The organism is Pseudomonas sp. Hp2, from assembly GCF_006386585.1.
GTDB classification, from domain to species: Bacteria; Pseudomonadota; Gammaproteobacteria; order Xanthomonadales; family Xanthomonadaceae; genus Pseudomonas_S; species Pseudomonas_S boreopolis.
This window is the reverse complement of the sequence record NZ_VAHJ01000002.1, coordinates 452,609-906,150: the sequence shown is the minus strand read 5'-3', so window position 1 is coordinate 906,150 and position 453,542 is coordinate 452,609. Positions and strand designations below refer to the sequence as shown.

Annotated in this window: 429 protein-coding genes, 8 tRNA genes, 7 pseudogenes and 1 riboswitch (2 of these 445 running past the window's edge); of the genes and pseudogenes, 215 read left to right on the top strand and 229 right to left on the bottom strand. The window is 68.2% G+C overall.

Annotated elements, in window-relative coordinates; translation table 11 throughout:
• The 6 genes from FD678_RS09270 to amaB all read right to left on the bottom strand — a co-directional run.
• Positions 1-172 carry the 5' end (the start) of a DMT family transporter gene (locus tag FD678_RS09270; RefSeq protein WP_218569595.1) on the bottom strand. It extends 737 nt beyond the left edge of the window, so only the first 172 of its 909 coding nucleotides appear in the window; the start codon lies at positions 170-172; the stop codon falls past the left edge of the window.
• Positions 169-1,224 (bottom strand): UDP-N-acetylmuramate dehydrogenase, encoded by a 1,056-nt coding sequence (murB, locus tag FD678_RS09265; RefSeq protein ID WP_140721772.1) that lies wholly within the window; start codon positions 1,222-1,224, stop codon positions 169-171. The genes FD678_RS09270 and murB overlap by 4 nt, the downstream gene beginning before the upstream one ends.
• Positions 1,221-2,276 carry a quinone-dependent dihydroorotate dehydrogenase gene (locus FD678_RS09260; protein ID WP_140721769.1) on the bottom strand — a complete coding sequence of 352 codons (1,056 nt, stop codon included), beginning with the start codon at positions 2,274-2,276 and terminating at the stop codon, positions 1,221-1,223. The genes murB and FD678_RS09260 overlap by 4 nt, the downstream gene beginning before the upstream one ends.
• 10 nt (positions 2,277-2,286) lie before the next feature.
• Positions 2,287-3,066, bottom strand: a complete 780-nt coding sequence (locus FD678_RS09255; protein ID WP_140721766.1) for a class I SAM-dependent methyltransferase — start codon at positions 3,064-3,066, stop codon at positions 2,287-2,289.
• 4 nt (positions 3,067-3,070) lie between these two features.
• Positions 3,071-3,352 carry a DUF4190 domain-containing protein gene (locus FD678_RS09250; protein ID WP_140721763.1) on the bottom strand — a complete coding sequence of 94 codons (282 nt, stop codon included), beginning with the start codon at positions 3,350-3,352 and terminating at the stop codon, positions 3,071-3,073.
• 64 nt (positions 3,353-3,416) lie between these two features.
• Positions 3,417-4,949 (bottom strand): L-piperidine-6-carboxylate dehydrogenase, encoded by a 1,533-nt coding sequence (gene amaB / locus FD678_RS09245; protein WP_140721759.1) that lies wholly within the window; start codon positions 4,947-4,949, stop codon positions 3,417-3,419.
• Positions 4,950-5,107: 158 nt separating this feature from the next.
• On the opposite strand from amaB, the gene FD678_RS09240 reads away from it, so the two are divergent.
• Positions 5,108-5,184 (top strand) — tRNA-Arg (locus tag FD678_RS09240).
• Between the two features lie 77 nt (positions 5,185-5,261).
• Positions 5,262-5,765 (top strand): hypothetical protein, encoded by a 504-nt coding sequence (locus tag FD678_RS09235; protein ID WP_256661890.1) that lies wholly within the window; start codon positions 5,262-5,264, stop codon positions 5,763-5,765.
• 74 nt (positions 5,766-5,839) lie between these two features.
• On the opposite strand, the gene FD678_RS09230 is transcribed toward FD678_RS09235, so the two are convergent.
• A complete protein-coding gene (locus FD678_RS09230; protein ID WP_140721756.1) occupies positions 5,840-6,268 on the bottom strand; it encodes a low affinity iron permease family protein in 429 nt (142 codons plus the stop codon).
• A 230-nt stretch (positions 6,269-6,498) separates the two neighbouring features.
• On the opposite strand from FD678_RS09230, the gene FD678_RS20200 reads away from it, so the two are divergent.
• The 5 genes from FD678_RS20200 to FD678_RS09210 all read left to right on the top strand — a co-directional run bounded on the left by FD678_RS20200 (position 6,499) and on the right by FD678_RS09210 (position 12,513).
• The gene (locus FD678_RS20200) at positions 6,499-6,636 is read left to right on the top strand and encodes a hypothetical protein (RefSeq protein WP_177497658.1); all 138 of its coding nucleotides are present in this window, start codon (positions 6,499-6,501) and stop codon (positions 6,634-6,636) included.
• A gap of 90 nt (positions 6,637-6,726) precedes the next feature.
• Positions 6,727-9,273 (top strand): bifunctional aspartate kinase/homoserine dehydrogenase I, encoded by a 2,547-nt coding sequence (gene thrA / locus FD678_RS09225; protein ID WP_140721753.1) that lies wholly within the window; start codon positions 6,727-6,729, stop codon positions 9,271-9,273.
• Positions 9,270-10,235 (top strand): homoserine kinase, encoded by a 966-nt coding sequence (locus FD678_RS09220; protein ID WP_218569594.1) that lies wholly within the window; start codon positions 9,270-9,272, stop codon positions 10,233-10,235. The genes thrA and FD678_RS09220 overlap by 4 nt, the downstream gene beginning before the upstream one ends.
• 135 nt (positions 10,236-10,370) lie before the next feature.
• Positions 10,371-11,672 (top strand): threonine synthase, encoded by a 1,302-nt coding sequence (thrC, locus tag FD678_RS09215; RefSeq protein WP_140721746.1) that lies wholly within the window; start codon positions 10,371-10,373, stop codon positions 11,670-11,672.
• 124 nt (positions 11,673-11,796) lie between these two features.
• Positions 11,797-12,513 (top strand): murein L,D-transpeptidase catalytic domain family protein, encoded by a 717-nt coding sequence (locus tag FD678_RS09210; protein WP_140721743.1) that lies wholly within the window; start codon positions 11,797-11,799, stop codon positions 12,511-12,513.
• A gap of 56 nt (positions 12,514-12,569) precedes the next feature.
• Here FD678_RS09210 and FD678_RS09205 read toward each other — a convergent pair whose 3' ends face one another.
• A complete protein-coding gene (locus FD678_RS09205) occupies positions 12,570-13,238 on the bottom strand; it encodes a Crp/Fnr family transcriptional regulator (RefSeq protein WP_218569593.1) in 669 nt (222 codons plus the stop codon).
• Between the two features lie 197 nt (positions 13,239-13,435).
• Here FD678_RS09205 and hisS point away from each other — a divergent pair, with 197 nt between their 5' ends.
• The 10 genes from hisS to hisIE all read left to right on the top strand — a co-directional run bounded on the left by hisS (position 13,436) and on the right by hisIE (position 22,640).
• On the top strand, positions 13,436-14,830 hold the full coding sequence (gene hisS / locus FD678_RS09200) for a histidine--tRNA ligase (protein ID WP_140721737.1): 1,395 nt from the start codon (positions 13,436-13,438) through the stop codon (positions 14,828-14,830).
• Between the two features lie 127 nt (positions 14,831-14,957).
• Entirely contained in the window at positions 14,958-15,284 is a 327-nt protein-coding gene (locus FD678_RS09195) for a YerC/YecD family TrpR-related protein (protein ID WP_140721734.1), read from the top strand.
• A 9-nt stretch (positions 15,285-15,293) separates the two neighbouring features.
• A complete protein-coding gene (gene hisG, locus FD678_RS09190; RefSeq protein WP_140721731.1) occupies positions 15,294-16,208 on the top strand; it encodes an ATP phosphoribosyltransferase in 915 nt (304 codons plus the stop codon).
• Positions 16,205-17,497 carry a histidinol dehydrogenase gene (gene hisD / locus FD678_RS09185; RefSeq protein ID WP_140721728.1) on the top strand — a complete coding sequence of 431 codons (1,293 nt, stop codon included), beginning with the start codon at positions 16,205-16,207 and terminating at the stop codon, positions 17,495-17,497. The genes hisG and hisD overlap by 4 nt, the downstream gene beginning before the upstream one ends.
• Positions 17,494-18,633, top strand: coding sequence for a histidinol-phosphate transaminase (hisC, locus tag FD678_RS09180; protein WP_140721725.1), 1,140 nt, complete (start codon positions 17,494-17,496; stop codon positions 18,631-18,633). The genes hisD and hisC overlap by 4 nt, the downstream gene beginning before the upstream one ends.
• Positions 18,630-19,703 (top strand): bifunctional histidinol-phosphatase/imidazoleglycerol-phosphate dehydratase HisB, encoded by a 1,074-nt coding sequence (hisB, locus tag FD678_RS09175; RefSeq protein WP_140721721.1) that lies wholly within the window; start codon positions 18,630-18,632, stop codon positions 19,701-19,703. The genes hisC and hisB overlap by 4 nt, the downstream gene beginning before the upstream one ends.
• A complete protein-coding gene (gene hisH / locus FD678_RS09170) occupies positions 19,700-20,302 on the top strand; it encodes an imidazole glycerol phosphate synthase subunit HisH (RefSeq protein ID WP_140721718.1) in 603 nt (200 codons plus the stop codon). The genes hisB and hisH overlap by 4 nt, the downstream gene beginning before the upstream one ends.
• Positions 20,299-21,105, top strand: coding sequence for a 1-(5-phosphoribosyl)-5-[(5-phosphoribosylamino)methylideneamino]imidazole-4-carboxamide isomerase (gene hisA / locus FD678_RS09165; RefSeq protein ID WP_140721713.1), 807 nt, complete (start codon positions 20,299-20,301; stop codon positions 21,103-21,105). The genes hisH and hisA overlap by 4 nt, the downstream gene beginning before the upstream one ends.
• Positions 21,106-21,232: 127 nt before the next feature.
• The gene (gene hisF, locus FD678_RS09160; protein ID WP_140721710.1) at positions 21,233-22,009 is read left to right on the top strand and encodes an imidazole glycerol phosphate synthase subunit HisF; all 777 of its coding nucleotides are present in this window, start codon (positions 21,233-21,235) and stop codon (positions 22,007-22,009) included.
• Positions 21,999-22,640, top strand: a complete 642-nt coding sequence (hisIE, locus tag FD678_RS09155; RefSeq protein WP_140721707.1) for a bifunctional phosphoribosyl-AMP cyclohydrolase/phosphoribosyl-ATP diphosphatase HisIE — start codon at positions 21,999-22,001, stop codon at positions 22,638-22,640. The genes hisF and hisIE overlap by 11 nt, the downstream gene beginning before the upstream one ends.
• Positions 22,641-22,994: 354 nt before the next feature.
• Here the strand turns inward: hisIE and FD678_RS09150 are convergent, their stop codons facing one another.
• The 6 genes from FD678_RS09150 to FD678_RS09125 all read right to left on the bottom strand — a co-directional run bounded on the left by FD678_RS09150 (position 22,995) and on the right by FD678_RS09125 (position 29,561).
• Positions 22,995-23,990 carry a C13 family peptidase gene (locus tag FD678_RS09150; protein ID WP_140721704.1) on the bottom strand — a complete coding sequence of 332 codons (996 nt, stop codon included), beginning with the start codon at positions 23,988-23,990 and terminating at the stop codon, positions 22,995-22,997.
• Between the two features lie 171 nt (positions 23,991-24,161).
• Positions 24,162-24,866, bottom strand: a complete 705-nt coding sequence (gene mtnC, locus FD678_RS09145; RefSeq protein WP_140721700.1) for an acireductone synthase — start codon at positions 24,864-24,866, stop codon at positions 24,162-24,164.
• Between the two features lie 2 nt (positions 24,867-24,868).
• Positions 24,869-25,435 (bottom strand): 1,2-dihydroxy-3-keto-5-methylthiopentene dioxygenase, encoded by a 567-nt coding sequence (locus tag FD678_RS09140; protein WP_140721697.1) that lies wholly within the window; start codon positions 25,433-25,435, stop codon positions 24,869-24,871.
• Positions 25,436-25,475: 40 nt separating this feature from the next.
• Positions 25,476-26,129, bottom strand: coding sequence for a methylthioribulose 1-phosphate dehydratase (locus FD678_RS09135; RefSeq protein ID WP_140721694.1), 654 nt, complete (start codon positions 26,127-26,129; stop codon positions 25,476-25,478).
• A 370-nt stretch (positions 26,130-26,499) separates the two neighbouring features.
• Positions 26,500-27,924 (bottom strand): amino acid permease, encoded by a 1,425-nt coding sequence (locus tag FD678_RS09130; protein WP_140721691.1) that lies wholly within the window; start codon positions 27,922-27,924, stop codon positions 26,500-26,502.
• Between the two features lie 164 nt (positions 27,925-28,088).
• Positions 28,089-29,561, bottom strand: coding sequence for an amino acid permease (locus FD678_RS09125; protein ID WP_140721688.1), 1,473 nt, complete (start codon positions 29,559-29,561; stop codon positions 28,089-28,091).
• A gap of 172 nt (positions 29,562-29,733) precedes the next feature.
• Here FD678_RS09125 and FD678_RS09120 point away from each other — a divergent pair, with 172 nt between their 5' ends.
• Entirely contained in the window at positions 29,734-30,318 is a 585-nt protein-coding gene (locus FD678_RS09120; protein ID WP_140721685.1) for an NUDIX hydrolase, read from the top strand.
• A 258-nt stretch (positions 30,319-30,576) separates the two neighbouring features.
• On the opposite strand, the gene serA is transcribed toward FD678_RS09120, so the two are convergent.
• Positions 30,577-31,818: a phosphoglycerate dehydrogenase gene (gene serA / locus FD678_RS09115; RefSeq protein WP_140721681.1), complete on the bottom strand. Its 1,242-nt coding sequence runs from the start codon at positions 31,816-31,818 to the stop codon at positions 30,577-30,579.
• Positions 31,819-32,053: 235 nt separating this feature from the next.
• Here serA and FD678_RS09110 point away from each other — a divergent pair, with 235 nt between their 5' ends.
• Genes FD678_RS09110 through FD678_RS09100 form a run of 3 tightly spaced genes read left to right on the top strand, consistent with a single transcriptional unit; the run spans position 32,054 to position 35,649 of the window.
• Positions 32,054-33,469 (top strand): FAD-binding oxidoreductase, encoded by a 1,416-nt coding sequence (locus FD678_RS09110; RefSeq protein WP_140721678.1) that lies wholly within the window; start codon positions 32,054-32,056, stop codon positions 33,467-33,469.
• Between the two features lie 42 nt (positions 33,470-33,511).
• Positions 33,512-33,814, top strand: coding sequence for a DUF2388 domain-containing protein (locus tag FD678_RS09105; RefSeq protein WP_140721674.1), 303 nt, complete (start codon positions 33,512-33,514; stop codon positions 33,812-33,814).
• Positions 33,811-35,649 (top strand): DUF7844 domain-containing protein, encoded by a 1,839-nt coding sequence (locus FD678_RS09100; RefSeq protein ID WP_256661889.1) that lies wholly within the window; start codon positions 33,811-33,813, stop codon positions 35,647-35,649. The genes FD678_RS09105 and FD678_RS09100 overlap by 4 nt, the downstream gene beginning before the upstream one ends.
• 145 nt (positions 35,650-35,794) lie before the next feature.
• Here the strand turns inward: FD678_RS09100 and yeiP are convergent, their stop codons facing one another.
• Together yeiP and FD678_RS09090 are read right to left on the bottom strand one after the other, a co-directional pair.
• A complete protein-coding gene (gene yeiP / locus FD678_RS09095; protein ID WP_140721671.1) occupies positions 35,795-36,361 on the bottom strand; it encodes an elongation factor P-like protein YeiP in 567 nt (188 codons plus the stop codon).
• Positions 36,362-36,461: 100 nt separating this feature from the next.
• A complete protein-coding gene (locus FD678_RS09090; protein ID WP_140721668.1) occupies positions 36,462-37,232 on the bottom strand; it encodes an SDR family NAD(P)-dependent oxidoreductase in 771 nt (256 codons plus the stop codon).
• Positions 37,233-37,357: 125 nt separating this feature from the next.
• Here FD678_RS09090 and FD678_RS09085 point away from each other — a divergent pair, with 125 nt between their 5' ends.
• Together FD678_RS09085 and FD678_RS09080 are read left to right on the top strand one after the other, a co-directional pair.
• The gene (locus FD678_RS09085; RefSeq protein WP_177497656.1) at positions 37,358-37,960 is read left to right on the top strand and encodes a TetR/AcrR family transcriptional regulator; all 603 of its coding nucleotides are present in this window, start codon (positions 37,358-37,360) and stop codon (positions 37,958-37,960) included.
• Between the two features lie 93 nt (positions 37,961-38,053).
• On the top strand, positions 38,054-38,920 hold the full coding sequence (locus FD678_RS09080; protein WP_218569592.1) for an alpha/beta hydrolase: 867 nt from the start codon (positions 38,054-38,056) through the stop codon (positions 38,918-38,920).
• Between the two features lie 462 nt (positions 38,921-39,382).
• Here FD678_RS09080 and FD678_RS09075 read toward each other — a convergent pair whose 3' ends face one another.
• Positions 39,383-40,282: a hydroxymethylglutaryl-CoA lyase gene (locus tag FD678_RS09075; RefSeq protein ID WP_140721660.1), complete on the bottom strand. Its 900-nt coding sequence runs from the start codon at positions 40,280-40,282 to the stop codon at positions 39,383-39,385.
• A gap of 68 nt (positions 40,283-40,350) precedes the next feature.
• Positions 40,351-41,142: an enoyl-CoA hydratase-related protein gene (locus tag FD678_RS09070; protein WP_140721657.1), complete on the bottom strand. Its 792-nt coding sequence runs from the start codon at positions 41,140-41,142 to the stop codon at positions 40,351-40,353.
• Positions 41,143-41,162: 20 nt separating this feature from the next.
• On the opposite strand from FD678_RS09070, the gene FD678_RS09065 reads away from it, so the two are divergent.
• The 5 genes from FD678_RS09065 to dapB all read left to right on the top strand — a co-directional run bounded on the left by FD678_RS09065 (position 41,163) and on the right by dapB (position 45,683).
• Positions 41,163-41,501 (top strand): FeoA family protein, encoded by a 339-nt coding sequence (locus FD678_RS09065; protein ID WP_305955975.1) that lies wholly within the window; start codon positions 41,163-41,165, stop codon positions 41,499-41,501.
• The gene (gene feoB, locus FD678_RS09060; RefSeq protein WP_140721651.1) at positions 41,498-43,351 is read left to right on the top strand and encodes a ferrous iron transport protein B; all 1,854 of its coding nucleotides are present in this window, start codon (positions 41,498-41,500) and stop codon (positions 43,349-43,351) included. Before FD678_RS09065 ends, feoB begins: the two co-directional genes overlap by 4 nt.
• 2 nt (positions 43,352-43,353) lie before the next feature.
• A complete protein-coding gene (locus FD678_RS09055; RefSeq protein ID WP_140721648.1) occupies positions 43,354-43,599 on the top strand; it encodes a DUF6587 family protein in 246 nt (81 codons plus the stop codon).
• A 70-nt stretch (positions 43,600-43,669) separates the two neighbouring features.
• The gene (locus tag FD678_RS09050) at positions 43,670-44,872 is read left to right on the top strand and encodes an aminotransferase-like domain-containing protein (RefSeq protein ID WP_140721645.1); all 1,203 of its coding nucleotides are present in this window, start codon (positions 43,670-43,672) and stop codon (positions 44,870-44,872) included.
• 103 nt (positions 44,873-44,975) lie between these two features.
• Positions 44,976-45,683 carry a 4-hydroxy-tetrahydrodipicolinate reductase gene (dapB, locus tag FD678_RS09045; protein WP_218569590.1) on the top strand — a complete coding sequence of 236 codons (708 nt, stop codon included), beginning with the start codon at positions 44,976-44,978 and terminating at the stop codon, positions 45,681-45,683.
• 62 nt (positions 45,684-45,745) lie between these two features.
• Here dapB and FD678_RS09040 read toward each other — a convergent pair whose 3' ends face one another.
• Entirely contained in the window at positions 45,746-46,702 is a 957-nt protein-coding gene (locus FD678_RS09040; protein WP_140721639.1) for a bifunctional helix-turn-helix transcriptional regulator/GNAT family N-acetyltransferase, read from the bottom strand.
• A 379-nt stretch (positions 46,703-47,081) separates the two neighbouring features.
• Here FD678_RS09040 and carA point away from each other — a divergent pair, with 379 nt between their 5' ends.
• The 10 genes from carA to FD678_RS08990 all read left to right on the top strand — a co-directional run bounded on the left by carA (position 47,082) and on the right by FD678_RS08990 (position 61,328).
• Entirely contained in the window at positions 47,082-48,236 is a 1,155-nt protein-coding gene (gene carA, locus FD678_RS09035) for a glutamine-hydrolyzing carbamoyl-phosphate synthase small subunit (RefSeq protein ID WP_140721636.1), read from the top strand.
• Positions 48,236-48,661, top strand: coding sequence for a four helix bundle protein (locus FD678_RS09030; protein WP_140721633.1), 426 nt, complete (start codon positions 48,236-48,238; stop codon positions 48,659-48,661). Before carA ends, FD678_RS09030 begins: the two co-directional genes overlap by 1 nt.
• A gap of 3 nt (positions 48,662-48,664) precedes the next feature.
• Positions 48,665-51,907 carry a carbamoyl-phosphate synthase large subunit gene (gene carB, locus FD678_RS09025; protein ID WP_140721629.1) on the top strand — a complete coding sequence of 1,081 codons (3,243 nt, stop codon included), beginning with the start codon at positions 48,665-48,667 and terminating at the stop codon, positions 51,905-51,907.
• Complete coding sequence (gene greA, locus FD678_RS09020; protein ID WP_140721626.1) at positions 51,904-52,380, top strand: transcription elongation factor GreA; 477 nt, start codon at positions 51,904-51,906, stop codon at positions 52,378-52,380. Before carB ends, greA begins: the two co-directional genes overlap by 4 nt.
• A gap of 13 nt (positions 52,381-52,393) precedes the next feature.
• Positions 52,394-53,314, top strand: coding sequence for a phosphoglycerate mutase (locus FD678_RS09015; protein WP_140721622.1), 921 nt, complete (start codon positions 52,394-52,396; stop codon positions 53,312-53,314).
• A gap of 8 nt (positions 53,315-53,322) precedes the next feature.
• Positions 53,323-55,038 carry a single-stranded-DNA-specific exonuclease RecJ gene (gene recJ / locus FD678_RS09010; RefSeq protein ID WP_372237527.1) on the top strand — a complete coding sequence of 572 codons (1,716 nt, stop codon included), beginning with the start codon at positions 53,323-53,325 and terminating at the stop codon, positions 55,036-55,038.
• Between the two features lie 143 nt (positions 55,039-55,181).
• A protein-coding gene (prfB, locus tag FD678_RS09005) for a peptide chain release factor 2 (protein ID WP_140721615.1) occupies positions 55,182-56,307 on the top strand; the annotation gives its coding sequence in 2 pieces (ribosomal slippage) (positions 55,182-55,256 and positions 55,258-56,307; 1,125 coding nt in all).
• 73 nt (positions 56,308-56,380) lie between these two features.
• Positions 56,381-57,895: a lysine--tRNA ligase gene (lysS, locus tag FD678_RS09000; RefSeq protein WP_140721611.1), complete on the top strand. Its 1,515-nt coding sequence runs from the start codon at positions 56,381-56,383 to the stop codon at positions 57,893-57,895.
• Between the two features lie 213 nt (positions 57,896-58,108).
• Positions 58,109-59,155, top strand: coding sequence for a response regulator (locus FD678_RS08995; protein ID WP_256661898.1), 1,047 nt, complete (start codon positions 58,109-58,111; stop codon positions 59,153-59,155).
• Positions 59,156-59,159: 4 nt separating this feature from the next.
• Positions 59,160-61,328: an ATP-binding protein gene (locus FD678_RS08990; protein ID WP_140721989.1), complete on the top strand. Its 2,169-nt coding sequence runs from the start codon at positions 59,160-59,162 to the stop codon at positions 61,326-61,328.
• Between the two features lie 9 nt (positions 61,329-61,337).
• Here the strand turns inward: FD678_RS08990 and FD678_RS08985 are convergent, their stop codons facing one another.
• From FD678_RS08985 to FD678_RS08970, 4 genes are all read right to left on the bottom strand, one after another.
• Positions 61,338-62,207: a crotonase/enoyl-CoA hydratase family protein gene (locus FD678_RS08985; protein ID WP_140721605.1), complete on the bottom strand. Its 870-nt coding sequence runs from the start codon at positions 62,205-62,207 to the stop codon at positions 61,338-61,340.
• Between the two features lie 173 nt (positions 62,208-62,380).
• Entirely contained in the window at positions 62,381-64,063 is a 1,683-nt protein-coding gene (locus tag FD678_RS08980; RefSeq protein ID WP_140721602.1) for a long-chain fatty acid--CoA ligase, read from the bottom strand.
• A gap of 186 nt (positions 64,064-64,249) precedes the next feature.
• Positions 64,250-67,006 carry an aconitate hydratase AcnA gene (acnA, locus tag FD678_RS08975; RefSeq protein ID WP_140721599.1) on the bottom strand — a complete coding sequence of 919 codons (2,757 nt, stop codon included), beginning with the start codon at positions 67,004-67,006 and terminating at the stop codon, positions 64,250-64,252.
• A gap of 162 nt (positions 67,007-67,168) precedes the next feature.
• Positions 67,169-68,065, bottom strand: a complete 897-nt coding sequence (locus FD678_RS08970) for a LysR family transcriptional regulator (protein ID WP_218569620.1) — start codon at positions 68,063-68,065, stop codon at positions 67,169-67,171.
• Positions 68,066-68,191: 126 nt separating this feature from the next.
• Here FD678_RS08970 and FD678_RS08965 point away from each other — a divergent pair, with 126 nt between their 5' ends.
• The 8 genes from FD678_RS08965 (at position 68,192) to acnB (ending at position 76,992) form a co-directional block, all read left to right on the top strand.
• Positions 68,192-69,286: a 4-oxalomesaconate tautomerase gene (locus tag FD678_RS08965; RefSeq protein ID WP_218569619.1), complete on the top strand. Its 1,095-nt coding sequence runs from the start codon at positions 68,192-68,194 to the stop codon at positions 69,284-69,286.
• A 72-nt stretch (positions 69,287-69,358) separates the two neighbouring features.
• Positions 69,359-70,405 (top strand): ABC transporter substrate-binding protein, encoded by a 1,047-nt coding sequence (locus FD678_RS08960; RefSeq protein ID WP_140721589.1) that lies wholly within the window; start codon positions 69,359-69,361, stop codon positions 70,403-70,405.
• Between the two features lie 13 nt (positions 70,406-70,418).
• Positions 70,419-71,252: an ABC transporter ATP-binding protein gene (locus FD678_RS08955; RefSeq protein WP_140721586.1), complete on the top strand. Its 834-nt coding sequence runs from the start codon at positions 70,419-70,421 to the stop codon at positions 71,250-71,252.
• Complete coding sequence (locus tag FD678_RS08950; protein WP_140721583.1) at positions 71,236-72,012, top strand: ABC transporter permease; 777 nt, start codon at positions 71,236-71,238, stop codon at positions 72,010-72,012. Before FD678_RS08955 ends, FD678_RS08950 begins: the two co-directional genes overlap by 17 nt.
• A 113-nt stretch (positions 72,013-72,125) precedes the next feature.
• Positions 72,126-73,583 (top strand): OprO/OprP family phosphate-selective porin, encoded by a 1,458-nt coding sequence (locus FD678_RS08945; RefSeq protein ID WP_140721580.1) that lies wholly within the window; start codon positions 72,126-72,128, stop codon positions 73,581-73,583.
• A 147-nt stretch (positions 73,584-73,730) separates the two neighbouring features.
• A complete protein-coding gene (locus tag FD678_RS08940; RefSeq protein ID WP_140721576.1) occupies positions 73,731-73,955 on the top strand; it encodes an AbrB/MazE/SpoVT family DNA-binding domain-containing protein in 225 nt (74 codons plus the stop codon).
• A 3-nt stretch (positions 73,956-73,958) separates the two neighbouring features.
• The gene (locus FD678_RS08935; RefSeq protein ID WP_140721571.1) at positions 73,959-74,360 is read left to right on the top strand and encodes a type II toxin-antitoxin system VapC family toxin; all 402 of its coding nucleotides are present in this window, start codon (positions 73,959-73,961) and stop codon (positions 74,358-74,360) included.
• A 40-nt stretch (positions 74,361-74,400) separates the two neighbouring features.
• Complete coding sequence (gene acnB, locus FD678_RS08930; protein WP_140721568.1) at positions 74,401-76,992, top strand: bifunctional aconitate hydratase 2/2-methylisocitrate dehydratase; 2,592 nt, start codon at positions 74,401-74,403, stop codon at positions 76,990-76,992.
• A 314-nt stretch (positions 76,993-77,306) separates the two neighbouring features.
• On the opposite strand, the gene FD678_RS08925 is transcribed toward acnB, so the two are convergent.
• From FD678_RS08925 to FD678_RS08850, 18 genes and pseudogenes are all read right to left on the bottom strand, one after another.
• A complete protein-coding gene (locus tag FD678_RS08925; protein WP_140721565.1) occupies positions 77,307-78,377 on the bottom strand; it encodes a protein-glutamate methylesterase/protein-glutamine glutaminase in 1,071 nt (356 codons plus the stop codon).
• A complete protein-coding gene (gene cheD, locus FD678_RS08920; protein ID WP_140721562.1) occupies positions 78,374-78,970 on the bottom strand; it encodes a chemoreceptor glutamine deamidase CheD in 597 nt (198 codons plus the stop codon). The genes FD678_RS08925 and cheD overlap by 4 nt, the downstream gene beginning before the upstream one ends.
• Entirely contained in the window at positions 78,967-79,830 is an 864-nt protein-coding gene (locus FD678_RS08915; RefSeq protein WP_140721560.1) for a CheR family methyltransferase, read from the bottom strand. The genes cheD and FD678_RS08915 overlap by 4 nt, the downstream gene beginning before the upstream one ends.
• Positions 79,831-80,068: 238 nt before the next feature.
• Positions 80,069-81,001: pseudogene (locus FD678_RS20860) on the bottom strand (methyl-accepting chemotaxis protein); the annotation flags it as partial.
• A gap of 18 nt (positions 81,002-81,019) precedes the next feature.
• A pseudogene (locus FD678_RS20855) lies at positions 81,020-82,450 on the bottom strand (MCP four helix bundle domain-containing protein); the annotation flags it as partial.
• Positions 82,451-82,530: 80 nt separating this feature from the next.
• Complete coding sequence (locus FD678_RS08905; protein WP_140721553.1) at positions 82,531-82,902, bottom strand: hypothetical protein; 372 nt, start codon at positions 82,900-82,902, stop codon at positions 82,531-82,533.
• 163 nt (positions 82,903-83,065) lie between these two features.
• Positions 83,066-83,551 carry a chemotaxis protein CheW gene (locus tag FD678_RS08900; RefSeq protein ID WP_140721550.1) on the bottom strand — a complete coding sequence of 162 codons (486 nt, stop codon included), beginning with the start codon at positions 83,549-83,551 and terminating at the stop codon, positions 83,066-83,068.
• Between the two features lie 197 nt (positions 83,552-83,748).
• Entirely contained in the window at positions 83,749-84,543 is a 795-nt protein-coding gene (locus FD678_RS08895) for a flagellar brake protein (RefSeq protein WP_140721547.1), read from the bottom strand.
• A 21-nt stretch (positions 84,544-84,564) separates the two neighbouring features.
• Positions 84,565-85,431, bottom strand: a pseudogene (locus FD678_RS20850) (methyl-accepting chemotaxis protein); the annotation flags it as partial.
• Positions 85,432-85,905: 474 nt separating this feature from the next.
• Positions 85,906-86,151, bottom strand: a pseudogene (locus FD678_RS20845) (PAS domain-containing protein); the annotation flags it as partial.
• A 640-nt stretch (positions 86,152-86,791) separates the two neighbouring features.
• On the bottom strand, positions 86,792-87,286 hold the full coding sequence (locus tag FD678_RS08885; RefSeq protein ID WP_140721541.1) for a hypothetical protein: 495 nt from the start codon (positions 87,284-87,286) through the stop codon (positions 86,792-86,794).
• Positions 87,287-87,674: 388 nt separating this feature from the next.
• A complete protein-coding gene (locus tag FD678_RS08880; protein ID WP_140721538.1) occupies positions 87,675-89,663 on the bottom strand; it encodes a chemotaxis protein CheA in 1,989 nt (662 codons plus the stop codon).
• Positions 89,664-89,717: 54 nt separating this feature from the next.
• Positions 89,718-90,083, bottom strand: a complete 366-nt coding sequence (locus FD678_RS08875; RefSeq protein ID WP_140721534.1) for a response regulator — start codon at positions 90,081-90,083, stop codon at positions 89,718-89,720.
• Entirely contained in the window at positions 90,080-90,388 is a 309-nt protein-coding gene (locus FD678_RS08870; protein ID WP_140721531.1) for an STAS domain-containing protein, read from the bottom strand. The genes FD678_RS08875 and FD678_RS08870 overlap by 4 nt, the downstream gene beginning before the upstream one ends.
• A 110-nt stretch (positions 90,389-90,498) precedes the next feature.
• The gene (locus FD678_RS08865) at positions 90,499-91,515 is read right to left on the bottom strand and encodes a chemotaxis protein CheW (protein WP_218569588.1); all 1,017 of its coding nucleotides are present in this window, start codon (positions 91,513-91,515) and stop codon (positions 90,499-90,501) included.
• On the bottom strand, positions 91,512-92,294 hold the full coding sequence (locus FD678_RS08860; RefSeq protein ID WP_140721528.1) for a ParA family protein: 783 nt from the start codon (positions 92,292-92,294) through the stop codon (positions 91,512-91,514). Before FD678_RS08860 ends, FD678_RS08865 begins: the two co-directional genes overlap by 4 nt.
• Positions 92,294-93,268 (bottom strand): flagellar motor protein MotD, encoded by a 975-nt coding sequence (gene motD / locus FD678_RS08855; RefSeq protein ID WP_218569587.1) that lies wholly within the window; start codon positions 93,266-93,268, stop codon positions 92,294-92,296. Before motD ends, FD678_RS08860 begins: the two co-directional genes overlap by 1 nt.
• Positions 93,268-94,008, bottom strand: coding sequence for a flagellar motor protein (locus tag FD678_RS08850; RefSeq protein WP_140721525.1), 741 nt, complete (start codon positions 94,006-94,008; stop codon positions 93,268-93,270). The genes motD and FD678_RS08850 overlap by 1 nt, the downstream gene beginning before the upstream one ends.
• 79 nt (positions 94,009-94,087) lie before the next feature.
• On the opposite strand from FD678_RS08850, the gene FD678_RS08845 reads away from it, so the two are divergent.
• Positions 94,088-94,459, top strand: a complete 372-nt coding sequence (locus tag FD678_RS08845; RefSeq protein ID WP_140721522.1) for a hypothetical protein — start codon at positions 94,088-94,090, stop codon at positions 94,457-94,459.
• Between the two features lie 39 nt (positions 94,460-94,498).
• Here FD678_RS08845 and FD678_RS08840 read toward each other — a convergent pair whose 3' ends face one another.
• The 18 genes and pseudogenes from FD678_RS08840 to FD678_RS08755 form a co-directional block, all read right to left on the bottom strand.
• Positions 94,499-96,241, bottom strand: a complete 1,743-nt coding sequence (locus tag FD678_RS08840; protein ID WP_140721519.1) for a chemotaxis protein CheA — start codon at positions 96,239-96,241, stop codon at positions 94,499-94,501.
• A 205-nt stretch (positions 96,242-96,446) separates the two neighbouring features.
• Positions 96,447-97,067 carry a protein phosphatase CheZ gene (locus FD678_RS08835; RefSeq protein ID WP_218569586.1) on the bottom strand — a complete coding sequence of 207 codons (621 nt, stop codon included), beginning with the start codon at positions 97,065-97,067 and terminating at the stop codon, positions 96,447-96,449.
• Positions 97,064-97,444, bottom strand: coding sequence for a chemotaxis response regulator CheY (cheY, locus tag FD678_RS08830; protein WP_140721977.1), 381 nt, complete (start codon positions 97,442-97,444; stop codon positions 97,064-97,066). The genes FD678_RS08835 and cheY overlap by 4 nt, the downstream gene beginning before the upstream one ends.
• A 123-nt stretch (positions 97,445-97,567) precedes the next feature.
• Positions 97,568-98,317, bottom strand: coding sequence for an RNA polymerase sigma factor FliA (locus FD678_RS08825; protein ID WP_140721516.1), 750 nt, complete (start codon positions 98,315-98,317; stop codon positions 97,568-97,570).
• Positions 98,314-99,138 (bottom strand): P-loop NTPase, encoded by an 825-nt coding sequence (locus FD678_RS08820; protein ID WP_256661897.1) that lies wholly within the window; start codon positions 99,136-99,138, stop codon positions 98,314-98,316. Before FD678_RS08820 ends, FD678_RS08825 begins: the two co-directional genes overlap by 4 nt.
• Positions 99,139-99,190: 52 nt before the next feature.
• Positions 99,191-100,633, bottom strand: a complete 1,443-nt coding sequence (gene flhF, locus FD678_RS08815) for a flagellar biosynthesis protein FlhF (RefSeq protein WP_140721510.1) — start codon at positions 100,631-100,633, stop codon at positions 99,191-99,193.
• A gap of 196 nt (positions 100,634-100,829) precedes the next feature.
• On the bottom strand, positions 100,830-102,935 hold the full coding sequence (gene flhA, locus FD678_RS08810) for a flagellar biosynthesis protein FlhA (RefSeq protein ID WP_140721507.1): 2,106 nt from the start codon (positions 102,933-102,935) through the stop codon (positions 100,830-100,832).
• A complete protein-coding gene (gene flhB, locus FD678_RS08805; RefSeq protein ID WP_140721503.1) occupies positions 102,932-104,065 on the bottom strand; it encodes a flagellar biosynthesis protein FlhB in 1,134 nt (377 codons plus the stop codon). Before flhB ends, flhA begins: the two co-directional genes overlap by 4 nt.
• 308 nt (positions 104,066-104,373) lie before the next feature.
• Complete coding sequence (locus FD678_RS08800) at positions 104,374-106,431, bottom strand: putative bifunctional diguanylate cyclase/phosphodiesterase (protein WP_140721500.1); 2,058 nt, start codon at positions 106,429-106,431, stop codon at positions 104,374-104,376.
• A 270-nt stretch (positions 106,432-106,701) separates the two neighbouring features.
• Positions 106,702-107,493 (bottom strand): flagellar biosynthetic protein FliR, encoded by a 792-nt coding sequence (gene fliR / locus FD678_RS08795; protein ID WP_140721497.1) that lies wholly within the window; start codon positions 107,491-107,493, stop codon positions 106,702-106,704.
• A gap of 197 nt (positions 107,494-107,690) precedes the next feature.
• Positions 107,691-107,960 (bottom strand): flagellar biosynthetic protein FliQ, encoded by a 270-nt coding sequence (locus FD678_RS08790; RefSeq protein WP_140721494.1) that lies wholly within the window; start codon positions 107,958-107,960, stop codon positions 107,691-107,693.
• Between the two features lie 66 nt (positions 107,961-108,026).
• Complete coding sequence (gene fliP / locus FD678_RS08785; RefSeq protein ID WP_372237526.1) at positions 108,027-108,821, bottom strand: flagellar type III secretion system pore protein FliP; 795 nt, start codon at positions 108,819-108,821, stop codon at positions 108,027-108,029.
• A 64-nt stretch (positions 108,822-108,885) separates the two neighbouring features.
• Positions 108,886-109,293, bottom strand: a complete 408-nt coding sequence (gene fliO / locus FD678_RS08780) for a flagellar biosynthetic protein FliO (RefSeq protein ID WP_140721488.1) — start codon at positions 109,291-109,293, stop codon at positions 108,886-108,888.
• A pseudogene (gene fliN / locus FD678_RS08775) lies at positions 109,290-109,544 on the bottom strand (flagellar motor switch protein FliN); the annotation flags it as partial. The gene fliO and the pseudogene fliN, both read right to left, overlap by 4 nt.
• 71 nt (positions 109,545-109,615) lie before the next feature.
• Positions 109,616-110,632 carry a flagellar motor switch protein FliM gene (gene fliM, locus FD678_RS08770; RefSeq protein ID WP_140721482.1) on the bottom strand — a complete coding sequence of 339 codons (1,017 nt, stop codon included), beginning with the start codon at positions 110,630-110,632 and terminating at the stop codon, positions 109,616-109,618.
• Complete coding sequence (locus FD678_RS08765) at positions 110,632-111,150, bottom strand: flagellar basal body-associated FliL family protein (protein WP_218569585.1); 519 nt, start codon at positions 111,148-111,150, stop codon at positions 110,632-110,634. Before FD678_RS08765 ends, fliM begins: the two co-directional genes overlap by 1 nt.
• A 126-nt stretch (positions 111,151-111,276) precedes the next feature.
• The gene (locus tag FD678_RS08760; RefSeq protein ID WP_140721475.1) at positions 111,277-112,566 is read right to left on the bottom strand and encodes a glycerate kinase type-2 family protein; all 1,290 of its coding nucleotides are present in this window, start codon (positions 112,564-112,566) and stop codon (positions 111,277-111,279) included.
• Between the two features lie 22 nt (positions 112,567-112,588).
• Complete coding sequence (locus FD678_RS08755) at positions 112,589-113,917, bottom strand: MFS transporter (RefSeq protein ID WP_140721472.1); 1,329 nt, start codon at positions 113,915-113,917, stop codon at positions 112,589-112,591.
• A gap of 186 nt (positions 113,918-114,103) precedes the next feature.
• Here FD678_RS08755 and FD678_RS08750 point away from each other — a divergent pair, with 186 nt between their 5' ends.
• Both FD678_RS08750 and FD678_RS08745 read left to right on the top strand, forming a co-directional pair.
• Positions 114,104-115,270, top strand: a complete 1,167-nt coding sequence (locus FD678_RS08750) for a sugar diacid recognition domain-containing protein (RefSeq protein ID WP_140721469.1) — start codon at positions 114,104-114,106, stop codon at positions 115,268-115,270.
• Positions 115,271-115,561: 291 nt separating this feature from the next.
• On the top strand, positions 115,562-116,941 hold the full coding sequence (locus tag FD678_RS08745; RefSeq protein ID WP_140721466.1) for a trypsin-like serine peptidase: 1,380 nt from the start codon (positions 115,562-115,564) through the stop codon (positions 116,939-116,941).
• 56 nt (positions 116,942-116,997) lie between these two features.
• Here FD678_RS08745 and FD678_RS08740 read toward each other — a convergent pair whose 3' ends face one another.
• The 28 genes from FD678_RS08740 to flgB all read right to left on the bottom strand — a co-directional run bounded on the left by FD678_RS08740 (position 116,998) and on the right by flgB (position 146,892).
• Positions 116,998-118,248 (bottom strand): flagellar hook-length control protein FliK, encoded by a 1,251-nt coding sequence (locus tag FD678_RS08740; RefSeq protein ID WP_140721463.1) that lies wholly within the window; start codon positions 118,246-118,248, stop codon positions 116,998-117,000.
• Complete coding sequence (gene fliJ / locus FD678_RS08735; RefSeq protein ID WP_140721460.1) at positions 118,245-118,706, bottom strand: flagellar export protein FliJ; 462 nt, start codon at positions 118,704-118,706, stop codon at positions 118,245-118,247. The genes FD678_RS08740 and fliJ overlap by 4 nt, the downstream gene beginning before the upstream one ends.
• A 15-nt stretch (positions 118,707-118,721) precedes the next feature.
• Complete coding sequence (gene fliI / locus FD678_RS08730) at positions 118,722-120,104, bottom strand: flagellar protein export ATPase FliI (RefSeq protein WP_140721457.1); 1,383 nt, start codon at positions 120,102-120,104, stop codon at positions 118,722-118,724.
• A gap of 226 nt (positions 120,105-120,330) precedes the next feature.
• Entirely contained in the window at positions 120,331-120,951 is a 621-nt protein-coding gene (locus FD678_RS08725) for a FliH/SctL family protein (RefSeq protein WP_140721454.1), read from the bottom strand.
• Positions 120,948-121,958 (bottom strand): flagellar motor switch protein FliG, encoded by a 1,011-nt coding sequence (fliG, locus tag FD678_RS08720; RefSeq protein ID WP_218569584.1) that lies wholly within the window; start codon positions 121,956-121,958, stop codon positions 120,948-120,950. Before fliG ends, FD678_RS08725 begins: the two co-directional genes overlap by 4 nt.
• Complete coding sequence (fliF, locus tag FD678_RS08715; RefSeq protein WP_140721451.1) at positions 121,948-123,684, bottom strand: flagellar basal-body MS-ring/collar protein FliF; 1,737 nt, start codon at positions 123,682-123,684, stop codon at positions 121,948-121,950. Before fliF ends, fliG begins: the two co-directional genes overlap by 11 nt.
• Before the next feature lie 11 nt (positions 123,685-123,695).
• Positions 123,696-124,067, bottom strand: a complete 372-nt coding sequence (fliE, locus tag FD678_RS08710; protein WP_140721448.1) for a flagellar hook-basal body complex protein FliE — start codon at positions 124,065-124,067, stop codon at positions 123,696-123,698.
• Between the two features lie 118 nt (positions 124,068-124,185).
• Complete coding sequence (locus FD678_RS08705; protein ID WP_256661887.1) at positions 124,186-127,623, bottom strand: glycosyltransferase; 3,438 nt, start codon at positions 127,621-127,623, stop codon at positions 124,186-124,188.
• Between the two features lie 507 nt (positions 127,624-128,130).
• Positions 128,131-129,588 (bottom strand): sigma-54 dependent transcriptional regulator, encoded by a 1,458-nt coding sequence (locus tag FD678_RS08700; RefSeq protein ID WP_140721442.1) that lies wholly within the window; start codon positions 129,586-129,588, stop codon positions 128,131-128,133.
• Positions 129,585-129,962 (bottom strand): response regulator, encoded by a 378-nt coding sequence (locus FD678_RS08695; protein ID WP_140721440.1) that lies wholly within the window; start codon positions 129,960-129,962, stop codon positions 129,585-129,587. The genes FD678_RS08700 and FD678_RS08695 overlap by 4 nt, the downstream gene beginning before the upstream one ends.
• 15 nt (positions 129,963-129,977) lie before the next feature.
• Positions 129,978-131,378 carry an RNA polymerase factor sigma-54 gene (gene rpoN, locus FD678_RS08690; RefSeq protein WP_140721438.1) on the bottom strand — a complete coding sequence of 467 codons (1,401 nt, stop codon included), beginning with the start codon at positions 131,376-131,378 and terminating at the stop codon, positions 129,978-129,980.
• Between the two features lie 173 nt (positions 131,379-131,551).
• The gene (locus tag FD678_RS08685) at positions 131,552-132,184 is read right to left on the bottom strand and encodes a response regulator (RefSeq protein WP_140721436.1); all 633 of its coding nucleotides are present in this window, start codon (positions 132,182-132,184) and stop codon (positions 131,552-131,554) included.
• 65 nt (positions 132,185-132,249) lie between these two features.
• A complete protein-coding gene (locus FD678_RS08680) occupies positions 132,250-132,819 on the bottom strand; it encodes a PilZ domain-containing protein (RefSeq protein WP_140721434.1) in 570 nt (189 codons plus the stop codon).
• Entirely contained in the window at positions 132,816-133,109 is a 294-nt protein-coding gene (locus FD678_RS08675; RefSeq protein ID WP_140721432.1) for a hypothetical protein, read from the bottom strand. The genes FD678_RS08680 and FD678_RS08675 overlap by 4 nt, the downstream gene beginning before the upstream one ends.
• A complete protein-coding gene (gene fliS / locus FD678_RS08670; RefSeq protein ID WP_140721430.1) occupies positions 133,106-133,519 on the bottom strand; it encodes a flagellar export chaperone FliS in 414 nt (137 codons plus the stop codon). The genes FD678_RS08675 and fliS overlap by 4 nt, the downstream gene beginning before the upstream one ends.
• Positions 133,520-133,634: 115 nt before the next feature.
• A complete protein-coding gene (gene fliD, locus FD678_RS08665) occupies positions 133,635-134,951 on the bottom strand; it encodes a flagellar filament capping protein FliD (protein ID WP_140721428.1) in 1,317 nt (438 codons plus the stop codon).
• Positions 134,952-135,159: 208 nt separating this feature from the next.
• Positions 135,160-135,990 (bottom strand): flagellin N-terminal helical domain-containing protein, encoded by an 831-nt coding sequence (locus FD678_RS08660; RefSeq protein WP_140721426.1) that lies wholly within the window; start codon positions 135,988-135,990, stop codon positions 135,160-135,162.
• A 352-nt stretch (positions 135,991-136,342) separates the two neighbouring features.
• Positions 136,343-137,539 carry a flagellar hook-associated protein FlgL gene (flgL, locus tag FD678_RS08655; RefSeq protein WP_140721424.1) on the bottom strand — a complete coding sequence of 399 codons (1,197 nt, stop codon included), beginning with the start codon at positions 137,537-137,539 and terminating at the stop codon, positions 136,343-136,345.
• A gap of 11 nt (positions 137,540-137,550) precedes the next feature.
• Complete coding sequence (gene flgK, locus FD678_RS08650; RefSeq protein ID WP_140721422.1) at positions 137,551-139,392, bottom strand: flagellar hook-associated protein FlgK; 1,842 nt, start codon at positions 139,390-139,392, stop codon at positions 137,551-137,553.
• A gap of 23 nt (positions 139,393-139,415) precedes the next feature.
• The gene (gene flgJ, locus FD678_RS08645; protein ID WP_140721419.1) at positions 139,416-140,438 is read right to left on the bottom strand and encodes a flagellar assembly peptidoglycan hydrolase FlgJ; all 1,023 of its coding nucleotides are present in this window, start codon (positions 140,436-140,438) and stop codon (positions 139,416-139,418) included.
• Complete coding sequence (locus tag FD678_RS08640; protein WP_256661886.1) at positions 140,438-141,511, bottom strand: flagellar basal body P-ring protein FlgI; 1,074 nt, start codon at positions 141,509-141,511, stop codon at positions 140,438-140,440. The genes flgJ and FD678_RS08640 overlap by 1 nt, the downstream gene beginning before the upstream one ends.
• Before the next feature lie 95 nt (positions 141,512-141,606).
• Entirely contained in the window at positions 141,607-142,311 is a 705-nt protein-coding gene (flgH, locus tag FD678_RS08635) for a flagellar basal body L-ring protein FlgH (RefSeq protein WP_140721414.1), read from the bottom strand.
• A gap of 11 nt (positions 142,312-142,322) precedes the next feature.
• Positions 142,323-143,108, bottom strand: a complete 786-nt coding sequence (gene flgG, locus FD678_RS08630) for a flagellar basal-body rod protein FlgG (protein ID WP_140721411.1) — start codon at positions 143,106-143,108, stop codon at positions 142,323-142,325.
• A gap of 162 nt (positions 143,109-143,270) precedes the next feature.
• Positions 143,271-144,017 carry a flagellar basal body rod protein FlgF gene (locus FD678_RS08625; RefSeq protein WP_140721407.1) on the bottom strand — a complete coding sequence of 249 codons (747 nt, stop codon included), beginning with the start codon at positions 144,015-144,017 and terminating at the stop codon, positions 143,271-143,273.
• A gap of 78 nt (positions 144,018-144,095) precedes the next feature.
• Positions 144,096-145,319, bottom strand: a complete 1,224-nt coding sequence (gene flgE, locus FD678_RS08620; protein WP_140721403.1) for a flagellar hook protein FlgE — start codon at positions 145,317-145,319, stop codon at positions 144,096-144,098.
• A gap of 44 nt (positions 145,320-145,363) precedes the next feature.
• Positions 145,364-146,059, bottom strand: coding sequence for a flagellar hook assembly protein FlgD (locus FD678_RS08615; protein WP_140721399.1), 696 nt, complete (start codon positions 146,057-146,059; stop codon positions 145,364-145,366).
• Positions 146,060-146,079: 20 nt separating this feature from the next.
• Positions 146,080-146,487 (bottom strand): flagellar basal body rod protein FlgC, encoded by a 408-nt coding sequence (gene flgC / locus FD678_RS08610; RefSeq protein WP_140721396.1) that lies wholly within the window; start codon positions 146,485-146,487, stop codon positions 146,080-146,082.
• Positions 146,488-146,499: 12 nt separating this feature from the next.
• A complete protein-coding gene (flgB, locus tag FD678_RS08605; RefSeq protein WP_140721393.1) occupies positions 146,500-146,892 on the bottom strand; it encodes a flagellar basal body rod protein FlgB in 393 nt (130 codons plus the stop codon).
• A gap of 204 nt (positions 146,893-147,096) precedes the next feature.
• Between flgB and FD678_RS20195 the strand changes: the two genes are divergently transcribed.
• Positions 147,097-147,294, top strand: coding sequence for a hypothetical protein (locus tag FD678_RS20195; protein ID WP_177497654.1), 198 nt, complete (start codon positions 147,097-147,099; stop codon positions 147,292-147,294).
• A 94-nt stretch (positions 147,295-147,388) separates the two neighbouring features.
• Here the strand turns inward: FD678_RS20195 and FD678_RS08600 are convergent, their stop codons facing one another.
• Positions 147,389-148,333: a chemotaxis protein CheV gene (locus FD678_RS08600; protein WP_140721390.1), complete on the bottom strand. Its 945-nt coding sequence runs from the start codon at positions 148,331-148,333 to the stop codon at positions 147,389-147,391.
• Between the two features lie 104 nt (positions 148,334-148,437).
• On the opposite strand from FD678_RS08600, the gene flgA reads away from it, so the two are divergent.
• The 4 genes from flgA to FD678_RS20745 all read left to right on the top strand — a co-directional run bounded on the left by flgA (position 148,438) and on the right by FD678_RS20745 (position 151,115).
• Positions 148,438-149,076, top strand: coding sequence for a flagellar basal body P-ring formation chaperone FlgA (flgA, locus tag FD678_RS08595; RefSeq protein WP_140721387.1), 639 nt, complete (start codon positions 148,438-148,440; stop codon positions 149,074-149,076).
• A gap of 66 nt (positions 149,077-149,142) precedes the next feature.
• Entirely contained in the window at positions 149,143-149,451 is a 309-nt protein-coding gene (flgM, locus tag FD678_RS08590; protein ID WP_140721384.1) for a flagellar biosynthesis anti-sigma factor FlgM, read from the top strand.
• A gap of 8 nt (positions 149,452-149,459) precedes the next feature.
• Positions 149,460-149,786 (top strand): hypothetical protein, encoded by a 327-nt coding sequence (locus tag FD678_RS08585; RefSeq protein WP_218569583.1) that lies wholly within the window; start codon positions 149,460-149,462, stop codon positions 149,784-149,786.
• 102 nt (positions 149,787-149,888) lie between these two features.
• Complete coding sequence (locus tag FD678_RS20745) at positions 149,889-151,115, top strand: ATP-binding protein (RefSeq protein ID WP_140721377.1); 1,227 nt, start codon at positions 149,889-149,891, stop codon at positions 151,113-151,115.
• A 243-nt stretch (positions 151,116-151,358) separates the two neighbouring features.
• On the opposite strand, the gene FD678_RS08570 is transcribed toward FD678_RS20745, so the two are convergent.
• Positions 151,359-153,086 (bottom strand): EAL domain-containing protein, encoded by a 1,728-nt coding sequence (locus FD678_RS08570; RefSeq protein ID WP_140721370.1) that lies wholly within the window; start codon positions 153,084-153,086, stop codon positions 151,359-151,361.
• A 5-nt stretch (positions 153,087-153,091) separates the two neighbouring features.
• Positions 153,092-154,411 (bottom strand): PAS domain-containing sensor histidine kinase, encoded by a 1,320-nt coding sequence (locus FD678_RS08565; protein WP_140721367.1) that lies wholly within the window; start codon positions 154,409-154,411, stop codon positions 153,092-153,094.
• Between the two features lie 267 nt (positions 154,412-154,678).
• On the opposite strand from FD678_RS08565, the gene FD678_RS08560 reads away from it, so the two are divergent.
• A complete protein-coding gene (locus FD678_RS08560) occupies positions 154,679-157,438 on the top strand; it encodes a bifunctional diguanylate cyclase/phosphodiesterase (protein ID WP_218569582.1) in 2,760 nt (919 codons plus the stop codon).
• A gap of 101 nt (positions 157,439-157,539) precedes the next feature.
• On the opposite strand, the gene FD678_RS08555 is transcribed toward FD678_RS08560, so the two are convergent.
• The 6 genes from FD678_RS08555 to FD678_RS08530 form a co-directional block, all read right to left on the bottom strand.
• Positions 157,540-157,785 (bottom strand): hypothetical protein, encoded by a 246-nt coding sequence (locus FD678_RS08555; RefSeq protein WP_140721364.1) that lies wholly within the window; start codon positions 157,783-157,785, stop codon positions 157,540-157,542.
• An 85-nt stretch (positions 157,786-157,870) separates the two neighbouring features.
• Positions 157,871-158,614, bottom strand: a complete 744-nt coding sequence (locus FD678_RS20840; protein ID WP_372237525.1) for a methyl-accepting chemotaxis protein — start codon at positions 158,612-158,614, stop codon at positions 157,871-157,873.
• Positions 158,615-159,228: 614 nt separating this feature from the next.
• Positions 159,229-159,843 carry a high frequency lysogenization protein HflD gene (hflD, locus tag FD678_RS08545; RefSeq protein ID WP_140721358.1) on the bottom strand — a complete coding sequence of 205 codons (615 nt, stop codon included), beginning with the start codon at positions 159,841-159,843 and terminating at the stop codon, positions 159,229-159,231.
• Positions 159,844-159,910: 67 nt separating this feature from the next.
• On the bottom strand, positions 159,911-161,029 hold the full coding sequence (gene mnmA, locus FD678_RS08540) for a tRNA 2-thiouridine(34) synthase MnmA (RefSeq protein ID WP_140721355.1): 1,119 nt from the start codon (positions 161,027-161,029) through the stop codon (positions 159,911-159,913).
• Complete coding sequence (locus FD678_RS08535) at positions 161,026-161,484, bottom strand: NUDIX hydrolase (RefSeq protein WP_140721352.1); 459 nt, start codon at positions 161,482-161,484, stop codon at positions 161,026-161,028. Before FD678_RS08535 ends, mnmA begins: the two co-directional genes overlap by 4 nt.
• Positions 161,484-161,972: a hypothetical protein gene (locus FD678_RS08530; RefSeq protein WP_140721349.1), complete on the bottom strand. Its 489-nt coding sequence runs from the start codon at positions 161,970-161,972 to the stop codon at positions 161,484-161,486. The genes FD678_RS08535 and FD678_RS08530 overlap by 1 nt, the downstream gene beginning before the upstream one ends.
• 117 nt (positions 161,973-162,089) lie before the next feature.
• On the opposite strand from FD678_RS08530, the gene clpS reads away from it, so the two are divergent.
• Positions 162,090-162,410 (top strand): ATP-dependent Clp protease adapter ClpS, encoded by a 321-nt coding sequence (gene clpS / locus FD678_RS08525; RefSeq protein WP_140721346.1) that lies wholly within the window; start codon positions 162,090-162,092, stop codon positions 162,408-162,410.
• Between the two features lie 156 nt (positions 162,411-162,566).
• On the top strand, positions 162,567-164,846 hold the full coding sequence (clpA, locus tag FD678_RS08520; protein ID WP_140721343.1) for an ATP-dependent Clp protease ATP-binding subunit ClpA: 2,280 nt from the start codon (positions 162,567-162,569) through the stop codon (positions 164,844-164,846).
• A 108-nt stretch (positions 164,847-164,954) separates the two neighbouring features.
• On the opposite strand, the gene infA is transcribed toward clpA, so the two are convergent.
• The 4 genes from infA to trxB form a co-directional block, all read right to left on the bottom strand.
• Entirely contained in the window at positions 164,955-165,173 is a 219-nt protein-coding gene (gene infA, locus FD678_RS08515) for a translation initiation factor IF-1 (protein ID WP_004425677.1), read from the bottom strand.
• Between the two features lie 85 nt (positions 165,174-165,258).
• Positions 165,259-166,008 carry a leucyl/phenylalanyl-tRNA--protein transferase gene (aat, locus tag FD678_RS08510; RefSeq protein WP_140721340.1) on the bottom strand — a complete coding sequence of 250 codons (750 nt, stop codon included), beginning with the start codon at positions 166,006-166,008 and terminating at the stop codon, positions 165,259-165,261.
• Between the two features lie 77 nt (positions 166,009-166,085).
• Positions 166,086-167,219: a GNAT family N-acetyltransferase gene (locus FD678_RS08505; RefSeq protein ID WP_140721336.1), complete on the bottom strand. Its 1,134-nt coding sequence runs from the start codon at positions 167,217-167,219 to the stop codon at positions 166,086-166,088.
• A gap of 135 nt (positions 167,220-167,354) precedes the next feature.
• A complete protein-coding gene (gene trxB, locus FD678_RS08500) occupies positions 167,355-168,311 on the bottom strand; it encodes a thioredoxin-disulfide reductase (protein WP_140721332.1) in 957 nt (318 codons plus the stop codon).
• Positions 168,312-168,581: 270 nt separating this feature from the next.
• Between trxB and FD678_RS08495 the strand changes: the two genes are divergently transcribed.
• From FD678_RS08495 to crcB, 5 genes are all read left to right on the top strand, one after another.
• Positions 168,582-170,936, top strand: coding sequence for a DNA translocase FtsK (locus FD678_RS08495; RefSeq protein WP_140721329.1), 2,355 nt, complete (start codon positions 168,582-168,584; stop codon positions 170,934-170,936).
• 69 nt (positions 170,937-171,005) lie between these two features.
• A complete protein-coding gene (locus FD678_RS08490; protein ID WP_218569581.1) occupies positions 171,006-172,919 on the top strand; it encodes a DUF3857 domain-containing transglutaminase family protein in 1,914 nt (637 codons plus the stop codon).
• Between the two features lie 84 nt (positions 172,920-173,003).
• Positions 173,004-173,633 (top strand): outer membrane lipoprotein chaperone LolA, encoded by a 630-nt coding sequence (lolA, locus tag FD678_RS08485; protein WP_140721323.1) that lies wholly within the window; start codon positions 173,004-173,006, stop codon positions 173,631-173,633.
• 142 nt (positions 173,634-173,775) lie between these two features.
• Positions 173,776-175,065, top strand: a complete 1,290-nt coding sequence (locus FD678_RS08480; RefSeq protein WP_218569614.1) for a replication-associated recombination protein A — start codon at positions 173,776-173,778, stop codon at positions 175,063-175,065.
• 3 nt (positions 175,066-175,068) lie between these two features.
• Positions 175,069-175,135: riboswitch (Fluoride riboswitch) on the top strand.
• A gap of 107 nt (positions 175,136-175,242) precedes the next feature.
• Positions 175,243-175,644 carry a fluoride efflux transporter CrcB gene (crcB, locus tag FD678_RS08475; RefSeq protein ID WP_140721317.1) on the top strand — a complete coding sequence of 134 codons (402 nt, stop codon included), beginning with the start codon at positions 175,243-175,245 and terminating at the stop codon, positions 175,642-175,644.
• A gap of 214 nt (positions 175,645-175,858) precedes the next feature.
• On the opposite strand, the gene FD678_RS08470 is transcribed toward crcB, so the two are convergent.
• The 3 genes from FD678_RS08470 to FD678_RS08460 all read right to left on the bottom strand — a co-directional run bounded on the left by FD678_RS08470 (position 175,859) and on the right by FD678_RS08460 (position 180,254).
• Positions 175,859-177,064, bottom strand: coding sequence for an acetyl-CoA C-acyltransferase (locus tag FD678_RS08470; protein WP_140721314.1), 1,206 nt, complete (start codon positions 177,062-177,064; stop codon positions 175,859-175,861).
• A 158-nt stretch (positions 177,065-177,222) separates the two neighbouring features.
• A complete protein-coding gene (locus FD678_RS08465; RefSeq protein WP_140721311.1) occupies positions 177,223-179,595 on the bottom strand; it encodes a 3-hydroxyacyl-CoA dehydrogenase/enoyl-CoA hydratase family protein in 2,373 nt (790 codons plus the stop codon).
• A gap of 26 nt (positions 179,596-179,621) precedes the next feature.
• Complete coding sequence (locus FD678_RS08460; protein WP_140721307.1) at positions 179,622-180,254, bottom strand: TetR/AcrR family transcriptional regulator; 633 nt, start codon at positions 180,252-180,254, stop codon at positions 179,622-179,624.
• A 220-nt stretch (positions 180,255-180,474) separates the two neighbouring features.
• Between FD678_RS08460 and ndk the strand changes: the two genes are divergently transcribed.
• The 7 genes from ndk to der all read left to right on the top strand — a co-directional run bounded on the left by ndk (position 180,475) and on the right by der (position 187,249).
• On the top strand, positions 180,475-180,900 hold the full coding sequence (ndk, locus tag FD678_RS08455; protein ID WP_140721304.1) for a nucleoside-diphosphate kinase: 426 nt from the start codon (positions 180,475-180,477) through the stop codon (positions 180,898-180,900).
• Positions 180,901-180,921: 21 nt separating this feature from the next.
• Entirely contained in the window at positions 180,922-182,124 is a 1,203-nt protein-coding gene (gene rlmN, locus FD678_RS08450; protein WP_256661896.1) for a 23S rRNA (adenine(2503)-C(2))-methyltransferase RlmN, read from the top strand.
• Positions 182,111-182,920 (top strand): type IV pilus biogenesis/stability protein PilW, encoded by an 810-nt coding sequence (gene pilW, locus FD678_RS08445; RefSeq protein ID WP_140721296.1) that lies wholly within the window; start codon positions 182,111-182,113, stop codon positions 182,918-182,920. Before rlmN ends, pilW begins: the two co-directional genes overlap by 14 nt.
• A gap of 6 nt (positions 182,921-182,926) precedes the next feature.
• Positions 182,927-183,769: a helix-turn-helix domain-containing protein gene (locus FD678_RS08440; RefSeq protein WP_140721293.1), complete on the top strand. Its 843-nt coding sequence runs from the start codon at positions 182,927-182,929 to the stop codon at positions 183,767-183,769.
• 74 nt (positions 183,770-183,843) lie between these two features.
• Positions 183,844-184,482 (top strand): YfgM family protein, encoded by a 639-nt coding sequence (locus tag FD678_RS08435; RefSeq protein WP_140721290.1) that lies wholly within the window; start codon positions 183,844-183,846, stop codon positions 184,480-184,482.
• A 14-nt stretch (positions 184,483-184,496) separates the two neighbouring features.
• On the top strand, positions 184,497-185,837 hold the full coding sequence (bamB, locus tag FD678_RS08430; RefSeq protein ID WP_177497650.1) for an outer membrane protein assembly factor BamB: 1,341 nt from the start codon (positions 184,497-184,499) through the stop codon (positions 185,835-185,837).
• Positions 185,838-185,848: 11 nt separating this feature from the next.
• Entirely contained in the window at positions 185,849-187,249 is a 1,401-nt protein-coding gene (gene der / locus FD678_RS08425) for a ribosome biogenesis GTPase Der (RefSeq protein WP_140721284.1), read from the top strand.
• Between the two features lie 64 nt (positions 187,250-187,313).
• Here the strand turns inward: der and fdhD are convergent, their stop codons facing one another.
• Together fdhD and FD678_RS20190 are read right to left on the bottom strand one after the other, a co-directional pair.
• Complete coding sequence (gene fdhD, locus FD678_RS08420; RefSeq protein WP_140721280.1) at positions 187,314-188,150, bottom strand: formate dehydrogenase accessory sulfurtransferase FdhD; 837 nt, start codon at positions 188,148-188,150, stop codon at positions 187,314-187,316.
• Positions 188,151-188,498: 348 nt separating this feature from the next.
• Entirely contained in the window at positions 188,499-189,134 is a 636-nt protein-coding gene (locus FD678_RS20190) for a hypothetical protein (protein WP_177497648.1), read from the bottom strand.
• A gap of 342 nt (positions 189,135-189,476) precedes the next feature.
• On the opposite strand from FD678_RS20190, the gene FD678_RS08410 reads away from it, so the two are divergent.
• Together FD678_RS08410 and FD678_RS08405 are read left to right on the top strand one after the other, a co-directional pair.
• Positions 189,477-190,343: a hypothetical protein gene (locus FD678_RS08410; protein ID WP_140721277.1), complete on the top strand. Its 867-nt coding sequence runs from the start codon at positions 189,477-189,479 to the stop codon at positions 190,341-190,343.
• 1,059 nt (positions 190,344-191,402) lie between these two features.
• The gene (locus FD678_RS08405) at positions 191,403-193,067 is read left to right on the top strand and encodes a glycoside hydrolase family 43 protein (protein WP_218569580.1); all 1,665 of its coding nucleotides are present in this window, start codon (positions 191,403-191,405) and stop codon (positions 193,065-193,067) included.
• Between the two features lie 110 nt (positions 193,068-193,177).
• On the opposite strand, the gene FD678_RS08400 is transcribed toward FD678_RS08405, so the two are convergent.
• Positions 193,178-193,918 (bottom strand): polysaccharide deacetylase family protein, encoded by a 741-nt coding sequence (locus tag FD678_RS08400; RefSeq protein ID WP_140721274.1) that lies wholly within the window; start codon positions 193,916-193,918, stop codon positions 193,178-193,180.
• Positions 193,919-193,985: 67 nt separating this feature from the next.
• Positions 193,986-194,324 (bottom strand): ArsR/SmtB family transcription factor, encoded by a 339-nt coding sequence (locus FD678_RS08395; protein ID WP_218569579.1) that lies wholly within the window; start codon positions 194,322-194,324, stop codon positions 193,986-193,988.
• Between the two features lie 150 nt (positions 194,325-194,474).
• Here FD678_RS08395 and FD678_RS08390 point away from each other — a divergent pair, with 150 nt between their 5' ends.
• Positions 194,475-195,221, top strand: a complete 747-nt coding sequence (locus FD678_RS08390) for a glucose 1-dehydrogenase (protein ID WP_140721267.1) — start codon at positions 194,475-194,477, stop codon at positions 195,219-195,221.
• Positions 195,222-195,466: 245 nt separating this feature from the next.
• On the opposite strand, the gene FD678_RS08385 is transcribed toward FD678_RS08390, so the two are convergent.
• The 3 genes from FD678_RS08385 to FD678_RS08375 all read right to left on the bottom strand — a co-directional run bounded on the left by FD678_RS08385 (position 195,467) and on the right by FD678_RS08375 (position 197,268).
• Positions 195,467-195,700, bottom strand: a complete 234-nt coding sequence (locus tag FD678_RS08385; RefSeq protein WP_140721264.1) for a hypothetical protein — start codon at positions 195,698-195,700, stop codon at positions 195,467-195,469.
• A 194-nt stretch (positions 195,701-195,894) separates the two neighbouring features.
• The gene (locus FD678_RS08380; protein WP_140721261.1) at positions 195,895-196,731 is read right to left on the bottom strand and encodes an SAM-dependent methyltransferase; all 837 of its coding nucleotides are present in this window, start codon (positions 196,729-196,731) and stop codon (positions 195,895-195,897) included.
• Positions 196,732-196,854: 123 nt separating this feature from the next.
• Positions 196,855-197,268: a DUF4124 domain-containing protein gene (locus tag FD678_RS08375; RefSeq protein ID WP_140721258.1), complete on the bottom strand. Its 414-nt coding sequence runs from the start codon at positions 197,266-197,268 to the stop codon at positions 196,855-196,857.
• A 135-nt stretch (positions 197,269-197,403) separates the two neighbouring features.
• Between FD678_RS08375 and FD678_RS08370 the strand changes: the two genes are divergently transcribed.
• Complete coding sequence (locus FD678_RS08370) at positions 197,404-197,817, top strand: VOC family protein (protein ID WP_140721255.1); 414 nt, start codon at positions 197,404-197,406, stop codon at positions 197,815-197,817.
• A gap of 226 nt (positions 197,818-198,043) precedes the next feature.
• Here FD678_RS08370 and FD678_RS08365 read toward each other — a convergent pair whose 3' ends face one another.
• Positions 198,044-198,235, bottom strand: coding sequence for a hypothetical protein (locus FD678_RS08365; RefSeq protein ID WP_140721252.1), 192 nt, complete (start codon positions 198,233-198,235; stop codon positions 198,044-198,046).
• A 613-nt stretch (positions 198,236-198,848) separates the two neighbouring features.
• On the opposite strand from FD678_RS08365, the gene FD678_RS08360 reads away from it, so the two are divergent.
• Positions 198,849-201,266 (top strand): glycoside hydrolase family 2 TIM barrel-domain containing protein, encoded by a 2,418-nt coding sequence (locus tag FD678_RS08360; protein ID WP_177497646.1) that lies wholly within the window; start codon positions 198,849-198,851, stop codon positions 201,264-201,266.
• Between the two features lie 17 nt (positions 201,267-201,283).
• Here FD678_RS08360 and FD678_RS20185 read toward each other — a convergent pair whose 3' ends face one another.
• On the bottom strand, positions 201,284-202,165 hold the full coding sequence (locus FD678_RS20185) for a helix-turn-helix transcriptional regulator (RefSeq protein ID WP_177497643.1): 882 nt from the start codon (positions 202,163-202,165) through the stop codon (positions 201,284-201,286).
• 144 nt (positions 202,166-202,309) lie between these two features.
• Here FD678_RS20185 and FD678_RS20955 point away from each other — a divergent pair, with 144 nt between their 5' ends.
• The 5 genes from FD678_RS20955 (at position 202,310) to FD678_RS08335 (ending at position 206,868) form a co-directional block, all read left to right on the top strand.
• Positions 202,310-203,197, top strand: a complete 888-nt coding sequence (locus FD678_RS20955) for a helix-turn-helix domain-containing protein (RefSeq protein WP_177497641.1) — start codon at positions 202,310-202,312, stop codon at positions 203,195-203,197.
• Positions 203,198-203,448: 251 nt separating this feature from the next.
• The gene (locus FD678_RS08350; protein WP_177497639.1) at positions 203,449-204,393 is read left to right on the top strand and encodes a helix-turn-helix transcriptional regulator; all 945 of its coding nucleotides are present in this window, start codon (positions 203,449-203,451) and stop codon (positions 204,391-204,393) included.
• Between the two features lie 127 nt (positions 204,394-204,520).
• Complete coding sequence (locus FD678_RS08345) at positions 204,521-205,018, top strand: nuclear transport factor 2 family protein (protein WP_140721240.1); 498 nt, start codon at positions 204,521-204,523, stop codon at positions 205,016-205,018.
• A gap of 323 nt (positions 205,019-205,341) precedes the next feature.
• Positions 205,342-206,409 (top strand): NAD(P)-dependent alcohol dehydrogenase, encoded by a 1,068-nt coding sequence (locus FD678_RS08340; protein WP_177497637.1) that lies wholly within the window; start codon positions 205,342-205,344, stop codon positions 206,407-206,409.
• A 243-nt stretch (positions 206,410-206,652) separates the two neighbouring features.
• Positions 206,653-206,868, top strand: coding sequence for a KGG domain-containing protein (locus tag FD678_RS08335; protein WP_140721233.1), 216 nt, complete (start codon positions 206,653-206,655; stop codon positions 206,866-206,868).
• Positions 206,869-207,010: 142 nt separating this feature from the next.
• Here FD678_RS08335 and FD678_RS08330 read toward each other — a convergent pair whose 3' ends face one another.
• Positions 207,011-207,646 (bottom strand): DUF4142 domain-containing protein, encoded by a 636-nt coding sequence (locus FD678_RS08330; RefSeq protein WP_140721230.1) that lies wholly within the window; start codon positions 207,644-207,646, stop codon positions 207,011-207,013.
• Positions 207,647-207,719: 73 nt separating this feature from the next.
• On the bottom strand, positions 207,720-208,226 hold the full coding sequence (locus tag FD678_RS08325; protein WP_140721225.1) for a YciE/YciF ferroxidase family protein: 507 nt from the start codon (positions 208,224-208,226) through the stop codon (positions 207,720-207,722).
• Positions 208,227-208,505: 279 nt separating this feature from the next.
• Here FD678_RS08325 and FD678_RS08320 point away from each other — a divergent pair, with 279 nt between their 5' ends.
• On the top strand, positions 208,506-209,084 hold the full coding sequence (locus FD678_RS08320; protein ID WP_140721222.1) for an isochorismatase family cysteine hydrolase: 579 nt from the start codon (positions 208,506-208,508) through the stop codon (positions 209,082-209,084).
• Between the two features lie 80 nt (positions 209,085-209,164).
• On the opposite strand, the gene FD678_RS08315 is transcribed toward FD678_RS08320, so the two are convergent.
• Positions 209,165-209,737 (bottom strand): hypothetical protein, encoded by a 573-nt coding sequence (locus FD678_RS08315; protein WP_140721218.1) that lies wholly within the window; start codon positions 209,735-209,737, stop codon positions 209,165-209,167.
• Between the two features lie 312 nt (positions 209,738-210,049).
• On the opposite strand from FD678_RS08315, the gene FD678_RS08310 reads away from it, so the two are divergent.
• The 4 genes from FD678_RS08310 to FD678_RS08295 all read left to right on the top strand — a co-directional run bounded on the left by FD678_RS08310 (position 210,050) and on the right by FD678_RS08295 (position 215,222).
• A complete protein-coding gene (locus FD678_RS08310; RefSeq protein WP_140721214.1) occupies positions 210,050-210,955 on the top strand; it encodes a manganese catalase family protein in 906 nt (301 codons plus the stop codon).
• A 163-nt stretch (positions 210,956-211,118) separates the two neighbouring features.
• Positions 211,119-212,519, top strand: coding sequence for a cytochrome ubiquinol oxidase subunit I (locus tag FD678_RS08305; protein ID WP_140721211.1), 1,401 nt, complete (start codon positions 211,119-211,121; stop codon positions 212,517-212,519).
• A gap of 5 nt (positions 212,520-212,524) precedes the next feature.
• Positions 212,525-213,532: a cytochrome d ubiquinol oxidase subunit II gene (gene cydB / locus FD678_RS08300; protein ID WP_218569612.1), complete on the top strand. Its 1,008-nt coding sequence runs from the start codon at positions 212,525-212,527 to the stop codon at positions 213,530-213,532.
• Between the two features lie 91 nt (positions 213,533-213,623).
• Positions 213,624-215,222, top strand: coding sequence for an alpha-amylase family glycosyl hydrolase (locus FD678_RS08295; RefSeq protein WP_140721205.1), 1,599 nt, complete (start codon positions 213,624-213,626; stop codon positions 215,220-215,222).
• On the opposite strand, the gene FD678_RS08290 is transcribed toward FD678_RS08295, so the two are convergent.
• Complete coding sequence (locus FD678_RS08290) at positions 215,192-216,151, bottom strand: TIGR03885 family FMN-dependent LLM class oxidoreductase (protein ID WP_140721202.1); 960 nt, start codon at positions 216,149-216,151, stop codon at positions 215,192-215,194. The genes FD678_RS08295 and FD678_RS08290 overlap by 31 nt on opposite strands.
• Positions 216,152-216,219: 68 nt before the next feature.
• Between FD678_RS08290 and FD678_RS08285 the strand changes: the two genes are divergently transcribed.
• From FD678_RS08285 to FD678_RS08270, 4 genes are all read left to right on the top strand, one after another.
• Entirely contained in the window at positions 216,220-216,594 is a 375-nt protein-coding gene (locus FD678_RS08285; protein ID WP_140721199.1) for a sensory rhodopsin transducer, read from the top strand.
• Positions 216,595-216,842: 248 nt separating this feature from the next.
• Positions 216,843-217,277, top strand: a complete 435-nt coding sequence (gene arr, locus FD678_RS08280; protein ID WP_140721195.1) for an NAD(+)--rifampin ADP-ribosyltransferase — start codon at positions 216,843-216,845, stop codon at positions 217,275-217,277.
• A 193-nt stretch (positions 217,278-217,470) separates the two neighbouring features.
• Positions 217,471-218,337 carry an SDR family oxidoreductase gene (locus tag FD678_RS08275; RefSeq protein ID WP_140721192.1) on the top strand — a complete coding sequence of 289 codons (867 nt, stop codon included), beginning with the start codon at positions 217,471-217,473 and terminating at the stop codon, positions 218,335-218,337.
• Positions 218,338-218,347: 10 nt separating this feature from the next.
• Positions 218,348-218,905, top strand: a complete 558-nt coding sequence (locus tag FD678_RS08270; RefSeq protein ID WP_140721189.1) for a mechanosensitive ion channel domain-containing protein — start codon at positions 218,348-218,350, stop codon at positions 218,903-218,905.
• A gap of 5 nt (positions 218,906-218,910) precedes the next feature.
• On the opposite strand, the gene FD678_RS08265 is transcribed toward FD678_RS08270, so the two are convergent.
• Entirely contained in the window at positions 218,911-219,093 is a 183-nt protein-coding gene (locus FD678_RS08265; RefSeq protein WP_140721186.1) for a hypothetical protein, read from the bottom strand.
• 189 nt (positions 219,094-219,282) lie between these two features.
• On the opposite strand from FD678_RS08265, the gene FD678_RS08260 reads away from it, so the two are divergent.
• Positions 219,283-219,519: a hypothetical protein gene (locus tag FD678_RS08260; RefSeq protein ID WP_218569578.1), complete on the top strand. Its 237-nt coding sequence runs from the start codon at positions 219,283-219,285 to the stop codon at positions 219,517-219,519.
• A 63-nt stretch (positions 219,520-219,582) separates the two neighbouring features.
• On the opposite strand, the gene FD678_RS08255 is transcribed toward FD678_RS08260, so the two are convergent.
• Together FD678_RS08255 and FD678_RS08250 are read right to left on the bottom strand one after the other, a co-directional pair.
• Positions 219,583-220,452 carry an alpha/beta hydrolase family protein gene (locus FD678_RS08255; protein ID WP_140721183.1) on the bottom strand — a complete coding sequence of 290 codons (870 nt, stop codon included), beginning with the start codon at positions 220,450-220,452 and terminating at the stop codon, positions 219,583-219,585.
• Positions 220,415-221,545 (bottom strand): DUF3182 family protein, encoded by a 1,131-nt coding sequence (locus FD678_RS08250; RefSeq protein ID WP_218569577.1) that lies wholly within the window; start codon positions 221,543-221,545, stop codon positions 220,415-220,417. Before FD678_RS08250 ends, FD678_RS08255 begins: the two co-directional genes overlap by 38 nt.
• Before the next feature lie 491 nt (positions 221,546-222,036).
• On the opposite strand from FD678_RS08250, the gene FD678_RS08245 reads away from it, so the two are divergent.
• Together FD678_RS08245 and FD678_RS08240 are read left to right on the top strand one after the other, a co-directional pair.
• Positions 222,037-222,300: a hypothetical protein gene (locus tag FD678_RS08245; protein ID WP_140721177.1), complete on the top strand. Its 264-nt coding sequence runs from the start codon at positions 222,037-222,039 to the stop codon at positions 222,298-222,300.
• Complete coding sequence (locus FD678_RS08240) at positions 222,300-222,902, top strand: DUF4142 domain-containing protein (RefSeq protein WP_140721174.1); 603 nt, start codon at positions 222,300-222,302, stop codon at positions 222,900-222,902. Before FD678_RS08245 ends, FD678_RS08240 begins: the two co-directional genes overlap by 1 nt.
• A gap of 70 nt (positions 222,903-222,972) precedes the next feature.
• On the opposite strand, the gene FD678_RS08235 is transcribed toward FD678_RS08240, so the two are convergent.
• Genes FD678_RS08235 through FD678_RS08200 form a run of 8 tightly spaced genes read right to left on the bottom strand, consistent with a single transcriptional unit; the run spans position 222,973 to position 232,293 of the window.
• Positions 222,973-226,161, bottom strand: a complete 3,189-nt coding sequence (locus tag FD678_RS08235; RefSeq protein WP_140721170.1) for an efflux RND transporter permease subunit — start codon at positions 226,159-226,161, stop codon at positions 222,973-222,975.
• 10 nt (positions 226,162-226,171) lie between these two features.
• Positions 226,172-227,122 carry an efflux RND transporter periplasmic adaptor subunit gene (locus tag FD678_RS08230; RefSeq protein WP_140721167.1) on the bottom strand — a complete coding sequence of 317 codons (951 nt, stop codon included), beginning with the start codon at positions 227,120-227,122 and terminating at the stop codon, positions 226,172-226,174.
• On the bottom strand, positions 227,119-228,399 hold the full coding sequence (locus tag FD678_RS08225) for a TolC family protein (protein ID WP_140721164.1): 1,281 nt from the start codon (positions 228,397-228,399) through the stop codon (positions 227,119-227,121). Before FD678_RS08225 ends, FD678_RS08230 begins: the two co-directional genes overlap by 4 nt.
• Positions 228,400-228,454: 55 nt before the next feature.
• Positions 228,455-228,832, bottom strand: a complete 378-nt coding sequence (locus FD678_RS08220; RefSeq protein ID WP_140721161.1) for a hypothetical protein — start codon at positions 228,830-228,832, stop codon at positions 228,455-228,457.
• Positions 228,833-228,887: 55 nt separating this feature from the next.
• Positions 228,888-230,225 (bottom strand): chloride channel protein, encoded by a 1,338-nt coding sequence (locus FD678_RS08215; RefSeq protein ID WP_140721158.1) that lies wholly within the window; start codon positions 230,223-230,225, stop codon positions 228,888-228,890.
• 30 nt (positions 230,226-230,255) lie between these two features.
• Complete coding sequence (locus tag FD678_RS08210) at positions 230,256-230,777, bottom strand: molybdenum cofactor biosynthesis protein MoaE (protein ID WP_218569576.1); 522 nt, start codon at positions 230,775-230,777, stop codon at positions 230,256-230,258.
• 2 nt (positions 230,778-230,779) lie between these two features.
• Positions 230,780-231,040: a MoaD/ThiS family protein gene (locus FD678_RS08205; protein WP_140721154.1), complete on the bottom strand. Its 261-nt coding sequence runs from the start codon at positions 231,038-231,040 to the stop codon at positions 230,780-230,782.
• Positions 231,037-232,293, bottom strand: coding sequence for a molybdopterin molybdotransferase MoeA (locus FD678_RS08200; RefSeq protein ID WP_140721151.1), 1,257 nt, complete (start codon positions 232,291-232,293; stop codon positions 231,037-231,039). Before FD678_RS08200 ends, FD678_RS08205 begins: the two co-directional genes overlap by 4 nt.
• Positions 232,294-232,512: 219 nt before the next feature.
• Here FD678_RS08200 and moeB point away from each other — a divergent pair, with 219 nt between their 5' ends.
• On the top strand, positions 232,513-233,670 hold the full coding sequence (moeB, locus tag FD678_RS08195; RefSeq protein WP_140721147.1) for a molybdopterin-synthase adenylyltransferase MoeB: 1,158 nt from the start codon (positions 232,513-232,515) through the stop codon (positions 233,668-233,670).
• Positions 233,671-233,875: 205 nt separating this feature from the next.
• Here moeB and FD678_RS08190 read toward each other — a convergent pair whose 3' ends face one another.
• Positions 233,876-234,793, bottom strand: a complete 918-nt coding sequence (locus tag FD678_RS08190) for a M14 family metallopeptidase (RefSeq protein WP_140721144.1) — start codon at positions 234,791-234,793, stop codon at positions 233,876-233,878.
• 169 nt (positions 234,794-234,962) lie between these two features.
• On the opposite strand from FD678_RS08190, the gene FD678_RS08185 reads away from it, so the two are divergent.
• From FD678_RS08185 to FD678_RS08170, 4 genes are all read left to right on the top strand, one after another.
• Positions 234,963-235,038 (top strand) — tRNA-Ala (locus FD678_RS08185).
• Between the two features lie 46 nt (positions 235,039-235,084).
• Positions 235,085-235,160, top strand: a tRNA-Glu gene (locus FD678_RS08180).
• A gap of 238 nt (positions 235,161-235,398) precedes the next feature.
• Positions 235,399-235,474, top strand: a tRNA-Ala gene (locus FD678_RS08175).
• Between the two features lie 46 nt (positions 235,475-235,520).
• A tRNA-Glu gene (locus FD678_RS08170) sits at positions 235,521-235,596 on the top strand.
• 124 nt (positions 235,597-235,720) lie between these two features.
• On the opposite strand, the gene FD678_RS08165 is transcribed toward FD678_RS08170, so the two are convergent.
• Positions 235,721-235,807, bottom strand: a tRNA-Leu gene (locus FD678_RS08165).
• A 131-nt stretch (positions 235,808-235,938) separates the two neighbouring features.
• Here FD678_RS08165 and FD678_RS08160 point away from each other — a divergent pair.
• Complete coding sequence (locus FD678_RS08160; protein WP_140721141.1) at positions 235,939-236,319, top strand: response regulator; 381 nt, start codon at positions 235,939-235,941, stop codon at positions 236,317-236,319.
• Positions 236,320-236,371: 52 nt separating this feature from the next.
• The gene (locus FD678_RS08155; RefSeq protein WP_218569575.1) at positions 236,372-240,115 is read left to right on the top strand and encodes a PAS domain S-box protein; all 3,744 of its coding nucleotides are present in this window, start codon (positions 236,372-236,374) and stop codon (positions 240,113-240,115) included.
• Between the two features lie 111 nt (positions 240,116-240,226).
• On the opposite strand, the gene FD678_RS08150 is transcribed toward FD678_RS08155, so the two are convergent.
• The 8 genes from FD678_RS08150 to FD678_RS08115 form a co-directional block, all read right to left on the bottom strand.
• Positions 240,227-242,560 carry a Tex family protein gene (locus FD678_RS08150; RefSeq protein WP_140721138.1) on the bottom strand — a complete coding sequence of 778 codons (2,334 nt, stop codon included), beginning with the start codon at positions 242,558-242,560 and terminating at the stop codon, positions 240,227-240,229.
• A gap of 96 nt (positions 242,561-242,656) precedes the next feature.
• A complete protein-coding gene (locus FD678_RS08145) occupies positions 242,657-242,875 on the bottom strand; it encodes a hypothetical protein (protein WP_140721134.1) in 219 nt (72 codons plus the stop codon).
• Positions 242,876-243,071: 196 nt separating this feature from the next.
• A complete protein-coding gene (locus tag FD678_RS08140) occupies positions 243,072-243,533 on the bottom strand; it encodes a hypothetical protein (protein ID WP_140721130.1) in 462 nt (153 codons plus the stop codon).
• Between the two features lie 13 nt (positions 243,534-243,546).
• Positions 243,547-243,750: a PspC domain-containing protein gene (locus tag FD678_RS08135; RefSeq protein WP_140721126.1), complete on the bottom strand. Its 204-nt coding sequence runs from the start codon at positions 243,748-243,750 to the stop codon at positions 243,547-243,549.
• Between the two features lie 40 nt (positions 243,751-243,790).
• Positions 243,791-244,186 (bottom strand): DUF5329 domain-containing protein, encoded by a 396-nt coding sequence (locus FD678_RS08130; RefSeq protein WP_177497635.1) that lies wholly within the window; start codon positions 244,184-244,186, stop codon positions 243,791-243,793.
• Positions 244,183-245,250 carry a class III poly(R)-hydroxyalkanoic acid synthase subunit PhaC gene (locus FD678_RS08125; protein ID WP_140721123.1) on the bottom strand — a complete coding sequence of 356 codons (1,068 nt, stop codon included), beginning with the start codon at positions 245,248-245,250 and terminating at the stop codon, positions 244,183-244,185. The genes FD678_RS08130 and FD678_RS08125 overlap by 4 nt, the downstream gene beginning before the upstream one ends.
• Positions 245,247-246,317, bottom strand: a complete 1,071-nt coding sequence (gene phaE / locus FD678_RS08120) for a class III poly(R)-hydroxyalkanoic acid synthase subunit PhaE (protein WP_140721120.1) — start codon at positions 246,315-246,317, stop codon at positions 245,247-245,249. Before phaE ends, FD678_RS08125 begins: the two co-directional genes overlap by 4 nt.
• Before the next feature lie 136 nt (positions 246,318-246,453).
• A complete protein-coding gene (locus FD678_RS08115; protein WP_177497633.1) occupies positions 246,454-247,068 on the bottom strand; it encodes a CDP-alcohol phosphatidyltransferase family protein in 615 nt (204 codons plus the stop codon).
• Positions 247,069-247,153: 85 nt separating this feature from the next.
• On the opposite strand from FD678_RS08115, the gene FD678_RS08110 reads away from it, so the two are divergent.
• A complete protein-coding gene (locus FD678_RS08110) occupies positions 247,154-247,921 on the top strand; it encodes a 3-hydroxybutyrate dehydrogenase (protein ID WP_140721117.1) in 768 nt (255 codons plus the stop codon).
• A gap of 255 nt (positions 247,922-248,176) precedes the next feature.
• Here FD678_RS08110 and FD678_RS08105 read toward each other — a convergent pair whose 3' ends face one another.
• The 3 genes from FD678_RS08105 to ppsR form a co-directional block, all read right to left on the bottom strand.
• On the bottom strand, positions 248,177-248,665 hold the full coding sequence (locus tag FD678_RS08105; RefSeq protein WP_140721114.1) for an NUDIX hydrolase: 489 nt from the start codon (positions 248,663-248,665) through the stop codon (positions 248,177-248,179).
• A gap of 53 nt (positions 248,666-248,718) precedes the next feature.
• Entirely contained in the window at positions 248,719-249,219 is a 501-nt protein-coding gene (locus FD678_RS08100) for a DUF1249 domain-containing protein (RefSeq protein ID WP_140721111.1), read from the bottom strand.
• A gap of 102 nt (positions 249,220-249,321) precedes the next feature.
• A complete protein-coding gene (ppsR, locus tag FD678_RS08095) occupies positions 249,322-250,143 on the bottom strand; it encodes a posphoenolpyruvate synthetase regulatory kinase/phosphorylase PpsR (protein WP_140721108.1) in 822 nt (273 codons plus the stop codon).
• A 146-nt stretch (positions 250,144-250,289) separates the two neighbouring features.
• Here ppsR and ppsA point away from each other — a divergent pair, with 146 nt between their 5' ends.
• Both ppsA and FD678_RS08085 read left to right on the top strand, forming a co-directional pair.
• Positions 250,290-252,668: a phosphoenolpyruvate synthase gene (gene ppsA, locus FD678_RS08090; RefSeq protein ID WP_140721105.1), complete on the top strand. Its 2,379-nt coding sequence runs from the start codon at positions 250,290-250,292 to the stop codon at positions 252,666-252,668.
• Positions 252,669-252,796: 128 nt separating this feature from the next.
• Positions 252,797-253,699 carry a mechanosensitive ion channel family protein gene (locus FD678_RS08085; RefSeq protein WP_140721102.1) on the top strand — a complete coding sequence of 301 codons (903 nt, stop codon included), beginning with the start codon at positions 252,797-252,799 and terminating at the stop codon, positions 253,697-253,699.
• Between the two features lie 317 nt (positions 253,700-254,016).
• Here FD678_RS08085 and orn read toward each other — a convergent pair whose 3' ends face one another.
• The 3 genes from orn to mntR all read right to left on the bottom strand — a co-directional run bounded on the left by orn (position 254,017) and on the right by mntR (position 255,646).
• Positions 254,017-254,595 (bottom strand): oligoribonuclease, encoded by a 579-nt coding sequence (gene orn, locus FD678_RS08080; RefSeq protein ID WP_140721099.1) that lies wholly within the window; start codon positions 254,593-254,595, stop codon positions 254,017-254,019.
• A gap of 77 nt (positions 254,596-254,672) precedes the next feature.
• Positions 254,673-255,173 carry a tRNA adenosine(34) deaminase TadA gene (tadA, locus tag FD678_RS08075; protein WP_256661885.1) on the bottom strand — a complete coding sequence of 167 codons (501 nt, stop codon included), beginning with the start codon at positions 255,171-255,173 and terminating at the stop codon, positions 254,673-254,675.
• Positions 255,170-255,646 carry a manganese-binding transcriptional regulator MntR gene (gene mntR / locus FD678_RS08070; protein WP_140721096.1) on the bottom strand — a complete coding sequence of 159 codons (477 nt, stop codon included), beginning with the start codon at positions 255,644-255,646 and terminating at the stop codon, positions 255,170-255,172. The genes tadA and mntR overlap by 4 nt, the downstream gene beginning before the upstream one ends.
• A 123-nt stretch (positions 255,647-255,769) precedes the next feature.
• Between mntR and FD678_RS08065 the strand changes: the two genes are divergently transcribed.
• Positions 255,770-257,110, top strand: coding sequence for an Nramp family divalent metal transporter (locus FD678_RS08065; protein WP_140721093.1), 1,341 nt, complete (start codon positions 255,770-255,772; stop codon positions 257,108-257,110).
• Between the two features lie 39 nt (positions 257,111-257,149).
• Here the strand turns inward: FD678_RS08065 and FD678_RS08060 are convergent, their stop codons facing one another.
• Positions 257,150-258,046 (bottom strand): LysR family transcriptional regulator, encoded by an 897-nt coding sequence (locus tag FD678_RS08060; protein ID WP_140721091.1) that lies wholly within the window; start codon positions 258,044-258,046, stop codon positions 257,150-257,152.
• Between the two features lie 145 nt (positions 258,047-258,191).
• On the opposite strand from FD678_RS08060, the gene FD678_RS08055 reads away from it, so the two are divergent.
• The gene (locus FD678_RS08055; RefSeq protein WP_140721088.1) at positions 258,192-258,833 is read left to right on the top strand and encodes a hypothetical protein; all 642 of its coding nucleotides are present in this window, start codon (positions 258,192-258,194) and stop codon (positions 258,831-258,833) included.
• Between the two features lie 76 nt (positions 258,834-258,909).
• Entirely contained in the window at positions 258,910-260,535 is a 1,626-nt protein-coding gene (locus FD678_RS08050) for a family 43 glycosylhydrolase (RefSeq protein WP_140721085.1), read from the top strand.
• A 27-nt stretch (positions 260,536-260,562) separates the two neighbouring features.
• Here the strand turns inward: FD678_RS08050 and FD678_RS08045 are convergent, their stop codons facing one another.
• The 3 genes from FD678_RS08045 to FD678_RS08035 form a co-directional block, all read right to left on the bottom strand.
• Positions 260,563-262,074 carry an FAD-dependent oxidoreductase gene (locus tag FD678_RS08045; protein ID WP_140721082.1) on the bottom strand — a complete coding sequence of 504 codons (1,512 nt, stop codon included), beginning with the start codon at positions 262,072-262,074 and terminating at the stop codon, positions 260,563-260,565.
• A 79-nt stretch (positions 262,075-262,153) separates the two neighbouring features.
• Positions 262,154-262,624: a DUF2269 family protein gene (locus tag FD678_RS08040; RefSeq protein ID WP_140721079.1), complete on the bottom strand. Its 471-nt coding sequence runs from the start codon at positions 262,622-262,624 to the stop codon at positions 262,154-262,156.
• On the bottom strand, positions 262,605-263,888 hold the full coding sequence (locus FD678_RS08035) for an SDR family oxidoreductase (RefSeq protein ID WP_177497630.1): 1,284 nt from the start codon (positions 263,886-263,888) through the stop codon (positions 262,605-262,607). Before FD678_RS08035 ends, FD678_RS08040 begins: the two co-directional genes overlap by 20 nt.
• On the opposite strand from FD678_RS08035, the gene FD678_RS08030 reads away from it, so the two are divergent.
• Positions 263,826-264,386 carry a hypothetical protein gene (locus FD678_RS08030; protein ID WP_177497629.1) on the top strand — a complete coding sequence of 187 codons (561 nt, stop codon included), beginning with the start codon at positions 263,826-263,828 and terminating at the stop codon, positions 264,384-264,386. The two genes, FD678_RS08035 and FD678_RS08030, sit on opposite strands and share 63 nt — an antisense overlap.
• On the opposite strand, the gene FD678_RS08025 is transcribed toward FD678_RS08030, so the two are convergent.
• From FD678_RS08025 to FD678_RS07970, 12 genes are all read right to left on the bottom strand, one after another.
• Complete coding sequence (locus FD678_RS08025) at positions 264,387-265,178, bottom strand: TIGR04290 family methyltransferase (RefSeq protein WP_140721069.1); 792 nt, start codon at positions 265,176-265,178, stop codon at positions 264,387-264,389.
• 11 nt (positions 265,179-265,189) lie between these two features.
• Entirely contained in the window at positions 265,190-265,468 is a 279-nt protein-coding gene (locus FD678_RS08020) for a hypothetical protein (RefSeq protein ID WP_140721066.1), read from the bottom strand.
• The gene (locus FD678_RS08015) at positions 265,431-266,576 is read right to left on the bottom strand and encodes a CgeB family protein (RefSeq protein WP_177497627.1); all 1,146 of its coding nucleotides are present in this window, start codon (positions 266,574-266,576) and stop codon (positions 265,431-265,433) included. Before FD678_RS08015 ends, FD678_RS08020 begins: the two co-directional genes overlap by 38 nt.
• Entirely contained in the window at positions 266,576-267,670 is a 1,095-nt protein-coding gene (locus tag FD678_RS08010; RefSeq protein ID WP_140721059.1) for a CgeB family protein, read from the bottom strand. Before FD678_RS08010 ends, FD678_RS08015 begins: the two co-directional genes overlap by 1 nt.
• On the bottom strand, positions 267,663-268,802 hold the full coding sequence (locus FD678_RS08005; RefSeq protein WP_140721056.1) for a CgeB family protein: 1,140 nt from the start codon (positions 268,800-268,802) through the stop codon (positions 267,663-267,665). The genes FD678_RS08010 and FD678_RS08005 overlap by 8 nt, the downstream gene beginning before the upstream one ends.
• A complete protein-coding gene (locus FD678_RS08000; protein WP_140721053.1) occupies positions 268,799-269,941 on the bottom strand; it encodes a glycosyltransferase family 4 protein in 1,143 nt (380 codons plus the stop codon). Before FD678_RS08000 ends, FD678_RS08005 begins: the two co-directional genes overlap by 4 nt.
• On the bottom strand, positions 269,931-270,944 hold the full coding sequence (locus tag FD678_RS07995) for a Gfo/Idh/MocA family protein (RefSeq protein ID WP_140721049.1): 1,014 nt from the start codon (positions 270,942-270,944) through the stop codon (positions 269,931-269,933). Before FD678_RS07995 ends, FD678_RS08000 begins: the two co-directional genes overlap by 11 nt.
• Complete coding sequence (locus tag FD678_RS07990; protein WP_140721046.1) at positions 270,941-271,900, bottom strand: MDR/zinc-dependent alcohol dehydrogenase-like family protein; 960 nt, start codon at positions 271,898-271,900, stop codon at positions 270,941-270,943. Before FD678_RS07990 ends, FD678_RS07995 begins: the two co-directional genes overlap by 4 nt.
• Positions 271,897-272,973 (bottom strand): SDR family NAD(P)-dependent oxidoreductase, encoded by a 1,077-nt coding sequence (locus tag FD678_RS07985; protein ID WP_177497625.1) that lies wholly within the window; start codon positions 272,971-272,973, stop codon positions 271,897-271,899. Before FD678_RS07985 ends, FD678_RS07990 begins: the two co-directional genes overlap by 4 nt.
• Positions 272,970-274,124: an NAD-dependent epimerase/dehydratase family protein gene (locus FD678_RS07980; RefSeq protein WP_140721043.1), complete on the bottom strand. Its 1,155-nt coding sequence runs from the start codon at positions 274,122-274,124 to the stop codon at positions 272,970-272,972. Before FD678_RS07980 ends, FD678_RS07985 begins: the two co-directional genes overlap by 4 nt.
• Positions 274,111-275,145 (bottom strand): UDP-glucuronic acid decarboxylase family protein, encoded by a 1,035-nt coding sequence (locus tag FD678_RS07975; RefSeq protein ID WP_140721041.1) that lies wholly within the window; start codon positions 275,143-275,145, stop codon positions 274,111-274,113. The genes FD678_RS07980 and FD678_RS07975 overlap by 14 nt, the downstream gene beginning before the upstream one ends.
• A gap of 529 nt (positions 275,146-275,674) precedes the next feature.
• A complete protein-coding gene (locus tag FD678_RS07970; protein WP_177497623.1) occupies positions 275,675-276,283 on the bottom strand; it encodes a histidine phosphatase family protein in 609 nt (202 codons plus the stop codon).
• A gap of 61 nt (positions 276,284-276,344) precedes the next feature.
• Between FD678_RS07970 and FD678_RS07965 the strand changes: the two genes are divergently transcribed.
• Together FD678_RS07965 and FD678_RS07960 are read left to right on the top strand one after the other, a co-directional pair.
• Positions 276,345-277,418, top strand: coding sequence for a polysaccharide pyruvyl transferase family protein (locus FD678_RS07965; RefSeq protein ID WP_218569574.1), 1,074 nt, complete (start codon positions 276,345-276,347; stop codon positions 277,416-277,418).
• Between the two features lie 95 nt (positions 277,419-277,513).
• The gene (locus FD678_RS07960) at positions 277,514-278,788 is read left to right on the top strand and encodes a Coenzyme F420 hydrogenase/dehydrogenase, beta subunit C-terminal domain (RefSeq protein WP_218569573.1); all 1,275 of its coding nucleotides are present in this window, start codon (positions 277,514-277,516) and stop codon (positions 278,786-278,788) included.
• Here FD678_RS07960 and FD678_RS07955 read toward each other — a convergent pair.
• From FD678_RS07955 to FD678_RS07935, 5 genes are all read right to left on the bottom strand, one after another.
• Positions 278,766-279,761, bottom strand: coding sequence for a glycosyltransferase family 9 protein (locus FD678_RS07955; protein ID WP_140721033.1), 996 nt, complete (start codon positions 279,759-279,761; stop codon positions 278,766-278,768). The genes FD678_RS07960 and FD678_RS07955 overlap by 23 nt on opposite strands.
• A gap of 19 nt (positions 279,762-279,780) precedes the next feature.
• Positions 279,781-280,665, bottom strand: a complete 885-nt coding sequence (locus FD678_RS07950) for a glycosyl hydrolase (protein ID WP_140721030.1) — start codon at positions 280,663-280,665, stop codon at positions 279,781-279,783.
• Positions 280,666-280,704: 39 nt separating this feature from the next.
• Positions 280,705-282,048: an inositol-3-phosphate synthase gene (locus tag FD678_RS07945; protein ID WP_218569572.1), complete on the bottom strand. Its 1,344-nt coding sequence runs from the start codon at positions 282,046-282,048 to the stop codon at positions 280,705-280,707.
• 283 nt (positions 282,049-282,331) lie between these two features.
• Positions 282,332-283,360, bottom strand: coding sequence for a Kelch repeat-containing protein (locus FD678_RS07940; protein WP_218569571.1), 1,029 nt, complete (start codon positions 283,358-283,360; stop codon positions 282,332-282,334).
• Between the two features lie 165 nt (positions 283,361-283,525).
• Positions 283,526-283,933, bottom strand: a complete 408-nt coding sequence (locus FD678_RS07935) for a winged helix-turn-helix transcriptional regulator (protein ID WP_140721027.1) — start codon at positions 283,931-283,933, stop codon at positions 283,526-283,528.
• Positions 283,934-284,027: 94 nt separating this feature from the next.
• Between FD678_RS07935 and FD678_RS07930 the strand changes: the two genes are divergently transcribed.
• From FD678_RS07930 to FD678_RS07920, 3 genes are read left to right on the top strand one after another with little or no spacing between them, the layout of a single operon-like run.
• Positions 284,028-284,633, top strand: coding sequence for an FMN-dependent NADH-azoreductase (locus tag FD678_RS07930; protein WP_140721024.1), 606 nt, complete (start codon positions 284,028-284,030; stop codon positions 284,631-284,633).
• 31 nt (positions 284,634-284,664) lie between these two features.
• Positions 284,665-285,075, top strand: a complete 411-nt coding sequence (locus tag FD678_RS07925) for a DoxX family protein (protein ID WP_140721021.1) — start codon at positions 284,665-284,667, stop codon at positions 285,073-285,075.
• A 21-nt stretch (positions 285,076-285,096) separates the two neighbouring features.
• Entirely contained in the window at positions 285,097-285,996 is a 900-nt protein-coding gene (locus tag FD678_RS07920; protein ID WP_140721018.1) for a pirin family protein, read from the top strand.
• A 283-nt stretch (positions 285,997-286,279) separates the two neighbouring features.
• On the opposite strand, the gene FD678_RS07915 is transcribed toward FD678_RS07920, so the two are convergent.
• The 6 genes from FD678_RS07915 to FD678_RS07890 all read right to left on the bottom strand — a co-directional run bounded on the left by FD678_RS07915 (position 286,280) and on the right by FD678_RS07890 (position 290,866).
• The gene (locus FD678_RS07915) at positions 286,280-287,260 is read right to left on the bottom strand and encodes an amidohydrolase family protein (protein WP_140721015.1); all 981 of its coding nucleotides are present in this window, start codon (positions 287,258-287,260) and stop codon (positions 286,280-286,282) included.
• A gap of 66 nt (positions 287,261-287,326) precedes the next feature.
• Positions 287,327-288,121, bottom strand: coding sequence for a carboxymuconolactone decarboxylase family protein (locus FD678_RS07910; RefSeq protein ID WP_140721012.1), 795 nt, complete (start codon positions 288,119-288,121; stop codon positions 287,327-287,329).
• Positions 288,122-288,145: 24 nt separating this feature from the next.
• Positions 288,146-288,835 carry a type 1 glutamine amidotransferase domain-containing protein gene (locus FD678_RS07905; protein WP_140721009.1) on the bottom strand — a complete coding sequence of 230 codons (690 nt, stop codon included), beginning with the start codon at positions 288,833-288,835 and terminating at the stop codon, positions 288,146-288,148.
• Between the two features lie 11 nt (positions 288,836-288,846).
• Positions 288,847-289,896 (bottom strand): NAD(P)-dependent alcohol dehydrogenase, encoded by a 1,050-nt coding sequence (locus FD678_RS07900; RefSeq protein ID WP_140721006.1) that lies wholly within the window; start codon positions 289,894-289,896, stop codon positions 288,847-288,849.
• 63 nt (positions 289,897-289,959) lie between these two features.
• Positions 289,960-290,259, bottom strand: coding sequence for a superoxide dismutase (locus FD678_RS07895; RefSeq protein ID WP_140721003.1), 300 nt, complete (start codon positions 290,257-290,259; stop codon positions 289,960-289,962).
• 37 nt (positions 290,260-290,296) lie between these two features.
• On the bottom strand, positions 290,297-290,866 hold the full coding sequence (locus FD678_RS07890; protein ID WP_140721000.1) for a flavodoxin family protein: 570 nt from the start codon (positions 290,864-290,866) through the stop codon (positions 290,297-290,299).
• 211 nt (positions 290,867-291,077) lie between these two features.
• On the opposite strand from FD678_RS07890, the gene FD678_RS07885 reads away from it, so the two are divergent.
• The 5 genes from FD678_RS07885 (at position 291,078) to FD678_RS07865 (ending at position 295,102) form a co-directional block, all read left to right on the top strand.
• The gene (locus tag FD678_RS07885; RefSeq protein WP_256661884.1) at positions 291,078-291,962 is read left to right on the top strand and encodes a LysR family transcriptional regulator; all 885 of its coding nucleotides are present in this window, start codon (positions 291,078-291,080) and stop codon (positions 291,960-291,962) included.
• Between the two features lie 13 nt (positions 291,963-291,975).
• A complete protein-coding gene (locus tag FD678_RS07880; protein WP_140720993.1) occupies positions 291,976-292,359 on the top strand; it encodes a putative quinol monooxygenase in 384 nt (127 codons plus the stop codon).
• A 166-nt stretch (positions 292,360-292,525) separates the two neighbouring features.
• A complete protein-coding gene (locus FD678_RS07875; RefSeq protein WP_140720990.1) occupies positions 292,526-292,954 on the top strand; it encodes an SRPBCC domain-containing protein in 429 nt (142 codons plus the stop codon).
• Between the two features lie 22 nt (positions 292,955-292,976).
• Positions 292,977-293,174, top strand: coding sequence for a hypothetical protein (locus tag FD678_RS20575; RefSeq protein ID WP_256661883.1), 198 nt, complete (start codon positions 292,977-292,979; stop codon positions 293,172-293,174).
• A gap of 347 nt (positions 293,175-293,521) precedes the next feature.
• Positions 293,522-295,102 (top strand): GH39 family glycosyl hydrolase, encoded by a 1,581-nt coding sequence (locus FD678_RS07865; RefSeq protein WP_218569569.1) that lies wholly within the window; start codon positions 293,522-293,524, stop codon positions 295,100-295,102.
• Between the two features lie 112 nt (positions 295,103-295,214).
• On the opposite strand, the gene FD678_RS07860 is transcribed toward FD678_RS07865, so the two are convergent.
• From FD678_RS07860 to FD678_RS07835, 6 genes are all read right to left on the bottom strand, one after another.
• A complete protein-coding gene (locus FD678_RS07860; RefSeq protein ID WP_140720987.1) occupies positions 295,215-295,841 on the bottom strand; it encodes an RES family NAD+ phosphorylase in 627 nt (208 codons plus the stop codon).
• Between the two features lie 18 nt (positions 295,842-295,859).
• Complete coding sequence (locus FD678_RS07855) at positions 295,860-296,486, bottom strand: integrase (RefSeq protein ID WP_140720984.1); 627 nt, start codon at positions 296,484-296,486, stop codon at positions 295,860-295,862.
• A gap of 122 nt (positions 296,487-296,608) precedes the next feature.
• A complete protein-coding gene (locus FD678_RS07850; protein ID WP_140720981.1) occupies positions 296,609-298,894 on the bottom strand; it encodes an FdhF/YdeP family oxidoreductase in 2,286 nt (761 codons plus the stop codon).
• Between the two features lie 145 nt (positions 298,895-299,039).
• Positions 299,040-299,813 (bottom strand): hypothetical protein, encoded by a 774-nt coding sequence (locus tag FD678_RS07845; RefSeq protein WP_140720978.1) that lies wholly within the window; start codon positions 299,811-299,813, stop codon positions 299,040-299,042.
• A gap of 217 nt (positions 299,814-300,030) precedes the next feature.
• A complete protein-coding gene (locus tag FD678_RS07840; protein WP_140720975.1) occupies positions 300,031-300,456 on the bottom strand; it encodes a lysozyme inhibitor LprI family protein in 426 nt (141 codons plus the stop codon).
• 164 nt (positions 300,457-300,620) lie between these two features.
• The gene (locus FD678_RS07835) at positions 300,621-301,298 is read right to left on the bottom strand and encodes a TetR/AcrR family transcriptional regulator (RefSeq protein WP_140721936.1); all 678 of its coding nucleotides are present in this window, start codon (positions 301,296-301,298) and stop codon (positions 300,621-300,623) included.
• An 80-nt stretch (positions 301,299-301,378) separates the two neighbouring features.
• On the opposite strand from FD678_RS07835, the gene FD678_RS07830 reads away from it, so the two are divergent.
• Positions 301,379-302,497: an FAD-dependent oxidoreductase gene (locus tag FD678_RS07830; RefSeq protein ID WP_140720972.1), complete on the top strand. Its 1,119-nt coding sequence runs from the start codon at positions 301,379-301,381 to the stop codon at positions 302,495-302,497.
• Between the two features lie 159 nt (positions 302,498-302,656).
• Here FD678_RS07830 and FD678_RS07825 read toward each other — a convergent pair whose 3' ends face one another.
• Positions 302,657-303,496 carry a type 1 glutamine amidotransferase domain-containing protein gene (locus FD678_RS07825; protein WP_140720969.1) on the bottom strand — a complete coding sequence of 280 codons (840 nt, stop codon included), beginning with the start codon at positions 303,494-303,496 and terminating at the stop codon, positions 302,657-302,659.
• Positions 303,497-303,530: 34 nt separating this feature from the next.
• Entirely contained in the window at positions 303,531-304,238 is a 708-nt protein-coding gene (locus FD678_RS07820; RefSeq protein WP_140720966.1) for a type 1 glutamine amidotransferase domain-containing protein, read from the bottom strand.
• A 98-nt stretch (positions 304,239-304,336) separates the two neighbouring features.
• Between FD678_RS07820 and FD678_RS07815 the strand changes: the two genes are divergently transcribed.
• Positions 304,337-305,269, top strand: coding sequence for a LysR family transcriptional regulator (locus tag FD678_RS07815; RefSeq protein ID WP_140720963.1), 933 nt, complete (start codon positions 304,337-304,339; stop codon positions 305,267-305,269).
• Between the two features lie 43 nt (positions 305,270-305,312).
• On the opposite strand, the gene FD678_RS07810 is transcribed toward FD678_RS07815, so the two are convergent.
• Entirely contained in the window at positions 305,313-306,233 is a 921-nt protein-coding gene (locus tag FD678_RS07810) for a LysR family transcriptional regulator (protein WP_140720960.1), read from the bottom strand.
• A gap of 107 nt (positions 306,234-306,340) precedes the next feature.
• Here FD678_RS07810 and FD678_RS07805 point away from each other — a divergent pair, with 107 nt between their 5' ends.
• Both FD678_RS07805 and FD678_RS07800 read left to right on the top strand, forming a co-directional pair.
• A complete protein-coding gene (locus tag FD678_RS07805) occupies positions 306,341-307,087 on the top strand; it encodes an SDR family oxidoreductase (RefSeq protein ID WP_140720957.1) in 747 nt (248 codons plus the stop codon).
• Between the two features lie 27 nt (positions 307,088-307,114).
• On the top strand, positions 307,115-308,014 hold the full coding sequence (locus FD678_RS07800) for an SDR family oxidoreductase (protein ID WP_140720954.1): 900 nt from the start codon (positions 307,115-307,117) through the stop codon (positions 308,012-308,014).
• Positions 308,015-308,174: 160 nt separating this feature from the next.
• Here the strand turns inward: FD678_RS07800 and FD678_RS07795 are convergent, their stop codons facing one another.
• Positions 308,175-309,077: a LysR family transcriptional regulator gene (locus FD678_RS07795; protein ID WP_140720951.1), complete on the bottom strand. Its 903-nt coding sequence runs from the start codon at positions 309,075-309,077 to the stop codon at positions 308,175-308,177.
• A gap of 114 nt (positions 309,078-309,191) precedes the next feature.
• Between FD678_RS07795 and FD678_RS07790 the strand changes: the two genes are divergently transcribed.
• The 6 genes from FD678_RS07790 to FD678_RS07765 are packed head-to-tail and all read left to right on the top strand — an operon-like array spanning position 309,192 to position 314,596.
• The gene (locus FD678_RS07790) at positions 309,192-310,376 is read left to right on the top strand and encodes an MFS transporter (RefSeq protein ID WP_140720947.1); all 1,185 of its coding nucleotides are present in this window, start codon (positions 309,192-309,194) and stop codon (positions 310,374-310,376) included.
• 38 nt (positions 310,377-310,414) lie between these two features.
• On the top strand, positions 310,415-311,218 hold the full coding sequence (dkgB, locus tag FD678_RS07785) for a 2,5-didehydrogluconate reductase DkgB (protein ID WP_140720943.1): 804 nt from the start codon (positions 310,415-310,417) through the stop codon (positions 311,216-311,218).
• Between the two features lie 13 nt (positions 311,219-311,231).
• On the top strand, positions 311,232-312,200 hold the full coding sequence (locus FD678_RS07780) for a TIGR03571 family LLM class oxidoreductase (RefSeq protein ID WP_140720940.1): 969 nt from the start codon (positions 311,232-311,234) through the stop codon (positions 312,198-312,200).
• Positions 312,193-313,311, top strand: coding sequence for an alkene reductase (locus FD678_RS07775; RefSeq protein WP_140720937.1), 1,119 nt, complete (start codon positions 312,193-312,195; stop codon positions 313,309-313,311). The genes FD678_RS07780 and FD678_RS07775 overlap by 8 nt, the downstream gene beginning before the upstream one ends.
• Before the next feature lie 20 nt (positions 313,312-313,331).
• Positions 313,332-314,270 (top strand): cyclase family protein, encoded by a 939-nt coding sequence (locus FD678_RS07770; protein ID WP_140720934.1) that lies wholly within the window; start codon positions 313,332-313,334, stop codon positions 314,268-314,270.
• Positions 314,267-314,596, top strand: coding sequence for a MoaF-related domain-containing protein (locus tag FD678_RS07765; RefSeq protein WP_140720931.1), 330 nt, complete (start codon positions 314,267-314,269; stop codon positions 314,594-314,596). The genes FD678_RS07770 and FD678_RS07765 overlap by 4 nt, the downstream gene beginning before the upstream one ends.
• A gap of 41 nt (positions 314,597-314,637) precedes the next feature.
• Here the strand turns inward: FD678_RS07765 and guaA are convergent, their stop codons facing one another.
• The 13 genes from guaA to cmk all read right to left on the bottom strand — a co-directional run bounded on the left by guaA (position 314,638) and on the right by cmk (position 329,760).
• A complete protein-coding gene (guaA, locus tag FD678_RS07760) occupies positions 314,638-316,203 on the bottom strand; it encodes a glutamine-hydrolyzing GMP synthase (protein WP_140720928.1) in 1,566 nt (521 codons plus the stop codon).
• Positions 316,200-316,628, bottom strand: a complete 429-nt coding sequence (locus FD678_RS07755) for a hypothetical protein (protein ID WP_140720925.1) — start codon at positions 316,626-316,628, stop codon at positions 316,200-316,202. The genes guaA and FD678_RS07755 overlap by 4 nt, the downstream gene beginning before the upstream one ends.
• 220 nt (positions 316,629-316,848) lie before the next feature.
• A complete protein-coding gene (guaB, locus tag FD678_RS07750) occupies positions 316,849-318,306 on the bottom strand; it encodes an IMP dehydrogenase (RefSeq protein WP_140720922.1) in 1,458 nt (485 codons plus the stop codon).
• 120 nt (positions 318,307-318,426) lie between these two features.
• Positions 318,427-319,308, bottom strand: coding sequence for a bifunctional methylenetetrahydrofolate dehydrogenase/methenyltetrahydrofolate cyclohydrolase FolD (gene folD, locus FD678_RS07745; protein ID WP_140720919.1), 882 nt, complete (start codon positions 319,306-319,308; stop codon positions 318,427-318,429).
• 115 nt (positions 319,309-319,423) lie between these two features.
• Positions 319,424-321,253 (bottom strand): monovalent cation:proton antiporter-2 (CPA2) family protein, encoded by a 1,830-nt coding sequence (locus tag FD678_RS07740; RefSeq protein WP_140720916.1) that lies wholly within the window; start codon positions 321,251-321,253, stop codon positions 319,424-319,426.
• A 238-nt stretch (positions 321,254-321,491) separates the two neighbouring features.
• The gene (galU, locus tag FD678_RS07735; protein WP_140720913.1) at positions 321,492-322,376 is read right to left on the bottom strand and encodes a UTP--glucose-1-phosphate uridylyltransferase GalU; all 885 of its coding nucleotides are present in this window, start codon (positions 322,374-322,376) and stop codon (positions 321,492-321,494) included.
• On the bottom strand, positions 322,376-324,214 hold the full coding sequence (locus FD678_RS07730) for a polysaccharide biosynthesis protein (protein ID WP_218569568.1): 1,839 nt from the start codon (positions 324,212-324,214) through the stop codon (positions 322,376-322,378). Before FD678_RS07730 ends, galU begins: the two co-directional genes overlap by 1 nt.
• Before the next feature lie 80 nt (positions 324,215-324,294).
• Positions 324,295-325,269 (bottom strand): MraY family glycosyltransferase, encoded by a 975-nt coding sequence (locus FD678_RS07725; protein ID WP_218569567.1) that lies wholly within the window; start codon positions 325,267-325,269, stop codon positions 324,295-324,297.
• Positions 325,270-326,448, bottom strand: coding sequence for a lipopolysaccharide assembly protein LapB (lapB, locus tag FD678_RS07720; RefSeq protein ID WP_140720907.1), 1,179 nt, complete (start codon positions 326,446-326,448; stop codon positions 325,270-325,272).
• Positions 326,449-326,454: 6 nt separating this feature from the next.
• A complete protein-coding gene (locus FD678_RS07715; protein WP_140720904.1) occupies positions 326,455-326,757 on the bottom strand; it encodes a LapA family protein in 303 nt (100 codons plus the stop codon).
• A gap of 49 nt (positions 326,758-326,806) precedes the next feature.
• Positions 326,807-327,133 carry an integration host factor subunit beta gene (locus FD678_RS07710; protein ID WP_256661895.1) on the bottom strand — a complete coding sequence of 109 codons (327 nt, stop codon included), beginning with the start codon at positions 327,131-327,133 and terminating at the stop codon, positions 326,807-326,809.
• Between the two features lie 75 nt (positions 327,134-327,208).
• On the bottom strand, positions 327,209-328,897 hold the full coding sequence (gene rpsA / locus FD678_RS07705; protein ID WP_140720898.1) for a 30S ribosomal protein S1: 1,689 nt from the start codon (positions 328,895-328,897) through the stop codon (positions 327,209-327,211).
• 188 nt (positions 328,898-329,085) lie between these two features.
• Positions 329,086-329,760 (bottom strand): (d)CMP kinase, encoded by a 675-nt coding sequence (gene cmk / locus FD678_RS07700; RefSeq protein ID WP_140720895.1) that lies wholly within the window; start codon positions 329,758-329,760, stop codon positions 329,086-329,088.
• A 175-nt stretch (positions 329,761-329,935) separates the two neighbouring features.
• Here cmk and ykgO point away from each other — a divergent pair, with 175 nt between their 5' ends.
• The 6 genes from ykgO to FD678_RS07670 all read left to right on the top strand — a co-directional run bounded on the left by ykgO (position 329,936) and on the right by FD678_RS07670 (position 334,524).
• Positions 329,936-330,061, top strand: a complete 126-nt coding sequence (ykgO, locus tag FD678_RS07695; RefSeq protein ID WP_005913193.1) for a type B 50S ribosomal protein L36 — start codon at positions 329,936-329,938, stop codon at positions 330,059-330,061.
• 162 nt (positions 330,062-330,223) lie between these two features.
• Positions 330,224-330,553: a hypothetical protein gene (locus FD678_RS07690; RefSeq protein WP_140720892.1), complete on the top strand. Its 330-nt coding sequence runs from the start codon at positions 330,224-330,226 to the stop codon at positions 330,551-330,553.
• Positions 330,554-330,688: 135 nt separating this feature from the next.
• Positions 330,689-331,726 carry an agmatine deiminase family protein gene (locus tag FD678_RS07685; RefSeq protein WP_140720889.1) on the top strand — a complete coding sequence of 346 codons (1,038 nt, stop codon included), beginning with the start codon at positions 330,689-330,691 and terminating at the stop codon, positions 331,724-331,726.
• A gap of 140 nt (positions 331,727-331,866) precedes the next feature.
• Positions 331,867-332,751 (top strand): carbon-nitrogen hydrolase, encoded by an 885-nt coding sequence (locus FD678_RS07680; protein ID WP_140720886.1) that lies wholly within the window; start codon positions 331,867-331,869, stop codon positions 332,749-332,751.
• A gap of 13 nt (positions 332,752-332,764) precedes the next feature.
• The gene (locus FD678_RS07675) at positions 332,765-333,304 is read left to right on the top strand and encodes a GNAT family N-acetyltransferase (RefSeq protein WP_140720883.1); all 540 of its coding nucleotides are present in this window, start codon (positions 332,765-332,767) and stop codon (positions 333,302-333,304) included.
• The gene (locus tag FD678_RS07670; RefSeq protein WP_140720878.1) at positions 333,301-334,524 is read left to right on the top strand and encodes a TraB/GumN family protein; all 1,224 of its coding nucleotides are present in this window, start codon (positions 333,301-333,303) and stop codon (positions 334,522-334,524) included. Before FD678_RS07675 ends, FD678_RS07670 begins: the two co-directional genes overlap by 4 nt.
• A 204-nt stretch (positions 334,525-334,728) precedes the next feature.
• Here the strand turns inward: FD678_RS07670 and FD678_RS07665 are convergent, their stop codons facing one another.
• Genes FD678_RS07665 through FD678_RS07655 form a run of 3 tightly spaced genes read right to left on the bottom strand, consistent with a single transcriptional unit; the run spans position 334,729 to position 342,454 of the window.
• On the bottom strand, positions 334,729-337,806 hold the full coding sequence (locus tag FD678_RS07665) for an efflux RND transporter permease subunit (RefSeq protein ID WP_140720875.1): 3,078 nt from the start codon (positions 337,804-337,806) through the stop codon (positions 334,729-334,731).
• On the bottom strand, positions 337,803-341,318 hold the full coding sequence (locus FD678_RS07660) for an efflux RND transporter permease subunit (protein WP_140720872.1): 3,516 nt from the start codon (positions 341,316-341,318) through the stop codon (positions 337,803-337,805). Before FD678_RS07660 ends, FD678_RS07665 begins: the two co-directional genes overlap by 4 nt.
• On the bottom strand, positions 341,315-342,454 hold the full coding sequence (locus tag FD678_RS07655; protein WP_177497621.1) for an efflux RND transporter periplasmic adaptor subunit: 1,140 nt from the start codon (positions 342,452-342,454) through the stop codon (positions 341,315-341,317). Before FD678_RS07655 ends, FD678_RS07660 begins: the two co-directional genes overlap by 4 nt.
• A 256-nt stretch (positions 342,455-342,710) precedes the next feature.
• Between FD678_RS07655 and FD678_RS07650 the strand changes: the two genes are divergently transcribed.
• Both FD678_RS07650 and FD678_RS07645 read left to right on the top strand, forming a co-directional pair.
• On the top strand, positions 342,711-343,034 hold the full coding sequence (locus FD678_RS07650; RefSeq protein ID WP_218569565.1) for a c-type cytochrome: 324 nt from the start codon (positions 342,711-342,713) through the stop codon (positions 343,032-343,034).
• 12 nt (positions 343,035-343,046) lie between these two features.
• Complete coding sequence (locus FD678_RS07645; protein ID WP_140720866.1) at positions 343,047-343,508, top strand: c-type cytochrome; 462 nt, start codon at positions 343,047-343,049, stop codon at positions 343,506-343,508.
• 95 nt (positions 343,509-343,603) lie between these two features.
• On the opposite strand, the gene FD678_RS07640 is transcribed toward FD678_RS07645, so the two are convergent.
• The gene (locus FD678_RS07640) at positions 343,604-345,376 is read right to left on the bottom strand and encodes a transmembrane repetitive protein (RefSeq protein ID WP_140720862.1); all 1,773 of its coding nucleotides are present in this window, start codon (positions 345,374-345,376) and stop codon (positions 343,604-343,606) included.
• 15 nt (positions 345,377-345,391) lie between these two features.
• Positions 345,392-345,988 (bottom strand): NfuA family Fe-S biogenesis protein, encoded by a 597-nt coding sequence (locus FD678_RS07635; RefSeq protein ID WP_140720859.1) that lies wholly within the window; start codon positions 345,986-345,988, stop codon positions 345,392-345,394.
• An 89-nt stretch (positions 345,989-346,077) separates the two neighbouring features.
• Between FD678_RS07635 and FD678_RS07630 the strand changes: the two genes are divergently transcribed.
• From FD678_RS07630 to FD678_RS07615, 4 genes are all read left to right on the top strand, one after another.
• On the top strand, positions 346,078-346,425 hold the full coding sequence (locus tag FD678_RS07630) for a 4a-hydroxytetrahydrobiopterin dehydratase (protein ID WP_140720856.1): 348 nt from the start codon (positions 346,078-346,080) through the stop codon (positions 346,423-346,425).
• Positions 346,426-346,427: 2 nt separating this feature from the next.
• Positions 346,428-346,844 (top strand): energy transducer TonB, encoded by a 417-nt coding sequence (locus FD678_RS07625; protein ID WP_218569564.1) that lies wholly within the window; start codon positions 346,428-346,430, stop codon positions 346,842-346,844.
• Positions 346,845-346,979: 135 nt separating this feature from the next.
• A complete protein-coding gene (zupT, locus tag FD678_RS07620) occupies positions 346,980-347,798 on the top strand; it encodes a zinc transporter ZupT (RefSeq protein WP_140720850.1) in 819 nt (272 codons plus the stop codon).
• 137 nt (positions 347,799-347,935) lie between these two features.
• A complete protein-coding gene (locus FD678_RS07615; RefSeq protein WP_140720847.1) occupies positions 347,936-349,717 on the top strand; it encodes a DUF3300 domain-containing protein in 1,782 nt (593 codons plus the stop codon).
• Positions 349,718-349,747: 30 nt separating this feature from the next.
• On the opposite strand, the gene FD678_RS07610 is transcribed toward FD678_RS07615, so the two are convergent.
• On the bottom strand, positions 349,748-350,722 hold the full coding sequence (locus FD678_RS07610) for an RluA family pseudouridine synthase (protein WP_140720842.1): 975 nt from the start codon (positions 350,720-350,722) through the stop codon (positions 349,748-349,750).
• A 402-nt stretch (positions 350,723-351,124) separates the two neighbouring features.
• On the opposite strand from FD678_RS07610, the gene rne reads away from it, so the two are divergent.
• Positions 351,125-354,298 carry a ribonuclease E gene (gene rne, locus FD678_RS07605; RefSeq protein WP_140720839.1) on the top strand — a complete coding sequence of 1,058 codons (3,174 nt, stop codon included), beginning with the start codon at positions 351,125-351,127 and terminating at the stop codon, positions 354,296-354,298.
• Between the two features lie 58 nt (positions 354,299-354,356).
• Here the strand turns inward: rne and FD678_RS07600 are convergent, their stop codons facing one another.
• The 3 genes from FD678_RS07600 to FD678_RS07590 all read right to left on the bottom strand — a co-directional run bounded on the left by FD678_RS07600 (position 354,357) and on the right by FD678_RS07590 (position 356,432).
• Positions 354,357-355,004: a response regulator gene (locus FD678_RS07600; RefSeq protein WP_140720835.1), complete on the bottom strand. Its 648-nt coding sequence runs from the start codon at positions 355,002-355,004 to the stop codon at positions 354,357-354,359.
• Between the two features lie 271 nt (positions 355,005-355,275).
• Positions 355,276-356,040 carry a sulfurtransferase gene (locus tag FD678_RS07595; protein WP_140720832.1) on the bottom strand — a complete coding sequence of 255 codons (765 nt, stop codon included), beginning with the start codon at positions 356,038-356,040 and terminating at the stop codon, positions 355,276-355,278.
• 26 nt (positions 356,041-356,066) lie between these two features.
• Positions 356,067-356,432, bottom strand: coding sequence for a DUF6164 family protein (locus tag FD678_RS07590; protein ID WP_140720829.1), 366 nt, complete (start codon positions 356,430-356,432; stop codon positions 356,067-356,069).
• Positions 356,433-356,491: 59 nt separating this feature from the next.
• Between FD678_RS07590 and FD678_RS07585 the strand changes: the two genes are divergently transcribed.
• Together FD678_RS07585 and FD678_RS07580 are read left to right on the top strand one after the other, a co-directional pair.
• Positions 356,492-356,923, top strand: a complete 432-nt coding sequence (locus FD678_RS07585) for an FKBP-type peptidyl-prolyl cis-trans isomerase (RefSeq protein ID WP_177497619.1) — start codon at positions 356,492-356,494, stop codon at positions 356,921-356,923.
• On the top strand, positions 356,923-358,161 hold the full coding sequence (locus tag FD678_RS07580; protein ID WP_140720826.1) for a TIGR03862 family flavoprotein: 1,239 nt from the start codon (positions 356,923-356,925) through the stop codon (positions 358,159-358,161). The genes FD678_RS07585 and FD678_RS07580 overlap by 1 nt, the downstream gene beginning before the upstream one ends.
• Positions 358,162-358,165: 4 nt before the next feature.
• Here the strand turns inward: FD678_RS07580 and FD678_RS07575 are convergent, their stop codons facing one another.
• The 6 genes from FD678_RS07575 to FD678_RS07550 all read right to left on the bottom strand — a co-directional run bounded on the left by FD678_RS07575 (position 358,166) and on the right by FD678_RS07550 (position 363,345).
• Complete coding sequence (locus tag FD678_RS07575) at positions 358,166-358,627, bottom strand: GNAT family N-acetyltransferase (RefSeq protein WP_140720823.1); 462 nt, start codon at positions 358,625-358,627, stop codon at positions 358,166-358,168.
• Positions 358,628-358,639: 12 nt separating this feature from the next.
• On the bottom strand, positions 358,640-360,262 hold the full coding sequence (locus tag FD678_RS07570) for an FMN-binding glutamate synthase family protein (protein ID WP_140720820.1): 1,623 nt from the start codon (positions 360,260-360,262) through the stop codon (positions 358,640-358,642).
• A gap of 23 nt (positions 360,263-360,285) precedes the next feature.
• On the bottom strand, positions 360,286-361,578 hold the full coding sequence (locus FD678_RS07565) for a nucleotide sugar dehydrogenase (RefSeq protein WP_140720817.1): 1,293 nt from the start codon (positions 361,576-361,578) through the stop codon (positions 360,286-360,288).
• A 61-nt stretch (positions 361,579-361,639) separates the two neighbouring features.
• A tRNA-Leu gene (locus FD678_RS07560) sits at positions 361,640-361,723 on the bottom strand.
• A 47-nt stretch (positions 361,724-361,770) separates the two neighbouring features.
• Positions 361,771-363,180: an oxygen-independent coproporphyrinogen III oxidase gene (gene hemN, locus FD678_RS07555; RefSeq protein ID WP_140720814.1), complete on the bottom strand. Its 1,410-nt coding sequence runs from the start codon at positions 363,178-363,180 to the stop codon at positions 361,771-361,773.
• Between the two features lie 91 nt (positions 363,181-363,271).
• Positions 363,272-363,345: transfer RNA gene (locus FD678_RS07550), tRNA-Cys, on the bottom strand.
• 789 nt (positions 363,346-364,134) lie between these two features.
• Here FD678_RS07550 and FD678_RS07545 point away from each other — a divergent pair.
• From FD678_RS07545 to FD678_RS07315, 47 genes and pseudogenes are all read left to right on the top strand, one after another.
• Complete coding sequence (locus FD678_RS07545; protein ID WP_140720811.1) at positions 364,135-364,866, top strand: hypothetical protein; 732 nt, start codon at positions 364,135-364,137, stop codon at positions 364,864-364,866.
• 120 nt (positions 364,867-364,986) lie between these two features.
• A complete protein-coding gene (locus FD678_RS07540; protein WP_073664141.1) occupies positions 364,987-365,205 on the top strand; it encodes an AlpA family transcriptional regulator in 219 nt (72 codons plus the stop codon).
• A 42-nt stretch (positions 365,206-365,247) separates the two neighbouring features.
• Positions 365,248-366,111: a ParA family protein gene (locus tag FD678_RS07535; protein WP_140720808.1), complete on the top strand. Its 864-nt coding sequence runs from the start codon at positions 365,248-365,250 to the stop codon at positions 366,109-366,111.
• Positions 366,095-366,340: a type II toxin-antitoxin system HicA family toxin gene (locus FD678_RS07530; RefSeq protein ID WP_140720805.1), complete on the top strand. Its 246-nt coding sequence runs from the start codon at positions 366,095-366,097 to the stop codon at positions 366,338-366,340. The genes FD678_RS07535 and FD678_RS07530 overlap by 17 nt, the downstream gene beginning before the upstream one ends.
• Positions 366,333-368,036 carry a ParB family protein gene (locus FD678_RS07525; protein ID WP_140721923.1) on the top strand — a complete coding sequence of 568 codons (1,704 nt, stop codon included), beginning with the start codon at positions 366,333-366,335 and terminating at the stop codon, positions 368,034-368,036. Before FD678_RS07530 ends, FD678_RS07525 begins: the two co-directional genes overlap by 8 nt.
• A gap of 18 nt (positions 368,037-368,054) precedes the next feature.
• On the top strand, positions 368,055-368,615 hold the full coding sequence (locus FD678_RS07520; protein WP_140720802.1) for a DUF2857 domain-containing protein: 561 nt from the start codon (positions 368,055-368,057) through the stop codon (positions 368,613-368,615).
• 9 nt (positions 368,616-368,624) lie between these two features.
• Complete coding sequence (locus FD678_RS07515; RefSeq protein WP_140721920.1) at positions 368,625-369,818, top strand: STY4528 family pathogenicity island replication protein; 1,194 nt, start codon at positions 368,625-368,627, stop codon at positions 369,816-369,818.
• A 160-nt stretch (positions 369,819-369,978) separates the two neighbouring features.
• Positions 369,979-370,347 (top strand): DNA-binding protein, encoded by a 369-nt coding sequence (locus tag FD678_RS07510; protein ID WP_073664146.1) that lies wholly within the window; start codon positions 369,979-369,981, stop codon positions 370,345-370,347.
• Positions 370,344-370,871 carry an RES family NAD+ phosphorylase gene (locus FD678_RS07505; RefSeq protein ID WP_140720800.1) on the top strand — a complete coding sequence of 176 codons (528 nt, stop codon included), beginning with the start codon at positions 370,344-370,346 and terminating at the stop codon, positions 370,869-370,871. Before FD678_RS07510 ends, FD678_RS07505 begins: the two co-directional genes overlap by 4 nt.
• Positions 370,872-371,069: 198 nt before the next feature.
• Positions 371,070-371,858, top strand: a complete 789-nt coding sequence (locus FD678_RS07500; protein WP_140720798.1) for a PFL_4669 family integrating conjugative element protein — start codon at positions 371,070-371,072, stop codon at positions 371,856-371,858.
• Positions 371,855-372,382 (top strand): DUF3158 family protein, encoded by a 528-nt coding sequence (locus tag FD678_RS07495; RefSeq protein WP_140720796.1) that lies wholly within the window; start codon positions 371,855-371,857, stop codon positions 372,380-372,382. Before FD678_RS07500 ends, FD678_RS07495 begins: the two co-directional genes overlap by 4 nt.
• A complete protein-coding gene (locus FD678_RS07490) occupies positions 372,379-372,756 on the top strand; it encodes a single-stranded DNA-binding protein (RefSeq protein ID WP_140720794.1) in 378 nt (125 codons plus the stop codon). Before FD678_RS07495 ends, FD678_RS07490 begins: the two co-directional genes overlap by 4 nt.
• Before the next feature lie 298 nt (positions 372,757-373,054).
• Positions 373,055-375,082: a DNA topoisomerase III gene (locus FD678_RS07485; protein WP_140720792.1), complete on the top strand. Its 2,028-nt coding sequence runs from the start codon at positions 373,055-373,057 to the stop codon at positions 375,080-375,082.
• Positions 375,083-375,570: 488 nt separating this feature from the next.
• Positions 375,571-377,128: pseudogene (locus tag FD678_RS07480) on the top strand (DNA cytosine methyltransferase).
• A 272-nt stretch (positions 377,129-377,400) separates the two neighbouring features.
• On the top strand, positions 377,401-377,652 hold the full coding sequence (locus FD678_RS07475; protein ID WP_140720790.1) for a hypothetical protein: 252 nt from the start codon (positions 377,401-377,403) through the stop codon (positions 377,650-377,652).
• Positions 377,653-377,676: 24 nt separating this feature from the next.
• Positions 377,677-378,069, top strand: coding sequence for a hypothetical protein (locus tag FD678_RS07470; protein WP_140720788.1), 393 nt, complete (start codon positions 377,677-377,679; stop codon positions 378,067-378,069).
• Positions 378,070-378,165: 96 nt separating this feature from the next.
• Positions 378,166-378,630, top strand: a complete 465-nt coding sequence (locus FD678_RS07465; RefSeq protein ID WP_140720786.1) for a hypothetical protein — start codon at positions 378,166-378,168, stop codon at positions 378,628-378,630.
• A gap of 106 nt (positions 378,631-378,736) precedes the next feature.
• The gene (locus FD678_RS07460; protein ID WP_140720784.1) at positions 378,737-379,429 is read left to right on the top strand and encodes a hypothetical protein; all 693 of its coding nucleotides are present in this window, start codon (positions 378,737-378,739) and stop codon (positions 379,427-379,429) included.
• A gap of 81 nt (positions 379,430-379,510) precedes the next feature.
• Positions 379,511-380,248, top strand: coding sequence for a DUF5983 family protein (locus tag FD678_RS07455; RefSeq protein WP_140720782.1), 738 nt, complete (start codon positions 379,511-379,513; stop codon positions 380,246-380,248).
• Between the two features lie 84 nt (positions 380,249-380,332).
• Positions 380,333-380,665 (top strand): uridylate kinase, encoded by a 333-nt coding sequence (locus FD678_RS07450; protein ID WP_140720780.1) that lies wholly within the window; start codon positions 380,333-380,335, stop codon positions 380,663-380,665.
• Between the two features lie 288 nt (positions 380,666-380,953).
• Complete coding sequence (locus FD678_RS07445; RefSeq protein WP_140720778.1) at positions 380,954-381,763, top strand: GTPase; 810 nt, start codon at positions 380,954-380,956, stop codon at positions 381,761-381,763.
• Positions 381,764-381,821: 58 nt separating this feature from the next.
• Positions 381,822-382,191 (top strand): annotated as a pseudogene (locus FD678_RS07440) (DUF3085 domain-containing protein).
• 375 nt (positions 382,192-382,566) lie between these two features.
• On the top strand, positions 382,567-383,109 hold the full coding sequence (locus FD678_RS07435) for an STY4534 family ICE replication protein (protein ID WP_140720776.1): 543 nt from the start codon (positions 382,567-382,569) through the stop codon (positions 383,107-383,109).
• Positions 383,110-383,225: 116 nt separating this feature from the next.
• The gene (locus tag FD678_RS07430; protein WP_140720774.1) at positions 383,226-383,840 is read left to right on the top strand and encodes a DUF3275 family protein; all 615 of its coding nucleotides are present in this window, start codon (positions 383,226-383,228) and stop codon (positions 383,838-383,840) included.
• A gap of 92 nt (positions 383,841-383,932) precedes the next feature.
• Complete coding sequence (locus tag FD678_RS07425; protein WP_140720772.1) at positions 383,933-384,259, top strand: hypothetical protein; 327 nt, start codon at positions 383,933-383,935, stop codon at positions 384,257-384,259.
• Between the two features lie 9 nt (positions 384,260-384,268).
• Positions 384,269-384,529: a hypothetical protein gene (locus tag FD678_RS07420; RefSeq protein WP_140720769.1), complete on the top strand. Its 261-nt coding sequence runs from the start codon at positions 384,269-384,271 to the stop codon at positions 384,527-384,529.
• Positions 384,530-384,605: 76 nt separating this feature from the next.
• A complete protein-coding gene (locus tag FD678_RS07415; protein ID WP_140720767.1) occupies positions 384,606-385,256 on the top strand; it encodes a hypothetical protein in 651 nt (216 codons plus the stop codon).
• Positions 385,257-385,323: 67 nt separating this feature from the next.
• A complete protein-coding gene (locus FD678_RS07410; RefSeq protein ID WP_140720765.1) occupies positions 385,324-386,433 on the top strand; it encodes a DUF6094 domain-containing protein in 1,110 nt (369 codons plus the stop codon).
• Positions 386,434-386,602: 169 nt separating this feature from the next.
• Entirely contained in the window at positions 386,603-386,848 is a 246-nt protein-coding gene (locus FD678_RS07405) for a plasmid related protein (protein ID WP_441346744.1), read from the top strand.
• 105 nt (positions 386,849-386,953) lie between these two features.
• Positions 386,954-389,233: a helicase-related protein gene (locus tag FD678_RS07400; protein ID WP_140720761.1), complete on the top strand. Its 2,280-nt coding sequence runs from the start codon at positions 386,954-386,956 to the stop codon at positions 389,231-389,233.
• A 114-nt stretch (positions 389,234-389,347) separates the two neighbouring features.
• Positions 389,348-389,578 (top strand): hypothetical protein, encoded by a 231-nt coding sequence (locus FD678_RS07395; RefSeq protein ID WP_256661882.1) that lies wholly within the window; start codon positions 389,348-389,350, stop codon positions 389,576-389,578.
• A 154-nt stretch (positions 389,579-389,732) separates the two neighbouring features.
• A complete protein-coding gene (gene pilL2, locus FD678_RS07390) occupies positions 389,733-390,323 on the top strand; it encodes a PFGI-1 class ICE element type IV pilus protein PilL2 (protein WP_140720759.1) in 591 nt (196 codons plus the stop codon).
• Complete coding sequence (locus tag FD678_RS07385; protein ID WP_140720757.1) at positions 390,320-390,955, top strand: hypothetical protein; 636 nt, start codon at positions 390,320-390,322, stop codon at positions 390,953-390,955. The genes pilL2 and FD678_RS07385 overlap by 4 nt, the downstream gene beginning before the upstream one ends.
• Before the next feature lie 55 nt (positions 390,956-391,010).
• Entirely contained in the window at positions 391,011-391,691 is a 681-nt protein-coding gene (locus FD678_RS07380) for a TIGR03759 family integrating conjugative element protein (RefSeq protein ID WP_441346743.1), read from the top strand.
• A complete protein-coding gene (locus FD678_RS07375; protein WP_140720752.1) occupies positions 391,673-392,254 on the top strand; it encodes a transglycosylase SLT domain-containing protein in 582 nt (193 codons plus the stop codon). The genes FD678_RS07380 and FD678_RS07375 overlap by 19 nt, the downstream gene beginning before the upstream one ends.
• Complete coding sequence (locus tag FD678_RS07370; protein WP_140720750.1) at positions 392,251-392,781, top strand: integrating conjugative element protein; 531 nt, start codon at positions 392,251-392,253, stop codon at positions 392,779-392,781. Before FD678_RS07375 ends, FD678_RS07370 begins: the two co-directional genes overlap by 4 nt.
• 10 nt (positions 392,782-392,791) lie before the next feature.
• Entirely contained in the window at positions 392,792-394,966 is a 2,175-nt protein-coding gene (traD, locus tag FD678_RS07365; RefSeq protein WP_140720747.1) for a type IV conjugative transfer system coupling protein TraD, read from the top strand.
• Positions 394,963-395,712, top strand: coding sequence for a TIGR03747 family integrating conjugative element membrane protein (locus FD678_RS07360; RefSeq protein ID WP_140720745.1), 750 nt, complete (start codon positions 394,963-394,965; stop codon positions 395,710-395,712). Before traD ends, FD678_RS07360 begins: the two co-directional genes overlap by 4 nt.
• 125 nt (positions 395,713-395,837) lie before the next feature.
• Entirely contained in the window at positions 395,838-396,215 is a 378-nt protein-coding gene (locus tag FD678_RS07355; RefSeq protein ID WP_140720743.1) for an integrative conjugative element protein, RAQPRD family, read from the top strand.
• On the top strand, positions 396,212-396,445 hold the full coding sequence (locus FD678_RS07350; RefSeq protein WP_140720741.1) for a TIGR03758 family integrating conjugative element protein: 234 nt from the start codon (positions 396,212-396,214) through the stop codon (positions 396,443-396,445). Before FD678_RS07355 ends, FD678_RS07350 begins: the two co-directional genes overlap by 4 nt.
• Before the next feature lie 12 nt (positions 396,446-396,457).
• Positions 396,458-396,817 (top strand): TIGR03745 family integrating conjugative element membrane protein, encoded by a 360-nt coding sequence (locus FD678_RS07345; protein WP_003484800.1) that lies wholly within the window; start codon positions 396,458-396,460, stop codon positions 396,815-396,817.
• Positions 396,818-396,827: 10 nt separating this feature from the next.
• Complete coding sequence (locus FD678_RS07340) at positions 396,828-397,223, top strand: TIGR03750 family conjugal transfer protein (RefSeq protein ID WP_073664175.1); 396 nt, start codon at positions 396,828-396,830, stop codon at positions 397,221-397,223.
• Positions 397,220-397,897 carry a PFL_4703 family integrating conjugative element protein gene (locus FD678_RS07335; protein ID WP_140720739.1) on the top strand — a complete coding sequence of 226 codons (678 nt, stop codon included), beginning with the start codon at positions 397,220-397,222 and terminating at the stop codon, positions 397,895-397,897. Before FD678_RS07340 ends, FD678_RS07335 begins: the two co-directional genes overlap by 4 nt.
• Positions 397,894-398,796, top strand: a complete 903-nt coding sequence (locus FD678_RS07330) for a TIGR03749 family integrating conjugative element protein (RefSeq protein WP_140720736.1) — start codon at positions 397,894-397,896, stop codon at positions 398,794-398,796. The genes FD678_RS07335 and FD678_RS07330 overlap by 4 nt, the downstream gene beginning before the upstream one ends.
• Positions 398,786-400,219, top strand: coding sequence for a TIGR03752 family integrating conjugative element protein (locus FD678_RS07325; RefSeq protein ID WP_140720733.1), 1,434 nt, complete (start codon positions 398,786-398,788; stop codon positions 400,217-400,219). Before FD678_RS07330 ends, FD678_RS07325 begins: the two co-directional genes overlap by 11 nt.
• Positions 400,200-400,631 carry a TIGR03751 family conjugal transfer lipoprotein gene (locus FD678_RS07320; RefSeq protein ID WP_140720731.1) on the top strand — a complete coding sequence of 144 codons (432 nt, stop codon included), beginning with the start codon at positions 400,200-400,202 and terminating at the stop codon, positions 400,629-400,631. The genes FD678_RS07325 and FD678_RS07320 overlap by 20 nt, the downstream gene beginning before the upstream one ends.
• A complete protein-coding gene (locus FD678_RS07315) occupies positions 400,631-403,507 on the top strand; it encodes a conjugative transfer ATPase (RefSeq protein ID WP_140720729.1) in 2,877 nt (958 codons plus the stop codon). The genes FD678_RS07320 and FD678_RS07315 overlap by 1 nt, the downstream gene beginning before the upstream one ends.
• An 18-nt stretch (positions 403,508-403,525) precedes the next feature.
• On the opposite strand, the gene FD678_RS07310 is transcribed toward FD678_RS07315, so the two are convergent.
• On the bottom strand, positions 403,526-404,635 hold the full coding sequence (locus FD678_RS07310; protein WP_256661881.1) for an MFS transporter: 1,110 nt from the start codon (positions 404,633-404,635) through the stop codon (positions 403,526-403,528).
• A 348-nt stretch (positions 404,636-404,983) separates the two neighbouring features.
• On the opposite strand from FD678_RS07310, the gene FD678_RS07305 reads away from it, so the two are divergent.
• From FD678_RS07305 to FD678_RS07275, 7 genes are all read left to right on the top strand, one after another.
• Positions 404,984-405,736: a DsbA family protein gene (locus FD678_RS07305; protein WP_140720727.1), complete on the top strand. Its 753-nt coding sequence runs from the start codon at positions 404,984-404,986 to the stop codon at positions 405,734-405,736.
• Positions 405,737-405,924: 188 nt separating this feature from the next.
• On the top strand, positions 405,925-406,419 hold the full coding sequence (locus FD678_RS07300; protein WP_140720725.1) for a JAB domain-containing protein: 495 nt from the start codon (positions 405,925-405,927) through the stop codon (positions 406,417-406,419).
• 167 nt (positions 406,420-406,586) lie between these two features.
• Positions 406,587-407,024, top strand: coding sequence for a TIGR03757 family integrating conjugative element protein (locus tag FD678_RS07295; protein ID WP_140720723.1), 438 nt, complete (start codon positions 406,587-406,589; stop codon positions 407,022-407,024).
• On the top strand, positions 407,021-407,956 hold the full coding sequence (locus FD678_RS07290; protein WP_140720720.1) for a TIGR03756 family integrating conjugative element protein: 936 nt from the start codon (positions 407,021-407,023) through the stop codon (positions 407,954-407,956). The genes FD678_RS07295 and FD678_RS07290 overlap by 4 nt, the downstream gene beginning before the upstream one ends.
• 8 nt (positions 407,957-407,964) lie before the next feature.
• Positions 407,965-409,356, top strand: a complete 1,392-nt coding sequence (locus FD678_RS07285) for an integrating conjugative element protein (RefSeq protein ID WP_140720718.1) — start codon at positions 407,965-407,967, stop codon at positions 409,354-409,356.
• Complete coding sequence (locus FD678_RS07280; protein WP_140720716.1) at positions 409,353-409,703, top strand: hypothetical protein; 351 nt, start codon at positions 409,353-409,355, stop codon at positions 409,701-409,703. Before FD678_RS07285 ends, FD678_RS07280 begins: the two co-directional genes overlap by 4 nt.
• Before the next feature lie 13 nt (positions 409,704-409,716).
• Positions 409,717-411,240 carry a conjugal transfer protein TraG N-terminal domain-containing protein gene (locus FD678_RS07275; RefSeq protein ID WP_140720714.1) on the top strand — a complete coding sequence of 508 codons (1,524 nt, stop codon included), beginning with the start codon at positions 409,717-409,719 and terminating at the stop codon, positions 411,238-411,240.
• Between the two features lie 8 nt (positions 411,241-411,248).
• Here FD678_RS07275 and FD678_RS07270 read toward each other — a convergent pair whose 3' ends face one another.
• From FD678_RS07270 to FD678_RS07260, 3 genes are all read right to left on the bottom strand, one after another.
• Positions 411,249-411,623, bottom strand: coding sequence for a DUF3742 family protein (locus FD678_RS07270; RefSeq protein WP_140720712.1), 375 nt, complete (start codon positions 411,621-411,623; stop codon positions 411,249-411,251).
• Positions 411,624-411,758: 135 nt separating this feature from the next.
• Positions 411,759-412,223: a type II toxin-antitoxin system YhaV family toxin gene (locus tag FD678_RS07265; protein WP_140720710.1), complete on the bottom strand. Its 465-nt coding sequence runs from the start codon at positions 412,221-412,223 to the stop codon at positions 411,759-411,761.
• On the bottom strand, positions 412,223-412,540 hold the full coding sequence (locus FD678_RS07260; protein WP_003484772.1) for a type II toxin-antitoxin system PrlF family antitoxin: 318 nt from the start codon (positions 412,538-412,540) through the stop codon (positions 412,223-412,225). The genes FD678_RS07265 and FD678_RS07260 overlap by 1 nt, the downstream gene beginning before the upstream one ends.
• Before the next feature lie 445 nt (positions 412,541-412,985).
• Between FD678_RS07260 and FD678_RS07255 the strand changes: the two genes are divergently transcribed.
• Positions 412,986-413,765 (top strand): SDR family oxidoreductase, encoded by a 780-nt coding sequence (locus FD678_RS07255; protein ID WP_140720708.1) that lies wholly within the window; start codon positions 412,986-412,988, stop codon positions 413,763-413,765.
• Positions 413,766-413,857: 92 nt separating this feature from the next.
• On the opposite strand, the gene FD678_RS07250 is transcribed toward FD678_RS07255, so the two are convergent.
• From FD678_RS07250 to FD678_RS07200, 11 genes are all read right to left on the bottom strand, one after another.
• Positions 413,858-415,393: a dynamin family protein gene (locus tag FD678_RS07250; protein WP_140720706.1), complete on the bottom strand. Its 1,536-nt coding sequence runs from the start codon at positions 415,391-415,393 to the stop codon at positions 413,858-413,860.
• A complete protein-coding gene (locus FD678_RS07245) occupies positions 415,390-416,655 on the bottom strand; it encodes a GTPase (protein WP_256661880.1) in 1,266 nt (421 codons plus the stop codon). The genes FD678_RS07250 and FD678_RS07245 overlap by 4 nt, the downstream gene beginning before the upstream one ends.
• 4 nt (positions 416,656-416,659) lie before the next feature.
• Entirely contained in the window at positions 416,660-417,436 is a 777-nt protein-coding gene (gene pcaD, locus FD678_RS07240) for a 3-oxoadipate enol-lactonase (RefSeq protein ID WP_140720702.1), read from the bottom strand.
• Positions 417,437-417,438: 2 nt separating this feature from the next.
• Positions 417,439-418,644 carry a 3-oxoadipyl-CoA thiolase gene (pcaF, locus tag FD678_RS07235; RefSeq protein WP_140720700.1) on the bottom strand — a complete coding sequence of 402 codons (1,206 nt, stop codon included), beginning with the start codon at positions 418,642-418,644 and terminating at the stop codon, positions 417,439-417,441.
• 13 nt (positions 418,645-418,657) lie between these two features.
• Positions 418,658-419,305, bottom strand: a complete 648-nt coding sequence (locus tag FD678_RS07230; RefSeq protein ID WP_140720698.1) for a 3-oxoacid CoA-transferase subunit B — start codon at positions 419,303-419,305, stop codon at positions 418,658-418,660.
• A complete protein-coding gene (locus FD678_RS07225; RefSeq protein WP_140721917.1) occupies positions 419,302-419,976 on the bottom strand; it encodes a 3-oxoacid CoA-transferase subunit A in 675 nt (224 codons plus the stop codon). The genes FD678_RS07230 and FD678_RS07225 overlap by 4 nt, the downstream gene beginning before the upstream one ends.
• Positions 419,977-420,059: 83 nt before the next feature.
• Positions 420,060-421,352 carry a salicylate 1-monooxygenase gene (salA, locus tag FD678_RS07220; RefSeq protein WP_140720696.1) on the bottom strand — a complete coding sequence of 431 codons (1,293 nt, stop codon included), beginning with the start codon at positions 421,350-421,352 and terminating at the stop codon, positions 420,060-420,062.
• 13 nt (positions 421,353-421,365) lie between these two features.
• Positions 421,366-422,271 carry a SphA family protein gene (locus FD678_RS07215; RefSeq protein ID WP_177497617.1) on the bottom strand — a complete coding sequence of 302 codons (906 nt, stop codon included), beginning with the start codon at positions 422,269-422,271 and terminating at the stop codon, positions 421,366-421,368.
• A gap of 80 nt (positions 422,272-422,351) precedes the next feature.
• The gene (gene catA / locus FD678_RS07210; RefSeq protein ID WP_140720693.1) at positions 422,352-423,290 is read right to left on the bottom strand and encodes a catechol 1,2-dioxygenase; all 939 of its coding nucleotides are present in this window, start codon (positions 423,288-423,290) and stop codon (positions 422,352-422,354) included.
• Positions 423,291-423,367: 77 nt separating this feature from the next.
• Positions 423,368-423,658, bottom strand: a complete 291-nt coding sequence (gene catC / locus FD678_RS07205; RefSeq protein WP_140720690.1) for a muconolactone Delta-isomerase — start codon at positions 423,656-423,658, stop codon at positions 423,368-423,370.
• 14 nt (positions 423,659-423,672) lie between these two features.
• A complete protein-coding gene (locus FD678_RS07200; RefSeq protein WP_140720688.1) occupies positions 423,673-424,842 on the bottom strand; it encodes a muconate/chloromuconate family cycloisomerase in 1,170 nt (389 codons plus the stop codon).
• Between the two features lie 167 nt (positions 424,843-425,009).
• On the opposite strand from FD678_RS07200, the gene FD678_RS07195 reads away from it, so the two are divergent.
• Positions 425,010-425,897, top strand: a complete 888-nt coding sequence (locus FD678_RS07195; RefSeq protein ID WP_140720686.1) for a LysR family transcriptional regulator — start codon at positions 425,010-425,012, stop codon at positions 425,895-425,897.
• Between the two features lie 246 nt (positions 425,898-426,143).
• Positions 426,144-427,946, top strand: coding sequence for a MobH family relaxase (gene mobH, locus FD678_RS07190; protein ID WP_140720684.1), 1,803 nt, complete (start codon positions 426,144-426,146; stop codon positions 427,944-427,946).
• A 150-nt stretch (positions 427,947-428,096) separates the two neighbouring features.
• Here the strand turns inward: mobH and FD678_RS07185 are convergent, their stop codons facing one another.
• Positions 428,097-428,987: a LysR family transcriptional regulator gene (locus tag FD678_RS07185; RefSeq protein WP_140720682.1), complete on the bottom strand. Its 891-nt coding sequence runs from the start codon at positions 428,985-428,987 to the stop codon at positions 428,097-428,099.
• A 102-nt stretch (positions 428,988-429,089) separates the two neighbouring features.
• Here FD678_RS07185 and FD678_RS07180 point away from each other — a divergent pair, with 102 nt between their 5' ends.
• The 7 genes from FD678_RS07180 to FD678_RS07150 all read left to right on the top strand — a co-directional run bounded on the left by FD678_RS07180 (position 429,090) and on the right by FD678_RS07150 (position 437,388).
• Positions 429,090-429,716, top strand: a complete 627-nt coding sequence (locus FD678_RS07180) for an NADPH-dependent F420 reductase (RefSeq protein ID WP_140720680.1) — start codon at positions 429,090-429,092, stop codon at positions 429,714-429,716.
• A gap of 67 nt (positions 429,717-429,783) precedes the next feature.
• Positions 429,784-431,487: an alpha/beta fold hydrolase gene (locus FD678_RS20740; RefSeq protein WP_140720677.1), complete on the top strand. Its 1,704-nt coding sequence runs from the start codon at positions 429,784-429,786 to the stop codon at positions 431,485-431,487.
• Between the two features lie 131 nt (positions 431,488-431,618).
• Positions 431,619-432,539, top strand: coding sequence for an alpha/beta hydrolase (locus tag FD678_RS07170; RefSeq protein ID WP_218569562.1), 921 nt, complete (start codon positions 431,619-431,621; stop codon positions 432,537-432,539).
• A gap of 89 nt (positions 432,540-432,628) precedes the next feature.
• Positions 432,629-433,768 carry an NAD(P)-dependent alcohol dehydrogenase gene (locus FD678_RS07165; protein ID WP_140720675.1) on the top strand — a complete coding sequence of 380 codons (1,140 nt, stop codon included), beginning with the start codon at positions 432,629-432,631 and terminating at the stop codon, positions 433,766-433,768.
• Between the two features lie 54 nt (positions 433,769-433,822).
• Positions 433,823-435,274, top strand: coding sequence for an aldehyde dehydrogenase (locus tag FD678_RS07160; RefSeq protein ID WP_140720673.1), 1,452 nt, complete (start codon positions 433,823-433,825; stop codon positions 435,272-435,274).
• A gap of 36 nt (positions 435,275-435,310) precedes the next feature.
• Positions 435,311-436,192: a dihydropteroate synthase gene (gene folP / locus FD678_RS07155; RefSeq protein WP_140720671.1), complete on the top strand. Its 882-nt coding sequence runs from the start codon at positions 435,311-435,313 to the stop codon at positions 436,190-436,192.
• The gene (locus FD678_RS07150) at positions 436,177-437,388 is read left to right on the top strand and encodes an MFS transporter (RefSeq protein ID WP_140720669.1); all 1,212 of its coding nucleotides are present in this window, start codon (positions 436,177-436,179) and stop codon (positions 437,386-437,388) included. The genes folP and FD678_RS07150 overlap by 16 nt, the downstream gene beginning before the upstream one ends.
• 18 nt (positions 437,389-437,406) lie before the next feature.
• Here FD678_RS07150 and FD678_RS07145 read toward each other — a convergent pair whose 3' ends face one another.
• Positions 437,407-438,303 (bottom strand): LysR family transcriptional regulator, encoded by an 897-nt coding sequence (locus FD678_RS07145; RefSeq protein ID WP_256661879.1) that lies wholly within the window; start codon positions 438,301-438,303, stop codon positions 437,407-437,409.
• A gap of 114 nt (positions 438,304-438,417) precedes the next feature.
• Here FD678_RS07145 and FD678_RS07140 point away from each other — a divergent pair, with 114 nt between their 5' ends.
• The 11 genes from FD678_RS07140 (at position 438,418) to FD678_RS07090 (ending at position 451,474) form a co-directional block, all read left to right on the top strand.
• The gene (locus tag FD678_RS07140) at positions 438,418-439,050 is read left to right on the top strand and encodes an NADPH-dependent F420 reductase (RefSeq protein WP_140720665.1); all 633 of its coding nucleotides are present in this window, start codon (positions 438,418-438,420) and stop codon (positions 439,048-439,050) included.
• Positions 439,051-439,135: 85 nt separating this feature from the next.
• Positions 439,136-439,534 (top strand): DoxX family protein, encoded by a 399-nt coding sequence (locus tag FD678_RS07135; RefSeq protein ID WP_140720663.1) that lies wholly within the window; start codon positions 439,136-439,138, stop codon positions 439,532-439,534.
• A 60-nt stretch (positions 439,535-439,594) separates the two neighbouring features.
• Entirely contained in the window at positions 439,595-440,398 is an 804-nt protein-coding gene (locus tag FD678_RS07130; protein ID WP_140720661.1) for a dioxygenase family protein, read from the top strand.
• Entirely contained in the window at positions 440,395-441,075 is a 681-nt protein-coding gene (locus FD678_RS07125) for an alpha/beta hydrolase (RefSeq protein ID WP_140720659.1), read from the top strand. The genes FD678_RS07130 and FD678_RS07125 overlap by 4 nt, the downstream gene beginning before the upstream one ends.
• 259 nt (positions 441,076-441,334) lie before the next feature.
• A complete protein-coding gene (locus FD678_RS07120; RefSeq protein WP_140720656.1) occupies positions 441,335-442,000 on the top strand; it encodes a response regulator transcription factor in 666 nt (221 codons plus the stop codon).
• Entirely contained in the window at positions 441,997-443,391 is a 1,395-nt protein-coding gene (locus FD678_RS07115) for a sensor histidine kinase (RefSeq protein WP_140720654.1), read from the top strand. The genes FD678_RS07120 and FD678_RS07115 overlap by 4 nt, the downstream gene beginning before the upstream one ends.
• A 226-nt stretch (positions 443,392-443,617) precedes the next feature.
• Entirely contained in the window at positions 443,618-445,228 is a 1,611-nt protein-coding gene (locus tag FD678_RS07110) for an efflux transporter outer membrane subunit (RefSeq protein ID WP_218569561.1), read from the top strand.
• On the top strand, positions 445,225-446,415 hold the full coding sequence (locus FD678_RS07105; RefSeq protein ID WP_218569560.1) for an efflux RND transporter periplasmic adaptor subunit: 1,191 nt from the start codon (positions 445,225-445,227) through the stop codon (positions 446,413-446,415). Before FD678_RS07110 ends, FD678_RS07105 begins: the two co-directional genes overlap by 4 nt.
• Complete coding sequence (locus FD678_RS07100) at positions 446,412-449,519, top strand: efflux RND transporter permease subunit (protein WP_218569559.1); 3,108 nt, start codon at positions 446,412-446,414, stop codon at positions 449,517-449,519. Before FD678_RS07105 ends, FD678_RS07100 begins: the two co-directional genes overlap by 4 nt.
• A 137-nt stretch (positions 449,520-449,656) precedes the next feature.
• Positions 449,657-450,451, top strand: coding sequence for a MipA/OmpV family protein (locus tag FD678_RS07095; protein ID WP_140720651.1), 795 nt, complete (start codon positions 449,657-449,659; stop codon positions 450,449-450,451).
• Between the two features lie 60 nt (positions 450,452-450,511).
• Entirely contained in the window at positions 450,512-451,474 is a 963-nt protein-coding gene (locus FD678_RS07090; protein WP_140720649.1) for an MlaA family lipoprotein, read from the top strand.
• 221 nt (positions 451,475-451,695) lie between these two features.
• Here FD678_RS07090 and FD678_RS07085 read toward each other — a convergent pair whose 3' ends face one another.
• The 3 genes from FD678_RS07085 to FD678_RS07075 form a co-directional block, all read right to left on the bottom strand.
• The gene (locus tag FD678_RS07085) at positions 451,696-453,009 is read right to left on the bottom strand and encodes an NAD(P)/FAD-dependent oxidoreductase (RefSeq protein WP_256661878.1); all 1,314 of its coding nucleotides are present in this window, start codon (positions 453,007-453,009) and stop codon (positions 451,696-451,698) included.
• Positions 453,006-453,389 (bottom strand): cupin domain-containing protein, encoded by a 384-nt coding sequence (locus tag FD678_RS07080; protein WP_140720647.1) that lies wholly within the window; start codon positions 453,387-453,389, stop codon positions 453,006-453,008. Before FD678_RS07080 ends, FD678_RS07085 begins: the two co-directional genes overlap by 4 nt.
• A 116-nt stretch (positions 453,390-453,505) precedes the next feature.
• Positions 453,506-453,542: the final stretch of a TonB-dependent receptor gene (locus tag FD678_RS07075; protein ID WP_218569558.1), read on the bottom strand. The gene runs 2,027 nt beyond the window's last position; 37 of the gene's 2,064 nt are visible here — the last part of the coding sequence; its start codon lies beyond the right edge, outside the window; its stop codon occupies positions 453,506-453,508.

Below are 453,542 nucleotides of genomic sequence, written 5' to 3'. Positions count from 1 at the left end.
CGAGGACCAGCGGCAGCAGCGCCAGCAGGCCGAAGGCGTTGCGGAAGAACGCGATCTCGGTGGTGGGGATGTCGGCGGAGGCGTAGCGGATGGTGATGGCCATCAGGCCGAACGACAGCGTGCTGAGCAGCATCAATGCCGCCGCGCGCAGCGGCACCGAGGCGGGACTCACCAGCGCGCCCCGATCAGGCGCGGTTCGGGCTCCAGGACCACGCCGAAGCGCTCGCGGACCGAGCCGGCGACCCGCCGCGCCAGCGCCAGCAGCTCCGCACCGGTGGCGTCGCCGTGGTTGACCAGCACCAGGGCGTGGTCGGGCGACACGCCGGCATCGCCGTCGCGGTGGCCCTTCCAGCCGCATTGTTCGATCAGCCACGCGGCCGAGAGCTTGGCGGCGCCGGGCCGGTCGGCCGGGAACACCGGCAGCGCCGGATGTTCGTGGAGCAGGGCATCGACCTGTTCGCGCGGCAACTGTGGGTTCTTGAAGAAACTGCCGGCATTGCCGAGCCGGTCCGGGTCCGGCAGCTTGCGCCGGCGGATGTTGATCACCGCCTGGGCGACGTCGCGCGCCTCGGGCAGCGCGACCTGCATGGCGGCGAGCTCCTCGCGGATGCCGGCGTAGTCGAGCTTCAGTTCGTGCAGGAACGGCAGGTCCAGCTCGAGCGCGCCGATCAGCCAGCGGTCCGGCTCGCGCTTGAACACGCTGTCGCGATAGCCGAACGCGCAGGCCTGCGCGTCGAGCCGGACGAAGCGGCCCTCGGTGCGGTCGAAGGCTTCCACCGCGTGCACGAAATCGCCGACCTGGGCGCCATAGGCGCCGATGTTCTGGATCGGCGCGGCGCCGGCCGTGCCCGGGATCAGGGCGAGGTTCTCCAGCCCGCACAGGCCTTGCTGCAGCGACCACATCACCAGTTCGTGCCACGGCATGCCGGCGCCGGCGCGCAGGATCGCGTGGTCGGCATGGTGGGCGATCACCTCGATGGTGCGGTTGGTGAAGGTCAGCACGGTGCCTTCAGGATCGCCCGCCAGCAGCACATTGCTGCCGGCGCCGAGCACCAGCGGCGCGGCGCCGGCGACGTCCGGCAGCGCGAGCGCCTCGGGCAGCGCGAGCGGGTCGGCGACCTCGAGCAGCCGCGCCGCGGTGGCGGCGACGTGGAAGGTGTTGAGCGAACGCAGCGGCGCGTGTTCGACCAGCGTCCAGGCTGGCGCAGGGGGAGCGGATGTCATAGGGCGGAGACCGCTCCCCGGCTCGGCGCCTCGCGCCGGCGGCGGATCGCCTCGACGCATTCGCCGACCAGCGCCGGCCCGCGGAAGACGAAGCCGCTGTACACCTGCACCAGGCTGGCGCCGGCGGCCATCTTGGCGGCCGCATCGGCGCCGGAGGCGATGCCGCCCACGCCGATGAGCGGGATCGACTCGGGCAGGCGCGCGCGCAGCCGGCGCAGCACCAGCGTGGACTGGTCCAGCAGCGGCGCGCCGGACAGGCCTCCGGCCTCGCCCGCGAGCGGATGGTGCTCGACCAGCGTGCGCGCCACGGTGGTGTTGGTGGCGATCACGCCGTCCACCGCCAGGTCGGAGAGCACGCGCGCGGCCGCGTCGATGTCGCGGTCGCTCAGGTCCGGCGCGACCTTGACCAGCATCGGCACGCGCCGGCCGTGCCGGGCCGAGAGCGCTTCCTGCGCCTCGCGCAGGTCGCCGATCAACTGCCGCAGCGCCTGCTCTTCCTGCAACTCGCGCAGGCCGGCGGTGTTGGGCGAAGAGATGTTGACGGTGACGTAGTCGGCCAGCGGATAGACCTTGTGCAGGCAGTGCAGGTAGTCGCGCGAGGCCTCTTCGTTCGGCGTGTCCTTGTTCTTGCCGATGTTGATGCCGAGCAGGCCGCCGCGCCGCCGCGCGCGCTCGACGTTGCGCACCAGCGCGTCCACGCCCAGGTTGTTGAAGCCCATCCGGTTGATGATCGCCTGGTGCTCGGGCAGCCGGAACATGCGCGGCCTGGGGTTGCCGGCCTGGGCGCGCGGCGTGACCGTGCCGATCTCGACGAAGCCGAAGCCCAGCGCCATCAGCGCGTCGACATGTTCGCCGTTCTTGTCCAGGCCGGCGGCCAGGCCGACCGGGTTGGGGAAGGTCAGTCCGAATGCGGGCGTGGGCAGCGGTTCGGGGCGGTGCGCCAGCAAGGGCGTGGTGCCGGTCCTGTAGGCCAGCTCCAGGCCCCGCAGGCCGAGGCCGTGGGCGCGTTCGGCATCGAAGGCGAACAGGAAGGGACGGGCGAGGGAATACATGGGCGTCAGTTCAGCGTGTTGCTCGGTTCAACGTGCCGGCGAAGGCGCGCGTGCGGTAGTCGATGTCGACATGGCCGTCCTGCTGGTGGCGGTCGAACAGTTCGCGCAGCGCGGCCAGCATGGGCGCGTGGCGCGGATCGCCCTCCAGCGGCGCATAGGAGGACGAAAGCAGGCGCCCGCGCAGCGCGTCGAAGTCCACCCGCTGCACGTTGGGCAGTTGCACGCTGGCCACCAGGCCGGCGCCGAACCAGCGCTGCATGGTCTCGTCGTCGGCATAGCGCTCGGCCACCGCGCTGTAGTCGGTGCCGTACTCCAGCAGCAGCTGCTCGTAGCCGCGCAGGAACGGCGAGGCGTCGAGCAGGCGCGAATTCCAGTACACCACGGCCAGGCCGCCGGGGACGAGGATGCGCGCCCATTCGCGGCGGACCGCTTCCGGGTCGAACCAATGGAACGCCTGCGCGGCGGACACCAGGTCGATGCTGGCGTCGCCGAGCGTGGTCGCCTCGGCGCTGGCGTCCACCGCGTGGAAGCGGGGATAGCCGGCCAGCCATGCCTCGGCGGCCCCGCGCATCGCCGCATTGGGTTCGACCGCGAACACCTCGTGCCCGGCCTCGAGGAACATCCGCGTGGAGATGCCGGTGCCGGCGCCGATGTCGGCGACCGTCGCGGTGGAGGGGACCTCCAGCTCGCCGTGGATCCATTCCATCAGGGCCGGCGGGTAGCCGGGGCGATAGCGGACATAGTCCGCGACGCGGTTGCTGAAGCGTTGCTGCGAGGACAGGGAGCCCATGGCGTCACGACCCGAGATGGGCGAGCCAGGCCAGCCCGCCGAAGAACAGCACGAAGGCCAGGATGCCGACGATCCACGTGGCCACCGACAGCCAGCCGAGGATCAGCCCGCCGAGGGCCAGGCCATCGCCTTCCAGGCGCTGCGGCTCGCGCCGGATCTCGGCGCGGGCCAGGTGCCCGGTGATGATCGCGCCGATGCTGCCGATGAAGGGCAGCAGGGTCCAACCCAGGATGCCAGCCACCAGGCTGACGACGGCCAGGGTACTGGTCTGACGGGGAACGCTCATCGGCACGACTCCTTGGCAGTGGAAGAGAGGGGGGAGGGGCCGAAACCCCTCCCGCCACGAGGCGCTACAGGTCGAACTTGATGCCCTGCGCCAGCGGCAGCGAGTCGGAGTAGTTGATCGTGTTGGTCTGGCGGCGCATGTAGACCTTCCACGCGTCCGAGCCGGATTCGCGGCCGCCGCCGGTGTCCTTCTCGCCGCCGAACGCGCCGCCGATCTCGGCGCCGGAGGTGCCGATGTTGACGTTGGCGATGCCGCAGTCGCTGCCGGCCGCCGACAGGAAGCGCTCGGCCGCCTTCAGGTTCTGGGTGAAGATCGAGGAGGACAGGCCCTGCGGCACGCCGTTCTGCATGTCGATGGCCTCGTCCAGGGTCGAGTACTTCATCACGTACAGGATCGGCGCGAAGGTCTCGTGCTGGACCACCTCGTCGCTGTTCTTGAGCCCGGTCACGATCGCCGGCAGCACGAAGTTGCCCGGGCGGTCCAGCGCGGTGCCGCCGGTCTCGACCTTGCCGCCGGCGGCCTTGGCCTTCTCGATCGAGGCCAGGAACTGCTGCACCGCCTCGCGGCTGTTGAGCGGTCCCATCAGGTTGGCCGGGTCGGTCGGATCGCCGATCTTGCCTTCCACCTGCTTGTAGGCCTTGACCAGCGCCGCCAGCACGGTGTCGTAGATCGACTCGTGCACGATCAGGCGGCGGGTGGTGGTGCAGCGCTGGCCGGCGGTGCCGACCGCGCCGAACACGATGCCCGGCACCGCCAGCTTCAGGTCGGCCGTCTCGTCTAGGATGATCGCGTTGTTGCCGCCCAGCTCCAGCAGGCAGCGGCCGAGCCGGCGCGCGACCTTCTCGGCGACGATGCGGCCGACCTGGGTCGAGCCGGTGAAGCTGATCAGCGGCACGCGCGCATCGTCCACCAGCTTTTCCGACAGCGCGGTGCCCGCGTCGTTGATCAGGAAGAAGATGTCCGGGAAGCCGCCTTCCTTCAGCGCCGCGTTGCAGATCTTCATCGAGGCGATCGCGGTCAGCGGGGTCTTGTTGGACGGCTTCCAGATGCACACGTCGCCGCAGATCGCGGCCAGGAACGCGTTCCAGCTCCACACCGCGACCGGGAAGTTGAACGCGCTGATGATGCCGACCAGGCCGAGCGGGTGGTACTGCTCGTACATGCGGTGGCCGGGGCGCTCGGAGTGCATGGTGTAGCCGTACAGCATGCGGCTCTGGCCGACTGCGAAGTCGGCGATGTCGATCATCTCCTGCACCTCGCCGTCGCCTTCGGGCTTGCTCTTGCCCATCTCCAGCGCGACCAGCGAGCCGAGCGCGTCCTTGTGCTTGCGCAGCGCCTCGCCGCACAGGCGGATCGCCTCGCCGCGGCGCGGGGCCGGCAGGGTGCGCCAGGCCTTGAAGGCTTCCTGGGCGCGGGCGATCACCTGCTCGTAGTCTTCCACCGTGGTCGCCTGGACTTCGGCGATGACTTCGTTGGTGGTCGGGTTGAGGGGCTTGAGCACGCCGGCGCCGGTGGCTTGCGACCACTGGCCATCGCCGAGATAGGTGCCGGGATTGGAGGCGGTGAGCTCGAGCGCCTTGAGCAGCTCTGCGGACATGGAAACTCCTGGAAAACGAAGCGACAGGGAGCGCCGCCGCAGGCGGGGGACGCGGCGCAACGGGATCGCGAATTCTAGCAGAGCGGCCCGGCCGGCCCTTGCCCGGATCGTGCGCGCGGCTTGGCAAAAACGGCGTTCATGCGACAATGCAGGGCATTGGCCCCGTAGCTCAGCTGGATAGAGCGTCCCCCTCCTAAGGGGAAGGTCGCACGTTCGAATCGTGTCGGGGCCGCCAGTCTCCGCATGGCGGCCGCCCGTCGATGGTGGCGCCGGCGTTATGCTCGCCCGGTCGCTTCCCCCACGGAGCCGTCGATGGCGCTGCTGAAGTTGCCGTTGTCGCTGCACGCGGTGCAGATCTCGATCGTCGAACCGGCGCTGCCCGGCTGGCTGGACACGCCGCGGGCGCGAGTGCTGCTGATGGCGATCGGATTGCAGGAATCCGGGTTCCGGGTGCGCCGCCAGCGCGGCGGGCCGGCGCGCGGCTTGTGGCAGTTCGAACGCGACGGCGGCGTGCGCGGCGTGCTGCGGCATCCGTCCAGCCGCGGCCTGGCGCGGCAGTTCTGCGCCGAAGCCGGCGTGGCGGCCGATGCCCAGGACTGCTACGACGCGCTGGCCGCGAACGACGTGCTGGCCTGCCAGTTCGCGCGCCTGTTGCTGTACACCGATCCGGCGCCGTTGCCGCGCCTGGGCGCAAGCCAGCAGGCATGGGAGTACTACCTGCGCAACTGGCGCCCGGGACGGCCGCGACCCGACAGCTGGCCGGACCATTACGCCCGGGCGCGGGCGGCGCTGCTGGCCCGTGGCGAGGCCGCCTGACCGGCCCATCCGCCAGGACAGTGCGCGCCCGTTGCCGCCATGCCGGGCGGCCTCCCGTCGGCGGTGCGGCGCTTTCAGTCGCCGGCGCGGTCGTGATCGTCGCGGTCGGGCCCGGGCGAGGTCCGCCGCTGCTGCGCCTGCGCGGCGCGCCGGGCCAGCGCTTCGTACTGCTTGCGGATCTCTTCCAGGCGCTTCTCGTCCAGCTCTTCCAGGTCCAGCAGTTCGTTGTTGCCTTCGCTGGCGACCCGGATCAGTTCGTCGAGCTTGATCTGCATCGCGGCGGTGTCCGCGTTCTGGGCATGCTGGATCAGGAACACCATCAGGAAGGTGATGATCGTGGTGCCGGTGTTGATCACCAGTTGCCAAGTGTCGTTGAAGCCGAAGATCGGGCCGCTGATCGCCCAGAGCACGACGATGGCGACGGCCGTGCAGAACGTCCAGGGCGACCCGGCGGTGCTCGATGCTTTCCTGGCGATGTTGCTGAAGAAGGCGCGGAGAGTCATTGGCGCGGCAGTGGAATGGAACTGGCTCGACGGTAAGGCGGGGGCCGTCCACGCTGCGCGAAGCCGCGCAGCCGGTGCCGCCGCTTGGTTGCCGATGCAAGCAAGCGGCGGTTGGTTGCAAGTGCAAGTCGCTGAACAGGCGGGATTTTCCGCGGACCTGCTGCGCGCCCGGGCGGATGCGGCGGCGCAACACTTGACAGCCCCTCGACGCCTGATGTCTTGTTGGGCGCATGCTGAATACCGCGCACATCGCCGCCGTCACCCGTACCGCCCACGGCGGCGCGGCGAGCGCGGGCGCGTCCGGCACCACCATTACCACCATTACCACCGGCACCATTACCCCGGTGCGGTCCGTCGTCTTCGCGTAACTTCCGAAAACCACGGCCCCGCACCCGGATCAGGATGCGGGGGAACCCCACAGCCTGAAGCGGACGGGGCCTCCCCAACGAGGTCTGTCGATGTCATCGCCCGCTGTCCCGCTCGAATCCCCGTCTCCCGCCCAGGCGCCCGCTCCGCGGACCGTCGTGCACAAGTTCGGCGGCACCTCCGTCGCCGACGCCGAGCGCTACCGGCACGTGGCCCGGCTGCTGCTGGCGCGCGCCGAGCCGGTGCAGGTCACCGTCGTCTCGGCGATGAAAGGCGTCACCGATGCCTTGATCGAACTGGCCGAACTGGCCGCCGCGGACCGGCCCGAATGGCACGAACGCTGGCACGAGCTGCGCGCCCGCCATCGCGGCGCGGCGGTGGCCTTGCTGGGGGAGAACGCCGGGCCGGCGCTGGAATGGCTGGAGGCGCATTTCGAGAAACTGTCCGAGATCCTGTCGGCGCTGGCGGTGATCGGCGAGCTGCCGCGCGAGGTGCTCGATCGCGTGCAGGGCCTGGGCGAGGTCTACTCGGCGCAGCTGCTGGGCAGCCACCTGCAGGCGCTGGGCGAGGATTGCGCGGTGCTCGACGCGCGCGAGGTGCTGGTGGTCAACCGCGGCGAGCTGGGCGTGGACGTGGACTGGAGCGTGAGCGCGCGGAAGCTGGGCGAGTGGCGCGCGCAGAACCCGCAGCCGCGGGTGGTGGCGACCGGCTTCGTCGCGCGCGACCGCGCCGGCCGCATCACCACGCTGGGCCGCAACGGCAGCGACTATTCCGGCGCGATCTTCGCCGCGCTGTTCGAGGCCGACGAACTGCACATCTGGACCGACGTGGACGGCGTGCTCTCGGCCGATCCGCGCGTGGTGCCCGAAGCCGTGCAACTGGAGACGCTCAGCTACGACGAGGCGTGCGAGCTGGCGTACTTCGGCGCCAAGGTCGTGCACCCGCAGACGATGTCGCCGGCGATCGAGCGCGGGCTGCCGATCATCATCCGCAACACCTTCCAGCCGGGCCATCCGGGCACGCGCATCACCGCCAACAGCGAGGTCAGCGGGCCGATCAAGGGCCTGACGCTGAGCCCGGGCCTGGCGGTGCTGAACCTGGAAGGCACCGGCCTGATCGGCGTGCCGGGCACCGCCGAGCGCGTGTTCGCCGCGCTGCGCAACGCGCGCGTGTCGGTGGTGATGATCTCGCAGGGCTCGTCCGAGCATTCGATCTGCTGCGTGGTCAAGGAAGAGGAATCGGCGCGCGCGCAGGACGCGCTGCTGCACGCCTTCGCCCACGAACTGGCGGTCGGCCAGGTGCAGCGCGTGCAGCTGACCACCGGCATCAGCGTGCTGGCGGCGGTGGGCGACGGCATGGCCGGCCAGCCCGGCGTGGCCGCGCGCCTGTTCGAATCGCTCGGGCGCGCCCAGGTCAACATCCTGGCCATCGCGCAGGGCTCGTCCGAGCGCAACATCTCGGTGGCGATCGACAGCGCGCACGCGACCAAGGCGCTGCGAGCCGCGCACGCCGGATTCTGGCTCTCGCCGCAGACGTTCTCGGTCGGCGTGATCGGGCCTGGCAACGTGGGCGCGGCCCTGCTGGACCAGCTGCGCGCGGCGCAACCGCAACTGCTGGCCAAGGCCAACCTGGATCTGCGGCTGCGCGCGATCGCCTCGCGCGGCCGCATGCTGCTGGACGAGCGCGGCCTGGCCGACGACTGGCGCCCGGCGTTCGCGGCCAGCGCCACGCCCACCGACCTGGACCGCTTCACCGCGCACCTGCAGGCGGCGCACCTGCCGCACGCGATCATCATCGATTGCAGCGGCAGTCCCGAGGTCGCCGACCGCTATGCCGGCTGGCTGGCCGCCGGCATCCACGTGGTGACGCCCAACAAGCAAGCCGGCTCCGGCCCGCTCGGGCGCTTCCTGGCGATCCGTGAAGCGGCCGCGGCCAGCGGCGCGCGCTTCCGCTACGAGGCCACGGTGGGCGCGGGGCTGCCGGTGATCACCACGCTGCGCGATCTGGTCGATACCGGCGATGCGGTGACCTCGATCGAAGGCATCTTCTCCGGCACCCTGGCCTGGCTGTTCAACAAGTACGACGGCAGCGTGCCGTTCTCCGAACTGGTGGCGCAGGCCCGCGCGATGGGCTACACCGAACCGGACCCGCGCGACGACCTGTCCGGCGTGGACGTGGCGCGCAAGCTGGTGATCCTGGCGCGCGAGGCCGGGCGCGAGATCAGCCTGGAGGACGTGGAGGTGGAAAGCCTGGTGCCGGCTGCGTTGAAGGAGGCGTCGGTGGAGGAATTCATGGCGCGGCTGCGCGAGGTCGATGCGGCGTTCGCGCAGCGCCTGGCCGATGCGCGCAGCCGCGGCAACGTGCTGCGCTACGTCGCGCAGCTGCCCTCCGACGGCCCGCACGCGCTCGCGGCCGGATCCGCGGCCCGGCGCGCGCCGAGCGTGGGCCTGGTCGAGCTGCCGGCCGGGCATGGCTTCGCCAACCTGCGCCTGACCGACAACGTGGTGCAGTTCACCACGCGCCGCTATTGCGAGAACCCGCTGGTCGTGCAGGGGCCGGGCGCCGGCCCCGAGGTCACCGCGGCCGGCGTGTTCGCCGACGTGCTGCGGGTGGCGGCGGGCGAGGGGGCCCGGCTGTGAGCGAGGCCGCGATGACCCGGGCGCCGGTGCAAGGGCGGTCCGGCGTGCGCGAGGCGAGGGCGTTCTCGCCTGCCTCCGTGGCGAACGTGGCGGTGGGCTTCGACCTGCTCGGCTACGCGGTGGCGGGCGTCGGCGACACCGTCACCGTGCGCCGGATCGATGCGCCGGAGGTGCGCATCGCCGCGATCCGCGGCACCACCGTCGCCCTGCCGCTGGAGGCGGCGGACAACACCGCGGGCGCGGCGCTGATCTCGCTGCACCGGGCGCTGGCGCTGCCGTTCGGCTTCGAGGTCGAGATCGACAAGGGCATTCCGCTCGGCTCCGGCATGGGCGGCTCGGCCGCCTCGTGCGTGGCCGCGCTGGTGGCCGCCAATGCCCTGCTGGACCGGCCCCTGAGCAGGGAGCAGCTGTACCTGCACTCGCTGGAGGGCGAGGCGGTCGCGAGCGGCAGCCGCCACGGCGACAACCTCGGCCCGATGTTCCTGGGCGGGCTGGTGCTGTCCACGCTGGAGCGGCTGGTGCCGGTGCCGGTGCCGGCGGCCTGGCACAGCCTGCTGGTGCACCCGGACGCGGTGCTGGAAACGCGCCGCGCGCGCGCCGCGCTGGCGGGGGACTACCCGCTCAAGGAATTCGTCGCGCAGAGCGCCAACCTGGCGCTGGTGCTGGCCGGCTGCCATGCCGGCGACGCGTCGCTGGTGCGCCAAGGCTTGCGTGACGTGCTGGTCGAGCCGCGCCGGGCGCCGCTGATCGTCGGCTTCGACGCAGCCAAGGCCGCGGCCTTGGAGGCTGGCGCGATGGGGGCAAGCATTTCCGGCGCCGGGCCCAGCGTGTTCGCCTGGTTCGAGACGGAACAGGCCGCCGCGGCCGCCGCGCCGCAGGTGCAGGCCGCGTTCGCCGCCGCTGGCTTCGACAGCCAGGCCTGGGTGACGCCGTTGGATAGCCCAGGTGCGCGGCTGCTGTAGCAATGTAGATCGACCGTCGTCCCGGAAGGCGGGGACCCAGCGACTTGAAGCTCGCGCGAGAACCGAAGGCGCTGGGTCCCCGCCTTCGCGGGGACGACGATCCGACTGGATGTTTTCAAGACCCACGGAACCCCGATGAACTTCATCTCCACCCGCAACAACGCCCCGGCCGCCACGCTCAGCCAGGCCATCGCCGCCGGGCTGGCGCCGGATGGCGGCCTGTACGTGCCGGCGCAACTGCCGGCCGCCCGCACCCTCGCGCCAGGCGCGACCCTGGCCGGCACGGCCGCCGATCTGCTGGCGCCGTTCTTTGCCGGCGACGGCCTGGAAAGCGAACTGGCCGCGATCTGCCACGAAGCCTTCGACTTCGCCGCGCCGCTGGTGCCGCTGGCGACGCCGGGCGACCACAGCCTGGAGCTGTTCCACGGCCCGACCGCGGCGTTCAAGGATTTCGGCGCGCGCTTCCTGGCCGCCAGCCTGGCGCGGCTGCGCCGCGACGCCGACCGGCCGCTGACGATCCTGGTCGCCACTTCCGGCGACACCGGCGCGGCGGTGGCGGCGGCGTTCCATCGCCAGCCCGGCTTGCGCGTGGTCGTGCTGTACCCGGACGGGCGCGTGTCGCCGCGCCAGGCCCACCAGCTCGGCTGCTTCGGCGACAACGTGAGCGCATTGCGCGTGGCAGGCTCGTTCGACGATTGCCAGGCGCTGGTCAAGCAAGCGCTCAACGACGGCGAATTGCAGGCGCAGGTGCCGATGAGTTCCGCCAACAGCATCAGCCTGGGACGGCTGCTGCCGCAGATGAGCTATTACGCGCACGCCGCGCTGGTGCACCATGCCCGCCACAGCGCCCCGCTGAACCTGGTGGTGCCGACCGGCAACCTGGGCAATGCGCTGGCGGCGATCCTGGCGCGCTCGCTGGGCGTGCCGCTGGGCCGGATCGTGTTGGCGACCAACGCCAACCGCGTGCTGCCGGACTACTTCGCCGGCAACGACTATGCGCCGCAGCCGAGCGTGGCGACTCTGGCCAATGCGATGGACGTGGGCGCGCCGAGCAACTTCGAGCGGTTGCGCTGGCTCTACGCGGGCGACGATGCGGCGCTGCGCGGGGACTTCACCGCGCTCTCGGTGGACGACGAGGCGATCCGCCGCACGATCGTCGAACGCCACCGCCGCTTCGGCGAGGTGTTCTGCCCGCATACCGCGACCGCCGTGCACGTGCTGGAGCAGATCCGCGCCGAAGGCGCGGAAGCGGACCTGGGCGACTGGGCGGTCGCGGCCACCGCGCATCCGGCCAAGTTCGAGGGCGTGGTCGAACCGTTGATCGGCGAACCGGTGCCGGTTCCGCCCGCGCTGGCCGAGCTGTTGGCCCGCCCGGCCCAGGCCGAGCCGCTGCCGCCGGACTACGCGCGGCTGAAGGCACGGTTGCTGGCCGGCTGAGCGCGGGCCGAACGCGGCGGCTGCCCGGGCTGGCAAAGCCGGGCAGGGGCCGCCATCTAGGGCAGAATGCGGACGGCCGGAACCGGATGTCCGCCCCTCAGTCCGTTTCCCGAAAGCCGTCCCGATGCGCCATGTGCTGAAGACGGCGGCCGCCGCTGCGCTGTCCTGCGCGGTCGCGGCCGCCCCCGCCAGTCCTCCCCAAGCCCCGGGCGCCATGGCCGCCGCCGCGCCGGTGCCCGCTTCCGGGCTGGCAGGCGTGTTGGCGTCGCAGGCGCCGACGCTGGACCGGCATGTGCTGGTCCTGGCCACCGAAGCGTTGCAATGCGCGCGCCATCGCGGCGAGGTGGCCGGGGACGCCCTGCTCAGCGTGATCGACTATTCCCGGCCCTCGACCGAGCGCCGGTTGTGGGTCTTCGACCTCAGGCAGCAGCGGCTGCTGTTCCAGGAATGGGTGGCGCACGGCCGCAATACCGGGGCCGACCTCGCGACCAGGTTCTCCAACGACGACGGCAGCTACATGTCGAGCCTGGGCGCGTTCGTCGCCGAGGACGCCTATACCGGCCACAACGGCTATTCGCTGCGGCTGAAGGGGCTGGAGCCGGGCTTCAACGATCGCGCCCACGATCGCGCCATCGTCATCCACGGCGCGCCCTACGTGAGCGAGGCGACCATCCGGAGCCAGGGGCGGCTCGGCCGCAGCCTGGGGTGCCCGGCCGTGCGCCCGGCGATCGCGCACCGGCTCATCGACGCGATCCGCGGCGGTTCGTTCGTGTTCGCCTACTACCCGGACCCGGATTGGCTGCGCCATTCGCGCCTGCTCGGCGATTGCGGCGCGACCTAGCGGGTGCCGTTCGCGACCGCCCGGGAGGCGTGGCGCGCCCGGGACCGCCGGAGCCGTCAGAAGTCGTCGTCGCCCGCGAGCCGGCGCAGGCCGGGGTAATCCAGGATCTGCACCAGGTGCAACTGCGGCAGCGCGATCAGCCGTTGCTGCTTGAGTTTGGTGAAGGTGCGGCTCACCGTTTCCATGGTCAGGCCGAGGTGGTCGGCGATGTCTCCGCGCCCCATCGGCAATGCGACGGTGTCGCCGGGCAGGCCCGGCTGGGTGGAACGCGCGGCCAGCCGCAGCAGGAAGTGCGCGAGCCGCTCGCCCGGCTGCAGCCGGGCGAGCGCCAGGCCGGTGTCCTGGGCGGCGGCCAGCTCCATGCTGGTGCGCTGGAGCAGCTTGCGTTCCAGGTGCGGGTAGCGCTCGCGTATCGCGCGCATGTCGGCGACCGGGGTCCGGCACACCTGGCTGTCGACGAGGGCCTCGATGTCGTGGCGATGCTGCGGCGTCCCGGTCAGGCCGACGTAGTCGCCGGGCAGCACGAAGCCGGTGACCTGGCGGCGCCCGTCGGCCAACGTCCGCACCATCCGCAGCACGCCGGAGGTGAGGGTATAGACGTACTGCCGGGCGTCGCCGGCGCGCACCAGGGTGCTGCCGGCGGAGCAGCGCAGGTGCTGGGTGGCCCGGTCCAGCGTCTCCATCTCGTGCTCGGACAGCGCAGAGCAGACGGCGCGGCCGCGCACGGCGCAATGGGCGCATTCCAGCGCCTGCGGGGGCGGCGCCGAGGCGTCCGTGCAAGGGGTCCCGGCGATTGCGCTCTGCCGATACATGGCGGATTCCCCGGCGAAAAGACGCCGCCATGATACGCCATGCGGCCTGCGCGGCCGAGGCCGGATAGAATTGCGTTCTTTCGTCCCCCCGTTCCGCAGGAGTCCCGCACGTGATCAAGCCCCGCACGCCGCCCGGCATCATGGAATTGCTGCCGCGCGAGCAGATCGCGTTCCAGCGCATGCTGGACGTCATCCGCCGCAACTACGAGCGGTTCGGGTTCCTGCCGGTGGAGACGCCGGTGTTCGAGCTGTCCGACGTGCTGCTGACCAAGTCCGGGGGCGAGACCGAGCGGCAGGTGTACTTCGTGCAGTCCACCGGCGCGCTGGCCAATGCCGCCGGATCCGGCGAGGCCGGGCTGCCGGAGCTGGCGCTGCGCTTCGACCTGACCGTGCCGCTGGCGCGCTACGTCGCCGAGCACGAGCACGAGCTGGCGTTCCCGTTCCGCCGCTACCAGATGCAGCGCGTCTACCGCGGCGAGCGCGCCCAGCGTGGCCGCTTCCGCGAGTTCTACCAGTGCGACATCGACGTGATCGGCAAGGACGCGCTGAGCATCCGCTACGACGCCGAGGTGCTGGCGGTGATCCACGCGGTGTTCTCCGAACTGGGGATCGGCGACTTCCGCGTGCAGTTGAACAACCGCAAGCTGCTGCGCGGCTTCTTCGAGAGCCTGGGCGTGGCCGAGGGCGAGCTGCAGCTGGCGGTGCTGCGCGAGGTCGACAAGATCGACAAGCGCGGCGCCGACTACGTGCGCGAGACCCTGGCCGGCGAGGGCTTCGGCATCCCGGCGCAGCAGGTCGAGAAGATCCTGGCGTTCATCGCGGTGCGCTCGAACGGCCACGCCGATGCGCTGGCACGGCTGGATGCGCTGCTCGCGGAGGCCGGGCCGAGCGAGGTGCTGCGCGAGGGCGCGGCCGAGCTGCGCGAGGTGCTGGAGCTGGTGCGGGCGCTGGGCGTGCCCGAGGACGCCTATTGCCTGAACTTCTCCATCGCCCGCGGCCTGGACTACTACACCGGCACCGTCTACGAGACCACGCTGGTCGACCATCCGCAGATCGGCTCGATCTGCTCGGGCGGCCGCTACGAGAACCTGGCCAGCCACTACACCAAGTCGAAGCTGCCGGGCGTCGGCATCTCGATCGGCCTGACCCGTTTGTTCTGGCAGCTGCGCGATGCCGGGCTGGTCTCGGGCGTGGAGGCCAGCAGCGTGCAGGCGCTGGTGGCGCTGATGGACGAGGAGCGGCTGGCCGATTCGCTCGACATCGCGCGCTTGCTGCGCGCGGGCGGGATCAACACCGAAGTGCAGATGGAGCCGAAGAAGATCGGCAAGCAGTTCCAGTACGCGGCGCGCGCCGGCATCCGTTTCGTGGTGCTGGCCGGCGAGGACGAGCGCGCGCGCGGCGTGGTCGCGGTGAAGGACCTGGTGCGCGAGCAGCAGTTCGAGGTCGCCCGCGAGGAGTTGGCGAGCGCCCTGCAGGTTGAGCTGGAGCAGGCCAAGGTGATGTGAACCGGGTTCGCCGGCTCCGTGCCGGCGAACCGGTGGGGCCGTCGCCCCGGATGGAAAGATCGGGCCGGGCCGCTTGTCCCGGTCCTTTTTTTGGTTTAATGTATTAACACGCTATTACATTAACGCGATGAAACAACGTCCCAATCCCCGTTCCGACCGCGATGCCAGCGCCCCCCTCCGGGCGCTGGCCGATGCGCTGGCGTGCCTGGGCGAGGCCGCGGCGGTCGAGGCATTCCTGCGCGACCTGTGCACCCCGGCCGAGCTGGAGGCCATGGCTGATCGCTGGCGGGTGGTGCCGTTGCTGGTGCAGGGCGTGCCGTACCGCGAGATCCATGACCTGACCGGCGTCAGCGTCACCACCATCGGGCGCGTCGCCCGCACCCTCGAGCACGGCACCGGCGGCTATGCCGCGGCGCTGCGCGAGTCTTCGGCACGGCCTGCCGGATCCCACTGAGAGATCGATATGAGTGCTTCCCATGCGGCACCGGTGCGCGACCGGTTGCGCATCGCCATCCAGAAAAGCGGCCGGCTGGCCGAGCCCGCGCGCAGCCTGCTGACCGCGTGCGGGCTGAGCTGGCGCCAGAGCCGCGACAAGCTGTTCTGCTATGGCGAGTCGCTGCCGGTCGACCTGCTGCTGGTGCGCGACGACGACATCCCGGGCCTGATCGCCGACGGCGTGGCCGACCTGGGCATCGTCGGCCTCAACGAACTGGACGAGCAGGCCGCCGAGCGCCGCCGCAACGGCCTGCCGCCGGCCTATCGCGCGTTGCGCGGCCTGGACTTCGGCCAATGCCGGCTGATGCTGGCGGTGCCCGAGGAATGGGAGTGGCAGGGCGTGCGGCAGCTCGCCGGCATGCGCATCGCCACCAGTTATCCCGCGATCCTGTCGGAGTGGCTGGCCAGGCAGGGCGTGGACGCGCAGGTGGTGGAGCTGTCCGGTTCGGTCGAGATCGCGCCGCGCCTGGGCACGGCCGACCTGATCTGCGACCTGGTGTCCTCTGGCGCCACGCTGGCGGCGAACCAGCTCAAGCCGGTGGAGCTGGTGATGGAGAGCGAAGCCGTGCTGGCCGGTTCGGTGCGCGAACCGGCGGACGCCCGCGCCGGCCTGCAGGCGATGCTGCTGCGCCGCCTGGACGGCGTGGTCAAGCTGCGCGACAGCAAGTTGCTGATGTTCCGCGCCGAACGGGCGCAGGTGGCGGCGCTGAGCCGGCTGCTGCCCGACGCCGACCCGTTGGTGCAGCTGCCCGACGACGGCAGCAACGGGGTGCGCCTGCAGACGATGTGCCACGGCGCGGTCACCTGGCAGCGCCTGGAGGAACTGGAGCGCGCCGGCGCGCGCGGATTGATGGTGTTGACGGTGGAGCGGTCCCTCGCATGAACAGACTCGACTGGAGCCAGCTCGACGAACGGGCGCAGGCCCGCGCGCTGACCCGCCCGGTGCAGGCGGTGGCTGCGCAGACCCGCGATTCGGTCGCCCGGTTGATCGCCGAAGTGCGCGAGATCGGCGATGTCGCGCTGCGCGAGATCACCGCGCGCTTCGACGGCGTGGCGCTGGCGCGCTTCGAGGTGGAGGCGGAGGAATTCGCCGCGGCCGAGGCGTCGATCGCGCCGGAACTGCGCGAGGCGATGGTGGAGGCGATCGGCCGGATCGAGGCGTTCCACCGCGCCGGCATGGCGCAAGGCTATGCGGTGGAGACCGCGCCGGGCGTGGTCTGCGAGAAGATCGTGCGGCCGATCGGCCGGGTCGGGCTGTACGTGCCCGCCGGCAGCGCGCCGCTGCCTTCGACCGCCTTGATGCTGGGCGTGCCGGCGCGCCTGGCCGGGTGCCGCGAGGTCGTGTTGTGCACGCCCCCGCGCAAGGACGGCACGGCCGATCCCGCGGTGCTGGTCGCCGCCAGGCTGACCGGTGTGAGCCGCGTCTTCAAGCTGGGCGGCGCGCAGGCGATCGCGGCCATGGCGTACGGCACCGAGAGCGTGCCCGCCTGCGACAAGTTGTTCGGGCCGGGCAACGGCTTCGTGACCGAGGCCAAGCAGCAGGTCGCGCAATCCGGGGCGGCGGCCATCGACATGCCGGCCGGGCCGTCCGAGGTGCTGGTGATCGCCGATGCCGGCGCCAACGCCGCCTTCGTCGCGGCCGACCTGCTGTCGCAGGCCGAGCACGGTCCGGACTCGCAGGTGCTGCTGCTGTCCGACAGCGATGCGCTGATCGAGGCGGTGCAGGTCGAGATCGAACGCCAACTGGCGCGGTTGCCGCGCGCGCAGATCGCGCGCCAGGCGCTGGCGCAGTCGCGGCTGGTCAAGGTCGCCGCGCTGGAGGACGCGTTCGCGATCAGCAACCGCTACGCGCCCGAGCACCTGATCCTGGCGCTGCGCGAGCCGCGCGCGTGGCTGGAACAGGTGGAGGCGGCCGGCTCGGTGTTCCTGGGCGACTACACGCCGGAGGCGCTGGGCGATTACTGCAGCGGCACCAACCACGTCCTCCCGACCAGCGGCGCGGCGCGCGCCTACAGCGGCGTGTCGGTGGCCAGCTTCCAGAACATGCTCAGCGTGCAGGCGGCCAGCCGCGCTGGCATCGCCGCGATCGGCGGTTGCGCGCTGACCCTGGCGCGCGCCGAAGGCCTGGACGCGCATGCGCTGGCGGTGGCGCTGCGGATGGAGGCGGCATGAGCGGGGCCTCGATCCTCGAGCTGGTGCGCGAGGACCTGCGCGCCTTCGCCGGCTATTCCTCGGCGCGCAGCGCCCGGGTGACGGGCGACGTCTGGCTCAATGCCAATGAATCGGCCTGGGCCAACCCGGCCGATCCGCAGGCCGGCGCGCGGCGCTATCCGGAACCGCAGCCGGAAGCGCTGCGGCGGACCCTGGCCGCGCTGTACGGCTGCGCCCCGGAGCAACTGCTGATCGGCCGCGGCAGCGATGAAGGCATCGACCTGCTGGTGCGCGCGCTGTGCGTGCCCGGCCGCGACGCGGTGGTGACCACGCCGCCGGTGTTCGGCATGTATGCCGTGTGCGCACGGCTGCAGAACGCGCCACTGGTCGAGGTACCCCTGGTGGACGGCGAGGGCGGCTTCCATGCCGACATCCCGGCGATCGTCGGGGCCGCACTGGCTTCGCGCGCCAAGCTGGTGTTCCTGTGCTCGCCGTCCAATCCCGCCGGCTCGGCGATCGCGCTGGAAGAGATCGAGGCGGCCCTGCAGGCGTTGAGCGGCAAGGCGGTGTTGGTGATCGACGAGGCCTATGGCGAGTTCTCCGACGTGCCCTCGGCGGTACCGCTGCTGCAGCGCCATCCCAACCTGGCGGTACTGCGCACCCTGTCGAAGGCGCATGCCTTGGCGGCCGCGCGCATCGGCAGCCTGGTCGCCGACGCCGGGCTGGTCGCGGTGCTGCGCCGCTGCCAGGCGCCGTACCCGGTGCCGGCGCCGTGCGCTGCGCTGGCCGAGCAGGCCTTGCTGCCGCAAGCCCTGGAAACCACCGCGCGCCGCGTGGCCGAGGTCCGCGCCGAGCGCGAACGGCTGCAACGCGCGCTGGCCGCCGTGCCTGGCGTGCGCCGGGTGTATCCCTCGCAGGGCAACTTCCTGCTGGCGCGCTTCGCGGACGCCGGGTCGGCGTTCCAGGCACTGCTCGATGCCGGGGTGGTGGTGCGCGACCAGCGCGCCGCGCCGCAGCTCGGCGATGCCTTGCGCATCACCATCGGCACGCCGGAACAGAACGCGCGCGTGCTCGCGGCGCTACGGGAATCGAAAACCGGCGGCAAGGACGCGGCGCGCGCTCGAGATGGGTTCGCACCGGACGGGGAGGCCGCATGAAACCGATCCTGTTCGTCGACCGCGACGGCACCCTGATCGAGGAGCCGGCCGATTTCCAGATCGATGCCTTCGAGAAGCTGCGCTTCGTCCGCGACGTGATCCCGGCGATGCTGAAACTGCGCGACGCGGGCTACGAGTTCGTCATCGTCAGCAACCAGGACGGCCTGGGCACGGACAGTTATCCGCAGGCCAGCTTCGATGGCCCGCACGGGCTGATGATGCAGGTGTTCGAAAGCCAGGGCATCGTGTTCCGCGACGTGCTGATCGACCGCAGCCTGCCCACCGACAATGCGCCCACCCGCAAGCCGGGCCTGGGCATGATGGTGAAGTACCTGCAGGACCGGAACATCGACTGGGCGCGTTCGGCGATGGTCGGCGACCGCCCGACCGACATCCAGTTCGCGCGCAACCTCAACATCCGCGGCTTCCAGCTCAAGACCGACCAGTTCGGCGGCGAGTGGAACTGGAGCGGCATCGCCCACGAGCTGGCCGATGCGCCACGCCGCGCGGTGGTCCAGCGCGATACCAAGGAGACCCGGATCCGGGTCGAGCTGGACCTGGACGGCGCGCCCGAGGCGCGCGTCGCCACAGGCCTGCCGTTCTTCGACCACATGCTCGAACAGATCGGCAAGCACGGCGGTTTCAGCCTCGACATCCGCGCCGAGGGCGACCTGCACATCGACGAGCACCACACCATCGAGGACACCGGCCTGGCGCTCGGGCAGGCGCTGCGCGAGGCGCTCGGCGACAAGCGCGGCATCGGCCGCTATGGGTTCACGCTGCCGATGGACGAGACCCAGGCCAGCGCGGCCCTGGATTTCAGCGGGCGGCCGTACTTCGTGTTCGAGGGCGAGTTCAGGCGCGAGCGGGTCGGCGACATGCCGACCGAGCTGGTGCCGCATTTCTTCCGCTCGCTGTGCGATGCCTCCGGGCTCAATCTGCACCTGTCGGTGCGCGGCGAGAACGACCACCACAAGGTCGAGGGATGCTTCAAGGCGCTGGCCCGCGCGCTGCGCCAGGCCATCCGCCGCGAGGGCACCGCATTGCCGTCGACCAAGGGGGCGCTATGACCGAGGTCGCGTTGATCGATGCCGGCGGCGCCAACCTCGGCTCGGTACGCTATGCGCTGGAGCGGCTCGGCGTGCAGGCCAGGCTGGTGCGCGACGCCGATGGCCTGCGCGGTGCCGGGCGGGTGATCCTGCCCGGCGTCGGCGCGGCCCCCGAGGGAATGGCGCGGTTGCATGCGCAGGGCTTGGTCGAGCCGCTGCGCGCCCTGCGGGTGCCGCTGATCGGCATCTGCCTCGGCATGCAGTTGCTGTTCGAGCGCTCGGAGGAGGGCGACGTCGAATGCCTCGGACTGCTGCCGGGCGTGGTGCGCAGGCTGCATCCGGCCACCGGCATCCGGGTGCCGCACATGGGCTGGAACCGGCTGTTGCCGCTGCGCGCCTCGCCGTTGCTGGAAGGGCTGCCCGAGCGCGCTTACGCCTATTTCGTGCATGGCTACGCCGCGCCGCTCACCCCGGCCACCGTGGCCGCCAGCGACCATGGAGGCCTGTTCACCGCCGTCGTGCACCAAGGCCTGTATTGCGGCGCGCAGTTCCATCCCGAGCGCTCGGCCGATGCCGGCTCGCGCATCCTGCGCAATTTCCTGCAGATGGATTTCGAATGAGCTTCACCGTCTATCCCGCGTTGGACATCCGCAACGGCCAGGTGGTGCGCCTGCTGCAGGGCGACTACGACCGCGAGACCCGCTACGGCGACGATCCGCTGGAACGCGCGCGGCGTTTCGCCGCGGCGGGCGCGCGCTGGATGCACCTGGTCGACCTGGACGCGGCCAAGGCCGGCGGCTATACCTTGTCGCCGCTGCTGGCGCGGATCGCTTCGCAGACCGGGCTGCAGGTGCAGACCGGGGGCGGCGTGCGTTCGCGCGAGGACGTCGCGCGGATCCTCGACGCAGGTGCCGCGCGCGTGGTGATCGGCTCCCTGGCGGTGCGCGAGAGCGCGGCGGTGCTCGGCTGGCTGGACGAGTTCGGCCCCGAACGCATCACCATCGCGCTCGACACGCGCCGCGACGAGGCCGGCGCGTGGCGCCTGCCGGTGCATGGCTGGACCGAGACCGCCGACACCACGCTGGACGAACTGGCGACGCGCTACGCGCAGGCGGGCCTGCGCCACCTGCTGTGCACCGACATCGCCCGCGACGGCATGCTGTCCGGGCCGAACATGGATCTGTACGCGCACCTGCGCCGGCTGGCGCCCGGGCTGCAGGTGCAGGTCTCCGGCGGCGCCCGCGACGTGGCCGACGTCGCCGCGGCGAAGGCGGCCGGCTGCGCCGGGATCGTGCTCGGCAAGGCGCTGCTGGAAGGCCGCCTGCGGCTCGAGGAGGCGCTGGGGGCTGCCAGCGCGATCGGGACCGGCCACGCCGCGCCCGGCTGCGTGCGGGCCCAGGAAGAGGGAGGAAATGTATGTTGATGCATGCCCGGGCGATGACGCCGGCCTGCGCGCAGCCTGTCGTGGCCCTTCCGGGTCGCCGTATCCGGCCATCAGAAGGCCGGATACGGCAACGTGGCCTGTCCCGACCGCATTGGCGGAGGCCGTCATGCTGACCCGCCGGATCATTCCCTGCCTGGACGTGCGCGATGGCCGCGTGGTCAAGGGCGTCAGGTTCCGCGACCACGTCGACATGGGCGACATCGTCGAGCTGGCGCTGCGCTACCGCGAGCAAGGGGCCGACGAACTGGTGTTCTACGACATCGGCGCCAGCCCGGAAGGGCGCTCGGTCGACTACGGCTGGGTCGAGCGCGTCGCGCGCCTGATCGACATCCCGTTCTGCGTCGCCGGCGGCATCCGCGACGTGGAAACCGCGCGCAAGGTGCTCTACGCCGGCGCCGACAAGATATCGATCAACTCGCCGGCGCTGGGCCGCCCCCGGTTGATCAGCGAACTGGCCGAGGCGTTCGGCGTGCAATGCGTGGTGGTCGGCATCGATTCGATCCGCGAGGACGACGGCCAATGGCGGGTGCGCCGCTTCACCGGCGATCCGGACAAGACCCAGGCGGTGCCGCTGCGCACCGTCGATTGGGTGGTCGAGGCGCAGCGCCTGGGCGCGGGCGAGATCGTGCTCAATTGCATGGACAACGACGGCGTGCGCCGCGGTTACGACATCGCCCAGCTCGCGCAGGTGCGGTCGCTGTGCGGAGTGCCGTTGATCGCCTCGGGAGGCGCCGGCGAGATGCAGCACTTCGCCGACGTGTTCGAACAGGCCGACGTCGATGGCGCGCTGGCCGCCAGCGTATTCCACAGCGGCGCGATTCCGATCCCGGAACTCAAGCAGTTCCTGCGCCGGCAACAGATCGAGGTGCGCGATGTGCAGTGACGCGACAACGGCGCCGGAACGGCTCGACTGGGAAAAGGGCGGCGGCCTGCTGCCGGTGGTCGTGCAGGACGCCGATACCCTGCGCGTGCTGATGCTCGGCTACATGGATGCCGAGGCGCTCGCCGCCACCCGCGCAAGCGGCCATGTCACCTTCTACAGCCGCAGCAAGCAGCGCTTGTGGACCAAGGGCGAAAGCTCGGGGCATTTCCTCGACCTGGTCTCGATCGACGTCGATTGCGACGAGGACACCTTGCTGGTGCTCGCGCGCCCGCGCGGGCCGACCTGCCACACCGGTCGCGCGAGCTGCTTCCCCGGCGCGCCGGGAATCGACGGGGCGCCGTCGGCGCCGGACGTGTCGTTCCTGGGCACGCTCGATGCGCTCGTGGCCGAACGCGAGCGGCAGCGCCCGGAAGGCAGCTACACCACCCGGCTGTTCGAGAAGGGCACGCGCCGGATTGCGCAGAAGGTCGGCGAGGAGGGCGTGGAGACCGCGCTGGCCGGCGTCGCGCAAGGCGACGAGGACCTGCTCGGGGAGTCCGCGGACCTGCTGTACCACCTGATCGTGCTGTTGCGCGCGCGCGGGCTGTCGCTGGCGGACGCGGTCGCGGTGCTGGAGTCGCGGCACCGCTGAAGTGGCGGCCTTGCTGGAGGCAAGGAGCGGTAGCCGGTTCGCGTGAGGCCCCAAGTCGCTGGGTCCCCGCCTGCGCGGGGACGACGGCCGAGATGCCATGCGATCGTTACGATCGTGGGGTTTCACCGAAGATTTTCCAGTCGTCGTCCCCGCGCAGGCGGGGAGCCAGCGACTTCCGGGACAGGCAAGGCAGCGACCGGCACCGGAAACGAAAACGCCTCCGCAAGGGAGGCGTTCGGGGATTCCGGCTGGCAGGCGATGGCTGGCGGGCGGGAATCGCGGCTGGCTGGCGCTCGAGGCGGGCTGGCTGCGCGGCAGTCTAGCCATCCGCGCGGGAGCATGCGGAAATGCGAATTACTCGCAGGAAGCGGTGCGCCGCCGCGCAGCCCGCATGGCCTGCAGGTTGTCCAGCGGAGCCAGCGGCTCGGGCACGCTGTAGGGCACCGCCGGGCCCGGATGCAACCCGGCGCGCCAATGCTGCAGGACCTGGCCGATACGGCCCCCGCGCCAGATCTGCGGCATCGAAGGCTGTTCGCCTTCGGCCTTCTCGCGCGCGGCGATCTCGTCCACGGCGAGCCGGTAGGCCTGCTCGAAGTCGTCGGTGCGATTGAGCGCGTCCACCAGCCAGGCCTTGCCGAAGTAGGTGGCGTCCTCGGTGTTGCCGCAACCGAACGAGGGACGGTCGGCGCGGGCAGCCGTGATCACCATCGTGTCCGGGTTCTTGAGCGCCGGGATGAAACCGCCGGAATAGCAGGCCGAAAGCACGATCACGCGGTTGCGGATGCCGGCGTCGTCGAGGGCCTGGCGCAGGTCCTGCGGCGTGATGAAGTCCTCCTCGTCCTCGCTGACCTGCACGTAGAGCGTGTGGTCCTCGGTGCCGTGCGTGGTGGCGAACAGCAGCAGCACGTCCTCCTTCGGGTCCATCAGCTTGCCGATCCGCGCCAGCGTGTCGTAGAGGTTGTCGTAGGTCGCGAGCGGCGCGTACGGCCGATCGGTGAGATTGTCCGAATGGTTGACCAGCGTGACGATGTGCCCGGCGGCATCGAAGCGCTGGCTGAAGAGTTCCTTGAGGTACAGGGTCTCGTTGCGGAACACGTCCTCGCTGGCGTCGCCGGCGAAGCCCACCACGTACAGGTCGGTCGCGCCGGGGCGTTGCGGCGCGAGCGCATCCAGTGCCTTGTCCAGCGCGGCATCGTCCTCGGGATCGGAGACCTGCTGCTGGCCGGGCTCGTCCTGCGCGGGGGCGGGGCCGGCCTGGGACGAGCAACCCGCGGCGAGCCACAACAGGCCGGAGAGCAGGACGATCGCGCCCTTGGACGGGCGCCGCGGAAGGGGGATGTGGGACGACATCGAACGCCAACGACGGAAAGGCAGGCGCAGGTTTACAGCGAGCCTGCCGGATTGGCAAGGCGAGCGGCGCGACGGGGCGCCGAAGTGGAACCGGAAAGCGGAACCGCCGCTGCCGGCGGTCACGGCGGGCGGCAAGCGCCGGCGGGACAGGTGCCCGCCGGCGCGCCGGGGTCAGGGAGAGAAGACGATCTCGTCGAAGTCCTGCACGCGCGGATGCTTGCCGATCTCGTGCAGGGTGCGCGGGGTCGGGTAGTCCTGGACGCGGTCGAGCAGCGAGGTCTTCATGCCGGCCCGGGTGGCGGCATCGAGTTCCTCGACCACGTCCGACAGGAACAGCACCTCGCCGGCCGGCAGCCCGATCTTCTCGGCGATGCGGCGGTAGCTGTTGCTCTCGCGCTTGCCGCCGATCTCGGTGTCGAACCAGCCGGAGACCAGCCCGCTCAGGTCGCCCGCGTCGCTATGGGCGAAGAACAGCTTCTGCGCCGGTACGGAGCCGGACGAGTACACGTAGATCGGGATGCCGGCGGCGTGCCATTCGCGCAGGCGCCGCGCGGCGTCGGGGTAGATGTGGGCGGTGAAGTCGGCGGTGCGGTAGCCGTCTTCCCAGATCATGCCCTGCAGCGCCTTCAGCGCGGTGTTCTTGCGGTCCTCGTCGATCCAGCGCTGCAGCGCGGCGACGAGCGTGTCGTCGTCCGCGTCCTCGCCGACCTCGTCGGCCACCTGGTTCAGCCAGTGCCGCACCTGCGGATGGTTGCCGTGCTCGCGCACGAACCCGGGCATGGCGCGGCGCGCATACGGGAAAAGCACGTCCTTGACGAACGAGATGCTACTGGTGGTGCCTTCGATATCAGTGAGGATCGCCTGCGGTTGGGTCATCGTCAGCTCGCCTTCTGGGTTTTCTCAGGTTCGTAGCGGGGGAACTGTCGTGCGATGTCGGTCCCGGTGAAATGGCCCACCCAGCCGTCCGGCTCGGTGAAGAAGCGGATGGCCACGAAGTACGGCTCGGCGCCCATGTCGAACCAGTGCAGCGTGCCGTCCGGCACCGCGATCAGGTCGTCCTTCACGCACTCGATCTCGTACACCTTGTCGCCGACGTGCAGCGTGAACAGGCCGGAGCCTGCCACGAAGAAGCGTACTTCGTCTTCCTTGTGGAAGTGTTCGTCGAGGAACTTGGCGCGCATTTCCTCGCGCTTGGGGTTGTCCGGGGCGATGCTGACCACGTCCACGGTCTTGAAGCCGCGTTCGGCGACCAGGCGGTCGATGTCGGCGCGGTAGGCGTCCATCACCTGCTCGGGCGTTGCGCCGGGTTCGATCGGCTGGCTGGCCCGCCAACGCTCGAAGCGCACGCCGATCTTCTCCAGTTCGGCGGCGATCTGGGCACCGTCGCGGCTGTCGAAGTGCGGCTGCCGGGGATCGGTGTCGGAAAAGATGCGGAGTCGGCTCATGGCGGCAGTATCGGCTGTGGGGAGGGGAACGGGGAGCGCTTCAGCGCGTTCCCCGCAGCTTGATCAGCTCCAGTTCGCAGCCGATCAGGAATTCGAACGCCTCCAGGTGGCGGCGGGCCTCGGCCATGTTGCGGCCCCAGGCGTACAGGCCGTGTCCATCGATGAGATACCCCCACATCGGCTGCTTGTCCAGCAGCGCGTCGACCTGGCCGGCCAGGACGGTCATGTCCTGGGTGTTGGCGAACACCGGCACGTCCACCGAGGTTTCGTGGGTGTGGTTGCCCTCGAAGGCCTTGAGCAGCTCGTAGCCTTCCAGGCGGATATGCCCGGCGCCGGCGAACAGGCGCGAGGCAACCGTCTGTACCGGCGAGTGCGTGTGCAGCACGCAGCCGATCTCCGGGTAGCGGCGGTAGAGCTGGGTATGCAGCAGGGTTTCGGCCGAAGGCCGCAGCTGGCGGCCGACGGGGCGGCCGTCGAAGTCCACCACCATGATGTCGTCCTCGACCAGCCGGCCCTTGTCGCGGCCGGACACGGTGATCGCGGCATGGCGGTCGTCCAGGCGGTGCGAGAAGTTGCTGCTGGTGGCGGGGGTCCAGCCGGCCTGGGCCAGTTCGCGGATGTTGCAGATCAGCAGCTTGGCCAGCTCGTGCAGCCGTGCGGCGCTGTAGGGAAGCGGGGCGGTGGTGGCGTTCATCGCCGTATTCTAGGGCGTGTTGTCATGTCCCGAGTAGGCCGCGTTGGGTCTGGAAAGCCGTCAGCCGGTGTTGCATGGCGCGGCGCCTGACTGGCCGTCAGGTCAAGCCGCGCGGCGCCGGATGGCGGCTTTCCAGGCCCAACCCACGGGGCAGCCGCTGCGCGCACCCGGGACTGCGTCATCGCTCGGGCGTGGACGGACGTCCACTTCCTCGCTCTTCCTTGCCCCGAGCACGCGCAGCGACGGCGCGGCCTATTCGGGACATGACAACACGCCCTGCTATCCCGCCCGGGGCCGGCCAGCCCCGGCTCATGACATTCGCTTATCGGGACGTGCCCGCCGGGCGGGGACGGTGGCATGGGCCGCGCCGTCAACGGCGCAGCTTGCTGTGGCGGTAGCCGTAGCCGAAGTAGAGCGCGAAGCCGGCTAGCGTCCACAGGCCCATCAGCATCCAGTTGTGCGCGGTCATCGCCGACAGCAGCGCCACGCAGCTGAGCACGCCGGCCGAGCAGATCAGCCAGGCGGCGGGCATGCGGAACGGGCGCGGCAGGTCCGGCTGGGTGCGGCGCAGGATCAGCACGCCGGCGCAGACCGCGGCGAAGGCGATCAGCGTGCCCATCGAGGTCAGCTCGCCCAGCACGTCCAGCGGGAACAGCGCGGCCAGCAGGGCGATGCCGATGCCGGTGATCACGGTGTTGATGTGCGGCGTGCGGTACTCGGGATGGATCTTGGTGAAGACCGGCGGCAGCAGGCCGTCGCGGGCCATGATCATGAAGATGCGCGGCTGCCCGATGATCATCACCAGCACCACCGAGGACAGGCCGATCAGCGCGCCCACCTCGACCACCACCCGCAGCCAGCCCAACTGGGGATGCGCGGCGACGGCGGTCACCACCGGCTCGTCGGTGCCGAGCACGCGGTAGGGCACCAGGCCGGTCATCACCGCGGCCATGGCGATGTAGAGCACCGTGCAGATCACCAGCGAGAGCAGCATGCCGATCGGCAGGTCGCGCTGCGGCCGGTGCGATTCCTGCGCGGCCACCGACACCGCCTCGAAGCCGATGTAGGCGAAGAACACCATCGCCGCGCCGCGCAGCACGCCTTCCATGCCGTACTTGCCGGGTCCCTCGTTGGCCGGGACGAAGGGCTGCCAGTTGGCCGGATCCACGTACTTCCAGCCGACCGCGATCACCAGCACGATCAGGCCGCTCTTGAGCACGACCATGGCCATGTTCATCGCCGAGGACTTGCGGATGCCGACGTAGCACAGCCAGGTCAGCAGCAGCACGATCGCCGCCGCCGGCAGGTTGGCGATCGCGCCGGTGGGCCGCAGCTTCGCGTCGAGCGGCGCATTGACCAGGCTGGCCGGCAGGTGGATGCCGAAGTGGTCGAGCAGGCTCAGGAAATAGCCGGTCCAACTCACCGCCACCGCCGAGGCGGACACGCCGTACTCCAGCACCAGCATCCAGCCGATGAACCAGGCGGCCAGTTCGCCGAAGGTGGCGTAGGTATAGGTGTAGGCGCTGCCGGAGACCGGCACCATCGCCGCGAACTCGGCGTAGGCCATCGCGCAGAACGCGCAGCACACCGCGGCCAGCACGAAGCTGAGCATGATCGCCGGCCCGGCATGGTTGGCCGCGGCCTGGCCGGTGATCACGAAGATGCCGCCGCCGATCACCGCCCCGATGCCAAGCGCGGTCAGGCCCCAGGGGCCGAGCGCGCGTTGCAGGCCCAGGCCGCCGGCGTCCTGGTGGCTGGCGTGCGGATGCTTGGTGGCCCAGAGTTGTTTGAACATGCAGCAGCGGTTCCGGCGTGGGGAGTTGGGAAGGCCACTGCGCAAGGATGCGCAGCGACCCCGTCCGTTCGTATCACCGCACGTGCTCGTGCGGGCTGTTGCGAGGGACTCGTTTTCTCAAATCCCGCACCGGGGCGTGCGGGCGGTTGCCAAGGGATTCGCGGTCAAGCCTTGCCGGCCAGGCGGCTATGGCGGATGCCGTAGCCGAAGTAGATGAACAGGCCGAGCACGGTCCAGCCGACGAAGACCTTCCAATGTTCCTGGAACGCCTGGAAGAACAGGAACAGGCAGGCCAGCGCGCCCAGCGGGCAGATCACGATCGCCAGCGGGACGCGGAACGGGCGCGGCAGGTCGGGCTTGGTGAAGCGCAGCACCAGCACGCCGATGCAGACGGTGGCGAAGGCCAGCAGGGTGCCCATCGAGACCAGCTCGCCGAGCACGTCGAGCGGGATCATGCCGGCGAGCAGGGCGGCGACCACGCCGACGGCGACGGTGCCGATGTAGGGCGTGTGGAACTTCCTGTGCACCCTGCCGAACGGCTTCGGCAGCAGCCCGTCGCGGGACATGGTGTAGAAGATGCGCGGCTGCGCCATCAGCATCACCAGCACCACCGAGGACAGGCCGGCGATCGCGCCGATCTCCACGGCGGTCTTCAGCCAGGCCAGCTGCGGATAGCTTTCCAGGGCGGTCGCCACCGGCTTGGCGGTGCCGAGCTGGGTGTAGGGCAGCAGGCCGGTCAGCACGGCGCAGACGATGATGTAGATGATCGTGCACACCGCCAGCGAGCCGAGGATGCCGATCGGCATGTTCTTCTGCGGGTCCTTGGTCTCGCCGGCCGAGGTGGAGACCGCATCGAAGCCGATGTAGGAGAAGAACACGATCGAGGCGGCGCGGAACACGCCGTCCCAGCCGAACTGCCCGGGCCCCCTGTTCTCCGGGATGAACGGGTGCCAGTTGTCCGGATTGACGTAGGCGGCGGCGAAGCCCACGAACAGGCAGATCACCGCGATCTTGATGGCCACCACGATCGCGTTGGCGAAGGCGGACTGGGTGACGCCGACGTAGCACAGGCAGCTGACCGCGACGACGATCAGCACCGCCGGCAGGTTGACGATGCCGCCGGAGGCGACGAAGGCGTGCCCGGTCCAGCTCAGCGGCGCGCTGGCCAGCTCGGCCGGGAACGGCAGGCCGAGCGTGCTGGTCAGGAAGCTGATCAGGTAGGCCGACCAGCCGACCGCGACGCTGGAGCCGGCGAACAGGTACTCGAGCACCAGGCACCAGCCGATGAACCAGGCCACGCCCTCGCCGAGCGTGGAATAGGAGTAGGAGTAGGCGCTGCCGGACACCGGCATCATCGCGGCGAACTCGGCATAGCACAGGCCGGCGAAGGCGCAGGCGATGCCGGCGAACACGAACGAGAGCATCACCGCCGGGCCGGCATGGTTGGCCGCGGCCTGGCCGGTGAGCACGAAGATGCCCGCGCCGATCACCGCGCCGATGCCGAGCATCACGAGGTGCCTGGCCGTGAGGGTCCTTTTCAGCGTGGCCTCGCCTTCCAGGCTGCCTTCGAACGGTTCGCCGGCATCGACGTGCCCGGCCGGCTGGACCGGTTTGACCCTCAACAGAGCTTTCAGCATTCAGTACGTCCCCAGTGTGCGGTAGGCGTGGCCGGCAGGCCGCGACGGAGCGCGGCCGCGTCCGGCGGACGCCGCGCAAGCGCCGTACCTTGCCAAAGCCCGCGGTTTGCTACAAGCGCAACCGCAGCATGCCCGGCGATAATGGGCCCGGTTCGACGACGGAAGAGGGCGCATGGCAACGAGGGAAACCGGGCAGGGCGTGGACGTCCTGCGCGCACGGCTGCTGGACTACCGCGAGCGGTGGCGGGAGGAGGCCGCGGTCGCCGACGCGTTCCTGGAACTGCTCGACGATGCCGCCGACCCGTTCGTCCGCGAGCGCCTGGCCGGCCATTTCACCGCCTCGTCCTGGCTGGTCAGCCGCGACCGCCGGCGCATCTTGATGACCCACCACCGCAAGCTGCGGCGCTGGCTGCAGCTGGGCGGGCACGCCGACGGTGAGCGCGACCTCGCCCGGGTGGCGCTGAAGGAGGCCGAGGAGGAGTCCGGGCTGGCGGGCCTGGCGCTGGCAGGCCCGGCGATCTTCGACCTGGACCGGCACTGGATTCCTGAACGCGGCGACGTGCCCGGGCACTGGCACTACGACGCGCGCTACGTGGTGCTGGCCGGCGAGGACGAGGCGTTCGCGGTTAGCGAGGAGTCGCTGGCCCTGGCATGGCGGCCGATCGCCGAGTTGCTGGACGATCCCGACCTGGATCCGTCGATACGGCGGATGGCGGGGAAGTGGCTGCGATCGGAGTCCCCGCTGCCCCCGGAGTGACGAGGCAAGGGCGTGCGCGCCATGGGCGCGGGCCCGGAGGGCGGAGCCAGGGCCACGGGAGGGGCCTTGGGCGCCGCATCCGGCATGGCCGGTCGCCTGTGGAAAAGACTTCGGTCCCGACAGGGATTTCGCCTGAACCCCGCGCAGGAACGCGGGGGTTATTGCCCGGGGGCCGTCACCAGGGCCTGCCGGGATCGAAGTCCCTCCCGCAGGCACTGCGTGCATGCGCTCCTCCCCCGGAAGCGGGAGGGCGGCGGATCAATACAGGATGCGCGTCCGCAAGGTTCCCGGGATCTTCGCCAGTTCGTCCCGCAGCGCGTTCGCCTGTTCCTCGCTGGCATCGACGTCGATGACCACGTAGCCGACCTTCGGGTCGGTGCGCAGGAACTGGCCGTCGATGTTGACGTTGTGGCGGGAGAACAGCTCGTTGATCTGCGACAGCACGCCCGGCACGTTGCGGTGGATGTGCAGCAGGCGCAGGCTGCCGGCGTGCTCGGGCAGGGTGACCTCGGGGAAGTTGACCGCCGAGAGCGTGCTGCCGTTGTCGCTGTAGCGCACCAGCTTGGCCGCCACCTCCACGCCGATGTTGTCCTGCGCCTCGAGCGTGCTGCCGCCGACGTGCGGGGTCAGGATCACGTTGTCGTGCGCGGTCAGCGGCGACTCGAACGCATCGCCGTTGCCCTTCGGCTCGACCGGGAACACGTCCACCGCCGCGCCGCCGAGGTGGCCCGACTTGAGCGCGGCATCCAGCGCGTCGATGTCGACCACGGTGCCGCGCGAGGCGTTGATCAGGTGCGCGCCGGGCTTCATCCTCGCGATCTGCGCCGCGCCGATCATGTTCTTCGTCGAAGCGACCTCCGGCACGTGCAGCGTCACCACGTCGGCCACCGCCAGCAGTTCGTCGAGGTCGGCGGCGGCGCGCGCATTGCCGAGCGAGAGCTTGGTCTCGATGTCGTGGAACACCACCTGCATGCCGAGCGCCTCGGCCAGCACGCCGACCTGGGTGCCGATGTGGCCGTAGCCGATGATGCCCAGCACCTTGCCGCGGGTCTCGTGGCTGCCGGCCGCCGACTTGGACCAGCCGCCGCGGTGGCACTCGGCGTTCTTCTGCGGGATGCCGCGCAGCAGCAGGATCGCCTCAGCGATCACCAGCTCGGCCACCGAGCGGGTATTGGAATAGGGCGCATTGAAGACCGGGATGCCGGCCAATTCCGCCGCTTCCAGGTCGACCTGGTTGGTGCCGATGCAAAAGCAGCCGACCGCGATCAGGCGCTTGGCGTGCGCGAGCACGTCGGCGGTCAGGTGCGTGCGCGAACGGATGCCGATGATGTGCGCCTCGGCGATGCGCGCCTTCAGCTCCTGCTCCGGCAACGACTTGGCGTGCGTCTCGATCTGGGAATAGCCGGCGGCACGGAACGTGTCCACGGCGGTCTGGCTGATGCCTTCGAGCAGCAGGACGCGGATGTCCTGCTTGGGGAACGAGGTCTTCTTCGGCGACATGGATGCAGCTTGGGGCGGCGGATCGGGCGGCCACTATGCCAGATGGCGCAGGCCTTTGGTGCGTTGCCGCATCGCTTCGGCACGCATCGGACACAGCGTTCCCGGAATCGCCGGATGCTTTGCGCTGCAACCGTTTCAGCTGCATCGAAAGCGGCGATGCGCCGGGGCGGTTCGCTGGACGGCCCGGGGGTTCGCTGGCACGCTGTGCCGCCCTGCCAAAGCGCCCCGCCGCACGATGACCGACCCTCGCATCGCCTCGCTCGAACAGTCCGTGCACGGGCTGCGCCTGAAGACCGATCCGGCCGACCTGGAACACTACGGCCGCGACTGGACGCGGCGCTGGACGCCGGCGCCGCTGGCGATCGCGCTGCCGGCCAGCGTGGAGGAAGTTCAGGCGATCGTGCGCTGGGCCAATGCCCACGATGTGGCGATCGTGCCCTCCGGCGGCCGCACCGGCCTGTCCGGGGGCGCGGTGGCCGCCCGCGGCGAACTGGTGCTGAGCCTGGAGCGCATGAACAAGGCGCTGGCCTTCGATGCGGTGGACCGCACGTTGACGGTGCAGGCCGGCATGCCGCTGGAGGCCGTGCACAATGCCGCCCGCGAGCACGGGCTGGTGTACCCGGTGGACTTCGCCGCGCGCGGCTCGTGCTCGATCGGCGGCAACATCGCCACCAACGCCGGCGGCATCCGCGTGATCCGCTACGGCAACACCCGGGAGTGGATCGCCGGCCTGAAGGTGGTGACCGGCACCGGCGAGGTGGTGGAGTTGAACAACGCGCTGGTCAAGAACTCCAGCGGCTACGACCTCCGGCAGCTGATGATCGGGTCCGAGGGCACGCTCGGCATCGTGGTCGAGGCGACGCTGCGCCTGACCGATCCGCCGCCGCCCACCAACGTGATGCTGCTGGCGCTGCCTTCGTTCGAGGTGCTGATGCAGGTGTTCGCGGCGTTCCGCGCGCAACTGCGGCTGGAGGCGTTCGAGTTCTTCACCGACCGGGCGCTGCACCACGTGCTCGCGCACGGCGCGCAACAGCCGTTCGACGAGGTCCACCCGTACTACGTGGTCACCGAGTTCGCCAACGACGAGGCCGGGGAGGCGGCGGCGCTGGCCGCGTTCGAGACCTGCATGGAGCAGGGCTGGGTGCTGGACGGCGTGATCAGCCAGAGCGAGGCGCAGGCGCAGCAACTGTGGCGCCTGCGCGAGGGCATCACCGAGAGCCTGGCGCGCTACAAGCCCTACAAGAACGACGTGTCGGTGCGGATTTCGGCGATGCCGGCGTTCCTGGCGCAGACCCAGGCGCTGCTCGGCGAGGCCTACCCGCACTTCGACGTGGTCTGGTTCGGCCACATCGGCGACGGCAACCTGCACATCAACGTGCTCAAGCCCGACGACACCCCGGATGCGGAATTCATCGCCGCGTGCGAGCAGGTGACCAAGTTGCTGGCGGAGGTGCTGCAGCGCTTCCAGGGCAGCATTTCCGCCGAGCACGGCATCGGCCTGGTCAAGAAGCCGTACCTGGGCAGTACCCGCAGCCCGGCGGAGGTGGCCCTGATGCAGGGCATCAAGCGCGCGTTCGACCCCAAGGGCTTGCTGAATCCCGGCAAAGTGTTCGATGCCCCGCCGGCATCGGCGCCCATGACGGCCCGATGATCGCCGGCTAGGCTGTCCCCCGTTCCCTCTGGATACTTCCCGATGAAAAGGCATTCGCTGTCGCTCGTCCTCCTCCTGCTCCTGCCGGCCTCCGCGTTCGCGGTGAGTTCGGCCGGTACTTCCGCCGCCGGCAGTTCGGCGGGCAGCTCGGCTTCGTCCGACAGCACCTCCGACGACGACAAGGTCGTGCTGGACGCCCGCGACGACGCGGCGGGATTCGTCGCCAGCGACGGACGCATCCGCGGAGCCAGGCTGGAGGCGGCGCTGATCCAGCTGCGCGAGCGCAGCGAAGCGGCGCGCTCGGCCAGCGACATGGCGTTGGCGCGCGCGATCCTGGCCCAGTGATCGCGCCTGGCCGGCCACCGTTCCGGTGGCTGGCGGGACTGCTGTTCTGCCTGCCCGGCACCGGCTGGGCCCAGGCATCGCTGCCGCTGCATCTGCATGCCGAAGGACTGACGGCCGAGGAAGCCGAGGCCAGTGACCGGCTGGTGGAGCAGGTCGCAGACCGGCTCCCGGCGCGCTGGCGCGAAGCGTTGGCCAGCCCGATCCGGCTGGAATGGACGCAAGGCCTGCCGGCGCACGTGCAAGGACGCGCCGCGGCGACGCGGATCCGCCTGGACCGCCGCCTGCTGCACGCCTGGATGGCGCTGCCGGCCGGCAGCGATCCCGAGCTTCCGGCGGCGCACGCGGCGATGGCCGCATTGATCCACGAGCTGGCGCACGTGCTGGACCGTTCCCGGGCCCGTGGCTTGTCGCGCGATCCGCGCCTGCTCGACCTGGCCGGCTGGCAGATGCGGCCATGGCGGCTCGGGCGCGGCGGGAACCATTTCGCCGACCGCAGCCCCGACCGCTACGAACTGCACGATCCGGCCGAGTTCGTGGCGGTGAACCTGGAGCACTTCGTGCTCGACCCGGACTACGCCTGCCGGCGACCGGCGCTGTGGCAGTGGTTCGCCGCGCGCGTGGGCGTGCCGGCGACGGCGGCGGCCTGCGACGCCGCATTGCCGTTCCTGCAGGCGGACAACGAGGACGGCGAAGTCTCGCTGCTGCATCTGGACCCGGCGCGGGTCTACCAGGTGGACTACCTGCTGGCCGAAGGCAACGAACAGCCGATGAGCCGCTGGGGCCACAGCATGCTGCGGTTGGTGGTCTGCGCCCCGGGACGCGCCCCGGGACCGCAATGCCGGATGGACCTGCAATACCACCGGGTGATCTCGTTCCGCGCCTTCGTCGGCGACCTGCAGATTTCCAGTTGGCGCGGGCTGACGGGTTCGTATCCGTCGCGGCTGTTCTTGCTGCCGCTGGACCAGGTGGTGGACGAGTACACCAAGATCGAACTGCGGGCGCTGTCGTCGGTCCCGCTGGCGCTGGACCGGCAGGAGATCGCGGCGCTGCTGGAGCGCGCCGCGCGGGTGCACTGGAACTACGACGGGCGCTATTACTTCATCGGCAACAACTGCGCGGTGGAGACCTGGAAGCTGTTGCACGACGGCATTCCGCGCCTGGCCGCGATGCCGCTGTCGGGCATCACCCCGAACGGCCTCCAGCGCCGGCTGCGGCGCGGCGGCGTGCTGCAGGTCGGCGTGCTCGACGACCACGCACGGGCGGTGCGGCAGGGCTATTACTTCGAGTCCGCGCAGGCACACTACCAGGCGATGTTCGACGTGGTGCGCGCGGCGCTGCCGGTGCCGCAACGCACCCTGCAGGATTGGTTCGAGAGCGCGCCGGACGAACGGCGCGGCTGGATGGCGCAGGCCGATCTGCGTGCCAGTGCGGCGTTGCTGTTGCTGGAACAGGCGATCCGGCGCCGCCAGGAACAGCAAGTGAGGGAGGACGTGAAGCGACGCCTGCTGCGCGGGCGAGGGGACGCGCGCGACGAGGTGCTGGGCGTGCTGGAACAGGTCGGCGTCCTGGCCCGGCCGGCCGCCGTCCTGGATCGGCTGGACGGCTACGGCATTCCGCAGCGCGAAGAGCAGGCCGCCGCCGCGCAGCGCGCGCGGGAGCGCAGCGTGCGGATCCACGAGGAATGGACGGAACTGCGCCGGCGCACGCGCGCGGCGCTGCCGGCGCACCAGCGCGACGCGCTGGCGCAGGTCGAGGACAACCTGGCTTTCATCGGGCAGCGGTTGCGCGAATTGAATGCCGGGGCGGACGTTCCCGGACTGCCGGAGAATCCGTAGCCCCTCTCCCGCCGGGAGAGGGGAAAGGGCGCGGCCTCGCGCGCACCCTCGTCCTGCCTCTCCGGGGCGAACCGGCGGTTCGCAAGCAACGCGCCTTCACCCGAAGGGCAAGGGAAGACCGCCGCCTTCCCCTCGGAGCGCTGCGTCAATCGGCGCGGCCGCCGAACTCGCCGGTGGTCGTGTTGACCAGGATGCGCTCGCCGTTGGCGATGTACTCCGGCACCATGATCTCCAGGCCGGTGCTGAGCTTGGCCGGCTTCGGGCGCTTGGTCGCGGTGCCGCCCTTCAGTTCCGGCGGCGTGTCCACCACTTCCAGGGTCACGTGCTGCGGCAGCTGCAGCGCCACCGGGGACTCGTCGATGATCTGCACGTAGCAGCCGGCCAGGCCATCGGTGATGTAGCCGGCGTCGTCGCCGATCACGTCGGCGTCGAGGGTGTAGGGGGTGTAGTCCTCGTCGTCGAGGAACACGAACGCCTCGCCATCCTTGTAGGAGAACGTGGCCTGGCGGCGCAGCAGCTCGACTTCGGTCAGGTTGTCGTCGGCATCGAAGCTGGCGTCGAGCTTGTTGCCGCCCGGCACGCTGTACATGATGAAGCGGAAGCGGACGTTGCCGCCGCGGCCCTGCGGCGAGCTGCGCTCGATATCGCGGATCTGGTAGACGCCGTTGTTGTACTCGACGACGTTGCCTTTCTTGACTTCGCTGGCTTTCATTTTTTGAGTCGGGGATTGGGGATTCGGGATGGGTGAAAAGCGGGCCGGGGAACCAGGACGGGGCGCTTTCGCGATCCCGGTCCCGGATCTCCGATGCCGGTTACTTCGCCGCCAGCCGCACGGCGCCGTCGAGGCGGATAACCTCGCCGTTGAGGTAGCGGTTGCGCAGGACGAAGGCGACGGTCTCGGCGAATTCCTCCGGCCGGCCCAGCCGCGACGGGAACGGGATCGAGGCCGACAGCGACTGCTGCACGGCCTCGGGCATGCCGTCCACCATCGGCGTCCAGAAGATGCCCGGGGCGATGGTCATCACCCGGATGCCGAAGCGCGACAGCTCGCGCGCCATCGGCAGGGTCATGCCGACCACGCCGCCCTTGGAGGCGGAATAGGCGGCCTGGCCGATCTGCCCCTCGTAGGCGGCGACCGAGGCGGTGTTGACGATGACGCCGCGCTCGCCGTCCTCGCCGGGCGGGTTGTGCTGCATCGCGTCCGCGGCGGCCTTGGCGACGTTGAAACTGCCGACCAGATTGACCATCACCGTGGTGCGGAACGTCGCCAGCGGCATCGGCGTCTCTCTGCCGAGCACGCGGCCCGCGCCCAAGATGCCGGCGCAGTTGACCGCCACGTTCAGGCCGCCGAGGAACTCCCGGGCCGCGGCGACGTTGTCGGCCACCTGCTGCTCGTCGGTGACGTCGGTGCGGAAATAGCGGGCGTTGGCTTCGCCCAGCGACGCGACGGCGGCGGCGCCTTTCTCGTCGTTGACGTCGAACAGGGCGACCTTGCCGCCTTGTTCGGCAATGGACTTCGCGACGGCCAGGCCCAGGCCGGAGACGCCGCCGGTGACGATGGCGCGGGTGTCGGGGAGCTGCATTCAGGTGCCTGCGAAAGGAAAAGGCGAGATTCTAGGGCATGTCCGCGAGCACGGGCGGCGAGGGGACTGGGAGGCGCCGACCCTGGCACTTGAATCGAACGATCGTTCGTGTTTTTATCGCCGTCATGAACGCACAGCCGAGCAAAGGCGACCTTACCCGCGACCGGTTGATCGCCACCGGTTCGATGTTGGCGCGCACCGAAGGCCTGGACGGATTGACCATCGGCGCGCTCGCGTCGGCCGCCGGCATGTCCAAGAGCGGGGTGTTCGCCCATTTCGGCTCGCGCGAGGACCTGCAGCTGTGCATCCTCGACCACGCGGCGGAAGTGTTCACCGAGCAGGTGTTCCGGCCGGCGCTGCGCGAGCGCCGCGGCGTCCCGCGCTACCGTGCCGTGATGCGGCACTGGCTGGACTACCTGTGCGGCCTGGGCAAGGGCGGCGGCTGCATCCTGATCGCGGCCGTCAGCGAGTTCGACGACAAGCCGGGCCCGGTACGCGAGCGGGTGCATGCCTATGAGCGCCAACTGCGCGGGGAACTGCAGCGTTGCGCGCAACTGGCGATCGACGCGGGCGACCTGCGGGCGGACAGCGATGCCGCCCAGATCGCGTTCGAGACCTATGCCCTGGCGCTGGTGGTCCACCACGACCTTCGCCTGTTCGGCCCCGGCGAGGTGGTCGCCCGGGCCGAGCGGGCATTGGATGCGCTGTTGCAGCGCCACGTCCCCTGATTCCCGTTGGATGGAGAGAGTGCCATGGCGGTCGTTGTCGTTCCCAATAAAAGCACGAACGTTCGTATTAATGAGGCGGTTCGACTGGAGGCAGTGCGGCTCGCCTTCGGCGTCGGAGGCTGGCTGCTCCCGCGCCAGGCCGGCCGGCGGATCGAAGCCGTGTTCACCCGTCCCTCGGTGCAAGGCCGCGAGCGCGCCTTGGCCGCGCCCTTGCTGGATGCGGAACTGGACAGCCTGGAGATCGACGGCGAGACGGTGACGCTGTACCGCTGGGGCGATGCGGCCACGCAGCCGCTGCTGCTGTTCTCGCACGGGTGGTCGAGCTTCGGCCTGCGCGTGTCGCCCTGGTTGCCGCGCCTGCGCGAGCAGGGCTACGCAGTGGCCAGTTTCGACCAGGTCGCGCATGGGCGCAGCAGCGGCAGGCATGCGACATTGCCTGGATTCGGCCGGGTGCTGGCGCGGGTGGCGCGGCGGCTGGGGCCGCTCGAAGGCGTGATCGGGCATTCGCTGGGCGGCGCGGCGATCGGGCTGGCCTTGGCCGAAGGCATGGAGGCGCGCCGTGCCGTGCTGATCGCGCCGCCGGCCGACGCGCTGGCCGCGACCGAACGATTCGCCCGCGCCATGGGGCTCGGTGCGCCGGCCTTGCCCATGTTCCGGCGCGCGCTCGAACGGCGGGCCGGTGCGTCGCTCCCTGCGATTGCCGCCCAGCACGTCGTGCCCGGATTGGCCGTGCCGGCGCTGATCGTGCACGACCTGGCCGACCGCGAGGTGCCCTGGGACGAGGGCGAGCGTTATGCGCGCTATTGGCCTGGCTCGCGCCTGCTCAATACCACCGGGCTGGGACATCACCGCATCGCCGGCGACGCGCAGGTGATCGAAGCCGGATTGCGTTTCCTGCGCGGCGAAGCGATAGGCGAACGAGTGGTGTCCACCCCTGCATTGCCCTACGGCCTGGCATGAGCCGCGTCATCTTCCGGATGGAAGGACCCTGGCAATGAAAGAACCAAGCGATGGAAGAGCCAAGGCGTTGGAGAACCAAGGCGATGGATGAACCAGGGCATTGGATGAACAAAGGCATTGGATGAACCAGGGCGGAGGAATCGCCATCCCTTCTCCCGCCTGCGGGAGAAGGTGGCGCGAAGCGCCGGATGATGGCCGACGCAGAACGGCGATCATGAAAAAACGCATCGTCCCGCATCCATCGGGCGCTTGCTTGGTGAGGGAGGCGGCTGGCACATGGCGCGCGTTTGCCCCTGTTGCGGGGCGCGGGCTCCATGCGGCTCCCTCGTCCGCTCCTCGGGCACCTCGCTCCGCGCCCCGGCCCGGCGCGCGGGGCGTTCAGGCGCGCGCGAGCCCGTGGTTCGCAAGCCGCACGTCTTCACCCCGCAAGCGGGAGCAGGGACCGCTTGCGGCTGCCTGGCCTCATGCCGAGGCGCTGGCCAGCGCCTTGCCGGCCTTGCTGCCGGTCTCGCGGCCGAGCAGGGCCGCCAGCCATCGCCCGGTGGCGGCCAGCGCCTGCAGGTCGACGCCGGTGGACATGCCCATGCCGTGCAGCATGTACACCACGTCCTCGCTGGCCACGTTGCCGCTGGCGCCCTTGGCATAAGGGCAGCCGCCGGTGCCGGACACCGCGGCGTCGACCACCCGCACGCCTTCGTCCAGGCAGGCGGCGATGTTGGCCAGTGCCTGTCCGTAGGTGTCGTGGAAATGCACGGCCAGCGCATCGAGGGGGATTTCCGCGGCCACCGCATGCAGCATGGCCCGGGCCCGGCGCGGCGTGCCGACCCCGATGGTGTCGCCGAGCGAGATCTCGTAGCAGCCCAGTTCGTGCAATCGGCGCGCGACGCGGACCACGTCGGCCAGGGGCACCTCGCCCTGGTAGGGGCAGCCGAGCACCGTGGAGACATAGCCGCGCACGCGCACGCCGTCCTGCCGCGCACGCGCCAGCACCGGGCGGAAACGCTCGATCGACTCGTCGATGCCGGCATTGGTGTTGCGGCGGTTGAACGCCTCGGACGCCGCCGTGAACACCGCCACTTCCTGCGCGCCGACCTGGCGGGCGCGTTCGTAGCCCTGTTCGTTCGGCACCAGCACCGGGTAGGCCACGCCCGGGGCCTTGGCGATGCCGGCGTAGACCTCGGCGGCGTCGGCCAATTGCGGTACCCAGCGCGGGCTGACGAAGCTGGTGGCCTCGATGCTGCGCAGGCCGGTCGCCGACAGTCGGTCGATCAGGGCGATCTTGTCGGCGGTCGCGATCGGGCGGGCCTCGTTCTGCAGGCCGTCGCGCGGGCCGACTTCGACGATGCGGACGAAATCGTTCATGCCGGCCGGCTCCGGAAGAAGCCGGTGGCCGGATGGAGGGAAGGGCGGTCCGGCGGGATCGGCATCGGTCAGGTCTCCGTCACCCAGCCGGGCGAACGCTTCTCGAGGAAGGCGCCAAGGCCCTCCTGGCCCTCGCGGGAGACGCGCAGGCGGGCGATCAGCGCCGCGTTGTCGCGATCCAGCGCATCGCGGTCGCGGCTGTCCCGGACCCGCCGGACCAGGTGCTTGGCGGTGGCCGAGGCGATCGGGCCGGCCTTGTCGAGCAGGCCGAGCTGGTGCTGCAGGGCATCGTCGAGCCGTTCAGGCTCGACGATCTGGTGGACCAGGCCGATGCGCAACGCGGTTTCGGCGTCGAAGTGCTCGCCGGTGGCGAACCAGCGCCGCGCCTGGCGCGGGCCGATCGCCTCGATGACATAGGGCGAGATCACCGCCGGCAGCAGCCCGAGCCGGCTTTCGGTCAGGCCGAACCGGGCGCTGCCGCTGGCGATGGCGATGTCGCAGCAGGCCACCAGGCCGACGCCGCCGCCGAACGCGGCGCCATGCACGCGCGCGATGGTCGGCTTGGGCAGTTCGTCGAGCGTGCGCATCAGCCGGGCGAGGGAGAGCGCGTCCTCGCGGTTGGCTTGCTCGCTGGCCGATGCCATGCCGCGCATCCACTGCAGGTCCGCGCCGGCCGAGAACGAGGTGCCGGCCCCGGCCAGCACGACGGCGCGCACCGTGGCGGCGTCGGCGGACTGCACGAGCGCATCGGTCAGCGCCGCGACCAGGCCGGCGTCGAAGGCGTTGTGCAGGTCGGGACGGTTCAACAGCAGGGTGCGGACCGGGCCGCGGTCGATGACGCGAAGAACGGGTTCCGGCATGGAGAAGCGAGCTCGTTGGAGTGCGAACGGATGATAACGGCCCGGTCCGTTGCGGCCATGACGCGCTGCGTCGATGCTACAATCGAGAATCATTCCCAATCACTGGTCGTTCCGTGACGCTGTCCGACATGCCTTTGCACCGTCCCGCCATCGTGCAGTCCGTGGAAGATCGCCAGCCGAACGACGCGATCGCGCGCCGGCTGCGCGAACTCGGCTTCGTGGCCGGCGAGGAGGTCGTGGTGCTGGCGACGGGGCCGGTCGGGCGCGAGCCGTTGCTGGTGCAGGTGGGCTATACCCGGTTCGCCCTGCGCCGCAGCGAGGCCGCCCGGATCGAGGTCGAGGAGGCGAAGGCGGCATGAGCGCATCGACGTTGCGGCTGGCCCTGGTCGGCAATCCGAACTGCGGCAAGACCGCGCTGTTCAACCAGCTGACCGGCAGCAAGCAGAAGGTCGCCAACTACGCCGGCGTCACCGTCGAGCGCAAGGAAGGGCATTTCCGCGCCCCGTCGGGGCGCGAGTTCGCGGTGCTGGACCTACCCGGCGCCTACAGCCTGCAGCCGGCCAGCCTCGACGAGGCGGTCTCGCGCGACGTGATCCGCGGCTTCTATCCGGGCGAACCGGCGCCCGACGTGCTGGTCTGCGTGGTCGACGCCACCAACCTGCGCCTGCACCTGCGCTTCGCGCTGGAGCTGCGCGAACTGGGCCGGCCCATGGTGGTGGCGCTGAACATGATGGACGCCGCGCGCCGCCGCGGCATCGTGGTGGATCGCCTCGCCCTGGAGCGCGCGCTCGGCGTGCCGGTGGTGGAAACGGTGGCGGTGCGCCGCAACGGCGCGCATGCGCTGGTCGAGATGCTCGACGGCCTGCCGCCAGCGCAATCCGCGCCGCAGGTCGAACTGCCCGCCGACGGCAACTACCACGCCATGGTGCGCGGCATCCTGGCCGAGGCGGTCACGATGCCTTCGCGCACCAGCCGGGTCGACGATGCGCTGGACCGCTGGCTGCTGCACCCGGTGTTCGGGCTGGTCAGCCTGGCGGTGGTGATGTTCCTGATCTTCCAGGCGGTGTACGCCTGGGCGACGCCGCTGATGGACCTGATCGATGCCGGCACCAGCGCGCTCGGCGGGTGGGTGGGCGGCGTGCTGCCCGAAGGCCCCCTCAACAGCCTGCTGGTCGACGGCGTGATCGCCGGCGTCGGCGGCGTGATCGTGTTCCTGCCGCAGATCCTGATCCTGTTCGCCTTCATCCTGGCGCTGGAGGAGTCCGGCTACCTGCCGCGCGCGGCGTTCCTGCTCGACCGGCTGATGGCCTCGGCCGGGCTGTCCGGGCGTTCGTTCATCCCGCTGCTGTCCAGCTTCGCCTGCGCGGTGCCGGGCATCATGTCCACCCGCAGCATCCAGGACCCGCGCGACCGCCTGGCCACCATCCTGGTGGCGCCGCTGATGACCTGCTCGGCGCGGCTGCCGGTGTACGCGCTGCTGATCGGCGCGTTCATCCCGCAGAAGACCGTGTGGGGCGTGTTCAACCAGCAGGGGCTGGTGCTGTTCGGCCTCTATGCCGCCGGCATCGCCAGCGCGCTGCTGGTGTCGTGGACGATGAAGAAGTGGCGCCGCGACAAGGGCGAGCACCCGCTGCTGCTGGAGCTGCCGTCGTACCGCCTGCCGCACCCGCGCGACCTGGCGCTGGGCCTGTGGGAGCGCGCGATGATCTTCCTCAAGCGCGTCGGCGGCATCATCCTGGCGTTGACCATCCTGCTGTGGTTCCTGCTCTCGTTCCCCGGCGCGCCGCCCGATGCGACCCTGCCGGCGATCGACTACAGCTTCGCCGGCCGCATCGGCCACGCCATGGCCGTGGTGTTCGCGCCGCTGGGCTTCAACTGGCAGATCTGCATCGCGCTGATCCCGGGCATGGCCGCGCGCGAAGTGGCGGTGTCCTCGCTGGCCACCGTCTACGCGCTGTCCGCCGCGGACGACGACGCAGCCGCGCAGGCGCTGTCGCCGTTGATCCACGACGGCTGGTCGCTGGCGACCGCGCTGTCGCTGCTGGTCTGGTACATCTACGCGCCGATGTGCATCTCCACGCTCGCCACGATCAAGCGCGAGACCAACTCGTGGAAGCAGATGGCGTACGCGGCGACCTACCTGTTCGCGATGGCCTACCTGGCCTCGCTGGTCACCTACCAGGTCGCCAAGGCGCTGGGAGCCGGCTGAACATGTCCGGCTCGCTGCTGCTCCAGTACCTGGTGATCGCGCTGGCGGTACTGGCCAGCGCCTGGGTGGTGCTCAAAAAGCAGTTCCCGAACACGGCGCGCCGGCTGCGCGTCGCCGTGGCGCTGCCGCTGCTGCGCGACGGGCGGCCGGCATGGATGCAGGCGCTGGGGCGGCGCGTGGCGCCGCCGGCGAGCGGCGGCGCGGGCGGCTGCGACGGGTGCAGCAGCTGCGGCCCGGGCAAGCGCTGACGGACCGGCAGGCGGTCGCTTCGCTGCAGCGCAGATCGGCAACGCCGGGCGTGGCCGTTATGCTTGTGCGATGACGACATCCTTCTCCATATCCCGCCGTGCGCAGGCGCTGACCAGTTCGGCGATCCGCGAAATCCTCAAGGTCACCGAGCGTCCCGAGGTGATCTCCTTCGCCGGCGGCCTGCCGTCGCCGGCCACGTTCCCGGTCGAGCGCATGCGCGAGGCGACCGAGAAGGTGCTGCGCGATGCGCCGCACGCCGCCCTGCAGTACGGGCCCACCGAAGGCTTCGCGCCGTTGCGCGAGTGGATCGCCGAACGGCTCGGCCGCGCCGGCGCCGCGATCCGCCCGTCGCAGGTGCTGGTGACCACCGGTTCGCAGCAGGGCCTGGACCTGCTCGGCAAGGTATTCATCGACGAAGGCAGCAAGGTGCTGGTGGAAGCCCCGAGCTACCTCGGCGCGCTGCAGGCGTTCTCGCTGTACCAGCCGGCGTTCTCGCCGATGGCCTCGGACGAGCAGGGCGTGGTGGTCGATGCCCTGGCCCCAGGGCAACTGGCCGGCGGGCGCTTCATGTACTGCCTGCCGAATTTCCAGAATCCCACCGGCCGGCGCCTGCCCGGCGAACGGCGCACCGCGTTGGTCGCGAAGGCCGCCGAAGCCGGGGTGCCGATCGTCGAGGACGATCCCTACGGCGAGCTGTATTACGCCGGCGAGCCGCTGCCGAGCCTGCTGTCGATGAATCCCGACGGCGTGGTCTACATGGGATCGTTCTCCAAGGTGCTCGCACCCGGACTGCGGCTGGGCTACGTGGTCGCGCCGGAAGCGGTGCTCGGCAAGCTGGTGCAGGCCAAGCAGGCCGCGGACCTGCACACGCCGTCGTTCAGCCAGCGCATCGTGCACGAGGTCGTGCGCGACGGCTTCCTCGACCAGCACATCCCGACGATCCGCGCGCTCTACGGCCGCCAGTGCGAGTTGATGCTGGACGCGTTGGACCGGCACTTCCCGGAGCAGGTCCGCTGGAACCGGCCGGAAGGCGGCATGTTCATCTGGGTCACGCTGCCCGAAGGCATCGACAGCACCGCGCTGCTGGCGCGGGCGATCGAGCGCAACGTCGCGTTCGTGCCGGGCGCGCCGTTCTTCGCGGCCGATCCCCGGCGCAATACGCTGCGGCTTTCGTTCGTGACCGTGCCGGGCGAGCGCATCGAGGCCGGCGTGCGCGTGCTGGGCGAGCTGCTGCGCGAAGTGCTGGCCGAGCACGCGGGGCTGGCGGCATAGCGCGACGCCCGGTGCCATGGGGCCCGGGCCGGCCCGGCTCCATGGATGCGGTGGACGGCTTGTGGAGCGCCGCGGCGACCGCTAGCCTGCGCCGATGAATACCATGCCTTTGAAGATCCTCATCCACGGCGCCTCCGGCCGCATGGGCAAGGCCTTGCTCCGCCTCGCCGCGGAGGACGATGCCCTGGACGTGGTCGCCGCGGTCGTGGGCCGTTCGCCCTCGCAACGCGTGGTCGACGGCGTGCCGCATTTCGCCGCCAGCGAGCTTTCCGGTGCGCCGCCGTTCGACGTGGCGATCGATTTCAGCCTGCCGCAGGGTTTCGGGCCGGTCCTGCAGCTGTGCGTGCAACGGGGCGTGCCGCTGGTGTCCGGCACGACCGGCCTGGAGGAGCCGCAGCGGCAAGCCTTGGCCGAGGCCGCGGCGAAGATCCCGCTGGTGTGGGCCTCCAACTTCAGCCTCGGCGTGGCGGTGCTGACCGACCTGGTCGAGCGCGCCGCCGGCACGCTGCCGGGCTGGGATTGCGACATCGTCGAATCGCACCACGTGCACAAGAAGGACGCGCCCTCGGGCACCGCGCTGACGCTGGGCGAGGCCGCGACCGGCAGCGGCGCGCAGCCGCGCTATGCCAGCCTGCGGGCCGGCGACATCGTCGGCGAGCACCTGGTGCAGTTCACCGGCCTGGGCGAGCGCATCGAGCTGGTGCACCGCGCCACCAATCGCGACATCTTCGCGCGCGGCGCGCTGCATGCGGCCAAGCGCCTGCACGGCAAGCCGGCCGGCAGTTACCGGGTGCGCGACCTGATCGGTTGAGGGCGTCCATCGGATCTCCACCGCGGCGGCGATGCTTGGCCGCCGCGCCTGGAACCCGTGCTTCACCCGCGCGGCAGTTTGCGGACGTAGCGCTGCTCCATGACCTCGCGTCCCCACTGCGAACCGGGTCGTTCCTCGACGAGGACGAAACCGCTGGCCAGGTAGAGGTGCCGGGCCGCATCCAGGCCGGCAAAGGTCGATAGCTCGATGTGCGGGACGCTGCGCTCGTCGCAGAACGCGATGGCTTCGGCGAGAAGCCGCTTGCCGACGCCCTCGCCGCGGACGCCGTCCTCCACGATGAACCAGCGCAGGTGCGCGCGGTCCTTGCCGAGGTCCTCGCCATCGATGGCGATGGTCCCGACGATTTCCTCGTCCATCAGCGCGGCCCAGGCGTTGTTCCCGGGATGCCCGATCCTGTTGGCGAACTCGGCCATTCCCGCCGCGACGCGGCTCTCGAAGAACGCGCCGAAGCCGCTGGTCCTGGCGTAATAGCGCGCGTGCATTTCCGCGCATCGCCCCACGAGGCCGGGGCGATATCCCGATTCGATCCGGATCGCCGGAGCGGACTCCGGGGATTGCGTACGCAGGTCTTCGAGGGCGCGCGCATAGGCGGCCAATCCCGAGGAGACGCGCCTCCGGCTCGCCGGACCCAGTCGGAGGACCGCGCCGCGGACTTGCCGCTCGGCGAAGGCATCGATCTCCGCCAGCGTTCGCCGGCCCTGTGGGGTCAGCGACAGGAGTTTGGCCCGGGCATCCTCGCTGGATGCCGTCTCGGTCACCTTGCCCGCATCGATGAGCTTGCGGATCAACCGGCTGATGCTGGATTTCTCCAGATTGAGGATTTCGGCCAACGCTACGGCCGTGATCGCCCGGCGCCGTCCGAGTTCGACCAGCGCGTGCACTGCCGAGGCGTGGAGGTCGGTGCCCGCGAGCGTCGGGCGCATGAACCCGAGTTCGCGTACGAGGCGCCGCGACGCATCGCGGATGCGATGGATGTCTTCGGCATCGGGATCTGTCATGGCGGCGGCCTGGTCGGGTTTGGTTGTATGGTGCAACCATTTGCCTGGCCAGGCAAGGAGCGGCGGGGTGGCCACGCATGCTGGCGGCGATGAAGCGGGGCTGTCCAAGGCATGCGCAAGCCGAAGGGCCACAAACCTTGCCGGGCGGCGCGATGATGGGTTTTTTCGCCGCGCAATGCGGCTGCGGCCCGCGCGATCGAATGCGCGCCGCTACGGACGCCGCAGTACATTCGCGCTGGCAAGCGCGGGCACTTGCCGCTACAATTCCGGCTTGCCCGAACCCAGCGTCGGACCGGTTCCAGAACCGCGTCCGCGCTTTGCTGCAACCGGATTTTGGCCGGTGCGCATCGGAGTCCCCCGCAGCCAGAGCGAGATTCCCGTGACCCAACCCGCAATCCTTGTCCTCGAAGACGGCACCGTGTTCGAGGGCGAATCCGTAGGCGCCAACGGACTGTCCGTGGGCGAAGTGGTGTTCAACACCGCGATGACCGGTTACCAGGAAATCCTGACCGATCCGTCCTACGCCCGTCAGCTGGTCACGTTGACCTACCCGCACATCGGCAACACCGGCTTCACCGACCAGGACGACGAGGCCGCCCAGGTGTGGGCCGCCGGCCTGATCGTGCGCGACGTGCCGCGCCGCCCCAGCAACTGGCGCAGCCAGGCCTCGCTGGGCGATTGGATGATCGCGCGCGGCGTGGTCGGCATCGCCGGCATCGACACGCGCAAGCTGACCCGCATCCTGCGCGAGAAGGGCGCCCAGAACGGCGCGTTGATGGCGGGCGAGATCGACGTCGAGAAGGCCCTGGAGGCGGCGCGCAAGTTCCCGGGCCTGAAGGGCATGGACCTGGCCAAGGTGGTCAGCACCGACAAGCCCTATGCCTGGCGCGAGGGCCAGCTCGACCTGGACCGCAACGAGTTCGTGACCGCCGCGCCGAAGCACAAGGTGGTGGCCTACGACTTCGGCGTGAAGCTCAACATCCTGCGCATGCTCGCCGAGCGCGGCTGCGACGTCACCGTGGTGCCGGCGCAGACGCCGGCGGCCGAGGTGCTGGCGATGAATCCGGACGGCGTGTTCCTGTCCAACGGCCCCGGCGACCCGGAACCGTGCGACTACGCGATCGCCGCGATCAAGGAGTTCGTCGCCAGGAAGGTCCCGACCTTCGGCATCTGCCTGGGCCACCAGCTGCTGGCGCTGGCCTCCGGCGCGCGGACCGTCAAGATGGGCCACGGCCACCACGGCGCCAACCACCCGGTACAGGACCTGGACAGCGGCCGGGTGATGATCACCTCGCAGAACCATGGCTTCGCGGTGGACGAGGCGACGCTGCCCGGCAACGTGCGCGTCACGCACCGCTCGCTGTTCGACGGCACCAACCAGGGCATCGCGCTGACCGATGCGCCGGCGTTCTCCTTCCAGGGGCACCCGGAGGCGTCGCCGGGGCCGCATGACGTGGGGCCGTTGTTCGATCGGTTCGCCGCGTTGATGCGGGACTCGGGATCCGCGACCCGGGGCCCGGAAAAGGCCGCGTGATGCCGGTGTCCCATTTCAGGGAACTCGAAGTCTGGCAGCTGGCCATGGAACTCGCCCAGGGCGTTCATTCGTCGGCGGCGTCCCTGCCGCGCGACGAGGACCATGGCCTGGCGGCGCAACTCCGGCGTTCCGCCGTTTCGATCCCTTCCAGCATCGCAGAAGGCAATGCGCGCGGCACCACCCGGGACTATGCGCGGTCCGTGTCGATCGCCATGGGAGCGTGCGGCGAATTGCAGACGCAGCTGCTGTTGTCCGAGCGGCTTGGCCTGGGCGAACCGTCGCAGCTGGCTGCGGCGCTCCGGCTCTGCGAACGCGTCGGCCAGATGCTTTCCAAATTGCAGCAATCGTTACAGCGTCGGCTTGAATCCGGGTCCCGGGCCCCGGGTGCCGGGTCCCGCATTTCCGAGAACGTTGAGGATTACTGAAAAATGCCACGTCGTACCGACCTAAAGACCATCCTCATCATCGGTGCCGGCCCGATCGTCATCGGCCAGGCCTGCGAGTTCGACTACTCCGGCGCGCAGGCGTGCAAGGCGCTGCGCGACGAGGGCTACCGCGTGGTGCTGGTCAACTCCAACCCGGCCACCATCATGACCGACCCGGAGATGGCCGACGCCGTCTACATCGAGCCGATCAACTGGCAGACGGTCGAGAAGATCATCGCCAAGGAGAAGCCGGACGCGCTGCTGCCGACCATGGGCGGGCAGACCGCGCTGAACTGCGCGCTGGACCTGGCCGACAACGGCGTGCTGGAGAAGTACGGCGTGGAGCTGATCGGCGCCAAGCGCGAGGCCATCCGCATGGCCGAGGATCGCGAGCTGTTCCGCGTGGCGATGCAGGAGATCGGGCTGGAGTGCCCGAAGGCCGAGGTCGCCAAGAGCTTCGAGCAGGCGGTGGAGATCCAGGCCAAGGTCGGCTTCCCGACCATCATCCGCCCGTCGTTCACGCTGGGTGGCAGCGGCGGCGGCATCGCCTACAACAAGGAAGAGTTCGAGGAGATCATCAAGCGCGGGCTGGAGCTGTCGCCGGTGCATGAAGTGCTGGTCGAGGAATCCGTGCTCGGCTGGAAGGAGTTCGAGATGGAAGTGGTCCGCGACACCGCGGACAACTGCATCATCGTCTGCTCGATCGAGAACCTTGACCCGATGGGCGTGCACACCGGCGACTCGATCACCGTCGCGCCGGCGCAGACCCTGACCGACAAGGAGTACCAGCGCCTGCGCGACGCCTCGATCGCGGTGCTGCGCAAGATCGGGGTGGATACGGGTGGCTCGAACGTGCAGTTCGGCATCAACCCGAACACCGGCCGCGTGGTCGTCATCGAGATGAACCCGCGCGTGTCGCGCTCCTCGGCGCTGGCCTCCAAGGCCACCGGCTTCCCGATCGCCAAGGTCGCGGCCAAGCTGGCCGTGGGCTACACCCTGGACGAGCTGAAGAACGAGATCACCGGCGGGCTGACCCCGGCTTCGTTCGAGCCCTCCATCGACTATGTGGTCACCAAGATCCCGCGCTTCGCCTTCGAGAAGTTCCCGCAGGCCGACGCGCGCCTGACCACGCAGATGAAGTCGGTGGGCGAGGTGATGGCCATGGGCCGCACCTTCCAGGAGTCGGTGCAGAAGGCGCTGCGCGGCCTGGAGACCGGCAAGGTCGGCTTCGACCCGACCGGGCTGGACCTGTCCAGCGAGGACGACCTGACCACGCTCAAGCGAGAGCTGAAGGCGCCGGGACCGGAACGCCTGTTCTACGTCGCCGACGCGTTCCGCGCCGGCATGAGCGTGGAGGAGGTCTACAACCTGTCGTACATCGACCCGTGGTTCCTCGACCAGATCGAGGAGATCATCGCGGCCGAGAGGCAGGTGGCCGCCGACGGCATCGACGCGCTCGACGCCGCGCGCCTGCGCAAGCTCAAGCGCGCCGGTTTCTCGGACGCGCGCCTGGCGCAGCTGACCGGGACCAACGAGGCGGCGATCCGCGCGCTGCGCCGCGCGCACAAGGTGCGCCCGGTGTACAAGCGCGTGGACTCGTGCGCGGCCGAGTTCGCCACCAGCACCGCCTACCTGTACTCGACCTACGAGGACGAGTGCGAGGCCGACCCGTCCGACCGCGAGAAGATCATGATCCTGGGCGGCGGCCCCAACCGTATCGGCCAGGGCATCGAGTTCGACTACTGCTGCGTGCATGCCGCGCTGGCGCTGCGCGAGGACGGGTACGAGACCATCATGGTCAACTGCAACCCGGAAACCGTCTCGACCGACTACGACACCTCCGACCGCCTGTACTTCGAGCCGCTGACGCTCGAGGACGTGCTGGAGATCGTCGAGCTGGAGAAGCCCAAGGGCGTGATCGTGCAGTACGGCGGCCAGACCCCGCTGAAGCTGGCCAAGGCGCTGGAGGCCAACGGCGTGCCGGTGATCGGCACCACGCCGGACTCGATCGACCTGGCCGAGGACCGCGAGCGCTTCCAGCAACTGGTCGAGAAGCTCGGCCTCAAGCAGCCGCCGAACCGCACCGCGCGCACCGCCGAGGAAGCGCTGACGCTGGCGCGCGAGATCGGCTACCCGCTGGTGGTGCGCCCGAGCTACGTGCTCGGCGGCCGCGCGATGGAGATCGTGTACGGCGAGTCGGACCTGGCGCGCTACGTGCGCGATGCGGTGAAGGTGTCCAACGATTCGCCGGTCCTGCTGGACCGCTTCCTCGACAACGCGGTCGAGTGCGACGTGGACATCATCGCCGACAAGGACGGCCACGTGCTGATCGGCGGGGTCATGGAGCACATCGAGGAAGCCGGCGTGCATTCGGGCGACTCCTCGTGCTCGCTGCCGCCGTACTCGCTGTCGCAGCAGACGCAGGACGAGCTGCGCCGCCAGGTGGTGGAGCTGGCCAAGGCCCTGAACGTGGTCGGCCTGATGAACACCCAGTTCGCGATCCAGTCCAACGAGGACGGTACCGATACCGTCTACCTGCTGGAAGTGAACCCGCGCGCCTCGCGCACCGTGCCGTTCGTGTCCAAGGCCACCGGCGTGGCCCTGGCCAAGATCGCGGCGCGCTGCATGGCCGGCCGCACCCTGGCCGAGCAGGGCGCCACCGAGGAAGTCGTGCCCGACTACTACTCGGTGAAGGAAGCGATCTTCCCGTTCGCCAAGTTCCAGGGCGTGGACCCGATCCTCGGGCCGGAGATGCGCTCCACCGGCGAGGTGATGGGCGTGGGCCGCAGCTTCAGCGCCGCGTTCGCGCGCGCGCAGGAAGCCGGCGGCATCCGCGCGCCGAAGCCGGGCAAGGCCTTCGTGTCGGTGCGCGATCCGGACAAGAAGCGCGTGCTGCCGGTGGCCAAGGCGCTGGTCGAGCGCGGCTTCAGCCTGGTCGCGACCCGCGGTACCGGCGCCTGGCTGCAGCAGCACGGCCTGGCTTGCGAGATCGTGAACAAGGTCGTGGAAGGCCGCCCGCACATCGTCGATTCGATCAAGAACGGCGAGATTTCCTATATCGTGAACACCACCGAAGGTCGCGCGGCGATCGCGGACTCGTTCTCGATCCGCCGCGAGGCGCTGCAGCAGCGCGTGACCTATTCGACCACCATCGCCGGTGCCAAGGCGCTGGTGCAATCCCTCGAATTCCGCGGCACGGGCCCGGTGTGGTCGCTGCAGGAACTGCACAAGGAGTTGGAAGCATGAGAGCCCCCATCACCCTGAAAGGCGCGCAGCGTCTGCGCGACGAACTGGAACACCTGAAGTCGGTCAAGCGCCCCAAGGTGATCGCCGCGATCGCCGAGGCGCGCGAGCACGGCGACCTGAAGGAGAACGCCGAGTACCACGCTGCGCGCGAGGAGCAGGGCTTCATCGAAGGTCGCATCAAGCAGCTGGAGGCGGAGCTGTCGCACGCCGAGATCATCGACGTGACCAAGCTCGGCGCCGGCAGCAAGATCGTGTTCGGCGCGACCGTGGCGCTGGCCGACGTCGAGACCGACGAGGAAAAGCGCTACCAGATCGTCGGCGACCTGGAAGCGGACATCAAGCAGGGCCTGATCGCGATCTCCTCGCCGCTGGCGCGTGCCCTGATCGGCAAGCACGAAGGCGACAGCGTCACCATCGACGCGCCGGCCGGCCAGCGCGAGTACGAAGTGGTCAGCGTCGAGTACCTGGGCTGACCCGGGGCCCCTGGTGACCACGGCGACGCTGCTGTTGCCGGAACGCGGGCGGCTGGCCGGTGCCGCGCTGGCCGACCCGGTCGCGCGCGCGCTCGGGCACGCCGATCGCGATACGCGCGAGAGCGGGGAAACGCCGCAGCTGCGCCGCCACTTCCGGCTGGTGCCCGGGCACTGGCCGGTCGCGGCGCTCACCCGCCAGCTGGACGTCGGCGACGCCTCCGGGGCCACCTGGGTGCGCGCTGACCCCGCCTACGTGGTGCCCGACATGCAGGGCGCGCGGATGATGGCGTATGGCGAGGCGCTCGGCCTGGACCAGGACGACGTCGCCGCCTTGCTGCCGTCGCTCAAGCCGATGTTCGGCGATGCCGGCTTCCTGCTGGATGCGCCGGTGCCGTCGCGCTGGTACCTGCGGCTGTCGCCCGAGGCGAGGCTGCCGAACTTCGACGAGCCGGGCGAGGTGCTCGGCGACGACCTGTTCGACCACCTGCCGGAAGGGGAGCACGGCCGCCGCTGGCGCGCGTTGCTGACCGAGGCCCAGGTCCTGCTGCACCAGCATCCGTGGAACCGCGAGCGCTCCGCCCGCGGCAAGCCGGCGATCAACTCGCTGTGGTTCTGGGGCGGCGGCGTGTATCCGCAGGCCGTCAGTTCCCCGCATGCTCAGGTCCGCAGCCGCGAATCGCTGCTGAGGGCGTTGGCCAAGGCCAGCGGCACCGATGCCGAGGGCGAGCGGCAGGTCGACGCGCTGATCGACCTGCGCCAGCTGCGCTCGCTCGAACAGTTCTCCACCGACGTGATCGCGCCGCTGCTCGCCGCCATGCGGCGCGGCGAGCTGGACCGGCTGCTGCTCGATTTCCAGGACGGCGCGCAGTTCGCGCTGGAACGACGCCATCGCTGGCGGTTCTGGCGCAAGCCTTTGCTCCAGCTCGCCGGATGAATCGTCCATTGCGGATCGTGCGGCGGCCGCCCGGGGAACCCGGGAACTGGCCCGACGGGATGCTGCCGTTGTTGCGGCGCCTGTACGCCGCGCGCGGGGCGGTGTGCCTGGAGCAGGCGCAGCCGCGGCTGGCGCAGCTGCATGCCCCCGCCGGCCTGGCCAACATCGACCGGGCGGTGGACCTGCTGGCGGATGCCATCGGCGCCGGGCGCCGCATCCTGGTGGTGGGCGATTTCGATTGCGACGGCGCGACCGCCTGCGCCGTCGCGGTCCGCGGTTTGCGCCTGCTGGGCGCCGCCGAGGTGATGCACGCGGTGCCGAACCGCATCGTGCACGGCTATGGCCTGTCGCCGGCGCTGGTTGAAGAACTGGCGCCGCTGCGCCCGGACCTGCTGGTCACGGTCGATCACGGCGTGGCCTGCCACGCGGGCGTCGCCGCGGCCAAGGCACTGGGCTGGAAGGTGCTGGTGACCGACCATCATCTCCCGGGCGAGCGGCTCCCGCCGGCCGATGTCATCGTCGATCCCAATCTCGACGGCGATGGCTTTCCCAGCAAGGCGCTGGCGGGCGTCGGCGTGATCTTCTACGTCTTGATGGCGCTGCGCGCGCGCCTGCGCGAGTCGGGGGCGTTCGCCGGCAATGGGCCGGACCTGTCGGTGCTGCTCGACCTGGTGGCCGTCGGCACGGTCGCCGACCTGGTGGCGCTGGACGTCAACAACCGCGCGTTGGTCGCCGCGGGATTGCGCCGCCTCCGGCAAGGGCAGGGTTGCGTCGGGCTGCGGGCGCTGATCGAGGCCAGCGGCCGCGACGCTTCGCGGCTGACCGCCAGCGACATCGGCTATGCGCTGGGGCCGCGCCTGAACGCCGCGGGCCGGCTGGAAGACATGGCGCTCGGCATCGAGCTGTTGCTGACCGAAGACGCCACGCAGGCGCGCGAGATCGCCGCGATGCTCGAGGAGATCAACGCCGAGCGGCGTGCCGTCCAGCAGTTGATGACCGACGACGCCGAGTCCGCGGTCGCGCGCGCGTTGCTGGCGGCCGGCGATGGCTCGCCGCCCCTGGCGGCCTGCCTGTTCGATGCCGAATGGCATCCCGGCGTGGTCGGGCTGGTGGCTTCGAGGATGAAGGATCGCCTGCACCGACCGGTGATCGCCTTCGCCCCGGCCGAGCCCGGGAGCGACCAACTGCGCGGTTCGGCCCGCTCGATCCCCGGCCTGCACATCCGCGATGCGCTGGCCGCGGTGGATGCCGCATGCCCAGGCTTGATCGGCAAGTTCGGCGGCCATGCCATGGCGGCCGGGTTGAGCTTGTCGCGCGATGCGTTGCCCGCCTTCGAGACGGCGCTGCTGGCGCACCTCGAAACCAGCCTCGACCGCGCCTTGCTGCAGGCCGAGCTGCACAGCGACGGCGAGCTGGCGCCGCACGAACTGGACTACGCCCATGCCGAAGCGCTGCGGATGGCCGGGCCGTGGGGGCAGGGATTCCCGGAGCCGTTGTTCGACGGCGAGTTCGAGGTGGCGCAGTGGCGCCTGTTGAAGGAGCGCCACCTCAAGCTGAACCTGCGATGCCCGGGCCGGGCGGAGCCGTTGAACGCGATCCACTTCAACGGCTGGTCCGGGCGTGAACCCGGCCGCCGCGTCCGGCTCGCCTACAGGCTGGTCGGCGACGACTATCGCGGCGGCGAGGCGATCCAGCTGATCGTGGAGCATTGCGAACCGGCTTGATGCGGCTCGGTGCCCGCGGCTCGACATCGCTGACCAGCGAAGGCAGCGCGCAGCGCTGCGATCCCGTCGGGCCGGCACCCGCCCGCGCTGCGCCCGGATAGGGCGCTTGCTACAATTGCGCTCTTGTCTGCAGGAATACCGACATGATCGAAACCAATCCGATCCGCCAGCGAATCGCCGATCTGAACGATCGCGTGGTCTCGCTCAGGGGGTATCTTTGACTACGACGCCAAGAAAGAGCGTCTCGAAGAAGTGACCCGGGAGCTGGAAAGCCCCGATATCTGGAACAACCCCGAATACGCCCAGCAGCTCGGCCGCGAACGTTCGCTGCTGGACAAGACCGTGGGCGGCATCGCCTCGGTGCTGGACGGCCTGGCCGAGAGCGGGGAACTGCTGGACCTGGCCGAAAGCGAGCAGGACGAGGACACCGCGCAGGCGGTGGTCGCCGACCTGGACAAGTACCAGTCCCAAGTCGAGAAGCTGGAGTTCCAGCGCATGTTCTCCGGCAAGATGGACGGCGCCAACGCGTTCGTCGACATCCAGGCCGGCGCCGGCGGCACCGAGGCGCAGGACTGGGCCGAAATGCTGCTGCGCATGTACCTGCGCTGGGCCGAAGGCCGCGGCTGGAAGACCGAGCTGCTGGAAGTCTCCGGCGGCGAAGTGGCGGGCATCAAGTCGGCCACGTTCCGCGTGGAAGGCGATTTCGCCTATGGCTGGCTGAAGACCGAGATCGGCGTGCACCGGCTGGTGCGCAAGAGCCCGTTCGATTCGGACAACCGCCGCCACACCAGCTTCACCTCGGTGTTCGTCTCGCCCGAGGTCGACGACGACATCGACATCGAGATCAATCCGGCCGACCTGAAGACCGACGTGTACCGCTCCAGCGGCGCCGGCGGCCAGCACGTCAACAAGACCGAGTCGGCGGTGCGCATCACCCACGTGCCCTCGGGCGTGGTGGTGGCCTGCCAGACCGAGCGCAGCCAGCATGCCAACCGCGACCGCGCGATGAAGATGCTGAAGGCCAAGCTGTACGAAATCGAGCTGCAGAAGCGCAACGCCGAGAAGGACGCGCTGGAAGCGTCCAAGTCCGACATCGGCTGGGGCAGCCAGATCCGTAACTACGTGCTGGACCAGAGCCGGATCAAGGACCTGCGCACCGGCATCGAGCGCAGCGATACCCAGAAGGTGCTCGACGGCGACCTGGACGAATTCGTCGAGGCCAGCCTGAAGGCCGGCCTGGAGGCCGGCGCCAAGCGCGTGGACGCATAATCCGTCGCCACCCCCTTGCGGGAGGGACCGGAGTCCCTCCCGCGGAAATCCCCCCGTTACCGAACATCCCGCCATGACCGACCAGACCGCCACGCCCACGCCTGCCGACGAGAACAGCCTGATCGCCGAGCGCCGCGCGAAACTCAAGGCGTTGCGCGAGCAGGGCATCGCCTATCCGAACGATTTCAAGCGCGAGCAGTTCGCCGGCGACCTGCAGGCCGAGTTCGGCGACCCCGGGGCCTGGACCGCCGAGGCGCTGGAAGGGCTGGACCGCCACGTGAAGCTGGCCGGCCGGCTGATGGCCAAGCGGGTGATGGGCAAGGCCAGCTTCGCCCAGATCCAGGACGAGTCCGGCCGTATTCAGGTGTTCCTGCAGGCCAACGCGCTGGGCGAGGCCTACGATGCGTTCAAGGGCTGGGACGTGGGCGACATCATCGCGGTCGAGGGCGGCCTGACCCGCACCCGCACCGGCGAGCTGTCGGTGAAGGCGGCCAGGCTGCGCCTGCTGACCAAGTCGCTGCGTCCGCTGCCCGACAAGTGGCACGGGCTATCGGACGTGGAGCAGCGCTATCGCCAGCGCTACGTCGACCTGATCGTCACCCCGGAAGCGCGCGAGGTCTTCATCAAGCGCTCCAAGATCATCCGCGCGATCCGCTCGTGGCTGGACGCGCGCGGCTTCCTGGAGGTCGAGACGCCGATGATGCACTACATCCCCGGCGGCGCGACGGCCAAGCCGTTCATCACCCACCACAACGCGCTGGACCTGCAGCTGTACCTGCGCGTGGCGCCGGAGCTGTACCTCAAGCGGCTGGTGGTCGGCGGGCTGGAGCGCGTCTACGAGATCAACCGCAATTTCCGCAACGAGGGCGTCTCCACCCGCCACAACCCGGAATTCACCATGCTCGAGCTGTACGAGGCCTACGCCACGTACCACGAGGTGATGGACCTGACCGAGAGCGTGATCCGCGATGCCGCGCAGTCCGTGCTCGGCACCGCCGAGGTGGAGTGGGACGGCGCGAAGATCGACCTGGGCCCGGCGTTCCGCCGTTGGCGCATGGACGAGGCGGTTCGCCACCACAACCCGGAGATCTCCGAGGCCGACTGCACCGACCGCGATGCGCTGCTGCGCCATTGCGAGCGCCTGAAGATCAAGGTCAAGCCGTCCTACGGCTGGGGCAAGCTGCTGCTGGAGATCTTCGAGGCCACGGTCGAGCACACCCTGGTGCAGCCGACCTTCATCACCGACCATCCGGTCGAGGTTTCGCCGCTGGCGCGCGCCAGCGATACCGAACCGGGCTATACCGACCGCTTCGAGCTGTTCGTCAACGGCAAGGAGTTCGCCAACGGCTTCTCCGAGCTCAACGATCCCGAGGACCAGGCCGCCCGTTTCCAGAAGCAGGTCGAGGCGAAGGAGGGAGGCGACGACGAGGCCATGCACTTCGACGCCGACTACATCCGTGCGCTGGAGTACGGCATGGCGCCCACCGGCGGCCTGGGCATCGGCATCGACCGCCTGGTGATGCTGCTGACCGGCAGCACCTCGATCCGCGACGTGCTGCTGTTTCCCTACATGCGTCCCGAAAACTGACCCGGGAGGCGGCAGCGCTCTATGCTGTCGCCCCGTTTCCTGCCTATGCTTGGCATGGCGGCCCCGGGGTGGCCGTCCCGCTACGGCCGGCGCCCGGGCCTATGCTCCTGATTGGAGGGAATGGTCATGCCTGATACGGCAGTTCATGCTCGCGGCGCTCCGGTTGCCGCGCATCCTTCGTGGCACACCAGGACGGATGCCGGTTTGAACATCGTGATCGTCGATGACCAGACCTCAGCGCGCACGATGCTGCGGCACGTCATCGAGGACATCGCCCCGGAGCTGCGGGTGTACGACTTCGGCGATCCCCTGGCCGCGCTTTCCTGGTGCGAGAGCGGCCGGGTCGACCTGCTCCTGCTGGACTACCGCATGCCAGCGATGGACGGGCTGGAATTCGCGCGCCGGTTGCGCCGGCTGCCGAGCCACCGCGACATCCCCATCATCCTGATCACCGTGGTCGGCGACGAACCGGTGCGGCAGGCGGCGCTGGAGGCCGGCGTGATCGACTTCCTGGTCAAGCCGATCCGCCCCCGCGAACTGCGCGCCCGCTGCACCAACCTGCTGCAGTTGCGCCAGCAGAGCGAGAGCATCAAGCAACGGGCGCTGTCGCTGGAGCAACGATTGCTGGCCAGCATCAACGAGGTCGAGGAACGCGAGCGCGAGACGCTGTCGCGCCTGGCGCGCGCGATCGAGTACCGCGATGCCGGCACCAGCGCCTACCTGGAGCGGATGGCGCATATCGCCGGCCTCATCGCCGAGCAGATGGGCCTGTCGGAGGACGAGGTGCGCCTGATCGAGATGGCCGCGCCCTTGCACGACATCGGCAAGATCGCGATCCCCGACGCGGTGCTGCTCAAGCAGGGCAAGTTGACCGAGGACGAGATGGCGGTCATGCGCCGGCACCCGCGGATCGGCTACGAATTGCTCAGCGGCAGCCAGAACCGCTTCATCCAGGTCGCGGCCCTGATCGCGCTGCGGCACCACGAGCGCTACGACGGCAGCGGCTATCCAGACGGACTGATCGGCGAGGCGATCCCGCTCGAGGCGCGCGTCGTGGCCGTCGCGGACGTCTGCGACGCGCTGCTGTCTCCGCGTCCCTACAAGGAGGCATGGACCATGGACGCGACCCTGGCGTACCTGTATGCGCAGCGCGGCCGGCTGTTCGACCCGCGCTGCGTCGACGCGCTGGTGCGTTCCCGTCCCGCGCTGGAGCGGATCTGCGAGAAGTTCTCCAAGGCCTCGGAACGGCCGGGAGCGTGAGGTGATGGTCGCGGTACTTGATGTGGTGCGGCGCAGGCTGGCCAAGCGGCCGGATAGCGAGCATGCGCAGAATTTCATCCGCATCATCATCACGACATTGTTCATCGCCTACCTGGGATGGCATTACTTCCATCAGGACCATGACGACACCCTGCTGGCGACATGGCTGATCCTGATTTTTGAATTGTCGGTGGCATTGTCATTGGCCGTGGCCATTCTGCTTAAGCCCCACGCGTCGGCGACCCGGCGTGCCATCGGGATGCTTACCGATTACGGCTGCATGGGGGCCGTGATGGCCATCCAGGGGGAGCCTGCTGCGCCGCTGTACGCGGTATGCATGTGGGTGACGATCGGAAATGGGATGCGCTACGGCAACCATTACTTGCGCATAGCCACAGCGATGGGATGTGCTTCCTTTCTCGCGGCGATCCTGATTTCACCCTATTGGCAGCGGAACCAGTACCTCGCATGGGGCTTGCTGATAGGCCTGGCGGCAATCCCGCTGTACTTCGATTCGCTGTTGCATGCTCTCACGCGCGCGGTCAGCGAGGCTCGCCATGCCAATGAGGCCAAGAGCCGCTTTCTGGCAAACATGAGCCACGAGTTCCGCACGCCCCTCAACGGCTTGTCGGGGATGACGGAGGTGCTCGCCACCACGCCGCTGGACGCGGAGCAACGCGAATGCCTCAATACCATCCAGGCTTCGGCGAGAAGCCTGTTGTCGCTTGTCGAGGAGGTGCTGGACATCTCCGCGATCGAGGCGGGCAAGGTCCGTGTCGACAAGGAAAATTTCTCGCTACGGGAACTGATCGATGCGATCGGGATGATCCTGCAGCCTCAGGCGCGCAAGAAGGGGCTGAATTATCGAGTCGATATTGGCCAGGAGATACCGGATCGGTTGTTTGGTGACCCCGGTCATTTGCGCCAGATACTTTTGAATCTGGTCGGCAATGCGGTCAAGTTCACGGATGAAGGCTATGTACAGCTGCGCTTGACCCAACTGTCGCCGCAGGGTCGCGAGGGAGTCGTCATCCGTTTCGAGATCATCGATACCGGTATCGGCATCCCGAACGATCTTCGCCCGCGGCTGTTCGATGCGTTTGAGCAGGCCGACGTGGGCCTGGCAAGGCGGCATGAAGGTACCGGTCTAGGCACGACAATTGCCAAGGGCCTGGTCGAATCCATGGGCGGCCAGATCGGTTTCCATGACAACCCAGTGCGGGGGACCCTGTTCTGGTTTGAGCTTCCGCTCGAGTTGGGCGACCCCGTCAGCCCGCCGGTTGCTGCAAGCGATACGAAGATGGATGAAGCGTCCAATGTGATCGCTTTCTCCAACCCGTTCCTGCGTCATCGCGCGCGGGTGCGAAGCATGCGGATTCTGGTCGCCGACGATCACGAGGCCAATCGCATGGTGCTGCACCGCTTGCTGGAGAAGGCTGGGCACAAGGGTGTTTGCGTAAACGGCGCCGAAGAGGTCTTGGATCAGCTGGATAGGTCGCAGTACGACGCGGTGATCGTTGACCTGCATATGCCGGGCATGAGCGGCCTGGACATGCTTAAGCAGCTGAGAGTGCTGCAGGCATCCGGCATGCCTTATGTTCCGGTGATGGTGCTCAGTGCCGACGTTACCCCGGATTCGATCCGGGCCTGCGAGCAGGCAGGCGCCTATGCTTTCCTTGCCAAGCCGGTCGTGGCCGCCCGCCTGCTCGATATCCTGGCGGATATCGCAGCGGATGGGCGTTTCGTTCCCAATGGCAATCGTGCAATCGTCACGGCCGCGGCGCCAGTTGTCGATGGCGTACTCGATCCCGGCGTGTTGGATGAGCTTGCCGAGCTCGGCATGGGAGACGCTTTCGAGGAGCAGTTCATCAGGCAGTGCCTTAGCGATGCGCAGAACTGCATGGCAGGCATCAATGAAAGCGGAGGGCAGCACCGATGGGACGGGTTGCGTGAGCATGCGCATGCATTGCGCGGTGTCGCCAGCAACCTCGGCCTGGTCCGGGTGGCGACTGCCGCCGGCGAGATGATGTGGCTGGCCGACTGGCAGCTCAAGGCGGACTGGGAGGCCCACTATGCGGTGCTTCAAGACCAACTTGTACAGGGAAAGGCCGCACTCGAAGCCCGTTCGATTTCCCGACGAATACGCGACGACGAGTGCACCCCTGGTTCATAGATACTTGATTTAGGCGATATCGCCGCCGCTGCGACGAGTTTGCGCCCGCACCAGTCGTTCCATCGTGCGCAATGATTTATCGCCGAGCTGCATGGCCGTATCCACCCATATCTCGGTGATCCGCATCATCTCCTCGATCGGCACCTCGGTGGTCGCCTTGCGGACTTGCTGCATCGCGGCCCACGCGTGCGGAATCCGGCGGCTGTCGCGGATCACCTGTTCCACCGCAGCAATGCCTTGCCCGCGGGGGACGACGACGTCGACCAGCCCCATCTCTTTGAGCTGCTCGGCGCTATAGAGGTTGCCCTCGAGCATGATGCGTTCGGCGAGCCGCGGGCTGACGCGTTGGCACATGAACGAATAGGCGCCCATGCCCGGGAACAGGTCGAACAGCACCTCCGGCAGGCCCATCATGACGCCTTCCTCGGCCACGATGGTATGGCAGCTCAATGCGGCCTCGAAGCCGCCACCCAATGCGTTCCCTTGGACCAGGGCGATGCTGTGAGCGCGCACTCCGAGCCCCGCATGGAAGGTATGTACGCCCCTTACGCAGCGCTGGGCGTAGTCGAGCAGGCGCTCGCGGTCACCCGCTTTGATCAGGCGGCAAAAGAGATCCAGGTCTCCGCCGAGATTGAACACGTCGCTGTCCGAGGCCAATACCACATGGGGCGAGACCGCGCCGGAGGAGGCGAGCTTTCGGCTCAGTTGCTGCTGATAATCGACGATGTCGTTAACCAGGCGCGACGAAAAGCAGGGCCGTCCTTGCTCGATCGCCAGGTTGGCGTGCATGTGGATCCAATAGACGTCGCGTTCGGCTTCTTCGATGACGCGCAGCGTGTCGTGGCTGTGTGCGATGGGAAACGGATGGACTGCTGACATGAGATTCTCCGTGATGACCGTCCGGCCGGCCGCGTTGCGGACGGAGAAATGGGAGCGTGAGAGGGAGATGCGCCGACGCCTCCGATTCTATGCGCGTAAAACCAAAACGCCCGCTGGACCATAGGTCAGCGGGCGTCCTGGCAGCCCCAGCGGGGGGCGGGATGCTTGTCGCGTCAGGATTTTGGCGCGTCCCGCAGCTCCCGCCTCAGGATCTTGCCGACGTTGGTCTTGGGCAGCTCCTTGCGGAATTCGACGATCCGCGGGTGCTTGTAGCCGGTCAGGTTGGCACGGGCGTGTTCCTTGACCTGCTCGGCGGTCAGGTTCGGGTCCTTCTTGACGATGACGACCTTGACCACCTCGCCGGACTTCTCGTCGGGGACGCCGACCGCCGCCACCTCGGCGACGCCGGGCATCATCGCGATGACGTCCTCGATCTCGTTGGGATAAACGTTGAAACCGGACACCAGGATCATGTCCTTCTTGCGGTCGACGATGTAGAAGAAGCCTTTCTCGTCCATCCGGGCGATGTCGCCGGTGTGCAGCCAGCCGTCGGCATCGATGGCCTTGGCGGTCTCCTCGGGACGGTGCCAGTAGCCCTTCATGACCTGGGGTCCCTTGATGCACAGCTCGCCGGTCTCGCCTGCCGGCAACTGGTTGCCGGCGTCGTCCTTGATGCAGGCATCGGTGGAGGGGACCGGCAGGCCGATGGAGCCGTTGTACTCGGGCAGGTCGGGCGGGTTGATGCAGGCCGCCGGCGAGGTCTCGGTCAGGCCGTAGGCTTCGACGAGGGTGCAGCCGGTGACTTTCTTCCAGCGCTCGGCGACCGAACGCTGCACGGCCATGCCGCCGCCCAGGGTCATCTTCAGCGAGGAGAAGTCGAGCTGCTCGAAGCCGGGGGTGTTGAGCAGGCCGTTGAACAGGGTGTTGACGCCGGTGATGGCGCTGAAGCGGATGCCCTTGAGCTCCTTGACGAAGCCGGGCATGTCGCGCGGATTGCTGATCAGGTGGTTGCAGCCGCCGAGCTTCATGAAGACCAGGCAGTTCGCGGTGAGCGCGAAGATGTGGTACAGCGGCAGCGCGGTGACCACCGTCTCCTGGCCTTCCTGCAGCTTGCCGTCGGAGGCGACCCAGGTGTGCGCCTGCTGCATGTTCGCGACCAGGTTGCGGTGGGTCAGCATCGCGCCCTTGGCCACGCCGGTGGTGCCGCCCGTGTACTGCAGGAAGGCGATGTCGTCGCTGGAGACGTCCAGCGACGGCAACGCGTGCCGGCTGCCGAGCGAGAGCGCTTCGCGGAAGCGGATGGCGCCGGCGATCCGGTACTCCGGCACCAGCTTCTTGACGTACTTGACGACGAAGTTGACCAGGTTGCCCTTGGGGAAGCCGAGCATGTCGCCCAGGCCGGTCGTGATCACCTGGCGGACCGCCGTGCCTTCCAGCGACTCGGCCACGGTGTTGCCGAAGTTGTCGATGGCGACCAGCACGCAGGCGCCGGAGTCGACCAACTGGTGCCTGAGCTCGCGGGCGGTATAGAGCGGGTTGACGTTCACCACCGTCAGGCCGGCCTTGAGGATGCCGAAGGTGGCGACCGGGTACTGCAGGCAGTTGGGCATCATCACCGCGACGCGGTCGCCCTTCTTGAGCTTCAGTTCGCCCAGCAGGTAGGCGGCGAACCGGGTCGCCAGCGCGTCGGTCTCGCCGTAGGTCAGGGTCTTGCCGAAGCTGGTGTAGGCCGGGCGATCGCGGTACTTGGCGACGGACGATGCGAAGACGTCCGCGACCGTCCGGAACTCGTGGACATCGATTTCCGCGGGCACTCCCGCCGGATAGCTCTGCAGCCAAGGACGCGCCTGAGACATTCTGCCCCCCTCCAGGGATGTTGGTCGCACCGGAAACGTCCCGGCGCTCTGGCGGGCAGGATACCGTCCCGAATGGAAAAGGCGAAGCGGGGAAACCGGCCGGCGACGCGGGAACGGCTCCGGTCGCGACGGGCTTTGCCGGGAAGGCCCGTCGCGGCCGGAGCCGCTCCCGCAGCAGCGGGACGGCTAGGCCGCCTTCTTCGACGCCAGCTGGCGCAGCACGTACTGCAGCAGGCCGCCGTGCTTGAAGTACTCCACTTCCTTCGGGGTCAGCAGCAGCACCTTGACTTCGAATTCCTTGGTGGTGCCGTCGGCCTTCCTCGCCGTCACCCTGGCGCGCTTGCTCGCGCCGTCCTGCAGGCCGGTGACGTCGAAGACCTCCGAACCGTCCAGGCCCAGGGACTGCGCGTTCTGGCCGTCCAGGAACTGCAACGGCAGCACGCCCATGCCGACCAGGTTGGAGCGGTGGATGCGCTCGAAGCTCTCGGCGATCACGGCCTTGACCCCGAGCAGGTTGGTGCCCTTGGCCGCCCAGTCGCGCGAGGAGCCGGTGCCGTATTCCTTGCCGGCGATCACCACCAGCGGCACGCCGTCGGCCTTGTACTTCATGGCCGCGTCGTAGATCGACATCTTCTCCGGCGGCGTGCTGCCGAAGTACAGGGTGTTGCCGCCTTCCTCGCCGCCGAACATCAGGTTCTTGATGCGGATGTTGGCGAAGGTGCCGCGCACCATGACGTCGTCGTTGCCGCGCCGGCTGCCGTAGCTGTTGAAGTCGGCCGGCTGCACGCCGCGCGACTGCAGGAAGCGGCCCGCCGGGGAGTCCTTCTTGATGTTGCCAGCCGGGGAGATGTGGTCGGTGGTGATCGAGTCGCCGAACAGGCCCAGCACGCGCGCGCCGTGCACGTCGTCGACGTGGCCCACCTGCATGGTCATGCCTTCGAAGTAGGGCGGGTTCTTGATGTAGGTGGAGGCCGCATCCCACTCGTACAGTTCGCCGTCGGGCGAGGCGATGGTATTCCAGCGGGTGTCGCCCTTGAACACGTCGGCGTAGTTCTGCTTGAACATCTCCGGCCCGATGGTGGCGGCGATGACGTCGCCGATCTCCTTGTTGCTGGGCCAGATGTCCCTCAGGTACACCGGCTGGCCGTCGCTGCCGGTGCCGAGCGGCTCGCGGGTCAGGTCGATGTCGGTGGTGCCGGCCAGCGCGTAGGCGACCACCAGCGGCGGGGAGGCCAGGTAGTTCATCTTGACCTCGGGGTGCACGCGGCCCTCGAAGTTGCGGTTGCCGGACAGCACCGAGGTCACCACCAGGTCGCCCATGGCGATGCCCGCGCTGACCTCGGTGGGCAGCGGGCCGGAGTTGCCGATGCAGGTGGTGCAGCCGTAGCCGACCACGTAGAAGCCGACCTTCTCCAGGTCGTCGAGGACGCCGGCCTTCTGCAGGTAGTCGGTGACCACGCGCGAGCCCGGCCCCAGCGAGGTCTTCACCCACGGCTGGCGGTTCAGGCCCCTGGCCGCGGCGTTGCGGGCCAGCAGGCCGGCACCGATCATCACCGCCGGGTTGGAGGTGTTGGTGCACGAGGTGATCGCGGCGATCACCACGGCGCCGTCCTTGAGCCTTACCTTCTTGCCCTCGATCTCGATGTCGGCATAGCCCTTGGCGAGCTGCTCGTTGCCGACCGCCGCGCCGCCGCCCTCGGCGACGAACCGGCCGACGTCGTCGCTGCGCTTGTCGCGGTTGGCGGTGAGCCCCGCCAGCGCCTCGCGGTAGTTCTTCTGCACGTCCTCGAGCAGCACGCGGTCCTGCGGGCGCTTGGGGCCGGCCAGCGACGGGCGCACGTCGCCCATGTCCAGCTCCAGCGTGGCGCTGTACTGCGCATGCGGGCTGCCCGGCTCGTGCCACAGGCCCTGCGCCTTGGCGTAGGCCTCGACCAGCGCGATCTGCTCCTCGCTGCGGCCGGACAGGCGCAGGTAGCTAAGCGACTCGGCGTCGATCGGGAAGATGCCGCAGGTGGCGCCGTATTCCGGGGCCATGTTGCCGATGGTGGCGCGGTCGGCCAGCGGCAGGTGCTGCAGGCCGTCGCCGTAGAACTCGACGAACTTGCCGACCACGCCGAGCTTGCGCAGCATCTGGGTGACGGTCAGCACCAGGTCGGTGGCGGTGGCGCCCTCGGGCAGCTTGCCGGTGAGCTTGAAGCCGACCACCTGCGGGATCAGCATCGAGGACGGCTGGCCGAGCATGGCGGCTTCCGCCTCGATGCCGCCGACGCCCCAGCCGAGCACGCCGATGCCGTTGATCATCGTGGTGTGCGAGTCGGTGCCGAACACGGTGTCGGGATAGGCGATGGCCTGGCCGTCCTTCTCCGCGGTCATCACCACGCGGGCCAGGTTCTCCAGGTTGACCTGGTGGACGATGCCGGTGTTCGGCGGTACCACCTTGAAGTTGTCGAAGGCCTTCTGGCCCCAGCGCAGGAAGCCGTAGCGCTCCTTGTTGCGCTGGAACTCGATCTGGCCGTTGAGGTCGAGCGCGTCGGGCTTGCCGAACACGTCGACCTGCACCGAGTGGTCGATCACCAGCTCGGAGGGAATCTGCGGGTTGATCTGGCCGGCCGCGCCGCCGAGCTTGACCACCGCGTCGCGCATCGCCGCGAGGTCGACCACGCAGGGCACGCCGGTGAAGTCCTGCAGCACCACGCGCGCGGGCATGAACGCGATCTCGGTGTCGGGCTCGGCCTTGGGATCCCACTTGGCCACCGCCTCGATGTGCTCCTTGCCGACGGTGATGCCGCCGTCCTCGTTCCGGAGCAGGTTCTCCAGCAGGATCTTCATCGAGTAGGGCAGGCGGGAGATGTCGAAGCGCTGGCCCAGCTTGGGCAGGCTGTAATAGGCGTAGGTCTTGCCGCCCACGTCCAACTGGCTGCGGGTGGAGAACGAATCGCTCATGCAGTGACTCCTTTTGCGAATGGCTTGCAGTGGCCGGGGCGGGCCTGCTGGCGTTTGCCGGGAGCGTCTGTCCCCTGGCCCCGTCCAGTATGCGGGATGGCAGGCATGGCAAAGATCCGCGGCGCAGGACGCAAGGTTACATGGCTGTATGTAGTGCCGATGTCACGGCTTGTTGCGCCATTGGCTCATCAGCATCTGCAGGAAGCGCTCGGCGCTGGGCGAGAGCATGGCGCCGCGCCGGCGGACGATGCCGATGGTGCGCGAGACCACCGGGTTGCCGATGGGGCGGGTGACCAGGATCGGGTGGTCGCCGTCGGGCGTGGCCATCCGGGGCAGCACCGAGACGCCGATGCCGGCCTCGACCATGCCGAGCGAGGTCGACAGGTGGGTCACCTCGTAGTGCCAGCTCAGCTTGAGGTTCTCGCGGGCCAGCGCGCCGTCGAGCAGGGTGCGGTTGCCGCTGGTGCGGTGCACGGTGATCAGCTGGTGGCGGGCCAGGTCCGACCATTCGATCCTGCGCTTCTTCGCCAGCGGATGGTCGCGGCGGCAGGCCAGCACGAAGGGGTCCTCGGCCAGCACGTCGAAATCCAGGTTGGGGTCGTTGGCGCCCATGAAGTTGATGCCGAACTCGACTTCGCCGCGCTCGACCGCCTGCAGGCCCTCGGTAGCGGGGATGTCGAGGATGCGGAAGCGCACGTTCGGGAACGCCTCGTGGAAGCGCGCCATCACGCTGGGCAGGAAGTAGAACGCCGCGGTCGGCAGGCAGGCGATGGTGATCTGCGCGCCGCGCGTGTCGTCCTGCCCGCGCAGGGAGAACAGCGAACCGTCGAACTCCTCGAGCATGCGCCGCACCAGCGGCAGCAGGTTCTCGCCGACGGCGGTGGTGGCGACGCTGCGGGTGGTGCGCTCCAGCAAGGGCGAACCCACCGCCTGCTCCAGCTTCTGTATGCGCCGGCTCAGGGCCGGTTGGGAGACGTGCAGCGCTTCGGCGGCGCGATGGAAGCTGCGCGTCTCGGCGACGAGCAGGAAGGCACGCAGATCGAGGATTTCGCAATTAATGCTCATGACGTATCAATGAGGAAAAAATAAGCAATTCACAGATCAATCGTGTCCATGCCAGTATCGGATCACACAAGGATATTCATCCGATACAAGCATCAATCTAGCACACGTATGTCCAACGATCTGCTCAGCCTCCCGTGCGTGCTCATGCGCGGGGGAACCTCCAAGGGGCCGTTCTTCCTGGCGTCCGACCTGCCGGCCGACCCGGAGGCGCGCGACCGGTTGCTGCTGGAGGTGATGGGGTCCGGCCATCCGCTGCAGATCGACGGCATCGGCGGCGGCCATCCGCTGACCAGCAAGGTGGCGATCGTCGATCGCGCCAGCCGCGCCGATGCCGACGTCGACTACCTGTTCGCCCAGGTCTGGGTGGAACGGCAGGTCGTGGACACCACGCCCAACTGCGGCAACATGCTGGCGGCGGTCGGCCCGTACGCGATCGAGCGCGGGTTAGTGCAGGCGCGGCATCCGCGCACCGAGGTGCGCATCCACAACGTCAACACCGGCAAGCTGATCGTGGCCACGGTGGAAACGCCGCACGGCCGCGTGGCCTACCGCGGCGACACCCGCATCGCCGGTGCGCCGGGCACGGCCGCACCGGTGCACCTGGCCTTCCTCGATGCGGCCGGCGCGCTGACGGGACGGTTGCTGCCCAGCGGCCGCGCGGTGGACGAGATCGACGGCGTGCAGGCCAGCCTGGTGGACTGCGCGATGCCGATGATGCTGGTGCGCGCGGCCGACCTGGGCGTGCCCGCCGATGCGGCACCGGAGGCGCTGAACGCCGACAGCGCGCTGCTGGCGCGGCTGGAGCGCATGCGCGTGGAGGCCGGGGCCCGCATGGGCATCGCCGATGCCGGCGGCAAGGTGGTGCCCAAGCCGGTGCTGCTTTCCGAGCCGCGGCAAGGCGGGCATCTCCAGGTGCGCTACTTCATGCCGCATCGCTGCCACACGGCCCTGGCAATCACCGGGGCGGTCGGCCTGGCCACCGCCGCGGTCACGCCGGGCACGCTGGCCCACACTTTCGTCGGGTGCCTGCCGTTGCCCGGTAGCGTTACGCTCGAACATCCGAGCGGTGCCCTGGAAGTCGGCCTGAGCCGCGGTGCGGAGAACGCGCCGGTGGTCGCCAGCGTGGTGCGCACCGCCCGCCGCCTGTTCGAGGGGCGCGTGTTCGCCACCTCGCCCGTTTCCGCCGAAGCCCGCCAATGGACGTCCGCGGCATGACCTGAACCGGCCGGCCCGCGCATGGCTGCGCGAGCCGGCCGTCCACAACGCTCCACATCCTGGGAGGGATAGATGTACAAGCAGTTCTTCACCGCCATGCTGGCCGCGGCCAGCCTGTTGCTTGCCGGTTGCGGCAAGGAGGGCGCAGCGGCCGGCGGCGCCTCCGATGCACCGGTGCGCATCAGCGTCGGTTCCTACAATCTCAACAATCTCCCGTTCTTCATCGCCGACGCCAACGGTTACTTCGAGCAGGTCGGCCTGAAGGTACGCACCGAGAACTTCGCCCAGGGCGGCTCGAAGGTGCTGCAGGCGCTGGTGGCCAACTCCACGGACGTGGCGGTGGGCTTCTACGACCACACCATCCAGATGCAGGCCAAGCACAAGGACGTGACCGCGTTCGTGCTGCTCTCGCGCAATTCCGGGCTGGTGCTGGCCGGGCGCGAGAACACGAGCTTCGATCCCAAGCGGCCGGAGACGATCAAGGGGCTGAAGGTGGGCATCACCGCGCCGGGCTCGTCGTCGGACTTCTTCGTGCGCCACTACCTGGCCCGGCACGACATCCCCGAGGACAGCGTGTCGCTGATCGGCGTCGGCTCGGGCGCCGCGGCGGTGGCGGCGCTGGAGCAGGGCAAGATCGACCTGCTGGTGAACTACGACCCCGCCGCCACGCTGATCACCGAGCGCAAGGTCGGCAAGATCCTGATCGACGCGCGCAGCGACGAAGGCGCCCGCGAGGTCTACGGCGGGCTGTACCCGACCTCGGTGATGTACGCCAACCGCAGCTTCCTGGAAAAGCGCCCGGACGCGGCCGAGAAGATCGCGCGCGCCGAACAGATGGCGCTGCGCTTCATCGCCGAGCACAGCGCCAAGGAAATCGTCGACGCCTTGCCCGACGCATACGTGTCCGGCGACCGCGCGACCTATGCCCAGGCGGTCGAGAACGCCCGCGCCATCTTCACCACCGACGGCCGTTTCGACCCCGAGGACCTGAAGATCCCGCTGGCCGTGCTGCGCGAGTTCAATGCCGACGTGGCCAATGCGGACATCGACCTTTCCAAGACCTACACCAACGCCTTCGTCGAGCGCGCCAGCGCCGCGGCGACGGCCGCCAAACAGTAAGCGGAGGAAACCCATGGCACTCAATGCCAACGTGCGGCGCCTCGACATCGCGCCGCCCACGGCCGCGGCGCAAGTCATGGTCGCCATCAACCGGGTGACGATGTCGTTCGGCAACTTCACCGCGGTGCGCGACGTGGACATCCAGGTCGGCGACGGCGAATTCCTGGCCGTGGTCGGCCCGACCGGGTGCGGCAAGAGCACCATCCTCAATGCCGTGGCCGGCCTGCTCAAGCCGGCGTCCGGCGACATCGCCATCGATGGCCGCCGGGTGCAGGGCGTGCAGGAGTCGGTGGGCTACCTGTTCCAGCAGGATGCGCTGCTGCCGTGGAAGACCGCGCTGCAGAACGTCGAGCTGGGCCTGCGCTTCCGGGGCGTGGCCCAGGCCGAGCGCGAGCAGCGGGCGAAGGCCTGGCTGGCCAAGGTCGGCCTGGCCGGCTTCGAGCACCGCTACCCGCACCAGCTCTCCGGCGGCCAGCGCAAGCGCGTGCAGATGGCGCAGGCGCTGATCGTCGAGCCGAAGGTGATCCTGATGGACGAGCCGTTCTCGGCGCTGGACATCCATACCCGCCACCTGATGCAGAACGAACTGCTGCGGCTGTGGCAGGAGGACCGGCGCTCGGTGATCCTGATCACCCACGACCTGGAGGAGGCGATCGCGCTGGGCGACCGCGTGGTGGTGCTGTCCGCCGGCCCGGCCAGCCGGGTGGTGCGCAGCTTCGAGGTGGACCTGGAAAGGCCGCGCAACGTCGCCGAGATCAAGCTCGACGACCGTTTCACCGATCTGTACCGCGACATCTGGGCCTGCCTGCGCGGCGAAGTGGAGAAGAGTTATGCACGCCAAGACTGACAAGTTCATCCAGGCCGCCCTGGTGGTGGCCATCTTCGGAGGGTGGCAGGCCGGCATCGCGCTGGGCTGGATCGATCCGTTCTTCTTCCCGGCGCCGCTGGACATCGTCCGGCAGATGTACGCGTGGCTGTCGGATACCTCGTTCTACCAGCACGTCTACATCACCCTGACCGAGACCGCGCTCGGCTACATCATCGGCACCGCGCTGGGCGTGGCCGGCGGCGTCTGGCTCGGCCTGAGCCGGCGCTCGGCGCGCATCCTCGACCCGTTCATCAAGGGCTTCAACGCGATCCCGCGCGTGGTGCTGGCGCCGATCTTCGTGCTGTGGCTCGGCCTGGGCCTGTGGTCCAAGGTCGCGCTGGCGGTGACGCTGGTGTTCTTCACCACCTTCTTCAATGCGATGCAGGGCGTGCGCGAGGTCAACCCGGTGGTGCTCGCCAACGCGCGCATCCTCGGCGCCAGCCGCGGCGACCTGCTGCGCCACGTGTACTTCCCCGCGGCGGCGAGCTGGATCCTGTCGTCGCTGCGCACCTCGGTGGGCTTCGCCGTGGTCGGCGCGATCATCGGCGAATACCTGGGCGCCTCGGCGGGCCTGGGCTACCTGATCGCACAGGCCGAAGGCAACTTCAATGCCGTGGGCGTGTTCGCCGGCATCATCATCCTGGCGGCCTTCGTGCTGGTCATCGACTGGGTGCTGGACCTGGTCGAGAACCGCCTCATCACCTGGCGCCCGAACAGCCAGGCCCAGGCGACCAGCTGAGCCTGGCATGAGCCGCGCCGCCGGGTGGTCCGGCGGCGCGGTCCCGTCCCGCACTTCCCGTACACCACCAGGGCCAGCGCCAGGCCAGGGAGCCGGCTGGCCGGAGAGAACCCATGAACCATCATCCCGTGCTGCCCAAGGCAGCGCTGACGGTCGCGCTCGGCCTGCTGCTGGGCAGCGCCCAGGCCGGCGCCCAGTCCATCGATTCCGGCAACGCCTCGCCTGTCGCGCCCTTGAGCCAGGCCGAACTGAGCGCCCTGGTCCGGCAGCAGGCGCAACAGATCCGGCAGCTCGAGGCGCGCCTGCGCGCACTGGAAGGCGGCTCGCCCGCGGCCGCGAGCGCCGCCCCGGCCGTTCCCGCCACGGATGCGCCCGCGCTCGGAGCGCGCGTGGCCGCGCTGGAATCCGGCCAGGCCAAGGCACCGAAGGTGTCGTGGTCCAAGGGCGCGCCGGAGTTCTCCAACGCCGATGGCTCGGCGACCTTCCGCCCGCGCGGCCGCCTGTTCGTCGACGGTTCCAGCACCAGTGGCTCGTCGGCCGGCGACCGCAACCTGTCCGGCACCGAGATCCGCTCGGTGCGCCTGGGCGCGGAAGGCCGCTACGGCATCCTCGGCTGGGCGGTGGAAGGCGATTTCGCCGACAACGAGGTGGCGTGGAAATCCGTCTACGCGACGGTGGACCATCGCGCGTTCGGGCTGCCGGCGGACCTGACCATCGGCAACCGCCTCAACGACCGCGGCATCGATGGCTCCAGCAGCACCTCCAACACGCCGTTCCAGGACCGCAACGTGGTCGGCACGCTGGTGCTGCCGCAGCGCGGCCTGTTCGGCGTCGGCCTGACCGAGCGCGTGTACGGCAAGGGCTGGCATGCCAGCCTGTCGGTGGCCGGCAACGACCTCAACAATGCGGGCAGCGACAACGACAGCCTGACCTGGGCCACGCGCGCGCACTGGAATCCGCTGGCGCGCCAGGACGCCGTCGCGCACCTGGGCGCGTGGGCGTTCCACGAGGAGATCGCGGCCGGCGCCAGCGGGGTGTTGCGCAGTTCGGCCATCGCCGGCCACTTCAACGACCTGGTGAAGATCGCCCCCGGCACGCTGGCGGGCGCCGAGCGCAGCACGGCCTACGGCCTGGAGGCGGCGGGCTTCTTCGGTCCCGCCTGGGCGACGGGCGAGTGGGGCACGCGCAACCTGCGCGGCGTGGGCACCGCCGGCCGCTACGACCTCGACCACCAGGCCTGGGCGGTCTCGGCCGGTTGGTTCCTGGGCGGCGCCGTGCCGGCCTATGCGGGCAAGACCGGTACCTGGGGCAGGGTCAAGGTGAACGACCCGGTCACCGCCGGCGGGCGCGGCGCCTGGGAGCTGAAGGCGCGATACGAGGACGTGGACTACGCCGAACTGCCGACCGGCGGTACCGGCCACGCCTGGACGGTGGGCGCGAACTGGTACCTGAACGACCTGAGCCGGATCATGCTGGACGTGGTCCGCTGGCAGACCGACAACCGCAGCGGCGCGGTACAGGGCCTGGACAAGGGCACCACGGTGAATACCCGGTTCCAGGTGGCGTTCTGACGGCCAGGCGTCGTCCCCGCTCGCGCGGGGACGACCGTTCTGGCCAGCCCCTGGCCATTCCGAGGGGGGGAGTGCCGGGCCTAGCCGGCACTATCGGTATGACGCCCCAGGTATGTATAATTCGTGCATACCGAAGAGGGCGTACCCATGGAAGCCACCGTTGCCGAACGCGGCCAGATCACCCTGCCGAAGGCGGTCCGCGACGCCTTGGGCCTGACCAAGGGCACCCAGCTCAAGGTCGAACTCGACGGCAGCCGCATCATCCTGCGCAAGAGCGTGGACGATGCCATTTCCCGTGCCCGCGGCAAGTTCGCGCTGGACGGTTTCGATTCCTCCGAGGCCGCCGTGCGCGCGGTCCGCGACGAGGAATAGCCCATGGCCATCGCCGTCGATTCCCCGGTCCTGATCGAACTGCTCAGCAACGGCCCGCAGGCCGATGCGGTGGAGGCCTGCCTGCGGCAGAGCCTGGTCGGCGGCCGCGTGGTGGTCTGCGGCACGACCCTCGCCGAACTGTGCGCCGCCTTGCAGGGCGGTGCCGAGGTGCTGGAGGCGCTGGAGGAAATGGGCGTCCATTTCAGCGCGCTGGAAGCCAAGTCGGCGTTGCGCGCCGGCGAGATGCATCGCCGCCATCGCCAGCGTCGCGGCGGCCGGCGCAGCCTGGACGGATTCATGGTGGGAGCCCACGCGCTGCTGCAGTGCGACGGCCTGATCACCTGGAACGACACGTTTTACCGCGACTACTTCAAGGGCCTGAAGCTGATCGTGCCGCAAGCCTGAGCCCACCCATCCCCATCCACCGCGTTACCTGGGAGTTGTCATGTTGGAAGCCTACCGCCACCACGTTGCAGAGCGCGCCGCGCTCGGCATCCCGCCGCTGCCGTTGAGCGCGCAGCAGACCGCCGAGGTCATCGAGCTGCTGAAGAACCCGCCGGCGGGCGAGGAGGAGTTCCTCGTCGAGCTGATCACCCACCGCGTGCCGGCCGGCGTCGACGATGCCGCCAAGGTGAAGGCCTCGTACCTGGCCGCGGTCGCCTTCGGCACCGAGAAGACGCCGCTGATCACGCCCCAGCGCGCCACCGAACTGCTGGGTACGATGCTGGGCGGCTACAACATCCACCCGCTGGTCGAATTGCTCGACCACGCCGAGCTGGGCCCGGTCGCGGCCGAGGGCCTGAAGCACACGCTGCTGATCTTCGATGCCTTCCACGACGTGCAGGAGAAGGCCGAGAAGGGCAACGCCAACGCGCAGGCCGTGCTGAAGAGCTGGGCCGAGGCCGAGTGGTTCACCAGCAAGCCGGAAGTGCCGCAGAGCCTGACCGTCACCGTGTTCAAGGTGCCGGGCGAGACCAACACCGACGACCTGTCGCCGGCGCCGGACGCGACCACCCGCCCGGACATCCCGATGCACGCGCTGGCGATGCTGAAGAACAAGCGCCCCGACGCGCCGTTCGTGCCGGAGGAAGACGGCAAGCGCGGCCCGATCGGCGAGATCCTCAAGCTCAAGGAGAAGGGCCACCTGGTCGCCTACGTCGGCGACGTGGTCGGTACCGGTTCCTCGCGCAAGTCGGCGACCAACAGCGTGCTGTGGTGGACCGGCGAGGACATCCCGTTCATCCCGAACAAGCGCTTCGGCGGCGTGTGCCTGGGCAGCAAGATCGCCCCGATCTTCTACAACACGATGGAAGACGCCGGCGCGCTGCCGATCGAGCTGGACGTGTCGAAGATGGAGCACGGCGACGTCATCGAGCTGCGCCCGTACGAAGGCAAAGCGCTGAAGAACGGCGAGGTGATCGCCGAGTTCCAGGTCAAGTCCGAGGTGCTGTTCGACGAAGTGCGCGCCGGCGGCCGCATCCCGCTGATCGTCGGCCGCGGCCTGACCGGCAAGGCGCGCGAAGCGCTGAAGCTGCCCCCGACCGACCTGTTCCGCCTGCCGGTGCAGCCGGCCGACACCGGCAAGGGCTTCTCGCTGGCGCAGAAGATGGTCGGCCGCGCCTGCGGGTTGCCGGAAGGCCAGGGCATGCGCCCGGGCACCTACTGCGAACCGAAGATGACCTCGGTGGGTTCGCAGGACACCACCGGCCCGATGACCCGCGACGAGCTCAAGGACCTGGCCTGCCTGGGCTTCTCGGCCGACCTGGTGATGCAGTCGTTCTGCCACACCGCGGCCTATCCCAAGCCGGTGGACGTGAAGACCCACCACACCCTGCCGGAGTTCATCTCCACCCGCGGCGGCATCTCGCTGCGCCCGGGCGACGGCGTGATCCACAGCTGGCTCAACCGCATGCTGCTGCCGGACACCGTCGGCACCGGCGGCGACTCGCACACCCGCTTCCCGATCGGCATCTCGTTCCCGGCCGGCTCGGGCCTGGTCGCCTTCGCCGCGGCCACCGGCGTGATGCCGCTGGACATGCCCGAGTCGGTGCTGGTGCGCTTCAAGGGCCAGATGCAGCCGGGCGTCACGCTGCGCGACCTGGTCAACGCGATCCCGCTGTACGCGATCAAGCAGGGCCTGCTGACCGTCGCCAAGCAGGGCAAGAAGAACATCTTCTCCGGCCGCATCCTCGAGATCGAGGGCCTGCCGGACCTGAAGGTGGAGCAGGCGTTCGAGCTGTCCGACGCCTCGGCCGAGCGCTCGGCCGCCGGCTGCACCGTGCGCCTGAACAAGGAGCCGATCATCGAGTACCTCAACAGCAACATCACGCTGTTGAAGTGGATGATCGCCGAGGGCTACCAGGATGCGCGTTCGCTGGCCCGCCGCATCAAGAAGATGGAAGAGTGGCTGGCCAACCCGCAGCTGCTCGAGCCGGATGCCGACGCCGAGTACGCCGCCGTCATCGAGATCGACCTGGCCGACATCCACGAGCCGATCGTGGCCTGCCCGAACGACCCGGACGACGTGAAGACCCTGTCCGAAGTGGCCGGCGCCAAGATCGACGAGGTGTTCATCGGTTCGTGCATGACCAACATCGGCCACTTCCGCGCCGCGGCCAAGCTGCTGGAAGGCAAGCGCGACATCCCGACCCGCCTGTGGGTCGCGCCGCCGACCAAGATGGACGCCTCGGAGCTGACCAAGGAAGGCCACTACGGCACCTTCGGCACCGCCGGCGCGCGCATGGAGATGCCGGGCTGCTCGCTGTGCATGGGCAACCAGGCGCAGGCGCGCGAGGGCGCGACGGTGTTCTCGACCTCGACCCGCAACTTCCCGAACCGCCTGGGCCGCAACACCAACGTGTACCTGGGTTCGGCCGAGCTGGCGGCGATCGCCTCGCGCCTGGGCAAGATCCCGACCAAGGAGGAGTACATGGCGGACATCGGCGTGATCAACAGCAAGGGCGCCGAGATCTACCGCTACATGAACTTCGACCAGATCCGGGACTACCAGGACGTGGCCGAGACCGTGGCGGCCTGATCCCCGGGTCCCAAGGCAAGCAGGAAGCCCGGCGAAAGCCGGGCTTCTTGTTCGTGCAGGGTGAAGCGACAGGAATGGCTCTTGTGGGAGCGGCTTTAGCCGCGATGGGGCTTTCCCGAAATTCGATTGCCACCGAATTTCAGCAACTTCCGCGCCGTCGTCCCCGCGCAGGCGGGGACGACGGTCGATGTCGATGCGACAACGGATACCGGACCCTGGGAAAGCCCCATCGCGGCTAAAGCCGCTCCCACAACAGCCGCTTCACAAGAAGCGCTCCCGCAAAAAGGCCGTTTCTGTGGCGATGCTTGCCCGCGCTACGCCGGCGGGTTGGCCAGCGCGACCAGACGCTCCGCCACGCGCTCCAATGGCACGACTTCCTGTGCCGCGCCGAGCTTGAACGCCGCGCCCGGCATGCCCCAGACCACGCTGCTGGCCTCGTCCTGGACCAGGGTCGACGCGCCGGCCTCGCGCATCTTCAGCAGGCCGCGGGCGCCGTCGTCGCCCATGCCGGTGAGGATCGCGCCGACCGCGTTCGGGCCGGCGTTGGCGGCGACCGACTGGAACAGCACGTCCACCGCTGGCTTGTGGCGATTGACCGGCACGCCGTCATCGATCCGCGCGCGCCAGCGGGCGCCGTCGCGCACGACGCGCAGGTGCTTGCCGCCCGGCGGCAGGTAGGCATGGCCGGGCAGGATGGCCTCGCCGTCGGCGGCCTCGCGCACCGACATCGCCGAATGGCGGTCCAGGCGTTCGGCGAAGGCCGTGCTGAAGCTGGCCGGCAGGTGCTGGGTCAGCACGACGGCCGGGGCGTCGGCCGGCATGCCTTCGAGCACGATGCGCAGCGCCTCGGTGCCGCCGGCGGAGGCGCCGATGGCGATCAGGCGCTCGGTGGTACGAAAGCGCATCGAGCGCGCCGCGCCGGGCACCGGCGCTTCCGGCACGGGCCGGACCAGGGGCGGGCGGGCGATCGCGCGCACCCGGGCCTTGGCCGCGTTCTTGACCTTGGCGACGATCTCGGCGGCGTAGTCCTCCAGGCCGCGGGCGACGTCGAGCTTGGGCTTGGAGACGAAGTCCACCGCGCCCAGCGCCAGCGCCTGCAAGGTCGCATCGGCGCCGCGTTCGGTCAGCGACGAGATCATCACCACCGGCGTCGGGCGCAGCCGCATCAGGTTCTCGAGGAAGGCCAGCCCGTCCATGCGCGGCATCTCGATGTCGAGGGTGAGCACGTCCGGGGCGAAGCGCTTGATCTTCTCGCGCGCGACATAGGGGTCGGTGGCCGAGCCGACCACCTCGATGCCCGGGTCGCGGGACAGGATCTCGGTCAGGAGCTGCCGCACGACCGCCGAGTCGTCGACGATCAGCACGCGTACGGGAGCTTCGATCATTCGAACAGCTCCACGCCGCCGGTGACCGGGGCCTTGGACAGGCGTGCGCGCACGGCGGATTCGGCCGCGGCGACCTCGGCCTCGTGGGCGTGCGGCAGGCGCTGCACGACCACGCGCCCGGTGGCCGGGAAGAACCAGATCTTGCGCGGGTGGATGCCCATCAGGTCCTCGGCGAGGATCGGGATGTGCTCGGCCTGCAGGTACTGGCGCACGAATTCGGCGTTGCGCGTGCCGACCGGGTTGCTGGTGAATCCCTTGAGCACGTTGGCGCCGCCGAACACCTTGGCCTCCAGGCGCTTGCGGTGCGCGCCGCGCTTGAGCAGGTCGTTGATCAGCAGTTCCATCGCGTAGCTGCCGTAGCGCGCGGGCGCGCCGTCGCCGACCTGCCCCTCCGGCAGCAGGAAGTGGTTCATGCCGCCGATCTTCAGCACCGGGTCGCGCAGGCAGGCGGCCACGCACGAGCCGAGGATGGTGGTCAGCGCGGTGTCGTCGTCGACCACCAGGTACTGGGTGGGCAGCAACTTGGCGGCGACGGTCTGGAACCGGGTGTCGTGGTAGCGCATCACCTCGTCGATCTTCGGCAGGCTGCTCATGCCGGCGCCCCGTTGCGCGGCGCCCGGCGGTAGAGGGTGCGCCCGCAGGGTTGGATCAGGTCGGACGCGTGCAGGTAGTTCTCCGAGTGGCCGGTGTAGAGCAGGCCGTCGTCGCCGAGGTGCGTGACCAGCCGCGACAGGATGGCGCGCTGGGTGGGCTTGTCGAAATAGATCATCACGTTGCGGCAGAACAGGGCGGCGAACGGGCCGCCGGCGTCGTAGCGCGGCGCCAGCAGGTTGAGCTGGCGGAACTCGACCAGTTGGCGCAGCGCCGGCACCACCCGGCACTTGCCCTCGTTCGGGCCGGTGCCGCGCTGGAAGTACTTGCGCTTGACCGCGATGTCCAGCGAGGCGATGCGTTCGAGCGGATAGATGCCGCGCGAGGCGGTTTCCAGCACCTGCGTGTCCACGTCGGTGGCCAGGATCCTGACCGGCGGCGCCAAGGTGCCGAAGGCCTCGCAGGCGGTGATCGCGATCGAGTAGGGTTCCTCGCCGGTGGACGCCGCGCACGACCAGAGCTTGAGCGGGGCTTGTCCGGCACGCCGGCGCAGTTCCTCGTGCAGCTTGTCGAAGTGGTGGGGTTCGCGGAAGAACGAGGTGAGGTTGGTGGTCAGCGCATTGGTGAAGGATTGCCACTCCTCGTCGCCCTCGCCGCTGGCTTCCAGGCGATCCAGGTAGTCGCGGAACGAACGCAGCCCGAGCGCGCGCAAGCGCCGCGACAGCCGGCCATAGACCATGTCGCGCTTGGCCGGCGCCAGGGCGATCCCGGCGCGCTGGTGGATCAGGTCGCAGACGCGGCGGAAGTCGCGGTCGGCGAACTCGAATTCCCGGGAATCTGCGGTGGCATCGGCAGGCGTCATTGGGCGGAAGGTCGGGGGACTATGGCGATATCGGTCGGCGTGCCGGACGCCTGAAGGTCGAAGGGGCCGAAAAGGAGAACGCCGGGGAGGGACTCCAGTCCCGGCGCCGTGCCGGCACTGCCTGGCGGGACTGAAGTTCCTCCCGCTAGAGAAGCTTCTTCCGCACGACCCGTGCCGCGGCGGCATCAAAAAAAGGCCCCGGGCGGACCCGGGGCGATCGGAACAGCGAAACGGTGGATCAGAATTCCTGCCAGTCGCCATCCGCCAGCACCGGCTCGCTCTCGCTCTTGAGCGGACGCGAGGCGCGCACCGGCCGGGCCGGCGCGGCCGCCGGCGCCGCCTTGGCGGTCCTGGCGACGGTGCGCGGCGGTGCGCTGGCGGCCTGCACCGCCGCGGGCAGGTCGTCGAGCTTGAAGACGGCCACGGCCTCGGCGAGCTGCGCGGCCTGTTCCTCCATGGCACGGGCGGCGGCGGTGGCTTCCTCGACCAGGGCGGCGTTCTGCTGGGTGGTCTCGTCCATCTGGGTGATGGTCTGGTTGACCTGCTCGATGCCGCTGCTCTGTTCCTGCGAGGCGGCGGAGATCTCGGCCATGATGTCGGTGACGCGCTGCACGCTGGCGACGATCTCGCCCATGGTGGCGCCGGCCTTGTGCACGAGCGCCGAGCCGTCGGCGACCTTGCCGACCGAGTCGTCGATCAGGCCCTTGATCTCCTTGGCGGCGTTGGCCGAACGCTGGGCGAGGGTGCGCACTTCGCTGGCGACCACGGCGAAGCCGCGGCCCTGCTCGCCAGCGCGCGCGGCCTCGACGGCGGCGTTGAGGGCGAGGATGTTGGTCTGGAAGGCGATGCCGTCGATGACCGAGATGATCTCGGCGATCTTCTTGGAGGAACGCTCGATCTCGCCCATCGTGGAGACGACCTGGCTGACGACCTGGCCGCCGTCGCGGGCGACGCCGGCGGCGCCCTGCGCGAGCTGGTTGGCCTGGCGGGCGTGCTCGGCGTTCTGCTTGACGGTGGAGGTGAGCTCTTCCATCGAGGCGGCGGTTTCCTCGAGGTTGGCGGCCTGCTGCTCGGTGCGGCGGGAGAGGTCGTTGTTGCCGGAGGCGATCTCGACGGCAGCGGTGTTGATCGCCTGCGAGGACTGCTTGATGCGCCCGACGATGTCGGCCAGCTGCTCGGCGGTGGCATTGGCGTCGTCGCGCATGCGGGCGAACACGCCCTGGAAATCGCCGTGCATGCGGGCCGTCAGGTCGCCGCGCGACAATGCCGAGAGCAGGCCGGAGATCTGTTCGATGCTGGACGAATTGGCTTCCAGCAGGCTGTTGAGCTGCTGGGCCAACTGCAGGAAGAACCCCTCCTTGCCGTCCTGGGAGACGCGCCCGCCGAGGTCGCCGGCGGCCGCGGCGCGGACGATGCGCGCCACTTCCTCCTCGACGCCGACCTCGACGGTGCGATCGCGCCATTCGCAGACGTTGCCGCTGAGGTTGCCGTCGGTATCGCGGATGAGCGTGATGGTCTGGGCGATCACCGCCTCGCCGAAGCGTTCCTCGACCTGGGCGCTGCCGTCCTTCTCGAGCTTGCCGGCGACCGCGCGCAGGGCCGCTTCGGACAGGCCGAGATAGGCGACGGGGCGGCCGATCACGTCGTTGCCGTCGAAGTCCGGCGAGACCGTGCGCAGGCTCTCCTGGTGCAGCGCCGCGGTCCTGCGGAACGATTCGTTGGCGTAGATGACGATGCGGTCGCGGTCGGTGATGAAGGTCGGGGTCGAGGAGCTGTCCAGCGCGGTGCGGATGCGCAGGTTCTCGCTGGCGATGGCCTGGTCGCGCTCGATGCGCTCCTTCAGGTCGCGCTGCATGCGCTGCATGGCGCGCATCAGGTCGCCGACCTCGTCCGCGCGCGAAACGTCGATATGGCCGTCCAGTTTGCCGCCGGCCACGTCGTTGGCCACGGCGACCGCGCCGCGCACGGTCTTGACCAGGGCATTGGCGAAGAACCACGCCAGCACCAGGCCGCCCGCGATGCCGGCCGCGATCATCACCCCGGTCAACGTCACGGAGGTCGCGTGCACGTCCTCGGCCTGCTCCTTGGCGGCCTGGGCGAGCTTGTTGTCCTCGGCGATCAGCGCGGCCAGCGAGTCCTGGGCCTTCCGGTGCAGCATGCGGGTTTCGCCGACGAACGTGTCGACCGCATCGTCGGGCAGGTTCAGCTGGATCATCTCCTCGACGCTGGCATAGGAGGCGCTGGCCTTCTTCCAGTCGGCGACGAAGGCGTCGAACAGCTTCTTCTGCTCGGGCGTCTCGATCAGCCGGGGATAGGCCTTGATCGCGGCGTCGATCTGCCCGTGCAGCTGGATGGCGCGTTGCTTGGCTTCCTCCTTCACCGAGTCGCTGGCGCGGACCAGGCCCTGGTAGGCGGAGTTGCGATACTCGCCGATCATGCCGCGCAGTTCGCCGGCCTCGCGCACGCTGGACATGGTGTTGCCGGCCAGCTGCTTGCTGGCGCGGTTGAGGGACGACAGACCGGTGAAGGCGATGATGCCCTGGATCAGCATGAGCGTCAGGACGACGCCGAAGGCCAGCAGCAGCTTCGGCTTCAGTTTGAGATTGATGATCCACTGCATGAACGCTGTTCCTTGTTGGGATGCTGCAGGCGGCAGCTGCGAGCCCGCCGCCGGCGGCCGGCGGCGGGGGCAGGAAAGGATTACTTGATCGTGGCCAGCTTCAGGCTCGACGGCGAGCTGACGTCGATGGCCGCGCGCGAGCTGTCGCGCTCGATCTTGCCGATCACGCAGATGTCCTTGCCCTCGAGCGACTCGGGCGGGAAGCTGAACTTGCCGCGGTCGGAACCGGCGATGCGCGCCGAGAAGGTGTGGCGGGGGAACATGCCGCCCATGTAGAGGAAGGTCGGCTCGCCTTCCGAACCCTGCGCGTACTTGGCCTTCTCGACCTTGCCGCAGACCATGCCGTCCTTGCCCACGAACCGGGAGGCCATTTCCGGCGGGATCATTTCCTGCGACTGCGCGAACGCGGTGGAAGCGACGGCGGCGAGGACGAGGGGAAGCAGGGATTTCATCGGTGTTCTCCGGAATACGATACGGGTGGGGCGAGCCTCCGCGACGGAGGTCCTTGCCGGTGCTATCGGCGTGGTTGTCGGCATCTTGACCGGGCGATATGTGATTTCCATCACTTTTTCACGCATGCGTCACGCGGCTGTCGGGAATGTCCCGACAGCGCGCTCAGGCCGCTTCTTCCGCGGTTTCCTGCTGGGCGAGGTCGGCGCTGTCGAGCAGGCTTTCGATATCCAGCAGGATCAGCATGCGATCGCCTTCCGTGCCGATGCCGGAGATGAAACGGGTGTCGACCGCGGCGCCGAATTCCGGCGTGGGGCGGATCTGTTCGTCGGACAGCGCGATCACGTCGGACACGCTGTCCACCACGATGCCGACCACGCGGCTGTCGACGTTGAGGACGATCATCACGGTGAAGGCGTCGTAGCGCGCTTCCTTCAGCTTCAGCTTCAGGCGCAGGTCGATGACCGGCACGATGGTGCCGCGCAGGTTGATCACGCCCTTGATGTAGTCGGGGGCGTCGGGCACGCGGGTGACGGTGTCGTAGCCGCGGATCTCCTGCACCTTGAGGATGTCCACGCCGTAGTGTTCTTCGCCGAGGGCAAAGCTGAGGAATTCGCCGCCTTTGCCGGCGGTGGGGGTCTTGTCGTTCATGGCGGCTCCAGCGTGCGCTGCGAAGGCAACGGGGGTTCTGTCCGATCCTGATCGGCTGGAGCGGCGGCAACTTTAGGGCCTGGCGTAAGGTGGGGCTGGCGTTCCCATCGGAGCGAGGGGCGTGGCCGGGATGGGGCGCCGAAGGAGGAATGCGTCGTGGCAGGGACTCCAGCCCCGACGGGTCTTGCCGGCGTGGTTCAGAACACGCCGCTTTTGCGCGCGTTGCGCTGCCGGTCCACGCGGAAGATGTAGCGCTGGATCGCCTCGCCGGCGCCGCGCGGGAGGTCCGTGAACTGCAGGCCCATGCGGATGCTTTCCTGGCCGTTGGGCAGGGTCTGCCGGAACTGGTTGCATGCGGTCAGCGGCAGCGCGATCGGGTCCTGGTCCGGGAGCTTCAGCACGCAGTCGCGGCAGGTGCGGTGGAGTTCCGGCAGCGGCATGCCGGGGGCGAGTGCGACGGCCAGCCCGCCGCCGCTGATGTCGATGACGCGCAGGTCCAGTTCGATCCTGCGCCCGCTCTCGTGTTCGAAGCGGAGCAGGCAGCTGGGCGACTCGGTGACCGGCGTTTCCAGCCGGTAGTGCTCGCGGCGCTGCAGGTAGTAGAAGGCGTCCGGCAGGGGCGCGCGAAAGGCGACATGGGCGTCGCGCTCGATCCGCCGGTGGCCGGCGACGCGGAAACGGACCCGCACGCGTTCGAGCTGGGCGAAGCAGAGCAGGTAGCCGGCCTCCGCCGCCGCCCGGTTGGAGGCTTCCTGCGGGCTGCCATCGAGGATCAGCCAGGCCTGGTCGCCGGCGTCCTCCACGTCGAGCACGGCGGTGGGGAAGAACAGGTCGCGGCCGCCGACGTGGGCGGTGATCAGCGAGCGCTGCTGGACCAGCGACTGCAGCAACCCCCGGATCTGGCGAGGGTTGCGCACCAGGTATTTCTCGTCGCCCTCCGCGCCCTCGCCGGGCGCGTCTCCTGGGGCTTCGGAAGCGTTGCCTTCGGCCATGGACCCTGGACGCTGCAGGCGTTATCGCGGATTGAAGTTGACCACGGTATCGGCCGTCCGCTCGGTTCTTGAAGGGCCGCGCCGCGCCGCCTGCGCCAGCAGTGCGTCGACGCCGTCCTCCCCGAGCCGGAACAGCGCGACCGCGTCGACCAGCTGGCTGGCCTGGTGTTCCATCGCCTGCGCGGCGGCGGAGGCCTCCTCGACCAGGCTGGCGTTCTGCTGGGTGGATTCGTCCATGTGCGCCAGGGTCCGGTTGACCTGGTCGATGCCCGCGCTCTGCTCCTGCGAGGCGCCGGAGATCTGCGCCATGATGTCGGTGACGCGCTGCACGCTGGCGACGATCTCGCCCATGGTGGCGCCGGCCTGCTTGACCAGCGCCGCGCCGCTTGCCACCCGGCCGGTCGAGTCGTCGATCAGCCGCTTGATCTCCCCGGCCGCGGCGGCCGAGCGCTGGGCGAGGGTGCGCACTTCGCTGGCGACCACGGTGAAGCCGCGGCCCTGTTCGCCTGCGCGCGCGGCCTCGACGGCGGCGTTGAGGGCCAGGATGTTGGTCTGGAAGGCGATGCCGTCGATGACCGAGATGATCTCGGCGATCTTCTTCGAGGACGCCTCGATCTCGTCCATCGTGGCGACGACCCGGCCGACCACCGTGCCGCCCTCCGAGGCGACGCTGGCGGCGCCCTGCGCGAGCTGGTTGGCCTGGCGGGCGTGCTCGGCGTTCTGCTTGACCGTGGAGGTCAGTTCTTCCATGGCGGCCGCGGTCTGCTCCAGCGCGGCCGCCTGCTGCTCGGTGCGGCGGGCGAGGTCGCTGTTGCCGGCGGAGATCTCCGCGGCGGCGGTGTCGATCGCCAGGGCGGAGTCCTTGATCCGCCGCACGATGCCGGCCAGTTGCTCAGCGGTGCTGTTGGCGTCCTCGCCGATCCGTGCGAACACGCCTTCCAGGCCGCCCTGCATGCGCGCGCCGAGGTCGCCGTGCGACAGCGAGGACAGCAGGGCGGAGATGCCGTCCAGCGCATGCGCGTTGTTGTCCAGCAGCTCGTTGAGCTGTTGCGCCAGTTGGCGGAAGAAGCCCTGCTTGCCGTCCAGCGCGACGCGGTCCTTGAGGTTGCCGCGGGCGGCTTCGCGGACGATGCGGGCGACTTCCTCTTCCACCTGCACCTCGGCGGTACGGTCGGCCCATTCCACGACATAGCCGAGCCGCTCGCCGGCGGCATCGGCGACCGGGTTGATGATCAGCCGCATGTTGCGCCCGCCGACCTTGATCTGGGCGCGGTGCGTGCCGCTCAGCCGGTCGAGCAGTCGGGCCTGGTGCTCGGGATGGCGGTGGAACTGGTCGATGCTGCTGCCGAGCAGCCGGGCGGCGTCGAAGCCGGGGAGGTCGCGGCGCAGGTCGTCCTGGGCCTCGGCCAGCATCGCGGCCAGCGGGCGGTTGACGTAGACGATCGTGCGTTGCGCATCGGCGATCATCACGTGGGTGGTGACGTTGTCGAGGGCGCTGCGCAGGCGCAGGCTCTCGCAGTGCTCGCGTTGCTGCTGCGCATGCTGGCGCAGCAGCTGGTCGCTGGCGGCCGCCAGCGTGTGCGCCAGCGAACCTTCCGGGAAGTCCATGCCATGGAACTCCTCGGGCAGGGGCTGTTCCTGGGCGATGTTGCGGGCGGCGCGCGCGAGCGCGCGCGGATCGTGGCCGACCGAGCGCAGCTGCCTGCGCATCGGCACCGCCATCATCGCCAGGATCGCGGTTTCGACGATCACGGCGCCGGCGTGGATGAGCAGGACGCCGAACCCGGTGCCGGGCGCGAACGCCCGCAATGGCCAGCCTTGGCGCTGCAGCCAGAAGAACGCCAGGTGGTGGACCGCGATCGCCGCGGCCGCGACGACGATCGGGCGCCAGTCGCGGTAGTACACCAGCAGCGCGATCGCCATGATGACCACGAAATGCACTTCGGCCATGCCGCCGGACTGGTGGATCAGCAGCGCCGACAGCGCCATCAGCACCAGGGCGATGGTGCAGCGGCTCAGCAGCGTGCCCGGGTACAGCAGGTGCTGCCCGGCGGCGACGGCCAGCGAGGGCAGCGCCACGATCAGGAACGGCCACCACTGGCCCAGCCAGGCGGCCGCGACCAGGCTGGCAAACACCAGCAGCCCGCCCAGGCCCAGGAACAGGCGATCGGCGCTGACCGCCAATTGCCGCAGGTACGGAAGCGATTCGTCGTTGGCAGGTCTGGCTGCTGGGTGGCTGGACCGCATGTCATGGCTCCTTGTGACATTGGCAGGTTGGAGGAACGATCAGCGCCCGCCCGGGCCGGGAGAGCAGGGCAGGCAACAGCGTGTCCAGCGCGATCGGCGCGCCGCAACCGATATCCACGAGGGCAGGGCCGGCATAGACCAGCCGGGCCGGCGGCGCGAGCACCAGGACCGGATAGCCGATGTCGCTGGAAGCGGTGCCCAGGTCGAGCGCCGGAACGGACCGGAGCAGCGCGGCCTGCAGGCGGGACACGCCGGTGTCGGCGCGGCAGCGGCATTCGCCCGAACGTGCCAGGAAGACGGTGGCTCTTGCGAGGTCGCGCGCGGCGGGGCTGTGGGCTTGCAGGCGCGCCACGATGGCGGCCGCATCCTCCTGCGCGCGGACGGGAGCCAGCAGGGTCCGGAAGGCCGGGACCAGCCAACCGAGCCAGAGCGCCAGCAATGCGATTCCGAACCACGGCGCCAGGCGTGGCGCAAAGACGTACCGCATGACGGCCATCGCCCATCCCTCCCTGCACGGTCCTCGTCCGGGTCACGGCCTGATCGGCGCCAAGCAAGAAAGGTTGAGCGTCATGTCACGGCTTTGTAACTGAGCGCACAGATTGCTGAATTCACCTTTGGCAAGGCCATGTGAAGCCAGGGGGCAAACGATGGCCGGGGATCGATCCGGCAGGTGCAGCGATGCAGTGCCGGAGGCATCGTGGCCTGCGATCGCGCCCGCAGAGGACGTCAAGTCATCGGGCCGTGCCTCGCCAAAGGCGGCGAATCGCGGGGGAAGGCATGGCGATGCGGCCGGGCGGAAGGTCGTACCGCGCGGGCGCGGCCTTGCCGGCAGGATGTCGTCGCGGCTGGGCGCCGCTCCGCGGACGCGGAGCCGAGGCTGCGCGCTACGCGGCCTGCGGTACCCGCAGCGAGCGCACCAGGCCGCCGATGTCCGCGATCAGCGCGACGCGGCCGTCGCCGAGGATGGTCGCGCCGGACACGCCGGCGATGCGTCGGTAGTTGTTCTCGATGTTCTTGACCACCACCTGCTGCTGGCCGACCAGTTCGTCCACCTCCAGCGCGATCTTCTGGCCGTCGCCCTCGACCACGACGACCAGCGGCTCGCCGCCTTGCCGACCGTCGTAGCCGTAGTAGTCGCTGAGCGAAAGGATCGGCAGGTACTCGCCGCGCACGCGCAGGACGCGGCCTTCGCCGGCCATGGTGCGCACGTCGGCGGCCTGCGGCTGCAAGGCCTCCAGCACGTAGGCGAGCGGCAGGATCAAGGTTTCGCCGGCGACCGAGACGATCATGCCGTCGAGGATGGCCAGGGTCAGCGGCAGCCGGATCAGGGTGCGGGTGCCGAGGCCGGCATTGCTTTCGATCTGCACCTCGCCGCCCAGCGCCTGGATGTTGCGACGGACCACGTCCATGCCGACGCCGCGGCCGGACAGGTCGGTGACGGCATCGGCGGTGGAGAAGCCCGGGGCGAAGATCAGGTCCCAGACCTGCGCGTCGGTGGGGTTCTCGGGCACGGCCAGGCCGCGCTCGCGCGCCTTGGCCAGGATCTTCTCGCGGTTGAGGCCGCGGCCGTCGTCGCTGACCTCGATGACGATGTGGCCGCCCTGGTGGGAGGCCGCCAGCGTGATGGTGCCGGTCTCGTCCTTGCCGGCGGCGCGGCGCGCGTCCGGCAGCTCCAGGCCGTGGTCGATCGAGTTGCGCACCAGGTGCACCAGCGGGTCGGCGATCTTCTCGATCAGTCCCTTGTCCAGCTCGGTGCCTTCGCCGATGGTGCGCAGGCGCACCTGCTTGCCCAGGCGCGTGGACAGGTCGCGGACCAGGCGCGGGAAACGCCGGAACACCGCGTCCACCGGCAGCATGCGCACGCTGATGACGGCTTCCTGGATGTCGCGGGTGTTGCGTTCGAGCAGTTCCAGGCCGGCGACCAGGCGCTCGGCGACGGCGGGATCCAGGCCGCTGGAGACCTGCTTGAGCATGGCCTGGGTGATGACCAGTTCGCCGACCAGGTTGATTAGCGCGTCGACCTTGTCGACGCTGACCCGGATGGAGGTTTCCGCTTCCTGCGCGCTGCCGGCCGCGGCCGGGGCAGCGGGAGAGGCTGGGACGGCGGCAAGGGCGGGGGCGGGCGCGGCGGCGGCCGGTTCCGCCACGGGCGTGGCTTCGACCGCCGACGGCGGGTCCATCGGACGGATGTCCAGCTCGCAATCGTCGACCACCCAGGCGAAGGTGTCCTCGATCTTGCTGCGCGGGACCTTGCCGAGCAGGCCGAGGTCCCAGGCGATGTAGGCCTCCAGCGGGTCGATCTGCTCGAAGCCGGGCAGGCGTTCCAGGCGCGCGGCGACCTGCAGCGGGCCGAGGCTTTCGAGTTCGCGGATGATGCGCAGCGGGTCGTTGCCGCTCATGAACAGCGATGGCGCCGGCGTGAAGCCGATGTGCCAGGCCTCCGGCGCTTCTTCCTTCGCGGCGGCCGGCGGGGCAGGCGTGGCGGCGCCGGACAGCACGGCGTCGAGGCGCTCCAGTACCGCCCGCACCGCGGTCGGGTCGGCCGGCTGGTCGTGCTCGGCCTCGCGCAGCAGCGCGCGCAGCACGTCGACCGAGCCCAGCATGGCGTCGATCGCGGCGGCTTCCAGCGCGCGCTTGCCGGCGCGCAGCTCGTCGAGCAGCGTTTCCAGCACGTGCGTCAGCCCGGCGATCGACTCGAAGCCGAACGTGGCGGCGCCGCCCTTGATCGAGTGCGCGGCGCGGAACACCGAGTTGATGGTCTCCGGATCGGTGGTGCCGCCTTCGAGCGACAGCAGGCCGGCCTCCATCGCGTCCAGCCCTTCGCGGCTTTCCTCGAAGAAGGTGGCGTGGAAGCGTTGCAGGTCCATGCTCATGGCGCGGAATCCGGATCGTGGGAGTCGACGGCGGGTATCGGGGCGTGGCGGGCCCTAGCCCAGCACCTTCTGGACGGTGGCGACCAGTTGCTCGGGATTGAACGGCTTGACCAGCCAGCCGGTGGCGCCGGCGGCCTTGCCTTCGGACTTCTTCTCGGCGGCCGACTCGGTGGTCAGCATCAGCAGCGGGGTGAACTTGTAGTCCGGCAACTGGCGCAGCTCGCGGATCAGCGCGATGCCGTCCATGTTGGGCATGTTGACGTCGGTGACCACCGCGTTGAACTTCTCGCCCTTGGCGCGGCCGAGGGCGATCGCGCCGTCCTCGGCTTCTTCGACCGCGAAACCGGCCGAGGTGAGGGCGAAGGACACCATCTGGCGCATCGACGCCGAATCGTCCACCACCAGGATACGTGCGCTCATGCGGCGTTCTCCACAGATTTCAGGTTGTCGTTGGATGCGGGCAGGCCGAGCGTGTGGGCCACGCCGAGCAGGCGCACCGCGTCCTTGAAGATGTCGTTGCAGCCATCGAAGCCGGTCCGCAACCCCGCCTTGCGGCGGCTGTCGACGAAGGCGCACAGCACCTGCACGCTGGCGGTATGGATGCGGCGGACCTGGCCGGCATCGAGCATCAGCTGTCCCGCCTCGGCGAGGTAGGGCGCGAGCTTCTGCTTGAGGTCGGCGCTGGTCTCGATGCCGAGATCCTCGCCCAGTGACACTGTGCTCATCGGTGCTCCGGAAAGACGATTGCCCAGGCGGTATCGGCAGGAAGCGGCCAAGCTTGAGGGGGAATGTCGATGTGCGAAGCGGGCCGGGGGCGTGGCCCCGGGGCCCGGCGTCACTGCAACAGCTGCGAGGCATCCAGCAGGATCACAGGGCGCTGGCCGAGGCGTGCCACGCCGCGGAAGAACTGGTTGGAGATCTTGCACAGGCGGGTGTTGTCCGGCGGCTCGATCTGCTGGTCGGTCAGGGTGGTGACGTCCTCCACGGCCGAGACCCGCAGGCCCATCGTCTCGCCCTGTTCCTCCAGGACCACCACGCGGGTATCGGGATCGGCCGCGACCGGCTGCGAGCCCAGGTACAGGCCGAGGTCGAGCACGGGCACCACCAGCCCGCGCAGGTTCATGATCCCGAGCATCGAGCGCGAAGTGCCGCGCAGGCGCAACAGCGGGGTCGGCAATACCACTTCCTGCACCTTCAGCAGTTCCAGCGCATAGGCCTGTTCCCCGCAGCGCAGCCGCAGCCAGCGCGAGCTGCGTTCGGCGGGCTGCGGCGGGACCTGCGCGCGGTCCGCGTCGTCGGGGCGGAACAGGGCCTGGATGTGCGGCGGCAGCCGGGCGGGCTGCCCCGCTGCCGACCGGGCCGGCAGCCGGGACTTGGACATCGCCGGCGGGTTCGTGGCGGCCTTGCTGCGCGCGGGCGCGCTTTCGAGGGCGGCGGGCTTGGCGGGCGCGAACGCGGGGTCGTTCTCCATTTCCGCGATCAGGTCGGCGGCCATGGGATCGACGAGTGCCGGAGCGCTCGCCACCCCGGCGACCGGGGCCTTGGCCCGATCGGCCGGTGCATCGGCGAAGGCGGGATCGGCCAGCATCTCCGCGATCACGTCCGCGCCGACATCCGCGGGTGCGGGGGCTTCGGCGGCGAAAGCCGGGTCGGCCATCATCTCGGCGATCACGTCGTCGGCGATCGTTGCGGCGGACGCGTCCGGGCCCGCGGCGAGCGTGGGGTCTCCGCACGCGGCGGCAGGCACCTCGCCGGTCGCGGATGCGGCCGCCGGGGGCGCCTGCGCGGCACTGCAGGCCACCGCCTGCAGCAGGCCGTCCAGGTATTCGTCGAGCACCTCGGTGCCGTTCACGCGGCCTGCTCCATGCGCGCGGCGTCGTTGGCGAGCATCCACTCGAGCGCGCGGCGGTACGCGGCCAGGCCGCGGCCCGGATAGTCGTCGGTGCTGGCCGGCGCGGTCAGCAGGTCGACGTTGCTGATGCGGGTGTCGACCGGGATCGCGTCTTCCCACACGCGCTCGCCGTAGCGGGCCTGCATCTCCTTGAGCGACTCGTGGCCGGCGCGGGTGCGGCGGTCGAACAGGGTCGGCAGGATCGACAGCGGAAGCTCGCGCCGGCGCGAGCGCTGCACCATGTCGGCGGTGCGCACCATGCCGGCCAGGCCGTGCAGCGCCAACGGCTCCGCCTGGGTGGGGATCACCAGGTGGTCGGCCGCGGCCAGCGCGTTGATCATCAGCAGGCCGAGCGTCGGCGGGCAATCGAGCAGGATGTAGTCGTGCGCACGGCCGTGCCGTGCCAGGGCGTTCTGCAGGGCCAGGCCGAGGCCGGGCTGGTTGGCGCTGCGCCGCTCCAGCGTGGCCAGGGCGGGTTGCGCGCAGACGTAGGCCAGGCCCGGGATGTCGCTTTCGCGCAGCAGCGTGGACAGGTCGGCGGGCGGGGTGCCGAACAGGTCGAGCACGCCACGCGGCGGCGGCTCGGCCGGCACGCCGAAGGCACGGGTCAGCGAGGAGTGCGGGTCCAGGTCGACCAGCAGCACGCGGTGTCCGAGCGCGGCCAGGCCGCGGCCCAGGGCCAGCGTCGTGGTGGTCTTGCCCACGCCGCCCTTCTGGTTGGCGATCGCCCAGATGCGCATCAGTTCACTCCTTCGATGACCGCGGGAACGCTCTTGACGCCGCGGTTGCCGGGAACGACCCCGGCGGTTTGCGATTCGGTTGCCTTGGTGGAGTCCGGCGACGTCGCCTGCAACGGCGGCGTCAGTTCCGGGGCGAGGCTGGCGTCGGAGTCGGCGAGGATGATCAGCACCACCCGCCGGTTCGCGTTGCGACCGGCCTCGCTGGCGTTATCGGCACGCGGGCGGAATTCTCCATAGCCGACCATCGCCAGCCGCTGCGGCGCGATGCCCTCGTCGACGAACAGGTGCACCACGCTGGCGGCCCGTGCCGTGGACAGCTCCCAGTTGGACGGGAACTGCGCGGTGGCGATCGGCTGGTTGTCGGTATAGCCCTCCACGCGCACGCCGTTGGGCGCCTCGCGCAGGACCGTGGCGAGCTTGGCCAGGGTGTCGCGGGCATTGCGGTCGAGCAGGGCCGAGCCGGTCGCGAACAGGATGTCGCTGTGGATCTCCACCTCGATCCACAGGTCGTGGCGGCGCACGGTGATCAGCCGGGCGTCGACCAGCGGGGCCAGCGCGCGGGTGAGTTGCCGGGCGACCTGGTCCATCTGCCGCTGCGCGCGCGCCAGCCGGTCCTGGTCGCGCAGCGACACCGGCATGCGCATCTGCGAAGCCATCGACGGCAGCAGGGTGGGGTCGGGCGCCGGCGACGGCGCGGTCGGCCCTTCCTTGGCGCCGGACTTGATCGGCGAGGGCCGGTCCCAGTCGGACCCCTGCAGCTGGTGGTTGCCGACCTGCACCGGGTTGATGGTGCGCGGGGCGCCGCCGAACGCGGCGGTCAGCGCGTCGGCCATCACGCGGTACTTGCCCTCGTTGATCGAGGAGATCGCGTACATCACCACGAAGAAGGCGAGCAGCAGCGTCAGCAGGTCCGCGTACGGGATCGCCCATGCCTCGTGGTTGTGGTGCTCTTCGTGGTGCTTGCGGCGGGCCATCAGTGCAGGAAACCGGCCAGCTTGGCCTCGATGTTGCGCGGGTTCTCGCCGTGCGCGATCGCGATCAGGCCCTCGATGACCATCTCGCGCTCGTTGCTGGCGTGGTGGATCACGCTCTTGAGCTTGGCCGCGACCGGCAGGAACAGCAGGTTGGCCGAGGCGATGCCGTAGATGGTGGCGGTGAAGGCGGCGGCGATGCCGTGGCCGAGCTTGGACGGGTCGGCCAGGTTCTTCATGACCGCGATCAGGCCGAGCACGGCGCCGATGATGCCGAGCGTGGGCGCATAGATGCCCATGCCTTCGAACACCTTCGCCGCGGCGAGGTCCTGCCGCTCCTGGTTGGACACTTCGATCTCCAGCATGTGGCGCATGGTTTCCGGTTCCACGCCGTCGACCAGCATCTGCAGGCCCTTGCGCAGGAAGGCGTCGTCCTGGCCGTCGAGCTGGCTTTCCAGGCCGAGCAGGCCCTGGCGGCGCGCGATGTTGCTCCATTCCAGGATCTGCGCGAGCAGCGCCTCGCGCTGGCTGGCCGGCGGGTTGAACACCCAACCGACGATCCGGAAGGCGCGGCGGAAGATCGCCGGCGAGGTGTGCAGCAGGATCGCCGCGAGCGTGCCGACGATGACGATCAGGAAGGCGGCGGGCGACCACAGCGAGGCCAGGCCCGCGCCCTTCAGGACGCTGCCGCCGACCACGGCGATCAGCGCCAGCACGATACCGGTGAGACTGAGCTTGTCCATGCAAGCGGTATCGGCGCGGGTGCGGGGGACTTGATAGCGCTTCATAGCGCTTCGCCGGGGGAATCGGTCACAAAGCGGCGTGAAGCCGCGTGAAGCGGGCGTTGGCGGATCGGGCGACGGCCAGCGCTATCTTCGCGGCATGCCACTGCGTCATTTCGTTCATGTCATCGGGTTCGAGGTCCCGGTCCATGGCAAGGCCCGGCCCGATGAACCGCTGGTCGTGCTGCTGGACAAGGTGCCGGTCGAGCGGTGGCGCGCGGTATTCCAGGAATGCGCGGAGGAACTGGTGCCCGGGCTGCGGCGCGGGGCGCCGACGCTGCAGGACGACACGATCCGGTTCCTGGTGGCGGGGCCGATGTCGCACAGGCAGGCGGCGGACATCCGCGGTTTCGTCGACCGGGTCAACCGTTTGACGTTCCTGCAGGACCGGGGCTCGTTCCAGCCGTTGTGAGCGCCGGGGAACCAACGGGCCCGCAATCGCGGTGGCCGCTCAACCGTCGCTGGCGCGCAGCCCGTCCACGTCGAGGATCAGCGCCATGCGGCCGTCGCCGATCAGGGTGGCGCCGGCATAGCCGGGCAGGCCGCGCAGCACGCGCGGCAAAGGCTTGATCACCACTTCCTCGCGGCCGCGGACCTGGTCCACGACCAGGCCGAACCGGGTATCGCCGGCCTGCAGCAAGACCACGGTCAACAGCGGGGTGGGGCGCGGATCCAGCGACAGCCAGCGGCGCAGGTCCACCAGCGGCAAGGTATGCGAGCGGCGGTCGAGCACGGCGCGGCCGTCGAACCATCCCAGCGAGGTCTGCGGCGCGTGCAGCACCTCCACGACGCGCGCCAGCGGCAGCGCGTAGACGTCCTCGCCGGCCTGCACCAGCAGGGTCGGCAGGATCGCCAGGGTCAGCGGCACGCGGATCATGAAGCGGGTGCCGCGGCCGAGTTCCGACTGGATCTGGATGGTGCCGCTCAGCTCGCGGATGCGCGACTGCACCACGTCCATGCCGACGCCGCGCCCGGAGATGTCGGTGACTTCGGTCTTGGTCGAGAAGCCCGGCAGGAAGATCAGGTGCAGGCATTCGTCCACACTCAGGCGCGCGGCCGCCTCGTGGTCGATCAGGCCCTTCTCGCGCGCCTTCTCGCGCAGCCGTTCCGGATCGATGCCGGCGCCGTCGTCCTGGATCTCGATGCTGACGTAGTCGCCTTCCTGCTGGGCCGACAGGCGCACGCGGCCGCTGCGCGGCTTGCCGCTGGCCTCGCGCAGGTCCGGGTCCTCCACGCCGTGGTCGATCGCGTTGCGGACCAGGTGCACCAGCGGATCGGCCAGGGCTTCGACCAGGTTGCGGTCCAGCTCGGTCTCGGCGCCGACCAGTTCCAGCTCGACCTCCTTGCGCAGCGAGCGGGCGACGTCGCGCGCGACCTTGGGAAAGCGCGAGAACACCTTGCCGACCGGCTGCATGCGCGTGCGCATCACCGCCGACTGCAGGCGCGCGGTGGCGATGTCGAGGGTGCTGACGGCGCGGTCGAGCTCCTCGTCGCGGATGCGCGCGCGCAGCGTCTTCAGGCGATTGCGCGCCAGCACCAGCTCGCCGATCAGGTTGACGATCGCGTCCAGGCGCTTGGTGTCGACGCGGACGGTGTGTTCGGCTTCGGCGGCCGGCTTGGCGACGGGCGCCGATGCCCGGGTCCCGGGGGCCGGAACGGCCGCAGCCAGCGGCTTTGTGCCGGGCGCGGCGCGGCCGTGCAGTTCGTCGAGCAGGGACTCGAACTCGTCCTCGCCGATCAGGCCATCGTCGTGGGACGCTGCAGGCTGGGGGGGGCTGGCCTGCGCCTTGCCGGATCCCGTCGCCGGCGGTGGCTCGCTCCCGGCATCGAACTGGGCGATCAACGCCGCCGGCACCTGCTCCGGTTCCCGCCCGGCGGACAGCGCATCGAGCATCGCCTGCAGGTGGTCCAGCGACTGCTGCGCGGCATCGAAGTGATGGGGGGCGAGCGTCGCCTGCCCGGAACGCGCGCGGCCCAGGGTTTCCTCGGCCGCGTGGCACAGTTCGACCATCGGCTGCACGCCGAGGAAGCCCGCGCCGCCCTTGAGCGTGTGGAAGCCGCGGAACACCGCATTGAGCTGGGTCGCGTCCTCCGGCGCCTGTTCCAGCGAGACCAACTGCTCGCCGAGGCGGTCCAGGATCTCCTGGGCCTCGATGATGAAGTCGGCGACGATGTCGTCGGGAACGGCGCTCATGACCGCTCGCTCCCTGGAACCGTCGGCAAGGCCTTGGTCGTCATTTCCGCGAAGTGCTTTCCAGCAGCCGGATGGCTGGTGAGGCGGGAATCCACCGACGTGGACCTGCCATTCGCAGGGTTTGCCCCATTGCAACGTCCCGGGATTCCCGTTCTCGCGGGAATGGCGGTCGTTTCGGGACGCCTCATGCTCACGTGCAAGGCTCCTACAGCCCCAGCCCGGACAGCAGGTCGTCGGCGTCGTCCTGCGAGACGGCGTGGTGGTCCAGCCCCTTCAGCGCGGGACCGGACAGCGCCGCGTCGGGCTTGCCGTCCTTGGGCGGCAGGCCGAGCGCACCGAAGCCTTCGTGCACGCGCCGCACGATTCCCGCTACGCGGCGGATGATCTGGCCGGTCAGGTCCTGGTAGCTCTGGGTGAGCGCCATCTCGGTGAGGTTGTGGCGGATCTTCTCCAGGATCGCCTGCTGGTCGGCGCCCAGGCCGCCGGCCTGCAGCTGGTCGGCGAGCGTGCGGCATTCCTCGGCCAGGTCCAGGGTGCGATGGCTGGCCTGTTCGGTCATCTGCACCACGTGGTCCAGGCGCGCGCAGGCATCGTCCAGCTGGCCGGCTTCCTCAGGCAGGCTCGGCAGTTCGCCCAGCGCCTGCCCGAGCTCGCGCGCGAGCCGGCTCAGGCCCTGGATCATCGGGCGCGTGCGCCAGGCGGCCAGCGCGTCGATTTCCCGGCGCCAGCCGGCCTCGTCGCCGCCCTCGAGGGCGTCCAGGGCATGGTGCAGGCGCTCGATCAGCGCGGCGCGCTCGGCGTTGGTTTCGATCGCGCTCTCCATCATGCGGTGGCCGCCAGCCGCTCGAAGATCTTGCCGAGCTTCTCTTCCAGGGTCTGCGCGGTGAACGGCTTGATGATGTAGCCGTTCACGCCGCTCTGGGCGGCCTCGATGATCTGCTCGCGCTTGGCCTCGGCGGTGACCATCAGCACCGGCAGGGCCTTGAGCTTGGGATCGGCGCGGATGGTCTTGAGCAGTTCGATGCCGGTCATGCCCGGCATGTTCCAGTCGGTGATGACGAAATCGAACGGCCCCGAGCGCAGCGCGGACAGCGCGGCATTGCCGTCCTCGGCTTCCGCGGTATTGGTGAAACCCAGATCGCCGAGCAGGTTCTTGACGATGCGCCGCATCGTCGAGAAGTCGTCCACGATCAGGATTCGCATGTTCTTGTTCACGGGGTACTCCTAGGGAAACGGAAATCTTGGCCGGGACGCGGGCCTGGGACCGGGGGCGTGGAAAACCAGAAGCGCCGATATCCCTGCTTTCCCGAGTCCCCGGTGGCGACCTCACTCTTCATCGTCCACGCCGGTATCGGCCAACTCGAAGACCTTCAGGCGACCGCGCAGGCGCACCATCGCCTGGCCGTGGATCTGGCATACGCGCGATTCGCTCACGCCGAGGACGGCGCCGATCTCCTTCAGGTTGAGCTCCTGCTCGTAATAGAGCGACAGCACCAGCTGCTCGCGCTCGGGCAATTGGGAGATGGCCTTGGACAGTTCGCGGCCGAACTCGCCGCGCTCCACCATCTGTTGCGGGGTCGGGCCGCCCTTGGCCGTGGTATCGAGCTCGCCGTGGTCCTCGATCCGCGATTCCAGGCTCAGCACCTGGCCGCGCGCGGCATCCTCCATCAGGCGCAGGTAGTCCGGCAGCGGCATGTCCATCGCCGCGGCGACCTCCGTGGCGGAGGCGGCGCGGCCGGTTTCCTGCTCGATCCTGCGGATCGTGGCGGCGGCGTCGCGGGCGCGGCGGTGGACCGAGCGCGGCACCCAGTCGCCGCGCCGGATCTCGTCGATCATCGCGCCGCGGATGCGGATGGAGGCGTAGGTCTCGAAGGAGGCGCCCTGGTCGGCGTCGTACGAGCGCGAGGCCTCGATCAGGCCGATCATGCCGGCCTGGATCAGGTCGTCGATCTCCACGCTGGCCGGCAACCGCGCGGCGAGGTGGTGGGCGATGCGGCGCACCAGGTCGGCGTGCTGGTAGACGTTGTCGGCGCTGCCGGCGCGCTGCACCGCCTTGTACTGGGCGGCGGCGTTCATGCCGCCACCCCGTTGCGTTGCTGGATGATGCGCTCGAGGAAGAACTCGACGTTGCCGCGCGCCGCAGTCGGGGCCTGCCAGCGCGAGGTGCGGCGCGCGATCTCGGCGATCGCCTGCGCCGACGGGCTGCCCGGGTAGAGCTTGGTCACCGGTTGCTGGCGCTGCACCGCCAACCGCAGCCAGTCGTCCTGGGGCACGTGGCCGAGGTAGTTGAGCGAGACGTCGCCGAGGAACTTCTCGCAGACCCGCGCGAGCTTGTCGTACAGCAGCCGGCCTTCGTTCGGGTCGCGCACCATGTTGGCGACGATCTGCAGGCGGTCCACGCCGCGCTCGCGCGAGAGCACCTTGATCAGCGCGTAGGCATCGGTGATCGAGGCCGGCTCGTCACAGACCACGACCACCGTGTCCTGCGCGGCCTGGCAGAAGGTGAGCACGCTGTCGGTGATGCCAGCGGCGGTGTCGATCACCATCACGTCCAGGTCGCGTTCCAGCTCGGAGAACACGTTGACCAGGCCGATGTGCTCGGCCTGGGCCAGCTCGGCCATGTGGCGGCGGCCGGACGCGGCCGGCACCACCAGCACGCCGCCCGGGCCGGTGAGGATCACGTCTTCCAGCGAGCAGCGCCCCGCGACCAGGTCGGCCAGGGTCAGCTTGGGCTGCAGGCCGAGGATCACGTCGATGTTGGCCAGGCCCAGGTCGGCATCCAGCAGCAGCGTGCGCCGGCCCATGTCGGCCAGCGCCACGGCCAGGTTGGCCGAGAGGTTGGTCTTGCCGACGCCGCCCTTGCCGCCGGTCACGGCGATGCTCCGCACCGGGCCCAGCGGCTCGGCACGGGTCGTGGACAACGGGTAGGCGTTGGTCAGCTGGGCGTATTCACGCGACGGCATGGGTGTGCTCCGGAGTACAGGGCTTATCGGCAGCGCGCCGCAAATCTTCAAGGCGAAGTACGAGGCTGGCGGCGTTGGCCCGGTGCAGGTCGTCGGGGACGCGCTGGCCGTCGGTGATCCAGGTGATCGGCAACTGGTGGTCGACCACCACGGACAGGGCGCTGCCGAGCCGCCCGGTCTCGTCCAGCTTGGTCAGCACCACGCCCTGGGGCCGGGCTCCGGCGAAGCGGCGCGCCACCTCGTCCAGGTCCGAGAAGTGGGCGTTGGCCGGCAGCACCAGCAGCGAGGTGACCTGGCGTGCGGCGCGCAGCCAGTTCAACTGCGCCGCCAGGGCACGGTCGCGCTGGCCCATGCCGGCGGTGTCGATCAGCACCAGCTTGTAGTCGCGCAGGCGTTCCAGCAGGGCCATAAGGCCCTGGTCGCTGTCGGCCTCGTGCACGGCGATGCCGAGCTGGCGGCCGTAGCCGTGCAACTGCTCGCGCCCGCCGACGCGCAGGGTGTCGGTGGTGACCAGGGCGACGTCGCGCGGGGCGTGCTGGGCGACGAAGCGCGCGGCGAGCTTGGCGATGGTGGTGGTCTTGCCGGCGCCGGTGGGGCCGACCAGCGCGATCACGCCGCCGATCTCGAGCGGATCGACCGGGGCGATCGGCAGGCGCTTGGACAGCAGGCCGAGCATCAGGCCGCGGCCCTTGTGCAGTTCGGTGTCGGCCGGGATCTGCATGGCGACGTCGCGGGTGATGCCGGCGTCGAAGCCGTAGTCGTCGAGCAGTTCCAGCGCCTGGGCGCGCACCGGCGAGCCGCGCAGGCGCTCGTCGGTGAGCCGGTTCATCTCGCGCTCGATCATCTGCCGCATCAGCGCCAGTTCCTCGCGCAGCTGCCGCAGTTCGGCGTCGTCCTGCGGCTTGGGCAACGGCGCGGGCGCGAGGGAAGGCGCGCCCGCGGCCGGTTCGGCCGGCGGCAGCGGCCGGGGCGCGGCGATCGGCGGCAACGCCGGCAGCTCGGGAGCGTCCGGCGCGGGCTGCACGAACGTGGCGAAGATCTCTTCGGGCAACTGCGCCGGGGCGCGGCCGGAAGCGGCCTTCGCGCGGGCCGCGGGCTTCTCCGCGACCGGCACGCCGCGTTCGCGCGGCGCGGCGGCCGCGCCACGCCCGGGCTGCTGGCGCTGGGCGAGCGCGGCGATCATCTCGTCGGCCGGCGTGCGCGCCGGCGCGGATTCGGCGATGCCCGCCGCGGCGGCGCGCGCCGGCGGCTGGCGCACGTTGTCCAGGGCGCGCTGCACCAGCTCCTCGTCGTAGTTGCTGGCGGCGACGATCTCGATGCCTTCCTCGGTGCGCCGGTTGGACAGGATCACCGCGTCCGGGCCGTGCTCTTCGCGCACCATGCGGAAGGCCGTGCGCATGTCGGGGGCGACGAAGCGTTTGATCTTCATGGGGAGCCGGGATGGGAGATTCGGGATTCGGGATTGGCAGGAGCAGCGGGACTGGGGATTCGGGATTGGGGATTCACAAAAGCGGGCGGAGCTTGGCGTTTCCTGGTCGAAGTTCTGGACACTTTCATTCCTGTTCTCTCCACTCGCGGGAACCCGCTCTTGCGAATCCCCAATCCCGAATCCCCAATCCCGGCCTCTAACTGATCGTCCCCACCAGCTTCAGCCGCTTGTCCTCCGGCACCTCGCTGTAGGCCAGCACCGACAGCTGCGGGACGCTGTGCCGGACCAGGCGCGCCAGCGCGGCGCGGACCTGGCCGGGGACCAGCACCACCGCCGGCTCGTTGCGGGCCTCCTGCTTGCCGACGCAGTCGGCCAGGCTCTGGTGCAGGCGCTCGGCGAGGCCGGGTTCGAGGGCGACGTTGCCGCCGCCCTGGGCGGACTCCTGCAAGACCCGTTCCAATTGCGGGGCGAGGGTGAACACCGGCAGCTCCGGCGACATGCCGGCGATCTCCTGGACGATGAAACGGCCCAGCGAAGTGCGCACCGCGGCGGTCAGCATGGCCGGGTCCTGGCCATGCGGGGCGTGCTCGACCAGCGCCTCGACGATCTTGCGCAGCTGGCGGATGGGGATGCGCTCGACCAGCAGGTTCTGCAGCACCCGCACCACGACGGCGAGCGGCAGCGCCTTGGGGGTGAGGTCCTCGACCAGCTTGGGTGCGCTCTTGCCGAGCTGGGCGAGCAGTTGCTGCACTTCCTCGTGGCCGAGCAGCTCGGGCGCGTGCTCGCGGATCAGGTGCGAGAGGTGGGTGGCGATCACCGTGGCGGGATCGACCACGGTATAGCCCATGGCCTCGGCCTGGGCGCGCTGGCCGGGCTGGATCCAGGTGGCGTCGAGCCCGAACGCGGGATCCTTGCCCTTGATGCCGTCGAGCTTGCCGAGCGCGCCGCCCGGGTCCAGCGCCAGTTCGCGGTCGGGGTGCACCTCGGCGGTCGCCACCGGCACGCCGTGGATCAGCAGGCGGTACGACGTGGCGGTCAGTTCCAGGTTGTCGCGGATGTGCACCGGCGGGATCAGGAAGCCGATGTCCTGGGTGAGCTTGCGTCGCACGCCCTTGATGCGCGCCATCAGTTCGCCGCCCTGGTTCTTGTCCACCAGCGGGATCAGCCGGTAGCCGACTTCCAGGCCGAGCGGGTCGATCGGGCGCAGTTCGTCCCAGCTCAGTTCCGGCGAGGGCGCGGGCGCGGCGCCGGGCAGCTTGGGATCGCCCGGTTTGCCCGGCGCGGCGCCCGTACCCGGCGACGGAGTTCCGGCGTCGCGCTTCCACAACCGCCACGCCACGAAACCGAGCAGCAGGCCCAACGTCAAAAAGGCGACGTTCGGCATGCCCGGCACCAGCCCGACCAGGCCGAGGATCGCCGCGGCGATCGCCAGTGCCTTGTGCTGCCCGAACACCTGGCCGACCATCGCCTGGCTCATGTCCTGCGCGCGCGAGGCGCGCGTGACCAGCATCGCCACCGCCGAGGACACCAGCAGCGCCGGCAGCTGCGCCACTAGGCCGTCGCCGATCGACAGCAGGGTATAGGTCGAGGCCGCCTCGCCGAACGGCATGCCGTGCTGGAGCACGCCCACCGCCAGGCCGCCGAGCAGGTTGATGAACAGGATCAGGATGCCGGCGATGGCATCGCCGCGGATGAACTTGCTGGCGCCGTCCATCGCGCCGTAGAAGTCGGCTTCCTCGCGCACCTCCTCGCGGCGGGCCTTGGCTTCCTCGCGGGTGAGCAGGCCGGCGTTGAGGTCGGCGTCGATCGCCATCTGCTTGCCGGGCATGGCGTCGAGGATGAAGCGCGCGGTCACCTCCGACACGCGCCCGGCGCCCTTGGTGATGACCACGAAATTGATGATGGTCAGGATCGCGAACACCACGATGCCGACCGCGTAGTTGCCGCCGATCACGAACTCGCCGAACGCGGCGATCACCTTGCCGGCCGCGTCGTGGCCGTTCTGGCCGTTGAGCAGGATCACGCGGGTGGAGGCCACGTTCAGCGCCAGCCGCAGCATCGTGGTCATCAGCAGCACGATCGGGAAGATCGTGAAGTCCAGCGGCCGCTTCACGTACACCACCGCCAGCAGCACCATCAGCGAGATCGCGATGTTGAAGGTGAACAGCGCGTCCAGCACCGGCGCGGCCAGCGGCACCACCACCATCGCCAGCATCGCCAGCACGATGAGCGGCGCGCCCAGGCCGTGCCGGACCATGTCCAGCAGCTTGCGGGCGTTCACCGGCGAGGCCTGCGCGCTCATGCGCGGCCGTCCGTGCCGGCGAACTCGTCGAGTTCGATCGCGGGCAGCTGCGGCATCGGACCGCGCCGCCAGGCGCGCAGCTGGTAGACGTAGGACAGCACCTGGGCGACGGCCGAATACAGTCTCACGGGGATTTCCTTGCCGAGTTGCGCTTCCCGATACAAGGCGCGTGCCAAAGGCGGTGCCGACACGATCGCGACCCGGTGCTGCTCGCCGACCTCGCGGATGCGCTGGGCGACCTCGTCCACGCCCTTGGCGACCACGATCGGCGCGCGCATCCGCTCTCCCTCGTACTGCAGCGCCACCGCGTAGTGGGTGGGGTTGACCAGCACCACGTCGGCCTTGGGCACCGCCTCGATCATCCGGCGCTGCGCCAGTTGCTGCTGCATCTGCCGGATCCGGCTCTTGACCTCCGGGCTGCCCTCGCTTTCCTTGATCTCGCGCTTGACCTCCTCGCGGGTCATCTTCAGCCGGCGCAGCCAGTTCCACTTCTGGTAAGGCGCGTCCAGCGCGGCGAGCAGCCCGAGCGCGAGCGCGGCGTACATCAGCAGCCGCAGGGTGAAGCCCAGGCCATCGACGATCGCGCGTTCCAGCGGCGCGTTCAGCAGGGTGCGCAGGTCGTGCAGGCCATGCCAGATGCACAGGCCGGTGGCGGTGCCGACGAACAGCACGCGCAACAGCGACTTGACCAGCTCGCCGATGCTCTCCGCGCCGTACAGGCGCTTGAGGCCGGCCAGCGGGTTGAGCTTGTTGGGGTCCGGCGCCAGCGCCTTGCCCGAAAACCGCAGTCCGCCCATCAACAGCGGCCCGGCCAATCCCGCCAGCAGGCAGACCAGGACCAGCGGCGCCGTCACCCACAGCAACTGCACGAGCAGCTCGCCGAAATGGCCCAGCAGCTTGGACGGGTTGTCGCGCAGGCCCGGGTCCGGGCTCAGCGCGGCCTTCATCCAGCCGCGCGCGCCCGACGCCAGGCTGCCGGACATCGCCATCAGCGCGAACACGCCGGCGGTGAACACCGCGGCAGTCGCCAGCTCGCGCGAGCGCGGGATGTTGCCTTGCTCGCGGGCCTCGCGCAGGCGTTTCTCGGTAGGCTGTTCGGTGCGTTCGGCGCCGTCTTCGTTCTCGGCCATCGCGTTGCGGGGGAGGGGCTCCCGCGGGGCGATGCAAGTTCTATTCCTTCGGGGGCGGGCCCCGGGTTTGGGGACTGGGACCGGGACTCGGAAAGGCGACGAGCCTGCTTCGGAGGGAATCCCGTTGTGGGAGGGACTTCAGTCCCGACAGGGCTTTACAGGCCCTCCGTCGGGACTGAAGTCCCTCCCACGAAAGAACAAGAAAGCGGCAAGAAGGGCCTCGGATCGCTTGACAGCCAAACCCAGGCAAGGAGGCTTTCCCGAATCCCGAATCCCGAATCCCGAATCCCGAATCCCGAATCCCGAGCCTAAAGGCTCGCGGCAGCAATGAAACTACGCGGCTCGAGCGGCCGGCTCATCAGGTAGCCCTGCAACTGGTCGCAGCCCAGGTCGCGCAGGTGGTGCCGCTGCAGTTCGGTCTCCACGCCTTCGGCCACCACCTTCATGTTGAGCGTGCGCGCCAGGCCGACGATCGCCGCCACGATCGCCCGGTCCTCGCCCTCCTGTTGCAGGCCCTGCACGAACATGCGGTCGATCTTCAGCTCGCAGGCCGGCAGGCGCTTGAGGTACATCAGGTTGGAGTAGCCGGTGCCGAAGTCGTCGATGGCGATGTTGACGCCGAGTTCGTGCAGGGCCTTGAGCACTTCCAGGCTGGCGTCGGCGTCGCGCATGGCGGCGCTCTCGGTGATCTCCAGGGTCAGCCGGGCCGGGTCGATGCCGTGCCTGGCCAGGGCCTGGCCGACGCAGGCGACCAGGCCCGGGGAGGCCAGTTGCACTGGCGACAGGTTCACGGCCACGTTCCAGTCGCCGCGACCGGCCTCGCGCCACTCGCGCATCTGGCGGCAGGCCTCCTCCAGCGCCCATTCGCCGATCGGCACGATCAGGCCGATCCGCTCGGCCACCGGGATGAAACGGTCCGGCATGATCAGGCCGCGTTCCGGATGCTGCCAGCGCATCAGCGCCTCCGCGCCGACCACGTCGCGGCCGTGCGCGCCGTACTTGGGCTGGTAATGGAGCACGAACTGGCGCCGCTCCAGCGCCAGCGGCAGGTCGCGCACCAGCAGCATCTTCTCGTGGGCGCTGCGGTTCATCGACGGCTCGAAGAACGCATAGCCGTTCCGGCCGGTCGCCTTGGCGTGGTACATCGCCGCATCCGCATTGGCGATCAGCACGTGGTCGTGCGTGCCGTCCTCGGGATAGATCGCGATGCCGATGCTGGTCGAGACCCGCAACTCGATGTCGTTGGACTTGAACGGCGCCACGAGCGCGGCCACGACCCGCTCGGCCAGGGCGGCGGCGTCCTCCGGTTCGTCCACCGGCAATGCCAGCACGAACTCGTCGCCGCCGAGCCGGGCGAGGGTGTCCTCGCTCCGCAGCAGCGTGCCGAGCCGGCTGGCCACCGCGACCAGCAGGGCATCGCCGGCCTGGTGCCCGTAGGCGTCGTTGATCGCCTTGAAGCCGTCCAGGTCCAGGAACATCACCGCGAACCGGCGGCGCCGTCGCTGCGCCCGCTCCAACCCCTGCTGGATCCGGTCCTGCAGCAGCAGCCGGTTGGGCAACCGGGTCAGCGAGTCGTGCAGCGCGGCCTGTTCCAGCTCCCGGTTGGCGGCGGCAAGCGAGCTGGCCAGCAGTTCCGTGCGCTGCTGGAAGTGACGGTCGAGCACCGACACGCCCAGCGCCATCGCGGTCACGCCCAGCGTCACCACGACCACCAGCACCGCCAGCCACTGCACCGGCATGCCGCCGTCGCGCGCGGCGCCGCAGATGCTTTCGGGCGGGAACCGGGCCGCGGCCATGCCGGTGTAGTGCATGCCGACGATCGCCAGGCCCATCACCAGCGCCGCCAGCGGCTGCACCACGTAGCGGCGGTGCCCGCTGCGCAGGCGGAACGCGATCCACAGCGCCGCGGCCGAGGCGGCGATCGCGATCGCCAGCGACAGCGCGAACCAGCCAGGGTGGTAGTCGATGCCGGGCTGCATCCGCATCGCGGCCATGCCCAGGTAATGCATCGCGGCGATGCCCAGCCCCATCAGCAGGGCGCCGGCCGCCAGCCGCGGGTAGGGCAGTTCGCGGCGCGACACCAGCCAGAGCGCGAAGGCCGAGGCGAGCACCGAGACCACCATCGAGTACAGGGTGAGCCCCAGGTCGTATCCGAGCGGGACCGGCAGGCTGAAGGCGAGCATGCCGATGAAATGCATCGACCAGACCCCGAAACCCATCGCCAGCGCGCCGCCGGCCAGCCACCAGCCGGCCGCCCGGCCGCGCGTGGCCGAAACCCGGCCGGCCATGTCCAACGCGGTATAGGAGGCCAGGACGGCTACGGCGAGCGAGATCGCCACCAGCCATTCGTTGTAGCTGCCCTGCATGTAAGGCCCGGGAGGAAAGAGCAGAAGTGCCCTGGCGGTAGCGGCCGCGTTCGAGCGGACTTGAGCGCGGCGGCCGCAGGTCGGGGCGACAGGGCGGTCGCTTCCCGGGGAGCGCTCCAGTCCCCGGCGGGAGTTGCCGGCGCTGCCCGGATGGTCATGCCAGCGGCCAGGCGCGGTATCGGCCTTCGGTCCCAACGGAAATCCTTGGCCGCCGTTCGCGGGCGGCCCCGTCGGGACCGGAGTCCCTCCCGCAGGGGGCCTGGGCTGGCGTCAGCCGCCGAGCTGGCGCGCCGCATCGAAGGCGGCGTCGAACATGCGCTGTACCGGCGCGGACATCTCGCCGGCCAGCATCGCCAGCAGGAACAGTCCCAGCAGCAGCGAGACCGGCAGGCCGAGCTGGATCGGGTTCAGTGCGGGCGCGGCCCGCGACAGCGCGCCGAAGGCCAGGTTGACCGCCAGCATCGCCACGATCATCGGCAGCGCCAGCGTGAGCCCGCCGCGCAGCACGTGCAGGAAGAAAGTGGGCGCGACCTCGGCGAAGGCATGCACGTCGTGCAGCGCGGTGCCGATCGGCAACGCCTTGTAGCTGTCCACCAGCAGCGCCACCAAGGCCAGGTGGCCGTTGGCGGCGAAGAACAACAGGCCGAAGCCGATGTAGAACCACTGCGACACCACGCCCGAGGTGACGCCGCGCAGCGGATCCGACATCTGCGCGAACGACAGGCCCATGCTCTGGGAAATCATTTCGCCGGCCAGCGCGCCGGCCTCGAAGATCAGCCGCAGCATGAAACCCATCGACGCACCGATTGCCAGCTCGCGCGCGATGCCCAGCACCGCGGCCGCGTCGAATCCGTTCCACTCCGGGACCGGCGGCAGGATCGGCGCCAGCGCCATGGCCAGCGTGCCCGCGAGCACCACGCGTATCCGCGCCGGCACCGCGCGGGTGCCGATCAGCGGCATCGCCGCGAGCAGCGCCCCGATGCGCAGCATGGTCCACAGCACCGTACCGATCATCGCGAAGGCCTGCTGGCCGTCGATCACCATTTGGGTGGCGGCGTCCATCAGTGCGGCTCGCACTGCACGACAATGGCAATACCGTCGTCCCCGCGCAGGCGGGGACCCAGCGACTTGCGCGAAACCCGTCCGCAATCGTGGTTCATGCGTTCAACCGGCCTTTGCGCCATCTGCTCGAAAGCCACTGGGTCCCCGCCTGCGCGGGGACGACGGTATCAACGCGCGATAGCGGCATTGCCATCCCGCTACCCGATCAAATGCGGGATGCGCTGGAACAGCATCGTGGTGTACTCGACCAGGTGCGCCAGCAGCATCGAGCCGGTGGCGAACAGCAGGACCGTCAGCGCGACCGCCTTGGAGACGAAGGCGATGGTCGGTTCGTTGAGCTGGGTCGCGGCCTGCACGATGCCGACGACGATGCCGACCACCAGGATGGCGAGCAGGATCGGGCCGGCGATCCACAGCACGGTTACCAGCCCGCCGCGGAGCTCGGTGAGAGCGATTTCGGGACTCATGGTTCGGGACTCGGAATGGGAAACCCGGGAAGGACGAGCTACCGGGTCGTGCCCGGGGCCGCGGCCTCACACCGCATTGAAACTGGCCGCCAACGTGCCGACCACCAGCACCCAGCCGTCCACCAGCACGAACAGCAGGATCTTGAACGGGGCCGACACCAGCATCGGCGACATCATCATCATGCCCATCGACATCAGCACGCTGGCCACGACCAGGTCGATGATCACGAAGGGGATGAAGATCAGGAAGCCGATCTCGAAGGCGGTCTTCAGCTCGCTGGTGACGAACGAGGCGACCAGCACCGGGAACGGCACCGCGTCCGGGCCGGCGTACTTGCCGTCGCCGGCCATGCCGGCGAAGGTCATCAGGTCGGTCTCGCGCACCTGCGCCAGCATGAAGGCGCGCAGCGGCTGGGTGGTCAGCGTCCAGGCGGTCTGGAAGTCGATCCGGCCGTCGAGGTAGGGCTGCAGGCCGGCGCTCCACATCTTCTGCCACACCGGCATCATCACCAGCGCGGTCAGGAACAGCGCCAGGCCCAGCAGCACCTGGTTGGACGGGGTCTGGCCGGTGCCCAGCGCCTGCCGCAGCAGGCCGAGCACGATGGTGATGCGGGTGAAGGCGGTCAGCACCAGCAGCATCGACGGCAGCAGGGTGATCGCCGTCATCAGCAGCAGCGTCTGCAGCGGCAGGCTCACCGGCTGGTTACCGATGCGCCCGACGTTGACGTTGGGCAGCGAAGGTATCTGGTTGGCGCCGGCCGCCGGCGCGGGTTCTACCGAGGCCGGCTGCGCAGCGGCCGCCGCGGCCTGCGCCATCGCCGGCACGGCCGCCGGGGCCGCCATCGCGGCGGGCGCCAGCATCGTCGCCAACAGGATCAGCACCAGCCTGAGGCTGCGCCTCCAACGGTTCCAGCGGAGCAGCATGTCAGGAATCCTTGCGCAGCTTCTGCGACAGCAGGCGCGCGAAATCGGGGAGGCGTTTCAGGTCCGGCAGCGCCGGGGCCGGGGCCTGCGGCAACGGCTCGGGCAGGGTGTGCAACGTGCGGATGCCGCCCGCGGCGACGCCCAGCAGCAACTGCTCGCCGTTGATCTCGACGACCACCACGCGTTCCTTCGGGCCGAGCGGCAGGCTGGCGACAAGCTTCAGGCCGGCGGCGGGACGGAAGCCGCTACCGGGCATGCGCTTGAGCAGCCAGCCGAGGCCGACGATCAGGCCCAGCACCAGCAGCAGCGCGAACACCGCGCCGAACACGCCGGGCGGGGACGGCGCCTGGCTGCCGACCTTCGCCGCCTGGGCGCCGGTCGCCACCGTGGCCAGGAGCCATGCGCTCACCGCAGCCTCCGGATGCGCTCGCTCGGGCTGACCACGTCGGTCAGGCGGATGCCGAAGCGGTCGTTGATGACGACCACCTCGCCGTGCGCGATGAGCGTGCCGTTGACGTACACGTCCAGCGGCTCGCCGGCGCCGCGGTCCAGTTCCACCACCGAGCCCTGGTTGAGCTGCAGCAGGTTGCGGATCGGGATGCGCGCGCGGCCGACTTCCAGCGACAGCGTCACCGGCACGTCCAGGATCACGTCCAGGTTGAGGTCGGCCGCGGCCGGGTCGTGCTCGGCCTGGAGGTTGTCGAACTGCGCCGCGGGCGCTTCGGTATGGTTCATGGCAGGGAGTCCTGTGGAACGGCGGCACGCGCCGGGGCAGTGGCGGCGGGCGGTTTCACCGCGGTGATCTTCACGGCGTTGTTGCCGTTGGCGACGCCGAATTCGCCGGTGAACACGGGGATGTCCTCCACGCACAGCGGCACCTGCGCGGGCAGCTCGATCGGCAGGATGTCGCCGACCTTCAGCCGGGTGAGCTGGCGCAGGCTGATGCGCTTGCTGGCCAGCACGCTGGAGAGGGTGACCTCGGCGATGTCGAGCTGCTCGCGCAGCGACACGTTCCAGCTCTCGTCGCGGTCGTTGCGGTCGCTCTGGATGCCGGCGTCGAGCACGTCGCGGATCGGCTCCAGCATCGAGTAGGGCAAGGTGACGTGGATCTCGCCGCCGCCGCCTTCCAGCTCGACGTGGAAGCGGCAGACCACCACGTACTCGCGCGGCGTCACGATGTTGGCGAAGTGCGGGTTGATCTCCGAGTTGATGTACTCGAAGTCCACGTCCATCACCGGGGCCCAGGCTTCCTTCAGGTCGGCGAAGGTCTGCTTGAGCAGCAACTGGATCACCCGCATTTCGGTGGCGGTGAACTCGCGACCCTCGATGCGGGTGGGGTAGCGGCCGTCGCCGCCGAAGAAGTTGTCGACCACGGTGAACACCAGGGTCGGCTCGAACACGATCAGGCCGGTGCCGCGCAGCGGCTTGAAGCGGATCAGGTTGAGGTTGGTCGGCACGTACAGCGAGTGCATGTACTCGTTGAACTTGATCAGGTCGATGCCGCGCACCGACAGGTCGGCCGAACGCCGGATCAGGTTGAACAGGCCGATCCGCCACAGGCGCGCGAAGCGCTCGTTGACCATCTCCAGGGTCGGCATGCGGCCGCGGATGATCCGGTCCTGGCTGGACAGGTCGTACGGCCGGGCCTCGCCCGGGGCGGGCTCCGGCTCGGTGCTGACCGCGCCGGAATCGACGCCGTGCAGCAGGGCGTCGATCTCGTCCTGGGAAAGCAGGTCGTTGATGCTCATTACTGGGTCACGAAGCTGGTGAACAGCAGGTCTTCAACGCACTTCTTGCCGGTCTCGGCGGTCATCACCCGCTGCGCCTCGGCCAGCGCGGCCTTCTGCAGCTTCAGCCGCCCCGCGACGTCGGCGATCTCGGTGGACTGCACGCCCGACAGCAGCATCAGCAGGTGGGCACGGATCGCCGGCGCGTTCTCGACGATGGACTTCATCTGGTCCGGATTGCGGGTCATCAGCTGGATCTCGACCTGCAGGTAGCGCGGGCCGTCGATCGGCCCGTTGAGATTGACCACGAACGGCGGATCCATCGGGAAGTACTGCGCGGGCGCCGGCAGCGCGGCGGCTTTCCCGGCGGCCTTGGCCTGGCCGGCCTTGCCGTCCTGCTGGGCGTAGAACCACGCGCCGCCGCCCGCCGCGGCGGCCGCGACGACAGCCGCCGCAGCGACCAGCACGAGGGTCTTGCCGCTTCCTTTGGGCTTGTCCTGGGCGTCGGTCTTCTTGTTCTTGTCGGCGGCAGTGGCCACGTGCAGGTTCCGGAAACAGTCTGCCGTGGCGGATGCAATCCGCGTGCCAGCGCCGGCGCGTCGGGTTTCCGGCGTCGCCATGCCCGCCGCCGCGGGTATGGCGGACGAGGAGCGGATGGCCGTCGCTCAGCGCCCTTCGACCAGGATCGCGCGGAAATCGTTGACGTTGGTCAGCGTGGGGCCGGTGACCACGGCGTCGCCCAGGGCGCCGAAGAAGCCGTGGCCGTCGTTGGCGTCCAGGTGCTCCTTGGGACGCAGGCCCAGCTCCCAGGCGCGGGCCAGGGTGTCCGGCGACAGGTAGGCGCCGGCGATTTCCTCCTGGCCGTCCACGCCGTCGGTGTCGCCGGCCAGCGCATGGATGCCCGGCAGCCCATCGAGCGCGATGCCCAGCGAGAGCAAGAATTCCACATTGCGGCCGCCACGGCCCTGGCCGCGCACGGTGACGGTGGTTTCACCGCCGCTGATCAGCACGCAGGGGGCGGCCATGGGCTGGCCGTGGCGTCGCACCTGGCGGGCCAGGGCCGCCAGCACCTTGCCGACCTCGCGCGATTCGCCTTCGATGCTGTCGCTCAACAGGTAAGGGGTGACGCCGGCTTGACGGGCGACCTCGGCCGCTGCTTCCAGTGCTCGCTGCGGGGTCGCGATGATGTGCGATTGATGGCCGTGCAGGCGCGGATCGTCCGGCTTGACCGATTCGCCGGCGCCGCTTTCCAGCGCGGCCAGGGCGACCGGCGGCAGCGCGATGCCGTAGCGGCGCACGATCGCCAGCGCATCGGCGCAGGTGGTGGGATCGCCGAGGGTGGGGCCGGAGGCGATGTCCTCGGGGTGGTCGCCGGGGATGTCGGAGATCATCAGCGTCACCACCTTGGCCGGATGGCAGGCTGCGGCCAGGCGTCCGCCCTTGATCGCGGACAGGTGGCGGCGCACGCAGTTCATCTCGCGGATGGTGGCGCCGGACTTCAGCAGGTCCTGGTTGATGCGCTGCTTGTCCTCCAGCGTGATGCCTTCGAGCGGCAACGCCAGCAGCGCCGAGCCGCCGCCGGAGATCAGGCACAGCACGGTGTCGTCGGCGCCCAGGCCCTCGACCAGCGCCTTGATGCGCCGCGCGGCCTGCATGCCGGCCGCGTCCGGCACCGGATGCGCGGCCTGGACGATCTCGATGCGCTCGCACGGCACCTCGTAGCCGTAGCGCGTGACCACCAGCCCGTCGAGCGGGCCGTCCCAGTGGGCTTCGACCGCCTGGGCCATCGCCGCGGAGGCCTTGCCGGCGCCGATCACCACCAGCCGCCCCTTCGGCGGGGACGGCAGGTAGGCGGGAATGCAGTGGGCCGGCTGGGCGGCGGCGATGGCGGCCCGGAACATGCGCTCGAGCAGCACGCGCTGGGGCGTCGCATGCCGTGGCGTCGGATCGATCATGGTGGCAGGCGCTCCCGGTGGTTCAACGGTTGACGGTCTTGGCCGGCACGCGCAGCACCAGCAATGCGCCCAGCAGCAATACGGCCGAGAGTATGTACAACGCTACGTCGGTGCCGCCGGTGGCGTCCTTGATCCAGCCCACCAGGAACGGGCTGACGAACCCGGCGACCTGGCCCAGCGAGTTGATCAGCGCCAGCCCGCCGGCGGCGGCCGCGCTGCCGAGGAAGGCGGTAGGCAGCGGCCAGAACATCGGCAGGCCCGACAGCGCGCCCATGGTGGCCAGGGACAGGCCGACGATGGCGAGCACGGCATTGCCGTCGGCCTGGGTGGCGAGCATCAACCCGCACAGGCCCATCAGCAGCGGACCGCTCAGGTGCCAGCGCCGTTCCTTGCGCGCATCGGCCGAACGCCCCACCCAGATCATGAACAGGCATGCGCAGAAGTACGGGATGGCGCTCACCCAGCCGACCGCCAACGGGCTCTGGAAGCCCAGCGACTTGACGATGGTGGGCAGCCAGAAGTTGATCGCGTACACGCCCATCTGGATGCAGAAGTACACCAGCCCCAGCATCCACACGCTGCCGTTGCGCAGCACGCTGGCGAAGGAATCGGTCGATTGCGTGGCCTGGCGGCGCTGGCGCTCGTCCTCGGCGAGTTCGGCCAGCAGCAGGCGTTTCTCGTCCGGGCGCAGCCAGTTGGCCTTCTCGATGCCATCGTTCAGCAGCAGGTAGACCAGCACGCCCAGCGCCATCGTGGGCAGGCCCTGCAGCAGGAACATCCACTGCCAGCCGTCCAGGCCGTGGTGGCCGGCGAAGGTCTCCATCATCCAGCCCGAGAGCGGGCTGCCGAGCACGCCGGAGATCGGGATCGCCGACATGAACAGGCCCATTACCCGGCCGCGCCGCGAGGACGGGAACCACTGCGTGAAGTACAGCACGATGCCCGGAAAGAAACCCGCCTCGAACACGCCGGTGACGAAGCGCAGCACGTAGAATTCGAGCGGCGTGCTGACGAACATCAGCGCCGCCGACGCCGCGCCCCAGGCCACCATCAGCGTGCCGATCACCTTCCGCGCGCCGAGCCGGTGCAGCAGCAGGTTCGCCGGCACGCCGCTGAGCACGTAGCCGATGAAGAAGATGCCCGCGCCCAGGCCGTACACCGTCTCGCTCCATTGCAGCGCGTCGAGCATCTGCAACTTGGCGAAACCGACGTTGACCCGGTCCAGGTAGTTGAACAGGTAACAGACGAAGATGAAGGGGATCAGCCTCAGGGTGATCTTCCCGTAGGCCGCGTCGAGCGTTGCCGGGTCGGCCGGCCGCGACGTGCCGACACCCTCCTCGCGGATGTGCATGGTGGTCTCCTCCCAGAGAATGTGCCGCCCGGTCCGGATGGCGGGGCGGGCACGGGCCATCATAGGGAGGATGGCCGGCGCCTCCATCGGTCGCATGCACAAATAAACATGCCATCATCGGCTAATGATTGTGCATTTCGACGATGACCGCCTGGCCGTGCGGGAGCCCGCCCCGGAGGGGAGCGCATGACCATCGACCCGCAGATCGCGCAGGAAGTCGTGGCGCGCACCATGAAGATCATCCCCTACAACATCAATGTGATGGATGCGCGCGGGATCATCATCGCCAGCGGTACGCCCGAGCGCGTGGGCACCTTGCACGCCGGCGCCCAGCAGGCGCTGGCCCGCGGCGAGGCCGTGGAGATCGGCAACGGGTTGGGCGCCGACGCGCGGGGTACCAAGCCGGGCATCAACCTGCTGATGCGGGGCAGGGGCGAGGTGTGCGGCGTCGTCGGCATCACCGGCGACCCGGACGAGATCCGGCACTTCGCCGAGTTGGTGCGGGTGACCGCGGAAATGATCGTGGAGCAGGCGCTGTTGACCGGCGAGTTGCAGAAGCAGCTGCGCTACCGCGAGGAATTCGTCTTCCAGCTGCTGCGGCCGACCGGCGTCTCCGCCGGGCACATGCAGGCCTGGGCCGCCCGGTTGAAGGTGGACCTGGGCACGCCACACGCCGTCACCGTGCTCAGCCTGCAGGACGGGCCGGCCGCGCCCGATGCGCAGCTCGCCAGCCTGCAGGCGGTGCAGGCTGCGTTGTCCGCACGCTGGCCGGGGCTGTTGCTGGCCGTCACTTCACCGCGGGAGCTGGCGCTGGTGGAGCCATGCGATGCCTCGGGCACGCGCGCGCAGTGCGCCGCGCGCGCGGCGGCGCGGCTGGCTGCGCTGGACAAGGTCGTCGCGCCGCTGCTGCCGCAAGGCTATTCACTCGGCATGGGCGCCGCGCTGGCGGGCTTGGAGGGCGTGGCCGTTTCCTGCCGCACCGCCCGCGACGTGTTGGCAATCGCCCGGGCGCGCAAGCTGAAGACGCACCTGGTCACCTACTACGACCTCAGCCTGCCGGTATTGCTGGCCGACCTGGATGCAGGGTGGAAACATGAGCAGTTGCGCCAGCCGATCGAGCTGCTGGCGCATGGCGACCAGAAGTCCGGCCAGCTGATCAAGACGCTGCGCAGTTGGCTGGCCCACAACCAGAACATGGCCCGCACCGCCGAGGCGCTGCGCATCCATCGCAACACGCTCAACTACCGGCTGCAGCGGATCCAGGAGATCACCGGGCTGGACCTGGACGACATCGACGATCTTTTGCTGCTGTATGTGGGGCTGGCGTTGAGTGTGGAGGGGCAGAGGCGATAAGAGCAGCGCTTGGGTCGGTCTCTTGGGTCTTTGCAGGCGCGGCGCAAGCCGCGGTGAGGCTTTCTCAGGGACGTGCCGATCGCGTCCGATGCCTTCGTGCAGATGCGGCGTCGATCATGCCGGACGTCGCAACCACGAGCGGCGCACTGAGACATTTATTGCACTTGCAACGGGATCAGCCGCACAGCTTCAGCTTCGATCTTTGGATAGCTTCGCTGGACGCCACGGACGTGGCGGACGCCGCCTCTCGCTCTGCGGGGGAATGCCGTTAATCCCAGAGAAGGAATCAAAATGAATCGCAAGAACGCGCTCTACCTTGCTTTGTTCTCCGCACTGTCCGGCACCGCGCTGGCGGCACCGCAGGAGATGAATACCGAACCGGTCACCACCGCGCCCCAGGCCGCCCGGCTTGGCGCGGCCGAGCTGAAGTCCACCACGCTGACCCGCGGCATCATCGCCACCCAAGCGGTGAACCTGGCTGCGCCTTCCAACGCTGAACTGTCGGCGGTCAAGCAGCGCCGTATCCAGCAGGTCAAGCACGGCCAACCGCTGCAGATCGGCTTTGCGCGCGCCGTGGCCCAGCCCACGGTCGAGCTGGGCAAGCTCGACTGGCAGATCGCCGCGGACGGTTCGCGGGTGGCGACGCTGAAGATCACCTCGGCCAACGCCGCCTCGCTGCGCGCGGCGCTGCAACTCAAGGGCACCGGCGCGGGGCGGCCCGAGTTGGTCACGCTGCGCTTCGCCGGTGATGATGGCCGAGTGTTCGAACAGTCCGGCGACAGCTTCGCTGGCGACGAGACAGGCTGGTCGCCGGCCGTGGCCGGAGCGACCTTGCTGGTGGAGATCGAGCTGCCGGCCGGGCAATACCCGGAGAACTTCAGCCTGAAGATCCCGCAGCTCTCGCACCTGGACATCAGCCCGACCGCCAGCACGCGCGACATGCTGCGCATCGCCATCGGCGAGAGCGATTCGTGCCAGAACGACGTGGTCTGCCGCAGCAATCCCAGCACCGGGTTCACCAATGCCGCCAAAGCGGTGGCGCGGATGGTGTTCACCCAAGGCGGCAGTTCCTACCTGTGCACCGGCACCCTGCTCAACAACGGCAACTCGCCTAAGCGGGCGCTGTTCTGGACCGCTGCGCATTGCATCAGCACCCAGACCGTGGCCAATACATTGCAGACCTATTGGTTCTACGATGCGGCCACCTGCAACGGCAACACGGTCAGTTCGGCGGCGGTGACGCTGTCGGGCGGCGCCTACCTGCGGCATGCCAACACTACCCGCGACACCGCGCTGCTGGAACTCAAGAGCGCGCCGCCGAGCGGGGCCTTCTACGCCGGCTGGAATAGCGCCGCGATCGCCGCCACCGGTACCGCGATCGAGGGCATCCACCATCCGTCGGGCGACGTGAAGAAGTACTCGCTGGGCAGCGTGACCGGGCTGTCCACCTCGATCGATGGCAAGTCGCCGCTGTACCGCGTGGTGTGGACCGACGGCACTACTGAAGGTGGTTCCTCCGGCTCGGCCCTGTTCACTACCGCCTCGGGCAACTACCAACTGCGCGGCGGGCTATACGGCGGCTATTCGTATTGCAGTGCGCAGAGCGATCCGGACTACTACTCGCGCTTCTCGGACGTCTACTCGACGATCCAGAGCTACCTGGCGCAGTAGCGCGCGCGACCGCCTGGAATCCGGTCCGATGCATGCGCGCCGGACCGGGTTCCATGTCACGCGTAGGCGTCGAGCAAGCCGTGCTGCCGCAGCGTCGCCGCCGGGATCGCGGTGCCGGCGACGCCGTCCAGCGCGATGTCGTCCGGATGGGGGAGGGCATCGCCGCGTGCGTCCGCCGGGCGCCCCTGCGACTGCTGCCCGCCGACATCGGCGTGCGCGAGCTGGAAGCCGTGTTGCCCCAGCATCTCGCGCAGGCGCGGGATGCTCTGCTCCAGCGCCTGGCGCACGTCGGCGTGGGCACTGGTGAAGTTCGCCTGGACCTTGTCGCCGTCGAGCTGCAGGCGGACTTCGACCGGGCCCAGGTCGTCCGGGGCGATCTTGATATGGGCATGGCCGATCTTCTGGTCGGCCAGCCAGCTCAGGCGCGTGCCGATCGCATCGTCGAAGCCTTCGTGCAGGTGCGGCGCCGGAGTGGGCGAACCGTCGAACACGGCCGCCTCGCCGCGGACCACGCCCGCGTGGCCGGCCGGCGCATGCAGGGTGAACAAGGTGCCGGCATCCGGCGCCTGGGCGCCGCTCGCCTGGCCAGCGACCACGGCATCCGGCTTGCCCGGCGCGAGCTCGGGAACGGCATTCGCCAGCGTGGCGGCGAAGTCCCCGGTGCCCGGCGCGACTGTCGCACCGTGCGCGGGAGTGGGCACAGCGACGGCCGGGCCGGGCTGCAGCGCAGGCGACGCGGGCGCCCGCGCGCCCGTGGCCTGGACGACCGCCGCCTGGGCATCTCCCGGCGGCGTGCCGATGGCACCTGCCGGAGAGGGCTGCACGGCCTGGGGTGCCGCCAGCAGGTTCTCCAGGCCGCCCAGCCCGGCCGGTGGCCAGGGGGCGTCCGCGGCTTGCGAGTCCGTATCGGGGCGGGTGTCGCCCGGCGCTTCGCCATCGGCCGGCGCCTGCGGATCCTGGGCGCGCTCGGTGGTCCGGCGAGGGGAGGCGGTGCGTGCGTCCTCCCGGGCGGAAGCGGCGCGGTTGGGTTCCTGGCCGCGTTCGTCCGGGCGCGACGGACGCGCATCCGTGCGGGGACGGGAGGGAGCGTCGCGCTCGGTGCCGGCCGTTTCGCCGCGGGCCTGTTGTGCATCGCGCGGCGTGCCGGGCGTGGGCAACGTGCGCGGCCGTGGCGCCAGGGGTTGCCGCGGTGGCGCGGGCGACTGCAGCAGGGCCGAGAAATCGCGGCCGTCGTCGTTATGGCCGGTATCGCTCCCGAGCAGGGAACTCGTCCCGAGCCCGGCGATTCCCAACGGCAAGGTCTTCATGGACCTTCTCCGGTTTCGTTGTCGCCGTCGCGGGCGGCGGCGCGGGCACGGCGTGCGCCCAGGTCGTCCAGTTCGCGCTGCTCGCGCCGCCCCATCGCCTGCGCTTCCTGCGCGCGGTAGCTGGCGGCCAGCTGCTCCAGCACCTGCTTCTCGCGGCTGGCCAGCAGCAGCCGGGCGCGTTCGGCCTCGACCTTGCTGCGGTTGAGGTCCACGGTCTGCATCTGCTGCTGCACGGCGCTGTCCAGGCGGTCGAGGAAGGCGCGGCGGTTGGACAGGGCGGCGGCGCTGGTCGCCGCCATCTGGCCGTTGGCGTATTCCTCGGCGTAGCGGCGCAGCTCTTCCAGGCGCGCCACGTGGGTCTCCAGCACGCGCTGGCGCTCGGCCAGGTCGCGGGCGACCTCGTCCTCGTGTTCCTGCGCGCGGCGCAGCAGCGGATCGATGCGGCGGGATTGCATCATGGCGGTGTTTCCTCGTTACGCGACTTCACGTTCGACCAGTTGCTTCAAGGCAGCCAGGCTGTGGGGCAGGTCGGCGGCGCGCGCGACGTCCTGCCCCAGGAACTCGACGATCTCCGGCCAGCGCAGCAACGCTTCGTCGGTGGCCGGATCGTTGCCGCGCTGGTAGGCGCCGATCGCGATCAGGTCGCGGTTGGCGCTGTAGGCCGAGACCAGCCGCTTGAGCTTGCGGATGCGGCCGCGCCAGGCCTCGTCGGCGATGTCCTGGACCACGCGGCTGACCGAGGATTCCACGTCGATCGCCGGGTACAGGCCGGAGTCGGCGACCCGGCGCGAGAGCAGAATGTGGCCGTCGAGGATCGCGCGCGCGGCATCGGCGATCGGGTCCTGCGGGTCGTCGCCCTCGGTCAGCACGGTGTAGAAGGCGGTGATCGAACCACGGCCCTTGGCGCCGTTGCCGGCGCGCTCGACCAGCGCCGGCAGCTTGGCGAACACCGACGGCGGATAGCCGCGCGTGGTCGGCGGTTCGCCGACCGACAGGCCGATCTCGCGCTGGGCCTGGGCGAAGCGGGTCAGCGAGTCCATCAGCAGCAGCACGTTGAGGCCCTGGTCGCGGAACCACTCGGCGATCGCCGTGGCGCGGTAGGCGCCGTGCAGGCGCGCCAGCGGCGGCCGGTCGGCCGGCGCGGCGACCACCACGGCGCGGCGCAAGCCTTCCTCGCCGAGCGTGGTCTCGACGAAGTCGCGCACTTCGCGGCCGCGCTCGCCGATCAGGCCGACCACGATCACGTCGGCGGCGGTGTAGCGGGTCATCATGCCCAGCAGTGTCGACTTGCCGACGCCGGAGCCGGCGAACAGGCCGACGCGCTGGCCGCGACCGATCGGCAGCAGCGCATTGATCGCGCGCACGCCGACGTCGAGCGGCTGCGTGATCGGCTCGCGCGAGAGCGGGTTGATCGAGACGCCGGCCATGCCGGTGCTGCCTTCGCCGCGGATCGGGCCCTTGCCGTCGAGCGGCACGCCGTCGCTGTCGATCACGCGCCCGAGCAGGGCCTCGCCGACCTCGACGCCGCCGCGCTGGCGCGCCGGCACCACGCGGGCATTGGGCAGCAGGCCGTGCAGTTCGGCGCTGGGCATCAGGTAGGTGCGGTCGCCGGCGAAGCCGACCACTTCGGCCTCGACCCAGCCACCGTCCACGACCTCGACCTTGCAGGTCGCGCCCATCGGCGCTTCGCAACCGATCGCCTCCAGCGTCAGGCCGACCGCGCGGCGCAGGATGCCTTCGCGGATCAGGCCGCGCCCGTGCGCGTGGTCCAGCCCGATGCTGCCCAGCCGGGTCGCCAGGCGCAGGTTGCGCGCGGCGAGCCAGTCGGCGGGAGTGGCGCCCATCAGTGCGCTCATGGGGTGGCACCTTTCGTGAGCGGTGAAGCGGAGCGGACGCGGGAGGACAGGGTCGATCGGAATGACGGAAAGGAGATCGCCGTTGCCTTCTCCCGCTCGCGGGAGAAGGTGGCGCGCAGCGCTGGATGAGGGGATTGGCGGTTGTGTGGTGCATGCGCCCATCCGCCCTCCGGGCACCTTCCCCCGCAGGCGGGAGAAGGGACAAGCTCGGCGTGGGTTGTCTTTTTCATACCCTGGCCCCCGACTTGCGCAGTACCGTTTCCAGCGCGGCGCGCAGGCGCGCGTCGAGCGTGCCGTCGATGCGCACGGTCTCGGCGTGCACGCGCAGGTCGCCGCGGCTCAGGCCCATGTCCGGTGCCAGGCGTGCGCCCGACACCAGCGACAGCAGCGGCGTGAGCGCGGCGATGTCGTCCGGGTGCAGGCGCACCTCGACCTCGCGGCTGGCGCCGCCGACCGCATCGATGGCTTCGCTGACCAGGTCCGACAGCAATACGGGATCGGCCTCGTAGGCGCGGCCGACCAGCACGCCGGCGATGCGCACGGCCAGTTCGCCCAATGCGCCGACCACTTCGTTCTCCAGGCGGGCGAGGGGACGGCTGAAGTTGTCGAGAATGCCCTCGATCTGCGCGGTCAGCCGGCGCACCTCCGCCTGGCCCTGCGCATAGCCTTCGACATGGCCGCGCTCGAAGCCCTCCTGGTGCGCCGCGTCCTGGATCGCCTGGATCTCCTCCAGCGTCGGCGGGCGCGGCGGCGGCGCTTCCTCGAACGGGTCCGGCGCGATGTCCGGTTCCGCCGGCTGCGGCGGCAACGCCAGGTCCGGTGCGATCCAGCGCACGACGTTGCTCATATCATCGCCTCCGCGCTGCCGCCGGCGAGCGAGATCGCGCCTTCGTCGGCCAGGCGGCGGACGATGGTGAGGATTTCCTTCTGCGCGGCCTCGACGTCGGACAGCCGCACCGGCCCGCGCGCCTCCATGTCCTCGAGCAGGATCTCGGCGGCGCGCTGGGACATGTTGCGGGTGATCTTGTCGCGGACACGGGCGTCGGCGCCGCGCAAGGCCAGCCCGAGCTTGTCGCCGGACACCTCGCGCAGCAGCGTCTGGATCGCGCGGTCGTCCAGGTCAACCAGGTTGTCGAACACGAACATCTGGTCCTGGATCTTGCCGGCGAGTTCGGCATCGACCTTGCCGATCGCCTGCAACACGCCCTGGTCCTGGCCGGATTCCAGGAAGTTGAGGATGTTCGCGGCGCACTTCACTCCGCCGATGGTCGAGGACTTGAGGTTCTGGTTGCCGGCGAACTGGCGCTCCATGATCTCGTTGAGCTCGCTCAGCGCATTGGGCGGGATGCCGTCGAGCGTGGCGATGCGCAGCAGCACGTCGGCGCGGGTGCGCTCGGGCAGCAGCTTCAGCGCTTCGGCGGCCTGGTCGCTGTCCAGGTGCGCCATCACGATGGCGATGATCTGCGGGTGCTCGTTGCGCACGAGGTCGGCCACCGCGCGCGGGTCCATCCACTTGAGCGTGTCCAGGCCGGTGGTGTTGCGCCCGAGCAGGATGCGGTCGATCAGGCCGCTGGCCTTCTCGGCGCCGAGCGCCTGGATCAGCACGTTGCGGATGTAGTCGTCGGCGCCCACGCCCAGCGAGGTCTTGCCGGCGAGTTCGCCGTTGAAATCGTCCATCACCTGCTCGACCTGCTCGCGGGTGATCCCGGACATGGTCGCCATGGCGATGCCGATCTTCTGCACCTCCTTGGGTTCCATGTGCTTGAGCACCTCGGCCGCATCGGCCTCGCCGAGCGAGAGCAGCAGCACGGCGGCGCGCTGCACGCCGGTCAGGGGCTGCGCGTCAGGCTTCATTGGCCACCCATCCCTTCACGACCTGGGCCACGCGCTTGGAATCGGCCTTGACCGCCTCGCGCGCCTGGCGCAGGCGGTCCTCGTAGGCATCCGACGGCAGGGCGATGGCTTCCTTCCGCTTGTCCGCGGCGAGCTGCGCGGTGTCCTCGGCCAAGCCCGACAGCAACCCTTCGCCGTCCTCGTCGAGCATGCGCACGTCGGCGAGCTGTGGTTCGCGGCGGCCGTCCGCCTCGTCCTTGCGCCGGGCCGGCATCGCGCCGGCCAGCTGGCGCAGGGTGGGGCGCAGCACGCCGAAGGCGAGCACCAGCACCACCAGCGCGCCGACGCCCAGGCGCAGCCAGTTCTGCACGCGCGGGTCTTCCCACCAGGCCGGGCCTTCCTCGGCCATGGGCTTCTCGCGCACGAACGGCGCGTTCATCACCGACACCGTGTCGCCGCGATCGGCGTCGAAACCCACCGCCTGCTTCACCAGGGCCTCGATCCGGGTCAGCTCGGCCGCGCTCAGCGCCTGTTCGGTGATCTTGCCGTCGCTGCCCGGCCGCGGCACATGATCGACCAGCACCGCCACCGACACGCGCTTGATGCGGCCGGCCGGTTGGCGGGTGTGCTGCAGGGTGCGGTCCAGCTCGTAGTTGCGGGTGGCGCTCCGAGAACTCTCGGTCGGATTGGCCGCGGCGGCCTGCTGCGCCTGCGCCGCGGCGGGAGCGGCGCCATTGCCGGCATTGGCCGGGGCCGGCGCGCCGGCCTGGCCGGGCGGGGTGTTGCTGGCGGCGCCGGGCACGCCCTGCGGGCCGGGCACGTTGGAGCTGTTCTCGCTGACCTGTTCGCTGCGCAGCTTCGGCGGCTCGCCGTTGTACAGCTCGCGCGCTTCCTCGACCACCGAGAAGTCCATGTCCACGTTCACTTCCGGATTGACGCGGCCGGGGCCGGTCATCGGTTCGAGCAGTTCGCGGATGCGCTGGCCGTAGGACTGCTCCTGGCGGCGCACCTGCTCGAACTGCGCCGCGTTCATCGCCGCGTCGCTGTTGGGATCGGCGATGGTGAGCATGCGGCCGCTCTGGTCGACCACGGTGACGCGTTCCGGCGCGAGATCGGGGATGGAGGAGGCGACCAGGTGCACGATCGCATCGACCTGGTTGCGTTCCAGGGTCTGGCCGCCGCGCAGTTCCAGCACCACCGAGGCGCTGGCGACGTCGCGCTGGCGGGTGAAGGCGCTCGGCTTTGGGATCGCGAGGTGCACGCGCGCGTCGCGGACCGGGCGCAGCGTGGTGATGGTGCGCACCAGTTCGGTTTCGAGCGCGTGTTGGTAGCGCGCGTTCTCGACGAACTGGCTGACGCCGAAGCCGGGATCCTTTTCCATCAGCTCGAAGCCGAGCCTGCCGCTGTCGGTCAGGCCGGAACCAGCGAGCTTGAGCCGCGCGTCGTGCAGGTTGGCCTCGGGCACGGTGATCGCACCGGTGGCCGGGTCGATCTTGAACGGGATCTTGGCGGTGCGCAGCAGGTCGGTGGCCTCGGCCGTGGCCTTCTCGTCCAGGCCGGTATAGAGCGGCGTGTAGGCCGGCTTCTGCGACCAGAAGAACACCGCGAGTCCGGCCGCCACGGCAATGGCGACCATCGCCATCAGGCCGAGCCGGCGGGTGATCTGCAGGCTCTGGATGCGGTCGAACCACGCCCCGGCCTTCTCCGAGGTGTTGGCGAGGTTTTCCTTGCTCAGTGCGAGTGCCATCGCCTAGACCCTTACAGCGGCATGTTCATGACGTCCTGGTAGGCCTGGACGAGTCGATTGCGGACTTCCACGGTGGCGCGGAAGGCGATGGATGACTGCTGGGCGGCGACCATGACCTTGGCCAGGTCCGCGCTGGGATCGCCCATTTCGAACGCCTTGGCCAGCGCTCCGGACGCCTGCTGCGCCTGGTTCACGCCGCTGAGCGCGCCGCGCAAGGTCTCGGTGAAGCTGGGCGCAGCGGTGGCCTGCACGCCGTCCGGCCCCGGCAGGCCCTGGATGGCATTGCCGCGCGCGACGTCGCCGGTCGCCGTGGCGCCCGCCTGGCCGATCTGGCCCTGGTAACTGCGGATCTGCGAAAGGATCGAGGAAATGGAATCGCTCATCGGAATGACCATGCCGGTGGGGCACGGTCATTCATGCAAGCGGCGTGCCGGAATCGCGCCGGGATTCCGGCGGGGCCCGCATGGGATGGCGGGCTCGCCACGGCACGCGGCCATGGCCTCACCCCGGCAGCCACTGGGCCAGCCAGGCTTGGGCCTTGGTTTGGTCGAGCATCCAGTCGCGATGGATCGCCTCGCGCAATGCATCGCCCGCCTTCGCGGCCGCGTCCAGGTCGTGGACATGCATGCGGATGGCGTCCACCCAGTCGCGGAACCGGGGCTTGACCCGGGTCACGGGCAGGTCGCACTGGTACGGGCGCACGTCGCTGCATACCACCGGAAAACCGCAGGCGCCCAGCTCGAGCAGCCTGAGATTGCTCTTGCACTGGTTGAACAGATTGTCCTCCAGCGGCGCCAGGGCCAGGTCCAGGTTCAACGAGGCCAGTTTTGCCGGGTAGTCTTCGATCGGGACGCCAGGATGGAACTCGTGGACGTACGGGCGGATTCCGTCCGGGCACATGCCGAAGAACACCCATTCGACCTCGTCGGCCAGCGCCGCGACCACGTCGGCGATCATCTCCAGATCCCCGCGGTGGCCTGCGCCGCCGCCCCAGCCGACCCTTGGCTTGCGTCCCTGGCGGCGCAAGCCTTTCGCCTGGCCCCACCACGGCAGCGGCAGGCGGTTCTCGACCACCCGGATGTCCCGGTGCAGGCCGTCCAATGCCTCGGCCAGGGCCGGCGTGGAGACGATGAAGCGGTCCACCAGCGTCAACGCCTTGCGCATGGTCTTGAGAATGTCCTTGGGCAAGGTCCCGTAGTGGGCGCTCTTCCTGGGAACGTTGGGCAGGTAGTCGTCCAGTTCGGCGACCTTGAAGCAACCATTGAAGCGGATCACGCGCTTTTGTTGCTCGATCTGTTGTTCGGTCATCTGCCGCTGCAGCACCAGCGTGTCCGGGGCGAGCCGCTCCATCTCGACAGGCGAAAGGTAGCGATGGCTGACGATGCCCTCGGCCAGGCCGAACTCCTCGATCGCGCGGACCGGCTGGATGATGCGGTAATGGCCGCAACCCGCCTGGTCGGCCGGGCAGGCCAGCACCACCGGCAACGGGCGCCAACCCAGCGGGCGCCAGTTGAGCTGGGACTCCGTCTGCACCTGGAACGCCGCGCCGTTGAGGGTGAGGTTCCGGTTGTAGGCCGGATCGCGGGCGATCGTCGGCAGCCAGCGCTCGTAAAGCCGGTCCTGGTCGGCGACGGCGCTCCGGGCCTTTTCCTGGATGCTGCGCGTATCGACCCGCGCCAGGCTGGCGCCGCCCTCGTGCATCAGCAGCGCATGCGGCGTCCACACGACCAGATAGCCGGCCGCGCGCACCTTCAGGCACAGGTCCACGTCGTTGCCCGACACCTCGAAGCCGGTTTCGTCCAGCCCGCCGACCTGCTCGTAGAGCGATTTGCGGATCATCAGGCAGGCTCCGCTGACCGCGCTGTAGTTCTGGTCCACCTGCAGGCGGTACATGTAGCCAGGGGCGTCCAGGGGTTGGCCGGCGAAGGGATGCTCCTTGGGCGAACTCAGGCCCAGCACCATCCCGGCGTGCTGGATGCGCCCGTCGGGGTGCAGGAGCTTGGCGCCGACGACCCCGACTTCCGGGCGCTGGGCATGGTTGAGCAACGCGTCCAGCCAGTCCGCCTGCAGCACGGCGGTGTCGTTGTTCAACAACAACAGGTACTCGCCGCGTGCGTGGCGTGCGGCCAGGTTGTTCATCGCCGAGTGATCGAATGGGTGCGGATAGCGCAATACCCGCAGCTGCGGGTTGCCCATCGCCTCGATGCCGTCCAACCAGGTGCAGGCATCGGCCTGGGTGCTGCCGTTGTCGACGATCAGCACTTCGTAGTTCTCGTAGGCGGTCTTCTCGAGCAGGCTTTCCACGCAGCGCGACAGCATCCCGAACTGGTCGCGGGTGGGAATGATGATCGAGACGCCCGGGCGCGCCTGGTGGCCATAGTCGATGCGATAGCAGCCGGGCCGGGTCGGTTCGACCCGCGCTCGCTCGTAGCCGCGATTGCGCAGGTGGTCCTCGATGGCATCCAGTTCCTGCCGCCGGGTCTCGATCCGTTGCGGCGGAACCGCCAGCAGGGGCTCGTGGACATGGCCAAGGCCTTCGATGCCGCCGTGTTCGATCAGCCGCAACAGCAGGTCCAGTTCGGCGGCTTCCGCGCGGGCCGGATCCAGTCCGCCCGCATCGAGGAATACGTCGCGCCGGAACAACCAGTGCCGCGACATGCCGGCGGGCATCGACAGCAACAGGTCGAGATTGAAATCCGGCCGGAACAGGGCCACCTGTTCGCCGTCGTCCTTGCGCATCATCTCGTCGGCGTAGACCGCGCGGATGTCGGAGGCGTCGAGCAGTTCCAGCGCGATCGCCGGCAGTCCGAACCGGGTGAACGCTTCGCCGGCATCGACGATCAGCAGCCAATCGCTTCCGGTGGTGCGGGCGACCCGGTTGATCGCTGCGATCTCGCCGTCCTCGCCCACGGCGATCGAACGCAGGCCGGCAAGCCTGGACGGCGGGGGAAACGCCTCGCCGTCGCCGAGCACGAACACGTCGGGCGCCATGCCTTCGAGCAGGCAGGCTTCCAGGCTCTCCAGGGTCGACCGCAGGCCCTGGCCGTCGGTTCCGGCGCCGCGCACCACGATGGCGAAAGAGACCGGCGCCGGATACGACGCCAGCCGCCGTTCGATCCACCGGGCTTGCGCTGGCGAGGGGACCCGGGCCGCCAGCCATTCCGACACGCTGGCGCGGTTCAATCCCCACGAGGCAAGCAATTGCTGCCGGTGGCCATCGAGGCTCGCGCTGCCCGGCCCAGGATGGCGGCGATAGATCTCCTGCAGCAAGGCCGGGAAGTTCTTGCGCTCGCGCCCCTGCAAATGGTCCCCGTCGGCCGACATGTCGCGGACGCGGACCTCGGCGGTCACCGTCGGCACGTGCACGAAGCGGCGGTTCGCCAGCAGCCGCAGGAGCATGTCCCAGTCCTCGTAGGCCGCCAGGCCTTCGTCGAACTCGCCGACCGCGGCGATGGCCTCGCGCGGATGGGCCCAGGTATTGACCGGGATGTAGTTGGCGGTGAGCAGGCGTTCCGGATCGAAGTCGTCGTGCCGGTAAGGCATGCTCCGGCCCTGCTCGATGCGCTTGCCGTCCCGGACGACCTCCTGGACGTACTCGGCATCGGTATAGGCGACGCAATCGGGATCGCGCTCGAACGCCTCGGCGAGGGTGGCCAGGTGGTGCGGCAGGTACAGGTCGTCGTCGTCCAGGTAGGCGACATAGCGTCCGCTGGCCTGCCTGAGGCCGGCATTGCGCGCCGCCGAAATGCCCCGGTTGCGTCCCTGGCGGATATAGGTCACGGGGAAATCGCAGGCAGCGAGCAGATGCTCGACCGGTGCGCCGTGGTCGTTGACCAGGATGACCTCGAAATCGCGCAGCGTCTGCCGGCCCAGGCTGTCGAGCGCGTCCCTGAGCAGGTGGGGCCGATTGTAGGTGGTGAGGATGATCGAGAATTTCATGATGTCTTGCGCGGGATGCCCATCGCTCTCGGCGATGGACATCCGCACGGGCGTCGGCAGTTCTTGGCGGGCGGGCATGTCCGGCGCGTGGCGGGCTCGTTGGCTTCGGTCGTCGCCATCCAGCCGCCATTGCGCATGCGCACGGGGCTGGGGCCCGGCAACTGCATTCGGGGGGGCGACATTCATTTCGGTTCGTCCTCGTTCATGGAAGCCGCTCGCGCGGATGCCTTGAGGAAGCAAGAACCGTTCCGGAAACAGGGCAGCGGCCCCGGTCGGGCGCGTGCCTGGCCGGGGCGATGTGCCGGGCACGTGGGGCGATTCAGCAGGCCCGCTGGCGGTCGGCCATCGCACAAGCGAGCGCGGGTATCGAAGGCTTCTGGCGCACGTGCGGCATCGGCCCGTGAAGCATCTGGCGATCCCGGCGCATTGCGTGCCGGCCGCTTTCCCGCGCAGGTCTGGGCATGGGCTCGCCGGCGCTCCCGGCGGGCCGTCTCCGGGCAAGCGCGGTCAGTTCGTCAGTTCGGTCTGCTCGCGGTCGATCCCGTACTTGCGCAGCTTCTCCACCAGGGTGGTGCGGCGCAGGCCCAGCAGCTGGGCGGCGTGGGCGACCACGCCCTGGGTGCGCTGCAACGCCTCGTTGATCAGGGCGAGTTCGATGTTCGCCATGTGGTCGCGCAGGTCGATGCCGTCCTCGGGCAGGCTCGTCGCGGCGGCGGGAGGCTCGCGGGTCGATGCCGTCTCGCCGCCGGCCGGGGCGGCGGGCTCGGCGGCCGGTGCCGTCGCGGGTTCCTCCACCGGGGTCGCCTTGAAATCGCCGCGGTAGCGCGCGGGCAGGTCCTGCACCCGCACCAGGCCGCCCGGATGCAGCACCGCCAAGCGCTCGACCAGGTTGGTCAGCTCGCGCACGTTGCCCGGCCAGTCGTACCCGCGCAGCGCCTGCAGCGCCTCGTCGGCGAAGCGGACCTCGCCGCGGCCGGTGCGCGCCAGCTGCGCGGCGATGGTCTGCACCAGCATCGGCAGGTCGTCGGCACGGTCGCGCAATGCCGGCATTTCGATCGGGAACACGTTGAGCCGGTAGAACAGGTCCTCGCGGAACTGGCCTTCGCCGATGCGGGCTTCCAGGTCGCGGTGGGTGGCGGCGATCACGCGCACGTTGCAGCGGATGGTCTGGTGGCCGCCGACGCGCTCGAAGCTGCGCTCCTGCAGCACGCGCAGCAGCTTGACCTGCATCGGCAGGCTCATGTCGCCGATCTCGTCCAGCAGCAGGGTGCCGCCCTCGGCCATTTCGAAGCGGCCCTTGCGCGCGCTCAGTGCGCCGGTGAAGGCGCCTTTCTCGTGGCCGAACAGCTCGCTTTCGAGCAGGTCCGGCGGGATCGCGCCGCAGTTGATCGCCACGAACGGGCCGTCGCGTCGCGGCGACTGCTGGTGGATCGCGCGGGCGACCACTTCCTTGCCGGTGCCGGACTCGCCCAGCACCAGCACGGTGGTGTCGAACGGGGCGACCTGGTCGATCAGCCGGCGCAGCCTGACCACCGCCTCGCTGTTGCCGGTCGGGCCGCTGGGCTCCTGCGCGCCGGCCTGGTGCTCGGCATCCAGCCGCTTCAGGCTGGCCCGGCGCAACAGGGCCTCGAGCTGGGCATGGCGCAACGGCGTCTCCAGCGGCCAGACATTGGCCTCGTGCATGCGATGGGCCGCGGCGAACGCCTGCGCGTCGCCGTCCATCAGCATCACCGGCGGCGGCAGCTTGGTGCCGGCCAGCCAGTCGAAGAACGCGTCGGCCTGCGCGGCGTCCTCGGCCGAGCCGACCATCACCGCCATCCATTCGTCGCCGCGGTGGCGGCCGGGGCTCAGGTCGGCGCCATCGCTGACCCAGCGCGGGTTGAAGTCCATGAACTCGAGCAGCGAGATGGTCCGCTCGGCGCGGACGGCGTCGCTGTCGATCAGCAGGATGCGCGATTCGCTCATGGACGCATCCCGGTCAACCCCTCCAGGATCGGCATGACTTCCTGGATGTAGGACAGTTTGCTGACGAAGTTGTCGGCACCGGCGCGCAGGGCGTGCTCGCGGTGCTCGGCATCGTCGAAGTGGCTGGCGATCACGATGTAGGGCGGGTCGTCCTGGGTCTTGATCAGGCGGGTGGCCTGCAGGCCGCCCATTTCCGGCATCGCCAGGTCCATGAGCACCACCTTGGGGCGCAGCGCCTCGGAGCGCTCGATGGCCTCCAGGCCGTTGGCGGCGCTGCCGACGACATCCAGCCACTCGATCTTGCGGAAATGCCGCATCGCCGCGTTGATGAAGCCTTCGTGGTCGTCGACCAGCAGGACGGTCAGCTTGCTCATGTCAGTTCCTTTTGCTCATCCCGCGCGTGCCAGCAGCGGCTTGGTGTTGCGGCGGCGCTCGCGCGCGGGTGCGATGTCGAGTTGCTCGCGGTACTTGGCCACCGTCCTGCGCGCAATATTAACGCCTTGGCGGGCCAGCAGGCCGGCGATGGCCTCGTCGGCGAGCGGCCGGCCGGCCGGTTCGCTCTCGATCAGGCGCTTGACCATGGCCTTCACGGCGGCTCCGGAGACGCTCGCGCCCTCCAGCCGCACCGCGAAGAAATGCTTCAGTTCGAAGGTGCCGCGCGGGGTCTGCAGGTACTTTCCGGTGGTGATGCGCGAGACCGTCGATTCGTGCATGCCGATCGCGTCGGCGATCTCCTTCAGCGTCAGCGGCGCCATCGCCTCCTCGCCGCGGGCCAGGAACGCCGCCTGCCGCTCGACGATGGCGCGGGTGGCGCGCAACAGCGTCTCGTAGCGCATCGACAGGCCGCGGGTGAGCCAGCGCGCCTCCTGCAGCATCTCGCGCATGGCGGGCGAGGCGTCGGCATCGGCCAGGGCGCGCTCGTAGCCGGGGTGGATCCCGACCCGGTGCGTGGTGGCCGGGTTCAGCGCCACGCGCCACTGGCCGTCGGCGTGCCAGGCGACCACGTCGGGGATCACGTGGCCGTGGTCGCCGGCCAGCGTGTCCTCGCCCGGGCGCGGGCGCAGCGACAGGATCAGGCGCACCGCTTCGCGCACGTCCGCTTCCTCGGCATCGAGGCGGCGGGCGAGGGCGGGGTAATCGTGGCCGGCCAGCAGGTCGAGGCCGTCGGCGAGGATGCGGGTCGCCAGGGGCCGCGCGGCGACCGGCCCGGGCAGCGCCGACAGCTGGGCCAGCAGGCACTCGCGCAGGTCCGCCGCGGCCAGGCCGGCCGGTTCGCCGTGCAGCAGGCGCTGGCGGATCGCCTCGACGCGTTCGCCCGGCAGGTCGTGGCGGGCCGAGGCGAGCAGGGCGAGGGGCTCGCGCGCCTCCTGCAGGTAGCCGGCCTCGTCGGTGTGTTCCAGCCAGAACGCGGCGACCGCAAGTTCGCGCTCGTCCAGTTCCAGCGCCAGTGCCTGCAGCACGCGCAGGTGCAGGTCGGTGGACTCGCCCGCGGCGATGTGCTGCAGGCGGTCGTCCTCGCCGCCGTTCCAGCTGGCGCCTGCCACGTCCCACATCGAGCCCTCCGGAAGCTCGTCGAAGGCCGCCGTCTCCAGTGCCGCCCCGGCGGCATCGCCCTGCTCGGGCGCCTCGTCGCCGGGCTCTTCCAGTTCCAGCAGGGGGTTGGTCTCCAGGGCACGCCGGATTTCCAGCTCCAACTGCAACCCATCCAGTTGCAGCAGGCGGATCGACTGCAGCAGTTGCGGGGTGAGGTGGAGCTGTTGGCCCAGCTGGGCGGAAATGGTCGGCTTCATGCAAGGTCCCCATGGTGCGACGGCACGCCGTGGAATGCATCTTGCATGTGGATGCGTCGGGGATTTAATCGGGAGTTCTTGCAGGAGGTGAGGTAGAATTCCCTACGTCGTGTAAGGAATTTCCCTACAAGGCATCCAGAAGTGTGATGGGCGCCGATTTGCCGGCGCGGCAGTCAGGTCAGCTCGCCGTGGTGCCGGGCGGCCAGCAGCACCAGATCGTTGGCGCGACGGCAACCCAGCGATTCCATCATCCGCGCCCGATGGGTCTCCACGGTCTTGACGCTGATGCCCAGGTCCGCGGCGATCTCCTTGTTGCTCTGGCCGCGCCCGATCTCGCGCAGGATCTCGCGCTGGCGCGGGGACAGGGCCGCGATGCCGACCGGCTTCTCGCGGCCGAGCAGCGGGGCGATCATCTTCGAGGAGATCTGCGGGCTCAGGAACACCTGGCCGGCGGTGGCGGCACGCAGGGCGAGTTCGAGTTCGAGCGGGGCGGCGTCCTTGACCACGAAGCCGATCGCGCCGCGGTCGAGCGCGTCGCGCACGTGCGCCGGGTCGTCGTGCATCGACATCATCACGATGCGGGTGCGGGGCACGGCGCGCAGCACGTCGCTCATCGCGTCCAGGCCGCTGCGTCCCGGCAGCGAGAGGTCCATCAGCACCACGTCGGGGCGGTGCAGGGTGGCCAGGTCGAGCGCCTGCTGGGCGTTGCTGGCCTCGGCGACGACATCGATGCCGGCGAAACCCTGCAGCAGGCGCGACAGTCCTGCGCGCACCAGCGTGTGATCGTCGACGATGATGACTCGCACGGTCGTTTCTCCCAGACGGATGGGAACCTTAGCCGAGCGGCCGGGTCACGCCAACCGGTGCCGGGTCACCGGGCCCGTCGCGCATCGGCGACCTGGCGCCGGTGCAGGCGGAACAGGTGCCGTTCCAGCGCCGCCTCCAGGCCGGGGCCGAGCTCGCCGAAACGCAGCCAGAGGAAGAAACCGCCGGTGCCGCTCGCCGCCTCGGCCACGACGGCGACCGGCAGCTCGATGTTCTCGGGGAGCCAGTCCGCCGGCTGCAGGCTGAGGGTGCCGGCGGCGCCGGGCATGGCGCCGCTGCGCGCGCCGGTTTCCAGGCGGATGCCGCGGCGCGACCAGCGCACCGGACGCAACGGCAGGGCCTGGCCGGATTGCCGCGCGAGGTGGCCGATCAAGGCCAGGACGAGGTCCAGCTTGGCTTCCATCCGGGCCACCGCCTGCGGCAGCTCGCCGCGATCCTCGCCCGGGTCGTCGCTGCGCAGATCCTCGACCTGGGCGATGCTGCGCAGGACCGATTCGGCCGCGCCGGCGCGCGCGATCCCGGCGCCGGGCCGGAATTCCGCGGGCAACGCCAGTTCGCAACTCAGCGCGTCGGCGAACAGGCCCGATTCCGCCTCGTGCTGGATCGGCATGCTCATCGTCCCAGGCCCGCCTGCGTGTAGACGCGCGCGACGCGCGTGGATCGATGCTGTGCGCGCATCAGGTCGAGCAGCTGGCGCTGGCGCTGGCGCATCAACGCGACCACTTCCTGCTGTTCGGCTTGCAGCATGCGCACCTCGGCCTGGAAGGCGCGCGCATCGGGTTGGGCGCAGAACGCCTGTACGTGTTCGGTATGCAGTTCCAGCATCGCCGGCAGCGAGGCGAAATCGCCGCGCTCGAAGGTCGCGCGAATGGCCGAGATTTCCGCCCGCAGCGACGCGATCTTCATGATGCCCGTCCAGCGGCCCGCTGCTCGACCGGGATGGCGGCCCAGGCCGACTGGACCTCGCCGAGCAGGTCGAGGACCTCGGCCAGCGCCGCAGTGTCGTTGTGGAGGTTCGCCTCGGTCAGGCGCACCACGAGGTAGTCGTAGAGCGAGGAGAGATTGGCCGCGATCTCGCCACCGGCTTCATGGTCGAGCGAGCCGTTCAAATGCCCGATGATGGCGCAGGCCTCGCCGATCGCCTTGCCCTTGGCCGCGTGGTCGCGCTGGACCATGCAGGCCTGGGCCAGCCTGATGCGCTTGCTCGCTCCCTCGAACAGCAGCGCGATCAGCATGTGCGGATCGGCCTCGGCCACCCGGGCGGACACCTCGATGTTGCGGTATTGCTCTGCGTAGCGGCGGCTGGGTCCATACATGTTGATCATTCCTGCGATGGCGACCGGTCTGCGTGGAGACGCTGCCCGGCGCGGGCGGGCGGCTGGTACCCGGATATCGACCGGCCGGCGCGCATCTTGAGCGGAGGGGCCCCGGTCATTGCGAAAGCAGCCCGTTGAGGGCGCTGCCGTTGCTCTGCAGTTGCTGCACCATCGTCTCCATCGCCGTGTACTGGGCGGTGTAGAGCGCGCTGAGCTTGTCCATCTTGGCGTCCAGCGCGCTGGTCTGGTCCTGCAGGTCCTTCAACTGGTCGTTGAGGCTTTCGGTGCGCAGGGTGAGGCTGCCGGTATAGGCGTCGAGCTGGTTGCCGATGATCTTCCCGACCGGGGTGCCGAAGCTGCTGTCGGTACCGAACAGCTTGGCGGCGGCGCCGGGATCGCTGGAGATCGCGCTGTCGAAAGTCGCGGTATCGAAGCTCATCACGCCGTTCTTGTCGACAGTGATCCCCAGGCCCTTGAGGTCGATGACGTTCGCGCTGACCTGGTTGCGCAATTGCTGCTGCAGCGAGCGTACCAGCGAATCGCCGGTGAGCGCCGAGGCCGTCTGCGTGGTGCTGTTGTAGGCGCTGCTCGACTTGAGCAGGTTGATGGTGCTGTTGTAGGCGGTCACGAAGGCGCTGAGCGAGCTCTTGAGCGACTCGTTGTCCACCGCCAGGTCCAGGCTGTAGGTGGTGCCTTCCGCTGCCTTGGTCAGCGTGAGCGTCACTCCAGGAACCAGGTCTTCGACGCTGTTGCTGGCGGAGGTGCGCTCGAATCCATCCACGCGGACCACGGCATCGGCCGCGGCGACGGTCTCGGTGAGTCCTCCGCCGGCGGTCGTCAGGCTGTCCAGTCCGCCATCGCCGCCGCTGGCGGTGATGGTCAATGCATTGGCGGTGCCGGTATCCGCGGCGCTGAACACCAGGTGCTGGCCATCGCTGGCGGTGATCACGCTGGCGACCACGCCCTTGCCGCCGGCCGCCCTGTTGATCGCCGAGGCGATGCCGGTCAGGCTCGTGCCCTCGGCGATCTGGACATCCACGCTCTGATCGCCATAGCCGATCGTGAGGGTGCCGTAACCGACCGTGGCGCCGCTGGCATAGGCGGAGGAGGCGAGTTTCTGTGCGCTCGCGAGCGCGACCACCTCCACGTTGTACTTGCCGGGACTCGCGCCGGTGCCGGCGCTGGCGGTGAAGCCCGCGCCGGTTTGCGCGGTCGCGGTATAGGTAGGGGTGCTCGCGGCGCTGGTCAGCTTGTCGAGGGCGGTCTGGAGGCTGCTGAACGAGCTCTTGATCTGGCCGATCGCCGAGATCTTGGCGTTGACCGCCGTGGTCGCGCTGGCGATCCGCTTGTCGGCGGGCGCGCGGGCGGCCGCGACCAGGGCGGACACGGTACCGGGAATGTCGAAGCCTGAGCCGGTGACGGAGATTGCCATGTGCGGTTCCTCCAGGGAGGGCGAAGGGATATCGGCCGCCGGGGCCAGTGCTTGAGCTGCAGTTGCAATTTCCGTGCCGGGCGGGCGCCGCATCTGGAATGACACCCGCAGGAACGGCTTCTTGTGGGAGCGGGTAGTGAGCGCGAGCAATGCGAAAGACCCCTCCTGGGAGGGGTCTTTCGTCTGCAGCGAGATGGTGCTCCGCGTATTACTGCAGCAGGCTCAGCACGTTCTGCGGCAGCGACTTGGCTTGTGCCAGCATCGCCGTGCCCGCCTGCTGGAGGATCTGCGTGCGGGTCAGCTCCGCGGTCTCCTTGGCGTAGTCGGTGTCCTGGATGCGGCTGCGTGCGGCCGACAGGTTCTCCGAGTTGCTCTGCAGGTTGGAGATCGCCGAGGTGAAGCGGTTCTGCACGGCGCCGAGGTCGGCGCGGGCGTTGTTGACCGTGGTCAGCGCCGCGTCCAGGGCGCCCAGGACGCCGGAGGCGCCCGAGCCGGCGGTCAGGCCGCTGACGCTGAGGCCGCTGATGCCGCTCAGCGCGGTGCTCAGGTCGTTCAGGGTGATGTCGATCTTGTCGTTGTCGGTGCCGTCGGCGCCCACCTGGATCGAGATCGTGCCGGACGAATTCAGCAGATTGGTGCCGTTGAACTTGGTGTTGTTCACGACACGGGTGATTTCGCTGGTCAGCTGGTCGATTTCCTTCTGGATGGAATCCTGGTCGTTCGCGTCGTTGGTGCCGTTGGCGGCCTGGACGGTCAGTTCGCGGATGCGCTGCAGGTTGTCGCCGATCGAACCCAGCGCGCCTTCGGCGGTCTGCGCCAGCGAGATGCCGTCGTTGGCGTTGCGCGCGGCCACGTCCATGCCGCGGACCTGGGCGGTCATGCGCTGGCTGATCGCCAGGCCGGCGGCGTCGTCCTTGGCGCTGTTGATGCGCAGGCCCGAGGACAGCCGCTGCACCGTGGTGGCCAGGCTGTTCGTGGTGCTGTTCAGATTGCGCTGCGAGTTCAGCGACAGGATGTTGGTGTTGATGACTTGTGCCATGGTGTTATCTCCAGTTGGGATGTGACCCGGCGGAGAGCTCCGGCCGGCTTTCGCAGCCAGCCGGGTGAACTACCCTCGCCTCTGCTGGAATGGATAACGGCGATGCGGCGACAAGCTTTAAGTTTTTTTGCGGAAATCTCGCTGTTTTTCAATCTGTTGCGGCGCCGCCCGGGGCGCGCAGAAGATCAATAGCGGCAGCGGCCGCGGGAGCTTTAGGGATGCGCCGGGACGGTCGTTCGGGCCATGCCGGCCAATGCGATGGCCGCCGGCCGGGCAGGGAGCCCCGACGAAGGCGGCGAAGAGGATTGCGCCCCGCTTGCGCGGCCGGCCGAGACGGGTTCCGTCCCGGCGATCAGATCGTGTCGAACAACGACATCTGCTGAAAGCGTGCGAACACCTTCTGCGCCGCTTCCAGTGCGATGCTCTGCTGGCTGTAGCGACTCAGCGCCTCGGCATAGTCGAGGTCGCGTATGCCCGACAGATCGGTCTTGACCGCGACGGTGCGCGATTCGTTGAGCGAATTGGCGTTGTCGATCGCCGCCAGGTTCGAACCGCCTTGGGCGCGCACGTCGATGAAGTGCTCGGTGGCGGTGTCGATGTCGCGCAGCGAACTGCGCAGGGCATTGTCCTGCGCCGCCTTCTCGCTCGCCGAAGCGGGCGACGACTTGAGCGTGTCGTACAGCGCTTGCAGCGTGGCGAAGATGTCGCGGCTGCCGGAAGCGCCGACCTGGAAGCTGTCGCCAGGCGCCGGCTGGCCGCTCAACTGGAGCCGGGTGCCGGCGTACTCGATGGTCTGGCCGGAACTGTAGCTGCCGGTGACGGTGCCGGCGGGCCCCTGTATCTGGTAGCTGTCCGCCGAGGTGAACACGACCTGGTAGCTCGCCTGGTTCCAGGCCGATTGGTCGGTGATCCCGAAGTCGCCCACGATGCCCGTGCCGGTGTTGCCGGTAGCCGGCCGGGCGTCGAGCTGGCCATTGCCGGTGCGGATGCGCATGAACACCTCGCTTCCTGGCAGCGTGTCGTCGACCTGTTGGCCCGAGGCCACCTCGACCTTGCGCTGGTTCTGGTCGCCGCTGTAGGCCACGCCGCCGTCCTTGATCAGGAACGGCGCGTTGCGGTCCTGGGTGCCGCCGAACAGATGGTTGCCCATGCCGTCGTCGGTGTTCGCCAATGCCAGCAGCTGATCGCGAATGCTGCCGACTTCGCTGGCGATGGATTGCCGGTCGGCGCCGGAGAGGCTGCCGGAGTTGGCCTGGACGGTCAGGTCGCGCACGCGCATCAACAGGTCTCCCGCTTGCGCCAGCACGCTTTCCTGCTGGTTGAGCCGGCTCTGCAGGGTCCGGGCGTTGGCGACGTACTGGTCCATGCGGGCGATCCCGCGATCCATCTGCTGGGCACGCCCGGCGCCGAGCGGATCGTCCGCGCCGGCGACCATCCGGGACCCGGTGGAGACCTGCTGGTAGGTCTTGGCCAGGTCGCGCTGCTTGGCCAGCATCAGGTTGAGCGAGTACTGGTACTGCCCATTGGTGGAGATGCGGGTGATGCCCATGGTCGGTCGCCCTATACGGCTTGCAGCAGGGTCTGGAAGATGTTGTCGGCGCTGGCGATGATCTTGGCCGCGGCCTGGTAGGCCTGTTGGTACTTGATCAGGTCCGCCGCCTCCTCGTCGAGGTTGACGCCGGAGACGGAATCGCGCGCCGCCACCGCCTGGTTGTGGATGGTCTGCTCCGACTCGTAGGCGTAGTTGGACTGGGCGGCCGCCGAGGCCACGCTCGTGGTGAAGCTCGATGTCGCGCCGTTGAGGCTGACCGAGCCGTCCGACATGAGCTTGGCCTCGTCCAGCACCGCCATCTTCAGCATGTTGGCGTTGTCGCTGGAGCCGGGCCCGGTGGCGGCGATGGTGAAGACATCGCCCGCGGCCGGGGCGCCGTCCAGCTTGAAGCTCCAGCCATTGGCGGCGATCGTCCCGCCAGGCGCGTAGGCGTACGGGCCGTTGCCGTCGATGGTGTACTGGTTGGCGTCGGTGAACTCGATCGTCGCGGCGTCGCGCAGGGCGGCGTTGCGGGGATCGGTCACCTCCAGCCCGGCCACCGTGGCGTTGCCGACGTTGTCCAGGTCCGCATGGCCCTGGACCGCACGGGCGGCGGCGACCAGCCCGGGATCGCGGGCCACCAACTGCAACGTGCCGGCACCGCCGCCGGCGTGCAGCAGGAAGCGGTCGCCGCTGGCCGCCGCGCCGCCGACATCGATCCGGATGCCATTGACCACCAGCGGGTCGCCGGCCGCGCCGCTGCCGGCGAGCGCAAGCGACGCACCAGTGCTCGCGTTGGTCGCCGACCACGCCGTGCCGTCGAAACGCAGCAGGATGTCGGCGCTGTCGAGCTTGCCGATGTCCACCACGCTCGCCTGCATCGTCGCGGTGCCGGCATTGGCCGCGTGGGGGCTGACCGCCGGCGGGGCGATCGAGAACAGGTCCTGGCCTGGCTTGCCGTAGAGGTCGGTACCGGCGGCCTGCGCATCGTTGATGCTCCCGTCGACCACCGTCGCCAGGCGGCCCAGCTCGTTGCGCGCGGGGTCGAGCACGTCGCTGCGGAAATCCAGCAGGCCGCCGAGCGTGCCGCCCAGCACGTCCTTGCCGAGCGGGATCGTCTGCCCCTGGACCTGCAACGCGAGGTTCAGGCGGTCGGACCGGTACGGATCGGCGACGGTTGTCAACGACATCGGCGTGGCGCCGACCACCAGTGCCTGGCCCCCGGAGGTGTAGACGTTGATCGAGCCGTCGTCCTGGACGAACGTGTTGCCGCCGGTCAGGCCCACCAGTTGCTCGATCAGCTGGTCGCGCTTGTCGAGCGTCTCGGGCGAGGGGCCGCTGCCGCGCGAGATCTGCCGGTTGAGCTTGGCGATCTGGCTGGTAAGGTCGTTGACCTGTCGCACGCTGTCGCCGAGGCTGGCATCGACGTCGTGGGCCATGCCGTCCATCGCGGCATCCAGCTGCCGGAAGCGTCCCGCCAGCGCGTCGGCGCTCTGCAGCACCGCCTTGCGCGAGGTGTCGGACGCGGGATTGGCGCTCAGTCCGCTCAGGCTGTCGAAGAAGCCGGACAGGGGGCCGCCGAGATTGGTCGCGCTGTCGGACATCAGCGTGTCGAGATCGCCGGCCTTGCCGGACAGCTGCTGCAGGCGGTTCAGCTCGCCGGTGCTGTTGAGCACGCGGTTGATGGCCAGCGAATCGGTGAGGCGCTTGATGTCCTGCACCTGCACGCCGCCGGTGCCGCGCGTGGCCAGCTCGGCCACCTGCCGGCTGTAGCCGGGGGTGCCGGCATTGGCGACGTTGTTGCCGATGGTGCCGAGCGAGCGCTGGTAGCTGAGCAGGGCGCTGGTGCCGGTGGCGAGCAGGCTGGACATGCGTTGGGCTCCTGGGATCCTCGTCAGCGGCTGGCGACGAGGTTGCCGGTGGCGGTGGACAGGGCGCGGTCCAGCGTGGGGCCGTTGGCGATGGCGTAGATCTTGCGGGCGTAGGCCGGATCGGTGGCGTAGCCGGCACGCTGCAGTTCGCTGGCGAATCGGCGCACGTCGTCGCCGGCGTTGAGCGCCTGCTGGTAGCGCGGATTGCTCTTGAGCAGCCTGACGTAGTCGTCGAAGCTCTCCGCCGGCGAGCGGTAGGCGCGGAAGTCGGCGCGTTCGGCGCGGCGCTCGCCGTTGACGTACTCGTGCGTCGAGGTGCTGACGCGCGCGCCCTGCCAGCCGGTGGCCTTGATCCCGAACAGGTTGTTGGCGCTGTTGCCGGCGCCGTCGCGGATGCCGCGGCGGCCCCAACCGGTCTCCAGCGCGGCCTGCGCGACCAGCGCACGCGGATCCACGCCGAGTTCCTTGGCGGCGCGGCGCGCGTGCGGCCAGATCCTGGCGACGAAGTGCTCGGGCGATCCCGCCGGGAACGCGCTGGGGTCGGTCTCGGCGACGCTCTGCACGTCGTCGCAGGCGCGCGAATCGACCAGCGCCGCCTCGTCCACCGCCACGGCGTTGCCGCGGCTGCGGTCCCCGCGCTCGGCGATCGCATCGAGCGCGTCGGCGCTGGCCACGCCCGCCGGGAACCGCTTGTAGAACGCGGCCTGCGAACGCCGCTCCGACGGCGCGGGATCGACCATGCCATCGCTGCCGGCCTGCGTCCCGGCATCCGGCGACTGCCCGCCATTGAGCTGGCGCGCGATCAGCGGCGCCAGGCCGAGTCCCTTGCCCTGGCTGAGCAGGTCCGAGAGCTGGCGGTCGTACAAATCGCGATAGGTCTGGTTCTGCTCCGGGAACATCGGGTCGCCCAGGCTGGCGTCGCGCATGCACTTGACCAGCATCTGGGTGAACTGGCTCTCGAGCTTGCGCGAGACCTCGTCGATGCGCTGCGGGGAGGGCTTCTGCTCGGCCGGCGCGAGCGAGAAGGCGGGGCGGGTGATGTTCATCAGATCACCTCCAGCTCCGCCTGCAGCGCGCCGACCTGCTTGAGCGCTTCGAGGATGGCGACCAGGTCGCCCGGCGCGGCGCCGATCTCGTTGACCGCCTTGACGATCTGGTCGAGGGTGACGCCCCCCTGGAACTTGAACATGTGGCTGCCTTCGGCGTTCGCGGTGATCTGCGATTGCGGCGTCACCACGGTCTGGCCGTTCGCGAAGGCGTTCGGCTGGCTGACGTTGAGCGATTCGCCCACCGTGACCGTCAGCGAGCCGTGCGAGACCGCGGCCGGCATCACCCGCACCGCCGAGCCGATCACCACCGTGCCGGTACGCGAGTTGATCACGATCTTGGCGGCGGCCTCGCCCGGGGTGAGCTCGAGGTTCTCCACTTGCGCGAGGAAGTTGATGCGTGCGCTCGAATCGGTCGGAGAGCGCAGCGCGACCGTGCCGCCATCGATGGCATGGGCGCTGCCGGGACCGAAGGTGGAATCCAATACCGCCACCAGCCGCGAGGCGGTGGTGAAGTCGGGCTGGTGCAGGTTGAGGGTGATCTCGCCGGTGCCGGCGAACACGTCGGGCAGGGCGCGCTCGACGATCGCGCCGCCGGGAATGCGCCCGACGCTGGGCACGTTCACCGAGACCCGCGAGCCGTCCCGGCCTTCGGCGCCGAAACCGCCGACCACCAGGTTGCCCTGGGCCAGCGCGTACACCTGGCCGTCGGCGCCCTTCAACGGCGCCATCAGCAGCGTACCGCCGCGCAGCGAGACCGAGTTGCCGATCGAGGACACGGTGACGTCGATCGGCTGGCCCGGCTTGGCGAAGGCGGGCAGGTCGGCGTGGATCGCCACCGCGGCCACGTTCTTCAGCTGCGGGTTGACGTTGCCCGGCACGTTGACGCCCAGCTCGTTGAGCAGGTTGCGCAGGCTCTGCACGGTGAACGGGGTCTGGCTGGTGCGGTCGCCGGTGCCGTCCAGGCCGACCACCAGGCCGTAGCCGACCAGGGGATTGCTGCGCACGCCGCCGACCTGCGCCAGATCCTTGACGCGCTCGGCATGGGCCGGCGCCAGGAAAACGCCCAGCATCGCGAGCGCGCAGAACGCCGCCCGGATCCGGCCCCTGGATCCCCGCACGGGGATGCGCGGGCCATTGCGGAGGACTCTCATCATGGCTCGCCTGCTCAGTACGGATACAGCGGTGAGTTGAAGAAGCGCGCCAGCGCGCCGGCCTGGTTGCTCTGCGAGAGCGTGCCGCGACCGTTGTAGGAGATGCGCGCGTCGGCCACCAGGCTGGACGGCACGGTGTTGTCGCGCGAGATGTCGACCTCGCGCACCACGCCTTCCACCTGCACGAACTCGTTGCCCTGGTTCAGGCGCAGGTTCTTCTGCCCGCGCACGACCAGGTTGCCGTTGGGCAGGCGCCGGATCACCGTGACGGTGAGGTTGCCGTTGAGGCTGTTGCTCTGGCTGCTGGCGCCGGTGCCGCTGAAGTCGCGGCTGGCATCGACCTCGTTCTCGAGGATGTCGCGCCCGTTCCAGGTCGGATTGCGTCCGGCGATGGTCGGATTGGCCATGTCCAGCTTGGTGGTCTTCTGCGTGTTGGTCGAGGCGCGCGTCTGCGCGGCGGTGGTCTCGCTCAGCACGATCGTCAGCAGGTCGCCGACGTCGCGCGCGCGATGGTCCGAGTACAGGTTCAGGCGGCCGGGCGCGCCTTCGCGGTAGATCGCGCCGGCGGTCGGCGCGTACTCGATGGCGGTCTGCGGCAGCGGTTCTTCCTTCTTCTTGTCGCCTCCGCGGATGCCGGCCGAGAACAGCGGGAAGCTGACGCAACCGCTGAGCAACATCGAGGAGGCGAGGGCGCACAGCGCCAGGCGGCAGGTGCTCATGGAACGAGACCTCAGGTGTTGTTGTTCAGGTAGCCGAGCATCGAGTCGGTGGTCGAGATCGCCTTGGCATTCATCTCGTAGGCGCGCTGCGTCTCGATCATGCTGACCAGCTGCTCGACCACGTTGACGTTGGAGCCTTCCAGCGCGCCCTGGACGATGCTGCCCAGCCCGTCCAACCCGGCCGTGCCGTTCTGCGCGGGACCGGACGCGGTGGTCTCCACGTAGAGGTTCTGTCCCTTGGCCTGCAGGCCGGCGGGATTGATGAAGTCGGCGATGCTGATCGTGCCCACCTCGGTGGCGGCGGCCGAGCCGGCCACCTGCACGCTGACGGTCCCGTCGCTGCCGATGGTGATGCTCTGCGCGCCTTCGGGAATCTGGATGCCCGGCTGCACCGGATAGCCGCTGTTGGTGACGAGCTGGCCGTCGGCGTTGACGTGGAAGGTGCCGTCGCGCGTGTAGGCCGGGGTACCGTCGGGCAGCTGCACTTCGAAGAAGCCGCGGCCGCTGATCATCATGTCCAGCGCATTGCCAGTCTGCTGCTGGCTGCCTTGCTGGAAATCCTTGGAAGTGGCGACCACGCGGGTGCCGGTGCCGAGCTGCAGGCCGGTGGGCAGCGTGGTCTGCTGCGAAGTCGAGCCGCCCGGCTGGCGCACCTGGTGGTAGAGCAGGTCCTCGAAGCTGGCGCGGTCGCTCTTGAAACCGGTGGTGTTGGCATTGGCCAGGTTGTTGGAGACCACCGACATGCGCGTCTGCTGCGCGTCCAGTCCGGTCTTGGCGACCCACAAAGCCTGATTCATGACGTCGTTCCTCGATGCGGCGCCGGATGTGCGCCGTTGCCGTCGGTCATGCAAGGGGTGTTCCAAAAGCGGGGATCGGGGATTCGGGATCGGGGACTCGTCAAAGCAGGGGGCGCGCGCCGCTCTTGCCTATCCCTAGTTCCCAATCCCCAATCCCGGCTCTCAGCCATTCAATCTCAGCAAGGTATTGGCCGACTGCGCGTTCTCGTCGCTGGCCTTGACCACCTTGACCTGCATCTCGAACTGGCGCTGCAGCTGGATCATCTGCACCAGGGCGGCGGCGGTGTCCACGTTGCTGCCTTCGACCATGCCCGTGGCCAGCACGTCGCCCATCGCGCGCGGCAGCGGCGCGCGCGGTTCGGCATTGCGCATCAGCCCGTCCAGGCCGCGCACGAGTTGCTTCTGCGTGGCGGTGACCGTGCGCAGCCGGCCGACGATCGCCATCGATTCCGGGCCCTGGCCCTGCGGGACGATGGAGATCGTGCCGTCGTTGCCGATCTCCATGGACTCGTGCGGCGGCACCGTCACCGGCATGCCGTTGTCGTCGAGCAGCGGGCGACCGCCGGACAGCAATTGTCCGTTCGGGGTCAGTTGCAGGTTGCCGGCACGCGTGTAGCCCTCCTGCCCGTCGCTGGACTGCACCGCCAGCCAGGCGTCCTGCACCAGCGAGACGTCGAGCGGATTGCCGGTGACCTGCTGTGGCCCGGGCCGGCCGTTGAAGCCGGTATCGCCGAGGATGGTGTCGTAGCGCGAGGCATGGCCCGGCCCCGCGATGCGGAAAGCCTGCGTGTTCGCCAGCGCTTCCTTGAAGCCGGCGGTGTCGGCGTTGGCGAGGTTGTGCGATACCGCGGTCTGCGCCTGCAGCGTGGCGCTGGCGCCGGTCATCGCGACGTAGGCGGCCTTGTCCATGTGGAAGGGATCCCGATCTCAGGCACCTGGAGGGCGCCATCCCGGCGTGGGCGGGGACGGCGGTCGTGGCAGGACGGATCAGCGGTTGATGTTGATCACCGTCTGGGTCAGCTCGTCCTGCGTGGTGATCATCTTGGCGTTGGCCTGGAAGTTGCGCTGCGCCACGATCATGTTCACCAACTGCTCGGTCAGGTCGACCGTCGAGGCTTCCAGCGCGCCGGATTGCAGGCTGCCGAAGTCGGCGCTGTCCGGCGCGCCGGTGCGCGGGGAACCCGCGGCGGCCGTCGCCGCCCAGCAGTTGTTGCCCTGCGGCGCCAGGCCCTGCTTGTTGTTGAAGGTCGTCAGGGCGATCTGGCCTAGCAAGGTCTTGTTGCCGTTGCTGAAGGTCGCATAGACCATGCCGTCCGGGTTGATCTCGAAGCGCGACAGGTTGCCGGTCGCATACCCGTCCTGGCTCAGGTTGTTGACCCCGAACGATTCGCCGAACTGCGCCGATCCGTTCACCGACAAGGTGAGCGGCAGGGGCGCCGCGCCGTTGGCCGGGGTGAAGGTGCCGAGCGCGACGGTGCCGTTGGCCGGTGCGATCAACGTGCCGCTGGGCGAGTACTGCAGCGTGGTGCCGCCCACCGGCGTCACGTCGGTGCCGTCGACGTAGGTGTGCTGCGACCAGGTGTTGGCGCCGGTCTTCACGTAGTACATCGTCATCACGTGCGAGATGCCGAGCGAGTCGTACACGGTCACCGAGGTCGAGTAGTTGTAGCTGTCGGTGTCGGCAGGATCGAAGGCTGCCGTGGGCGCCGTGGCATTGGCGGGCAGGGTCACGTTGGTGGTGACCGAGGTGGTGGCCTTCGGCGCGCTGCTGGTGCCGGTGAGCTGCAGGTTCTGCAGCTGCGAGGTGCTGACGGTCGCGCCGTCCGCGTTGGGCGCGAACACCTGCAGGTTGTAGCCTTCCGGCGTCACCACGTACCCGTTGGCGTCCATCTGGAAGTTGCCGGCGCGGGTATACAGCGTGGAGCCGTTCTTGGCCACGTTGAAGAAGCCTTCGCCCGAGATCGCCACGTCCAGGCTGTTCTGGGTGCTGTCGATGTTGCCCTGCTTGAACTGCTGGGCGATGTCGGCCACGCGCGTGCCGCTGCCGACCGCGTTGTTGGCGATGCCGTAGGTGCTGCCCATGAAGATGTCGGCGAACTCCGCGCGCGACTCCTTGAAGCCGGTGGTGGCGGAGTTGGCGATGTTGTTGGAGGTCACGTTGAGGTCGGTGTTGCTGGCGCGCAGGCCGGAGAGCGAAGTGTTGAAACCCATGGTGGTTCCTCGAGGGTAGGGGCAGCCGTGGTTCGGGGACGGGCCTAGCCGATGCGCAGTACCTTGGACAGCGGCAGGCGCTGGCCACCGGCGAGATTGAGCGTGGCGCCGTCCTTGTCGAGGCTGACGCTCTCGACCTTGGCGCTGCCGAAGGTTTCCAGCGACACCGGCTTGCCGTCGGCGCCGGGCTGGCTGGCGGCGAACCGGTAGTCGCCCGCGGGCAGGCGGTTGCCGGCCGCATCCTTGCCGTCCCATTCGATGCGCCGCGGCCCCGGGTTGCCGTCGGGCAGGCTCAGCGTCCGCACCGGGCTGCCGTTGCCGTCCTGGACCACCACCGTGACCGGGCCCTTGTCCGTGGCGGTGGCCGAAGCGACGGCATTGCCGTCCGCGCCCAGGGCGAGCGCGCCGCCCGGCACCTCCACCTGGCGCCCGATCAGGGCCACGCCGCGCAAGGCCTGGTCGGTGCCGTTCGCGCTGAGGAACTGGTCGGCCTTCTTGTTGAGCTCGCCCAGCCCCTGCACGGTGGAGATCTGCGCCAACTGCGCCAGGAACGCGCCGTTGTCCATGGGATTGAGCGGGTCCTGGTTCTTCAGTTGCTGGGTCATCATCAGCAGGAAGTCGGCCTGGCCGAGCTTGTCCTTCTGCGCCTTGTCGTCGGCCTGCTGGCGTTCGGCGGCGCTCTTCTTGCCGGCGCCGGTCAGGCCCAGGCTGGAAAGCGCGTCCATGGAAATCGCGTTCATCGTGGTGGCTCCCGGGCGGCTCAGCGGCCCATGGTCAAGGTGGCCAAGGTGAGGTCCTTGGCGGTGTTCAGCACTTCCACGCCGGCCTGGTAGCTGCGCGAGGCGGAGATCAGGTTGACCATCTGCGCGACCGGATCCACGTCCGGCGCATAGACGTAGCCATCCGCGTCGGCGAGCGGATGGCCGGGTTCGTAGCGCTTGATCGGCGGCACGTTGCTCTGGGTGATCTCCTTGACGCGCACCCCCGTGAGGCTGGAGTCCTCGCGGCTGGGCTGGGCCTGGAAGATCGGTTCGATCGGCCGGTAGGCCTGCTCCGGGGTGGAGGCGACCGAATCGGCATTGGCCAGGTTCGAGGCGATCGTGCTCAATCGCACCGACTGCGCCTGCAGCGCGGAGCCGGCGACATCGAAGATCGGCAGGTTGCTCATGGCGCCGCTCCCTTATTGGCCGGTGATCGCGGTCAACATGCTCTTGACCTTGGATTCGAGGAAGGACAGCGATGCCCGGTATTCCAGCGCGGCGCGGCCATAGGCGGCGCGCTCCAGGTCGGGATCGACGGTGTTGCCGTCCAGGCTCGGCTGGGTGCTTTCACGGTTGAACAGGAACGGGCCGGGCCCCTGGTCGGGAATCGCGACATGCCGCTCGTCGGTCGTCGCCAATGGCCCCTGCCGGCGCATCGAGGCTTGCAGGGCGGCGTCGAAGTCCAGGTCCTTGGCCTTGTATCCGGGCGTGTCCGCATTGCTCAGGTTGCTGGCGATGAGCTTCAGCCGCTCCTCGCGCAAGGGAAGCGCGGCGCCATGGACGCCGAAGTAGGCCGAGATCGGGTTGGACATGGCACCCCCTGGTAATGACTCACCAGGGAGCAGGCAAGCGGCGTGCCAAACCGGGAGCGGGCCGGGCGTTAAAGATCGCCCGGCCCCGTGCCGCTATCCCTTCACGGATTGTTCGCGGGCCGGTTTGGCCCGCGGTCCAGAAGCCTGGAACCCTTGGCGGGCCCCGGCATTTTCGGGAGAGAAGCAGTGGGCATCGTTTCGTCTGTGGCGAACCACACCCTGGGCGCGGGCTGGCGGGCAGTGAAGGACACCGTGCAAGGCGCCATGAAGGGGGAAATGGAAGACATCGCCAAGATCGCGGTCGCGGCGGGCATGGCCACCGGTTCGATCCCGCTGGCCACCGGCGCGGTGGCGTTGGCCGGCGATGCCGCGCTCGGAGCGCTGGTCGACGTATTCGCCTGAGCCCCGGCCGGTTCGTCATTTTTCCGGCGCAGGGCGTCGCGCGCGCCGGCCTGCCTTCGCCGATTGGCCGCGCGGGGTTCGTTCTTGCGGCCCGTCAGGCCGGTTCGGCCACCATCCTCAACCGGGCCAGCACGTACTCGGCCAGCTCGTGCGCGCTGTACTTCGCCACGAAGGCATTGGCGCCGACCTGCTCGACCATCGCGTTGTTGAACACGCCGGACAGGGAGGTGTGCAGCAATACGTACAGGCCGGCCAGGCCCGGGTTGCGCCGGATTTCCGTCGTGAGCGTGTAGCCGTCCATGGCCGGCATCTCGATGTCGGAGATGACCATGGCGTAGCGCTCGGCCGGGTCCTCGCCGGAGGCCAGCACCTGCTGCAGGTGGTCCAGCGCCTGGCGCCCGTCCGAGAGCAGGGTGGCGCCCACGCCGAGCTGGTCGAGCACGCTGCGGATCTGCTGGCGCGCCACGCGCGAGTCGTCGACCACCAGCACCTGCAGTTGGCGTCCGGCGGTGTCCAGCATCAGCGAGGGGTCGAGCTGGATGTCGGTCTCGACCTGGGCGATGTCGGCCAGCACGCTTTCCACGTCGATGACCTGGATCAGCTCGCCCTGGAAACGCGTGACCGCGGTCAGGTAGGTGGCTTCGGCCCCCAGCTCCGGCGGCGGGTGGATGTCCTCCACCGCGATGTTGACGATGCGCTCGACCTCGCTGACCAGGAAGCCCTGCACCGAGCGGTTGAATTCCGCGACCACCAGGTAGCCGGGGGTGGCCTCGGCCTCCGAGCGGCGCTCGGGATGGCCGATCACCCAACCCAGGTCCAGTACCGGCACCGAGCGTCCGCGCACGTCGGCCACGCCGGCGAACTCGGAAGGCAGCCCCGGCACCTGGAACAGGGGCGGGCGCCGCAGCACTTCCTGCACCTTGAATACGTTCACGCCAAAAAGCTGGCGACCGCCGAGGCGGAACAGCAGCAATGCTAGGCGATTGTGCCCGGCCAGGCGGGTACGCTGGTCGATCCGGTTGAGCAGGTCGTATGACATGCAGCCGTTATCGACATGCCGGCGGCGCAACTTGAGGGCCGCGACCCGTCCGTTCCGGCACGCGGCTTGCACGGCCAGGGCGAACTGCTGCCCCGGAGTCCCCGATGCGTCCGATCCTGCTGCTGCTCCTGATGGCGACCGCGCCCGCCTGGGCGAACGGTTTCCAGCCGGTGGACTCGATCCGCGCCGCCGCGCTCTCCACGCTCGGTCCCGGCACGGACGCCGAAGCCACGCTGGACGCCGGGCTGCGCATGCCGGCCTGCGCGGCGCCGTTGCAGGCCCAGCCCACCGGCAGCAACACCGTCGAGGTCGCCTGTCCGGGCGGCTGGCGGCTGTTCGTGCCGGTCAAGGTCCGGCGCAACCAGGACGTACTCGTGCTCAACCGCGGCATCGCCGCTGGAGAAACCATCGGCTTGGCCGATATCGGCATAGAGAAGCGCGACGCCGCCCGCATCGCCGGGGCCGTGCTGGCCGATCCTGCCGAGGCGGTCGGCAAGGTCGCCCGCCGCGTGCTGCAGGCCGGTACGCTGCTGTCCGCCGGCGACCTGGTCTCGCCGCGCCTGGTCCGGCGCGGGGATACCGTCGAGCTGGTGTCCCGCCGCAGCGGGCTGGAGGTGCGCATGCGCGGGCGCGCCCTGTCCGACGCCGGCCAGGACGAGCGCGTATCGGTGGAGAATGCCTCTTCGCGCCGGATCGTCCAGGGCACGGTCGATGCCAGCGGCGCGGTGGTCGTCTCGCGCTGACAAATTCCCCTAAAGTCCGTTCGCATCCGGCCGCTAACCCTTGCGAACCGTAAAGGACCCAGCCTCATGAGCCAGAAAATCGACGGCAGTCTCCCTGTATCCGCCACCGCGCGGAGCAGCAGCGTGAGCAAGGTCTCGTCGGCCGGCGAGGACCGCTCCTCGCCGATCGCCGCCGCGAGCGCTGGCGACAGCCTCCGCCTGACCGGCGAGGCCTCCCACCTGCAGGCCGTGCAACGCAACCTCTCGCAGGCGCCGGCGATCGACGCCAACCGCGTGCAGGCGGTCAAGGACGCCTTGCAGAGCGGCAGCTACAAGGTCAACGCCGACACGATCGCCAGCCGCCTGCTCGACCTGGACAAGCAGCTTGGCGGATGAGCCTGCCGGTGAGCGAGCCACTGCAATGCCTGAGCGACGCGCTCGCCGATGAGCGGCGTGCGCTGCTGGAGCACGACGTGGAAGGCCTGATGCAGGCCGTCCAGCGCAAGCTCGAAGCCCTCCGGGAGCTCGAGGCGCATGTCCCGCAAGGGCAGCAACAGCGACTGCGCGAACTGGCCGAGGCCAATCGCGCCAATGGCGCGCTGCTGGCGCGTCGCCGCCGCGAGGTCAACTGGGCCTTGCGCCATCTCGGCCGCAGCGAGAGCGCGCCGGCCTACGACGCCAACGGACAGTCGAACTCCCTGCAGGCCAGCCGGCCCCTCGCGGTGGCTTGATCCCGGATTCAGATTCACATTTGAATCCGCGCACATGGATGTGCGCTGCTTTTGCGAAGGACTCGCACTATAGTGGGCGGATCGTTGCATCCGTCCCGCACCGTGACCGATATCCCGTTCCTCGACCCCGCACTGCTGCCTTCCCCCAGTACCTTGCGCGCCTTCAGCGAACGGACGCTGGAGGGCATCGTGTTGTTCCGCGCCGATGGCCGGCTGGTCTTCGCCAATGCGGTGGCCCGCGAAGCGCTCGAACAGGAGAAGGCCAGGAGCGACGGCGATTTCGAGAGGCACGTCGCGCGCCTGCTTCCGGCCGACGCGATGGCGCAGGCACGCGACAAGGGCCACTGGAGCGGCAGCCTGCCGATCGGCGACCGCGTGGTGATCGCGCACCTGTATTTCCACGAGGACGACGGCGTCGGGCACTACCTGACGATCTTCCACAACCTGGAAGGGCAGCAGGACTACGAGCGCGAACTGCAGCAGCGCCACGCCGAGCTGCGGCAGGCCTACATGCGGCTCAACGGCGCCCAGGACAAGCTGCTGCAGTCGGAGAAGATGGCCTCGATCGGCCAGCTCGCCGCCGGCGTGGCGCACGAGATCAACAACCCGATCGGCTACGTGCATTCCAACCTGGGCAGCCTGCAGGAGTACCTGCGCAGCCTGTTCACGCTGATCGAGGCCTACGAGCGCGCCTTGCGCGCGCCCGACCCCAAGGCGCTGATCCCGGAGATCGACGACATCCGCAACCGCGCCGACATCGACTTCATCACCCGCGACCTGCCGCAGCTGATGGCCGAGTCGCGCGAAGGCATCGAGCGGGTGACGCGGATCGTGCGCGACCTCAAGGACTTCTCGTACTCGGACCGTTCCGAGTCGTGGAAGCTGGTGGACCTGCACGCCGGGCTGGAATCGACCATCAACATCATCTGGAACGAGCTCAAGTACAAGGTGACGCTGGAACGCCGCTATGGCGAACTGCCGCTGGTGGAATGCCTGCCCTCCGAGCTCAACCAGGTCTACATGAACCTGCTGCTCAACGCCGGGCAGGCCATCGCCGAACGCGGCACGATCACCGTGGCCACCGGCAAGGAAGGCAACGACCACGTGTGGATCGAGTTCAAGGACAGCGGCAGCGGCATCCCGGCCGACCTGCAGCAGCGCATCTTCGACCCGTTCTTCACCACCAAGCCGGTCGGCAGCGGCACCGGGCTGGGCCTGTCGATCTCCTACGGCATCATCAACAAGCACCATGGCCGCATCGACGTGGACAGCGCGCCGGGGCAGGGCGCGACGTTCCGCATCGTGTTGCCGGTACGGCAGCCGCGGTGAAGGCCGGGACCTGGGTTCGATAACCCGGGTCCCGGGAAAGCGGCGAGCCGCCCCCGGATCGAGTGCCGTTGTAGGCGGGACTGAAGTCCCACAAAAAAAGCCAAAAAAAGCATCAGGTCGCTTGACAGCCCGATCCGGGCAAAGACGCTTTTCACGAATCACGAATCACGAATCACGAATCACGAATCACGAATCACGAATCACGAATCACGAATCACGAATCACGAATCACGAACCCCGGCCTCACCCCACCTGCCCATCCCGCCGCTGCTCGTCATGGGTGCGGAACGCCTGCCGGATGTGCTCGCGCAGCTCGTCGTCGTTCCACGGCTTGGTCAGGAACCGGTAGATCGCGCCGCGATTGATCGCCTCGGTGACGGTGGCCAGGTCGGTGTATCCGGACAGCACCAGTCGCACCGTATCCGGGTAGAGCATCTTCACCCGGCCCAGGAACTCGGTGCCGCTCATGTCGGACATGCGCTGGTCGGACAGGATCACCTGCACGTCGTTGGTGGCGAGCAGGTCGAACGCATCGCGCACGTTGCCGGCGGCGAGGATGCGATAGCCGTCGCGCCTGAACAGGCGCACCAGCGAACGCAGCACGTTCTCCTCGTCGTCCAGCAGCAGCAACGTGCGGTCCGGCCGGCTCTCGGCGAACGATTCCGGCCGCAGGTAGCGCCGGCGCAGCGCCATGCCGGCCGACTCGGCCGACATCGGCTCGCCGAACAGGTAGCCCTGGAAGATGTCGCAGTCGTTGCGGCGCAGGAAACCGAGCTGCGCCTGCGACTCCACGCCGTTGGCGATCACCGTCATGCCGAGCTGGTGGCCCATCGCGATGATCGCGCGGGCGATCGCCGCCTCGCGGCTGCCGGCCGGGGCGCTCTTGATGAAGCTGCGGTCGATCTTCAGCCGGTCCACCGGATAGCGCACCAGCGCGCTCAGGCTCGAATCGCCGGTGCCGAAGTTGTCCAGGCTCAGGCTGATGCCCTCGTGGCGCAGGTTGGCCATCGTCTCGTGGACGAAATTGACGTTGTTGGTCAGCGCGCTCTCGTTGATCTCCAGCGTCAGCAGCTGCGGCGGCACGCCGGCGGCCTGCAGCATCGCCATCACCTCGCCGAAGAAGCTCGGGCGCAGCAGCTGCAGCGTGGAGACGTTGACCGCGATGCTGAAGTCGTCGAAGCCCTGGTCGCGCCACAGGCGCGCCTGCCGGATCGAGTTCTGCAGCACCCACTCGCCGATCTGCACGATCACGCCGAGTCGCTCGGCCGTGCGCATGAACCGCTCGGGCACCAGCGTGCCCAGCGTGGGCGACTGCCAGCGCAGCAGCGCCTCCATGCCGACGATGCGGCCGTCGCGCGCGCTCACCAGCGGCTGGTAGCGCAGGCGCAGCTCGCCGTGCGGGATCGCATCGACGATCTGGCGCGCGATGATGCTCTCGCTGTGCGCGCTGGACACCGGGTTGCGCGAGTAGACGCGGACCGTGTTGCCGCCCTCGCGCCCGGCCTGGTAGCAGGCCTCCTCGGCGAAATCCAGCAGCATGGAGAGCTGGGTGGCGTCTTCCGGGCACAGCGCCACGCCGACCTTGCCGGTCATGAACAGCGTGTAGGGCAGCACCGACAGCGGCAGCTCGAGCTGCAGGCGGATTTCCTCGGCCAGTTCCTCGGGCGAGGCCATGCCGTCGCCGCGCTGGACCACGACCACCATCTCGTCGCTGCCATGGCGCCACAGGCGGCCGCGGTCGCCGAGGTGCTCCTGCAGCCGCTGCGCGATCAGGGCCAGCGCCTCGTCGCCGACCTCCACGCTCATGTTCTCGTTGATCGACGCGAAATGGTCGATGTCCACGTGCATCACCGCCAGGGCCGGCCCGCCCGAGGCGGCGGCGTCGACGAGGCGGGTCAGTTCCGGATTGCTCGAACCCAGGCGCAGCGGGCGCGGCGTGTCCAGTCCGGAGGGAAGGGCGGAATTCCACATGGCGTTCAACGTCCGCTGTCGGGGTCGAGGGTTTCGCCCGCGGGAGGATAGGGCAGCAGCAGCGACACGCGCGTGCCGGCGCCGGGGGACGAATCGATCCGCAGGGTGCCGCCAGCGGTCTGCGCACGCTCGCGCATGACGATCAGGCCCAGGCCGCGCGGCCCGTCCGGATCGAAGCCGTCGCCGTCGTCCGCGACCTGCAGGGCCAACTGGTCGCCCTGGGGGCGCAGCGTGAGCGTCACCTCGCCGGCGCAGGCATGCCGCATCGCATTGGTCAGGCTTTCCTGGGCGATGCGGAAGCAGGCCTGCTCCACTTCGTTGCCGGGCCGGTGCGGCAACGGCGCGATATCCAGTTCCAGGCGGACCTGGGAGGAGCGGAACAGCATCGTGGCCTGCCAGCGCAGCGCGGCCTCCAGCCCGAGCGCGTCCAGCTGCGGCGGGCGCAACAGCATGGACAGGTTGCGCAACTTGTTGACGGTGCTGTCGGCCAGTTCCACCACGCTCATCAGGTCCTCGCGCCGGCGCGCCTCGTCGCTCTCGTCGGCGGCGGCGCAGGCCGACAGCTTCATCGCGGTGATCGCCTGGCCGATGTCGTCGTGCAGGTCGCGCGAGATGGCGCGGCGCTCGTCTTCTTGCAGCGAGAACAGCCGGCGCGCCATCGCCTGCAGCTCGGCATTGCTCTCGGCCAACGCGCCGCGCATGCGCTCCGGTTCGCTGAGGTCGTTCGCCACCACCAGCCGGGCAGGGCCGGAAGGCAGCAGCAGCTGGCTGCTGCGTATCTCGGCATGGCGCAATCCTTCGCGGGTGCGCAGGTCGTGGGCGACCACGCAGCCTTCCGCGCCGCCGGCGCGCACCCGCGCGACGAGCGCCTCCAGCGTTCCGGCGCGGTCGTCCGGCCAGAGCGAATGCAGCGTCCACTGCAGGAACTCCTGGCGCGGCACGCCGAAGAAGGCCAGCGCCGCCGGATTGGCATCCAGGATGCGCAGCGTGTCCAGATCGTAGACCCAGGCCGGGCAGGGCAGGGCCTGGAATCGTTCGCGCGACAGCGCTTCGGCCCGTGCCGTCTCGGCATGCGCGCGCCAGAACCGGCCGGCCAGCCAGCGCATGCCCAGGTACAGGGCGGCGCCGGTCGCCAGGATGAAAACGAGGACCTCGACGCCGGATACCGGGGCGTCCGGACCCGCGAAGGCGCGCCTCGCCCACGCCCAGAGCCCGACCAGCAGCGCGTAGCCGACCGCGATTCCCAGGATCCCGCCGAGCAGCCGCGAGCGCAGGCGCGCGGCCGGCAACGGTTGCGCCGCGGTGGAAAGTGGCGAACGTGGCATCGTGCTTCCAGACATCATCCCCATTCCATCTTAGAGCGTTTGCGGCGAGATGCATCGTCCGGCGACGGCACCGACCGGTGCCGGATGCTTTCTCGATCCCCGGGCTGCCTCCGCCCGCCGCGGCACCTGGCGCACCGCGACCGTGGCGCGATTGAAGCGGCCGTGCTCCCCTCAACTATTGAGATCGACGGCCGCTATCCATCCAGATCCCCCGTGGGGGCATGGTATTCGGAGCCGTCGAGCGTGGATTCAGGCGTCATTGCAAGCTTGCTCCAGCACCCCCTGACCTCGGCGGTGGTGGTGCTGGACGCGCTCGGCCGGCCGCTGGCGGCCAACCGGGTGGCGCAATCGCTGGGACTGCCGGCGACGCTGCGCGCCTACCGCGACGGGCTGGCCGGCTGCCGCAGCCAGCTCGCCGACGGCAGCGACATGACGCCGTGCGTGCTGCCGGGCGGCGGCGGGCGCAGGATCGAAGGGTGGCTGCGCGCGGTACGCGACGAGAACGGCGAAACCATCGCCTACACCCTGAGCGTGCCCGAGCCGATCGGCGCCGAGGGCACCAGCCGCTGGGAAATCGGCCTGGACAGCGCCGAGCACGGCCTGTGGGACTGGGACATCCCGACCGATGCCGTCTACCGTTCCGAGCGCTGGATGCGCATGCTCGGCTACGACGACCAGACCCTCCCGCACAACCTGGCCGCGCTGTCCGGGATGATCCATCCGGACGACTATCCTCGCGTCGGCGAGGCGGTGCGCGCCCACCTCGAAGGCCGCAGCGACACCTACAGCGCCGAGTTCCGCCTGCGCCAGAAGGACGGCCAGTGGCGCTGGATCCTCGATCGCGGCCGGATCGTCTCCCGTACCGCCGAGGGCCGGCCGTTGCGCATGGTCGGCACCCATACCGATATCCACCAGCAGAAGCTGCTCGAGCAGCAGTTGCGCGAGCAACAGGCGCAGCTGGAGGAGGCGCAGCGCATCGCCAGCATGGGCAGTTGGTCGTGGGAGCTGCAGCACGACCTGTTCCGGCTCTCGTCCGATTTCCGCCACCAGGCGCGGCTGGGCGAGGTGCCGCTGGAATGCGGGCGCGACCTGCTGCGCCTGTGCCCGCCCGGCGCGCGGGCCCAATTGCGTACCGCCTGGCGCAAGATCCGGCGCGAGGGCGCTCCGGTCCACTTCGAGATCGAGCTTGGCGCGCAGGCGTCCGTCCAGCACCTGCGCGTCTGGGCGCAACCCGTGTTCGACGGCGATGGCGGCATCAGCCGCATCGCCGGGCAGGTGCAGAACGTGACCGAGCAGCGCCAGACCGATGCCTTGATCCGCTGGCGCACCGAGCTGCTCAACCGGGTATCCGCGCTCGGCCGCATCGGCGGCTGCGAGATCGAGGTCCAGACCCGCCGCATGCAATGGACCGAGGAGTGCTATCGCATCCACGGCCTGCGCAAGGAGCCGATCACGCTCGACCAGGCGCTGTCGCTGTACACCCAGGATTCGCGCGATGCGTTCGAGGGCGCGCTGGTGCGGCTCGCCGAGGGCGGCTTGCCGGAACAGCTGGAGCTGTGTTTCTACCGCAGCTCCGGCCAGCGCGTCTGGGTGCAGGTGCTGATCGAGATGGACCGCCGCGACGGCCTGCCGCCGCGCTTCATCGCCCTGTTCCGCGACATCACCCGCGAGCGCGAGGCGAACGAGCGCATCGAGCTGCTGGCCCACTACGACCGGCTGACCGGCCTGCCCAACCGCTTCCTGCTGCGCGAGCAGGCCGAGAAGGCCATGCGCGAGGCCCGCGACGACGGCACGACGCTGGCGATGCTGCTGGTCGACCTGGACGGCTTCAAGAGCATCAACGATTCCTTCGGCCATGCCACCGGCGATACCCTGCTCAAGCTGGCCGCCACGCGCCTGCACCAGAACCTGCGCAACAGCGACCTGTTCGGGCGCTTCAGCGACGACGAGTTCGTCGTCGTGCTGCGCGGCCTGGCCGCGCCGGAGGACGCCGGCCACGTCGCGCGCAAACTGATCGGCGCGCTGGGCGAGCCGCTGCGCAGGGACCACATCACGCTCAAGATCGGCGCCAGCATCGGCATCGCGGTGCAGGACGAGAACCTGCCGGACTTCGACAGCCTGCTGCGCGCCGCCGACGCGGCCATGTACGCCGCCAAGGAATCCGGCCGCAATACCTACCACTACTACAGCCAGGACGTGCTGCTGCGCGCGCAGCGCCGCCTGGAGCTCGAGCACGCCCTGCACGGCGCGCTGGACCGCGACGAGTTCACGCTGGTCTACCAGCCCCTGGTCAGCACCGAGGAAGGCGCCGCGCCCGCGATCGAGGCGCTGATGCGCTGGCACCGGCCCGGCCACGGCTTCTGCAGCCCGGCCGAGTTCATCCCGATCGCCGAGGAGTGCGGCGAGATCGCCCGCCTGGGCGACTGGGCGCTGGGCGAGGCCTGCCGCCAGGCCGTGGCCTGGGACAAGGCCGGGCTGAATTTCAGCCGCATCGCGGTTAACGTCTCGGCCATGCAGTTGCGCGACCGCGGATTCGCCGAGCGCGTGCTCGCCATCTGCCACGCCAACGACTGGCCGCCGTCGCGGCTGGAACTCGAACTGACCGAGTCGGCGCTGATCCGGGATACCGACGCATTGCGCCGCACCTTCGAGCTGTTCGAGCAGAACGGCGTGCTACTGGCGGTGGACGACTTCGGCACCGGCTTCTCGAACCTGCATTACCTCAACCGCTTCCCGGTGCAACGCCTGAAGATCGATCGCAGCTTCGTGCAAGGCATGCTCGACGACACCAACACCGCCGAGGTGACCCAGGCCATCGTGCACCTGGGCCATGCGCTCGGCATGCAGGTGGTGGCCGAGGGCGTGGAGACGGGGCAGGAGGATGCGCTGTTGCGCCAGCAAGGATGCGACGAGATCCAGGGCTACTTCTATTCCAGGCCGCTGGTGCCGCGCGACATGGCGCAATGGCTGCGCGAGGCCGAGGTCGGCAGCCGCCTCGGCCGGCGCCTGACCCTGGCGGGCAGCTGAGGCACGAGGTCGCGCGGCGCGTCCGGCCGAGCGGAAATCCTGGAAAGGTGCCGGCCGGGCCTATGTTCGCGCCATCGCGGCACAAGCCGCCCAGGGTGCCGCTATGCCTGCGGCAGTTCGTCGCCGGCAAGGCTGAGGTCCCACGCCAACGCGAGCAGCAGTTCGTCGTGGGCAGGGTCCATCGCCTGGCCCGACTGCAGCCGGGCCAACTCGCGCCGGGCCAGGCGTTCCAACGCTTCCAACGCGGGCGGCAATGCGGCCGGCGAATGCGACGGCTTCGGGCCGTGATGCATGGCATCGCGGCCTTGCTCGATGGATCCGTCGGCGGCTGGAGGCGCGAGGCTCATGGGGACATGGGAAGGAAAGAACCAGGCAGGCCCCCGGCATGCAACCGGAGACCTGCGGCGGCCGCGGGGCCATCCGGCATCGCGATCAGAACAGTTCCACGGTGCCGGCGCCGAGGTTCTGCTGCGCCACCGGCTTGTGCGGCGGCCGCTCCCATTCGGCGCGCAATTCGCGCAGGCGCGAGCCCAGCTTCTGCAGCGCGGCGACGAGGTCGCTGTCGAAGGCGCCGCCATTGCGGTGCAGCAGCTCCTGCAAGGCGACCGCCTCGCGGTTGATCACGGTCAGGCGATCGAGGTGGGTGTGCACGCTGCCGAGGGTCTGGTTGGCGATGTCCTCGAACTGCAGCGCGCGTACCGCCTCGGCGACGCTGGCATCGATCGAGCGCGCGCATTCGGAGATCTCGCGCATGCCTTCGCCGAGCGAGGAGTTGATCGCGGCCACGCTATCCAGCATCGCGGCGGCCTCGTGGCGCGCCTCGCGCGAGCGGTCCTGGTGGCGCGAGGCCATGTGCGAGACGGTTTCGCGCACCTTGGCGATCGCGTCCTTGGAGCTGTGCGCCAGCTTGCGGATCTGTTCGTTGAAGGTGGTGGAGCGCTCCGACAGGTTGCGTACCTCGTCGGCAACCACCGCGAAGCCGCGCCCGGCCTCACCGGCACGGGCGGCCTCGATCGCCGCGTTCAGTGCCAGCAGGTTGGTCTGGTCGGCAATCGACTTGACGTCCTCCAGCAACGAGAAGATGCCGTCCAGGTGCTGGGCCATCTCGTCGATGTGGTGCACCGTGGTCGCGCTCTGGCCGCTGACCTGTTCCAGCGCTTCCACCAGTTGTTCCATCCGCGAACTGGCGTGCTGAGCGAAGCGGGTCACGTCGACGCCCGCACCGCCGTCCTCGCCGGCCCGGTCGATGATCCGGGCCAGCGCATGGCTCTGCTGGCGCGACTTGCGGTTCATCGCATCGAAGCTGCCGCCCAGGCCCGCCACCGCCTGCCGGATCAGTTCGCGGGCGCGCTCGACCTCGACCCGCGAGCCCTCGACCTCGTTGGTGACGAAGCTGCGCAGCTCGTTCAGCAACTGGTCCTGCTCGCGCAGCACGCGCGCCTGGTCGGGGTGGCGGCGCGACTGGGACCATGAGCTCCAGCCGGCGAACCCGAGCCAGCTCAGGACCATGGTCACCAACAGCGCCCAGCGGACGGGACCCGGCCAGCCAAACGCCTCGGCGAGCACGAACACGAGCGTAAGCACCAGCGGTGCGGCCATCCGGATGAAGGAGCGTGAATACATGGGCGTTCTCAGCAGAATCACGCTTGCTGTATCGGCCGTCCGTCATGGCTCTTTAGAATCTTCTGCCGATTCTCCGCCCGCTGTCCCGGCATCCCGATCCGACAGAGCCTGCCTGGTCGAAGGGCAGGGCGCCACGACGCCGCGGAAGCCCGCCCGGCAAGGGCCGATCAGCGCAATGCCCGTTCCACCGCGGCGAGCATGGCGCGCTTGGAGAACAGGAAATCCCACAGGTTGCCGCCCATCTGCCGCCACAGCACCGCCGAGCGCACCGCCGCCAGCAGCAGGGCGCGGATCTCCGAGACCACGCCGGCCTGGCCGAGGTAGTGCGGATTGCCCTGGACCATCACCCGCGGACGCAGGTGGCTGATGGTATCGGCGTAGAGCGCGCCGAGCGCGGCCAACACGTCCGGATGCGCGCTGTCGCCCAGTTCGCGGGCCCGGTCGGCGGCCCTGCCGATGCCGGCGACCACCGCGTTCACCGTCGCCGGCTCCTTCACGAAACGCCGTTCCAGTTGCAGCACGGCCAGCGCCAGCCGGGGCAGGACCTCGTCGCGGGCCTGGTTGTGGAAATAGTCGTGCAGCAGCCGCAGCCCCGGGGCCACGTCCCGGACCGACCCGTACACCGCCTCGGTCGAGCTGGCGTCGATGCGGAACACGCTGTCCATCGCCGTGCGCACCGTGGATGCCTCCGAGTGCCCGGTCTCGGCGATGCGCCGGACCTGTTGCAGCGCCTGGGCCAGGCCGGCCAATGCCAGCACGCGTTCGTCCATCGATGAACTCATCGAACACTTACCTCGTTTTCCGAAAGAGGGCCCCCGCGCATGGATGCGCGGCGCTTTTGTGGAGGATTCACGGCGAATCCCCGGCCAGCTGCCGTTCCAGTGGCGCATCGGTGGCGGCGATCACGGCGCCGCCCAGGCATTCCGCCCCGTCGTACAGGACCAGCGACTGCCCCGGGGTGACCGCCCGCTGCGGGCGGGCGAAGCGCACGCTGACCGTGCCATCGTCCTCCACCTCGACCGTGCACGGCTCGTCGGCCTGGCGGTAGCGGGTCTGCGCGGTGCACTCGAAGCGGCGCGCCGGCGGGCGGCCGGCGACCCAGTGGGCCGGCTCCGAGCGCAGCCAGCTCGACTGCAGCCAGGCGCTGTCGCGGTCCTGGTCCACGTACAGGATGTTGTTGGGGACGTCCTTGCCGACCACGTACCACGGCGCGGCCGGGCGGCCGCGCACGCCGCCGATGTTCAGGCCCTCGCGCTGGCCGAGGGTGAAGTAGAACACTCCCGGATGCTCGGCGATCCGCCGTCCCTGCGGGTCGCGGATCTCGCCGGGCCGGGCCGGCAGGTAGCGGCCGAGGAATTCGCGGAAATCGCGTTCGCCGATGAAGCAGATGCCGGTGGAGTCCTTCTTGGCATGCGTCGGCAGCCCGGCCTCGCGGGCGATCCGGCGCAGGTCGGTCTTCTCCAGCTCGCCGATCGGGAACAAGGTCGCCGCCAGCTGCTCCTGGCCGAGCTGGTGCAGGAAGTAGCTCTGGTCCTTGCCGCGGTCGGCGCCGCGCAGCAGTTTCCAGCGGCCGCCGGCATGCGCGACCCGGGCATAGTGGCCGGTGGCGATGCGCTCGGCGCCCAGTTCGCGGGCGGCGTCCAGGAAATGCTTGAACTTCACCTCGCGGTTGCACAGCACGTCGGGATTGGGCGTGCGGCCGGCCGCGTACTCCGCCAGGAAGTGCTCGAACACCCCGGCCCAGTACTCGCTGGAGAAATTCCGGAAATGGAAGGGGATGCCCAGCACGCCGCAGACCGCGACCGCATCGCGGCGATCGTCCTCGGCCCGGCACTCGCCGCTGCCGTCGTCCTCCCAGTTCTGCATGAACAGCCCGGCCACGGCCTCGCCGCGCTGGACCAGGCGCAGCGCGGCGACGGACGAGTCCACGCCCCCGGACACGCCGACGATGATCCGCGGGGTGCTCATGGCACGTGCCGTACCGCCGACAGCGGGTGGCGCTGGCCGGAGAGCCAGTCCCGCACGACCTGCCGCACCAGCGGGCTGCGCAGGCGCGGCCCGGCGGCCTCCAGTTCGGCCGGGGTCATCCAGAGCGCCCGGACGATCCCGGCATCCAGCTCGCGCTCCGGCGCGTGCGAGAGCGGCTCGGCCGCGTAGGCGAAGCGCAGGAAGGTCTGGCCGCTGGCCGCGGTCCACAGGTAGCTGCCGACGAAGTGCGTGCAGCGCACGGTCCAGCCGGTCTCCTCCAGGGTCTCGCGCACGGCCGCCTGTTCCAGGCTCTCGCCCGGTTCGAGGTGGCCCGCCGGCTGGTTGATCACCAGCCGGCCGCCGATGGACTCCTCGACCAGCAGCAGCCTGCCGTCCCGTACCACCACCGTGGCCACGGTGACGTCGGGCGACCAGCGATCCTCCGTGGCCGCCATCAGAACCGGTCCTCCCCGGGCGTCAGCTCGGCTTCCATCGCGTCGGCCGAGCGGGTCGCCGCCTCGATGGCGTCGGCCAGCGTCTGGTCGTCCGCGTCGGGGGACAGCTTGATCACGAACGCCGCGGTGCCGTCCTGGTTCACCCAGCCTCCCAGGATGCTGTCGTAGGCATCGGCGAGCAGCCGGTTGGCGATCCTGGCAGGCAGCTCCGGCTGTTGGCCGGCGTAGCCCACCGACCAGATCTCGCGCACCTTCACGCTGCCGTAGCTCTCGATCGCCGAGCGCACGTAGGTGAGCTGATTGCGTTCGTGGCCTTGCGCATCCTTCCCGAGGCCGAACAGGATCCGGTAATCGCCGTTGTCGTCGGCGGCCGCCTCGTAGCCCAGGCGCTGCAGCTGCGCGCCGAGCCCGGCGTCCGGCACGGCGGCCGATGCGAACGCGGGCGCGGCTGCGGCCAACAGCAGCGCAAGGGAACGGACGGGCTTCATGGGCAGGACGGGTAATGGGTGGCAAGACCGCAAATTGTGCGGCCCGTGCGGTGAATCGTCCAATGACGGCCGTTCCCACCTGCTCGGCGGCGAGCACCGCACCTTATAATTGTCCGCATGTCCCGCAAGACCGCCCACGAACACGATCATGGCCTGCTGGTGGAGCCCGGCAAGCCGGAAGTCGCACCGCCGCCGCGCTACCAGGTGCTCCTGCTCAACGACGACTACACGCCGATGGACTTCGTCGTGACCGTCCTGCAGCAGTTCTTCTCGATGGACCTGGAGAAGGCGACCCAGGTGATGCTGCACGTCCACACCCGCGGCCGGGGCGTCTGCGGGGTCTATACCCGCGAGGTCGCCGAGACCAAGGTCGCCCAGGTGAACGAGTTCTCCCGGATCAACCAGCACCCCTTGCTGTGCACGATGGAGCAGGCCTAGGCGCCGCCCCGAGAAAGCCCGCGCCAGGCATGCGCGGGGATGCGATGGGGCGGGGATCCGCCTGCCCTAACGCAACGTAAACATGGCAATCCGATAGGGTTGTGGAAAATCCCAGCCGAAGCCGCATATTGTTGGCAACTGCCGTCGGAGTTCCCCATGTTCAGCAAAGACCTCGAGCAAACCATCGGCCAGTGCTACAAGCGGGCCCGCGAGGCTCGCCATGAGTTCATGACGGTCGAGCACCTGCTGCTCGCGTTGCTCGACAACCCGTCCGCCCAGGCCGTGCTGAAGGCATGCGGGGCCGATTCCGTGCGGCTGCACAACGACCTGGAGCAGGCCATCGAGGCCTCGGTGTCGCGCCTGCCCGAGGACGACGGCCGCGACACCCAGCCGACCCTGGGCTTCCAGCGCGTGCTGCAGCGGGCCGTCTACCACGTCCAGTCCTCCGGCAAGAAGGAGGTCACCGGCGCCAACGTGCTGGTGGCGATCTTCGGCGAGAAGGACTCGCATGCGGTGTATTTCCTGAACCAGCAGGACATCACCCGCCTGGACATCGTCAACTACATCTCCCACGGCATCGCCAAGCTGGGCGAGGAGGGCGAGGGCCCGTCCTCCGAAGGCGAGGGCAAGGCCGAGGGCGGCGAGGGCGAAGGCAAGGGCGACGCCCTGAGCGAATTCGCCACCAACCTCAACGAACAGGCCCGCGCCGGGCGGATCGACCCGCTGGTCGGGCGCGCCGACGAGATCGAACGCACCATCCAGGTGCTGTGCCGCCGCCGCAAGAACAACCCGCTCTACGTCGGCGAGGCCGGCGTCGGCAAGACCGCGATCGCGGAAGGCCTGGCCAAGCGCATCGTCGAGGGTTCCGTGCCCGAGGTGCTGGCCGATGCGGTGATCTACTCGCTCGACCTGGGCGCGCTGGTCGCCGGCACCAAGTACCGGGGCGACTTCGAGAAGCGCCTGAAGGGCGTGCTGACCGCGTTGAAGAAGGTGCCCAACGCGGTGCTGTTCATCGACGAGATCCACACCATCATCGGCGCCGGCTCGGCCTCGGGCGGCACCATGGACGCCTCCAACCTGATCAAGCCGGCCCTGGCGTCGGGCGAGTTGCGCTGCATCGGCTCGACCACGTTCCAGGAATACCGCGGCATCTTCGAGAAGGACCGTGCGCTGGCGCGGCGCTTCCAGAAGATCGACATCATCGAGCCGACGGTGGGCGAGGCCTACCAGATCCTGCAGGGCCTCAAGCCCAAGTACGAGGCGCACCACGGCGTGACCTACGCCGACGACGCCCTGCAGGCCGCGGTGGACCTGTCGGTCAAGCACATCGCCGACCGCCTGCTGCCGGACAAGGCCATCGACGTGATCGACGAGGCCGGCGCGCGGCAGCGCCTGTTGCCGGCCGGCCAGCGCAAGGAGCTGATCGACATTGAGGAGATCGAGACGATCGTGGCCAAGATGGCCCGCATCCCGGCCAAGCAGGTCAGCGCGACCGACAAGGACGTGCTGCAGCACCTGGAGCGCAACCTGAAGATGGTGATCTTCGGGCAGGACCCGGCGATCGAGACGCTGGCCTCGGCGATCAAGCTCGCGCGCAGCGGCCTGGGCAATCCCGAGAAGCCGATCGGCAACTTCCTGTTCGCCGGCCCGACCGGCGTCGGCAAGACCGAGGTGACCAAGCAGCTCGCGCTGCAGCTGGGCATCGAGCTGGTGCGCTTCGACATGTCCGAGTACATGGAACCGCATTCGGTGAGCCGCCTGATCGGCGCCCCCCCGGGCTACGTCGGCTTCGACCAGGGCGGCCTGCTGACCGAGAAGATCGTCAAGACCCCGCACTGCGTGCTGCTGCTCGACGAGGTGGAAAAGGCGCACCCGGACATCTTCAACATCCTGCTGCAGGTCATGGACCGCGGCGTGCTGACCGATACCAACGGGCGCGAGGCGAACTTCAAGAACGTGATCATCGTGATGACCACGAACGCCGGCGCCACCCAGGCCTCGCGCCGCACGATCGGCTTCACCAAGCAGGACCACAGCACGGACGCGATGGAGGTGATCCGCAAGAGCTTCACCCCGGAGTTCCGCAATCGCCTCGATGCGATCGTGCAGTTCCAGCCGCTGGGCTTCGACCACATCCTGCGGGTCGTGGACAAGTTCCTGATCGAGCTGGAAGCGCTACTGCAGGAGAAGCACGTCAGCCTGTCGGCCACGCCGACCGCGCGCGACTGGCTGGCACAGCACGGGTTCGACCCGCTGATGGGCGCGCGCCCGATGACCCGGGTGATCCAGGACAAGGTCAAGCGTCCGCTGGCCGACGAACTGCTGTTCGGCAAGCTGGTCAATGGCGGCAAGGTCAGCATCGACGTGAAGGACGACGAGCTGGTGGTCGAGGCGCAGGCCGAGCCGGAGCGGCTGCTGCCGGCGACGGTCGAATAAGCCGCGCACGCAAAAGCCAGCGGTGCCGGAGGGCGCCGCTGGCGGCAATTCTCACCAAGCGGAAGGCGGCCATGGGCCGCCTTCTTCATGCGACCGCGCCGGGCGCGATCACTTCATGCGGTAGGTGATACGGCCCTTGGTGAGGTCGTACGGGGTCATCTCGACCTTCACGCGGTCGCCGGTCAGGATGCGGATGTAGTTCTTGCGCATGCGCCCGGAGATGTGGGCGATGATCTCGTGCCCGTTCTCCAGCTTGACCCGGAAGGTGGTGTTGGGCAGCGTCTCGCTGACAGTGCCCTCGAATTCGATGGAATCGTCTTTCGACATGTAGTCCTGTGTGTCGCAGGGGGCCGCAAGGCCCGAGGGGAAAAGGGAATTTTACGCCCCGCCGCCGATGGGTGCAAAGTTTGCGTTAACCGGTCGTGGAACAGGCCAGCGCCGCGGCCGGCAGTTCGCCGAAGCGCCAGGTCCAGGGGCCCGGTCTTTCGGGCTGGGCGACCAGCGCGCGGACCTGCTCGAGGAACGCCTGCCGAGGCCACGATTCCGCCCCCAGGCTGAGCAGGTGCGGGTTCTCGACCTGCGCGTCGATCAGCGGCCAGCCCCATTCCCCCAGGCGCCGGGCAAGCGCGGCGAGCGCCACCTTGGAGCCCCCGCTGCGCCGGCTGAACATGCTCTCGCCGAAGAACGCCCGCCCGATCGCCACCCCGTAGATGCCGCCGACCAGTTCCTCCCGGTCGAAGACTTCCACCGAGTGCGCGTGCCCCAGCCGATGCAGCGCCAGATAGGCCTCGCGCATGCCCGCGGTGATCCAGGTGCCGTCCTGCCCGGGCCGCGGCGTGCCGGCGCAGGCCTCGACGACCGCGGCGAAGCAGGTGTCGGCCCGTACCCGCCAGTCGCTGCGGCGCAGCCCGCGGCGGAACTTCGATGCCAGCCGGACGCCGTCGGTACGGAACACCATGCGCGGGTCCGGCGACCACCACAGGATCGGCTGGCCATCGGAGAACCAGGGGAAGATCCCTTCCGCATAGGCATTGAGCAGGCGCTGGGGAGTGAGGTCGCCGCCGACGGCCAGCAGGCCGTCCGGTTGCGCCAGCGCATCTTCCGCCGGCGGGAACGGAGCATCGGGCGCGGGCGAAAGCAGGTAGGGGCGTATGGGGCGCATGCGCGGCATTATCGCGCCGACGGCGCGGCGGGGCTGCGCCGGTGTTCGCACGGGTCTCGGCCGGACAAGCGGGGGGGCTAGCGTGCCGTTCCGGCCGCCTTGAACGGCGCGTGCTCGGCCAATCCCCGCGCGTAGCGCGCCACGGCGACGCGCTCCTCCCGGCACCATTCGGCGAGCGGCACCCGGAAGCCCTCGTCGGCGATCCAATGGCGGCTGCGCACCAACGTGGGCAGGAAGCCCCGGGCCAGCTTGTGCTCGCCTTGCGCCCCTGGCTCGAAGCGGGCCAATCCCTCGCGCAGGCAGTACTCGATGCCCTGGTAGTAGCAGGTCTCGAAATGCAGGCCGGGCAGCGCTTCGCCGCCCCAGTAGCGCCCATACAGCGTATCGGCGCCGCGCAGGCACAGCGCGCCCGCCAGGGGCGCGCCGTCGCGCTCGGCGAGGAAGATCACCAGCTGCCGCGGTGCCGTCTCCGCCAGGTGCCGCAGGAACCGGAGAGTGAGCGCCGGCGAATTGCCGTACTCGTGGAAGGTCTTGAGATAGAAGCCGAACATCGCCTCCAGGTCGCGATCGCTCGCTTCGTCGCCATGCACGACCCGGAAGCCGATGCCGGCGCGCCGCACCTTGGCGCGTTCCTGCCGGATGTTCTTGCGGTGCTTGTGGTCCATCGCGGCGAGGAAGGACTCGAAATCGGTCCAGTCGCCCGGATTGCGCCAGTGGTACTGGACGTCCTCGCGCAGCAGCCAGTCCTCGCCGAAGCATCCGTCCTCGTCGGCCTCGTGGAAATTCACGTGGGCGGAAGAGAGCGCCTCCCGTTCGACCAGCCCGCGCATGGCCTGCAGCAGGAAGCCGCGCCTCCGCGGGTCGCGCGCCAGCAGGCGCGGCCCGGTGACCGGCGAGTAGGGCACCGCGCACAGCCACTTGGGATAGTAGTCCTGGCCGTAATGGGCATAGGCATTGGCCCAGGCGTGGTCGAACACGAACTCGCCATGCGAATTGGTCTTCAGGTAGCCCGGCGCGGCGGCCACCAGCGCATCATGCTCCCACAGGGTGAGATGCCAGGGCTGCCAGCCCCAGTCGGGGCGCAGGCAGCCACCCTGCTCCAGCCCGGCCAGGAAGGCATGCGAAACGAAGGGGTTGCGGCCGTCGTGCAGCGCATCCCAGCTTGCGGCGGGGATGTCCGTGAGCCGGTGGAGGATTCGGGCTTCGATCATGCCTGCAGCGTCATCCCGGCACGGGCGGCGCGGATGGCGGCGATCCGCGGCGGGGCCGCCGCCATCTCCCCGAAACGCACCGATTGCGGCTCATGCGGAGCCTCCGCCATTCCCGGGAATGGCGGAGGGCATGCCTCAGCCGCCGGCCTGGTCCAGGAAACGCTCGGCATCGAGTGCCGCCATGCAACCGAAGCCGGCCGAGGTGATGGCCTGGCGATAATGCTGGTCGGCCACGTCGCCGGCGGCGAACACGCCTTCCACCGAGGTCTGGGTGGCGTTGCCGCCCAGGCCGGAGCGGATCTCGATGTAGCCGTTGTTCATGGTCAGCTGGCCCTCGAACAACCCGGTGTTGGGGTGGTGGCCGATCGCGACGAAGAAGCCGTGGGCGTCGATGTCGCGGGTGCTGCCGTCGAGGGTGGACTTCACCCGGACGCCGGTCACGCCCATGTCGTTGCCGAGCACCTCCTCGACGGTGTGGTTCCAGACGAACTCCACCTTGCCGGCCGCGGCCTTGGCGTGCAGCCGGTCCTGCAGGATCTTCTCGGCGCGCAGGCCGTCGCGGCGGTGCACCAGGTAGACCTTGCGGGCGATGTTGGTCAGGTAGAGCGCCTCTTCGACCGCGGTGTTGCCGCCGCCGACGACGACCACGTCCTGGTCGCGATAGAAGAAGCCGTCGCAGGTGGCGCAGGCGGAAACGCCGCGGCCCTTGAACTTCTCCTCCGACTCGATGCCCAGGTACTTGGCGGAGGCGCCGGTGGCGATGATCAACGCATCGGCGGTGTACTCGCCGCTGTCGCCGACCAGCCTGAACGGACGCTGCGACAGGTCGGCGGTATGGATGTGGTCGAAGATCACCTCGGTCTCGAAGCGCTCGGCATGCTCCTGCAACTGGGCCATCAACTGCGGTCCCTGCAGGTCGTGCGGCCCGCCCGGCCAGTTCTCGATCTCCGTCGTGGTCATCAGCTGGCCGCCCTGCTGCAGGCCGGTGATCACCACGGGCTTGAGGTTGGCGCGGGCGGCATAGACGGCGGCGGTCCAGCCGGCGGGGCCGGAACCGAGGATCAGCAGGCGGGAGTGCTTGGAGGTGCTCATGTAGACTCGCGAAAAAGGGAAGGACCCGCGGCGCAGAGCGCTGCGGGCCGTGAGCGGCATAGAGTGGATGCCGCTCGCGGGTGAATCAAGGCGAGCCGATGGAACTCTGTGGCGGGCGTTCGTTCCGGGCCCGCCTGGACGGAGGAAGCGCCGGAGCGGCGCCCCGATGTCCCGGAGGCTTGCCCGGCGATCCCGTCCTGCACGCTGAAACAATGGCTTGATTCGTTTATTATCAACCACTAACAGTAATTTCCTGAGGTCTGGCTGCAGGTGGCGAAACAGGTTCCGGAACGTGGCAAGCCCAGCGAGGGCAAGGCGTCGCGCAAGACCGCGGCCGCGGACAATCCGCGCCGGCAGAAGCTATGGCGCGACCTGGCGCTGATCGCGGTCGCGCCGCTGCTGCTGTACCTGCTCGCCAGCCTGTTCACCTATTCGGCGAACGACCCGGGCTGGTCCCATACCGGCAGCGTGGTCGCGCCGGTGCACAACATGGGCGGCCTGGTGGGCGCCTGGATCGCCGACGTGCTGCTGCAGCTGTTCGGCTACGTGGCCTTCCTGCTGCCGCTGGTGCTGGGCGGCGTCGCCTGGATCGCGCTGTTCGGCGGAGGCGACAAGGACGGGCAGGAGGGCGATCTGGGGCCGGCCCTGCGCCTGGTGGGGATGGTCGGGTTCCTGATTTCCTCGACCGGATTCCTGCACCTGCACCTGTTCCACGGCGACGTGGCCGGGGCCGGCGGCATCCTCGGCAAGCTGGTCTGCAACTCGCTGCGGGCCGGATTCGGCACGCTCGGCGCCAACCTGTTCATCGTGGTGCTGCTGCTGGCCTCGATCACTCTGGCGACCGGCTTGTCCTGGCTGGCGGTGATGGAGCGGATCGGCCGCAGCGTGATGGCGCTGGGGCCGTTGCTGCAGAAGGGCAGCAAGCAGGCCAACGAGTGGCAGCAGACCCGCGCGATGCGCGAGGAGCGCGAGGAAGTCCGCAAGGTCGAGGCGGTGAAGCAGGCCAAGCGCGAGCCGGTCAAGATCGAACTGCCGTCGACGCCGGTGGTGGAGAAGAGCGAGCGCGCCAAGCGCGACACCCAGATCCCGATGTTCCAGGGCGTCAACAAGGACGGCTCCGACCTGCCGCCGCTGGCGCTGCTGGACGATCCCAAGCCGCAGCCGAAGGGCTACGACGAGGAGACGCTGGAAACCCTGTCGCGCCAGATCGAGTTCAAGCTCAAGGATTTCCGCATCGACGCGCAGGTGGTCGGCGCCTATCCCGGCCCGGTCATCACCCGCTTCGAGATCGAGCCGGCGCCCGGCGTGAAGGTCAGCCAGATCAGCTCGCTCGACAAGGACATCGCGCGCGGGCTGTCGGTGAAGTCGGTGCGCGTGGTCGACGTGATCCCTGGCAAGTCGGTGATCGGCTTGGAGATCCCCAACGTCACCCGCGAGATGATCTTCCTCTCCGAGCTGCTGCGCTCGAAGGAATACGACAAGTCGGCCAGCCCGCTGACGCTGGCGCTGGGCAAGGACATCGCCGGCCGTCCGACCGTGGCCGACCTGGCGCGCATGCCGCACCTGCTGGTCGCCGGCACCACCGGCTCGGGCAAGTCGGTGGCGGTCAACGCGATGGTGCTGAGCCTGCTTTACAAGGCCTCGCACAAGGACCTGCGGATGCTGATGATCGACCCGAAGATGCTCGAGCTGAGCGTCTACCAGGGCATCCCGCACCTGCTGGCGCCGGTGGTCACCGACATGAAGGAGGCCGCCAACGGCCTGCGCTGGTGCGTGGCCGAGATGGAGCGCCGCTACAAGCTGATGAGCGCGGTCGGCGTGCGCAACCTGGCCGGCTTCAACAAGAAGGTCAAGGACGCCGAGGACGCCGGCCAGCCGCTGATGGACCCGCTGTTCCGGCCCAACCCGGAACTGGGCGAGGCGCCGCGGCCGCTGGAGACGCTGCCGTTCATCGTCATCTTCATCGACGAATTCGCCGACATGATGATGATCGTCGGCAAGAAGGTCGAGGAACTCATCGCCCGCCTGGCGCAGAAGGCGCGCGCGGCCGGCATCCACCTGATCCTGGCCACCCAGCGCCCGTCGGTGGACGTGATCACCGGCCTGATCAAGGCCAACGTCCCGACCCGCATCGCCTTCCAGGTCAGCTCCAAGATCGACTCGCGCACGATCCTGGACCAGTCCGGCGCCGAGACCCTGCTCGGCCACGGCGACATGCTCTACCTGCCGCCCGGTACCGCCATGCCCGAGCGCGTGCATGGCGCCTTCGTCAGCGACGACGAGGTGCACCGGGTGGTCGAGCACCTCAAGGCCAGCGGCCCCACCTGCTACATCGACGGCGTGCTGGACGAGGTGCAGACGATGGGCGACGGCGTGGTGGTCGGCGCCACCGGCCTGCCGGAGAGCGGCGGCGGCGGCGGGGACGAATCCGACCCGCTCTACGACGAGGCCCTGCGCATCGTCACCGAGACCCGGCGCGCCTCGATCTCCGGCGTGCAGCGCCGCCTGAAGATCGGCTACAACCGCGCCGCGCGCCTGATCGAGGCCATGGAAGCGGCCGGCGTGGTCAGCGCCCCCGAGCACAATGGCGATCGCACCGTGCTGGCGCCGCCCCCGCCCAAGTAGGGCAGGGACGCGATGCATGCCGGCCCGCTCCCGACCGAGCGCATCCCGCGCCCCGACATGAGATTCCCGGTGTTTCGATTCCTGGTGGTCCTGGTCCTGTTCGCCGCCGTGCCAGCGGCCCTGGCGCAAACTTCTCCCGGCGGCAGCACCACGCAGGCCGAGAGCGACTTCAGTTTCGTCCGCTACCGGGCCGACTACGAGGTGCGCGACGACGCCTCCAGCGTGGAGACCGACAGCTACGAGATCCTGCTGAGGACCAAGGCGGCGGTGGAGCGCTTCAGCCAGGTCCGGCTGAGCTACAGCGAGAAGATGGAAAGGCTGGAGGTGCTGGAGGCCTACACCATCACCGCCGAAGGGCTGCGCCAGGACGTGGCGGCCGACAAGATCTACACGCAGGAAAGCTATTCCAGCGCGTCCGCGGCGATGTACGCCGACCGCAAGGTCAAGGTCGTGGTGTTCCCGAACCTCGCCCCGGGCGCGCGCATCGTCTACCGCATCCGTCGTACCCAGGACACGCCGTATTTCCCCGGCTACTTCGGGCTGTGGGAAACCTTCAGCGTGTTCGCCCGCTACGACGACGCACAGGTCACGCTGACCGCGCCCAGGTCGCTGCCGATCCACCTGTACACGCGCGGGGTCGAAGGCGCCCGCAAGCCGGAAATCCGCGACGGCAAGGCGCACTGGCAATGGCGCTATCGCCGCCAGGCCCCGTTGCAGACCCAGAACTGGGCCGCGGCGCTGTGGGAATTCAGCCCCACCATCATGGCCAGCACGTTCGACCGCTGGTCGCAGATGGGCCTGGCCTACCACGTGAAGGGCGGGGAGGCCGCGCGCGTCACGCCGCGCATCGAGGCGCTGGCCGAGCAGATCACCGCCGGCATCGGCGACCGGCGCGGGCAGGCGGCGGCCCTGTACGAGTGGGTGGCGCGCAACATCCGCTACGTCGCGGTGTACCTGGGCAACGGCGGCCTGGAGCCGAACAGCGCCGACAGCATCCTCGACAACCACTACGGCGACTGCAAGGACCATACGGTGGTCCTGGAAGCGCTGCTGGCGGCGAAGGGCATCGCCAGCACGCCGGTACTGATCGGTGCCGACGGCGGCCCGACCCTGCCGGAGATCCCGGTGCTCGGGCGTTTCAACCACGCCATCACCTACATCCCCGAGTTCGACCTGTACGTCGACTCGACCAATCCCTATGCGCGCTTCGGCCAGCTCCCGGCCGGCGACCTGGGCGCCCCGGTGGTGCATACGCTCGACGGCAGGGTCGCGCGCACGCCGCCCAACGATGGCCGGCTCAACCGCTACCTGGCGCGCACCGAGTACCGTTTCGACGAAGCCGGCAACGTCACCGGCACCACCACGCTGGACAGCGGCCAGACCGGCGAGGTCGGCGTGCGCGCGATGTTCGTCCAGCTCAACGCGCAGAACCGCCGGCGCATCGAGGAATCGATCATCGCGCAATCCGGTTTCGACGGGACCGGCGAACTGGTGCTGCAGGGCGACCCGCTCGACCTGGACGCGCCGTTCAACTACAGCTATCGCTTCCAGGCCCGCGACTACGTCGATTTCTCGGTGGTCGGCGGCATGACCCTGCCGGACATGCCGGGCGCCGAGTCCGCGCGGGGCCTGTACGCGGTGACCTCCGCCGAGGCCAACCAGGTGCCGTTCTACTGCAACGACAGCCTACGCGAAGAGACCTACGTGCTGCGCTTCCCCGACGGCGTGCCGGTGATCGCCATCCCGCGCAGCAGCCGTTTCCGCAATCGCGCCGGCGAGTACAGCGTGGAATGGAGCCGGGAAGGGCAGACCGTGACCGCCGTGCACCGCCTGCACCGGCTCGCCGTGCACGGCGCCGACGCGATCTGCCGGCCCGAGGACTACCCGGCCTTCCGCGAGCTGTACCAGCAGGTCCGGCGCGGGTTCCGGGGGCAGATCCTCTACGGCGACCTGTCGCGCGTGCAGACCGCCGCGGCTCGCTGAACGGGTCCATCCGGCGGCGCTCGCCCATTCATCCTCGAACCGTCACAATTTGCACCTGACCAGTGCATCAGGATCCCGTCCGCCATGCTTCGCACGCTCCGCTACGCCGTTCTCGCCACCTCGCTGCTGGCCGGCAGCGCCTTCGCCGGCGCCCGCGCCGAGCTGGATGCCTTCACCCGCGGCCTGAAAGGGTTGGACGGACAGTTCAGCCAACAGGTGACCGACCAGAACGGCAAGCTCAAGGAACGCTCCAGCGGCCGGGTCGCGCTGTCGGCGCCGCGCCTGTTCCGCTGGGAGTACGACAAGCCGTACAAGCAGCTGATCGTGGCCGACGGCCGCAAGGTGTGGGTGTTCGATCCCGACCTGGAGCAGGCCACCGTGCGCGCCCAGGGCGCCGAGGAGCAGAACAGTCCGCTGACCGCGTTGATCGATCCGTCGAAGCTGGACCGGCAGTACGACGTCAGCGAGGAGGCCACGCCCCGCGACGGCCTGCAGTGGCTGTCGCTGACGCCGAAGGTGGACACCGAGGCCAGCTTCCAGATCGCCTCGCTCGGCTTCGGCAAGGACGGGCTGGAGAGGATGGAAGTGGTCGATGCGGTCGGCCAGCGCACCGCGATCAGCTTCAGCGGCTGGAAGCGCAACCCGGCGTTCGCGGCCGATACCTTCAAGTTCACGCCCGCCAAGGGCGTGGACGTGGTCGGCGACGAGCGCTGAGGCCGCTTGCGGCCCTTGGCGGTCCAGCGGCCGCGCCGGAGCCGCCGCGATAGAATGAAGCGTGGCAAGAAACCGCTTCCCGACTCCTGAGAACGACCTGCTGAGCGTCGACCGCGAGCACCTGCGGCCGCTCGCCGAGCGGATGCGGCCGCGCACGCTCGACGAGATGGTCGGGCAGAAGCGCCTGCTGGCGCCCAACAGCGCGTTGCGCCGCGCGGTCGAGTCCGGGCGCGTGCACTCGATGATCCTGTGGGGACCGCCCGGCTGCGGCAAGACCACGTTGTCGCTGCTGCTGGCCCAGTATGCGGATGCCGAATTCCGCGCGATCTCGGCGGTGCTGTCCGGCCTGCCGGAGGTGCGCCAGGTGCTGGCCGAGGCCGCGCAGCGCTTCGCCGAGGGCCGCCGCACCGTGCTGTTCGTGGACGAGGTCCACCGTTTCAACAAAGCGCAGCAGGATGCATTCCTGCCGCACATCGAGCGCGGCACGATCCTGTTCGTCGGCGCGACCACCGAGAATCCCTCGTTCGAGCTGAACTCCGCGCTGTTGTCGCGCTGCCGCGTGCACGTGCTGGAAGCGGTGTCGCCGCAGGACATCGTCGAGGCGCTGCAGCGGGCGCTGGCCGACGAGGAGCGCGGCCTGGGCGGGCAGGGCATCGTGGTATCCGGCGAAGCGCTGCTGGAGATCGCCACCGCCGCCGACGGCGACGTGCGCCGCGCGCTCACCCTGCTGGAGATCGCCGCCGAACTGGCCCAGGACGAGGGCGGGCAGGTCACCGCGGCGACGCTGGCCCAGGTGCTGGCCGACCGCACCCGGCGTTTCGACAAGGGCGGCGAACAGTTCTACGACCAGATCTCGGCGCTGCACAAATCGGTGCGCAGCTCCAATCCGGACGCCGCGCTGTACTGGCTCGCGCGCATGCTCGACGGCGGCTGCGACCCGGCCTACCTGGCGCGGCGCCTGACCCGGATGGCGATCGAGGACATCGGCCTGGCCGACCCGCGCGCGCAGTCGATGGCGCTGGAGGCCTGGGACATCTACGAGCGCCTCGGGAGCCCCGAGGGCGAACTCGCCTTCGCCCAGTTGGTGCTCTACCTGGCCAGCACCGCCAAGTCCAACGCCGGCTACGCGGCGTTCAACCAGGCCAAGGCCGAAGTCCGCGAGAGCGGCACGCTGGAAGTGCCGCTGCACCTGCGCAATGCGCCGACCAAGCTGATGAAGAACCTCGGCTATGGCGCCGAATACCAGTACGACCACGACGTCGAAGGCGGCATCGCGCTGGACCAGACCGGCTTCCCCGATGCGATGGGCGAGCGCGTCTACTACCAGCCGGTGCCGCGCGGACTGGAGATCAAGCTCAAGGAGAAGCTGGACCGGCTGCGCGAGGCGAGGGCCCAGGCCCGGGCTGACAAGGCCGCCCGGCCGAAGCGATAATCGGCGGCCACGGGAGATGGCATTCCTCCTCGAACCGCCCGTTCCACGGGCTGATGATGCCTGCCAGGCCCCGCCGGGGCGGCAGGCGCTTGCCCCGGCATCGATCCCCACGGAGACCACGATGCTGCGCCCGTCCATTCCCGCCATACCCGAAACCGCCTTCGCAGCGAGGCCCGCATGAATCCGGCCGTGTGGTGGCAATCCCTGTTGCTGGCGATGGCCGGCGGCGCGCTCGGCTCCGGCCTGCGCTTCATGATCGGCTCCAGCCTGCTGCAGCGCTTCGGCGCCGGCTTTCCCTGGGGCACCCTCGCGGTCAACCTGCTCGGCTCGTTCGTCGCCGGCTTCCTGATGGCCTGGCTGGACGCGCGCGGCCCGTCGAGCTGGCCGTGGCGGGCGCTGCTGATCGTCGGCGTGATGGGCGGCCTGACCACGTTCTCGTCGCTGATGATGGAGTGCCTGGTGTTCGCGCGGACCGACCGCTCGCCGATGATCGCGCTCTATCTCGCCATCACGCTGCTGGCGGGCCTGCTGCTGGTATTCCTGGGCGCCAGGGCGGGGCAGGCGATGATTCCGCGCTGAAGCCCGGCGTGGGATATAGCGGGAGCTGGCTTTTGTGGGAGCGGCTTCAGCCGCGATGAAGCTTCCCGGTAACCCCATCGCGGCTGAAGCCGCTCCCACAAAAGCCAGCACCGCGGCACTCACACAAAAAAGCGGGGTGGAGAACCGGTGTTCTCCACCCCGCCGCTCCGCTGCCGACGCGCCTTGCCCTCCCGGCAGGCGCGCGGCGCTGGCCTTACAGCGCCTCGATGATACCTGCTGCGCCCATGCCGGTGCCGATGCACATGGTCACCATGCCGTACTTCTGCTGGCGGCGGCGCAGGCCGTGCACGAGGGTGGCGGTACGGATCGCACCGGTCGCACCCAGCGGGTGGCCGAGGGCGATCGCGCCGCCGAGCGGGTTGACCTTGGACGGGTCGAGCTGGCTGTCGCGGATCACCGCCAGCGATTGCGCGGCGAACGCCTCGTTCAGTTCGATCCAGTCCAGCTGGTCCTTGCTGAGGCCAGCCTGCTTGAGCGCCTTCGGGATCGCGGCGATCGGGCCGATGCCCATCACTTCCGGGCGCACGCCGGCCACCGAGAAGCTGACGAAGCGGGCCAGCGGGGTCAGGCCGTAGTCCTTGATCGCCTGCTCGGACGCGAGCAGCACCGCGGCGGCGCCGTCGCTGGTCTGCGACGAGTTGCCGGCGGTCACGCTGCCGCCGAACTGGCCGTTGCGGAACACCGGGCGCAGCTTGGCCAGGCCTTCCAGCGAGGTGTCCGGACGCGGGCCTTCGTCGGTGTCCACGATCCGCTTCTTCAGCTGGACCGTGTTGCCGGCGAGGTCGGGCAGGTGCGAAAGGATCTCGTAGGGGCTGATCTCGTCCTTGAACTCGCCCGCGGCGATCGCGGCCAGCGCCTTCTGGTGCGAGGCGAGGGCGAACGCGTCCTGGTCCTCGCGCGAGACCTTCCATTCCTCGGCGACCTTCTCGGCGGTGATGCCCATGCCGTAGGCGATGGCCACGTGGTCGTCGGCGAACACCGACGGCGACAGCGCCACCTTGTTGCCCATCATCGGCACCATCGACATCGACTCGGTGCCGCCGGCCAGCATCAGGTCGGCGTTGCCCAGGCGGATCTCGTTGGCCGCCAGCGCCACGGCCTGCAGGCCGGAGGAGCAGAAGCGGTTGATGGTCTGCCCGGCCACGGTGTTCGGCAGGCCGGCCAGCAGCACGCCGATGCGCGCCACGTTCATGCCTTGCTCGCCCTCGGGCATCGCGCAGCCGATGATGGCGTCGTCGATGCGCGAGGTGTCGATGCCCGGCGCCTGCGCGATCACGGCCTTGAGCACGTGGGCGAGCATGTCGTCGGGGCGGGTGTTGCGGAACATGCCCTTGGGCGCCTTGCCGACCGGGGTACGGGTCGCGGCGACGATGTAGGCATCCTGGATCTGCTTGCTCATTTGCCTTTCTCCGAAAGCCGGGATTGGGGATTCGGGATTGGGGATTCGTGGAAGCGAATCCTCATGCCCGACGAACTTTTCCCAATGCCCGGCAGTAATGGGGATGTCTCGGGATCAGGGATGCGCTTTTGCGAATCCCCAATCCCGAATCACGAATCTCAGTTCCTAAGCGGCTTGCCGGTCTTGAGCATGTGGGCGATGCGAGCCTGGGTCTTTTCCTGCTGCGCCAGCTCGACGAAGTGCTTGCGTTCCAGCTTCAGCAACCACTCCTCGTCGACCAGCGAACCGCGGTCCACTTCGCCGCCGCACACGACCGTGGCGATGCGCGCGGCGATCTCGTAGTCGTATTCGCTGACGAAGCGGCCTTCCAGCATGTTCACCAGCAGCATCTTGAAGGTGGCGATGCCGACGTCGCCGGCGACCCGGATGCGGTTGGCCGGCAGCGGCGGGCGATAGCCGCCTTCGGCCAGCGCCAGCGCTTCGGCCTTGGCGATGTGCAGCAGCTCGTAGCCGTTGAAGACGACCTTGTCGTTGGCGCGGACCAGGCCCAGCTCCTTGGCGTTGATCGCCGAGGTGGACACCTTGGCCATCGCCACGGTCTCGAAGGTCTTCTTCAGCTCGGCGAACACGTCGCCGTTCGGGCCGGCCGCCTGCGAAGCGCGCACCGCCAGCTCCTTCAGGCCACCGCCGGCCGGCAGCAGGCCCACGCCGGCCTCGACCAGGCCGATGTAGCTCTCCAGCGCCGCCACCGTCCTGGCGCTGTGCATCTGGAATTCGCAGCCGCCGCCCAGCGCGAGGCCGCGCACCGCGGCCACCACCGGCACCAGCGAGTACTTGATGCGCTGGCTGGTGCGCTGGAAGTTGGCCACCATCTGCTCGAACTGGTCGACCTTGCCGGCCTGCAGCAGGCCGAGCGCGCCGGCCAGGTCCGCGCCGGCGGAGAAGGGCTCCTTGTCCTGCCAGATCACCAGGCCCTTGAACTGCTTCTCGGCGATGCCGATCGCTTCCTGCAGGCCGTCCAGCACCTGGTCGGAGACGGTGTTCATCTTGGTCTTGAAGCCGACCACGCCGATGCCGTCGCCGTCGGTCCACAGCCGCACGCCGTCGTTCTCGAACACGGTCTGGCCGCGGTCGAACTTCTCGCCCAGCAGCGGGTCCGGGAAGCGCTGGCGCCGGTACACCGGCAGCGCCGAACGCGGCACCACGCCATCGCTGCCCGGGCTGTAGCTGCCCTCGGCCGAGTGCACGCCGTCGCGGCCATCCAGCACCCATGCCGGCAGCGGCGCGTCGCTCATGGCCTTGCCGGCGGCGATGTCCTCGGCGATCCACTGCGCGACCTGCTTCCAGCCCGCCGCCTGCCAGGTCTCGAACGGACCGAGCGACCAGCCGTAGCCCCAGCGGATCGCGAGGTCCACGTCGCGCGCGGTCCGGGCGATGTCGGCCAGGTGGTAGGCGCTGTAGTGGAACAGGTCGCGGAACGTCGCCCACAGGAACTGCGCCTGCGGGTGCCGGCTGTCGCGCAGCTTGGCGAACTTCTCGGCCGGGTTCTTGATCTTCAGGATCTCGACCACTTCCGGCGCGGCGCCGCGGTCGGCCGGGCGATAGTCCTGCTTCTCCAGGTCGAGGACCACGATGTCCTTGCCGACCTTGCGGAAGATGCCGGCACCGGCCTTCTGGCCCAGCGCGCCCTTGGCGATCAGCGCGTCCAGCCAGGCCGGGGACTTGAAGTACTTGTGCCACGGATCGTCGGGCAGGGTGTCGGCCATGGTCTTGATGACGTGCGCCATCGTGTCCAGGCCGACCACGTCGGACGTGCGGTAGGTGGCCGACTTCGGGCGGCCCACCAGCGGGCCGGTCAGGCCGTCGACCTCGTCGAAGCCCAGGCCGGACTGCTGGGTGTGGTGGATCGTCGACAGGATCGAGAACACGCCGATCCGGTTGCCGATGAAGTTCGGGGTGTCCTTGGCATAGACCACGCCCTTGCCGAGCTGGGTGGTCAGGAAGGTTTCGAGGCCTTCCAGCACCGCCTTGTCGGTGGTGTCGGCCGGGATCAGCTCGGCCAGGTGCATGTAGCGCGGCGGGTTGAAGAAGTGCACGCCGCAGAAACGGTGGCGCAGCTGCTCCGGCAGCACCTCGGCCAGCTTGTTGATGCCCAGGCCGGAGGTGTTGGAGGCCAGCACGGCGTGGTCGGCCACGAACGGCGCGATCTTGGCGTACAGGTCCTGCTTCCAGTCCATCCGCTCGGCGATGGCCTCGATGATCAGGTCGCAGCCCTTGAGCAGTTCCAGGTCGCTGCCGTAGTTGGCCGGCGTGATCGCCTCGGCCAACGACTGGCTGGCCAGCGGCGCCGGGCTGAGCTTGCCGAGGTTGGCGATCGCCTTGAGCACGATGCCGTTGGCGGGACCTTCCTTGGCCGGCAGGTCGAACAGGACGGTGTCGACACCGGCGTTGGCGAGGTGCGCCGCGATCTGCGCCCCCATGACGCCGGCACCGAGCACGGCGGCGCGGCGAACTAGCAAGGGATTGGACATATCGATGAACCTTTGGTGGATGACGACTATGGATTGGAGGCGGCCAGGAACCCCGCCTCGGCGAAACGGATGAGCTCGCGCGCCGCGTGGGCGCGGTGTTCGGCCTCGCTGACGCCGGCAGGACGCTTGATCAGGCCGAAGTCGGCCATCGCGTAGGTCAGCGCGCCGGCCAGGAAGTCCAGGCGCCAGTACAGCTCCTCCTTGCTCAGGCCCGGCACGCAGGCGGCGATCGCCTTGGCGAACTCCCGCAGCACGTGGCCGTAGTGGTCGGAGAGGAACTTGCGCAGGTTGTCGTTCTTCTCGGCATAGGCGCGCGCGATCACGCGCACGAACGCGCCGCCGCTGTGGCCTTCCTGCGCCATGGCCAGAGCGGGTTCGACGAAGGCGGCCAGCACCGCGCCCAGGTCGCCCGGGCGGTCGCGGCGGGCCGCTTCCAGCTGGCTGAGCCGGGCAGCGGTCATCTCGTCCATGCGCCGGCGGAACACCTCGTTGACCAGGTTCTCCTTGGAGCCGAAGTGGTAGTTGACCGCGGCGATGTTGACGTCCGCATGGCTGGTCACCTGGCGCAGCGAGGTGCCGGCGAAACCGTGCTGGGCGAACAGCTCCTCGGCGGCGCCGAGGATCCGGTCCTTGGTCGAGAAATGGGCGGGCTTGGCCATTGAAACGGACGACTGAATCAAACGATTGTTTGATCTTACGCCTGTCCGGAGCCCCCGGCATTTTGCAATGCAACATGATTCAGCCAAGGGCGTGCAAAGCCTTGCCGGGCACGATAGAATCCGCGCCTCGCAAAGTTAGGCTAAGCCCGCGTTTTGACGCGGGTTTTTTTCATGTTAACCTCGGGCCTTTCAAGTGGCCCGCCCAACGGAGATCTTTTCCATGGCGCTGGAGCGCACCCTTTCGATCATCAAGCCGGACGCCGTCGCCAAGAACGTCATCGGCGAAATCTACAGCCGCTTCGAGAAGGCCGGCCTGAAGGTCGTGGCCGCCAAGTACAAGCAGCTGTCGCGCCGCGAGGCCGAGGGCTTCTACGCGGTGCACCGCGAGCGCCCGTTCTTCAACGCGCTGGTCGAATTCATGATCTCCGGCCCGGTGATGATCCAGGTGCTGGAAGGCGAGAACGCCGTGGCCGCCCATCGCGAGCTGCTGGGCGCCACCAATCCGAAGGAAGCCATGCCGGGCACGATCCGCGCCGACTTCGCCGAGTCGATCGACGCCAATGCGGCGCACGGTTCCGACTCGGTCGAGAACGCCGCGATCGAGGTGGCCTACTTCTTCGCCGCCACGGAAGTGGTTTCGCGCTGAGGTCGCGTTGACGTGAACGAGATCGTGTCGATTCCTGGCGTGACGACCACCGGCGAGCCCGTCGCCGGCGCGCCGGCGCGCAAGCAGAACCTGCTCGATCTCGATCGCGCCGGGCTGGAGCGCTTCTTCGAGGAGACCCTCGGCGAGAAGCGCTACCGCGCCCACCAGGTGATGAAGTGGATCCACCACCGCTACGTCACCGAGTTCGGCCAGATGACCGACCTCGGCAAGGCCCTGCGCGCCAAGCTGGAGCGGCACGCCGAGGTCGTCGTCCCCAACGTCGTGTTCGACAAGCCCTCCGCCGACGGCACCCACAAGTGGCTGCTGGCGATGGGCGCGGATGGCAAGAACGCCATCGAGACCGTGTACATCCCGGACAAGGGCAGGGGCACGCTGTGCGTGTCCTCGCAGGTCGGCTGCGGGCTGAACTGCACGTTCTGCTCGACCGCGACCCAGGGCTTCAACCGCAACCTGACCACCGCCGAGATCATCGGCCAGGTCTGGGTGGCCGCGCGCCACCTCGGCAACGTGCCGCACCAACAGCGCCGCCTCACCAACGTGGTGATGATGGGCATGGGCGAGCCACTGATGAACTTCGACAACGTCGTGCGCGCGATGAGCATCATGCGCGACGACCTCGGTTACGGCCTGGCCAACAAGCGCGTGACCCTGTCGACGTCCGGCCTGGTGCCGATGATCGACCGCCTCTCCGCCGAGAGCGACGTCTCGCTGGCGGTGTCGCTGCACGCGCCGAACGACGAACTGCGCGAGACCCTGGTCCCGCTCAACAGGAAATACCCGATCGCCGAGCTGATGGCCTCGTGCGTGCGCTACCTGCGCAGCAGCCACAAGCGCGAATCGGTGACCTTCGAATACACCCTGATGAAGGGGATCAACGACCAGCCCGAACACGCCCGCCAACTGGCCCGGCTGATGCGCCAGTTCGAGAACGCGGTGCAGGCCAAGGACTCGGCCAAGGTCAACCTGATCCCGTTCAACCCGTTCCCCGGCACGCGCTACGAGCGCTCCGGGGAAGCCGAGATCCGCGCGTTCCAGAAGATCCTGCTGGACGCGCAGGTCCTGACGATGGTGCGCCGGACCCGCGGCGACGACATCGATGCCGCCTGCGGCCAGCTGAAGGGGCAGGTCATGGACCGCACCCGCCGGCAGGCCGAGTTCCGCCGTTCGCTGGAAGGCCAGGCCAGTCGAGATGCCGCGGCGTGACGTTGCGCTCGCTCTGATCCTCCTGGCCGCAGCGCTTTGCGCCGGTTGCGGCACCGCCTCGCGCAACGGCAAACCCGGCAAGGTCAGGAACGTCGAACAGGTCGCGCCGCGCTACGACCTGCGCGACAGCGCCGAGACCCGCAACCGGATCGCCCTGCAGGAAAGGCTGGGCCTGGCCGTCAACCGCCTGCAGACCGGCGAGTACGACGATGCCGAGAGGCTGGCCCGGGACGTGCTGAAGCGTGACCCGAAGTCGGTGGACGCCTATACCGTACTGGCGGTCGTCGCCAGCCAGCGCGGCGACGGGCAGGCCGCCGGGGATTACTATCGCAAGACCACGGAGCTGGCCCCCGGGCAGGGGGACGTGCTCAACAACTACGGGGCCTGGCTGTGCGCCAACGGCTATCCGGCCGAGGCGCTGGTGTGGTTCGATCGCGCGATGTCCGACCCGCGCTACGGCAGTCCGGCCTCGGCCCTGGCCAATGCGGGGGGCTGTGCGTTGCAGGCGGGACAGAACGAACGCGGCCTGCGCGACCTGCGCAGGGCGCTGGAACTGGACCCGGCCAACGCCTATGCGCTGGAGTCGATGGCCCGCAACGAATATGCGCACGGTCGCTATTTCGAAGCCCGGGCATTCTCCGAGCGCAGGCTGGCGGCTGCGCCGGCCACGGTTTCCGTGTTACAACTGGCTATTCAGATTGAAATGGGGCTTGGCGACAAGGTAGCTGCCGGCCGGTACCAACAGCGGTTGGGCAAGGAGTTTCCTGAAACAGCAGCCGCGCATCCGGGGGGCTAAAGCGTTGTGATCAGCGATTCCAATCCAAACCCTTTCGAGAACCAGAAGGGATGCGGACAATGCCTTCGCGAGGCGCGCGAACGCGCGGGCCTGACGCTCGAAGGCGCGGCGGCGCAGCTGCGCATGCCGATCCAGGTCGTGCGGGCCCTGGAGCAGGAGGATTGGCAGAAGCTCGGCGCGCCGGTGTTCGTGCGCGGGCAGCTGCGCAGTTACGCCCGGCTGCTCAAGGTGGACCTGGAGCCGCTCCTCGAGGCCGCGCCGATCGCCCCGGTCGAGCCGGTGAAGCTGGTCAGCCATACCCATACCCCGAAGATGCGACGGGTGCTGGAAAGCACCGCGAGGCGAGCGGTGTACGTGGTCATGACCGGCGTCCTGGCCATCCCGGTCTGGTACGCCACACGCAGCCATTTCGACGGGCGCGCCCCGAGCACCGCCTCGCTGGACGAGGTGCCGCCGGAGGCCGCCGCGCCCGTGCCGCCGGACGGAAGCGCCGCGCCGGCGCCCGCTGCCGAGGCCAGGAAGCCGGTGGCGACCCCGTACATCGCCTCGATGGCCCCCGTCCCGCGGCCGGAACCGGCGCACGACGAGGGCCTGACCCTGCAGTTCAATGGCGACAGCTGGGTGCAGATCTCCGCGCCGGACGGCAGCATCGTCGAGAAGGCGTTGGTCAAGGCCGGCGAACAGCGCCAGTACGCGGCGGGGCAGGTCGCGCGCGTGGTCCTGGGCAATGCGTCCGCGGTCGAGGTTCAGCAAGCAGGCAGTATCGTCGACGTGAAGCCGTTCCAGCGAGCCAACGTGGCCCGTTTTGCGGTATCCTCCGACGGCTCCGTGGTACCGGCTTCAGAGTAGGTCGGACTGCGGTTTTTCGTTTCTCCCTTTTGGTTTGATGCTTCGCGTCCCGTGATGGCGAAGCGAGAGTACGCATGGCGATCGACGAGTTGCTGGACGAACACGAACAGGGCGAACGCGTCCGTTCGTGGCTAAGGAAGAACGGCGTGGCCCTGCTGGGCGGCGTCGCGGCGGGATTGGCCCTGATCCTGGGCGGGCAGTGGTGGAGCAAGCATCGCACCGATGCGCTTGCCCAGGCGCATGCCCAGTACGAGGCCGTGGTGAAGAGCATCGAGGCCAAGGACCTCGACAAGGCCGGCAAGGACATGGCCGCGCTGGCGTCCGGCCAATCCGGGATCTACGGCGAACTCGCCGCGCTCCGGCTGGCCAAGGCCCAGGTCGATGCCGGCAAGACCGAAGACGCCATCCAGGTGCTGCGCAACGTGCAGTCCGACGACCAGTTCAAGCTGATCGTGGACCAGCGCCTGGCCCGCCTGCTGATCGAAACCGGCAAGGCCGCCGAGGCGCAGGCGCGGCTGGCTTCCGCGGACGACGGCATCAGCCTCGAGATCCGCGCCGATGCCGCGGTGGCCCAGAACAAGCGCGACGAGGCCCGCGACCTGTACACCAAGGCCCTGGTCCTGGTGGACGTGGCCTCGCCGCAGCGCCGCCTGCTCGAGACCAAGCTGGCCGACGTGGGCGGTACCGTGCCCGATCCGGCCCAACCGATTTGATGAAGCAGGTGGCCATGTTCAGACGTATTGCAATCATCGCCCTGATGGGCACCGCGCTGGCCGGCTGCAGCACCATGAAGGGCTGGTTCGCCGGCAAGGACGCGGCCGCCAAGAAGGCGCAGGAACCTGCCGAGCTGGTGAAGTTCGAGCCGACCGTGAAGGTCGACAAGATCTGGTCCACCGGCGTGGGCAAGGGCGAGGAACGTCGCGGCGTGCGCCAGCGCCCCGTGGTCGCCGACGGCCGCGTGTACGCGGCGGCAACGTCGGGTTCGATCTATGCGCTGGACCTGCAGACCGGCAAGAAGATCTGGGAGTACGAGGCCAAGAAGGAGCGCAAGGAGCGCCTCAAGGCCGAGGACGATGTCCCCAGCCAGGTCGAGAGCGAATCCAAGGAAGGCCTGTCCAAGGAAGAGAAGGCCTCCCGCAAGGAGCGCCTGCGCAACGAGAAGCAGCAGCGCAAGGAGCGCAAGGCGCTGGCCAAGAAGCGTCCGCTGCCCCGCTTCGCCGGCGGCCCCGGCGTGGGCGACGGCCTGGTCGTCGTGGGCTCGCTGGAAGGCGACGTGATCGCCCTCGATGCCGCCAACGGCACCGAGAAGTGGCGCGCCAAGGTTCCCAACGAAGTGATCACCGCTCCGGCCGTCGCGCAGAACCTCGTGTTCGTGCGCAGCAACGACGGGCGCGTCACCGCGTTCGACGCCGCCACCGGCGAACGCCGCTGGTTCCACGACCAGGAAGGCCCGACGCTGTCGGTGCGCGGCAATGCCGCGATCACCCTCGGCCCGGGCGTGCTGTTCGTCGGCAACGACGACGGCACCATCACCACCCTGGCGATGCAGGACGGCCGCCCGTTGTGGGAGCAAACCGTCGGCGTGCCGGAAGGGCGTACCGAACTCGAGCGCATGGCCGACGTCGACGGCACCCCGGTGCTGGAGGGCACGACCCTGTACGTGACCAGCTTCAAGAACGAGACGCTGGCCATCGAAGGCCCGACCGGCCGTCCGTTGTGGAGCCGCGACCATGGCGGTCCCGGCACCGTCGGCGTTTCCTCCAGCCTGGTCGTGGTCGCCGACAACGCGGGCACGGTGTGGGGGCTGGACAAGAATTCCGGTTCCGCCATGTGGTCCCAGGATGCGCTGGCCCGCCGTTCCCTGACCGGCGTGGCGATCCAGGGCGACTATGCGGTGGTGGGCGACTACAAGGGCTACCTGCACTGGCTGAACCTGAGCGACGGCAAGCTCGCGGCCCGCGCCCGCGCCGGCCGCGACACGTTGGTCGCGCAACCGGTGGTCGCCGACGGCATACTGATCGTCCAGAACACCGATGGCGACCTGACCGCCTTCCGGCTGGCCCACTAAGGAACCGTGCGATGCTGCCCCTGGTCGCCCTGGTAGGACGGCCGAATGTCGGCAAGTCCACGCTATTCAACGCATTGACTCGCAGCCGTGACGCCCTGGTCCACGACCAGCCCGGCGTCACGCGCGACCGCCATTACGGCGTCTGCCGGCTCGACGAGGCCGCTCCCTTCATCGTGGTCGATACCGGCGGCATCGCCGGCGAAGAGGAAGGCCTCGCCGGCGCCACCGCGCGCCAGGCGCGTGCGGCGGCGGGCGAAGCGGACCTGGTCCTGTTCGTCGTCGATGGCCGCGAAGGCGCTTCCGCGCTGGACGACGAGATCCTGGCCTGGCTGCGCAAGCTGTCGCGGCCGACCCTGCTGGTCATCAACAAGATCGACGGCACGAACGAGGAAGCCGTGCGCGCGGAGTTCGCGCGTTATGGCTTTGCCGATGTCCTGGCGATCTCCGCCGCGCACCGGCAGGGCATCGACGAGGTGCTCGACGAGGTGCGGGCCCGGTTGCCCGAGGAAGGGGCAGGGGAGCTGCTCGACGACGATCCCTCGCGGATGCGCGTGGCGTTCGTCGGCCGTCCCAACGTGGGCAAGTCCACCCTGGTGAACCGCCTGCTCGGCGAGGAGCGGATGATCGCTTCCGACGTGCCGGGCACCACCCGCGACTCGATCGCCGTGGACCTGGAACGCGATGGCCGCCAGTACCGCCTGATCGACACCGCCGGCCTGCGGCGCAAGTCCAAGGTCGAGGAGGCGGTCGAGAAGTTCAGCGCCTTCAAGACCCTGCAGGCGATCGAACAGTGCCAGGTCGCCGTGCTGTTGCTGGACGCCAGCGAGGGCGTCACCGACCAGGATGCCACCGTGCTCGGCGCGATCCTCGATGCGGGCCGTGCGCTGGTCGTGGCGATCAACAAGTGGGACGGCTTGACCGACTACCAGCGCGAGCAGGCCGAAGACCTGCTGTCGCGCAAGCTCGGTTTCGTGAACTGGGCGGAAGCCGTGCGCATCTCGGCCAAGCACGGTTCGGGGCTGCGCGAGCTGTTCAAGGCCATCCATCGCGCCCATGCCTCGGCGACCCGCGAGTTCAGCACGAGCGAGGTCAACAAGGCGCTGGAAATCGCCTACGAGACCAATCCGCCGCCGAGCATCCGCGGCCATGTCTCCAAGCTTCGCTACGTGCATCCCGGCGGCACCAATCCACCGACGTTCATCGTGCACGGCACGCGCCTGAAGGTCCTGCCGGAGTCGTACAAGCGCTACCTGGAGAACTTCTTCCGCAAGCGCTTCAAACTGGTCGGCACGCCGGTGCGCTTCATGTTCCGGGAAGGCGCCAACCCGTACGAAGGCAAGAAGAACGAACTGACCGAGCGCCAGATCGCGCGCAAGCGCCGGCTGATACGGCACGTCAAACGGAGCAAGTGAAGCGGCCCCGGGCCTCCGGGCGCGAACCGTCGCGGGCAGGGGGCGGGGGGCGGGGCCGCGTCGCTCACTCAGCCAGCAGGCGTTCCGGGAAGGTGTAGACGTTGTATCCGTCCTGGCGCGCGAAGCCGACCAGGCACACGCCGGCACCGCGGGCCAGGTCGACCGCCAGTGCGGTCGGCGCCGAGACCGCCGCCATGAAGCCGATGCCAGCCCTGGCGGCCTTGGTCACCATCTCGTAGCTGGCGCGGCTCGAGATCACCAGCATCCCGGCTGCCGGTGCAATGCCGGCCCGGTGCATCGCGCCGACGAGCTTGTCCAACGCATTGTGCCGGCCGACATCCTCGCGCACGAGCACGATGTGGCCTTCGCGGTCGGCCCAGGCGGCGGCATGGGTCGCGCCGCTCACCGCGTTCATCGGCTGGTGCGCTCCCAGCATGGCCAGGGCACGCCGCAAGGCACCGACGCCGACGCCCGGACGGTCCCGCACCAGGGGCGGCGGCCGCAGCACGTCCTCCAGCAAGCGCGTGCCGCAAACCCCGCAGCCTCCGCGGCCGGGCAACAACCGCGAGGTCGCATCATCGAGCGCAGCCGCAGGGGCATCGACAGCGACCGTCATCGCCAGTTCGATGCCTTCCAGCTGCTGCCGCGTCTCCACCTGCAGCAGCTGCGATGGACGCTGGATGAGTCCTTCGCTGAGGGAAAAGCCCAGCGCGAAGTCGTCCAGATCGCAGGGAGTGGCCATCATCACCGCGAACGGGTGGCCGTTGTAGACCATCGCGACCGGCACTTCCTCGGCCACGGCGTCGACGAACTGTTGCTCCTGATCCCCGCGACGGCGCAAAACGGAACGGGGAACGCAGCCGGGTACCTGGGACTGCGCGGACTTGCTGGGCTCGGGCATGGAGCTATGTACGGATGAAGAGAACTCCAAGGGTATAGCTTCGTAGCCCATGCCCGTACTTTACATAATATACATTATGCGAACTTCTTGGGGCCCGCATTCGCTGGATCTGGCTCTGGCTCATTTCTTGCTTTCCCCGGTGTCTGTCGATGAGCATTCGCCACCGTAGCAACTAACAAATAGCTCGGTTGCCGAGACACTGGCTGCAGCCCAAGCCAGGCCTGCGGCCCAAGCCGAGTTGATGGATGGCGCTCGATCCGAGGCGTTGCACGATCCGGTTGTTTACGAGTTCCGAGGGCTTGGCTCTGCATGCACTCCTGGAACGAGGTGTGCCAGCGGAGTTGATGATTACCGCTCCCGATCCCATTTGTCGTTAAGCAGGAATTTTCGTCTTAGAGTGCAGAAAGCCTCCACCCAATCCTGGAGGGTGCGCCCCCCTGAGGAGATGCTCAGGACCGATCCCGCCGCGATCTTGCGCGCCGCGCTCATCGAGTTCAATGAGCAAGAATAGCCACTATCTATTCGGTGCCTGAGCGTAGGCGGCGCCGGATGGCCGCCACTTGCTGAGTAGGCATCAACAGGCTGCTGCGTGAGCTGCAGGAGCCTCGCTGCGCGCTCAATCGCAAACCAGTTGGGATTGCCTTTTGAGGGTGTGGTTGCTGCCGTCCCGCGTGCTCGGCTTGGGATTCTTGGCTTGATGTTGCTCGACGCGCTGACGCCATGCGGCTTCCAATGCCGCCGCAGATCCCGCAAATTGCCCAACTGTGCTTCCGCGCGGTCTTCTGTAGCGCGAACATGCTGGATCAAGGTGTCGCGTTCAGCCTGCACCGCATCCTGCACCTGACGCAGCTGGATCCGGACCGTGCTCAGCCGCGTCGCCCGGGCCGCAGTCAAACGTGGCGAGCGTCCGCGCAAGAAGGCCGCGATCACCCTGCCCGAACTGGAAGCTATGCTGGCGACTTGCGATGACAGCGTGGAAGGCATTCGGGACCGCGCCCTACTCTGCTTCGGCTTCGCCAGCGGCGGGCGCCGGCGCAGCGAGATCGCTAAGACCGTCAAACAAGGATATCGAGTTGTTTCATCGGCTGAGGGTACATGCAACAAGAGAACATGGCGCGACGTATCAGTCTCCGGGCTGGACGACCTTGGGCGACAACAGCGCGGCAGTCTGGGATAGGGGCTTCTATGCACTCCTGAAGGCCCCTGCGCAGTTGCACGACCTGTTGGTTCTGCTGAAATAGCCGCAGGCATCAGAGGCATCCGCTTCCCCTAGAACCAAAGGTATCCCAAGTCGGGAAACCTCATCCCATATTCGACGTCCTATCAATGACTTTCTACCACTACACCAACGCCGACACGCTCCCACTGATCTTGGCAAATCGCACGCTCCGTTTTACCCGTGCGGATCTACTGGATGACGAGTCAGAAGTTCCGTTCCGGTCCGTCCAGCTTGATCAACGTAGATTCTTTGTGAGCTCATGGTCGCGAGGAACACACGGCGAGGCCGGTATGTGGGCGCGATATGGTGACGCCGATCGCGGCGTACGTATTTCTCTGAAAGAGGTACGATTTCCCTGGTCACTGCTGCACGTGAACATATCCCGTGAGACGAGGCTGCACAAAAAAGATGGCTCACCCCAAATGGTCGGGCTGCAGATCCGAGATGTACGCGCCCCGTATGAAAAGAAGACGATGTTCGGGACCGGTTACGTTCTGTTGCCTACGGGAGCGGACGAGGAGGCCGTGTTTGGTTCAGACGTACTCTATGCAACTAACCCGGAGGCGGAGGTTCAACGCCGGGTAACGTTGACCGAAGAGGGCATGACGTTCCGCGGCGACGCAACCTACGCAGCGCGAGTGAAAGGTACTGCGTGGGCGGACCAGGCAGAACATCGGTTTGTGATCAGCGCAATCAAGGGGCCCTTGATGGATCATGCTGCGGAGCCCACCAGATACTCCAACGCCCTATTAGACCTGATCGAGGCCGGATCAGCGAGTGGATTTGCCAACTTCTCCCCGGACGTGCCCTACATCGACCTGCCTCTGGCGAATGATGCCTTCGAAGGGGTGATAGTAACGACAGGTTCCTGGATGCCTTCAGCACTAAGAGACGCTCTCGAACGCAGCATCAAGGATATGGTGCCAACGGCCATCTTCGAGGAGTGTGCACTCAAGGTGCGGCCGAGGCATTGACGCCCCTGATGCGCCCCGACGTCGCACCGCTACTCAAGCGGGAGGCGTCGGCGGCGTCGCGCAACATGTCGGAACCACAAAGCCGAGCCTCGTTGAAGTCAGGTGTCCACTTCGGATCAGAAGCTGCCCGCCCTACCCCCGGTAACGCCCTCTAATCGCTTACCCGTGGATCTTGACTTTCAGTTCAACGGGAAAAGTCGCACTACGCCCATTCCTACGCGACATCCCTTACTTGCTCTGCTCGCTGTTGCGTCATGCGCCAGCGAGATTCGACGCGCGCTCGTCGACGCGCATGGGCTGTATATCGCGTAGTTGGCAGCGATGCACGGTATCGAAGGATGGCTGGTGTTGCTGCGATCCGGCGCCTCGACGGGCGAGACTGTCTGTTGCGCGCACTCGAAGGCCTGATCCGACGCGGCTACGCCCAAGGCCTGGATGCGGTGCTCCGCGGACATCTCCAAAGCCGTGTAAAGAGCAGCGTGAGCTGGCGGCTGCCATCGATCGAGGTTCGGGCTCGACCGGGACATCTCGACCAGATCCGAATCACTTGGCTGCGAGTGCCAACGCCCGAAAGACGTTGAATCGTGGACAGTCCACTCACCATACCCACGCGGCCAAGACGGCGACCGCCCCTCCGTCGAGGCGGTCGCGCCCCGCCGCATCGCGGCGACATATAGAACTACGGGGCAGATTGTCGTCGCCAGCGCAAACTCCGAGGTGATTTGTCGGTACCGGATTTAAGTTGGTGGTGTTTGAGCGAAGTTAGCCGCGAATATGGCGAATTTTATTCGACTCGCCCTACTAAGGGTTCGCCCCGTCGCCCGAAAATATGATAATAATTCAAGCAGTTAGATCTATGGCGAATTCTTGCCGTCAATCAACGCCTGCGCCGCTTGCAATAAACTATTGAAGGCCACGCCAGCCATGAGCCTCGTTGGCCTGTTGCAATGCCGTGTGGGCCATGACGATGCTCAAGGTGGCGACCTATTCCTTCTGCATGATGTGGCGGCACGCACCCTCGACGATGCCTGACTCGCAATGACTACTGCGGAGAAGAACTTGGACCAGAAAGCTGACAGTCTGCGCCGCGTTTCCACCGTTTCTCCGGCCCATCTCATGAACCGTCCGATTCTCTTCTTGACGGCCCTCATCCTCGTCGCCGTCGCATCTCCGGCCGTTCCGGCGACACAGACAGCACCGGCGGATCCTGCCCACAATCCGCTTATCTGGGCCGACGTTCCGGATATGGCCATCATCCGTGTAGGAAAAACCTACTACATGAGCAGCACGACGATGCACATGAGTCCGGGCCTGCCGATCATGAAGTCGACGGACCTGGTCAACTGGCGTATGGCCTCCTACGCCTATGAAACCCTTGCCGACAACGAAGCGCTGCGCCTCGAGAATGGTAAAAACGCCTACGGCCGCGGCTCCTGGGCCAGCAGCCTGCGATATCACGACGGCGTGTTCCATGCCTCGACTTTCTCCGCCACCACCGGACGCACCCACATCTACACCACGCGCGATCCGGATCGCGGCCCTTGGAAAGAGACGAGTTTCGAACCCGCGATGCATGACCACAGCTTGTTTTTCGACGACGACGGTCGCGTCTACATGGTTTATGGGAGCGGTCGCATCATGCTGACCGAACTGCAACCCGATCTTTCCGGAATCAAGCCCGGCGGCGTGAACCAAGTTCTCATCGAAAACGTCAATGCCGTCTTCGGCACCGACTTGGGCGGGCTCAATGGCGAGGGCTCACAGCTTTCCAAGATCAACGGCCGCTACTACCTCTTCAACATCGCCTCACCCGGAAGCCGCTGGGCGCGCACCGTCATCGTCCACCGCGCCGACACCATCACCGGTCCCTACGAGGGCCGCATTGCGCTCGATGATCGCGGCATCGCCCAGGGCGGCCTCATCGATACCCCGGACGGCAAATGGTTTGCCTATCTCTTCAAGGACCAAGGCGCCGTCGGTCGCATCCCCTACCTCGTACCCGTGACCTGGAAGGACGGCTGGCCCGTGCTCGGCCAAGACGGCAAGGTGCCCATGACGCTCGACATTCCCGCTGGTGGACAGGGCATCTCCGGCGTCTCCGGCATCGTTGCTTCCGACGAATTCGACCGCCGCCCCGGCGACCCCGCCCTGCCCCTCGCCTGGCAATGGAATCACAATCCCGACCCTCGCGACTGGTCGCTCGCCAAGCGCCCGGGGTACCTGAGCTTGGTCACAAGCCGGATCGTTTCCACTTTACCCGAGGCTCCCAATACTCTCACCCAGCGCACATTTGGCCCGGACAGTTCCGCCACAACCCGCATCGACGTGAGCGGCATGAAAGACGGCGATTGGGCCGGCCTGGCCGCTTTTCAGAAGAACTATGGTTTTGTAGGCGTAAAGATGAGCGACGGCGCCAGATACCTTGTCATGGTGAGCGCCGACTCCGATCATCCCGAAGAGATCGCCTCGGTTCCCCTCTCTGGAAACGCCGTTCACCTCAAGGTCGAATGCGAATTCGAGCCAGCGCCTGAAGTGGCTCGCTTCTCCTACAGCCTCGACGGCAAATCCTGGACTCCCGTTGGTCGCCCGTCGCGTCTAACCTATTCCTACCCAGCGCATTTCATGGGTTATCGCTTCGGCCTCTTCTATTATTCGACCAAGACCACCGGCGGCCGTGTGGATTTTGATTACTACCGGATCGGACAAAGCGGCGGCGCCCGCTGACACGGTACGGTCTTAACCTGGAGCCGCCCTGGTCACGTTAGAGCAAGCTACTGCCAAGCTGAAGCAACGGCTTGGACCTATGGCGTGCTCCTGGCGCTGCTCGCTGGTCTTTAATGGTCTGGATGGCGGGTGGCATAACCGATCACGGTCGAGAAAGGTGCCACCCAGATCCTGTCGGAATGGGCTTTGAGATAGGCGAGGAGCTGGGCATGGGCTTCTGCGGACACGGAGAGGTAGTCGCCGCCCACACCGTGGAAACCGAGTACGACCACCCCGCCCTTGCGCTCGGCATCCTGGACAGCGGCGATCAGGTCGGCACCGGTCGCGTCGGAGGGGAAAAAGCGGCTCGGCACATCCATGGGATCGAGAGGGCGCTCTGTTGGATCCGCGGCACGGGTATAGCGCGTCAGTCCGCTAGCGCGCAGCTCCGGAAGATAGTCGACGCCTCCGGCCAAGTGCTGGCCACAAGGAGTCGCATAGCTGTGCTGCAGCTTGCCGTCAATCGCCGTCAGCATCGTGTTCATGGTGCGTATCTCTGCCAGCATGGTGTCGATGTCGTAGGCTTCGCTGGTGTCGATCTTCTTCGCGGGCGGATAGTTGGCCTGTGGGCAAGCATGGCGAATGGTGTGGTTGCCGAGTTCGTGGCCTTCGGCAGCGGCAGATCGCCAGCGCGCAATCTGCTCCGGAGTAATCTTGCTGCCGATCAGGAAGAAGGTTCCTTTGAGGCCGGCGGCATCGAGTGCCGGAATCGCGTTGTCGAGTTGGGAGACGAGCGCATCGTCATAGGTCAGCACCACGGCTGCCTGCTTGCCGTCCGGCCAGGGCCCGGCCACAGCCTGGGTAGCCGTCATGGCGATTGCAAGAAGAACCGATCCGATTCGCATCGTTGTCCTCAGTATTCGATTGGCGACGATGCCATCAGCCGCCGCGCGCTTTGCCGCCCTTGCGTTTCGCCGCCTTCATCCGGTCCGCCAGCTGTTGCTGGTACGCGGCCATCACTGCCGGCAGCAACCCGGGAAAGCGCTCGTTGATTTCCGCGCAGCGCGTGGTGTTGCGCATCTCCACGCCCTGGCGTTCGCTGCGGATCAGGCCAGCTTCGCGCAAGGCACGGAAATGCTGCGAGAGCGTGGATTTCGGAATTTCGCGGTCGTCCAGCTGCAGGAACGCCGAGCAGCTCGTGCCCTTCTCAGAAGCGGCAAGCCCGGCATAGATGGCCACCCGCACCGGGTCGGCCAGGACGTGGAGGATGCCTTCCACGGTGACGTCTTCGATCGAGGGATGAACTAGCGGTCTCATGGCTGCAATCTTAGCAGCCCTTGACTTACGGTTCGTTAGTTCATATGTTTCGAACTATTGAATTTATGAACCGGGCAATTCGCCCTTCCATCACCTGACAGGAAATCCGTCATGAGCAAGCTCAAAGGCAAAGTCGCGCTGGTCACCGGCGCATCCAAGGGCATCGGCGCCGGCATCGCCAAGGCGCTGGCCGCCGAAGGCGCGGCCGTGGTCGTCAACTACGCCTCCAGCAAGGCCGGCGCCGACGCCGTGGTCGAGGCCATCACCAAGACCGGCGGCAAGGCCGTGGCCGTTAAGGGCGACGTGGCCAAGGCTGCCGACGCCCAGGCCATTGCCGATGCCGCGGTGAAGGAATTCGGTCGCCTGGACATCCTGGTGAACAATTCCGGCGTCTACGAGTTCGCGCCGCTGGAGCAGATCACCGAAGAGCATTACCACAAGCAGTTCAACGTCAATGTGCTGGGGCTGCTGCTGACCACCCAGGCGGCCGCCAAGCATATGAACGATGGCGGCAGCATCATCAATATCGGTTCGCTGGTCACCCGCATCGTGCCGCCGGGCGGTTCGGTCTACACCGCCACCAAGGGCGCGGTCGACGCCATCACCGGCGTGCTGTCGCGCGAACTGGGCCCGCGCAAGATCCGCGTCAATGCGCTGAACCCGGGCATGGTGGAGACCGAGGGCACGGTAGCCGCCGGATTCATCGGTTCGGACTTCCACCAGGGCGCCATCGCGCAGACCCCGCTGGGTCGTATCGGCCAGCCGGGCGATATCGCGTCGATCGCGGTATTCCTGGCTTCCGACGATTCGTACTGGCTGACCGGCGAGAAGCTGTACGCCGCGGGCGGCGCGCGCTGACCCGATAGGTCCGCGTTGGCAGGCTGGGGAGTGCCATGGGCTCCCCGGCCTGCTCCGGTGGTTGCCGTCCGCGAGTTGGCTTCGCGCAATGCAATCTGCGCCAACCCGGTTCACGCCTACCCGGGCCAAGGACAGCAGCGCGTCGCCGTACCTATGCAGCCTGCTGACTCGCAAGGCCGCAGCGGAGCACCACGGCAAGAAAGCCTGGAATTACCCAGGCCTTCGAAACGATGGCAGAAAAGGGATCAAAGCTGTACCGCGAAAAGTGGCGCTGCAATCGCTTGCGTGACCTGGGGCGGGAAAAGATCGATGCCATCGAATTCCTGGCCCAGGCATGCGGTTTCTCCGCTTGCCACTGCAGCCGTCAGGGCTCGGGGAGCATCCACTCTTTCAAGAGCCGTCGCCAGCGCTTGCGGAGATGCGCGCCGCAAGGATGCGTCTCGGCCGATCATCTCCAGCAACTCAATGGTGTCAGCCATTCCACCCTCCTCTTGTCATCCATCGGTCGAGTTCGTGCGGCGGCCCGACGGCAACCGGCGCGCCGCGCCTTCATACCACAATCGATACTCGGTCGTTTGTCAGCAGGCTGGCTTCCTGGCCGCATCCCGGAGCCCAGGCCGAACCGGCGCGTCGTTCCCGTCCCTGCGCAGGAAATGGTCGTGCGAGATCCAGATCACACTGCGATCGGCCTGCCATAGATCTCGTGCAAAACCGCCGCACGGCGCATGAACTCTTCGTCTCGCTGGATCGCTTCCGCTGGCGGCACGACGACGGTTTCTTCCGCAGTCATGGGGATCTTGGCGATGTCGCGCAGCGCCACTTTGCGGACGCGTGGCCCTTCGATGGGCAAGATGGCCGCACGATAGACGATGACTTCATGATCGATCGGGTAGTCCAGGCTCAGCCGATCGACAAGGAGTTGCCTGTAAGCGGCAGAGGCATCCACCCTGGAAATGGATTCATTGGCGATCATGGCGACCTGCCACAGCACGAGGTAAGCGGTCCGATCCAGCCGGCGCTTGAAAAAGACCAATTGATTCACTTCGAAATGCTGGCAGCCGTGACTCCCGGGATCGATACCAAGGTCCGCGTAAAGGCAATCTTCGGCGGAAATGCCCGGTTCCATGAATGCGTCGTATCCTTCGGAGCGCGCTACTTCAATGACCTTGTGCGGCGACCAGGCAAATACGCCCGGATGGCCATAAAAGGCGCCGCAGACCTTCTTGCCTGCACGCACTTCCGCCATCATCAGGTCAACCCATTCCTTGTAGGTCTCTGATCGGGGTTTTCCTTCGCCATAGTAGGGTTGCAGGCTGCGGACGTCCTTGTGCATGCGTTGCAGCCATTGCTCCACGATGCCGTTGGACACCCCGGCGAATACGACGTCGGCCTGCTCGATATGGCTTCGCGCGATCGGCGTGAGATGCGAGCCCAGCGTCATCCCCAGGCCGACACAGACGATGCTGCCCCGAGATGTTTCGCTGGCCGGGATGTTCAAGGTCGTGCTCATTGCCTGCCTTTCGTTCCAGCGACGATCGTTGCCGGGAATGTTGTATGGGAGCGGCGTATGCCCGCAACTGGCCGTTGGGAGCGGAACTCCCGGTTGCATACCCATATGGGATTACTTATGGGATTACTTGCACGCCTCCCAAACCCGGTTGTCCCAATGGCTCGAGAACTCGAAGGTCCGCTTGAGCCCTGCCCTGTCGTAAGCCGCCTTGCGGGCCGCCTTTTCCGCCTCGCATGGGTTGCCTGACCGCGGCTCGCGCAGCCTTGCACGGCTCGGCTGCGCCGGGGTTCGGCGGGCGGCCGCGTTGCGTGCGGCGATCTCGCGGCCGATCGCGGCTTGCCGCGCCACGAACGACCGGCTGGGCTCCGGATCGGGAGGCGCAGCCCATGCTTTCTCGTTACTGGATTGCGAGGAACAAGGCGCGGACTGGTAGGTCGCATCGCCACGCGAATCCACGCACTTGTAGACCATCTGTGCCGACGCTGGCCCGGCGATCCCTGCGAATACGAACAGCAACGAACAGATGCGAACGTCCATGATCACCTCCTTGTGGAAGAATCATACCTTTCCCAGGGCCAGGCTTTCCTGGAGACGGGCCCGGCAATCAACGGCCGTGCGATCGGGACCATGCCCGGCCATGACTCGAGCCCGTAGCCGGATTGGAGATACGACATGATCCCCTTCAACGTAGAACGCATCGACCACATCGTGCTGCGCGTGTCCGACCTGCAGCGGAGCATCGAGTTCTATGGCCAGGTGCTGGGATGCGCGGTGGACCGGAACCGGCCCGACCTGGGCCTGGTCCATCTGCGCGCGGGTGCTTCGATGATCGATCTCGTGGACATCAACGGTCCGCTCGGGGTACGCGGCGGACGCGCGCCGGGCGACGAGGGCCGCAACGTCGACCACGTGTGCCTTCGTGTCGACCGGTTCGACGAGGCGAGGATCCACGAGCACCTGGCGCGCTTCGGACTGATGGCCGATGCCGCTCAGCGTCGGTACGGCGCCGAGGGAACGGGTTATTCCCTCTACTTCCCCGATCCCGATGGGAACCAGGTGGAGATCAAGGGACCTTCGGAAACCTGATCCCTCCCGCCAGGCAGGCTGCGTCGAGGCCGCCGTCGCGGCGGAAGCGCACGAGGTGATATCCAGGAGCGAAGATCGACAGGTCGGCTCCGGCCTGGGCCGGACCACTTCGACATCGTCCTGCCCTGCGGCGGCGGCATCACGCTGAGCATCCACGTCCTGCGCTCGGCGCAGCCGCTGCTGGCAGATGTGGCGCCGCTGCCATCCCCTTGCACGGGCGCGTTCTTCAGGAGCCCGGCCTTTTCAGGTACTTCCTGATGGCGACACGCTGGCGGGCGTCCAGGCCGCCGCCATGCTGCCGGAGCAGCTGCAGGATCCTGGCATGGGCCGCTAGCGTCCGGCGCTGCAATTCCATCGTGGCGGCTTTCTCCAGGGCGATCAGGTCCCGCAAGGTCGGGTTGGGCGGAGCATTCTTCATGGGTGATCCGGTGACGATGGCAGTCCCGGTGCGATTGTCTTGCATCCAGCAGGCCGGGCACCACCGCCCTGCCCGCGTACTGGGCCGACGCCACCGCGGTACGCAGCGCCCCATCGGCCGTCCCATCGCGAATATCGATATCGAAATCGCCTCCGATGGATAACCGAACGAGCATGGGCCACACCGATCATCGCGTTGGGTTTCGGAGCAATCCGCGGCGCCAGGCACGAGAATCTTCCTGGCATGGACATATATCCAGCCAGAATGATGCGACGCAAGTTGACAGGCCATCCGCATGAACCGAAGGTGCGCGTCCATGGCGCGTCCATGGCGCGTCCATGGCGCGTCCTGCTGCATGCATGCGCGCCACGGGGACGATGCTCCTGTTGCGGCCACATCGCCCCGGCAGCTCGAATGGTTTCCCGAAGTTTTCGAAATGACCGGCGACCAGAATATCCACGCGCAACGCGATCGGCGTGGAGCTCGCTGCCGGGCAATGCCGTGCCCGAGATCTCCCGCCTTGCCGGGCCTGTCGACGGCGCGACCACAACCTGAGGATTCTCCAACTCCGATGAACATCGAGTTCCGTCGACGCATCGCAACGGCGCAGGCCATGCACCGCCCCCTGGCAGCCGTGCTAGCCATGGCGCTGGTGGCGTCTCCCGCTTCGGCGGAGATCCGCAAGCTTTCGCAGGATTGGCGTTTCCATGCCGGCGAGGTCGCAGGCGCGGAGCGCGCCGGGTTTGCCGACCGGTCTTGGCAAAGCGTGGTGGTGCCGCACGATTTCTCGATCATGGACACGCCGGATGGACGCCCGCCGTTCGATCGCGACACGCCCAGCGGCCAGGACTCGGGCTACCTGCCCGGCGGCATCGGCTGGTATCGGCGGCACGTCGACCTGTCCGCGGCCGACGCCGGCCGCATCGTCCGGCTGAACTTCGAAGCGGTGTACATGGATGCCGACATCTGGGTGAACGGCGAACACCTGAAGCGGCATCGCTACGGCTACACCGCGTTCTCGGTCGACCTGACCGGCAAGGTCCGGCCCGGCGACAACGTCATCGTCGTGCGCGTCAACCATGTGGATCCGTCTTCGCGCTGGTATGCGGGCTCGGGCCTCATCCGGCCGGTCGCGCTCGAAATCCTCGATCCGGTCCACATCGAACCCGAGAGCGTGTTCGTCACCACGCCCGTGGCCGGCGAGGACCGGGGCGTGGTCGCGGTGGCTGCCGCCCTCGTCAACCGCTCGGGCAAGGCGCAGTCCGCCGAGTGGGTGGCGCGGGTGGTGTCGGCCAGCGGCGAAACGGTGGCCGAGGCCAGGCGGACCGAGGCATTGCCCGCGGGCGCGCGCGCCGAGCGATCGCAGCAGCTCGCCGTGGCCAATCCGCGTTTGTGGTCGCCGGACGCTCCCAACCTCTACACGCTGGTCCAACAGATCCGCATCGGCGGTGCGACCGTCGACGAGCGGCGCACCCGCTTCGGCATCCGCACGATCGCGCTGGACGCCGCGGACGGCCTGCGCATCAACGGCCGCAAGGTGCTGTTGCGAGGCGGCAACATCCACCACGACAACTACATGATCGGCGCCGCCGGCATGCCGGACGCGGATGCGCGCAAGGTCGCCCTGATGAAGGCCGCCGGGTACAACGCCATCCGCAGCGCGCACAATCCGGCCAGCCAGGCCACGCTCGACGCCGCGGACGAACTGGGCATGCTGGTGATCGACGAGGCGTTCGACAGCTGGAGCAAGAGCAAGAAGCCGCAGGACTATTCGCGCTTCTTCGCCGAGGACTGGCCGCAGGACATCGACAGCCTCGTCGTCAGCGGCCGCAACCACCCCAGCGTGCTGTTCTGGAGCATCGGCAACGAAATCCCCGAGGACGGCACGCCCGAAGGCGTCGAGAGCGCCCGCAGGCTGGCCGAGCGCGTGCGCAGCCTCGATCCGACGCGCCCGGTCACCCAGGGCATCAACGCCGATCCGCCCAGGAGTACTCGGCAGGCCGGCGTGCTCGGCGTGGCCGGCTACAACTACCACGTGCACCTCTTCGCCGAGGAGCACGAGCGGCTCCCCGGGCTGGCGATGTACACCTCCGAGTCCACGTCGAAGGAGTTCTTCCGCTACTGGCGTGCCGTCGAGACCATGCCGTGGGTGATCGGCGATTTCGTCTGGACCGCGGTGGACTATCTGGGCGAGGCCGGCATCGGCTGGATGGGATACAGCCAGGACTGGCAGAAACTCGGCCCCTACCCCTGGCACCTGGCCTACAGCGGCGAGATCGACGCGACCGGGCGCCTGCGTCCGGCGGCCTATTACCGCCAGGTCGTCTGGAAGACCGGCATGGTGCCGATATCGGCATTCGTCCGGCAGCCGCAAGGCACCGAGGATCTGCCCGATCGCCACCTGTATCCGGTCGTGCAGCCGCACCTCGACTGGTCGCTGGACGATGTCCATCCCAGTTGGACCTGGCCCGGCCAGGAAGGCCGGCGCCAGGAAGTGCAGGTCTACTCCGAGTTCCCGGAAGTGGAGCTGTTCCTCAACGGCAAGAGCCTCGGTCGCAAGCCGGTCGGCCAGGACAGCGAATACAAGGCGCTCTACGAGGTGCCCTACGCGCCCGGGCGCCTGCTCGCCGTGGGCTACCGCGACGGACGCGAGGCCGGGCGCTGGGAGTTGCGCACGGCCGGTGCCCCCGCCGTCGCCGAGGCCTCCTCCGACCGATCGCGGCTCCGGGCCAACGGCGAGGACCTGGCGTACATCGCCGTGGAATTGCGCGATGCCGACGGCACGCCCATCTATGCCCGGAAGGACGACAGGCAGGTGCGCGTGCGCGTGACCGGGGCGGGAACGCTGGCCGGCATCGGCAACGGCAATCCCGTGGACGTTTCCAGCTTCCAGTCGGGCGAACGCAAGACCTTCCATGGCCGGGTGGTCGCGGTGGTCCGCGCTGGCGTCCGGGCCGGCCCGATCACCGTGGACATCGACGTGGAAGGCCTGCCCTCGCGCCGGATAAGGCTCGATGCGGTGACGCCCTGAGCTTCCGCCCTGCCCGCCTAGCGCCGGCCTTCGCTCCGGAACCGACTCGGCGGCATTCCCATCGTCCGGCCGAACACCGCCGAGAATGCGGATTGGGTGCGGTATCCAACTGCCAGCGCCACGTCCAGGATCGCGTGGCGCGTGTGCAGGAGCAACTGTGCGGCCGCCTGCATCCGGAGCTGGGTCAGTTTCGCGTAGGGCGGCATGCCCGTGGCGGCCTTGAATGCGCTACAGAAATGGAAGCGGCTGAGACCGACCAGGTCCGCCAGTTCCTGCAGGGAGATGTCGCCATCCAGGTGCGCCTGCATGTAGTCCACCACGCGCCCTACCTGGCTGGCTGGCAATCCCTTCGCCGGCGGCGCGGCCAGGCGCGCCAGCGACGAATGTGCCCTGAGCAGATGCAGGCAGGCCAGTTCCACGCCGTGTTCGAGGAACAACAGCGAATGGTGGGAAGGTTGTTGCACCTCCGAGCAGATGAGCCGCAGGATGTGAGCCATTCGTTCGTCGGCGACGTCGTTGCCGTAGCGGATCTCGAACGATCGTCCTTCCGCGGCGTGATCGGCGCACTGGCGGAAGCGTTCGCTGCCGAGATAGACGTTCGACACTAGCGCATGGCCGTCGAAGTGCCAGTGTCCGCCCAGCCCCCGGGGAATGACGGTGACCGCGCCCGCGACCGGATACGAGAGGCCCTGCCGTCCTTCGACGCGGGCCCGCATCCGGCCCGTCCCGCGGTGGGCCAGCGAGAGGATGTGGACATCCATCGGCACCAGGTCGCCGTCGAAGGGCCGGCACACGTACAGGCCCGACAGGCGCGTGCCACCACGCAGGACGATCGGCAGCACCGGAGGCGGTACGCCCACCAGGGTCGAGATCACTTCCGGAGCGTCCGACAGCGGCATGGCTCTCCCCTCGGCGGCCGATCCGGCGCATGATCGGGCCGGCGCCACCCGGATACAATGGCCGAGGACGGGCGGGGAAGCCTTCCACGGCCCTGTCGTGGACATGAGATCGTATCGTTTCCCGAAGCATCTTCTCGCTCTCCGATGAGCCGGCCCCAGCCGACCGCCGCCGCCGCCGCCGAGGTCACCCGCATCGCCGGGCGCGTGCCGCCGCTCATGCCCGAACTGTTCCAGGCCGGTACCCGCCTGACCGGGCGCTGGGACAACGGCGCCTTCGACGTCGACCTGCAACCGACGCGCGAGCACATCGTATCTGTGACCTACGACGGCCAAGGCACGGCCGCGGCATCGATCGACGGCAAGCGGCTCGCCGGGCCGGTGCGGCCCGGCAGCATCACCATCTCGGCCAGTGGCCACGGCGGTCGCTGGTGCACGACCGGGTCGCGACGCGTTTCCAATGTGTTCCTGGCGCCCGAACGGCTGATAGGTTGCGTCGATGAGTTCGCGGAGGGACGCGCCTTCGAACTGTTGGATCGCGTGCACGAACCCGACGAACGGCTGGCATGCGTCATGGGCCTGCTGGCGGACGAGGCCGACGCACCCGGCCTGTATCCGCTGCTGTTCATCGAACAGACGCTGGACCTTCTTTGCCTGTACTTGCTGCGCAGCCATTCCACCCTTGCTGCGCCGCCCCCTCCCCGCGTTGCGCCGCTCGCAGCCTGGCAAGTGCGCAGGGTGACGCAATACATGCGCGAACGCCTGGGCCACGAGATCGCCCTCCAGGAACTGGCGGGGCTGGTCTCGATGAGCCGTTTCCATTTCTGCCGGGCGTTCCGGCAAGCGACGGGAATGGCGCCCCACGCCTGCCTGGTGCACCTGAGGATGCAGGCGGCGTGCAGGTTGCTGGTCACCACGCGGCTGCCGCCCGGTACGGTGGCGGCGAGCGTCGGCTATTCGAGCCCCGCTTCGTTCGCCGTGGCATTCCGGCGGGTCGTCGGGGTGTCGCCCTCCACCTACCGCGAACGCGGCTGATCCCGTCGCTCCGGGGCCACAAGCGCAATATCGCCAATGCCGGCCGCAATATCGCGACGATGCCTGTGCAGCGCCGCCGCTAGGCTTTGCCCGGCCCCTGACCGGGCCGTGCCACGACGTGGCATCGCACCCCGATGGCGACGGCCAGGATGAATCCTCCTTCCGACCTCTTGCAGGATCCCGCCGCCATCGGTCCCAGCGGCCCGGCGATGGTGCCGTGCGGGCAGGAGGCATGCGGCCCGGAACCGGACGTGCGCGACGAACCCGAAGTGGACGCCGCCGGAGCGCTCGGCCGGCTGCTCGGGCAGACGCTGCCGCTGGCCGGCTGGTCGTCGCGGCGGGGTGTGCGCTATACGCCGCGCTGGAAGCACCCTCCCCGGCGCGGGTGCTTGCCGGCGCTCGGCGAGCACGTGGTCGCCGTGACCTATAGCGGCATCGCCACCGTCATCTTGGAACGCGACGGGGTGCGCCGGACCGGCCAGTTGCGCCATGGCACCGTCACCTTGCTTCCCGCCGGGACGGAGGGACAGGTCGATTTTTCCGGGGGGCACGAATGCTCGCACGTGTTGATCCCGCCGTCGGCGCTGGAGCCCGGCGACCTGGTCCAGGTCGATGGCACGCCACGATTGCAGCTGGCGCTCGCCGATCCGGTCCTGTTCCGGCTGGTGGAGATGCTGGCGGCCATGCCGCCGGACGACGGACGCGATCCCGGCTTCCGGGAACAGTGCGCGGCATTGATCTGCACGCACCTGCTCAACCGCCACTGCTCGCCTGTCCAGTTGCCGACGGCGGTCGCGCCGGGACTGGCCAACTGGCAGCTGCGGCGGATCGAGGAGTTCATGCGGGGGCGCCTGCACGCGCCCCTGAGCCTGCAGGACATGGCGGCCCAGGTGGGCCTGAGCCGGCATTACCTGTGCACCGCGTTCCGGCGTTCGACCGGCCTGGCCCCCTACGAGTACCTGACCTTGCTGCGGATGGGGCGTGCCAAGGAACTGCTGGCGGCCAGCGAACGCTCCATCGGCGAGATCGCGGTGGCCGTGGGATACGGCACGCCCTCGGCATTCGCGGCCTCGTTCCGCCGGTCCACCGGCCTGACGCCGCGGGCCTATCGCGATCGGGCGCGCGACGGGGGGAGCAGCCCTCCCGGCCACCTGCCGCCGCACGAAGCCGGACACGTCCCGTGCCAGATGCCTTGATGACCGCCGCCGTATCGTCCGGGATTGGGCTGGCTGTCGGAATGTTGCGCCGGCAGCGCGTCGGCCGCGCATCCGCAGCATCGGCTGCGGCATAGTCGCGCCGCCTCCGCGACATCAAGGAACTGCCATGGCCACCCTGTTCGGCAACTTGCGGGGCCTTGCCCTGCTCCTGGGCACTGCGGCGGCAACGCCCGTCGCCGGCGCCTCCGAGTCCCACACTCCGCAGGAAGCGCGGAATCTGGCCGTCGCACAGGCGGCATTCGAGCGCTGGCGCCAGGGCACCGGCAGCCCGTACGACCTGCTCGCCGACGACGTGCGCTGGACGATCACCGGGCGATCGGCCGCATCCAAGGAATATCCCAGCCGGGAAGCGTTCATGGCCGAAGTGATCCGGCCCTTCAACGCCCGGATGCGCGAACCGCTGCGCCCCACCCTACGGCAGATCCTCGCCGACGGCGAACACGTCGCGATCTTCTTCGACGCGCAGGGCATGGCGCGCGACGGCCTGCCCTATGTCAATACCTACGCATGGTTGTGGCGGATGCGCGACGGGAAGATCGTCGAGGCGCGTGCCTACTACGACAGCATCGCCTTCGACGAGCTGTGGCAGCGGGTCCGGCCGTGACCCTTGCGGACCATCCGTGCCGTAGCGGCTTGCCGGCGCGAGGTCGTTCCGCGTCCGGCCTGCCGGTTGCGATGGCGGCCATGCGGAGAGATCGCGCATGCCGCCGCGCGCATCGTGCGAGGCGCGCGACTGTCTCCCCTAGGGAACACGGCCCAGCGCCGTCGGGATGCCGCCAACCGCGAGGGATTGCGTCGCCTGTTTCGGCATTGCGCTCCCCCGCTTTCGGGCATTGACCCCGCGGGCCTGCACTTCTTAGCGTCGGGACGGGGCGCAAAACGCGCTCCATTCCGCCCCATCCACGCATCTTTTCTGGGAGCATTGCCATGCGCGCCGCGAGAATGCATGCCTACAACACGCCGCTCGTCATCGATGACGCACCGGTGCCGGAGATCGAACCAAACGAAGTATTAGTACGCGTCCAGGCGGCCGGCATGTGCCGCACCGACGTGCAATTGCTGGATGGATACTTCCGCGAATACGGACTGGAACTGAGCTTCCCGGCCACGCCCGGCCACGAGATCGCCGGCGTCATCGAGCGCTTGGGCGGCGCGGTGCCCGCATCGGCCGGACTCGCCCAGGGCGACCAGGTCGTCGTCGTCGGTGGCTTCGGCTGCGGGGCCTGCCCGCAGTGCCGTGTGGGCAACCACCAGATCTGCGGACACGGGCGCTGGCCGGGCTTCGGCCCGTATGGCGGTTACGCGGAGTTCGTGCCGGTGCCGTACCAATGGCTGATCCGCTTGAGCCGCGAGGACCACCTCAAGCCGGAAGAACTCGCGCCGCTCACCGACGCCGGGCTGACGCCGTACCGGGGCGCGAAGAAGCTTCAGGCCGCCGGCGTACTGCGTGCGGACAACGTCGTCGCCGTCAGCGGCATCGGCGGCCTGGGAACCTATGGCGTGCAATACGCCAAGCTGCTTTCCGGCGGCGCCACGGTGGTGGCGCTGGCGCGCTCGGACGAAAAGCTCCGCACCGCGCGCGAACTGGGCGCGGACGTCGCCATCAACGTACGCGGCAAATCCACGGCCGACGTGCGCAAGGAACTGCAGCACGCCACCGGCCACGCCGAGTTCCATGGCGTGCTCGATTGCTCCGGCGCCGAGGAAGCCATCCGGCTCGGCTTCGACATGCTGGCGACCTCCGGCGCGTTCGTTTCCGTCGGTCTCATGGGTACGCGGGTGGATATTCCACTGTTCCCCTTCGTCGCCCGGGAATACAGCTACCACGGTTCATTCTGGGGCAATTACGTGGATCTCGGCGAAGTGGTCGAGCTTGCCCGGAAGAAGTTGATCAGACACGAGATCAACACGGTCCGGCTCGAGGACGTGAACGAGAGCCTGGATCGGCTGCGCGATGGCGACTTCGTCGGGCGAGCAGTGATCACTTACCAGTGAGTCCCGCGCGAGCGGCCCGGCATGCTGCCGTGGACGGCTTCCGTTCCCGCGTGCGCAGCCGGCCCGCAATGCCGCGCCCGCGGACGATGCGCAGAAACGAGCCGTGCAGGAGCCGTGAGCACGAGGATGGGCCCGCTTACACCCTGTCTTGGCGGCGCGGTGACTCGTGCTTAGCCGCCTTCTCCTCATCCTGTTCGCGTCGAGGCAATCCAGCCCGACACGTCCTTATGAGGAGATATCGATATGGCCAACAACACCCGCAACCGCGGTTTCGCGTCGATGGACGAGGAGAAACAGAGGGAGATCGCCAGCAAGGGCGGCAAGGCGGCCCACGCCAGCGGCAACGCCCATGAGTTCGATTCGCGCGAGGCGAGCGAAGCCGGAAGGAAGGGCGGCCAGGCGGTGAGCCAGAACCGGGAACACATGGCCGCCATCGGCAGCAAGGGGGGACGCAGCTGAGCCCGATGCATGTGTCCGTTCCGTCGGCCCCGGCGCTGCCGGATGTCGATACGGCAAAGGCCCGCTGAAGGCGGGCCTTCTTCATGTCCGACAACCTGCTTCTTTACTGGCGCCCGCCTCCGGTACCTGCAGGCCCGCCCGCTCAATCCGGCGCCTTCGCGGGAATGAACGGCGAGACCGGGTCGCTGGCGGGGAACGTCTCGTCCAATGCCTCGTCCTGGCGCGCGTTCTGCTGCACGCCCTCGGCGGCCTTGAGGTCGCGGGCGCGCTGCAGGTGGTCCAGCAGCAGCCCGCGGGTATGCGCGAGGCGCGATTTCACCGCATCGCTCGAACTGGCCGGAAGAAGCTCCTTGTCCAGGAGACGCAAGGCGCGTTCGTGGCTGTCGACCATCGCGTGCACATAGGCGGCCTGGAAACCCGCGCCGGCGGCGCGCTGTAAGGCGTCCACCCAATCGCCGCCGCCCTCGCCTTCCGCCGGAGCACCTGCGCGATCGCGCAGGCGGCACGCTTCGCCACGGTTGCGACCGTGCACGGCGAGCATGTGCTCGGCGTAGACCTTCACAGGAGGGTCCAGGGATTGCGACAACGCCAGTTGCGCGGCCCGGACCTGGTCGTCGTCGATATCGGCGAGCCGCGCCAGCACCTCGCCGTCCTGCCCGACCGCATCGTCGTCGCGCGAATCCCGGCGAGCGGCGATCTTGCCCTTGCGAAACGCGGCCAACAAGGCCGCCGTGGCCCCGATGGCGACGACGATGGCCCAGGTGGTTCGGGTGCGCATGGCGGCGTGCCTCCAACTCCAATGGCCGGCACGGGTGCCGGCCGGTTCCGGGAACTACGCTACGGCGCGGACCTCAGGCGGCGCGGCTTTGCTGGGCAGCCTCGGCGTTGCCTCCGCTCTTGGCCAGCATCGTCAGCTTCTCGTCGGTCGCTTTCTCTTCCTTCAGCGTTTCCAGCAGCAGCGGGAGCGCGTCCTTGTAGCCGAGCTGCTTGGCGAGCGCGGCAAGCGTGCCGTAGGCGGCGATCTCGTAGTGCTCGACCTTCTGCGCCCCGCCGATCAGCGCGGCGTCGCGCAACGGACCGGCCTCGACGCTCTCGATGATCTCCTTGCCCTCCTCGATCAAACCCTCCATCGCCGCGCACTTGATCCGCTTCAACCGGATGCCGAGCGCCTCGACCACCTGGTCGATGCGTTCGATCTGCCCCTGGGTTTCCTCCAGGTGGGTCTCGAAGGCCGTCGACAGGTCCGGGTTGTCCGAGGCTCGCGCCAGCTTCGGCAAGGCGCGCGTCAGTTGCTTCTCGGCGCTGTAGATGTCGGACAGCTCATGGATGAAGAGGTCTTCGATGTTCTTGATGGCCATGTTTCGCTCCTGGATGGTCGGTGGTGCCGCGATGGCGGGCAGTCGATGCCTTCGTTGCAGGCTAGGCATCCCACCGTTACGCACGGCGCAATACCGCGTGATCCGGTCGCGATGACCGGCGCGGGCGGTCGTCATGCGTGCATAACGCCGGCGACCGGGCTCCGCTCACGATCCCTGGACACCGGGCCATGCAGGATCCCCGGCACCGGGCAACCTGGCCTCGGGCACCGCTCCATCGCCACGCCAGTTCCACCTTTCGAGCCGACCCAGGAAATCCGAATGAGTCCGCCGCGTGCGCCCTCCCGCCCAGCCCTGCTGGTCATCGACATGATCGGCCGGTTCGACTTTCCCGAGGCCGAGGCGATGGCCGCCAGTGTACGCAAGGCCACGCAGGCGATCGCAGCCCTGCTGGAGGTCTGTCGCCGCCGCGAAGTCCCGGTGATCTTCGCCAACGACAACTTCGCCCAGTGGAAGGCCGACTTCCGCGGCTTGATCGCGTCGGCGCGGGAAAGCGGTGGACTCGGGCTGGAGGTGGCCGACCGGCTGCACCCGACCGAGGACGATTACTACGTGCTCAAGCCCAAGCACTCGGCCTTCCTGGCGACCCCGCTGCCGGTGCTGCTGGCCAAGTTGCAGGTAGGCACGCTGTACCTGTCCGGCATGACCGCGGACTCGTGCGTGCTGGCCACCGCCCTGGACGGCAATGCACGCGAGTACCGGGTGCGCGTGATACGCCAGGCCGTGGCCGGGCTGTCGGGGCCGTTGCGCCAGGCGATGGAACTGATGCAGCTATCGCCCGCGGTGGACGTCGTGGACATGCAGGACGCCATGCGCGCATTCGAGCGCAATCGCCGGTGAGCAGCGGCGGCGAACCGCATGCCAACCTAGGCCGTCCGCGTGGTTCCGCGACGCCGGGCGCCGGCGCCGCCCGCGGAAGCTCATGAGGTGGCGCCGGCAAGCATGGCCGGGACCGGCTCGTTCTTCGCCGCGGCTTGCAGCGAGCGGCCGCCCCACTCGCTGCGCAGGTAGGACATGGCCTGCGCTCCCGGCATGCGCAGCCAATCGGCGATCGGGACGCCCTGGATGTACAGCGGACGATAGAGCGGCGCGCGCGAGGAACTGCCCACCAGCAGCGAGAACGCGCTGCGCGGGTGGTGCCCGAGCTCGTTGACGCTGCACAGGCCCGCCGCGAACACCTGCTCGCCGTCCTCCGTCAGCCACGCGATCGCGCGCGGGCCGCGCCCGTGCTCGTCGGCCGCGGTAAGACTGAACCCCAGCAGCGGGACCGCGCAGCGCTGGGTTTCCCAGATCGCCAGGTCCGCGCGCGCAAGACGGGCGGGTTCCTGCATCAGGACCAAGTCGATCTGGTCGGGCAATGGGCGCCCGAAGCTCGCTTCCTCGGCCTTGGCTTCCTCGCGATGGGGCAACAGGATGCTGCCGATGCCGCCTGCGCCGATTTCCAGCCAGGCCCGTGGATTGTGCGGAGAGCTTTGCAGGATGCGTGTGATCATCGAACGGTGTCCTCCTTCGTGGGGTATTCCGGGTGGAATCCGTAACGCCTCGAAGGCCTGATGAAGATCACCAAGCCTTCGCTTCGTCCAGGAATCCGCGCGTACATTCTTTCGTGGCAAGAGGAAAGATGGCGTCGGCATACCGTGAAGCGGCGTACTCACATGCGTGCCGCCGAGACGCCTCATGAACGGCGGGTTCTACAAGGTGTTGGGCGTGCGGCGGTCGTTTCATCCGGAATTTTCGGCTCGAATTTCCCGCCTGGAGCGATCCGCGCATGTCCGCATCGATCAACTCATTCCAGGGACCTATCCATGTTCATGCACAACAAGCGACTGATGTACACGGTGCGCGTGGCTGCGCCTAATCCCGACCTGGCCTCGCTGATGCTCGAGCAGTTCGGCGGCCCGCAGGGCGAACTGGCGGCGGCGATGCGCTACTTCACCCAGGCGCTCGGCGACGAGGATCCCGGACGCAAGGACATGCTCTACGACATCGCCACGGAAGAGCTGAGCCACCTGGAAATCATCGGGTCGATCGTCGCCATGCTCAATCGCGGTCCCAAGGCCATCCTCTCCGAAGGCATGGAAGAAGCCATGGAGATGCGCAACCTCACGCGCAACAGCACCAGCCATACCCAACAGATCCTCTACGGGGGAGGCCCCGCGCTGGTCAACTCGGCTGGCGTCCCCTGGACGGCGGCCTACGTCGATTCGATCGGCGAGCCGACCTGCGACCTGCGCTCCAACATCGCCGCCGAGGCGCGCGCGAAGATCGTCTACGAGCGCCTGATCAACGTCACCGACGATCCCGGCATCCGCGATGCCCTCACCTTCCTGATGACGCGCGAGATAGCGCACCAAAAGTCGTTCGAGAAGGCGCTTTACGCGATCGATCCCAACTTCCCGCCCGGCAAGCTGCCCGGCCATCCCGCCTTCACCGACAAGTACTACAACATGTCGCAGGGCGAAGGCGATCTCTCCGGCCCGTGGAACCAGGGCGAGCAATGGGAAGTGGTGTCGGATCGCGATGCGCAGGCCGCGGTGGATGGCCAGGGCGGCAACGCCGTCGTCGGCCTGTCCGCGACCGAGACGCAGGCGTTGGATGCGATGAGCATGCGCACGATGTCGCATCCCGAGCTGGACGAGGTGACCGGTGCCGACCTGGGCGCCGGGCCCGGCGCCGGCGCGACCACCGGCAGCTCCGCGCGACGCTCGTGACCGCCCGCGGGCGCGCAGCCCACAAAGCCGGCGAACGGTGAATTCACCCCGCCTTCACGGCGTGGCGACGGTCCCGTGATCGGCCGCCGCGCCATGCTGGGCATCGTGCATCCCGCGGCCCGAGCGGTTCGCGCCTGCCACTGCCGTGCCCACCGGAGGTCCAATGGACGCACTGCTGCTGTCCCGGGTGCAGTTCGCCTTTGTCATCTCGTTCCATGTGTTGTTTCCGGCCTTCACGATCGGGCTGGCCTCGTGGCTGGCGTTCGTCGAATGGCGCTGGCTGCGCACGCACGATGCGTTGTGGAAGAACCTGTACTTCTTCTGGATGCGCATCTTCGCCGTGTCGTTCGGCATGGGCGTGGTCAGCGGCATCGTGATGGCATTCCAGCTCGGCGCCAACTGGCCGGAACTGAGCCGCATCGCCGGCAGCGTGATCGGGCCATTGCTGACCTACGAAGTGCTCACCGCGTTCTTCCTGGAAGCCAGCTTCCTGGGCGTGATGCTGTTCGGCTGGGGACGCATCCCCGAGCGCCTGCACTTCGTATCCACCTGCATGGTGGCGCTCGGGACGCTGTTCTCGACCTTCTGGATCCTCTCTTCCAACAGCTGGCTGCATACGCCGGCCGGCTACGCGGTGGAAGGCGGCGTGGTGGTGCCGAAGGACTGGTGGCAGGTCATCTTCAACCCGTCGTTCCCGTACCGGCTCACGCACATGGCGCTGGGGGCGTTCATCACGACCTGCTTCGTGATCGGCGGCGTGGGAGCGTGGTACCTGCGCAAGGGCATCCATGTCGAGGCCGGCGCACGCATGCTGAAGCTCGCCGTCGCCTTCGCCGCGATCGCCGTGCCGCTGCAGATCGTCGCGGGCGACCAGCACGGCCTGAACACCCTCGAGCACCAGCCCATCAAGGTCGCCGCGATCGAAGCGCACTGGCATCCGACCGAACCGGGCGCCGGCGTGCCGTTGGTGCTGTTCGCGCTTCCGGACAGCGAGGAAGAGCGCAACCGCCATGAAATCGCGGTGCCGCGGCTGGGCAGCCTCATCCTCACCCACAGCCGCGATGGCGACATCCCGCCGCTCACCTCGGTGCCTGCATCGGAAAGACCGCCGGTGACGCCGGTGTTCTTCGCGTTCCGCGTCATGGTCGGCCTGGGATTGCTGATGCTGGCGTTGGCATGGTTGTCGGCGCTGACCTGGTGGCGCGGCCGCCTGCTGCAGAGCCGCTGGCTGCTCGCCGTCTGGAACGCGATGCTGCCCGCCGGCTTCGTGGCGCTGGTGGCCGGATGGTTCGTCACCGAGATCGGGCGCCAGCCCTACGTGGTGTACGGGTTGCTGCACACCGCCGACGCGGTCGGTACGCAGAGCGCGGCGATGGTGGCCACGTCCCTGGCCGTCTACGTCGCAGGTTATGCGTTCGTGTTCGGGTGGGGCGTGTGGTACCTGCTCAAGCTGGTGCGCCGGGGCCCGCAACCCGAACAGGACGGACCGGACCTGCAAGGCGGCGAGCACACCCCTGCCCGCCCGCTCTCGGCCGCCGATACGCCCGAGGAGGAGATGCCGTGATGGACGTGGGGACCTGGCTGCCGGTGGCGTGGTTCGGCGTGATCGGATTCGGCGTGTTGATGTACGTCGTCCTGGACGGTTTCGTGCTGGGGCTCGGCATCCTGGCTCCGTTCGCGCGCGACCAGCGCGAGCTGGACCTGATGATGAACACCGCCGCGCCGATCTGGGACGGCAACGAGACCTGGCTCGTGCTCGGCGGCGCCGGGTTGTTCGCCGCGTTCCCGATGGCCTATGCGTTGATCCTGTCCGGCCTGTACCTGCCGGTGCTGCTGATGGTGATGGCGCTGGTATTCCGCGGCGTGGCCTTCGAGTTCCGCTTCAAGGCGCAGCGTTCGCGTGGATTGTGGGGCGCATCGTTCTCCATCGGCTCGATCCTCACCGCGTTCGCCCAGGGCGTGATCCTGGGCGCGCTGGTGGAAGGCATGCCGGTCCAGGACGGCAAGTACGTCGCCGGCGTGTTCGGCTGGTTCAGCCCCTTCTCCATGCTGACTGGCATCGCGCTGGTGTTCGGCTACGCGTTGCTGGGCAGTACCTGGCTGATCCTCAAGACCGAGGATCCCACGCGCGGGCTGGCCTGCGGGCTCACCCGGGTGCTGGTCTGGGTGGTGACCGCCTTCCTCGGCCTGGTCAGCGCCTGGCTGCCGTTCCTCAACTCGCGCGTGATGGCGCGCTGGTTCCAGGACGGCAATTTCTGGTGGCTCTCGCCCATCCCCTTGTGCGCGCTGCTGGCCGCGGCGCTGATCTGGCGCTCGACGCGGCAATCGGGTTCCGATGCCCGCGCCTTCGTCTGCACGCTCGCCCTGTTCGCGCTCGGCTTCGCCGGGCTCGTGCTGGGCATGTGGCCCTACCTGGTTCCCCCGACCTATACGCTGTGGGAAGCCGCCGCGCCGCGCTCCTCGCAGGTCTTCTCGATGGTCGGCCTGATCGTGCTGCTGCCGTTGATCCTGGGCTATACCGCGTGGTCGTACCGCGTATTCCGCGGCAAGGTCCGGCACGGCAGCGGCTATCACTAGCCCGCGCGCCGTAAAGCGGCGCGCATCTTCGCGACACCTGCACATCGCCATGGCGAGCGCTTCATTCGGGCCCGGCCATGCTTCCCGCCGCATGCAACCACATCGCACCGTCATCTACCAGGTCGACCCCTACTTGTTCCGCGACAGCACGGGGCATGGCTGGGGCACGCTCGACGGCATCGCCGAGAAACTGGATTACCTGCAATGGCTGGGCGTCAGTCATCTCTGGCTGCTGCCGTTCTTCCGCAGCGCCGGGCGCGATGGCGGCTACGACGTCCTCGACCACTGCGCCATCGACCCGCGCCTTGGCGACGAGGCCTCGTTCGCTCGGCTGGTGCGGGCCGCGCGCGAGCGTGGCATCGGCATCATCGTGGAACTGGTGATGCAGCACACTTCCGAACTGCATCCATGGTTCCAGGCAGCGCGCGCCGGCGACGCGGAAATGCAAGGGCGCTACATCTGGACCGACGCACCGGCCGCGATCGGCCCCGCCCCGATGTTCCCGCCCGTCCAACCCGGCGTCTGGAGCTGGGATCCCTTCGTGCGCCGTTACTACCGGCACATGTTCTACGCGCACGAGCCGGATCTGGAATGCGGCAATCCCGCCGTGCGCCGCGAGATGGGCAGGATCATGGCCCATTGGCTGGATCGCGGCGCCTGCGGCTTCCGCATCGACGCGGTGCCCTACATGGTGGAACGCGCCTGCCTCGCAGTGCCGGAGGAAGGAGGACGCTGGCTGTTGAACGAGCTGCGACGCCACGTCGCTGGCCGGCTCGACGAGCCCGTCCTGATCGGAGAGGCCGATGTGCCCGCGGCCGAGTACGGCAACTACGTGGCCGGCGGCCGGCTCTCGCACCTGCTGGATTTCCATCTCAACAACCATCTTTTCCTGGCCCTGGCGCGCGAGGATGCAGGTGAAATCACCCGTACCCTGGCCGAGTACGGCGATACGGCCCTGGCAACGACCCGCATCGCCTGGTTGCGCAACAACGACGAACTGGACCTGGAACAACTTACGCCGGACGAGCGCGGCGAGGTGATGGACCGCTTCGCGCCGGAGCCATGGATGCGCATCTACGGACGCGGTATCCGCCGGCGGCTCGCGCCGATGCTCGATGGCGATCGCGACGCGCTGGCGATGGCGCACGCCCTGCTGCTGTCGCTGGGCCAGGTGCCGGTGCTGCGCTATGGCGACGAGATCGGGCTCGGCGACGACCTGGACCTGCCCGAGCGCAACGCCGTGCGCGTTCCCATGCAGTGGCACGCCGGGGCGGGCGCCGGTTTCTGCGACCATCCCGCGCACGCCTGGCGCAGGCCGCAGCGCGACGGGCGGTTCGGCTACGCGCACTGCAACGTCGCCGCCCAGCGCGGGCAGCCATCGCTGCTGGAAGACGTCCGGGCGCTGCTGCAGGTCCGGCGCGACCTGCCCGCCTTGAGCGCGGCGCCGCAAGCGTGCGCCTTCGCGCCCTCCCAGTTGCTGGCCCTGCGCTTCGCGGGAAGCGACCAGGACGTCGTGGCCCTGGTGAATCTCTCCGCGCGCCCGCTCCGGCTCGAGCGGCAGGCGCTGGGAACCGGCGATTTCGCCCTCGCCCGCCACGTCCGCTGCGCCGACGACACGGTGGAGATCGGGGGCTACGGCTATGGCTGGTACCTGCGCGATCAGGCGCCGGCCAGCGACGGCAGCACCTGAGCGCCGAAGACGTCGATGAACGCTTCCTGTTGGCGGCCGACGTTGTGCAGGTACAGCCGCTCGAACCCGAGTTCGCGATACGTACTCAGCCACTCGGCATGGCGCAGCGGGTCGGAGGAAATGTTCACCGCCTGCTCGATCCCGGCCGGATCCAGCCGGTCCGCGAGCGCGGCGAAGTCCTCGGGCCGGACCAGGTCGGCGGCTATCGCGGGAGGCGCCAGGTTCGCGCGCCATTGGGCCAGGGCCTCGGCACGCGCCTGCGCATCGGTCGCGGCATAGCACAGCTTCACTTGGAGGAACATCGGCTTGCCGATGCCTCCCCCTTCGCGGAACGCGGCGACGATCTCGCGCAACTTCGGCAACGGCGCACTGACGGTGATCAGGCCATCGGCCCACCCTCCGAGCCAACGCGCCGTCTCCGCGCCGAGCGCGGCACCGAGCAGCAGCGGCGGCCGGGGCGGCAGCGTGTACAGGCGCGCCTCGCGTATGCGTATTTCGCCGTCGCAATCGACGCGCTCGCCGCGCCAGAGCCGGCGCATGGCCTCCGCGCTGGCGTGCAGGCGGGCGTTGCGCGCGGGCTTGTCCGGCCACGGCTCGCCGGTGACGTGCTCGTTCAGCGCCTCGCCGCTGCCGACCGCCAGCCAGAACCGCTCCGGATACATCCGTGCCAGCGTGGCCGCCGCCTGCGCGATCACCGCCGGGTGGTAGCGGCCGAAGGGACAGGTGACCAATCCCAGCGACAGCGGAACGCTGGCCAGCACCGCACCAGCCCAGCTCCAGGCATGCCCCGACTGGCCCTGCGCCGGCGTCCACGGATGGAAATGGTCCGATCCGCTCAATCCGCCGAAGCCCGCCGCGGCGGCGTGCGCGGCCAACGCCAGCAAATGCGCGGGATCGAACTGCTCGTGCGAGGCGTGGTATCCGATCATCGCGGCCCACCACGCCGTCCACACGCGCCTTGACGCACGGGCAACGGACGCGGCGTTACACCGGCCGCATGCACCCGATAGGCAGCCACCGCTGGGCCATCGCGGAAGGCTACATCCCGGGCTGGAGCAACGGCCCGGCGCCGCAGATGGAAAGCCACGAGACCTGTTGCCTGCTGAACGCAGGCGACGCCGATGCGCATGTGCGGATCACCTTGTTCTTCGAGGATCGCGAGCCGGTGGGGCCGTACCGCGTGACGGTGCCGGCCCGGCGCACCCGCCACGTCCGCTTCAACGACCTGGACGATCCGGAATCTATCCCGCACGGCGTGGGCTTCGCGTCATTGATCGAATCCGACGTGCCCCTGGTCGTGCAGCACACGCGCCTGGATTCGCGCCAGGCCGCCAATGCGTTGATGACGACGATCGCGCATCCGCTGCCGTAGCCATACGGCGGCCCAGGCAAGCTTGCGAGGTGCGACGGGAGAACGATCCGCCAACGGGACCGCGAATCGCCACTGCATCCGGGCCCTGTCATGCGCGCCATCGAATTTTCGAGCGCGGAACGAAAAAGGGAGGCGCGCCGCGCCTCCCACCATGAATTTATAGCATCCGCGGGGCCTTGCGGCAACGCCCGAGGCGGACACTAGAATCGCCGCCCTGTCGACTGGGCAGGGCACACGAGGCGAGCAGGATGACGCAGGAAGACGAGTGGTTCCCCGTTTCCCACGAGAACTGCGATCTGGTGAAAGGGCCGTTCTATCACGGGACGAAGGCAAGCCTGTCCGTCGGCGATCTTCTGACCGCCGGCTTCACGTCCAACTACCGCGACGGCGTCGTGATGAATCACATCTACTTCACGACCCTGCCGAAGGGAGCGGGCCTGGCCGCGGAGATCGCCCGGGGCGACGGTCGTCCGCGAGTCTACGTGGTGGTCCCTACCGGAACATTCGAGGACGACCCGAACGTCACGAACAAGAAGTTCCCGGGCAACCCGACCCGCTCGTACAGGAGCGAGCATCCGTTGAGGATCATCGGCGAACTCGAGAGCTGGGAACCCTACGACCCGGAGTTCATCCAGCAGTTGAGGAACTTCGTCAAGACCGGCACCGGCGAGATCATCAACTGACAAGGGTCCCAGGATCGCGATCTGCGGAGAGAGCCGCCTGGCAGCCCGGCGCGAAGCGCGGCGCGCATGTCCGCACGGTCGCAGCTTCTTTGCAGGCCGCCGCCGCTGCGTCCACGTCGAGGAGACGCCCCCTGCGCATGCGCTTTACTTCGGCGCACACACACTGCCGGCATCGCCCCTGCAGGAGTTCTCCATGGCCCTTCCCGACTATCCGTTCCCGCCCTTCAAGCGCCAGCAGCAGTCCTTCCCCGGCAAGACCGACAAGATGGAACCCCGCCCCGACCATGGCGAGGACAGCTACGTCGGGAGCGGGCAGCTGGAGGGCAAGCGAGCCCTGATCACCGGCGGCGACAGTGGGATAGGCGCCGCGGTGGCGATCGCCTACGCCCGCGAAGGCGCCGATGTCGCCATCGCCTTCCTGCCCGCCGAGCGCGACGATGCCGAGCGCATCGGAAGCTTGATCGAAGCGGCCGGCCGCAAGGCGGTCCTGGTGGCCTGCGACATCAGCGACCCCAGCCAGGCGGCCGCGCTGGTCGAGGAGGTGAAGCGCCAGCTCGGCGGCCTCGACATCCTGGTGAACAACGCGGCCTACCAGCGCTATTTCGAGAGTTTCGAGGAGATCACGCTCGACGAGTGGCGCAAGACCTTCGACACCAACGTGCATGCCGTCTTCAACCTGGTGCGGCTCGGCGTGCCGCTGCTGCGCGGCGGCGGTGTCGTCATCAACACCGCCTCGGTCAACTCCAAGAAACCCACGCCCAACATCCTCCCCTACTCGACCACCAAGGGCGCGGTGGCCAATCTGACCATCGGCCTGGCCGGCCTGCTGGCCGACCAGCAGATCCGGGTCAATGCGGTGCTGCCCGGGCCGATCTGGACGCCGTTCATTCCCGCCGGCATGGCCGCGGAGGAAGTGGAATCGTTCGGATCGCAGACGCCCTACGGGCGCCCCGGCCAACCGGCCGAGCTCGCTTCGGCCTACGTCATGCTGGCGTCCGATCGCGCCAGCTACACCTCGGGCGCGTTGATCACGATCTCCGGCGGCGCCGTGGTCCTTTGATGCCTCCGCCATGCACCTCCACCTCCCGCAACCGCCGACCTGGGTCGCTGCCTGGCTGGACATCGTGGTACCCGTGGCGGAGGTGCTGGCGATCCTGGGATTGGCCTGGCTGCTGGTCCGCATCCTCGTGCATGCGCTCCGCCTGGTAGGCCGGCGCTACGAACTCCCGCCCGCGCTGGTGATCGGCGCGCGCCGCATCGTCGCCACTTTCCTCTATGCGGCGGCGCTGCTGCTGGTCCTGGAGCGCCTGGGAGTATCGGTGAGCGTGCTCTGGACCGCCATCACCGGCTTCGCGGCCGTCGGTGCGGTCGCGTTCTTCGCCGCATGGAGCGTGCTGTCCAACATCTTCTGTTCGTTCCTGATCTTCGCCACCAAGCCGTTCCGCCTGCACGACCGCATCGAGCTGATCGACAGCGCCGACAAGCCAGGGGTGTGCGGGCGCGTGATCGACATCAACTTCATCTACACGACGTTGCAGGACCAGCGCCAGGAAACGCAGGGATCCACGCTGCAGATCCCGAACTCGTTGTTCTTCCAGCGCATGACGCGGCGCTGGTACGACGCCTGAGGGATTCAGTCATCCTCCTGAACAGGGCGTTCGTAGTCCTCGGGCTTGGCGCGGTTGCGCTCGGTGGACTCGTCCGGCATGTCGTGCTCCTTCCACAACGCATCGTCGCGGCGCAGCTTGTCCGGCGTATGCGCCTTGTCCTGGTCGCTTACTTGGCCCAGCGGATTGATCGGTTTCTTGGATGGCATGCGCGTGCTCCCACGTGTTGTGCCCTGCGATCAGACGCCAGGTCGCGTGAAGCGGCGATATTTATCCACATGCCTGCGACGCAGCGCACAGTGCCGTGCGTACACGTTCTTTTCGCCTTCGTTGCGGAACCTTAACGACAGCCCTGTAGTATCCCTGAACACAGGGGAACATCAGCGGGCGAAAACATCATGGGATACAGCGCGCAGTTCGTCGAAGACGAGACGTGGATGGCCCTGCAGGCTCAATACCGCACTCATGGCAACGGCCCGGAATTCTGGGACGCATACCAGAAGATCCTGGAGAACTCGGCCAGGCAGGGGGGATGCAAGGTCGAGCTCGCCAACCGCATGGCGGCCATGGCGCAGCGGCTCGGTGCGGTCTCCTCCGCACAGGTGATCCGGAGCGAGCCCGCCGGCAAGCGTTAGCGGGACCGCCACCGGTATTGTCGAGTCTGGTAGCGGCCCACGGCCGCGCTTTCGTTTTCCGCATCACTTCGACGTCTTTTCGGTGGCGCGGATGTCGCCGTGGAACTCGCGCGAGCTCCTGCCCGGCGAAACCGCCTCCTGCCCCTTGATCTGCTTGAGCATCTGCTTGCGCGCGGCGACCACTTCCTTGGCCAGCGCCACGCGGCGGCCGACCACCATCTCGGTGAGCCAGTCGATCAACTGGCGCGTGTACTCGTGCTGGTGCTCCTTGACGCTCAGTGCATGGTCGGCACCCCGGATCAGGCGCGAGGTCACCGAGCGCGCCTGCACGAAGGCATTGGCGTAGTTGCGCATCACCGGATGCGGCACGACCACGTCGTTCTCCGCCTCCACCAGCAGCACGTCGCCCTTGAAGCGCGTGCAGGCGGCCAGGGCGCGGTTGGCCTCTGCCGGGATCTCGCTGTTGCGATAGCGCATCAGGTCCGGGTCGCGATTAAGCGAGACCTTGGGAGCGCTCCAGTATTCGTCCTTGTAGAGTGCCGGCGAGCGCAGTGCCAGCCATTCCACCGGCCGCTCCAGGGTCAACAGCGTCGCCAGGTAGCCGCCGTAGCTCAACCCCACCACCGCGATCGAGTGGCGGTCCACGTAGGGCAAGGCGGCGAGCTGGTCGTAGGCCGCCTTCAGGTCCTCCAGGTTCTGCGGGCGCGTGACGGTCTGCCGCATCGATGCGTATCCTTCGTGCCCGCGCAGGTCGAAGGTGAGGCAGATGCAGCCCAGGCCGACCGCCTCCCTGGCGCGCACCAGGTTGTGATGCTGGTTGCCGCCCCAGCCATGCACGAACAGCACCCCGGGCATGCCCGTGGGCGTCAGCAGGGTCCCGCTGAGCTCGTCGCGCTCAACCGGGATCTGGATGCTGGACAGCTTGGCTTCCATCGGGCAAGGGAGAACTCAGTCGGTACTTGAGGCGCGGACCGTTCGCTGGCGCGGCGGAGCGGTAGTAGACGTCGGCACCGGCGGGCAACGGACCCGCCTCGTCGTAGATCTCGCGGGTGCAGGCATAGGCGCGGTGCAGCCCGGGATCGCGCTGGAACAGCGCGACGGCGGCCAGTTCCGCCGGAGTCGCTCCGCCTATCCGCCAGGATTGCTCCAGTACGCCGCAGAACGCATGCGTGCCGTCGCGACTCACCAGGATGTCATAGTTGCGCCGCGACACCTGCATCCCAGGATAGGCATCGGCGATGAAGCCGTCGTAGAGGCGCGCCCGTTCCACCGCCGACTTCTGCTCGGCGTTCAGGCCGCTTTCGGCCAGGTCGCCCAGCGTGCCGCGGATGATCCACAGGTCCGAGCCGCCATAGACGTCGCGGCCGGCCTGGTCCTTCACGGCCGATTGCGTCCCGTGGTAGGCGATGTCGATGCCGGCGCAATGCAGCTCGCCGACGCTGTAGGTGATCGCGTCGCCGACGTTCTGCTCCAGCACGGCACCGTGTTCGGCGAGATAGCCCCGCGGCAGCTCGGCCAGCACGCACTCGAGGGTCGCGGCGTCGCCCAGCAGCCATTGCCCGCGCCCGCCCACGCCGGTGGCGAGCTTGAAACGCACCAGTCCGCCCTCGCGCAGGCGCGCATGCGCCCGGCGCGCATCGGCCTCGGAGAACACCGCATACCCGGGCAGCGTCGCCCGGGCCAGGGCCTGCGCGGCGAGCGGGTTCCAGCCGCTCGGCCGGGCCGCATCCTCGCCGACCAGCGGATGGCTGATCACCTTGGTCGCCATGAAGGCATGCGGCACCACGCCGCCGAGCAGGTACCCGGCATCGGCGATGCCCAGCAGGGTCGCCTGCTCGGTGGTGAGCGTGTCGTCCGGCACGTGGAAGGCGCCGGCCTGTCGTGTCGCACGTGCCGGTATGCCCGCGCACGGCAAGCGCATCAGGCGCGCAACTTCCCGCACGATCCAGTCGTGCGTGGCGCGTTCGTGCCCATCGGCGGGCACGTCGCGGACGGCATCGCCCACGACCTTGTCGAATGCGGACATCGCCGGCATACCGTGTCTGGAGGGGCAAACAAGGGGCAAGGAGGCAGGGGTACGCGAACCGGAACGCTTCAGGCGGCCATGCATGCGGTCGTACGGGCCGATGCCGTCAACGCGCATGCGCGGCAACCGTCTTCGAAGGTGGCTTGCCCGGCGGAAGCCCTGGTGTCCCCGGCGATCTCGTCATCGGGTGCTACCTTCGGGATCCGGCCGTTAGCCACGCGTGCAATGGTGCGATGTATCGCGTGAAAGCGCGGTCCTCTCGCCTTCCGTGCACGAGGCGAGCGCCGCGTGTCGCCATCGGGTCGCGACCGGGCTTTGCTGATCCGTTCTTTACATCGGCAACGCTAGGCTCGCTGCAGGCGCTGGACCACCGCGCCTTGCACGCCCGAGTGGCACCACCTGCGAACGCGAGGATCGTACTGCCCATCATGGCGTGCGGGGTTCCGCCGTCAGGACAGCGCCGCTCGTTTCGCAACGGACGTGGAGACGCCATGAAAACCCGATACGAAGTACTGCAGGAACTGGACCGCCTGGAACGGCTGGTGCCCCACATCATCAGCGACCAGGGCGAACGCGCCGAGGAGATCCTCGGTTTCCACATCGCGAACCTGATCGGCAGCGCGGCGCCTGCCGAACACCCCCTCATCCACGCGCGCACCGCGCCGATGGTCCTGCGTTGCCGGATGCCGCAGAAGCAGCCGGTCGCCACGTCCAGGACGCCGACGCCGGTGGTGGTGCAACCCCGGTGGACATGATGGCGGCGGCAAGCCGGCCGACGTCGCGGCGGTTCGGCGCGGTGCTGGCGATCGCCTGCGGCTGCGCATCGACCGGCTGCGGCGCGGGCGGCGATGCCTCGCGCACCGCGCCTGCAGTGTCTCCGGCGCCCGTGCCGGCTCCGGCCGGCGGCACCGGGCTGGCCCCGGTCGCCCGGGGTGATGCGGCCGTGCTCGGCGTGCTGGCCGCCATGGACGAGAACGAGATCGCGCTGGCCCGGCACGGCCTTGCCCGCCGGCTGGACGGCGCCACCGGCGACTTCGCCTGGCAGATGCTGCTCGCCCACCAGCACGATCTGGAGAAAGCCCGCGCGATGGGAGCCACCGACAGCGATGCCGCGGCGGCGATGCGGGCGCGCGGCAGCGCCACGTTGGCCGCGCTGGATGCCCAGACCGAAGAGAACCCCTACCGCAACGCCTTCATGGCGGCGATGGCGTCCGAGCACGCCGCCGCGCTGAAGACGCTGGACGCGGAACTCATTCCCGGCGCGCGTTCCGAAGCCGTGCGCAGGCACCTGCTCGGCGTCCGCCGCGCCGTCGCCGAACACTACGAGCGCGCCCAGGCGGTCAGCGCATCGCGCTGACCGGCGCGGACCCGATGCCACGCTCCGCCGCCCCCGGACTGGCTCCGGGGGCGGCAGAGGGCGCCGGTCCTCACCCTTGCGCCTGGGATGCCCTGGCAGGCGTCCTGCCCGCGTGCATCCACCGGTACAGCACCGGCAGCACCACCAGCGTGAGCAGGGTCGAGGACACGATGCCGCCGATCACCACGGTGGCGAGCGGCCGCTGCACCTCCGAACCGGCACCCACGTTCAAGGCCATCGGCACGAAACCCAGCGACGCCACCAGCGCCGTCATCAGCACCGGGCGCAACCGGCTCGAGGCACCCTCGCGTACCGCGCTTTCCAGCGATGCGCCCTCGCCGCGCAGGTGGCGGACGAAGCTGATCATGACCAGCCCGTTCAACACCGCCACGCCGGATAGCGCGATGAACCCGATGCCGGCCGAGATCGACAGCGGGATGCCGCGCAACGCCAACGCCAGCACGCCGCCGGTGAGCGCCAGCGGCACGCCGCTGAACACGACCAGCGCATCGCGCGCCGATCCGAACGCCCAGAACAGCAGCGCGAAGATGATCGCCAGCGTGACCGGCACCACCACCGCCAGTCGTCGGCTGGCCGAGATCAGTTGCTCGAAGCTGCCGCCGTACTCGATCCAGTAGCCGGTCGGCAGCCGCACGTCCTGGCCGATCCGTCGCTGCAGTTCCGCCACGAAGCCGCCCAGGTCGCGATCGCGCACGTTGGCGGTGACGACGATGCGGCGCTTGCCGTTCTCGCGGTTGATCTGGTTGGCGCCTTCGTTGGCGACGACCGACGCCACCGCGCCCAGCGGGATCGTGCCGGGGCCGGCGGACCTCCCGACGTCCGGCGTGCCTTCGCCGTCCATGCTGGCCGGCGCCTCGCCGAGCGGGATCGGCAGCGCGGCCAATGCATCGGGATCCTGCCGCAGCCGCTCCGGCAGGCGCACCACGATGTCGAAGCGGCGATCGCCCTCGAAGACCTGCCCCGCCACCTCGCCGCCGACCGCCACCGCGACCACGCGCTGCAGCTGCCCGACCGTGAGCCCGTACGCCGCCAGCGCCCGCCGGTCCGGCACGATCGACAGGAACGGCAGCCCGCCGGCCTGCTCCAGCCGCACGTCGGCCGCGCCCGGCACCTGCCTGGCCACCGCCTCGATCCGCCGCCCCACCCGCTGCAGCGTATCCAGCTCGTCGCCGTACAGGTTGATCGCCACGTCCGCGCGCACGCCGGAGATCAACTCGTTGGTCCGCATCTGGATCGGCTGGGTGAACTCGTAGTTGTTGCCGGGGATCTTCCGCATCTCCGCTTCGATCTCGGCGACCAGCCGCGCCTTGGGCTTCTTCGGGTCGGGCCATTGCGCGCGCGGCTTGAGCATCACGAAGGTGTCGGCCACCGAAGGCGGCATCGGGTCGGATGCCACTTCGGGCGTGCCGATCCTGGAGAACACCCGCTCCACCTCGGCGAACTCCACCAGGCGTTCCTCCAGCCTGCGCTGCATGCCCACCGACTGGGTCAGGCTGGTGCCCGGGATGCGCATGGCATGCATCGCGATGTCGCCTTCGTCCAGGCTCGGCACGAACTCGCTGCCCAGGCGCGCGGCGAGCACGCCGCTGAGCGCCAGCAACGCGGCGGCCCCGGCGGCGATCCAGCGGCCATGGCGCAGGCTGCCATCCAGCAACGGCTCGTAGCGCCGCCGCAGCCAGGTCATCAACCGGTTCTCCTTCTCCTCGACCTTGCCGCCGAGCGCCAGCGCGATCGCCGCCGGCACGAAGCTCAGCGCCAGCACCATCGCGCCGGCGAGCGCCATCACCACGGTGGCGGCCATCGGGTGGAACATCTTTCCTTCCACGCCGGTGAGGGCGAAGATCGGCAGGTAGACCGCCGTGATGATGGCCAGCCCGAACAGGCTCGGCCGGATCACCTCCGCGGTCGCGCTGGCGGCGGTCTCGAAGCGCTCGTCGCGGGTCATCGCCCGCCCCAGCGCATGCTGCCGTTCGCCGAAGCGGCGCAGGCAGTTCTCGATGATGATCACCGCGCCATCGACGATCAGGCCGAAATCCAGGGCCCCCAGGCTCATCAGGTTGGCGGATACGCCGGTGCGCGCCATGCCGGCGAGCGTGAACAGCATCGCCAGCGGGATCACCGCCGCCGTGATCAGCGCCGCGCGGAAATTGCCCAGCAGCAGGAACAGGACCACCACGACCAGCAGCGCGCCCTCGGCCAGGTTCTTGGCCACCGTCGCAATGGTCCGGTCCACCAGCGCGGTGCGGTCGTAGACCGGCGTCGCGGTCACCCCCGCGGGCAGGCTCCTGGCCGCCTCCCGCAGGCGCGCGGCCGCGGCCTGCGCGACATCGCGGCTGTTGGCGCCGGCCAGCATCACCACCGTGCCCAGCACCACCTCGTGCCCGCCCTGCGTGGCCGCGCCGCTGCGCAGTTCCTTTCCGTCCGCCACCTGCGCGACGTCGCCGATGCGCACCGGCACGCCTTCGCGCCGGCCCAGCACGATGTCGCGGATGCCGCCGACGCCGGCCACCTGCCCCGGTACGCGCACCAGGAACTGCTGCCCGTTGCGCTCGATGTAGCCCGCGCCGAGGTTGCGGTTGTCGGCCTGCAGGGCGCCGACTACGTCGTCCAGGGTGAATCCCAGCGCACGCAGGCGCAGCGGATCGGGCGTGACGTGCACCTCGCGCTTGAACCCGCCCATCGTGTTGACCTCGGTCACCCCGGGGACGTTGCGCAGCTGCGGACGGATCGCCCAGTCCTGCAGGGTGCGCAGGTCGGTCGCGGTGTACGGCGTCCCGTCCGGCTTGCGTGCGTCCGGCGCCGCGTCGAGCGTGTAGGAGAAGATCTCGCCCATGCCGGTGGCGATCGGCCCCAGCGCGGGCTCGAGCCCGGCCGGCATCTGCGATTTCACCTGCTGCAGGCGTTCGGCCACCTGCTGGCGCGCGAAGTAGATGTCGGTGCCGTCGGCGAACACCACGGTGACCTGCGACAGCCCGTAGCGCGAGATCGAGCGGAAGTAGGCCATCTTCGGCAGGCCGGCCAGCGCCGTCTCCACCGGGAAGGTGATGCGCTGCTCCACTTCCAGCGGCGAGTAGCCGGGTGCGGCGGTGTTGACCTGTACCTGCACGTTGGTGATGTCGGGCGTGACGTCGATCGGCAACCGCTGGAAGCTCCAGATGCCGACGCCGATCAACGCCAGCGTGAGCGCCATGACCAGCCAGCGATGGGCGATCGAAGCCCTGATGAGTCGTTCGAGCATGCCGGCCTCCTCAATGTCCGTGCGAGGCGGAGGACTTCTCGATGTCCGCCTTGACCAGGTAGCTCTGCTCGACGACGACTTCCTCGCCCGCCTGCAGTCCTTCGACGATCTCGACGTCGTGGCCGTCGCGCCGGCCCGGCGTCACCGGGCGCGCGGCGTAGGCGTCCCCGTTGCGCACGAACACCACGTCGCGGCCGTCCATCGACTGCAGCGCCAGCCGCGGCACCCGCAACGCCACGTCGTGCGTGGCCGTCGCGATCCGCGCGGTGACCGCCATGCCGGGCCGCCACAGGCCGTCGGCGTTGTCGAGTGGCACGCGCGCCACCGTGCTCTGGCTGGCGGTGGCCGCGCCGGGCAGGACCCGCTCGATGCGGCTTTCGATCCGGGCGTCGTCGTACATGCGCTCGACCGTCACCGCCGCGCCCGGCCGGATCGCGCGCACGTCCGTGCCGAACACATGCAGGTCCGCCCAGACGCGCGACAGATCGGCGACCTCGTACAGCACCTGCCCCTCGGCCACGCCGCCGCCGACCTGCGCCTGGCGCGCCGTGACCACGCCGGAGATCGGTGCGGAAAGCGAATACGTGGTCAGGCTGAGATTGCTGAGGACGCTGGCCAGCGGCTGGCCCGCCACGACGCGGTCGCCGACGTTGGCCCGCAACGCGCGCACGGTGCCGGGATAGCGGGCGGTCACCTGTGCGCTGCTGCCGTCGATCGGCATCAGCACGCCCTGCACTTCCAGTTCGGTCGCGATGCGCCCGGCACCGGCCGTGGCGGTCCTGATGCCGTTGGCGTCCGCTTCGGTCCGGCTGATGCGGGTGGTTTCGGCGGCAGGTTCGTCGCCAGGGCTTTCCTGCGCGGCCTCGCCGTTCGCCGGCGCGGATTCTTGGCCGCACCCGGCCAGCAACAACGCGGCCACGAGCACGACGGGGATGGCCCCCCGCTTGGATGGGGTTTTCATGGGCGATGCTCCTGGACGTTGGAGCGCTGGCCGGCCACCAGCGGTTGGCCGGTCAGGCGCTGGATCTCGATGAGGGCGCTCTGGGCCGCGACCGCGGCGGCGAGCTGGCGACGATTGGCGTCCACGCGCTGCTGCTGCAGCTGCGCCCACTCCAGGTAGCCGATCGCGCCGGCGCGCCAGGCGCGCTCGGCGGCCTGTTCGGCGCGGGCCAGGCGCGGGATCACCTCGTCGCCCAGGCGCCGGGCTTCCAGTTGCGCGGTGCCGTACTCGCCATGGGCGGCGGACAGCGTGGAGTACAGGCGCAGCGACAGCGATTCGCGCTCGACCGAGCTCAACGCCAACCCGGCCTCGGCCGCGCGGATCGCGGGTGCGGCCCGCGTCGCGCTGCCCAGCGGTACGCTGAGCCCGGCGAGCAGCGCGACATCGCCGCCGCCGCGCAGGTAACGCGCGCCCGCCTGCCATTGCAGATCGGCCACGGCTTCGGTGCGCGCAAGCCGCACCGAAGCCTCGCGGATCCGCGTTTCTCCGGCCAATCGGGCCAGTTCCGGCGTGGCGTCGAGCAGGCCGCGCAACACGTCGAAGTCCTGCAATGCCGGCAATGCCATGGGATCGCCGGCGACCCGCGCGAACCCGGGATCGCGTGCGTTCCACAACGCCGCGAGGTTCTGCCTGGCCGCCTGCGCGGCCTGCAGCGCACGGTCGCGGTCCAGCTCGGCCTCGGCCAAGGCGGCCTGCGCGGTGAGCAAGGTCGATTCCGGCGATGCGCCCGCGACCAACCGCTGCCTGGCGGCTTCGACCGCGCGCCTGCGCTGGGCGATGTCGACGTCGGCGATCTCGCGCTGCCGCTCCGCGGCGCTGACCGCCAGGTAGCGGCGGGCGGTCTCGGCCAGCAGGTCGAGCCGGGCGATCTCGCGCTGCGGCGCCAAGGCGTCGATGTTGGCCTGGGCCAGGGCCCGGCGCGCATCGAGCTTGCCGCCGCGCTCCAGCACGCCGGCCAACGTCACCGTGGCTTCGGCCTGGTCGAAGCCGCGGTAGCCGCCGCTGCCGAGCGCGTTCTCGATCGTCGCGCCCAGCGCCAGCGGCGGACGTTGCCCGGCGATGGCGAGATTGGCGTCCAGGACGGCGCGCTGGCCGTCGACGAGACGCAGGTCGGGATGGACCTGGGCGACGCGCGCGATCGCATCGTCCAGGGTGAGGATCTGTACAGGCGCCGGCACCTGCGCGCGAACGGCAGGCGTCAGCGCGAAGGCGGCCAAGGCCGCCAGTCGCAACCGCATGGGGAATTCTCCGGAAGAGGACGGGACGGAAGGCCGGCCATGGCCGGCGCAGGCGTCAAGCCGCTATCGGAGGACGGAATGTCGAGGCGATCCGCGCGGAAGGATGCGGCGGATGCGAGGTACGCGGCGGCACGGCGCGCAGGGGCAGCGCCGCGGGCAGCATGAACGAACTCGGCAATGCGGTCAGGTGGCCGCAGCAGTGCGCGCCGTGCATCAGCGCATGCAGCAGGTCGCCGGCACGATCGTCGCCGGACGCGGGATCGCCGGCCAGCGCATGCGCCCCGGCGTCGTGAAGATGCGCGCTGCTGCCCCGGCTGGCCTCGTGCAGGTCGCCGATCGCGGCGAGCACCGGATTGGCCAGCACCGCCAGCACCAACAAGGCCAGCGCCGGCAGGCGCAGCAGTCGGCCGAGTTGTGCGAGGGGCCCAAGCATGCGGGCGATACTAAACAGCGCGGCTGGCGTTAGACAATTTCGCCCGCCTCGCCTTTCATGGCGTGCGCCCGGGCGCGCTTTCCCGTTCCGCCGGCAGGCTGCCCAGCAACTGTTCGGCAAGGCCGCGATAGATGGGCACCCGGCAGACCAGGCCGGATACCCACCGCGCCACCAGCACCGTCGCCAGGATCGGCAGCAGCATGTTGCTGCTGTCGGTCAACTCCAGCGAAATCACCGCCGACGTCAGGGGCGCCTGGGTTACGCCGGTGAGATAGGCGCACATGCCGAGCAGCACGAACACCCGCGCATCGACGCCCGGCATCAGCGCCGCCAGGTTGTGCCCCACGCCGGCCCCTACCGCCAGCGCCGGCGAGAACAGTCCTCCCGGAATGCCGGCGACGTACGAGGCCAGGTTCGCCAGCAGCTTCATCACCCCGAACTCGTGGCCGACCACCGCATGGCCTTGCACCAGGCTGCGCGCCTGCTCGTAGCCGGTGCCGAAGGCGCCATTGCCGAACACCGCCGCAAGCGCCACCAGGACCAGTCCACACAGCGCCGCCAGCAGCACCGGATGCTCGCGCCGCAAGCGGCCCAGCCAACGCGGCTTGCCCGCCACGCTCGCCAGCACCAGGCGCGCGAACAATCCGCCCAGCAATCCCGCCGCCACGCCGCACAGCAGGATCGCCACCCACGCCTGGCCGAGCGGAAGCAGCGCCGGGACCTTGCCGAAGTACGTGTAATTGCCCAGCAATCCCATCGACACCACGCCGCCGACGATCACCGCGGTCAGCAGCGTGCCCGAGAAACGGTGCTCGAAGCGCCCGCTCAGCTCCTCGATCGCGAACACGATGCCCGCCAACGGCGTATTGAACGCCGCGGCAATGCCCGCGGCGCCGCCGGCCAGCAGGAAATGCGACAGCTCGCGCGCGTCCCGGAAACCGAACGCGCGCCCGAACAGGTACATCAGGCTGGCGCCGACATGCACCGTCGGTCCTTCGCGCCCGACCGACGCGCCGCCGAGCAGCGACAACGTGGTCAACGCCAGCTTGCCCGCCGATACGCCGAGCGAAAGATTGGCCTGCCGGAACCCGGGATCCGGCCTTTCCAGCGCCGCGATGACCTGCGGGATGCCGCTGCCGCGCGTGGGCTTCAGCGCCCCGGAGGTCAGCCAGGCGAGCAAGGCGAAGATCCCGGGCGTGAGCAGCAAGGCCCACCACAAGGAATGGGCGATGGCGCGCTGGAACAGATGGAAAGCCGCATCGCTGGCCTTCGCGAACAGGATCGCCACCAGGGCCACCGCGACCGCGCCTCCCCACAGGGCGACGCGGCGTCTCCAGGCGTCACTGTCGAGCAGTCGGCGCAAGCCGTGCCGGAGCGGATCGAACGCATTCATGGGCACATTGTCTCATGCCCGTCCTTGCCATCACCCGTGGTCGTGCTTCGGCGCGTGCCCCGTGCCGGGGCCAGCCCGGCCGGAATCGCAGAGCGAACAGCCCTCGCTCCAGGCGCTGTCGCCGTCCACGTAGTGCTCCTTCTTCCAGATCGGGCTGGTGTGCTTGACCGCTTCGATCACCTGCCGGCACGCGCGGAACGCCTCGTCGCGATGCGGAGTGCCCGCGGCCACCACCACCGCCACGTCGCCGATCGCGAGGCGCCCCTTGGCGTGCGCCACGTACAGCTTGATCTTCGGGCCGAACGCCGCCGCCGCCTCGTCCATGATCCGGCGGAAACCGTTGAGCGCGAGCGCATCGAACATGTCGTAGGTGATCCCGACCACGCTGCGGCCCTGGTTGAAGTCGCGCACGCGGCCGATGAACACGTCCACGCCGCCGAACGCCGGATCGGAGACGAAGTCGATGGCCTCGGCCGGATCCAACGCCGTCCCGGCGCGATCGGCGATCAACGCCCATTGCCGCTCGTCGCGCATCGAGGTGGAAAATTCCATGCTCAACCTCCGCTGACCGGCGGCAGGATCGCCAGTTGCCCGTCGCCCGGCACCGGATCCTCGTCGCGCAACACGCGCCGGCTGTCGGCGAATGCGGATACCCGCAACAGGCCTTCCTTGAAACCGGGACTGGTCGCCAGCAGTCGCTCGCGCAGGCCCGCCCTCACCTCCGCGATCCGCGCGCCGTCGGCGACTTCCAGTTCGAGCTGGGGCGGATCGGCGTACTCGGAGAGCGCGCCGAACAAACGTACCGAAACCTTCATGAAGCCATCTCCGGGAAAAGTTGGACCGGCTGCCGGTGCCCGAGCCCATAGACCTCCACCGCCTCGCCGCGCGCCGCGCCCGCCTGCCCTTCCGGCACGACCGCCCAGGCATTGGCCTGCAGCATCGGCATCAGCCGGAACGACTCCTGCTTCGGCAGCACCTCGACCTCGAGCCGGCCGGCCGCGTCGGGCCCCACCCAGGCGCGGGCGAAGAAGCGCAGCGCCGGCGCCTTGGCGAAATCCGCCTTCAGCGCGATGCGCAGCGGGCTTTCCGCCGGCTGCCCGGACATCGCCCGCAGCGCCGGCTCGACGAAGAAGCGCAGCCCCACCGCCGTCGATACCGGATTGCCCGGCAACCCGAAGTACAACGGCCCCTCGCGCAACGCGGCGAACAGGACCGGCTTGCCGGGGCGCACCGCGACCTTGTGGAACACGATCCGCGCCCCGCGCTCGCGCAATGCGTCCGGGACGAAGTCGTAGCGCCCTTCGGACACCGCGCCGGTACTCAGGATCACGTCCGCGCCGAGCGACAGCGCCTGCTCCAGGGCCTGCCGGAACGGCGCCACCTCGTCGCCGACCACGCCATGCCAGACCACCTCGGCGCCCGCGGCCTGCAACTGCCCCAGCAGGAACGGCCGGTTGCTGTCGCGGATCTGCCCCGATTGCAGCGGTTGCGCCGGATCGACGACCAGCTCGCGGCCGGTCGCGATCACCGCCACGCGCGGCCTGCGCCGCACCTGCACCCGAGCCACGCCCAGCGAGGCCAGCAGCATGACTTCCTGCGTGCGCAGGACCGTCCCGGCCGCGATCACCTCGCTTCCTTCCGCGACGTCCTCGCCACGCCGGCGCAGGAAATCGCCCGGCTCGACCGCCTGCCGGAGCCGGATCGACGCAGGACGCCCCGCATCGCGCGCCAGCACCTCGACCTGCTCCACCGGCACGATCGCGTCCAGGCCCTCCGGGACGCGCGCGCCGGTCATGATTTCCCACGCGCCGCCGTCGGCCCGGCGATGCTCGTCGCCCGCGGCCTGCGATCCGCGCACCGCCAGTTCGCTGCCTTCCGGCAACGTCTTCCCGCCGGTCGCCAGCGCGAAGCCGTCCATCGAAGAATTGTCGAAAGCCGGCAGCGCCACCTCGCTGACCACGGCGGTCGCCAGCACCCGGCCGTGCGCCCGTGCGCTCTCCACCCACTCCGCTTCCAGCGGCGATACCGCCTGTTGCAGAAGCGAGAGGGCCTGTGGGTAGTCGATCATCCGGGTTTCCTGCAGTGGGCCTGGCGGTTCCGCCAGGAGACGGAACCGTACCGATCGGCCGCGCGCCGACCATGCTCCGACGATGATAGGTGGCCGGACAAGCCCCGGCCAGCGGACCGCTGCATCCGCGTCCCACGGGGACGGTGCTCCATCCGGCGCGAGTCGCCAATCGCGCTCCGATCCACGATGATGACCAGCCTCCCACACCGGAGTGCCATCATGACCATCCGCCCGCAGGACGCCGCCACGCGCGATGCCCTCGATCGGATCGACGCGGGCACCATCGAGGAACTGCCCCCGGCCGCAGCCCGCGAGCGGCAGCGCCAGGGCAGCCTGCTGATCGACATCCGCGAAGAGCACGAGCGCCTGCACGGACAGGCCGAAGGCGCGATCGCCATCGCGAACCCCGTCCTGCGCGCGGAGCCGAGGCGCCACCTTCCGGATCGCGATGCCGGGATCGTCCTGATCTGCCAGACCGGCAAGCGCTCCCGGGACACCGCCCGGCTGCTCGCGGCGCAAGGCTATTCGCGCCTGGCCTCCGTCGCGGGAGGCACCGATGCATGGATGCGCGACGGCCTGCCGCTTGCGATGCCGGCGTCGAGCGCAGCCCAGCGCGAGTCGGCCGAGCGTTATTCGCGCCAGATGCGCCTGCCCCAGATCGGCGCCGCCGGGCAGCAGCGGCTGTCCCGGGCGCGCGTCCTGCTCGTAGGCGCCGGCGGCCTGGGCTCCCCGGCCGCGCTGTACCTGGCCGCGGCCGGCGTGGGCCACCTGCGGATCGTCGACGACGACGTGGTCGAACGCAGCAACCTGCACCGGCAGGTCCTGCACACCGACGCCGGCGTCGGCGTGCCGAAGGTGATATCCGCCGCCGAACGCATCCAGGCCCTGAACCCGCAGGTGCAAGTCGAAGGATTGCGCGAAAGGCTCGCCCCGGCGAACGTCGAGCGACTCCTGCAGGACGTGGACGTGGTGGTGGACGGATCGGACAACTTCGCCACCCGCTACCTGCTCAACGACGCCTGCGCGAAGCTCGGCAAGCCGCTGGTCTACGCGGCGATCCAGCAGTTCGAGGGCCAGGTCAGCGTGTTCGACGCCGGCCGCCAACGCGGCCGCGCGCCTTGCTACCGCTGCATGTTCCCCGACCCGCCTCCGCCCGATCTGGTACCCGACTGCGGCACCGCCGGCGTGCTGGGCGTACTGCCGGGCGTGATCGGCATGCTGCAGGCCACCGAAGCGATCAAGCTGCTGCTGGACATCGGCCAACCGCTGGTCGGACGGCTGTTGAGCTTCGATGCGCTGTCGATGACGTTCCGCGAACTGGCGCTCTCGCCCGACCCGCATTGCCGGATCTGCGCGCCCGGAAAACCGGGCGATTGAACCCGCGTTCAGCTGGAAAATCCGCGCAAGCCCCGCCATGGCGGGCAGATGCGAAATCGGAATGGACGACATGCGAAATCCGACTTTGCGCTCCCGCACCGCGGCACCCAGAATGCAGGCCGTCACCTCCTCCCTCCCAAGGTGACACCCAAAGCCCCTGATCCCTCCCTCAGGGGCTTTTTTTATGCCCGCCGGTCCGGCTCGGTCAGTGCTCCAGCGCGTAGTCCACCGCGGCGCACACGGCAACCGCCTGGGCCTGGTTGCACTGCGCCGGCGTGGCGCGCGGGCTGTCCGGATAGACCTCGGTGGTGGTGACGTACCTGGCATCGGTGATGCCGGCGCACAAACCCAGCTGCTTGACCGGATAGTTGATGACGCCCGCCGCGACCACCGGCGAGCCGATGATCTCGCCATTCGCATCCGCGGGCGCGATATGAGTGACGGCGGATACCGCCGCGATCACCGCCTGCTGGAACTCCGGCTGCGGATTCTCGCTGTCGCCGACCAGGTAGAACCCATCGGGAATGCCATCGGGCACGAACGGCTTGCCGTCGCGCGCGGCCAGCGCGGGGCGGAACTCGCTCTCGTCGCTGTCGGTGGTCTCGTGCAGATCGATGTGGACGAGCACGCGGTCGCGCCACGGCGCCACCAGCGCCATCAATGCCGCCGATTCCTGCGCCGGGCTGTCCTGGCGGAAGGAACGATTCGGATCCAGCGCCTCGGCATTCCAGCGCTGGATACGCTCGTAGCCCCACGGACTGACGCATGGCACCACCAGCAGGTTGAGGCGCCCCTCGTAACGTCCGGCGTACTGATCGAGGAACAGCAACGCCCCATGCACGCCGCTGGTCTCGTAGCCGTGCACGCCGCCGGTCACCAGGACCACCGGCAACGCCTCGTCCCAATGCCGGCTGCGGACCGCGAACAGCGGATACCGCTCCGGCGGATAACTCACTTCGCCGTAGCGACGCACCTCGAAGCGCGCCGCGAGCCGCTCGATCGCACGCACGACTTCATCCTCGTAGCTGCGCCGGCGCGATTGCATCGAGAGCCATTCGGCTTTCTCGCGCTCGCCCCAGGGTTGGCCGGGAACACCGATCGGATACCGCGTCTGTTCTGTCATCGCCCGCTCCATGTTTCGAGGCGAGGCACTCTAGCACCGCGTCGGATCCGCACGCCCGAAGCTTGCCTCGCATGCAAGGCGAGTTCCTGCACGTCTTCGATGCATCCGCGCGCAGAATCCTGTTGCACAAAAATAAACAGGCCGCTATGATTTCTCTCCTCAGCGACGTGGGGCCATAGCTCAGCTGGGAGAGCGCTTGCATGGCATGCAAGAGGTCGCCGGTTCGATCCCGGCTGGCTCCACCAACTTCCCGGATACAGGCCATCCGGAAGTCGCGCGGACAGGTTACGCGTCCCCATCGTCTAGAGGCCTAGGACATCACCCTTTCACGGTGGCGACCGGGGTTCGAATCCCCGTGGGGACGCCATTGACAGACCCGGCCCAGGCCGGGTTTTTCTTTGCCTGCATTCATGCCCCAAGCCTTCCCGGCAGGCGATGCACGAACGCCACGGAGACCTCCGGGCGAGACGAGGCGAACCACGCTGGTGTCCGGTCGCCCTTGGCTGCGGCCCCGGACGCCCCCCCGCCCCTCTTTACCTGGACGCATTCGCCAGGGCTTCCCAAAGCCCAAAAAGGCCGTTAGAATGTGCGGCTCGCAGCGACGTGGGGCCATAGCTCAGCTGGGAGAGCGCTTGCATGGCATGCAAGAGGTCGCCGGTTCGATCCCGGCTGGCTCCACCAACTTTCCGGATCAAGGCCATCCGGGATGACAACTAGGTTCACGTGCGTCCCCATCGTCTAGAGGCCTAGGACATCACCCTTTCACGGTGGCGACCGGGGTTCGAATCCCCGTGGGGACGCCAACATCAAAGCTCCGGTCCTCCGGGGCTTTTTTGTTGCGCGCGAGGCGGAGCGCAACGCGGCGGACCACTCCTGCCGCGCCGGCAAACGGGCAACAAAAAGCCCGCGCGAGGCGGGCCATTCGTCTGGTGCCGAAGGTGGGACTCGAACCCACACGCTTTTAAGGGCGGCGGATTTTGAGTCCGCTGCGTCTACCGATTCCGCCACTTCGGCGCGGCCGCGCAGTATAGCGGATGATCATGCGCGCGACATCCCCTGCCGCAAGCCGCCGCGCCCGCGGGACGCACCGGCGAGGATGCCGGCGGCGGCTATACTCGCCTGGCTGTTTTTTCATGGAGATGAAAATGTCGGCTTTGAGCGGATTGCGGGTGCTCGTGGTGGAAAACGACGAGATGAACGCCCTGCTGCTGGAGATGCAGCTGCAGCAGGCCGGCGCCTCGGTGATCGGGCCCGCCGGACGCGTCGAGGACGCCGTGCAACTGGTCGAGGAACGGGCACCGCAGGCGGTGATCCTCGACTACCGGCTGGGCGACGGCGAGACCAGCGAGCCGGTGGCCAGGATCCTGACCGAACGCGGCATCCCCTTCGTGCTGGCGACCGGCATCGCCCGGGAGAAAGTGCCCGCGGCCTTCGATGCCGGCAGCATCCTGATCAAGCCCTACCTGGCCGAGGACCTCGTCCGGTCCCTGGCCGAGGCTCGCAAGAAGGCCGCCGCTGACAGCTGAGCGGTGCTGTTCGTAAGATGGGGCCGGCGCATAGGACGCGGCAGGGGAGCCCATGCACGTCAATCCGGAACTCAGGCGTTTTCCGTGGTCGGTCGCCGACGCCTTGGAGGCGGCCGGCCGGCACGCTGCGCCGGCAGGAAACGATGCCGCGTCCGGCGCCGCGCTGTGCGCCGCGCTGACCGCCTGCCTCGCCTCGCCCGCTCCCATGTTGCTGCTGTGGGGCGATGCGCGCCTGTGCTTCTACAACGCGGCATGCCTGGACCTGTTGCGCGCCGATCACCCCGGGCTGTGGGGCCGCCCGCTCGCGGAAGCCTCTCCCGAGTTGCAGGCGAGCCTGGAGACGCCGGCCGGCTGGACGACCACCGCGATCGGCGACACGCAGGCGGTGCTCGGGCATGTCGCCACGCCCGCGACCGCGCCGGTCCCGGCGCCCGTGCCGTCGATGGAACACCTGCTGACCTCGGTCTTCGAGCAGTCCCCCGCGTTCCTGGCCGTGCTCAAGGGGCCCGACCACGTCGTCGAGACCGCGAACCGCCGCTTCCTGCACGTCCTCGGCGACCGGCCGGTGCTCGGCCTGCCCTTGCGCGAGGCGGCGCCGGAACTGGTGGAGCAAGGCTTCATCGACCTGCTCGACAGCGTGCGGGAAAGCCGCCAGCCCTTCATCGGCGAGTCGATGGTGGCCGCGATCCGGCGCCCGGGCGAGGCAGAGCCATACGAGGCGCGCGTGGACTTCGTGTACCAACCCATGCTCGATCCGTCCGGCGCGGTCGAAGCCGTCCTGGTGCACGGCATCGACGTGACCCAGCAGTTCCGGTCCGAGGCGCGCGACGGCTTCCTCCTGTCGCTGGAGGACGAACTGCACGGCCTGTCCGAGCCGCAGCAGATCATCGACACCAGCGTCCGCCTGCTGGCCGAGCACCTGTGCGCGGACCGCTGCGCCTACGGCACCATCGGCACGGACGGCCGGACCATGCGCGTGGTCAGCGACCACGTCCAGGGCATCCCGCGCATCCAGGGCAAGTTCCGCCTGGACGAGGTGGCGCATCGCCTGCTGGAACGGCTGCAACAGAACCGCCCCTGGATGGTCAACGACATCCAGGCGTTCTCGCGCCGCTCCTTCATCGCCGCTCCCTACCGTGACTCGGGCCTGCGCGCGAGCCTGGTCGTGCCGCTGCACAAGCATGGCCAATTGGTCGCGGTGATGGGCGTGCACCAGTGCTCGCCGCGGCGCTGGACCTCGTCCGAGATCGAGCTGGTGCGGCGGGTGCTGACCCGCTGCTGGGAGTCGCTGCAGCGCTCCCGCGCGCAGCGCCGCATGGCGGCCAGCGAGGCCCACCTGCGCCGGCTCGCCGATACCCTGCCCCAGATCGTCTTCGTCACCTCCGAGGACGGCACGCCGCAGTACTTCAACCGGCGCTGGTACGAGTACACCGGCGTCGACCCGGCCACCGGCGCGGTCGACGGCTGGAAACAGGCGCACACGCCGATGGGCCTGCTGCAGAGCGATGCCGCCTGGATGCTGGCGCTCAACGGCACCCGGGCCTACGAGGTGGAATGCGAACTGCGCGCCGCCGACGGCGGGCTGCGCTGGCACCTCGCGCGCGCCCTGCCCGTCCACAACGAGAGCGGCGTGGTCATCCAGTGGATCGGCACCTACACCGACATCCACGACCGGCGCGACTTCGAGCAGAAGCTGGCCGAGAGCGAGACCCGCTTCCGCAACCTGTGCGAGACCGTCCCGACGATGATCTGGATGTCCGACGCGGAAGGCGATTGCATGTACTGGAGCCCGCAGTGGTACGACTTCACCGGCCAGTGCCCGGAGGAAGCCATCCCGCAGGGCTGGTGGACCGCGGTGCACCCGGACGACGCGGCGCGCGTGCGGCACGCGTTCGAGCAGGCCCTGCAGCAGCGCCTGCCCTTCTCCAGCGAATACCGGGTGCGGCGCAGCGACGGGCGCTACCGCTGGTGCGTGGATACCGCCTCGCCGCACTTCGGGGTGGACGGCGAGTTCCTCGGCCACATCGGCGCGGTGACCGACATCACCGAGCGCAAGCACGTGGAGGACGAGACCGCTTCCGAGCGCTCGATCCTCAACCTGATCACCACCGGCACCGCGCTGCCGCTTGTGCTCGATGCGATCGCCCTCAACGTCGAATCGCGCAGCGAATCGGAACTGCGCTGCGCGATCATGCTGGCCGACCACGAGCGCGGCCAGCTGCGCCACGCCTCGGCGCCGCACATGCCGCTGGACTACAGCCTGCACTTCGACCGCCTGCCGATCCGCCCCGGCGGCATCCCGTGCGGGCGCGCGGCCTGGGGCGGCCACCAGGTGATCTGCGACGACATCGCCGACGACTCGTCCTGGGCCGGATACCAGGCGATCGCGCTGTCGATGGGCATCGCCGCCTGCTTCATCACCCCGGTCATCGGCAGCAACGGCCTGGTGCTGGGCACGCTGAACATGTACTACTCGCTGCCGCACGTGCCGTCGCTGCACGAGCAGGCGATGGCGCGCTCGGCCTCCTACCTGGCCGGCATCGTGATCGAGCGCAACCGGATGGACGCCCAGCTGCAGCAGTCGCTGGAATCGGAGAAGAACGCGCGCGCGCTGGCCGAGCACGCCAACCGGGCCAAGGACGAGTTCCTGGCCACGCTCAGCCACGAACTGCGCACCCCGCTCAACGCGATCCTCGGCTGGTCGCGGCTGATGCAATCGGACGGCTTCAGCACCGACAACCTCGGCAAGGGATTGATGATCATCGAGCGCAGCGCCCAGTCCCAGGCGCAGATCATCGACGACCTGCTCGACATGAGCGCCATCCTGTCGGGCAAGGTGCGGCTGCAGCCGGAGCACTTCGACATGGCCGGGCTGGTGCGCAGCACCATCGAACTGCTGCGGCCGAACGCGCTCGCCAAGCGCATCGAACTGCAGGCGGTGGGAGCCGAGGACGGCCCGGTGCCGTTCTTCGGCGACCCCGGCCGCATGCAGCAGGTGCTCACCAACCTGATCGGCAACGCGCTGAAGTTCACCGCGGCCGAAGGCACGGTTACCGTGGCCGTGGAACAGGGCGACGACGCGCTGAACCTGTCCGTCCAGGACAGCGGCATCGGCATCGCCGAGGACTTCCTGCCGCACGTGTTCGATCGCTTCCGCCAGGCCGATGCCGGCACCACCCGGCGCGTGGGAGGCCTGGGCCTGGGGCTGTCGATCTCCCGGCAGCTGGTGGACCTGCACGGCGGTTCGCTCTCGGCTCGCAGTCCCGGCCCGGGCTGCGGCTCCACCTTCATCGTGGCGCTGCCGCTGCACCACGGCGCCAGCGGGCCGCCGGTGCCGGCGCCGGCGACGTCGCGCGGCGGAGCGTTGCCCGAAGGCATCCAGGGCCGGCTCGACGGGCTGCACGTGCTGCTGGTGGACGACGAGGACGATTCGCGCGAGGTCACCCGCCAGTTCCTGCTGCGGGCCGGCGCCGCGGTGGAGTGCGCGCCGAGCGCGGACGAGGCGGAGCGGCGCCTGCTGGAGTCGCGTTACGACGTGCTGGTCAGCGACATCGCGATGCCGGAGCGCGACGGGTACGACCTGATCCGCAACCTGCGCGGATGCGGCCGCGCGATCGCCTCGCTGCCGGCGATCGCGCTGACCGCCTACGTCCGCGACGAGGACCGCGACCAGGCCCTGCTGGCCGGCTTCGACGCGCACATCGGCAAGCCGCTCGACCCACTCGGGCTGGTCGAGCTGATCGAGATCCTGGCGATGCGCCCGCGCCCGGCGGACGCGCTCGCCTCCGCCGTCTAGAGCGCGTCGGGCACTTTGGGGTGGGATGCGTGGGCCGCGGCGCGCGCCTTGTCTCGACGCGTCCCAGGCCGCTCCGCACTCATCCCAAAGCGCATGCCACGCTCCGGGGCCTCACCCGCGCTTGGCGCGGGCGAACGCCTCGGCCAGGGCATTGTTGGCCGGCGGCGGGGCCACGCGCGGTGGCTTGCCGTTGCCGGCCGGGCGGGCATCGCGGCGCGGCCCGCCGCGATTGTCGCGCTCGCCGCCGCCGGCGGCGCCCGGCACGTCGTCCAGGCGCCGCGTCAGCGCGATGCGCTTGCGCGCGACGTCCACCTCCAGCACCTTGACCTTGACGATGTCGCCGGCCTTGACCACGTCGCGCGGATCCTTGACGAAGCTGTCCGACAGCGCCGAGATGTGGATCAGCCCGTCCTGGTGCACGCCGATGTCGACGAAGGCGCCGAACGCGGCGACGTTGCTGACCACGCCTTCGAGCACCATGCCCGGGCGCAGGTCCTTGATGTCCTCCACGCCTTCGGCGAACTGCGCGGCCTTGAACTCCGGCCGCGGGTCGCGGCCCGGCTTCTCCAGTTCCTTGAGGATGTCGCGCACCGTCGGCAGGCCGAACTTCTCGTCGGTGAACTGCTCGGCCTTCAGCCCGCGCAGGAAACCGCCGTCGCCGAGCAGCGCCTTGATCGGCTTGCCGGTCGCGCCGACGATGCGTTCGACCACCGGATAGGCTTCCGGGTGCACCGCCGAAGCGTCCAGCGGCTCGTCGCCGTCGGCGATGCGCAGGAAGCCGGCGCATTGCTCGAAGGTCTTCTCGCCGAGCCGCGGCACCTTCAGCAGGTCCTTGCGGCGCTTGAACGGGCCGTTCTCGTCGCGGTGCCGGACGATGTTCTCGGCCACCGTCGAGGACAGGCCCGAGACCCGCGCCAGCAACGCCGCCGAGGCCGTGTTGACGTACACGCCGACCGCGTTCACGCAATCCTCGACCTTGGCGTCGAGCGCCTTGGCCAGCCGGAACTGGTCGACGTCGTGCTGGTACTGGCCGACGCCGATCGCCTTCGGCTCGATCTTCACCAGCTCCGCCAGCGGGTCCTGCAGGCGCCGCGCGATCGACACCGCGCCGCGCAACGACACGTCCAGGTTGGGGAACTCGCGCGCGGCGAACTCAGACGCCGAATAGACCGACGCGCCGGCCTCGCTCACGACGATCTTCTGCAGCTTCAGCTCCGGATGGGCCTTGATCAGCTCGCCGGCCAGCTTGTCGGTCTCGCGGCTGGCGGTGCCGTTGCCGATCGCGATCAGCTCCACGCCGTGCTTCGCGCACAGCGCCTTGAGCACGGCCAGCGACTTGTCCCACTCGCGCCGCGGCTCGTGCGGATAGATCGTCTCGGTGGCGACCAGCTTGCCGGTGGCATCGACGACCGCGACCTTGCAGCCGGTACGGATGCCCGGGTCCAGGCCCAGCACCACGCGCGGCCCGGCCGGCGCCGCCAGCAGCAGGTCCTTGAGATTGTCGCCGAACACGCCGATCGCCTCGGCCTCGGCCTTCTCGCGTGCCTGGTTGAACAGGTCGAGCATCAGGTGCATGTGCAGCTTGGCGCGCCAGGTCAGGCGGCAGGCCTGCAGCAGCCAGGCGTCGCCCGGGCGTCCCTTGTCGGCCACCCCGGCGTTGTGCGCGACCCGGCCTTCGCAGTACGCATGGCCGGCCTCGGCTTCGCTGCCCGGATCCAGGTCCAGGTGCAGCACTTCCTCGCGACGGGCGCGGAACAGCGCCAGCAGGCGGTGCGACGGGATCTTCGCCAGCGGCTCGGCATGGTCGAAGTAATCGCGGTACTTGGCGCCGGCCTCCTCCTTGCCCTCGGCCACGCGCGCGCGGATCACGCCGTTGCCGGACAGCCAGGTGCGCAGCTCGCCGACCAGCGCCGCGTCCTCGCCCCAGCGCTCCATCAGGATCGCGCGCGCGCCTTCCAGCGCCGCCTTGGCATCGGTCACGCCCTTGCCGGCATCGACGAAGCCGGCCGCGAACGCCTGCGGGTCGAGCGAAGGATCCGCCAGCAGGCCGTCCGCCAGCGGCTCCAGGCCGGCTTCCCGCGCGATCTGCGCGCGCGTGCGGCGCTTGGGCTTGTACGGGAGGTACAGGTCCTCCAGGCGCGACTTGCTGTCGGCCGCGGCGATCTCCGCGCGCAGTTCGTCGCTCAGCTTGCCCTGCTCGGCGATGCTGGCCAGGATCGCGGCGCGCCGCTCTTCCAGCTCGCGCAGGTAGGTCAGGCGCACTTCCAGGTTGCGCAACTGGGTGTCGTCCAGGCCGCCGGTCGCTTCCTTGCGGTAGCGCGCGATGAACGGCACCGTGGCGCCCTCGTCCAGCAAGGCGATGGCCGCGCGGGCCTGGGCAGGCTGGGCGCCGATCTCGTCGGCGATGGTCTGGGCGATCTGCTGGGCGAGCTTGCTGTCTTGCATGGATCCTGGCCGGGGCCGTCGTGCGGGAAAGCCCGCATTCTCGCAGCGCGACCCGGAGCGGGAAACCCGTTGACAGCAGCGCGCCGACCTGCCGCTTCAGCGGCCGTAATGCCCGGCGGTGCGCTGGACCACGATGCTCTCGGCCATCGACTCCAGCGCCATCACCCGCACCTTGCCGATTTCCTCCAGCGCGAGCACGCGCTCGACGTACACCTCGCGCCCGGCCTCGCTCATCGCCACGGTCTTGCTGAAGCCATAAGGCACCACGCCCTTCTCGCCATCCTTGCTGCCACCGACGTACAGGACGATCGACATGACTCACCTACTCACTGCGATGTTCCAAAAACGAGCGGCAGCATAGACAGTCTGCCGTGAGGACCTTCTAGACGCAGGTTAACGCCGGCTGTTTGCGCATTGATGACGCGCGTGGCGATGTCGCGACGCGCGGAAAGGCCCTGCGGGCGCCCGGGGCGCATGGCCGGACGCACGTCCGCGAACGGGACCGTCCGGTTCATTCCGCGCCGGGCGAACGCCTCGATCCGGGCCACCAGCCATGGCCGTGCAGCGCATAGTGGTCGGCGGCGCGCTCGAACGGATTGCGCACGCTGACGCCGCCGCAGGCCAGGTAGACCGGCAGGAACAGCGGCCCCAGCAGCAGGTACTGGAACACGTGCGCTCGCTCGTGGTCGCCCAGCCGGATCGGAGGATGCCGGCAGCGTCCGGCATGGTGCTCGTAGGTACTGCAGCGCAGGTCCAGCGACTCGCCCTTGAGCAGGATCACGTTGCCCAGCGTGAGCGCGCCGCCCGGTCCCCAGGGCCAGCGTTCGAACACCAGCGCCAGCTCGCGCGCGCTCCAGCGCACCCGCGCGCCGCCGGCCAGGCCGACGGCGCCCAACGCCAGCCCGAGCAGGCTGTTCGGCAGCGTCCAGAGCGCGCCCAGCCATTGCAGGCCACGCAGGACCGGCTTGCGCATGCGGGCCGCGGCCTCAGTCCGCTTCGTTCGGGATCAACAGCCACAGGATCAGGTACACGAGGATGCCCGGGAAGGCCGCCGACGCGATCGAGACGATCACGTACAGCACGCGCAGCAGCGTCGGGCTCCACCCGAACCGGTGCGCGATGCCGCCGATCACGCCGGCGATCATCCGGTCGTTGACGGAACGTGAAAGCGTGCGGGCAGGCTGGCTCATGAAGTCGGCTCCATCTGCGGGTACGGGGAGAATGTAGCCGCTACGGCGAAACCGTCCCGTGACGGCGCAGGCCCTGCAGGCGTTCGCCGAACCACTCGGCCGCGGTGCGTTCCGGCTGGCCCGGGCAGGCCACCCGGTAGGCCTTCCCGCTGACGCTGCTGCGCGAAGCGGCGCGTTCGATGAACTGCTCGGGGCTGTCGACCAGGCCGCGCCGCAGCAGGTAGTCGTACTTGCGCTGCAGGTGGTCGCGCGCGGCGCCGCCGTCGTACCACTTGCCGTTGCGCTGGAAGCGGCAGCCCGAGGCGGGCAGCGCGTCCATCAGCGAACGGATCTCGCGCTGCGCCTGCGCCTGCGCCGGCGGCTCGGCGCCCGCCGTGCCCGTCCACGCCAGCGCGCCGAGCGCGACGATCGCCCCATAGGTGCGCCACCGGTTCATGAGCGCTGCGCGAGCCATTGGTGGATCGCCGCCGGAACCTCGCGCTGCGCGCGGCCGGACACGTAGATGCCGATATGGCCGCCGCGGAATCCCAGCTCCGTGTAGTCGCGGGTCCCGACCCGCCCGCGCAGCGCACGCGAGGCGTCCGGTGGCACCAGGTGGTCCTGCTCGGCGTAGAGGTTGAGGATCGGCATGTCGAGCCTGCCGAGGTCGACCCTTTCCCCGCCGATCTCGATGCCGCCCTGCACCAGGCCGTTGGCCTGGTAGAACTTCTTGATGAATTCGCGGAACGCCTCGCCGGCCAGGTCCGGCGAATCGAAGATCCACTTCTCCATGCGCAGGAAATCCTCCAGCGCCTGCTTGTCGTCGAGGATGTCGAGCAATCCCACGTACTTCTGCAGGTTGAGCCGGAACGGCTTGAGCATCAGGTAGCTCGCGTTCATCAGGTCGGCCGGTACGTTGCCGATCGTGTCGACGAACAGATCCACGTCCACCAGCCGCACCCAGTTGGACAGCATGTTGTCCGGCGTGTGGAAATCCACCGGCGTCACCATCGTGACCAGGTTGCGCACCTTGCGCCTGCGCAGCGAGGCGTAGCACAGCGAGAACGTGCCTCCCTGGCAGATGCCGAGGATGTCGATGGCCTTCGCCGCATGCGCCTCGCGCAGATGGTCCACCGCGCCGTCGATGTAACGCAGCAGGTAGTCCTCCAGGGTGAGATAGCGCTCGGAGCGGTCGGGATAGCCCCAGTCGAGCACGTACACGTCCTCGCCCAGCGCGAGCAGGCCCTTGACCAGCGAACGGTCCGCTTGCAGGTCCACCATGTACGGCCGGTTGACCAGGGCGTAGACGATCAGCAGCGGCACCTTGGAGGTCGGCGGCTTGTCGCCGACGAAGCGATAGAGCACCACCTTGCCGTCGCGCCATACCTCCTGCCGTTCGGTGGCGCCGTACTGCACGTCGTCCACGCCCGGCAGCACGCGCAGCCCTTCGAGCAGCTTGCGCTGCAGCGCGAGCGTTTCCTGCATCAGGTCGTCGGCATTGAAGCCCAGCGGGCCTTTCATCGCCGCTTCCCTCCCGGCGCGGAGCCGGTCGTTTTGCCGGGCCGGGACCGCCGCCCGGCCGGCCCGGGCCCGTCGGCGCCGCCGGCGCGCGGCGCGGCCTTGCGCGCCTTGGCCTGGGTGGCCGATGGCGCCGGCTCGTCCGCGTCGTCCGGCGCACGGTCCTTGCCGGCCGCCATGCGCCGCACCAGCCGCTCCAGCTCGGTGATGCGGCGGTGCGCGGCGTCCATCTCCGAGCGCGTCGGCATGCCCAGCCGCTCGCTGATCTGCTCCACTTCCTGCTGCAGCGCCGCGCGCAGGCGCATCTGCGCGTTGGTGAACGCGCCGTAGACGGTCCGGAACTCCTCCGACAGCGCCACCGCCGAATAGGCCTCCTCGGCCGCCTCGATCCACAGGTCGAACATCGCGCGGGCGCTGGTCAGCTGGCTGCCCGCGCCTTCGTGCTCGGCCAGCTTCGACTCGAACAGCTTGAAGGCGCGCTCGATCGCATCCTTGAGTTGCGCCGCGTAGGCTTGCGAGCGTTCCTGGTACTCCTGCTGCGCGCGCGCCAGCGCCTGCCAGCGCGCCTGGTGGTTGCGTCCCAGGCCGAAGGCCGGCATGTCCAGCCAGGGTGCGCTGTCGCGCCGCCACTTCTCGATCACCCGGGCCGCTTCCTGCAACCACGGGTCGCCGCCGGGGGCGGCATCGCCGCGCGCCGCGCCCAGCGTCCACTGCATCAGCCGCTCGCCCTGGGCCTGGACCGCTTCGCGCCAGGCCTGCGCGACCTCCGCGCTCGTGGCGTCGCGCCCGGCGAAGCGCGCCGCGACCTGCTGCATCGTGCCCAGCCAGTCCCCGGCCTGGTTGCGGAAGCGTTCGACGGCCTCCTGCGCCGCGGGCGAACCGTCGCCCGGCAGCAGCTGCGTCCACCAGTCCACCGCCTGCCGCCAGCCGCCGGCGTCGTCGCCGGGGGGCGACGGCTCGGCCTTCACTTCGGCCGTGCGCGCACCGGTCTGCCTGAGCGCCTCGCCCCAGGCGCTCCAGTACTGCCGGGCCAGCGCCTCGAAATCGCTCTCGGAACCCTTGGTTGTCATCGTCGGCCTCGGTGGATCCTCGTACTGCCCATGCTAGGGCGTGTCGTGCACTTTTTCATGGAGGCGATGCAGCGGCCGTGAGGCCGGTGGCCATGCGAGCCCGGCGGCCGACATGCCGCGGAATGCGGCGCCGGCCCTACGGCTTGGGAATCCTCAGCGTCTTGCTGATCATCAGCGAACCGGACAGCGCGAACAGCAGCACCAGCGGATGCAGCTGCCACGGGCCGAGCTGCCACTGCCCCCACCACAGCGCCTCGCCGGTCCGGCCGAGCGAGGCGGCCACCGCCAGCACGATGACCAGCGCCAGGCTGGTCGGGATCGGGGTGCCCTCGAAGTACGGCACCTTGTCGTCCCCGCCGGCGATCTCCTCGGCGGTGACGTTGTAGCGCGCCAGCCGGCTCACGCCGCAGCAGACGAAATAGCTCAGCACCAGCCAATCCCAGCCGCCCTGCATGCCGCAGGCATAGGCGAGCGATGCCGGCGCCACGCCGAACGAGATCACGTCGGCCAGCGAATCGAGCTCGCGCCCCAGCGTGGACGACGACTTGCGCCAGCGCGCCACGCGGCCGTCCAGCGCATCGAAGATGAACGCCAGCGGGATCAGCGCCATGCCGAACAGCAGGTCGCCGCGGTGCCCGTCCTGCAGGAACCGCATCGCCGCGAAGATCGCCCCGGTGCCGCAGAACGCATTGGCCAGGGTGAACCAGTCGGCCAGTTGGAAATCGCGCAGCATCGAGAAATGGCGTTTCATGCGAACCTGTTCGTCGGAATCGCCAACAGGGTAGCGCGACCGGGTCCTGGCGGCGAACCTCGAACCCGTCCAAGGAGCCCCCACGATGACCACTCCGCGTTCCCTCCTGATCACCGGTGCCGGCAGCGGCATCGGCGCCGGCATCGCCCGCGAGCTGGCCCGGGCCGGGCACCACGTCGTGGCCAGCGACCTGTCGCTGGCCGCGGCCCGCCAGGTCGCCGGCGAGATCGCGGCGAACGGCGGTTCCGCCGAGGCAGTGGCGCTCGACGTGACCCGCGACGCGTCGGTCGCCGAGGCCCTGGCCGGCCTCTCGCGGCCGGTGGAGGTGCTGGTCAACAACGCCGGCCTGCAGCACGTCGCCCCGCTCGAGGAATTCCCGATGGAGCAGTGGGACCTGCTGGTGCAGGTCATGCTGACCGGGGTGGCGCGCCTGACCCGGGCGGTGCTGCCGGGCATGCGCGAACGCGGCTTCGGCCGCATCGTCAACATCGGCAGCATCCACTCGCTGGTGGCCAGCCCGTACAAGAGCGCCTACATCGCGGCCAAGCACGGACTGGTCGGCTTTTCCAAGGCGATCGCGCTGGAAACCGCGCGCCACGACATCACCATCAACACGCTCTGCCCCAGCTACGTGCGCACCCCGCTGGTGGAAAGGCAGATCGCCGACCAGGCCCGCACCCGCGGCATCGCCGAGGACGCGGTGATCGGCGACGTCATGCTCAAGCCGATGCCGAAAGGCGTCTTCATCGAGTACGACGAGCTGGCCGGCAGCATCGCCTTCCTGATCTCGCGCGCGGCCCGCAACATCACCGGGCAGACCCTCGCGCTGGACGGCGGCTGGACCGCGACGTAGCGCGGACGGACCGGTCGCCATCCCGGTCATTTTTTCGCCACCCATCTTGACAACGTTGTCTGGCGGGGCCTGCGGGCGGTTGTCCACAGACTTGCCCAGATTTCATCCACAGGCCCTGTGGAAAACGTGAAGGCCCTCACTCCGCGACTGGCGACTTTTTCGCCAATCCTGCCAGGCGGCCTTTGCAATCAGGCGGTTGCGACGCCTATCCACAGTTTTGCCAGGCACGCGTCCACACCGGCTGTGGACAAGGCGTCACAGCCGCGAGTAGGCCCACGACAGCATCCGCCCGTCCCGGTACGGCATCACGCCATGGAACGGCCGGGGGTCGCCGTCGAACACCAGCGGCAGGAAGTGCCGGTCGCCCTCCCACATCGGCAACGCGTGCAGCCGATCGAGCTCGACCCATTCCAGCGTGCCTTCGGCGTTGGCCTCCATCGGCTCGCCCTCGAACGCATCGACCACGAACACGAAGCCCAGCCAGTCCTCGCCATGCTTGCCGAAGCCCGGCCAGCTCAGCGTGCCGCGGAAGCGCATGGCGGTGCATTCGATCCCGGCTTCCTCCAGGATCTCCCTGCGCATCCCGGCCAGCACGTCCTCTTCCGGCTCGATCTTGCCGCCGAGCCCGTTGTACTTGCCGAGGTGGTGGTCGCCCTGGCGGACGTTGCGGTGGATCATCAGGACACGCCGGCCATCCGGCGAGAGCACGTAACCGAGCGTGGCGACGATGGGGGTGTACGGCATGCGGTCGTTCCGGCGGAAAACCGCCAGTATGCCCGACCCGCCCGGCCGGCGAATCAGGCCAGCGAGGCGGGAAGCGCCAGCCCGGCGACGTCGCCGGCCGGCCGCAGCCGCGCGCGCCCGTGCCCCTGGTCGGCCAGGTATTCGAGCCACTTGCCCAGGAAGGTGTTCATGCGCATGCGGTGGCTGATCAGCTCGCGCGGCGGCGGGTACAGCCCGATCACGTCCTGCCAGCGGCGGCCGACGTAGCAGTGTGTGGTCTCGGCCTGGCGCGCGTCGCGATACACGCGCACGAACGCGGAGGGATCGGGCTCGCCGGTCAGCGGATCGCAGAAGTCGTAGGTGAGGCGAAGCTCCACCGTGTAGCGATGGCGCTCGATCACCTCCAGCCGCACGTCCAGGCCGTCGCCGACGCTGGACAGGTAGCACCCTTCCGGCAGGTCGCCGGGGGCGAACAGGCGGTTCAGGTGCACGTAGTTTTCCGCATACAGGCCCATCAGCCAGCCGAACTGGCTCAGGCGCGGGATGCGTTCGTAGCGGGCCGGGACGTTGTGCATGGGGTCGATCCTACACGCTGCACTGCGTCAACGGCAGGATTGACGCCCTGCCCCCGTGGGCCTACGGTGATCACTCGCCCCGGGCGTTTCCGGGGCGCCCGCTCAGAACATCTCGCGCTGCAGCCCGAAGGTGGTGAGCACCTTGCTGGAGATTTCCTCGATCGAGGTGTGGGTGGTGCTCAGGGTCGGGATGCGCTCGACCTGGAACATGCGCTCGGCCGCGGCCACCTCGCGGCGGCAGGTCTCCGGCGCGGAATAGCGCGAGTTCGGGCGCCGCTCCTGGCGGATCTGCTGCAGCCGTTCCGGATCGATGGTGAGCCCGAACAGTTTCCTGCGATACGGACGCAGCCGGGGCGGCAGCCGGTCGGTTTCCAGGTCCTCGTCGGTGAGCGGGTAATTGGCCGCCTTGATGCCGTAGTGCAGCGCCAGGTAGATGCAGGTCGGCGTCTTGCCCGCGCGCGAAACCGCGACCAGGATCACGTCCGCCTCGTCGTAGTTCAAGGCCACGCCGTCGTCGTGGCTGAGCGCGAAGTTCATCGCATTGATGCGGCGGTGGTAGGTCTCGAAATCGACCATGCCGTGCGCCTGGCCGACCCGCGAATGACGGGGCGTGTTGAGCTCCCGCTCCAGCGGCTCGATGAAGGGCGCGAACACGTCCAGCATCAGCGCCCCGCTCTCGGCCAGGATCATGCTCAGGGCCGGGTCCACGCAGGAATTCACCACGATCGGGCGCACCTGGTAGCGCTCGCCGGCGGCCTGGATCCGCTGGCTGGCCTCGCGGGCCTTGTCTGCATCGTCGATGAACGACATGCGGTCGGTGACGAAGCTGAAACCGCTGAACTGGGTCAGCAGGCTGTGCCCAATGGTTTCAGCGGTGATACCGGTTCCATCGGATACGTAGAACACCGGCCGGATCGTCGACATCGGGCGAAATCTCCCTGTTGGAACGCCGGAATGCCCTGTAATCAAGCTTGTGCGGGCTCGGCTGTGCACTGCATCATAGCGGTTCTTCCTACGGACGCGGCCATGCAGCCCGGCCCATCGGGCGATGGTCAAACGGAGCATCGCGCTTGAACGAGAACATCCTGTGGTTGCATGAACTGCGCTTGGCCGACCTGGCCCGCGTGGGCGGTAAGAATTCGTCGCTCGGCGAAATGATCGGCAACCTGGCCGGCCTGGGCGTTTCGGTCCCCGGCGGCTACGCCACCACGGCCGAGGCGTTCAAGGCGTTCATCGCCTACAACGACCTGTCCAAGCGCATCTACGACAAGCTGGCCACGCTGGACGTCGAGGACGTCGCCGCGCTGACCGCCGCCGGCAAGGAAATCCGCGGCTGGGTGATCGACGCGCCGCTGCAGCCCGACCTCGACAAGGACATCCGCGACGCCTACGCCAAGCTCAGCGCCGAGAACGGCGGCGGCGACGTGGCCGTGGCGGTGCGCTCCTCGGCCACCGCCGAGGACCTGCCCGATGCCTCCTTCGCCGGCCAGCAGGAAACCTTCCTCAACGTCACCGGCGCCGACGACGTCGTGCACAAGGTCAAGGAAGTGTTCGCCTCGCTGTACAACGACCGCGCCATCGCCTACCGCGTGCACCACGGCTTCAAGCACGAGGACGTCTTCCTGTCGGCCGGCGTGCAGCTGATGGTGCGCTCGGGCGTGGGCTCCTCCGGCGTGCTGTTCACCCTGGACACCGAGTCCGGCTTCCGCGACGTGGTGTTCGTCACCTCGTCCTTCGGCCTGGGCGAAATGGTCGTGCAGGGCGCGGTCAACCCGGACGAGTTCTACGTCTACAAGCCCACCCTGCAGGCCGGCAAGCCGGCGATCCTGCGCCGCTCGCTCGGCAGCAAGGCGATCCGCATGGTGTACTCGGACGTCCCGGGCGAACGCGTCCGGGTCGAGGACACCCCGGCGGACCTGCGCGCCACCTTCTCCATCGGCGACGAGGACGTGCACGAGCTGGCCAGGCAGGCGCTGGTCATCGAGAAGCACTACGGCCGCCCGATGGACATCGAGTGGGCCAAGGACGGCGTCAGCGGCAAGCTGTTCATCGTGCAGGCGCGCCCTGAGACGGTGAAGTCGCGCAGCCACGCCACCCAGATCGAGCGCTTCGCGCTGACCGAGAAGGGCGGCAAGGTGCTGGCCGAAGGCCGCGCCGTGGGCGCCAAGATCGGCGCCGGCGTGGCCCGCGTGGTCAAGTCGCTGGACGACATGAACCGCGTGCAGCCGGGCGACGTGCTGATCGCCGACATGACCGACCCGGACTGGGAACCGGTGATGAAGCGCGCCTCGGCCATCGTCACCAACCGCGGCGGGCGCACCTGCCACGCGGCCATCATCGCCCGCGAGCTGGGCGTGCCGGCCGTGGTCGGCTCGGGCAACGCCACCCAGGTGATCGAGGATGGCCAGCTGGTCACCGTCAGCTGCGCCGAAGGCGACACCGGCTTCATCTACGAGGGCAAGCTCGGCTTCGAGCGCGCGACCACCGACCTGGGCAACATGCCGCCGGCGCCGCTGAAGATCATGATGAACGTGGCCAACCCGGAGCGTGCCTTCGACTTCGGCCAGCTGCCGAACGCCGGCATCGGCCTGGCCCGCCTGGAAATGATCATCGCCAGCCACATCGGCATCCACCCGAACGCGCTGCTGGAATACGACCGCCAGGACGCGGCGACCAAGAAGAAGATCGACGAGAAGATCGCCGGCTACGGCGACCCGGTCGGCTTCTACGTGAACCGCCTGGCCGAGGGCATCGCCACCCTCACCGCCTCGGTCGCGCCGAACCCGGTGATCGTGCGCCTGTCGGACTTCAAGTCCAACGAGTACGCCAACCTGATCGGCGGCAGCAACTACGAGCCGCACGAAGAGAACCCGATGATCGGCTTCCGCGGCGCCAGCCGCTACGTCGACCCGAGCTTCGCCGCCGCCTTCGCGCTGGAGTGCAAGGCCGTGCTGCGCGTGCGCAACGAGATGGGCCTGGACAACCTCTGGGTCATGATCCCGTTCGTGCGCACCCTGGAAGAAGGCCGCAAGGTGGTCGAGGTGCTGGCCCAGAACGGCCTGAAGCAGGGCGAGAACGGCCTGAAGATCATCATGATGTGCGAGGTGCCGTCCAACGCGCTGCTCGCCGACGAGTTCCTGGAGATCTTCGACGGCTTCTCGATCGGCTCCAACGACCTGACCCAGCTGAGCCTGGGCCTGGACCGCGACTCGTCGATCGTCGCCCACCTGTTCGACGAGCGTAACCCGGCGGTGAAGAAGCTGCTGTCGATGGCGATCAAGTCGGCGCGCGCCAAGGGCAAGTACGTCGGCATCTGCGGCCAGGGCCCGTCCGACCATCCGGACCTGGCCGAGTGGCTGATGCAGGAAGGCATCGAGTCGGTGTCGCTGAACCCGGACACCGTGGTCGATACCTGGCTGCGCCTGGCCAAGCGCAAGGCCAGCGCCTGATACCACCCCCGTCACGCCACGGTCGCTAGATTGGCCGCACGCAAGCCCCGCCATGCGGGGCTTCGCGTTTCTCGGGACCGCCGTTCCACGGAACCGTCCTGCAAACCCTCCCGCAGAAGGAGCCCTCCATGGCACAAAGCGTCGTATCCAGCCTGCCCGCCGCCACGTCCTGGTTCCACCGCCTGGACTGGCAGCACATCTTCGAGACCTACGGGGTCCCGGCGCTGTCGGCGCTGGTATTGCTGCTGGTCGGCCTGTGGCTGGCCAAGCGCATCGCCAACGCGGTGCCGCGCGCGACCGCGCGCGTGGGCGTGGACCCGATGCTGGGCAGCTTCCTGCGCAACATCGCCTACATCGCCTCGCTGGTGATCGTGGTCATCCTCGCCATCGCCACGCTGGGCGTGCAGATCTCGCCGCTGCTCGCGGTGCTCGGCACCGCCGGCCTGGCGATCGGCCTGGCGTTGAAGGATTCGCTGTCCAACATCGCCTCGGGCGTGATGCTGGTGACGCTGCGGCCGTTCCACGTCGGCCATACCGTCACCGTGGCCGGCCAGACCGGCACCGTGCGCGAGGTCCGCATCTTCCAGACCGTGCTGGAAGGCGCCGACAAGCAGATCTTCACCATCCCCAACAACCTGATCACCGCCTCGGCCATCGTCAACCTGACCGCGCAGCCGACGCGGCGCGTGGAGCTGGTGATCGGCATCGGCTACGACGACGACATCCGCCTTGCCCGCAAGGTCGCGCTCGAGGCGATGCAGGCCGACGCGCGCGTGCTGAAGGCGCCGGAGCCGGACGTGGTGGTCTACGAGCTCGGGAACAACGCCGTGAACCTCGGCATCCGCTGCTTCGTGAACACGCCGGACTGGTTCGCCGCCAAGGTCGCGCTGCTGGAGCAGATCAAGCTGGATTTCGACAAGGCCGGCATCAACATCCCGTACCCGCAGCAGGACATGCACCTCTACCTGCACGGCAAGGACGGGGAACGCACCAGCGTCGAGGCGCTGGTGCGCGACAGCAAGCCCAACTGATCCGCCATCGCCCTCGTGGGAGCCGTTTTTGTGGGAGCGGCTCTTGTGGGAGCGGCTTCAGCCGCGATGGAGCTTTACCAACATCCTGATCAGCAGACGCCCGTCGTCCCCGCGCAGGCGGGGACCCAGCGACTTGAGGCTTTACCGCGGAAAGACACTGGGTCCCCGCCTGCGCGGGGACGACGTTGCCGGAGCATCTGCTGAAATTCGATGCTGACCAGGCGTCGATCTCGGTAAGGCCCTGTCGCGGCTGAAGCCGCTCCCACGAAGAGCAATCGGACTACCAGGAGCGGCCGGGCAAGAGCAATCGGGACAGCTCAAACCGGCGCGGCAGGCATTCCGGCCAGTTCGCCCATGAAACGGCGATAGTGGCGCAGTTCTGCGATCGAATCGTGCACGTCGCTCAAGGCGGTATGGCTGGATGTCTTGGTCACGCCTTCCAGCACCGCCGGCGCCCAGCGCCGCGCCAGTTCCTTGATCGTGGAAACGTCGAGGTTGCGGTAATGGAAGTAGCGCTCCAGGCGCGGCATCTGCCGGTGCAGGAAGCGCCGGTCCTGGCAGATCGAGTTGCCGCACATCGGCGAGGCGCCCGCCTTGATCCATTTCTGCAGGAAGGCCACGGTGTGCGCCTCGGCCTGGCCCAGGGTGACGTCGCTTTCGATCACGCGCGTCCACAGCCCCGAGCGCTGGTGCTGGTTGCGGTTCCACTCGTCCATCGCCTGCAGCGTCTCCAGCGGATGGTGGATCGCGAACTCCGGGCCTTCCGCCAGCACGTTGAGCTGGGCGTCGGTGACGACCGTGGCGATCTCGATGATGGAATCGCGATCGGTATCGAGCCCGGTCATTTCCAGGTCGATCCAGATCAGCCGGTCGCTGTCCGTGGAGTTGTCGGCCATCGTGTCGCCTATCCGGTGAAATCGGGACGGCATGATAGCGCAGCGCTATGCAATGCCCGCACCGGCGCCAGGCGCGTTCAATCGACGACGGGCGGCTTGCCGCGCTTGGCGCGGAAGTAGTTGGTCAGCCGCCGGCCGGCCTCGTCGGCGAACACGCCCTGGTCGACCTGCACGCGGTGGTTGTGGCGCGGATCGCCGATCAGGTCGAACACGCTGCCGCAGGCGCCTGTCTTCGGGTCGCGCGCCGCGTACACCACGCGCGCGATGCGCGCGTGCACCATCGCCATCGCGCACATCGCGCAGGGTTCGAGCGTGACGTAGAGCGTGCAGCCGACCAGCCGGTGGTTGCCGAGCCTGCGGCCGCCCTCGCGCATCGCCATGATCTCGGCATGCGCGCTGGGATCGTGGCTGGCGATGTTGTAGTTCCAGCCCTTGCCGATCATCCGGCCTTCCGGATCGACCAGCACCGCGCCGACCGGGATCTCGTCGAACTCGCGCTCGGCCCGGTCGGCCAGGGCGAGCGCGTGGCGCATCCAGCGCTCGTCGTCGCCGGCCTGTGGCAGGACGGCGGCATTCACCCCTCGCCCCCCTTCTCTTCCAGCTTGCGCACGAACGCCTCGAACACGGCCAGCGTGGCCTCGCTGACGTGGTGCTCGATGCCTTCGGCATCGCGGCGCGCGGTCGCCTCGTCCACGCCCAGCGCGAGCAGGAAACGCTCCACCGTCTGGTGGCGCTGCCGGCTGGCGGCGGCCAGGGCCTCGCCGGCCTCGGTCAGGAACACGCCCCGGTACGGCCGCTGCACCACCCAGCCGCCCTTGACCAGGCGCTTGAGCATCTTCGCCACGGTCGGCTGGGCCACGCCCAGGCGCATGGCGATGTCGACCTGCCGGGCCTCGCGGCCATCCGCCAGCAGGTCCGAGATCAGCTCGACGTAGTCCTCGATCAGCTCCATCCGGTGCGCCTCGCGCACCTGCCGGAAGCTTTCCACGTGCAGTTCCGCATCGACGAGCGCCGGTGCCGCCGGTTCGAGCTTTTCTTCGCTTCTGCCCACCCTGTGGTCCCGTATCCGATCCTGGCCATCGCACCAGTGCGCCTATTTTGGATCACTCGGCCGATCATTACGATTGAAATTGCCAATGCTCACTAAATTAGCATTTGCTATATAGTACGCATCATGTCCTCCGAATCCGCCCCCACCCCGGCCTGGCCCCGCTCGGCCGCCTCCTCGCCCAGCCTGGGCGAGATGAACGCCAGCGTCTCCGTGCCGAACGGCGGCCACTGGTGGTTCCGGCTGCTCGCCTTCCTGGGCCCCGGCTACATGGTCTCGGTGGGCTACATGGACCCGGGCAACTGGGCCACCGACCTGGGCGGCGGTTCGCAGTTCGGTTACCTGCTGCTGTCGGTGATCCTGCTGTCCAACCTGATGGCGGTGGTGCTGCAGGGACTGTCGGCGCGGCTCGGCATCGCCACCGGCCGCGACCTGGCCCAGGCCTGCCGCGACCACTACTCGCGGCCGGTGAACATCGGCCTGTGGCTGCTCTGCGAGGCGGCGATCATCGCCTGCGACCTGGCAGAGGTGATCGGCACCGCGATCGCGCTGAAGCTGCTGTTCGGCATCCCGCTCACGCTCGGCGCGATCATCACCGCGATCGACGTGATCCTGGTGCTGTACCTGATGAACCGGGGCTTCCGTGCGCTGGAAGCTTTCGTGATCGCCCTGCTGATGGTGATCTTCGCCTGCTTCGCCATCCAGATCGCGATGGCGGCGCCGCCCGTGCGCGACGTGCTCGGCGGATTCATCCCGCGCGCGCAAATCGTCACCGACCCGCAGGCGCTGTACCTGGCGATCGGCATCATCGGCGCCACGGTGATGCCGCACAACCTGTACCTGCATTCCTCGATCGTGCAGACGCGCGCCTATCCGCGCACCGACGAGGGTCGCCGCAGCGCGCTGCGCTGGGCGACCGCCGACAGCACCATCGCGCTGACCCTGGCGCTGCTCATCAACGCGGCCATCCTGATCATGGCCGCCGCCGTGTTCCATGCGCACGGCCGCACCGACGTGCAGGAGATCGAGCAGGCCTACGAGCTGCTGGCGCCGATGCTGGGCGTGGGGCTCGCGTCGACCCTGTTCGCGGTGGCGCTGCTGGCCTCGGGCATCAACTCGACCGTCACCGCCACGCTGGCCGGCCAGATCGTGATGGAAGGCTTCCTGCGCCTGCGCATCCCGACGTGGGCGCGCCGGCTGATCACACGCGGCCTGGCGATCGTGCCGGTGGTGGTCGTCACCGCGCTCTACGGCGAGAAGGGCACGGCGCAGTTGCTGGTGTTCAGCCAGGTGCTGCTGTCGATGCAGTTGCCGTTCGCGGTGATCCCGTTGGTGCGCTTCGTGTCCGACCGGTCGAAGATGGGCGCGCTGGTCGCGCCACGCTGGCTGGTGCGCATCGCCTGGCTGATCGCGGCGGTGATCGTGGTGCTCAACCTGAAGCTGATCGGCGACACGCTGCTGCACTGACAGCGACGCCGGCGGCCGGGCCGGAAACGGTCGCAGGCCCTAGCTTCCGGCGTTCAATACCGCTTCCTGCTCGGCCGCCAGCTGCAGCCATGCCTGCGCCGCATGCGAGAGGAAGGCGCCGCGGCGCCATACCAGCGCCATGTGCCAGGCCAGGTCCTGGTCTTCGAGCGGCAGCGTCACGACCTGCGGGTTCGGGCGGCGCACGGCGATCATCCGCGGCAGCATCGCCAGCCCCATGCCGGCGGCGACCAGGGCGACGATGAAATCGATCTGGCCGCTGCGCGCCGCTTCGTGCGGCGTGAACCCATGCTGCTGGCAGGCCTCGATGATCTTGCGGTTGAACATGAAGCCCTTGTCGAACAGGATGAACGGCGTCTCGCGCAGCATGTCCAGCCGCAGCGACGGCTGGCTCGCCAGCGGATGCTGCTTCGGCAGCAGCACCATCAACGGCTCGCGCCGCACCGATTGCCATTCGAAGTCTTCCGACACCGGCAGCAGGCTGCCGGCCAGCTCGACTTCGCCGGCGCGCAGGCTGTCTTCCAGCGCCTGGCTGCCCTGCTCCAGCACCTTGAGATCGATGTGCGGATAGCGTTCGCGATAGATCGCGAACAGCGGCGCGAACAATACGTCGCTGCCCAGCGGCGGCAGGCCGATGTGCAGCTCGCCGCGCTTGAGCCCGCGCAGTTCTTCCAGTTCGGCCAACAGGTTGTCGCGCTCGCCGAGCAGCACCAGCGCGCGCCGGTAGACGATCTCGCCGGCCTGCGTCAGGCGGATGCCCTGGCGCGAGCGGTCGACCAGCACCAGGCCAAGCTCGTCCTCCAGCTGCCGGATCGCCTTGCTGACCGTCGGCTGCGTGGCGAACAGCGATTGCGCCGCGGCGGAGAACCCGCCACGGCGCACGACTTCGACCAAGACCCGGAGTTGCCTGATATCCATGCTGAACTCGAATAATTTGAGCCAGATGGATTCATTTTACTTATGCGAGCCCTGGAGGACCACCGTTCCGGCCTCGTTTCGCGTCGAGCGCCGGCCGGGCGGCAGGCAGCTGCGGCTCCGTTCAGCAATCCCACGAATTTACGACATGCCGCTGCCGATCCTGCCCACCACGATGGAAGAAGGCAGGACCGTGAAGAACAGCGATCCCTCCGGCGCCCGCGATCTCAAGTGGCTGGTCGGCGACATCGGCGCCAGTTATCGCCGGCGGATGCTGCCTCCGCTGGGCCTGGTCCTGGCGGCGATGGCCGCGGGCGCGGCCTGGATGCAGGCCAGTCCCAACCTGGCTGCCGCCGCGGCGGGCACCTCGTTCCTGGTCACCGGTTGCGTCGTGAACTGGCCGCGCCGCCGGCGTCTTTCGTTCCCCGGCTGGCGGACCGTGGGCCTGCTGGCATCCGCTTACGCCGGCTTCGGCGGCGCGCTCTTCCCCGAGCGGCTGTGCATCGCGCTGCTTGCGCTCGGCGCGCTGGCCGCGCTGGCGGACATGGGCCTGTACGTGCTCAGGACCTTCGGCGAGGCGACCCGGCTGGCCGAGCAGGTGGAGCACATGGACGAGCACGACCTGCTGGCGCTGCTGCCCGACCAGGCCCGCGACGACGCGAGGCGCTGGCAGGCCGGCGACGACAGCAAGGCCGCCGAACTGGCGGTGGTGATCCACCTCGGCGCGCTCTGGATGGCGCTGGAACTCCAGCGCACCCATCGCCACGAGCACGGCATGGCCCTGCTCTGACCGGCGCCGCGCACCCTGCCGTCCCCGGGACATCGTGCGCCTGGCACCGGCGCGGGACTTGCCCCAGACTGGCGGGATGCCAGAGATAACCCGACGCAGGTTGTTCAAGGCCGTGGTGGCCGGTACCGCCGCGGCGCCCTTCGCCTCGACCGCGCTCGCCGCGCCGCCGTGCGAGCCCGCCACTGCATCGCCGCGCTGGGCGCGCGGGATAGAAGGCCAGCGCAAGGCCGACCTCGGCGACGGCACCTACCTCAATCCGATCGTCGCCGGGGACCATCCCGACCCGACCATCCTCAAGGACGGCGACGATTACTACATGACGTTCTCGTCGTTCCTGTCCTACCCGGGCATCGTGATCTGGCACTCCACCGACCTGGTCAACTGGGCGCCGATCGGGCCCGCGCTGCACAAGCCGCTCGGTACGGTCTGGGCGCTGGACCTGTGCAAGCACGGCGACCGCTACTACGTGTACATCCCCGCCGACCCGACCGGCCAGGGATGGTCGATCCACGTGATCTGGGCCGACGACATCCGCGGCCCCTGGAGCGATCCGATCGACCTGCATATCCCGGGCTGCATCGATCCCGGCCATGTCGTCGGCGAGGACGGCAAGCGCTACCTGTTCGTCAACGGCATCCGCCGGATCCGCCTGCGCGACGACGGCCTCGCCACCGATGGCGAACTGGAACCCGCCTACAGCCCCTGGCGCTACCCGGCCGACTGGATCGTCGAGAACTTCGCGCCCGAAGGGCCGAAATTGACGCGCCGCGGCGACTGGTTCTACCTGGTGACCGCGGTCGGCGGGACCGCCGGGCCGGTCACCGGGCACATGGTGATCGCCGCCCGTTCCCGCTCGATCCACGGGCCGTGGGAGCACTGCCCGCACAACCCGCTGGTGCGCACCACCCGCGAATCGGAACCGTGGTGGTCGCGCGGCCATGCCACGCTGGTCGAGGGCCCGGCCGGCGACTGGTGGATGGTCTACCACGGCTACGAGAACGGCTTCAGGACGCTGGGCCGGCAGACCCTGCTCGAACCGGTCGAATGGACCGACGACGGCTGGTTCCGGCCGCGCGGCGGCGACCTGTCGCGCCCGCTTCCCAAGCCAACCGGAGGCAAGTCGGGCGCGGCGGGCTTCGCGCTGTCCGACGATTTCTCCAAGGACCGGTCCGGCGTCCAGTGGAGCTTCCACGCGCCTGGCCCCGACGAGGCCAGGCGCACCCGGTTCGACGGCAAGGGCCTGCTGCTCGCGGCGGCCGGCGCTTCGCCGACCGACAGTTCGCCGCTGACCTGCCTGGTGGGCGATCGCGCCTACGAAGCGGAAGTGACGATCGACCTGATCGACGGCGCCGAAGGCGGGCTGCTGCTGTTCTACAACCACAAGGCGTTCGTGGGCATCGGTTTTGCGCCGGACGTCGTCAAGGGCTTCCAGTACGCCGCCGAGCATCCGTGGATGCGGAAGGAGCAGCGCACCTCCAGCGTGCGGATACGGCTCACCAACGACCACCACGTGGTGACCTACCACTACTCGCACGACGACGGGAAGCACTGGACGCTCTACGGCACCCGCATGGAAGTGTCGGGCATGCACCACAACGTCTTCGGCGATTTCCTGAGCCTCAGGCTCGGCATCTACAGTGCCGGCCAGGGCAGCATCCGGATCCGCGACTTCGCCTACCGGGCGCTGGACGGGACGGCCTAGGCGCCCTGGCATGCGGCGTTCGCCGGGTCAGGCCTCCTTCCAAGGGGCGAGCGCCGCGTTGGCCGGGCCGTTCAACACCCGGCCGGTTTCCTTGTCGAAGCGGGAGCCGTGGCAAGGGCAATCCCAGGACTTCTCCTGCGGGCTCCAGCGCACCGCGCAACCCATGTGCGGGCAGCGCGCATTGAACGAATGCAGTGCGCCCTGGGCGTCGCGATAAACCGCGACGCGATGCAGGCCACGGCGCAACACGGTCCCCTCGCCGCGCGCCAGCGTCTCCGGGTCGCCTTCGCCCGGGGCCACCCAGTCGCGGTACTGCGCCGCCACGTTGGCGTTCTCGCGCAGCCATTCGCGCCCGCCCTGGACGATCTTGCGATCGGGCGCGTACAGCGTCTTCCACGGGTTGTCGCGCCCGCCGACTAGGTCGGAGACCAGCAGGCCGCCCAGCGTGCAGTGGGTCACGCCGTTGCCGGAGTCGCCGGTGATCACGTAGACGTTCTTCTCGCCGCCCGGGTCGGCGCCGATGAACGCCAGCGAGTCGGCCGGCTCGATGATCTGGCCGGACCAGCCATGGGTGAAGCGTTTCACGCCGGGCAAGCGCGCGCGCGTCCACGCCTGCAGGCGGGCGAAGGCCTCGGTGTCTTCGCTCTGCCCGGTCTTGTGGTCCTCGCCGCCCACGATGACGACCGTGGCGCCGCTGTCGGGATCCTTGGCCAGGCGCACGTAGTGGTACGGATCGCCGTCGTCCCAGATCAGCGCGTCGGGCAAGGCGTCGGGCTCGACCGGGCCGGCCACCACGTAGCTGCGGTAGGCGGCCTGCTTGGTATGGATCGCGATCCTTTCGTGGAAAGGCACGTTGGTGGCGACCACCACCGCATCGGCGCTCAGCGTCCGGCCGGACTGCAGCGCGACCGAAGCCGGCGCGCCTCCCTTCACGTCGACCGCGTTGCCGCGGAAGAAGACCACCCCGGCCGCCGCGCAGGCCTGCACCAGCGCATCGATGTAGCGGCCGATGTTGATGCGCGCCTGGCGTTCGAAACGCACCGCCGGGCCCAGCGCCGGCAGGCCGGGAATGCCCTCCTCCAGGTAGCTGGCTTCCAGCCCGGACTGCACCGCGGCCTGGGCTTCGCCGCGCAGTCCCTGCACGTCGTCGCTGCAGGTGAACAGGTAACCGGGCACGCGACGGAAGCCGCATTGCCCGTCGATGTCCTGCACGAAGGCCTCGATCCAGTCGACGGCGGCCGCGTGGCTGGCCGCGACCAGGCGCGCCCCCTCGCTCCCGTGCAGGCGCGCCAGCGACCGATAACGATCGTCGACGGCCGAGGCCAGGTGCGCGGTCGAACGTCCGGACTCGCCGGCGCCGGGCGCGTCGCGCTCGATCACGACCACGGAGCGCCCGTCCTGGGCGCAGTTCAACGCCGTCACCAGTCCGGCCACGCCGGCCCCGACCACCAGCACGTCCACGTGCGGAGGCGTGCCGGTCGTGAACAGGATCGGTTCGGAGCGGATCTTCCAGAGGGGGTGGGTCAACGCGGTGGACATGGGATCCTCCTGGCATGGAACCTGCCGTTCTTGGTGCGTTTCCAACCTAGCCACGGCGATGGCATCGCCAGGTGAAGCCTCACGACAGCGCCGGCTTGGCCGTCATCAGGTAGAAGATGGCCAGGAAGGAAACGAGTGCGGGTACGCCCAGCGCGGCCCAGGCGCCCAGATAGCCGTCGTAGCGCAGCGGCAGCGGCCGGTCGCGGGCGGCGGCCTCGACCGCGATGTCGCGCAATCGCATCTGCAGCCAGACCACCGGCAGCCAGCACAACGCCGCGATCGCGAACAGCACGATCGACCAGTACAGCCAGGGCGTGCCCAGCGGAACGCCGAGCAGGTGCGCGAGATAGAGGCCGGACAGCGGTTGGAACACGATCGTGGTGGCGGTGAAGCACCAGTCGGCGACGACCACCAGCCGCGCCACCGCGGCGATCGTGCGCGGGTCGCGGCCGCGGCTGGCGAAGAACAGGTAGAACGCGGTGCCCACGCCGGTGCCGAACAGGAACGTAGACGACAGGATATGCAGGAACTTAACGGTGGCCAGGTCCATCGCGATCCTCCAGCCGCATCAGCGCGCAGATCAGCGCGAACAGCGGCAGGTTCTTGAGCACCGGGCCGTAGGGGTGCGCCCAGAACTCCGGCAACCACAGGCTGATCACCAGCGTGTAGAAGCCGATCGCCGCCAGTTGCAGGCCATACGCCGCCCGCCTCCAGCGCCGGGACCACATGCCCAGGCCGAGCAGCGCATCCAGCGCCGCCGCCGCGTACAGCGCGGACGGCGCCAGCGCCTCCGGGACCTGCGCGCGGTGCAGCAGGTCCAGGCTGGCGGCGCGCGGATAGACGAACGCGGAGATCCACGCGGTAGCCAGCCAGGTCAGCGAGACGCTGGCGCGCAGCAGCGGGAGCAGGTTCGCCAGGTCGGCGGACCTGCCCAGCACGGCCGCTTCGCCGGCACCGATGAAGGCGCCGGCCGGGCGCAACGGCCTGCCCACGATCGAGCGCCACAACCGCGCGTCGGCGCAGTTGCCCTGCTGCAGCATCGCCAGCGCATCGGGATCGACCAGGCTGCCCGGCACCCGCTTCAGCGCCCTTGCCGCGGACACTGCCGCCTGCGGGGGCACCGGCACGATGCGCGGCCTGCGCCCGATGCCCGCCGCCAGGGTCTGCAGGTACGCGGCAAGCGACAGGCGCTCCGGTCCCACGGCGTTCACCAGCGGTGGCGGATCCGGATGCGTCGCCAGCACGGCCACGCCATCGCACAGGTCCGCCAGGTGCAGGGGCTGCACGCACTGGCTCCCCCCTTGCGGCAACGGCAGCAGCGGCAGGCTGGCCAGGCGCAGGAACAACCGGGTGCTGGCGCCGTCGCCGGCGAATACCAGCGACGGCCGCACCACGACCACCCTGCCAGGGAACTCCCATGCGCAGGCATCGCCGTGCGCCTTGCTGCGCAGGTACGCGGTCGGGGCGTCGGGCCGGGCGCCGAGCGCGGAGATCTGGATCAGGCGGCCGACGCCGGCCGCGGCCGCCAGCGCGAACAGGCTACACGGCCCGTTCACGTGCACGGCCTCGAAACTCGCACGGCCACGCTCGCGGAAGATGCCGGCGGCATTGATCACCACATCGATCCCGGCGAACGCCATCGCGGCCTCGGCCGTGCAGGCCATCGGCTCCGCGTAGTCCACCCGGACGAGGCGCCGGCCGGGCCAGCGGCCGGCCGCGGCGGCTTCGTCCCGCACCGCAAGGACCACCTCATGCCCATCCCGCTCCAGGCGCGCGACCAGCGCCGAACCGATCAGGCCGTTGGCACCGGCCACCAGCACGGTCGACCGTCGCGCTGGCGCATCGTGCTGCGCCGCGCCCTGTGCTCGGGCAGCTGCGCCAGCCTCTGTTCCACCCTGGCGATCTCCTGGCTGAGCCATCGGCGTACCCGCGCCACGGCGGCCGCCACCAATGCGACCAGCCAGTGGCTGTGGGGCGGCGAGGCCCACCGGCAGGACCGGGTCAGCGTCCGCCACACGCTGGCGGGCTACCTGATCCACCACGCCAGTTCGCTGTTCTGGGCGATCGCATTCGAACGCCTGCGCCGCGGCAGGCGCGACCGGCCGCGCATGGCGGCGCTCGCGACGGCCACCTCGGCGGTGGCCTACGCGGTGGACTACCACGTCGTGCCCCGCCGGCTTTCGCCGGGTTTCGACCGTCGTCTGCACGGGCGCGACCTGGCCGTCATCTACGCCAGCTTCGCGCTCGGGCTGGCCGTGCCCTGGCTGCTCGCGCGAGGGCGCGGCACGACGCGGATGCGCGGAGGCCGGTGATCACCGGCCTGCCCTCCCGGATGGGCTCCCGTCCCCCACGATCGCGTCCAGCTCGCGCGCGGCGAACGGATCGAGGGAATCGCCGGCGCGGCACAACCAGGTCTCGTGGGTGAGTTGCCGCTGCACCTCGAACCCGGCGCTGCGCGCCATCGCCAGCACGCAGGCCGCATTGGGCGCCCACCAGTTGGTCGGATCGCCGGCCAGCCGGTGCTCGATGAAGGCCATGCGCGGCCAACCGGGCGACTGCAGGCGATCGCGCTCGTCCAGGCCCAGGTCGGGCGGCGTGTCCAGCTGTTCGGTTTCGGGCATGGTCATGGTCTGCAACACCATGCGGTCGGCGCACTTGCGGCGGACGATGTCCAGCGCCAGCAGCGGGTGGCGCAGGTGGTACAGCACGCCCATCAGCCAGATCCAGTCGAAACGGCCAGGCAGGTCGGCGATCTCGTAGATCTGCATCTGCCGGAAGCTCACCTGCGCCTCCAGTCCCAGCTGCCTGGCGGCCCAGCGCGCCTGCGCCAGGTAATGCGGGTCCACGTCGATCGCGGTGACGCGGGCGCCGCGCCGCGCCAGCTCGAAGCTGTAGAAGCCGGCGTTGCAGCCGATGTCCAGCACGGTCGCGCCCTGCAGGTCGCGCGGGATGTGCGGCTCGATCTGCCGCCACTTGAACGCGGGGAAATCGCCGTACGCATGGTCCGGCGCGGTCTGTTCCCCGCCGGGCAGGTGCAGGTTGTGGAACCACGGGCCGAGCTCCTGGATGGCCTGCGCCGGCGTTCGGGTATCGGTGGCGATCATGGGCCGCGCCTTCAATCGCGCTCGACCAGCTTGAAGAAGCGGCTCTCGCCGCCGTCGGCGGTCTTCTCCTGGTAGAGGAAGGCCAGCCCTTCTTCGTCGAACTTCTCGAAGAACTCGTCCCACTCGATCTCTTCGAGGTCCTCGTCGTCGCGGAACATGATCCGCAGCAGGCCGGCGTGCTCGCCGCGGTCGGCGGTGCCGCGCACGCTGGCCGGGCGGCCGCCGCGTTTCTCCGCCCACCGGCGGATCTCGTCATGGTTGGTGGTCTGCTTGGACGAATGCTTGCTCATGGGCGGTTCTCCTGGCGTGGTGCGGCCGCGCGGCCCGGGCCGCGGCGCGTTCGTGGTAGTCGTGCAACGCCTGGGCGCGATGGGCCGGCGTGTGTTCGGAGAGGAAACGCCGCCGCACGGCCTCGCCGATGCGCCTGCGGGCGTCCTCGGGCGTGTCGCGCAGCCACCGCAGCACCTGGTCGCCCGATTGCGCGACCAGGATCTCCTGGCCCGGGCGGAACAGCGAATCCAGCCCGGTCCAGGCATCGGACACGATGGCGGTGCCGCACGCGGCCGCTTCGAACAGGCGCACGCTGGGCGAGTGCCCCATCGCGACCATGTCGGCGCGGGTCACGTTGAGGGTGAAGCGTTGCCGGTTGTAGAACCGGCGGTGCGCGCTGGGCGGCAGGTGCTCGATCCGCTCGACGTTGCCTGGCCAGCGGAGCGTGTCCGGGTACTGCGGGCCGGCCACGACGAAGCGCCCCTGCGGCCAATCCCGCGCGGGCCCCGCCAGCAGGCGCTCCAGCACCGGCTGGCGGTCCTGGCTGTAGGTGCCCATGTAGCCCAGGTCGTAGTCGGCATCGACCGGCTCGGGGAAGTAGCGCTCCGGGTCGGCCGAGCAGTACAGCGGCACCGGCATGGGCGCCGCGTAGTGCCGCCGCAGCGTTTCCAGCGCCGGTCCGCCGGTGAACGACAGGTACAGGTCGTAGCCGGCGACCAGCTCGGGCGAGAGATAGTCGCAGGCGCGCCGCTGCAGCGCCGCCAGGGTGACCGGGGTATCGATGTCGTAGAAGGCCACCACGCCGCGGGCGGTTTCCTGTACCCACGCGCCCACGTCGATGCCTTGCGGCACGTACGATCCGACGATCACCAGGTCGGCCCCGGCGACGGCTTTGGCATGGCCATCGCGCAGCTCGTCCAGGTCGCGGTAGAGCGCCAGCCGCCCGGGAAGTTCGTCGCCCGCGTCCTGGTGCTGCGCGTACCAGGGCACGTCGCGCTCCAGGAACAGCACGCGGTCGCCGCGCGCCTCGAGCGCGCGCAGCAACGCGCGGTAGGTGGTCGCATGCCCGTTGCCCCAGGCCGAGCGCAGGCTGAGGCCGAGCACGACGATGTCGAGCGCGCCGCCCATCACGCGGCCACCCGCAGCTGCGCTTGCAGCAGCCGCTCGAGCTGCTCGGCGCGGTGCGCATAGGTGTGCTCGCGCAGCAGCCGCTCGCGGGCGCGCTCGCCGATCTGGCGCGACTGCGCCGGGCCGATCCTGCGCAGGTGCTCGACCACGTCCTCGGCGCCGTCGGCCACCAGTACCTCGCGGCCCGGCTCGAGGAACATCTCGATGCCCTCCCACCTGTCGGTGACCAGGCACGCGCTGGCGCCGGCCGCCTCGAACACCCGCGTCGGCGGCGAGAAGCCGAAGCGCGCCATGCTGTCGCGGTTGATGTTGAGCACCATGCGCGCGCTGCAGTTGAGCGCGTTGTGGTCGCGGGTCGAGACGTGCCCCAGGCGCTTCACGTTCCCTCCCAGGGGCACGTCGTCCCAGCCGCTGCCGCCGAGCAGGAAATCGAACTCCGGCGCCTGCCGCGCCGCCTCGAAGAAGAACCGGTGCACCCGCGCCTCCCGGTCGGGCAGGCGGTTGCCCAGGAACGCCAAGTCGGCGGCGAAGCGCGGCTCGCGCGTCACCGGATGGTGGGTGTGCGGGTCCAGCGCGTTGTAGACCGGCACGCACTGGCGCGCGCCGAGCCCGCGGTAGGCATCGATCACCCGCTGCCCGCCGCCATAGGTCAGCACCAGGTCGTAGCGCGGTATGTGCGCCCGCAGCGGATCGTCCGGATCGCCGAGCATCCGCTCCAGCGTCGCCGGCGCGTCCACGTCCCAGAACGCGACGCGCGTGGCCGGGGATCGCAGCGCGAGCACCTCGCGCTCCAGGAAGTCGTCGAACACGCCCACGCCGCTGGCCTTGACCACCAGGTCGGCGCCGCGCGCCCGCTCCAGGGAGCGCGCGGCCTCGGCCTCGTCGCTGCCCGGGTACACCACCACCTCCGCCCATGGTGGGTCGTCGATGTCGCGGTGCTGCTGCCGCTCGAACGCATCCGGCTCGAAGAACGTGACACGGTGGCCGCGCTCGTGGAGCGCGCGCACGATCCCGCGGTAGTACGTGGCCGCGCCGTTCCAGTACGAGGACACCAGGCTGGAACCGAAGAACGCGATGCGCAGGGGGCTAGGCATGGGTCAGACTCCGTGGCGTGGGAAGGGAGGCTCGTTCGCGTGCGGGCCCGTCCAGTTCGGACAGGATCGACTGCAGTTGCTCGACGCGATGAGCGCAGGTGTGGCGGCGCGCGATCGTGGCGAGGCCGTGCATGGCCAGTTCCGATGCCATGGCCGGGTCGTGCAGCAGGTCGTGCAGGTGGCGGCGCATCCGCGCGCCGTTCTCCGCGACCAGGTAATCGCGTCCCGGCGCGAACAGGCCTTCCGCGTCGGTCCACGGCGCGCTGACCAGCGGGATGCCGCAGGCCAGGGCCTCGAACACCCGGATGGTGGGAATGCCCGGCAGCAGCCGCACGTAGGGGCGGCGCGGCACGTGCACGGTCGCCTTGAAGCGCGCGAACGTCTCCGGCGCGCGGTAGTTGGGCAGCCATCCGCGGTAGGCGATGCCGGCGCCGGCCAGCATCGCCAGCGCCTCCGGCGGATAGCGGCTGCCATGGACGCAGGCGTCGAGCCCGAGTGCGCGCACGGGCTCCACCAGGAATTCGCGCAGCTCCTGCGAGCGCTCATCGTCGCCCCAGTTGCCGATCCACACCAGGTCGCCGGTACGGCCCCCGGGAGCGCGCAGCGGCTGGAACACGCGCACGTCGGCCGCCTCGTGCCAGGTCCATGCGCGCTCGCACCAGCCGTTGTCGAGGTAGCGCTGGCGGACCGCCTCGCCGAACGCGAGCACGCCGTCGTAGCGGTCCAGCCGGTAGCGCTGCATCTCCTGCGGCGCGCTCACGGAGCGGTGGTGCGTGTCGTGGAAGAAGACCCGGCACCCGGCCGGCGCATGGCGGCCGACCTCGGCGACCAGCGCCGGCTCGTTCCATTCGTGCACGATCGCCACGTCGGCGCCGTCGAGCGCCTGGTCCAGGTCGAGCGCGTGCATGTCGTAGCGATGACTGTGCAGTCCGGGGAAGCGTCGCCGCCATTCCTCCAGCGGCGCCTGGCCGTGCTCAGCGACCAGTTGCGTGACGCTCCAGGCGTCGCGCGGCTCGTACACCTCGACCTGGTGGCCGCGCGCTTGCAGCTCGGCGACGATGCCGCGCAGGAAATGCGCGTTGCCGTGGTTCCAGTCGGACACCAGCGAGTGGTAGAACAGGACGTACTTCATGCATGCGCTCCTGCGACGTCGGGAATCGCGGTCGCCCGCGCCGGCCTGGCGTGGCCGCAACGCAGGGCCGCGTAGGCACGGCGGTAGCGCGCGGCCATGGCCTCGGGGGTATAGCGGCGCGCCCGCGCGGACGCCTGCCGGGCCATGCGCGCGCGCAGCACGTCGTCGTCGATCAACCGCCGCAAGGCATCGCGCAGCGCATCTGGGTCGTCCGGCGGCACGAACAGGGCCGCGTCGGCCCAGATCTCGCGCAGGCTGGGGATGTCGCCGAGCACCAGCGCGCAGCCGCCCTGCGCCGCTTCCAGGGCGGACAGGCCGAACGGCTCGTAGCGGGCCGGCAAGGCGTAGACCGGGGCTTTCGCCATCCAGGCGCGCAACTGCGCTTCCGGCAGCCGTCCCAGCACCTGCCCGCCTTCGAACGCGGCATCGCCGCCATGCGGATGGCGCGCATCGCCGGCCAGCAGCACCGGCCACGGCAGGTCGCCGGCGACCGCGGCCAGGGCCCCCAGGTTCTTGGCCTGGTCCCACAGCCGCCCGGCGCCGAGCACGAACCGCGCCTTGGCGTACGAGGCCTGCGGCGGCGCGGTGCGGCCGTTGTGGATGACCTCGCACGAGACGGGTGCGCCGTAATGCCCGGCCAGCGCCTGCAGCATCGCCTGCGATGGCGCGACCACGTGGTCGGCGGAGTGCACGCACGCGGCCACGCGGTCGCGGTAGGCATCCCATTCGCGCGGCGCGGCCGTGCCATGCACGGCCTGCCACCAGGAACACACGCAGGAGTGCGCGGTCAGCAGTACCGGGGCCGGCCAGCCGCGCTCGGCCAGTGCCAGGTCGTTGAGGTGGATCACGTCGGGCGCGAAATCCCGCGCCAGCGCCTGCAGCCAGTCGGCCGCCGCGTCCAGGTCGCGCCATGGATCCTGCATCCACACCAGGCGATAAGGCCGCGCGTGCAGTTCCAGGCCGGGGATCGCCGCCGCTTCGGCGCGCTGCGAGGCATCCGGTTCGCGTCCCATGGCGGCCAGCAGCACGCGATCGCCCCGGCCTGCCAGTTGCCGCGCCAGCTCGATGGCGAACGGCCATACGCCACCGAGCGTGTCGGCGGTCATCAGCACGCGGCCATGGAAGCGCTCAGCGGCCATAGATGGCATCCACGGTCCTGGCCACCTGCAGCAGCCGCACGGCGGCGGGATCGAAGCGCCGGTCGTGGCGCAGGCGCCGCGCCCACTCCACCAGCGTGCGCCCGCCCCATGGGTCCGGTGGCGCGGCGAGGTTGGAGCGCGCGGTGCCGTCGAAGCGCTCCACGATGAAGTCGTAGAAGGATCCGCCCACGTTGCGCAGGGCGGCACCGGCGCGGGTGCCGTAGAACGATGCCTGGATCACCGCGTCGCGGCCCGCCGGCAAGCGCCACGAACAGGCCAGGCGCACGTGCGTGCCGTTGTCCAGCCGCCATTGCGCCATCGCATAGTCCTCGACCCGGTCGATCGGCGCGTCCAGCAGGCGCCCCTGCGCATAGAGCGCCGCGCTCATGTCCTCGTGCCCGCAGGCGCCGCAGATCCACTGCGCCAGGTCGACCAGGTGCGTGCCCAGGTCCATCACGCAGCCGCCGCCGGACTGGGCCAGTTCGTAGAACCAGGCCTTGTCTGGCCCGTAGGCGTTGTGGAAAACCAGGTCCACCGCGTAGATGTCGCCCAGCTCGCCGGCCTGCACCTGCCGGCGCAGTTCCGGCACGCCGGCGACCGCGCGATAGCTGAAATCGACGTCCAGGAGGCGATCGGCACGCCGCGCGGCCTCGATCACCTGCTCGGCCTCCGCGGCGGTGCGCGTCAGCGGCTTCTGGCAGAACACCGCCACTCCGCGTTCGAGCGCCGCGATGGCCTGCAGCGCATGGGCGCCGCTGGGGGTGGCGATCACCACGCCGTCCAGGTCGTCGTCTTCCAGCAACTCCGCGACGCTGCGGCAGCGACGGGCCTGCGGCGCATGCTCGGCGGCGCGCGCGAGCGATCCGGGATGCGGGTCGGCGATCGCGGCCACGCTGGCCTCGCCCGATTCGGCGAGCACCTGCATGCGCTGGCAGCCGATCCAGCCCACGCCGAGGAAACCCAGCCTCGGCCGCTCGGGCATCGCCTGCAAACGCGCGTTCATAGCGTCACCGTCGCTTTCATGAAGCCCTCGGGTCGTGCGGACATGGCCCGGAACGCATCGCCGAGGCGGTCCAGCGGATAGCGGTGCGTGAGCAGCGCGAACGGCTCGATGCGCCCGTCACGCAGCGCCCGCATCGCTTCGGCCAGGCCGCGCAGCGCCACGGCGCGGTCGCGCTCGTGCGCGTTGATCACGTCCAGGCCGCGCCAGTTCCACTGCTGCATGTCGACCTGCCGTGGCCCGTCCTGGTGGTAGCCGGCGATGACCAGGCGGCCGCCCTCGGCGCAGATCGCGCTGGCGATGTCGAGCGTCGCCTGTTCGCCGGCGGCCTCGATCACCCGGGCGCAGCCGCCGCGGCTGAGTTCGTTGACCGCGTTGATCGCGGCATGGCGGTCCTCGGTCGGCAAGGTCACGTCCGCTCCGCAGGCGCGCGCCACGTCCAGCGCGAACGGGCGCCTGGACAGCGCGATGACCTTGGCCCCGGCCCGGCTCGCGAGCTGGATCAGCAGCGCGCCGATGAAGCCCACGCCGACTACCGCCACGGTGTGCTCCGGGCGTATGTCGCTGCGTCGCCAGATGTTCATCGCGCAGGCCAGGGGCTCGCCCGGCAATGGCTGGCCGTCGAATCCTTCCGGCAGGCGTACCAGCGCATCGGCTTGCGCGACGTCGTACTCGGCATAGGCATTGCCGGACAGCAGCGCGACCCGCTCGCCGCGCCGCCAGCCGTCGACGCCATCGCCGACCTCGTCGATCTCGCCCCAGCCTTCGTGGCCCGGCGCGCCCGGTTCCAGCGGGTACTGGAACCAGGGACGGCCCGACCACACCGGCAGGTTGGACGCGCATACGCCGCAGCCATGCAGTCGCACGCGTACCTGTCCGGCCGCGGGTAGCGGACGCGCCGTGCGCGCCACTTGCACGCGTTCGCTGCCTTCCAGCACTGCCGCAAGCATGCCGCTCATGCCGCGTGCGTCCTGGTCGCCGGCGCCCGCGGCACCGATACCGTGCCCGCGAGCCAATCGTGCAGGCGGGCCACGCCTTCCCGCGCCGCGACGCAGGGCCGCCAGCCGGTCGCGTGACCGAACGCGCGCGCGTCCGATACGTAGTAGCGCTGGTCCCCTACCCGCCAGGGGCCGTACTTGACCTGCGGCGGCCGGCCATCGAGCGCCTCGATCAACGCCAGCAGCTCCAGCAGGCTGAGCGTGTTCGCCGGCCCGCCGCCCATGTTGAACGCGCGCCCGGCCAGTTCCGGCATCTGTTCCTGGGCGCGCAGCAGGGCCTGCACGAGGTCGTCCACGTACAGCACGTCGCGGACCTGGCGCCCGTCGCCGTAGATCGTGATCGCCTCGCCGCGCAACGCCCGGATCAGGAAGTGAGCCACCCAGCCCTGGTCCTCGGTGCCGCACTGGTGCGGGCCGTAGATGCAGCTCATCCGGAACAGGGCCGCCGGCAGGCCGAAGCTGCGCGCGTAGTCGAGCACGTACTGGTCGGCACCGCCCTTGGAGCAGCCGTAGGGGCTGTGGAAACACAGCGCACGCCACTCGCCGATGCCGCGCTCGCGCAGCTCCGCTTCGCGCGGCTGGTAGCGATCGCCCTCGATCTCCATCGCGATATCGTCCAGGGCGCCGTAGACCTTGTTGGTGGAGGTGAACAGCAGCGAGGGCGGATCGTCGAGCGCGCGCATCGCCTCGAGCACGTTGAGCGTGCCGCCCAGGTTGATGTCGAAGTCCTCGCGCGGGTCCGCCAGGCTCGACGTCACCGCGACCTGCGCCGCCAGGTGGAACACCTGCCCCGCCTGCGCGACCGCGGCGCGCACGCGCTCGCGGTCGCGGACGTCGGCGACCTCCACCTGCAGCCGCTCGCCGTGGCGCGCGCGCAGCCATTGCAGGTTGCGCTCCACGCCGGCGCGCGACAGGTTGTCGTAGACCAGCACGCGGCGGCCCTGCTCCAGCAGCCGGTTCGCCAGGTTCGTGCCGATGAACCCCGCCCCGCCGGTGATCAGCACCGGCCGCATCGTCCCGGTGGCCTGCGTCATAGCTGCAACCCCCGGCGTGCGAGTTCTTCCACCGCCGCGTCGATGCGATCGACCGCGGTCTGTTCCCTGATCCAGGCCACGAGCTCCGTCATGCCTTCCTCCAGCGTCACCTGCGGGCGGTACCCGAGCAGTTCGCGCGCCAGCGCGATGTCGGCGAAGCAATGGCGGATGTCGCCGGCGCGGAAGTTGCCGGTGATGTCCGGCGGCAGGTCGTCGATGTCCAATGCCTCGGCCATCGCCGCGGCGATCGCGACGATGCTGATGGCCTGGCCGCTGCCGATGTTGATGGCCCGGCCGGCCGCCTCCGGGGTTTCCAAGGCCAGTCGGCAGGCGCGCGCGACGTCGCGCACGTGCACGAAATCGCGCCGCTGCCGGCCGTCCTCGAAGATCCTCGGCGGCTTGCGGTTGAGATAGCGCGAGGCGAAGATCGCCAGCACGCCGGTATACGGGTTGGACAGCGCTTGGCGCGTGCCGTAGATGTTGAAGAAGCGCAGCGCCGTGGTGGCGATCCCGTAGGCCTGGCCGACGATCAGGCACAGCTTCTCCTGGTCGAGCTTGGACAAGGCATACACCGACGTGGGCATCGGCGTCTTGCCCTCGTGGGTCGGCACCGGCGCAAGCGGGCTGCCGTCCTGCAGCAGTTCCCATTGCCCCCGCCTGAGCGCATCGAGGCTGCGCTCGGGCGGCGCGACCTCGTTGCCCGCGGCGTCGACGTACAGCCCTTCGCCGTAGATGCTCATGCTGGAGGCGACCACCAGGCGCTCCACCGGCGAGGAGGACAGGGCCTCCAGCAACACCGCGGTACCGCGGTTGTTGACGTCGGTGTAGTGCGCGATCTCGTACATGCTCTGGCCCACGCCGACCGCCGCGGCGAGGTGGAACACCTTGGATACGCCCTCCAGCGCGGCGCGGACCGCCTCCGGATCGCGCACGTCGCCCTGTATCAGCTCGACGTCTTCTGCCAGGTAGTCGGGGCGTGCCCGCTGTTCGCCATGGACCTGCTCGACCAGCGCATCGAGCACGCGCACCTGGTAGCCGTGCGCCAGCAGTTCGTCGGCCAGGTGCGAGCCGACGAAGCCGGCGCCGCCGGTGATCAGCACCCGGCCCTTGCCGGACGAGCCGCCATTGCCGCGTGTGTCATGCGCAACCACGATGGACCTCCATGACCGGCATGGGCGCGGGATGCAGGCGCGCGCGCTGGGGTTGTTCCTGGCTCCGGAACCACTCGATCGTGCGGCGCAGCCCCTGCTCCAGCGGCACCCTCGGTTCCCAGTCCAGCTGCCGCCGCGCCAGCGCGATGTCCGGGCAGCGGCGGGTGGGATCGTCGATCGGCATCGGCAGGCGCCTGAGCGGCGAGGCCGAGCCGGTCATGGCCCGGATGCGTTCGGCCAGCTCCAGCACGGTGATTTCCTCCGGGTTGCCGAGGTTCACCGGGCCGGTGAACGCCTCCGGCGCGCCCATCAAGCGCACGATGCCCTCGACCAGGTCGTCGACGTAGCAGAACGAGCGCGTCTGGCTGCCGTCGCCATGCAGCGTCATCGGTTCTCCCCTGATCGCCTGCACGATCAGGTTGGAGACCACCCGGCCGTCGTCCTCGCGCATGTAGGGCCCGTAGGTGTTGAAGATGCGCGCGACCTTGATGTCCACGCCATAGAGGCGGTGGTAGTCGAAGAACAGGGTTTCCGCGCAGCGTTTCCCCTCGTCGTAGCAGGCGCGCGGCCCGATCGAGTTGACCGCGCCGCGGTAGCCTTCCTGCTGCGGATGCGTTTCCGGCTCGCCGTACACCTCGCTGGTGGAGGCCTGGAAGATCCGCGCCCCGTTGCGCTTGGCCAGTTCCAGCAGGTTGAGCGAGCCCTCCAGGCACGTCTGCAAGGTGTGCACCGGCCGGGCCTGGTAATGCACGGGCGAAGCGCAGCAGGCCAGGTTGAAGATCACGTCGGCGGTCGGGTCGTCGTACGGCTTGGTCACGTCGTGCCGCACGAACCTCACCGCGTCGTGATCGACAAGATCGCCGAGGTTGCCGAGGCGGCCCGTCACCAGGCTGTCCAGCACCGTGACCCGGAAGCCTTCGGCCAGCAGCCTCCGGCAAAGATGGGCACCGATGAAGCCGGCACCGCCGGCGACGAGTGCGTGTTTACGCTTCAGCTGTTTTGACCGTGCTACGCCATCCATACTCGTTCCTTTTCGGATAACCTGCCGCGCCACGTTGTCGGCCCGCGTTCCCGTACGCGACGGGGACGGGCCCGGACCTGGCGATGGACCGGACAGGCGGTTTGAGTTGCGCGTCACCCGCGGCGGAAACGTCGTCGCTTTCCGGGCGGGACCGTTGGCAGGAGTCGCGATGCGGTCGCTAGGCCGGCATCGACATCGCGCCATGATGTTTCCACTGGACCGGCCGGCGCGACCGTAGGTCTGCGTGATCGACGCTGCCGGCGGCATCGTGGAGAAAGGCACTCGACCATCGTTTGCGCTGCGGCCACCTCCTCGCTGCGAAGAAGCGGACCCCATCCGACGCCACGGAATGCATGTCGATGCGCAAGAAGAACGGTCCGCTTCAGGTTCGGGGCCAGTCTCAGCTTTGATGCTTTAAAGCTTTGAGAAGAAACACCTGGAAACGGCTACGCATGCTTCACAGCCAAGCTCGCTGGGTTTCACGCGAACGTGCCGGCGGGGCGCGGAGCTCGCGCGGGATGGAGGCAACTCACGCGAAATCGCCTGCACTTCCCGTGTCGTTGATGCAAACGATGCGGATCCACATGTCGTCCACATCCACCACGCTGAGCGAAGCCGGGCTGATCTCGATCCGATGGAAAAGATCCAGCGGGATGCCGGCGTAGTGCGCCACCGCGGCGCGGATCATGTCGCCATGGCTGACGACGGCGATGGTCTGCTGCGGATGCAGCCTGCGCAGGCGGTCGAGCCCGACCACCATCCGCGCCTGCGCCTGCAGCATGTATTCGCCCGCGCGCGCCGCCGCGCAGCTGCGTTGCCCGTTGAAGATCCGGAATGCCTCGTCGTCGGCCAACGCCTGCAGGCTCAGGCCCGTCCATTCGCCGTAGTCGATTTCCAGCAACTCTTCACAAGGCACGATCCTGTGCCCTCGTAGAGTGGCGATGGCTTCGGCGGTCTGCATCGCCCGCTCCAGCGGGCTCGCATAGATCGCCGCGATGGAGAGTTGCCCGAGCCTCGCGGCCAATGCACGGGCCTGCCGGCGGCCGAGATCGTTCAGGCCTACGCCCGGCAGTCGCCCGGCCAGGCTATGGCCGTTCGCATCGGTTTGCGCATGACGGATCAACAGCAGCCGGGTCATCGTGGCGACCTCGCCGGTAATCGCGGGGTTGCCAGCATCGTCATCCCGCTTGGACGGAATCGTGAAGATCGGCGTTCTGACGTTCCACCGTTGCATCAACTACGGCAGCTACTGGCAAGCGAAATGCCTGGCCGACGGGCTGCGCTCGCTCGGCCATCGCGCCGTCATCCTCGACCACGCATCGCGCAAGGTGGACATCGCCGAGTGGAGATGCGCGCTGCGCCCGACCCTGCCGCAGCCGACGCTGCGCGAGGACCATGGCCGCTACCGGCGCAAGATCCGCCGCTTCTTCGAAGCCTTCGAAGAGCTTCCCCTGTCGCCGCGCTTTCCCCTGGACGAGCCCGGGCGCATGCCGGCATGCGATACGGTGGTCGTCGGCAGCGACGAAGTATGGAACCTGTCGCATCCCTGGTACGGCGCCTTCCCCGCCTTCTACGGCGAAGGCCTCCGGGCGCGGCACCTGGTCTCGTACGCGGCCAGCTTCGGCCATTACGATGCGCGGCTCGGCCTGGACCAGGAGAGAGCGCAGTCCCTGCGCCGCTTCCGGCACATCGCCGTCCGCGATGCCGCATCGCGCGACCTGGTCGAGAACGCGACCGGCCACAGGCCCGAACTCGTGCTGGACCCTTGCCTCGCGTTCCCGCCCGCGCCATCGGTGCCCGTGCCCTTGGACGAACCCTATGTCGCCGTGTACGGCCACAACTTCTCGCCCCGCTTCGCCGATGCCGTGGCGTGCTGGGCCAGGCGCCGCGGGCTGAGGACGGTCAGCATCGGCTATCGCAATGCCTGGGCCGACCGGCAGTGGATCGAGGCAGGCCCCCGCGAGTTCGCGGCGCTCGTCGCCGGTGCGCGATCGGTGGCGACGAACTTCTTCCATGGTTGCGTGTTCGCCCTCCGGTACGGCCGGCCATTCGTGTGCGAAGGCTCTTCCTACCGCAGCACCAAGCTGCGCTCCCTGATGGCCGACGCAGGCACCGGAGCGCACTTCGCCGGCCCGTCCACGCCGGATTCCACGTTCGAGCGGCTGCTCGAAGAACCGTTGCCCGACGCGGTCCAGGATCGCATCGGCGCGCTGCGCGCCCGCTCGCATCGCTACCTGCTCGCCGCGCTGCTCCCCGCCACCGCCGCCGCATGAAGGCGTTGCGGCCCGAGGCCATGGTCCGCGCCGGTCTCTGCATCGGTTGCGGCGCCTGCGTCGCGCAAAGCGGCGTGCCCGGGGCCCGCATGCGCATGGACCGCGATGGCCTGCTGCGGCCCGCAGGTCCGCCTGGCTGGAGCGAGAATGCCGTGCCGCGCTTCGAGCGCACCTGCCCGTTCTCGCCCGCGGCCGACGACGAGGACCGCATCGCGGCGGAGCTGTTCCCGCACGCCGACCTGCACGATGCGACCACCGGCCGCTTCGCCGCCGCCTACGTCGGCCACGCCGGCGAGGGAGCGTTCCGGACCGAAGGCAGCTCGGGCGGCATGGCGACCTGGCTCGCTGCCCAGTTGCTGCGCGAGGGAATGATCGACGGCGTCGCGCACGTCCACGCGATCGAGGATCCCGGCCGCGACGGCCGCTTCTTCCGCTACCGCATCTCGCGCGACGAGGACGCGTTGAAGCGCGGCGCCCGGTCGCGCTACTACCCGGTCGAGATGTCCGAGGTGCTGCGCATCATCATGGACACCCCCGGACGCTATGCGGTGGTCGGCATCCCCTGCTTCATCAAGGCCGTGCAGCTGATGCGCCGCGAGCACCCGCTGCTGCGCGAGCGCATCCGCTTCACCCTGGGCCTGTTCTGCGGGCACATGAAGAGCGCGCGCTTCGTCGAGAGCCTGGCCTGGCAGATGGGCACGACCGGGCGGGAGGTCCGCGGCGTGGAGTTCCGCCGCAAGCTCCCGGACCGGCCGGCCAGCTGGTACAACGCGGCCCTGGCCCTGCACGATGGCCGCGTGCTCGACCGCGACTGGTGGCACCTGGCCGATGGCGACTGGGGCGCCGGCTTCTTCATGGACCCGGCCTGCAACTTCTGCGACGACGTGATGGCCGAGACCGCGGATGTCTCTTTCGGCGATGCCTGGGTGGAGCCGTACGCCTCGGACTGGCGCGGCAACAACGTGGTGCTTGTACGCTCTCCCGAGGTGGCGCGCATCGTCTCGCGCGCCATCGAGGACGGCCGGGTGAAGCTGGACCGGGTGGATGCCTCGTTCGTCGCGCAAACCCAGGCGGCCGGCTTGCGGCAACGGCGCGAGGGGCTGGCCTATCGGCTCGCGCGCCGGCGCGGCCTGCGGCCGCGCAAGCGGGTGGTTCCGGACAGGCGCGTACCCTCCGCGCAACGCCGGCTGGTCTATCGCATGCGTTGCGCCATCTCCGCAGGCAGCCATCGCGCGTTCCGCATCGCGCGCCGCCTGGGCATTCCCGCGTTCTACATCGGATGGGCGCGCGTCGCGGCGGCGACCTACCACGCCCTGGCCTACCACCGCGGCCGTCTGGGCGCCTGGATCAGGCGAGTGGGTTTGCGCTGAACCCGCCGGATCCGGATTTCCAGCGCGCGGCGCGATCGCCCAGCATCCGCCCGACACGGGCGACCACCCCGGCCCAATCGCCCGCCTTCGCTTGCCGCACCAGGCGCATCGTCGGATACCACGGGCTGTCCTGGCGGCCTTCCATCCAGCGCCAGTCCGGCTCGGTGGAAAGCAGCGTCCACACCGGCACTCCCAGGGCCCCGGCAAGGTGGGCCGGCATGGAATCGATGGTGACCAGCAGATCCATCGCGCGCACCGCGCGCGCGTAGTCCGTCATGCCGAACTCGCCGGGGAAGCGGCCGAACTCGCCGTTCCATCCCGCCTCCCGCGCGCCGGGCTGGAGGATGAACCAATCGACGTCCGGCAGCTCCGCCAACGGCATCAGGGTCGCGAACGGCATCGAGCGTGCCGGGTTCCAGTCTCCCGCCTTCCATACCAGCCCGACCGAGGGTCGATCCGCGCGGCGCGCCAGCGCCATGGGCTCCGCGCGCAGGTACGGGACCTCCGCCGGCACGGTCGCCGGCGTGGTTCGGAAGAAATGCGCCAGCTCCATGATCTCGATGTCCACGTCGTAGCCGGCGTCAGGGGCACCGTCGTGCAACGGCAACAACCGGTCGATCCCGGCCACGCCCCGCAGCAGCCCGAGCAGCGAGGGCTGCGCCCACACGATCACCTCGCGGGCGATCGCCTTGAGCGGCCGCATGTAGCGGATGAACTGCAAGGTGTCGCCCAGGCCGTGGTAGCACCGCACCAGCACGCGCCGGTTAGCCAGCGGCGCGCCGGTCCACACGTACTGCATGTGCCGCGGCCAGTGCGCGCAAGGCCGGCAAGCGCGCAGCGGGAGCTCGGCGTCGGTGATGGCCCAGGCCTGCTCCCATTCGCCGCGCCGCATGTGGCGCAGCCAGGCCTGCAGCGGATCCGTGCCGGGATCTCCGCAGGGAGGCTCGGCCGGGCGCGCATGCTGCAGGGCCATCGTGGACGTTCCGCGCCGGTCAGGCATAGCGCCGCAGCATTTCCACGCAGAAGTCGGCGAACTCCTGCATCTCCTGCGGCGGGCTGGTGTGGTGGGGACGTATCCCCCTGCTCTCGGGGGTGAAGCAGAAGGTGACGGTGAGCTCGAAAGGCTCCAGCGCCTTCATCATGCGATCGAACCACGCCAGCGCGTCCGGCCTGTGCCGGTCGGCCCAGCTCAGGCCGGTGCGCAGCCGGCGCACGCCCAACCGCTTGAGCCAATCCACGGCGGCATCCAGCCGATGATCCTCGAAGTGGAACCACTGGCAGATGCCCAGTTCCGGCGTGTACTGCGGGAACTGCCTCAGCGCGAGCTTGGGCGTGCCGTCCTCGCGCAGCAGCCCCATGTAGAAATGCCGGTAGTACGACGAGCCCTCCGCTTCGCGATGGCGCGTGGTCGCCTCCCACGCGCTGGGCAGGTCGTACAGGCTGTACCAGTGCACCCGCTCGACGCGGCCCAGCAGCAGCTCGGCGGTACGCCGCAGCCCGAAGTCCTGCACCTCCTCGGCGCCGAAGCTGGACACGCCGACCTCCGTCACCCAGACCGGCAGGTCGGTGACGGCCTCGATCTCGGCGATCTTGTCGCGCCAGGCGTGGATCGGCCACAGGTTCCAGTCCAGCGGGAACCCGTGCACCGCCACCACGTCCATGTCGTCGAGGGCGCCCAGTCCCTGCAGGTGGCGCACGAAACCCGGATCGATCGGCGAGATCCCGCCGAGCACCCGCCGTACCCGCGGGCACTCGGCCTTGGTCGCCTGCGCGGCGATCGCCACCATCCGGGCATACATCTTCCACTGGGGATCGACCTCCATGTCCCAGTGCGACTTGTTGTTGGCCTCGTTCCAGAAAGTGACGGCTTCGATCATGTCGGCATGGCGGCGCGATGGCGAGGCGGGGAACCTGCGTCAGGCCCCCACGGGCTCCTGGTAGTAGTCCAGGCCCAGGTGCGTGATGAGGTCCTCGCCCATCATGTGGCGCAGCGTGTTCTGCAGCTTGATCAGCTGCTTGAAGATGTCGTGCTCCGGGCGCAGCCCGGGCGCCGTCTGCGGCGACTTGAAGTAGAACGACAGCCACTCCTGCACGCCCGACATGCCCGCGCGCTTGGCCAGATCGGCGAACAGCGCCAGGTCCAGCACGATCGGCGCGGCGAGGATCGAGTCGCGGCACAGGAAGTTGATCTTGATCTGCATCGGATAGCCCAGCCATCCGAAGATGTCGATGTTGTCCCAGCTCTCCTTGTTGTCCCCGTGCGGCGGGTAATAGTTGATGCGGACCTTGTGATAGAGCTCGCCGTACAGCTCCGGGCTGAGATCCGGCCGCAGGATGTCCTCCAGCACGCTCAGCTTGGAGACCTCCTTGGTGCGGAAATTGTCCGGATGGTCCAGCACCAGGCCGTCGCGATTGCCCAGGATGTTGGACGAGAACCAGCCGCGGATGCCGAGCGCCCGTGCCTGCAGCCCGGGCGCCAGGATGGTCTTCATCAGCGTCTGCCCGGTCTTGAAATCCTTGCCGCCGATCGGCGTTCCGTTGGCCGCGGCCAGTTCGGCCAGCGCCGGGATATCGCAGGTCAGGTTCGGCGCGCCGTTGAGGAACGGGATGCCCTGCGAGATCGCCGCATAGGCATAGATCATCGAGGGCGCGATGGCCGGATGGTCCTCGCGCAGCCCGCGCAGGAAACCGTCCAGCGTCGCATGCACGTCCTGCGGCTGGATATACTTCTCGGTCGAACCGCACCAGACCATCACCATGCGCGCGCAGCCATGGGCCGCGCGGAAGCGCTCCAGGTCCTTGATGACCGCTTCGGCCTGCGCCATCTTGCCGGCGGCCTGCTTCACGTGGCGACCATCCAGGTTCGAGACGTAACCGGGATCGAAGACCGCCGGCATCGGCCGGATCGCCTCCAGCTCCGGCCTCACCGCATCGAGCATCGCCGGGTCGAGCACGCGCGCATTGCGCGCGGCCTCGTACACGTTCTCGTCGTAGATGTCCCAGCCGCCGAAGACCAGGTCGTCCAGGTCGGCCAGCGGCACGAAGTCGCGGATGCGCGGATGGCGGTTCTCGGTGCGCTTGCCCAGGCGAATGTTGCCCATCTGGGTCAACGAGCCGATCGGCAGCGCGAGCTGCCTGCGCACGGCCTGCACGCCGGCGATGAAGGTCGTCGCCACCGCGCCCAGCCCGGGCATCAGAATGCCCAGCTTTCCTTCGGCCGGTTCGACGCGCGTGGGTTTGATTGCGTGTTGGTAGGTCACGCGGCCAGCATGTAAGCGCTGCGGTAGAGCATCCGTGAAGCGGCCACATGCGTGGAGGCGCCGCGTGATGCCGCGTTGACGCGCCGGCGCGCTGCGGGCACGTCCCGGCTGCCAGGCTCCACGCACGCACCCGGCCAGCGCGGCGCCATCACGGTGTCAGGATGAAGTCCAGGCTCTTGGCGTGCGCCGCCGCTTCATCCGCTTGCCGCGCACATTACCTCGCCGCCCGCAGCGACATCGCGCGATGGAGGCCGTCGCGCCACGGCATCCATCGGGATCCGCTTCAGGGTGCGCCGAGCACCCAATGGTCGTTCAACTCGGGGCCGCCGCCGCGGTTGCCGCTGCCGGCCACGACATGGATCGCGTCCCCGGCCACCACCGCCTGCATGCCGTGCCGGCCGACCGGCATCGCCGGCAGGCTCGTCCACGTTTGGCTGCGCGGATCGTAGGCTTCGACCTCGGCATGCGCGCGCTCCTGCCGCTCGCTTTCGCCACCCAGTACCACGATGCGCCCGTCCAGCACGACCACCGAGACTCCGGAGCGCGGCGTCGGGATCGCCTGCGCCGCCGTCGTCCAGCGCCGCGCGGCGACGTCGTAGACGTCCATGCCGTCCAGGTGCAGCCCCATCTGCCCGCCGTCCTCGTGCCCGCTGAGGCGCCCGCCGACCGCGTAGATCTTTCCGTCCAGCACGGCGGCATGGAAGTGGTCGCGCGCATGCGGCGCATCGGGCAATGCCGTCCACGTTCCGGTCTTCGGATCGAACGCATCCAGCCACGGCACGAACCCGGCGCGATGGCCCAGCCGGTTTCCGCCCACCAGGTAGAACACGCCCTCGTGCACGACCAACCCGCCGCCGCCGCGGCGCCTGTCCGCCGGCAGCTCGGGGCCTTCTTGCCAGCGGTCGCTTTCAGGATCGTAGATCAGCACGCGCGGCACGACCTCTTCCTGCGGCCACGGCCCGGTCAGCGCCCCGATCACGTAGATGCGGCCATCCAGCACCGCCGCCTGCGTGTGGTGGATCTCCATCGGCGCCGCCGCGCCCTGTCGCCATTCGCCGGTGGCGAGGTCGAGGATGTCCAGCGGCGGCTGGCCGCGGCCGCCGATGACGAACAGTTCGCCATCCACCACGGCCGCCGCACTCTCGTGGCGCGCCGTGGGCTGGCCGGAAGAGCGGGATGCCGCGGACCAACCTGGACGCGCGGGCGCGTTCGCCTCGGCCACGGATGTTCCGGCGGCCATCGGGACGGCGTCGGCCGCCGGTGCCAGCGTGGCCGCCATCCACAGTGCGAATCCGCAAGCGTGCTTGAGCATGCAACCCCCTCCGTGCCATCGAAACGAAGTGCCGGGTATGACACAGCGCCCGGCGCCGATCAATGCGTGGCCTCGCGAAACTGGGCCACGCGTCCCATGCGGACCGGCTCCCCACGTCGCCTTCCGCGTACCCGGCCGCCCGGCGGTGCAGCCTCCGGCCGGGGCCTACTTGAACGGAACGGCCGCCTCGCCCTCGGCCTTCTCGCGGGCATCGAAGGCTTCCCTGGCCGCGTCGATGTCGGCGATGTGCTGGCCGGCCCAGGTGCCCAGCGCGATCACCGGCTCGGTCAGCGAACGCCCCAGCGGCGTCAATTCGTACTCCACGTGCGGCGGCATCACCGCATAGACGGTGCGCTTGATCAGCCCGTCGCGCTCCAGCCCGCGCAGGCACAGCGTCAGCATGCGCTGCGAGATGCCATTGATGGCGCGCTTGATCTCGGTGAAGCGGCGCGGCTTGGCGGCCAGGAACATGATGATCAGCACGCTCCATTTCTCGCCCACGCGGGCCAGCACCTGGCTGACCTTGTGGCAGTCGGTTTGCCGCAAATCATGAGGGAAATCAGTCACTTTCATGTTACCGGGTTCTCTTGATGTGCCGTATTGTGCACCTTGGGAGCCGTAGTTACATTCCTAGTCCCGGTCACAATTCTATACCGAAGGACTTCCCATGACGCTCCTCCACATCGACGCCAGCATCCTCAACGAGCAGTCGGTCAGCCGCCAGCTCACCGCCGCCATCGTCAAGCGCCTAACCGACCAGGCGCCCGGCACGCAAGTCATCCGCCACGACCTTGCCGCGGAGCCGATCGAACACCTTTCCGCCGCCGAGTTCCTGGCCTTCCAGGGCGTCGAGCCGCAGGGCCCGGCGCAGCAGGCGGTGGCCCGCAACGCCCGCCTGCTGAACGACTTCCTGGCCGCCGATACCGTGGTCATCGGCGCGCCGATGTACAACTTCTCGCTGCCCTCGCAGCTGCGCGCGTGGCTGGACCGCCTGGCGGTACCCGGCAAGACCTTCCGCTACACCGCCAACGGCGTCGAAGGGCTCGCCGCCGGCAAGCGCGTCATCGTCGCCTCCACCCGTGGCGGCATGTATGGCGAAGGCACCCCGATGGCCTCCTTCGACCACCAGGAAGCCTACCTGCGCAACTTCTTCGGCTTCCTCGGCATCACCGACATCGCCTTCGTGCGCGCCGAGGGCCTGTCGATCAGCCCCGAACTGCGCACCGCCGCGATCGACGCCGCCACGGCCGAGGTCGGGAAACTGGCCGCGTGACGCGCGGCCATCGAACCCTAGGAACATCCCCATGCATACGTCGTCCACGGCGGCTGCGGCCGCCCCCACCCGAACTGCCAGGATCGTTTCCTGGAGCCTGCGCATCCTCGCCGCGGCAGCCTTCCTGGCTGCCGGCGGAGCCAAGCTCGCGGGCGTGCCGATGATGGTGCAGATCTTCGACCACATCGGCATCGGCCAGTGGTTCCGCTTCGTGACTGGCCTGGTCGAAGTCGGCGGCGGCATCGCCCTGCTGCTGCCGGCCACCGCCGGCCTGGGCGGGTTGCTGCTGGCCGCCACCATGTCGGTGGCGGTCCTGGTGCACCTGTTCGTCATCGGCGGCAGCCCCGTGCCGGCCCTCGTACTGGCCCTGATCACCGCCACGATCGCCTGGCTGCATCGTGCTGGCATGGGCCGTGCGCTCGGCCGCATCGGCGTCGCTTGAAATCTTCCGGAGCCCACCACGATGAACGCCCTGCTCGCTCCCCGCTCCACGACCGCCCCGCGCCGGATCGTGCACCGCACGCGCGGCCACGGCCATGGCCCGATCACCCGCTTGATGAGCCCTTCCGACCTCGGCCAGATCGCCAAGCCGTTCGTGTTCCTCGACCTGTTCGACGCGGACAGGCGCACCGTGCAAGCGATGGCCGACATGCCATTGCATCCGCACTCGGGCATCGCCACGGTGACCGTGCTGACCGAGGGACGCCTTCGCTACGACGACCCGGCCAACGGCTCCGGCATCATCGGCTATGGAGGCGTCGAGTGGATGCGCGCCGGCGGCGGCATCTGGCACGGCAAGGAAATGGCGCCCGACGATGTGCCGCGCATCCAGGGCTTCCAGCTCTGGCTCGCGCTGCCGGCCGAACTCGAGAACGGTGAACCGGTCAGCCGCTACATCGAAGCACGGGACATCCCGCAGGCCGGGCCGGCACGCGTCATCGTCGGCAATCATGAAGACGTGCAAAGCCCGGTGCCCGCGCCGGACGGCATCAACTACCTGTTGGTCACGCTCCAACCGGGTGAGCGCTGGAGCTACCAGCCACCGGCCGGCCACAGCGTCGGCTGGCTGGCGCTCGCGCAAGGCAGGCTCGACGCCGGTGCGCCGATGGATGCGGGCGAGATGGTGGTGTTCGAACACGGCGAAGCCGCGATCACGCTCGAAGCATCGGGTGGGCAAAACGCCGTGTTTGTGCTCGGATCCGCCATACCGCATCCGCACCCGTTGCACCTGGGCAGCTACTCGGTGCACACCAGCGCGCAGGCGCTGCAGGCGGGCGAGCGCCGGATCGCCGAACTCGGCCGCAAGCTCCGGGAAGCCGGCGACCGGAGCACGGCATCGGGGACCATCCCCGTGTTCCGTTGAGACCGCATCGCCGGCCAGCACAACGAGGCATGCCGGCCTCGGTGACGTTCAACGCATGACGAGCCGCCATCCGACAAGATGGATGACGGGTCACCGCCGTGCTCAAGACTGGCGTCATGTCTTCCCGAGGCTGCGTGTCTTCTTCGCCTGCCATTGCCAGTCGCCGGCTTTGGCGCTGGCGGTCGAGGCCTTGCGCTACCGGCGCCAGGCCGGATGAGCCGGCCGACCTCAGATGCTTTCCCGAGAAGGCCCATCGCGGCTGAAGCCGCTCCCACGTTTGTCGTTACACCGCCCTGCCGCCGGTCAGCCGCTCCCAATTGGTGTGCGCGAATTTGCTTCTGTCGCCTTCATTCACCTGCAACGCTTCGACAAAACGCCGGGCATCCTCACCGGGCCGGTATTGATACGGGTAGTCGGTCGAGAACAGGATGCGATCCCACCCAACCGCGTCCACTGCTCGCTGTAGGTAGTCAGCGCTGAACATGCCGCTGGCGGTCAGGTACAGGTTCTCCTTCACGTAGGCGATGAAGGGCTTGCGCAGCTTGGCCACTCTGTCGAGCATGACCAGACGCTCCAGGTAGAAGATCACCACCTCGCCCCAGTGGCCGAGGATGACCTGCAAGTTGGGATGGCGGTCGAAGACGCCGCCCAGCACCATGCGCACGAACTCCATGCCGGCCTCGTAATGCCAGCCGAGGCTGAAGGTCGACAGCGCCAGATCGACCGCCGGGGTGAAGCCGCTGTAGTAGGACGCGCGCACCGCCGCCTGCGGGATCTGCGGATGGATCAGCAAGGGCACGTTGAGATCGGCCGCGCAGGCATAGGTCGCTTCGAACAAGGCGTCATCCAGATGCCTGTCGCCGACACGGCCGTACAGCATGCCGCCCTTCGCACCCAGCTCCAGCACGGCACACCGCAACTCGCTCGCGGCCGTGTCAGCGTCAGCGAAAGACAGCGCCGCCAGGAACTGGAAACGCGCCGGGATGCCGCGCACTGTCGCCGCCATCAGTTCGTTGGCGCGTCGGGCCAGCTCGATGCCGGGCTCGGCGAGATTGTTCAGGCCCGGCGTCGTCAGCGACAGCACCTGCATGTCCACGCCGGTTTCGTCCATGAGCGCCAGGCGCTTGTCGGCAAGATCGGCGAGGCGCTCGTCGATGATCGGTGGATTCAGCGCCAGGGTGCCATCGTCTGCGCCGGGGAGAGTTTCCCAGGCACGCTTGATGTCGGCTGGGAGCACGTGCTCTTCGATTGCCACGAGTTTCATGATTGAACTCCGTCACCGCAGGGGGATTTTTTTGGGGACGCGACAGATCGCAGGACATGTCGTGGGCTACTTCGCACGTCCGCGCAGCACCTCGCCGACCACGGAAACGGCGGAGAAGGCGTTTGGCCAGCCCGCATAGAACGCGGCATGGGCGACGATTTCGCCAGCTTCCTCTGCCGTCAGGCCGTTGTCCATCGCGCGGCCCAGGTGATAGGTAACCTGAGTGCTCTGGCCGGATGCGATCAGCGAGCTGACCGTGACTAGGCTGCGATCGCGCGGCTTGAGCGCGGGGCGTTGCCACAGATCCAGAAACAGCGGATCGGCCGTGAACTTCACCAGGCCCGGCGAGATCGGGCCGACATTCGCTTCGACCGCCACGGCGCGTTGTCGTTCCGTTTGCTCGTTGAGCGGCAGCAGCGACGGCGATGCCGGCGGCAGCTGGTCAGCCGTGATGCCGCGATCAGCGAATACCGCCTGGGTGACCGCGATGGCCGACATCGCATTCGGCCAGCCCGCGTAGAAAGCGAGATGGGTGATGATCTCGGAGACCTCAGCGGCGGTGACGCCATTGTCGAGTGCCACGTCCACTTGATGCTTGAACTCGGCCGGCTGGTTGCGCGCGATCAGGATGGCCAGCGTGACGATGCTGCGGTCGCGCGGCGACAACTGCGGGCGTCGCCACAGATCGGCGAGAACGTCTTCACGGGCGTAACGCGCCAAGGCGGGGGATACGGATTCGATGTCTTTCACGGACAGGGACGATGCGCTTTCCGGCATGGTCATGGTTCCTCTTCTGTCTTCTGCAAACGCACGCTCGCCCAGGGCGAGCGAGAAGGCGGCGGCCATCACGAGGTGTTTCATACAGGTCGCCCCTTATGCGCTCCGTCAGGCCTTTGCCTGCAACAGCGCGACGACGGCCTCGCCCACGCCGTGGGCCGATGCCGGGTTCTGCCCGGTCACCAGGCGACCATCGGTCACCACGTTCTCCGACCAGTTGGGCGCCGGCTGATGCAGCGCACCGCGCTGCTTGAGCGTGGTGGCCAGCAGATACGGCACGACCTGGGTGTACTTGACCTCGGCCTCTTCCTCGTCGGTGAAGGCTGCGAGCTTTTTGCCGGCCACGAGGTAATTGCCATCCGACAATTTCGCATTCACCAGCGCGGCCGGGCCATGGCAGACCGCCGAGACAATGCCACCGGCTTCCCATATGTCACGAATGGTCTTCTGCACCGCTTCGCTGTCGGCGAAATCCCACATCGTGCCATGGCCACCGGCGAAGAACACCGCCGAGTAGCGCGACGGATCGAGTTCGCCCAACACCAGCGAATGCGCCAGTGCATCGCGGAAAGATTTGTCCTTCCAGTAATGCGCATTGGTCGGATCGGAAAGGTCGAAGAAATCGATCGGCGGGTGACCGCCACGGATCGAAGCGATCTCGACCGGGATGCCTGCCTTTTCAAAAACCGCCAGCGGATGGGTCAGCTCGACCAGCGCAAAGCCGGTCGGCTCGCCGCTGTCGCCACGGATCGGGTGGCTGGTGACCACGCACAAAATGGGCTTGATGCTGTCTGTCATGCGTGCGTTCCTCAGGAGGCCAGCGAGGCCATGTCGATGACGAAGCGATACTTCACATCGCTCTTCAACAGGCGCTCATAGGCTTGGTTGATGTGTTGGATGGGGATGATCTCGACGTCCGAAACGATGCCGTGCCGTCCGCAGAAATCGAGCATCTGCTGGGTTTCGGACACTCCACCGATGAACGAACCGGAGATGGCCCGGCGCCCGCTCACGATGCCGCCGGCATTCACCGGTGTGCCGAGCGGTCCCAGATAGCCGACCAGTACGAGCACGCCTTCAAGCGCGAGTGTCGGCATGTAGGGGTTGACGTCGTGGTCGTAGGGCACCGTGTCGATGATCACGTCGAACTGGCCGGCGACGGTCTGCATCTGTGCGGCGTCACCCGATAGCACGACATGGTCCGCACCGAGGCGGAAAGCGTCGTCTTCCTTGCCCGGCGAACGGGTGAACAGCGTCACATCAGCGCCAAGCGCCTTGGCCAACTTCAGTGCCATGTGGCCGAGCCCGCCCAGGCCGATCACCGCGACCTTGCTGCCCTTGCCGACATTCCAGCGGTGCAGCGGTGACCAGGTGGTAATGCCGGCGCAGAGCAGCGGCGCCGCACCAGCCGGATCGAGCCCATCGGGCAGCGACAGCACGAATCTGTCGCTCACCACGATGGATTCGGAATAACCGCCAAAAGTGACGTTTCCGTCGTGCTGGTCGATGCTGCCATAGGTGAAGGTCGGGCCTTCGACGCAATCCTGCTCCCAGCCTTTCAGGCACGGCTGGCAGTGCTGGCAGGAATCGACCATGCAGCCGACGCCCACCCTGTCGCCGGCCTTGAAGCGCGAGACATTCGCGCCGACCTCGCGCACCCGGCCGATGATCTCGTGCCCGGGCACGATCGGATAGGTGGTGAAGCCGCCGTGGTTCTGCGCCAGGTGCAGGTCGGTGTGGCAGACACCGCAGTAGAGAATGTCGATGACGACGTCATCGGGCCGCGGGGCGCGCCGCTCGAAGGCAAAACGTTCGAGCGGGGCGGTGGCCGATTGAGCGGCAAAGCCCAGTACGTTCATGAGGGAATTCCTTGGTTCTTGTGCAGGCCGCACGGGCTTTGCGGGCAGCGCCGCGAGTAGGTCTCAGGCGTTACCGGGCGCGAACAGCGTTTCCCAGTTGGTGAACGGACCCAGCGGGATCACCTCCCAGCCAATGAGCCCGGCCTGGGCCAGCGGGAACTCGGCCAGCGCAGCCTTCGCGGCTTCGACCGATTCGGCCTCGGCGATGATCGCCACGCCGGGGCGGTCCTGGCGGAAGTAGATGTCCCGGATGGTGCCGCCTTTGTACATCTGCCAGGCGTGGCGGGCTTCGTCCGCCATGTGCGGCGCATACTGGTCCAGCGTGGCGCCCGGTTGTGGCACGTCGAGGCAAAGCAGTTTCATGAGCATGTTCCTTGAGTGTTGGAGGATTGAAGAAGAATCAGGCGGGCTGAAAACGATGAGCCGTATCGGCCACGCGGCGGCCGAAGTACTGGGCCGTCCGCAGGTCGCTGCCCGGCGGCGCGATCTCGGGCGCTTCGTCGGTGTTCGCCTGTGTCATCACCCCGAGCCAGCTGCCAAGGCGGTTGAGGTCTTCCGTGCTGCCCGTGCTGTTGCTGTTGCCCGGCATCAAATCCAGGCCGACCCAGATCATTCCGTGCTGGGCGGCAAACAGCGCCATCGAGACCAGCGCGTTGAGCTTGTCGCCGTGTTGCGCGCCGGAGTTGGTGAAGCCCGCCGCGATCTTGTTGCGCCACTTCTGCGGCATCCACGCGGGCTTGGTGGAATCTTCGAAGAACTGCTTGAGCCTGGCGCTGATCATGCCGTTGTAGGTCGGCGAGCCGAAGACGATCGCGTCGCTGTCTTCGAGCACCTGCCAGTCCACTGCGCCCTCGCCCACCGGCATCAGCACGACCTCGGCAACACCCGACTCGCGTGCCCCCTGGGCCACGGCCTCGGCCACGCGCGCGGTGTGGCCATAGCCACTGTCATAAACGATTGAAACAAGCACCTGCTCACCTTGCCTTTCGACTGCATACCGTCGTGGATTGCCGAGTGCTATGGCAGCCGATTGAGTAACCCGCCGCCGCCTTCACTTGGCCTGCGAACGACTATAAAGTAGAATTTAAATATACATAAGAGAATATATTTATTCTCAATGTATCCTTAAATTCTACAATCCGGAGCCGATAGGTGAAGCCATGCGGGATAGATTTGATGGCGTGCAGCTATTCGTCGAAGTCGTCGAATCCGGCGGCTTCGCCAAGGCCGGCGAGCGGCTGTCGCTGACGCGCTCGGCCGTCGGCAAGGCAATCGCGCGTCTGGAGGAACGCTTGGGCGTACAACTGTTTCAACGAACGACCCGGACCCAGAGTCTCACCGAAGATGGGCAGCAATATTACGAGCGTTGCCTGCGCGCCATCGAAGAATTGCGCGCGGGCGAAACCATGCTGGAGAACGGTCGGCGCGAAGTGGTCGGCAAGCTGCGCGTGACGCTGCCGGTGCTCTTCGGCCGGTATTGCGTCGCGCCCATTCTGCGCGCCTACGCACAGCAGCATCCCAAGCTCGAACTGGAATTGAACTTCAGCGACCGCCAGGTCGATCTGATCGCCGAAGGGTTCGATCTGGCCGTGCGCAACGGCGCGCCGGACAACCGCGCCACCTTGCGTGCGCGCCGCCTGGTCAGCCAGCGCAAGGTGCTGTGCGCGTCGCCTGCTTATCTGTCGGCCAGGGGCGAGCCGCGCACGCTGGAAGAACTCCAGCAGCACGACCTTCTGCCGTACTGGCGCAACGAGCATGCCTTGGAGTGGCAACTCCCCGACGCCACCGATGCGCTGGTGGGTATCCATCCCACCTCCCGACTGCGTTTCGACGACCTGGAATTCATTGCCGATACCGCGGTTGCGGGAATGGGTCTTGCCTGGCTGCCCTACTGGCTGATCCGCGACCGGCTGCGACGCGGCGAACTCGTCGAAATCTGGGGGCACCGGCCCACCGCCGTCATCGAAGGCTATGCCGTCTGGCCCGCCGCTCAATACCTGCCGCTGCGCTCGCGCCTGGCGATAGACGTGCTCGTCGCCGAACTGCCGAAATGCCTGGAAACCTGAAGGAGAACACCCGATGAGAAGCTTGATGATGGCCGCCGTCATGCTCGGCGGCGCCGCAACAGCCACGCTTCATGCGCAGCCACCGGACACTACCGTCGTGCGCATCGCCGAGCTGGTGATCGACCCCGCACAACTCGACGCCTACACCGCCGCCGTCAAGGAAGAGATGGAAACCTCCATCCGCCTCGAACCCGGCGTGCTGGCCATCTATTCGGTCGCCGAGAAAGACAAGCCCAACAGTCTGCGCTTTTTTGAAATCTACGCCAGCGAGCAAGCCTATCGATCACACATCGAATCCCCACACTTCAAGAAATACGTGGCGGTGACCCAGCCGATGATCCTGTCGCGCAAGCTGATAGAGACCGTGCCGGTCCAGCTCAGCGCCAAGGGGCGATAACGGCCGGACCCCATCACCATGAAACACCCAAAGACACTGAGCCAAGCGATCTGCGGGCTGGCCCGGGCACGGCCCACGGGCGAAGGCTTTTTGTGGCAGGGACTTCAGTCTCGACGGGCTATCCCAGCCAGGCGTCGGGACTGAAGTCCCTCCCACAGCAGATTTCATGCGGGATGGAGCCAACAAGTATGGTGACAGAAACTGGCACTACCGCCACATACGATGCCCAGGCAAGCAGACCGTCATCTGGTGGGGCCAGATTCCCGTGGAGGTGGACGAGGTACTACCCCACAGGCGCATCGTGCTGCGCTGGGATGGGCCTGCGTCCGACGAAGGCGGCGCAGCGTACAAGACGCGGATCGAGATGACCTTCGAGCCACTCGACGACGGCGCGACGCTTGTCACGATCACCGAAGCGGGATGGCAAGAGGACAAGGCAGGAGTAGTTGCCTCCTATCTCAACTGCGAAGGTTGGTCGCAGATGCTCTGCTGCCTGAAGGCATACCTCGAATACGGCATCAATCTGCGAGAGGGCTACTACCGAAGCGAACTCCTGGGTGAGCCCGCCATTGAGCCGAACCCCGGTTCCCACTGAGAACCTGAAGCGGAGAAGTTCAATGAGCTCGAAAATCTATGGCGGCATCGATATCGCCATGAAGATTCCGCCGCACCAGTACCAGGCCACTCTCCGCTTCTATCGCGATGTCGTCGGCCTGACGCCCATCACCGACAAGGCGCCGGCAGTGGGATTCGAGCTCGGGCCCAACAAGCTCTGGCTTGATGAAGCGCCGGGGATGAGCCAGGCGGAAGTCTGACTCGAACTCTTCACCAACGACTTCATCGAGACAGCAAAACGCCTCGCTGAAGCCGGTGTGGTGCGGGCTGACGCGATCGAACCCTTGCCCGACGGATTCAAGGGCGGGTGGATCTCAAATCCGGCAAACATCATCCATATGGTGCGCGAACCGGACGCGTGGTGAGCAGCGGGTTGGGATCTCGCGCTCCGGGCGGACGTGCCAGGCCTGCGGACAGGCAAACCTCGGTAGTTTGAGTGGACGGCATATCGTTTCCGAGGCCGGCAAGCATTACGCTTGCCAGGCGCGGTGGTACGCTTCCGGGCCGCCGCTTCACCCTCCCATCGAATCAGAGGCAGGCCAGACCCATGATCCATCGCTCACTGCTCAAGCTCGGCACGACCATGGCGCTGGCCGCGCCCCTCATTGCCGTGGCGGCCGGCCTGCCTCCACGGCTTGTCGAGCTCGATGTCGCCCAGACGAACGGACCGATCGATCGCTTCTTCGATCTTTCCATCGGTGCCGACTATCCCGGCACCTTGATCCGCGACGAGAACCAGGCGCAACTGAAGACGGTCGTTGACGAACTGGGCTTTCGCTATGTGCGATTCCACGCCATCTTCCATGACGTGCTCGGTACGGTGAAGGTCGAGAACGGCATTACCCGCTACGACTTCAGCGGCATCGACAAGCTCTACGACAACCTGCTCGCCAAGGGCATCCGGCCTTTCGTCGAACTCGGCTTCACGCCGGAAGCGCTTGCGACCTCGCCGCAGACCATTTTCTACTGGAAAGGCAACACCTCGCATCCGGAACCCAAGGCATGGCGCGCGCTCGTCGAAGCCTTCATCCACCATGTACGCGAACGCTACGGCGTCGACGAGGTGAGGCGCTGGTACTTCGAGGTCTGGAACGAACCCAATCTCGGTGGTTTCTGGGAAGGCGCCGATCAACAGGCCTATTTCGCGCTGTACCTGGATACGGCGAAAGCGATCAAGGCCATCGATCCGCAGCTGCGCGTCGGCGGGCCGGCCACCGCCGGTGCGGCCTGGATACCGGAGTTTCTCGCCTATGCAAAGGAAAAAGGCGCGCCGGTCGATTTCGTGGCGACGCACGCCTACGGGGTCGACGGCGGTTTCCTCGACGAATCGGGCAAGGAAGACACCAAGCTGTCCGGTTCGCCCGACGCGATCGTCGGCGACGTGCGCCGCTCGCGACAGCAGATCGCGGCATCGGCCTTTCCGGACCTTCCGCTGTATTTCACCGAATGGAGCACCAGTTACACCCCGCGCGACCCGGTGCATGATTCGTACATCAGCGCCCCTTACGTCTTGACCAAGTTGAAGCAAAGCAAAGGCCTCGCTCAAGGCATGAGCTACTGGGTCTACACCGATCTGTTCGAAGAACCGGGACCGCCGCCCACGCCGTTTCACGGCGGTTTCGGGCTGCTGACGCGCGAGGGCATCCGCAAGCCGGTCTATTTCGCCTACAAGTACCTGCATGCACTGCAAGGACAGGAGCTTTCCAGCAGCGACGCATCGACCTGGGCCGCGACCGATGGCACGACGGTCTCCGCAGTGGTCTGGGACTGGCAGCAACCCGAGCAGCCCGTCAGCAACCGCCCCTTCTTCACCAAGCCGCTGCCGGCGACGGAGGCACGCCCGGTGCAACTGCGATTGACGCACCTGGCCCCCGGCAGCTATCGATTGAAGGCAAGGCGGACCGGCTTCAAGGCCAACGATGCGCACACCGCCTACCTGGAAATGGGCTCGCCGGCGTCCTTGGATGCCAAGCAACTGGCTCGCCTGCAGGCGTTGACCACCGACGCCCCGGAAATCGATCGCCGCGTGCGCGTCGAACGCGATGGCCGCCTTTCCCTGGACTTGCCGATGCGCAGCAACGATGTGGTCCTGGTTACCGCCGAACGGCTGGAGGAGACCCGGCGATGATCGCATGGCTAGCGCGCGGCATTCGTCGTGAGTCGGTCAAAGCATGAAAAAACCCATATGAACCGCTCCGATGAGAAATGCTCGCGGGCGCCTCGGCCCGCCCCATCCTGCATCAGGACATCTCGTCGTCGGGCGCCACCGGCCCGGGATCGGGCTCCACGGCGATGCCATAGGCCGCGACGAAGGCCGGCCAGCCCGCGTGGTCGACCAGGTCGATGTCGTCGACGACCTTGACCTTCGCCTTGGCCCGCTCGAACAACGCAATGCTCGCGGCCGGATAGTTGTTGCGCGACGGATAGAGCACTCCGTCGAACAGCGGAACCCCGTCCGCTCCGGGTACCGCATGGATCTGGGCGGACACCCGCTGCGTGCAGGCATAGTCGCGGCCTGCCAGCTGCTCCAGGTTCAAGCCCAGGTAGGCCGCCATGACGCCCTCGGCGGTCAGATCGGCCAGGCGCAGCGAGTCCAGGACGCCCACCACGCGCACCAGCCGGCCCCGGATTTCCGCCAGGGCGATCGAACGCCTGGCATCCACGCGCCAGGCGTGTCCGTGGAACACCGATTCCATCAGTGCCGTGGGCAGGTCGCTGCCCAGGTAGAGCACGCCGTAATCCCTTGATGGCGCATCGTAGCGGTTGGCGCCGCCGCGGCCGTAATGCAGCGCGGTCCCCCGATACGCAACACGGCTGACGTGCTGGAGCAGTTCACCCGCGTCGATCAGGAACGACGGCAACTCCATGCCTACTCCCACTCCGTCTCAATCGACGTGCACGCCCAGCACGTTGAATACCGCCCTGGCCACGTCGTCGATCGAGTCGGCTGTCACCGCCTCCACCGGCGCGCGCCCGCCCAGGCCTTCGAGCGGTTCGGACAGCGCGCGGTAGAGCGTCCAGGAATCGATGCCTTCCACCTTCCGGAGCACGGCCTGCGTCAACTGCTGCTTCACCGGGTCGAGCTGCCAGTCCGGCAGCCTCTGGCCGCGCGGGCCCACGTTCAACGCCAGCAGCCGGCGGGCGTCGATGTCCTTGTAGATCTGCTGGCGCGACTTGTCCGCCAGCCTGGCGAACTCGGGCAGCGGCAAATTGTGCGGCTGGCCGAAGGCTTCCAGCATGGCGGCGCGGCCGCGCTGGATGTCGGTGGCGCCAGGCGTCCAGCGCGTGCCGGCGCGCAGCGTGGCCGCCTTGCGCGCCAGGATCTGCTCCACCGTCTGCGCCTCCAGGGCAGCGGGCAGCTCCACCGCTTCCACGCGCTCGTGGACGAACGCCTCGAGTTCGGCCGCGAAGGCACGGGCATCCCGGATCTCGACGAGGCTGGAAAAGCGTCGCACGTCCTCCACCGTGACGTGCGGCAGGTGGTCGGCGATGAAGGCGAGGCTCTTGGACATGGTCACTCCCGCGGGCAGGATCGAGACAGGCCGACCATAATCTCAAATGTCGCATTTGTCAACTATGTCAACCCATTCAAGCCCCGCCGACCGGGCGATCCGTGGCGGAGGAAACGCCCCGGTCAGGCCGGCACGACCGGCGGCGAACGCTGCACCCGCACGGGAATGGACTTGTAGGAGGGCGTGCCGCTCTCCTCGTCGATGTAGTCCAGCGGCACCAATACGTTGGCTTCCGGGTAGTAGGCCGCCACCGAGCCGCGCGCGATGTTGTATTCGATCGCCGTGACGCCCTCCAGCCGCAACCTGCGCCCGTTCGAGACCGTCTCGATGTCCACCCGGTCGCCATGCTCCAGCCCCAGCGCCGCCAGGTCCTGCGGGTTCACGAACAGCACGTCGCGGCGGCCGAACACCCCGCGATAGCGATCGTCCAGGCCATAGATGGTGGTGTTGTACTGGTCGTGGCTGCGGATCGTCACCAGCCGCATCACGTCGTCCGGCCAGGGTTCGTAGCGTTCGCGCACGCCCGGGAACACCGAGAACATGGCCTTGCCCGTCGGCGTGTTCCATCGGCGCTCGGTCGGCGGCAGCGGCATGCGGAAACCGCCGGGCACCCGGATGCGCCGGTTGTAATCGTCGAAACCCGGGACGGTGCGCTCGATCAGGTCGCGGATGCGGTCGTAGTCGGCCACCAGCTCCGACCAGTTCACCCGGCTGCCGGGCAACGTGGCGAGCGCCATGCCGGCGACGATGGCCGGCTCGGAACGCAAGGACTCCGAGGCCGGCTTGAGCTTGCCGGCGGAGGCGTGGACCATGGACATCGAGTCCTCCACCGTCACCGATTGCGGCCCGCCGGCCTGCACGTCGCGCTCGGTGCGGCCGAGCACGGGCAACAGGAAAGTCTCCTTGCCGACCAGCAGATGCGAGCGGTTGAGCTTGGTGCCCAGGTGGACGCTCAAGTCGAGCTTCTTCATCGCAGAGAAGCACAGCTGCGGATCGGGCAGCGCCACGGCGAAATTGCCGCCCAGGCAGATCAGCGCCTTGGCGGTTCCTTCGGCCATGGCCTCCATCGCCTTGACCGCATCGTGGCCGTGGGCCTTGGGCGGCACGAAGCCGAAGACCTCCTCAAGACGCCGCAGGAAGTCCTCGGACGGCTTCTCGGTGATGCCGACCGTGCGATTGCCCTGCACGTTCGAATGCCCGCGCAACGGGCAGATGCCTGCCCCCGGTTTGCCGAAGTTGCCCCGCAGCAACAGCAGGTCGGCAATAAGCCTGACGTTGGCCGTGCCGGTGTTGTGCTGGGTGATGCCCATGCCGTAGGTGACGATGGCGGCCTTCGACCTGGAGTAGAGCCCGGCCACCTGCTCCAGGTCGGCGCGCTGCAGCCCGCTTTCCTTCTCGATGTCGGCCCAGTCGGTCGCTTCCAGGTCGGCGGCCAGCGCTTCGAAACCCAGCGTGTGCTCGGCGATGAAGTCGTGGTCGAGCGCGTCGCCGCGCCCGGCATCCAGCGCCAGCAGCGCCTTCATGATGCCCTTGAGCGCGGCCGCGTCGCCGCCCGCCTTGACCTGGTAGTAGGTCGAGGCGATGTCGGTCGAACCGTAGGTCGCCATCTCCACCACGTTCTGCGGATCGGCGAAGCGCTCCAGCGCGCGCTCGCGCAACGGATTGAACACGATGATCGGCACCTTGCGGCGCGCGGCTTCGTGCAGCGTGCCCATCATGCGCGGATGGTTGGTACCGGGGTTGTGGCCGATCGAGAGGATGAAGTCGGTGTGCTCGAAGTCGTCCAGCGATACCGTCCCCTTGCCGATGCCGATGGATCGCGGCAGCCCCGTGCTGGTCGCCTCGTGGCACATGTTGGAGCAGTCGGGGAAATTGTTGGTGCCGAACTCGCGCGCGAACAGTTGGAACAGGTAGGCCGCCTCGTTCGAGGCGCGCCCGGAGGTGTAGAACTCGGCCTGGTCCGGCGAGGACAGCCCGCGCAGCACCTCGCCGATGCGCGCGAAGGCGGCGTCCCACTCGATCGGGCGGAACGTGTCGGTGGCCGGGTCGTAGGCCATCGGGTGGGTCAGGCGACCGAAATCCTCGAGCGCGTGGTCCGACAGCGCCAGCAGTTCGGTGACCGTGTGCTGCGCGAAGAACTCGGGCGTCACGCGCTTGCTGGTCGCCTCCCAGGTGACGGCCTTGGCGCCGTTCTCGCAGAACTGGAAGGTCGAGCGATGCTCCTTGTCGGGCCAGGCGCAGCCCGGGCAGTCGAAGCCCGTGGGTTGGTTGGTGCGCAACAGCACCCCGGGCGCCTCGGCCACTTCCATCTGCTGGTAAACGGCCTGCGCGGTCGCCTTCAGCGCACCCCATCCGCCGGCGGGACCATCGTAGGGGCGGATGCCGGGTATTTCGCGTCGTGTCGCCATGGAGCCCTTCTTCGGATTTTTCTGCGTGGGAAGCGTCCGAGTCCGCTGGACACGGCCACACGCCTCGGCCGACGAAGCATACGGCCAAACCATGGGCCGTACCGACAGTTCCCCTGCCTAGGCCTGGCTTGAACGAACATCCCTCTTACAAGCCTGGTGCTACCAATCGACGGCCAAGTGACTGCCGGCATGGCTTGCCGATGATCGGACGGGCAACTGCACCGTCCAGGCTTGCACAGGCACTTGCCCAGTTCGACGAAGAACTGGCCAAGTGGGAGAGAACCGGTTCGGCTATCTCACGCGCTTGAGCCTGGCAAGCGACCATCCCGCGACCAGTGCAAACGCGACAGCCGCCAGTATCGAGAGCCAGACCGAGCGCGTCTTCCACTGCCTCATGGGCCAGGCCGGCAGGCACGGGCGCATCGGCATGCTCCATTACCTCCATGTCCGCAAGCATGCTCGTCATCCAACCGGTGGCGTCCTCGATGTCGGGCAAGCCGGAAGTCCGCACCAGGACGTAATCGCCATAATGATCCCGCACATGATCGGAGAACGCCTGGTAGACGGGCCGGTAGCGTTCCCCGATCAGATCGATCAAGCGCTCGCGGCGCGCCTCCAGCCGCGCGAGTGCGCTATCGCGGCTGGCGACCAGATAGGGGTAAGTGGCCTCGAGTTCGGAAGGCGTGGCGTCTTCGAGGAACTCTTCCAATTCCACCGCGCCTTCCACCGGATCGAAATCATCGATAACGGCGGCGTAACGAATATCGCCAGGGCCGAACATCGCTTGCCATAGCAAGGGGATCGCGGCGTTGGCCACCAGTGATGGCCCTCCGGATCCGTAGTAGGCGGGCAGCTCCCCCTTGCGTCCTTCCGGCATGCGCGGCCACGGCGGGCTCTCGAGGAATACGGGATGGGACATGCGTGCTGCCTCTCTCCTTGGTTGGTTCCCTGCCAGTCGCTTCGCATGCCATGGCATACACCATGGGTCATGCGGAACGTATCGCCATTCAATCCATATCGATCCGGCAATATCAACGCTCCGGATATCCCGGGAGATGCGTGCGGCCGCGTCTGGATTCCGCACTGGGCACGCGGCGCTTTCCTCCTGGGACGACGGTCGCCGCCGGGTTGTCCGGTCACTGCTCGATCATCAGCACGCGTGCATAGGCTTCGAGTTGGAGCGCGCGATCGCGGACGATATTCGTCGACGCTCCCGCTTCCATGGGGACATACATCGTTCCCTGCCGGGTTGCGTAGATCGCCGAGCGGGCATCCGCCTCGGCAGTACTGAACGCCAACCAGGCACGTTGGGCCTGGCGCAGGCGTTGCGCCGCGTCCGGCGGCAGCTCGCGCATCAAGGTGCGATAGGCCGCGTTCATCCGCCTGTCGTACTCGCGCATGGCCGTCGCTTCGCATTCGGTCTGGCCTGCGGTCGATGCGTGGGCGGCATCGTCAAGGCAGCGCTGCAATGCAGCCGCGGTTGGGTCGTCCTCCGCCGCATTCACGGCCCCGGCGTGCACCGCGCCGAGTACGAAAAGAAAGACACCGAGCCTGCGAGTCATCCTTCGTCCCCACCCTTCGAAACATCCGGGAATTGCCCGCGGGAGTTTGGCATAAGCCGCGGCCCAAGGCGTTTCCGAAAGCCACGCTCGCCCCTCAAGCTCAGTCCGGTTTGCCTGGTGATCCAAGATGGAGGCCTTGAAGCGGCATATGAACGCCGCCCGGCCTAGGCGTTTCGACCGACGCAGGCGCCCGCCAGGATGAAGTCGACGCCGGCAACGAACTGTTGGCGATCGTCATGCTCGCCCAGCTGCACCGCCACCCGCCGAAGGAACGGACGCGATCCGGGATCATCCTGGATCCAGCCCGCGGCCATGCCCTCCAGCCACGCCTTGCGATCCGTTCCGCCAGGAAGCATGCGGGCGTTGGCCGCATTCTGGCCGGCCACGCCGAGGATGTAGTTCGTCAGCGCCGAGGCGCAGTCGAATTGCGCATCCACGGGGACACCCAGTGGCTGGAGCCATCCGCCGACGCGTTCGAAGATCTCCCCAACCGCGGAATGCCAGGGTTCGCGGGAAAGGTGAGCGCCGGCCCAGGGGTGAGCGTCGATCGCGTCGAATACCGCGAGCGCGATGGCGCGGATCGCGGCCCGTGGCTCTTCTTCCTCGGCCACGCTCGCCAGGGCGCGGGCGAGGACGTCGCTCGTCGCGGCGGCAAGGAGGCCGTTCCTGTCGGCGATGTGCCAGTAGATCGCCCCGCTGCCCGTCGCCAGGTGTGCCGCCAGCGCCCGAAACGTCAGAGCGGCCTCCCCCTGCGCATCGAGGATCTCGATCGCCGCCTCGACGATCCGCGCCTTGGAAAGGGCGTCCGCGCGCCGCGCTGTCTTGTGGACTCGTTTGGACATGCGCCCACCATGACATATCTGGAACATTGTTCCAATCCTTGCCACGTGGAACAATGTTCCAATCATCCCGAGGCGTCGCCATGACCACTTCCGTCACCATTGTCGGTGCAGGCCTGGGCGGCCTGACCCTCGCCCGCGTGCTCCATGTCCACGGCATCGCTGCCACGATCTACGAGGCGGAGCCCTCCGCGTACGCCCGCACTCAAGGCGGCCTGCTTGACGTTCACGAACACGATGGCCAGCGCGCGCTCGCTGCCGCCGGCCTGACGGACGCATTCCGCGCCATCGTCCACGAAGGTGGCGACGCGACGCGTGCGCTCGACCGGGACGGCAACGTGCTGCTCGACCAACCTAGCGACGGCAGGCGTCCCGAGGTGCTCCGGGGCGACCTGCGGCGGCTCCTCATCGACTCCTTGCCTGCCGGGACGATCCGGTGGGGGCGGAAGCTGGCCGGAGCCAGGCGACTTGGCGCCGGCCGCCACGAACTGACCTTCGCCGATGGCTCGACGGTGGAGACCGAATGGCTGGTCGGCGCCGATGGCGCCTGGTCGAAGGTACGCCCGCTGCTGTCGGACGCGGAACCCATCCATGTCGGCGTGTCCTTCGTCGAGACCTACCTGCATGACGCTGATCGGCGGTTCCCCGCAACGGCGGCGGCGGTCGGCGCCGGCGGCATGTTCGCGCTCGAACCGGGCAAGGGGATCACCGCGCACCGGGAGCCGGCCGGCGTGCTCCATGCCTACGTTCAACTGAAGCGACCCGCGGCGTGGTTTGCGCAAATCGACTTCAACGACGCCGCGACCGCGAAGACCCGGATAGCCGCCGAGTTCGACGGGTGGGCATCGGCCCTTACCACGTTGATCACCGGCAGCGACACCGCGCCGGTCCTGCGAACGGTCAACGCGCTGCCCGTAGGCCACCGATGGCCTCGTACGCCCGGCGTGACGCTGCTCGGCGACGCCGCACACCTGTCGCCACCGGCCGGCGACGGCGCGAACCTGGCGATGCTCGACGGGGCCGAGCTCGGCGAGGCCATAGCCGCCCGGCCCGGAGACATCGAGGATGCGCTGGCGACCTACGAGGCCGCGATGTTCTCGCGCAGCGAAGCGGCGGCCGCGGACGCGCATCGCATCCTGGACCTTTGCCTGGGTGAGCGCGCGCCCTTCGGCCTCATCGATTTCCTCGGCACGGAACCATGAAATTCAAGGCTAGGCTTGCCGGGGACCGGGGCCCATGGAGGCTCCTTGCGGCAAGCCGGTGGCATGCGCGCGCGAACGCGCACGCACTTCGTCGGGGGCAAGAGCGCCGGCAGGCTGGCGCCTGCCGGCCGCGGGGGAAGCAGCGGCGTCCCGGCAGCGCTACTTCAAGCGCTTGAGCAGTTCCTGCGCGACGCCGACCGCGGAGGCCGGGTTCTGGCCGGTGACCAGTTCGCGATCGACGACGACATTGGCCGTCCAGGGCGCGGCGTTGCTGCGGTACCGCACCCCGGCCTGCTGCAAGGCCGTCTGCGGATAGAACTTCATCTCGCCGCCGCCGAGCTGCGGTTTGGCCTGCTCTTCCTCCTGGTTGCTGATGACCGTGACCTGGTAACCGCGGTAGATCCATTGCGGCACGCGCACGGCCTGCCCGGACTCCAGCGCGGCCACGAAGCCAGCGGCGTCCGGCAACGTGGAAAGCAGCGCGATCGGGCCGTGGCAGACCAATGCCGTGGTCTTGTTGCGACCGTGGAAATCGGCGAGCAGGCGTCCCAGCGCCGGGCTTGCCAGCAGGTCCTGCATCGGCGCATGACCGCCGGGGATGTAGACCGCATCGAAGCGGGCATACCCCTGCTGCTCGATGCGCGCCAGGCTCACGACCGGCGATTTCTCCCTGGAGGTCAGCGCCAGCCGGTCGAGCAGGTCCTGGTGCGCCTTCAGCTGGGCGGCGTCGTTGCCGAAGTACATCGGGTCGATGGAGTTCGCATCCACCGTCGGGGCCCGTCCCGTCGGCGTGGCGAACGTCACCTGGTGGCCGGCATCGAGCAGCAGCTTGACCGGCTGCATCAGCTCGTTGAGATAGAAACCGGTCGGGAAGACCTTGCCGTCCTTCAGGTCCAGCCGGTCGGCATCGGACAGCACGACCAGCACGTTGCCGGCCTGGGCGGTGGTGGCCGCAAGGGCCAGGGCCATCGCGGCCGCAAGTTTGCGCATCAGTTTCATGGTGAGGTTCCTGGTGGACTTCCGGTTCGGGGGCTCAGGCTCGCTGCGCCAGCAGCGCCTCGCGCATCGCCGCCCCGACGCCGCTGGCCGACTGCGGGTTCTGGCCGGTGATCAGGCGTCCGTCGACCACGACCTTGGCGGTCCAGTCCGGCGCGGCATGGTGGTGGGCGCCGCGCCGTTCCAGCGTGGAGGCCAGCAGGAACGGCACGACCGCATCGAGCTGCACGGCGCGTTCCTCGCTATCGGTGAACGCGCTGACGTTCTTGCCCGCGACCAGATGGGCACCGTTGCCCAGCGTGACGTCGACCAGGGCGGCCGGGCCATGGCAGACCGCGCCCACCAGGCCACCGGCTTCGTAGATCCCGCGGGTCACGCGCTGGATGTCGGCGTTGCCGGGGAAATCCCACATCGCGCCGTGGCCGCCGGCGAAGAAGATGCCCGCGTAGCGCGCAGCGTCGACCTCGCCCAGGCGCCGGGTATGCCGCACGGCGTCGCGGAACGCGGGGTCGTTCCAGTAGCGCGCGTTGGTGGCGTCGTCCAGGTCCAGGCCATCGACCGGCGGCTCGCCGCCCTGGATCGAGGCGAATTCGACCGCGATGCCGGCCGCCTCCAATTCGGCCAGCGGATGGGTGACCTCGCCGAGGTAGTAGCCGGTGGGTTGGCCGGTGCTGCCTTTGGTGGCATGGCTGGTCAACACGAACAACACCGGTTTTGCGGGAGGAACGGAGGCGTTCTGGTGCATGGCGATAACCCTGCGTGGTGGAATGCGGCCACTGTATTGGGGCCTCCCGGGGCGATAAACTGGCCTCTTGGAAAAACATTTGTTCTCCAAAGAGCAAGATGAGCCGGAAGTTCAATCATCTAGGGGACGTGGAAGCCTTCGTTGCGGTGGTCGAGCACGGCTCGTTCACGGCCGGCGCGGTAGCGCTGTCGACCACCGCTTCGGTGCTGAGCCGCGCCGTGGCGCGACTGGAAACGCGGCTGGGGCGGCAACTGCTGCAGCGGACCACGCGCCGCCTGGGGCTGACCGAAGCCGGGCGCCTCTACTTCGAACAGGCGCGCTCGGCCTTTTCCCTGTTCGAGGAGGCCGAGCGCGACGTGCTCGGCCAGGAAGGCGAACTGGCCGGGCGCGTGCGGCTGAGCGTGCCCACCACCTACGGGCACTACCGCCTGCCCCCGCTGCTGGCGCGCTTCGCCCGGCAGTATCCGCAGGTGCAGGTGACGCTGAACATCACCAATCGCAACGTCGACCTGATCGCCGAAGGGTTCGACCTGGCCATCCGCCTGGGCCACCTGCCCGACAGCGGCCTGGTCGCGCGCAAGCTCGAAGACGCGCCCTTGCTGCTGGTCGCCTCGCCGGAGTACGTCGAGCGCATGGGCGCGCCGCGGACGCTGGAGGACCTGCACCACCACGTGTGCCTTCCCTTCCTGATGCCCAGCACGGGCCGGCTCGCGCCCTGGGTCTTCCGCGATGGCGGGCGCGACATCGACTGGCTGCCCGACTCGCGCCTGGAGATCTCGGACGACGTGCTGGGCGTGGTGTCGCTGGCCGAACAGGGCGTCGGCATCTGCCAGAGCTACGAGTTCATCGTCCGCGACCGGATCGAGCGAGGCCTGCTGGTGGAACTCCTGCCTCGCCTGCGAGGCCGCACGCGGCCATTCTCGGTGCTGTACGCGCCGCATCGGCGCCAGTCTGCCGCGGCGCGGGCCATGATCGAACTGCTGGTTTCAAGTGCGCTGCCGGCTACGGACGGCAGCGAAAACGGACACTGACCGGCACTGCGGCAAGCGGGGCCCCGGCTCCCGCTTCGTCATCTCACGCGGCTCCCGAAGATCCCTGCGCCGCGTTCGAAGAGAACGCGCTGCTTGCCCACTCGATGAACGCGCGCAACCGCGGCGACGGCAGCCGGGTGCGTGCATACACGATGTTGACCGGGCTGGGCACCGGCGGGAACCGCTCGAGCAAGGGGACCAGCTTTCCGGTCGCGAAATAGTCGTCCAGCCGGTAGCGCGGCGCCTGGATGATGCCGAAGCCGGCGAAGGCGGCGCCCACGTAGGATTCCGCGCCGCCGACCCGCACGCGCGTAGGCAACGCGACGTGGCGGACGCGCCCGTCCTGCTGGAACTCCAAGGGCAGCAACCCGCCGATGGCCGTCGATTTGAAACCGACCATCACGTGGCCATCTTCTTCGAGGGCCTCGATGCTGGCCGGCGTGCCATGCCGCTTGCAGTAGTCCGGCGATGCCGCGGTGGCCTCGGCCAGCAACGTCAGGCGGCGCGCGATCAGGTCGCTGTCGCGCAACTCGCCCACGCGGATGGCGCAGTCGACGCCTTCGCGCACCAGGTCGACGTAGCGATCGCCCTCGCCGACGTCCAGCTCGATGTCCGGGTAGGCGTCCAGGAACGCGGGAAGCCGTGGGAACAGCAGGTTGCGCGCAAGCGTGCCGTGCACCTCGATACGCAACGGGCCACGCGGTTGTGTATCGCGGAAGGCGCTTTCCGCGTCCTCCATGTCGGCGATCAGGCGCTGGCAGCGGCCGTAGAAGATCTCGCCTTCGAGCGTAAGGGCGACCTGGCGGGTGGTCCGCTGCAACAGGCGCACGCCCAGCCGCGATTCCAGCGCCTTGATCGCATCGGTGACGGTCGCCCGCGGCAGGGACAGGTCGTCCGCCGCCCGGGTGAAGCTGCGGCACTCCGCGATCCTGGAAAAGACCCGCATGGCGTCGAAGCGATCCATTATTCGAATTTCCGAATTATGTTCACGGATCTTGCCAGATTATTCCCTGTTTGCGAATGGATAAGGTGCTCCCACCGCAATCCAGCGGTTCCAACGAGACTCCTCACATGAACACGCAAACCCATCCCCGCCAGGTCGCCATCGTCACCGGCGGTTCGCGCGGCATCGGCGCCGCCATTTCCGAACGCCTGGCCGCCAACGGCTACGCGGTGGCCATCAACTACGCCGGCCGGCGCGACGACGCCGAGGCGCTGGCGAGCCGCCTCACCGCCCAGGGCGGCGAAGCGATCGCCCTCCAGGCCGACGTCAGCGATCCGGTCGCGGTACGGCGGCTGTTCGACGCCACCGAGGCCCGCTACGGCGGCGTCGACGTACTGGTCAACAACGCCGGCGTCATGAATCTCGCCCCCATCGCCGAGTTCGACGACGCCGCCTTCGACCGGCTGGTCGCGATCAACCTCAAGGGCAGCTTCAACGGCATGCGCGAAGCGACGCGGCGCCTGCGCGACGGCGGCCGCATCGTCAACCTGTCCACCAGCCTGGTCGGCACCAAGCTGGAAACCTACGGCGTCTACGCCGCGACCAAGGCGGCGGTGGAAACCATGACCGCCATCGTTTCCAAGGAACTGCGCGGCCGCTCGATCACCGTCAACGCGGTGGCGCCGGGCCCCACCGCCACGGAACTGTTCCTGGAAGGCAAGTCGCCCGAACTGATCGACCGCATGGCCAGGATGAACCCGCTCGAACGCCTCGGCACGCCGGAGGACATCGCCGCGGTCGTGGCCTTCCTCGCAAGCCCGCAGGGCGGCTGGGTCAACGGCCAGGTAATCCGCGCCAACGGCGGCATGGTCTGAACCCGCGTCGATATCCGGAGAAAACAAATGAACAAGATCATCCTGGTGACCGGCGCCTCGTCCGGTTTCGGCGCCCTGGCCGCCCGCCAACTGGCGGACCACGGGCACACGGTGTACGCCAGCATGCGCGATACCGCCGGGCGCAACGCGCCCCAGGTGGAAGCGGCGGCCCGCTACGCGCGCGAAAAGAACGTGGATTTGCGCACGGTGGAACTGGACGTGCTGTCCGACGCGTCGGCGCAGGCGGCGGTGCAGGCCATCCTGGCCGAAAGCGGCCGTCTCGACGTGGTGGTGCACAACGCCGGCCACATGGTGTTCGGCCCGGCCGAAGCGTTCGCGCCCGAGCAGTACCTGCAGCTCTACGACGTCAACGTGGTGGGGACGCAGCGCGTGAACCGCGCGGCGCTGCCGCACCTGCGCGCACGGGGCAAGGGATTGCTGGTGTGGGTCGGCTCCAGTAGCACGCGCGGCGGCACGCCGCCGTACCTGGCGCCCTACTTCGCCGCCAAGGCGGCGATGGACTCGGTGGCGGTCTCGTATTCGACCGAGCTCTCGCGCTGGGGCATCGAGACCACCATCGTGGTGCCCGGCGCCTACACCTCCGGGACCAACCACTTCGCGCACTCCGGCAAGCCCGCCGATGCGGCGCGCGCGGCCGAGTACGACGAGGGCCCCTATGCGGGCTTGCCCGCACGGATCATGGAGCGCCTGAAGGCGATGGAACCGGCGGATGCGGACGTGGCCGACGTGGCCGCCGCCATCGCCCGCGTGGTCGACCTGCCGCACGGGCAGCGTCCCTTCCGCGTGCACGTGGATCCTTCCCAGGACGGTGCGGAAACGGTGAACGCCGTAGGCGATCGGGTACGTCGCGAGATGTATCGCAACCTGGGGTTGGAGGACCTGCTCAAGCCGGCGTTGCAGGCTTGATGAACCGGGGCCAATGCCGCGCTGGGACGATGCCAGCGCGGCTTCCGCCCTTGCCCCCGCTCCGGTGGATGGACCACTCGCCGGAGGCACGGCCGGTGCGTTTGCGCCGTCATCGTCGGCCGCCATGCGCATCGCCTGCCCGCCCGCTCGAGCGGCGAGCCTAGTTCTCGAATGTCCCGGGGGCGAGCGCATCGATCATGTAGTCGATGAAGCAGGTGATGCGCGAGGCGAGCGTCGTGTTGCGGTAGTAGACGGCGTTGATCGATTGCCGGACATCCAGCGTCGCCTTCGGCATCACCTGCACCAGGCGTCCTTCCTTGCGATCGGCGTCCGTCATGAAGTCGGACAGGCAGACGATGCCCTCGCCGGCCAGCGCCAACTGGCGCAGGGTCTCGCCGCTGGACGACGCGATGTCCGGGCGGATATGCAGCGGATTGCCGCCCGCGTCGCGCACCGGCCACTGGTTCAAGGTTTCCGGCTGGGTGAACCCGAGCAGGGAATGGTCGGACAGGTCCGCCACTCGCCTGGGCGTCCCGGCACGCGCGAGGTACGCGGGGCTGGCCAGCAGGCGCAGCCGGCTGGTTCCGACCGGGCGCGCGTGCAGCGTCGAGTCCTTCAACGGCCCGATGCGGAATGCCACGTCGGTGCGTTTCTCCAGCAGATCGGTAATGCCCTCGTTGCTGGCGAGTTCCAGTTCCACCTTGGGGAACCGCTCCCGGAACCCGGCGACCCGCGGCACGATGACGTGCAGCATGAAGGGAGTGGCCGCATCCACGCGCAAGCGGCCGACCGGCTGCTGCCGCCGCGCGGCCATCTGCTCCTCCGCCTCTTCCACCGAATCCAGGATGGCGCGGGCCCGGGCCAGGAAAGCCGCGCCTTCTTCCGTCAACTCCAATCGCCGGGTGGTCCGGCGCAGCAAGGTGGTTTCCAGCTTGGATTCCAGCCGCCCCAGCGTGCGGCTGGTGCCGGACACCGTCTGGTCCAGATGCTCGGCCGCCGCGGTGATCGATCCGGTGTCCACCACGGCGGTGAAGGCCTGCAGCTCTTCGAGGGTGATCTTCATTGTTGTCGCGAGATCAAAAGTATTTGACCTATTAGGACGTTTTTCTGGAAATGTAAAGCCCCCAGACTTCGCAGCATCGCTTCACTCCGGAAGCGCCCTGACGTGGAGTCCACCATGCCTCTTGCCCTCCTGGCCCTGACCTTGGCGGCCTTCGCCATCGGGACTACCGAGTTCGTCATCGTCGGCCTGATTCCGACCATCGCGGCCGACCTGGGTGTCGGCCTGCCTTCGGCCGGCCTGCTGGTCAGCCTGTATGCGCTGGGCGTCGCCGTCGGCGCGCCCATCCTGACCGCCATCACGGGCCGGGTGCCGCGCAAGCCGCTCCTGGTCGGGCTGATGGCGCTGTTCACGGTCGGCAACCTGGTGGCCTGGATGGCACCGGGCTACACCACGCTGATCGTCGCCCGCCTGCTGACCGGCCTGGCGCATGGCGTATTCTTCTCGGTCGGCTCCATCGTCGCGACCAGCCTGGTACCGCGCGAGAAGGCGGCCAGGGCGATCGCCACCATGTTCAGCGGCATGACCGTGGCCTTCGTCACCGGCATTCCGCTGGGCACGTTCATCGGCCAGCATTTCGGCTGGCGCACCACTTTCCTGGCGGTCGCCGTGTTCGGCCTGGTGGCGCTGATCGGCGCGCAGTTGCTGGTGCCGCGCGACATCCCGCACACGCCCCCGGCACCGCTGCGCCGGCAACTGGGCGTGCTGCTGCAACCGCGCCTGCTGCTGGTCTACGCCATGACCGCGGTCGGCTACGGCGGTTCGCTGATCGCCTTCACCTTCCTCGCCCCCATCCTCGAGCAGATCTCGGGCTTCCCGCCGCCGATGGTGAGCTTGGTGCTGCTGGCGTATGGCATCTCGGTCGCCATCGGCAATGTCTGGGGCGGCCGCCTGGCGGATCGCCGTGGACCGGTCGATGCACTGAAGATCATCTTCGGCTTGCTGGCGCTGGTCCTGCTGGTGCTGACCTTCACCGCGCCGAGCCCGTGGCTGGTCGTGCTGACCGTGCTCGCCTGGGGCGCCGTGGCCTTCGGCAACGTGCCTGGCCTGCAGGTCTACGTGGTGCGGCAGGCCGAACAGGTGGCGCCCGACGCGACCGACGTCGCGGCCGGCTTCAACATCTCGGCCTTCAACCTGGGCGTGGCGGGCGGTTCGTGGGCCGGCGCGCAGGTGGTCGCTCACTTCGGCCTGGCGCACACGCCCTGGATCGCCGCGCTGGTGACGCTGGGCGCGCTTGGCCTGACCGTCCTGTCGGGCCGGCTGGACCGCCGCAGCGCTGCCGCCCTGTCCGCCGGCGCCTGATGTCCCTTCGCACTTCCTCGATGCAATCGGAGCGTTCCATGAATATTCCTTCTTTCGGTGCCGGCACCTTCCGCCTGACCGGCCAGGCCGCCGTCGACTCGGTGCGCAACGCGCTCGACGTGGGCTATCGCGCCATCGACACCGCGCAGATCTACGGCAACGAGGCCGAGGTCGGCCAGGCCATCGCCGAGAGCGGCGTCCCGCGCGACGCGCTGTTCCTGACCACCAAGATCTGGGTCGACAATCTCGCCAGGGACAAGCTGGTTCCGAGCCTGCGCGAGAGCCTGGACAAGCTGCGCACCGACCGCGTGGACCTGACCCTGATCCACTGGCCCGCGCCCGGCAACGGCGTCGGACTGCCCGAGTACATGGCGGCGCTGGCCGAGGCCAAGGCGATGGGGCTGACCCGCCTGATCGGCGTGTCCAACTTCAACATCGAGTTGACCCGGCAAGCCATCGCGGTGGTCGGCCCCGGCGAGATCGCCACCAACCAGATCGAGCTGAGCCCCTACCTGCAGGGCCGCAAGCTGGCCGCGTTCCTGCAGGAGCAGGGCATCACGGTGACCTCGTACATGACCTTGGCCTACGGCAAGGTATTGAAGGACCCCGTGCTGGCGGAAATCGCGAACAAGCACCAGGCCACCGTCGCGCAGGTCGCATTGGCGTGGGCGCTGCGGCTGGGCTACGCGGTGATTCCGTCATCGACCAAGCGCGAGAACCTCGCCAGCAACCTGTTGGCGCGCGACCTGCGCCTCGATGCGGACGACATGGCGAGGATCGCCGCGCTGGAGCGCAACGGCCGCGAGGTCGATCCCGCGGGCCTCGCGCCGGCGTGGGACTGACGGGGTGCCGGCCATGCTTGCGCCCCTGTCCCGCCTGACCGCCGGCGGCTTCAGCATCGGCATCGAAGCGCCGCTCGACAACGACTGGACGCCGGCCGGCGATGCGGCACGGCGCCAGTCCGGTCGCCTGCCGGGCGAGCCGGCGCTGCAACGCCACGCCGAACTGGCGCGGCTGGCCGACCGGCTCGGCTTTGCCGCCTTGTGGGTGCGCGACGTACCGCTTTACGACCCGGGCTTTGGCGATGCCGCGCAGGTGTTCGAGGTGTTTGCGTACCTGGGCCACCTGGCCGGCATCACCCGCGACATCCTGCTGGGCACCGCCGCGGTCGTGCTGCCCATCAGCGAACCGTTGTTGACCCTGAAATCGGCCGCGACCGTACAGGCGCTCAGCGGCGATCGCCTGCTGCTGGGCGTCGCCAGCGGCGACCGGCCGGTGGAATATCCCCTGTTCGGCCGCGACTTCGAAAACCGCGGCTCGAACTTCAGGGAGCAGGTGGCGCTGCTGCGCGACGGCGCGCGCGGCCGCCTTTCGGGCGGCCTGGAAGTGCTGCCCCGGCTCGCCTCGCCGCTGCCATTGCTGGTGGCGGGCTTGGCCCAGCAGACACCGGCCTGGATCGGCGAGCACATGGACGGCTGCCTCGCCTACCCCGGCACGCCCGAAGACCACCTGCGCCGCGTCGCCGCCTGGCGTGCCGTGGCCGGCGCGAAACCCTATGCCAGCTTCATCCACCTGGACCTGGCCGAACGTCCCGACGAACCGATGCAACGCTGGCGATTCGGCTTCCGCGGCGGCCGCGATGCGCTGGTCGACGAACTGAAGGCGCTGCGCGCCGCCGGCGTCGATCACGTCGGCCTGCATTTCCGCCGCAACCGCCGGCCGCTCGACGAGACCTTCCACGAGATCGCCGAGTATGTCCTTCCCCTCTTCCCCACCCCATTGGCCGGTACCCGCGTGCCTGCCGAGGAGACCTGCGATGCATGAGATCCAAGACCCCTTGTTCAAGCCCTTCGCCCTGGGCGGACTCGAGCTGCCCAACCGCATCGTGATGCCGCCGATGACGCGCTCGCGCGCCAGCCAGCCGGGCGACGTGCCGAACGAACTGATGGCCGAGTACTACGCCCAGCGCGCCAGCGCCGGCCTGATCATCAGCGAAGGCACCTGGATATCGCCGCTGGGCAAGGGTTATGCATGGACGCCGGGCATCCACAGCCCCGCACAGGTCGCCGGCTGGCGCAAGGTCACCGGCGCCGTGCACGCCGCCGGCGGGCGCATCTTCGCCCAGCTCTGGCACGTCGGACGCCTCAGCCACACCAGCCTGCTCGATGGGCGGTCGCCGGTGTCGTCCTCGGCCATCCAGGCCGATGGCGTCAAGGTGTACGTAGCCGAGCGCGACGGCACGCCGGGCTTCGTCCAGGCATCCACTCCGCGCGCGCTCGCCACGACCGAAATCCAAGCCATCGTGGACGAGTTCCGCCAGGCGGCACGCAATGCCATGGCGGCGGGCTTCGATGGCGTCGAACTGCATGCCGCCAATGGCTACCTGGTCAACCAGTTCATCGACTCCAACGCCAACGACCGTACCGATGCCTATGGCGGCTCGCTGGAGAACCGCCTGCGTTTCCTGGGCGAAGTGGCGAACGCGCTGGTCGAAGGCACGGGGGACAAGGGGCGCGTCGGCATTCGCCTCGCCCCGTTGACCACGCTCAACGGCTGCTCCGACGACCACCCGGAAGTCACCTACATCGCGGCGGCAAGGCTGCTGGGCGAGATCGGCGTGGCCTACATCCATATTGCCGAGGCCGACTGGGAGGACGCGCCGCACATGCCCGTCGAGTTCAAGCAGCAGCTGCGCGACGCTTTCCCCGGCGCGCTGATCTACGCCGGCAAGTACACCGCCGAGCGCGCCCGCGCCGCGCTGCACGCCGGCTGGGCCGATCTCATCGCGTTCGGGCGGCCGTTCGTGGCCAACCCAGACCTGCCCGAACGCCTGCGCACCGGTGCCCCGCTCAACGCCCATGACCGCGCCACCCTGTTCGGGGGCGCCGCGCACGGGCTCACCGACTACCCCACGCTGGCCGGGGCCGCGGCCTGAGCGACGACAGGAGAACCACCATGAACATGCTTGCCCGGCTCGCCCTCGCCTCGGCGCTGCTGCCGTTCGCGCAGGCCGCGAACGCGGCCGATTGGTACCCCTCGCGCTATGGGGCCGACGACCAGATCGGCGCGGCCAACCTGCTGACGCCCGAAGTGGTCAAGCAAGCCGTCGGCCTGGTCAAGACCGGCAAGACCTATCCGCTGGCGGTGCCGGTCGACAAGCACTTGCCGGCGTTCCGCCACCGCAGCTTCCGCCTTTACAACATCCAGCCCGGCGAGCAAGCCGGGAAAACGTCGGGGCCGAACAAGTTCAGCTTCAACGACGAACTGGTCAACGGCTGGACCGGCGTGGGCACGCAGCTCAACGGCATCGGCCATATCGGCATCGACAATGTCTACTACAACGGCAACAAGGCGGCGGACTTCGTCACCGTCGAGGGCGTGACCAGGCTCGGCATAGAGAAGGTCCCGCCGATCGTCACCCGCGGCGTGGTGCTGGACATGACCGCCCACTACGGCAAGGCCATCGTGCCGGGCGGCACCGAATTCACCGTGGCCGACATCCAGGCGGTGCTGAAGAGACAAGGCATCGCCCTGCGCAAGGGCGACGTGGTGCTGTTCAACACCGGCTGGCTGGAGTTGATCGGGAAGGACAACCGGCAGTTCCTGGAGGTCGAGCCCGGCATCGGCATGGAAGCGGCGCAATGGCTCGCCGACCAGGGGATCGTGGCTTTCGGCGGCGATACCTGGGCATCGGAGGTGTACCCGAACCCGCATGGCGACGAGGAGTTCCCGGTCAACCAATTCATGCTCGCCAAGCGCGGCATCTACAACCTGGAACTGATCGACAGCCGCGCGCTTGTGCGCGATCAGGCTTGGGAGTTCTTGTTCGTGCTCGGCCAGCCGCTGTACGTCGGTTCCACCCAGGTCAACATCAACCCGGTAGCCATCCGATGAGTACCCTGAACCTGCCTCCGTTTGCGGGCTGCACTTTTGAAGCTGCCTATGATGGCCTGACTGCAACCAACGCCTACGACGCCGACAGCCTGACGCTGCGTTACGAGATCACCGAAGGCCCCCTGCGCGGGGCGGAGGGCGAGGTCCAGTACCAGTGGCGCGAGATCGCTCCGGGCCTCCATGCCATCTCCTGGCAGGAGGCCGATGGCGCCACCGTCGTGCATATCGACGACTTCGCACGAGGCACGTCGCAGTCCTTCTTCACCACGCCAACGCTGACGCTGCACCGGCTATCCGGCACCCTGCGCCTGCTGGGGAGCGCCTAGGCGCCTTCCCAGGGTTCAGAGGACTTGCCGAGAGACCGGCCTCACTCCCACTCGATGGTCGCCGGCGGCTTGCCCGAGATGTCGTAGACCACGCGCGAAACACCGCGCAGTTCGTTGATGATCCGGTTGGACACCGTGCCCAGGAAGTCGTACGGCAGGTGCGCCCAGTGCGCGGTCATGAAGTCGATGGTCTCCACCGCGCGCAGCGCGATCACCCATTCGTAGGCACGGGCGTCGCCGACCACGCCGACCGACTTGACCGGCAGGAACACCGCGAAGGCCTGGCTGACCTTGTCGTACAGGTCGGCCTTGCGCAGCTCGTCGATGAAGATCGCGTCGGCCCTGGCCAGCAGCTCGGCGTACTCGGCCTTGACCTCGCCGAGGATGCGCACGCCCAGGCCCGGACCCGGGAACGGATGGCGATAGACCATCGTGCGCGGCAGGCCCAGTTCCACGCCCAGGCGGCGCACTTCGTCCTTGAACAGTTCGCGCAGCGGTTCGACCAGGCCGAGCTTCATGTGCTCGGGCAGGCCGCCGACGTTGTGATGGCTCTTGATGACGTGCGCCTTGCCGGTCTTGCTGCCGGCCGATTCGATCACGTCCGGGTAGATCGTGCCTTGCGCCAGCCACTTGGCGTTCTTCAGCTTGCCGGCCTCCTCGTCGAAGATCTCGACGAACAGGTTGCCGATGATCTTGCGCTTGGCCTCCGGGTCGCTCACGCCTTCCAGCGCCTTGAAGTAGCGGTCGGCGGCATTGACGCGGATCACCTTGACGCCCATGTGCTCGGCGAACATCGCCATCACCTGGTCGCCCTCCTGCCAACGCAGCAGGCCGGTATCGACGAACACGCAGGTCAGTTGCTCGCCGATCGCCTTGTGCAGCAGCGCGGCGACCACCGAGGAATCCACGCCGCCCGACAGGCCGAGGACGACCTCGTCGTCGCCCACCTGCTCGCGCACGCGCGCGATCTGGTCCTCGATGATGTTGGCCGCGGTCCACAGCGTCTGGCAGCCGCAGATATCGACCACGAAGCGCCGCAGCAGCGCCTGGCCCTGCAGGGTGTGGGTCACTTCCGGGTGGAACTGCACGCCGTACCAGCGCTTGTCCTCGTTGGACATCGCGGCGACCGGGATGCGGTCGGTGGTGGCGGTGACGGTGAAACCCGGCGGCGCCTTGGAGACATGGTCGCCGTGGCTCATCCACACGTTCAGGCGTGGCGCGCCGCCGTGGTCGCTCAGGCCCTTGAACAACACATCCGGTGCGACGACGTTGACCTCGGCATGGCCGAACTCGCGCTGGTCCGCCGCCTCGGTGGCACCGCCCAACTGCGCGGCCAGGGTCTGCATGCCGTAGCAGATGCCCAGGATCGGCAGCCCGCTGTCGAACACTTCCTGCGGCGCCGCCGGCGCGCCCGGCAGCGTGGTCGATTCCGGGCCACCCGACAGGATGATGCCCTTCGCCCCGAACTTCGCGATCTCGGCCGGATCATGGTCCCAGGCCCAGATCTCGCAGTACACGCCGATCTCGCGGATGCGACGGGCGATCAGCTGCGTGTACTGCGCGCCGAAATCGAGGATCAGGATCTTGTCGTTGTGGATGTTGGTCATTGCTCGGGCGCAGGGAAAGGGTGAACAAGGAAAGTGCGGTTGATACTGTCTTCCAACGCACGATGTTGCGACACGGCCAGAGGATCGTCGTCGGACCAGCGCTGGCCGACAAACCCATCGGCACGTAGCTCGCGCCGGGGATATGGGTCGCCCCACATGCAGACGCTCAGGCTCTCTCCGCGCGCATACGCGTTCTTGCACAAGATCAAGCGTGAGTCCCTGGAGCCCAACGAACCGCCGCTCAGCGTACTCATTACAGTTCTCCGGCCCGGGTCGTCCCCATACGGCCATTGCAGATGCTCGGCGTTCTGCTGTTCGGCGTCCCTGAGGAAATCCTGATAGTTCTCAGGATTGTCAGTGCAGGACACCCATGCTCGAAGGCTGGATACCTGCGGGGCCACGATCTGCCACTGGTAACTGTTCAAGCGCTGCAACTTCCAACCATCGGGCAGCTTGAACTCCGTGTTGTTGCAGGGGGACGCCACCACCAGCCTCTTGGATTTGGAGGGCGTTGCGCCCTCGCGCCTCGAAGTGGAGTCCGTATTGGCCGAACAGCCCGCTATCGAAAAGCAGGCTGCCGCGAACAGAGATATCCCCTTTACCATTTTGCTCCGTATCGTCCGTGGGGCCTCTGTCGCCACCCGATCACCCCATCCGGTAGTTCGGCGGTTCCTTGGTGATCTGCACGTCGTGGACGTGGCTCTCGCGCTGGCCGGCGCCGGTGATCTTCACGAACTTCGGCTTGCTGCGCATCTCGTCGATGGTCGCGCAGCCGACATAGCCCATCGTCGCACGCAGGCCGCCCACCAGTTGGTGGACGATGCCGCTGACCGAGCCGCGGTACGGCACGCGGCCTTCGATGCCTTCCGGCACCAGCTTGTCGGCGTCGGAGGCGTCCTGGAAGTAGCGGTCCTTGGAGCCTTTCTCCATCGCCGCCAGCGAGCCCATGCCGCGGTAGCTCTTGTAGCTGCGGCCCTGGAACAGCTCGACCTCGCCCGGGGCTTCCTCGGTGCCGGCGAACAGGCCGCCGATCATCACCGTGGAGGCACCGGCGGCGAGCGCCTTGCCGATGTCGCCGGAATAGCGGATGCCGCCGTCGGCGATCAGCGGGATGCGGTCCTGCAGCGCCTCGGCGACCATGTCGACCGCGGTGATCTGCGGCACGCCCACGCCCGCCACCACGCGCGTGGTGCAGATCGAGCCGGGGCCCACGCCGACCTTGACCGCGTCGGCGCCGGCGTCCATCAATGCCAGCGCGGCGTCGCCGGTGACGATGTTGCCGCCGATCACCTGCAGCTGCGGGAAGTTCTTCTTGACCCAGGCCACGCGGTCGATCACGCCCTGCGAATGGCCGTGGGCGGTGTCGACGATCACCACGTCCACGCCGGCGGCGGCCAGGGCCTCGACGCGCTTCTCGGTGTCGCCGCCCACGCCGACCGCGGCGCCGACCAGCAGGCGGGTCGCGGCGTCCTTGGCGGCGTTCGGGAAATCGGACTTCTTCTGGATGTCCTTGACCGTGATCAGGCCGCGCAGCTCGAACGCGTCATTGACCACCAGCACCTTCTCGATGCGGTTCTTGTGCAGCAACTGCAGCACTTCGTTCGCCTCGGCGCCTTCCTTGACCGTGATCAGGCGGTCCTTCTTGGTCATGATGTGGCGGACCGGGTCGTCCAGCTCGGTCTCGAAGCGCATGTCGCGGTGGGTCACGATGCCGACCAGCTGGCCGCCATCGACCACCGGCACGCCGGAGATGTTGCGGGCGCGGGTCAGCGCCAGCACGTCGCGGATCGAGGTTTCCGGCCCGACCGTGATCGGATCGCGGATCACGCCCGATTCGTACTTCTTGACCTTGGCCACCTCGGCCGCCTGCTGCTCGACCGTCAGGTTCTTGTGGATGATGCCGATGCCGCCCATCTGCGCCATCGCGATGGCCAGCCGGGCCTCGGTGACGGTGTCCATGGCGGCCGAGAGGATCGGCAGCTTCAGCTTCAGGCTGCGGGTCAGCCGGGTCTCCAGGCTGACGTCCTTGGGCAACACGGTCGAGTGGGCGGGGACGAGCGAAACGTCGTCGTACGTGAGAGCTTCAGCCTGGATGCGCAGCATCGGCGGACCCGAGAGTTTTGGGGAAGCGCGACATTTTACCCTGAAACGCGCCGCAACGACACCGTGGCAACCTGTCGCAGGCGCAATGCAGCGTTGCCGCCGGCCCGGCCCCGCTCCCGTTCAGCCAGCGGCTTCGGCGGCCTCGATCGTGTTCTGCATCAGGGTCGCGACCGTCATCGGCCCCACCCCGCCCGGCACCGGCGTGATCCAGCTGGCGCGCCTGGCCGCGGCCTCGAAGCCGACGTCGCCGACCAGCCTGCCGTCCTCCAGCCGGTTGATGCCCACGTCGATCACCACCGCGCCGGGCTTGACCCATTCGCCGGGGATCAGCCCCGGCCGGCCCACGGCCACCACCAGGATGTCGGCATTGCGGACGTTCGCCTCCAGCACCTCCGGCGGCGTGAACTTGTGGCAACTGGTCACGGTGCAGCCGGCGATCAGCAGCTCCAGCCCCATCGGCCGGCCGACATGGTTGCTCACGCCCACGATGGTGGCGTTGCGGCCGCGCACCGGCTGGTCGGTGTGGCTCAGCAGGGTCACGATGCCGCGCGGCGTGCACGGGCGCAGCCCGAACTCGCGCAGCGCGAGGTGGCCCACGTTCTGCGGGTGGAAGCCGTCCACGTCCTTGCGCGGATCGATGCGCTGGATCAACCGGTTGGCGTCCGGGATGCCCGGCAGCGGCAACTGGATCAGGATGCCGTGGATCTTCGGGTCGGCGTTCAGCCGGTCGATCAGCGCCGCCAGTTCCGACTCGCTCGTGCCTTCCGGCAGGTCGTAGTCGAAGGCCTCGATGCCGACCTTCTCGGCCGCCCGCCGCTTGTTGCGCACGTAGACCGCCGAGGCCGGATCGCCGCCCACCAGCACCACCGCAAGGCCCGGCCGGGCCTTGCCCGCCGCGATCCGCGCGTCCACGCGCACCTTCAGCTCGTCGAGCAGTTCCTCGGCGATGCGGCGGCCGTCGAGGATGCGGGCGGTGTGCGAAGGGGCGGATGCGTCGGTCATCGGGCGCGGGCTTGGGAGGGGGCCGCCTATTGTCCCCGATTCCGCCGTGGCCGACACCCTCGCGATCGCCCGGATGCGCACCGCTCCGCAGGCGCGAAGGGACGAGCCGGCCGCTCTACTCGCCGGCCTGCGGCTTGGCGGCCGCATCCGCGTTGAGGGTGCGGCTCTCCCGCTTGGGCGTGGTGAACGGCGTGGGCTTCGGGCCAGGCTGGTTGCCGTAGACCATCGATGCCCCCGCCTTCAGGCCGCCGCCGGCCATCTCCAGCTCGAAGCGCTCGGCGTCGCGCTTGCGTATCTCGGTGGCGATGTTGGCGGCCTCGTCCTCGTCCACGCCCAGCTCCACCAGCGCCGCCTGCCCGAACTCCACGGCCGACTCGAAGGTCTCGCGGACCTGGTAGTCCACCCCGGCATGGATCAGGTGCAGGGAGTGCTCGCGGTCGTAGGAGCGCACCAGCAACCGCGCCTGCGGGAACTCGTGCTTCACCAGCTCGACGATCCGATCGGTCACGTCCCGGCGATCGGTACAGACCGCGATCGCCTGCGCGGTCGCCGCGCCGGAGGCATGCAGCACGTCCAGCCGCGCACCGTCGCCGTAGTAGATCTTGAAACCGAAATCCGCGGCGGCGCGGATCATCTCGATGTCGGTATCGATGATGGTGACGTCCACGTCGCGCGCCAGCAGCGATTGGCTGGCGACCTGGCCGAAGCGGCCGAAGCCGATGACCAGCACCCGCCCGCTCTGCCCGTCCACCCGTTCTATGCCCTCCATCGAGGGCTCCTGCTCGGGCAGCATCCGCTCCATCAGCAGGACGAACAACGGCGTCAGCGCCATCGAGAGCACCACGATCGCGGTGAGGCTCGCGCCGACCCGCGCGTCGATCACGTTCGTGGCGGCGGCCGCGGAGAACAGCACGAACGCGAACTCGCCGCCCTGCGCCATCAGCACGCCGCGATCGAGCGCCTGGCGATGGTCCGAGCCGGTGAAGCGCGCGACCAGGTAGATGCAGATCGCCTTGCCGACGATCAGCGCCAGCACGCCCAGCAGGATGCGCTGCCAATCGCCGGCGACGACCGACAGGTCCAGCGCCATGCCCACGCCCAGGAAGAACAGGCCCAGCAGGATGCCGCGGAACGGCTCGATGTCGGCCTCGATCTGGTGGCGGAAGGTCGATTCGGAAAGCAGCACGCCGGCGAGGAAGGCGCCCATCGCCATCGACAGCCCGCCCAGCTGCATCAGCAAGGCCGCGCCGAGCACGACCAGCAGCGCCGCCGCGGTCATCACCTCGCGGGCCTTGGCCTGCGCCAGCAAGCGGAACAAGGGATTCAGCAGCCACCGGCCCGCGGCGATCAGCCCGGCGATGCACCCCGCCGCGACCAGGATCGAGCGCCAGCGGTGGGATTCGGCGGCCACGTCGCCCACCGGCGCCATCAGCGCCACCACCGCCAGCAACGGCACGATCAGCAGGTCCTCGAACAGCAGGATCGAAACGATCTTCTGGCCCGACGGCAACGCGACGTCGCCGCGCTCGGACAGCAGTTGCATCACCACCGCCGTCGAGGTCAGCACGAAGCCGGACGCCGCGATGAACGCCACCGACGGCTCGAAGCCCAGCAACATCGCGATCCCGGTCAGGACCACGCCGCAGGTCGCGATCTGCAACGTCCCCAGCCCGAAGATCTCCCCGCGCAGGCTCCACAGGTGCGAGGGGCGCATTTCCAGCCCGATCACGAACAGGAACATCACCACGCCCAGTTCGGCCACGTGCAGGATCGACTGGGGATCCTCGAACCAGCCCAGCCCGAACGGCCCGATCACCAGGCCGGCCGCCAGGTAGCCCAGGACCGAGCCCAGTCCCAGGCGGCGGAACAAGGGAATGGCCACCACGGCCGCGCCGAGCAGGGCGACCACGCTGGTCAGGTTGCTGGTTTCGGCGGAGGTCGTCATGGTTCGGTCCTGGAACGTGCTTGCCGCTGCGATGGAAGGAAGACTGCAGGCGCCGGAGGCCGTACTGCAAGAACGCCGGCGTCCCGGGCGACGGCATGACCCGCGCCCCGCCCGGCCCGTCTCGTGGAATGAAGGCCCACGCGTGCCCACTACATAACACGCTCCGGTACGCGGCCCGCCCGAAACGACGAAGGCGGACCCGGGGTCCGCCTTCGACAGACAACCTTGCCGGCCGGGGTCAGCCCAATTCGGCCAACGCCTTGCGCATGATGTCCTGCGCCGAGGCACTCAGTTTCTCGTGGTCCAGCGCGTACTGGATCGTCGCCTCGATCAGGCCCAGGTGGGTACCGCAGTCGAAACGGGTGCCTTCGAAGCGGTAGGCATTGACCGGCTCCAGCTTCAGCAAGGCGGCGATCGCGTCGGTCAGCTGGATCTCGCCGCCCGCGCCCGGCGTGGTCTGTTCCAGCAGTTCGAAGATCTTCGGGTTCAGCACGTAACGGCCGACCACCGCCAGGTTGCTGGGCGCCACTTCCGGCTTGGGCTTCTCGACGATCCCGGTGATGCGCCCCTGGCGCCCGTCAAAGGTCTCGGTCGCGACGATGCCGTAGCTGGCGGTCTTGTCGTGCGGCACGTCCTGGACGGAAATCACGCTGGCGCCCGTGGCCTCGGCGGCGTCGGCCATCTGCTTGAGCGCGCCGTCGCCGCGGTTCCAGATCAGGTCGTCCGGCAGCAGCACCGCGAACGGCTCGTCACCCACCACCGGCTTGGCGCACAGCACCGCATGCCCCAGGCCCAGCGCTTCGGCCTGGGTGACGAACACCGCGCGCACACCCTCGGGAAGCACGTGCCGGACCAGCTCCAGCTGCTCGGTCTTGCCGGCGCGCTCGAGCTTCTGCTCCAGCTCGTAGGCCTTGTCGAAGTAGTCGGCGACGGAGTGCTTGTAGCGATTGGTGACGAACACCAGCGTATCGCAGCCCGCCTGGATGGCCTCGTCCACCGCGTACTGGATCAGGGGCTTGTCGATGATCGGCAACATCTCCTTGGGAACGGTCTTGGTCGCCGGCAGGAACCGGGTGCCAAGGCCCGCCACGGGGAAAACCGCCTTGCGAATGCGCTTGCTCATCAAATTCTTCTGACCTCTCGTGCGGGGAAGGGAACGACCGTATCCGAGCGTGCATCGCTCTCATGACGGGCAGATGAGAAATCCGGCATCAAACTGCCGAGCACCGATTCCATGGCGACCGTGTCGTAGCGGTCGACCGCGTCGCGCAACCTGGCCACCTGCTGGAGCACCTGGTCCTGCGGGAAGACGCGCACGTCCGCCTCGAGGATCTTCGGGTGCGCCGTGGGGCGATAGTTCTCGTCGGCGTAGAACAGCGTCTCGTGCAGTTTCTCGCCCGGCCGCAGGCCCGTGTACACGATGGCGACGTCCTTGCCCGGCTGCTTGCCGGTGAGCCGGATCATCTGCTCGGCCAGGATCCGGATCGGCACCGGCTCGCCCATGTCGAGGGTGTAGATAGCGCCGTGCGAGGCCGATGCCGCCGCCTGGACGATGAGCTGGCACGCCTCGGGAATCGTCATGAAGTAGCGGGTCACCTCGGGATGGGTGACGGTGACCGGCCCGCCCCGGCGGATCTGTTCGCGGAACAGGGGCACGACGCTGCCGGCCGAATCCAGCACGTTGCCGAAGCGCACGGTGACGAAGCGCGTGGAGCCGTTGCGCGCGTCCAGGCTCTGGCAGACCATCTCGGCGTAGCGCTTGGTCGCGCCGAGCACGTTCACCGGCTCCACCGCCTTGTCGGTGGAAATGAAGACGAAGGTCTCGACCCCTGCGTGATGGCATGCACGCGCGACGTTCTCCGTCGCGAGCACGTTGTTGCGCACCGCCTCGCGCAGTTGCTCCTCCAGCAGCGGCACCTGCTTGTAGGCCGCGGCGTGGAACACCGCGTCCGGGCCGGCGCGGTCGAGCGCGTAGCGCACCACCGCGGGATCGCCGCAATCGCCCAGCACCCGCACCACCTCCACGTCCGGGAACAACCGGCGCAGGTCCGAGTCGATCGTCAGCAGCGCCAGCTCGTCCACCTCGAGCAGCACGATCCGCTGCGCGCCATGGCGCGCGCACTGCCGGCACACCTCGGAGCCGATCGAGCCGCCGGCACCGGTCACCATCACGGTCTTGCCGGTCAGCCATCCGCGGATCAGCTTCCAATCCGGCGTCACCGGCTTGCGGTTCAACAGGTCCTCGATGGCGACCTCGCGCAGCTCGCCGGGCAGCGAACGGCCTTCCAGCACGTTGACCAGCTTCGGCACCATCCGGAACGGGAGCCCGGTGCTCTCGCACAGGCCGACCACGCGCTGCATGCCCGGCGCGTCCAGCGACGGGATCGCGATGACCAGCAGCTTCGCCGCGGTCTCGCGCGCGATCGACGCGACCTGGTCCAGGCTGCCCAGCACGGTCAGCCCCTGGATCTTGGCGCCATGCAGGTGCGGGGCGTCGTCCAGGTAGCCCACCGGGAAGAACGCGCCGGTGCGGCGCAGGTCGCGCACCAGCGCCTCGGCGGCGCGGCCGGCGCCCAGGATCAGCACGCGCTGGCTGGTCTCGGCGGAATGCGTGATCTGGTAGTCCTTCCAGGCCCGGTACAGCAGGCGCGGCGTGCCCAGCAGCGCGGCAAGCGCGATGGGATAGACCACGAGCACCGACATCGGCACGCCGTTGAAGCGGTCGAAGGACAACGCCACCAGGATCGCGACCAGCCCCAGGAAGCTCGCCTTGAAGATGTTCCAGAGGTCGGGGACGCTGGCGAAGCGCCACAGGCCCCGGTACAGGCCCACGCGCCAGAAGACGACGCCCTGCGCGAGCATCACCACCGCCGTCCGCCAGTCCCACAACGGCAGGTCGGGCGATTCGCGCAGCATGGAATAGCGGCCGGCGTGCAGCAGCTGCCAGCAGATCCACACCATCAAGAGGTCATGCGCGACTACCGCAACCTTCGGCATGACACCTGCAAGTTTGTCGCGCCAAGACGTCATCGAACGTTCCATCAACGGTCACGCAGTCCTTTACGGAGGAAAAACCAGATCGCCATGGCGAAAGCCAGCCAGGCCCCTACTGCCGGCACCGCAAATGAACGTTGCGTTGCACCAAGCAGCAAGAATAGGACAAGCGCGAACACACTGAAACATCCATACCCGAACGTAACCCAACCGTGCGATTGCAGCTTCCGGGCCAGCCCCTGGTAGACATGCTGCGCATGGGGCTCCCACCAACGCTGGCGAGCGAGCATGCGGGCAACGAGCGTGAAGCCGGCGTCTACGAGGAAGGCCGTCAGCGGGACCCAGGCCCACCACCAGGCGGCGCCCTTCGCCAGCACGGCCCAGGCCATCAGCGCCGCCAGGACATAGCCGAGCGAGCCGCTGCCGCCATCGCCCATGAAGATCCGCGCCTTCGGGAAATTGAAAGGCAGGAACCCCATGCAGGCGCCGGCCAGGGCCACGGCGATCCAGGCGGTGGGGAAAGGGAGCACCAGGGCGAAAGTGGCCGCGGCCAGCAACGCCTGCGAGGCGGCCAGCCCGTTGATGCCGTCCATGAAGTTCCAGACGTTGATCAGCACCACGCACGAGCCGGCGGCGAACATCGCCTCGAACGGGCCGGCACCGGCGCGATACGACAGCCACCCCAGCCATGCCGACGCGAGCGCATGCACGGCCAGCCGCAATGCCGCCGACAAGGGGCGATGGTCGTCCCACCAGCCGATGCCCGCGACCACGACCAGGCCCGCGGCGAATCCCAGCAGCAAGGACCTGTGCGGGGGGAACAGCCAGGCCGCGGCCACGGCCGCCAGCAGCACGACCAGCACGATGGACATGCCACCGCCACGCGGCGTCACCACGGCATGGCTGCGCCGCTGCCCCGGCTGGTCCATCAGGCCTTTCGCAAGCGCGTACCGCCGCAGCGCCCAGGTCCCGGCAAGCGCTCCCACAAAGGAGAGCGCCAACCACGCGGTCCAGGCAGGCACTTACACCACCGCGTAGTTGAGCAGCGGCTTGACCGTCCCCCACTCCTTGCAGCTGGGGCATTGCCAGTGGTGGGTCTTGGCGCCGAAGCCGCAGCGCGTGCAGCGGTAGCTCGGATTGCGCACCAACAACTGGTCGGTGATGTGCTTGAGGTCGTGCAGGGTCGCGGTCGGGTCGGCATCCGCGGCCAGGGTCAGGTCGATCAGCGCGGACTCGCCGCGCACCGACGGCCGGTCCTTCAGCTGCCGCCCCAGGTAGGCGCGCGCGGGGACCGGGCCCTCCTGCGATTCCATCAACTGGGTCAGCGCCAGCACCGGCGCGATGCCGCGGTAGTGCTCGGTCATTTCCGAGAGGAAGTTGCGCGCGCCGGCGATATCGCCCACGCGCCGGTAGGCGGCCAGCAGGCTGGGGATGATCTCCGGCAGGTACTCGGGATCATGGCGCGCGGCGCGTTCCCACGCGCGCACGGCGGCCTCGTCGCGCCCCATGTCGGCCTCGATCCGGCCCTCGAGGATGCCCGCGCGCACCGACGTGGCGTCGGCCTGGTAAGCGCGCGACACCGCCTGCAAGGCCAGGTCCGGCTTGCCGGCGCCGCGGTAGCGGTCGGCCAGTTCGCACTCGAACTGGGAAATCAGCTTGCCCATCGGCTCGCCGGTGACCTGCTCGTAGCGGGTGGCGTTGTCGATCGCCTTCTCCCAGTCGCGCTCGGCCTGGTAGATCCCGATCAGGTGCTTGAGCGCCTGCGGCGCGCGCTGGTCGATCTGCGCCAGTTCGGTGAACACCGTCTCGGCGCGATCGAGCAACCCGGACTTCATGTAGTCCTCGCCCAGCGCGAGCAGCGCCTGAACCCTCTGCTGGTCGGTCAGGTCGGAGCGCTGCACCAGCCCCTGGTGCAGGCGGATCGCCCGGTCGACCTCGCCGCGGCGGCGGAACAGGTGCCCGAGCGCGACCTGGGTCTCGAAGGTTTCCTTGTCCAGCTCGGCGATGTGCAGGAACAGCTCGATCGCCTTGTCAGGCTGCTCGTTGAGCAGGTAGTTCAGACCGCGGAAGTAGGTGCTGGAAAGGCGGCTGACCTGGGTGTCGCCATGCCGCTGCCCTCCCCGCCGGCCGATCACCCAGCCGCTCAGCGCGGCCAGCGGCAGGAACAGGAAGAACCAGAACCACTCGGTCAGAAATTCCATAGCGTGTCAGATGCCGTGGGTGGGGCCAGAAGCGCCCGGCTGGGAAGACGCCGCCTTGCCGGCGAGCTGTTTGTTGGCCGCGCGCAACCTGGCATAGAGCGGCAGGGCGACGCCCGCGAGCGCCAGCACCGCGCCGACGGCCAGGCCGACGAGCAGCGTGGAAACGATCACCGAACCCAGCTTCATCGTGAAACTGGTGACCAGCAGATCGATGGTGACTTCGCCGTTGTTGACGGCGCCGATGATCAGGCCCGCGAGCAACGCCACGAGCAACAACACGAGCAACAGGACCCAGCGAAAAGCCTTCATGGCTCGACTCCTTTCGGGGAGCGCCTAGCTTAACCGAGCCGGGGCCTGCTCATTCGCCGGACTCGGCGACATCCACCGGGGTCACCGAGCTGACGCGCTCGCGCAGCTCCTTGCCCGGCTTGAAATGCGGAACATGCTTGCCCGGCAGCGCGACCGACTCGCCGGTCTTGGGATTGCGGCCCAGCCGGGGCGGACGGTAGTGCAGCGAGAAACTGCCGAACCCGCGGATCTCGATGCGATCCCCGCCGGCCAGCGACTCCCCCATCATCTCCAGCAGCGACTTGACCGCAAGATCGACGTCATCCGACTTCAGATGCGCTTGGCGCCTTGCCAGGATTTCGATCAGTTCGGACTTGGTCATGGGGAAGGATGATATTGACTTGGCACATCCGGAATCGGCCCGGGGATTGCCCGGGCCGATCCAGTGACACGGCGGAAGCCGCGTCGGGGCTTACTCGGACTTGCCGCCCAGCTGTTCGCGCAGCAGCGCGCCCAGGCTGGTGGTGCCGGCGGCGGCCACGGTCGAGGCCTTGTTGTACTCGGCCAGCGCCTCGGCGGTCTCGGCTTCGTCCTTGGCCTTGATCGACAGCTGCAGGGTGCGGCCCTTGCGGTCCATGCCCACGAACTTGGCTTCGATCTTGTCGCCGACCTTCAGGTGCTGGGTGGCGTCGTCGACGCGCTCGTTGGCGATGTCGCGGGCCGACACGTAGCCTTCGATGCCGTCGGCCAGTTCGATCACGGCGCCCTTGGCGTCGACTTCCTTCACCACACCTTCGACCTTGGAGCCCTTCGGATTGGCGGCCATGTACTGGCCGAACGGATCCTGCTCGAGCTGCTTGACGCCCAGCGAGATGCGCTCGCGCTCCGGGTCGACGGCCAGGACGACGGCGTCCAGGGTATCGCCCTTCTTGAAGTTGCGAACGACGTCTTCGCCGGTGGTGTTCCAGCTGATGTCGGACAGGTGGACCAGGCCGTCGATGCCGCCGTCCAGGCCGATGAAGATGCCGAAGTCGGTGATCGACTTGATCTGGCCCGACACGCGGTCGCCCTTCTTGTGGGTCGCGGCGAAGGTCTCCCACGGGTTGGCCATGACCTGCTTCATGCCCAGCGAGATGCGGCGACGCTCTTCATCCACGTCCAGCACCATCACTTCGACTTCGTCGCCGACCTGCACGACCTTGGACGGGTTGACGTTCTTGTTGGTCCAGTCCATCTCGGAGACGTGCACCAGGCCCTCGACGCCCGGCTCGATCTCGACGAACGCGCCGTAGTCGGTGACGTTGGAGACCTTGCCGAACACGCGGCTGTTGGCCGGGTAGCGGCGCGAGATGTTGTCCCACGGATCCTCGCCCAGCTGCTTCAGGCCCAGCGAGACGCGGTTGCGCTCGCGGTCGAACTTCAGCACGCGCACGTCCAGCTCGTCGCCGACGTTGACGACTTCGGACGGATGGCGCACGCGCTTCCAGGCCATGTCGGTGATGTGCAGCAGGCCGTCGATGCCGCCCAGGTCCACGAACGCGCCGTAGTCGGTCAGGTTCTTGACGACGCCCTTCAGCACCGCGCCCTCGACCAGCTTGTCCAGCAGCTGCTCGCGCTCTTCCGAATGCTCGCTCTCGACCACCGCGCGGCGGGAGACGACCACGTTGTTGCGCTTGCGGTCCAGCTTGATGAGCTTGAACTCCAGTTCCTTGCCTTCCAGGTAGGCCGGGTCGCGCACCGGGCGCACATCCACCAGCGAACCGGGCAGGAACGCGCGGACATCCTTGATGTCCACGGTGAAACCACCCTTGACCTTGCCGCTGATGCGGCCGGTGATGGTCTCGTTCTTCTCCAACGCTTCTTCCAGCTCGTCCCACACCATCGCGCGCTTGGCCTTCTCGCGCGACAAGACGGTTTCGCCGAAGCCGTTCTCGATGGAGTCCAGCGCGACCTTGACCTGGTCGCCCACGCCCACATCGATCTCGCCAGCGTCGTTACGGAACTGTTCGATCGGCACGATGCCTTCGGACTTCAGGCCGGCGTTGATCACCACCACGTCGCCGCGGACGTCCACGACGGTACCGGTGACGATGGCACCCGGCTTCAGCTTGGCCAGATTGGCCTGGCTGGCTTCGAACAGTTCGGCAAAAGATTCGGTCATTTGAAATTACTCGGTTGAACACACAGGCGATCGCCCCGTTGCATCGGATGCGAACCGCCCACCCTGGTTAGTCGGCCCGTACCGCAGCCGTGTGTGGATTGGAAAAAACCGCCGCGCAGCCTGCGCGACGGAGCCTTTGGGTACAACTTGTACAACGATGCCTGCCGTGCAACGGGGCGGCGGACCGCTCAGGAAGCGGGCAGCAACCCGATCACGCGCTCCACGACTTCCTCGATGTCCATGCCGGTGGTATCGATGAGGACGGCGTCTTCGGCCGGCCTCAGCGGCGCGACCGCGCGCTGGGCATCCCGGGCGTCGCGAGCCATGACCTCGCGCAGCAGGTCGTCAAATATAACCGAAACACCCTTTTCCATCAACTGCTTATGCCGCCTGGAGGCGCGCTCCTCGGCGCTCGCGGTCAGGAACACCTTGCAGGAGGCGTCCGGGAAGATCACCGTCCCCATGTCGCGCCCGTCGGCGACCAGGCCCGGCGGGCGCCGGAACGAGCGCTGGCGCTCCTTCAGCGCCGCCCGGACCTCCGGGATGGCCGCAATGGCCGAGGCCAGCGCCCCGGTCGTCTCCAGGCGCAGCTCGTCGGTGGCGTCCACGCCGTTGACCATGACCCGCAGCCCCCCGTCCTCCCGCTCGACGAACTCCACGTGGGTGTCGAAGGTGCAGCGCACCAGCGCGGCCGGGTCCGAGACGTCGAGGTCGGCCCAGCTGGCCGCCACCCCCACCGCACGGTAGAGCGCCCCCGAATCCAGGTAGTGCCAGCCCAGCCGGGCTGCGACAATGCGGCTTACCGTCCCCTTGCCGGCCCCCGACGGGCCATCGATGGTGAGCACGGGGATGGAAGCATTCATGGGGGCTCCTGGGGCGGCAAAGTCGCCATTGTAAGGCCGCCTGTCCACGCCCCGGCGCAATCAGTTGAAAAAGCAAGGAAAAGCCAGGTACAATGCCGGGCTTACTGCGGGATCGGCGCCCAGGTGGAGGTGCCGGGATCCCCTCCCTGAATCCACGTTTACGCCGAGGTGTGTCATGAAGGTCCTGTCCTCCCTGAAGTCGGCGAAGACCCGTCACCGCGACTGCAAGGTGGTCCGCCGTCGCGGCAAGGTCTTCGTGATCTGCAAGTCGAACCCGCGCTTCAAGGCCCGCCAGCGCTGATCGGCGGCCAGCGAACCGCGAGACCCGGAAAAGCCGCCCTTGGGCGGTTTTTTCGTTTCCGGCGGAGTTTCCGCCATCGCCGTCTGATGTAATCGGCCTCCGCAAGCCCCCGTACCGCCGTGCGGGCAACTCAATGATTGATCCACTGGGGAGTAGATGATCATGAACCGCCGTTTCCTTGTCCTGCCGCTGCTCGCCGCCCTCGCCTCGGCATCGCCGGCGAGCGCCGACACCTTGCTGATCGAGCGCGTGCGGGAGAAGCCCGCGCAGGCGCTGCCGTTGCGCGGCCAGAGCATGGCCGAGGTGCAGTCGCGCTTCGGCGAGCCGTCGCAGAAGCTCGAGCCGCGCGGCGGCCAGAAGCGGCAATGGCCGACCATCAACCGCTGGGTGTATCCGGCGTTCACGGTCTATTTCGAGAAACAGCGCGTGATCGACGTGGTCGCCAACCAGGCCGGCGCCGACGAGATCGGCCCCAAGCCCGCCATCCGTTGATGCGGTCCGCCGCGGGAGCCGCGCATTCATGCGCGGGGCTTAAGATGGCCCCCGCCAGAGCCCGCGCCCCGGCGCGCGGGGATTCGATGAATCGCCCGGACCCCGTTCCGGGCACGATGTGAGTACCAGCCCGTAATGACCGACAGCTTTCGTTTTCCCGCGGAGTGGGAACCCCAGTCCGCCGTCCTGATCGCCTGGCCGCACGCCGAAACCGACTGGGCCGAGCGCCTGGGCGAGGTGGAGGAAACCTATGTCGCGCTGGTCGCGGCGATCACCCGCTTCGAGCCGGTGCTGGTCTGCGTGGCCGACGAGGACCTGCAGACCTATGCCGAGGCGCGCCTGCGCTCGGCGCGGGTGGACATGGACAAGGTCCGGTTCGTGCCGGCCGCGTACAACGACACCTGGCTGCGCGATTCGGGCCCGATCACGCTCAAGCGCGCGGACGGCGGCTTCCGCCTGCTGGATTTCCGCTTCACCGGCTGGGGCGGCAAGTTCGAGGCGAGCCTGGACGACCAGCTGGTCGGCGTGCTGGACGCGGCGCAGGTCTTCGCCAACCACGAGGTGCGCAGCATCGACTTCGCGCTGGAAGGCGGCGCCATCGACACCGACGGCGCCGGAACCCTGCTCACCACCTGGCAATGCCTGCACGAGCGCCATCCGCAGCGTTCGCGCGAGTCGCTGGGCAGCGACATGGCCGGCTGGCTGGCGCAGCAGCGGGTGCTGTGGCTGGACCATGGCTACCTGGAAGGCGACGATACCGACGCCCACGTCGACACCCTCGCCCGCTTCGCCTCGCCCGGCAGCATCGTCTACCAGGCGTGCGACGACGCGTCCGATTCGCACCATGCCGAACTGACCGCGATGGGCGAGGAACTGGCCGCGCTGCGCACCGCCGACGGCAAGCCCTACCGCCTGTTCCCGCTGCCGTGGGCGCGGCCGATCATCGACGAGGGCCGCCGCCTGGCCGCCTCCTACGCCAACTTCCTGATCGTCAACGGCGCGGTGCTGATGCCTGCCTACGGCGATCCGGCCGACGATGCCGCGCGCGACGTGCTGGCCGCGGCGTTCCCGGACCGCGAGATCGTCCAGGTCCCCTGCCGTCCGCTGATCTGGCAGAACGGCAGCCTGCACTGCATCACCATGCAGTTGCCGGCCGGCCTGCTGGCCGCCTGACCCGCCCCGCGCCCCTGCATAGGAGCGGCTTCAGCCGCGATGGGCTTTACCGAGAAGCCTCTCGCGGCTGAAGCCGCTCCCACAGGGGCGCGAGGCATGGCGCGGTAACATTCTCCTTCCATTCCCGCAGTTGCTTCCCCATGAACCCACGTACCCTCCCCGTCGCGCTGATCCAGGAGCGCAACCATGGCGACGCCGAGGCCAATCTCGCCGTCATCGAATCGCGCGTGGCCGAGGCCGCTGCGCAGGGCGCCAGGCTGGTGCTGCTGCAGGAGCTGCACAACGGCCCGTATTTCTGCCAGCACGAGTCGGTCGGCGAGTTCGACCTGGCCGAATCGATCCCTGGCCCGAGCACCGAGCGCCTGGGCGCGCTGGCCAAGCGGCACGGCGTGGTCATCGTCGGCTCGCTGTTCGAGCGCCGCGCGGCCGGGCTGTACCACAACACCGCGGTCGTGCTCGAGAAGGACGGCCGCCTGCTCGGCAAGTACCGCAAGATGCACATCCCGGACGATCCGGGCTTCTACGAGAAGTTCTACTTCACCCCCGGCGACATCGGCTTCAAGCCGATCGACACCTCGGTGGGCCGCCTGGGCGTGCTGGTGTGCTGGGACCAGTGGTATCCGGAAGCCGCGCGCCTGATGGCGCTGGCCGGCGCCGAGCTGCTGCTCTACCCGACCGCGATCGGCTGGGACCCGGACGACGCGCAGGACGAGAAGACCCGCCAGCGCGATGCCTGGGTGCTGAGCCACCGCGGCCATGCCGTCGCCAACGGCCTGCCGGTGCTGAGCTGCAACCGCGTCGGCCACGAACCGTCGCCGCTGGGCGCCTCGGGCATCCAGTTCTGGGGCAACAGCCACGTGCTCGGCCCGCAGGGCGAATTCCTCGCCGAGGCCGGCACCGAGCCGGCCGTGCTGACCTGCGAGGTCGACCTGCAACGCAGCGAGCACGTGCGCCGCATCTGGCCGTTCCTGCGCGACCGCCGGATCGATGCCTACGGCGACCTGCTCAAGCGCTACATCGACTGACCCGACCGCCTCCATGACCGTCCATCTGCGCGCCGCCACCGAGGCGGACATCCCGGCCATCACCGCGATCTACGCGGTGGAAGTCACCGACTACGTCAACACGTACGAATACGAAGTGCCGGACGAAGCGGAGATGGCCCGCCGGATGCGCGACATCGTCGGCCGCGGCTTCCCCTACCTGGTCGCCGAGCTGGACGGCAAGGTGGTCGGCTATGCCTACGCCAACACCTATCGCACCCGCGTGGCCTACCAGTGGACCGTGGAGAACTCGGTATACGTCGACTACGCCTGCCAGGGACGCGGCATCGGCGCCGCGCTGATGCAGGCCTTGATCGATGCCTGCACCGAGCGCGGCTTCCGGCAGATGGTGGCGGTGATCGGCGAGGAAGCCAACGTCGCTTCGATCCGGCTGCATGAACGTTTCGGCTTCCAGATGGTCGGAGTGTTCAAGGGCCTGGGCCGCAAGCACGGCCGCTGGCTGGACACGGTGCAGATGCAGCGTGCGCTGGGCCCGGGCGCCGACCAACCTCCTTCCAACGAAACGACGCAATGACCGAATACCCCACCGAAGCGGCCGGCGCGCTGGCCTTGTCCGGCCAGCCGTACCGCATCGTCGAGCGCGATGGCGTGCGCTATACCTTGCTGGGCACCGCCCACGTTTCATTGACCAGCGTGGCCGCCGTGCAGGAGGCCATCGGGAGCGGCCGCTACGACGCGGTGGCGGTGGAACTGGACGCGCAGCGCCTGCAGGCGATCAGCGACCCGGACGCGCTCGCCAAGCTCGATCTGGTCCAGGTGATCCGCAAGGGGCGCGTGGCCCTGTTCGCGGCCAACCTGGCGCTGGCGGCCTACCAGCGCCGCCTCGCCAAGCAGCTGGGCATCGAGCCGGGCGCCGAGCTGAAGGCGGCGGTCACGATGGCGCGCGAACGCGGCTTGCCGGTGCACCTCATCGACCGCGAGGTCGGGCTCACGTTCAAGCGCGCCTCGGCCCGGCTCGGCTTCTTCGGCAAGCTCAAGCTCGCCATGGGCCTGCTGGCAGGCCTGTTCGCCGCCGACGAAGTCGGCGAGGAAGAGATCGAGAAGCTCAAGCAGGGCGACATGCTGGAGGCCAGCTTCGGCGATTTCGCCAGCGAGAGCCCGGAGCTTTACGAGACGATCATCGCCGAGCGCGACCGCTACATGGCCGCGCGCCTGCGCGAGGAAGCCACGCCGGCGCGCCGCGAGGTGCTGGCGGTGGTCGGCGCGGGCCACCTGGCCGGCCTCGCCCGCCACCTGGAGTCCGACCAGGAAGCGCCCGGCCCGCTGCGCACCTCGCTGGAAGAGGTACAGAACAAGAAACGCATCCCCTGGATCACGCTGGGCATCCTGGCCGTGATCGTGGCCGGCATCGTGGTCGGCTTCTGGCGCGGCGGCATGGCGATGGGCACGGACCTGCTGCTGCAGTGGGCGCTGTATACCGGCGGCCTCGCCGCGCTGGGCGCGCTGCTGGCCGGCAGCCATCCGCTGAGCGTCGCCACCGCCGCGGTCGTGGCGCCGTTCAAGCCGTTCCGGCTGAGCGTGCCGACGGGTGCGTTCGCGGCGCTGGTGGAAGTGCACATGCGCAAGCCGGCCTATCCGGACTTCCTGACCCTGCGCGACGATGCGCAGACCCTGCGCGGCTGGTATCGCAACCGGGTCTCCCGGGTCGTGCTGACCTTCCTGCTGACCAATCTCGGCAGCGCCCTGGGCGTGTGGCTGGCCGGCCTGCAGATATTCCACAAGCTGCAGGGCTGACAAGCTCCCTTCCTTGCGAGATGGAAAGGCGCGGCTTGCGCGCCGTCCTCTTGGCTTGGGAATGCCCACGCCGGCATGGGTCGCAACGCGAGTAAGGGGGGTGAGCGAAAAGCGCCGCTCGACCGCAGGCTTCACCCCTGTCTCGCCCCAGCGCTTCGCCCTTCGCCTTCGAAGCCTTCTCCCCCAGGGAGAAGGCTACTCCCACTACCCTTCCACCGCCGCGGGCATCGGCGGCACGCCGCGCGCGCGCCGCACCAGCCTCGCCGCACCGTTGCTCAGGTCGTCGAGGATCGCGTAGATCGTCGGCAGGAACAGCAGGCTGACCGCGGTCGAGAACGCCAGGCCGCCGGCGATCGCGCGCGCCATCGGGAAGTACGGCGGACCATCGGCCATCGTGGTCGTGGACAGCGAGATCGGGACCATCGCCAGGATCGCCGTGCCCATGGTCATCATGATCGGGCGCAGGCGCTCCTTGGAACCTTCCACCAGCGCATCGGTACGCCCCATGCCGCGCCGGCGCAGGTTGTTGATGTGCTCGATCATGACGATGCCGTTGTTCACCACCACGCCCATCAGCACCAGGATGCCGATGAAGGACATGATCCCGAACGCCGTGCCGGTGGCCCAGAACAGCCAGAACACGCCGAAGATCGAGAACACCACGCCGCTCATGATCGCCGCGGGGAACAGCAGCGATTCGAACACCGCCGCCATCACCACGTAGATCATCACCAGTGCGATCACCAGGTTGAACAGCATCTGCTGCATCGCTTCGCCGTCGTCCTGGTAGTCGCCGCCGTCGAAGGTGTAGCTGTAGCCCGCCGGGAAGCTCATGCCCTTCAGCACCGCTTCCATCGCCTTGCGCCCCTCCGGCACGGTGACCTTCTCGCCCAGGTTGGCCTTGATCGTCAGCGTGGTCTGGCGGTTGGTGCGCCCGATCTGAGTCGCCGACGGATGCTGCCGCACGTCCACCAGGCTCAGCAGCGGCACGTTGCGGCCATCCTTGGTGCGCACGGTGAAGCTGGCGAGGTCCTCGGGCCGGGTCTTCTCCGCGCCGGCGAAGCGTACCCAGACCGGCACTTCGTTGTCGCCGCGGCGGAACTCGCGCAGCGGCGAACCGCGCAGCGCCAGGCCGACGAACTTGGCGACCTCGTCGGCGCTGAAGCCGAACGCCGCCGCGCGCTCGCGATCGACGCGGATCGCCAGCTCGCTGGTGCGGTCGCCGGTATCGATGCGCACGTCGCGCAGTTCCTTGCGCCGCGCCAGCAGCGGCAACACCTCCTCGCCGATCGCCTGCAACTGCTGGGTGGAATCGCCCACCAACTGCACCTGCACGCCCTGGTTGTTGCTGCCGTTGTTGCCGCCCTGGTTGCCGATGCTGTAGTCGGTGCGGGCCGAGCGCGGCATTTCCTTGCGGATCTGCTCCAGCACCGGCGCCACGGCCTTGACCTTGTCCGGGTCGAACGTGACCACGGTGCTGCTGCCCTCGTCCTCGCTGAACCACGAGTAGACCTGGGTGATGTGGAAGCGGCCGCGGTTGTCGTCGAGGAACTTCTCGACCCGCGCCACTTCGTCGCCCATCTGCTCGCGCGTGTACGAGCCCTTCCACTGGTAGCCGATGAAGGCTTCGTTGCCGCCTTCGCCGCCGAACATGTCGATCTTGGTCAGCTTCATCGGCACCAGGCTGACCGCGGTCACCACCAGGATGCCGAACACGCTCCAGCCGCGGTGTTCCAGCGTCCAGCGCAGCAACCCGGCGTAACCGCGCTGCAGGCGCGCGATCACGCCCGTGTGCGACTGCACCAGCGCCGGGGTCTGCATCCGCGCCGACAGCATCGGGATCAGGCTGACCGCCACCAGCCAGGAGGCCAGCAGCGACACCGAGATCGTGATCGCGATCTGGGCCATGAAGATGCTGATGTTGTTGGTCTCGCCGAACAGGTTGGGCACGAACACGATGCAGTGGCACAGCGTGCCGGCGCTCAGCGCGATGGCCACGTTGCGGGTGCCCACCAGCGAGGCCAGCATCGGCTGGCCGGGCATGCGCTCGCGCTCCTGGTAGATGCTCTCCACCACCACCACGGCGTTGTCGACCAGCATGCCGACCGCCAGCAGCAGGCCCATCATCGTCAGGATGTTGAGCGTCACCCCGGCGAAGTACATGAAGCCGAGCGTGATCGTGAAGCAGATCGGGATCGCGAGGGTGACCATCAGCGTGGACGGCCAGTGCCGCAGGAAGAAGAACAGCACCGTCACCGACAGCAGCAGGCCGACCGCGCCGGCCTCGGCCAGCTCGACCAACGAGGACGTCACCGCCTGGCCCTGGTTGTCGATCACCTTGACCTGCACGTCGCGCAGGGCCGGCTGGCTGCGGATCGCCTCCACTTCCTTCAGCACCGTGCTCGACACCTCCACGAGATTGGCGCTGCGCTCCTTGTAGATGTCCAGTCCGATCGCCGGATTGCCGTCGAGGCGGCGCCCGTAGTTCATGCGGGTCGGCTTGAGCCGGATCTCGGCGATGTCGCCCAGGCGCAGGCCGGTGTTGTTGATCACCAGGTCGCGCAGCTCCTGCAGGTCGCGCAGCTCGCCGACCGGCTGCACGCGGATGCGCTGGCCGTTGTCGTCGATCTGCCCGGCCGATACCGAGAAGTTGAGCTTGCCCAGGCGCTCGCTCAACTCGTTGAGGCTGATGCCATGGGCGGTCAGCCGGTCCGGCGCGATCGCGATCTCGACCTCGTTCGGCGGCGCGCCGGAGATCTGCACCCGCGCCTCGCCGGGAATGCGCTCGATGCGGCGCTTGAACTCGCGGTCCAGCATGTCGTACGCGCCGGTCAGGTCGGTCTGGCTGGCCAGGCGCACCTTCAGGATCGGCTCGTCGCTGCTGGACCACTTGTAGACGTAGTAGCGCTGCAGGTCCTCGGGCAGGTCGTCGCGGATCGCGTCGATGCGCTCGCGCGCGTCCGAGGCGGCGATGGCGATGTCGCGGTCCCAGTCGGAGAACTCGATGAAGATGTTGGCGCCGTCGGACGTCGCGGTGGAGCGCATCCGCTTGATCCCGGTCATCGTCGCCAGCGCCTCCTCGGTCGGTCGGACGAGGTTGCGTTCGGTCTCCTCCGGGGTCGAACCGGTGTACGGCAGCTGCACGAACAGGAACGGCGCGGAGATGTCCGGCAGCGCCTCCAGCGGCAGGCGGAACGAGGCGATCAGGCCGACCACGACCAGCGACACGAAGCACATGATCGTGGTGACCGGCCGGCGGATGCTGAAGGCGGCGACGCTCATGCCGACTCCAGGGCGGTGCCGTCGCCGTCCGCGGCCTGCTGCGCCTTGCGCTGCATGCGGCGGCCGCGCTCCAGGTAGTAGCTGTCGGCGCGGCGGTCGAGCAGGTCGTAGACCACCGGGATCACCAGCAGGGTCAACAGCGTGGAGACCAGCAGGCCGCCGATCACCGTGATCGCCATCGGCGAACGCACCTCGGCGCCCTCGCCCATCGCCAGCGCCAACGGCGCGAAGCCGAACAGCGTGCACAGCGTGGTCATGATGATCGGGCGCAGGCGCGAGCGCGCGCCCTCGATCAGCGCCTCGTGCTTGGCCACGCCCTGCTCGCGCAGCTGGTTGACCTTGTCGATCAGGATGATCGCGTTCTTGGTCACCAGGCCGACCAGCAGGATCAGGCCGATGAACACCACCACCGAGATCGGCTTGCCGGTCAGCAGCAGCGCCAGCACCGCGCCGACCAGCGCGAGCGGGATGGTGAACAGGATCACTAACGGATGCAGCAGCGACTCGAACTGCGAAGCCATCACCAGGTAGACCAGGAACACCGCGAGCCCGAACGCGAACAGCAGCGCCTTGACCGAATCGGCCAGCTCCTCGCCCTGCCCGCCGATGTGCATGCCGATGCCGGCGGCGAGCGGATCGTCCTTGACCATCTGCTCGACCTCGCGCATCGCGCCGCCCAGGTCGATGTCGCGCAGGTTGGCCGAGACGATCGCCACGCGTGTCTGGTCGGCGCGATGGATCTCGCTCGGGCCGGTGGTGGCGACGACCTCGGCCACCGACGACAGCCGCACCGGCCGGCTGCTGCCCGGATTGACGATCAGGCGGCGGATGTCCTCGACGCTGGCACGGTCGCTCTGCTGCGCGCGCACCAGCACGTCGATCTTGCGGTCGCGGAAGCTGTAGCGGGTCGCCACGTCGCCGCGCACCTTCTTGACGATCACGTCGGCGATCTGGCGCGTGGTCAGGCCGAGCGCGCCGGCGCGCTCCTGGTCGAAGCGGATCTGGATCTCGGGAAAGCCCTCCTCCACGGTCGACTTCACGTCGGCGTAGTGCGGGTTGGCGCGCAGCATCGCCGCCAGTTTCTGCCCGGCATGCTCCAGCTCGACCAGGTCGTTGCCGCGCAGTTCCACTTCCAGCGGCGTGGAGAACGAGAACAACGCCGGCCGCGCGAAATCGACCTGCACGCCGGGATGGCGGGCCATCGTCGCGCGCAGCTTCTCGGTCTCGGCCGCTTCCACCTTGGCGCTGCCGCCGTTGGCCATCACGACGGTCAGCTTGCCGATGTTCTCGCCGCTTTCGGTCGGGTTGGCGTCCAGGCGCGTGCCGCTGCCGGACACGCCGTACAGCGACGCGATGCCGGCGTCCTTGCCGTGCGCCAGCTGCAGCTCGCGCACCAGCCCGTCGGTCTGCGCCAGCGGCGTCCCGGCCGGCAGCTTCACCGTCATCTCGAAACGGTCCTGCGCCAGTTGCGGGATCAGGTCGGCGCCCAGCATCGGCACCGCCAGCAGCGTGGCCACGAACGCCGCCGTCGCCGCGCCCAACACCAGCCACGGACGGCGCAGTGCCGCCGGCAGCAGGCGCAGGTAGCCGCGCTCGGCCCGGTCGTAGGGCGCCATCGCCAGGTCGCTGGCCTTGCGCATCACCGGGGCGACCACGCGCACCACTCCGCGCCACAGCCTCACCACCAGCCAGGCCGCGGCGAAGAAGCCGTAGCGGAACAGCGCGCCGAGCCCGCGGCGACCGGCCGCGACCGGCTTGAGCCAGCCCTGCCGCGGTTGCCATTGCGGATGCGGCGGTTCCTCCGGGAACGCCAGCGGCGGGCGTCCCTTCAGCGAACTCAGCATCGGGATCAGCGTCATCGACACCACCAGCGAGATCGCGATGGCGATCGCCACCGTCAGCGCCTGGTCGCGGAACAGCTGGCCGGCGATGCCCTCAACGAACACCAGCGGCAGGAACACCGCGATCGTGGTCAGGGTCGAGGCGACCACCGCCATGCCGACCTCGCGGGTACCGGCGATCGCCGCCTCCAGCACGCCCAGCCCGCGCTCGCGCGCCTTGGCGATGCTTTCCAGCACCACGATCGAGTCGTCCACCACCAGGCCGGTGGCCAATGCCAGGCCGCCCAGCGACATCACGTTGAGGCTCAGCCCGAACTGGCCCATGAAGAAGAACGTGGTGACGATCGACACCGGCAGCGACAGGCTGATCACGAACGTGCTCCAGCCGTCGCGCAGGAACAGGAAGATGATCAGGATCGCCAGCATGCCGCCGATCACCGCGTCGTGCTTGACCGAGGTGATCGCCGCCTCGATGAAGTGCGACTGGTCCTCGATCGTGGTGATCTCCACGTCGCCGGGTATGGTGTTCCTGATCTGCTCCAGCCGCTTGCGCAGCGCCGCCGCCGTGGACACGGTGTTGGCGTCGCCTTCCTTGTAGATCGCCAGCTCGACCGCTTCCTTGCCGCCCAGGCGGATGATCGCCTCGCGCTCCTTGAAGCCCTGGCGCACCTCGGCCACGTCCTTCAGGCGCACCGGCAGGCCACCGGCGATGGACGCGGTCGACGAGGACGACGCGCTCTGCGCCTCGGCGGCCGCCGCGATCGCCGCCTGAGAACCCGTGGCCGCCGCGATCGCGTACATCTGCTGCAACGCCGCCTCGGCGCCGTTGCCGCTGCTGGTGGTGGTCGTCACCAGCATGTTGCGGATCTCGTCGAGGTCGACGAACTGGTTGACGGTGCGCACCAGGTAGCGCTGCGAGCCCTCTTCCAGCCTGCCGCCGGAGAGGTTGACGTTCTCTTCCTTGAGCCGGGTGATGACGTTGTCGATCGGCAGGTTGAGCTGGGCCAGCTTCTGCTGGTCGATGTCCACCTGGATCTCGTCCTCGAGGCCGCCGCCGACCTTGACCGCGGCCACGCCGGCAACCGGCTCGAGCTTCTTCTTCAGGTCCTCGTCGGCATAGCGGCGCAAGGTGGTCAGCTGGCGGATCGCGTCGCCATCGTCGCGCGGCGCATCCTTGGGCGACAGCACCAGGCGCATGATCGGCTCGGTGCTCGGGTTGAAGCGCAGCAGCACCGGCGCCTTGGCTTCCAGCGGCAGCGTCAGCGCCTCCATCTTGTCGCGCACCTCCAGGCTGGCCTGGTCCATGTTGGTGCCCCAGGCGAACTCCAGCACCACGTCGCTCTGCCCGGTACGGGAGACCGACTTGAGCTTGCGCAGGTTCTTGACCACGCCGACCGCTTCCTCGACCGGCTCGGTGATCAAGGTCTCGATCTCCGCCGGCGCGGCACCGGTGTATTCGGTGCGCACGGTGAGCGTCGGATAGCTCAGGTCCGGCAGCAGGTTGACCTTCAGCCCCTGCAGCGCGATCGCGCCGAACAGCAGCATCGTGACGGTGATCATCGCGATGGTGACGCGGCGGCGGGTGGAAAATTCCACCAAGCCGCCGCCCATCGCGCCGGGTGCGGCGTGCGTGGCCGGATCGCGGCCGTGATCGGATCCGGCGCTGGTCATGAACGGTCGCCCTGCTGCGGCCCGGCCTTGGCCACGTCCCTGGCCGACGCCTGCGACTGGCCGATCACCTGCACCGCCGTGCCGTCGCGCAGCGCCACCTTGCCGGCGGTGACCACCTGGTCGCCCTCCTTCAAGCCTTCGCGCACTTCCACCCACGGCCCTTCGGCATAGCCCAGCTTGACCGGCACGCGCGCCACCTTGCCGTCGCGCACCCGGAACACCGCCGGATCGCCGTCGTCGAGCAACGCCACCCGCGGCACCACCAGCGCGTCGGCGCGCTGGTCGTAGTCGATGCGCAGGCGGCCGAACATGCCCGGTTGCAGGTCCTGCGCGCCCTCGTCGAACGCGCAGACCACGCGGAACGTGCCGCTGGTGGAATCCACCACCGGCGCAACCCGGTCCACGCGCCCCACGAAGCTGCGCCCGGGCAGCGCGTCGGCCAGCATCGTCACCGGCTGGCCGGCCTTGAGCGTGGCCAGTTCGCGCTCGGGCACGTTGAGCGTGGCCTCCAGCTGCGAGTCGTCGACGATGCGGAAGATCGGCGTGTTGATCTGCACGAAGTTGCCGGTCTTGATCGAGCGCGAAGCGACCACGCCGGAGATCGGCGCCACCACCGTGGTGTAGGACAGTTCCAGCGTCGCCAGCCGGTACTGCGCGCGCGCGTTCTCCAGATCGAACTTGAGCTGGTCGACGTCGGCGGCGCTGACCAGCTGCTGGCCCACCAGCTGCGTGGCGCGCAGGTAGCTGTTCTCGAGCTTGCGCATCTGCGCCTCGCTCTGCGCGACCGCCAGCCTGGGCCGGTCGGGATCGAGCCGCACCAGCGGCTGGCCCGCCACGACCTTCTGGCCTTCCTCCACCAGCACCGCCAGGGCCACGCCGGAAGTCTTGGCGACCACCTGCGATTCGGCGCGCGGCTCCAGCGAGGCGGTACCGGTATAGCTGGCCGCCACGGCGCGGCGGGAAGCCTTGGCGACCTCGACCGGCACCGCGTCGGCCGCCTTCTCCTCCTTCTTGTCCGCGGCCTGGGCGTTGGATGCCTCGCCGGACTTGCAGGCCGGCAGCAACAGGCAGGTGGTGATCAACAGTGCGGCGGCGCAGGTTCCGGTGCGGCCGCGCAGCAGGGTCGGTAGCGACATCGTCTGGTCCCGTGGATGCGTGAGGAGGTGTTATAGGAAAGTAAATCACTGATCCACCCAGACACCATGCGCCAAAGGTCATGGTGCCGGCCCAAGTCCCTATTCACCCCCTTTTCAGATACCTGATATCGCGGGCTATACTCGGTCCCGGCCCCGCGTCCCCCCACGCCGGAGCCACCAAAACCCGTACCCGGACCCGAAATCAATGCGCCCGCAGCCGCTCGCCGCTTGTCTCGCTCTGGTCGTTTTCCTGCCCTTGGGGGGCGCCCTGGCCAGCCAGGATGCCGCACCGACCGCCTCCGCTCCCGCCGCCAAGCCGGCATCGCCGACCGGGAACCCGGCCAATGGCCGCGTCCTGGTCTACACCTGCCAGGGTTGCCACGGGATCACCGGCTACAAGAACGCCTATCCCAGCTTCCGCATCCCCAAGATCGGCGGCCAATCCCCGCAATACCTCAGCCAGGCGCTGGTCGAGTACCGGGAGGGCAAGCGCAAGCACCCGACCATGCAGGCCCAGGCGCAGAGTTTCTCCGACCAGGACATCGCCGACATCGCCGCGTTCCTGTCCACCCTCAAGTAAGGCAAGCACGCCATGTCGAAAAGCCAGCATGCCCTGCGTCTCGTCACCGTCCTGCTCGCCTCGGCCCTCATGGCCGCCTGCTCCCAGTCCCAGGTCGAATCGACCAGCAAGTCCGCCGGCGATCCCGGCCATGCCAGCGGCGAGCACGGCTCGAGTTCGTCCGCCGGCCTGCCCGCAGGCCGCATCGAGGCCGGCGACAAGCTGGCCCATGCCAAGGGCAAGGCGACCGGCCAGAGCTGCATCGATTGCCACGGCGCCGACGGCAACGTCCCGATCGACCCGACCTATCCCAAGCTCGGCGGCCAGTACGGCGACTACATCGCCCATGCGTTGCAGGCCTATCGCAGCGGCGACCGCCAGCATGCGTTGATGAGCCCGCAGGCCGCCAACCTCAGCGACCAGGACATCGCCGACCTGGCCGCGTACTTCGGCTCGCGCACCACGCAATTGCGCGACCTGCAGGGCATCAAGTAACGCCCGGGCTTTTCCCACCGAATGGCCGCACATGGAGGTGCGGCCGGTCGCGCGGGAGCGCGCGGGAAGCCTTCGCGGGCGCACCCGTCCGATCTTCAGCGCACGCTGCCGTTGTCTTCCTGCAGCTCCTTCTTGAACGGCACATCCGGCGGCGGCCGGGCGCTGGCCGGCTGTTCGTTCATGTTGGGATTGGTCAGCCCGCAACCGCCCCCGAACTGCAGCATCGACACCACGCAGCTGATCTTCGTGGACGTGCCCGGGATCGCGATCTCGATCTTCTTGATGCCCTTGCGCACCCATTCCTCGAGCAGCGACTCGTTGGGCACCCAGTACTTGTCGAACGAGGTCGGGGTGTAGTCGTACGGCGGCCGCTTCAGCCACGTGCCCGACTCGGCAATGCGTTCGCGGCTCCAATGATCGGTTTCGCTGCCGGGCGCGCCGCGTCCGCCGTCGGCCTGCCCTTGCTCGGGCACGCGCAGGCTGCCGTCGCGGTTGTACAGGCCGTCGCCCTGGCTCGCCCCTCCGTCCTGCCGGCCGGCCTGGTTGCGTTCGCCCAGGCCCCAGTCGTCGGCCGCCTTGGGCGCCGCCCAGCCGCCGCTGCGATCGGCGGGCCTGGGCCCTGCTCCGGCCTGTCGGCCAGGGCTGGCGCCGGGAGCACGGGCGGCAGGCGTGCTGCCCGCCGCGACCGGGCGCGACTCGGCCGGTGCGCTTGCCGGAGCCGATGCGGCGGGAGCCGGTGCGGTCGCCGCCGGGCTCGTGTCCGTGGCGCGGACGGTTTCCGCCGGCGCCTGGCGGGCCGGCTCGGCCGCAGGCGCAGGGGCCGGCGAAGGCACGGGGACGTCCGGCAGTTCCCGCTGCCGGACCGCGACCTCGGGCGTTTCCAGCGCCGGCGCCGGCGGGTGCAATGCCGGTTGCGGCAATGCGATCGCCGGCCGGTCGACCGTCGCCACCTCGCGCTCGCGCACCGTCGGCACCGGCAACGACGGCACCGTGGGCGGCTGCACCTCGCGCGGCCTGACCTGCATCGCCTGCGGCCGCTCGACCGTCTCGACCTGGCGTTCGCGGACCTGCGGCAACTCGGGCTGGGCGAGCCGGGCCTCGCGCAGGGGGACCGATGGCGGCGGCACCACGAAATCGGTCGTCGCGACCGGCGTCTCGGTGGCGATGACCGGCGCGGGATCGATGACCATCGGCGCCGGCCGCTGCACGGCCACCGGCGGCACGGGGCGCTCGGCCGAAGGCGGCACCCGCTCGGGTACCGGCGGCGCAGGTGGCGAGGCGGGCTCGGCCTCCGCCACGGCGGCCGTCGGTGGCGTCGCCGCGGGCGAGGCTTGGCCGGAAGCGGCGGGCGCGGGTCGGGAACGCGGCCGTACCGGCGCGGTGGTTCTCTGCGTGGCCTCCAGTGCCGTCGCCTGCCCGCCTTCGCCGCCGCCTTCGTCGTCGGGCGCTCCGCGCCCGAGGATGGAGAGCTGTACGCGCCCCGCCTCGGGCTCGGTCTCGCGCGCGGCCCATCGCACCACCGCGACCCACAGCAACAGCACCAGGAACAGCACGTGGATCAGGAAACTGCCGGCGACGCCGAGCCAGTGCAGTCCGCGCTGGTCGGCCGGCCGCGGGTCCCAGTGCTGCCACCACAGCCGCCGGAACGCCTCCAGGAAGCTCAACTGGGGAGCGATCCCGCTCCCCGGCCGGCGCGGCAACGTGGCGACATGCGCGGCGATGTCGCGCCCGTCGAACGGTGCGGCGGCCGCTACGCCACTGCGCATCCAGATGCCCCAGCCATGGGGCATGCCGCTGCGTTTCTCGAGAATGGGCCAGTCCGGCCTGCGCGCCAGCAGATGGTCGATCAGGTCGGCGGCTTTCGTCACCGGTGCGACAGGGGATCAGGCCGCGTCGCGCGGGATGTACGGGGCATCGCCGGTGCTGTGGTCGGTGGCGTCGCGCACGGCGGTCACCCCCGGCACGCGCCCCATCAGCGTCTTCTCGATGCCCTGCTTGAGCGTCACGTCGGCCATCCCGCAACCGTGGCAGCCGCCGCCGAAGCGCAGCAGCACCACGCCGTCCGCGGACACTTCCTGCACCGCCACCCGGCCACCATGCGAAGCCAGCTGCGGATTGATCTCGTTCTCGACCACCCAGCGCACCCGCTCGACCAGCGAGGCCGACTCCGCCGGCGCCTCGCCCTTGATCTTCGGCGCCTTGATGGTCAGCTGCTGGTTGCCGGTGGACTGGGTGACGTAGTCGATCTCCGCGCCGTCGAGCCATTGCACGCTGTCGGCGCTCACGTACAGCGTGAAGCCGTCGCAGTCCACCGCCCACTCGTCGCCGCGCAGGTCGGCCGGCTCGGCGAACTCGAGCCGCGCATCGGCGCGCGGGGTGCCGGCGTCCACCGCGCTGAGGCGCACGCCCATACCGGCCACGCCCTCGCGCTCGATCAGCTTGCGGAAGTGTGCCTGTGCCTTGTCGGATATCTGGATCATGCGGGTATTCTAGCCCTGTCTTGACGACCGCTGATGGAACATTACATCCCTTGGCAACCCGTTCACGTCAGCCACCGTGGAGGCCCCCGATGACCGACCTCGTCCCGCTCGCGCAAGCGCACTGCCTGCCCCGCAAGGGCAGCGAATACAAGCTCGGCCAGGCCCGCCTGGCCGAACTCCTGCCCCAGGTCCCCGGCTGGGAACTGGCGGAGAACGGCAACGCGCTGACCCGCACGTTCGCCTTCCGCGACTATTACCACACGATGGCCTTCGTCAATGCACTGGCCTGGATCGCGCATCGCGAGGATCATCACCCCGACCTCGGCGTGCACTACGACCGGGTCGTCGCCCGGTTCTCGACCCACGACGTCGGCGGCCTGAGCGAGAACGACTTCATCTGCGCCGCCAAGGCGTCCGCCCTTTACGAGGAAGCATGACCATGCGCCTGCACCACCTGATACTGCCGGTTGCCGCCACCGTCCTGCTGGGCGCCTGCGGCAAGTCCCAGACGCCTGCGGCGCCCGTCGTGCCGCCGACCGAGCTGACCGCGGTCCACACCCCGCCCCCGGAATACCCGGCCGAACTGGCCTGCGCCGGGATCGGCGGCAAGACCGTGCTCAAGGTGACGATCGGCACCGAAGGCACCGTCACCCAGGTCCAGCTGGTGCAGAGCAGCGGCCAGGCGGTGCTGGACGAGTCGGCCCAGAAGCGCGTGCGGGAAGAATGGAAGTTCAATCCGGCCACCCGAAACGGCCAGCCGGTTTCGCAGACCATCCAGGTGCCGGTGGATTTCAACCCGCCGCAGCCCAAGCCGAGCGAATGCTTCGCGATCGAGGAGCGCGCGCGGCGCGGCTGACCGCGCGCCTGTCCCGCGATCCCGTCCCCGGCGCCGCGAGCGGCGCCCGTCGTGCCGGCGCCGCCGGCTTCCGCCCGATACGAACCGGGTTCCGCGACGGCATGCGGGACCCAAGCCCAAGACGGAACCTGGCGCATGCCCGACATCACTTCCGCGAACGTGGTCACCGCCCTGCTGGTGACGCTGGCCGCAGGCCTGGCCACCGGCCTGGGCAGCCTGATGGTGCTGTTCTCGCGCAAGCCCGAACCGCGCCTGCTCGCGTTCGGCCTGGCCTTTGCCGGCGGCGCGATGGTGTATGTCTCGTTGTCGGAGATCCTCAACAAGTCGATCGCCTCGTTCTCGCTCGCCTTCAACGACAAGCTCGGCTTCACCTACGGCACTCTCGCCTTCCTCGGCGGCGTGCTGCTGATCATGCTGATCGACCGGCTGGTGCCCAACCCGCACCAGAGCCTGAGCAGCGAGGATCCGCTGTTCCGCGAGAACAACCGCGCCTACATCCGGCGGGTCGGCCTGTTGACCGCGGTGGCGATCACCGCGCACAACTTCCCGGAGGGGCTCGCCACCTTCTTCGCCACGCTGGAAAGCCCGGCGGTCGGCATGCCGCTGGCGTTCGCGATCGCCATCCACAACATCCCCGAAGGCATCGCCATCACCGTGCCGGTGTACTTCGCCACGCGCAGCAAGTTCTATGCGTTCCTCGCCAGCCTGTTGTCCGGGCTCGCCGAACCGGTCGGCGCGGCGATCGGCTACGTGGCGTTGTCGGGCGTGCTGTCCGAAGCGATCTTCGGGCTGGTGTTCGGCCTGATCGCGGGGGTGATGGTGTTCCTCGCGCTGGACGAGCTGCTGCCGGCGGCCAAGCGCTACGCGAAAGGCCACGAGACCGTGTACGGCCTGGTCACCGGCATGGCCACGCTGGCGATCAGCCTGGTGCTGTTCCGCTTCGCGGCGCCCTGACGCGGCGTTCCGCCAAGCCGCAATCACGCCTGAACGCGATCCGTCGCGCGGCTCCGCCGCGGCTTCGAGAAAGGTGGCAGACATTCAAGCCGGCGCATCCTGCGCGCGTCCTCCAAACGCACGAAGAGAGGTGCAGCATGGACACCCGCACGTTGTCGCCGGCCCGGCTCGCCCTGGCCGTGGCCACCACGCTGAGCGTGCTTGCGCTGGGCGCCTGCCAGCAGCCCGCCCCGCCGCCCGCGACCACCAGCGACGCCGCCCCGGCCGCTCCCGCGCAACCGCCGTACGTGCCGCCCACCGCGGAGCAGTTGTACAAGCTGGTCGCGCCGATCGCGCTGTTCCCGGACAAGCTGGTCGCGCAGACCCTGGCGGCATCGGTGTATCCGGACCAAGTGCTCGCCGCGCAAGGCTGGTTGCACCAGAACGGCAACCTGAGCACCGCCGACCGGCTGCAGGACGCGGCCTCGCAGCCCTGGGATCCCAGCGTCAAGGCGCTGAGCGCGTTCCCGGACGTGGTCGACCAGCTGGCCGGCAACCTCGACTGGACCCGCGCCCTCGGCGATGCCTACGCGCACGACCCCAACGACGTGCTTGACGCGATTCAGGTGATGCGCCAGCGCGCCCAGGCCAGCGGCCACCTGCGCAGCACGCCGCAGCAGCGGGTACAGGTGGTGCAGCGCACCGTGGTCGCCCCGGCGCAGGACGAAGGCGAGATCCCGCCGCCGCCCCGGACCATCGTCATCGAGCCCGCGCAGCCGGACGTGGTCTATGTGCCGCGCTACGACCCCGGCGTGGTCTACGGCACGCCGGTCGACGTCTACAGCGACTACCGCTACCGCCCGGCGCGGGTCTACGACGACGGCGACATGCTCGCCACCGGCCTCGTCTCCTTCGGCGTCGGCGTGCTGGTGGGCAGCGCCCTCGAGCACCACCATCACGGTCCGCTGGCCTGGATCGAACCGGAACCGGCCTGGCACGGCTGGGGCTGGAACAACTGGGGCGTGGACTGGAACGCGCCGCCCGCCGCGCCGCACTACGTGGTCTACCAGAACCGGGTGTACGCGCCGCGCACGACGATCATCAACAACCGCATCGACAACCGCATCGATGCGCGCAGCTACGACATCCACCAGGACAACCGCAGTTGGGTGACCACGACGGCACCGCCGCCAGCCCAAGCCGCAACGGCCGCAGGCATGCCGATGGCCGCGTCGGCGGCGGCGCAGCGGCCGTTCCAGGGTTCGCGCGAGCCCTCCCCGCAAGTCGCGGCCGCGCAGAACCGGGGGGCGCCGGACTACGCGCACCTGTCCACGCCGCATTTCAATGCGCAGATGCTCCAACCGGGCCGCCCGGTGGCGATGGCGGCGCCTGCACCGGCTGCGATTCGCGCCGGCGCCATCCCACCCATGGCCATCGCGCCGCACGACCTGCGCGCCCAACCGGCGGCGTTCGCGCCGCCGCTGCATCCTTCGGGCCGGGTGCCTGCGCCCGCCCCTCGTGCGACGGCACCGTGGGCGGCCGCCGCCATGCAGGCGCCCCGGCATGGCCTGCCCGCCGCCGCGGCCCATGCCCGCGACATGGATCCCATGCGCATGCCGATGCCCCGTGCTCCCGTCGCCGTTCGCAACGCGGCCCAAGCGCCGATGCCGGCCCGGCAGGCGCCGCCTGCGTTCGCGCCGCCGCATGAGGTCCCGCGCGCCATGCCGCTCCAGGAGATGGCCTTCGGCCAGCCGCATCCGCAGCGACAGCAGGCGCCGATGCCATCGTCGCGCCCGTCGTTCCCGCGCCCGCCGCAGGCGCAGCGCATGGCCGTGTTCGCGCCGCCGCACGCGCCTGCCGGTCGCGCGCCGGAACCACGCCCGGCGCACCCGCAGCCACGCCACGACCCGCACCACGACCACGACAAGCGCAACGGCTGAACCGCCGCCCCTGGCGCCCCTCCGGCGGCGTCAGCGGCCCAGCCGGTCCAGCGCTTCGGCCAGTTCGTCGGCCAGCGGCGCGCTCAACAGGTACGGGGTCCGGCCGCCGTCCAGCGCGAACTCCAGCGAGGCGGCGTGCAGGAACAGGCGCTTGAGCCCGATCTGCTCGCGCAGCCGCTTGTTGACCTCGGCCTGGCCGTACTTGTCGTCGCCGGCGACCGGGTGGCCGAGGTGCTGGGCGTGGACGCGGATCTGGTGGGTACGGCCGGTCTCGATCCGCACCTCGCAATAGGAATGGCCTCCGCGCCGTTCGAGCACCCGGAAGTGGCTCAGCGACGGCTTGCCCTGCGCGTTCACCTGCACGTGCCGTTCGCCGCCCTGGCGCAGGCCGATGTGCAGGGGAGCGTCCACGCTCATCACGCCATCGGGCATGCGGCCGACCAGCAAGGTGAGATAGCGCTTGGCGATGCCGCGGCCGTCGTCGCCGTCGCCTTCCCGCATCAGCGCCTGCAACTCGGTGAGCGCCGAGCGCTTCTTGGCGACGATCAGCAGGCCCGAGGTGTCGCGGTCCAGCCGGTGCACCAGCTCCAGGCCCTGGTTGGGACGCAGCGCCCGCAGGGTCTCGATCGCGCCGTGGCTGATCCCGCTGCCGCCGTGGCTGGCCACGCCCGAAGGCTTGTTCAGGGCCAGCAGCCGCTCGTCCTCGAACACGATGGCCGCCTCCATCCGCGCCAGGAAGGCAGCGGGCGGCGGGGTCCGTTCTCCCTCCTCGGTGAGACGCACGGGCGGCAGCCGCACCTCATCGCCGCCTTCCAGCTTGCGCTCGGCCTTGGCCCGGCCCCCGTTCACGCGCACCTGGCCGCTGCGGACCAGCTTGTAGACCAGGCTGCGGGGCGCCCCCTTGAGCTGGCCGAGCAGGAAATTGTCCAGGCGCTGGCCGCTGCGGTCGTCCGGGACCTTCACGATACGTGCGCCCGACGCTTTCGGAGTATGGGGATCGGTCATCCGGCTATTTATTCTGCTACACTCGGCGGGCGAGATAAGGGTTTGATTTCGTTGGAAGTTGCCTAGGGCCAGAAGCCCCGCTTCCGATGGATCCGGCACAGTGCGCGGCCACCGCCCCCGGGGCGGCCATGTTAGCGGCTTACCGGCCTACCCGGCCATCGCCGGCGGCCTTAGGGCCGTCGCGCTGAACATGTCCCGTGCGACGCCCCAGCCTGCTGGACGCGGCCGCCGGTCCTGAAACACCAAAAAACGAACAAGCGCTCCCGCGGCCTGCCGTGGTGTCGCAGCGCTGGAAAGCTCAAGCGGACCTGTACGCGCCCGGCGCGGAGGGGTCGGCGAAACCGTTCCAGAGGCGAAACGCCATGGCGTTCCGCGCGGTAGCAGCGCGCGAGGAACGCAACAATGAAGCGAATGCTGATCAACGCCACGCAGGCCGAAGAACTGCGCGTGGCGATCGTGGACGGCCAGAACCTGTACGACATCGACATCGAACAGCCGTCCAAGGAACAGAAGAAGTCCAACATCTACAAGGGCCGGATCACCCGGCTGGAACCCTCCCTCGAAGCCGCCTTCGTCGACTACGGCGCCGAGCGCCACGGCTTCCTGCCGCTGAAGGAAATCTCCCGCGACTACTTCCAGAGCGGGGTCGACCACCACAAGGCCGGCATCCGCGAGCTGCTGCGCGAGGGCCAGGAGATCGTGGTCCAGGTCGACAAGGAGGAGCGCGGCAACAAGGGCGCCGCCCTGACCACGTTCATCTCCCTAGCCGGCCGCTACATGGTGCTGATGCCGAACTCCCCGTCGGCCGGCGGCGTCTCGCGCCGGATCGAGGGCGAGGACCGCGCCGCGCTGAAGGACGCCCTGGACAAGCTGAACATCCCCGACGACATGGGGGTGATCATCCGCACCGCCGGCGTCGGCCGCGATGCCGAGGAACTGCAATGGGACCTGGACTACCTGCTGCAGGTCTGGCGCGCCATCGCCGAGGCCGCGCTGTCCAAGCCGTCCCCGTTCCTGATCTACCAGGAGTCGCGCCTGATCGTGCGCGCCCTGCGCGACTACCTGCGCGCCGACATCGGCGAGATCCTGGTCGACACCGAGGAGATGTACGAGACCGCGCGCGAGTTCATGCAGCAGGTGATGCCGCACAATCTGCGCAAGCTCAAGCACTACAAGGACGACATCCCGCTGTTCAACCGCTTCCAGATCGAATCGCAGATCGAGGGCGCCTACGAGCGCAACGTGCGCCTGCCCTCCGGCGGCTCGATCGTGGTCGACCAGACCGAGGCGCTGACCGCGATCGACGTGAACTCGGCGCGCGCCACCAAGGGCGGCGACATCGAGGAGACCGCGTTCCACACCAACCTGGAGGCGGCCGAGGAAGTGGCGCGCCAGCTGCGCCTGCGCGACCTGGGCGGCCTGGTGGTGATCGACTTCATCGACATGGCCTCGTCCAAGCACCAGCGCGAGGTCGAGAACCGCCTGCAGAACGCCCTCAAGTACGACCGCGCGCGCGTGCAGATCGGCCGCATCTCGCGCTTCGGCCTGCTCGAGATGAGCCGCCAGCGCCTGCGCCCGTCGCTGGGCGAGTCCAGCCAGATCGTCTGCCCGCGCTGCGACGGCCATGGCCGCATGCGCAGCGTCGAGTCGCTGTCGCTGTCGATCATCCGCGTCGCCGAGGAGCACGCGATGAAGGAGAACACCGGGCAGGTCCTGGTCCAGGCCCCGGTGGAGATCGCCAACTACCTGCTCAACGAGAAGCGCCGCGCGCTCAGCGAGATCGAGAAGCGCCACGATGCGCCGATCATCATCGTCGCCGACGAGCAGTTGCATACGCCGCACTACGAAGTCACCCGCCTGCGCGAGAACGAGCTGGGCGAGGAAAGCGGCAAGCCGAGCTACCAGCGCGGCACCCCGCGCAAGCTGCCGGTGCATGCGCTCACCAAGGCGCAGCTCAACATCCCGCCCGCCCCCGCGGTCACGCAGGTCAAGCACAGCCAGCCTGCGCCGGTGCGCGAGGAAGCACCGGAACCGGTGCGCGCGCCCGCCCCTGCCGCCGCTCCCGCACCGGCCCCGGCCCCGGCGCCGGCTCCCAGCGGCGTGGTGGGCTGGCTCAAGCGCATCTTCGGCGCACCCGAACCCGCCCAGCCGGCGCGGGCCGAGCAGGCCCCGCAGCAGAAGCAGGCGGACGGCCGCGGCAACCGCAGCGAGCGTGGCCAGCGCCGTGAGCGCGACAACCGCGGCAATGGCAACGGCGGCCAGGGCAAGGAGCGCGGCGGCAACAACGCCAACGCCCGCCGCGAGGAACGCCGCCAGGGCAATGCCGGCAACGCCCAGCCGCAGCAGCCGGCGCAACCCAAGCAGCCGCGCGGCGAACAGGCGCCCGCCGCCAAGCAGCCCAAGCCGCAGAAGCAAGCGCAGCAGCCCGCCGCGCAGAAGCAGCGCCCGGCCCAGCAGGAGCCGGCCGAAACGGCACCGAACGAGCGCGCGCAACCGCCACGGCCGCCGCGCGAGGACAAGCCCGCTGCCGCCGCCGGCTCGAACGAGAACGCGGTCGCCACGGCTGCCGCCGGCACCGTCGCCGTGACCGCGCTCGCCAGCGAAGCCGTCGCCGCCAAGCCGGCCCCGGCCGAACGCGAAGCCCGCGAGCCGAACGTGGCCGCCGCGGAGGCTTCGGCCGAGGCCGCTACCGCACAGCCCCAGGCTGGCGAGGCCAATGCGACGCCGGGCGAGGCCGCCGGCGAAGGCGGCAGCCGTCGCCGCCGCGGACGTCGCGGTGGACGCCGCCGGCGCCGTGGCAACGGCGCGCCGAACGAGAACGCCGCCGGCACCGCCGATGAGCTGGACGACGGCGAGCTCGACCTGGACGAGGGCCAGGAGGTCGATGCGACCGACGCAGCCCCCGCAGCGGTCGCGACGTCGGCCGGGCCGCAGCCGGAGTTCGATTTCGACGATGTGCCCACCCCTGCCGCGCCGGCTGCCCCCGTCGTGCGCAACGAGGCGCCGCGACCGGCTCCCGTTGCGACGGTCGCGTCCGGCAGCGTTCCTTCGCCTGCGGAAAAACCCGCGGAAACGAAGGAAGCCGCTCCCGCCGCCGTCGTCCAGGCAGCGCCGGCCAGCGAGCCGCACGCCGTCGCGGCCAGCCCGGCCGTCGCCGCTCCCGAACCGGTCGCCGTGACCGCTCCGGCCGTGGTCCCGCCGCAAGCCACCGAAGCGGCCCAGGAAGCTGAGGCGGAAGCCGACACCGCCAAGGCCGACACCGCCCCGGAGACCGTGCCCGCGCCCAAGCCGTATGCGCCGGTCCAGACCACGCTGCTGGATGCGCTCGCCCCCGACGAAGCGCCCAAGCAACCGGCGCCGGAGGCCGAGCCGGTCCAGCACGCCGAGCCCCGCCAGGTCGCCGAAGAAGCGGTGCCGCAGGCGGAAGCTCCGGCACCGCGACCGGACACCGTCCCGGCTCCGCAGCCGGCGAACGAGAAGAAGCTGGCCACGGAAGTGCACGAGGACGCCTCGTCCGAACCCCAGGCGCCGGACCGCGCCCCGGAAGGCATCGTCGACAAGCCGCGCGCCGGCTGACGGCAGGCAAAAAGAAAGCGGCCGCAAGGCCGCTTTCTTTTTGGGCATCCGGAAATGCTCAGATCGTCCGGGCCGGATCGGTCAGCCCGTACTGGTTGGCCAGGCGCGCCAGCGCGATGTTGTCCTGGATCCCGATCTTCTCGAACAACCTGGCCTTGTGCGTGTTGACGGTCTTGGCGCTGAGGTTCAAGCGCTTGGCGATGTCCTCCTGGCGCAGGCCCTGGGTGAGCAGCAGCGCCACTTCCAGTTCTCGCGGCGACAATGCATCGAAGGGCGAGGCACCGCCGTCCAGGTTCGCCAGCGCCATGTTCTGCGCGATGCTGTTGCCGAGGTAGCGCTTGCCCAGCGCGACGTCGCGGACCGCGCGCAGCAGTTCCTGCGCATCGCCGCCCTTGCCGACGTAGCCGGACGCGCCGACTTCGAGCAGGCGCTTCGGCAGCGGCCCGTCCTCGAGCACCGACACGATGATGACCCGCACGCCGTAACTGCCCTTGACCAGCCGCTCGGTCACCTCCAGCCCGCTGACGCCGGGCAGGTGCAGGTCGCACAACACGATGTCCGGCTGCAGGCGCCTGATCTGCGGCAATGCATCCTCGCCGGTCTCCGATTCGCCGACGACCTCGATGTCCAACTCGTTGGACAGGATCATCCGCATACCGGTACGTACCAATGCATGGTCGTCGATCAGAAAAACTCTGATGGTCATCCGTGTTGTCCCCCAGACTGTGACGGCCAGCCGCTTGGACCAGCCTAGCTCCATGAATAATTCAGGGCAAGACATTGCGCGCCGCCAAAAAAGCATCCTTGCGGCATGCATTTCCCGAAGCATGAAAGGCGTTGGCTCGCAGCCATGACCCGGTTGCATGCAACTGTCATGCTGCTGGCTGATGCACGGCGACGATGGTCCATCCGCCGCGACATCCGATCTTGCCGATGGCCGGCCAGGCCAGGCCATCGGGCAATCCGGAATTGATCGGTCAGATTTTCCCGACCTCGGCGACCGGCTGTTCCGGATCGTGCAGGGGCTGCAGTTGCGGGTCGAGGGCGACCCGGCCATCGAACACGAAGCAGCGGCCGTCGTAGCCCTCGCCACCGACTTCCTCGAAGTAGCCGAGGATCCCGCCGTCCAGTTGCAGCACGTTGTCCATGCCGCTGGCGCGCATCCACAAAGCGGCCTTCTCGCAGCGGATGCCGCCGGTGCAGAAGCTGACCACCGTCGCATCGGCAAGCTCCTCGCGATGCGGCTCGAGCGCCTCCGGCAGGTCGGTGAACTTGCTGATCGGCAGCGTCAGCGCGCCTGCGAAGGTGCCGTATTCGATCTCCTGGCGGTTGCGCGTATCGAGCATCACCACGCGGCGTCCCCGGTCGTCGCGGCCGGAGCGCAGCCATTGCCGCAGCACGGCAGGCGACACGCCAGGGGCGCGCTCGCCCAGGGGCGAAGCGTGGTCGCGCCGGAAACTGATGATCTCCGGCTTCACCTTCACCTTGAGCCTGCCGAACGGCTGGTGGCGGCTGCGGCTGTACTTGATGCGCATGCCGGCGAAGCGGCGGTCCGACCGCAGTTCGCCGTAGAACGCGTCGATGTCCGCCTGCGCGCCGGCCAGGAACAGGTTGATGCCCTCGCCCGCCACGAGCACGGTGCCCATCAGCCGCAGGGCGGCGGCACGCTCGCGGACCTGCCCGGCGAGCGCGTCGGGATCGGCGATGGCGACGAAGTGGTAGGCGGCGGTGTTGGTGAACATCCGCCCATTTTACCCGCTGGCGGCGCCTACCCCTTCAACAGCAGGAACGGCAGCAGGACCAGCGAGGCCACCAGCAGCATCGCCAGCAGCGTCGCCAGCACGAACAGCGGCCGGCGCCGCAACAGCGAGCCGAAGGTCTCCGCGGTGCCCTCCTCCAGCGCCCGCTGCCGCTGCGCGCGGGCGGACTCGCTGCGCTGCCGCTGGTACTCCGTCAGCAACTGGCGCGCGCGCGGATGGGTGTCCGCGTCCTGCAGCCAGATGCCGCCGGCGGAGATGCCGAACACGCTCGGGCGCGTCTCGTAAAAGGCCACGCCGTGCTCGCGCAGCAGGCGGCGGACGTCTTCGGCCTCGTCGTCGGGCACGTTGCGCAGGTTCATCAGCAGCTTCGCCATGCGCGGATGATAGCCGGCATGGGTGCGATAATCCCCGCCCCTTTGCGCCGGATGCCGCCATGCTGCGATTCCCACTCCTGATGCTGCTCTGCCTGCTGGCCGGCTGCACGCCCCCGGGCCCGCCGCCGGGCGGCACCATCGCGCAGTTCAAGAAGATCGACACGCATCCCGGCGACGGCGCGGAAGCCAAGCCCGGCGACCTGGTCACCGTGCACTACACCGGCTGGCTCTACGACGAGCGCACCGCCGACAGGCACGGCGACAAGTTCGACAGTTCGGTGGATCGCGGCGAGCCCTTCCAGTTCCGGCTTGGCGGCGGCCAGGTGATCCGCGGCTGGGACGAAGGCGTGGCCGGCATGAAGGTCGGCGGCAAGCGCACCTTGATGATCCCGCCCGAGTACGGCTACGGCGATCGCGGTGCCGGCGGCGTGATCCCGCCCGGCGCCTCGCTGGTATTCGACGTCGAACTGCTCGGCGTGCGCGCGGATTGATGGCCGGGCCGGTATCCGCTGCCCGGGTGGCCGTGATCGGTGGCGGCCCTGCCGGCCTGTTCGCCGCCGAACGCCTGCGGGCGGCCGGCCTGCAGGTGGACCTCTACGAGGCCAAGGGCTCGCCGGGCCGCAAGTTCCTGATCGCCGGCAAGGGCGGGCTCAACCTCACCCATTCCGATCCGCCCGACCTGTTCGCCAGCCGCTATCGCGAGCAGGCCGGAACCGTCGGCGCGTGGTTGCGCGACTTCGACGCGCAAGCCCTGCGCGACTGGGCGCGCGGCCTCGGCGTGGACACCTACGTGGGCAGTTCCGGCCGGGTGTTCCCCGTCGACCGCAAGGCGGCGCCGCTGCTGCGCGGCTGGGTACGGCGCCTGAAGGAACAGGGCGTGCGCCTCCACGTGCAGCATCGCTGGCTGGGTTGGAACGACGACGGCAGCCTGCGCTTCGCGCATGGCGACGAGGACGTATCCGTGCGTGCCGACGCGACCGTGCTGGCGCTGGGCGGCGGCAGCTGGCCGCAGCTCGGTTCCGACGGCGCCTGGGTCCCGTTGTTGCGTTCGCGCGGCGTGGACATCGCCCCGCTGCAGCCGGCCAACTGCGGCTTCGACGTCGCCTGGACGCCCTGGTTCGCCCAGCGCCACGCCGGCGCGCCGCTGAAGCCGGTGGTCGCGCACTGGCACGACCTCGCCGGCCAGGCCCATCGGCTGCAAGGCGAATGCGTGGCCAGCGAGTACGGCATCGAGGGCAGCCTCGTCTACGCCTTGGCGGCCGATTTGCGCGAAACGATCGATCGCGACGGCCAGGCCATGTTGTGGCTGGACCTGGTCCCCGGCCGCGACGAAGCCCGCCTGTTGGCCGACCTGTCCAAGCCGCGCAAGGGCCGCAGCTTCGGCGAGCACCTGCGCCGCCAGGCCGGGCTGGATGCGGCCAAGGCCGCCTTGGTGTTCGAGCGGTTGGGCAAGGATGCCGGCCAGGACCTCGCCGCGGTGGCTGCCACGCTCAAGCGCTTGCCGCTGGTCCTGCTCCGGCCGCGCCCCATGGCCGAAGCGATCAGCACGGCCGGCGGCGTACGCCTGTCGGCGCTGGACGAGGGCTTGATGCTGGCCGCGCTGCCGGGCGTGTTCTGCGCCGGCGAAATGCTCGATTGGGAAGCCCCGACCGGCGGCTACCTGCTCACCGCCTGCTTCGCCAGCGCTCTGCGCGCGGCCGAAGGCGCGCTGGCCTGGCTGGAACGCTGAGCCGCTACCAGGGCCGCCGCATCCGTACCGAAGCCAAGGCCACGCCGCAGGGATGCGGATAGCGCTCCTCGCGTTCGACGACGAAGCCGACGCGCCGATAGAACGGCACGGCGTTGAGCGAGGCCGACACCACCAGCTCCCGGGCGCGATCGGCCCGCGCCAGCAGCCGTTGCATCAGGGCCTGGCCGATGCCTTGCCCGCCGCGGTCGGGATCGACGAACAGCGCATCGATCTCGTTGCCTTCCCGGTCCAGGACCCCATAGCCCAGCAGCCGGCCTGAGGCATCCTCGGCGACGATGCAGCCGCCCTGGGCAAGCAGCTCCGGGTAGTGCGCAGGCGGCGGCAATGCGGCCCACGGCGCGATGGCCTCCGGCGGATAATGGCTGCTGCACAGCTCGCGCACGCAGCGCGTGCGCAAGGCCCAGAGCGCATCGACATCCCCTCCGTGCCCGGCCCTGAACCGCATCGCCGTCCCCTGCTATCGCGACTTGCTGTCGCGCAGCGCCCGGATGCGCGGCGGCGGCGCGAACGAATCGCTGCGCGCATCCGCCCAGTAGTCGCGGAACACCGCATGCGCGGGCACCGCGTGCAGCAGCTCGCCCGGTTCCAAGAAGCGGTACAGCGAGGCCAGCGAACGGATTTCCACCGGCGACACGCGGCGGATGATGTGCTCCGGGCCCAGCTGCGCCGGATCGTCCAGCCCGGCCGCGCACAGCAGCTCGCGCAATGCCTTCAGCGTGTTCTCGTGGAAGCGGTGCACGCGCTCGGCCTTGTCCGGCATGTCCAGGTGCCGCCAGCGGCGCGGATCCTGCGTGGCGATGCCGGTCGGGCAGCGATCGTTGTGACAGCTGAGCGACTGGATGCAGCCGAGCGCGAACATGAAGCCGCGCGCCGCGTTGCACCAGTCCGCGCCCATCGCCAGCGTGCGCGCGATGTCGAAGGCGCTGGTGATCTTGCCCGCGGCGCCGATCCGGATGCGATCGCGCAGGTCCAGCCCGACCAGCGTGTTGTGCACCAGCATCAGCGCCTCGTGCATCGGCACGCCGACATGGTCGACGAACTCCGATGGCGCCGCGCCCGTCCCGCCCTCGGCCCCGTCGACGACGATGAAGTCCGGCAGCAGTCCGGTTTCCCGCATCGCCTTGGCGATCCCGAACCATTCCCAGGGGTGGCCGATCGCGAGCTTGAAGCCGGTCGGCTTGCCGCCGGACAACGCGCGCAAGCGCGCGACGAACTGCAGCAGGCCGACCGGGGTCGAGAACGCCGAATGCGCCGCCGGCGACACGCAGTCGACGCCGGTGGGCACGCCGCGCGTCTGCGCGATCTCCGGGCTCACCTTGGCCGCCGGCAACACGCCACCGTGGCCCGGCTTGGCGCCCTGCGACAGCTTGACCTCGATCATCTTCACCTGGTCGCCGGCGGCATTGGCGACGAAGCGCTCCTCGCTGAAGCGGCCGGCCTCGTCGCGGCAACCGAAGTAGCCCGAACCGATCTCCCACACCAGGTCGCCGCCGTGTTCCCGGTGGTAAGGCGAGATCGAGCCCTCGCCAGTGTCGTGGTAGAAGCGGCCGCGCCGCGCCCCTTCGTTGAGCGCGCGGATCGCGTTGGCCGACAGCGCGCCGAAGCTCATCGCCGAGATGTTGAACACGCTCGCCGAGTACGGCCTGGCGCAATCGGCGCCGACCAGCACCCGGAAATCGTGGCTGTCGATGTGGCTCGGCGCGAGCGAATGGTTGATCCACTCGTAGTCCACCTCGTACGCGCTGCGCAGCGTACCGAACGGCACCACGTCCATTTCCTGCTTGGCGCGCTGGTACACCAGCGAACGCTGCTGGCGCGAGAACGGCACCTCGTCGATGTCGCTCTGCACGAAGTACTGGCGGATCTCCGGCCCGATCGATTCCAGCCCGTAGCGGAAGTGGGCCAGGATGGGATAGTTGCGCCGCAGCGTGCTGCGCCGCTGGCGCAGGTCCCAGCATCCGAGCGCGACCAGCGCGCCGAAGACCGCCACGCCCCACCACCAGTCCGGCCATCGCACGGCCAAGACCGCGCTCAGGCACCACATCGACAAGCTGATGGCCAGGGCCAGGTAACGATGCATCGCGCCTCCGATTGGTCGATCCGCTACAGCCGGTCGGTGACGAGTTCCCTCGGCCAGACCGATTTCACATCGTAAACGACCGCACCGGGCTTCCCGAGCGCGCGGATGCGATCGGCATCGAACTCGCGGAACTGCCGGTGCGCCACCGCGAGCACGATCGCGTCGTAGCCGCCGGCATCCGCCTCGGGCGCCACGGCGATGCCGGCCTTGCGCCGGGCTTCCTCGGGCGAAGCCCAGGGATCGACCGCGTCCACCCTGGCGCCCAGCGCGGCAAAGGATTCCACCAGCTCCAGCGCGCGGCTGTTGCGCAGGTCCGGGCAGTTCTCCTTGAAGGTGATGCCCAGGACCAGGATGCGCGCCTGCGGCATGGACACGCCGCGATCGGCCAGCAGTGCCTGCACCCGCTCCACCACGTGCCGCCCCACCCGGTTGTTGATCGTGCGCGCGCTGTGGATCAGGTCCGGGTGGTAACCCACGCTCTCGGACTTGTGCAGCAGGTAGTACGGATCGACCCCGATGCAGTGCCCGCCCACCAGCCCCGGCCGGAACGGCAGGAAATTCCACTTGGTGCCGGCCGCGTCCAGCACGTCCTGGGTATCGATGCCGAGCCGGTCGAAGATCAGCGCCAGCTCGTTGACCAGCGCGATGTTGACGTCGCGCTGGATGTTCTCGATGACCTTGGCCGCCTCGGCGACGCGGATCGAAGGCGCCGGCCAGGTGCCGGCGGTGATGATCTGCGCGTAGAGCGCGTCGACCGCGGCTGCCGCTTCGGGCGTGGAACCGGACGTGATCTTGCGGATGTCCGGCAACCGCCGCTGGTGGTCGCCGGGATTGATCCGCTCCGGGCTGTAGCCGCAGTAGAAATCCCGGTTGAAGCGCAGACCGGACACCGATTCCAGGATCGGCACGCAGACTTCCTCGGTGGTACCCGGGTACACCGTGGATTCGTAGATCACCAGGTCGCCGGGCTCGAGCATCGAGCCGATCAGCCGCGTCGCGCTGCGCAGCGGCTCCAGGTCCGGCTGCTCGTGCGCGTCGATCGGCGTCGGCACGGTGACGATGAAGACGCCGCAGCCGGCGAGCGAAGCCGGGTCGGCGCTGTATTCGAGCAGGCGTGCGGCGGCCAGCTGGTCCGGCTGCAGCTCGAGCGTGTCGTCGTGGCCGGCCTGCAACCGCGCCACGCGCGTGGCGTCGATGTCGAAGCCCACCGTGCGCCGGTAGCGCCCGAACTCCGCGGCCAGCGGCAGCCCCACATAGCCCAGTCCGATGATGCCGATGGCGGCCGATGCGATGTCGACGAGCTTTGCGGCCGTCATGCCCTTTCCCGTTGGATGCGATCCGCGCGGCGAGCGCCGGCCGGCGACTCGCCATCTCACGTGCCCGGAGTGGGAATCGAACCCACATGACCTCGCGGTCGAGGGATTTTAAGTCCCTTGCGTCTACCGGTTTCGCCATCCGGGCATGGGGCGATAGGGTGCCTGATCGCCACGCGGTTGTGAATGCCGGGGTCAGATCGCCTTGGAATACGCGGCCTGCCGCGGCGCCTGCAGGTAGCGGTCGAAGCACATCGCGACCAGGCGGACCAGCGGCCGCCCCGCGTCGGTCACGCGCACCCTGCCCGGTTCGACGCCGACCAGGCCGTCGTCCGCCAGCGGCGCCAGCGCCCGCAGCTCGGCATCGAAGCGGCTGCGGAAATCGAGGCCGTATGCCGCCTCGATCGCGCCGACATCGATCTCCCCCTTGCACATCAGCCGCTGGATCAGGTCGGCGCGCACCTGGTCGTCCTGCGACAGCACGAGCCCGCGCCAGGCCGGCAGGCGACCTTCGTCGATGGCGGCCTCCCATTGCGGCAACCCCTTCGGATTCTGGCTGTAGCTGTCCCCGACGTGGCTGATCGCACTCGCGCCCAGCCCGAGCAGGTCGGTGCCGGCATGGGTCGTGTACCCCATGAAGTTCCGGTGCAGGTCGCCGCGGCGCTGGGCCTGGGCCAGCTCGTCTTCCGGCAGCGCGAAATGGTCCATGCCGATGTACTGGTAACCGGCCCCGGACAGGGTGCGCACCGCCGAACCCAACAACGCCAGCTTGAGTTCCGGGTCCGGAAGGTCGGCATCGGCGATCTTGCGCTGCGCGCGGAAGACCTGCGGCAGGTGCGCGTAGCCATAGATCGCCAGCCGGTCCGGGCGCGTGCTGACCACCGCGTCCAGCGTCCGCGAGAAACCTTGCAGGTTCTGCCGCGGCAGGCCGTAGACCAGGTCCACGTTCACCGAGCGGATGCCGTGCTGGCGGCAGGCTTCGATGAGCGACAGCGTTTCCTGCACGCCCTGGATGCGGTTGATGGCGCGCTGCACGTCGGGGTCGAAGTCCTGGACCCCCAGGCTGACGCGACTGAACCCGATCGCGGCCAACGCCGCGATGTCGCCCCGGCACGCCTGCCGCGGATCCAGCTCGATCGAGACGTCCCGGCCGGGCGAGGCATCGAACCGGAAGTGCCGCCCCAAACCGGCCATCAGTTCGCCGATCAGCGCCGGGGAGAGGAAGTTCGGCGTCCCGCCGCCGAGGTGCACCTGCACGACCTCGCGCCGCGGATCGAGCAGCGCCGCCAGCATCTCCGCTTCGCGCAGCACGCGCCGCACGTAGGCTTCGCCCCTGCCGCGATCGCGCGTGATCACGCGGTTGCACCCGCAGTAGAAGCAAGGATGGCTGCAGTACGGCACGTGCACGTAGAGCGAGAGCGGCCGCCCGGGCCATCGCGCCTGCGAACGGATCACGGCACGACGCAACTGCGCGGCGTCGAAATCCGCGCGGAAATGCGGCGCGGTCGGATACGAGGTGTAGCGCGGTCCTGGCCGGTCGTGGCGGCGCAGCAGCCCGGGATCGAAATTCCACGCCGGCATGGGCGGCAAGTCGGGGGTTTCCATGCCGCCACTATGGGCGGCCCTCGACCGCCGCGCCTTGATCGGGATCAATCCCTGCACCGGCAACGACGAAGCCCGCCAAGGCGGGCTTCGATGGAGGCCTGGGTCGGAATTGAACCGGCGTACGCGGATTTGCAGTCCGCTGCATAACCACTCTGCCACCAGGCCGGTGCTCGAAGTCTATCGGAAAACCGGAGGCCGGGTCACCGATACGACAAGGCCCCGCGAGCGGGGCCTTGGAAAACCTGGAGCGGGAAACGGGTATCACATCAAACACCCAACCCGTTGATGAACAACGAAGTTTCCCGTCTCGCTTGTCTGAGACGGCCTCAATTATGGCCTCAAACGGGTACCCCGTCAACGCTCCGCGTCCATCAACATCCATGGTGATCTGACGACGCCTACCGTGCGCTACGCCCTCTCGTCCCTCGCATGCGCTCGGTTGCTTGTTCAACGTGCAGCTCTTCGGGCGCATTTCGGCAGCGAACACCTGATGCGATTTCAGCCTCTCAGCATGCTGATCGCGCATCCCAAGCGTGCCACTCGCCACAGAAATTCCTGGCGGGAAGGCTCCATCGGCAGACAAGGCCCTCCATAAGGCTCCAGCGCCAACACCTGATGCCAAATGGGCCTTGCCAAGCTCGCTGGAGCGTTTGACGCTCATCCCGAATGTGACTACGGCGTGACTGCTTCCGCTCGCACTGCTCTGTGTGCCGCCAACAAACAGCAGCGACTTTGTACACCCTATAGCAGCGCTGAGCTACTGGCCACGGGCCAGCTTCCCGCGCCATGACATGACGCCCCGCTCCCGCGAGCCTCGCGTCTGTCCGAACGATTTCCTCCGCTCGGGGCGGCCGCGTCCGCGAGCGGATTCCCACTGGTCAATGTGTCGATGCACCAGTCCTATCTGGGCGCTGAGGAGCTCTCGATGAAGTAGCGTCGCAAGGAGTCAAAGGCATGCGAGAGAATTCATTGTCGGATGTGTACTACCGTCCCATCGATGCGGCAATACGATGGGCTGGACTGCTGCGGTTCCGGGACGAGATCCTGGCCGCCGTCCAACATCGACACTTGCCTGCGCATCTGGACTGCCCGCGCTGCGACGAGTTGCGGCTCTACACCGATCGCATCTACGACGGCATCTACCACGGGGAACTTCCCTATGGTCAGAACGGCATCACGACGAACGACAAGACCCTGTGGGACTCCCCCGCGCTGACCGTCCGGCACATCGACCTGAAGCAGTGGATGCTCCACTACTATCCAGGGCAGCGACCGCCTTTTCTGTTCAGCCGCATCGAACGCATCGCCCATCCCGTGATCACCATGGAGTCCGGGCACGCGCTGCTGGTGGAGCGCGAAGCGCTGAAGTCGCAGCTTGAGCAGTGCCGCCGACAACTGCATGCCTTGCAAGAGCGGCAGAAGCTGCAAGGTCCGGCGCCTCCCGCCTGCAACCTGTGCCCGTTGAGCGATCGCGCCGAAGCCACCTACCTGCACATCATCGGCGCCATGCTGACGCTGATGCTCGGTCGATCGCCGTCGGGCACGCCTTACTCCAGCTTCAACAGCCAGGAGGCCATCGCCAGCGCCTTGGTCGCGCATCACGGCCACCTCATGGGCATCACCGAGCGCACGCTGCAAGGCAAGTTCGCCCAGGCCAAACGCAAGCTGCAATCGGCCGTCTCCTGAGATTCGCAAGCCCGTATCTGCGGTCGCGGAAACCGCATTTGCGGTGTACGCGGCCGAAAGGCGCTATTCCACTACGAGTCACCCCTAACAAGCGCTCGCGAGCGCCAAGGAGTGACTGTCATGCCGGACGAAACGCCGCTTCTTCCTACCGCGGTTGAGCACCGCATCCTACGGCTCGATGAAGTCGAAGCCAAGAGTGGCTTCAAGCGCGCCCACATCTACAACCTGATGAAGGCGGGCAAGTTCCCCAGGGCCATTCGCCTGGGGATTCGTGCGATCGGCTGGGATTCGCTCGAAATCGAGCAGTGGATCGCCGAGCGCCGCAAGCAGCGCGTCTGACCCCTCCGACCGTTCCATCCCGACGCGACGAGGAATCAGACCATGCTGGCTATCTCCATCATCTCGACCAAGGGCGGTGTCGGCAAGACGACGACCGCCGCCAACCTGGGCGGCTTCGCCGCCGACGCCGGCTTGCGCGTACTGCTGATCGACCTGGACGTGCAGCCCACGCTGTCCAGCTACTACCCGCTTGCACGCCAGGCGCCGGCCGGCATCTACGAGTTGCTCGCGTTCAACGAGCGCGACCCGGACAAGCTGCTGTCGCACACGCACATCGACCGGCTCGATGTGGTGCTCTCCAACGACGACAAGGGCCAGTTGAACACGCTGCTGCTGCACGCACCCGATGGACGCCGGCGGCTACGGCATCTGCTCCCGGCCTTCCAGTCCAGCTACGACCTGGTGCTGCTCGACACCCAGGGCGCACGCAGCGCGCTGCTGGAGATGGCCGTGCTCGCCTCGGACCTGGCGCTGTCGCCGGTCACGCCGGAGATCCTCGCGGCCCGCGAGCTGCGCCGCGGCACCTTGCAGTTGATCGAGGACATCACGCCGTTCCGCCACCTGGGCATCGAACCGCCACCGCTGCACCTGCTGATCAACCGCGTGCCGCCGGTCTCAGCCAACGCTCGCCTCATCCAGCAGGCGCTGCGGCAGATATTCGCGGATCGCAGCGACGTGCGCGTGCTGAACACCGCCATCCCGGCCATCGAAGCCTACCCGCGTGCGGCAACGCAGGGCCTGCCAGTCCATCGCGTCGAAGGCCGGCGGCCGAGCGGACGCAGCGCACCGGCCGCGCTGGAGTCGATCCGCATGCTCGCCAGCGAACTGTTCCCGCAATGGCGGGACCTGTTCGATCAGGTCGGTACGAAAACCGCAAAGGAGGCCGCCCATGTCCAGCGCACATGAGTTGTCCCGCGGGCACAAGCAACTGCGCGGCCTGATCGAGTTCGCGCTCCAGCACGGCTGGGAAGTCGTGCGCACATCGGGCGGCCATCTCAAGTTCACCAAGCCGGGCCTGCCGCCGATCTACACCGGCTCCACCGCCAGCGACTACTGCGCCGAGCGCAATGCCCGCGCCCAGTTGCGGCGGGCGGTTCGGCACGCCAGCGCATCGGGAGGGGAACGTCATGGCTGACTTGACACCCGACGACATGGCCGCCAAGTTGCTTGCCAGCGGCTTCCAGCGCCAGAGCCCCGCCGCGCAGGCGTTGAGCGATCCCATCGCCGATACCCCGATGGTGGTCACGCTCGACGAGCTGAGGCCTTACGAACTCGACCCGCGGCTGACGCGCAATCCGCTCTTTGATGAGATCAAGGCCTCGATCCGCGAGCGCGGCCTGGACGCGCCGCCGCCGATCACCCGGCGGCCAGGTGCCGACCACTACATCATCCGCAACGGTGGCAACACCCGGCTGGCGATCCTGCGCGAGCTGTGGTCGGAGACGAAGGACGAGCGGTTCTTCCGCATCTCGTGCCTGTTCCGGCCCTGGCCCGAACGTGGCGAGATTGTCGCGCTGACCGGCCACTTGGCCGAGAACGAACTGCACGGCGGCCTGACCTTCATCGAACGCTCCCTGGGCGTGGAGAAAGCCCGCGAGCTGTACGAACAGGAGAGCGGCAAGCCACCGTCGCAGTCCGAACTGGCCCGCCGCCTGGCCGCCGATGGCTACCCGGTCCAGCAGTCCCACATCAGCCGGATGCAGGACACCGTGCGCTACCTGCTGCCGGCGATCCCGAACGTGCTCTACGGCGGGCTGGGACGGCATCAGGTCGAACGGCTGGCCGTGCTGCGCAAAGCGGCGGAGTTCGCCTGGGAAACGCGCGTGCACGGCCGGCACCTGAGCGTCGATTTCGATACGCTGTTCCATGACGTCCTGGCGCAGTTCGACGCGCAGCCCGAGAACTTCTCGCCCCAGCGCGTACAGGACGAGCTGATCGGGCAGATGGCCGAGCTGCTGAGCGCGGACTACAACGCCCTGGAACTGGACATCGACAACATCGAGAACCGTCAGCGGGCGGTGAACAGTCCGCCCAGCCTGCCGGCCGAACCTTCGGCGCCGCCCACGGTGCCCGCATCCGCGCCCGCCCCACCTGCAGCATCGCCGCTGCCTGCCGCCGACACGTCGGAAACCGCTACGCCGTCCTCACGCACGGCGACGACGCAGAAGCCGGCCACCCCGGCACCGGCCGCAGCACCGCCTGCGAAAGCCGAAGACGAAGATGCGGACGCGGCGAATGAACGGCTGCAAGGTCACATCGTTTCCCCGGCGGCCAGTACCGATCGCCTCCAGGCCATCCAGCAACTGGTCGCCGAGCACACGGGCGAGGCCTTGCCGGATTTCGCGGACAACGTGCTGCGTGCGATTCCGGTCCAGGCCGGCGGGCTGTTTCCGATCACCGACGTCTGGTACATCGAACCGGGGCTGGACAGTCCCGACCGGCTGCGCATCCACATCGGGCAGTTCGCCCGCGAGATCGCCGACGAGGCCGAGTTGGCCGATTGCATCGCGCCGAGCGATGCCGGGATCGGCTTCCGGTGTTCGGCGGCGCTGCCCGCCACCCACACCGCGCCGGCGTTTGGCCGCGCCGTACTGGCGCTGCTGCATGCACTGAGCGGCGACGCGACCGACAGCGCGCCAATCCATCGTGCCGGGCACGATCCCTCTGGCTTGAACACGCTGGGCGTGCTGCTGCAAGGCGCTCGTCCCGGCCATCCCATCACGATTCCCCGATTGAGCGACAACGGGCTGGTCAAGCTCTTTCGCTTGTTGCGACTGGCTCGCCGCCTTTTGGAACTGGAAGCAGGTACGCGCGATGTAACCGAGGATTGAACCGACGGGAGGCCATCCATGTCCGCACCCCACCCACTGAACCAAGCCGTCGTCGCGCAGGCGCTGCATGACTTGCGCAACGGCCAGTTGCGCCGATGCCTGGCCATGGGATTCGGCGAGCGCGAACTGGACGTGCTGAAGCAGCCGGCGCTGGTGGCACTGCTGGCCAACGCGCGAGTGCCGTGGTGCTCGGTGAAAGTGGATCGAGACATGCTCTGGCGGCTGGTCAGCCAGATGCGCGACATCGAACAGGAGATCACTTCGGTCGACCGGATGCTCAGGCTCGGCGCCAGCACCGAGATGGTCAGCAAGTTCTATGGCCTCACGCATCAGGAAGTGGCGCTGCGCCGCGAAATACTCGGCTTGCCCAAGCGCAAAGGCCGTCATCCCGTGCTGAGCGAGGAACAGGAAACCACCCTCTGGCATCGTTGGAAGCCCGCCATCACCGCACGCGGCATCGCGCTGGACGATGAAACCGCCATGCTCGGACTGACGATGGAACTGGCTGAATCGCTGTCCCTGCCCATGTCGGTGATCTGGGCCGCGATACAGGGCTGGATCGAACAGAAGCTGGTGTAGGCCATGACGATGCCCAGTCCAGGCTCGCCAGATCCAATGCCGCTTTCGGCGCTGCTCGACGGTGCGCTTCAGCATCTGGAGGCGTCCAGTCGCGCCGCGGCCAGCCCCCCGCAGCCGCAGGACGGCTTTCTGTTCTCCGGCAACCGCCACGAGGCCGTGCCGCGGGCGCTGTTCTTCGACCGGCGGTTGACGCCCTTGGAGCGCAACGCCTGGCAGGTCTGCCGCCTCATGCTTAACGACGATGGCCTCACCGCCTGGCCGACCTACGAGCAGTTGCGCCCCTGGCTGACCTCGACGCCGTGCGCCCCGAAGGCCTCCCACGAGACCGTCGCGCGGGCGCTGACGGTGCTGCGACTCACGCGCTGGCTCAGCCTGGCTCGGCGCCGGCGCGACCCCAAGACCGGCCGCATCCTCGGCAACCTCTACGTGCTGCACGACGAGCCGCTGAGCCCTTTCGAGGCCATGCAGTTGGACCCTGCTTACCTGGAACTGGTCAGCCAGGCGCTGACCCATGCCAGCAAGGCCATCCAGCGTGTGGGCCAGCAGGCATTGCGGGAGTTGGCCGACGACCCTCTGCTGCGCGGGCGCCAGTTGCCGACGCGGCTCCAAGTGCTCGCCCAGCGTCTGGCCCACACGCATCCCAACCTCGCGGACACTTATCCACAGGAGGATGACGATCAGGATTCCGAAGAAGGCAGCGAACGCCTTCTTCGGAACGAGGAATCGCCGTCTTCGGATTCCGAAACAGGCGAAAAACCCGGCAAATCCACCCCTCTTCGGAATCCGAAGCAGGACCGTACTGAAGTACTGAGTAGTCGTATAAAAGAAGTACGTACAGTACCGCGTGCGCGAGAACTCAACGGCCTGCGACTGCCCGAGCGCTTCCAGTCCTTGAAGGACGAGCAGCAGGCCGGGGCGCTGGTGGCGCTGCAACAGGTCGAGAACGATCAACGCCAGGCCGTCCTCGACGAGTGGGCCGCCCGCTGCCGTGGCAGCACGGTGCGCAACCCCGCCGGCTATCTGTTCGGCATCATTCAGCGGGCGATCCGCGGCGAGTTCAAGGCCTGGGCCGGACAGACCGACACCGCCAGCACCCGTCCACGGACCAATCCAGGCCCGGCGCCACCTGCACCGAGGGCGGCCAGTCCCGAGCAAATCCAGGCCCATCTGGCCCACCTGCGTGCCATCCTGGACAAGCCCTGAGCAGCAGACGTCCTTGGCTTTCCATGGCGCTATCCCCAGGGGATAGTTGCAACAGGGAGCCTTCCCAGTCCGGCCCCGGTCGGAAATGGGTCGAACTTGAGCTATGCGTGAACTGTGCGTAAAATGTGCCTGAAACCACTCTCCATTGAGGAGTAGCGCCATGTCCGCCGTCTTCGCTGATGTGCTCGAATCGACCCGTGAACCCGGTACGTCGCGGTTCTCGGCATCGGGCATCGCCGCCGTTCTCGACCTGCAACAGCAGGATCTGGCCACGCTTGCGGGCGTTCACCGCAACACCCTGCGGACGCACCCGGAATCGCCCCGCCTGCAAGCCGCGTTGCGCGACCTGGTGCGAGTGCTGTCGGCCGCGACGGCGATACAGCCGGACCAGCAGCGTGCCATCTTCCTGATCAAGAACGAGCCCATTCCCGCGTTCCGCCACAAGACGCTGCTGCAACTGATCCAGGAGGGCCGGACGGAAGATGCGATCGGCTACCTGGAATCGATCAGCTCCGGCTTCGTCGGATGATCCTCGTCGATCTGCCTCCCGGCGCCACGCTGTTCCGGGCGCATACCCCGCAATGGGCCAGCCGGCCCACCAGCGGCGCGGGTGCCGCCACCCGCGGCGGACGCTTCAATCGCGAGGGCGTGGAAGCCCTGTACCTGTCGCTGGATGAGCTGACGGCACTGCGCGAATACCAGCAGACCTCGCCCTTCCTGCCTCCCTGCACGATGTGCTCGTACACCGCGACGCTGAGCAACCTGGTCGATCTGCGCCAGCTCCATCACGGCGAACCATGGGACGAACTGTGGCATGACTGGCGCGAGGACTGGCGCCACCTGAAGCTGGAACTGCACATCGAGCCGCCGACCTGGGTGCTCGCCGACATGGTGCTGGCCCATGGCTACACCGGCATCCTCTTTCCGAGCCTGGCGCACGAGGGAGGAACCAACGTCGTGGTCTATGCAGACCAGCTCAAGGACGGCAATTCGGTGGCAGTGAACGACCCGGACGGGCGACTTCCCCGCGACCAATCCAGTTGGGTGCGCTGATCCACGTCCCGAATCGGTCCATGCACTGACCGAGTGGATGTCCTTGGCCTTCCATAGCGCTATCCCCAGGGGATAGTTGCAACACACAGCCTTCCGCTTCTCCCCAAACCGGCGTCCTGTCCGTGCGGTTTGTTGACTGACGGCCTTCCGGCCCGTCCCGATGCTGGCGACTCGCTCACCACCTTGCGAGTCGCCTCCATGCCTACTAACGAATCCCTGCAACTGAACCTCGGGTCGCTGCGCAGCGCGATGTCGCTGACGCTGCACACGCATCATGCCTCCCGCATCTGGCACGGCCGCGCCGCCGCAGAAGGACGGCCCGGCATCATCGGCCTGAACGGCTATCTCTCGATCATGAGCAAGCTGCGGCGCGGCGCCGAGCAGGACGATCCGTACAGCGACTGGTGGATGCTGCGCATCGAAGACAAGCTGGCGCAGACCAAGACCAGCCTGCAATCGCTGCGCGAACAGGTGGAGCAGGTGCTGGCGAACGTGCCGCCCGCGTTGTCGCTCGGAGAAAACATGAACGTGCAGCCGGTCAAGCTGCCGCTGTTCGTGAACGCACAACTCGGCTTCATGGCCGTCTACCTCTTGGCGGACTACGACGACCTGGCCCGCAAGCTGATCCTCTCCCACCACACCGCGCTGATCGACCGCTCGACCCTGGAACGCTGGCTCAACGAAGGCGCGCACGCGCTGCGCAGCCTGTTCTCGCTGGCCCAGCAGTACCGCTACTCCGGCTGCACCCGCGACGACTTCGCCGCCAAGAACGCGGCAGCGCGTGCAGCCATCGAGAAGTACGGCGAACTGCCGCAGGAGGTGCTCGAAGGCACGAAGCGTTCCCGCTATGCGCCGCCCATCGTCCGGCGTTCGCCGCTGGCCTCGGCCCCCGGAGGCCGGGCCAGCCGCGCGGAGGACGAACCCGCGCTGGACGACGAGACCCCGCCGACTGCGGCAGCGGGCGATGCCGAGGGTGAGCCGGAATGAGCGCCAGCCCCGCGCGTCGATTCGCACCATTGGAACAGGCGGACTTCCTGACGCTGGAACACGCCGCCTTCCTAAAAGGCCTTTTACGCCCTTTTCCTTTTAAGGGTAAGGGGAGTCTGGAGGACTGGGCCAGCCAATGCCACGCGCTGCGCGACGACCTGATCGCCCTGGCGCAGCGGCGCGTGCTGGCGCAGGCCACCGACTACCCGTTCCGCCTGCTGCCCGTGCATCTGGCCCAGCAGACCACGGGCGCCGGCACGACCTTCCTGCGCTGGCGCAGACCCGACCGTTCGGCGATGGGCGTGGCGCTGTGGCAGTCGCTGATCGCCAGCCCTTCCACGCCCGACCACCTGATCGGCGACCTCTACGCGATGGAGGTCCAGCGCATCGTGCTGAACATGCAGGTCAGCCTCACCCACAGCATCGCCCGCCAAGCATTGGAGGCCGCCGAGAAGGTCGCCCAGGCCGAAGCGGTCTACCACCGGCGCAGCCGCGCCAACCACTCCCAGGAGAAGCATCGATGAGCACCCATTTCAGTGGCGAGGGCAATATCGGCTCTGCACCGGAATACCGCGAATTCCCCAGCGGCAACGACGAACCCCGCAGGCTGCTGCGCCTGAACGTCTACTTCGACAACCCGATCCCGAAGAAGGATGGCGAGTACGAGGACCGCGGCGGCTTCTGGGCGCCGGTCGAACTCTGGCATCCCGAGGCGGAGCGCTGGGCCAACCTCTACCAGAAGGGCATGCGCGTGCTGGTCGAGGGGCGCACCGTGCGCGACGAGTGGGAGGATGCCGACAAGAACGAGCGCGTCACCTTCAAGATCGAGGCCCGCCGCGTAGGCATCCTGCCGTACCGCCTCGAAGCGGTGACGCTCAGCCCCAAGCCTGTCACCTGATCGCTGCCTCTGCGAGGGCGGCTGCGGCAACCCACCGTCGCCCTCCATGCGCCAGTAGACCTCAGTGGAGCTATCCCCAGGGGATAGCTCCACCAACGTCCACCGAGTTCCACGCGCTCTCCCGATACGACGCTCCCGCCGAACAAACCGCAGCTTTGCCGTCCGGCTGCTGCGGCACGCGCCGCCTCATCGACCAACAAATCGGTGGCCGCGCCATGCGGCTTCTTTGCGGTGTCGCCGGCTCATCCCGGACACGCTGCTGCTCATCCGATGAACAGCACGTTTCCGAGGAGGCCGAATGCGCGTGGTTCTCTGCGAAAAGCCCTCTCAGGGCAAAGACATTGCCCGCGTGCTGGGCGCGAACCAGCGTGGCAATGGCTGCTACACCGGCGCCGGCCTCAGCGTCACCTGGGGCATCGGCCACCTGATCGAAACCGCACCGCCGGAAGCCTACGGCGAGCAATACAAGCGATGGGCACTGGAACCGCTGCCCATCGTTCCCCAGCGCTGGCAGGTCGAGGTCAAACCCAAGACTGCCGCGCAATTCAAGGTCGTCAAGCAGTTGCTGGCGCAGGCCAGCGAGCTGGTCATTGCGACGGACGCCGACCGCGAGGGCGAGATGATCGCCCGCGAACTGATCGACTACTGTGGCTACCGCGGCCCCATCCAACGCCTCTGGCTCTCGGCGCTCAACGATGCGTCGATCCGCAAGGCGCTCGGCGCGCTCAAGCCTTCGTCGGAGACCTTGCCGCTGTACCACTCGGCGCTCGCCCGTTCGCGTGCCGACTGGTTGATCGGGATGAACCTCAGCCGCCTGTTCACCGTACTGGGTCGGCAGGCCGGCTACGACGGCGTGCTCTCGGTCGGCCGTGTGCAGACCCCGACGTTGAAGCTGGTGGTCGACCGCGACCGCGAAATCGCACGTTTCGTCTCCGTGCCGTTCTGGGCGATCGAGGTTGCCCTGTCCGCAGGAGGCGCTTCCTTCATCGCCCACTGGCTGCCGCCGCAGGGCTGCACCGACGATGCCGGCCGCTGCCTGCAGCAGCCCGTCGCGCAGCAGGCCGTCGAGCGCATCCGCACGGCCGGCACCGCTCAGGTGATCGGCGTCGAGACCGAGCGGGTGCGCGAAGGCCCGCCGCTGCCGTACGACCTGGGTACGCTGCAAGAGGTCTGCTCCCGGCAGTTGGGTCTGGACGTGCAGGACACGCTCGACATCGCGCAGGCGTTGTACGAAACGCACAAGGCGACGACGTACCCGCGCTCGGATTCGGGCTATCTGCCCGAAAGCATGCTCGCCGAGGTGCCGACCGTCATCGACAGCCTCATCAAGACCGATCCGGCCCTGCGCCCACTGGTCGCCCAGCTTGATCGCAACCAGCGCTCGCGGGCTTGGAACGACGCCAAGGTCACGGCGCACCACGGCATCATCCCGACGCTGGAGCCGGCCAACCTATCCGCCATGAGCGAGAAGGAACTGGCCGTCTACACGCTGATCCGTGCGCACTACCTGGCGCAGTTCCTCCCGCACCATGAGTTCGATCGCACCACGGCGCGGTTCGCCTGCGGCGGCCAGAACCTGGAAGCCGTCGGCAAGCAGATCGTCGTGCCGGGCTGGCGCCTGGTGCTGGCGGCATCGGAACCTGCCGACGAGGACGGCGACGCCAAGGCTCGCAGCCAGGTGCTGCCGCAGCTGCGTGAGGGACTGGCCTGCCGGGTCGGCCAAATCGATCTGAAGGCACTCAAGACCCTGCCGCCCAGGCCATACACGCAGGGCGAACTCGTGAAGGCGATGAAAGGCGTCGCCAAACTGGTCACCGATCCACGCCTGAAGCAGAAGCTGAAGGACACCACCGGCATCGGCACGGAAGCCACCCGCGCCAACATCATCAAGGGCCTGCTCGACCGCGGCTACCTCATCAAGAAAGGCCGTGCCGTGCGTGCCTCCGACGCTGCCTTCACCCTCATCGACGCCGTGCCGCCGGCCATCACCGACCCCGGTACGACCGCGATCTGGGAGCAGGCGCTGGACATGATCGAAGCCGGCCAGATGACGCTGGACACCTTCGTCGAGAAGCAATCGGCCTGGGTCGCGCAGCTCGTGCAGCAGTACCGCAGCATCACCTTGTCCATCAAGCTGCCGCAGGGGCCGGTCTGCCCGCTGTGCGGTGCCGCCACGCGCCAGCGCACGGGCAAGAGCGGTGCGTTCTGGTCATGCACCCGGTATCCGGATTGCACGGGAACGGTGGCCATCGAATCCAGTCCGCGACGCCGCGCCAACAGCGGCACCCGCGGCACGGCACGCAAGACGCGCCGCTCGTCCACGTAGTCGCCACACCCAACCCCATCGCACCGGCCGCGACCGATGCGCAGGCCTCGCACCCCGCGAGGCACCCAGCACGCTCAACCTTCTGCGACGTGTGCACGTCCGCACCGGCGGTTCCTGCCGGCGCGGCGAGAAGGCGCACTGGTCACCGCCCGCATCCGTGGGCGTTCTGTTCGGCGTGTTTCCGTTCTCCCGGTCGGTCTCCCGGCGGCTTGCAGCGCGAGCCGCCGGGAGACCCACTGGGTCAGCGGTAGTCGATGCCGGTGCCTGCCGGCGAAACAACAGGCTCCTTTTGTGCGCGGATGCGTGCCGAAGGATTTCGGCCCCAACCACGACACGGGCCGGGTGCGATCGCTGATGCAGCGACAGGCTCTACCGACGGCCACGTCCTGCGACAGCCCACGGGTGGTTTCCTCCTCGCCAGCCGAAGACCCGAGCGGTCTTCGGCGCCTTTCTCCTGCCTTTCCGACACCCCGAACAGGAGAACCCCCGTGCACCCTCGACACCCTCCAGCTTTGCAGTACGGCAGCGTGTGCAGCGGTATCGAAGCCGTGAGCCTGGCCTGGCAGCCCCTTGGGCTGCAAGCCGCCTGGTTCGCCGAGATCGAGCCATTCCCCAATGCCGTCCTCGCGTACCGCTACCCCGAGGTTCCGAATCTCGGCGACATGACGGGCATTGCCCGCCAGATCCGTGCCGGCACCGTTCCCGCGCCCGACATCCTGGTCGGCGGAACTCCATGCCAATCCTTCAGCGTCGCCGGCGACCGCCAAGGGCTCGCCGATCCGCGCGGCGCGCTCACCCTTGACCTATGTGGAGTTGGCCAATGCCATCGATCAAGCCCGTACCCAAGCCCGCCGCCCGGAAGCCACGCTCGTCTGGGAAAACGTCCCGGGCGTCCTCTCGGACCGCTCCAACGCCTTCGGTTGCTTCCTGGGCGCACTGGCCGGAGAAGGCCGTGCGCTCGAACCACCAGGGCCGCGGTGGACGCACGCAGGTTGTGTGTCTGGACCCCGCCGCCGCATCGCGTGGCGCGTGCTCGACGCCCAATACTTCGGTGTTGCCCAGCGCCGTCGTCGTGTGTTTCTTGTGGCAAGTGGTCGAGACGACCTCGATCCCGCCGCGGTACTTTTCGAGTCCGAAGGCGTGCCTGGGCATCCTGCGGCGGGCTTCGCTCCGTGGCAAGACGCTGCCACGGGTCCTGCATCGGGTACTGACGCAGCAGGCAGCTATGCCGGATTGAACCGCGCCTACGGCAAGGTCACGCTCGCCTTCGGCGGCGGCAACACCTGCGGGCCGATCGACGTGGCCGCCTGCCTGACGGCGGCCCCAGGCGCCAAGAACGACTTCGAGGTCGAGACCTTCGCCGTGCAATCGATGACTGGCACGATCAGCCATGCTCTGAACACCGCCAACAACGGCAAGGGATGCAGCGAAGACGGCACGGGGCGCGGCGTGCCGATCATCGCTTTCACCGCGCAGGGTTGCGGCGCGGATGCAGCGATGGAACGGGCACCGACGTTACGCGCTGGTGGGCATCGCAATAGTCATGCGAATGCTGGTGTGGTGCCAGCAATCGCTTTCGCGCAGAACTCGCGTGGCGAGTTGCGGCTGGAATCAGGGCACGGCCAGTTGACCGGCACGCTGTCCACTGGCGGCGGCAAGCCCGGCCAAGGCCGGCCAATGGTCGTATCGGTTTCGCTTCGTGGGCGCGAAGACGGTCTGCGTGCGGAGCTGAGTGGCGTCATCTCACCCGTGCTGCGTGCAAGCAGCGGCGGCGGTGACAAGGGCCACGTGCTTGCACCAACCTACGAGGCGCATTTCCACTACGCCCCGAAGGCGCCGGGGGATGCCGACTGGTCGCAATGGCGGGTGCGCCGGCTCATGCCCGTGGAATGCGAACGCCTCCAGGGCATGCCCGACGACTACACGCTCGTGCCGTACCGCGGCAAGCCGGCCGCGGATGCGCCGCGCTACAAGGCCATCGGCAATTCGATGGCCGTGCCCTGTGTGGCCTGGTTGGGACGCCGACTGTTGCAAGCATTGCGTTGAACACGGTGATGGCGGGTTTCTGTTTCTCGCGCGACGGCGACCTTGCCCGCCGCGATGCTCCTCCCATGCGTCGCTGACTTCGTCAGCACCATGCCAGCAGCCAGGGTCTTTCGGCTGCCGCGGAATCCTCTTCCGCGCGACCCGCCAGTCCGCTTCGCATCGCCCCCCCGCGGACGAGCGCCTTTCCGGAGCCGATGCTGCCTTGTTCCACCGACCGGGAGGTTCTGCTTCCCGACCGGGATGTGGCCTCCGACCTTCCCCAGGAGATCGCCATGTCCCTTCCGCCCCATGCGGTGCTTCCGAGCCCCGCCCAGGCCCGAGCCGATGCCATCGGCTATCTGGCCCTGATCCACGTCGGCAAGCGCCTGTTCGTCCAGGTCTGCCACAGCGCCGCCGGCCACTACATCGGCACCACCGATGCAGACGGCCCGGTCTCGCGCGAGTCCGCCCAGTACTTCCGCTCCTACCAGGCCGCCAGCCACGCCTTGGCGATCGGCCGTTGGCAACAGCGCCTCCATTCCTGAATCCCACTCGCCAGGAGACTTTTCATGAACCAGTCTTTGCCCCAAGACGTGCTCGAACTGATCGTGCGGGAAGACCTGCATTTTGCCCAGGCCCCCGAAGCGTTCTTCCAGGCATGGAAGCGCGGCGTCGAGATCGCCGGCCACCAGTGGTTCGGCGACGGCACCCGCGAAGGCCTGCAACATGCCGCCGAAAAGTGGGATCTGCGTCCAAACCTGCTGATGCTCAACGACGCCCTCGGCGTACTGAGCGGCGGCCAGCGAATGTTCCTCGCCGCGATGGTCAGCTTCTACAACGAACGCGAGGGCGGCGCCATGCTCAAGCGTTGCGGCTTCCACGGGCTGGCCGACTTCGGTGGCCTCGACTTGGAACGCCGTCAGGTGCTCGCCCAGTTGCTGCTCAACTACAACGGCTGGTGAGCCTGCCCAGGCACATCACCGTATTCCTTCCTCTCACCCCAAGAGGGACATGCGTCCCTTCGGGGCCATGTCCCTCCTTTTTTCATAGGAGCGACCATGTCCCGAATCCCTTCCTTCGCCATCGTCCTTGAGGGTGGCCTAGTCCAAACCGTGATCATGCAGGACTGGCCCGGCCAGGTCCCGCTGCCGCGCATCGCGGTGATCGACTATGACACCGAAGGCGCGGCCTACGACGAAATCACCCAGTTCGCCATCGGCGACAAGCCCGCGGAAGCCATCTGCCGCGGCGACGTCCCGGAGGTGTACGAATCATTTCCGGTGGCCTTGTCTCCCCGTGCCGTCCTTGCTGCGCTCGGCGAACCTGTCGATGACGACGCTTCCGAGCCGGCCATGACGGTGGCACGCAACGTCCGCAACAGCATCGTGGCGCTCGATGAGGCGCTGAACTGCAAGGAGCAGGCTCCGACCAGCAGCGATTACAACGAACTGTACGTGCTCGCCAACTGTGGGCTGATCGACGTGCTGAAGGCGATGGGCGACACCACCGACTTCGGCGACTGACTCTTCTTCCTTCCACCGCTCGAAGCCATTCCGGCCTCGGGCTTTTCCCATGCGGATGCCATCGTCCGCACGGACCGGCTCCGCTCGACCATCGAAAGGAGCCACCATGGCCAACAACTACTACGACGCCACCGGCGTCCTCGCGCTCGACCAGGTCACGCCGGTCATCACCGCACTGTTCGGCGGGTTCAATCTCGATCCAGCCTATCCCGGCAACGGGCGGGCCTACATCGCCCGGATTTCCGAGTCCAACGATCCGCAGTGGGACGACGTGCAGGAAGGTCTCGCCGACCTCGCCGCCACGCTCGGCCTGGATCGGCCGGATCAGGACGACGAATCGCCACTGGCAGGCATCCTGCGGGTGCTTGCCGCGCACTTCGGCGCCGAGGACGACGAGGCGTTGGAAAACCTCATCGAACAGCACGCGTTCGAGGACGGTGCCGATCTGGAGGCACTGTTCCTGGTGGCCACCTGTTTCGATGACGGCCACCACCTGGCCGCCATCCAGTTCGAGGGCTGCTGGCATTGCAGCAAACCGCGGCTGTTCGAGTTCGGCGGCGATGCCTGCTTCCTGAGCCGGGAGGTTCGCCTTTTCGGAGCTTCCACGCACGCCATGGAGCTTGGCGAGCAATTGCGCAAGGCCGTCCTGACGGTCGATGCCGAGGAAGCCTCCGCGCTGATCGCATTGGAGGCTGTCAGCGTGCTCTCGGGCATCAACGACGACGCCTTCCGTTCGCGGCTGCGGCGGCGCGTCGCCGAGCGGCTGTTCGACCCACCCGCGTCCGGCGATACCGCCTGACGTTCTTTCCTTCCTTCACCCGCTGGGGTTCCATCCCCGGCAGGGGATGGGCTCCGCCTAATCCTTTGCTGGAGAAATCCCATGTCCAAGACCGAAAATTTCTTCGTTCGCGGGTACAGCAACCTGCGCATCGTCCGCTCCCTCTGCATCAGCTACGACGACGGCAGCCCACTGGTCTGGCGTCCCATCCACGCCAGCCAGGCACTTCTATCCGACCGCGACCTCATCTCGTCGCCTTGCATCGTCACCAACGACTTCGCCGTGATCCGAAATATCGGCGAGGAAATCAGCGACGAATTGGCGGCCGAGTGCGATGCCGGCGACGGCGTCGATGGCGAGGGCGTCGTGGGCGCCGTGGTCTATGCCATCCACGGCGACGACTTCAACGGCGAACCCGTCCATATCGGCGACACCTATTCCGAGGGAGCTGCCCGCGAGATCGTGGGGCGGCTGAGTTTCGAGACCGGCTTCTACAGCCGCGCCTGGGAGATCAGCAGCGCCCATCTGACCGAGGACGCCAACCGCTACCTGATGGAGCTGGCTGACCTCGCTACCCCGGAGAGGTTCCTGTTCATCGCCTTCCGCATCCCGTACAGCCCGGCGATCGGCGTCAAGCTGATCTCCACGCCCTGGGCGGACAGCCATCTGCAGGACCTGGAAGGCATCACCGCCGAACAACTGCGGCAGGAACACCGGAACAAGGGCATGCCCGAATCCCTGGTGGACGCGCTGCAACAGGCCGGCCAGGCCGATGTTCGCTTCCTGATCTTCGATGCCGACGCCCCGGTACTGGAAGGTCTGCCGCTGTACGAATCGTAGTCCCTGCGCTCCCTGGGAGCATCCACCGTCCTTGCGGCTCGGCATCCGCGAGGGTGCTGAGCCGCTCCTTCTTTGGAGCACACCATGATCACTTCGCTGTCCGAGCCCGGCCTCGACCTGTCCGGCATCGTTGACCACGTACTGCACGATCTTGACGCCGAAGCAGACTTCGAGCTGCAACTGGGCGCCTGCATCAATGCCATGAGCCAGGACGATGCCATCGGCCAAACGCTGGTGTTCGAGCGCATGAGCGGCACGCTGCACATGCGCCATATCAGCATCGCCGATCTCATGGAGACCGACATCGACCGCTACGAAATGGTGGTATTCGACGGCGGCAATACCCGCGGCGACTGCTGGAAGCACGTCTTCTTCCCACGACAACGCACGCATTGCTTCGTGTACGAAAACTTCTGATCCACCTGCCGCCCCTCGATCGAGGGGCGTTTTCTTGTCCGTGTCCGCCGCACCAATGCGGGAACGTCCAGATTCCATATTGCGTGCACCGGGCCGCCAGCGACGCGCCATGCTGGCCGCGTGTTCGCTGGCGTAGCCGGCAACCGCCCAGGCAGTCGAGACCTTCGAGGCTGCGGTGCACCCGCACTGGTCATCTCCATCCATCGACGCACACCGCGTCCTTTCCACCCCAAGGGATCTTCCTCCCTTGCGGGCGGGAGTCCCTTGTTTTCCTTCAAGGAGTCTCCCATGGACCGTTCTGCTATTCGCATCCAGTTGCCCACGCTCGTCGCAGGGCACGTCCCGCGCAACGTGAACTCGTTCAAGTTCCGCTTCTTCGACAGCCAGCCGCAGGAATCCACGCTCGGATTCGTGATCGACCCCAAGCCCTTCGACGGCAAGGTGGTGGCGACGACCGATGACGCCATCGTTGTCAAGACCTCCCGTGCCGAGTTCGCGGTGCTGGATCGCGACCTGGTCACCGTCGTCCCCGACGAAGGTGCCAAGGTGCACGTCCAGCCCTATGCGCGGCGCCGCTTCGACGGCCTGCGCGCGGACACACCGGAAGAACGCACCGAGTACACCTCCGAGGGCAAGCCGTACACCATCCAGACGCACATCCTCGGCTCCGCGCCGGCCAAGCTGCCCATCCCCGAACCGCAGTGCCCCGAACTGCACGACCTGATCCAGCAACTGGAGGAACTGCCGGCGCCCGATCGCTTCCGGAAGATCACCCACATGCTGGTCGATGCCGGGGCCAAGGACTTCACCTGGGTCGATCCGGCACCGACCAAGATCATCGAGACGCCGCCGGCGATCAGCTTCTCCGTCTCCACGGCGAAGTTCGAGGGGCGGGTCACCGTGCTCTACGACCGTGCCGGCGACGTGTACGTGATCGAGCTGCATCAAGGCGATGAACTCATCGAGCGCATCGACGAGGTGTATTTCGACAGCCTTGGCGAGGCGCTGGCGCATCGGATCGACGATGGCCGCTGGCGCCAGATCCAGGTGACCGTCCTGGAGCAGGCCAAGCGCACGCGCAAAGCCCTCTCGGCGTGATCGACCAGGCCGCGGCTTCCGCGGCCTACCTTCCATCCCACTTTGAGGAGATTTCTCCATGTCCCTGCGATTCAAGGGGGTCGATCTGCGCCCGGTGTTAGCCGAAGCAGTCGCCAACCAGTGCCGCGTCGTCCTCGCCAAGGACCAAGGCGCCTACTTCCTCGCCGAACGCGGCGAGCGCCTTCCCGGTGGCCGCCAGAAGCTGATCGCCTACGCGGTCGGCTGCAACCCCGACGTCGATCCATCCGTTCGACGACTGGTGGGCACTGGTGAACGCCGAGCTGGGGGGCGATGATTTCGGCGAGTTCTTCGACGTACAGGACGACGTGTTCGCCCGCATCCTGCACAGCGAAGACGATCTGGCGTTGTCCGCCACCGAGACGCACCTGTCCTTGCAGGCGGTTCCGCGCGAACCCAATGGCGGATGACCGCCGCTTTCCCCGACCCCCGCGCATGCGGGGGGTTCTTCGTTCTGGAGCCAGCATTTCGACCGGACCCGGCGCCGGAATGGGGTGGTCCGGTAGTGCCGATTCATCGATGCCCCCGGCGTACCGTCATGCCACGCTGCCGCCATGCCCCGCTGATTGCGATCAGCAGCATGCCCAGGTAGCCACGATCTTCAAGGCTACGACTCGGTTCCGACCGCGTTGATCACCCCCGTTCGCACCGGCATCCATGCGCGAACAACCATCGATTCCAGATGGCGATGCCACCACGCTGTTCCATCAACCCACGCGGGGGTTCCACACCTTCCCCGCCTGGGTCGGGTGTGTCTCCGCTTCTTGTCCTACTGGAGATTCACCATGACCACTTCCAACGAAAAAACCTACTTCGATCTGCACATCACCGGCCTCGGCTACCTCAATCGCATCCGCGAGGTGAAGCCGAAGAAGGGTTCGCCCTTCCTGGCTTGCGACATCGCGGCGCTCAACGGTCCCAGCGATGACGTTTCCTACGTGCGTTTCGACACCCGTGTTTCCGGCAACGAAGCGCAGCACTTGGTCCGCCGCTGCGAGGATGCCGTCAAGGCCGAAAAGAAGGTCCTGATCGGCTTCCGCCTGGGCGACCTCTGGGCCGACACCTTCACCTACACCAAGGGGAAGCACATCGGCGAACAGGGGGTGAGCTTCAAGGCCCGCCTGCTGTTTATCTCTTGGATAAAGGTCGACGGCGAGCTCGTCTACAAGGCCGAGCCCAAGCCGACCGACTCCGACGAACGCGAGAGCGACGTTCCGGCTCCCGCCGAAACGCCCGCCCCGCAGGAAGCTCCGGCCCAGGCGTCCCCCGCGCCGGCCGCTGAAGCGCCCGTCGAAGCCCCCGCACTGGAGGCTGCCGAGTCGTTCTGACCCGCTGATCCACAAGGCCCTGTTGTCCGGGGCCTTGTTTTTTCCCCGCAGCCATCCGCCATCGGCCATTCGCGCTGATGGCGGACGGCTGTTCCTTTATCCGCAGGAGTCTTCCCATGATTACTCTCCCAGGCCAGCTGGCCATCAAGACCATCCACGGCAGGAACGGCGACTTCAACGTCGGCCGCCTCGCCACCTCCATCGGCGAGTTCGTCGTGAAGAACGCCGAGTTGGATCAGTACGACGAGGGCAAGTACGAGGGCGATTTCGCCATCGCTGAAATCCGGCCGTCCACGTACAACGCCAACGGCCGCATGGTCATCGAGATCCGCGCCTTGCTAGGCGGAATGACCTTGTCCAACGTCGATGCCCTGAGCGGCGACGAAGCCCGGCAGTTGAGCCCGCAGGAAGTCGATCCGATCGACGAAGAAGCGCAAGCCCCCACGCCGGCCAAGCCCAAGGCACCCGCTAAAGCGAAGTCCCGCGACCCGCGTGATCCGCTGGTCGATACCACGCCCTTCGGCAGCGCGATCGCAGCTCCCGTTACCCCCGAAGCCTCGGCCGAGGCGGACGATGCGGCGCTGTTCGGTGCGATCTGGCCGCTGGACGAGATCGTCAAGCTCGATGCCACCGTCGATCGCCGCGTCCTGCGTCAGCAGCGCGACCGTCTCGGCACGCTGGGCTACATCTTCGAGCCGTTGTCCCAGGACTGGCACCTCGCCAAGGCCTGATCCCCTCCGTCGCACCCGCGACGTTCATCCACCCGCCGGGGCCGCTTCCCCGATGGGGGAAGCCCCCCGGCTTTTTTCTGGAGGTTTCCATCATGTCCGCCATCGCTTGCGATTCCCCCCGTTCCACGCTGGATGAATCCGCGTGGCAAGCGGTCTGCAAGACGGCTGCCGAGCACGCCCAGCGTGGTTGCGGCCTCTCCTGGGAGCACTGGGTCACGCTTTTCAGTTCGGAGATCGACATGCAAGTCAGCCAATTGCCGGAAGAGCAGCGTGCCCAGGCCCTGGAAATCGCAGCCCAGGAATGGGACTACGCAACACCTGCCGAGCGGCAGGAAATCCAGGACTGGCTTGCCGAAAACGGATGCTGCTCCCACGGTATCACCTTGGGCTGCTGCCCGGCCGGTTGCGGCTCGTACTGAGGAGGCGCCATGGACCCGATCCTGACGGCACTCTCGCCCTCGCTGCTCGCCTACGTCGAGGGGCAGTTGTCCAACGACGAGGTTTCTTCCGACGAGGAAATGCTCGACTACTTCGTCGCCAACGGCCTCACCGAGGAACAGGCCCGGCACGCGCTGACCTACCGCGACCAGTACCTCAACAACCTCTACCTCGAAGGCTTCACGCCGATCACCGCGGTAGATGCGCCGCTGCACTTCAACCCGCACACCCGGCAGTTCGAGCCGGACTGAGCGGTTCCTTCTCCACCCCACGGGGCAGCACTGGCCCCGGCGGGCGGTGCTGTTCCCCTTCATCGAGGACATCACCATGCCTGCATCCGCTTCTCCCACGACGCTGTACCGTATCGACGAGTGCCCGGACCTGATGGCCGACGCCTGCGTCGGTGACGACCAGGGCAACCTGATCTTCCTGTCCATCTGGGCGCGCGACACCGCCGTCCAGGAGTTCCTCGCTCGCCTCACCCTCGGGCGCGACGAGCAGGGACTGGACCAGTTCCACGTCATCACCCCCGAAGGCGGCTCGCTGCCGCTGTTCGTCGGCAACGTCGATCGGCTGGAAAAGCGTGCCACGCGCGCTTACCGGCGCACGCTGTTCGGTTCGCTCTCCAATGTGTGGCTGTTCGACAAGCGTTGCGTCAAGCCCGACAAGGCCAACGCCAGCGCACTGGCGCTGCTGCCACGCGATTCCACCCACCGGCTCGACCGGCTGTGGACGCTGGTGCAGGACACCTGCCCATTGCCCTTGCTCGACCACTGGCGCGAGACCGTGCTGGAACTGCTGCAAACCCGCGACATGCTCGGCCGCCTTCCGTTCGCCCTCGGGCCGCTGGAAGGCCATCGGCTCGCCATCGACGTGCCGGTGCTGACCCAGGCACTGGGCAACCTAATCCGCAACGACGTACTCACCGCCTATCCCTATCCGGCAAAGATTTGGACGCCGGAAGTGGAAGCGGCCTGAACCACGTCACGGACGCACGCCTTGCGCGTGCCTCCGTCAATTTTCCCCGCCAACCAAGGAGACTTCCATGGCACTCATGTTCCCGCGGCTTGCCCGCAGTTTCGCCAAAAATGGCTACTACCCCACCGACGAAGCAACGCTGGAGCGAACACTGTCCGCACTGGCGCCGGCCAACGGCCCGATGTCGATTCTTGATCCCTGTGCCGGTGAAGGCGTGGCGATCGCCGAAGCTGCCCACGCCCTCGGGCGCGAGCAGACCACCGCGTTCGCCGTCGAGTACGACGCAGAGCGGGCCCACCACGCCCGCAACCTGGTCGATCACTGCATCCACGGCGATCTGATGGACACGCTGATCTCGCGGCAGGTCTTCGGCTTGCTGTGGCTCAACCCGCCCTATGGCGACCTGTCGAAGGATGTCAACGGCAACATCGGCTACCAAGGCCAGGGTCGTCCCCGTCTGGAAAAGCTGTTTTACCAGCGCTCGCTTTCCTTCCTGCAATACGGTGGTGTGCTCGTCTTCATCGTGCCGTCCTACGTGCTCGATGACGAACTGGTCGGATGGCTGACTCGTCACTTCTCCAACCTGCGTGCCTTCCAAGCGATGGACAAGCAGTTCCGGCAGGTGGTGATCTTCGGCCAGCGCATTCGCCAGCGCGACCAGGTATCGGATTCGATCAAGGCGGCACGCACGCTACTGTTGCAGATCGGGCAAGGTCAGATTGAAGCCGATGAACTTCCGTCCGAATGGCCGTTCCTGCCGTACACCGTTCCCGCGGCGCAAGCCGAACCAGAGCACTTCTACCGCGTGACGATGGAACCGGAGCAGTTCGCCGATGAAGTCGGCCGGCTGCACGGGCTCTGGCCGTCGGTGGATACGCATCTGGGCGCCGCGCAGAAAGCCCTGCGGCCGCCGGCGCGTGCGTTGTCGCACTGGCATCTCGCCCTGGCCCTGGCTGCGGGCGCGATCTCCGGCGTGGTGCGTTCCAAGAACGGCCGCGTGCTCGTCGTCAAAGGGGACACCCACAAGGAGAAGACCCTCCAGACGGAATACACCGAACGCGACGACGGCTCCGTGGCCGAGACCCGCATCCTCACCGACAAGTTCGTCCCCGTCATCCGCGCCTGGGACATGACCCCCGGCTCGTCCACGCGAGGCGAGGTACTGACCATCCGCTGATCGCGGTTCACCCACGACGGCTCGCCGTCGATTTCATCCACCCAACGGGGTCCCGTCACCCCGCTGGGGTGCCGTGGCCCTTCCATTCTCCAAGGAGCACACCATGGCAACCCAAGCATCTCCCATCGCCCAGACCTCGAACCGGCGCTTCTCGCCCGGCCAGACGGTTATGACCCTCGGTGTCGATGAACTGGTCCGTCAGGGCCGGCTCAATCCCGTGCCGTATCTGCGCCGCCATCTCGCCGCCGACTGGGGCGACCTCGACGACAGCGACCGGCGGCAAAACGATGCCGCGTTGAAGTCCGGCGAGGATCGCCTGTTCTCGTCCTACCAGGTCACGCCCGATCTGAAGCTCTGGATCATCACCGAGAGGGATCGCAGCGTCACCACGCTGCTGCTGCCCAGCGAGTACTGATCCCTCCCACGCACAACGGCTTCGCGCCGTACTTCTCTTCCCACACCGGGGCATGCCATCGCCCCGTGGGGGTGGTGCATGCCCCAACTCATTTGGAGCATCACCATGTCCCTCGATCTCGAAACCACTGCCGCGCGAGTTGAGTCCGTCCAAGGCGAACTGCTCGACGCGGAACCGTCTCCTCTCACCCTGAGCCTTCAGGATTTCGTCACCGAGTTCGGCGACGAACTGCTGGATTCCCTCAACCGCGCCAACCCGCCGGTCTACATCGGCACGCCGAAGGCGCATCGTCAACTTCTCCTGGCCAGCCTCAAGCGCCAGTTGTTCCCGGCGCAAGCCGACGTGGTCCATGCCGCCGCCGAGCTGCTGGTCGATCGCGGCGAACGCGCCGCGATCGTCAACGGCGAGATGGGGTGCGGCAAAACGACCGTCGGCATCGCCACGGCCGCCGTCCTCAATGCCGAGGGCTACCGCCGTACCCTGGTTCTTTCGCCGCCGCACCTTGTCTACAAGTGGCGGCGCGAGATCCAGGAGACGGTCGCCGGTGCGAAAGTCTGGGTGCTCAACGGCCCGGACACGCTGGTCAAGCTCATCAAGCTGCGCGAGCAGCTTGGCGTGCAGCCCTCCGGCCAGGAGTTCTTCGTCCTGGGTCGCGTGCGGATGCGGATGGGCTTCCACTGGAAGCCGGCCTTCACCCGGCGGCGCACCCGCCACGGCGACGTGGGCGCGTGCCCGGACTGCGGGCAGGTCATCACCGACCTCGACGGCGAGCCGGTCGATCCGATCGAACTCGAAGCCGAGGAATACCGCCGCAAGTGCAGCCGTTGCGCCGCACCACTGTGGACGCTGATCCGTCCGAGGGGCTTGTCCGCCAGCGACCAGTCCTCCGCCGTGCTCAAAGCGCTGAAGCGTATCCCGACCATCGGGGAAGTCACTGCGCAGAAGCTGATGCAGAAGTTCGGCGATGCGTTCCTCGCCTCGATGCTCGGCGACAACATCCACGAGTTCATCAACCTCATGGATGGTGACGGCGAGCTGGTCTTCTCCGACCGCCAGGCCACGCGCATGGAGCGCGCCATGGCGAACATGGAATTTGGATTCGGCGAAGGCGGCTACCAGCCGTCCGAGTTCATCAAGAGATACCTGCCGCAAGGCATGTTCGATTTGCTGATCGCGGACGAGGCGCACGAGTACAAGAACGGCGGCTCCGCGCAGGGCCAGGCCATGGGCGTGTTGGCGGCGAAGTCGCGCAAGACCTTGCTGCTCACCGGCACGCTGATGGGCGGCTACGGCGACGACCTCTTTTATCTGCTGTTCCGCGCCTTGCCTGGGCGGATGATCGAAGACGGCTACCGCCCGACCAAGAGCGGCAGCATGACCTCGGCCGCGATGGCGTTCATGCGCGATCACGGGGTCTTGCGCGATATCTATTCCGAGAGCACCGGCACGGCACACAAGACGGCCAAGGGCACCAAGGTATCGGTGCGCACGGTCAAGGCGCCGGGCTTCGGCCCGAAAGGGGTGCTGCGCTGCATCCTGCCGTTCACCATCTTCCTCAAGCTCAAGGACATCGGCGGCAACGTCCTGCCGCCGTATGACGAGGAGTTCCGCGAGGTGGCGATGGACCCGGCGCAAGCCACGGCCTACCGCGATCTGTCCGGGCGGCTGACGGCCGAGTTGCGCCAGGCTCTGGCGAAACGCGACACGACGCTGCTCGGGGTGGTTCTCAACGTGCTGTTGGCCTGGCCGGACTGCTGCTTCCGGTCGGAGACCGTGGTGCATCCGCGCACGCGCAACACCTTGGCGTTCGTCCCGGCTCAGTTCAACGAGCTGGAGCTGATGCCGAAAGAGCGCGAGCTGATCGAGATCTGCAAGCAGGAGAAGGCGGAAGGTCGCAAGACCCTGGTCTATTCGGTCTACACCGGCACGCGCGACACGACGAGCCGGCTGAAGGTACTGCTGGAGCAGGAAGGTTTTCGGGTCGCGGTGCTGCGCGCGAGCGTGGACGCCTCCCGCCGCGAGGACTGGATCGCCGAGCAGTTGGACCGTGGCATCGACGTGCTCATCACCAATCCCGAGCTGGTCAAGACGGGGCTGGACCTGTTGGAGTTCCCGACGATCGTGTTCATGCAGTCGGGCTACAACGTGTATTCGCTCCAGCAGGCCGCACGCCGCTCCTGGCGCATCGGGCAGAAGCAGCCCGTGCGAGTGATCTATCTCGGCTACGCCAACTCCTCGCAGATGACCTGCCTGGGGCTGATGGCCAAGAAGATCATGGTCTCGCAATCCACCTCCGGCGACGTGCCGGAATCCGGGCTCGACGTCCTCAACCAGGACGGCGATTCCGTCGAAGTGGCGTTGGCCCGCCAGTTGGTCGCCGCCTGATCTCCACGCCCACCGCGGCGGCACGCCAGCCGCCGCTTCTTTCCTCGCCCAACCGATGCGTCCATGCCCCTCGCGGGCATGGCGTCATCGCTTTTTCTCCCAAGGGTCTGATCCATGAAAACACATCGCATCGCGGTCGCGTGCCGCAACGCCTCGGGCATGCCCGACCTGCCCATCTTCACCGTCACCCCCACCGAGGAGGAATACGACCTCGGCATCCACTACGACAAGGCCGAAGCGTTGGCCGACGAGGCCGGCTATGAAGGTCCCTTCGTCTGCTTCGACGACACCGAGCATGCCGCGATCCTGGCGGCGGCTGTCAGGCTGAAATTCGTGGCCGATTGACACCACACGCTTTGCACCTTCGACGGCCCTCCGGGGCCGTTTTTTCTGCCAGTTCCCGGGACGAGGAATCGGGCGCAGGGCAATCCGCTTTGTTTGCTGCCGCACGGGGTCGCCGCGGCGATGGTGAGGGCTCGATGCTTCAGGACACCTCGCCATGTGCCCCTCCCATCCCTTGTTCCATCATCCCGAACGGCGTCTGCTGTTGGGCTTCCTCGGCCTGCTCTGGGCCATGCTGGCTGGCGGCTGCGCAACGACGGCCACGCCGCCGGCAGCGCCTGATGCGTCCGTCGCCGTCGCGCCCGAACCCGCGCCGCAGTTCGTTCCGGTCGTGCGCTATGGCCGCTACACGCTGGTCGAACTGACGCCAACAGCCGCCCAGCAGGACCTGATGCTGCAAGTGGTCGACGTGGCCGTCACCGACACGCTGCACGCCAGCGTCGGCGATGCGCTGCGCTACGTGCTGCTGCGCTCAGGCTATCAACTCTGCGGCGGGGCCGACACCGATGCCTTCCAGTCGCTGCCGCTGCCGGTGGCGCACTACCGGCTCGGCCCGCTGCCGCTGCGCGATGCGCTGCTGACCCTGACCGGCCCGGCCTGGGATCTGCACGTCGATGACGGCACGCGCCAAGTCTGCTTCACCCGCGCCGGCGTCGCGGTTCCCGAGCCGGCGATTCCACCCGTACCCGACCGCCCGGCGATCGACGCCGACGTCCAGACCTTTCCGCTCGGGGAGACGCAGCCATGACGACGCTGCCGGGCTCCGCACCTCGCCGCGCCACGCTGCTGCGCGTGGCCGCCATCACCTGGGGGCTGCTGGTCAGCGCCGCCGCCCTGGTCAACGTCGTGGCGCTGACCAAGCTGAGCGAGCAGGCCCAGGCCAGCGCACCCAGCAGCCAGGTCACGGCCCTCGAAGGCCGGCTGGCCGAACTCGACCAGCGTATCGAACAGGCCCGGCAACAGCCTGCGGCGCTGCCGCAGGCCCGCTACGACACCGAACGCCGGGCGCTGGAGCAGCGGCTGGCGGCGATCGGGCAGGCACTGGGCGAGCGGTTGACGGCGGACAACCTGCAACCCTTGCAGGCCCGCATCGAGCAGGTGGAGGCGCGGCTGGCCGCCCGCCCGGCGGCAGCGGTTGCCCGCTCGCGCGCTACGGCCAAGCCCAAGCCGGCCGAACCACCGTTCCAGGTGACCGGCGCCGAGCTGCGGGCTGGCGAGCGCTTCCTGACGATCCTGCCGACCGGGCCAGCGACGCTCGCACAGGTACGCCTGCTGCGCCCTGGCGAGGACGAAGCCGGCTGGCGCCTGGAAGCGATCGACGGCGCCACCGCCGTGTTCCGGCATGGCGACGAAACCCGCCGCCTGGCGATCCCGCGCTGAGGAGGACGCCATGCCGCGTCTTGCCTTTGCACTTCTCCTGCTGCTGGCGAGCGCCATGCCACTCGCCCAGGCGCAGACCGCCAGCGCCACCCGGACCGCGCCCAGCCGCGAGCGGCCGGCCATGGCCGAACGCAGTGACGAGGCGCAGGCACGCGACTGGGGCCTGCGCAGCGAGGAATGGGCGCGCTACCGCGAGCTGATGCAAGGACCGCTCGGCGTCTATTCGCCCAGCCTCGATCCGCTCACGGCGCTGGGCATCGAAGCCCGCTCGGACGAGGAGCGGCGCCGCTACGCCGAGTTGCAGGTGCAGGTCGAAGCCCGCCGCGTCGAGAAGACCCTGGCCTACCAGCGTGCCTATGACGATGCCTGGCGGCGGCTCGCGCCCGGCGCCCAGCGCGTCAATCTGCCAGGGGCCGGCGCGACGGCCGACCGGAGCATGGCGGTCAGTGCGGAGCGCACCGCCGTGTTCGTCAAGGCGGACTGCACGCCATGCGTGCGGCGCGTGCAGCAGTTGCAGGCCGCCGGCACCGCCTTCGACCTCTACATGGTCGGCTCGCGCCAGGACGATGCCCGCATCCGGCAGTGGGCCACGCAGGCCGGCATCGAACCGGCCAAGGTGCGTGCCCGCACCATCACCCTCAACCACGATTCGGGCCGCTGGCTGTCGCTGGGCCTGCAAGGCGATCTGCCCGCGGTCGTGCGCCAGGTCGGCGGGCAATGGCAGCGGCAGCCGTAAGCCGGGCCGGCGCGGCGCTCGTGCTGCTGGGCATGCTCGCCGGCACCGCCGTCCGTGCGCAGGAAGTTCCGCCGCCGGCCTATCAGCTTGCCGCCCAGCGCGCCGGCATCCCGTCCACCGTGCTGTACGCCGTGGCTTTGCAGGAAAGCGGCGCCGCGCTCAATGGCCGCCTGATCCCGTGGCCCTGGAGCCTCAACGTCGCCGGGGCTACCCGCCGCTACGGCAGCCGCGCCGAGGCCTGCGCCGGCTTGCAGCAGGCCCTGCGCAGCGTGCCGCCCACGCGCGTCGATGCCGGCCTGGGGCAGATCAATCTGGGCCACCAGCGGCAGCGCTACCAGCGCCCCTGCGATCTGCTCGATCCCTACCGCAACCTCGCCATCGCCGCCGAGATCCTGCGCGAACAGCACACCCCGGGCGAGGACTGGCTGCTCGCCATCGGCCGCTACCACCGTCCCGCCGGTGGCGCACCGGCCGCCCGCTACCGCCGCAGCGTCGGCCAGCACCTGGCGCGCGTGCTTGGCGAGTCCCGCCTGGACGCCACCGTCCGAAGGAGCCTCCCATGAAGCCCGTCCCCCTGGCCGCCGCGCTGCTCGCGATCGCGGCCCCCCTCGTCGCCATCGCCCAATCCGCGCCGCTGATCGTAGTCGAGGATCGCGGCGGGGTGTCGGCGCTGCCGTACTACGAAGTGCTGGACCTGCAACCACGCGCCGGGCAGATGCCGCCGCGGCTCGACGTGCCGCAGCCGCCGGCCGGGCCGGTCAGCGAAACGGCCATGCTGCCGATACGCTCGGCCCACCTGTCGCCCGGCAACGTCGAGCGCCGGGTGATCCAGGCCCCCGGCCTGACGCCGTTCTTCCTCATTGGCGACGATGAACGCTCGCACGCCTGGCTGCGCCAACGCGCCCCAGCCCTGCGCGAACTGGGCGCGTTCGGCCTGGTGGTCAATGTCGAATCCGCCGACGCGCTGGCTGCGCTGCGCCGGCTGGCGAGCGGGCTGCCCCTGGCGCCAGTGTCCGGCGACGACCTGGCCGAGCGCCTGGGCCTGCGGCATTACCCGGCGCTGATCACCGCCACGGGCATCGAGCAGTGAAGCGGCGGCGATGGCCCGGTCGCCCCATGCCATCGAAGTGCTGCTGCGCCCAGCGGTGGAGCTATACACCGTCGCCGTATGCGCGGGCGCCGCGTTTCTTTCCCTGGTGGCACCGTGGTCGCTCGCGCTGAACCCGCTGACCGGGTTGGGGAGCGCACTGGCTTTCGCCGCTTTCGGCGCGATCCGCCTGCGCGAAGCGCGGGTGATCCTGCGCTACCGGCGCAACATCCGCCGCCTGCCGCGCTACGTGATGACCAGCCGCGACGTGCCGGTCAGCCAGCAGCGGCTGTTCATCGGCCGTGGCTTCCTGTGGGAACAGCGGCACACCCATCGGCTGACGCAGACCTACCGGCCCGAGTTCCGTCGCTACGTCGAGCCCACGACCGCGTTCCGGCTGGCGCGGCAGTTGGAGGAACGGCTGGAGTTCGCGCCGGCCCCGTTGTCCCGGCTTGCCAAGGTGCTGGCCTGGGACAGTCCGCTCAATCCCGTGCGGCCATTGCCGCCGGTCGGCGGCATGCCGCGACTGCATGGCATCGAGCCCAACGAGGTCGACGTCAGTCTGCCGCTCGGTGAGCGCGTCGGCCACAGCCTGGTGCTCGGCACCACTCGCGTCGGCAAGACGCGGCTGGCGGAACTGTTCATCACCCAGGACATCCGCCGCCGCAACGCCGCCGGCGAGCACGAGGTCGTGATCGTCTTCGACCCGAAGGGCGACGCCGACCTGCTCAAACGCATGTATGTCGAGGCCAAGCGCGCCGGCCGCGAAGGCGAGCTCTACGTCTTCCATCTGGGATGGCCGGACATCAGCGCCCGCTACAACGCCGTGGGCCGCTTCGGTCGCATCTCCGAAGTCGCCACGCGCATCGCCGGCCAGCTCTCCGGCGAAGGCAACAGCGCGGCCTTCAGGGAGTTTGCGTGGAGGTTCGTCAACATCATCGCGCGTGCGTTGGTGGAACTGGGGCAGCGGCCGGACTACCTGCTGATCCAGCGGCACGTGGTCAACATCGACGCGCTGTTCATCGAGTACGCGCAGAGCTACTTCGCCAAGCACGAGCCGAAGGCCTGGGAGATCATCGTCCAGCTCGAAGGGCGGCTCAACGACAAGAACATCCCGCGCCACATGGTCGGGCGCGAAAAGCGCGTGGTGGCGCTGGAGCAGTACCTTTCGCAGGTGCGGGTGTACGACCCGGTGCTGGACGGGCTGCGCAGCGCCGTGCGCTACGACCGCACCTACTTCGACAAGATCGTCGCCAGCCTCCTGCCATTGCTGGAAAAGCTCACTACCGGCAAGATCGCGCAACTGCTGGCGCCGAACTACTCGGACTTGTCCGACCCCCGGCCGATCTTCGACTGGATGCAGATCATCCGCAAACGGGCCGTGGTCTATGTCGGCCTGGACGCGCTCTCCGACGCCGAGGTGGCCGCCGCCGTCGGCAACTCCATGTTCAGCGATCTGGTGTCGGTCGCCGGCCACATCTACAAGTTCGGCATCGACGACGGCCTGCCCGGTGCCAAGGCGGGTTTGAAGATCCCGATCAACGTTCATGCCGACGAGTTCAACGAACTCATGGGCGACGAATTCGTGCCGCTGGTCAACAAGGGCGGCGGTGCCGGGCTCCAGGTCACGGCCTACACGCAGACGCTCAGCGACATCGAAGCCCGCATCGGCAACCGCGCGAAGGCCGGCCAGGTCATCGGCAATTTCAACAACCTGTTCATGCTGCGCGTGCGCGAGACCGCGACAGCGGAACTGCTGACCAAGCAACTGCCGAAGGTGGAGGTCTACACCACCACGCTGGTCAGCGGCACCACCGACAGTTCCGACATCCACGGCGCGACCGACTTCACCAGCAATGCGCAGGACCGCATCAGCACGTCGAGCGTGCCGCTGATCGAGCCGGCGCACGTGGTCGGACTGCCCAAGGGCCAGGCGTTTGCGCTCTTGCAGGGCGGTCAGCTTTGGAAAATCCGCATGCCGTTGCCGGCGCCCGACGCCGACGAGGTGATGCCCGAGGACTTGCAGCAGCTTGCCGGCTACATGCGCCAGCACTACGCCGAAGCCGGCGACTGGTGGGAAGGCCAGGGCCTGCCTGGCTTGCAGAACCAAGGACTGCCGGAAGACCTGCTCGACGGCTTCCGCCACCTGGCCGCCGATGAACTGATGGCGAGCGAGACGCCGCCATGAAGGACCCGGCCGTCACCGCCCAGCGCCAGCAAGTTCGCCAGCAGAGCCTGATCGCCAGCGTCGTCACGTTCCCGTTCCGCCTGCTCGGCGTGCTGTGCGGCTCGCTGCTGCTGTCGATCGTGATCGAGTGCGTCGGCATGCACTTCTTCTGGCCCGAACAGGGCTGGCACCACGCCCAGGGCATGCTCGACTACGAACTGAGGCAACTGTCCGCCCACTTCACCCGCAGCGCGATCGTGCAGGAGCCGGGACGCACCGCGCATTGGCTGGTCGAGCGCAGCTACGAGTGGGTCTTCGTCAAGACCGGACTGATCGACTGGATGCGCGAGGCCTCGGCGCAGGCCAGTGCACCCAGCCGCGGCGGGGCGCGGGATTTCCGCTACTGGATCAGCCAGGTCTACGTCTGGACCGAGAGCTACCTGATCGCCGCCACATTCACCACGCTGACCTTCATCGTGCGCCTGCTGGTCCTGGTGCTGACCCTGCCGCTGTTTCTGCTCGCGGCGTTCGTCGGCTTCGTGGATGGCCTGGTTCGCCGCGACATCCGCAAGTTCGGCGCCGGCCGGGAATCGGGCTTCATCTACCACCGCGCCAAGGCCACGCTGATGCCGCTGGCCGTCGCGCCGTGGGTGATCCACCTCACGCTGCCGGTATCGCTACATCCGCTGCTGGTGCTGTTGCCTAGCGCCATCCTGCTGGGGCTGGCCGTGGACATTGCCGCAGGTAGCTTCAAGAAGTACCTCTAGTGACGTTCTAGGCAGTAACGGCCTGCACGCCATCAATCGGGCGTGTGCCCGTGCGCATTGTTTGCGGCGCCAGATCGCCCCCGCCGAGAGCATCTCGCCATCCGACGTTTCTCGTGGATGGGCTCATGTCGATCTCTCTGGCTTCCGCTGCCGACCGGCGTTGCGTGTTGGGCTTGGTGCTGGCGCTGTGCCTCGTGCTGGGGTTCCCGGTGCGCGCCCAGGCCGATGACGCCACGCCCGAACAGGCGCGCCTGGCCGCGGCGCTGCGCCAGCTCGACGCCATCGACCGGCTCATCGCGCCGGAGATCGCCCAGCCGCGCGACGAGCGCAGCCGCTACCACTTCGACTACACCCGGCTGGCCGCCGACCTGGAGCGCGTGCGTACCGGCATCCGCGACTACCTGAGCCCGCCTCGTGCGCAGCCACGCGATCCGGCCGTGCTGCTCGGCGACTACCGCCGGTCCTCCACGCCCTCCGTCACCGCCACGGAGGCCTCGCCATGAACGCCGCCCAGGTCAGCGCCTTCCAGGCCAACGGTGGCTTCACCCCTTCCGCCGTGTCGGTCGTGCTGATCGGCGCCGTGTTCGCCGTGCTCCTGGTCTGGGGCGTGTGGGCGATGCGGACCGCCTATGTCGGCTGGTCCGAGCAGCGGATTTCCCAGCGTCAGTTCCTCAGTGTCGTGGTGAGGTTCCTCGCCCTGTACCTGGTCCTGACCTTCTTCCTGCTCTCCTGAAAGGTCGCCACCATGAACCCGGTTTCTCGCTTCCTCCCCCGCATCGCACGCCTGAGTGCGCTGCCCGCACTCGTCCTGCTGTCGCCGCTCGCCCAGGCCCAGGGTCTGCCGACCCTCGAAGACCCCTCCAGGGGCCAGGGCAACGGCATCATGGACACGCTGCGCAACTACGGCTACGACATCATCATGCTGGTCGCGCTGCTGATCGTCGCCTCGATGTTCGTGGGCGTGTGCTACCACGCCTACTCGCGCTACGCCGAAATCCATACCGGCCGCGCGACCTGGGGCCAGTTCGGCCTGACCGTCGCCATCGGCGCGATCCTGCTGGTCGTCGGCATCTGGCTGCTGACCGAAGCCACCGGCATCCTCTGAGGCCGCCGGCATGGCTGACCAGGACATCCGCCCGGACGGGACGGTGGCGTTCCTGCCGCACCGGCTCAACCGCCATCCGGTCGTCGTGCGCGGCCTGACGGCGGACGAGCTGTGGATCTGCGCAGGGCTGTCGGCCGTGGCCGGTCTGCTGGCTGGGATTCCACTGGCCTTCGCGCTGTCGGCCTTCGCCGTCGCTCCGACCGCCATCGTGCTGGCGATCGCCCTCGGCGTGTTCGCCGGCGGCGGCATGTTGCGACGGCTCAAGCGCGGACGCCCGGACACCTGGCTGTACCGCCAGATCCAGTGGTGGGTGGCGGTGCATCAGCCATCGCTGGCGCACTTCGTCGGCGGGCGGACGCTGGTGACCCGTTCTGGCTTTTGGGCCACGCGCAGGAGCGGACCGTGAGCCGGGTCAAGAACGAAGTCCTGCGCCTGGAAGCGCACATCAAGAGCCTGCGCCTGGGCGGCGGTGTGCTGTTCGCGCTCGCACTGGTGATGGGCATCGGCTGGTGGAACGCACCGCGCGACCTGACCGTGCACGTGCCGCCGGACCTGCGCTCGGGCAGCACGCGCAAGTGGTGGGAGGTGCCGCCGGAGTCGGTCTATGCCTTCACCTTTTACGTCTGGCAGCAGCTCCAGCGCTGGCCGACCAATGGCGACGACGACTACCCGCGCAATCTGCACGCGCTCTCCAGCTACCTGACACCAGCTTGCCGGGCCTTCCTGCAGCAGGACTACGAATACCGCCGCAACGCGGGCGAGCTGCGCCAGCGCGTGCGCGGCATCTACGAGATTCCCGGCCGCGGTTACGGCGAGAACCCGGCCCAGCGCGTGCGGGCCGTCTCCGAGCGCGACTGGGTGGTCACGCTCGACGTCACCGCCGACGAGTACTACGCCTCCGAGCAGGTCAAGCGCGCCTTCGTGCGCTACCCGCTGAAGGTCACGCGCATGGACGTCGATCCGCAGCGCAATCCCTTCGGCCTGGCCATCGACTGCTACGACGGCGCCCCGCAGCGCATCGACGCGCCGGCTCCCGCGCCCGGCAAGGCCACCGCCATTCCCCAGGGAGAAACGCCATGAAGTTTCCCGTGCTGCCTGTGTTCGTGGCGCTCGCGCTGCTGCTGGCGGTGCCGGCCCAGGCGGTGGAAATCCTGCGCTGGGAGCGCCTGCCTCTGGCGGTGCCGCTGTTGGTCGGTCAGGAGCGCGTCGTGTTCATCGACCGCAACGTCCGTGTCGGCGTGCCGGCCAGCCTCGGCGGCAAGCTGCGCGTGCAGAGCGCGGCCGGCGCCGTGTACCTGCGGGCCAGCGAACCGATCGAACCGACCCGCCTGCAACTTCAGGATGCTGACACTGGCACGGTGATCCTGCTCGACATCGCCGCCGAGCCGGCCGGCAAGGACCAGCCACTGCTGGAGCCGGTGCGCATCGTCGAGGCCGATGCGCCGGCCACCCGCTACGGCGCGGCCAAGACCGGGGACGCGGCGGAAGATGGCGATCCCATCGCCGCGCGGCCCCTCCGCGAGACGCCGGTGCCGGTGGTGCTGACCCGCTATGCGGCGCAGAGCCTTTACGCGCCACTGCGCACGGTCGAGCCGGTGCCGGGCATCGCCCGCCTCAACCTGCGCCGCGACCTGGCGCTGGACGGCCTGCTGCCGACCTTGCCGGTGCAGGCCCAGGCGCTGGCCGCCTGGCGGCTGGACGATGTGTGGGTCAGCGCGGTGCGCCTGCGCAATACCGCCCCGCGCTGGCTCGACCTCGACCCGCGGGCGATCCAGGGCGACTTCCTGACCGCCACCTTCCAGCATCCGACGCTCGGCCCGGCCGGCACGCCGGAGGACACCACCGTCGTCTACCTGGTCACCCGCGGGCATGGCCTGGCGCAGTCGCTGCTGCCGGTCATCGCCCCGGTGGATGCCGCGCTCAACCTGCCGGCGCCCACGCCGGCAGGCCCCGACGAGGGAGGCCACGATGAAGAGTAATGGCCTGCTCAAGTGGCTGATGATCCCGCTCGCGCTGCTGGTGGTGTTCGTCGGCATCAAGCTGTTCTCCGGCGGCGGCAAGCCTCCCGCGCAGAACCCCAATCCGCAGCTCACCGCGGATGAGGCCAAGGCGCTGGGCATCGAGGGTGACACGCCGCGCGACACCGTGGCAACGCTCGTCGCCCAGGTCCGGCAACTACGCACCGAACTGCAAACCGCGCTGACCGACAACAAGACCCAGCGCGAGGAGAACGACCGCCTGCGCCAGCGCGAAGGCGCGATCGACCGCCGCATCGATACCGCACTGGCCGGCGAGCGGACCAAGTTGCAGCAGGATCGCGACCAGGTCGCCTCCGAACGGCAGCAGACCCAGGGCCTGTTGCAGGAACTCCAGCAGCGGCTCGATGGCCTCGGCGGCGGCCGGAACAGTTCCGCCGACCTGCCGGTCGGGCTGGGGTTGGAACCGGGCGATGGCGCCGGCCTCGGCGGTGATGGCGTGCGCTGGATCGAACCGGACGACGCCCGCGACGACGGCAAGCGCAAGAACGCCAGCGGCACCGGGAGTTTCAGCTTCCCGACCAGCTTCGGCCCGGCGCAGAAGACGTTGGAAACCACGGCCGACGCCGCCGTCGAGACCGGCCGCCGTGCCGTCGGCGCCGAGGAGACCCAGCCGGTCTATACCGTGCCGACGAACGCGACGCTGGTGGGTTCGATCGCGATGACCGCGCTGATCGGCCGCGTGCCGGTCGATGGCACGGTGAACGATCCGTACCCGTTTAAAGTGCTGATCGGCCAGGACAACCTGACGGCAAACGGCATCGAGATTCCCGACGTTGCAGGCGCGGTTGTCAGCGGCACCGCCTCGGGCGACTGGACGCTCTCGTGCGTGCGCGGGCAGATCCGCTCGGTCACGTTCGTCTTCAACGACGGCACCGTCCGCACGATGCCCGAAGACCGCGAGGATGGCGGCAACCGCCAGCAAGCCAACGAGGGCAACACCACGCAAGGCGGGCTGGGCTGGATCAGCGACCCCTACGGCATCCCCTGCGTATCGGGCGAGCGCCACAGCAACGCGCAGCAGTACCTGGGCACCCAGGCCCTGATCACCGCCGCCGGCGCCGGCGCGGCGTCGCTGATCGACTCCGACAGCGGCCAGGTCTCCTACATGAACAGCGATGGCTCGATCGGCACGGTCGGCATCGGCGGCAACGAAGCGATGGGCCGGATTCTCGCCAGCGGCGTGCAGGACATGTCGCAGTGGGTGAACAAGCTCTACGGCCAGGCCTTCGCCGCCGTGTACGTCAAGCCCGGCGCCAAGGTCGCCGTGCATCTGGAAGAACCCCTCATGATCGACTACGCGCCCAAGGGCCGCCGCGTCGATCACCGCCTCGGAGGTGATGCGCATGCACAGGAACTGGACTGACGGCCTGGCGCTGCTGGGCCTGGTACTCGTGCTGGGCGGCTGCGCCACCAGCAAGGAACAACTGCTACCGCACAGCGACAGCACCATGCTCGACATCTGGAACGTCCAGACCGGCGGCGCGGGCGGCGGCCAGGCCGCACGGCAGTTGCTCGATGACCGGCAGGCGCTGCGCCGGCCGCTGACCGACGCCGACGTGCAGGCCACGCCGGAGGTGCAGGCCCGCTACACCCGCACCGCGCAGAACGAGATCTACCGCCAGTTCCACCGGCTGCCGAATCCCGATCTCGTCATGTACGTGTTCCCGCACCTGGCCGGCAGCGACCCGGTGCCGGTGCCCGGCTACACCACCATTTTTCCGCTGTACCAGCGTGTGCAGTACGCGCTGCCCGGCGAACGCACCGAGGACTACTGATGGCCTGGCCGCTGCGCAAGCCGCGCCTGGCCAAGGCCGCGGACGTTGCCGAGCCGGAGGCACCGGATGCGTGGGAGCGCCACGTCGCCACGCTGCGCGAGCATGGTATCCCGGAGCCCGGCCAGCGGGACGGCCGCAAGCGCCGACCCGCCACCGTCGCCGACGAGCAGGCGCTGTACGACGTGGCACCGTCGTTCGTGGACATGCTGCCCTGGGCCGAGTTCCTGCCCCAGTCGCAGTGCATGCTGCTGGAGGATGGTGTTTCGCTCGCCGCCTTCTTCGAGCTGGAACCCGTCGGCACCGAGGGCCGCGAACCGACCTGGCTCGGCCAAGTGCGCGACACGCTGGAAAACGTGTTGCAGGACTCGTTCGACGAGTTGGACGACAACCCCTGGGTCGTGCAGTTCTTCGCCCAGGACGAGACCAACTGGGACAGCTACCTCGACGGTCTGCGCCGCTACGTCCAGCCACGCGCCCAGGGTAGCGCCTTCACCGAACTCTACCTGCGCTCGATGGCCCATCACCTGCGGGCTGTCGCCAAACCCGGCGGCCTGTTCGAGGACAGCACGGTCACCCGCCTACCGTGGCGCGGGCAGACCCGGCGCACGCGGCTGGTGATCTATCGGCGTGCCGGCCAGACGCCGGGACGCCGCGGGCAGTCGCCCGAGCAGGCGCTGAACACGGTTTGCGACCGCCTGGCCGGCGGGCTCGCCAATGCCGGCGTACATGCCCGCCGCCTGGGCGCGGCCGACATCCATGCCTGGCTGCTGCGCTGGTTCAACCCGCACCCGACGCAACTCGGTCCGAGCGCCGAGGACCGGGAACGCTTCTACGCGCTGACCCGCTACCCGGAGGAAAGCGAACCCGGCGAGATCGAGCTGGCCAGCGGCACCGATTTCAGCCAGCGCCTGTTCTTCGGCCAGCCGCGCTCGGATGTGGCGACCGGCCAGTGGTACTTCGACGGCCTGCCGCACCGCGCGATCGCGGTCGATCGGCTGCGCACACCGCCTTCGACCGGCCACCTCACCGGCGAGACGCGCAAGGGCGGCGATGCGATCAACGCGCTGTTCGACCAGATGCCCGAAGACACCGTCCTCAGCCTCACCCTGGTCATCACCCCGCAGGACATCCTGGAGGCCCATCTCAACCACCTGGCCCGCAAGGCGGTCGGCGAGACGCTGGCCTCGGAGCAGACCCGCCACGACGTACAGCAGGCACGGGGGCTGATCGGCAGTTCGCACAAGCTCTACCGCGGAGCGCTCGCCTTCTACCTGCGCGGGCGCGACCAGGCCGAACTGGATGCCCGTGGTCTGCAACTGGGCAACGTCCTGCTCAACGCCGGCTTGCAGCCGGTGCGCGAGGAGGACGAAGTCGCGCCGCTGAATACCTACCTGCGTGGCTTGCCCTGTGTCTTCGACCCGGCCAAGGACAAGCGCCAGTGGTACAGCCAACTGCTGTTCGCTCAGCACGCGGCGAACCTCGCGCCCTGGTGGGGCCGCAGCCAGGGCACCGGGCATCCCGGCATCACTTTGTTCAACCGCGGCGGCGGCACGATCACCTTCGACCCGTTGAACCGGCTCGACCGGCAGATGAACGCCCATCTGTTCCTGTTCGGTCCGACCGGCTCGGGCAAGTCCGCGACCTTGAACAACCTGCTCAACCAGGTCACGGCGATCTACCGGCCACGGCTGTTCATCGTGGAGGCCGGCAACTCGTTCGGCCTGCTCGGCGACTTCGCCGCACGCCACGGCCTGTCCGTCCATCGGGTGAAGCTGGCACCGGGATCGGGCGTCAGCCTCGCCCCGTTCGCCGATGCGTCGCGCCTGGTCGATACGCCCGGCCAGGTGCAAACGCTCGATGCCGATGCCCTGGACGAGGGTGAGACCGACGGCGACGAGCAGCGCGATGTGCTGGGCGAATTGGAGATCACCGCCCGTCTGATGATCACTGGCGGCGAAGACAAGGAGGAGGCCCGCATGACGCGGGCCGATCGCTCGCTAATTCGTCAGTGCATCCTTGACGCCGCCCGGCGCTGCGCGAACGAACAGCGCACGGTGCTGACGCGCGACGTGCGCGACGCGCTGCGCGAGCGCGGCCGCGATCCGACGCTGCCGGAGATCCGCCGCACCCGGCTGCTGGAAATGGCCGATGCGATGGACATCTTCACCCAGGGTTCGGACGGCGAAATGTTCGACCGCCCCGGCACGCCTTGGCCCGAAGCGGACATCACCGTCGTCGATCTGGCGACCTATGCGCGGGAGGGCTACAACGCCCAACTCTCGATCGCGTACATCAGCCTAATCAATGCGATCAACAACATCGCCGAGCGCGATCAGTTCCTGGGACGGCCCATCATCGCCGTCACCGACGAAGGCCACGTCGTCACCAAGAACCCTTTGCTCGCGCCGTATGTCGTCAAGATCACCAAGATGTGGCGCAAGCTCGGCGCCTGGTTCTGGCTGGCGACGCAGAACATCGACGACTTGCCGAAGGCCGCCGAGCCGATGTTGAACATGATCGAATGGTGGATCTGCCTCAGCATGCCCCCCGATGAAGTGGAGAAGATCGCACGCTTCCGCGAACTCACCCCCGCGCAGAAGGCGCTGATGCTCTCGGCACGCAAGGAGTCCGGCAAATTCACCGAGGGCGTGATCCTCTCGCGCAGCATGGAGCTGCTGTTCCGCGCGGTGCCGCCCAGCCTCTACCTGGCGCTGGCGCAGACGGAGCCGGAGGAGAAGGCCGAGCGCTTCCAGTTGATGCAGCGGTTCAACATCAGCGAGTTGGACGCCGCGTTCAAGGTCGCCGAGAAGATCGACCAGGTGCGTGGCATCGAATCACTATCGCTCAATGCTCTAGACGCAAGGCTTACCGCGTAGGTCCTACGTCTTGTCTGGCTATTCGATGTATTTTCCACGACCGGCCAGTGTTGCAAAGACGACAACCAGGATGCTGGATGCAATCAGAAGGATCAACGGCCAAGTCCAACCACTGTCAATGTCGCGCAGGACTCCGATGAGGAAAGGCCCGGCAGCAGCTCCCACGTACCCGACAAACTGAGCCATCCCGGAAAGCGAAGCGGCCTGGTGATGATCGTGCGTGCGCAACGTGAACAGTGCAAGGCTCGTCGTCATCGCGGTTCCCGCGCCAAATCCTGCGCTGATAAGCCAGATCAGCGGTGATCCCGCTCCCGAATACAAGCCAGCGGTTCCGATGACCAAGAGCAGACCGCACAGGAATCCCAGAAGTCTTTGATCCTTGAATCGCCTGATGATCGGTGGACATGCCAGATTCGTTGCTACCGCCACAATCTGATAGACAAGCAGATAGAAGCCCGCTGCTTCCGGTGCCACGTTCCGCGATGCCGCGTAGGACGCAAACCAGTCAACGATCGAGTAGAAGACCAACGAATGAAGCGCGAAGAACAGCGACACCTGCCATCCAATCGGGTGCTTCCAGGGTGAAACGCCTTCCTTGATCCTGATGCCCGTTGCCGAAGGAGCATGCGAGGGTACTGTCCATTGAGGCAGCCAGACAACCAGTGTGATGGCCGCCAGCAAGGCCCAACAACCGACTGCCCATCGCCAGTCGAGCCCCGCCACATGGGTGATGGGTACGGCGATGCCCGCCGCCACGCCGGCCATCCCGGCCATCGATGCCGCATAGAGCCCGATCAGGCCTGCCGCCTTGGTGGGGAATTCGCGCTTCACCAGCCCCGGCAGAAGTACGTTTCCGAACGCAATGCCTGCACTCAACACCCCAGTGCCAATCCAGATTGCACCTGGCAATGGCACAGAGCGCACCAGCGTCCCGAGCAAAATGGCTGCGACAGCCCACGTTAAAACCCGCTCCAGGGAATGACGACGTCCGACTGACGGCGCGAGAAGCGATAACAGGGCAAAGATGAGAAGTGGCAAGGCGTTGAGTACGCCGGCCCCCAGCCCCGTCAAGATGAAGTGCCGCTTGTATGTCCGAGAGAACCGGACCGACGCTGGTGATCGGCGCACGCAGATTGGCGCCGATGAGAATAATGCCGAAGTAGAGAAGACCCAGGCGCGAGCGGGTCGTCACGCCGGAAAGAGAGCGCTCGACAGCCATAACAGCAACCTCCGCACGAAACGGCAGCCGAGACTAGGGCGTGCCGGAATCATGCGTTGGTTGACGTTAACGCTTACGCAAGAAGCCAAGAGAGGCTTAGTGTCTGATCCAGATGTTACTACAGCCCTCTTTGCGGAGCAACAAACAGGGTGAAGCCATGACGGATTCCAGAAGGCATCCCCGCATTGCCGCGTGCTGAAGTTGCAGCTCGGATCGGAGCAGCCCGGCCACCCGGCGGGCACATCCAGGACCCCGCCATGCAACCACCTCAGCGTTCCCGTACATCCCACCGACGTCTGGCCTGGCTGTCCATCGCCGTCGTGGCGCTTGCCGTACTCGGCGTGTGGCTGCTCTCCCGGCAACTGCAGCAGGAAGCCCCCCTCACGACGAAGACGCCCACAGCGACCGCCACTGAACCTGCGCCCGGTCCGCCCTGGTACCACGGCCCGGCCAATGCCCGCTTCACCCTGATCCTGTACGCGGACCTGGAGTGCCCGTACTGCAAGGCCTACTTCCCCGTGGTGAAGGCTTGGGTCGACCAGCACCCCGAAACCCGGCTGCAATGGCACCACCTGCCACTGCCGATGCACGAGCCGGTCGCATCCCGGCTGGCCAGCCTCGCCGAGTGCGCAGGCGAAACCGGCGGCCTGGCCGCCTACTGGAATGCGGTGGGCTGGATCTACCAGCACACCCGGGGAGACGGGCAAGGCCTGCCGGAAGGCGTGCACTATCCCGGCCAGACGCCCGCGCTGCAAGCGTGCCTGGAGAGCGGGAAGACCCAGAACACGGTCCAGACGCAAGCCCGCGAGGGCGCGCGCGACGGCATCGCCGCCACCCCGACCTTGCGCGTGCGCGACGAGCGCACCGGCCAAGCCTTGCTGCTGCATGGCCCGGTCGAGGGCGATGCGCTGCTGTCGGCCCTCGACTTCCTGGCCGCCGATGGCGTGCCCGCGCCTGATCCCGAATCCCCCGGAATGTCCGCCGCCGATACCGGCGACATGCCCAGGTAGTCCAGGTCTTCAAGGACTACGGCGCGGCTTGCCCGCGTTGACCCGCCCGTTCGCACCGCATCCCGCCAGCGAACAGCCATCGCACGCGTGATGGTGGATGCCCGCTTTTCCGCGTTTCTATCTCCCATCATCCCCGGAGGGCTGGCCCTCCCGGGTGCGCCTCCGGCTCAATCCTCCGGAGGTTTGCCATGTCACTCACCACATTCGACGTCCCAACCGTGTCGGATACCCGTTCCCCAACCGTCGATGACGACCGCATCATCGAGCAGGCCATCGCCATCCTGGAGCGCAGGATGTTCACCGACGGCCCCGTGCTGAACTGGCCGGATACCGTTCGCAACTACCTGCACATGAAGCTGGTACAGGAATCCAGCGAGGTCTTCGCCGTGGTGTTCTTCACCACGACACATCAAGTCATTGCCTGCGAAACGCTGTTCAGAGGCACCATCGACGGCGCCGAAGTGCATCCGCGCGTGGTCGTCCAAAGGGCATTGGAACTCAATGCCGCCAAGCTCGTCGTCGGCCACCAACATCCCTCCGGGAACGCCACGCCATCGCCTGCTGATCGAGCGATCACCGCCCGCCTGAAGCAGGCACTCGACATGATGGATGTGAGGCTGCTGGACCACTACATCTTCGGCAAGGGAACGCCGTATTCGTTTGCCGCGTCCGGCCTGCTGTAGTTCGCCAGGTACGCCAAGCCATCCCACCCATGACGATGTAATCCCCGCGGGAGCTTCGGCTCCCGTTTTCTTTCATGAAACCGGGTGCGCCGGTTCCCGTTTGTTTGTCGTCCCGAAATCGCCCAGGCGTTCGACTACTCGCCTGATCGACTCCAAGGCGACTCGACATGGCCGCTTCCTCTTTCCGTCCTCCCGCTGCCCGGTGGCATCTGCTGATCGCCGGTCTCTGCGCGGCGCTGATCAGCCCGTGGGCCGTAGCCGCCGACCTGATCGTCGTCACCGACAGCCGGCATCCGGTGCGAGCGCCCGCCGGCGCACGGATCATCGAGCTGGATCGCGCGGCACGCCTGGAGGCCAACCTGGCCGCGAACCTGCCTGCCGACCCCGGTCGCGCCACGACGCTCGTGCAGCAGCGCCTGCGTGACGGCGGCGAGGCCCTGCAAAGCGAGCTGGCAGCGGCATACCAAGGCGTCGCCGACGCTTGGAGCCTGGGCATCACCACACTCCCGGCCGTGGTGCTGGACCGGCGCTACGTGGTGTACGGCGAACCCGACGTGGGCAAGGCCGTCGCCCGCATCGAAGCCCATCGGAGGACGCAGCCATGAAGCGTTTGCATCGCCTGCGCTCCGGTGTCGCCGCCGTGCTGTTCGGCGTGGCTTCGTCAGCCTTCGCCATCAACACCGCGACCATCGTGTCGTCCGCGCTATCGCCCGACTGCCTGGAGTACCGCGTGGTCGGCATCTGTTACTGGCTCTACTGCTCCTATGGCGGCTGCACGGTGCGCACGTCGGTGAAGGTTCGCCACTACATCCCCGACGCGGTGGTGTCGAGCTACTCGAACACCGGCGAGAACCCGTGGACCGAAGTGCGGGCGATGAGCATGCCCAACGCAACGGCCCAAGCCGGCGGTGACGGCACGACCAACCACGACAACGAGAACAACCTCGCCAAATTCAAGAACGCGGACGTGATCGGCCACCCGGCCGGCTCGGTGTTTGGCCAATTCGCCGCGGCCTCCGGCTACACCTGCGAGGGTGCCGGCACGGCCTTCATGCCCTACCTGCTGAGCACGCTGGATACCGTGGCTTGGCGCTACAACGTTCCCGAGCTGGTGTACCCCGAAGCACTGGCTCCGGGCATGCGCGAGATCGGCGCCCGCACCACGCTCAACCTGTGGGGCGCGGTGTACCCGCGCGGCGGACTGCTGCACCAGATCGACGACTACGAGGCCGGTGCCGTAGTCGCCCAGCGTGCCGGCGACGTCGTCACCCGGCGCGGGCAGATCCACGTCTACCAGCCGCTGCTTGCTAATTCCCGCGACGGCTACTGGCCGGCTGGCGCCCTGGTCGAGGGCGATGCCTCCACCGGGAAGTGGCAGGAGCTGACGCCCACGCTGTCGCGCTCGTGCGCGGTCTTTCCCCATTCCAACACCCGCGTGCAGGCGCAGCAGGGCGACTACGCCTGGGCATTGTGGCGCCCGTATAGCTGCTGCCGGCGGCGCGGGCAGACCTTCCTCGGCAGCACCGACTTCAACTGAGGTCCGCCATGAACCGTTTCGCCTTTCCGAACCGTGGCCGCTTGTTCCTTGCCGTGCTGGCTTTCGCGCTGGCCGGCACCGGAGCCAGCGCCCAGACCAACGTTAACGAGTACGGCGTCCAGCACCAGGGCAGCGTGATCGGCGACGACGTGCTGTATTCGATCGGTGGCGGTCGCGCGGTCTCGATGAGCGGCGCGGCCAACATGCGCCAGCTTGGTGTCGGCGTGGGCTGGAACTCCAACCTGATCTGCGGCGACATGTCGATCTCGACGACGATCCAGAACCAGCTCAACGGCATCAGCAACGGCTTCCAGACCATCATGTCGTCGGTGATCCAGAACGCCACCAGCGCGGTGGCCTCGCTGCCGGCGCTGATCATTCAGCGGGCCGATCCCGGCCTCTACAACCTGCTGACGAATGGCGTCTTGCAAGCCCGGCTCGACTTCGACCGCAGCAAGATGACCTGCCGCGCCATCGCCAACCGCATGGCCGACATGGCCGGCGGCCAGACGAGCTGGGACCAGCTCGCCGAAGGCATGGCCCTGAAGCAGGCAGTGACGAGCACCGATGCCGTCTCGGCCATCGACCAGGCCGAATCCAGCCGCGGTAACAACGGCGTGCCCTGGGTCGGCGGCAGCAATGCCGGCGGCGCCGGCCAGCGGCCGGTGCGCGTGGTCGGCGACGTGGCCCGCGCCGGATACAACCTGCTCAACGGCCGCGATGCCACCGACACCAGTTCCATCGACCCCAGCGCCTGCAACGGCAACCTGGCCTGCCAGACCTGGAACTCGCCCGAGGCGGCCGCGGCCTGGGCCGTGCGTGTGCTGGGCGAGCAGGAGCAACGCACCTGCGAAGCCTGCACCAAGACCCAGACCACGCCCGGCGTCGGCCTGACGCCTTTAATCCAGGAAGAGTACGAAACGAAGCTTCAGGCCTTGCAGGAGCTGGTGGCCGGCAGCCGGTCGACCAGCTACGAGAACCTGCAGGCGGCCAGCAGTGCATCGTTGCCGATCACCCGCGGTGTCATCGAAGCCCTGCGTGATGAACCCGACCAGGACCTGCTGGCACGGCGGCTGGCCTCGGAGGTCGCGCTGTCAAGCGTGCTGGAGAAGGCCTTGCTGCTCCAGCGCACGATGCTGACCGGACGCAAGGAGCCCAACGTCGCCGCCAATGATCTGGCCCAGCAGGCCGTCTCCCACGAGAGCGACACCCTCGACCGGGAAATCCACAACCTGAAGACCGAACTGGAACTGCGCCGCGAGCTGGCCAGCAACTCGCCCTCGGCCATCATCCAGCGGCACAGCACCCGCGCCACCGGCTCGCGTGGCATCTACGAGGGCGACCCGACCCGCAACCGGCTCGACGAGTTGCAGCGGCCGCCGAGCGGGAACAACCCGTGAGCGCCGGCTGGTGGCGATTGCGCTGGCTGTTTAACCGGCGCGTCGGCCGGGCGCTGTTGTGGGCGTTCGGGCTGCTGATCCTGGCCATCGTCGCCAACGTGATCGGCATCCGCCTGGCCGGCAGCATCGCAGGCTGGCAGCGCTGGATGGCCGACCACGCCGGCGTGTTCTTCGTCTGGCGGGTGGCGCTCTATGCCGGCACCGTCTGGGGCTGGCTGTGGATGCGCAGGCGGCTGCGCGCCCGCGAGCCGGAAGGCGGTACGCAGCAGCGCCTGCTGCGGGTAGAGATCGCCGCAGTGCTGGCGGTGATCGCACTGGAAGCCAGCCAGTTCATGCAGGCCAAGTGACGCGGAGACGGCCATGACCCTCTACACCACCGACTACCTGGAGTATTACCTGACGCTGGTTTCCTGGATCGTCAACAACGGCATCTGGAACGTGCTAGTCGTCAGCGGCGTGTTCGCCATCCCGTTCCTCGCCATCGTCATCCAGGAATGGCTGAAGGCCCGCAGCGAAGGCGCGGACGAAGGCAACAAGGGCGTGCTGAGTTCGGCACGCATCGAGAACCGCGTGTTCGTCGCCATCGTCGTCATCATGTTCGCCGGCATTCCCTTCATCGACGTCGACTTCAACACGATCAAGTACGACCAGGCGCGCTCGACGCAGTGCCAGGTGCGCGTACCGGAGCCTACCGAGACCGGCTGGTCGCAATCCTTCAGCACGATCAACAACCAGTCGGCCAAGGTGCCGGTGTGGTGGTTCTTCATCCACGCGGTTTCGCGTGCGGTGACGGGCGCCTCGGTCGCCGCCATTCCCTGCGGCACGGATCTTCGGCAGATGCGCATAGACATCGACGCCACCCGCATCGACGACCCGGTGCTGGCCCAGGAAGTGGCCGACTTCACCCACGACTGCTACGGCCCGGCGCGTGCCAAGTTGTTCATGTCGCGTCCCGACCTGAGCGAGGAGCAGATGAACGATGTCACCTGGATCGGCTCGCACTTCTTCCTCGACACCAGCGGCTTCTACGACACCTACCACGCGAAGACGCCGCAGGAGGGCTGGCCCTACGACAGCAACCGGGATGCTGGGCTGGCCGAGGTCCCCAGCGGGGCTGGCTATCCGACCTGCCGGCAATGGTGGTCGGATGGTGGCAGCGGATTGCGTGCGCGGCTGCTGGCCCAGGTCGATCCTGGCCTGCTGACCCGCATCGGTGGCTGGGCCGGCTTCCTGAGCCCGGACCAGGTCAACGACTCTGTGGTTCGCACGATTGCCTCGCCCCGGCAACAGAAACTCAACCAAGGGGCGGTCTATGCCGATTACGGCGGGCAGATCCAGATGACACTGCCCAACATCGCTACCCGTGCAGTCGGCGACGTGGGGCTCGCCGTGGGGTCGCTGGGCTACTTCCCGGCGATGGACGTGGTGCGGCAGGCGTTGCCGATGGTGCTGGCGCTGCTGAAGATGGCGCTGGTAGTGTGCATCCCGCTGGTGCTGGTGATCGGCACCTACGACCTGAAGACGCTGATAACCGTCTCAGTGGTTCAGTTCGCCTTGTTTTTCGTGGATTTCTGGTTCCAGCTCGCTCGCTGGATCGACTCGACCATCCTCGATGCGCTGTACGGTTGGGGATGGGGCTACAACCGCCCGCATACCAACTTCGATCCGCTGATCGGGCTCAACAATACGTTCGGGGACATGCTATTGAACTTCGTAATGGCGACAATGTTTATCGTGCTGCCCGGGTTCTGGATGACCGCCTTGGTTTGGACTGGCGTCAGGACCGGCGCCGTCCTCCAAGGGTTGGCTGATGGCACTCGCGGGGCGAGCCAGGCTGGTTCTTCCGGCGCAGGCACGTTGCTCGGCGCGGCCAAGAAGAAATAGCGGATCGATCAATCGTCCTCGAATCTGGGATCTGGATCATCGCTATAGGACAAGGGGTGATAGAACACGCTCTTGCGATGATCGTGCTCGTCGTCGGCCATCTGTTGAGGCTGCTCGTTCACTGCCTCATGCGCATTGGATGCCAGCCATGCCGCAGTCATGGTGAACACCAACAGCAGCGCCAGCCAGAAGGCCGCATACAGCAGCACACCGAGCACAATGAGCTTGACGGCCCACAGCAGACCCACAGCCACGCCTGCGTCGAGGCCTCGCGCCACCAGCCAGCCCCGTGCCTTCCGATCCAGGCGTGCGCCAGCACGCCACATCCGGCCGAAGACTCGGCCTGCACGCTCTGCGAAAGTGGTTTTTGCTGCGAGCTTCATGGTGGCGACCTCATGGTGATCCTATCGGCTCTTGTTCAACACCTGCTCCAGGGAGTCCTTGCTCGAATCCATCTCGATTTTTCAAGCGAGATCTGAATTTCCATGCCACATCCAATCAATCGGATACGGCACAGCCTACGGCTTCTTCGACGCTTGCCAGTCTGCCTTGCTCGCCGCGACCAGCGCCTTCCAGTCGTCGGGCGGGTTGCCTCGCCCGAGCATCTTCTCGAACACCGCATACGGATCGGACTTGCTGCCCGCCGACCGCAGCGTTTGTTCGTCGTTGACCCAGGCGAACACGATCACTTTGGTCCTGGAGTCGTAGCGGAAGAACAGGCGGAACCGCCGTCCGATCTTCGCGCGCCGCCAGTGGCGGTATTCCGGTCCCAGGGTGCTGCCTTGGCGGAACTCGTCGCGTGCGGGGTCGCCCGGAACGACTTCCATGATCAACTGGCTCAACGCCCGGAACAGCTTGACGTTGGCATTGCTCTCGACCCTTCGCGGGTCGTTCTGCTCGGCCCGCTCCGCGGCCGCATGCAGCTTGCGCAACTGCCCGATCACGCCCTCATGGAACAGCAGCGTCCAGCCATGCCGCTGCATCAGAGCGCCACTTCGCCTTCGATGTCCTCATCGAGGTCCACCGCATGGCCGGCGTTCGCCAGCATGGCCCGCGCAAGATCTTCCGGCAGCGCCTGGACATGCCGGCCGGCCCGGATATCAGCCTCCAGCAACGCCAGGAAGGCCCCGATCGCCGGGTCTTCGTGCTCGGCGTCGGCGCGGGTCACAACGACCTTGCCGCCGCGCAGGTCGAACGCCACTTTGCCGCCGGCATCCACCCCCAGCGCCTGGCGGATGGGTTTGGGCAGCGTGATCTGGCCCTTGGAGGTCACGGTGGCGACTTCATGAATGTTGGGCATGGCGGTTCTCCCGATAGCGACACTCATATTGTAAGGAATATTCCTTACTTCGTCAATCTGATCCAGCATGTCGGCTCCGGTCTAGGGAAGAAGGAGCCATCGTAGGCACGACACAGCGACCCTCCATCCACAAGCTGGCCTCGGAAACGCCGCATTGGCAGTGGCGATACGCCGTCTGATCGAAGCGTCGCTCACCGCAGAGTACATCCGTTAGTCGGCCGACTGGTTATGTTTTGGTGCCGGGCGGAACCGAGCAATTACACCAGAGTTATGTGGAGCCTTGAACAAATCTCCGGACGGACCTTGTACTGTCCGTTTTGCAAAGGGCACTGAGCTGAGATGCACAGCATTGACCCCAAACGACCGCTTCTCTTGTGATTCCTCGTGAACCATGACGCAGTATCATTTCCCCACTATTTTCCGTCTCAGCAGGAGGGACGCCCCCTTGGACATGGGAATCGCCAATCGCACCGCTTTGGTTTGTGGAGCAAGCGCAGGGCTTGGCTTGGCCTGTGCAAGAGCATTGGCGAGCGAAGGTGTAAATCTAGTAATCGTTGCTCGGAGACCCGAGCCCCTGGAAAAGGCCGCTACCATGCTGCGCTTTAGCTATGGCGTGAACGTGAAGACGGTCGCCTGTGACATCGCCAGCATGGAGGGTCAGCGAGCGGTTCTGACCATCTGCCCACATCCGGATATCGTGGTCACTAATGCCGGTGGTCCACCATCCGGCGATTTTCGCAACTTCGACCGCGAGGACTGGATTGCCGCGCTGGAAGCGAACATGCTTGCTCCAATTGTGTTGATACGCGCCACTCTCGACAGCATGATCGCGCAACGCTTTGGTCGCATCATCAACATCACCAGCGCAGCGGTAAAGGCACCGATTGCCGAGCTTGCATTGTCCAACGGCGCTCGCAACGGCTTGACCGGTTTTGTCGCAGGACTCTCACGACAAGTGGTGCAGCACAACGTCACCATTAACAACCTGCTCCCAGGCCTGTTCGACACTGCACGCTTCGAAAAGCTGACGCAGGCGCGTGCATCTACTCTTGGAATCAGCGCGGAAGAAATGGCACGACGCCAACGCGATGCGATTCCGGCCCGCCGCGTTGGCCAACCTGAAGAGTTCGGTGCCGCATGTGCATTCCTGTGTAGCACGCACGCTGGCTACATCAAAGGTCAGAATTTTCTGCTTGATGGCGGCGCGTACCCTGGTACGTTTTAACTGGCGTGCTCCTTATTCGCACGGCGTTTCTCCGACTCGCCACAATCGTTGAACCCAGGTCACTGTAACCGCGATCACCGCGAAAATCACCTTCAGCGAGGAGCCACCAACGACTTGATTTCAATCAGTTCCTGCTCCTGCGAAGACCAGGTGGCTTGCAGTCCGGCCAAGTCCACACGCAGCCGGCCGATGCTTCGCAGACAATGTTCTATCACCGCATCTGCAACTTTGAGCAGGTTCGTACGGATGGACTCTTTCAGCTCAGCGTGCAGGCGTGAGTAGTCCACCATGCCTGCAAGGTTGTCATAGCCGACCTCACCACCGATCGCCAGCTCGATGGATTCAGGCTCAGGCACCATGTCGAAATCGGCAAGTGTCTCGTCGACTACTATCGCCACAATCTTGCGCAGAAGTTGTGCAGCCTCCACACGGGCTGCTCCCGCATCCCCCATATCGGCATGGTTTTCCAGCAACTGGGGCAATGCCGGAAGGGCGCTTCGCCACGCGCAGTCGAGGAACCGATCGCGTCGCTGCGCCAATGTACTCTCCAACTGTTGCAGTGACCGCAGCAACGCATCCAGGGCCGGCTGCAGGTTGCTTCGCAGATCCCAGGCGACGCACTCGTCCAGATGATGCAGAAGCACGGCCGCCGGCTTGAACCGCTTGTAGGCCAACGCCGGCTCGGTAATGGCCCGAAGCGCAGCGAACAGCCGTTCGAAGCCGGCGGCCTCCATTGCCTCCTGCGTCTGCCCCTGCTGGCGTGCGACGTGGGTGGAAATGGACACCGGCCTCTCCAGCAACGCGGTGTTCAACCCTAGCATCACCAGCTTCTCCCCCGCCCGCTTGGCAACGTCGGCTTCCTGCAGCGCCCGATTCTCCTCGGTCTTGTTGCGCAACAGCTTGACAAGCCTGCCATCAGCCTCGTCTTCCTCGTACACATCGCTGCGGGTCAGTACAGGCAGCAACGGCTTGTCGCGATGCAGTTCGCGGGCCAATTCATCCAGCTCCTGTACCTGCCCGGGCGAAGCGGAACTGGTCAACCATAGGACACCATCGGCGCTGTCGGTGAAACGACGGGTCAGCGCGGCGTTCTCCGGCGTCATCGAGTGCAGACCGGGAGTGTCCAGCAATACCAGCCGTTCGCCCAGGCGCACGCCTTGCAGCCCGGTCGTGGTCTCGGTCGCCCCTTCCTGAAACGGCCCCGCTGTATCCACCACCATCCCGCCTTGCACGCGGAAATGATGCACCTGCTTTCCCTGTGCTGCGAAACGTCCAGCAAGGAAATTGCACAGCGAACTCTTGCCGGCATTGAACTTGCCGAACACAAGCAGCAGCACCTTGTCATCGAGCGCATCGGCCAGCTGCTGCGCAGGCGCGAGCTCAGCCCATTGGCGTGGCCAGCTTTCCAGGCATGCACTCACCCTTGCATTGAACGCCTGGAACTGCCGTGCCAACGCGCTGTCATGGGCAATACCGGCAGGCCGCAATCGGACGGAAGCCAGGCATTCCTCCACGCCTGTCCTCCACGCTTCCAGCCGACTCAGGATTTCTCCCAGGTCCCGACCGCGAAAGTCCACGCTATCGGCTTGGGCGATGAAGCGTTGTTCGTGGCTGACATTGGCCTTCATGCCACCGGCACCAGCGCGTGCAAGGCATCAAGTGCGTTTTCCACGGTGGCAACCTCCGCCTCGGCAACGGCGATCGCCCCGGCCAGTTCGATCCGATCCTTCGACAGTTCGAAGTAGTGGAGGAAATCCTGGTGCAGACGCTCAATCCCGGCGCCATCGCAGAACATGCGACGCAGATCACTTCGCCGTTTCACCGACACTCCCATCACCGCAACCATCACCGAGTCCATTGCCCGGGCACCGGTCCGCTGTGCAGAAGGAAGCTCAACGACGCCATGTCCCGCCAGGAAGCCGTCAAGCTCGATGCAGGCACGCGAATAGGCCACCTGGATGCGGGCCCGCTCGAGCTTGGCGGCTGTCTGACGATAGTGATCTTCGGCAGAATCCGCCGTTTGCGCATGGTCTGGCCCAGGCGCGTCGACGACTGCCCGAATGTTCGCGCCTATCCGCGCGAACACGCCCTCCAGCCCCTGAACGAACGCCAGGCGCTGCTGGCGCTGCCGCGCACGTGATTCCGCCAGCGCCGCCTTGTGCCGCGAGTGCAAGGCCTGCAACTCCGCGAGGATTTCGCCGAGCAGTAAGGCAGTCTCGTGGGCGCGGGCCATTTGCACACCGCTCAGTGACGTCGCCAACTCGTCGCGCAGCCGGGGAAATCCGCTGCGTTCGAACATCAACCGCTTCCCCTCCTGCACCCCGAGGCGATGGCGCGTGGCGGAGACCGGGATTGGCTTCAAGTCCGGTAGTTGCGACTGCAGGGCGTCAATCACCTTGTCCAGTTCCGCCTCGTCAGCCAGTTGATCCACCTGCGAGAGCACGAACAAGGTCTTGCGCCGCGTGCGGCCGGCATCGGCACGCAACTCACCCAGCAAGGCCCGCTCCTGTGCATCCAGTTCGCCTTCCTTGGCCGCATGCACGAATAGGCGGATATCGGACTGCAACCAGGCCGCCTGCATCGCGTGGCGATCATCCTCGACGCCAACGTCGGCGTCGATGCCCGGGGCATCAAGCCAGCGCACGCCATCGCGCTCACACTCCGACAACGCAACCGTCTCACGCCGGTCGGCCACGGCGAAAGCGTCGTGCCCCAGCAGTTCATTGAGCAGGCGGCTTTTGCCGTGGTTGTATTTGCCGATGACGGTGACGATCGGGATGCCCCCTTCCGCCAGCACCCGGAGGCGGGTCAGGTCGTGGTCGCGGCCGGGCAGCACGGCAGCAATATCGCGCCGCGCCCGCTCCTGCTCCGACAGATCCAAGGAACCCAAGCCATCACTCCCGCAGGAACTCCAGCAACAGCGCATTGAACGCCGATGCCGATTCGATGTTGACGATATGCCGCCCCCCCAGTGAGACATGCCTTCCATGCCGGACGGCGTCAGCGATGGACTGCAGGTCACCCGGCGGACACACCGGATCATCGTCGCCGGAGACCGCCAGCAGAGGATGGGGAATCGTGTGGATCTCTTCCCGCAGATCCGCGCCGGCCAGCGCTGCGCAACAGCCGTTGTAGCCATCGGGATCCACAGCGACGAAGGCGGCGAGGATCTCATCCACCACCGGCTTGTGCTCGGCATTGAACCGGGGCGTGAACCAGCGCTCGGCGGTGGCCGCGGCCATGTGCTCCAGGCCTTGTTCCTGCACCTGCTCGATGCGGGCCTTCCACCCGTCCGCCGAACCGATCTTGGCCGCGGTGGCGCAGACCACGAGCCTGTCCAGGCGATCGCCCTTGTTCACCCCGAGCCATTGCCCGGTCAAGCCGCCGATGCTCAGGCCGCAGAAGTGAACCTTCTCGATCTCCAGTGCATCCAGCAGGGCAATCACGTCATTGCCCAAATCTTCCAGCGCATACGGTGGTGGTGGTGTGGTCGAGCGACCATGGCCACGCCGGTCGTAGCGCAGCACGCGGAACCGCCGCGATAGCTCAGCCACCTGCGCGTCCCACATGTGCAGGTCGGTGCCGAGCGAATTGCAGAAAAGCAGCCACGGCCCGGCGACGCCATCGACGGTGTAGTGCAACCTGTGCGTGGCGAGTTCGATGAAGGCCATGCTCACACCCTCTCGACGGCCAGTGCCAGGCCCATGCCCACGCCGATGCACAGCGTGGCCAGTCCGAGTTTGCCACCGGTCTTCTCCAACTGGTGGGTCAAGGTCAACGCCAGCCGCGCCCCGCTCATGCCCAGCGGATGCCCCAGGGCGATCGCGCCGCCATTGGCATTGACCTGCGGCGCATCGTCGGCCAGCCCGAGCTGGCGCAGCACCGCCAGCGACTGGCTGGCGAAGGCCTCGTTGAGTTCGATGGCGTCGAAATCACCGATGTCCAGGCCCAGACGCGCCATCAGCTTGCGCGCCGCCGGTACCGGGCCTACCCCCATCACCCGGGGCTCGACGCCCGCCGAGGCAAGTCCGAGGATTCGCGCACGCGGGGTCAGGCCAAACCGCTTGACGGCGTCCTCCGAGGCAATCACCAGTGCCGCCGCACCGTCGTTGATGCCGCTGGAATTGCCGGCGGTCACGGTGCCGTCAGCGAACAAGGCCCTCAGCTTCGCCAGCGCCTCCAGGCTGGTGTCAGGACGCGGATGTTCGTCGATGGAAACCTGGACGATCTCGCCTCTTTTCTTGCCCGGCACCTGCACCGGAATGATCTCTTCGGCAAAGAATCCCGACCGCTGCGCCTGCGCTGCGCGTTGTTGACTACGCAGGGCGAATGCGTCCTGGTCTTCGCGGCTGATCCGGTAGTCGGTGGCCACGTTCTCACCGGTCTGCGGCATGGTCTCGGTGCCGTAGAGCGCTTTCAGTTCGGGGTTGACGAAGCGCCAGCCCATCGTGGTGTCTTCCAGCTGCTGCGCCCGGCCAAAGGCCGTATCAGCCTTGCCAATCACCAAGGGCGCCCGGCTCATTGACTCCACGCCGCCCGCGATGGTGAGGTCGAGTTCGCCCGTCCTGATGCCACGCGCGGCCTGGCCTACCGCCTCCAGCCCCGACGCGCACAGGCGGTTGAGCGTCACGCCTGGCACCGAAACCGGCAATCCGGCCAAGAGCAGGCTCATCCGCGCCACGTTGCGATTGTCCTCGCCGGCCTGGTTGGCACAGCCGTAGAACACCTCGTCGACCGCCTGCGGATCGAGATCCGGATTGCGTTCGAGCAGGGCCCGAATCGGCAGCGCACCGAGGTCGTCGGCGCGGATGTTCGCCAGGATCCCGCCATAGCGACCGATCGGCGTACGGGCAGCATCGCAAATGAAGGCTTCGGACATTCAATCTCTCCCTTTACATGGCCAGTTCGAGGTGCACGCCGGTGAGCCGGCGCAGTTCGTCGAGCGTGGTGCCTTCGACCATTTCAACCACCTTCGCGCCGTCCTTGCCGACATCGAACACGCCGTGGTCGGTATACACCCGGGAGACGCAGCCCAGGCCTGTGACGGGATAGGTGACGTGCTCGACAAGCTTGCTCTCGCCTTTCTTGGTCAGCAGATCCATCATCACGAATACCTGTTTGGCGCCGATGGCCAGGTCCATCGCGCCGCCCACCGCCGGGATCGCATCCGGGGCACCGGTACTCCAGTTCGCCAGATCGCCGTTCGTGGCGACCTGGAAGGCACCGAGCACGCAAATGTCCAGATGCCCGCCGCGCATCATCGCGAACGAATCGGCGTGGTGGAAAAACGCGCCGCCGGCGAGCAAGGTGACCGGCTGCTTGCCGGCATTGATCAGTTCGGGATCCTCCTTGCCCGCCTCCGGCGCCGGCCCCATGCCGAGCAGACCATTTTCCGATTGCAGGAAGATTTCCTTGTCTTTCGGCAGATAGTTGGCGACCGACGTCGGCAAGCCGATCCCCAGGTTGACATACGCCGCTTCGGGAATGTCCCTGGCCACGCGTGCGGCAAGTTGTTCTCGGCTCCACAGCTGTGCGCTCATCGGCTTTTCCCTCCAACTGCGACCACGCGTTGCACGAAGATGCCAGGCGTGATGATGCTCTCCGGATCAAGCGCACCCAGCTCGACGATCTCCCCGACCTGCGCAATGGTGGTTTTCGCCGCCATCGCCATGATCGGGCCAAAGTTGCGCGCGGTCTTGCGGTACACGAGATTGCCCCAACGGTCGCCCCTGCCCGCCTTGATCAGGGCGAAATCCGCGGAGATGGGGAATTCGAGCACATAGTGCTTGCCATCGATCTCGCGCGTCTCCTTGCCTTTTGCCAACTCGGTCCCGTAGCCGGTCGGCGTGAAGATCGCGCCCAGCCCCGAACCGGCTGCATGGATGCGTGCAGCGAGGTTGCCTTGGGGTACCAGTTCCAAGTCGATCTCGCCTGCCTTGTAGGCTGCGTCGAAATGCCAAGAATCGCTCTGCCGCGGGAACGAGCAGATGATCTTTCTCACCCGCTTGTTCGCGATCAGCGCCGCCACTCCGCTGTCCCCGTTGCCTGCATTGTTGTTGATCAGCGTCAACTCGCGTGCACCGTGCGCGATCAGGGCGTCTATCAGCTCATCCGGCATGCCTGCCGTGCCAAACCCGCCGATCATGACTGTCGCGCCATCATGGATATCGGTCACCGCTTCCGCGCACGTCTTGAATGTCTTGTCGATCATTGAAGTTTCATCAGGTTGGATCCTCTTCCCGGATCGCTGAATCGCGATGTCGGCGCAGGCCAACACCGGGCGATACGCTATCGTCACGCCGAGCTTGCGGCCCATCCCAGTTCGCGCCGTGCCCGTGCGATGTCGGCATCGACATCGTGGTTCCACAGCCAATCAAACCGGGACGCGAGCGCCTGCCCCTGCAGTACCGGATCGTTGCCAATTTCCGGACTGCGCCGCTCGTACAACTCGCCCGCCTCCCACGAGGTTTGTTGGACACGACAGGCCCGCGGGCGACGAACGCGGTCATAGACCTCCAGCAGCGCCGGGATCTGCCCGCGATCCGGAGCCGCCGTTTGCAGCAACCGGGCAAGAAAATAGGCATCTTCCAGGCCCTGGCCAGCGCCCGCCCCTTGGTGCGGCAACATCGCGTGCGCGGCGTCTCCGATCAGCGCGACACGCCCGTGTATGTAGGTCGGCAACTGCGCCAAGTCGTGCAGCGCCCAGTAGGTCGGCGCATCGATGCATTCCAACAAGGTACGTGCCGCCGTCCCCCAATGCCCGAAGGCATCGAGCATTTCACGGCGACTTGCCTCACGCACCCACGGCTGTCCCTGCGGCCACTCGGGGTGGGGGATGGTCCGATCCGATACGAAGGCCACCACGTTGACAAGGCGCCCCTTCTTCACCGGAAAGGTCAGAATGTGCGCATCCAATCCCAGGTACATCTGGGGCACATCGACCAGATGCGTGTCCACGCCCGCAACGGTGAAGGCCTCACGCAGGCGCTGGCTGTCGATCATGCCGCGATACGCGCAGGTGCCGGTGAATCGCGGCGAGACGCCTGGATGCCCCGATGCCCCCAAGACCAGGTCCCGCAGGGAAGACTTGATGCCATCGGCCGCGATCAGCATGTCGCAGCCGTATTCGCTACCGTCGACGAAACGCACACGCACGCCATCAGCGTCCTGTTCCAGGGCACACGCACGCTTGCCAAAGTTCGTCATCGCGGCCGGCAGGCGCTTGGCGAGCGCATCGAGGAAGTCGGCCCGGTGCACCGACGATTGCCCCAACCCGGGCGCGATGCTGGCGCCGATGTAGCCGGCATCCTCGCAATTGCGCCACTCGAACCAGATGTCCTGCCAGGGTGCCGGGGTGGAGTCGGCCAGGGCCTCGTAGGCTTCGCCCATGCCCAGGCCAGAGATGGCGCGCACGGCGTTCGGACCGAAGGACACTCCGGCACCGATCTCACCGAAGGCCGATGCCGACTCGAACAATTGCACGTCCAGATGAGGACAATTCCGCAGGCCAAGCGCCAAGCCAACGCCGGCGATGCCGCCGCCCACGATGCCGATGCGCAATGCCGGGAGGGAGGATCGGGAGCTCATTTCGGCGCACTCCTCATAGCGGAAACGTCGCCTTGACCGTGAACACCGAGCCTTGTGGCCGATTGCGAACGTCGAATTCCGGAGCGTACTTGCCCGTGACGAACCAGCCCTTGCCGCTGTCGTACTTCACGTCCGGCCCGAGAGCGTAGGCGCGCCCCTTGTAGTCGGCAATGGTCTGGCCATACTGTTTGTCATCGGTGGTCTGTCGATAAACGAAACCGCCGACACCCAACGTCCAGTGTTGCCCAACGCTCCAGCCGACAGCGACATCCGCGATGAACTCCTGCCCGGATTTATAGTGTGTGTCCGAGTTCTTGGCATTGAACTCGTACATCACCTTCGCGGAGAAGTTGAGGCCATCGGGATTCACATAGTCGAACGCGTACAGCGGCTGCACCGCCCAGTAGTTTCGCCCGGTATTGGCGATGTCGTTGACGTCGTAAGCGCCAGTCGGCGCGAATATATCCAGCGCCAGAAGGCCGTGCGCGTGCTGCGAATAGTGATAGCCGATGGCCGGCCCGAATGTGATGTCACCCTGCGCAAACTTGTGGTCGCTCACATGCATCCCTGCGGCCGGGCTGAGCGAAACTCGCTGATCCATGAAGGGCACGAGCACGTGCCATGCCAGTTGCCCACCCAGCAGGTGCTGATTCGTTACCCAGATCAGGCGTGGGGCGATGACGTTGACGTCGAGGTCGAAGTCGTTGTGGATTTCGCGACCGGAATTGTCGCGCAGCTTGTCCGCCGAATACGAATAGGCATAGACAATGCCGTACATCCCCGGCGGCGGCATTGCACCCGCCATGAAGTTCTCGATGCCGGGTGCGTACATCTGGCCACCACCCTCGGTCGCACTCGCCGGCATGGTTACCGACGATGCGCCTACCGCCAACATCAATGTGATGCTCTTGCGTTCCATTTCCCTGCTCCCTTGGTCGGTGCGTCGCATGTTTCGAACGAAGCGGCAATGGATCGCGCCGCCGCCGAGCATTGCGGGGCCTACGCGGCCTTGACTTCGGCGCGCGGACGATGGACGAGTTGATTGTCCACGCCGTGCACCCGCGGGGTCAGGGTGAAATTGAACTCGATCTCCTTGTAGGCATCGGCTTTCAGCCCGAGCGCTGCACCACCGGTCTTCTCGATCACGTGCGGAATCAGTTCTTCGCGCGTCGCGTAGGCGAAGTCATCCCAGATCAGGGGATCGCCTTCGATGTTGAATTGCGTGGTGAGCTTGCGGAACTGGTCCGTGGTGACGAAGAAATGGACGTGCGCAGGCCGATTGCCGTGGCGGGCCAGCACATTGAGCAATTGCTGGGTAGCGCCCTGCGGCGGACACCCGTAGCCGACCGGCATGAGCGTGCGGAATTCGTACTTCCCATCGGTCCCGGTGCGCACCGCGCCCCTCAGGTCGAACTCCGGCAGCTTCCCGGTTGGATCGAAGTGCGAATAGAAGCCCCGGGAATCCGCATGCCAGCATTCCACCAACGCGCCGGCGACAGGCTGGCCGTCGGGCCCAACCACGCTTCCACGAATCACCAGCGGGCCTGCATCCGGGTCATCGACGATGTCGATCTTTGCCACGCCGTCCTTGACCGGAGCACCGGCGACGTACAACGGCCCCTCGATGGTGCGAGGCGTGCCCCAGGTCAATCCCAGAGCGACGTCTTCGGCGTCGAGGCGAATATCGATGTATTTCTCCAGACCGAGACCGGCGGCCAGCAGTGCGGCTTCGCCATCGGCGCCGAGCTTGTTGAAGTAGTTCACTCCGGCCCAGATTTCGTCAGCGGTGATGTCCAGGTCGTCGATGGCTTTGAACAGGTCGCTCAACAAGCGGTGGACGATTTCCTTGGCGCGCTTGTCGCCACCTTCGCCGTCGATATTGGTAGCCGCCTTCAGCAGATCCTGGACTTCCTTCGTATTGAAAACCTTGACGCTCATTGTTGTTCCCTCCTCACCGGGTTGTCATTGAAGCTGCAACCAGGCTCGTCACAGGCCACCTGGTTCGCCGAGATTGATCAGGTATCGTCCTCACGGATCGACGATGGATGACGCAACAGGGGCGTCACTGAAATCTTCATGTACGGAAACAACGGCAACCCCGCCAGCAGGTTGTGCAGTTCCTCGTTGCTTTCGACATCGAAGATGCTGTAGTTCGCGTACTCGCCGGCGATGCGCCAGATGTGGCGCCACTTGCCGCACTTCTGCAGCTCCTGCGAATACGCCTTTTCCCTGGCGATCGTGTCGGTGCGGATCTGCGGATCGAGATCGCCGGGAATGTTCACGTCCATACGTACGTGGAAAAGCATCTTCGTCTTCCTACCTATTGAGTAATTTTGGTGAAACCGCTGCGGGTGAAGCGCTTGAGCTTCTCCTCATCCAGTTCCAGGCCCAGGCCTGGGCCGCTTGGAACCGCCATCGAGAATTCGCTGTAGTCCAGCGGCTGGGTCAGAATTTCCTCGGTCAGCAGCAAAGGCCCGAAAAGTTCAGTGCCCCACTTAAGTTCGTTGAAAGTGCTGAACAGGTGCGCGGATGCCACCGTACTGACGGCGCCTTCGAGCATGGTGCCCCCGTACAACTCGATACCCGCGGCATCGGCGATGGCCACGGTGCGCTGGGCGGCGAACAGCCCGCCGTTCTGCTCGATCTTGATCGCGAACACGTCGGCGCCGCCGGCCTTGGCGATTTCGTAGGCGACCTGTGGGCCGGTGATGGACTCGTCGGCCATCAAGGGCACGCGGAAACGTTGCTGTTTCAACCGCACCAGGCCAGCAGCGGTGGCGACAGGCTGCTCGACCAGGTCGCATCCGACGTCCGCCAGCGCGGCCATGCCCCAGGCCGCATCGGTATCGCCCCAGGCCATGTTCACGTCCACCCGCACGGACCCGCGATCGCCAACCGCCTTCTTGATCTCGGCCACGTGCCTGATGTCGGTCTTGATGTCCTTGGCACCGATCTTCAGCTTGAAGATGTTGTGACGGCGCTCGGCAAGGAAGCGTTCTGCTTCGGCGATATCCTTCGCGGTATCGCCGGAAGCCAGCGTCCACGCAACCGGCAGGCGTTCGCGACGGCGGCCGCCGAGCAATTCACTGATGCTCAGACCGGTACGCTTGCCCAGCGCGTCCAGCAAAGCGGTTTCGACCGCGCTCTTGGCAAAGCGGTTGTCCTTGACCATCTTGCCGATGCGGGCCATCAGTGCCTGCACACCGTTGGCATCCTGGCCAATCATCACCGGTGCGAAATAGCTGTCGATGTTGAGCTTCATGCTCTCGGGACTTTCGCCGCCGTAAGCGGTGCCGCCGATCGTGGTGCCCTCGCCGATGCCGACGGTGCCATCGCTGCAATACACCTTGACCAGCATCAGGGTCTGGCCGTTCATCACCGCCACCGACAGCTTGTGCGGTCGGACGGTGGGCAGATCGACCAGACAGGTCTCCACCCGTTCGATGGACGGGGAGGCTGAAGCTATTGCACTGGCAAGGACGGCGTTCATGTTGCCGTTTTAACCGGGCAATTTCCGTGCCGTCCAACACCTTTTGCGTCACTTTCAATACCCTAAAAGTATTGATATGCGTTAAGATGGTGCAAAATATGGGATTGTGCACCGCACCATACCTTGCCAGCATTGTTACCTGAACACGCCTAATGCGACTAAAGTCTATGGATCTGCGTCAGCTTCGCTATTTCGTCACCGTGGCCCGTGAGCGCAACTTCACCCGAGCCGCCGAGCAGCTCGGCATCGCGCAACCACCGTTGAGTAGACAGATCCAGTCGCTTGAGGAGGAGCTTGGTGTCTCATTGCTGATTCGCAATTCGCGTCCTGTACGGCTGACCGATGCAGGTCGTCTGTTCTTCGAGCAAGCAATGCAGATCCTTGGCCGCGTGGAGCAGTTACAAGTCGCTACCCGTAGAGTCGGGATGCACCAGCGCAGCGTGTTGTCGATCGGTTTCGTGGCATCCACGTTGTATGGCGGCTTGCCAATATTGGTTAGGAAACTCCGCCAATGCGCACCTGAACTGGACATTCAACTCGTGGAACTGATGTCGGTACAACAGATACCGGCCTTGAAGGAAGGGCGCATCGACATCGGGTTTGGCCGGGTGCGCCACAGCGATCCAAGTGTGGCGGGCACCGTGCTGCATGAAGAGCGCCTCGCAGTGGCCGTGCCGACCAACTCACCGATGGCTCAAGAAACAGCGCCGCTACCGATCAAGCAATTGTCCAGACAACGACTGATTGTGTACCCCAAGGAGCCGCGCCCCGGGTTTGCTGACGAAGTGTTGAACGTGCTGCATGGGCATGGAGTGCAGCCTGGAGAAGTGCTAGAAGTGCGCGAAATACAGACAGCCCTGGGCTTGGTCGCAGCCGAGTTCGGTGTATGCCTGATTCCATCCTCAGCGCGGCAAATGCGCCAGGACGTGCATTTCCGGATGATCGACAGCCCTCGCGCGATTTCGCCGGTTATATTCAACCATCGTGTCAACGACACCTCCAAATACGTCGAGCTGGTGAAGGGCTTGATACCGGAGATGTACGCGGAGCACTAGGCAGCAGCACTCTCGATGCCAGCCCTCAGAGGGGCATTGTCAAAGCCAACCGTGATTGGCATGCAGATGCCCTGCACAATGAATCAGGGCACCTCCCTTGCCGTATAGATAGTAGCTAGCGTGTCCTGTCGCCTCTACACCAGAGTGGAAAGGGCCGGCAAGGGGCAAGGGAACGGAGTCAAGGGGAAAGGCCCTACCCGAAAAGGCCAAAAGGCTCTCCCGCCCGCCCCTCAACAGGACTTCACCATGCTCTCGCTGTTCCAGCGGAAAAAAGCACCGCCCATCATCCGCGCAGCGCCAATGCCGCCCACTGATCCCCCGAAAGGGCTGCTGCGGCCGCAGTCGGCTTCGACGCTGCTGGCGACTTCGCGGCGGAAGAAACTCCTGGAACACATCTGGCAACGCACTGCGTTGTCCCGCAAGCAGTTCACCGCGCTGTACCTGGAGCCCCTGGAACACTATGCCGAACTCGTCCAGCAGTTTCCGGCCTCCGAGTCGCATCATCACGCTTATCCTGGGGGTATGCTGGATCACGGCCTGGAGGTCGTGGCATATGCGCTCAAGCTGCGGCAGTCCTACTTGCTCCCCAGCGGCACCACGCCCGAAGACCAGACCGCGCAATCTGAAGCCTGGACCGCTGCCGCGGCCTACGCTGCGCTGTTGCACGACATCGGCAAGGTTGCTGTCGACCTGCACGTCGAACAGGCCGACGGCAGCCTCTGGCACCCCTGGCATGGCCCCTTGCAGCAGCGCTACCGTTTCCGCTATCGACCCGACCGGGAGTACCGCCTGCACAGCGCAGCTTCCGGGTTGCTCTACATCCGCCTGCTCGACCGCGACATCCTAGACTGGCTCAGCGGCTTCCCTCTGCTGTGGTCGTCTCTGCTCTATGTGCTGGCCGGGCAGTACGAACATGCCGGCGTCCTTGGCGAACTGGTGATCCAGGCCGACCGCGCCTCGGTTGCCCAAGCGCTGGGCGGCGACCCGGCGAAGGCGATGGCGGCGCCGAAGCACGCGCTGCAGCGCAAGCTGCTCGATGGCCTGCGCTACCTGTTGCGTGAGGAACTGAAACTCAACCAGGCCGGCCCCGCCGATGGCTGGCTGACGCAGGATGCCCTGTGGCTGGTGAGCAAGACCGTCTCGGACAAGCTGCGCGCGCACCTGCTGTCGCAGGGCATCGACGGCATTCCGACCAGCAACAGCGCGGTGTTCAACGTGCTGCAGGACCACGGCATCCTCCAGCCTACGCCCGACGGCAAGGCGATCTGGCGGGCGACCATAAGCAGCGACAGTGGCTGGTCATACACCTTCACGCTGTTGCGCCTGGCGCCGGCCTTGATATGGGAAGGGAGTGATCGTCCTGTACCGTTTGCAGGCACCGTCACGGTGGTCACCGCGCCAGCAGCCGAGGACGGAACGCCACCGCCATCACCTGACGCTACCGCTTCGGTCATGGCAATGGCGTCACCACCTGCAGCTCCCTCTGGCGATGACCTCGATGCTCTGCTGGAACTGTTCAGCACGAACAGCGTGGCGGAGACAGAACCTCGACCTGCCGTAGAGTTGCCGCCACCGCTCGTCGAACGTAGCTCGCCCAGTGAGATCGAGGCGCAAGCCGTCTTCCTGGACAAAGCGCCTGCCAAGCCCGTCGCAAGCCCGTCAGGCGAGCACTTCGTTGAATGGCTGAAGCAGGGTGTCCAGTCGCGCAAGCTGATCATCAACGATTCCAAGGCGCTGGTGCATACCGTGGCCAATATGATCTACCTAGTCAGTCCCGGCGTATTCCAACGCTACGCTCGGGAGCACCCGCAAGTGGCATCGATTGCGAATCAGGAGCAGATCCCCGACTGGCAGTGGGTGCAGAAGCGATTCGAGAGGCTGCAACTGCACCGCAAGCAGGACAGCGGCCTGAACATCTGGACCTGTGAAGTCACTGGTCCGCGCAAATCGCGCCGACTGCATGGCTACCTTATGGACGATACCTTCCAACTATTCGATCAGGCTCCACCCAATAACCCCTACCTGACACTTGTCCCGACGGCACCCTAGCTTTCGCAGGCTCTACGTGGCACGCACCCAAGCCATTCGTGCTGCACGAAGATTGAAAAGGCGTCTCAGGTGTCAAATGGCATTATTGGGCAACGTTCCACGCTGCCCCGTGGGTTGATCGTCAGGCTCCACCAGCGGCGGCCTGCCGGGTCACGGGTCAGGCCCGAAGGCTTCCACGGCGAAGTCCAGGAAGCTCCTGAGCTTCGGGGTTATCCGTCGATCTGGTGCATAGAGCACATGCATGGGTCGCGACGGCACCTCGTATGCCGGCAGCAAGCGCACCAGGCGGCCATCTGCCAGCGCTTTACGCACCAATTCGAGTGGCTGCAACATGACCCCCATACCCGCCAGGGCGGCGCACAGCAGCGGCTCGCCGTGATCGACCATCAGCCGCCCGGAGACCGGGACGGTGATACGGCCATCCGGTCCATCAAACGTCCAGTGAGTCCGCAGTTCGGTATGTGAAAAGCCCAGGCATTCGTGCTGCTGCAGATCCTGGGGTGAGGTCGGCGCAGGCCGTCCATCGAGATAGCTTGGCGCGGCACACAGCACCAGTTGATAGGGCGCCAAAGGGCGTGCGATCAGCCGACTGTCGGTCAGCTCACCGACACGGAACACGACGTCATAACCTTCATCGGTCAGATCCACAGCTCGGTTGCTCAGACTCAGATCCACCTCGATGTGGGGATGGCGCTTCATGTAATCGGGCAGGCGTGGTGCCAACACACGCATACCAAAGCTGACCGGCGCGTTGACGCGCAGCCGCCCGGTGGGCACGGCCCGCGTCTCTTCCGCCAAGCTTTCTGCCGCCTCGACCTCGGCCAGGATGATCCGGGCACGCTCGTAGAACACGCGTCCGAAGTCCGTGAGGCTCTGGCGCCGCGTAGTTCGGTTGAGAAGCCGCACGCCCAGACGTTGCTCGATCCCCTGGACATGTCGCCCGATCAGCTGCGAGGACATTTTGAGGGCATCGGCCGCTGCGCTGAAAGAACCCAGATCCACCGCCTTGACGAACACGGCGAGGCTCGTAAGACGATCCATTTGAACTCCTGGGTTTCCAATGAAATCCAATTCTAGACATTTTTCTCGTTTCCATCCAAATCTAGCATAGCTACTTTCCCATAGCCCCTCAGGAGGCTCCCCATGAAGGTCGCAGTCATCGGAACCGGCAACATCGGCGGCGCCTACACCCGTGCGCTTGCCGAGGCCAGGTTCGAGGTCGTCGTCGGTGATCGTGATCCGGGCAAGGCAGCCACCCTCGCTCACGCAGTCGGCCCACAGGTACAAGGCGGTGGCATCGCCGCCGCCTTCAAGCTCGCCGACGTGGTGTTGCTGGCCCTGCCTTACCAGGCCATCGCCGGTATCCTGGCCGACGCGGGCGACCTGAGCGGCAAGGTGCTGATCGATGTCAGCAATCCGCTGAGCGAGGACTTCCAGAATCTGGTCGTCGGGCTGACGACATCCGCAGCGGAACAGATCCAGGCGGTGGCGCCGTCAGCACGTGTTGTGAAGGCATTCAACACCATCTTCGCCCAACTGGTTGCCGCCGACGCGCACGCTGGCAAACGCCTCCAGGCTTTCATCGCCAGCGATGATGCCGCAGCAAAAACCACGGTACAGGAACTGGCAACCAGGCTCGGCTTTGTCCCGGTCGACGCCGGCCCGCTGCGCAACAGTCGTTTCCTGGAACCCGTGGGGATGATGAACATCCAGTTCGGCTTCTTCCTTGGCGCGGGCCCGACCACCGCACCGTCCTGGGCGCACTCCTAGGACCGCCGACGTCTATGCCGGAACCACCCGGCGCAGACGCATCAATTTCCAAAGAGGATCGCCCATCATGCTGCCGAAATTGCTGCTCTTCCTGGGGCTCGCCATGAGCATTTCCCCCGCATTGGCCGATCCGGCCCAGAAGGTACTCGGCAAGGACTACGTCTTTCCCAACCGGATCGAAGGCCTGCCGCACAAACTCTCGGATTTCACGGACCTGCAGATCAACCGCTTCACCACGTCCGATGGCGCCGAGTTGGCCTATTGGGAAGCCGGCCAGGGCGAACCCCTGATCTTCATTCCGGGTTGGTCGGCCAACGGCGCTGAATACATCAACGTGATGTACCTGCTCAGCAAGCACTATCACGTCTATGTCCTCGACCCGCGCAACCAGGGGTTGTCTCAACGGGTGGAGTATGGCAGCCGGATCGCACGCTTCTCGATGGACCTCAAGGAATTTTCCGACCACCTCAAGCTGGACAAGGCCGACTACGTCGGTTGGTCGATGGGCGCTGCGGTGCTTTGGGGCTACATCGACCTATTCGGCACCCGCGGCATCGACAAGGCCGTGTTCGTCGATGAGCCGATCTCGATCTACTCGCACCAGGACTGGAGCGAACAGGAGCGGCTCGATGCCGGCGGCACCACGACCGCGCCCGAACGCATGGTCGCCGGCTTCACCCAAGGCGCACCGCTCAACAGCTTGGTGACTGACCTCTTGCCTTGGCAGCGCGTGCAGCTCAAGGACTCGCCTTACTTCGCCAATTCCTCGGCATTCGCCAGCACCTTCATCCACAACGATCCACAGGCGCTGGGGCGGGTGTTGTTCGACCATATCGTCAATGATTGGCGCGACGTCATCCGCCACAAGATCAATATCCCGGTAGCGATCTTTACCGGAGAACGCAGCAACAACCTGCCCAGCCAGCAATGGATGCACAAGACCATTCCCGGCTCGCAGCTCTACGTGTACACGGAGAAGGAACAGGGCGACCACTTCCTGATGTTCAAGAATCCGGTCAAGTTCACATCGGATCTCCGCGGATTCCTGTCGAAAGAGACAAAAGAGAACGTACGGAGCAGGCATGAGAATCGCCAATCCGCCAACGACTTGGATACGAGTGCTGCAGAATCCTACCGGCTATCTGGCGTGCAGCTTCGCCCATCGATGTACCTGGGGGAAGACACAGCGCTGGAGCTGAGGATGCCTTCCGCGAACTATCAAGATCCGGCCAAGGAGACGCTCAGCGATCGCGACTTCATGGCTTGGCTGCCGATAGACTTCCAGGACGGAACGGTCGAGGTCGAGGTGGCTAGTGAGCTGGCACCTGATGCGCCGGCGTACGCCAGGGGGTTTGTCGGAGTCAGCTTCCGAATCGACGAACAGGGGCGCTTCGAGAGCCTCTACCTGCGACCAACGAACAGCACGGCTGACGATCAAGTTCGTCGGAACCGCAGCGTGCAGTATGCCGCCTACCCTGACTTCCGGTTCCATCAGTTACGTGCCGAAGATCCCGGAAAGTACGAGTCATATGCCGATCTCGCTCTGGGACGATGGATCCATATGAGGCTGGTCGTGGCAGGAAGCCAAGCACGCCTGTATCTGGATCGAGATCCACAGCCAGCACTAATCGTCAACGATCTGAAGCTCGGGCCGACCCAGCGCGGCGGTGTGGGCATCTGGTTGGAATCGGGAACGATCGCGCACTTCCGACACCTGCGGGTGACGGCAGCCACTACCCCAATAGAGGTAGACGAGCCGCGGCGTTCCTGAACGACCACGGCCAGAAGGATTCTCCACTCGACCCATAACCATCGTTCGACAATAAAACCCATGGACATTCCACTGTGATTCGCACAAAGCTGATATCGCCGATATTGTTTCTGATCGGGACTGCCCTTGCCATGACCTCCCATGCGGGCACCACGCGGGAAGGCGACTTGGCGTTCGCAAGGCAAATGCGTCAGGATTTCAAGTCTTCCGTGGCATCGGTAGGCACGCCGGAGCGGGTTGCGGAACAGCGCGACTTCACGGTCGGCGCCGGAAAGCCGGAACGCCGGATTCCCGTGCGCCTGTACCTGCCGGCCAACACCGGGGAGGAGACGCTGCCGATCGTGCTGTTCATCCACGGAGGAGGCTTCGTCGCCGGCGATCTCGACTCCTACGACCCGATGCTCACGGGCCTGGCCAATCGCACCGGCGCGGCCGTTCTTTCCGTCGACTATCGCCTTGCGCCTGAAAATCCCTTTCCCGCCGGGCTGGAGGATGCCTATGCCGTATTGAAATGGGCAGCGAAGAATGCCTCATCTTTCGGAGCAGACGGAAGTCGCATTGCGATCAGCGGCGACAGTGCCGGCGGCAACATTGCGGCCGCGACCGCAATGCTTGCGCGCGACCGACACGGCCCGAAGCTGAAGGCACAGCTTCTCATGTATCCGACCGTGAGCAACAAGATGGACACCCCCTCCTGGAAGGAGCTGGGGGAAACCCATTTCCCGACTCGCGAGATCAATTCCAAGGTGATCGACGCATACGTCCCTGCTGGCACGAGTCACTATGCGCCGCTGGTTGCGCCCCTGTGGGGCGATCACCAGAAACTGCCGCCAGCCCTCATCATCGTGGGGAACCTCGATCCGCTGCGTGATGAGGATAAGGACTATGCTGAAAAAATGCGTCTTGCCGGTGGCGAAGCGCAGGTCATCGTCTATCCAAATGCACAGCATGGATTTGTGCAGTTCTACCAACAGAAGGACAAGAATCCAGATGGCGAAGTGGCCCTCGCCGATGGCGCAAGATTCCTTATGGAAAAGTTGAAATCTGAATAAAGAAATTTCCTGGACAGAATAAATGCAAGTCGAGTTCATCCCTTGGCGCATAGCCGTGGGCTTTTCATATCAACCGACAGGAGGCTCCAATGACTCACGATAATGCCCCGCTACTGCCGATTCGTGCCGCTGTGGCGCGTGAAGTCGGCCAACCGCTCCACCTGGAGTCGGCCACCTTGGAGCCCCCGCGCGATGACGAAGTGCTGGTACGCCTGGTCGCCAGCGGCGTGTGCCACACCGACATGGTGGTGCGCGACCAGCATATGGCCACGCCTCTGCCGATGATCCTCGGCCACGAAGGCTCGGGCATCGTCGAGAAAGTCGGCGCCGCGGTGTCCACTGTCGAGCCGGGCGACCATGTGGTGATGACCTACATGTACTGCGGGCTGTGCGCTCCGTGTTCAACCGGACACCCGGCGCATTGCGAGCACATGGGCCAGCTCAACTTCGCTGGTGCCCGCATGGATGGCAGTTCCTCGGCACATGATGCGCAAGGTCATCCGCTCCACGATCATTTCTTCGGCCAGTCATCCTTCGCGACCCACGCGATCGCCAACGAGCGCAACGTCGTCAAGGTCCGCACGGACGTCCCGCTGGAACTGCTCGGCCCGTTGGGATGCGGCATCCAGACCGGCTCCGGCGCGGTACTCAACGCATTGAAGGTCCACGCCGGCACCTCGTTCGCCGCCTTTGGCACCGGCGCGGTGGGCCTGGCCGCACTGATGGCCGCGCGCGTGGCCGGCGCCACGACCATCATCGCGGTGGATGTGAACCCGGCCCGTCTCGCGCTGGCACTGGAACTGGGCGCGACGCATGCCATCAACAGCCGTGAGCAAGACCCTGTCGCCGAGATCCGTACGATCACCAGTGGTGGCGCCGACTTCACGCTCGAATGCAGCGGCCGTGCCGAGGTGCTTCGCCAGGCCATCGACAGTCTGGGGATGCTGGGCACGTGCGGCATCGTCGGCGCCACCCGAGAGGGCACGGAAGCCAGCTTCAACGTCAACGACGTGATGATTCCCGGCCGCAGGATCATGGGCATCGTCCAGGGCGACGTGGTCTCGCGCACCTTCATTCCCGAGTTGATCGAACTGTACCGGCAGGGCCGCTTTCCTTTCGACCGGCTGGTCAAGTTCTATCCCTTCGAGGAGCTGAACCAGGCCATGGCCGACAGCGAGAGCGGCATCACCATCAAGCCCATCCTGCGGCTGTCCGAGGTTTCCTTCTGACGCGACCGATCGAATCCGGCCGCGGCATTGCATCCACATCACGAGAAGCACTTCATGAAAACACGCCTCATCATCGACAACACGCCACGCGAGGCCGAACACGGCGCCACCTTCGAGCGCCGCCACCCCGTCACCGGCGAGCTGGTCACCACCGGCGCGGCCGCATCGGTCAACGATGCCCTGGCGGCGGCCGATTCTGCGGCGGCCGCCTTCGCCGATTGGTCAACCACCGGCCCGTCCACTCGCCGGGCCATCCTGCTCAAGGCCGCGGACATTCTGGAAACCAGGATCCCGGAGTTCTGCAAGGTCATGGCCGCCGAAGTCGGCGCCTCCGAACTGTGGGCGACGTTCAATGTGCGTGGATCTGCCGCGTTGTTCCGCGAGGCAGCCGGCCTGGCCACCCAGATCCAGGGGGAGACCATCCCCACCGACAAGCCGGGTACCTTCTCGATGACCTTGCGCCAGGCTGCGGGTGTGGTGCTGAGCATCGTGCCGTGGAATGGTCCGGTGCTGCTCGGTGCGCGCGCCATCGCCTATCCGCTGGTCTGCGGCAACCCGGTGATCTTCAAGGCATCCGAGAGCAGTCCGCGCACCCACGAACTGCTGGTATCCAGCCTGTATGAAGCCGGCCTTCCGGCTGGCGTGCTCAACTTCCTCACGTCCACCCCCACCGATGCCGGCGCGGTGACCGAGGCATTGATCGCCCACCCTGCGGTGCGCCGGGTCAACTTCACCGGTTCGACCAAGGTTGGCCGCATCATCGCCGAGACTTCCGCGCGCTATCTCAAGCGCAGTCTGCTGGAACTGGGCGGCAAGGCGCCGTTCGTGGTGCTGGACGATGCAGACCTGGATGGCGCGGTCAATGCCGCCATCTTCGGCACGTTCCTGTACCAGGGCCAGATCTGCATGTCGACCGAGCGTTTCGTGGTGGACGAGAAGATCGCCGACGCGTTCGTCGAGCGCTTCGCCGGCCGCGCCCAGGCCTTGCTCGCGGCCGATCCGCGCGAGAACCCGGGCTGCGTCATCGGCCCGATGGTCAGCCCCGCCTCCGGCGAGCGCCTCAATCACATGCTGGAGGACGCCGTGTCCAAGGGCGCGGTGATCGTGGCCGGTGGCGATGCCGAGGGCGCCAGGATGCCGGCAACCATCGTCGACCACGTCAAGCCGGGCATGGTCATCTATGGGGAAGAGACCTTCGGCCCTGTGACCACCATCGTGCGGGTCAACGGCATCGAAGAGGCGGTCCGCGTCGCCAACGACAGCGAATACGGCCTGTCCTCGGCGGTGTTCGGAAGCAACATCAACCGTGCGTTGTCGGTCGCCGCTCGCCTGCAGTACGGCTGCGTCCACGTCAATGGCGCCACCGTGCAGAACGAGGCCCAGGCCCCCTACGGCGGCATGAAGAACAGCGGCTACGGGCGCTTCGACGGCCGCGCGGTCATCGACGAGTTCACCGAGGTCAAGTGGGTCACGCTGGAAGACCCGGCCCAGCCCTATCCGTTCTGAGGACTTTGGCCCAACGCAGCAGCCGTCTCGTCGATCATGAACAACGCAACGCAACTCACCGCCCGCGGCTCGGTTCTCGACCTGAGCCACCCCCACGTCATGGGGATACTCAATGTCACCCCGGATTCATTCTACGACGGGGGACGCCACAACACGCCGGGAAAGGCGATCGATCATGCCCATGCGCTGATCAGGGATGGCGCCACGATCATCGATGTCGGCGGCGAATCGACGCGGCCCGGTGCTGCGCAGGTCAGTGTTGACGAAGAGCTGCATCGGGTGATTCCAGTCGTCGAAGCGCTTGCCCGGCGCTTTGACGTCTGGCTTTCGGTCGACACCTCCAAGCCGGAAGTGATCACCGCCTCCGCACAAGCGGGTATCCACCTCATCAATGACATCCGCTCGCTGAGCGAGCCGGGTGCGCTGGAAGCGGCAGCCGACAGTGAACTGCCGGTGTGCCTGATGCACATGCAGGGCGAGCCGCGGACCATGCAGGTCGCACCGCACTACGACGACATCGTGGTCGAGGTATCCAGCTACCTCCAGGCGCAGATCGAACGATGCATGGCTGCCGGCATCGCGCGTGACAGGCTGCTGCTCGATCCTGGGTTCGGCTTCGGGAAGCGGCTCGCCCACAACTATGGATTGCTGGCAAGGCTGGAGGAGCTGCAGGCGTTCGGGTTGCCGCTGCTGGTCGGCATGTCGCGCAAGTCCATGGTCGGACAGCTCCTGGACGTCCCACCGTTGGAGCGGCTGCATGGCAGCGTCGCCTGCGCAGTGATCGCGGCCATGCACGGTGCCCACATCGTGCGCGTGCATGACGTGCGGGCGACCGTGGATGCGATGCGCGTCGTCGAGGCCACACGTGCGGCAATGTACCGGCACCCAAGCGAGAGCGCGGCATGCCTGGCGTCGTGACCCCTCTTCCCGGAGAGGCAGCTTCGCCGGTCAGCCGGGCCAGGCATGCCGCCATCATCTTCGCGCTTGCGTTCGGTGGCTTCGCGATCGGGGTGAGCGAGTTCTCGATCATGGGACTGATGCCCAATGTCGCCAGCGACTTCGGCATCACCGAGCAGGCCGTCGGACGCCTGATCAGCGTCTATGCGCTCGGAGTGGTGGTGGGAGCGCCCACCATGGCGCTGCTGGGCGGGCGCGTGAAGCGCAAGACCATGCTGATGGCGCTGATGCTGCTCTACGCCATCGCCAACCTTGCCAGCGCACTGGCACCGGACTATCGGTGGATGCTGATCGCCCGGTTCGTGTCGGGACTCCCGCACGGCGCCTTCTTCGGCCTGGCGGCCCTTGTCGCCGCTTCTGTCAGCACGCCCGGACAGCGCGGCGCCGCGGTTGCCAAGGTGATGTTCGGCATCACGCTCGCACTACTGATCGGCAATCCACTGGCCGTTGGCATCGGCCAGTCGCTGAGCTGGCGGTACGCCTTTTACGCCGTGTCGGCCGGCGCCCTGATCACGGCCGTGCTGATCGCGATCTCGCTGCCGCCGCGCCAGGAGGGCCAGGCGCCCAGCATGCGGCAGGAACTGCGCGACTTCCATCGCGCCGAGGTATGGCTGGCCTTGCTGGTGGGCTCGGTGGGATTCTCGGGCCTGTTTTGCGTCTTCAGCTACATGGCCCCGACGATGACGAATGTTACAGGCGTATCCGAACACTGGATTCCATTCGGGGTCGCCACCTTCGGCGTGGGCTCCCTGCTCGGTGCCCAGGTGGGAGGCTGGATGTTCGACAGGTTCGGCAGTCGGGCGGTGTCGCTGAGCCTGATCGGGGCTGTCGTCGTGCTCCTGCTCTACTTCTTCGCGGTACGGTCACCGCTCTCTGTCATTCCCGGCATCGTGCTGGTGGGTACGATGGGGACGCTGGTTCCCATCATGCAGATCCATCTGCTGGACGTGGCCCGGGATGCACAGGGCCTGGCATCGGCCTCCAACCAGGCCGCCTTGAACGTCGCCAACGCCCTGGGGCCATGGTTCGGCGGCCTGGCCATCACCGCCGGGCTGGGATGGGCGTCGACCGGACTGGTGGGTGCCACGCTGTCCCTGGCCGCGCTCCTGATCTGGTCGCTGGCACCTGCCAGACTCAAACGAGCCGAGGTGCTTTAGCCGGCGCTCGCGTAGCCGCTATCGCCAGCACGGCGACGCGAACGCGTCGACCAGGAAATCGAGTATCCGCCGTGTCTTCATCGGCAGGTGCTTGCGACTGGGGTAGACGGCGTGGATGCCCAGCGTGAGCGATCGATACTCCGGCATCAGCTCGACGAGTCGCCCCTGTTTGAGATCCTCGCCGATCAGGAAATCTGGCTGGAGCACGATGCCCTGGTGCGCCAGTGCGGCGATCCGGCAGGTATCGCCGGAGTTGGTCCGGATATGCGGGCTGATCCGCACGTGCTCTTCCCCGGCCGGGCCGGTAAAGCGCCAATCGTCCCTGCCGGTCCAGTAACTGTAGGCCACGATGCGGTGCGTCGCCAGATCCTGCGGCGTCCGGGGATGCCCGTGCGCTTCCAGATAATCGCGAGAGGCGCACAGGACGATTCTCGTGGTCGTCAGTCGGCGGCCGATGAGCTGCGAGTCGGCGAGATTGGTGATGCGTACCGCGATGTCGTAACCCTCCTCGACCAGATCGACCACGCGATCGTTCAAATCGACGTCCAGTTGCACCTTCGGGTTGGCATCGACAAACCGTGGCCACAGGGGGGCCAGATGCAGCAGGCCGAAGGAGACCGGTGCATTGATCCGCAAAACGCCAGCCGCTTCGGCACCGCGGGAGATGGTTTCTGTCTCCAGTTCGTCGAAGGCTGCCACCAGCTCGATGGCTCGCGTATGAAAGCGCTGCCCGTCCTCCGTCAGGGAAAGGCGGCGGGTGGTGCGGTGAAGCAGACGAATCCCCAAGCTGGCCTCCAATTCCCCCACATGTCGGGAAATCGCCGCCTTGGACAGGTTCGTTGCCTCTGCGGCCCCGACGAAGCTGCCAGCACGAACGACGGCGAGAAAGCTGCTCAATTGCTGCAGGTCGAGCACGAATTGTTCCCCTTTGCGTGACAAATAATCATTTGAACCGCTATTTATAACAATAAATGAAGAGAATAAAGTGGCAACCAATCCCGAACACGGGTCACCCACTTGGAGCTTCTCATGAACATCCTCATTCTTGGTGCCGGCAATATGGGCTCGGCATTTGCGCGTCAGTTCACCCAGGCCGGCCATCGGGTTCGGATCGTCGCGCGTGATCTTGAAAAGGCGGCGACTGTTGCCGCCGCCAATGCGCCGGCAACCGCAGTGGCGCTAGCCGACAGTGCCGCCGACAGCGATGTGATCATCGTGGCCACGCCCTACGAGCAGGCCGTCACCGCGCTGCATGCCGCCGGTTCCCTGGAAGGCAAGGTGATCGTGGACATCACCAATCCGCTCACGGCCGACTACATGGGCCTGACGCTGGGCCATGCCACTTCGGCGGCGGAGGAAATCGCCAAGGCGCTACCCGGCGCCCAGATCGTGAAGGCTTTCAACACGGTCCTGGCGCAAGTCCTCGCCGAAGGTCCTGCCTTCGCCAACGGCCAGACCGTGCCGGTCTTCTATGCCGGCGACGACGAACGTGCCAAGCAGACGGTGCGTGCACTGGCCGAAAGCATCGGTTTCCAGCCGATCGACGCGGGCAGTCTGAAGAACGCCCGTTATCTGGAGCCGGTCGGTGGACTGAACGTCTATTTCGCCTATGGCGCCGGCCAGGGCACCCAGATCGCGCCCACCTGGATCCATCGCAACTGACCCCCGAAACAGGCAACGGGCCACATTGCGCGGCCCTTGCCACCTTTCCTTTCTCTCCATTTGATCCGTAGACAGGACACTCGCCATGAAATCGCATGCCATTCTCTCGCTGCTGGGCCGCTTCGCCCTGGCGCTGATCTTCATCATCACCGGCTGGAGCAAGATCACCGGCTACGCCGGCACCCAGCAGTACATGGAAGCCATGGGCGTCCCCGGTGCCTTGCTGCCGCTGGTGATCGCGCTCGAGCTTGGAGGTGGCCTGGCCATCGCCGCCGGTCTGCTCACGCGCTGGATCGCGGTCGCGATGGCGCTGTTCTCGGTCGCCACGGCGCTCATCTTCCATGCCGATTTCGGCGATGCCGCGCAGGCCATCAATTTCTGGAAGAACCTCTCGATGGCGGGCGGCTTCCTCCTGCTGGCCGCCAATGGCGCTGGCGCCCTGAGCATCGACGCGCGGCGCTCCGGCTCCGCCCAGGCATCGTAAGTTCACCTGTTCCCCGGCGCGGCAGCGGGCGAAGTACGCCCGCTGCCCTGGAGAGACACCATGTCCCGTGCTCCTTCACTCTTCATTTCCCACGGCTCGCCGATGTTCGCGCTGGAACCGGGCGTGCTCGGCCCGAACCTGCAACGTGTGGGCGCCTGGCTGCATGAGATCCCGGCCATCGTCGTCGTGTCGCCGCACTGGCAGACGTCCGGATTGCGTGTGACCGCGACCCGGCAGAACTCGACCATTCACGACTTTGGCGGCTTTCCTCAGGCGCTCTATGCGCTGCAGTACGAACCGCCGGGAGCGCCTGCCTTGGCCGCCGACATTGTCCGGATGCTCGGCGACGCGGGCCTGCCGGCCACGCTCGATCCGCAGCGCGGCCTGGATCATGGCGCCTGGGTGCCGCTGCGCTACCTGAAGCCTGCGGCCGACGTTCCGGCGCTGCAAGTCTCCCTGCCAGCGCGGATGGACGCGCAGGGCGCGGTGCAACTGGGCAAGGCACTGGCCCCGCTGCGCGAGCGCGGCGTGCTGGTCGTCGGCTCGGGCAGCCTCACCCACAACCTCGACGAGTTCCGCAGCCACATCCGGGACCCGGAGTACGCACAGACCTTCGCCGACTGGGTCGCCGAGGCGATCGCGCACCGCGACGATGAGGCGCTGGTGCGCTACCGCAGCCTCGCCCCTCACGCCGCGCGTGCGCATCCAACCGAAGAACACTATCTCCCCTTGCTGGTGGCACTCGGCGCAAGCACGCAGGACGAAGACCGCATCCGGATTCCCGGAGGCATGACCTACGAGGTGCTGTCGATGGACTCCTTCGGCTTCGGCCTCACCCCCACCATCCCCCTGGAAGCCACATGAACGCCACGATTTCCGAACTTCGTACCGACCTGTCGCTTGCGTTCCGCACCACCTCGCCCGATACCGCGCCGGCCAAGCGGCTGCTCGTGCTGCTGCATGGCGTAGGCGGCAACGAAACCAATCTTGCGCCGTTGGGGGACACGCTGATCGACACCCGCGTGATCCTGGCACGTGGCCCACTCACGTTCGCTCCCGGCCAGCACGCCTGGTTCCAGGTGTCGTTCGGCCCCCAAGGACCGCGCCCGGATCTGGTGGCGGCGGAGCAGAGCCGGCAGCGACTGGCGAGCTTCATCTCGGAACTTCAGGCAACGTACGCCGTACCCGCCTCGCAGACGGTGGTGGCCGGCTTCAGCCAGGGCGGCATCGTGAGCGCCAGCATCGGCCTCACCCAGCCTGGGCTCGTCGCCGGCTTCGGCATCCTCTCCGGTCGTATCCTGCCCGAGATCGCGCCGCAACTGGCCAATCGTTCTGCGCTGGCCGAGGTCAATGGCTTCATCGGCCATGGCCGGGACGACACCAAGCTGACGGTCGATTGGGCGCATCGCGCGGATGCATGGCTGAGCGAACTCGGCATTCCCCATGAGACGCACCTGTACCCGGGTGACCACGGCATTCCTCCCGCCATGCAGAAGGACTTTCTTGCCTGGTTCGGACGTCTGGTCGGCCAAGAAAGCTGAACCCACATCCTCTGGCCGGTGGCAACTGCGGGAAACGCGAGGGCGCATCCTGGCTGCGGCATGCCGGGCTCGGCCCAGCACGCCGCGCCCATCGAAGGCGCTGGATATGGCTGGGCGCCCCGGGTCAATCCCATCTTCGGATCCGCCGAAGTTGCAAAATCGGCAGGGAAAAGACTGCCGTACCATGGCTTAAAAAGATATTAAAGCGTCTGCTTCATGATTTCTCGAGAACCGAAGCCCGATCGGGGAATGACGTGACATGAACCTCCTACTCGTAGAAGACGACCAGATGCTGGGCGAAACCATCCGCGATGGGGCACGCCAGAGTGGATGGCACATCGATCACGTCGGCGACGCGAACACCGCGCGCAGCGCCCTGGTGGACCACAGCTACGCGGCCGTCCTGCTCGACATCGGTCTTCCGGGCGATTCCGGTCTGGCCGTCCTGCGCTCGATGCGGAGTCGCTACGACGCCACGCCCGTTCTGATCCTGACGGCACGCGGCCAGCTCAGCGAGCGCATCGCCGGCCTCGATGCCGGCGCCGACGACTACCTGGTCAAGCCGTTCCAGTTCGACGAGCTCTGGGCACGCGTGCGATCGGTCATCCGCCGCAGCCAGGGACGTGTCGTCCCGGTGTTCACCCATGGGGACATCCTCATCGACCGCAGCAAGCGAGTGGTCACCAAGGCCGGCACCGAGGTCGTCCTCAGTGCCCACGAGTACCGTACGCTGCTTGCCCTGGTCGAGCGGCCTGGCCATGTCGTCACACGCGACCATCTGCACGATGTCGTCTACGGCACAGCGAGCAATGTCGAGAGCAATACCATCGCGGTGTTCATCCACCAGTTGCGACGCAAGCTCGGCGACGATCTGATCCGGACCGTCCATGGGCTGGGCTACGTCATCGGCCAGCCGACCGCATGAAGTCGCGCTCCTTCAACGCGCAACTCATCCTGGTGATCGTCGCGGTCATCGCCCTGTGCTGGACGGTGGTGCTCGGGATCGTGCTCACGCAGCTCTCGCTCAACCGCACCAGCACCTGGGACGAAAAGCTCGGCGCGATCGCCACCCAGCTCCTGGTGACGATCCCCGCCGACAGCGACTTCGACGGAGAAGGCAGGCCGGGCCTCAAGCTGAAGGAGGTCGCCGGCACCGAACACGAGCAACTGGTGTTCCAGATCTGGATTGATCGCAAGCGAATGGTCGCCAGCACGCCCGGGTCCCCCGAGTCGCCGCTTCAGCCCGACTTCTCCGATGGAGCGGCCTCCACCCAGGTCGAGAATGAGAAGTGGCGTGTCTTTTCCGCAACCGACAGCACGGGACGAGTGACCGTCCAGGTGGGCAATCTGCAGAGCATCGTCGATGCGGACATGCGCCACGAGGCGGCCCATGCGCTGGCCCTGGCAACGGTCCTGCTCATCATCGCAGGTCTTGTCATGTGGTTCGTCAGCCAGGCTGCACTCAAACCCGTACGAGCGCTCGGCACCGCCATGCGCCACCGCCGCCGCTTCGATTTCACCGCCTTGCCGCTGGATCGCTTGCCGCGGGAACTGCATCCATTGGTCGACTCCTTCAACCATGTCCTCAAGCAGCTGGACGAGGCCATCGAAGGCGAGCGCCGCTTCATTGGGGATGCCGCCCATGAGCTGCGCACACCGTTGTCAGCCTTGCAGGCCCAGGCCGAAATCGCACTGCGAGCCACCGATCCTCAAGACAAAGATGCCGCCCTGAGGAAGCTGCTGGTTGTCGCCAAGCGCAGCACACGGCTGTCCGAGCAGTTGCTCGATCTGGCGAGCATCAGTGCGGGTGCCAAGGCCCCCAAGCACGTACCGGCCGATTTGAACAAGCTGGTGCAGCACGTTGCCCAGGAGTTCGAGGTCTATGCCAACCTGAACCAGCGTTCGCTATTCCTGGATGTGCATGCCTGCAGAATCTCCTGCGACATCGATGAGATCGGCATCTTGCTGCGTAACCTCATGCACAACGCCATGCGCTACACCAGCGAAGGCGGCAACGTGCTCGTGCGCTGCGGCTATGAGGCCTCAGAAGGAGGCGAACGGGCGCAACCCATGGTCTATCTGGAAGTTACAGATGACGGCCCGGGCGTTCCGGCCGAGCAGCGCGAGGCCATCTTCGAGCGCTTCTACCGGGTCGCGGGCACGCCTGTGCGTGGTAGCGGCATCGGCCTGTCGCTCGTGGCCGGCATTGCGGAAGCTCACAATGCCACCATCCACACCGGCACCGGGCTGGAAGGGCGGGGGCTCATGGTGCGCGTCATTTTCCCGGGCATCGTCGAGCCAGGCCGCCCAGGCTGATCCAACCGACCTTGTCGCGCCCGGTGGGGTTCGTTCTTCCATGAGGCCATCGCGAGACATCGAGCTTGGCTGAGGGCGCGTGAGATACATGCCGTTCACATTTTTTCGCTGAACGGCCCTTTTCTTAAAAAATTCCTAATAACTCTAAAAATCCCCTAAATCCGCTTGGGCAGTATCCGCTCTTGCAGGCGCGTCGTCTCGACGTGCCACGAGACCGGAACGATTCATGCTGGATTGCAAGCCAAGCCCGGACACGCGGCCATCCCTGATCCGCCTGCAGCGCACCCCGCGCAGGCAATCCGGGGCCGCCCCCCGCTCGTATCGCCAGGAGCTGGGGGTCGCCCCGTCGCAGTATCTGCGCCGCCGGACAGGCCTGTCCGGTGCCGACGCTCTGCTGGGCGGTGGGTCGCGTGGCCTGGCCATGCTGTTGCTGGCGATGCTGACGGGGTGCGCGACCCAAGGGCCATACCAGGCGACGCCTCTGGAGGCGCCCGAGGCCTGGACCATGCCTGCTGCGGAGGCAGCGCTGGCCACGCCCAGCGATGAGTCCTGGTGGCGCCAGCTCAACGACCCCGCCATCGATGTTCTGGTGGACGCTGCACTGGCCGACAGTCCCAGCATCGCGCAAGCCATCGCCAAGGTCGACGAGGCGCGTGCCTTGCTCGGTGCCACCTCGGCGCAGCGCATGCCCTCGGTGGACGTCAACGGCTATGCCACGCGGGCCCGCAGCCTGGAGACCGACAGCCCCACGGGCACGATCCTGAGCACGCAGAGCGGCATCGGGCCCGAGCTGTCCTGGGAGATCGACCTTTTCGGCCGGGTGCGCAACTCGGTCGAGGCCGGCGCGCTGCGGATCCAGGCACGCGATGCGGACGCCAAGGCAGCCCGGCTGGCGCTGACCTCACAGATCGGCGACCTGGTGCTGGCCTTGCGCGCCTGCGAGTTGTCCAGTTCCGTGCTGCACGAGGAAATCGACTCGCGCGAAAACACACTGGCGCTGACCCGCCGGCGGCTGGAAACCGGCTTCGTCGCCCCCATTGAAGAGGCTCGGGCGCAAAGCGGCCTGGCCACCGCGCGCACAACGCTGGCCACGCGCCAGGAAGCCTGCGCACGCCACATCAACGCATTGGTAGCCATCACCGGTCAGCCACGCGGCACTGTGCAAGCGGTGGTGGCCGTGGACACGCAGGCGGTCAGCGTGGCGCAGCGGGTCACGGCCATCCCGTCTGCGCCAGTCGTGCAACTGGCGTTGCCGGCTACGGTCCTCGCAGCCCACCCGGCCGTCGTCGCCGCCGAACGCGAAGCGGCCGCGGCGTGGTCGGAGATCGCGGTCGCGCGCGCCGAGCGCCTGCCCCGGCTCGATCTGGCGGCTGCGCTCAGCGGGCAGTGGCTGCGGGCCGCCGGCCAGTCCCTGAGCGAGACCGTCTGGTCTCTCGGCCCGACGCTTGGCGCTCCTGTCTTCGACGGCGGCCGCGGTGCCGCCAATGTCTCGGCCGCCCAAGCCCGCCATCGCGCCGCCGAGGCCAACCTGCGCCTGGCGGTTCGCGCCGCTGCACAGGACGTCGAGAACGCCATGGCCGCCATCGAATCGGCCACTGCGCGCCGGCGCAGCACGCTGGACGCCGTCACCGCCGCGCAGCGCGTGCTGGACGCGACGCAGGCGCGCTGGAACGTCGGTGCCGTGAGTTTGTTCGAGGTCGAAGATGCGCGTCGCCAGCTGGCCGACGCTCAAGACAGCGCCATCGCCGCTGCACACGACAGCAACCGTGCCTGGATCGCCCTGGTGCGCGCCTCCGGCCACGCCAGCGCGGCCACGCCTGGTGGGGCGCTGTCATGACGATGTCCATGTCATCTCCGAAGCTCACCGCGTCCGCAGCGGCATTGCGGCGCCGCCGGATCACCTTCGTCCTGGCGGGCGCCGCCCTGTTGGTGCTCGGTGCCGCCGCCTGGGGCTTCATGTCGCGCGCCGCCCCGCCGGCCCCGGCGCACAGCCTGGCTTCATTATCGGTGACGGCCACGGTTCCGCGCGAAGCGCAGTGGGCCAGAACCATCGAGGCCAGCGGCGTGGTCGCTCCCTGGCAGGAAGCCATCATCGGCGCACAGACCTCCGGGCTGAGCATCGCCCGGCTCGAGGTCGCGGTCGGTGACGTGGTGCGGCGCGGCCAACTCCTGGCTCGCTTCGACACGTCCACGCTGCGCGCCGAAGAGGCGCAGCTGTTGGCTGCGCTCACACAAGCGCAAGGCGTGGCGGCACAGGCGGATGCCAACCGTGCGCGCGCGCTCCAGCTCCAGGGCAGCGGTGGCATCAGCGAGCAGGAGGTGCAGCGCTACGTTACCGAAGCCATCACCGCCAAGGCCCAGGTGGGGGCCGCGCAGGCCCAGCTGGAGGCCAAGCGGCTGCAACTGCGCCAGGCCGACGTGGTCGCGCCGGATGATGGCGTGATCAGCGACCGCACCGCCACGCTGGGTGCGGTCGCCAACAACGGCCAGGAGCTGTTCCGCCTGGTGCGCCAGGGGCGGCTGGAATGGCGCGGCGAATTCACCGCGACGCAGATCGCCGCCATCGCCGTCGGCCAGGACGTCACCCTGCAACTGCCCGAGGGGCAGTCCGCCAAGGCCCGCGTACGTCAGATCGCGCCGCTTCTGGACACGCGCTCGCGGCTGGGGCTGGTGTATGCGGACATCGAGCCCGGAAGCCTGGCGCGCGGCGGCATGTACGTCGATGGCCGCATCGCGCTCGCGCCCAATGCGGCGCGGGTGGTTCCGGCATCGAGCGTGGTGGTGCGCGACGGGCGCAGCATCGTCTTCCGCCTGGAAAGCACGGGAAAGGAATCCAAGGTTCAGGCCCAGTCGGTGACGGTGGGCCGTCGCCAAGGCACCGAGGTCGAGATCCTGGACGCGCTTACCGGCGGTGAGCGCATCGTCGCCCAAGGGGCCGGCCTGCTGGCCGATGGCGACACCGTGCGGGTCGAGCCGGATCCGAGCGAGGCATCGGCCTCCGCGGCGGCGGGAGGGGAGCGATGAACTTCGCCACCTGGTCCCTGCGCAACCCCATCCCGGCCGTCCTGCTGTTCATGCTGCTGACGCTGGCAGGCTTGTACGGCTTCCGGCAGTTGCCGATCCAGGCCCTGCCGGACATGGACCTGCCCTCTGTCAACGTGACGCTGTCCCAGCCCGGCGCTGCGCCGGCCCAGCTTGAAACCGAGGTGGCACGCAAGGTGGAGGACTCCATCGCCACGCTCAGCGGACTGCGACATACGCGGACCACGATCACCGATGGCCAAGTCCATATCCAGGCCGAATTCGAGCTGGAGAAGCCGCTGTCCGACGCGCTGATCGAGACCAAGGATGCCGTCGACCGGGTGCGTTCGGACCTGCCGACGGATCTGCTGCAGCCGGCCGTCAGTGCACAGACGGTCAGCAGCAGCCCCATCCTGACCTATTCGGTCAGTTCCGAGACCATGGACGAAGTCGCGCTGTCCTGGTTCGTGGACGACACGTTGAGCAAGACCTTGTTCAACGTGCCGGGCGTGGGCGGGGTGAAGCGGCTGGGCGGCGTGCAGCGCGAGATCCGGGTCGACGTCGACCCGGTGCAGATGAATGCGTTGGGCGTCACCGCAGCCGACGTCTCGCGCGCGTTGCGCCGCACCCAACAGGATTCCTCGGGCGGACGCGGCCAACTGGGCGGCGAAGAGCAGTCGCTGCGCACTGTGGCCACGGTGCGACGGGCCGACGAACTGCGCGCCATGCCGGTCATTCTCGCCACCGGCGGCAAGGTGCGCCTGGATCAGGTCGCCTCGGTGCATGACACCGCCGCCGAACGCAGCCAGGCGGCGCTTCTGGACGGCAAGCCCGTCATCGGCTTCAGCATCCAGCGCACCAAGGGCTTCGACGAAACCCGCATCGCCGAAGGGGTGGCCGAGGCACTCCAGCAGCTCCAGGCCGAGCACACGTCCCTGCGGATTACCCCGATCTCTGGCAGCGTGGCCTACACGCTCGAACAGTTCCAGGGTTCGATGGCGATGCTCTACGAGGGCGCGCTCCTGGCCGTGCTGGTGGTCTGGCTGTTCCTGCGCGACTGGCGCGCCACGCTGGTCGCCGCCTCGGCGCTGCCACTGTCGATCCTGCCGGCCTTCGCTGCGATGTGGTGGCTGGGCTACTCGCTCAACACCCTCACGCTGCTGGCGCTGGCGGTGGTCGTCGGCATCCTGGTGGACGACGCCATCGTCGAAGTCGAGAACATCGAGCGACACCGGCGCATGGGCAAGCCGATCATGCAGGCCACGGCCGATGCGGTCAACGAGATCGCGCTGGCGGTGATCGCCACCACGGCGACCCTGGTGGTGGTGTTCGTGCCCACCACGCTCATGGGCGGCGTACCGGGTCTGTTCTTCAAGCAGTTCGGCTGGACCGCGGTCATCGCCGTGCTCGCCTCGTTGATGGTGGCGCGCCTGATCACCCCCATCATGGCCGCCAAGCTGCTCAAGCCCGGCACGCACGCGGCCAACGAGCAGGACGGCCCCTTGATGCGCCGTTACCTGCGGGTGGTGGACTGGAGCCTGCACCATCGCGGCAAGACCATGGCCGCGGCCGCGGCCTTCTTCGTCGGCTCGATGGCGCTGCTGCCCTTCATCCCCACGGGGCTGGTACCCCCGTCGGACCGGGGCTTCACCACGGTGACGCTGGAGCTGGCACCGGGCAGTGCCCTCAATGACACCGTGGCCACGGCCGAGCGGGTGCGCGCGGTGGTTGGCCAGTTGCCCGGCGTGCGGAGCGTCTTCACCACGGCCGGCGCCGCCGACAGCGGTAGCGATGCGCAGGTGAGCGACGTGCGCAAGGGCGAGCTCACGCTGGTGCTGACCGATCGCAAGGAGCGCGCCGTCCAGTCCGAGATCGAACAGACCGTGCGTGATGCGCTGGAGAAGATCCCCGGTGCGCGCTTCACCGTCGGCGGCGGCTCTGGCGAGCAGCTGCAGATGATCCTCGCCAGCGACAACGCCGGCGCGCTCAGGACCGCCGTGGATGCTTTCACCCGGGAGTTGCGTGCGGCCGGCCTGTCCGGTGTGCGCAGCACGGCCAGCCTGGAGCGCCCCGAGATCGTGGTACGGCCGGATCTCAACCGGGCAGCCGAACACGGCGTGAGCAGTGCCGCCATCGGCGAGCTGATGCGTACGGCCACCAGCGGCGACTTCGACTCCCAGCTGTCCAAGCTCAATCTGGACAACCGCCAGATCGGCATCCGGGTGCGCGTGCCCGACAGCGTGCGCCAGGACATCGCCGCGTTGTCCGGCCTGCGCGTGGCGTCGCGCGATGGCATGGTCCCGCTCTCCAGCGTGGCCACCTTCGCCGTGGAGAGCGGCCCGGCACAGATCGACCGCTACGACCGCCAGCGCTACGTCACCGTGACCGCCGACCTGGGCGCCCGTTCGCTGGGCGAAACCCTGGCCATCGCCAGTGCGCTGCCTGCGGTACAGAACATGGCCCCGGGCGTCTCGCTGATGCAGGCGGGCGACGCCGAAGTGGCCGCGGAGCTGTCGTCCGGCCTGGCGCTGGCGATCGTGACCGGCATCCTGTGCATGTTCTGCGTGCTGATCCTGCTGTTCAAGGACTTCTTCCAGCCGATCACGATCCTGTCGGCGATCCCGCTGTCCCTGGGCGGTGCCTTCATTGCGCTGCTGCTGGTGGGCAGCGAGCTCGACGTGCCTTCGATGATCGGCCTGGTGATGCTGATGGGCATCGTCACCAAGAACTCGATCCTGCTGGTCGAGTACGCGGTGCTGGCGCGTACCGAGCACGGACTCTCGGTGATCGATGCCCTGCTCGACGCCTGCCACAAGCGCGCCCGTCCCATCGTCATGACCACCGTCGCGATGATCGCCGGCATGTTGCCGATCGCGCTCGGCTTCGGTGCGGACGCCAGCTTCCGCCAGCCCATGGCGATCGCGGTGATCGGCGGACTGATCACGTCGACGCTGTTGAGCCTGGTCATCGTGCCGGCGGTGTTCAGCTACGTACACGACTTCGAGACCTGGCTCGCAGGACGCTTCAAGGCGGTCGGCGCGCAGGGTCAGCCGGCGAACCGCGTGTTGCCCACCGATCCCCCCGTTGCCGAAGGGAACCACCGATGAAAGCAAGCCGCGTACGCCTGACCGCCAACCGTGATCCTCCCGGCACGCGACGAAGCCACCTGCATGGCAGGTCCATGGCCCAGCCGTGGAGGACGACGAGATTTCTCCCCCCAATGCTTCAAGAAAAGGATCCAACCATGTTTCGACAACAACGCTCCCGTCTCCCGCTCGCTTCCTCCAGGCTGAGCGTCATCGCCGCGATGGCGCTGTCCACCGCGTGGGCGCCCTCGGCCTTCGCTCAGGATGACGCGTCCAGGGATAGCGGCCAGTGGGCCCTGGGCCTGGGTGCCGTCGTGCTCGACCAGCCGTATCGCGACATCGATCGCGAGGTGTTTCCTCTTCCGCTGATCTCGTACGAGAGCAAGTGGATCAGTGCCACCGTGCCCGTGTTAGACCTCAAGTTCTACTCGACCGATTCCCTCTCGCTGCGTGCCCGCGTCCGCTTGTCCGGCGAGGGCTACGAGTCGGACGATTCCCCGGCCCTGACGGGCATGGAAGATCGCAAGCGCAGCCTGTGGGCCGGCGGTGCGGTGAACTGGAAGACGGACTTCGTGAACGTCAGCGGGGAGGTGCTGGCCGACACCCTGGGCAACAGCAAGGGCACGCGGGCCAAGGTGCAGATCGATCGGCGCTTCGCCGCAGGCAGGTTCGGCTTCACTCCGCGCTTGGCTGCGGAATGGGTCGACGACAAGTACGTCGACTACTACTACGGCGTCCGCCAGTCCGAGGTGCTGGCGGACCGTGCGTTCTACGAAGGCAAGGCCACGACGAACGTGCAGTTCGGCCTGCGCGTGGACTACTCGCCGTCACGCCACCATGCGATGTTCATCGACGTCGCCGCCACGCGTTTCGGCAGCACCATCGAAGACAGCCCGCTGGTCGACCAGTCCACCGGCACCACCATCGCCGTGGGCTATGCCTACCGCTTCTGACCACGCCCTGCCCCCCATCCGCCATGGGCACTTGCGGCCCATGGCTCAGGAGATCCGACAATGAAGACGATCCAATCTCTCGTGCTGGCGGTGATCGTGCTGGGCACCAGCGCGTGCGCCGGCAATGCCGTCAAGCAAACGCCTGCGGCATCGCTGGATAGCGGAGCCACGCCTGCGGCCGTGCCGGTCGCGTCGGCAGCCCGTGGGGCCGGGGAGCCGGCGGCGCAGCCCCAGCCTCATGCGGCCGGCGCCATCGCCACCGCCGGCACGTCGGCGCCCGCACCCTCGGCAGTCTCGCCCACGGAAACCTCGCCCATGAAGCCGGCCTCGGTCGGCAGCCCGGACGCGGACGGCGCGCGCACGCAGGCCGAGCAGGATGCCGAGGAGCTGTACGCCCAGCCGCCGGTGCACGATCCCTGGGAAGGCTTCAACCGCAGGATGCACGCCTTCAACAACGTCCTCGACCGGTTCATCTTCCGCCCCGTGGCGATCGGCTACGACAAGATCACGCCCGATCCGGTCCAGGCAGGCGTGTCGCGGTTCTTCGGCAACCTGCGCCTGCCCGCCACCGCCTTGAACCAGGCGCTGCAGGGCCGGCCTGGCGAGGCCGGGCAGTCGCTCGGACGATTCGTCGTCAATTCCACGGCGGGCATCGGCGGCGTGTTCGACCCGGCGCGCCACATCGGCATGCCCAAGCCCGACGGCGAGGACCTGGGCCAGACCCTGGCGACCTGTGGGTGGCGGGACTCCCGCTACCTGGTGATGCCGATCATGGGGCCGCGCACGGTGCGTGACGCCTTGGGCGGCGTCGGCGACCAGCAGCTTTCGGTCATCAACCAGATCGACAACGCCAGCGTCGCCGACAAGCTGCAGATCATGCAGCTGGTGGATGTGCGTGCCCAGCTGCTCCCGACAGACCAGATGCGAAGGGAAGCAGTCGACGACTACGCCTTCGTCCGGGACGCCTGGGCGCAGCGGCGCAGTCGCCAGATCGAACAGGACCTGCGAGACACTCGCGATTAGTGTCGCCATGCGCCAGCCGGAGGATGACAGCGCAGGAACGGTGATCGTCATCGTCCCGAACGCCTCGTGGGGCTGAGCGCCAGTTCCACTTGCACGTCGAGCTGCAGCCGCCTCGGGAACAGGAGTCGATTGGTCAATAAGAGATCCCGAGGCGTCTTCCTACCCTGCCACAGCCATAGACGACTTCGGCAGGACCGTCCTCCCTAATGACCATCTCGCGATCAATCGGTCGAGCGTTTGGTGACGATGCGCGCGGCACGCTGGTAGCTCCAATACGCGATCACCCAGTTGACCAGGACAACGAAGCGATTGCGGAATCCGATCAGGAAGTACACGTGCGCCGCCAGCCAGAACCACCATGCCGGCAGGCCCGAGAACTTGAACCTGCCCACGTGGACGATGGCGGCCATGCGTCCGATCGTCGCCAGGTTGCCGTAGTCCTCGTAATGGAAGACCGGTGTCGTTTTCCCCGAGAGACGTGCACGCGCCGCACGCGCGATGTGCTTGCCCATCTGCTTCGCCGCTGGCGCCACGCCCGGCACAGGGCGACCATCCTGCTGGATGGAAGCCAAATCGCCGCCGATGAAAATGTCCGGATGACCGGGCACGCTCAGGTCCGGTTCGACTAGCACGCGCCCGGCGCGATCCAGCGGCACCCCAAGGCTTCGCCCCAAGGGTGATGCTGCAACACCTGCCGCCCACACCACGGTACGTGCCGGCACGAATACATCGCCCAAGGTGTAGCCGTTTTCGTCGATGTGCGTCACAGCAGTACCGGTCAACACTTCGACGCCCAGTTTTTCCAACTGGCGCTTCGCCTTGTCGGTCAAATCGGAGGGAAAGGAAGGCAACACTCGCGGCCCCGCCTCGATCAGTCGAACCTTGGCCTTGCGTGGATCGATGTGGCGGAACTCATCCTTCAACGTGTGTCTGGCGATCTCGGCCAGCGTACCGGCCAACTCCACGCCGGTCGGGCCTCCGCCGACGATGGCGAAGTTCAGCGATGCCTCGCGTGCCTGCGGATCGCTTTCGGCCTCCGCACGCTCGAACGCCAGCAGGAGCTTGCGCCGCAAATACATTGCATCGTCGAGCGTCTTCAAGCCCGGCGCATGCTCGGCCCAGTGATCGTTGCCGAAGTAGGCATGGGCTGCGCCAGTTGCCAACACCAGGCTGTCGTACTCCAGCATGTCGCCATCGGCGAGCACAACAACATGTTGCTGCGGCAGCACTTGCACCACGTCGCCCAGACGCACTTCCACGTTGCGCTGATCGCGCAGGATGTGGCGCAGCGGCGCCGCGATGTCCGGCGCCGACAAGCCCGCTGTCGCCACCTGATACAGCAGCGGCTGGAACAGGTGATGGTTTTGACGGTCGATCAAGGTGATGCGGATGTCGGAGGCCTCCAGCGCACGCGTCGCCCACAGGCCGGCGAAACCGCCACCCACCACGACAAGATGATGCTTTCGGTCCGCCATGTATCCGGTCTCCATGTCGCCATACCCGTCTTCGCTCATATCGGTGCCCTTGATGTTCACTTTACGGGTATGGAAAGCGCCTGCCCCTCGACCCCGGCATAGGTGCAGACGATTTCGGCGGCCTCATCGCCCGTATAGCCGCGGTGAACGTCATCCACGGACTCGGCGAACGCTTGGCCTGCTCCGATCACCCGCAGCTTGCCCGTCCCTCGCTCCTCCAGCGTGATCTGGCCCGAGATGACATAGCCGGCGTTGGGCATCGGGTGCGTATGCCAGGGCAGCGAGGTATGCGGCGGGATGTGGAACCTCAGCACCGTCAATTGCGGTCGTCCTTCCGGATAACGCTCATAGGGCTTTCCATTCCAGGAGGTATCGCTTCTGAGCAGCTCCTCCGAGTGGAGCGAACAAGCGCATTCAGGGGAATGAGTTTTCTCAGGCATGGGTTGGGTACTCCATAGATGATGTTGCAGATTCTTGATCCGAAAGCGCTGCGGCATTCCGCTGCGACGAGGAGACCGGCGCGGACATCCGCCACGCCTGCTGCCCGAATTCGATCTCAGAACACATAGCTCATGCTCAATCCGGCGCTCCAA

Bases quoted from the DNA above. Each gene is read 5' to 3' on its own strand.
- murB (WP_140721772.1), bottom strand. From the start codon at position 1,224: ATGACATCCGCTCCCCCTGCGCCAGCCTGGACGCTGGTCGAACACGCG.
- FD678_RS09260 (WP_140721769.1), bottom strand. From the start codon at position 2,276: ATGTATTCCCTCGCCCGTCCCTTCCTGTTCGCCTTCGATGCCGAACGC.
- FD678_RS09255 (WP_140721766.1), bottom strand. From the start codon at position 3,066: ATGGGCTCCCTGTCCTCGCAGCAACGCTTCAGCAACCGCGTCGCGGAC.
- FD678_RS09250 (WP_140721763.1), bottom strand. From the start codon at position 3,352: ATGAGCGTTCCCCGTCAGACCAGTACCCTGGCCGTCGTCAGCCTGGTG.
- amaB (WP_140721759.1), bottom strand. From the start codon at position 4,949: ATGTCCGCAGAGCTGCTCAAGGCGCTCGAGCTCACCGCCTCCAATCCC.
- FD678_RS09235 (WP_256661890.1), top strand. From the start codon at position 5,262: ATGGCGCTGCTGAAGTTGCCGTTGTCGCTGCACGCGGTGCAGATCTCG.
- FD678_RS09230 (WP_140721756.1), bottom strand. From the start codon at position 6,268: ATGACTCTCCGCGCCTTCTTCAGCAACATCGCCAGGAAAGCATCGAGC.
- FD678_RS20200 (WP_177497658.1), top strand. From the start codon at position 6,499: ATGCTGAATACCGCGCACATCGCCGCCGTCACCCGTACCGCCCACGGC.
- thrA (WP_140721753.1), top strand. From the start codon at position 6,727: ATGTCATCGCCCGCTGTCCCGCTCGAATCCCCGTCTCCCGCCCAGGCG.
- thrC (WP_140721746.1), top strand. From the start codon at position 10,371: ATGAACTTCATCTCCACCCGCAACAACGCCCCGGCCGCCACGCTCAGC.
- FD678_RS09210 (WP_140721743.1), top strand. From the start codon at position 11,797: ATGCGCCATGTGCTGAAGACGGCGGCCGCCGCTGCGCTGTCCTGCGCG.
- FD678_RS09195 (WP_140721734.1), top strand. From the start codon at position 14,958: ATGAAACAACGTCCCAATCCCCGTTCCGACCGCGATGCCAGCGCCCCC.
- hisG (WP_140721731.1), top strand. From the start codon at position 15,294: ATGAGTGCTTCCCATGCGGCACCGGTGCGCGACCGGTTGCGCATCGCC.
- hisD (WP_140721728.1), top strand. From the start codon at position 16,205: ATGAACAGACTCGACTGGAGCCAGCTCGACGAACGGGCGCAGGCCCGC.
- hisC (WP_140721725.1), top strand. From the start codon at position 17,494: ATGAGCGGGGCCTCGATCCTCGAGCTGGTGCGCGAGGACCTGCGCGCC.
- hisB (WP_140721721.1), top strand. From the start codon at position 18,630: ATGAAACCGATCCTGTTCGTCGACCGCGACGGCACCCTGATCGAGGAG.
- hisH (WP_140721718.1), top strand. From the start codon at position 19,700: ATGACCGAGGTCGCGTTGATCGATGCCGGCGGCGCCAACCTCGGCTCG.
- hisA (WP_140721713.1), top strand. From the start codon at position 20,299: ATGAGCTTCACCGTCTATCCCGCGTTGGACATCCGCAACGGCCAGGTG.
- hisF (WP_140721710.1), top strand. From the start codon at position 21,233: ATGCTGACCCGCCGGATCATTCCCTGCCTGGACGTGCGCGATGGCCGC.
- hisIE (WP_140721707.1), top strand. From the start codon at position 21,999: ATGTGCAGTGACGCGACAACGGCGCCGGAACGGCTCGACTGGGAAAAG.
- FD678_RS09150 (WP_140721704.1), bottom strand. From the start codon at position 23,990: ATGTCGTCCCACATCCCCCTTCCGCGGCGCCCGTCCAAGGGCGCGATC.
- mtnC (WP_140721700.1), bottom strand. From the start codon at position 24,866: ATGACCCAACCGCAGGCGATCCTCACTGATATCGAAGGCACCACCAGT.
- FD678_RS09140 (WP_140721697.1), bottom strand. From the start codon at position 25,435: ATGAGCCGACTCCGCATCTTTTCCGACACCGATCCCCGGCAGCCGCAC.
- FD678_RS09135 (WP_140721694.1), bottom strand. From the start codon at position 26,129: ATGAACGCCACCACCGCCCCGCTTCCCTACAGCGCCGCACGGCTGCAC.
- FD678_RS09130 (WP_140721691.1), bottom strand. From the start codon at position 27,924: ATGTTCAAACAACTCTGGGCCACCAAGCATCCGCACGCCAGCCACCAG.
- FD678_RS09125 (WP_140721688.1), bottom strand. From the start codon at position 29,561: ATGCTGAAAGCTCTGTTGAGGGTCAAACCGGTCCAGCCGGCCGGGCAC.
- FD678_RS09120 (WP_140721685.1), top strand. From the start codon at position 29,734: ATGGCAACGAGGGAAACCGGGCAGGGCGTGGACGTCCTGCGCGCACGG.
- serA (WP_140721681.1), bottom strand. From the start codon at position 31,818: ATGTCGCCGAAGAAGACCTCGTTCCCCAAGCAGGACATCCGCGTCCTG.
- FD678_RS09110 (WP_140721678.1), top strand. From the start codon at position 32,054: ATGACCGACCCTCGCATCGCCTCGCTCGAACAGTCCGTGCACGGGCTG.
- FD678_RS09105 (WP_140721674.1), top strand. From the start codon at position 33,512: ATGAAAAGGCATTCGCTGTCGCTCGTCCTCCTCCTGCTCCTGCCGGCC.
- yeiP (WP_140721671.1), bottom strand. From the start codon at position 36,361: ATGAAAGCCAGCGAAGTCAAGAAAGGCAACGTCGTCGAGTACAACAAC.
- FD678_RS09090 (WP_140721668.1), bottom strand. From the start codon at position 37,232: ATGCAGCTCCCCGACACCCGCGCCATCGTCACCGGCGGCGTCTCCGGC.
- FD678_RS09085 (WP_177497656.1), top strand. From the start codon at position 37,358: ATGAACGCACAGCCGAGCAAAGGCGACCTTACCCGCGACCGGTTGATC.
- FD678_RS09075 (WP_140721660.1), bottom strand. From the start codon at position 40,282: ATGAACGATTTCGTCCGCATCGTCGAAGTCGGCCCGCGCGACGGCCTG.
- FD678_RS09070 (WP_140721657.1), bottom strand. From the start codon at position 41,142: ATGCCGGAACCCGTTCTTCGCGTCATCGACCGCGGCCCGGTCCGCACC.
- feoB (WP_140721651.1), top strand. From the start codon at position 41,498: ATGAGCGCATCGACGTTGCGGCTGGCCCTGGTCGGCAATCCGAACTGC.
- FD678_RS09055 (WP_140721648.1), top strand. From the start codon at position 43,354: ATGTCCGGCTCGCTGCTGCTCCAGTACCTGGTGATCGCGCTGGCGGTA.
- FD678_RS09050 (WP_140721645.1), top strand. From the start codon at position 43,670: ATGACGACATCCTTCTCCATATCCCGCCGTGCGCAGGCGCTGACCAGT.
- dapB (WP_218569590.1), top strand. From the start codon at position 44,976: ATGCCTTTGAAGATCCTCATCCACGGCGCCTCCGGCCGCATGGGCAAG.
- FD678_RS09040 (WP_140721639.1), bottom strand. From the start codon at position 46,702: ATGACAGATCCCGATGCCGAAGACATCCATCGCATCCGCGATGCGTCG.
- FD678_RS09030 (WP_140721633.1), top strand. From the start codon at position 48,236: ATGCCGGTGTCCCATTTCAGGGAACTCGAAGTCTGGCAGCTGGCCATG.
- carB (WP_140721629.1), top strand. From the start codon at position 48,665: ATGCCACGTCGTACCGACCTAAAGACCATCCTCATCATCGGTGCCGGC.
- greA (WP_140721626.1), top strand. From the start codon at position 51,904: ATGAGAGCCCCCATCACCCTGAAAGGCGCGCAGCGTCTGCGCGACGAA.
- lysS (WP_140721611.1), top strand. From the start codon at position 56,381: ATGACCGACCAGACCGCCACGCCCACGCCTGCCGACGAGAACAGCCTG.
- FD678_RS08990 (WP_140721989.1), top strand. From the start codon at position 59,160: ATGGTCGCGGTACTTGATGTGGTGCGGCGCAGGCTGGCCAAGCGGCCG.
- FD678_RS08985 (WP_140721605.1), bottom strand. From the start codon at position 62,207: ATGTCAGCAGTCCATCCGTTTCCCATCGCACACAGCCACGACACGCTG.
- FD678_RS08980 (WP_140721602.1), bottom strand. From the start codon at position 64,063: ATGTCTCAGGCGCGTCCTTGGCTGCAGAGCTATCCGGCGGGAGTGCCC.
- acnA (WP_140721599.1), bottom strand. From the start codon at position 67,006: ATGAGCGATTCGTTCTCCACCCGCAGCCAGTTGGACGTGGGCGGCAAG.
- FD678_RS08960 (WP_140721589.1), top strand. From the start codon at position 69,359: ATGTACAAGCAGTTCTTCACCGCCATGCTGGCCGCGGCCAGCCTGTTG.
- FD678_RS08955 (WP_140721586.1), top strand. From the start codon at position 70,419: ATGGCACTCAATGCCAACGTGCGGCGCCTCGACATCGCGCCGCCCACG.
- FD678_RS08950 (WP_140721583.1), top strand. From the start codon at position 71,236: ATGCACGCCAAGACTGACAAGTTCATCCAGGCCGCCCTGGTGGTGGCC.
- FD678_RS08945 (WP_140721580.1), top strand. From the start codon at position 72,126: ATGAACCATCATCCCGTGCTGCCCAAGGCAGCGCTGACGGTCGCGCTC.
- FD678_RS08940 (WP_140721576.1), top strand. From the start codon at position 73,731: ATGGAAGCCACCGTTGCCGAACGCGGCCAGATCACCCTGCCGAAGGCG.
- FD678_RS08935 (WP_140721571.1), top strand. From the start codon at position 73,959: ATGGCCATCGCCGTCGATTCCCCGGTCCTGATCGAACTGCTCAGCAAC.
- acnB (WP_140721568.1), top strand. From the start codon at position 74,401: ATGTTGGAAGCCTACCGCCACCACGTTGCAGAGCGCGCCGCGCTCGGC.
- FD678_RS08925 (WP_140721565.1), bottom strand. From the start codon at position 78,377: ATGATCGAAGCTCCCGTACGCGTGCTGATCGTCGACGACTCGGCGGTC.
- cheD (WP_140721562.1), bottom strand. From the start codon at position 78,970: ATGAGCAGCCTGCCGAAGATCGACGAGGTGATGCGCTACCACGACACC.
- FD678_RS08915 (WP_140721560.1), bottom strand. From the start codon at position 79,830: ATGACGCCTGCCGATGCCACCGCAGATTCCCGGGAATTCGAGTTCGCC.
- FD678_RS08905 (WP_140721553.1), bottom strand. From the start codon at position 82,902: ATGAAATCCCTGCTTCCCCTCGTCCTCGCCGCCGTCGCTTCCACCGCG.
- FD678_RS08900 (WP_140721550.1), bottom strand. From the start codon at position 83,551: ATGAACGACAAGACCCCCACCGCCGGCAAAGGCGGCGAATTCCTCAGC.
- FD678_RS08895 (WP_140721547.1), bottom strand. From the start codon at position 84,543: ATGGCCGAAGGCAACGCTTCCGAAGCCCCAGGAGACGCGCCCGGCGAG.
- FD678_RS08885 (WP_140721541.1), bottom strand. From the start codon at position 87,286: ATGGCCGTCATGCGGTACGTCTTTGCGCCACGCCTGGCGCCGTGGTTC.
- FD678_RS08880 (WP_140721538.1), bottom strand. From the start codon at position 89,663: ATGAGCATGGACCTGCAACGCTTCCACGCCACCTTCTTCGAGGAAAGC.
- FD678_RS08875 (WP_140721534.1), bottom strand. From the start codon at position 90,083: ATGAGCGCACGTATCCTGGTGGTGGACGATTCGGCGTCGATGCGCCAG.
- FD678_RS08870 (WP_140721531.1), bottom strand. From the start codon at position 90,388: ATGAGCACAGTGTCACTGGGCGAGGATCTCGGCATCGAGACCAGCGCC.
- FD678_RS08860 (WP_140721528.1), bottom strand. From the start codon at position 92,294: ATGCGCATCTGGGCGATCGCCAACCAGAAGGGCGGCGTGGGCAAGACC.
- motD (WP_218569587.1), bottom strand. From the start codon at position 93,268: ATGGCCCGCCGCAAGCACCACGAAGAGCACCACAACCACGAGGCATGG.
- FD678_RS08850 (WP_140721525.1), bottom strand. From the start codon at position 94,008: ATGGACAAGCTCAGTCTCACCGGTATCGTGCTGGCGCTGATCGCCGTG.
- FD678_RS08840 (WP_140721519.1), bottom strand. From the start codon at position 96,241: ATGAGCGCCGTTCCCGACGACATCGTCGCCGACTTCATCATCGAGGCC.
- FD678_RS08835 (WP_218569586.1), bottom strand. From the start codon at position 97,067: ATGATGGAGAGCGCGATCGAAACCAACGCCGAGCGCGCCGCGCTGATC.
- cheY (WP_140721977.1), bottom strand. From the start codon at position 97,444: ATGCGAATCCTGATCGTGGACGACTTCTCGACGATGCGGCGCATCGTC.
- FD678_RS08825 (WP_140721516.1), bottom strand. From the start codon at position 98,317: ATGAACGCCGCCGCCCAGTACAAGGCGGTGCAGCGCGCCGGCAGCGCC.
- flhF (WP_140721510.1), bottom strand. From the start codon at position 100,633: ATGAAGATCAAACGCTTCGTCGCCCCCGACATGCGCACGGCCTTCCGC.
- flhA (WP_140721507.1), bottom strand. From the start codon at position 102,935: ATGAGCGCGCAGGCCTCGCCGGTGAACGCCCGCAAGCTGCTGGACATG.
- flhB (WP_140721503.1), bottom strand. From the start codon at position 104,065: ATGGCCGAGAACGAAGACGGCGCCGAACGCACCGAACAGCCTACCGAG.
- FD678_RS08800 (WP_140721500.1), bottom strand. From the start codon at position 106,431: ATGCAGGGCAGCTACAACGAATGGCTGGTGGCGATCTCGCTCGCCGTA.
- fliR (WP_140721497.1), bottom strand. From the start codon at position 107,493: ATGGACGCCGCCACCCAAATGGTGATCGACGGCCAGCAGGCCTTCGCG.
- FD678_RS08790 (WP_140721494.1), bottom strand. From the start codon at position 107,960: ATGAGTCCCGAAATCGCTCTCACCGAGCTCCGCGGCGGGCTGGTAACC.
- fliP (WP_372237526.1), bottom strand. From the start codon at position 108,821: ATGCTGGCGCCCGCCGCGATGGCGGCCCCGGCGGCCGTGCCGGCGATG.
- fliM (WP_140721482.1), bottom strand. From the start codon at position 110,632: ATGAGCATCAACGACCTGCTTTCCCAGGACGAGATCGACGCCCTGCTG.
- FD678_RS08760 (WP_140721475.1), bottom strand. From the start codon at position 112,566: ATGATCGATCCGACGCCACGGCATGCGACGCCCCAGCGCGTGCTGCTC.
- FD678_RS08755 (WP_140721472.1), bottom strand. From the start codon at position 113,917: ATGCACATCCGCGAGGAGGGTGTCGGCACGTCGCGGCCGGCCGACCCG.
- FD678_RS08750 (WP_140721469.1), top strand. From the start codon at position 114,104: ATGACCATCGACCCGCAGATCGCGCAGGAAGTCGTGGCGCGCACCATG.
- FD678_RS08745 (WP_140721466.1), top strand. From the start codon at position 115,562: ATGAATCGCAAGAACGCGCTCTACCTTGCTTTGTTCTCCGCACTGTCC.
- FD678_RS08740 (WP_140721463.1), bottom strand. From the start codon at position 118,248: ATGAAGACCTTGCCGTTGGGAATCGCCGGGCTCGGGACGAGTTCCCTG.
- fliJ (WP_140721460.1), bottom strand. From the start codon at position 118,706: ATGATGCAATCCCGCCGCATCGATCCGCTGCTGCGCCGCGCGCAGGAA.
- fliI (WP_140721457.1), bottom strand. From the start codon at position 120,104: ATGAGCGCACTGATGGGCGCCACTCCCGCCGACTGGCTCGCCGCGCGC.
- FD678_RS08725 (WP_140721454.1), bottom strand. From the start codon at position 120,951: ATGAGCAACGTCGTGCGCTGGATCGCACCGGACCTGGCGTTGCCGCCG.
- fliG (WP_218569584.1), bottom strand. From the start codon at position 121,958: ATGAAGCCTGACGCGCAGCCCCTGACCGGCGTGCAGCGCGCCGCCGTG.
- fliF (WP_140721451.1), bottom strand. From the start codon at position 123,684: ATGGCACTCGCACTGAGCAAGGAAAACCTCGCCAACACCTCGGAGAAG.
- fliE (WP_140721448.1), bottom strand. From the start codon at position 124,067: ATGAGCGATTCCATTTCCTCGATCCTTTCGCAGATCCGCAGTTACCAG.
- FD678_RS08705 (WP_256661887.1), bottom strand. From the start codon at position 127,623: ATGAAATTCTCGATCATCCTCACCACCTACAATCGGCCCCACCTGCTC.
- FD678_RS08700 (WP_140721442.1), bottom strand. From the start codon at position 129,588: ATGAGCGAATCGCGCATCCTGCTGATCGACAGCGACGCCGTCCGCGCC.
- FD678_RS08695 (WP_140721440.1), bottom strand. From the start codon at position 129,962: ATGAGCAAGCTGACCGTCCTGCTGGTCGACGACCACGAAGGCTTCATC.
- rpoN (WP_140721438.1), bottom strand. From the start codon at position 131,378: ATGAAGCCGACCATTTCCGCCCAGCTGGGCCAACAGCTCCACCTCACC.
- FD678_RS08680 (WP_140721434.1), bottom strand. From the start codon at position 132,819: ATGAGCATGCCGATCCAGCACGAGGCGGAATCGGGCCTGTTCGCCGAC.
- FD678_RS08675 (WP_140721432.1), bottom strand. From the start codon at position 133,109: ATGAAGATCGCGTCGCTGCGGGCGGAAATCTCGGCCATTCGCGCGACC.
- fliS (WP_140721430.1), bottom strand. From the start codon at position 133,519: ATGTATGGACCCAGCCGCCGCTACGCAGAGCAATACCGCAACATCGAG.
- fliD (WP_140721428.1), bottom strand. From the start codon at position 134,951: ATGGCAATCTCCGTCACCGGCTCAGGCTTCGACATTCCCGGTACCGTG.
- FD678_RS08660 (WP_140721426.1), bottom strand. From the start codon at position 135,990: ATGGCACAAGTCATCAACACCAACATCCTGTCGCTGAACTCGCAGCGC.
- flgL (WP_140721424.1), bottom strand. From the start codon at position 137,539: ATGGGCATCACCCGCATCTCCACCAATGGGCAGTACCAGTACTCGCTC.
- flgK (WP_140721422.1), bottom strand. From the start codon at position 139,392: ATGTCCAGCCTGCTCGCCACCGGCACCAGCGCCCTGCTCAGCTACCAG.
- flgJ (WP_140721419.1), bottom strand. From the start codon at position 140,438: ATGAACATCACCCGCCCCGCCTTCTCGCTCGCGCCGGCCGAGCAGAAG.
- FD678_RS08640 (WP_256661886.1), bottom strand. From the start codon at position 141,511: ATGCTGGGCGTTTTCCTGGCGCCGGCCCATGCCGAGCGCGTCAAGGAT.
- flgH (WP_140721414.1), bottom strand. From the start codon at position 142,311: ATGAGCACCTGCCGCCTGGCGCTGTGCGCCCTCGCCTCCTCGATGTTG.
- flgG (WP_140721411.1), bottom strand. From the start codon at position 143,108: ATGAATCAGGCTTTGTGGGTCGCCAAGACCGGACTGGACGCGCAGCAG.
- FD678_RS08625 (WP_140721407.1), bottom strand. From the start codon at position 144,017: ATGGACAAGGCCGCCTACGTCGCGATGACCGGCGCCAGCGCCACGCTG.
- flgE (WP_140721403.1), bottom strand. From the start codon at position 145,319: ATGGGTTTCAACACTTCGCTCTCCGGCCTGCGCGCCAGCAACACCGAC.
- FD678_RS08615 (WP_140721399.1), bottom strand. From the start codon at position 146,059: ATGAACGCGATTTCCATGGACGCGCTTTCCAGCCTGGGCCTGACCGGC.
- flgC (WP_140721396.1), bottom strand. From the start codon at position 146,487: ATGAGCAACCTGCCGATCTTCGATGTCGCCGGCTCCGCGCTGCAGGCG.
- flgB (WP_140721393.1), bottom strand. From the start codon at position 146,892: ATGTCCAACCCGATCTCGGCCTACTTCGGCGTCCATGGCGCCGCGCTT.
- FD678_RS08600 (WP_140721390.1), bottom strand. From the start codon at position 148,333: ATGTCATACGACCTGCTCAACCGGATCGACCAGCGTACCCGCCTGGCC.
- flgA (WP_140721387.1), top strand. From the start codon at position 148,438: ATGCGTCCGATCCTGCTGCTGCTCCTGATGGCGACCGCGCCCGCCTGG.
- flgM (WP_140721384.1), top strand. From the start codon at position 149,143: ATGAGCCAGAAAATCGACGGCAGTCTCCCTGTATCCGCCACCGCGCGG.
- FD678_RS08570 (WP_140721370.1), bottom strand. From the start codon at position 153,086: ATGTGGAATTCCGCCCTTCCCTCCGGACTGGACACGCCGCGCCCGCTG.
- FD678_RS08565 (WP_140721367.1), bottom strand. From the start codon at position 154,411: ATGCCACGTTCGCCACTTTCCACCGCGGCGCAACCGTTGCCGGCCGCG.
- FD678_RS08555 (WP_140721364.1), bottom strand. From the start codon at position 157,785: ATGAGCCTCGCGCCTCCAGCCGCCGACGGATCCATCGAGCAAGGCCGC.
- FD678_RS20840 (WP_372237525.1), bottom strand. From the start codon at position 158,614: ATGGAACAACTGGTGGAAGCGCTGGAACAGGTCAGCGGCCAGAGCGCG.
- hflD (WP_140721358.1), bottom strand. From the start codon at position 159,843: ATGAGTTCATCGATGGACGAACGCGTGCTGGCATTGGCCGGCCTGGCC.
- mnmA (WP_140721355.1), bottom strand. From the start codon at position 161,029: ATGAGCACCCCGCGGATCATCGTCGGCGTGTCCGGGGGCGTGGACTCG.
- FD678_RS08535 (WP_140721352.1), bottom strand. From the start codon at position 161,484: ATGGCGGCCACGGAGGATCGCTGGTCGCCCGACGTCACCGTGGCCACG.
- FD678_RS08530 (WP_140721349.1), bottom strand. From the start codon at position 161,972: ATGAAGCCCGTCCGTTCCCTTGCGCTGCTGTTGGCCGCAGCCGCGCCC.
- clpS (WP_140721346.1), top strand. From the start codon at position 162,090: ATGTCCCGCAAGACCGCCCACGAACACGATCATGGCCTGCTGGTGGAG.
- clpA (WP_140721343.1), top strand. From the start codon at position 162,567: ATGTTCAGCAAAGACCTCGAGCAAACCATCGGCCAGTGCTACAAGCGG.
- infA (WP_004425677.1), bottom strand. From the start codon at position 165,173: ATGTCGAAAGACGATTCCATCGAATTCGAGGGCACTGTCAGCGAGACG.
- aat (WP_140721340.1), bottom strand. From the start codon at position 166,008: ATGCGCCCCATACGCCCCTACCTGCTTTCGCCCGCGCCCGATGCTCCG.
- FD678_RS08505 (WP_140721336.1), bottom strand. From the start codon at position 167,219: ATGATCGAAGCCCGAATCCTCCACCGGCTCACGGACATCCCCGCCGCA.
- trxB (WP_140721332.1), bottom strand. From the start codon at position 168,311: ATGAGCACCTCCAAGCACTCCCGCCTGCTGATCCTCGGTTCCGGCCCC.
- lolA (WP_140721323.1), top strand. From the start codon at position 173,004: ATGCTTCGCACGCTCCGCTACGCCGTTCTCGCCACCTCGCTGCTGGCC.
- FD678_RS08480 (WP_218569614.1), top strand. From the start codon at position 173,776: ATGCGGCCGCGCACGCTCGACGAGATGGTCGGGCAGAAGCGCCTGCTG.
- crcB (WP_140721317.1), top strand. From the start codon at position 175,243: ATGAATCCGGCCGTGTGGTGGCAATCCCTGTTGCTGGCGATGGCCGGC.
- FD678_RS08470 (WP_140721314.1), bottom strand. From the start codon at position 177,064: ATGAGCAAGCAGATCCAGGATGCCTACATCGTCGCCGCGACCCGTACC.
- FD678_RS08465 (WP_140721311.1), bottom strand. From the start codon at position 179,595: ATGTCCAATCCCTTGCTAGTTCGCCGCGCCGCCGTGCTCGGTGCCGGC.
- FD678_RS08460 (WP_140721307.1), bottom strand. From the start codon at position 180,254: ATGGCCAAGCCCGCCCATTTCTCGACCAAGGACCGGATCCTCGGCGCC.
- ndk (WP_140721304.1), top strand. From the start codon at position 180,475: ATGGCGCTGGAGCGCACCCTTTCGATCATCAAGCCGGACGCCGTCGCC.
- pilW (WP_140721296.1), top strand. From the start codon at position 182,111: ATGCCGCGGCGTGACGTTGCGCTCGCTCTGATCCTCCTGGCCGCAGCG.
- FD678_RS08435 (WP_140721290.1), top strand. From the start codon at position 183,844: ATGGCGATCGACGAGTTGCTGGACGAACACGAACAGGGCGAACGCGTC.
- bamB (WP_177497650.1), top strand. From the start codon at position 184,497: ATGTTCAGACGTATTGCAATCATCGCCCTGATGGGCACCGCGCTGGCC.
- der (WP_140721284.1), top strand. From the start codon at position 185,849: ATGCTGCCCCTGGTCGCCCTGGTAGGACGGCCGAATGTCGGCAAGTCC.
- fdhD (WP_140721280.1), bottom strand. From the start codon at position 188,150: ATGCCCGAGCCCAGCAAGTCCGCGCAGTCCCAGGTACCCGGCTGCGTT.
- FD678_RS20190 (WP_177497648.1), bottom strand. From the start codon at position 189,134: ATGCCTTCCACGCTGTCATCGCAAGTCGCCAGCATAGCTTCCAGTTCG.
- FD678_RS08410 (WP_140721277.1), top strand. From the start codon at position 189,477: ATGACTTTCTACCACTACACCAACGCCGACACGCTCCCACTGATCTTG.
- FD678_RS08400 (WP_140721274.1), bottom strand. From the start codon at position 193,918: ATGACGGCTACCCAGGCTGTGGCCGGGCCCTGGCCGGACGGCAAGCAG.
- FD678_RS08390 (WP_140721267.1), top strand. From the start codon at position 194,475: ATGAGCAAGCTCAAAGGCAAAGTCGCGCTGGTCACCGGCGCATCCAAG.
- FD678_RS08385 (WP_140721264.1), bottom strand. From the start codon at position 195,700: ATGGCTGACACCATTGAGTTGCTGGAGATGATCGGCCGAGACGCATCC.
- FD678_RS08380 (WP_140721261.1), bottom strand. From the start codon at position 196,731: ATGAGCACGACCTTGAACATCCCGGCCAGCGAAACATCTCGGGGCAGC.
- FD678_RS08375 (WP_140721258.1), bottom strand. From the start codon at position 197,268: ATGGACGTTCGCATCTGTTCGTTGCTGTTCGTATTCGCAGGGATCGCC.
- FD678_RS08370 (WP_140721255.1), top strand. From the start codon at position 197,404: ATGATCCCCTTCAACGTAGAACGCATCGACCACATCGTGCTGCGCGTG.
- FD678_RS08365 (WP_140721252.1), bottom strand. From the start codon at position 198,235: ATGAAGAATGCTCCGCCCAACCCGACCTTGCGGGACCTGATCGCCCTG.
- FD678_RS08360 (WP_177497646.1), top strand. From the start codon at position 198,849: ATGCACCGCCCCCTGGCAGCCGTGCTAGCCATGGCGCTGGTGGCGTCT.
- FD678_RS20185 (WP_177497643.1), bottom strand. From the start codon at position 202,165: ATGCCGCTGTCGGACGCTCCGGAAGTGATCTCGACCCTGGTGGGCGTA.
- FD678_RS20955 (WP_177497641.1), top strand. From the start codon at position 202,310: ATGAGCCGGCCCCAGCCGACCGCCGCCGCCGCCGCCGAGGTCACCCGC.
- FD678_RS08345 (WP_140721240.1), top strand. From the start codon at position 204,521: ATGGCCACCCTGTTCGGCAACTTGCGGGGCCTTGCCCTGCTCCTGGGC.
- FD678_RS08340 (WP_177497637.1), top strand. From the start codon at position 205,342: ATGCGCGCCGCGAGAATGCATGCCTACAACACGCCGCTCGTCATCGAT.
- FD678_RS08335 (WP_140721233.1), top strand. From the start codon at position 206,653: ATGGCCAACAACACCCGCAACCGCGGTTTCGCGTCGATGGACGAGGAG.
- FD678_RS08330 (WP_140721230.1), bottom strand. From the start codon at position 207,646: ATGCGCACCCGAACCACCTGGGCCATCGTCGTCGCCATCGGGGCCACG.
- FD678_RS08325 (WP_140721225.1), bottom strand. From the start codon at position 208,226: ATGGCCATCAAGAACATCGAAGACCTCTTCATCCATGAGCTGTCCGAC.
- FD678_RS08320 (WP_140721222.1), top strand. From the start codon at position 208,506: ATGAGTCCGCCGCGTGCGCCCTCCCGCCCAGCCCTGCTGGTCATCGAC.
- FD678_RS08315 (WP_140721218.1), bottom strand. From the start codon at position 209,737: ATGATCACACGCATCCTGCAAAGCTCTCCGCACAATCCACGGGCCTGG.
- FD678_RS08310 (WP_140721214.1), top strand. From the start codon at position 210,050: ATGTTCATGCACAACAAGCGACTGATGTACACGGTGCGCGTGGCTGCG.
- FD678_RS08305 (WP_140721211.1), top strand. From the start codon at position 211,119: ATGGACGCACTGCTGCTGTCCCGGGTGCAGTTCGCCTTTGTCATCTCG.
- FD678_RS08295 (WP_140721205.1), top strand. From the start codon at position 213,624: ATGCAACCACATCGCACCGTCATCTACCAGGTCGACCCCTACTTGTTC.
- FD678_RS08290 (WP_140721202.1), bottom strand. From the start codon at position 216,151: ATGATCGGATACCACGCCTCGCACGAGCAGTTCGATCCCGCGCATTTG.
- FD678_RS08285 (WP_140721199.1), top strand. From the start codon at position 216,220: ATGCACCCGATAGGCAGCCACCGCTGGGCCATCGCGGAAGGCTACATC.
- arr (WP_140721195.1), top strand. From the start codon at position 216,843: ATGACGCAGGAAGACGAGTGGTTCCCCGTTTCCCACGAGAACTGCGAT.
- FD678_RS08275 (WP_140721192.1), top strand. From the start codon at position 217,471: ATGGCCCTTCCCGACTATCCGTTCCCGCCCTTCAAGCGCCAGCAGCAG.
- FD678_RS08270 (WP_140721189.1), top strand. From the start codon at position 218,348: ATGCACCTCCACCTCCCGCAACCGCCGACCTGGGTCGCTGCCTGGCTG.
- FD678_RS08265 (WP_140721186.1), bottom strand. From the start codon at position 219,093: ATGCCATCCAAGAAACCGATCAATCCGCTGGGCCAAGTAAGCGACCAG.
- FD678_RS08260 (WP_218569578.1), top strand. From the start codon at position 219,283: ATGGGATACAGCGCGCAGTTCGTCGAAGACGAGACGTGGATGGCCCTG.
- FD678_RS08255 (WP_140721183.1), bottom strand. From the start codon at position 220,452: ATGGAAGCCAAGCTGTCCAGCATCCAGATCCCGGTTGAGCGCGACGAG.
- FD678_RS08250 (WP_218569577.1), bottom strand. From the start codon at position 221,545: ATGTCCGCATTCGACAAGGTCGTGGGCGATGCCGTCCGCGACGTGCCC.
- FD678_RS08245 (WP_140721177.1), top strand. From the start codon at position 222,037: ATGAAAACCCGATACGAAGTACTGCAGGAACTGGACCGCCTGGAACGG.
- FD678_RS08240 (WP_140721174.1), top strand. From the start codon at position 222,300: ATGGCGGCGGCAAGCCGGCCGACGTCGCGGCGGTTCGGCGCGGTGCTG.
- FD678_RS08235 (WP_140721170.1), bottom strand. From the start codon at position 226,161: ATGCTCGAACGACTCATCAGGGCTTCGATCGCCCATCGCTGGCTGGTC.
- FD678_RS08230 (WP_140721167.1), bottom strand. From the start codon at position 227,122: ATGAAAACCCCATCCAAGCGGGGGGCCATCCCCGTCGTGCTCGTGGCC.
- FD678_RS08225 (WP_140721164.1), bottom strand. From the start codon at position 228,399: ATGCGGTTGCGACTGGCGGCCTTGGCCGCCTTCGCGCTGACGCCTGCC.
- FD678_RS08220 (WP_140721161.1), bottom strand. From the start codon at position 228,832: ATGCTTGGGCCCCTCGCACAACTCGGCCGACTGCTGCGCCTGCCGGCG.
- FD678_RS08215 (WP_140721158.1), bottom strand. From the start codon at position 230,225: ATGAATGCGTTCGATCCGCTCCGGCACGGCTTGCGCCGACTGCTCGAC.
- FD678_RS08210 (WP_218569576.1), bottom strand. From the start codon at position 230,777: ATGGAATTTTCCACCTCGATGCGCGACGAGCGGCAATGGGCGTTGATC.
- FD678_RS08205 (WP_140721154.1), bottom strand. From the start codon at position 231,040: ATGAAGGTTTCGGTACGTTTGTTCGGCGCGCTCTCCGAGTACGCCGAT.
- FD678_RS08200 (WP_140721151.1), bottom strand. From the start codon at position 232,293: ATGATCGACTACCCACAGGCCCTCTCGCTTCTGCAACAGGCGGTATCG.
- moeB (WP_140721147.1), top strand. From the start codon at position 232,513: ATGACCATCCGCCCGCAGGACGCCGCCACGCGCGATGCCCTCGATCGG.
- FD678_RS08190 (WP_140721144.1), bottom strand. From the start codon at position 234,793: ATGACAGAACAGACGCGGTATCCGATCGGTGTTCCCGGCCAACCCTGG.
- FD678_RS08160 (WP_140721141.1), top strand. From the start codon at position 235,939: ATGTCGGCTTTGAGCGGATTGCGGGTGCTCGTGGTGGAAAACGACGAG.
- FD678_RS08155 (WP_218569575.1), top strand. From the start codon at position 236,372: ATGCACGTCAATCCGGAACTCAGGCGTTTTCCGTGGTCGGTCGCCGAC.
- FD678_RS08150 (WP_140721138.1), bottom strand. From the start codon at position 242,560: ATGCAAGACAGCAAGCTCGCCCAGCAGATCGCCCAGACCATCGCCGAC.
- FD678_RS08145 (WP_140721134.1), bottom strand. From the start codon at position 242,875: ATGTCGATCGTCCTGTACGTCGGTGGCAGCAAGGATGGCGAGAAGGGC.
- FD678_RS08140 (WP_140721130.1), bottom strand. From the start codon at position 243,533: ATGCGCAAGCCGGTCCTGCGTGGCCTGCAATGGCTGGGCGCGCTCTGG.
- FD678_RS08135 (WP_140721126.1), bottom strand. From the start codon at position 243,750: ATGAGCCAGCCTGCCCGCACGCTTTCACGTTCCGTCAACGACCGGATG.
- FD678_RS08130 (WP_177497635.1), bottom strand. From the start codon at position 244,186: ATGAACCGGTGGCGCACCTATGGGGCGATCGTCGCGCTCGGCGCGCTG.
- FD678_RS08125 (WP_140721123.1), bottom strand. From the start codon at position 245,250: ATGAAAGGCCCGCTGGGCTTCAATGCCGACGACCTGATGCAGGAAACG.
- phaE (WP_140721120.1), bottom strand. From the start codon at position 246,317: ATGACAACCAAGGGTTCCGAGAGCGATTTCGAGGCGCTGGCCCGGCAG.
- FD678_RS08115 (WP_177497633.1), bottom strand. From the start codon at position 247,068: ATGAAACGCCATTTCTCGATGCTGCGCGATTTCCAACTGGCCGACTGG.
- FD678_RS08110 (WP_140721117.1), top strand. From the start codon at position 247,154: ATGACCACTCCGCGTTCCCTCCTGATCACCGGTGCCGGCAGCGGCATC.
- FD678_RS08105 (WP_140721114.1), bottom strand. From the start codon at position 248,665: ATGCCGTACACCCCCATCGTCGCCACGCTCGGTTACGTGCTCTCGCCG.
- FD678_RS08100 (WP_140721111.1), bottom strand. From the start codon at position 249,219: ATGCACAACGTCCCGGCCCGCTACGAACGCATCCCGCGCCTGAGCCAG.
- ppsR (WP_140721108.1), bottom strand. From the start codon at position 250,143: ATGTCGACGATCCGGCCGGTGTTCTACGTATCCGATGGAACCGGTATC.
- FD678_RS08085 (WP_140721102.1), top strand. From the start codon at position 252,797: ATGGCACAAAGCGTCGTATCCAGCCTGCCCGCCGCCACGTCCTGGTTC.
- orn (WP_140721099.1), bottom strand. From the start codon at position 254,595: ATGGCCGACAACTCCACGGACAGCGACCGGCTGATCTGGATCGACCTG.
- FD678_RS08065 (WP_140721093.1), top strand. From the start codon at position 255,770: ATGTCCTCCGAATCCGCCCCCACCCCGGCCTGGCCCCGCTCGGCCGCC.
- FD678_RS08060 (WP_140721091.1), bottom strand. From the start codon at position 258,046: ATGGATATCAGGCAACTCCGGGTCTTGGTCGAAGTCGTGCGCCGTGGC.
- FD678_RS08055 (WP_140721088.1), top strand. From the start codon at position 258,192: ATGCCGCTGCCGATCCTGCCCACCACGATGGAAGAAGGCAGGACCGTG.
- FD678_RS08050 (WP_140721085.1), top strand. From the start codon at position 258,910: ATGCCAGAGATAACCCGACGCAGGTTGTTCAAGGCCGTGGTGGCCGGT.
- FD678_RS08045 (WP_140721082.1), bottom strand. From the start codon at position 262,074: ATGTCCACCGCGTTGACCCACCCCCTCTGGAAGATCCGCTCCGAACCG.
- FD678_RS08040 (WP_140721079.1), bottom strand. From the start codon at position 262,624: ATGGACCTGGCCACCGTTAAGTTCCTGCATATCCTGTCGTCTACGTTC.
- FD678_RS08030 (WP_177497629.1), top strand. From the start codon at position 263,826: ATGCCCATCCCGCTCCAGGCGCGCGACCAGCGCCGAACCGATCAGGCC.
- FD678_RS08025 (WP_140721069.1), bottom strand. From the start codon at position 265,178: ATGATCGCCACCGATACCCGAACGCCGGCGCAGGCCATCCAGGAGCTC.
- FD678_RS08020 (WP_140721066.1), bottom strand. From the start codon at position 265,468: ATGAGCAAGCATTCGTCCAAGCAGACCACCAACCATGACGAGATCCGC.
- FD678_RS08015 (WP_177497627.1), bottom strand. From the start codon at position 266,576: ATGGGCGGCGCGCTCGACATCGTCGTGCTCGGCCTCAGCCTGCGCTCG.
- FD678_RS08010 (WP_140721059.1), bottom strand. From the start codon at position 267,670: ATGCCTAGCCCCCTGCGCATCGCGTTCTTCGGTTCCAGCCTGGTGTCC.
- FD678_RS08005 (WP_140721056.1), bottom strand. From the start codon at position 268,802: ATGAAGTACGTCCTGTTCTACCACTCGCTGGTGTCCGACTGGAACCAC.
- FD678_RS08000 (WP_140721053.1), bottom strand. From the start codon at position 269,941: ATGGCCGCTGAGCGCTTCCATGGCCGCGTGCTGATGACCGCCGACACG.
- FD678_RS07995 (WP_140721049.1), bottom strand. From the start codon at position 270,944: ATGAACGCGCGTTTGCAGGCGATGCCCGAGCGGCCGAGGCTGGGTTTC.
- FD678_RS07990 (WP_140721046.1), bottom strand. From the start codon at position 271,900: ATGAGCGGCATGCTTGCGGCAGTGCTGGAAGGCAGCGAACGCGTGCAA.
- FD678_RS07985 (WP_177497625.1), bottom strand. From the start codon at position 272,973: ATGACGCAGGCCACCGGGACGATGCGGCCGGTGCTGATCACCGGCGGG.
- FD678_RS07975 (WP_140721041.1), bottom strand. From the start codon at position 275,145: ATGGATGGCGTAGCACGGTCAAAACAGCTGAAGCGTAAACACGCACTC.
- FD678_RS07970 (WP_177497623.1), bottom strand. From the start codon at position 276,283: ATGACCCGGCTGCTGTTGATCCGTCATGCGCAAACCGATGCGAACGGC.
- FD678_RS07960 (WP_218569573.1), top strand. From the start codon at position 277,514: ATGGACCGCGATGGCCTGCTGCGGCCCGCAGGTCCGCCTGGCTGGAGC.
- FD678_RS07955 (WP_140721033.1), bottom strand. From the start codon at position 279,761: ATGGCCCTGCAGCATGCGCGCCCGGCCGAGCCTCCCTGCGGAGATCCC.
- FD678_RS07950 (WP_140721030.1), bottom strand. From the start codon at position 280,665: ATGATCGAAGCCGTCACTTTCTGGAACGAGGCCAACAACAAGTCGCAC.
- FD678_RS07940 (WP_218569571.1), bottom strand. From the start codon at position 283,360: ATGCTCAAGCACGCTTGCGGATTCGCACTGTGGATGGCGGCCACGCTG.
- FD678_RS07935 (WP_140721027.1), bottom strand. From the start codon at position 283,933: ATGAAAGTGACTGATTTCCCTCATGATTTGCGGCAAACCGACTGCCAC.
- FD678_RS07930 (WP_140721024.1), top strand. From the start codon at position 284,028: ATGACGCTCCTCCACATCGACGCCAGCATCCTCAACGAGCAGTCGGTC.
- FD678_RS07925 (WP_140721021.1), top strand. From the start codon at position 284,665: ATGCATACGTCGTCCACGGCGGCTGCGGCCGCCCCCACCCGAACTGCC.
- FD678_RS07920 (WP_140721018.1), top strand. From the start codon at position 285,097: ATGAACGCCCTGCTCGCTCCCCGCTCCACGACCGCCCCGCGCCGGATC.
- FD678_RS07915 (WP_140721015.1), bottom strand. From the start codon at position 287,260: ATGAAACTCGTGGCAATCGAAGAGCACGTGCTCCCAGCCGACATCAAG.
- FD678_RS07910 (WP_140721012.1), bottom strand. From the start codon at position 288,121: ATGAAACACCTCGTGATGGCCGCCGCCTTCTCGCTCGCCCTGGGCGAG.
- FD678_RS07905 (WP_140721009.1), bottom strand. From the start codon at position 288,835: ATGACAGACAGCATCAAGCCCATTTTGTGCGTGGTCACCAGCCACCCG.
- FD678_RS07900 (WP_140721006.1), bottom strand. From the start codon at position 289,896: ATGAACGTACTGGGCTTTGCCGCTCAATCGGCCACCGCCCCGCTCGAA.
- FD678_RS07895 (WP_140721003.1), bottom strand. From the start codon at position 290,259: ATGAAACTGCTTTGCCTCGACGTGCCACAACCGGGCGCCACGCTGGAC.
- FD678_RS07880 (WP_140720993.1), top strand. From the start codon at position 291,976: ATGAGAAGCTTGATGATGGCCGCCGTCATGCTCGGCGGCGCCGCAACA.
- FD678_RS07875 (WP_140720990.1), top strand. From the start codon at position 292,526: ATGCGGGATGGAGCCAACAAGTATGGTGACAGAAACTGGCACTACCGC.
- FD678_RS20575 (WP_256661883.1), top strand. From the start codon at position 292,977: ATGAGCTCGAAAATCTATGGCGGCATCGATATCGCCATGAAGATTCCG.
- FD678_RS07865 (WP_218569569.1), top strand. From the start codon at position 293,522: ATGATCCATCGCTCACTGCTCAAGCTCGGCACGACCATGGCGCTGGCC.
- FD678_RS07860 (WP_140720987.1), bottom strand. From the start codon at position 295,841: ATGGAGTTGCCGTCGTTCCTGATCGACGCGGGTGAACTGCTCCAGCAC.
- FD678_RS07855 (WP_140720984.1), bottom strand. From the start codon at position 296,486: ATGTCCAAGAGCCTCGCCTTCATCGCCGACCACCTGCCGCACGTCACG.
- FD678_RS07850 (WP_140720981.1), bottom strand. From the start codon at position 298,894: ATGGCGACACGACGCGAAATACCCGGCATCCGCCCCTACGATGGTCCC.
- FD678_RS07845 (WP_140720978.1), bottom strand. From the start codon at position 299,813: ATGTCCCATCCCGTATTCCTCGAGAGCCCGCCGTGGCCGCGCATGCCG.
- FD678_RS07840 (WP_140720975.1), bottom strand. From the start codon at position 300,456: ATGACTCGCAGGCTCGGTGTCTTTCTTTTCGTACTCGGCGCGGTGCAC.
- FD678_RS07835 (WP_140721936.1), bottom strand. From the start codon at position 301,298: ATGTCCAAACGAGTCCACAAGACAGCGCGGCGCGCGGACGCCCTTTCC.
- FD678_RS07830 (WP_140720972.1), top strand. From the start codon at position 301,379: ATGACCACTTCCGTCACCATTGTCGGTGCAGGCCTGGGCGGCCTGACC.
- FD678_RS07825 (WP_140720969.1), bottom strand. From the start codon at position 303,496: ATGAAACTGATGCGCAAACTTGCGGCCGCGATGGCCCTGGCCCTTGCG.
- FD678_RS07820 (WP_140720966.1), bottom strand. From the start codon at position 304,238: ATGCACCAGAACGCCTCCGTTCCTCCCGCAAAACCGGTGTTGTTCGTG.
- FD678_RS07815 (WP_140720963.1), top strand. From the start codon at position 304,337: ATGAGCCGGAAGTTCAATCATCTAGGGGACGTGGAAGCCTTCGTTGCG.
- FD678_RS07810 (WP_140720960.1), bottom strand. From the start codon at position 306,233: ATGGATCGCTTCGACGCCATGCGGGTCTTTTCCAGGATCGCGGAGTGC.
- FD678_RS07805 (WP_140720957.1), top strand. From the start codon at position 306,341: ATGAACACGCAAACCCATCCCCGCCAGGTCGCCATCGTCACCGGCGGT.
- FD678_RS07800 (WP_140720954.1), top strand. From the start codon at position 307,115: ATGAACAAGATCATCCTGGTGACCGGCGCCTCGTCCGGTTTCGGCGCC.
- FD678_RS07795 (WP_140720951.1), bottom strand. From the start codon at position 309,077: ATGAAGATCACCCTCGAAGAGCTGCAGGCCTTCACCGCCGTGGTGGAC.
- FD678_RS07790 (WP_140720947.1), top strand. From the start codon at position 309,192: ATGCCTCTTGCCCTCCTGGCCCTGACCTTGGCGGCCTTCGCCATCGGG.
- dkgB (WP_140720943.1), top strand. From the start codon at position 310,415: ATGAATATTCCTTCTTTCGGTGCCGGCACCTTCCGCCTGACCGGCCAG.
- FD678_RS07780 (WP_140720940.1), top strand. From the start codon at position 311,232: ATGCTTGCGCCCCTGTCCCGCCTGACCGCCGGCGGCTTCAGCATCGGC.
- FD678_RS07775 (WP_140720937.1), top strand. From the start codon at position 312,193: ATGCATGAGATCCAAGACCCCTTGTTCAAGCCCTTCGCCCTGGGCGGA.
- FD678_RS07770 (WP_140720934.1), top strand. From the start codon at position 313,332: ATGAACATGCTTGCCCGGCTCGCCCTCGCCTCGGCGCTGCTGCCGTTC.
- FD678_RS07765 (WP_140720931.1), top strand. From the start codon at position 314,267: ATGAGTACCCTGAACCTGCCTCCGTTTGCGGGCTGCACTTTTGAAGCT.
- guaA (WP_140720928.1), bottom strand. From the start codon at position 316,203: ATGACCAACATCCACAACGACAAGATCCTGATCCTCGATTTCGGCGCG.
- guaB (WP_140720922.1), bottom strand. From the start codon at position 318,306: ATGCTGCGCATCCAGGCTGAAGCTCTCACGTACGACGACGTTTCGCTC.
- folD (WP_140720919.1), bottom strand. From the start codon at position 319,308: ATGACCGACGCATCCGCCCCTTCGCACACCGCCCGCATCCTCGACGGC.
- FD678_RS07740 (WP_140720916.1), bottom strand. From the start codon at position 321,253: ATGACGACCTCCGCCGAAACCAGCAACCTGACCAGCGTGGTCGCCCTG.
- galU (WP_140720913.1), bottom strand. From the start codon at position 322,376: ATGAGCAAGCGCATTCGCAAGGCGGTTTTCCCCGTGGCGGGCCTTGGC.
- FD678_RS07730 (WP_218569568.1), bottom strand. From the start codon at position 324,214: ATGGTGTGGATCTGCTGGCAGCTGCTGCACGCCGGCCGCTATTCCATG.
- lapB (WP_140720907.1), bottom strand. From the start codon at position 326,448: ATGGAATTTCTGACCGAGTGGTTCTGGTTCTTCCTGTTCCTGCCGCTG.
- FD678_RS07715 (WP_140720904.1), bottom strand. From the start codon at position 326,757: ATGAAGGCTTTTCGCTGGGTCCTGTTGCTCGTGTTGTTGCTCGTGGCG.
- rpsA (WP_140720898.1), bottom strand. From the start codon at position 328,897: ATGACCGAATCTTTTGCCGAACTGTTCGAAGCCAGCCAGGCCAATCTG.
- cmk (WP_140720895.1), bottom strand. From the start codon at position 329,760: ATGAATGCTTCCATCCCCGTGCTCACCATCGATGGCCCGTCGGGGGCC.
- ykgO (WP_005913193.1), top strand. From the start codon at position 329,936: ATGAAGGTCCTGTCCTCCCTGAAGTCGGCGAAGACCCGTCACCGCGAC.
- FD678_RS07690 (WP_140720892.1), top strand. From the start codon at position 330,224: ATGAACCGCCGTTTCCTTGTCCTGCCGCTGCTCGCCGCCCTCGCCTCG.
- FD678_RS07685 (WP_140720889.1), top strand. From the start codon at position 330,689: ATGACCGACAGCTTTCGTTTTCCCGCGGAGTGGGAACCCCAGTCCGCC.
- FD678_RS07680 (WP_140720886.1), top strand. From the start codon at position 331,867: ATGAACCCACGTACCCTCCCCGTCGCGCTGATCCAGGAGCGCAACCAT.
- FD678_RS07675 (WP_140720883.1), top strand. From the start codon at position 332,765: ATGACCGTCCATCTGCGCGCCGCCACCGAGGCGGACATCCCGGCCATC.
- FD678_RS07670 (WP_140720878.1), top strand. From the start codon at position 333,301: ATGACCGAATACCCCACCGAAGCGGCCGGCGCGCTGGCCTTGTCCGGC.
- FD678_RS07665 (WP_140720875.1), bottom strand. From the start codon at position 337,806: ATGAGCGTCGCCGCCTTCAGCATCCGCCGGCCGGTCACCACGATCATG.
- FD678_RS07660 (WP_140720872.1), bottom strand. From the start codon at position 341,318: ATGACCAGCGCCGGATCCGATCACGGCCGCGATCCGGCCACGCACGCC.
- FD678_RS07655 (WP_177497621.1), bottom strand. From the start codon at position 342,454: ATGTCGCTACCGACCCTGCTGCGCGGCCGCACCGGAACCTGCGCCGCC.
- FD678_RS07645 (WP_140720866.1), top strand. From the start codon at position 343,047: ATGTCGAAAAGCCAGCATGCCCTGCGTCTCGTCACCGTCCTGCTCGCC.
- FD678_RS07635 (WP_140720859.1), bottom strand. From the start codon at position 345,988: ATGATCCAGATATCCGACAAGGCACAGGCACACTTCCGCAAGCTGATC.
- FD678_RS07630 (WP_140720856.1), top strand. From the start codon at position 346,078: ATGACCGACCTCGTCCCGCTCGCGCAAGCGCACTGCCTGCCCCGCAAG.
- FD678_RS07625 (WP_218569564.1), top strand. From the start codon at position 346,428: ATGCGCCTGCACCACCTGATACTGCCGGTTGCCGCCACCGTCCTGCTG.
- zupT (WP_140720850.1), top strand. From the start codon at position 346,980: ATGCCCGACATCACTTCCGCGAACGTGGTCACCGCCCTGCTGGTGACG.
- FD678_RS07615 (WP_140720847.1), top strand. From the start codon at position 347,936: ATGGACACCCGCACGTTGTCGCCGGCCCGGCTCGCCCTGGCCGTGGCC.
- FD678_RS07610 (WP_140720842.1), bottom strand. From the start codon at position 350,722: ATGACCGATCCCCATACTCCGAAAGCGTCGGGCGCACGTATCGTGAAG.
- rne (WP_140720839.1), top strand. From the start codon at position 351,125: ATGAAGCGAATGCTGATCAACGCCACGCAGGCCGAAGAACTGCGCGTG.
- FD678_RS07600 (WP_140720835.1), bottom strand. From the start codon at position 355,004: ATGACCATCAGAGTTTTTCTGATCGACGACCATGCATTGGTACGTACC.
- FD678_RS07595 (WP_140720832.1), bottom strand. From the start codon at position 356,040: ATGTTCACCAACACCGCCGCCTACCACTTCGTCGCCATCGCCGATCCC.
- FD678_RS07590 (WP_140720829.1), bottom strand. From the start codon at position 356,432: ATGGCGAAGCTGCTGATGAACCTGCGCAACGTGCCCGACGACGAGGCC.
- FD678_RS07585 (WP_177497619.1), top strand. From the start codon at position 356,492: ATGCTGCGATTCCCACTCCTGATGCTGCTCTGCCTGCTGGCCGGCTGC.
- FD678_RS07580 (WP_140720826.1), top strand. From the start codon at position 356,923: ATGGCCGGGCCGGTATCCGCTGCCCGGGTGGCCGTGATCGGTGGCGGC.
- FD678_RS07575 (WP_140720823.1), bottom strand. From the start codon at position 358,627: ATGCGGTTCAGGGCCGGGCACGGAGGGGATGTCGATGCGCTCTGGGCC.
- FD678_RS07570 (WP_140720820.1), bottom strand. From the start codon at position 360,262: ATGCATCGTTACCTGGCCCTGGCCATCAGCTTGTCGATGTGGTGCCTG.
- FD678_RS07565 (WP_140720817.1), bottom strand. From the start codon at position 361,578: ATGACGGCCGCAAAGCTCGTCGACATCGCATCGGCCGCCATCGGCATC.
- hemN (WP_140720814.1), bottom strand. From the start codon at position 363,180: ATGGAAACCCCCGACTTGCCGCCCATGCCGGCGTGGAATTTCGATCCC.
- FD678_RS07545 (WP_140720811.1), top strand. From the start codon at position 364,135: ATGCGAGAGAATTCATTGTCGGATGTGTACTACCGTCCCATCGATGCG.
- FD678_RS07540 (WP_073664141.1), top strand. From the start codon at position 364,987: ATGCCGGACGAAACGCCGCTTCTTCCTACCGCGGTTGAGCACCGCATC.
- FD678_RS07535 (WP_140720808.1), top strand. From the start codon at position 365,248: ATGCTGGCTATCTCCATCATCTCGACCAAGGGCGGTGTCGGCAAGACG.
- FD678_RS07530 (WP_140720805.1), top strand. From the start codon at position 366,095: ATGTCCAGCGCACATGAGTTGTCCCGCGGGCACAAGCAACTGCGCGGC.
- FD678_RS07525 (WP_140721923.1), top strand. From the start codon at position 366,333: ATGGCTGACTTGACACCCGACGACATGGCCGCCAAGTTGCTTGCCAGC.
- FD678_RS07520 (WP_140720802.1), top strand. From the start codon at position 368,055: ATGTCCGCACCCCACCCACTGAACCAAGCCGTCGTCGCGCAGGCGCTG.
- FD678_RS07515 (WP_140721920.1), top strand. From the start codon at position 368,625: ATGCCCAGTCCAGGCTCGCCAGATCCAATGCCGCTTTCGGCGCTGCTC.
- FD678_RS07510 (WP_073664146.1), top strand. From the start codon at position 369,979: ATGTCCGCCGTCTTCGCTGATGTGCTCGAATCGACCCGTGAACCCGGT.
- FD678_RS07505 (WP_140720800.1), top strand. From the start codon at position 370,344: ATGATCCTCGTCGATCTGCCTCCCGGCGCCACGCTGTTCCGGGCGCAT.
- FD678_RS07500 (WP_140720798.1), top strand. From the start codon at position 371,070: ATGCCTACTAACGAATCCCTGCAACTGAACCTCGGGTCGCTGCGCAGC.
- FD678_RS07495 (WP_140720796.1), top strand. From the start codon at position 371,855: ATGAGCGCCAGCCCCGCGCGTCGATTCGCACCATTGGAACAGGCGGAC.
- FD678_RS07490 (WP_140720794.1), top strand. From the start codon at position 372,379: ATGAGCACCCATTTCAGTGGCGAGGGCAATATCGGCTCTGCACCGGAA.
- FD678_RS07485 (WP_140720792.1), top strand. From the start codon at position 373,055: ATGCGCGTGGTTCTCTGCGAAAAGCCCTCTCAGGGCAAAGACATTGCC.
- FD678_RS07475 (WP_140720790.1), top strand. From the start codon at position 377,401: ATGTCCCTTCCGCCCCATGCGGTGCTTCCGAGCCCCGCCCAGGCCCGA.
- FD678_RS07470 (WP_140720788.1), top strand. From the start codon at position 377,677: ATGAACCAGTCTTTGCCCCAAGACGTGCTCGAACTGATCGTGCGGGAA.
- FD678_RS07465 (WP_140720786.1), top strand. From the start codon at position 378,166: ATGTCCCGAATCCCTTCCTTCGCCATCGTCCTTGAGGGTGGCCTAGTC.
- FD678_RS07460 (WP_140720784.1), top strand. From the start codon at position 378,737: ATGGCCAACAACTACTACGACGCCACCGGCGTCCTCGCGCTCGACCAG.
- FD678_RS07455 (WP_140720782.1), top strand. From the start codon at position 379,511: ATGTCCAAGACCGAAAATTTCTTCGTTCGCGGGTACAGCAACCTGCGC.
- FD678_RS07450 (WP_140720780.1), top strand. From the start codon at position 380,333: ATGATCACTTCGCTGTCCGAGCCCGGCCTCGACCTGTCCGGCATCGTT.
- FD678_RS07445 (WP_140720778.1), top strand. From the start codon at position 380,954: ATGGACCGTTCTGCTATTCGCATCCAGTTGCCCACGCTCGTCGCAGGG.
- FD678_RS07435 (WP_140720776.1), top strand. From the start codon at position 382,567: ATGACCACTTCCAACGAAAAAACCTACTTCGATCTGCACATCACCGGC.
- FD678_RS07430 (WP_140720774.1), top strand. From the start codon at position 383,226: ATGATTACTCTCCCAGGCCAGCTGGCCATCAAGACCATCCACGGCAGG.
- FD678_RS07425 (WP_140720772.1), top strand. From the start codon at position 383,933: ATGTCCGCCATCGCTTGCGATTCCCCCCGTTCCACGCTGGATGAATCC.
- FD678_RS07420 (WP_140720769.1), top strand. From the start codon at position 384,269: ATGGACCCGATCCTGACGGCACTCTCGCCCTCGCTGCTCGCCTACGTC.
- FD678_RS07415 (WP_140720767.1), top strand. From the start codon at position 384,606: ATGCCTGCATCCGCTTCTCCCACGACGCTGTACCGTATCGACGAGTGC.
- FD678_RS07410 (WP_140720765.1), top strand. From the start codon at position 385,324: ATGGCACTCATGTTCCCGCGGCTTGCCCGCAGTTTCGCCAAAAATGGC.
- FD678_RS07405 (WP_441346744.1), top strand. From the start codon at position 386,603: ATGACCCTCGGTGTCGATGAACTGGTCCGTCAGGGCCGGCTCAATCCC.
- FD678_RS07400 (WP_140720761.1), top strand. From the start codon at position 386,954: ATGTCCCTCGATCTCGAAACCACTGCCGCGCGAGTTGAGTCCGTCCAA.
- FD678_RS07395 (WP_256661882.1), top strand. From the start codon at position 389,348: ATGAAAACACATCGCATCGCGGTCGCGTGCCGCAACGCCTCGGGCATG.
- pilL2 (WP_140720759.1), top strand. From the start codon at position 389,733: ATGTGCCCCTCCCATCCCTTGTTCCATCATCCCGAACGGCGTCTGCTG.
- FD678_RS07385 (WP_140720757.1), top strand. From the start codon at position 390,320: ATGACGACGCTGCCGGGCTCCGCACCTCGCCGCGCCACGCTGCTGCGC.
- FD678_RS07380 (WP_441346743.1), top strand. From the start codon at position 391,011: ATGCCACTCGCCCAGGCGCAGACCGCCAGCGCCACCCGGACCGCGCCC.
- FD678_RS07375 (WP_140720752.1), top strand. From the start codon at position 391,673: ATGGCAGCGGCAGCCGTAAGCCGGGCCGGCGCGGCGCTCGTGCTGCTG.
- FD678_RS07370 (WP_140720750.1), top strand. From the start codon at position 392,251: ATGAAGCCCGTCCCCCTGGCCGCCGCGCTGCTCGCGATCGCGGCCCCC.
- traD (WP_140720747.1), top strand. From the start codon at position 392,792: ATGGCCCGGTCGCCCCATGCCATCGAAGTGCTGCTGCGCCCAGCGGTG.
- FD678_RS07360 (WP_140720745.1), top strand. From the start codon at position 394,963: ATGAAGGACCCGGCCGTCACCGCCCAGCGCCAGCAAGTTCGCCAGCAG.
- FD678_RS07355 (WP_140720743.1), top strand. From the start codon at position 395,838: ATGTCGATCTCTCTGGCTTCCGCTGCCGACCGGCGTTGCGTGTTGGGC.
- FD678_RS07350 (WP_140720741.1), top strand. From the start codon at position 396,212: ATGAACGCCGCCCAGGTCAGCGCCTTCCAGGCCAACGGTGGCTTCACC.
- FD678_RS07345 (WP_003484800.1), top strand. From the start codon at position 396,458: ATGAACCCGGTTTCTCGCTTCCTCCCCCGCATCGCACGCCTGAGTGCG.
- FD678_RS07340 (WP_073664175.1), top strand. From the start codon at position 396,828: ATGGCTGACCAGGACATCCGCCCGGACGGGACGGTGGCGTTCCTGCCG.
- FD678_RS07330 (WP_140720736.1), top strand. From the start codon at position 397,894: ATGAAGTTTCCCGTGCTGCCTGTGTTCGTGGCGCTCGCGCTGCTGCTG.
- FD678_RS07325 (WP_140720733.1), top strand. From the start codon at position 398,786: ATGAAGAGTAATGGCCTGCTCAAGTGGCTGATGATCCCGCTCGCGCTG.
- FD678_RS07320 (WP_140720731.1), top strand. From the start codon at position 400,200: ATGCACAGGAACTGGACTGACGGCCTGGCGCTGCTGGGCCTGGTACTC.
- FD678_RS07315 (WP_140720729.1), top strand. From the start codon at position 400,631: ATGGCCTGGCCGCTGCGCAAGCCGCGCCTGGCCAAGGCCGCGGACGTT.
- FD678_RS07305 (WP_140720727.1), top strand. From the start codon at position 404,984: ATGCAACCACCTCAGCGTTCCCGTACATCCCACCGACGTCTGGCCTGG.
- FD678_RS07300 (WP_140720725.1), top strand. From the start codon at position 405,925: ATGTCACTCACCACATTCGACGTCCCAACCGTGTCGGATACCCGTTCC.
- FD678_RS07295 (WP_140720723.1), top strand. From the start codon at position 406,587: ATGGCCGCTTCCTCTTTCCGTCCTCCCGCTGCCCGGTGGCATCTGCTG.
- FD678_RS07290 (WP_140720720.1), top strand. From the start codon at position 407,021: ATGAAGCGTTTGCATCGCCTGCGCTCCGGTGTCGCCGCCGTGCTGTTC.
- FD678_RS07285 (WP_140720718.1), top strand. From the start codon at position 407,965: ATGAACCGTTTCGCCTTTCCGAACCGTGGCCGCTTGTTCCTTGCCGTG.
- FD678_RS07275 (WP_140720714.1), top strand. From the start codon at position 409,717: ATGACCCTCTACACCACCGACTACCTGGAGTATTACCTGACGCTGGTT.
- FD678_RS07270 (WP_140720712.1), bottom strand. From the start codon at position 411,623: ATGAAGCTCGCAGCAAAAACCACTTTCGCAGAGCGTGCAGGCCGAGTC.
- FD678_RS07265 (WP_140720710.1), bottom strand. From the start codon at position 412,223: ATGCAGCGGCATGGCTGGACGCTGCTGTTCCATGAGGGCGTGATCGGG.
- FD678_RS07260 (WP_003484772.1), bottom strand. From the start codon at position 412,540: ATGCCCAACATTCATGAAGTCGCCACCGTGACCTCCAAGGGCCAGATC.
- FD678_RS07250 (WP_140720706.1), bottom strand. From the start codon at position 415,393: ATGAAGGCCAATGTCAGCCACGAACAACGCTTCATCGCCCAAGCCGAT.
- pcaD (WP_140720702.1), bottom strand. From the start codon at position 417,436: ATGGCCTTCATCGAACTCGCCACGCACAGGTTGCACTACACCGTCGAT.
- pcaF (WP_140720700.1), bottom strand. From the start codon at position 418,644: ATGTCCGAAGCCTTCATTTGCGATGCTGCCCGTACGCCGATCGGTCGC.
- FD678_RS07230 (WP_140720698.1), bottom strand. From the start codon at position 419,305: ATGAGCGCACAGCTGTGGAGCCGAGAACAACTTGCCGCACGCGTGGCC.
- FD678_RS07225 (WP_140721917.1), bottom strand. From the start codon at position 419,976: ATGATCGACAAGACATTCAAGACGTGCGCGGAAGCGGTGACCGATATC.
- salA (WP_140720696.1), bottom strand. From the start codon at position 421,352: ATGAGCTCCCGATCCTCCCTCCCGGCATTGCGCATCGGCATCGTGGGC.
- FD678_RS07215 (WP_177497617.1), bottom strand. From the start codon at position 422,271: ATGGAACGCAAGAGCATCACATTGATGTTGGCGGTAGGCGCATCGTCG.
- catA (WP_140720693.1), bottom strand. From the start codon at position 423,290: ATGAGCGTCAAGGTTTTCAATACGAAGGAAGTCCAGGATCTGCTGAAG.
- catC (WP_140720690.1), bottom strand. From the start codon at position 423,658: ATGCTTTTCCACGTACGTATGGACGTGAACATTCCCGGCGATCTCGAT.
- FD678_RS07200 (WP_140720688.1), bottom strand. From the start codon at position 424,842: ATGAACGCCGTCCTTGCCAGTGCAATAGCTTCAGCCTCCCCGTCCATC.
- FD678_RS07195 (WP_140720686.1), top strand. From the start codon at position 425,010: ATGGATCTGCGTCAGCTTCGCTATTTCGTCACCGTGGCCCGTGAGCGC.
- mobH (WP_140720684.1), top strand. From the start codon at position 426,144: ATGCTCTCGCTGTTCCAGCGGAAAAAAGCACCGCCCATCATCCGCGCA.
- FD678_RS07185 (WP_140720682.1), bottom strand. From the start codon at position 428,987: ATGGATCGTCTTACGAGCCTCGCCGTGTTCGTCAAGGCGGTGGATCTG.
- FD678_RS07180 (WP_140720680.1), top strand. From the start codon at position 429,090: ATGAAGGTCGCAGTCATCGGAACCGGCAACATCGGCGGCGCCTACACC.
- FD678_RS20740 (WP_140720677.1), top strand. From the start codon at position 429,784: ATGCTGCCGAAATTGCTGCTCTTCCTGGGGCTCGCCATGAGCATTTCC.
- FD678_RS07170 (WP_218569562.1), top strand. From the start codon at position 431,619: ATGACCTCCCATGCGGGCACCACGCGGGAAGGCGACTTGGCGTTCGCA.
- FD678_RS07165 (WP_140720675.1), top strand. From the start codon at position 432,629: ATGACTCACGATAATGCCCCGCTACTGCCGATTCGTGCCGCTGTGGCG.
- FD678_RS07160 (WP_140720673.1), top strand. From the start codon at position 433,823: ATGAAAACACGCCTCATCATCGACAACACGCCACGCGAGGCCGAACAC.
- folP (WP_140720671.1), top strand. From the start codon at position 435,311: ATGAACAACGCAACGCAACTCACCGCCCGCGGCTCGGTTCTCGACCTG.
- FD678_RS07150 (WP_140720669.1), top strand. From the start codon at position 436,177: ATGCCTGGCGTCGTGACCCCTCTTCCCGGAGAGGCAGCTTCGCCGGTC.
- FD678_RS07140 (WP_140720665.1), top strand. From the start codon at position 438,418: ATGAACATCCTCATTCTTGGTGCCGGCAATATGGGCTCGGCATTTGCG.
- FD678_RS07135 (WP_140720663.1), top strand. From the start codon at position 439,136: ATGAAATCGCATGCCATTCTCTCGCTGCTGGGCCGCTTCGCCCTGGCG.
- FD678_RS07130 (WP_140720661.1), top strand. From the start codon at position 439,595: ATGTCCCGTGCTCCTTCACTCTTCATTTCCCACGGCTCGCCGATGTTC.
- FD678_RS07125 (WP_140720659.1), top strand. From the start codon at position 440,395: ATGAACGCCACGATTTCCGAACTTCGTACCGACCTGTCGCTTGCGTTC.
- FD678_RS07120 (WP_140720656.1), top strand. From the start codon at position 441,335: ATGAACCTCCTACTCGTAGAAGACGACCAGATGCTGGGCGAAACCATC.
- FD678_RS07115 (WP_140720654.1), top strand. From the start codon at position 441,997: ATGAAGTCGCGCTCCTTCAACGCGCAACTCATCCTGGTGATCGTCGCG.
- FD678_RS07110 (WP_218569561.1), top strand. From the start codon at position 443,618: ATGCTGGATTGCAAGCCAAGCCCGGACACGCGGCCATCCCTGATCCGC.
- FD678_RS07105 (WP_218569560.1), top strand. From the start codon at position 445,225: ATGACGATGTCCATGTCATCTCCGAAGCTCACCGCGTCCGCAGCGGCA.
- FD678_RS07100 (WP_218569559.1), top strand. From the start codon at position 446,412: ATGAACTTCGCCACCTGGTCCCTGCGCAACCCCATCCCGGCCGTCCTG.
- FD678_RS07095 (WP_140720651.1), top strand. From the start codon at position 449,657: ATGTTTCGACAACAACGCTCCCGTCTCCCGCTCGCTTCCTCCAGGCTG.
- FD678_RS07090 (WP_140720649.1), top strand. From the start codon at position 450,512: ATGAAGACGATCCAATCTCTCGTGCTGGCGGTGATCGTGCTGGGCACC.
- FD678_RS07080 (WP_140720647.1), bottom strand. From the start codon at position 453,389: ATGCCTGAGAAAACTCATTCCCCTGAATGCGCTTGTTCGCTCCACTCG.